Annotated in this window: 404 protein-coding genes, 3 tRNA genes, 6 pseudogenes and 2 riboswitches (1 of these 415 cut by a window edge); of the genes and pseudogenes, 186 read left to right on the top strand and 227 right to left on the bottom strand. The window is 61.2% G+C overall.

The features are described 5' to 3' along the window. Together HGP16_RS33760 and HGP16_RS11195 are read left to right on the top strand one after the other, a co-directional pair. Nucleotides 1-224: hypothetical protein (locus HGP16_RS33760; RefSeq protein WP_205927489.1), on the top strand; the 224-nt coding region annotated here is incomplete at its 5' end. Between the two features lie 362 nt (nt 225-586). Continuing rightward, complete coding sequence (locus tag HGP16_RS11195) at nt 587-2,527, top strand: M23 family metallopeptidase (RefSeq protein WP_168840061.1); 1,941 nt, start codon at nt 587-589, stop codon at nt 2,525-2,527. 93 nt (nt 2,528-2,620) lie between these two features. On the opposite strand, the gene clpB is transcribed toward HGP16_RS11195, so the two are convergent. The 7 genes from clpB to HGP16_RS11160 form a co-directional block, all read right to left on the bottom strand. Next, nucleotides 2,621-5,221 (bottom strand): ATP-dependent chaperone ClpB, encoded by a 2,601-nt coding sequence (gene clpB, locus HGP16_RS11190; RefSeq protein ID WP_168840060.1) that lies wholly within the window; start codon nt 5,219-5,221, stop codon nt 2,621-2,623. 310 nt (nt 5,222-5,531) lie between these two features. Then, nucleotides 5,532-6,227: a DUF4167 domain-containing protein gene (locus HGP16_RS11185; RefSeq protein WP_168840059.1), complete on the bottom strand. Its 696-nt coding sequence runs from the start codon at nt 6,225-6,227 to the stop codon at nt 5,532-5,534. A gap of 348 nt (nt 6,228-6,575) precedes the next feature. Next, complete coding sequence (gene prmC, locus HGP16_RS11180) at nt 6,576-7,451, bottom strand: peptide chain release factor N(5)-glutamine methyltransferase (RefSeq protein WP_168840058.1); 876 nt, start codon at nt 7,449-7,451, stop codon at nt 6,576-6,578. Continuing rightward, nucleotides 7,448-8,527 carry a peptide chain release factor 1 gene (prfA, locus tag HGP16_RS11175; protein ID WP_168840057.1) on the bottom strand — a complete coding sequence of 360 codons (1,080 nt, stop codon included), beginning with the start codon at nt 8,525-8,527 and terminating at the stop codon, nt 7,448-7,450. Before prfA ends, prmC begins: the two co-directional genes overlap by 4 nt. Nucleotides 8,528-8,617: 90 nt before the next feature. Then, nucleotides 8,618-10,885: a phosphoenolpyruvate--protein phosphotransferase gene (ptsP, locus tag HGP16_RS11170; protein ID WP_168840056.1), complete on the bottom strand. Its 2,268-nt coding sequence runs from the start codon at nt 10,883-10,885 to the stop codon at nt 8,618-8,620. Between the two features lie 100 nt (nt 10,886-10,985). Further along, a complete protein-coding gene (locus HGP16_RS11165) occupies nt 10,986-12,260 on the bottom strand; it encodes an aspartate kinase (RefSeq protein WP_168840055.1) in 1,275 nt (424 codons plus the stop codon). A 171-nt stretch (nt 12,261-12,431) separates the two neighbouring features. Next, a complete protein-coding gene (locus HGP16_RS11160) occupies nt 12,432-13,058 on the bottom strand; it encodes a hypothetical protein (RefSeq protein WP_168840054.1) in 627 nt (208 codons plus the stop codon). A gap of 261 nt (nt 13,059-13,319) precedes the next feature. Between HGP16_RS11160 and ubiG the strand changes: the two genes are divergently transcribed. After that, nucleotides 13,320-14,072, top strand: coding sequence for a bifunctional 2-polyprenyl-6-hydroxyphenol methylase/3-demethylubiquinol 3-O-methyltransferase UbiG (ubiG, locus tag HGP16_RS11155; RefSeq protein WP_168840053.1), 753 nt, complete (start codon nt 13,320-13,322; stop codon nt 14,070-14,072). 21 nt (nt 14,073-14,093) lie between these two features. Here ubiG and HGP16_RS11150 read toward each other — a convergent pair whose 3' ends face one another. From HGP16_RS11150 to HGP16_RS11130, 5 genes and pseudogenes are all read right to left on the bottom strand, one after another. After that, nucleotides 14,094-14,681 (bottom strand): DUF3291 domain-containing protein, encoded by a 588-nt coding sequence (locus HGP16_RS11150; protein ID WP_168840052.1) that lies wholly within the window; start codon nt 14,679-14,681, stop codon nt 14,094-14,096. After that, complete coding sequence (locus HGP16_RS11145) at nt 14,681-15,109, bottom strand: DUF1178 family protein (RefSeq protein WP_168840051.1); 429 nt, start codon at nt 15,107-15,109, stop codon at nt 14,681-14,683. Before HGP16_RS11145 ends, HGP16_RS11150 begins: the two co-directional genes overlap by 1 nt. Continuing rightward, nucleotides 15,106-15,963, bottom strand: a complete 858-nt coding sequence (locus HGP16_RS11140; RefSeq protein WP_168840050.1) for a carbon-nitrogen hydrolase family protein — start codon at nt 15,961-15,963, stop codon at nt 15,106-15,108. Before HGP16_RS11140 ends, HGP16_RS11145 begins: the two co-directional genes overlap by 4 nt. Before the next feature lie 24 nt (nt 15,964-15,987). Then, a complete protein-coding gene (gene grxC, locus HGP16_RS11135) occupies nt 15,988-16,245 on the bottom strand; it encodes a glutaredoxin 3 (protein WP_168840049.1) in 258 nt (85 codons plus the stop codon). 30 nt (nt 16,246-16,275) lie between these two features. Continuing rightward, nucleotides 16,276-17,052 (bottom strand): annotated as a pseudogene (locus HGP16_RS11130) (ComF family protein). Between the two features lie 199 nt (nt 17,053-17,251). On the opposite strand from HGP16_RS11130, the gene HGP16_RS11125 reads away from it, so the two are divergent. Beyond that, nucleotides 17,252-18,136, top strand: a complete 885-nt coding sequence (locus tag HGP16_RS11125) for a methyltransferase domain-containing protein (RefSeq protein ID WP_168840048.1) — start codon at nt 17,252-17,254, stop codon at nt 18,134-18,136. Nucleotides 18,137-18,184: 48 nt separating this feature from the next. Here the strand turns inward: HGP16_RS11125 and HGP16_RS11120 are convergent, their stop codons facing one another. The 6 genes from HGP16_RS11120 to HGP16_RS11095 all read right to left on the bottom strand — a co-directional run bounded on the left by HGP16_RS11120 (nt 18,185) and on the right by HGP16_RS11095 (nt 22,868). After that, complete coding sequence (locus tag HGP16_RS11120) at nt 18,185-18,367, bottom strand: Flp family type IVb pilin (RefSeq protein WP_168840047.1); 183 nt, start codon at nt 18,365-18,367, stop codon at nt 18,185-18,187. Nucleotides 18,368-18,545: 178 nt separating this feature from the next. Beyond that, nucleotides 18,546-18,863, bottom strand: a complete 318-nt coding sequence (locus HGP16_RS11115) for a hypothetical protein (RefSeq protein ID WP_168840046.1) — start codon at nt 18,861-18,863, stop codon at nt 18,546-18,548. Nucleotides 18,864-19,335: 472 nt separating this feature from the next. Beyond that, nucleotides 19,336-19,749, bottom strand: coding sequence for an 8-oxo-dGTP diphosphatase MutT (mutT, locus tag HGP16_RS11110; protein ID WP_168840045.1), 414 nt, complete (start codon nt 19,747-19,749; stop codon nt 19,336-19,338). Beyond that, complete coding sequence (locus tag HGP16_RS11105; RefSeq protein WP_168840044.1) at nt 19,746-20,555, bottom strand: N-acetyltransferase; 810 nt, start codon at nt 20,553-20,555, stop codon at nt 19,746-19,748. The genes mutT and HGP16_RS11105 overlap by 4 nt, the downstream gene beginning before the upstream one ends. Then, the gene (argJ, locus tag HGP16_RS11100) at nt 20,536-21,777 is read right to left on the bottom strand and encodes a bifunctional glutamate N-acetyltransferase/amino-acid acetyltransferase ArgJ (RefSeq protein ID WP_168840043.1); all 1,242 of its coding nucleotides are present in this window, start codon (nt 21,775-21,777) and stop codon (nt 20,536-20,538) included. Before argJ ends, HGP16_RS11105 begins: the two co-directional genes overlap by 20 nt. 167 nt (nt 21,778-21,944) lie before the next feature. Further along, nucleotides 21,945-22,868, bottom strand: a complete 924-nt coding sequence (locus HGP16_RS11095; RefSeq protein ID WP_168840042.1) for a peptidylprolyl isomerase — start codon at nt 22,866-22,868, stop codon at nt 21,945-21,947. A gap of 246 nt (nt 22,869-23,114) precedes the next feature. Between HGP16_RS11095 and secA the strand changes: the two genes are divergently transcribed. Then, nucleotides 23,115-25,835, top strand: a complete 2,721-nt coding sequence (gene secA / locus HGP16_RS11090; protein WP_168840041.1) for a preprotein translocase subunit SecA — start codon at nt 23,115-23,117, stop codon at nt 25,833-25,835. A gap of 130 nt (nt 25,836-25,965) precedes the next feature. On the opposite strand, the gene HGP16_RS11085 is transcribed toward secA, so the two are convergent. Then, the gene (locus HGP16_RS11085; protein WP_168840040.1) at nt 25,966-26,595 is read right to left on the bottom strand and encodes a glutathione S-transferase family protein; all 630 of its coding nucleotides are present in this window, start codon (nt 26,593-26,595) and stop codon (nt 25,966-25,968) included. 248 nt (nt 26,596-26,843) lie between these two features. Between HGP16_RS11085 and HGP16_RS11080 the strand changes: the two genes are divergently transcribed. Further along, entirely contained in the window at nt 26,844-28,259 is a 1,416-nt protein-coding gene (locus HGP16_RS11080; protein WP_168840039.1) for a polysaccharide biosynthesis C-terminal domain-containing protein, read from the top strand. A 2-nt stretch (nt 28,260-28,261) separates the two neighbouring features. Continuing rightward, nucleotides 28,262-29,533, top strand: coding sequence for a GNAT family N-acetyltransferase (locus HGP16_RS11075; protein WP_168840038.1), 1,272 nt, complete (start codon nt 28,262-28,264; stop codon nt 29,531-29,533). On the opposite strand, the gene HGP16_RS11070 is transcribed toward HGP16_RS11075, so the two are convergent. Continuing rightward, nucleotides 29,520-31,160, bottom strand: a complete 1,641-nt coding sequence (locus HGP16_RS11070; protein WP_168840037.1) for an AMP-binding protein — start codon at nt 31,158-31,160, stop codon at nt 29,520-29,522. The two genes, HGP16_RS11075 and HGP16_RS11070, sit on opposite strands and share 14 nt — an antisense overlap. A gap of 252 nt (nt 31,161-31,412) precedes the next feature. On the opposite strand from HGP16_RS11070, the gene HGP16_RS11065 reads away from it, so the two are divergent. Both HGP16_RS11065 and HGP16_RS11060 read left to right on the top strand, forming a co-directional pair. Next, the gene (locus HGP16_RS11065) at nt 31,413-32,393 is read left to right on the top strand and encodes an aldo/keto reductase (protein WP_168840036.1); all 981 of its coding nucleotides are present in this window, start codon (nt 31,413-31,415) and stop codon (nt 32,391-32,393) included. A gap of 338 nt (nt 32,394-32,731) precedes the next feature. Next, complete coding sequence (locus tag HGP16_RS11060; RefSeq protein ID WP_168840035.1) at nt 32,732-33,526, top strand: class I SAM-dependent methyltransferase; 795 nt, start codon at nt 32,732-32,734, stop codon at nt 33,524-33,526. A gap of 1 nt (nt 33,527) precedes the next feature. Here the strand turns inward: HGP16_RS11060 and HGP16_RS11055 are convergent, their stop codons facing one another. Further along, on the bottom strand, nt 33,528-34,115 hold the full coding sequence (locus HGP16_RS11055; protein WP_168840034.1) for a TetR/AcrR family transcriptional regulator: 588 nt from the start codon (nt 34,113-34,115) through the stop codon (nt 33,528-33,530). Between the two features lie 236 nt (nt 34,116-34,351). On the opposite strand from HGP16_RS11055, the gene HGP16_RS11050 reads away from it, so the two are divergent. From HGP16_RS11050 to HGP16_RS11030, 5 genes are all read left to right on the top strand, one after another. Continuing rightward, nucleotides 34,352-35,650: an MFS transporter gene (locus tag HGP16_RS11050; protein WP_168840033.1), complete on the top strand. Its 1,299-nt coding sequence runs from the start codon at nt 34,352-34,354 to the stop codon at nt 35,648-35,650. A 150-nt stretch (nt 35,651-35,800) separates the two neighbouring features. Next, nucleotides 35,801-35,885: transfer RNA gene (locus tag HGP16_RS11045), tRNA-Leu, on the top strand. 741 nt (nt 35,886-36,626) lie between these two features. Next, entirely contained in the window at nt 36,627-36,974 is a 348-nt protein-coding gene (locus tag HGP16_RS11040; RefSeq protein WP_246703310.1) for a hypothetical protein, read from the top strand. Nucleotides 36,975-37,129: 155 nt separating this feature from the next. Continuing rightward, nucleotides 37,130-37,723 (top strand): YqaA family protein, encoded by a 594-nt coding sequence (locus HGP16_RS11035; protein ID WP_168840032.1) that lies wholly within the window; start codon nt 37,130-37,132, stop codon nt 37,721-37,723. A gap of 18 nt (nt 37,724-37,741) precedes the next feature. Further along, on the top strand, nt 37,742-38,254 hold the full coding sequence (locus HGP16_RS11030; protein ID WP_168840031.1) for a disulfide bond formation protein B: 513 nt from the start codon (nt 37,742-37,744) through the stop codon (nt 38,252-38,254). Between the two features lie 64 nt (nt 38,255-38,318). Here the strand turns inward: HGP16_RS11030 and HGP16_RS11025 are convergent, their stop codons facing one another. Continuing rightward, entirely contained in the window at nt 38,319-38,876 is a 558-nt protein-coding gene (locus tag HGP16_RS11025; protein ID WP_168840030.1) for an HNH endonuclease, read from the bottom strand. A 110-nt stretch (nt 38,877-38,986) separates the two neighbouring features. Then, nucleotides 38,987-39,631 (bottom strand): DNA-3-methyladenine glycosylase family protein, encoded by a 645-nt coding sequence (locus HGP16_RS11020; RefSeq protein ID WP_168840029.1) that lies wholly within the window; start codon nt 39,629-39,631, stop codon nt 38,987-38,989. Nucleotides 39,632-39,674: 43 nt separating this feature from the next. On the opposite strand from HGP16_RS11020, the gene gluQRS reads away from it, so the two are divergent. Continuing rightward, nucleotides 39,675-40,556 (top strand): tRNA glutamyl-Q(34) synthetase GluQRS, encoded by an 882-nt coding sequence (gluQRS, locus tag HGP16_RS11015; protein ID WP_168840028.1) that lies wholly within the window; start codon nt 39,675-39,677, stop codon nt 40,554-40,556. Here gluQRS and HGP16_RS11010 read toward each other — a convergent pair. Then, complete coding sequence (locus HGP16_RS11010) at nt 40,521-41,495, bottom strand: YihY/virulence factor BrkB family protein (protein WP_168840027.1); 975 nt, start codon at nt 41,493-41,495, stop codon at nt 40,521-40,523. The genes gluQRS and HGP16_RS11010 overlap by 36 nt on opposite strands. A gap of 112 nt (nt 41,496-41,607) precedes the next feature. Here HGP16_RS11010 and HGP16_RS11005 point away from each other — a divergent pair, with 112 nt between their 5' ends. The 6 genes from HGP16_RS11005 to HGP16_RS10980 all read left to right on the top strand — a co-directional run bounded on the left by HGP16_RS11005 (nt 41,608) and on the right by HGP16_RS10980 (nt 46,286). Beyond that, the gene (locus tag HGP16_RS11005) at nt 41,608-42,441 is read left to right on the top strand and encodes an SDR family oxidoreductase (protein WP_168840026.1); all 834 of its coding nucleotides are present in this window, start codon (nt 41,608-41,610) and stop codon (nt 42,439-42,441) included. Between the two features lie 124 nt (nt 42,442-42,565). Continuing rightward, nucleotides 42,566-42,769, top strand: coding sequence for a twin transmembrane helix small protein (locus tag HGP16_RS11000; RefSeq protein ID WP_168840025.1), 204 nt, complete (start codon nt 42,566-42,568; stop codon nt 42,767-42,769). Nucleotides 42,770-42,782: 13 nt separating this feature from the next. Beyond that, nucleotides 42,783-43,361 carry a cob(I)yrinic acid a,c-diamide adenosyltransferase gene (locus HGP16_RS10995; protein ID WP_168840024.1) on the top strand — a complete coding sequence of 193 codons (579 nt, stop codon included), beginning with the start codon at nt 42,783-42,785 and terminating at the stop codon, nt 43,359-43,361. Nucleotides 43,362-43,555: 194 nt separating this feature from the next. Continuing rightward, nucleotides 43,556-44,305, top strand: coding sequence for an electron transfer flavoprotein subunit beta/FixA family protein (locus HGP16_RS10990; protein ID WP_168840023.1), 750 nt, complete (start codon nt 43,556-43,558; stop codon nt 44,303-44,305). 24 nt (nt 44,306-44,329) lie between these two features. After that, nucleotides 44,330-45,259 (top strand): electron transfer flavoprotein subunit alpha/FixB family protein, encoded by a 930-nt coding sequence (locus tag HGP16_RS10985; protein WP_168840022.1) that lies wholly within the window; start codon nt 44,330-44,332, stop codon nt 45,257-45,259. 148 nt (nt 45,260-45,407) lie between these two features. Beyond that, the gene (locus HGP16_RS10980) at nt 45,408-46,286 is read left to right on the top strand and encodes a 3-hydroxybutyryl-CoA dehydrogenase (RefSeq protein WP_168840021.1); all 879 of its coding nucleotides are present in this window, start codon (nt 45,408-45,410) and stop codon (nt 46,284-46,286) included. Nucleotides 46,287-46,506: 220 nt separating this feature from the next. Here the strand turns inward: HGP16_RS10980 and tlpA are convergent, their stop codons facing one another. Next, nucleotides 46,507-47,172: a thiol:disulfide interchange protein TlpA gene (tlpA, locus tag HGP16_RS10975; protein ID WP_168840020.1), complete on the bottom strand. Its 666-nt coding sequence runs from the start codon at nt 47,170-47,172 to the stop codon at nt 46,507-46,509. Between the two features lie 23 nt (nt 47,173-47,195). On the opposite strand from tlpA, the gene argH reads away from it, so the two are divergent. The 4 genes from argH to HGP16_RS10955 all read left to right on the top strand — a co-directional run bounded on the left by argH (nt 47,196) and on the right by HGP16_RS10955 (nt 53,440). Further along, entirely contained in the window at nt 47,196-48,596 is a 1,401-nt protein-coding gene (argH, locus tag HGP16_RS10970) for an argininosuccinate lyase (protein ID WP_168840019.1), read from the top strand. Between the two features lie 211 nt (nt 48,597-48,807). Next, on the top strand, nt 48,808-49,002 hold the full coding sequence (lptM, locus tag HGP16_RS10965) for an LPS translocon maturation chaperone LptM (protein ID WP_149635830.1): 195 nt from the start codon (nt 48,808-48,810) through the stop codon (nt 49,000-49,002). Nucleotides 49,003-49,015: 13 nt separating this feature from the next. Further along, the gene (lysA, locus tag HGP16_RS10960) at nt 49,016-50,287 is read left to right on the top strand and encodes a diaminopimelate decarboxylase (RefSeq protein ID WP_168840018.1); all 1,272 of its coding nucleotides are present in this window, start codon (nt 49,016-49,018) and stop codon (nt 50,285-50,287) included. A gap of 354 nt (nt 50,288-50,641) precedes the next feature. After that, complete coding sequence (locus HGP16_RS10955; protein WP_168840017.1) at nt 50,642-53,440, top strand: TIGR02302 family protein; 2,799 nt, start codon at nt 50,642-50,644, stop codon at nt 53,438-53,440. 73 nt (nt 53,441-53,513) lie between these two features. On the opposite strand, the gene HGP16_RS10950 is transcribed toward HGP16_RS10955, so the two are convergent. From HGP16_RS10950 to HGP16_RS10940, 3 genes are all read right to left on the bottom strand, one after another. Then, entirely contained in the window at nt 53,514-53,873 is a 360-nt protein-coding gene (locus tag HGP16_RS10950) for a response regulator (RefSeq protein ID WP_069612925.1), read from the bottom strand. A gap of 159 nt (nt 53,874-54,032) precedes the next feature. Continuing rightward, a complete protein-coding gene (hpt, locus tag HGP16_RS10945) occupies nt 54,033-54,581 on the bottom strand; it encodes a hypoxanthine phosphoribosyltransferase (protein ID WP_168840016.1) in 549 nt (182 codons plus the stop codon). Between the two features lie 85 nt (nt 54,582-54,666). Beyond that, entirely contained in the window at nt 54,667-55,332 is a 666-nt protein-coding gene (locus HGP16_RS10940; protein ID WP_168840015.1) for a hypothetical protein, read from the bottom strand. A gap of 210 nt (nt 55,333-55,542) precedes the next feature. Between HGP16_RS10940 and ftsE the strand changes: the two genes are divergently transcribed. The 4 genes from ftsE to HGP16_RS10920 all read left to right on the top strand — a co-directional run bounded on the left by ftsE (nt 55,543) and on the right by HGP16_RS10920 (nt 58,978). Beyond that, a complete protein-coding gene (gene ftsE, locus HGP16_RS10935) occupies nt 55,543-56,202 on the top strand; it encodes a cell division ATP-binding protein FtsE (protein WP_168840014.1) in 660 nt (219 codons plus the stop codon). A gap of 91 nt (nt 56,203-56,293) precedes the next feature. After that, nucleotides 56,294-57,241, top strand: coding sequence for a cell division protein FtsX (locus HGP16_RS10930; protein ID WP_168840088.1), 948 nt, complete (start codon nt 56,294-56,296; stop codon nt 57,239-57,241). 75 nt (nt 57,242-57,316) lie between these two features. Beyond that, complete coding sequence (locus tag HGP16_RS10925) at nt 57,317-58,033, top strand: YdcF family protein (protein WP_168840013.1); 717 nt, start codon at nt 57,317-57,319, stop codon at nt 58,031-58,033. 141 nt (nt 58,034-58,174) lie between these two features. Continuing rightward, the gene (locus tag HGP16_RS10920; protein ID WP_168840012.1) at nt 58,175-58,978 is read left to right on the top strand and encodes a 1-acyl-sn-glycerol-3-phosphate acyltransferase; all 804 of its coding nucleotides are present in this window, start codon (nt 58,175-58,177) and stop codon (nt 58,976-58,978) included. A 32-nt stretch (nt 58,979-59,010) separates the two neighbouring features. Here the strand turns inward: HGP16_RS10920 and HGP16_RS10915 are convergent, their stop codons facing one another. Continuing rightward, nucleotides 59,011-59,583 (bottom strand): gamma-glutamylcyclotransferase, encoded by a 573-nt coding sequence (locus tag HGP16_RS10915; protein ID WP_168840011.1) that lies wholly within the window; start codon nt 59,581-59,583, stop codon nt 59,011-59,013. An 11-nt stretch (nt 59,584-59,594) separates the two neighbouring features. Between HGP16_RS10915 and HGP16_RS10910 the strand changes: the two genes are divergently transcribed. Further along, nucleotides 59,595-60,608, top strand: coding sequence for a DUF2125 domain-containing protein (locus tag HGP16_RS10910; protein WP_168840010.1), 1,014 nt, complete (start codon nt 59,595-59,597; stop codon nt 60,606-60,608). A gap of 4 nt (nt 60,609-60,612) precedes the next feature. Here the strand turns inward: HGP16_RS10910 and HGP16_RS10905 are convergent, their stop codons facing one another. The 4 genes from HGP16_RS10905 to HGP16_RS10890 form a co-directional block, all read right to left on the bottom strand. Then, nucleotides 60,613-61,041, bottom strand: a complete 429-nt coding sequence (locus HGP16_RS10905; RefSeq protein ID WP_168840009.1) for a GNAT family N-acetyltransferase — start codon at nt 61,039-61,041, stop codon at nt 60,613-60,615. Between the two features lie 27 nt (nt 61,042-61,068). After that, nucleotides 61,069-61,998 carry a prephenate/arogenate dehydrogenase family protein gene (locus HGP16_RS10900; RefSeq protein ID WP_168840008.1) on the bottom strand — a complete coding sequence of 310 codons (930 nt, stop codon included), beginning with the start codon at nt 61,996-61,998 and terminating at the stop codon, nt 61,069-61,071. Next, entirely contained in the window at nt 61,995-63,104 is a 1,110-nt protein-coding gene (gene hisC / locus HGP16_RS10895; RefSeq protein ID WP_168840007.1) for a histidinol-phosphate transaminase, read from the bottom strand. Before hisC ends, HGP16_RS10900 begins: the two co-directional genes overlap by 4 nt. A 101-nt stretch (nt 63,105-63,205) precedes the next feature. Then, entirely contained in the window at nt 63,206-63,985 is a 780-nt protein-coding gene (locus HGP16_RS10890) for a class I SAM-dependent methyltransferase (protein WP_168840006.1), read from the bottom strand. A 53-nt stretch (nt 63,986-64,038) separates the two neighbouring features. Between HGP16_RS10890 and gloB the strand changes: the two genes are divergently transcribed. From gloB to HGP16_RS10870, 4 genes are all read left to right on the top strand, one after another. Continuing rightward, on the top strand, nt 64,039-64,809 hold the full coding sequence (gloB, locus tag HGP16_RS10885; protein ID WP_168840005.1) for a hydroxyacylglutathione hydrolase: 771 nt from the start codon (nt 64,039-64,041) through the stop codon (nt 64,807-64,809). Further along, on the top strand, nt 64,809-65,234 hold the full coding sequence (locus tag HGP16_RS10880) for a cupin domain-containing protein (protein ID WP_168840004.1): 426 nt from the start codon (nt 64,809-64,811) through the stop codon (nt 65,232-65,234). The genes gloB and HGP16_RS10880 overlap by 1 nt, the downstream gene beginning before the upstream one ends. A gap of 126 nt (nt 65,235-65,360) precedes the next feature. Continuing rightward, the gene (locus HGP16_RS10875) at nt 65,361-66,518 is read left to right on the top strand and encodes an esterase (protein ID WP_168840003.1); all 1,158 of its coding nucleotides are present in this window, start codon (nt 65,361-65,363) and stop codon (nt 66,516-66,518) included. Nucleotides 66,519-66,632: 114 nt separating this feature from the next. Next, entirely contained in the window at nt 66,633-67,070 is a 438-nt protein-coding gene (locus tag HGP16_RS10870; RefSeq protein WP_168840002.1) for a VOC family protein, read from the top strand. A 49-nt stretch (nt 67,071-67,119) separates the two neighbouring features. Here HGP16_RS10870 and HGP16_RS10865 read toward each other — a convergent pair whose 3' ends face one another. Both HGP16_RS10865 and HGP16_RS10860 read right to left on the bottom strand, forming a co-directional pair. Continuing rightward, entirely contained in the window at nt 67,120-68,019 is a 900-nt protein-coding gene (locus tag HGP16_RS10865) for a DMT family transporter (protein WP_168840001.1), read from the bottom strand. Nucleotides 68,020-68,160: 141 nt separating this feature from the next. Next, on the bottom strand, nt 68,161-68,937 hold the full coding sequence (locus tag HGP16_RS10860) for a DUF3108 domain-containing protein (protein ID WP_168840000.1): 777 nt from the start codon (nt 68,935-68,937) through the stop codon (nt 68,161-68,163). Nucleotides 68,938-69,174: 237 nt separating this feature from the next. On the opposite strand from HGP16_RS10860, the gene rpmB reads away from it, so the two are divergent. Beyond that, nucleotides 69,175-69,474 (top strand): 50S ribosomal protein L28, encoded by a 300-nt coding sequence (rpmB, locus tag HGP16_RS10855; RefSeq protein ID WP_004107717.1) that lies wholly within the window; start codon nt 69,175-69,177, stop codon nt 69,472-69,474. Between the two features lie 117 nt (nt 69,475-69,591). Beyond that, on the top strand, nt 69,592-70,227 hold the full coding sequence (locus HGP16_RS10850; protein ID WP_168839999.1) for a VUT family protein: 636 nt from the start codon (nt 69,592-69,594) through the stop codon (nt 70,225-70,227). A 42-nt stretch (nt 70,228-70,269) separates the two neighbouring features. Here the strand turns inward: HGP16_RS10850 and HGP16_RS10845 are convergent, their stop codons facing one another. From HGP16_RS10845 to HGP16_RS10830, 4 genes are all read right to left on the bottom strand, one after another. Beyond that, nucleotides 70,270-71,274, bottom strand: coding sequence for an esterase-like activity of phytase family protein (locus HGP16_RS10845; protein WP_312867309.1), 1,005 nt, complete (start codon nt 71,272-71,274; stop codon nt 70,270-70,272). 101 nt (nt 71,275-71,375) lie between these two features. Next, nucleotides 71,376-73,277, bottom strand: a complete 1,902-nt coding sequence (gene cobT / locus HGP16_RS10840) for a cobaltochelatase subunit CobT (RefSeq protein ID WP_168839997.1) — start codon at nt 73,275-73,277, stop codon at nt 71,376-71,378. Between the two features lie 119 nt (nt 73,278-73,396). After that, a complete protein-coding gene (cobS, locus tag HGP16_RS10835; RefSeq protein ID WP_168839996.1) occupies nt 73,397-74,386 on the bottom strand; it encodes a cobaltochelatase subunit CobS in 990 nt (329 codons plus the stop codon). Nucleotides 74,387-74,695: 309 nt separating this feature from the next. Then, the gene (locus HGP16_RS10830) at nt 74,696-75,316 is read right to left on the bottom strand and encodes a J domain-containing protein (protein WP_168839995.1); all 621 of its coding nucleotides are present in this window, start codon (nt 75,314-75,316) and stop codon (nt 74,696-74,698) included. 105 nt (nt 75,317-75,421) lie between these two features. Between HGP16_RS10830 and HGP16_RS10825 the strand changes: the two genes are divergently transcribed. Continuing rightward, a complete protein-coding gene (locus tag HGP16_RS10825; protein WP_168839994.1) occupies nt 75,422-75,709 on the top strand; it encodes a BolA family transcriptional regulator in 288 nt (95 codons plus the stop codon). A gap of 15 nt (nt 75,710-75,724) precedes the next feature. On the opposite strand, the gene HGP16_RS10820 is transcribed toward HGP16_RS10825, so the two are convergent. Genes HGP16_RS10820 through HGP16_RS10810 form a run of 3 tightly spaced genes read right to left on the bottom strand, consistent with a single transcriptional unit; the run spans nt 75,725 to nt 78,755 of the window. Next, entirely contained in the window at nt 75,725-77,035 is a 1,311-nt protein-coding gene (locus HGP16_RS10820) for an HlyC/CorC family transporter (protein WP_168839993.1), read from the bottom strand. After that, nucleotides 77,035-78,165, bottom strand: a complete 1,131-nt coding sequence (gene aroB / locus HGP16_RS10815) for a 3-dehydroquinate synthase (RefSeq protein WP_168839992.1) — start codon at nt 78,163-78,165, stop codon at nt 77,035-77,037. Before aroB ends, HGP16_RS10820 begins: the two co-directional genes overlap by 1 nt. Then, complete coding sequence (locus tag HGP16_RS10810; protein WP_168839991.1) at nt 78,162-78,755, bottom strand: shikimate kinase; 594 nt, start codon at nt 78,753-78,755, stop codon at nt 78,162-78,164. Before HGP16_RS10810 ends, aroB begins: the two co-directional genes overlap by 4 nt. Nucleotides 78,756-78,916: 161 nt before the next feature. Between HGP16_RS10810 and HGP16_RS10805 the strand changes: the two genes are divergently transcribed. The 5 genes from HGP16_RS10805 (at nt 78,917) to HGP16_RS10785 (ending at nt 82,838) form a co-directional block, all read left to right on the top strand. After that, on the top strand, nt 78,917-79,084 hold the full coding sequence (locus HGP16_RS10805) for a hypothetical protein (protein ID WP_162943920.1): 168 nt from the start codon (nt 78,917-78,919) through the stop codon (nt 79,082-79,084). Nucleotides 79,085-79,095: 11 nt separating this feature from the next. Further along, nucleotides 79,096-80,070 carry a site-specific tyrosine recombinase XerD gene (gene xerD, locus HGP16_RS10800; RefSeq protein ID WP_168839990.1) on the top strand — a complete coding sequence of 325 codons (975 nt, stop codon included), beginning with the start codon at nt 79,096-79,098 and terminating at the stop codon, nt 80,068-80,070. Between the two features lie 63 nt (nt 80,071-80,133). Beyond that, a complete protein-coding gene (locus HGP16_RS10795) occupies nt 80,134-81,087 on the top strand; it encodes an acetyl-CoA carboxylase carboxyltransferase subunit alpha (RefSeq protein WP_168839989.1) in 954 nt (317 codons plus the stop codon). A 229-nt stretch (nt 81,088-81,316) separates the two neighbouring features. Next, nucleotides 81,317-82,612, top strand: a complete 1,296-nt coding sequence (locus tag HGP16_RS10790; RefSeq protein WP_168839988.1) for a L,D-transpeptidase family protein — start codon at nt 81,317-81,319, stop codon at nt 82,610-82,612. Continuing rightward, nucleotides 82,605-82,838 (top strand): sulfurtransferase TusA family protein, encoded by a 234-nt coding sequence (locus HGP16_RS10785; protein ID WP_168839987.1) that lies wholly within the window; start codon nt 82,605-82,607, stop codon nt 82,836-82,838. Before HGP16_RS10790 ends, HGP16_RS10785 begins: the two co-directional genes overlap by 8 nt. A gap of 191 nt (nt 82,839-83,029) precedes the next feature. Here the strand turns inward: HGP16_RS10785 and HGP16_RS10780 are convergent, their stop codons facing one another. Further along, nucleotides 83,030-84,247 (bottom strand): GTP-binding protein, encoded by a 1,218-nt coding sequence (locus HGP16_RS10780; RefSeq protein WP_168839986.1) that lies wholly within the window; start codon nt 84,245-84,247, stop codon nt 83,030-83,032. A 15-nt stretch (nt 84,248-84,262) separates the two neighbouring features. Continuing rightward, entirely contained in the window at nt 84,263-85,429 is a 1,167-nt protein-coding gene (locus HGP16_RS10775; protein ID WP_168839985.1) for a D-alanyl-D-alanine carboxypeptidase family protein, read from the bottom strand. Nucleotides 85,430-85,622: 193 nt separating this feature from the next. On the opposite strand from HGP16_RS10775, the gene HGP16_RS10770 reads away from it, so the two are divergent. The 3 genes from HGP16_RS10770 (at nt 85,623) to HGP16_RS10760 (ending at nt 87,608) form a co-directional block, all read left to right on the top strand. Beyond that, nucleotides 85,623-86,783, top strand: coding sequence for a M20 aminoacylase family protein (locus tag HGP16_RS10770; protein ID WP_168839984.1), 1,161 nt, complete (start codon nt 85,623-85,625; stop codon nt 86,781-86,783). A gap of 120 nt (nt 86,784-86,903) precedes the next feature. Further along, nucleotides 86,904-86,980 (top strand) — tRNA-Arg (locus HGP16_RS10765). A gap of 34 nt (nt 86,981-87,014) precedes the next feature. Next, the gene (locus HGP16_RS10760) at nt 87,015-87,608 is read left to right on the top strand and encodes a GNAT family N-acetyltransferase (protein WP_246703311.1); all 594 of its coding nucleotides are present in this window, start codon (nt 87,015-87,017) and stop codon (nt 87,606-87,608) included. Between the two features lie 243 nt (nt 87,609-87,851). Here HGP16_RS10760 and HGP16_RS10755 read toward each other — a convergent pair whose 3' ends face one another. Continuing rightward, nucleotides 87,852-88,118, bottom strand: coding sequence for a BON domain-containing protein (locus HGP16_RS10755; protein WP_168839983.1), 267 nt, complete (start codon nt 88,116-88,118; stop codon nt 87,852-87,854). A 199-nt stretch (nt 88,119-88,317) separates the two neighbouring features. Between HGP16_RS10755 and dxr the strand changes: the two genes are divergently transcribed. Continuing rightward, nucleotides 88,318-89,511, top strand: a complete 1,194-nt coding sequence (gene dxr, locus HGP16_RS10750) for a 1-deoxy-D-xylulose-5-phosphate reductoisomerase (RefSeq protein WP_168839982.1) — start codon at nt 88,318-88,320, stop codon at nt 89,509-89,511. 120 nt (nt 89,512-89,631) lie between these two features. Beyond that, complete coding sequence (locus tag HGP16_RS10745) at nt 89,632-90,261, top strand: LysE family translocator (RefSeq protein WP_168839981.1); 630 nt, start codon at nt 89,632-89,634, stop codon at nt 90,259-90,261. An 81-nt stretch (nt 90,262-90,342) separates the two neighbouring features. Here HGP16_RS10745 and hemA read toward each other — a convergent pair whose 3' ends face one another. The 4 genes from hemA to HGP16_RS10725 all read right to left on the bottom strand — a co-directional run bounded on the left by hemA (nt 90,343) and on the right by HGP16_RS10725 (nt 95,507). After that, a complete protein-coding gene (hemA, locus tag HGP16_RS10740; RefSeq protein ID WP_168840086.1) occupies nt 90,343-91,554 on the bottom strand; it encodes a 5-aminolevulinate synthase in 1,212 nt (403 codons plus the stop codon). Nucleotides 91,555-91,773: 219 nt separating this feature from the next. After that, nucleotides 91,774-92,568: a xanthine dehydrogenase family protein subunit M gene (locus tag HGP16_RS10735; protein ID WP_168839980.1), complete on the bottom strand. Its 795-nt coding sequence runs from the start codon at nt 92,566-92,568 to the stop codon at nt 91,774-91,776. 20 nt (nt 92,569-92,588) lie between these two features. Next, entirely contained in the window at nt 92,589-94,934 is a 2,346-nt protein-coding gene (locus HGP16_RS10730; RefSeq protein ID WP_168839979.1) for a xanthine dehydrogenase family protein molybdopterin-binding subunit, read from the bottom strand. 84 nt (nt 94,935-95,018) lie between these two features. Beyond that, complete coding sequence (locus HGP16_RS10725; protein WP_149635869.1) at nt 95,019-95,507, bottom strand: (2Fe-2S)-binding protein; 489 nt, start codon at nt 95,505-95,507, stop codon at nt 95,019-95,021. 296 nt (nt 95,508-95,803) lie between these two features. On the opposite strand from HGP16_RS10725, the gene HGP16_RS10720 reads away from it, so the two are divergent. The 3 genes from HGP16_RS10720 to HGP16_RS10710 all read left to right on the top strand — a co-directional run bounded on the left by HGP16_RS10720 (nt 95,804) and on the right by HGP16_RS10710 (nt 102,576). After that, entirely contained in the window at nt 95,804-96,079 is a 276-nt protein-coding gene (locus tag HGP16_RS10720) for a YMGG-like glycine zipper-containing protein (RefSeq protein ID WP_168839978.1), read from the top strand. Between the two features lie 318 nt (nt 96,080-96,397). Continuing rightward, nucleotides 96,398-98,323: an autotransporter assembly complex family protein gene (locus tag HGP16_RS10715; RefSeq protein WP_168839977.1), complete on the top strand. Its 1,926-nt coding sequence runs from the start codon at nt 96,398-96,400 to the stop codon at nt 98,321-98,323. A gap of 65 nt (nt 98,324-98,388) precedes the next feature. After that, on the top strand, nt 98,389-102,576 hold the full coding sequence (locus HGP16_RS10710) for a translocation/assembly module TamB domain-containing protein (protein ID WP_168839976.1): 4,188 nt from the start codon (nt 98,389-98,391) through the stop codon (nt 102,574-102,576). Nucleotides 102,577-102,747: 171 nt separating this feature from the next. On the opposite strand, the pseudogene HGP16_RS10705 reads toward HGP16_RS10710, so the two are convergent. Further along, nucleotides 102,748-102,973 (bottom strand): annotated as a pseudogene (locus HGP16_RS10705) (Lrp/AsnC family transcriptional regulator). Between the two features lie 236 nt (nt 102,974-103,209). Here HGP16_RS10705 and rocF point away from each other — a divergent pair. Continuing rightward, on the top strand, nt 103,210-104,145 hold the full coding sequence (gene rocF / locus HGP16_RS10700) for an arginase (RefSeq protein ID WP_168839975.1): 936 nt from the start codon (nt 103,210-103,212) through the stop codon (nt 104,143-104,145). A 328-nt stretch (nt 104,146-104,473) separates the two neighbouring features. Beyond that, on the top strand, nt 104,474-104,950 hold the full coding sequence (locus tag HGP16_RS10695) for a chemotaxis protein CheW (protein ID WP_168839974.1): 477 nt from the start codon (nt 104,474-104,476) through the stop codon (nt 104,948-104,950). A 219-nt stretch (nt 104,951-105,169) separates the two neighbouring features. Here HGP16_RS10695 and HGP16_RS10690 read toward each other — a convergent pair whose 3' ends face one another. The 9 genes from HGP16_RS10690 to HGP16_RS10650 all read right to left on the bottom strand — a co-directional run bounded on the left by HGP16_RS10690 (nt 105,170) and on the right by HGP16_RS10650 (nt 115,465). After that, nucleotides 105,170-106,831: an OFA family MFS transporter gene (locus HGP16_RS10690; protein WP_168839973.1), complete on the bottom strand. Its 1,662-nt coding sequence runs from the start codon at nt 106,829-106,831 to the stop codon at nt 105,170-105,172. A gap of 105 nt (nt 106,832-106,936) precedes the next feature. Further along, complete coding sequence (locus tag HGP16_RS10685) at nt 106,937-107,203, bottom strand: formate dehydrogenase subunit delta (RefSeq protein WP_168839972.1); 267 nt, start codon at nt 107,201-107,203, stop codon at nt 106,937-106,939. Further along, nucleotides 107,193-108,020, bottom strand: a complete 828-nt coding sequence (gene fdhD, locus HGP16_RS10680) for a formate dehydrogenase accessory sulfurtransferase FdhD (protein WP_168839971.1) — start codon at nt 108,018-108,020, stop codon at nt 107,193-107,195. Before fdhD ends, HGP16_RS10685 begins: the two co-directional genes overlap by 11 nt. Before the next feature lie 187 nt (nt 108,021-108,207). Then, on the bottom strand, nt 108,208-111,087 hold the full coding sequence (fdhF, locus tag HGP16_RS10675; protein WP_168839970.1) for a formate dehydrogenase subunit alpha: 2,880 nt from the start codon (nt 111,085-111,087) through the stop codon (nt 108,208-108,210). 5 nt (nt 111,088-111,092) lie between these two features. Further along, entirely contained in the window at nt 111,093-112,649 is a 1,557-nt protein-coding gene (locus tag HGP16_RS10670) for an NADH-quinone oxidoreductase subunit NuoF (RefSeq protein WP_168839969.1), read from the bottom strand. Then, nucleotides 112,646-113,125, bottom strand: a complete 480-nt coding sequence (locus HGP16_RS10665; protein WP_168839968.1) for a formate dehydrogenase subunit gamma — start codon at nt 113,123-113,125, stop codon at nt 112,646-112,648. Before HGP16_RS10665 ends, HGP16_RS10670 begins: the two co-directional genes overlap by 4 nt. Nucleotides 113,126-113,285: 160 nt before the next feature. After that, nucleotides 113,286-114,182, bottom strand: a complete 897-nt coding sequence (locus tag HGP16_RS10660) for a LysR family transcriptional regulator (protein WP_168839967.1) — start codon at nt 114,180-114,182, stop codon at nt 113,286-113,288. A 70-nt stretch (nt 114,183-114,252) separates the two neighbouring features. After that, complete coding sequence (locus HGP16_RS10655) at nt 114,253-114,591, bottom strand: helix-turn-helix transcriptional regulator (RefSeq protein WP_168839966.1); 339 nt, start codon at nt 114,589-114,591, stop codon at nt 114,253-114,255. A 103-nt stretch (nt 114,592-114,694) separates the two neighbouring features. Then, the gene (locus tag HGP16_RS10650) at nt 114,695-115,465 is read right to left on the bottom strand and encodes an SDR family NAD(P)-dependent oxidoreductase (RefSeq protein WP_168839965.1); all 771 of its coding nucleotides are present in this window, start codon (nt 115,463-115,465) and stop codon (nt 114,695-114,697) included. A 99-nt stretch (nt 115,466-115,564) separates the two neighbouring features. Between HGP16_RS10650 and HGP16_RS10645 the strand changes: the two genes are divergently transcribed. Further along, nucleotides 115,565-116,338: a DeoR/GlpR family DNA-binding transcription regulator gene (locus tag HGP16_RS10645; RefSeq protein ID WP_168839964.1), complete on the top strand. Its 774-nt coding sequence runs from the start codon at nt 115,565-115,567 to the stop codon at nt 116,336-116,338. Between the two features lie 114 nt (nt 116,339-116,452). Beyond that, the gene (glpD, locus tag HGP16_RS10640) at nt 116,453-117,964 is read left to right on the top strand and encodes a glycerol-3-phosphate dehydrogenase (RefSeq protein ID WP_168839963.1); all 1,512 of its coding nucleotides are present in this window, start codon (nt 116,453-116,455) and stop codon (nt 117,962-117,964) included. Nucleotides 117,965-117,978: 14 nt separating this feature from the next. On the opposite strand, the gene soxR is transcribed toward glpD, so the two are convergent. Continuing rightward, a complete protein-coding gene (gene soxR / locus HGP16_RS10635) occupies nt 117,979-118,443 on the bottom strand; it encodes a redox-sensitive transcriptional activator SoxR (RefSeq protein WP_168839962.1) in 465 nt (154 codons plus the stop codon). A gap of 74 nt (nt 118,444-118,517) precedes the next feature. Here soxR and HGP16_RS10630 point away from each other — a divergent pair, with 74 nt between their 5' ends. Together HGP16_RS10630 and HGP16_RS10625 are read left to right on the top strand one after the other, a co-directional pair. Further along, a complete protein-coding gene (locus HGP16_RS10630) occupies nt 118,518-119,093 on the top strand; it encodes an NADPH-dependent FMN reductase (RefSeq protein ID WP_168839961.1) in 576 nt (191 codons plus the stop codon). 170 nt (nt 119,094-119,263) lie between these two features. Then, nucleotides 119,264-120,475, top strand: a complete 1,212-nt coding sequence (locus HGP16_RS10625; RefSeq protein WP_168839960.1) for an acyltransferase — start codon at nt 119,264-119,266, stop codon at nt 120,473-120,475. A gap of 148 nt (nt 120,476-120,623) precedes the next feature. On the opposite strand, the gene HGP16_RS10620 is transcribed toward HGP16_RS10625, so the two are convergent. The 3 genes from HGP16_RS10620 to HGP16_RS10610 all read right to left on the bottom strand — a co-directional run bounded on the left by HGP16_RS10620 (nt 120,624) and on the right by HGP16_RS10610 (nt 124,463). After that, nucleotides 120,624-121,745: a mandelate racemase/muconate lactonizing enzyme family protein gene (locus tag HGP16_RS10620; RefSeq protein WP_168839959.1), complete on the bottom strand. Its 1,122-nt coding sequence runs from the start codon at nt 121,743-121,745 to the stop codon at nt 120,624-120,626. Between the two features lie 71 nt (nt 121,746-121,816). Continuing rightward, entirely contained in the window at nt 121,817-123,316 is a 1,500-nt protein-coding gene (locus HGP16_RS10615) for an aldehyde dehydrogenase family protein (protein WP_168839958.1), read from the bottom strand. A gap of 1 nt (nt 123,317) precedes the next feature. Continuing rightward, the gene (locus HGP16_RS10610) at nt 123,318-124,463 is read right to left on the bottom strand and encodes an iron-containing alcohol dehydrogenase (RefSeq protein ID WP_168839957.1); all 1,146 of its coding nucleotides are present in this window, start codon (nt 124,461-124,463) and stop codon (nt 123,318-123,320) included. Nucleotides 124,464-124,580: 117 nt separating this feature from the next. Between HGP16_RS10610 and HGP16_RS10605 the strand changes: the two genes are divergently transcribed. Further along, entirely contained in the window at nt 124,581-125,486 is a 906-nt protein-coding gene (locus HGP16_RS10605) for a LysR substrate-binding domain-containing protein (RefSeq protein ID WP_168839956.1), read from the top strand. A gap of 305 nt (nt 125,487-125,791) precedes the next feature. Here HGP16_RS10605 and HGP16_RS10600 read toward each other — a convergent pair whose 3' ends face one another. From HGP16_RS10600 to HGP16_RS10550, 11 genes are all read right to left on the bottom strand, one after another. Next, complete coding sequence (locus HGP16_RS10600) at nt 125,792-126,199, bottom strand: F0F1 ATP synthase subunit epsilon (RefSeq protein WP_075853699.1); 408 nt, start codon at nt 126,197-126,199, stop codon at nt 125,792-125,794. A gap of 77 nt (nt 126,200-126,276) precedes the next feature. Continuing rightward, complete coding sequence (gene atpD / locus HGP16_RS10595; protein WP_168839955.1) at nt 126,277-127,707, bottom strand: F0F1 ATP synthase subunit beta; 1,431 nt, start codon at nt 127,705-127,707, stop codon at nt 126,277-126,279. A gap of 23 nt (nt 127,708-127,730) precedes the next feature. After that, nucleotides 127,731-128,615, bottom strand: coding sequence for a F0F1 ATP synthase subunit gamma (locus tag HGP16_RS10590; RefSeq protein ID WP_015341388.1), 885 nt, complete (start codon nt 128,613-128,615; stop codon nt 127,731-127,733). A gap of 28 nt (nt 128,616-128,643) precedes the next feature. After that, the gene (atpA, locus tag HGP16_RS10585) at nt 128,644-130,173 is read right to left on the bottom strand and encodes a F0F1 ATP synthase subunit alpha (protein ID WP_168839954.1); all 1,530 of its coding nucleotides are present in this window, start codon (nt 130,171-130,173) and stop codon (nt 128,644-128,646) included. Further along, the gene (locus HGP16_RS10580; protein WP_168839953.1) at nt 130,173-130,739 is read right to left on the bottom strand and encodes a F0F1 ATP synthase subunit delta; all 567 of its coding nucleotides are present in this window, start codon (nt 130,737-130,739) and stop codon (nt 130,173-130,175) included. Before HGP16_RS10580 ends, atpA begins: the two co-directional genes overlap by 1 nt. 261 nt (nt 130,740-131,000) lie before the next feature. Beyond that, nucleotides 131,001-131,384, bottom strand: a complete 384-nt coding sequence (locus HGP16_RS10575; protein ID WP_168839952.1) for a DUF4345 domain-containing protein — start codon at nt 131,382-131,384, stop codon at nt 131,001-131,003. Between the two features lie 109 nt (nt 131,385-131,493). Continuing rightward, nucleotides 131,494-133,725, bottom strand: a complete 2,232-nt coding sequence (locus HGP16_RS10570; protein ID WP_168839951.1) for a primosomal protein N' — start codon at nt 133,723-133,725, stop codon at nt 131,494-131,496. 255 nt (nt 133,726-133,980) lie between these two features. Further along, entirely contained in the window at nt 133,981-134,484 is a 504-nt protein-coding gene (locus HGP16_RS10565; RefSeq protein ID WP_168839950.1) for an SRPBCC family protein, read from the bottom strand. Beyond that, complete coding sequence (locus HGP16_RS10560; RefSeq protein WP_168839949.1) at nt 134,477-134,824, bottom strand: ArsR/SmtB family transcription factor; 348 nt, start codon at nt 134,822-134,824, stop codon at nt 134,477-134,479. The genes HGP16_RS10565 and HGP16_RS10560 overlap by 8 nt, the downstream gene beginning before the upstream one ends. 189 nt (nt 134,825-135,013) lie before the next feature. Continuing rightward, nucleotides 135,014-135,436 carry an NAD(+)--rifampin ADP-ribosyltransferase gene (gene arr / locus HGP16_RS10555; protein WP_168839948.1) on the bottom strand — a complete coding sequence of 141 codons (423 nt, stop codon included), beginning with the start codon at nt 135,434-135,436 and terminating at the stop codon, nt 135,014-135,016. Between the two features lie 132 nt (nt 135,437-135,568). Next, nucleotides 135,569-136,474 (bottom strand): LysR family transcriptional regulator, encoded by a 906-nt coding sequence (locus tag HGP16_RS10550; RefSeq protein WP_168839947.1) that lies wholly within the window; start codon nt 136,472-136,474, stop codon nt 135,569-135,571. Nucleotides 136,475-136,591: 117 nt separating this feature from the next. On the opposite strand from HGP16_RS10550, the gene HGP16_RS10545 reads away from it, so the two are divergent. The 3 genes and pseudogenes from HGP16_RS10545 to HGP16_RS10535 form a co-directional block, all read left to right on the top strand. Continuing rightward, nucleotides 136,592-137,014 carry a DoxX family protein gene (locus HGP16_RS10545; RefSeq protein ID WP_168839946.1) on the top strand — a complete coding sequence of 141 codons (423 nt, stop codon included), beginning with the start codon at nt 136,592-136,594 and terminating at the stop codon, nt 137,012-137,014. 45 nt (nt 137,015-137,059) lie between these two features. Continuing rightward, on the top strand, nt 137,060-137,932 hold the full coding sequence (locus HGP16_RS10540; RefSeq protein ID WP_168839945.1) for an NmrA family NAD(P)-binding protein: 873 nt from the start codon (nt 137,060-137,062) through the stop codon (nt 137,930-137,932). Nucleotides 137,933-138,307: 375 nt separating this feature from the next. Further along, a pseudogene (locus HGP16_RS10535) lies at nt 138,308-138,478 on the top strand (glutathione S-transferase N-terminal domain-containing protein); the annotation flags it as partial. Between the two features lie 70 nt (nt 138,479-138,548). On the opposite strand, the gene HGP16_RS10530 reads toward HGP16_RS10535, so the two are convergent. Then, nucleotides 138,549-139,328 carry an alpha/beta fold hydrolase gene (locus HGP16_RS10530; protein WP_168839944.1) on the bottom strand — a complete coding sequence of 260 codons (780 nt, stop codon included), beginning with the start codon at nt 139,326-139,328 and terminating at the stop codon, nt 138,549-138,551. Nucleotides 139,329-139,389: 61 nt separating this feature from the next. Next, the gene (locus HGP16_RS10525; protein ID WP_168839943.1) at nt 139,390-140,157 is read right to left on the bottom strand and encodes an SDR family NAD(P)-dependent oxidoreductase; all 768 of its coding nucleotides are present in this window, start codon (nt 140,155-140,157) and stop codon (nt 139,390-139,392) included. 133 nt (nt 140,158-140,290) lie between these two features. Here HGP16_RS10525 and HGP16_RS10520 point away from each other — a divergent pair, with 133 nt between their 5' ends. After that, nucleotides 140,291-141,181, top strand: coding sequence for an AraC family transcriptional regulator (locus HGP16_RS10520; RefSeq protein ID WP_168839942.1), 891 nt, complete (start codon nt 140,291-140,293; stop codon nt 141,179-141,181). A gap of 202 nt (nt 141,182-141,383) precedes the next feature. Here the strand turns inward: HGP16_RS10520 and HGP16_RS10515 are convergent, their stop codons facing one another. Together HGP16_RS10515 and HGP16_RS10510 are read right to left on the bottom strand one after the other, a co-directional pair. Further along, a complete protein-coding gene (locus HGP16_RS10515; RefSeq protein WP_168839941.1) occupies nt 141,384-142,520 on the bottom strand; it encodes an AAA family ATPase in 1,137 nt (378 codons plus the stop codon). A gap of 25 nt (nt 142,521-142,545) precedes the next feature. Further along, complete coding sequence (locus HGP16_RS10510; protein WP_168839940.1) at nt 142,546-143,490, bottom strand: GNAT family N-acetyltransferase; 945 nt, start codon at nt 143,488-143,490, stop codon at nt 142,546-142,548. Nucleotides 143,491-143,734: 244 nt separating this feature from the next. Between HGP16_RS10510 and HGP16_RS10505 the strand changes: the two genes are divergently transcribed. Both HGP16_RS10505 and HGP16_RS10500 read left to right on the top strand, forming a co-directional pair. Next, a complete protein-coding gene (locus HGP16_RS10505; protein ID WP_168840085.1) occupies nt 143,735-144,670 on the top strand; it encodes a tyrosine recombinase XerC in 936 nt (311 codons plus the stop codon). Between the two features lie 130 nt (nt 144,671-144,800). Continuing rightward, nucleotides 144,801-145,892 (top strand): TraB/GumN family protein, encoded by a 1,092-nt coding sequence (locus HGP16_RS10500; RefSeq protein WP_168839939.1) that lies wholly within the window; start codon nt 144,801-144,803, stop codon nt 145,890-145,892. Here HGP16_RS10500 and HGP16_RS10495 read toward each other — a convergent pair. From HGP16_RS10495 to sdhC, 19 genes are all read right to left on the bottom strand, one after another. Next, nucleotides 145,870-146,382, bottom strand: coding sequence for a DUF2867 domain-containing protein (locus HGP16_RS10495; protein WP_168839938.1), 513 nt, complete (start codon nt 146,380-146,382; stop codon nt 145,870-145,872). The genes HGP16_RS10500 and HGP16_RS10495 overlap by 23 nt on opposite strands. A gap of 315 nt (nt 146,383-146,697) precedes the next feature. Further along, the gene (locus HGP16_RS10490) at nt 146,698-149,559 is read right to left on the bottom strand and encodes a pitrilysin family protein (protein WP_205927487.1); all 2,862 of its coding nucleotides are present in this window, start codon (nt 149,557-149,559) and stop codon (nt 146,698-146,700) included. Between the two features lie 112 nt (nt 149,560-149,671). Then, on the bottom strand, nt 149,672-151,078 hold the full coding sequence (lpdA, locus tag HGP16_RS10485; protein WP_168839937.1) for a dihydrolipoyl dehydrogenase: 1,407 nt from the start codon (nt 151,076-151,078) through the stop codon (nt 149,672-149,674). A 28-nt stretch (nt 151,079-151,106) separates the two neighbouring features. Next, the gene (locus tag HGP16_RS10480) at nt 151,107-151,745 is read right to left on the bottom strand and encodes a LysE family translocator (RefSeq protein WP_168839936.1); all 639 of its coding nucleotides are present in this window, start codon (nt 151,743-151,745) and stop codon (nt 151,107-151,109) included. Between the two features lie 18 nt (nt 151,746-151,763). Then, entirely contained in the window at nt 151,764-152,519 is a 756-nt protein-coding gene (locus tag HGP16_RS10475; RefSeq protein ID WP_168839935.1) for an SDR family oxidoreductase, read from the bottom strand. Next, complete coding sequence (locus tag HGP16_RS10470; RefSeq protein ID WP_168840083.1) at nt 152,516-153,019, bottom strand: hypothetical protein; 504 nt, start codon at nt 153,017-153,019, stop codon at nt 152,516-152,518. Before HGP16_RS10470 ends, HGP16_RS10475 begins: the two co-directional genes overlap by 4 nt. 20 nt (nt 153,020-153,039) lie before the next feature. Beyond that, on the bottom strand, nt 153,040-153,789 hold the full coding sequence (locus HGP16_RS10465) for a DUF4241 domain-containing protein (protein WP_168839934.1): 750 nt from the start codon (nt 153,787-153,789) through the stop codon (nt 153,040-153,042). A 15-nt stretch (nt 153,790-153,804) separates the two neighbouring features. Beyond that, nucleotides 153,805-155,001: a 2-oxoglutarate dehydrogenase complex dihydrolipoyllysine-residue succinyltransferase gene (odhB, locus tag HGP16_RS10460; protein ID WP_168839933.1), complete on the bottom strand. Its 1,197-nt coding sequence runs from the start codon at nt 154,999-155,001 to the stop codon at nt 153,805-153,807. A 245-nt stretch (nt 155,002-155,246) separates the two neighbouring features. Then, nucleotides 155,247-158,231, bottom strand: coding sequence for a 2-oxoglutarate dehydrogenase E1 component (locus HGP16_RS10455; protein WP_168839932.1), 2,985 nt, complete (start codon nt 158,229-158,231; stop codon nt 155,247-155,249). A gap of 174 nt (nt 158,232-158,405) precedes the next feature. Next, nucleotides 158,406-159,308, bottom strand: a complete 903-nt coding sequence (gene sucD, locus HGP16_RS10450; RefSeq protein WP_120665619.1) for a succinate--CoA ligase subunit alpha — start codon at nt 159,306-159,308, stop codon at nt 158,406-158,408. Between the two features lie 12 nt (nt 159,309-159,320). Further along, nucleotides 159,321-159,812: a DUF1579 family protein gene (locus HGP16_RS10445; RefSeq protein WP_168839931.1), complete on the bottom strand. Its 492-nt coding sequence runs from the start codon at nt 159,810-159,812 to the stop codon at nt 159,321-159,323. Between the two features lie 5 nt (nt 159,813-159,817). Continuing rightward, nucleotides 159,818-161,011 (bottom strand): ADP-forming succinate--CoA ligase subunit beta, encoded by a 1,194-nt coding sequence (gene sucC, locus HGP16_RS10440; RefSeq protein WP_168839930.1) that lies wholly within the window; start codon nt 161,009-161,011, stop codon nt 159,818-159,820. A 27-nt stretch (nt 161,012-161,038) separates the two neighbouring features. Further along, the gene (mdh, locus tag HGP16_RS10435; RefSeq protein WP_168839929.1) at nt 161,039-162,001 is read right to left on the bottom strand and encodes a malate dehydrogenase; all 963 of its coding nucleotides are present in this window, start codon (nt 161,999-162,001) and stop codon (nt 161,039-161,041) included. Between the two features lie 180 nt (nt 162,002-162,181). After that, nucleotides 162,182-163,345: a cell division protein ZapE gene (gene zapE, locus HGP16_RS10430; RefSeq protein ID WP_168839928.1), complete on the bottom strand. Its 1,164-nt coding sequence runs from the start codon at nt 163,343-163,345 to the stop codon at nt 162,182-162,184. A 60-nt stretch (nt 163,346-163,405) separates the two neighbouring features. Further along, complete coding sequence (locus HGP16_RS10425; protein ID WP_168840082.1) at nt 163,406-163,930, bottom strand: protease inhibitor Inh/omp19 family protein; 525 nt, start codon at nt 163,928-163,930, stop codon at nt 163,406-163,408. Between the two features lie 324 nt (nt 163,931-164,254). Next, on the bottom strand, nt 164,255-165,034 hold the full coding sequence (locus HGP16_RS10420; protein WP_075853671.1) for a succinate dehydrogenase iron-sulfur subunit: 780 nt from the start codon (nt 165,032-165,034) through the stop codon (nt 164,255-164,257). 17 nt (nt 165,035-165,051) lie between these two features. Then, a complete protein-coding gene (gene sdhA, locus HGP16_RS10415) occupies nt 165,052-166,908 on the bottom strand; it encodes a succinate dehydrogenase flavoprotein subunit (protein WP_168839927.1) in 1,857 nt (618 codons plus the stop codon). Between the two features lie 7 nt (nt 166,909-166,915). Then, complete coding sequence (sdhD, locus tag HGP16_RS10410; protein WP_168839926.1) at nt 166,916-167,296, bottom strand: succinate dehydrogenase, hydrophobic membrane anchor protein; 381 nt, start codon at nt 167,294-167,296, stop codon at nt 166,916-166,918. Nucleotides 167,297-167,361: 65 nt separating this feature from the next. Beyond that, nucleotides 167,362-167,760 (bottom strand): succinate dehydrogenase, cytochrome b556 subunit, encoded by a 399-nt coding sequence (gene sdhC / locus HGP16_RS10405; protein ID WP_168839925.1) that lies wholly within the window; start codon nt 167,758-167,760, stop codon nt 167,362-167,364. Nucleotides 167,761-168,062: 302 nt separating this feature from the next. Here sdhC and HGP16_RS10400 point away from each other — a divergent pair, with 302 nt between their 5' ends. Beyond that, nucleotides 168,063-168,464, top strand: a complete 402-nt coding sequence (locus HGP16_RS10400; protein ID WP_168839924.1) for a hypothetical protein — start codon at nt 168,063-168,065, stop codon at nt 168,462-168,464. 6 nt (nt 168,465-168,470) lie between these two features. On the opposite strand, the gene HGP16_RS10395 is transcribed toward HGP16_RS10400, so the two are convergent. The 7 genes from HGP16_RS10395 to tsaD form a co-directional block, all read right to left on the bottom strand. Continuing rightward, a complete protein-coding gene (locus HGP16_RS10395) occupies nt 168,471-169,121 on the bottom strand; it encodes a class I SAM-dependent methyltransferase (protein ID WP_168839923.1) in 651 nt (216 codons plus the stop codon). A gap of 18 nt (nt 169,122-169,139) precedes the next feature. Next, on the bottom strand, nt 169,140-169,571 hold the full coding sequence (locus HGP16_RS10390; protein ID WP_168839922.1) for an EVE domain-containing protein: 432 nt from the start codon (nt 169,569-169,571) through the stop codon (nt 169,140-169,142). Nucleotides 169,572-169,574: 3 nt separating this feature from the next. Then, a complete protein-coding gene (locus tag HGP16_RS10385; protein WP_168839921.1) occupies nt 169,575-169,868 on the bottom strand; it encodes a YciI-like protein in 294 nt (97 codons plus the stop codon). Nucleotides 169,869-169,934: 66 nt separating this feature from the next. After that, nucleotides 169,935-170,369: a PIN domain-containing protein gene (locus HGP16_RS10380; protein WP_168839920.1), complete on the bottom strand. Its 435-nt coding sequence runs from the start codon at nt 170,367-170,369 to the stop codon at nt 169,935-169,937. Next, nucleotides 170,366-170,665, bottom strand: a complete 300-nt coding sequence (locus tag HGP16_RS10375) for a hypothetical protein (protein ID WP_168840081.1) — start codon at nt 170,663-170,665, stop codon at nt 170,366-170,368. The genes HGP16_RS10380 and HGP16_RS10375 overlap by 4 nt, the downstream gene beginning before the upstream one ends. Before the next feature lie 52 nt (nt 170,666-170,717). After that, complete coding sequence (locus tag HGP16_RS10370) at nt 170,718-171,707, bottom strand: NAD(P)H-dependent glycerol-3-phosphate dehydrogenase (RefSeq protein ID WP_168839919.1); 990 nt, start codon at nt 171,705-171,707, stop codon at nt 170,718-170,720. Continuing rightward, complete coding sequence (gene tsaD, locus HGP16_RS10365; RefSeq protein ID WP_168839918.1) at nt 171,704-172,801, bottom strand: tRNA (adenosine(37)-N6)-threonylcarbamoyltransferase complex transferase subunit TsaD; 1,098 nt, start codon at nt 172,799-172,801, stop codon at nt 171,704-171,706. The genes HGP16_RS10370 and tsaD overlap by 4 nt, the downstream gene beginning before the upstream one ends. 84 nt (nt 172,802-172,885) lie before the next feature. On the opposite strand from tsaD, the gene hemC reads away from it, so the two are divergent. From hemC to HGP16_RS10335, 6 genes are all read left to right on the top strand, one after another. Beyond that, entirely contained in the window at nt 172,886-173,815 is a 930-nt protein-coding gene (gene hemC / locus HGP16_RS10360) for a hydroxymethylbilane synthase (protein ID WP_168839917.1), read from the top strand. A 6-nt stretch (nt 173,816-173,821) separates the two neighbouring features. After that, nucleotides 173,822-174,550, top strand: a complete 729-nt coding sequence (locus HGP16_RS10355) for a uroporphyrinogen-III synthase (protein WP_168839916.1) — start codon at nt 173,822-173,824, stop codon at nt 174,548-174,550. Nucleotides 174,551-174,630: 80 nt separating this feature from the next. After that, nucleotides 174,631-175,911 (top strand): COG4223 family protein, encoded by a 1,281-nt coding sequence (locus HGP16_RS10350; protein WP_168839915.1) that lies wholly within the window; start codon nt 174,631-174,633, stop codon nt 175,909-175,911. 15 nt (nt 175,912-175,926) lie between these two features. Next, on the top strand, nt 175,927-177,534 hold the full coding sequence (locus HGP16_RS10345; protein WP_168839914.1) for a heme biosynthesis protein HemY: 1,608 nt from the start codon (nt 175,927-175,929) through the stop codon (nt 177,532-177,534). Nucleotides 177,535-177,646: 112 nt separating this feature from the next. Further along, nucleotides 177,647-178,132, top strand: a complete 486-nt coding sequence (locus HGP16_RS10340; protein WP_168839913.1) for a TerB family tellurite resistance protein — start codon at nt 177,647-177,649, stop codon at nt 178,130-178,132. Further along, nucleotides 178,125-178,850, top strand: coding sequence for a glutamine amidotransferase (locus tag HGP16_RS10335; RefSeq protein WP_409526829.1), 726 nt, complete (start codon nt 178,125-178,127; stop codon nt 178,848-178,850). The genes HGP16_RS10340 and HGP16_RS10335 overlap by 8 nt, the downstream gene beginning before the upstream one ends. Before the next feature lie 48 nt (nt 178,851-178,898). Here the strand turns inward: HGP16_RS10335 and HGP16_RS10330 are convergent. Together HGP16_RS10330 and HGP16_RS10325 are read right to left on the bottom strand one after the other, a co-directional pair. Next, nucleotides 178,899-179,435 (bottom strand): annotated as a pseudogene (locus HGP16_RS10330) (poly-gamma-glutamate hydrolase family protein); the annotation flags it as partial. Between the two features lie 8 nt (nt 179,436-179,443). Continuing rightward, nucleotides 179,444-180,700 carry an MFS transporter gene (locus tag HGP16_RS10325; RefSeq protein ID WP_168840080.1) on the bottom strand — a complete coding sequence of 419 codons (1,257 nt, stop codon included), beginning with the start codon at nt 180,698-180,700 and terminating at the stop codon, nt 179,444-179,446. A 144-nt stretch (nt 180,701-180,844) separates the two neighbouring features. Between HGP16_RS10325 and HGP16_RS10320 the strand changes: the two genes are divergently transcribed. Further along, nucleotides 180,845-181,138 (top strand): YggT family protein, encoded by a 294-nt coding sequence (locus HGP16_RS10320; RefSeq protein ID WP_149635930.1) that lies wholly within the window; start codon nt 180,845-180,847, stop codon nt 181,136-181,138. Continuing rightward, nucleotides 181,135-181,452, top strand: coding sequence for a DUF167 domain-containing protein (locus HGP16_RS10315; RefSeq protein WP_168839911.1), 318 nt, complete (start codon nt 181,135-181,137; stop codon nt 181,450-181,452). The genes HGP16_RS10320 and HGP16_RS10315 overlap by 4 nt, the downstream gene beginning before the upstream one ends. Here HGP16_RS10315 and ppa read toward each other — a convergent pair whose 3' ends face one another. From ppa to HGP16_RS10295, 4 genes are all read right to left on the bottom strand, one after another. Beyond that, the gene (gene ppa, locus HGP16_RS10310; protein ID WP_149635932.1) at nt 181,453-181,989 is read right to left on the bottom strand and encodes an inorganic diphosphatase; all 537 of its coding nucleotides are present in this window, start codon (nt 181,987-181,989) and stop codon (nt 181,453-181,455) included. 159 nt (nt 181,990-182,148) lie between these two features. Further along, nucleotides 182,149-182,655, bottom strand: a complete 507-nt coding sequence (locus HGP16_RS10305; RefSeq protein WP_168839910.1) for a GNAT family N-acetyltransferase — start codon at nt 182,653-182,655, stop codon at nt 182,149-182,151. Nucleotides 182,656-182,861: 206 nt separating this feature from the next. Continuing rightward, the gene (typA, locus tag HGP16_RS10300; protein ID WP_168839909.1) at nt 182,862-184,688 is read right to left on the bottom strand and encodes a translational GTPase TypA; all 1,827 of its coding nucleotides are present in this window, start codon (nt 184,686-184,688) and stop codon (nt 182,862-182,864) included. Nucleotides 184,689-184,924: 236 nt separating this feature from the next. Further along, complete coding sequence (locus HGP16_RS10295) at nt 184,925-185,608, bottom strand: glutathione S-transferase family protein (protein ID WP_168839908.1); 684 nt, start codon at nt 185,606-185,608, stop codon at nt 184,925-184,927. 91 nt (nt 185,609-185,699) lie between these two features. Here HGP16_RS10295 and HGP16_RS10290 point away from each other — a divergent pair, with 91 nt between their 5' ends. Beyond that, the gene (locus tag HGP16_RS10290) at nt 185,700-186,164 is read left to right on the top strand and encodes a MarR family winged helix-turn-helix transcriptional regulator (RefSeq protein WP_168840079.1); all 465 of its coding nucleotides are present in this window, start codon (nt 185,700-185,702) and stop codon (nt 186,162-186,164) included. A 99-nt stretch (nt 186,165-186,263) separates the two neighbouring features. Here the strand turns inward: HGP16_RS10290 and HGP16_RS10285 are convergent, their stop codons facing one another. Both HGP16_RS10285 and HGP16_RS10280 read right to left on the bottom strand, forming a co-directional pair. After that, the gene (locus HGP16_RS10285; RefSeq protein WP_168839907.1) at nt 186,264-188,327 is read right to left on the bottom strand and encodes a M3 family metallopeptidase; all 2,064 of its coding nucleotides are present in this window, start codon (nt 188,325-188,327) and stop codon (nt 186,264-186,266) included. Nucleotides 188,328-188,425: 98 nt separating this feature from the next. After that, nucleotides 188,426-189,067, bottom strand: a complete 642-nt coding sequence (locus HGP16_RS10280) for a LysE family translocator (RefSeq protein ID WP_168839906.1) — start codon at nt 189,065-189,067, stop codon at nt 188,426-188,428. A 161-nt stretch (nt 189,068-189,228) separates the two neighbouring features. On the opposite strand from HGP16_RS10280, the gene HGP16_RS10275 reads away from it, so the two are divergent. Beyond that, nucleotides 189,229-189,711, top strand: a complete 483-nt coding sequence (locus HGP16_RS10275; protein WP_168839905.1) for a MarR family winged helix-turn-helix transcriptional regulator — start codon at nt 189,229-189,231, stop codon at nt 189,709-189,711. Nucleotides 189,712-189,788: 77 nt separating this feature from the next. On the opposite strand, the gene HGP16_RS10270 is transcribed toward HGP16_RS10275, so the two are convergent. From HGP16_RS10270 to HGP16_RS10260, 3 genes are all read right to left on the bottom strand, one after another. Continuing rightward, nucleotides 189,789-191,012 carry an argininosuccinate synthase gene (locus HGP16_RS10270; RefSeq protein ID WP_168839904.1) on the bottom strand — a complete coding sequence of 408 codons (1,224 nt, stop codon included), beginning with the start codon at nt 191,010-191,012 and terminating at the stop codon, nt 189,789-189,791. 120 nt (nt 191,013-191,132) lie between these two features. Continuing rightward, on the bottom strand, nt 191,133-191,375 hold the full coding sequence (locus HGP16_RS34670) for a type II toxin-antitoxin system RelE/ParE family toxin (RefSeq protein WP_168840078.1): 243 nt from the start codon (nt 191,373-191,375) through the stop codon (nt 191,133-191,135). Between the two features lie 49 nt (nt 191,376-191,424). Next, nucleotides 191,425-191,667 carry a type II toxin-antitoxin system ParD family antitoxin gene (locus HGP16_RS10260; RefSeq protein WP_168839903.1) on the bottom strand — a complete coding sequence of 81 codons (243 nt, stop codon included), beginning with the start codon at nt 191,665-191,667 and terminating at the stop codon, nt 191,425-191,427. Between the two features lie 85 nt (nt 191,668-191,752). Here HGP16_RS10260 and HGP16_RS10255 point away from each other — a divergent pair, with 85 nt between their 5' ends. Together HGP16_RS10255 and HGP16_RS10250 are read left to right on the top strand one after the other, a co-directional pair. Beyond that, on the top strand, nt 191,753-192,607 hold the full coding sequence (locus HGP16_RS10255) for an SDR family NAD(P)-dependent oxidoreductase (protein WP_168839902.1): 855 nt from the start codon (nt 191,753-191,755) through the stop codon (nt 192,605-192,607). A 68-nt stretch (nt 192,608-192,675) separates the two neighbouring features. Beyond that, nucleotides 192,676-193,317, top strand: coding sequence for a LysE family translocator (locus HGP16_RS10250; protein ID WP_168839901.1), 642 nt, complete (start codon nt 192,676-192,678; stop codon nt 193,315-193,317). On the opposite strand, the gene HGP16_RS10245 is transcribed toward HGP16_RS10250, so the two are convergent. From HGP16_RS10245 to HGP16_RS10225, 5 genes are all read right to left on the bottom strand, one after another. Further along, the gene (locus HGP16_RS10245) at nt 193,301-193,729 is read right to left on the bottom strand and encodes a hypothetical protein (protein ID WP_168839900.1); all 429 of its coding nucleotides are present in this window, start codon (nt 193,727-193,729) and stop codon (nt 193,301-193,303) included. The genes HGP16_RS10250 and HGP16_RS10245 overlap by 17 nt on opposite strands. Before the next feature lie 5 nt (nt 193,730-193,734). Next, nucleotides 193,735-194,970, bottom strand: coding sequence for a 23S rRNA (adenine(2503)-C(2))-methyltransferase RlmN (rlmN, locus tag HGP16_RS10240; protein WP_168839899.1), 1,236 nt, complete (start codon nt 194,968-194,970; stop codon nt 193,735-193,737). Between the two features lie 287 nt (nt 194,971-195,257). Continuing rightward, on the bottom strand, nt 195,258-195,821 hold the full coding sequence (locus HGP16_RS10235; RefSeq protein ID WP_168839898.1) for an invasion associated locus B family protein: 564 nt from the start codon (nt 195,819-195,821) through the stop codon (nt 195,258-195,260). Nucleotides 195,822-196,153: 332 nt separating this feature from the next. Then, on the bottom strand, nt 196,154-196,543 hold the full coding sequence (locus HGP16_RS10230; RefSeq protein WP_168839897.1) for a YkvA family protein: 390 nt from the start codon (nt 196,541-196,543) through the stop codon (nt 196,154-196,156). A 66-nt stretch (nt 196,544-196,609) separates the two neighbouring features. Then, complete coding sequence (locus HGP16_RS10225; RefSeq protein ID WP_168839896.1) at nt 196,610-196,915, bottom strand: 4a-hydroxytetrahydrobiopterin dehydratase; 306 nt, start codon at nt 196,913-196,915, stop codon at nt 196,610-196,612. A gap of 32 nt (nt 196,916-196,947) precedes the next feature. Here HGP16_RS10225 and HGP16_RS10220 point away from each other — a divergent pair, with 32 nt between their 5' ends. Next, on the top strand, nt 196,948-197,430 hold the full coding sequence (locus HGP16_RS10220) for a low molecular weight protein-tyrosine-phosphatase (RefSeq protein WP_168839895.1): 483 nt from the start codon (nt 196,948-196,950) through the stop codon (nt 197,428-197,430). On the opposite strand, the gene thpR is transcribed toward HGP16_RS10220, so the two are convergent. Together thpR and HGP16_RS10210 are read right to left on the bottom strand one after the other, a co-directional pair. Further along, nucleotides 197,361-197,957: an RNA 2',3'-cyclic phosphodiesterase gene (gene thpR, locus HGP16_RS10215; RefSeq protein ID WP_168839894.1), complete on the bottom strand. Its 597-nt coding sequence runs from the start codon at nt 197,955-197,957 to the stop codon at nt 197,361-197,363. The genes HGP16_RS10220 and thpR overlap by 70 nt on opposite strands. Nucleotides 197,958-198,025: 68 nt before the next feature. Then, nucleotides 198,026-198,676, bottom strand: coding sequence for an arylesterase (locus HGP16_RS10210; protein WP_168839893.1), 651 nt, complete (start codon nt 198,674-198,676; stop codon nt 198,026-198,028). Between the two features lie 81 nt (nt 198,677-198,757). Here HGP16_RS10210 and HGP16_RS10205 point away from each other — a divergent pair, with 81 nt between their 5' ends. The 4 genes from HGP16_RS10205 to HGP16_RS10190 all read left to right on the top strand — a co-directional run bounded on the left by HGP16_RS10205 (nt 198,758) and on the right by HGP16_RS10190 (nt 203,727). Beyond that, a complete protein-coding gene (locus HGP16_RS10205) occupies nt 198,758-199,468 on the top strand; it encodes an ABC transporter ATP-binding protein (RefSeq protein WP_168839892.1) in 711 nt (236 codons plus the stop codon). After that, the gene (locus HGP16_RS10200; RefSeq protein WP_168839891.1) at nt 199,465-202,011 is read left to right on the top strand and encodes an ABC transporter permease; all 2,547 of its coding nucleotides are present in this window, start codon (nt 199,465-199,467) and stop codon (nt 202,009-202,011) included. Before HGP16_RS10205 ends, HGP16_RS10200 begins: the two co-directional genes overlap by 4 nt. 195 nt (nt 202,012-202,206) lie before the next feature. Next, nucleotides 202,207-202,947 carry a Bax inhibitor-1/YccA family protein gene (locus HGP16_RS10195; RefSeq protein ID WP_149635953.1) on the top strand — a complete coding sequence of 247 codons (741 nt, stop codon included), beginning with the start codon at nt 202,207-202,209 and terminating at the stop codon, nt 202,945-202,947. Between the two features lie 222 nt (nt 202,948-203,169). After that, nucleotides 203,170-203,727, top strand: coding sequence for a GNAT family N-acetyltransferase (locus tag HGP16_RS10190; RefSeq protein ID WP_168839890.1), 558 nt, complete (start codon nt 203,170-203,172; stop codon nt 203,725-203,727). Between the two features lie 69 nt (nt 203,728-203,796). Here the strand turns inward: HGP16_RS10190 and HGP16_RS10185 are convergent, their stop codons facing one another. The 3 genes from HGP16_RS10185 to acnA all read right to left on the bottom strand — a co-directional run bounded on the left by HGP16_RS10185 (nt 203,797) and on the right by acnA (nt 208,252). Next, nucleotides 203,797-204,198 carry a DUF2794 domain-containing protein gene (locus HGP16_RS10185; RefSeq protein ID WP_168839889.1) on the bottom strand — a complete coding sequence of 134 codons (402 nt, stop codon included), beginning with the start codon at nt 204,196-204,198 and terminating at the stop codon, nt 203,797-203,799. A 340-nt stretch (nt 204,199-204,538) separates the two neighbouring features. Further along, nucleotides 204,539-205,282, bottom strand: coding sequence for a DUF1223 domain-containing protein (locus tag HGP16_RS10180; RefSeq protein WP_168839888.1), 744 nt, complete (start codon nt 205,280-205,282; stop codon nt 204,539-204,541). 279 nt (nt 205,283-205,561) lie between these two features. Continuing rightward, nucleotides 205,562-208,252, bottom strand: coding sequence for an aconitate hydratase AcnA (gene acnA, locus HGP16_RS10175; protein WP_168839887.1), 2,691 nt, complete (start codon nt 208,250-208,252; stop codon nt 205,562-205,564). Between the two features lie 263 nt (nt 208,253-208,515). Here acnA and ccmA point away from each other — a divergent pair, with 263 nt between their 5' ends. The 5 genes from ccmA to HGP16_RS10150 all read left to right on the top strand — a co-directional run bounded on the left by ccmA (nt 208,516) and on the right by HGP16_RS10150 (nt 211,905). Continuing rightward, complete coding sequence (ccmA, locus tag HGP16_RS10170; RefSeq protein WP_168839886.1) at nt 208,516-209,163, top strand: heme ABC exporter ATP-binding protein CcmA; 648 nt, start codon at nt 208,516-208,518, stop codon at nt 209,161-209,163. 346 nt (nt 209,164-209,509) lie between these two features. Then, nucleotides 209,510-210,169 (top strand): heme exporter protein CcmB, encoded by a 660-nt coding sequence (ccmB, locus tag HGP16_RS10165; RefSeq protein ID WP_168839885.1) that lies wholly within the window; start codon nt 209,510-209,512, stop codon nt 210,167-210,169. 191 nt (nt 210,170-210,360) lie between these two features. Then, the gene (locus tag HGP16_RS10160; protein ID WP_168839884.1) at nt 210,361-211,122 is read left to right on the top strand and encodes a heme ABC transporter permease; all 762 of its coding nucleotides are present in this window, start codon (nt 210,361-210,363) and stop codon (nt 211,120-211,122) included. Nucleotide 211,123: 1 nt separating this feature from the next. Then, nucleotides 211,124-211,297: a heme exporter protein CcmD gene (ccmD, locus tag HGP16_RS10155; RefSeq protein ID WP_168839883.1), complete on the top strand. Its 174-nt coding sequence runs from the start codon at nt 211,124-211,126 to the stop codon at nt 211,295-211,297. Continuing rightward, a complete protein-coding gene (locus HGP16_RS10150) occupies nt 211,294-211,905 on the top strand; it encodes a DsbE family thiol:disulfide interchange protein (protein ID WP_168839882.1) in 612 nt (203 codons plus the stop codon). Before ccmD ends, HGP16_RS10150 begins: the two co-directional genes overlap by 4 nt. 267 nt (nt 211,906-212,172) lie before the next feature. On the opposite strand, the gene HGP16_RS10145 is transcribed toward HGP16_RS10150, so the two are convergent. Genes HGP16_RS10145 through dapF form a run of 5 tightly spaced genes read right to left on the bottom strand, consistent with a single transcriptional unit; the run spans nt 212,173 to nt 217,206 of the window. Then, nucleotides 212,173-212,763 carry a DUF2585 domain-containing protein gene (locus HGP16_RS10145; protein WP_168839881.1) on the bottom strand — a complete coding sequence of 197 codons (591 nt, stop codon included), beginning with the start codon at nt 212,761-212,763 and terminating at the stop codon, nt 212,173-212,175. Beyond that, complete coding sequence (locus HGP16_RS10140) at nt 212,760-213,491, bottom strand: septation protein A (RefSeq protein WP_168839880.1); 732 nt, start codon at nt 213,489-213,491, stop codon at nt 212,760-212,762. The genes HGP16_RS10145 and HGP16_RS10140 overlap by 4 nt, the downstream gene beginning before the upstream one ends. Further along, nucleotides 213,488-215,011 (bottom strand): signal recognition particle-docking protein FtsY, encoded by a 1,524-nt coding sequence (gene ftsY, locus HGP16_RS10135; protein WP_168839879.1) that lies wholly within the window; start codon nt 215,009-215,011, stop codon nt 213,488-213,490. The genes HGP16_RS10140 and ftsY overlap by 4 nt, the downstream gene beginning before the upstream one ends. An 18-nt stretch (nt 215,012-215,029) precedes the next feature. Further along, complete coding sequence (gene mtaB, locus HGP16_RS10130) at nt 215,030-216,304, bottom strand: tRNA (N(6)-L-threonylcarbamoyladenosine(37)-C(2))-methylthiotransferase MtaB (protein ID WP_168839878.1); 1,275 nt, start codon at nt 216,302-216,304, stop codon at nt 215,030-215,032. Then, nucleotides 216,301-217,206, bottom strand: coding sequence for a diaminopimelate epimerase (gene dapF, locus HGP16_RS10125; RefSeq protein WP_168839877.1), 906 nt, complete (start codon nt 217,204-217,206; stop codon nt 216,301-216,303). Before dapF ends, mtaB begins: the two co-directional genes overlap by 4 nt. Nucleotides 217,207-217,580: 374 nt before the next feature. Between dapF and HGP16_RS10120 the strand changes: the two genes are divergently transcribed. Next, entirely contained in the window at nt 217,581-218,024 is a 444-nt protein-coding gene (locus HGP16_RS10120) for an SRPBCC family protein (RefSeq protein ID WP_168839876.1), read from the top strand. A 74-nt stretch (nt 218,025-218,098) separates the two neighbouring features. Here the strand turns inward: HGP16_RS10120 and HGP16_RS10115 are convergent, their stop codons facing one another. Continuing rightward, entirely contained in the window at nt 218,099-219,112 is a 1,014-nt protein-coding gene (locus HGP16_RS10115) for an MBL fold metallo-hydrolase (protein ID WP_168839875.1), read from the bottom strand. Beyond that, the gene (locus HGP16_RS10110; protein ID WP_168839874.1) at nt 219,109-220,098 is read right to left on the bottom strand and encodes a hypothetical protein; all 990 of its coding nucleotides are present in this window, start codon (nt 220,096-220,098) and stop codon (nt 219,109-219,111) included. Before HGP16_RS10110 ends, HGP16_RS10115 begins: the two co-directional genes overlap by 4 nt. A 375-nt stretch (nt 220,099-220,473) precedes the next feature. On the opposite strand from HGP16_RS10110, the gene ffh reads away from it, so the two are divergent. The 11 genes from ffh (at nt 220,474) to leuC (ending at nt 229,385) form a co-directional block, all read left to right on the top strand. Continuing rightward, nucleotides 220,474-222,042, top strand: coding sequence for a signal recognition particle protein (gene ffh / locus HGP16_RS10105; protein WP_168839873.1), 1,569 nt, complete (start codon nt 220,474-220,476; stop codon nt 222,040-222,042). A gap of 18 nt (nt 222,043-222,060) precedes the next feature. Continuing rightward, complete coding sequence (locus HGP16_RS10100; RefSeq protein ID WP_168839872.1) at nt 222,061-222,363, top strand: chorismate mutase; 303 nt, start codon at nt 222,061-222,063, stop codon at nt 222,361-222,363. A gap of 126 nt (nt 222,364-222,489) precedes the next feature. Further along, nucleotides 222,490-222,852, top strand: coding sequence for a 30S ribosomal protein S16 (rpsP, locus tag HGP16_RS10095; protein ID WP_092717295.1), 363 nt, complete (start codon nt 222,490-222,492; stop codon nt 222,850-222,852). Nucleotides 222,853-223,050: 198 nt separating this feature from the next. Continuing rightward, the gene (gene rimM, locus HGP16_RS10090; protein ID WP_168839871.1) at nt 223,051-223,623 is read left to right on the top strand and encodes a ribosome maturation factor RimM; all 573 of its coding nucleotides are present in this window, start codon (nt 223,051-223,053) and stop codon (nt 223,621-223,623) included. Between the two features lie 24 nt (nt 223,624-223,647). Further along, entirely contained in the window at nt 223,648-224,355 is a 708-nt protein-coding gene (trmD, locus tag HGP16_RS10085) for a tRNA (guanosine(37)-N1)-methyltransferase TrmD (protein WP_168839870.1), read from the top strand. Between the two features lie 163 nt (nt 224,356-224,518). Beyond that, nucleotides 224,519-224,938, top strand: coding sequence for a DUF1801 domain-containing protein (locus HGP16_RS10080; RefSeq protein WP_168839869.1), 420 nt, complete (start codon nt 224,519-224,521; stop codon nt 224,936-224,938). A 278-nt stretch (nt 224,939-225,216) separates the two neighbouring features. Next, nucleotides 225,217-225,759, top strand: coding sequence for a 50S ribosomal protein L19 (gene rplS / locus HGP16_RS10075; protein WP_168839868.1), 543 nt, complete (start codon nt 225,217-225,219; stop codon nt 225,757-225,759). A 233-nt stretch (nt 225,760-225,992) separates the two neighbouring features. Beyond that, entirely contained in the window at nt 225,993-226,790 is a 798-nt protein-coding gene (locus tag HGP16_RS10070) for a basic amino acid ABC transporter substrate-binding protein (protein WP_168839867.1), read from the top strand. Nucleotides 226,791-226,824: 34 nt separating this feature from the next. Further along, nucleotides 226,825-227,703 (top strand): amino acid ABC transporter permease, encoded by an 879-nt coding sequence (locus HGP16_RS10065; protein WP_168839866.1) that lies wholly within the window; start codon nt 226,825-226,827, stop codon nt 227,701-227,703. Between the two features lie 68 nt (nt 227,704-227,771). Then, nucleotides 227,772-227,906, top strand: a complete 135-nt coding sequence (locus tag HGP16_RS34395; protein ID WP_281408222.1) for a hypothetical protein — start codon at nt 227,772-227,774, stop codon at nt 227,904-227,906. A gap of 69 nt (nt 227,907-227,975) precedes the next feature. Next, on the top strand, nt 227,976-229,385 hold the full coding sequence (gene leuC / locus HGP16_RS10060; RefSeq protein ID WP_168839865.1) for a 3-isopropylmalate dehydratase large subunit: 1,410 nt from the start codon (nt 227,976-227,978) through the stop codon (nt 229,383-229,385). Between the two features lie 73 nt (nt 229,386-229,458). Here the strand turns inward: leuC and HGP16_RS10055 are convergent, their stop codons facing one another. Next, complete coding sequence (locus HGP16_RS10055; RefSeq protein ID WP_168839864.1) at nt 229,459-230,361, bottom strand: EamA family transporter; 903 nt, start codon at nt 230,359-230,361, stop codon at nt 229,459-229,461. An 83-nt stretch (nt 230,362-230,444) separates the two neighbouring features. Here HGP16_RS10055 and HGP16_RS10050 point away from each other — a divergent pair, with 83 nt between their 5' ends. Next, nucleotides 230,445-230,936: a MarR family winged helix-turn-helix transcriptional regulator gene (locus HGP16_RS10050; protein WP_168839863.1), complete on the top strand. Its 492-nt coding sequence runs from the start codon at nt 230,445-230,447 to the stop codon at nt 230,934-230,936. Here the strand turns inward: HGP16_RS10050 and HGP16_RS10045 are convergent. Then, nucleotides 230,910-231,836, bottom strand: a complete 927-nt coding sequence (locus tag HGP16_RS10045; RefSeq protein ID WP_168839862.1) for a LysR family transcriptional regulator — start codon at nt 231,834-231,836, stop codon at nt 230,910-230,912. The two genes, HGP16_RS10050 and HGP16_RS10045, sit on opposite strands and share 27 nt — an antisense overlap. A 137-nt stretch (nt 231,837-231,973) precedes the next feature. On the opposite strand from HGP16_RS10045, the gene HGP16_RS10040 reads away from it, so the two are divergent. After that, nucleotides 231,974-233,434 (top strand): MFS transporter, encoded by a 1,461-nt coding sequence (locus tag HGP16_RS10040; RefSeq protein WP_168839861.1) that lies wholly within the window; start codon nt 231,974-231,976, stop codon nt 233,432-233,434. Nucleotides 233,435-233,634: 200 nt separating this feature from the next. On the opposite strand, the gene HGP16_RS10035 is transcribed toward HGP16_RS10040, so the two are convergent. Next, nucleotides 233,635-234,345 (bottom strand): glutathione S-transferase family protein, encoded by a 711-nt coding sequence (locus tag HGP16_RS10035; protein WP_168839860.1) that lies wholly within the window; start codon nt 234,343-234,345, stop codon nt 233,635-233,637. A 114-nt stretch (nt 234,346-234,459) separates the two neighbouring features. Here HGP16_RS10035 and HGP16_RS10030 point away from each other — a divergent pair, with 114 nt between their 5' ends. Continuing rightward, nucleotides 234,460-235,383 (top strand): LysR substrate-binding domain-containing protein, encoded by a 924-nt coding sequence (locus tag HGP16_RS10030; RefSeq protein ID WP_168839859.1) that lies wholly within the window; start codon nt 234,460-234,462, stop codon nt 235,381-235,383. Between the two features lie 78 nt (nt 235,384-235,461). Here HGP16_RS10030 and HGP16_RS10025 read toward each other — a convergent pair whose 3' ends face one another. Further along, nucleotides 235,462-236,292, bottom strand: a complete 831-nt coding sequence (locus HGP16_RS10025) for an aldo/keto reductase (RefSeq protein ID WP_168839858.1) — start codon at nt 236,290-236,292, stop codon at nt 235,462-235,464. Nucleotides 236,293-236,435: 143 nt separating this feature from the next. Continuing rightward, nucleotides 236,436-236,984 (bottom strand): L,D-transpeptidase, encoded by a 549-nt coding sequence (locus HGP16_RS10020; protein ID WP_168839857.1) that lies wholly within the window; start codon nt 236,982-236,984, stop codon nt 236,436-236,438. Nucleotides 236,985-237,132: 148 nt separating this feature from the next. On the opposite strand from HGP16_RS10020, the gene HGP16_RS10015 reads away from it, so the two are divergent. Both HGP16_RS10015 and HGP16_RS10010 read left to right on the top strand, forming a co-directional pair. After that, entirely contained in the window at nt 237,133-237,816 is a 684-nt protein-coding gene (locus HGP16_RS10015; RefSeq protein WP_092717256.1) for a response regulator transcription factor, read from the top strand. A gap of 9 nt (nt 237,817-237,825) precedes the next feature. Beyond that, nucleotides 237,826-238,281, top strand: coding sequence for a cyclic nucleotide-binding domain-containing protein (locus tag HGP16_RS10010; RefSeq protein ID WP_168839856.1), 456 nt, complete (start codon nt 237,826-237,828; stop codon nt 238,279-238,281). Between the two features lie 116 nt (nt 238,282-238,397). Here the strand turns inward: HGP16_RS10010 and HGP16_RS10005 are convergent, their stop codons facing one another. From HGP16_RS10005 to tesB, 6 genes are all read right to left on the bottom strand, one after another. Next, nucleotides 238,398-239,201, bottom strand: coding sequence for an exodeoxyribonuclease III (locus tag HGP16_RS10005; RefSeq protein WP_168839855.1), 804 nt, complete (start codon nt 239,199-239,201; stop codon nt 238,398-238,400). Nucleotides 239,202-239,397: 196 nt separating this feature from the next. Further along, entirely contained in the window at nt 239,398-240,060 is a 663-nt protein-coding gene (locus HGP16_RS10000) for an outer-membrane lipoprotein carrier protein LolA (protein WP_168839854.1), read from the bottom strand. Nucleotides 240,061-240,197: 137 nt separating this feature from the next. After that, on the bottom strand, nt 240,198-242,870 hold the full coding sequence (locus HGP16_RS09995; RefSeq protein WP_168839853.1) for a DNA translocase FtsK: 2,673 nt from the start codon (nt 242,868-242,870) through the stop codon (nt 240,198-240,200). Between the two features lie 274 nt (nt 242,871-243,144). Then, a complete protein-coding gene (locus HGP16_RS09990) occupies nt 243,145-244,512 on the bottom strand; it encodes an ammonium transporter (protein WP_168839852.1) in 1,368 nt (455 codons plus the stop codon). Between the two features lie 27 nt (nt 244,513-244,539). Beyond that, complete coding sequence (locus HGP16_RS09985) at nt 244,540-244,890, bottom strand: P-II family nitrogen regulator (protein WP_034509110.1); 351 nt, start codon at nt 244,888-244,890, stop codon at nt 244,540-244,542. A gap of 214 nt (nt 244,891-245,104) precedes the next feature. After that, nucleotides 245,105-245,989, bottom strand: coding sequence for an acyl-CoA thioesterase II (gene tesB / locus HGP16_RS09980; protein ID WP_168839851.1), 885 nt, complete (start codon nt 245,987-245,989; stop codon nt 245,105-245,107). Nucleotides 245,990-246,069: 80 nt separating this feature from the next. On the opposite strand from tesB, the pseudogene HGP16_RS09975 reads away from it, so the two are divergent. The 3 genes and pseudogenes from HGP16_RS09975 to HGP16_RS34390 form a co-directional block, all read left to right on the top strand. After that, a pseudogene (locus tag HGP16_RS09975) lies at nt 246,070-247,287 on the top strand (ubiquinone biosynthesis hydroxylase); the annotation flags it as partial. Between the two features lie 74 nt (nt 247,288-247,361). Continuing rightward, the gene (locus tag HGP16_RS09970; RefSeq protein WP_246703314.1) at nt 247,362-247,760 is read left to right on the top strand and encodes a hypothetical protein; all 399 of its coding nucleotides are present in this window, start codon (nt 247,362-247,364) and stop codon (nt 247,758-247,760) included. Further along, nucleotides 247,757-247,882 (top strand): hypothetical protein, encoded by a 126-nt coding sequence (locus tag HGP16_RS34390; RefSeq protein WP_281408215.1) that lies wholly within the window; start codon nt 247,757-247,759, stop codon nt 247,880-247,882. Before HGP16_RS09970 ends, HGP16_RS34390 begins: the two co-directional genes overlap by 4 nt. Nucleotides 247,883-247,926: 44 nt before the next feature. Here HGP16_RS34390 and HGP16_RS09965 read toward each other — a convergent pair whose 3' ends face one another. The 4 genes from HGP16_RS09965 to HGP16_RS09950 form a co-directional block, all read right to left on the bottom strand. Continuing rightward, nucleotides 247,927-248,115 carry a Trm112 family protein gene (locus tag HGP16_RS09965; RefSeq protein WP_069614795.1) on the bottom strand — a complete coding sequence of 63 codons (189 nt, stop codon included), beginning with the start codon at nt 248,113-248,115 and terminating at the stop codon, nt 247,927-247,929. 10 nt (nt 248,116-248,125) lie between these two features. Further along, a complete protein-coding gene (locus HGP16_RS09960; RefSeq protein WP_168839849.1) occupies nt 248,126-248,785 on the bottom strand; it encodes an LON peptidase substrate-binding domain-containing protein in 660 nt (219 codons plus the stop codon). A 237-nt stretch (nt 248,786-249,022) separates the two neighbouring features. Continuing rightward, nucleotides 249,023-249,997 (bottom strand): thioredoxin, encoded by a 975-nt coding sequence (gene trxA, locus HGP16_RS09955; RefSeq protein ID WP_168839848.1) that lies wholly within the window; start codon nt 249,995-249,997, stop codon nt 249,023-249,025. A 159-nt stretch (nt 249,998-250,156) separates the two neighbouring features. Continuing rightward, complete coding sequence (locus HGP16_RS09950; RefSeq protein ID WP_168839847.1) at nt 250,157-250,666, bottom strand: prolyl-tRNA synthetase associated domain-containing protein; 510 nt, start codon at nt 250,664-250,666, stop codon at nt 250,157-250,159. 244 nt (nt 250,667-250,910) lie between these two features. Here HGP16_RS09950 and HGP16_RS09945 point away from each other — a divergent pair. Both HGP16_RS09945 and HGP16_RS09940 read left to right on the top strand, forming a co-directional pair. Then, nucleotides 250,911-250,985, top strand: a tRNA-Gly gene (locus HGP16_RS09945). 199 nt (nt 250,986-251,184) lie between these two features. Beyond that, nucleotides 251,185-251,826: a DUF1007 family protein gene (locus HGP16_RS09940; RefSeq protein WP_168839846.1), complete on the top strand. Its 642-nt coding sequence runs from the start codon at nt 251,185-251,187 to the stop codon at nt 251,824-251,826. A gap of 36 nt (nt 251,827-251,862) precedes the next feature. Here the strand turns inward: HGP16_RS09940 and HGP16_RS09935 are convergent, their stop codons facing one another. Next, entirely contained in the window at nt 251,863-252,606 is a 744-nt protein-coding gene (locus tag HGP16_RS09935; protein WP_168839845.1) for a phosphatase PAP2 family protein, read from the bottom strand. A gap of 410 nt (nt 252,607-253,016) precedes the next feature. Here HGP16_RS09935 and HGP16_RS09930 point away from each other — a divergent pair, with 410 nt between their 5' ends. Next, the gene (locus tag HGP16_RS09930; protein ID WP_246703315.1) at nt 253,017-253,814 is read left to right on the top strand and encodes a MipA/OmpV family protein; all 798 of its coding nucleotides are present in this window, start codon (nt 253,017-253,019) and stop codon (nt 253,812-253,814) included. Here the strand turns inward: HGP16_RS09930 and HGP16_RS09925 are convergent. The 12 genes from HGP16_RS09925 to HGP16_RS09870 form a co-directional block, all read right to left on the bottom strand. Further along, the gene (locus HGP16_RS09925; RefSeq protein ID WP_168839843.1) at nt 253,755-255,089 is read right to left on the bottom strand and encodes an SAM-dependent methyltransferase; all 1,335 of its coding nucleotides are present in this window, start codon (nt 255,087-255,089) and stop codon (nt 253,755-253,757) included. The two genes, HGP16_RS09930 and HGP16_RS09925, sit on opposite strands and share 60 nt — an antisense overlap. Continuing rightward, on the bottom strand, nt 255,089-255,514 hold the full coding sequence (locus HGP16_RS09920) for an EamA family transporter (protein ID WP_205926411.1): 426 nt from the start codon (nt 255,512-255,514) through the stop codon (nt 255,089-255,091). Before HGP16_RS09920 ends, HGP16_RS09925 begins: the two co-directional genes overlap by 1 nt. Then, nucleotides 255,514-256,662 (bottom strand): GNAT family N-acetyltransferase, encoded by a 1,149-nt coding sequence (locus HGP16_RS09915; protein WP_168839841.1) that lies wholly within the window; start codon nt 256,660-256,662, stop codon nt 255,514-255,516. Before HGP16_RS09915 ends, HGP16_RS09920 begins: the two co-directional genes overlap by 1 nt. Beyond that, entirely contained in the window at nt 256,643-257,455 is an 813-nt protein-coding gene (locus tag HGP16_RS09910) for an alpha/beta hydrolase (RefSeq protein ID WP_168839840.1), read from the bottom strand. Before HGP16_RS09910 ends, HGP16_RS09915 begins: the two co-directional genes overlap by 20 nt. Beyond that, a complete protein-coding gene (locus HGP16_RS09905; protein WP_168839839.1) occupies nt 257,445-258,317 on the bottom strand; it encodes a fatty acid desaturase family protein in 873 nt (290 codons plus the stop codon). Before HGP16_RS09905 ends, HGP16_RS09910 begins: the two co-directional genes overlap by 11 nt. Then, on the bottom strand, nt 258,314-258,667 hold the full coding sequence (locus HGP16_RS09900) for an EamA family transporter (protein ID WP_168839838.1): 354 nt from the start codon (nt 258,665-258,667) through the stop codon (nt 258,314-258,316). Before HGP16_RS09900 ends, HGP16_RS09905 begins: the two co-directional genes overlap by 4 nt. Further along, nucleotides 258,664-259,617, bottom strand: a complete 954-nt coding sequence (locus HGP16_RS09895) for an arginase family protein (protein WP_168839837.1) — start codon at nt 259,615-259,617, stop codon at nt 258,664-258,666. Before HGP16_RS09895 ends, HGP16_RS09900 begins: the two co-directional genes overlap by 4 nt. Before the next feature lie 4 nt (nt 259,618-259,621). Next, entirely contained in the window at nt 259,622-261,040 is a 1,419-nt protein-coding gene (locus HGP16_RS09890; RefSeq protein ID WP_168839836.1) for an aspartate aminotransferase family protein, read from the bottom strand. A 20-nt stretch (nt 261,041-261,060) separates the two neighbouring features. Then, nucleotides 261,061-261,744 carry an MtnX-like HAD-IB family phosphatase gene (locus HGP16_RS09885; protein ID WP_168839835.1) on the bottom strand — a complete coding sequence of 228 codons (684 nt, stop codon included), beginning with the start codon at nt 261,742-261,744 and terminating at the stop codon, nt 261,061-261,063. Nucleotides 261,745-261,847: 103 nt separating this feature from the next. Next, nucleotides 261,848-263,224, bottom strand: a complete 1,377-nt coding sequence (locus HGP16_RS09880; protein WP_168839834.1) for a sensor histidine kinase — start codon at nt 263,222-263,224, stop codon at nt 261,848-261,850. Beyond that, entirely contained in the window at nt 263,221-263,877 is a 657-nt protein-coding gene (locus tag HGP16_RS09875; RefSeq protein WP_168839833.1) for a response regulator transcription factor, read from the bottom strand. Before HGP16_RS09875 ends, HGP16_RS09880 begins: the two co-directional genes overlap by 4 nt. Nucleotides 263,878-264,049: 172 nt before the next feature. Continuing rightward, the gene (locus HGP16_RS09870; RefSeq protein WP_168839832.1) at nt 264,050-264,907 is read right to left on the bottom strand and encodes a LysR substrate-binding domain-containing protein; all 858 of its coding nucleotides are present in this window, start codon (nt 264,905-264,907) and stop codon (nt 264,050-264,052) included. Between the two features lie 106 nt (nt 264,908-265,013). On the opposite strand from HGP16_RS09870, the gene HGP16_RS09865 reads away from it, so the two are divergent. Next, the gene (locus HGP16_RS09865; RefSeq protein ID WP_168839831.1) at nt 265,014-265,442 is read left to right on the top strand and encodes a VOC family protein; all 429 of its coding nucleotides are present in this window, start codon (nt 265,014-265,016) and stop codon (nt 265,440-265,442) included. 77 nt (nt 265,443-265,519) lie between these two features. Here the strand turns inward: HGP16_RS09865 and HGP16_RS09860 are convergent, their stop codons facing one another. Continuing rightward, on the bottom strand, nt 265,520-266,980 hold the full coding sequence (locus HGP16_RS09860) for a PLP-dependent aminotransferase family protein (protein ID WP_246705505.1): 1,461 nt from the start codon (nt 266,978-266,980) through the stop codon (nt 265,520-265,522). Between the two features lie 109 nt (nt 266,981-267,089). Between HGP16_RS09860 and HGP16_RS09855 the strand changes: the two genes are divergently transcribed. The 4 genes from HGP16_RS09855 to HGP16_RS09840 all read left to right on the top strand — a co-directional run bounded on the left by HGP16_RS09855 (nt 267,090) and on the right by HGP16_RS09840 (nt 270,641). Next, a complete protein-coding gene (locus HGP16_RS09855) occupies nt 267,090-267,953 on the top strand; it encodes a DMT family transporter (protein WP_168839829.1) in 864 nt (287 codons plus the stop codon). A gap of 86 nt (nt 267,954-268,039) precedes the next feature. Continuing rightward, nucleotides 268,040-268,504 (top strand): DUF1348 family protein, encoded by a 465-nt coding sequence (locus HGP16_RS09850; protein ID WP_168839828.1) that lies wholly within the window; start codon nt 268,040-268,042, stop codon nt 268,502-268,504. A gap of 1 nt (nt 268,505) precedes the next feature. Further along, a complete protein-coding gene (locus HGP16_RS09845; protein WP_168839827.1) occupies nt 268,506-269,069 on the top strand; it encodes a TetR/AcrR family transcriptional regulator in 564 nt (187 codons plus the stop codon). A gap of 246 nt (nt 269,070-269,315) precedes the next feature. Then, nucleotides 269,316-270,641 (top strand): glucoamylase family protein, encoded by a 1,326-nt coding sequence (locus HGP16_RS09840; RefSeq protein ID WP_168839826.1) that lies wholly within the window; start codon nt 269,316-269,318, stop codon nt 270,639-270,641. Nucleotides 270,642-270,970: 329 nt separating this feature from the next. On the opposite strand, the gene HGP16_RS09835 is transcribed toward HGP16_RS09840, so the two are convergent. The 3 genes from HGP16_RS09835 to HGP16_RS09825 form a co-directional block, all read right to left on the bottom strand. Next, nucleotides 270,971-271,954, bottom strand: coding sequence for an Ldh family oxidoreductase (locus tag HGP16_RS09835; protein ID WP_168839825.1), 984 nt, complete (start codon nt 271,952-271,954; stop codon nt 270,971-270,973). Nucleotides 271,955-272,040: 86 nt separating this feature from the next. Beyond that, complete coding sequence (locus tag HGP16_RS09830) at nt 272,041-273,576, bottom strand: aldehyde dehydrogenase family protein (RefSeq protein WP_168839824.1); 1,536 nt, start codon at nt 273,574-273,576, stop codon at nt 272,041-272,043. A gap of 36 nt (nt 273,577-273,612) precedes the next feature. Beyond that, nucleotides 273,613-274,896, bottom strand: coding sequence for an NAD(P)/FAD-dependent oxidoreductase (locus tag HGP16_RS09825; protein ID WP_168839823.1), 1,284 nt, complete (start codon nt 274,894-274,896; stop codon nt 273,613-273,615). Between the two features lie 318 nt (nt 274,897-275,214). Between HGP16_RS09825 and HGP16_RS09820 the strand changes: the two genes are divergently transcribed. Both HGP16_RS09820 and HGP16_RS09815 read left to right on the top strand, forming a co-directional pair. Beyond that, nucleotides 275,215-275,451 carry an Lrp/AsnC ligand binding domain-containing protein gene (locus HGP16_RS09820; protein WP_069614817.1) on the top strand — a complete coding sequence of 79 codons (237 nt, stop codon included), beginning with the start codon at nt 275,215-275,217 and terminating at the stop codon, nt 275,449-275,451. 436 nt (nt 275,452-275,887) lie between these two features. Continuing rightward, nucleotides 275,888-277,090 carry a glycosyltransferase family 4 protein gene (locus HGP16_RS09815; RefSeq protein WP_168839822.1) on the top strand — a complete coding sequence of 401 codons (1,203 nt, stop codon included), beginning with the start codon at nt 275,888-275,890 and terminating at the stop codon, nt 277,088-277,090. Here HGP16_RS09815 and HGP16_RS09810 read toward each other — a convergent pair. Further along, nucleotides 277,057-277,911 (bottom strand): glycosyltransferase family 2 protein, encoded by an 855-nt coding sequence (locus tag HGP16_RS09810; RefSeq protein WP_168839821.1) that lies wholly within the window; start codon nt 277,909-277,911, stop codon nt 277,057-277,059. The genes HGP16_RS09815 and HGP16_RS09810 overlap by 34 nt on opposite strands. Nucleotides 277,912-278,097: 186 nt before the next feature. Here HGP16_RS09810 and HGP16_RS09805 point away from each other — a divergent pair, with 186 nt between their 5' ends. From HGP16_RS09805 to HGP16_RS09790, 4 genes are all read left to right on the top strand, one after another. Continuing rightward, on the top strand, nt 278,098-279,612 hold the full coding sequence (locus HGP16_RS09805; RefSeq protein ID WP_168839820.1) for a lipopolysaccharide biosynthesis protein: 1,515 nt from the start codon (nt 278,098-278,100) through the stop codon (nt 279,610-279,612). Between the two features lie 10 nt (nt 279,613-279,622). Further along, complete coding sequence (locus HGP16_RS09800) at nt 279,623-281,416, top strand: alpha/beta fold hydrolase (RefSeq protein ID WP_168839819.1); 1,794 nt, start codon at nt 279,623-279,625, stop codon at nt 281,414-281,416. Nucleotides 281,417-281,479: 63 nt separating this feature from the next. Then, nucleotides 281,480-282,148 (top strand): response regulator, encoded by a 669-nt coding sequence (locus HGP16_RS09795; protein WP_168839818.1) that lies wholly within the window; start codon nt 281,480-281,482, stop codon nt 282,146-282,148. Next, nucleotides 282,138-283,553: a sensor histidine kinase gene (locus HGP16_RS09790; RefSeq protein WP_168839817.1), complete on the top strand. Its 1,416-nt coding sequence runs from the start codon at nt 282,138-282,140 to the stop codon at nt 283,551-283,553. Before HGP16_RS09795 ends, HGP16_RS09790 begins: the two co-directional genes overlap by 11 nt. A gap of 136 nt (nt 283,554-283,689) precedes the next feature. Here HGP16_RS09790 and HGP16_RS09785 read toward each other — a convergent pair whose 3' ends face one another. The 4 genes from HGP16_RS09785 to HGP16_RS09770 form a co-directional block, all read right to left on the bottom strand. Continuing rightward, on the bottom strand, nt 283,690-284,571 hold the full coding sequence (locus HGP16_RS09785; RefSeq protein ID WP_168839816.1) for an ABC transporter permease: 882 nt from the start codon (nt 284,569-284,571) through the stop codon (nt 283,690-283,692). A gap of 13 nt (nt 284,572-284,584) precedes the next feature. Beyond that, complete coding sequence (locus HGP16_RS09780) at nt 284,585-285,403, bottom strand: ABC transporter ATP-binding protein (RefSeq protein WP_168839815.1); 819 nt, start codon at nt 285,401-285,403, stop codon at nt 284,585-284,587. A 109-nt stretch (nt 285,404-285,512) separates the two neighbouring features. Continuing rightward, on the bottom strand, nt 285,513-286,526 hold the full coding sequence (locus tag HGP16_RS09775; protein WP_149636032.1) for an ABC transporter substrate-binding protein: 1,014 nt from the start codon (nt 286,524-286,526) through the stop codon (nt 285,513-285,515). 250 nt (nt 286,527-286,776) lie between these two features. Continuing rightward, a complete protein-coding gene (locus HGP16_RS09770; RefSeq protein ID WP_168839814.1) occupies nt 286,777-287,790 on the bottom strand; it encodes an ABC transporter substrate-binding protein in 1,014 nt (337 codons plus the stop codon). Between the two features lie 253 nt (nt 287,791-288,043). Here HGP16_RS09770 and HGP16_RS09765 point away from each other — a divergent pair, with 253 nt between their 5' ends. From HGP16_RS09765 to HGP16_RS09755, 3 genes are all read left to right on the top strand, one after another. Then, nucleotides 288,044-288,352 (top strand): hypothetical protein, encoded by a 309-nt coding sequence (locus tag HGP16_RS09765; RefSeq protein WP_168839813.1) that lies wholly within the window; start codon nt 288,044-288,046, stop codon nt 288,350-288,352. Between the two features lie 207 nt (nt 288,353-288,559). After that, the gene (locus tag HGP16_RS09760) at nt 288,560-289,018 is read left to right on the top strand and encodes a helix-turn-helix domain-containing protein (RefSeq protein WP_168839812.1); all 459 of its coding nucleotides are present in this window, start codon (nt 288,560-288,562) and stop codon (nt 289,016-289,018) included. 350 nt (nt 289,019-289,368) lie between these two features. Next, nucleotides 289,369-289,608 (top strand): hypothetical protein, encoded by a 240-nt coding sequence (locus HGP16_RS09755; protein WP_168839811.1) that lies wholly within the window; start codon nt 289,369-289,371, stop codon nt 289,606-289,608. A 105-nt stretch (nt 289,609-289,713) separates the two neighbouring features. On the opposite strand, the gene HGP16_RS34385 is transcribed toward HGP16_RS09755, so the two are convergent. Continuing rightward, nucleotides 289,714-290,685: a TetR/AcrR family transcriptional regulator gene (locus HGP16_RS34385; protein WP_281408214.1), complete on the bottom strand. Its 972-nt coding sequence runs from the start codon at nt 290,683-290,685 to the stop codon at nt 289,714-289,716. Between HGP16_RS34385 and HGP16_RS09745 the strand changes: the two genes are divergently transcribed. Together HGP16_RS09745 and HGP16_RS09740 are read left to right on the top strand one after the other, a co-directional pair. Continuing rightward, nucleotides 290,599-291,795, top strand: a complete 1,197-nt coding sequence (locus HGP16_RS09745; protein WP_168839810.1) for an efflux RND transporter periplasmic adaptor subunit — start codon at nt 290,599-290,601, stop codon at nt 291,793-291,795. The genes HGP16_RS34385 and HGP16_RS09745 overlap by 87 nt on opposite strands. 9 nt (nt 291,796-291,804) lie before the next feature. Further along, the gene (locus HGP16_RS09740; protein ID WP_168839809.1) at nt 291,805-294,951 is read left to right on the top strand and encodes an efflux RND transporter permease subunit; all 3,147 of its coding nucleotides are present in this window, start codon (nt 291,805-291,807) and stop codon (nt 294,949-294,951) included. A gap of 241 nt (nt 294,952-295,192) precedes the next feature. On the opposite strand, the gene HGP16_RS09735 is transcribed toward HGP16_RS09740, so the two are convergent. The 4 genes from HGP16_RS09735 to HGP16_RS09720 all read right to left on the bottom strand — a co-directional run bounded on the left by HGP16_RS09735 (nt 295,193) and on the right by HGP16_RS09720 (nt 304,242). Beyond that, nucleotides 295,193-298,300, bottom strand: coding sequence for an efflux RND transporter permease subunit (locus HGP16_RS09735; RefSeq protein WP_168839808.1), 3,108 nt, complete (start codon nt 298,298-298,300; stop codon nt 295,193-295,195). Beyond that, on the bottom strand, nt 298,297-301,416 hold the full coding sequence (locus HGP16_RS09730; RefSeq protein ID WP_168839807.1) for an efflux RND transporter permease subunit: 3,120 nt from the start codon (nt 301,414-301,416) through the stop codon (nt 298,297-298,299). The genes HGP16_RS09735 and HGP16_RS09730 overlap by 4 nt, the downstream gene beginning before the upstream one ends. Next, a complete protein-coding gene (locus HGP16_RS09725) occupies nt 301,413-302,921 on the bottom strand; it encodes an efflux RND transporter periplasmic adaptor subunit (protein ID WP_168839806.1) in 1,509 nt (502 codons plus the stop codon). The genes HGP16_RS09730 and HGP16_RS09725 overlap by 4 nt, the downstream gene beginning before the upstream one ends. A 211-nt stretch (nt 302,922-303,132) precedes the next feature. Further along, nucleotides 303,133-304,242 carry an RHE_PE00001 family protein gene (locus HGP16_RS09720; protein ID WP_168839805.1) on the bottom strand — a complete coding sequence of 370 codons (1,110 nt, stop codon included), beginning with the start codon at nt 304,240-304,242 and terminating at the stop codon, nt 303,133-303,135. A gap of 173 nt (nt 304,243-304,415) precedes the next feature. Between HGP16_RS09720 and HGP16_RS09715 the strand changes: the two genes are divergently transcribed. After that, nucleotides 304,416-306,914, top strand: coding sequence for a heavy metal translocating P-type ATPase (locus tag HGP16_RS09715; protein WP_205927486.1), 2,499 nt, complete (start codon nt 304,416-304,418; stop codon nt 306,912-306,914). 11 nt (nt 306,915-306,925) lie between these two features. Further along, nucleotides 306,926-307,312: a Cu(I)-responsive transcriptional regulator gene (gene cueR, locus HGP16_RS09710; protein ID WP_168839804.1), complete on the top strand. Its 387-nt coding sequence runs from the start codon at nt 306,926-306,928 to the stop codon at nt 307,310-307,312. A 258-nt stretch (nt 307,313-307,570) separates the two neighbouring features. Here cueR and HGP16_RS09705 read toward each other — a convergent pair whose 3' ends face one another. Then, nucleotides 307,571-308,761, bottom strand: coding sequence for an acetyl-CoA C-acyltransferase (locus tag HGP16_RS09705; RefSeq protein WP_168839803.1), 1,191 nt, complete (start codon nt 308,759-308,761; stop codon nt 307,571-307,573). Between the two features lie 172 nt (nt 308,762-308,933). Between HGP16_RS09705 and HGP16_RS09700 the strand changes: the two genes are divergently transcribed. Both HGP16_RS09700 and HGP16_RS09695 read left to right on the top strand, forming a co-directional pair. Beyond that, the gene (locus HGP16_RS09700) at nt 308,934-309,161 is read left to right on the top strand and encodes a type II toxin-antitoxin system VapB family antitoxin (RefSeq protein ID WP_168839802.1); all 228 of its coding nucleotides are present in this window, start codon (nt 308,934-308,936) and stop codon (nt 309,159-309,161) included. Beyond that, nucleotides 309,161-309,556: a type II toxin-antitoxin system VapC family toxin gene (locus HGP16_RS09695; protein ID WP_168839801.1), complete on the top strand. Its 396-nt coding sequence runs from the start codon at nt 309,161-309,163 to the stop codon at nt 309,554-309,556. The genes HGP16_RS09700 and HGP16_RS09695 overlap by 1 nt, the downstream gene beginning before the upstream one ends. A gap of 123 nt (nt 309,557-309,679) precedes the next feature. Here the strand turns inward: HGP16_RS09695 and HGP16_RS09690 are convergent, their stop codons facing one another. The 3 genes from HGP16_RS09690 to HGP16_RS09680 form a co-directional block, all read right to left on the bottom strand. Next, the gene (locus HGP16_RS09690) at nt 309,680-309,985 is read right to left on the bottom strand and encodes a hypothetical protein (RefSeq protein WP_168839800.1); all 306 of its coding nucleotides are present in this window, start codon (nt 309,983-309,985) and stop codon (nt 309,680-309,682) included. A 103-nt stretch (nt 309,986-310,088) separates the two neighbouring features. Then, the gene (locus HGP16_RS09685) at nt 310,089-311,528 is read right to left on the bottom strand and encodes an MFS transporter (protein WP_168839799.1); all 1,440 of its coding nucleotides are present in this window, start codon (nt 311,526-311,528) and stop codon (nt 310,089-310,091) included. 204 nt (nt 311,529-311,732) lie between these two features. Next, entirely contained in the window at nt 311,733-312,395 is a 663-nt protein-coding gene (locus HGP16_RS09680; RefSeq protein ID WP_168839798.1) for a sulfite oxidase-like oxidoreductase, read from the bottom strand. A 138-nt stretch (nt 312,396-312,533) separates the two neighbouring features. Here HGP16_RS09680 and HGP16_RS09675 point away from each other — a divergent pair, with 138 nt between their 5' ends. After that, on the top strand, nt 312,534-313,088 hold the full coding sequence (locus HGP16_RS09675) for a hypothetical protein (protein ID WP_168839797.1): 555 nt from the start codon (nt 312,534-312,536) through the stop codon (nt 313,086-313,088). Nucleotides 313,089-313,258: 170 nt separating this feature from the next. Here HGP16_RS09675 and HGP16_RS09670 read toward each other — a convergent pair whose 3' ends face one another. Genes HGP16_RS09670 through hutI form a run of 4 tightly spaced genes read right to left on the bottom strand, consistent with a single transcriptional unit; the run spans nt 313,259 to nt 318,305 of the window. Continuing rightward, nucleotides 313,259-313,828: a HutD family protein gene (locus HGP16_RS09670; protein ID WP_168839796.1), complete on the bottom strand. Its 570-nt coding sequence runs from the start codon at nt 313,826-313,828 to the stop codon at nt 313,259-313,261. 1 nt (nt 313,829) lies between these two features. Continuing rightward, entirely contained in the window at nt 313,830-315,515 is a 1,686-nt protein-coding gene (gene hutU, locus HGP16_RS09665; protein ID WP_168839795.1) for a urocanate hydratase, read from the bottom strand. A gap of 1 nt (nt 315,516) precedes the next feature. Continuing rightward, nucleotides 315,517-317,052: a histidine ammonia-lyase gene (hutH, locus tag HGP16_RS09660; RefSeq protein WP_168839794.1), complete on the bottom strand. Its 1,536-nt coding sequence runs from the start codon at nt 317,050-317,052 to the stop codon at nt 315,517-315,519. Beyond that, on the bottom strand, nt 317,049-318,305 hold the full coding sequence (gene hutI, locus HGP16_RS09655) for an imidazolonepropionase (RefSeq protein WP_168839793.1): 1,257 nt from the start codon (nt 318,303-318,305) through the stop codon (nt 317,049-317,051). Before hutI ends, hutH begins: the two co-directional genes overlap by 4 nt. A gap of 101 nt (nt 318,306-318,406) precedes the next feature. Here hutI and HGP16_RS09650 point away from each other — a divergent pair, with 101 nt between their 5' ends. Together HGP16_RS09650 and hutC are read left to right on the top strand one after the other, a co-directional pair. Continuing rightward, a complete protein-coding gene (locus HGP16_RS09650) occupies nt 318,407-319,750 on the top strand; it encodes a formimidoylglutamate deiminase (RefSeq protein ID WP_168839792.1) in 1,344 nt (447 codons plus the stop codon). A gap of 79 nt (nt 319,751-319,829) precedes the next feature. Continuing rightward, complete coding sequence (gene hutC / locus HGP16_RS09645) at nt 319,830-320,549, top strand: histidine utilization repressor (protein WP_168840075.1); 720 nt, start codon at nt 319,830-319,832, stop codon at nt 320,547-320,549. Nucleotides 320,550-320,570: 21 nt separating this feature from the next. On the opposite strand, the gene HGP16_RS09640 is transcribed toward hutC, so the two are convergent. Continuing rightward, nucleotides 320,571-320,723, bottom strand: a complete 153-nt coding sequence (locus tag HGP16_RS09640; protein WP_168839791.1) for a hypothetical protein — start codon at nt 320,721-320,723, stop codon at nt 320,571-320,573. A gap of 323 nt (nt 320,724-321,046) precedes the next feature. On the opposite strand from HGP16_RS09640, the gene HGP16_RS09635 reads away from it, so the two are divergent. Then, nucleotides 321,047-321,661: a hypothetical protein gene (locus HGP16_RS09635; protein ID WP_168839790.1), complete on the top strand. Its 615-nt coding sequence runs from the start codon at nt 321,047-321,049 to the stop codon at nt 321,659-321,661. Between the two features lie 104 nt (nt 321,662-321,765). Here HGP16_RS09635 and HGP16_RS09630 read toward each other — a convergent pair whose 3' ends face one another. Continuing rightward, complete coding sequence (locus tag HGP16_RS09630) at nt 321,766-324,924, bottom strand: efflux RND transporter permease subunit (protein WP_168839789.1); 3,159 nt, start codon at nt 324,922-324,924, stop codon at nt 321,766-321,768. Next, a complete protein-coding gene (locus HGP16_RS09625) occupies nt 324,924-326,093 on the bottom strand; it encodes an efflux RND transporter periplasmic adaptor subunit (protein ID WP_168839788.1) in 1,170 nt (389 codons plus the stop codon). The genes HGP16_RS09630 and HGP16_RS09625 overlap by 1 nt, the downstream gene beginning before the upstream one ends. 201 nt (nt 326,094-326,294) lie before the next feature. Between HGP16_RS09625 and HGP16_RS09620 the strand changes: the two genes are divergently transcribed. Then, complete coding sequence (locus tag HGP16_RS09620; RefSeq protein WP_168839787.1) at nt 326,295-326,918, top strand: TetR family transcriptional regulator; 624 nt, start codon at nt 326,295-326,297, stop codon at nt 326,916-326,918. Here HGP16_RS09620 and HGP16_RS09615 read toward each other — a convergent pair. Then, a complete protein-coding gene (locus HGP16_RS09615) occupies nt 326,915-327,385 on the bottom strand; it encodes an Lrp/AsnC family transcriptional regulator (RefSeq protein WP_168839786.1) in 471 nt (156 codons plus the stop codon). The genes HGP16_RS09620 and HGP16_RS09615 overlap by 4 nt on opposite strands. A 150-nt stretch (nt 327,386-327,535) precedes the next feature. On the opposite strand from HGP16_RS09615, the gene HGP16_RS09610 reads away from it, so the two are divergent. The 5 genes from HGP16_RS09610 (at nt 327,536) to HGP16_RS09590 (ending at nt 333,333) form a co-directional block, all read left to right on the top strand. After that, nucleotides 327,536-328,285, top strand: coding sequence for a tryptophan 2,3-dioxygenase family protein (locus tag HGP16_RS09610; RefSeq protein WP_168839785.1), 750 nt, complete (start codon nt 327,536-327,538; stop codon nt 328,283-328,285). A gap of 417 nt (nt 328,286-328,702) precedes the next feature. Next, nucleotides 328,703-330,061 carry an Nramp family divalent metal transporter gene (locus HGP16_RS09605; protein WP_168839784.1) on the top strand — a complete coding sequence of 453 codons (1,359 nt, stop codon included), beginning with the start codon at nt 328,703-328,705 and terminating at the stop codon, nt 330,059-330,061. Nucleotides 330,062-330,193: 132 nt separating this feature from the next. Next, on the top strand, nt 330,194-332,035 hold the full coding sequence (locus HGP16_RS09600) for a M23 family metallopeptidase (RefSeq protein WP_168839783.1): 1,842 nt from the start codon (nt 330,194-330,196) through the stop codon (nt 332,033-332,035). A 25-nt stretch (nt 332,036-332,060) separates the two neighbouring features. Then, complete coding sequence (locus HGP16_RS09595; protein WP_312862869.1) at nt 332,061-332,840, top strand: TetR/AcrR family transcriptional regulator; 780 nt, start codon at nt 332,061-332,063, stop codon at nt 332,838-332,840. 115 nt (nt 332,841-332,955) lie between these two features. Next, nucleotides 332,956-333,333 (top strand): DUF427 domain-containing protein, encoded by a 378-nt coding sequence (locus HGP16_RS09590; RefSeq protein WP_168839782.1) that lies wholly within the window; start codon nt 332,956-332,958, stop codon nt 333,331-333,333. On the opposite strand, the gene HGP16_RS09585 is transcribed toward HGP16_RS09590, so the two are convergent. From HGP16_RS09585 to HGP16_RS09570, 4 genes are all read right to left on the bottom strand, one after another. Then, a complete protein-coding gene (locus HGP16_RS09585; protein ID WP_168839781.1) occupies nt 333,330-334,400 on the bottom strand; it encodes an ABC transporter ATP-binding protein in 1,071 nt (356 codons plus the stop codon). The genes HGP16_RS09590 and HGP16_RS09585 overlap by 4 nt on opposite strands. A 21-nt stretch (nt 334,401-334,421) precedes the next feature. Beyond that, on the bottom strand, nt 334,422-335,270 hold the full coding sequence (locus HGP16_RS09580) for a carbohydrate ABC transporter permease (RefSeq protein ID WP_168839780.1): 849 nt from the start codon (nt 335,268-335,270) through the stop codon (nt 334,422-334,424). Further along, the gene (locus tag HGP16_RS09575) at nt 335,263-336,201 is read right to left on the bottom strand and encodes a carbohydrate ABC transporter permease (RefSeq protein WP_168839779.1); all 939 of its coding nucleotides are present in this window, start codon (nt 336,199-336,201) and stop codon (nt 335,263-335,265) included. Before HGP16_RS09575 ends, HGP16_RS09580 begins: the two co-directional genes overlap by 8 nt. A gap of 72 nt (nt 336,202-336,273) precedes the next feature. Further along, on the bottom strand, nt 336,274-337,575 hold the full coding sequence (locus HGP16_RS09570; RefSeq protein ID WP_168839778.1) for an ABC transporter substrate-binding protein: 1,302 nt from the start codon (nt 337,573-337,575) through the stop codon (nt 336,274-336,276). Nucleotides 337,576-337,795: 220 nt separating this feature from the next. Between HGP16_RS09570 and HGP16_RS09565 the strand changes: the two genes are divergently transcribed. From HGP16_RS09565 to HGP16_RS09520, 10 genes are all read left to right on the top strand, one after another. Further along, nucleotides 337,796-338,998 carry an ROK family transcriptional regulator gene (locus HGP16_RS09565; protein ID WP_168839777.1) on the top strand — a complete coding sequence of 401 codons (1,203 nt, stop codon included), beginning with the start codon at nt 337,796-337,798 and terminating at the stop codon, nt 338,996-338,998. 102 nt (nt 338,999-339,100) lie between these two features. Then, nucleotides 339,101-340,201: a Gfo/Idh/MocA family protein gene (locus HGP16_RS09560; RefSeq protein WP_168839776.1), complete on the top strand. Its 1,101-nt coding sequence runs from the start codon at nt 339,101-339,103 to the stop codon at nt 340,199-340,201. 24 nt (nt 340,202-340,225) lie between these two features. Beyond that, on the top strand, nt 340,226-340,867 hold the full coding sequence (locus HGP16_RS09555; RefSeq protein ID WP_068389995.1) for a ThuA domain-containing protein: 642 nt from the start codon (nt 340,226-340,228) through the stop codon (nt 340,865-340,867). A 756-nt stretch (nt 340,868-341,623) separates the two neighbouring features. Then, complete coding sequence (locus HGP16_RS09550; RefSeq protein ID WP_168839775.1) at nt 341,624-342,706, top strand: ABC transporter ATP-binding protein; 1,083 nt, start codon at nt 341,624-341,626, stop codon at nt 342,704-342,706. Nucleotides 342,707-342,715: 9 nt separating this feature from the next. Continuing rightward, nucleotides 342,716-343,786 carry an ABC transporter ATP-binding protein gene (locus tag HGP16_RS09545; RefSeq protein WP_168839774.1) on the top strand — a complete coding sequence of 357 codons (1,071 nt, stop codon included), beginning with the start codon at nt 342,716-342,718 and terminating at the stop codon, nt 343,784-343,786. A 2-nt stretch (nt 343,787-343,788) separates the two neighbouring features. Beyond that, entirely contained in the window at nt 343,789-344,661 is an 873-nt protein-coding gene (locus HGP16_RS09540) for a carbohydrate ABC transporter permease (RefSeq protein ID WP_168839773.1), read from the top strand. A gap of 47 nt (nt 344,662-344,708) precedes the next feature. After that, entirely contained in the window at nt 344,709-345,581 is an 873-nt protein-coding gene (locus tag HGP16_RS09535; RefSeq protein ID WP_246703326.1) for a carbohydrate ABC transporter permease, read from the top strand. Between the two features lie 32 nt (nt 345,582-345,613). Further along, a complete protein-coding gene (locus tag HGP16_RS09530; protein WP_168840073.1) occupies nt 345,614-345,880 on the top strand; it encodes a DUF2160 domain-containing protein in 267 nt (88 codons plus the stop codon). Nucleotides 345,881-345,948: 68 nt separating this feature from the next. Beyond that, on the top strand, nt 345,949-347,679 hold the full coding sequence (locus HGP16_RS09525) for an ABC transporter substrate-binding protein (RefSeq protein WP_168839771.1): 1,731 nt from the start codon (nt 345,949-345,951) through the stop codon (nt 347,677-347,679). A gap of 212 nt (nt 347,680-347,891) precedes the next feature. Next, nucleotides 347,892-348,752 carry an HAD family acid phosphatase gene (locus HGP16_RS09520; protein WP_168839770.1) on the top strand — a complete coding sequence of 287 codons (861 nt, stop codon included), beginning with the start codon at nt 347,892-347,894 and terminating at the stop codon, nt 348,750-348,752. 244 nt (nt 348,753-348,996) lie between these two features. Here the strand turns inward: HGP16_RS09520 and HGP16_RS09515 are convergent, their stop codons facing one another. Further along, complete coding sequence (locus HGP16_RS09515; RefSeq protein WP_168839769.1) at nt 348,997-350,292, bottom strand: ABC transporter substrate-binding protein; 1,296 nt, start codon at nt 350,290-350,292, stop codon at nt 348,997-348,999. Between the two features lie 151 nt (nt 350,293-350,443). Here HGP16_RS09515 and HGP16_RS09510 point away from each other — a divergent pair, with 151 nt between their 5' ends. The 4 genes from HGP16_RS09510 (at nt 350,444) to HGP16_RS09495 (ending at nt 355,193) form a co-directional block, all read left to right on the top strand. Beyond that, the gene (locus tag HGP16_RS09510; protein WP_168839768.1) at nt 350,444-351,466 is read left to right on the top strand and encodes a LacI family DNA-binding transcriptional regulator; all 1,023 of its coding nucleotides are present in this window, start codon (nt 350,444-350,446) and stop codon (nt 351,464-351,466) included. Between the two features lie 42 nt (nt 351,467-351,508). Further along, nucleotides 351,509-353,365, top strand: a complete 1,857-nt coding sequence (locus HGP16_RS09505) for a DUF2264 domain-containing protein (RefSeq protein WP_168839767.1) — start codon at nt 351,509-351,511, stop codon at nt 353,363-353,365. Next, nucleotides 353,362-354,387: a hydroxyacid dehydrogenase gene (locus HGP16_RS09500; RefSeq protein WP_168839766.1), complete on the top strand. Its 1,026-nt coding sequence runs from the start codon at nt 353,362-353,364 to the stop codon at nt 354,385-354,387. The genes HGP16_RS09505 and HGP16_RS09500 overlap by 4 nt, the downstream gene beginning before the upstream one ends. Before the next feature lie 218 nt (nt 354,388-354,605). Next, nucleotides 354,606-355,193 (top strand): transglycosylase SLT domain-containing protein, encoded by a 588-nt coding sequence (locus tag HGP16_RS09495; protein WP_168839765.1) that lies wholly within the window; start codon nt 354,606-354,608, stop codon nt 355,191-355,193. Between the two features lie 31 nt (nt 355,194-355,224). Here the strand turns inward: HGP16_RS09495 and HGP16_RS09490 are convergent, their stop codons facing one another. The 4 genes from HGP16_RS09490 to HGP16_RS34380 form a co-directional block, all read right to left on the bottom strand. Next, nucleotides 355,225-356,490 carry a Gfo/Idh/MocA family protein gene (locus tag HGP16_RS09490; protein WP_168839764.1) on the bottom strand — a complete coding sequence of 422 codons (1,266 nt, stop codon included), beginning with the start codon at nt 356,488-356,490 and terminating at the stop codon, nt 355,225-355,227. 244 nt (nt 356,491-356,734) lie between these two features. Then, the gene (locus HGP16_RS09485) at nt 356,735-358,156 is read right to left on the bottom strand and encodes a mandelate racemase (RefSeq protein ID WP_168839763.1); all 1,422 of its coding nucleotides are present in this window, start codon (nt 358,154-358,156) and stop codon (nt 356,735-356,737) included. Between the two features lie 377 nt (nt 358,157-358,533). After that, nucleotides 358,534-359,229, bottom strand: a complete 696-nt coding sequence (locus HGP16_RS09480; RefSeq protein WP_168839762.1) for a TetR/AcrR family transcriptional regulator — start codon at nt 359,227-359,229, stop codon at nt 358,534-358,536. Beyond that, entirely contained in the window at nt 359,201-359,329 is a 129-nt protein-coding gene (locus HGP16_RS34380; RefSeq protein WP_281408213.1) for a hypothetical protein, read from the bottom strand. Before HGP16_RS34380 ends, HGP16_RS09480 begins: the two co-directional genes overlap by 29 nt. 81 nt (nt 359,330-359,410) lie before the next feature. Between HGP16_RS34380 and HGP16_RS09475 the strand changes: the two genes are divergently transcribed. The 6 genes from HGP16_RS09475 (at nt 359,411) to HGP16_RS09450 (ending at nt 365,845) form a co-directional block, all read left to right on the top strand. Next, nucleotides 359,411-360,694, top strand: coding sequence for an ABC transporter substrate-binding protein (locus HGP16_RS09475; RefSeq protein ID WP_168839761.1), 1,284 nt, complete (start codon nt 359,411-359,413; stop codon nt 360,692-360,694). A 61-nt stretch (nt 360,695-360,755) separates the two neighbouring features. Then, nucleotides 360,756-361,667 (top strand): carbohydrate ABC transporter permease, encoded by a 912-nt coding sequence (locus tag HGP16_RS09470; RefSeq protein WP_205927496.1) that lies wholly within the window; start codon nt 360,756-360,758, stop codon nt 361,665-361,667. 28 nt (nt 361,668-361,695) lie between these two features. Then, nucleotides 361,696-362,544: a carbohydrate ABC transporter permease gene (locus HGP16_RS09465; protein ID WP_246705509.1), complete on the top strand. Its 849-nt coding sequence runs from the start codon at nt 361,696-361,698 to the stop codon at nt 362,542-362,544. A gap of 73 nt (nt 362,545-362,617) precedes the next feature. Continuing rightward, nucleotides 362,618-363,643 carry a Gfo/Idh/MocA family protein gene (locus tag HGP16_RS09460; RefSeq protein ID WP_168839758.1) on the top strand — a complete coding sequence of 342 codons (1,026 nt, stop codon included), beginning with the start codon at nt 362,618-362,620 and terminating at the stop codon, nt 363,641-363,643. 7 nt (nt 363,644-363,650) lie between these two features. After that, on the top strand, nt 363,651-364,721 hold the full coding sequence (locus HGP16_RS09455) for a Gfo/Idh/MocA family protein (protein ID WP_168839757.1): 1,071 nt from the start codon (nt 363,651-363,653) through the stop codon (nt 364,719-364,721). Between the two features lie 44 nt (nt 364,722-364,765). Beyond that, nucleotides 364,766-365,845 (top strand): ABC transporter ATP-binding protein, encoded by a 1,080-nt coding sequence (locus HGP16_RS09450; RefSeq protein ID WP_168839756.1) that lies wholly within the window; start codon nt 364,766-364,768, stop codon nt 365,843-365,845. A 32-nt stretch (nt 365,846-365,877) separates the two neighbouring features. Here the strand turns inward: HGP16_RS09450 and HGP16_RS09445 are convergent, their stop codons facing one another. From HGP16_RS09445 to epmA, 7 genes are all read right to left on the bottom strand, one after another. Then, nucleotides 365,878-368,349: a glycoside hydrolase family 2 protein gene (locus HGP16_RS09445; protein ID WP_168839755.1), complete on the bottom strand. Its 2,472-nt coding sequence runs from the start codon at nt 368,347-368,349 to the stop codon at nt 365,878-365,880. A 76-nt stretch (nt 368,350-368,425) separates the two neighbouring features. Beyond that, nucleotides 368,426-369,385, bottom strand: a complete 960-nt coding sequence (locus tag HGP16_RS09440) for a DUF1839 family protein (protein WP_168840072.1) — start codon at nt 369,383-369,385, stop codon at nt 368,426-368,428. A gap of 8 nt (nt 369,386-369,393) precedes the next feature. Continuing rightward, nucleotides 369,394-370,302 (bottom strand): amino acid--[acyl-carrier-protein] ligase, encoded by a 909-nt coding sequence (locus tag HGP16_RS09435; RefSeq protein ID WP_168839754.1) that lies wholly within the window; start codon nt 370,300-370,302, stop codon nt 369,394-369,396. Nucleotides 370,303-370,307: 5 nt separating this feature from the next. Next, a complete protein-coding gene (locus tag HGP16_RS09430) occupies nt 370,308-371,501 on the bottom strand; it encodes an acyl-CoA dehydrogenase family protein (protein ID WP_168840071.1) in 1,194 nt (397 codons plus the stop codon). Then, nucleotides 371,501-371,752: an acyl carrier protein gene (locus tag HGP16_RS09425; RefSeq protein ID WP_112336202.1), complete on the bottom strand. Its 252-nt coding sequence runs from the start codon at nt 371,750-371,752 to the stop codon at nt 371,501-371,503. The genes HGP16_RS09430 and HGP16_RS09425 overlap by 1 nt, the downstream gene beginning before the upstream one ends. A 356-nt stretch (nt 371,753-372,108) precedes the next feature. Continuing rightward, the gene (locus HGP16_RS09420; RefSeq protein WP_168839753.1) at nt 372,109-373,161 is read right to left on the bottom strand and encodes a lysine-2,3-aminomutase-like protein; all 1,053 of its coding nucleotides are present in this window, start codon (nt 373,159-373,161) and stop codon (nt 372,109-372,111) included. Next, a complete protein-coding gene (gene epmA / locus HGP16_RS09415; protein ID WP_168839752.1) occupies nt 373,158-374,222 on the bottom strand; it encodes an EF-P lysine aminoacylase EpmA in 1,065 nt (354 codons plus the stop codon). The genes HGP16_RS09420 and epmA overlap by 4 nt, the downstream gene beginning before the upstream one ends. Before the next feature lie 151 nt (nt 374,223-374,373). Between epmA and efp the strand changes: the two genes are divergently transcribed. Continuing rightward, nucleotides 374,374-374,943, top strand: coding sequence for an elongation factor P (gene efp, locus HGP16_RS09410; RefSeq protein WP_168839751.1), 570 nt, complete (start codon nt 374,374-374,376; stop codon nt 374,941-374,943). A 107-nt stretch (nt 374,944-375,050) separates the two neighbouring features. Here efp and HGP16_RS09405 read toward each other — a convergent pair whose 3' ends face one another. Further along, nucleotides 375,051-376,901: an ABC transporter ATP-binding protein/permease gene (locus HGP16_RS09405; RefSeq protein ID WP_168839750.1), complete on the bottom strand. Its 1,851-nt coding sequence runs from the start codon at nt 376,899-376,901 to the stop codon at nt 375,051-375,053. Nucleotides 376,902-377,066: 165 nt separating this feature from the next. On the opposite strand from HGP16_RS09405, the gene HGP16_RS09400 reads away from it, so the two are divergent. From HGP16_RS09400 to HGP16_RS09355, 10 genes and pseudogenes are all read left to right on the top strand, one after another. Further along, nucleotides 377,067-377,909: a MoxR family ATPase gene (locus HGP16_RS09400; RefSeq protein ID WP_168839749.1), complete on the top strand. Its 843-nt coding sequence runs from the start codon at nt 377,067-377,069 to the stop codon at nt 377,907-377,909. 161 nt (nt 377,910-378,070) lie between these two features. Beyond that, a riboswitch (SAM riboswitch) is annotated at nt 378,071-378,148 on the top strand. Nucleotides 378,149-378,198: 50 nt separating this feature from the next. Beyond that, nucleotides 378,199-379,125, top strand: coding sequence for a homoserine O-succinyltransferase (gene metA, locus HGP16_RS09395; protein ID WP_168839748.1), 927 nt, complete (start codon nt 378,199-378,201; stop codon nt 379,123-379,125). 3 nt (nt 379,126-379,128) lie between these two features. Beyond that, the gene (locus HGP16_RS09390; protein WP_168839747.1) at nt 379,129-380,322 is read left to right on the top strand and encodes a VWA domain-containing protein; all 1,194 of its coding nucleotides are present in this window, start codon (nt 379,129-379,131) and stop codon (nt 380,320-380,322) included. Nucleotides 380,323-380,679: 357 nt separating this feature from the next. Beyond that, complete coding sequence (locus HGP16_RS09385; protein WP_168839746.1) at nt 380,680-381,705, top strand: aldose epimerase family protein; 1,026 nt, start codon at nt 380,680-380,682, stop codon at nt 381,703-381,705. 161 nt (nt 381,706-381,866) lie between these two features. Next, on the top strand, nt 381,867-382,730 hold the full coding sequence (locus tag HGP16_RS09380) for a tyrosine-type recombinase/integrase (RefSeq protein WP_168839745.1): 864 nt from the start codon (nt 381,867-381,869) through the stop codon (nt 382,728-382,730). A 4-nt stretch (nt 382,731-382,734) separates the two neighbouring features. Beyond that, nucleotides 382,735-383,921: pseudogene (locus tag HGP16_RS09375) on the top strand (IS91 family transposase). A 403-nt stretch (nt 383,922-384,324) separates the two neighbouring features. Continuing rightward, a complete protein-coding gene (locus tag HGP16_RS09370) occupies nt 384,325-385,098 on the top strand; it encodes a GntR family transcriptional regulator (RefSeq protein ID WP_168839744.1) in 774 nt (257 codons plus the stop codon). Continuing rightward, nucleotides 385,095-386,126 carry an SIS domain-containing protein gene (locus tag HGP16_RS09365; protein WP_168839743.1) on the top strand — a complete coding sequence of 344 codons (1,032 nt, stop codon included), beginning with the start codon at nt 385,095-385,097 and terminating at the stop codon, nt 386,124-386,126. The genes HGP16_RS09370 and HGP16_RS09365 overlap by 4 nt, the downstream gene beginning before the upstream one ends. Then, nucleotides 386,126-387,283: an N-acetylglucosamine-6-phosphate deacetylase gene (gene nagA, locus HGP16_RS09360; RefSeq protein ID WP_168839742.1), complete on the top strand. Its 1,158-nt coding sequence runs from the start codon at nt 386,126-386,128 to the stop codon at nt 387,281-387,283. The genes HGP16_RS09365 and nagA overlap by 1 nt, the downstream gene beginning before the upstream one ends. A 23-nt stretch (nt 387,284-387,306) precedes the next feature. Next, nucleotides 387,307-388,035, top strand: a complete 729-nt coding sequence (locus HGP16_RS09355; protein ID WP_168839741.1) for an SIS domain-containing protein — start codon at nt 387,307-387,309, stop codon at nt 388,033-388,035. Nucleotides 388,036-388,129: 94 nt separating this feature from the next. Here HGP16_RS09355 and HGP16_RS09350 read toward each other — a convergent pair whose 3' ends face one another. The 5 genes from HGP16_RS09350 to HGP16_RS09330 all read right to left on the bottom strand — a co-directional run bounded on the left by HGP16_RS09350 (nt 388,130) and on the right by HGP16_RS09330 (nt 395,885). Further along, on the bottom strand, nt 388,130-391,306 hold the full coding sequence (locus tag HGP16_RS09350) for an efflux RND transporter permease subunit (RefSeq protein WP_168839740.1): 3,177 nt from the start codon (nt 391,304-391,306) through the stop codon (nt 388,130-388,132). Further along, entirely contained in the window at nt 391,303-392,484 is a 1,182-nt protein-coding gene (locus HGP16_RS09345; RefSeq protein ID WP_168839739.1) for an efflux RND transporter periplasmic adaptor subunit, read from the bottom strand. The genes HGP16_RS09350 and HGP16_RS09345 overlap by 4 nt, the downstream gene beginning before the upstream one ends. Before the next feature lie 315 nt (nt 392,485-392,799). After that, nucleotides 392,800-394,629 (bottom strand): ABC-F family ATP-binding cassette domain-containing protein, encoded by a 1,830-nt coding sequence (locus tag HGP16_RS09340; protein WP_168839738.1) that lies wholly within the window; start codon nt 394,627-394,629, stop codon nt 392,800-392,802. Nucleotides 394,630-394,631: 2 nt separating this feature from the next. Beyond that, nucleotides 394,632-395,285 (bottom strand): thiamine diphosphokinase, encoded by a 654-nt coding sequence (locus tag HGP16_RS09335; RefSeq protein ID WP_168839737.1) that lies wholly within the window; start codon nt 395,283-395,285, stop codon nt 394,632-394,634. Nucleotides 395,286-395,357: 72 nt separating this feature from the next. Beyond that, nucleotides 395,358-395,885, bottom strand: coding sequence for a MarR family winged helix-turn-helix transcriptional regulator (locus HGP16_RS09330; RefSeq protein ID WP_168839736.1), 528 nt, complete (start codon nt 395,883-395,885; stop codon nt 395,358-395,360). A 167-nt stretch (nt 395,886-396,052) separates the two neighbouring features. Here HGP16_RS09330 and HGP16_RS09325 point away from each other — a divergent pair, with 167 nt between their 5' ends. From HGP16_RS09325 to HGP16_RS09305, 5 genes are all read left to right on the top strand, one after another. Beyond that, nucleotides 396,053-397,591: an MFS transporter gene (locus tag HGP16_RS09325; RefSeq protein ID WP_168839735.1), complete on the top strand. Its 1,539-nt coding sequence runs from the start codon at nt 396,053-396,055 to the stop codon at nt 397,589-397,591. A 70-nt stretch (nt 397,592-397,661) separates the two neighbouring features. Beyond that, nucleotides 397,662-397,779: riboswitch (TPP riboswitch) on the top strand. A 161-nt stretch (nt 397,780-397,940) separates the two neighbouring features. Beyond that, nucleotides 397,941-398,969, top strand: coding sequence for a thiamine ABC transporter substrate binding subunit (gene thiB / locus HGP16_RS09320; RefSeq protein WP_168839734.1), 1,029 nt, complete (start codon nt 397,941-397,943; stop codon nt 398,967-398,969). Nucleotides 398,970-398,979: 10 nt separating this feature from the next. Beyond that, nucleotides 398,980-400,617: a thiamine/thiamine pyrophosphate ABC transporter permease ThiP gene (gene thiP / locus HGP16_RS09315; protein WP_205926413.1), complete on the top strand. Its 1,638-nt coding sequence runs from the start codon at nt 398,980-398,982 to the stop codon at nt 400,615-400,617. Further along, nucleotides 400,610-401,338 carry an ATP-binding cassette domain-containing protein gene (locus tag HGP16_RS09310; protein WP_168839733.1) on the top strand — a complete coding sequence of 243 codons (729 nt, stop codon included), beginning with the start codon at nt 400,610-400,612 and terminating at the stop codon, nt 401,336-401,338. The genes thiP and HGP16_RS09310 overlap by 8 nt, the downstream gene beginning before the upstream one ends. Before the next feature lie 375 nt (nt 401,339-401,713). Then, entirely contained in the window at nt 401,714-403,141 is a 1,428-nt protein-coding gene (locus tag HGP16_RS09305) for a M48 family metalloprotease (RefSeq protein ID WP_168840069.1), read from the top strand. Nucleotides 403,142-403,180: 39 nt separating this feature from the next. Here the strand turns inward: HGP16_RS09305 and HGP16_RS09300 are convergent, their stop codons facing one another. From HGP16_RS09300 to HGP16_RS09280, 5 genes are all read right to left on the bottom strand, one after another. After that, the gene (locus HGP16_RS09300; RefSeq protein ID WP_168839732.1) at nt 403,181-404,044 is read right to left on the bottom strand and encodes an RNA polymerase factor sigma-32; all 864 of its coding nucleotides are present in this window, start codon (nt 404,042-404,044) and stop codon (nt 403,181-403,183) included. 411 nt (nt 404,045-404,455) lie between these two features. Then, nucleotides 404,456-405,028: a CarD family transcriptional regulator gene (locus tag HGP16_RS09295; protein WP_168839731.1), complete on the bottom strand. Its 573-nt coding sequence runs from the start codon at nt 405,026-405,028 to the stop codon at nt 404,456-404,458. 397 nt (nt 405,029-405,425) lie between these two features. Continuing rightward, entirely contained in the window at nt 405,426-405,764 is a 339-nt protein-coding gene (gene fdxA / locus HGP16_RS09290) for a ferredoxin FdxA (RefSeq protein ID WP_168839730.1), read from the bottom strand. Nucleotides 405,765-405,970: 206 nt separating this feature from the next. Then, nucleotides 405,971-406,375, bottom strand: a complete 405-nt coding sequence (locus HGP16_RS09285) for an RNA-binding S4 domain-containing protein (RefSeq protein WP_168839729.1) — start codon at nt 406,373-406,375, stop codon at nt 405,971-405,973. A gap of 3 nt (nt 406,376-406,378) precedes the next feature. Beyond that, nucleotides 406,379-409,504 carry a helicase-related protein gene (locus tag HGP16_RS09280; RefSeq protein WP_168839728.1) on the bottom strand — a complete coding sequence of 1,042 codons (3,126 nt, stop codon included), beginning with the start codon at nt 409,502-409,504 and terminating at the stop codon, nt 406,379-406,381. Between the two features lie 1,233 nt (nt 409,505-410,737). Between HGP16_RS09280 and HGP16_RS09275 the strand changes: the two genes are divergently transcribed. Together HGP16_RS09275 and HGP16_RS09270 are read left to right on the top strand one after the other, a co-directional pair. After that, entirely contained in the window at nt 410,738-410,893 is a 156-nt protein-coding gene (locus HGP16_RS09275; RefSeq protein ID WP_075853478.1) for a DUF3309 family protein, read from the top strand. A 46-nt stretch (nt 410,894-410,939) separates the two neighbouring features. Beyond that, nucleotides 410,940-411,194: a YMGG-like glycine zipper-containing protein gene (locus HGP16_RS09270; protein WP_112341591.1), complete on the top strand. Its 255-nt coding sequence runs from the start codon at nt 410,940-410,942 to the stop codon at nt 411,192-411,194. Nucleotides 411,195-411,670: 476 nt separating this feature from the next. Here the strand turns inward: HGP16_RS09270 and phbB are convergent, their stop codons facing one another. Further along, nucleotides 411,671-412,396 (bottom strand): acetoacetyl-CoA reductase, encoded by a 726-nt coding sequence (gene phbB, locus HGP16_RS09265; RefSeq protein WP_168839727.1) that lies wholly within the window; start codon nt 412,394-412,396, stop codon nt 411,671-411,673. Nucleotides 412,397-412,495: 99 nt separating this feature from the next. Further along, nucleotides 412,496-413,677 carry an acetyl-CoA C-acetyltransferase gene (locus HGP16_RS09260; RefSeq protein ID WP_168839726.1) on the bottom strand — a complete coding sequence of 394 codons (1,182 nt, stop codon included), beginning with the start codon at nt 413,675-413,677 and terminating at the stop codon, nt 412,496-412,498. A gap of 240 nt (nt 413,678-413,917) precedes the next feature. On the opposite strand from HGP16_RS09260, the gene phaR reads away from it, so the two are divergent. Continuing rightward, nucleotides 413,918-414,490: a polyhydroxyalkanoate synthesis repressor PhaR gene (phaR, locus tag HGP16_RS09255; RefSeq protein ID WP_168839725.1), complete on the top strand. Its 573-nt coding sequence runs from the start codon at nt 413,918-413,920 to the stop codon at nt 414,488-414,490. A 176-nt stretch (nt 414,491-414,666) separates the two neighbouring features. Here the strand turns inward: phaR and rpmF are convergent, their stop codons facing one another. From rpmF to mtgA, 3 genes are all read right to left on the bottom strand, one after another. Continuing rightward, the gene (gene rpmF / locus HGP16_RS09250) at nt 414,667-414,852 is read right to left on the bottom strand and encodes a 50S ribosomal protein L32 (protein WP_006724402.1); all 186 of its coding nucleotides are present in this window, start codon (nt 414,850-414,852) and stop codon (nt 414,667-414,669) included. Nucleotides 414,853-415,030: 178 nt separating this feature from the next. Continuing rightward, nucleotides 415,031-415,678 carry a glutathione S-transferase family protein gene (locus tag HGP16_RS09245; RefSeq protein WP_168839724.1) on the bottom strand — a complete coding sequence of 216 codons (648 nt, stop codon included), beginning with the start codon at nt 415,676-415,678 and terminating at the stop codon, nt 415,031-415,033. A gap of 154 nt (nt 415,679-415,832) precedes the next feature. Next, a complete protein-coding gene (gene mtgA / locus HGP16_RS09240) occupies nt 415,833-416,582 on the bottom strand; it encodes a monofunctional biosynthetic peptidoglycan transglycosylase (RefSeq protein WP_409526828.1) in 750 nt (249 codons plus the stop codon). A gap of 179 nt (nt 416,583-416,761) precedes the next feature. On the opposite strand from mtgA, the gene HGP16_RS09235 reads away from it, so the two are divergent. Further along, a complete protein-coding gene (locus HGP16_RS09235; protein ID WP_168839723.1) occupies nt 416,762-417,676 on the top strand; it encodes a polyprenyl synthetase family protein in 915 nt (304 codons plus the stop codon). A 276-nt stretch (nt 417,677-417,952) separates the two neighbouring features. Further along, nucleotides 417,953-418,594, top strand: coding sequence for a LysE family translocator (locus tag HGP16_RS09230; protein ID WP_168839722.1), 642 nt, complete (start codon nt 417,953-417,955; stop codon nt 418,592-418,594). Between the two features lie 50 nt (nt 418,595-418,644). Here the strand turns inward: HGP16_RS09230 and ispG are convergent, their stop codons facing one another. Both ispG and HGP16_RS09220 read right to left on the bottom strand, forming a co-directional pair. Beyond that, complete coding sequence (gene ispG, locus HGP16_RS09225) at nt 418,645-419,898, bottom strand: flavodoxin-dependent (E)-4-hydroxy-3-methylbut-2-enyl-diphosphate synthase (RefSeq protein ID WP_168839721.1); 1,254 nt, start codon at nt 419,896-419,898, stop codon at nt 418,645-418,647. A 127-nt stretch (nt 419,899-420,025) separates the two neighbouring features. After that, entirely contained in the window at nt 420,026-421,225 is a 1,200-nt protein-coding gene (locus HGP16_RS09220; protein ID WP_168839720.1) for an MFS transporter, read from the bottom strand. Nucleotides 421,226-421,480: 255 nt separating this feature from the next. Here HGP16_RS09220 and HGP16_RS09215 point away from each other — a divergent pair, with 255 nt between their 5' ends. Further along, entirely contained in the window at nt 421,481-422,353 is an 873-nt protein-coding gene (locus tag HGP16_RS09215) for a DMT family transporter (RefSeq protein WP_168839719.1), read from the top strand. Between the two features lie 81 nt (nt 422,354-422,434). Here the strand turns inward: HGP16_RS09215 and HGP16_RS09210 are convergent, their stop codons facing one another. Together HGP16_RS09210 and HGP16_RS09205 are read right to left on the bottom strand one after the other, a co-directional pair. After that, nucleotides 422,435-423,469 (bottom strand): acyltransferase, encoded by a 1,035-nt coding sequence (locus tag HGP16_RS09210; RefSeq protein WP_168839718.1) that lies wholly within the window; start codon nt 423,467-423,469, stop codon nt 422,435-422,437. Nucleotides 423,470-423,500: 31 nt separating this feature from the next. Further along, nucleotides 423,501-424,481 (bottom strand): SGNH/GDSL hydrolase family protein, encoded by a 981-nt coding sequence (locus HGP16_RS09205; RefSeq protein ID WP_168839717.1) that lies wholly within the window; start codon nt 424,479-424,481, stop codon nt 423,501-423,503. A gap of 513 nt (nt 424,482-424,994) precedes the next feature. Between HGP16_RS09205 and HGP16_RS09200 the strand changes: the two genes are divergently transcribed. The 4 genes from HGP16_RS09200 (at nt 424,995) to HGP16_RS09185 (ending at nt 428,800) form a co-directional block, all read left to right on the top strand. Next, the gene (locus HGP16_RS09200) at nt 424,995-425,768 is read left to right on the top strand and encodes an amino acid ABC transporter substrate-binding protein (protein ID WP_168839716.1); all 774 of its coding nucleotides are present in this window, start codon (nt 424,995-424,997) and stop codon (nt 425,766-425,768) included. 85 nt (nt 425,769-425,853) lie between these two features. After that, nucleotides 425,854-426,534, top strand: coding sequence for an amino acid ABC transporter permease (locus HGP16_RS09195; protein ID WP_168839715.1), 681 nt, complete (start codon nt 425,854-425,856; stop codon nt 426,532-426,534). Then, entirely contained in the window at nt 426,531-427,292 is a 762-nt protein-coding gene (locus HGP16_RS09190) for an amino acid ABC transporter ATP-binding protein (protein ID WP_168839714.1), read from the top strand. The genes HGP16_RS09195 and HGP16_RS09190 overlap by 4 nt, the downstream gene beginning before the upstream one ends. Before the next feature lie 254 nt (nt 427,293-427,546). Further along, on the top strand, nt 427,547-428,800 hold the full coding sequence (locus HGP16_RS09185; RefSeq protein ID WP_168839713.1) for an MFS transporter: 1,254 nt from the start codon (nt 427,547-427,549) through the stop codon (nt 428,798-428,800). Between the two features lie 203 nt (nt 428,801-429,003). Here HGP16_RS09185 and pyc read toward each other — a convergent pair whose 3' ends face one another. Then, nucleotides 429,004-432,465 carry a pyruvate carboxylase gene (gene pyc / locus HGP16_RS09180; RefSeq protein WP_168839712.1) on the bottom strand — a complete coding sequence of 1,154 codons (3,462 nt, stop codon included), beginning with the start codon at nt 432,463-432,465 and terminating at the stop codon, nt 429,004-429,006. A gap of 139 nt (nt 432,466-432,604) precedes the next feature. After that, nucleotides 432,605-433,345 carry a LuxR family transcriptional regulator gene (locus HGP16_RS09175; RefSeq protein WP_168839711.1) on the bottom strand — a complete coding sequence of 247 codons (741 nt, stop codon included), beginning with the start codon at nt 433,343-433,345 and terminating at the stop codon, nt 432,605-432,607. A 378-nt stretch (nt 433,346-433,723) separates the two neighbouring features. Between HGP16_RS09175 and HGP16_RS09170 the strand changes: the two genes are divergently transcribed. Further along, complete coding sequence (locus tag HGP16_RS09170; protein WP_168839710.1) at nt 433,724-435,493, top strand: glucan ABC transporter ATP-binding protein/ permease; 1,770 nt, start codon at nt 433,724-433,726, stop codon at nt 435,491-435,493. Nucleotides 435,494-436,001: 508 nt separating this feature from the next. Here the strand turns inward: HGP16_RS09170 and HGP16_RS09165 are convergent. From HGP16_RS09165 to HGP16_RS09155, 3 genes are all read right to left on the bottom strand, one after another. Continuing rightward, nucleotides 436,002-437,093 carry a porin gene (locus tag HGP16_RS09165; RefSeq protein ID WP_168839709.1) on the bottom strand — a complete coding sequence of 364 codons (1,092 nt, stop codon included), beginning with the start codon at nt 437,091-437,093 and terminating at the stop codon, nt 436,002-436,004. 341 nt (nt 437,094-437,434) lie between these two features. Further along, a complete protein-coding gene (locus tag HGP16_RS09160) occupies nt 437,435-438,541 on the bottom strand; it encodes an OpgC family protein (protein ID WP_409526827.1) in 1,107 nt (368 codons plus the stop codon). Between the two features lie 202 nt (nt 438,542-438,743). Then, on the bottom strand, nt 438,744-440,706 hold the 3' end of the coding sequence (locus HGP16_RS09155) for a GH36-type glycosyl hydrolase domain-containing protein (protein WP_168839707.1). 6,548 nt of this gene lie beyond the right edge of the window; only the last 1,963 of its 8,511 coding nucleotides appear in the window; the start codon falls outside the window, past its right edge — the gene reads right to left on this strand; the stop codon is at nt 438,744-438,746.

Below are 440,706 nucleotides of genomic sequence, written 5' to 3'. Positions count from 1 at the left end.
TTCCAAGGACCCAGATCGCTCCAGGTCCCGCAAGCTTCGCCGCCCACGTTTCTCTTTCTTCTCATCTTCAATTGTCAAATAACCGACCAGTCAAACCAGTCAAAAACCTTATTCCCGCAATCCCAGGTCAAAACCCAGAACCACCAATCAGCATCGCAGCCAATCAAGGAAACACTAGAGCGAAAGTCGTCGTCGCCAGCAGCGCCGCCGCCCTCGTTCAGTGATCGGGCTTATAGACCCTACCTCCGAACCAAGTCAACTATCGATTTTGAAAAAAATCAAAAAACAAATAACCGATTGATTCTTATGAGAGATTTATGAACATCCCTGTGGGCGCCGTGATTGCGCTGCAAAACGCCCGCAGATATCCCCACGGAAGCGCAAGGTCCGGTGCCGAAATCACGAAACAGGCTATGAACCGGCAGCTTTGCGCATCGGACCGGGCCGGCGCCCCTGGTATTTTATAGGGAAACAGGGTCCCGAGCGCTGCGAAAAACGGCCGCTCGATTTGACACTCCTGTCATAAATATGCACATCTTCGCCCCCAAGCCTGCGGCTCGCATAAAGGAAGCGGATCTCGATTGGCATGATGACGGACAAGATGATGCTCCGATCGCTCGGTAACGAGCCGCCAATCCTGGCCGATGGCAGGCGGGCGCCGGACCGGCGCGAAGTCTCGCTGCGATGGCTTTCCGGCACCTTCCTGACGGGCCTCACCTCAAGCATCCTGATGGGCGTCGCGCTGTTTGCCGCACTTGACGGCCGTCAGCAGCTGGCCATTCCGGCGGAAGCCTATGCGACAACGGACAGCCACGACGCTTCCGACGATCAGGTCATCCGCGGCGCCCGCCTGATTTCCACCGCGATCGCCTCGAAGCCGTCCGACCGCAACATTCTCGAAGTATCGACGGTCGTGCGCGACGGCGACAAGGAGGTAGTGCGTCGCCAACCCTTCGCCCATGTGAAGATCGCGCTCGCCACCAACCGCATCGCCAGCGAAAACTACCCGCCCTTCGATCCGCTGGCGATCTTTGCCGCCGATGAGAACATACCGCCGCCGGCCAACAAGACCGGCGCCATCTACGGATCGGACGTGGAATCCGAGGTCAGCCTGAAGACGGTGCCCTTTCCCGCCAAGGATATTCCCTTCCAGCTCGCCGGTTCCATGTCGCTTGAAGAGGTGGAGGAGAATGTCCGCTCCAACGGCTCGGTTCTGGCCGATGGCAATACCCAGCTTTCAGCACTCTATTATGTCGACCCTCGCCGTTTCGCCAATGACGATTCCGATGTCGATCTGACGGCGGGTCTTGCCGCGCGCATCGTCGAGGAAAACATGTCCGTCTCGGCGCCGGAAGCGGTCACCGCGCAGACGGAAGAATTCGCCGACGATATCATACCGGTTCGCGAAAATATGCCGATCGCCACGGCGCTGACCAATGCCGGCTACCTCAAGGCCGACGCGGACGACATCACGGCAAAGATCCAGCCGCTCTTCGGCTCGGCCAATGTTTCCACGGGCGACGTATTGCGCATCGGCATCCTTCAGAAGGGTGAGCAGGCCAAGATCATCCGCGCCAGCCTCTATCGCGGCACGAAACATCTTCTCACCATCGCCCAGAACGATCGTGGCGAATTCGTCGCCGGCAGCGCGCCGCCGATGCTGGATGCCATCGCCACCGCTTTCGACAATGATGCGCCCACGCTCACAGCCGGACGCGATCTGCCGAGCGTCTACGACGGCATCTATCGCGCGGCCCTCTCCTACGGCATGACCAAGGAGATGGTGGCGCAGGTCGTCAAGCTGCTTGCCAGCAATGTCGATTTCCAGGCACAGCTGAAGCCGACGGATTCCCTGGAAGCCTTCTTCTCGGTCACCGACGACAAGGGGCAGGCGACGGCCGATTCCGAGCTGCTCTATGTCAATGCCAAGTTCGGCGATACGGTCACGCGCTTCTATCGCTTCGAGGATCCGGCCGATCATTCGATCGACTATTTCGACGAAAACGGCAAGAGCATCCGGCAATTCCTGCTGCGCAACCCCGTTCCGACAGGTGTCTTCAAATCAGGCTTCGGCATGCGCCGCCACCCGATCCTCGGCTTCGCGCGCATGCATACCGGTGTCGATTGGGCCGCACCCCGCGGCACGCCGATCATCGCGGCCGGCAACGGCGTCGTCGAAAAGGCGAGCTGGGATTCCAGCGGCTTCGGCAATCAGACCCTTATTCGCCATGCGAATGGCTACGTCTCCTCCTACAATCACCAGAGCGCCATCGCCAAGGGTATCGTGCCGGGCGCGAAAGTGGTGCAGGGCCAGGTGATCGGCTTTATCGGCTCGACGGGTCTCGCGACCGGGCCTCACCTCCACTACGAGCTGATCGTCAACGGCACGAAGGTCGATCCGCTGCGCATTCGCCTGCCCGGCGGCAAGTCGCTGGAAGGCGATGCGCTCGCCAAATTCCAGGAAGAACGCAAGCGCATCGATACGCTGCTCAGCGACGACAAGTCGAAGCAGATCGCCAGCAAGTAACCGAGCGGCTACCCTCTCCCATTTGCGGTTGGGGCCGATAGCAAAATGGCGGCCCGAAGACCGCCATCTGCATTTTTCTTCAACCAGTGCCGCTTAAGCCGCTTCATTCACGGCCTGGCGCGGACGGAATAACAGCCGGTCCGAACCGCTGGTGACCTTGACGAGCGAACCATCCGGAATCTGACCGGACAAGATCTGTTCGGCGAGCGGATCCTGAACATATTTCTGGATCACCCGCTTCAGCGGCCTTGCGCCATAGACCGGATCGTAACCCTTGTTGGCAAGCCAGTGACGGGCGTCGTCGTCGAGCTCGAGGGTGATCTTGCGCTCCGACAATAGCTTCAACAGCCGCTCCAGCTGGATATCGACGATGGCACCCATCTCATCGCGCTTGAGGCGATGGAACAGGATGATCTCGTCGATACGGTTCAGGAATTCGGGCCGGAAATGCGACCGGACCACATCCATCACCTGTTCGCGCACCAGATCGCTGTCATCGCCTTCTTTCAACTGGGTCAGATATTCGGCACCCAGATTGGAAGTCATGATGATCATCGTGTTGCGGAAGTCGACCGTGCGGCCCTGCCCGTCCGTCAAGCGTCCATCATCCAGAACCTGGAGCAGGATGTTGAAGACATCGGGATGCGCCTTCTCGATCTCGTCGAACAGCACGACCTGATAGGGCCGCCGGCGGACGGCTTCGGTGAGCGCCCCACCTTCCTCGTAACCGACATAGCCGGGAGGAGCGCCGATCAGCCGGGCAACGGAGTGCTTCTCCATGTATTCCGACATATCCATGCGCACCATCGCCGTCTCGTCATCGAAAAGGAAGCGGGCGAGCGCCTTGGTGAGTTCGGTCTTGCCGACGCCGGTCGGGCCGAGGAAGATGAACGAGCCGATCGGGCGGTTCGGATCCTGCAAGCCGGCACGCGAACGGCGAACGGCGCGCGACACTGCCTGAACGGCATCGCCCTGTCCGACGACCCACTTGGCAAGTTCGTCTTCCATCCGAAGCAGCTTGTCCCGTTCGCCTTCGAGCATCTTGTCCACGGGAATCCCGGTCCAACGGGAGACGATATGGGCGATATTGTCGGCGGTGACGACTTCCTGCACCATGGAATCGCGACCGCCATCCTGCTCCTCGGCAGCCTGGAGATCCTTCTCCAGGTTCGGGATCACGCCATAGGCAAGCTCGCCGGCGCGCTGGAATTCACCCTTGCGCTGGGCGATCGCCAGTTCGTTACGGGCTTCGTCGAGCTTTTTCTTCAGATCGGCGGCAAGACCGAGCTTCTGCTTTTCGGCCTGCCACCGCGCGGTCAGCGCATCGGCTTCCTCTTCCAGAGAAGCAAGATCCGTTTCCAGCCGTTTCAGCCGGTCAGCCGAGGCCTGGTCGGTCTCCTTCTTCAACGCTTCGCGTTCGATCTTCAGCTGGATGATGCGGCGATCAAGCTCGTCGAGCTCTTCCGGCTTGGAATCCACCTGCATGCGCAGACGCGCCGCAGCCTCGTCCATCAGGTCGATGGCCTTGTCGGGCAGGAAGCGGTCGGTGATGTAGCGGTTCGACAAGGTCGCGGCGGCCACCAGGGCGGCATCGGCGATGCGGACCTTGTGATGCTGCTCGTATTTTTCCTTCAAGCCGCGCAGGATCGAGATCGTGTCCTCGACCGTCGGCTCTTCGACCATGACGGGCTGGAAGCGGCGGGCAAGAGCCGGATCCTTCTCGACGTGCTTGCGATATTCATCGAGCGTGGTCGCACCGACGCAATGCAGCTCGCCGCGCGCAAGCGCCGGCTTCAAGAGGTTGGACGCATCCATGGCACCATCGGCCTTGCCGGCACCGACCAGCGTGTGCATTTCGTCGATGAACAGGATGATCTCGCCGTTTTCCGACTGCACTTCGTTGAGCACGGCCTTCAGCCGCTCTTCGAACTCGCCGCGAAACTTCGCGCCTGCAATCAGCGCGCCCATGTCGAGCGCCATCAGCTTCTTGTCCTTCAGCGATTCCGGCACGTCGCCATTGACGATGCGCAGCGCCAGGCCTTCGACGATGGCCGTCTTGCCGACGCCGGGCTCGCCGATGAGCACGGGATTGTTTTTGGTGCGGCGGGACAGGACCTGGATCGTGCGGCGGATTTCGTCGTCGCGGCCGATCACCGGATCGAGCTTGCCTTCGCGCGCCTCGGAGGTGAGGTCACGGGCATATTTCTTCAAGGAATCGAAGCCTTGCTCCGCATTAGCGGAGTCGGCGGTGCGGCCCTTGCGGATATCGTTGATGACCTGATTGAGCGCGACAGGCGTGATGCCAGCCTTCTTCAAGCTTTCCGACGTCGAGGCCGTCGGCTCGATCGCCAGGGCCTGCAGCAGACGCTCGACGGTAACGAAACTGTCGCCGGCCTTCTTCGCGGCTTCCTCGGCGGCTGCAAAGACCTTGGCGAGCGGCTGCGAGAGATAGATCTGGCCATCGCCGCCGGAAACCTTCGGCAGCTTGGCAAGAACCGCATCATTGGCAAGGCGCGCGGCCTTGGCGTCGCCGCCGGCGCGCTCGATCAACGAGGCAGCCATGCCCTGATCGTCGTCCAGAAGCACCTTCAACACATGTTCGGGAGCAAACTGCTGGTTACCCTGCGCAAGCGCATAGGTCTGGGCGGATTGCAGGAAACCACGCACCCGCTCGGAGTATTTTTCAATATTCATATGAGACCTCCATGAATCGCTCTGCCCTGACCGGCGCAGACCGATGATTGAGATTGAGCCCCCTTAAGAGGCGGGCCCCGCCTTTCCGCCATTGAGATTTGCGGCAAGGCAACTGAGGAGAATATGGGAGGATATTTGAAGAGTTTAAAGGGTCGCGGAATGGAAAAACCGCCCGGAGTTGTTCCATACGCTTCTGCAATTGAAGAAGCGCCGATCGCCCCCGAAAGAGAGCTCTCCGCCCGTACAAAAGGAAATGGCGGCTTCCGCCGCCATTCCCGCTTCATTCATCTAGTTCGCTCCAGGGAGCGACTTATTCCGAGGTAGCATCCGCCATAGCCGGAGCTTCGCCCGACCCGGCTTCACCCTGGTCATCGCCCTCGGCTGCAGCACCGCGGCGCGGCTGGCGGCGCGGACGATTGCCGCCCGTACTGCGGCGGCGCGGCTGGCGCTCGGTGGCGGCCACCGCCGGAGTTTCCTCCTCGATCGCCACTTCGGCCGGGATGCCTTCGATTACCGGCTGCGGACCAGTGCCGTTGATGGCTTCCGGCTCGGGAGCCGGAGCTGCGGCAGCCGGAGCAGCCTGGTGCTGACGAGCCGGAGGCGGCGCCATCTGCGGCTGGTCATCGATCTCGTTTGCATCGATATCATCGATGTCACGGTCGGCTGCATCGCGGTCATTGTAATTGTGCTGATCGTCGCGCTGATAGCGCTCCTGCATCTGCGCCTGGGCGCTGGCAATGATCCGATTGTAGTGTTCGGCATGCTGCAGGTAGTTTTCAGCCATAACGCGGTCGCCGGAGCTCTGGGCATCGCGAGCCAAGGCCGAGTATTTCTCGGCGATATGCTGTGCGGTTCCGCGGATCTTCACATCGGGACCGGAGCTGTCGTAAGTTCTGGTCAGCGGGTTCGAGCCCTTGCGGTTGAAATTGTTGTTGTTATTTCCGCCGCCACCGTTGTTGTTGTTACCACGCCCCCGACCGCGCTTGTTCTGCTGTCCTGGCCTCATAGATCCTTCACCTGAATTCTCTTCGTTGGGATAAAATCATACACGACACCTGCCGCCGCGGTTCGGACATTCCCGAACCAGGGCCTGCGTGCCGCAAGCAAACTGCGCTTTAGCGCCGGTCTGCCGCTCGACTACGTCAGATTAAACTGATCACGCATTGGGTTATCTTCAACCTTTGACACTCTTACCAAAGAGCGGATCCCCGAGGCTGTCCAAGATAAGCGAATCGTCTCGCTTATTCCCAGCCGCCCAACGCGTGAGCGCAACCTATATTGCTTCCTCAGGAAATCCAAGCTTTTTCTTTGCGATAGCAATAGCGGTTCCACAAATCCGCTGCAAAACGTTGCGTTAATGTTGAAATTCAAACACAAGAACCCGGTCGTTCTGGCCGTAGTCACGAGCCGCTTCGACAAGGGAAAATCCTGCTCCTTCAAAAATTGAAGTCACCGTTTCACGCTGATCGTAACCGATCTCTACCCCAATCATGCCATCCGGGAGTAGAAACCGCGCCGCATCCTTTGCGATCGCCCTATATGCATCCAGCCCATCAAGGCCCCCGTCAAGGGCCGCAGGAGGATCGAAATCCTTTACTTCTGGAGCGAGAGTGGAAATGACACTGGACGCAATATAGGGCGGATTTGAGACAATCACGTGAAAACATTCGTGGATGGCGTCAAACCAGCTTCCATGCACGGTTTCAAACCGCGCCGCCAGGCCATTCTGCTCAGCGTTCCCGCGAGCGGTTTCCAGCGCCTCGCTGGAAATATCGGAACCAACACCCGTCGCTTTGGGGCATTCGTGAAGCAGAGCCAGACAGATGGCTCCCGTCCCCGTTCCGATATCCAATATATGGACATTGCCGACCTTGAATTCAAGACGCCGCACATATGGCAGCATCGTATCGACGAGAATTTCGGTATCGGGCCGCGGTTCGAGCGTTGCCGCCGAGAGCCGCAGGGAGAGGCCATAGAATTCCCGTTCCCCAAGAATTCGATGGACCGGCTCGTGGTTGAGCCGGCGGGCAATCGCCGCCCGCACCGCCGCCGCATCCTTCGCAGGTATGGCCTCGGAGCCGCGCGTCACCAGTTCAGTGGCGGCAAGATGAAGAAGGCCGCCGACAAGGATGCGCGCTTCCGTGGCGGGATCATCGAGATCGGCCTCCGCAAAGCGGGCACGCACCTCCTGCAGGAGTCCGGAAACGGTCGGCCCCTGCCCGCTGCTCATGCCTGTTCACCGAGCTGGGCGAGCTGGCTCGCCTGGTAGTCCGCCAGCAGCGCGTCGACCACCTCGTCGATCTCGCCGACCATCATCCGGTCGAGCTTGTAGAGCGTCAGGTTGATGCGATGATCGGTGACGCGTCCCTGCGGGAAATTGTAGGTGCGGATGCGTTCGGATCGGTCGCCGGAACCGACCTGGCTCTTGCGGTCGGCGGAACGCTCGCTGTCGGCGCGCTGGCGCTCCATGTCGAACAGGCGCGACCGCAGCACCTGCATCGCCTTGGCGCGGTTCTGGTGCTGCGACTTTTCCGAGCTCGTGACGACGATGCCCGAGGGAAGATGTGTGATGCGCACGGCCGAGTCGGTCGTATTGACGTGCTGCCCGCCGGCGCCCGACGAGCGCATGGTGTCGATACGGATATCCTCGGGCCGGATTTCGATATCGACTTCCTCGGCTTCCGGCAGCACGGCGACGGTCGCCGCCGAGGTATGAATGCGGCCGCTGGCTTCTGTTTCCGGCACGCGCTGGACGCGATGGACGCCGGATTCGAACTTTAGCCGCGAGAACACACCCTTGCCGCTGATCGTGGCGATGATTTCCTTGTAGCCGCCTGCTTCGCCATCGCTCGAGGAAAGAATTTCCACCTTCCAGCCATTGGTAGCAGCAAAGCGCTCATACATACGGAAGAGATCGCCGGCGAAAAGAGCTGCTTCTGAGCCGCCGGTACCGGCGCGGATTTCCAGAATGGCGCTCTTCTCGTCGGCGGCATCCTTCGGCAACAGCAGAACCTGGATTTCCTTCTCCAGCGCCTCGATCCGCTCCTTGACCTCGGGCAGCTCCGTTTCGGCAAGGTCGCGCATCTCGCGATCGACTGATTTGTCGGAGAGCATGGCCTCGAGATCGGCAACCTCGGCGATAGCGCGCTCATAATCGCGGGTCTTTGTGACGACCGGCTGCAGTTCGGAATATTCGGAAGCAAGCTTCACATAGACATCCGCGGCCGGGCCGGCGGACATGCGCGCCTCGATCTCACCGAAACGGCGTTCCAATTCGCGCATTTTTTCAACGGGGAGCTTCGCCACCCTCTACTCCAATTCTTCTTATTATCTCTGCTTTGATGTGGTGTGCATGATCCTGCCTGGAAACCGCTTCGTGTCTTTCAGGATCACGCGCTAAAGCGGAATATTGTGGCTCTCGGCGAAGCGCGCAAGGATATCCCGCATGGAACTTGTCGGCTGCCTGTCATCGAGCGCGGTCTCCATGACATCAGACAAAGCCTTGAGGTCGAGCCCAAGCAGCATCGCCTTGACCGGGCCGATCGAGGCAGGCGACATCGAAACCGAGCGGAGGCCGAGGCCGAGCAGGGCCATCGCCGAAATCGTCTTGCCGGCCAACTCGCCGCACAGCGTCACAGGCGTCTTGTTGCGCTCACCGGCGCGCACGATATCGCGCAGGATACGCAGGAACGGCCGCTCGAGCGGGTCGAAGCGGTCCGACACGCGCGCATTGCCGCGATCCACGGCCATCGCGAACTGGAACAGATCGTTGGAGCCGATCGAGACGAAATCGACTTCCGCCATCAGCTCATCCAACTGCCACAGCAGCGCCGGCACTTCCAGCATGGCGCCGAACTGCAGCTTGCGCGGCAGGCTGTGGCCGAAGCGCGAGAGGTGCTGCACTTCCTTCTGCAGGAGCTCGCGCACCGCCCTGATCTCGGAGACTTCCGTGACCATAGGCACCATCATCTTCAGCTCGTTGTCGGCCGCGGCCTTCAGCATGGCTCTGAGCTGCGTGCGCAGCAGGCCGGGGCGGTCGAGCGAGAGACGGATGGCGCGCCAGCCGAGCGCCGGGTTTTCCTCCTCATGCGCCCGGAAATAGGGAACGACCTTGTCGCCGCCGATATCAAGCGTCCGGAACGTCACGACGTGACCGCCCGCCTGCTTCATCACATTGCGATAGAAGGCTTCCTGCTCCTCCGCTTTCGGCATGGTCGAGGCGATCATGAACTGCAGCTCGGTGCGGAACAGGCCGATGCCCTCGGCGCCGGATTCGGCAAGCTGCGGCAGATCGACCAGCAGGCCGGCATTCATCAGCAGCGAAATGCGCTGCCCGTCCTTGGTGACCGGCTCGACGGAACGCAGGGCACGGAACTGCTCCTGCCGGCGGGCACGGAACCGCACCTTCTCTTCATAGGAACGCTGATGATCCGCCATCGGACGCAGATGGACATGACCGCCATCGCCATCGATGATGACCGGATCGCCGTTTTCCGCCAGCGCGACGACACCGGCCGCCTGCCCGACGACAGGAATGCCCATGGCGCGCGCGACGATGACGACATGGCTCGTCACCGCGCCCTCTTCCAGCACCAGGCCGCGAATGTTGGCGCGGGGATAATCGAGCAGTTCCGCCGCACCCATGGCGCGCGCGAAAATGATCGCGTCGTTTGGAAAGCCCTCGGCACTGGTACGGCCCGAATGGCCGATGAGCTGCCGGAGCAACCGGTTCGCCAGATCCTCGAAATCGTGCATGCGCTCGCGAAGATAGGGATCGGTCAGGCGCATCATGCGCGCCTTCGTATCGCTCTGCACCTTTTCGACCGCGGCTTCGGCGGTCAGGCCGTTGCGGACGGCTTCCTCGAGTTTGCGCACCCAGCCCTGGTCGTGTGCGAACATGCGGTAGGTTTCAAGCACCTCGCGATGCTCGCCCTCCATCGAGACGTCGCGGCGCGACAGCATGTCGTCGATCGAGATGCGCAGCGAGCCGAGCGCTTCGGCCAGGCGGCCGATTTCCTTGTCAGCATCGTCGTTCAGCAGGTTGGTGACGACGATACGCGGCTCGTGCAGGACGACATAGCCGAGGCCGATGCCTTCATTGTAGCTGTCGCCGTCGATAGTGACCGAACGCGTAAGATCGAGTTCAAGGCCGGGCTTGGTGATCTTCTTCAGCTCGCCGGTCGCGATCATCTCGGCCAGCACCATGGCCGTCGTTTCGAGCGCCTCCAGCTCTTCCTCACGATAGGTGCGGCTCGCCTTGTTCTGAACGACAAGAACGCCGAGCGATCGCCCGGTGCGCAGGATCGGCACGCCGAGGAAGGAGTGGTAGATCTCTTCGCCGGTTTCCGGCAGGTAGCGGTAGGCCGGATGCGATTGCGCGTCCGAAAGGTTCAGCGGCTGGGCGGAGGCGGCAATCGTACCGACAAGGCCCTGCCCCATCTTCAGTTGTGAAAGGTGGACGGCCTCTTTGTTCAGACCCTCGGTGGCATAGAGCTCGAGCACGCCATCCGCGCGCAGCACATAGACCGAGCAGACCTCGGCGACCATGTTGCTGGCAATCTGGCTGACGATCCGGTCAAGGCGCTCCTGCGGCTCCAGCGGCTCCGCCATCAACTCGCGTAGCCGCTTGAGCAGAACGCGTGGACCGCCGGAAAGGTCTCTCATTGCGCCACTAGCTCCCGAATCAAGATGTCATGCCTGTGTTGCCCACATCAGGGCCGGCCGAAACTCGCCTCCGTCACGGTCCGTTGTCAGCAATCCTGAATCAACTCTTATCCAGACCGTAGCAGGAATGCAAAGTCCTGACTGCGAGTTCTGCGTAAGGACCATCAATCAGGATGGAAATCTTGATTTCTGACGTCGTAATGGCCTTGATGTTGATACCTTTTTCGGCAAGTGCCCGGAAAGCGGTCGCGGCAACGCCAGCATGCGAGCGCATGCCGATGCCGATGACCGATACCTTGACCAGACCTGATTCGCTCTGGACGACGTCGTAGCCGATCTTTTCCTTGTTTTCGCCAAGGACGCGAAGCGCCTTGTCGACATCGCCGGAGGGGACGGTGAAGGTCATGTCGGTCTTGGAGCCGTCCTCGGAAATATTCTGGACGATCATGTCGACATTGATGTGGTTTTCGGCCAGCGGCCCGAAGATCGCGGCGGAAACGCCCGGCCGGTCGGCAAGACGGCGCAGCGAGATCTGAGCCTCATCCTTGGCATAGGCAATGCCGGTGACTACTTCCTGTTCCACGATTTCATCCTCGTCACAAATCAGCGTTCCGGGCGGGTTGAGCAGATCGCCCATGCCCGGAGCATCGGGATCCTCGAAAGAAGAGCGCACGAAGGTGCGGACCTTAAAGACCATGGCCAGTTCGACCGAGCGCACCTGCAGCACCTTGGCGCCGAGAGAGGCCATTTCGAGCATTTCCTCGAAGGCGATCTTCTTCAGGCGGCGGGCCTTCGGCTCGATACGCGGATCGGTCGTATAAACGCCGTCGACGTCGGTATAGATGTCGCAGCGGTCGGCCTTGACCGCAGCGGCGATCGCCACCGCCGACGTATCGGAACCACCGCGACCGAGCGTCGACAGGCGGTTGTCCGGGCCAAGACCCTGGAAGCCGGCAACGACAGCCACCTGGCCTTCCCCCATGCGGCGGATCATCTCACCGCCGTCGATTTCGAGAATGCGGGCCGCACCGTGGGCATTGTCGGTGCGGATCGGTATCTGCCAGCCCTGCCAGGAGCGGGCGTTGATGCCCATGGCCTGCAGCGCAATCGCCAAAAGGCCCGATGTCACCTGCTCGCCAGACGCCACGATCGCATCATATTCGCGCGCATCGTAGATGGAATGATCGGCGCCGGCGACCTTCGGCATGTTCTGGACCCAGCCGACCAGCTCGTTGGTCTTGCCGGACATGGCGGAAACGACGACAGCCACCTCATGGCCGGCATCGACCTCGCGTTTCACATGGCGCGCGACGTTCTTGATACGGTCCAGATCCGCGACGGAGGTTCCGCCGAATTTCATCACGATGCGTGCCATGTGCCTCTACCAGTACCCTGCGCCGGGCGGCCGAATGCGAGGAGCCCGACATGCAAAATCGCCCCTCCGGTTCGGTAGCCGGAAAAGCGTGATCTCAATGGGGCCGTCTCTTAGCGAGTTTGTCGGGCGCGTGCAATAGCGTGGCGCACCCGGCGCGACAAAAACTATACTTTAATAATCAACTTTTAAAGTCGACCAGAGCTTGTCGAGAATTCCACCTTCCTTGTCGATATTATCCTTGTTGAGGAAGGTGGCGACGAGTATGCCGCCTTCCGGCCGGCCCGTCGCGACGATCTCATATTCCATGACATCGTCATCCGTGATGGTTTCTGCCTTCACGCCCTTCAGCACGCTACCGTTCGGGAGCGTGCGTTGCGTGCCCTGCTTGCTTATCTTTGCGCCGCCGTTGAGGCTCTCCTGCACCATCTGCTGCAGCACGACATCGGTATTGCCCGACGGATCGAGGCCTTTGTACAGCTGCACGATGATGCCGGTGCCGATCGGCGTCATCAGCGCATATTGCTGCACGCCATCGCCGAGATCCGTCTTTGCTACGGTGAGCTTGCCATCGTGATCGAAGGAGAACTTGCCGCCCGTGAACGTCACCGTATCGCTGCGCTGCAGCTCCACCGGGACCTTGCGGCCATCCTTCATGGTGACTTCGAACGTATCACCGGGATTGATGCCCACCACGACACCATCGATCGTCAGGCGAAACCCCTTGCTGTCCCCGGCATTTGCGTGGCCGACAGCAAGGCAACCCATGGCGATAGCCGTCGCGAGACGGAATGGTCTCATGAGGAACTCCTCTATAAGCCAGTCGATCGGAATCGATCCCAGTTCTGAAAGTCCATTTCACAGCCCGGCGATTGATCGGCCATAAGATACCTCCATGTCAACCTCGGGACCGCAATTCGCTGCCGCCGATCGACACACCCCACAGGCGATCGACGGCCGCAGCCCTTGACATCGCGCATCGATCGTCCGACTTCACACGGGGAAATATTGTTGCTTGCGTTCGCCCGGAACATGGGCACGGCGCAGATCACGGAGTGAACCATGAGCGAAACGGCAAAGAGCACGATCGACCAGAGCGAAGTGGACCGTTTCTCCGCCATGGCGGCCGAGTGGTGGAGCCCCACCGGCAAGTTCAAGCCATTGCACAAGTTCAATCCGGTGCGCCTGGCCTACATTCGCGATCGCGCCTGCGAGAGTTTCGGCCGGGATCCGAAGAGCAGCCGGCCGCTGGAAGGTTTGCGCGTTCTCGACATCGGCTGCGGCGGCGGCCTGCTGTCCGAACCCATGGCGCGCATGGGTGCCGCGGTCATCGGCGCCGACCCCTCGGAAAAGAACATCGGCATTGCCTCGACGCATGCAAAAGCCTCGGGCGTTCCGGTCGATTATCGCGCCGTCACCGCCGAGCAGCTGGCCGAGGCCGGCGAGACCTTCGATATCGTGCTCAACATGGAAGTGGTCGAGCATGTCGCAGACGTCGAATTCTTCCTGTCGACCTGCGCGAAAATGGTCCGCCCCGGCGGCCTGATGTTCGTGGCGACCATCAACCGCACCATGAAGGCGGCTGCCCTTGCCATTTTCGCGGCGGAAAACCTGCTGCGCTGGCTGCCGCGCGGCACCCATCAATATGAGAAGCTTGTGCGTCCGGAAGAAATCGAAAAGCCGCTGGTCGCCGATGGATTGGAAATCATCGCCCGCACCGGCGTCTTCTATTCGCCGCTGCAGGACCGTTGGAACCTCTCGAAGGATATGGACGTCAACTACATGCTGCTGGCAAAGCGGGCGAACTTGCGCTGATCGCCGGCCGGCGAACCGGCTTCAAACCTTCAATGTCATGACATGCGTCAGCAGCTCGCTTTGCGTGGCGGCGTTGAGCGCAACGATGTCCTTGACGCAAAGACGGTTGATTTCACCAGGCTGACCATCGGCTCCATAGGGCTGCTTGAATGAGAAAGCCGCTGGACTCGCCCCATGATCGTGAAGATATTCCAGCCGCTCGACGCCGTCTTTCCACTCCGGAACAACCCCGGCATCCACCCACCAAAGAACAAGCGGCGGCCAGCTCTGCCTGACATTCCAATGCCGCGCGTGCTTCAAGGCGTCGGCATGCACGCCGCTGTAGGTAAATGCCATCAGCGACTCGATATCGGCCCAGAGCGATAGCGATGAGGGCGCCGTGGTAAAACCGCTGCCTTCGATGAAACGCGGAAAGGCCTGCTCGCCCCAGCAGGACGGGTCTTGTTCACCAGGATAGCCGGACCGGCCGATGAAGCCGCTCGCGCGGGTGGCGGCCTCGAAATTTGCCGCTTCACGCAGGCGAAATCCTTCGACGGCAGGGCTTTCATAGGCCGAGACATGCAGTCCGAAATTATACATGGCAAGATGTTTGTCGCCGGCCGCCGGCATCAATTGACGTCGTCGGGCAGTACGGGGATGGCGGCGATCTCGATGCCTTCCTCGACAAGAGCCTGCGCCTCGTCCGGCGTCGCCTTGCCGATGATCCCGCGCGCATCCGCCTCGCCATAGTGAATCTTGCGGGCTTCTTCCGGGAATTTTGTGCCGACGTCCTCGGCATTCGCCTTGATGGCGTCGACCGCTTCCTTCAGCTTGACCATCGCCTGCTTGCGGGCAGCATCCATGGCAAGCGTCTGCATCTCGTCTTTCTTGCGCGCCGTCGAAACCGAAGGCGCCATCAAAAGCTTGGAGATCGCAGCCGAATTGCAGACAGGACAGGTGAGGAACCCGCTTGCGAGCTGACGCTCGAAATCGGCACTTTCGGAAAACCAGCCCTCGAACTCGTGGGCTTTATCACAGCTGAGCGAATAACGGATCAAGCAGCGACGCCTCCAGCCGCCGGCGTCGCGATCTTCTCCAACGAAAATTCGCGCGCATTCTTCAGGTTCGGTATCTTGTCGCGGGCCGATTTCACCGCACTGACATCGATCTCGGCGATGACGACGGCCTCGCCGGTACCGCCGGCAGACGCCAGCACCTTGCCCCAGGGATCGATGATCATCGAATGGCCAAAGGTTTCCCGGCCGTCCTCATGCTTGCCGGCCTGGGCGGCGGCAATGACGAACATGCCGTTTTCGATAGCGCGGGCGCGCAGCAGGATTTCCCAATGCGCCTTGCCCGTCTGCCTGGTGAAGGCGGCAGGCACTGTCATCACCTCGGCGCCGGCAACGGCCTGGGCGCGGAAGAGCTGCGGAAAGCGCACGTCGTAGCAGATGGAAAAGCCGAGCTCGGCGAAGGGCAGCGATGCGATGCGCGCTTCCGATCCGGGACGGTAGACGGCACTTTCGCGCCAGCTCTCGCCATTGTCCAGATCGACATCGAACATGTGGATCTTGTCGTAACGGTTGATGAGCTTGCCGTCGGGACCGAAGAGGAAGCCGCGATTGGCGATCTTGTCGTCATCGAGCGCAATCGCCGTGGAGCCGATATGCAGGTGGATGCCAAGCTCCTTCGCCAGCTCGGACGCCGTCTTGACGATGATATCGTTCGGCTCGTCGCGCAGCACGGCTCGCATGGCCGGCCGATCCTTCTGCACCGCGCCGGTCATCTCCGGCGTCTGCACGTAGATCGCGCCCTGCGAGGCGGCTTCACGCACGAGACGCGCCATGTCGGCCGCGTTCTTCACCGGATCGACGCCGGAACACATCTGAATGGCAGCGGCCTTGAAGCTCATCGTTTTCTCCCTCGTCGGAACAGGTCAGGCAGCCAGCATCGGGTCGAGCTTGCCGGCTTGGTCAAGCGCGTGAATATCATCGCAGCCGCCGACATGCTCGCCATTGATGAAGATCTGCGGGAAGGTCGATCGGCCGTTTGCCTTGCCGATCATCTCCTGCCGCATCTCGGGCGAATAGGTGGCGTTGTGCTCGACATAGTCGACGCCCTTGGATTCGAGCAGCGATTTCGCACGGGCGCAATAGCCGCAAAACTCACGCGTATAAATAACGACGGATGCCATGATCCACTCCGGAAAAGCTTAGCTTGACTGTCATATAAGATGGCCGACGACCCTTGCAAAGGTCAAAACCGTGACATCGGCCGCGCCTGCTTTCTTCAGGGCGCGCGTCGCCGCCGCCACCGTCGCGCCGGTGGTGTAGACGTCGTCGACGAGAACGATGCGCCGCCCGAATATATCGGCGGCCCGGTGCTCGGACACGGCGAAAGCGCCACGCACATTGTCCTGCCGTGCCTTGGCCCCGAGGCCGACCTGCTGGCTCGTGCGCTTGACGCGCAGAAGTGTCGTGGCGAGCAGCGGCTTGCCCGAAAGGCGGGCAATGTGACGGGCGAGTTCGGCGGCCTAGTTATACTTGCGGGCAAACAGCCGCGCCCGGTGCAGCGGCACTGGAATGATCGCATCGCAGGCGGCAACCGATCCGTCGCTGGCGCGCAGCATCCAGCTCGCCATCAACGGCGCCAGATCGGTGCGATCGCGATATTTCAAACTGAGAATGAGATCGCGCACGATGCCGTCATGGACGGCGGCGGACCGCAGGCGATCGAAGACGGGCGGATCGGCAATCGCCTCGGCGCTGAGAATGCCGGCACCGAGATCATGGGAAAACGGGCTGCCCAGAACCTCGCAATAAGGGCGCTCGATGAAGCGAATATCCGACCAGCATGCCGGGCAGAGGCCTCGATGCGCCCCGACCGAGACGCCACAGCCCGGACAGGCAGGCGGATAGACGAGATCGGCGAGTGCCACCCAGGGCTTTTTCAGCCCGGCACCCAGCATAGAAAAGGTGATTTCGCGTCCCATCATCCCCATATGATCGAGACTAGCAATTCCAGGAAAAGTGTATAGCGGTTTTCTATCCGGAATTGCTTGAGCGCAAAGGACTGGAGAATAGTTCAGCGATTCCGTGAAGCGTCGAACTCGTCTCTAGCTTTTTCCCGCGGGCTTTGCGAAGGGAAACCGCGCGTGCCCGCCACGCCCTACCGAATTGATGATATTGCAGGAAACCGCCATGGAAATCGTGTTCGACCAATCGCTGCTTTCGGCCCGCAAACGCCGGGCGCTGAGACAAGGCGACCCGAAAGCGGCCTTCCTGCTTGATATCGCCGCCGGCGAACTGGCGGAGCGGCTTGGTGTCACGGAGCGCCATTTCGACGAGGCGGTCGAGCTGCACGGTGCGACCGGCATTGCCGCGCGCCTGGCTCTGGCGACCGGCAAGATCGGACATCTGAAAAGGATCGAAAACGAGGTGGGCTTTGCCGCCCCCGGCGAGACCCTTGTCGAAGCACCGCTGGAAGAACCGGCGCTAGAGGCGGAATCGGTCAATCTCGTGCTTTCGCCGCTCAGCCTGCACGTCACCAACGACACGCCCGGCGTCTTCATCCAGATACGCCGGGCTCTCAAGGCCGACGGCCTTTTCCTGGCGGCGATCCCCGGTTCCGGCACTCTGCAGGAACTGCGCGACGTGCTGCTCGCCACCGAGATCGAGCTTACGGGCGGCGCGAGCCCGCGCGTCATTCCCTTTGCCGATGTCCGCGATGTCGGCGGTCTCTTGCAGCGTGCCGGCTTTACCCTGCCCGTCATCGATGCCGAGACCTATACGGTGCGCTACGACAACCTGTTTGCCCTGATGCGCGACCTGCGGGCCATGGGCATGACCAATCCGCTTGTCGATCGCAGCCGCAAGCCGCTGACGCGCGCCTTCTTCCTGCGCGCGGCCGAACTTTATGCCGAACGCTATTCTGATCCGGACGGCCGGATCAGGGCGACATTCTCGATCATCTATGTCTCAGGCTGGACGCCGCACGAAAGCCAGCAGAAGCCGCTGCGGCCGGGTTCCGCCAAGGCGCGCTTGGCGGATGCGCTCAAGGTCGAAGAGCACAAGCTGAAGCAATAGCCAACGGGCCAAGGCTGCCCTGGTCGCAAATCAATGTCGCAAACCGACTCAGTTTTGTGAGGCGATCGAATTCTGCAACGTATTGGAGAGCGTGTTGAACACGCCCGAGAGGCTGCCGCCGAACGCACCGACGCCGCTGATGATCGCCGCCGACATCAGTGCGGCAATCAGACCGTATTCGATGACCGTCGCACCGGTCTTGTCGTTGAAAATACGCCGTACGGAACGCATAAGCTCGGGACTCCCAGCATTGGACAATAGATGAATCCGATGCTCGTCATGGCATCCGGCAGGCTATGCTCATGCTCTATAGCATTTCCGCTTTTCTTCGATGCGCGAAAACGCTCTATCTTTTGTGTCCTTACGCATTCCGGACGGAAAACCGCTGCGCACTTTTCCTGGAAATGCTCTACTGGCAGCCGCCGTCGGCGCCATAACCCTGGACGATGCAGACCGAACCCGGCTCCTGCTGCAGAACGCTGCGACGGATCGTATAACGCTTGCCGTTTTCTGTCTGCGGGATCGAACCCGTGGTAACATTGTCAATATCCGGCGCGCTTGCAAGCACGCGTGACTTCGATTTGTCGGAGAGCATCGGCGTAAGGATGAGCGAAAGCGCAACCGCCGCCGTTCCGAACAGCAGAGCGATATTCAACGCGCCCGTCTTGCGCGACGTGGAATAGGACTGCTCTTTTTCCTGAACAGCTTTCCAGAAATCGTCGTCCATTATGTCAAGCCTTCTTTAACGCACCCAACAACCGCTTGATTGAGAGAATTCAATGCCAGAAGGTCATAAACGATCCCTTAATATCCACATGCAAATTAAAGAGACGTAAAATTCCGGGACAGTGCCTGATTCGGCCTAGAAGGCTGATATTGCATGGCTAATTTTCGTTAACCATATTTGCGATGCGCCGTCCTCTGACGCGTCGAAGGGCTTCGGAAACAGTTAAAAAATCCTTTTCTCCGGCTGCGTCATCGAAAACCGCGCCCGGAACACAGCCCCAAGTAAAGACAGCCGGATTTACAATTATAAATTGCATCCACAATAGACACAGATCAGCGTGACCGGATGGGAGAGCGTCAGAGGCGAACAGCCTCGATGAACTCACCAAGTCGAACTTTCGATTCAAGCATATCTGAGACCGGCGGAGCTCCCTCAAAGAGCGGAACTGTTCCCAACCGGAATTGCCAAAACCCTAAAGCAGGTCCTGCAGGAAGGGGATCAGGGGCTCATCGGCCGGCGGCATCGGGTAATCGCGCAGGGCCATCGGCCGCACCCATTTGATCGCCTGCCCTTCCCGGCCATGCGGGATACCCTCGTAACGCCGGCAAATATAAAGCGGCATTAGCAGATGGAAGGTTTCATAAGTATGGCTGGCGAAGGTCAGCGGCGCGAGGCAGGCGATTTTCGTCTGGATGCCGAGCTCTTCCTCAAGCTCACGCACCAGCGTCTCCTCCGGCGTTTCACCGGCCTCGACCTTACCGCCGGGAAATTCCCAGAGACCGGCGAGCGATTTGCCTTCGGGACGTTGCGCCAGCAGAATGCGGCCATCGGTATCGATGAGCGCACAAGCGGCAACGAGAACGATCTTGCGGCCTGCTTCGCTCATGCGTCCACCGGCGGCTGCCAATAGTAATAACGATAGGCCTCGCGGAAGCCGAAACGGGCATAGAGCGTCAAGGCCGGCGCGTTGTCGGCGCTGACCTGGAGCCAGGCAGTCTTGGCGCTGCGCATCCGCGCCCAACGCAATGCAGACGTCAGGATCTCGGCTCCCAGCCCCTTGCGCCGGTGCTGTGGCGCGACGGCAACCGACATGATGCCGGCAAGGTCATTGTCCTGCACGCAGAGCGTTGTCGCCACCGGCCCGGCATCGTCATTCTCGATGACGAAAAGACCGGAGGGCGGCTTGATGCTGCTCACCACCTCCGCCAGCGCGGGCTTCAGGGCAGGATCAGCCCCATCAACCAGCAGGCTGGCATCGACATAGCGGCCGACATCGTGGCTCGGCAGATGATCGAGCATGTCAGGCAGTTCGAGATCGACGAGATCGGCGATCATCACGATCGTCTCGTCGAACCGTGTCCAACCGCGCTTACGCAGGAGATCGATGAGCTGTGGCGAGGCAAGCGGCGTTTCGCGCACAACCATCGGCCGGCCATAGGCCTCGAACTTGCGCTGCGCCTTCGCCAGGCGGATCTCGAGATCGCGGTGATCGGAGGGATCGAGCGGCACGACCGAATTCAACCGCTTCGACGGATGACCCGCCGTCAGCCGGACCTGCCAGCTGCCGTCATACTGCACCGACGACGCAGGCCAGGCCCGGAAGCCGACGGCTTCGAGCCTGCGCACCAAAGGCAGCTTGTTTATCGTGGACTGCGCATGCATCAGCGAAATATCAGCTCCGGTAGTCGCCATTGATGGCAACATATTCCTTCGTCAGGTCACAGGTCCAGACCGTTGCGCGACCATTGCCGAGACCGAGATCGACCTTCACGGGAATATCCTGCTGCTTCATGACGTTCGAGGCGGCTTCCTCGGAATAGGAAGCATCACGCTCGCCGTTGACGGCGACGCGGACATCGCCGAACCAGATAGCAAGCTTGTCGCGATCCGCCATTTCGCCGGCCTTGCCGACGGCCATGACGACACGGCCCCAATTGGCGTCCTCGCCCGCCGCCGCGGTCTTGACCAGTGGCGAGTTGGCGATCGAAAGCGCGATGCGCTTGGCGGCAGCGTCATTTTCAGCGCCGGTCACGGTGATTTCGAGCATCTTGGTTGCGCCTTCGCCGTCGCGAACGACCTGAATGGCGAGATCCTTGAGCAGCTCGTTGAGTGCCGCGCGGAAAGCGGAAAGCTTGGGATCGTCGGCGCGATCGATATGCGGCTGCCCGTCAGCCGCGGCGGCACCCGTCGCAAACAGCATCAGCGTGTCCGAGGTCGAGGTGTCGCTATCAACGGTCATGGAATTGAAGCTCGGGCCGACACCGTCGGAAAGCAGCGTCTGCAGCGCGGCGGAGGAAATGTCGGCGTCGGTGGCGACGAAGGACAGCATGGTCGCCATGTCGGGCGCAATCATGCCGGCACCCTTGGCGATGCCGTTGATGGTAACCTTGACGCCACCGATCTCCGCGGTACGGGTCGCGACCTTCGGATAGGTATCCGTGGTCATGATCGCCTTGGCGGCTTCGAACCAGAAATCGCTGACGGCATCCTTCGCCATCGTGTCGAGCACGCCGGCGAACTTGGTGGCGTCAAGCGGTTCGCCGATGACGCCGGTGGAGGCAAGATAGACTTCGTTTTCACCGCAGCCGACAGCCGCGGCTGCGGACTTGGCGGTCAGCTCCGTCGCCTGACGGCCCTTCAGGCCGGTGAAGGCATTGGCATTGCCGGAATTGACGACGACGGCGCGGGCGCTGCCATGCGCGAGGTTCTGACGGCAGAAATCGACCGGAGCCGATGGGCACTTCGAACGGGTGAAGACACCGGCGACGGCCGCCGGCTTGTCGAAGACCATCAGCAGGACGTCAGTCCGGTTCTTGTACTTGATACCGGCGGACGCCGTGGTCATGCGCACGCCGCGAAGGGCCGGCATGGCGGTGAAGGCTTTGGGAGCGAGCGGAGAGACGGAACCGGACATGAGAGCCACCTGAACGAGCATGATGCCGAAAAGTGTAGGCGGTTTTCGGATGCTCTGCTTCTTCGATTCTGGAGCGGATTCAGATTTTAGGTCGATACGACCTAGAATCATCCGGCTCCACTGAAAGGCCCGGAAAATCCGGGCCCTGATTGTTTGACTGCTGCGACTTACTGCTGCGGCTGGGCGTCGGGCGCTGCCGCACCATCGGCAGGAGCGACGGCGTCATCGGCCGGTGCTGCGTCCTGCTGCTTCTGTGCATCGTCATAGGCCTTGCTGAGCGCCGGATCGTTGATGACGACCTTGGTGTCCGTCTTGGCCTTGTTCAGAAGTTCAAGATACTTGTCGCGCATGACCAGCTGACGAACCTGGTCCTTGACCTGGTCGAACGGCGGAGGAGGAGCATTGCGCTTGTCTTCGACCTTGATGACGTGCCAGCCGAAATCGGACTTGACCGGCGTCTTCGTGTAGGTGCCGACCGGGAGGGCGAAAGCCGCCTCCTCGAATTCCTTGACCATGCGGCCATGGCCGAAATAGCCGAGATCGCCGCCGTCGGCCTTGTTCGGGTCGGTCGACTTTTCCTTGGCAAGCGCGGCGAAATCCTTGCCGGCGTCGAGTTCCTTGATGATTGCCTTGGCCTCGTCCTCGGTCTTTACGAGGATATGGCGGGCATGAACTTCTTCCTGCTTCGGCAGGGCTGCGACTTCCTTGTCGTAGCGGGCCTTGACTTCGTCATCGGTGATCTTGTCGGCGACATGGGCCTTGAAGAAGGCATTGTGCAGCTCGCGGTCGCGCAGATAGGCCATGTGGGCCTGGAAGTCCGGCGTCTGATCGAGCTTTTCGGCAGCGGCCTGCTGCGACAGCAGCTTCACGTCGATCGAAGCCGAGAGCGCGGCGACCTTCTTCTGGTCGTCCGGAAGCTGGCCGAGCTGCGGATCGAGGTTGGCGATCGCCAGATTGAGTTCGGACTGATGGATCTCGACATCGCCGACCTTGGCAACAACGGGGTCCTTGGCGTCAGCAGCGAAGGCCGGAGCCTGGAAGGTAACGATTGTTGCGAAAGCAACCGCAGCAAGCTTGTTATACTTCAACATAAAATAACCCTTCGGTGATCTCGACCGGCTCGACAGATGTGGATCCGGCGTGAAAAAGCCTTCAGCAGGAGAATGTGGCCTTTCTGTATCGGCCAAATCCCGTTGACATCAATCGACCCCCCTCTTATCTGTCACGCAACCTCGCGTCCAGAACAGTTTCCGGCCGTTTTGTGCTATACTCCCGTTTTTTTCGGGATTGGAGAAAGCAGGAAACGGCGGGATGAAATTTCAGAAAGGACCAGTCACATGGTCAGCCTAGGTGGAATTGCCCGCAAGTTGTTCGGCTCGTCCAACGACCGCAGGGTCAAATCGTTCCAGCCGCAAGTAGCCGCAATCAATGAGCTCGAGCAACAGATGCGCGCGCTGTCCGATGAAGCTCTGGCCGCCAAGACGGTTGAGTTCCGCCAGCAGCTCGCAGACGGCAAGAAGCTCGACGATCTTCTTGTGCCCGCCTTCGCCGTTGCCCGCGAAGCGTCGCGCCGCGTTCTCGGCATGCGACCTTTTGACGTGCAGCTGGTCGGCGGCATGATCCTTCATTCCAACGCCATCGCCGAAATGAAGACCGGTGAAGGCAAAACCCTCGTCGCGACATTGCCGGTCTATCTGAACGCGCTGGCTGGCAAGGGCGTGCACGTCGTCACGGTCAACGACTATCTGGCGCAGCGCGACAGCGGCACCATGGGTCGTCTCTACAGCTTCCTCGGCCTGACCACGGGTGTCATCATCCACGGCCTGTCGGACGAAGAGCGCCATAATGCCTATGCCTGCGACATCACCTACGCCACCAACAACGAGCTCGGCTTCGACTATCTGCGCGACAATATGAAGTATGAACGCGCCCAGATGGTGCAGCGCGGCCATAGCTTCGCGATCGTCGACGAAGTGGACTCGATCCTCGTCGACGAAGCGCGCACGCCGCTGATCATTTCAGGCCCGCTCGACGACCGCTCCGATCTTTACATAACGATCGACGCCTTCATCCCGCGCCTTTCGAAGGACGATTACGAGATCGATGAAAAGCAGCGCTCGGCCAACTTCTCCGAAGAGGGCACCGAGAAGCTGGAAAACATGCTGCGCGAAGCCGGCCTGTTGAAGGGCGAATCGCTCTACGACATCGAAAACGTCGCGATCGTCCACCACATCAACAACGCGCTCAAGGCGCACAAGCTGTTCCAGCGCGACAAGGACTATATCGTCCGCAACGGCGAAGTCGTCATCATCGACGAATTCACCGGCCGCATGATGCCGGGCCGCCGCTATTCCGACGGCCAGCATCAGGCCCTGGAAGCCAAGGAACACGTACAGATCCAGCCGGAAAACCAGACCCTGGCGCAGATTACCTTCCAGAACTATTTCCGCATGTACGATAAGCTTGCCGGCATGACCGGTACGGCGGCGACGGAAGCGGAAGAATTCGGAAACATCTACGGCCTCGACGTGATCGAAGTGCCGACCAACCTGCCGATTCAGCGTATCGACGAGGACGATGAGGTCTATCGTACGCATGAAGAGAAATACAAGGCAATCATCGCTGAGATTCTCGAGGCTCATAAGCGCGACCAGCCGGTGCTGGTCGGCACGACCTCCATCGAGAAATCGGAACTCCTTGCCGATCTCATGCGCAAGCAGGGCTTCAACAACTTCCAGGTTCTGAACGCCCGCTACCATGAGCAGGAAGCCTATATCGTCGCGCAGGCCGGCGTTCCCGGCGCGGTGACGATCGCCACGAATATGGCCGGCCGCGGCACCGACATTCAGCTTGGCGGCAACCTCGAAATGCGGGTGGAGCGCGACCTGCACGAAATGGAACACGGCCCGGAGCGCGACGCCGCCATTGCCCGCATCGCCGAGGAGATCAAGGAACTGAAGCAGCGATCCATCGCTGCCGGCGGTCTCTACGTCATTGCATCCGAGCGCCATGAAAGCCGCCGTATCGACAATCAGCTTCGCGGCCGTTCCGGCCGTCAGGGCGACCCCGGCCGCTCGAAATTCTACCTGTCGCTTCAGGACGATCTGATGCGCATCTTCGGCTCCGACCGCATGGACGGCATGCTGCAGAAACTGGGTCTCAAGGAAGGCGAAGCTATCGTCCATCCCTGGATCAACAAGGCAGTGGAACGGGCGCAGAAGAAGGTCGAAGCCCGCAACTTCGACATCCGTAAGAACGTTCTGAAATATGACGACGTGCTGAATGATCAGCGCAAGGTGATCTTTGACCAGCGCGTCGAGCTGATGGAATCAAACGACCTCTCCGAATTCGTCGGCGATATGCGCCATGACGTCATCGAGGACCTCGTTTCAAGACATATCCCCGAGCGCGCCTACGCGGAACGGTGGGATGCCGACGGCCTGAAGACGGCTGTCGCCAACTTCTTCGACCTCGACATGCCGATCCATGACTGGGTCAAGGAAGAGGGCATTGCCGAAGACGATATCCGCGCCCGCCTGACGGAAGCGGTCGAAAAGGCCGCGGCCGAAAAAGCCGAGCGCTTCGGCCCCGAAATCACGACCTATGTCGAGCGCTCCATCGTACTGCAGACGCTGGACAATCTCTGGCGCGAGCACATCGTCAATCTCGACCACCTGCGTTCGGTCATCGGTTTCCGCGGCTACGCCCAGCGCGATCCGCTGCAGGAATACAAGGCCGAGGCTTTCGAGCTGTTCCAGGCACTGTTGAACAATCTGCGCCAAGCCGTGACAGCCCAGCTCTCTCGCGTCGAACTCGTGCAGCAGCCGGCCGAGCTGGAAACGCCGCCGATGCAGGCCCGTCATATCGACGCGACGACCGGCGAGGACGAATTCTCGCCGTTCGCTCTCGCAAGCGAAAGCTCCGTAGCGCCGGAAAATCGCGATCCGCGCAATCCGGCGACCTGGGGCCGCGTCGGCCGCAACGAGGCATGCCCCTGCGGCTCCGGCAAGAAGTACAAGCACTGCCACGGCGCCTTCGAAAGCAGCGAAGTAGTCTGAACCTCATCGGCTGACAACAACGACAAAATGCCGCCCGTTTGGCGGCATTTTTGTTTTGCAACGATCACGGATCGCGCGCCAAGCCGATGGGCGACCTGACGACTGGAAGCGGCGAGGCAGGCCATCGTGCTCAGATGGCGGAATGCGGATCTTCATCGTAGAGATGGATCGGATAACCGGGGCCGATCACATCAAGTACCCGATCGAGCCAAGCGGTGAACGCGGGATAATCGGCAAGATCGAAGCCACAATCCGCGGCCCGATGGGCATAGGCATAGACCGCTATATCCGCGATCGAAAACTCCTCGCCGGTGAGAAATGGCGTGGTCTTCAGTCCGCGCTCCAGCGCCGCAAGCGCACGAAGGCTGCCGGCGCGTTTGGCTTCCGCCATGACGGCATTGAGCTCGAGCCGCCCCGTCAAGGTCCAGAAGCGCAGCGTGCCGATGACCGGCTCGACGTGATATTGCTCGAAGAACAGCCACTGCATGACCTTGGCGCGCTGATAGCGGTCCGCCGGAAGAAATCGCGTGCCTTCGGCGACATAGGTGAGGATCGCGTTCGATTCCGCGATCGTGCGCCCATCCTCCAGTTCGAGAACGGGAATGCCGCCTGCGGGATTGAGAGCGAGAAAGGCATTCGTACGCCCCTCGCCTTCGAAAATCGACACCAGTCGGGTCTGGTACGGGATATCAAGCAGCCCGAACAGTACCCTGGCCTTCCAGCCATTCTGCGACGGCAGATAATCGTAGAGCGTGAGCATGGGATCCTCCATTGGCACGCGATCGATTCTACATGTCGCCCGAATGTCCGCCACCCGTTTCCCGCAGCGGGAGTGCGGTATCACGACCATGAGGCCTGCCGCACCCCAAGGTTGCCTCGAATTCCCTGAGCGGACAATTCTTCGCAGCCTACGGATGATTTTTGCATGCCGAAAGAACCGTTTCTTAATCCTCCTCTGCCAAGACTGCCGCGAGGTTGGGATCATACTTAAAGTATTGCGTATCGATCATGGCGGTCTTTCAAACAGCGGAGAGAATGTTGCCGTCCGCATTGCGGACCGCGCTATCGCCGTATCTGCGCAAACTCGCTGCTCTGTTTGCCGGTCAGGACGAAAAGGCCGTTTCTCAGCGCATGGCGCTGATCGCCTTCACGATCCGCATCGCGGGTGCCGCCCTCGCCTTCCTGTCGCAGATCATCCTTGCCCGCCTGATGGGCCGGTTTGAATACGGCGTCTTCGTCTTCGTCTGGGTGCTGATGATCCTTTTCGGCAATCTTGCCTGTCTCGGCTTCCCCACCGCCATCATCCGCTTCCTGCCGCAGTACGATGCCGGCGGCAACCACGATGCCGTTCGCGGCCTGAACACCGCGGCGCGCCTGTTCGTGGTCGCCGTCTCGGGCACGCTGGCGCTGATCGGCGCATTGCTGATCTATGCCTTCCGCGGCATGATCGAACATTATTACGTCCTGCCGATCTTCCTCGGGCTCATCGCCGTGCCGATGATCGCGCTGGGCGATGTTCTCGACGGGACGGCGCGTGCCAAGCACTGGCCGATCATGGCTCTGAGCCCGACCTTCCTGATCCGTCCGACGCTGATATTGCTTTTCATGGTCGGCGCCGTCCTTGCCGGAGCGCCGCGCGATGCGGTCACGGCCATGACGGCAGCCCTGGCCGGCGCCTTTACCAGCGTCCTGCTGCAATATCTGGTCGTGACCCTCCGTCTGCGCCGCCATTATCCCGGCGGGCCGAAAGCCATGGAATTCAACGCGTGGTTCGCCGTCGCCTTTCCGATCTTTCTTGTCGAAGGCGTAGGTTACCTCCTCACCAATTCCGACGTCGTGGTGGTCGGGATCTTCCTCGATCCGGATCAGGTCGCCGTCTATTTTGCCGCCGCCAAAACCATGGCGCTGGTTCACTTCGTCTATTTCGCCGTCAAGGCCGCGATCGGCCCGCGCTTTGCCGCCATCCTGGCGGAAGGTGACCGAAGCAAGCTTGCCGCCTTCGCCGCCGATGCAACGCGTTGGACCTTCTTTCCCGCGCTTGCCGTCGGTCTTGTGGTCCTGGCCGCGGGCCAATTCCTGCTGTCACTCTTCGGCGCCGCCTTCACCGACGGTCAGATCGTCATGGCGATCCTGCTTGCCGGCATCCTCGCGAGGGCATTGGTCGGTCCAGCCGAAGTGCTCCTGACCATGGCGGACAAGCAGATGCTCTGCGTCTACCTCTACGCAGCCGCGCTCGTTGCCAATATCGGCCTGAACGTCATTCTCATCCCGCATCTCGGCATCGAAGGGGCAGCCATTGCCGGCACCGCGGCCATGGCGATCGAGGCCCTGCTTCTGCACATCGCGGTCCGCCACGCGCTCGGCATCACCCTGTTCGCCCTTATCCGGCGCCCCGCAACGCCACCGGCAACGAGGGCTCTCTGATCATGGCACGTCCTCCCTATACCCAAAGCACCGACAGCCAAGTGAATGCCCTGACGCACACGCTCGCGGCACTGCACTTCGAAACGCCGAAGGCGGAAGCCCGGGTCGAGATCGGTCGCGCCGGCCGCGAACTCTGCCTCTACCCCGGCAAGCTCGGCTATGAGCTGCAGGACGAGCTGGACTTCCTGTCCAACCGCGCCATGGAGCCGAACATCTTCTTTTCCGGCCGCTTCCTGGCACCCGCCATGCCGCGGCTGGAGGACCGGCAGGTGCGCCTGGCGCTGATGCGCGACAACAGCAGCACGCGCAGCCGCATCCGCCTGCTGATGCCTTTTACCGTGGACAAGCCGGGCTTTGCGATCGGCCCCTCCATCATCCGCGTCTGGTCGAATTCCTTCGGCCCGCTCGGCACGCCGCTGCTCGATGCCGAGGATGCCGGCGAGACGCTCGATAATCTTTTCGAAGCGTTCTCTCGGCAGGAACTGCGTCTGCCGACGACGCTCGTGCTGCCGGATGTGCGCCTGAACGGCCGCTTGGTTCAGATGGCGAAAGTCATCGCTATCGGCCGCAACCTGCCGATAGCGGTTGCCAATCCTTTCCAGCGCCCAATGCTTGAGAGCAACGACGATGCGCTCGCCTATCTCAAGCGGACGATCTCCAACGCGCATTTGCGCGAAATGCGCCGGCAATGGCGGCTATTGGAAAATCAGGGCGAGGTCAGCTACAACGTCGCGCGCCAGCCGGCAGACGTGCACGTGCGCATGGAAGAATTCCTGGCGATCGAAGCGAGCGGCTGGAAGGGCAAGAAGCGGTCGGCTCTCGTCACCGATCGCCATCATGCCGCCTTCGCCCGCGAAGCGATCTCCAATCTCGCAGCCATCGACGCGGTGCGCATCCACACCATCGACCTCGACGGCAAGGCCATCGCCTCGATGATCGTGCTGATGATGGGTGGCGAAGCCTACACGTGGAAAACCGCCTATGACGAGGCCTATGCCCGCTTTTCGCCGGGCAAGCTGCTGATGGGCGAACTGACGGAATGGCATCTCGACGACGCCAACGTCGTGCGCTCCGATTCCTGCGCCGTGTCAGACCATCCGGTCATGAGCCGCTTCTGGCACGAGCGCGAAGACATGGGCACGCTGATCGTCGGCCTGACGCCGAATGGCGACCGCGATGTCCGCCAGGTGACCGCGCAACTGCATATGTACCGCAGCACCCGCAACATGGCGAAGCTGCTGCGCGAAAAGATCCTGTCGCTTACGAAGCGCTAACTTCAGCCATCGCCCGATCGCGCAGCAGGCGGCGGATCACCTTGCCTGACGTCGTCAGTGGCAGCGCATCGACGAATTCGATCTCGCGCGGATATTCATGCATGGAAAGCCGGGTCTTCACCCATTCGCGGATTTCAGCCGCCAATGCTTCGCTCGGCTCGCGGCCGGGCACAAGAACGACGTAGGCCTTGACGATTTCCGTCCTGACCGCATCCGGCTTTCCCACCGCCGCGGCAAGCTGCACGGCCGGATGGCCGCCGAGGCAGTCCTCGATCTCGCTCGGGCCGATACGATAACCCGACGAGGTGATGACGTCATCGTCGCGCCCGACGAAGGAAATATAGCCATCCGCATCCCGCCGGCCGATATCGCCGGTCAGCAGCCAGTCATTGGCGAATTTCGCCTCCGTCGCCTTGTCGTTCTGCCAGTAGCCGAGAAACATCACCGGATCGGGCCGCCTGATCGCGATCTGCCCGCTCTCCCCGACCGGAACTTCGATGCCGTCGGCATCGACGATCGCGACACGATGGCCGGGCACGGGCTTGCCGGTCGCTCCGGCCTGGCTGACACCGAAGGCCTCGCTAGAAGAGAGCACGAAATTGCACTCCGTCTGGCCGAAGAATTCATTGACGCTGACACCAAGCGCGGAGCGCGCCCATTCGAAGGTTTCGCGGCCGAGCGCCTCGCCCGCCGAGCCGATGGTGCGCAGCTTGAGATCATACCGCGCCCGCGGATTTTCGACGGCTTTCAAAAGCCGCAGCGCCGTCGGCGGAATGAAGGCATTGCGCACATCCATTTCGGCCATGATGCGGAAGGCCATGTGCGGATCGAACTTCTGCGCCGGCGAGGAAACGACGGGAACGCCGAGCATCAGGCTCGGCAGCAACGCATTCAGAAGGCCGCCGGCCCAAGCCCAGTCCGATGGTGTCCACAGCCGATCACCGGCTTTTGGAAAGCCCTCATGGGCGAACTGCATGCCTGGGATATGCCCCGGCAACACGCGGTGGCCATGCAACGCACCCTTGGGCGGCCCGGTCGTGCCCGAGGTGAAGATCATCAAGGCCGGATCATCCGGGCCGGTTCCCGCCACCTCGAACAAAGGCGGATGCGCCGCGACCACTTCGGCAAAGCCGGCAACGCCCTCCTCGGCGCCGTCGATACTGATCACTTGCGCGAGTTCGGGCAGCCGGTCCCTGATCGGACGCAGCCGCTCGAGGCCGAACCGGTTGGTCACGATTGCCGATGCACCCGACGCCTTCAGCCGGTATTCCAGCGCCTCGGCACCGAACAGCAAAGCCAGCGGCAGGGCGATCGCACCTATCTTGTAGATTGCCACATGCGCCACGACCGTCTCGAAGCTCTGCGGCAACAGCAGCGCCACCCGATCTCCCCGCTGCACGCCAAGCGCGGCAAGCGCATTGGCGAAGGAGGCGGACCGATCGCGCAACTCACCATAGGTCATGGAAAAGTGATTGCCGTCAGGATTGAAATGCTGGAGGCAGACCCGATCGGGCTCGCGCTCGGCCAATGCATCGCAAACAGCATGTCCTATGTTGAATTTCGCCGGAATCTCCCAACGAAAGTCACAATAGAGGGCATCATAAGTATCACGCGGGGGCAATTTCATGCAGAATTCCAAAAATGGTGCGGTGCAGCTAACACCTGTCGCCCGCAGGGTTCAAGGAAACATTTGAGATTGCCGTCTTCCCTGCCAAACGATTTGCCTTATTTATTGAAGAATACTTCGAAGCTCTTCACGAACTGACCCACCGATCGGCGGCAACCTGGCCGCCGGATTAATTTGGTGACGCACGCTTTCCGCCGCCCACGGGGCGGCGGGCCTTTTTGCGCCGGATAATCGAATGGACGGAGAATATCGATGGAATACGTAAAGCTTGGCAGGACTGGTCTGGAGGTTTCACGCATCTGCCTGGGTTGCATGACCTATGGCGATCCCAACAAGGGTACGCATGCCTGGTCGTTGAAGGAGGAGGATAGTCGCCCGCTGCTGCGCCAGGCGATCGAGGCCGGCGTCAACTTCCTCGATACGGCCAATACCTATTCCAACGGCTCCTCGGAGGAGATCGTCGGCCGCGCCATCAAGGATTTCTCTCATCGAGAGGACATCGTGCTCGCCACCAAGGTCTTCAACCGCATGCGCCCCGGCCCGAATGGCGCCGGCCTGTCGCGGAAGGCGATCTTCGACGAGATCGACAACAGCCTGCGTCGCCTCGGCACCGATTATGTGGATCTCTACCAGATCCATCGCTGGGACTATACGACGCCGATCGAGGAGACGCTGGAGGCGCTGCATGATGTCGTCAAAGCCGGCAAGGCCCGCTACATCGGCGCCTCCTCCATGTATGCCTGGCAATTCGCCAAGGCGATCTACACGTCCCGCCTCAACGGCTGGACCGAGTTCGTCAGCATGCAGGACCATCTGAACCTGCTCTACCGCGAGGAGGAGCGCGAGATGCTGCCCTTCTGCGAAGACCAGAAGATCGCCGTCATCCCGTGGAGCCCGCTCGCCCGCGGCCGCCTGACCCGCGATTGGGATGAAGCGACGGCCCGCACGCAATCCGACGAATTCGGCAAGACGCTCTACACGCAGGCGCTCGAAGCCGACCGCAAGATCGTCGACGCCGTCGGCACTGTCGCCAAGGCACGCGGCATCCCGCGCGCGCAGGTGGCGACCGCCTGGATCCTACAAAAGAGCGCCGTCACCGCGCCGATCGTCGGCGCCTCCAAGCCCGGCCACATCACCGATGCCGTCGCGGCCCTGGAGGTCAAATTGACGCCGGAGGAAATCGAGGCGCTGGAGAGCCCCTACGTCCCGCACGGGGTTGCCGGGTTCAAGTGATCGAGGATTCGGGACTGGTCAGACGAGGCCAATGATGCCCCACGTGGCTGCCTGGCCCCTCACCCCAACCCTCTCCCCGCATATGCGGGGCGAGGGGTTCGACAGTGCCGCAAGCTCCTTCTCCCCTCGGGAAGGTGGCCCGCCCTTCGACAAACTCAGGGGATCGAATGAGGGGGCTTACAAATTTGAATGTGGGGATTTTCGTGCTCTTGAGCCCCCCTCATCCGCCTGTCGGCACCTTCTCCCCGAGGGGAGAAGGGGTTCGTGGCGAAGTTCACGAACCCGTCACAGTTGAGGCTTAACAGGTCGTGGTTCCTTACCCCCGAGGATAGCAATCCATGATCACAGTTCCCTTCGAAGCGCGGCGCTTTCAATCGACCGCGGCTTATTACCTGCGTTATCGCATCCCCTATCCGGACAGGCTGATTGAACGCGTTGCCGAGCGCAGCGGCCTGGAGCCCGGCGATCATGTGCTGGATCTCGGCTGCGGCCCCGGCCAGCTCGGCATCGCGTTTGCGCGGCTGCAGGGCGCGGCCGTCACCGCCATGGATCCGGAGCCGGAAATGCTCGTCGAAGTCGAGGCCGGCGCGAGGAAGGCCGGCGTCGATGTTGCCATCCGTCAGGGCTCCTCCTATGATCTCGGCGACGACATCGGTAAGCTGCACCTCTGCATCATGGGCCGCTCCTTCCACTGGATGGACAGGCGCGCAACCCTCGAAGCGCTCGATAAGCTGATCGAGCCCGGCGGCGCCGTCGTCCTCTTCCACGATAAAGGCATCTCGGCGGAACCGAATTGGCGCGGGATCCTTGAGCCGTTGATGGAAACCTATTCGCCCGAGCGCAGCGCTGAGCGGCAGATACGCAGGGGCAAGGAATGGGCGCCGCATGAAGCCATGCTGCTCGCCTCCCCCTTCCGCAATCTCGAACGCATCGGCATCGTCTCGGAATATACGAGGGATATCGAAGAGATCGTCGGCCGCATCTTCTCGATGTCGTCGAGCTCGCCACAGGCGCTCGGCGATAAGGCAGCCGATTTCGAAGCGGCCCTGCGCGCGGAACTGCTTGCGGTTGCGCCTGACGGCAAGTTCAAGGAAATCGTCGAGGCGAACGGTCTGCTTGCCTTCCGGGACTAGATCAACTTTTTTCGCCACCCGGCAGCGGCGTCAGCTCCTGCCGGGTCGCCGACAGGAATTCCTGCGACAGTTCGGAATTGTCCATCGCCCGCGCCAGGATGACGGCGCCGACCATGGCCGAGAGGCTGGCAAAAGCCCTACGGCGGCGATCCTCCGGCGTTTCGCCGGGAACGATCTCTTCCAGCACCTCGACCAGCCCCATCAGCCCTCCGGTGAAGGTGGACTGCATCTTAGGGCCATGGCGGCTGACCTCCTGCGTCAGCGCGGCGAAGACGCAGCCGGTCGCGTGCCCGACCACGTTGCGATGCGAGAGATAATGGGCAAGCAGGGCCTCCAGCGGCTGGTCGGGCGAACTTGCCGCCACTTGCTTCCAGCGTTCCAGCGAGCGCGCCACCAGCGCCTTGCTCGCCTCGCAGGCGAGCTCGTCCTTTGAATCGAAATGACCGTAGAAACCGCCATGGGTGAGCCCGGCCGCCTTCATGATCTCGGCGACGCCGATGCCGTCGAAACCCTTCTCGCGAAAGAGCTCGCCCGCCACGGCAAGGATCTTCTCGCGATTCTCGGCGAATTTCTCCCGGCTCACTCTCATCAAAAAACTCCATCAGAGCATCAATAAATCTGCATTGACAATTTATATGATGACCATCATCAATACGCAACAAATATGATAGAAATCATGTAAATGCCTTTACACAAACGTTCAAGCCAAGAGAGCGGCATGGCGCTAGAAGCGGATACGGTACCCCTGGCCGTCCGCGATCGAGCGTTTTCTCAAGCTCTCCCGATCCCGACGCCAAGACACGCAACCCTATTGGAACGCCCCTCATGGTCTCAACTGCCCTTGCTTCGACGCTCGCCCGGCGCAACATCCATTACGGATGGGTCGTCGTCGGCGCCACCTTCCTCACCATGCTGGTCACGGCTGGCGCCATGGGCGCGCCCGGCGTGCTCATCAAGCCGCTGGAGGACGAGTTCGGCTGGAGCACCTCGTCCATCTCTTCGGCGCTTGCCGTCCGCCTGCTGTTGTTCGGCCTCATGGGTCCCTTTGCCGCCGCCTTCATGAACCATTTCGGCGTGCGCAAGGTCATCGTCTTCGCGCTGGCGACCATTACCGTCGGCTTCATCGGCTCGCTGTTCATGACCGAGGTCTGGCAGCTGCTCTTGTGCTGGGGCGTCATCATCGGCTTCGGCACCGGTCTCACAGCCATGGTGCTCGCCGCAACCGTTTCGACGCGCTGGTTCACCAAGCATCGCGGCCTCGTCATCGGCATGCTGTCCGCCAGCTCGGCGACGGGACAGCTCGTCTTCCTGCCGCTGATGGCGGAACTGACGACGCGCTATGGCTGGCGCACCACGGTGCTCTTCGTCTGCGGCATGATCGTCGTCGCCGCCCTCATCGTGCTGCTCCTGATGCGCGACCGCCCCTCGGACGTCAACCTGCCGCTGGTCGGCGAAATCCACATCACGCCGCCGCCGCCGGCCACCAGGAACCTGAAGGCCGCGCTCGCCTCGCCCCTGTCGATTCTGCGCGAGGTATCCACGACCTCGACCTTCTGGATCCTGTTTGCCACCTTCTTCATCTGCGGCCTGTCGACCAACGGCCTGATCCAGACCCATTTCGTCACCCTCTGCGGCGATTTCGGCATCGTGCCGGTAGCGGCCGCCAGCGTGCTCGCCGTCATGGGCATCTTCGATTTCTTCGGCACGATCGGCTCCGGCTGGCTCTCCGACCGTTTCGACAATCGCTGGCTGCTCTTCTGGTATTACGGCCTGCGCGGCCTGTCGCTGGTCTACCTGCCCTTCAGCAACTTCACCTTCTACGGCCTGTCGATCTTCGCCGTCTTCTATGGCCTCGACTGGATCGCCACCGTGCCGCCGACCGTCAAGATCGCCGCCGACCGCTTCGGCCGCGAAAAGGCCGGCCTCGTCTTCGGATGGGTGTTCGCCGGCCATCAGCTCGGTGCGGCGACCGCCGCTTATGGCGCCGGCCTCACCCGCACGGAGCTCAACACCTACCTGCCCGCCTTCTTCGTCGCCGGCGCCTTCTGCCTGCTCGCCGCGATCCTGGCGATCACGCTGCAAAAGTCCGGCTCCGCCACCAAAGGCCCGGCGATGGCTCACTAAAGCCAGCCCGAAAAGAGCAAAAAACCCATGGCGTCCACCGACGCCATGGGCCAAACCGCAACCCTGCGGAAACACTCGCAATATCTGCCGCCCCCGGCTTGCGCGCCCCGCCGGTCACATGCTAGACAGCCGCCTCGTCAGTACCCCGTTGCCCCATTGGCGGAATTGGTAGACGCGCTCGACTCAAAATCGAGTTTCGAAAGAAGTGCTGGTTCGACTCCGGCATGGGGCACCATCAGACAGGCAAATTACTGTCTTTTTTGCAATATTAGCTCCATATAAGTTTAAGGACCCATCTTTGTTTTCGATGGCGGCCGATTTTTACCAATCTTTTAAGCAAATGCGTCGCGCTCTTATGCCTACGCACCCTAGATTGCGTTATTCGAAGTCCATGCCGAGCCACCCTTTGTACTCATCGAAAGTGAGCGGCTCATAGGCTGGCATAAAGCCGTGCGGACGCAAAAAAGCTCTTTCCCTTCACCCTGTGATGAAGGCAAATTCGGTTTGAAATGCTGCTCGAAGACGTCGTTGTAGATGATCGCACGTAGACTGGCATCCTTCCGGAACCGCCGGTTTCTAAACCAGTCCCGCACGCCGCTATAACCAGTCTGGGCGCTCGGCAGAATCATAATGAATTTGGGGCAAGATAGACAAACAATACGAAATTACATCACATTAAAAGCTCTAAACTCCAAACACTCAGCAATTGCTATAGGCGCTTGCGTTGCAAGAAAAACGCTCTCTCAGCAATTTTCAGCGCCGATGCGCAAGTGCCAAAATGTTGGTTGACTTAAGACGCACCACAATCAACTCTACCGCGAGAGAGTTTGAGGGTCATTAACATGTTTAAAATTGTTGCCGCGGTAGGCCTCTGCCTGCTCGCTGCGGGCTGCGCACGTTCCAGTGCGATGCGAGTTTCGCAAAACAAGGAATCATAAGCACGAGCGCCGCGCCGGTTTGCGGAGATGAGGGCGCAATGAAGGTCGCCGAAAAACAAGCGGCGATCGAAACAATCAAGGCAGGCTATGATCGCTATATAATAGTCGGTCAGCAGGGGCAGGACACGACACATCTGGTTCAGATGCCGGGATCTTACTCCACGACCGGCACTGCGACTTTCTCAGGCAACACCGGTTTTTACCAAGCCAACACCGTCTATCAGCCTGGACCTATGTTCGTCGCTGGCCGTCATAATCAGAAGCTGTCGGTATATATGTTTAAGAACGGTGAGCCTGGGGGTCAAAATGCGCTTTCTGCGAAAGAAACACTTGGAACTAAATGGGCTGACATCGTTAGAGACGGCGTGATGACCTGTACCAGCTAGAGCCTTGGCACCTGATCAGCGGGCGAAGTCCCAGCTTCGAAAGCCCTACACCATCACGAAAAATTTTGCCTTTCCGCCACTTCCGTCACTCCCCGACCATTTACAGCCATAATCCTGCCCCCTAAAGGTTTGCAACGCAGCAAAAAGGGGCCTTCATGCTTCGTAGACTTTACGACTGGACCATGTCGCTTGCCGGCCGCAAATCGGCGGAAATCTGGTTGGCCGTTATCGCCTTCGTCGAGAGCTCCATCTTTCTGGTTCCGGCGGACGTGCTTTTCCTGCCGATGTCGCTTGCCAAGCCCGAGCGCGCCTGGCGCTATGCGCTGACGGCAACGGTTGCCTCTGTGCTTGGCGGCATCGCCGGCTGGATGCTCGGCTATTACGCCTTCGAGACCCTCGCCAAGCCGATCCTCGAATTCTACGGCAAGCTCGACGCCTTCAACCAGATGAGCGCCGGCATCACCTATGAATGGGTGCTCCTGCTGCTGGTCACGTCGGGCCTGGCGCATCTGCCGCCGATCAAGGTGGTGACGATCCTCTCCGGCGTCGCCCATATCGATCTCGGCCTGTTCATCGTCTCGGCCATCGTCGCGCGCGGCGCGCGCTTCTTCTTCCTGGCCTTCCTGCTGCGCCGCTATGGCGAATCCATCCGTCATTTCATCGAGAAGCGCCTCGGCCAGATCACCATGATCGCAGCCGCCATTCTCATCGCCCTCTATGGCATCTTCCATTTTGCCCTGGCGAGCTGACCAAGGAGCCCTCAACGCATGTCCATGACTTCGCCTTCCCCCCGCGCCGGCCTCGGCTATGGCCTATTGCTGACGATCGGCATGATCGTCGTCATCGGCTCGGCGCTCGGCTCCCAATATATCGGCGGCTATATCCCCTGCGCGCTCTGCCTGGAGCAGCGCCAGCCCTATTATTACGGCATCCCGGTTGCCATTATCGCCGTCTTGACGGCGGTCGCCGGCCTGCCCTCCTGGATCACGCGCGGGCTGCTGATCATCGCCGGCCTGATGATGGTGGTCGGCGGCGGTATCGGCGTCTATCACGCCGGCGTCGAATGGCACTTCTGGGAAGGCCCGACCACCTGCTCCACCTCGGCTGCCAGCGTCACGCAGAATGCTGGCGACCTGCTCGGCCAGCTGAACACCATCAAGGGCCCATCCTGCACGGAAGCGGCACTGCGCGTCCTCGGCCTGTCGATGGCCGGCTGGAACGTGATCGCCAGCGTGATCCTGGCGGCAATTGCTTTTGTGGGTGCCAAGAAGGCGGGTTGATTGAACTGAGGCCCGTCAGGCTAGCGAGCGGCAAAGCGAAGCTCGCTCGACTAGAAACACAATCTTACGGCTGCAGTTCCGAATCCCAGTAGAGATAGTCGAGCCAGCTGTCGTGCAGGTAGTTCGGCGGGAACAGCCGGCCGTTGTTGTGCAGGTCCTGCACGGTCGGCTGATAGGGCTTCTGCGCCGGGAACATGGCGGCCTGCTTCGGCAGCTTGCTGCCCTTGCGCAGGTTGCACGGCGAGCAGGCGGCCACCACGTTTTCCCAGGTCGTCTCGCCGCCATGGGCGCGCGGGATGACGTGGTCGAAGGTCAGGTCGTCATGGGAGCCGCAATACTGGCATTCGAACCGGTCTCGCAGGAAGACGTTGAAGCGGGTGAAGGCGGGATTGCGGGACGGCTGCACATAGGTCTTCAGGCATACGACACTCGGCAGCCGCATCGAGAAGCTCGGTGACGACACGCACTGATCATACTCAGCGATGATGTTCACACGGTCAAGGAAAACCGCCTTGATCGCGTCCTGCCAGGACCAGAGCGACAAGGGATAGTAACTCAGCGGTCTGTAGTCGGCGTTCAGCACGAGCGCCGGCAAGGACTGCGGGGAAACTGCAATCGTCAAGGAACCCTCCTGATCGATTCGGCATCTGCACCTGTATATTAGGCCGGTTGTTACAGGATTGTGAAGTCCAATAAATTCAGTGCAAAGAGGCGAATTCGGGAGATGGCCGATTAAACTATAGGCAGCGCATCCCGCCGCGTTTTCACGGCATAATACGCCCAGAAAAGCCGGGCCGCGACTGAGCGCCAGGGCGCCCAAACCGCCGCTTCCCGGGCAACGGCCTTGGCCAAGGGCCTGACTTCATGGCCGAAAGCCATGCCGACGGCCGCCTGCAGCGCCACGTCGCCGGCCGGAAACACATCTGCGTGACCGCCGCAGAACATCAGGTAAACTTCAGCCGTCCAGGGGCCGATTCCCTTGATCGAAGTCAGCTCGGACAACGCCATTTCAGGTGATTCGGCACTGAGCGCATGCAGATCGAGGCTGCCGCCGGCAACGGCCTCAGCCACGCGCGCCAGCGTCTCGTGCTTGATTCGCGACAGACCGAAGCTTCGCCATGTCTCCGGCTCCAGGCCGGCATAGCCCTTAGCGGTCACCTGCCCCATCCCGGCGATCATCTTCCCCCAGATCGCATCGGCGCTGGCGCGCGAGACGACCTGTGAAACGATGATATGGGCAAGCCCCTCGAAGCCCGGCTCGCGCAGCCGCAAGGGCAAGGTGCCGGCCTCTGCGGCAACGGGCCGCAGGCGCGGATCGTGCTCCAATAGCGCAGCCAGCCCCCGTTCGATGTCGCGCTCGTTGCGAATGATCTGCATGGCGTCTCGTAGTCCCCGGTTCAAATTCGTGGCAGAAGAAAGCATGATCGAGATTCCCCGTCAAAAGCCAAGATTCCGTTTCGCCCCGAGCCCCAACGGCCCCCTGCATCTCGGCCATGCGCTGTCGGCCATTCTCAATCACGACATGGCGGCGGAAGCCGGCGGCGATTTCCTGCTGCGCATCGAAGACATAGATCAGACCCGCTGCACACCCGATTTCGAAGCCGCCATTTATGCTGATCTTTCCTGGCTCGGCCTGCGCTGGCAGGAGCCCGTGCGCCGGCAGTCCGAACATTTTCCTGCCTATCAGGAGGCCTTGCAGACGCTTATCGAGCGCGGCCTCGTCTATCCCGCCTTCCTGACGCGCGGCGAGGTCAAGGCCCGGGTCGCCGCCTTCGAAACAGAGGGCAGTTCCCGGCCGCGTGATCCGGACGGCACGCCGCTCTATCCGCCCGACGATCGCGAGCGCGGCGATACCGAGCGGCAGCGCCTGCTGGCATCGGGCAGGAAGCACGCCTGGCGTCTCGACATGGAAAAGGCGCTGGCCGCAGCGGGCGGACCGCTTCACTGGCAGGAAAGCGGTGACGGTGAGACAGGCACCATTCCGGCCGACCCCGCCGTCTGGGGCGATGTCGTGCTGTCGCGCTCCGATGCGCCCTCGAGCTACCATCTTTCCGTTGTCGTCGACGACGCCGTGCAGGGCATCACCCATGTCGTGCGCGGGCTCGATCTCTTCCACGCCACCTCGATCCATCGCCTGCTGCAGAGACTGCTTGCCTTGCCGGAACCGCTCTATCACCATCACCGTCTCCTTCTCGGCAACGATGGCAAAAAGCTTTCCAAGAGCATGGGCGATACCGGCATTGCCGAATGGCGCCAGCGGGGTCTCTCACCGGTGGAGCTTCGCCGCCGCATCGGCCGCTGATTTGGCTCCTGGTTCGGCCTTTGGTTCGGCCCCTGATTCGGAACGTATCTTTTCCGACGGCAGCTCGACGGCAGCGCGGCTCGCCACCTTGCCGAACAGCAGCCGCCGCACGCGGAACTTCATCAGCGCCGCATTGATCTCCGCCCCCATGATGAAGATCACCGCCAGCATGTAGAGGAAGATCAGCACGATCATCACCGAGGCCAGACCGGCATAGGTGGCGGTGTAATTGGCGAAGGTCGAGAGATAATAGGCAAAAAGCAACGCGCCGATCGACCAGAAGACCAAGGTCAGCAGCACGCCGGGAATGACGTCGAAGATCCGCCTGTGGCCGGCCGCCAGCCAAAGATGCAGGATCATCAGGCCGGCGAGCAGCAGGAAGATCGTCCCGTAGATCCGCCAGCTGAAGACGATCTCGAGAATATCGGCGAGCCGCGGCAGCCATTGCCGGGTGTAATTCAGCGCCAGCGGCACGGCGACGAGCAGGATGCTGAGGATCGCGAAGATCAATACCGCTATCAGCACATAGCCGAGACTGGCGAGGCGATTGAAATACCAGGGCCGGGTTTCGAGGACGCGATAGGCGCGGTTAAGGGATATGCGCAGCGCCTCGACACCGTTCGAGGCGAAATAGGCGGCGGCAAGCACGGAGATCGTCAAAAGGCCGCCGCGCGGAATGGTCAGCACCTGCACCACTTGATCGGCGAGCGGCTTGGCGATCGCCTCCGGCCAGGTGTCGAAGATCAGATGCACCGCAGTCGACGAAAACTGGCTGGCGCCTAGAAAGCTTGCCAGCGCCGTGCCGAAGATCAGGAAAGGAAAAACCGCCAGCAGCGTTGAAAGCGCCACATGGCTTGCCATGGCAAACCCGTCATCCTCGACGAAATGGAACACTGCGTCGTAGATCACCTTGTAAATCGTGCGCAGGGCTGTCGGCATTCCATCTCCGCTTGACGTCGGCATTTCACCCGACCGACACCGCCGGTTGTCGATTGTATCGGGTCCCTGAATATGGGAAACGAGTTCCGGTTTGTACAGGAATCATCTTTCCATGGCGGAACAACGCATCATCCTGCTGACTGGTTGCTCCTCCGGGATCGGCGCGCATTGCGCCCGGGCGTTACGCGATGATGGATGGCGCGTTTTCGCGACCGTGCGCAACGAAGCCGATCTCGCGCCGCTTGCAGCCGACGGCATCGAAGCACTTCTTCTCGATTATAGCAGCCCCGAGACGATTTCCGCTGCGGTTGTGACGGTTAGGGAGCGCACGGGCGACCGCATCGATGCTCTTTTCAACAATGGTGCCTATGGACAGCCGGGCGCCGTCGAGGACCTCACGACCGATGTGCTGCGCGAACAGTTCGAGACGAATTTCTTCGGCTGGCATGAACTGACACGCCAAATCCTGCCGCTGATGCGCAGCCAAGGCCATGGCCGCATCGTCAATTGCTCGTCCATCCTCGGGCTGGTCCCCTATCGCTTCCGCGGCGCCTACACAGCCTCGAAATTCGCGCTCGAAGGGCTGACGATCACGCTCAGGATGGAACTGCAGGGCAGCGGCATCCATGTGAGCCTCATCGAGCCAGGCCCGATCGCGACGCGCTTCACCGCCAATGCGCTCGCCAAGATCCGCGAACATATCGACCTTGAGGGGTCCGCCCATGCGGTGGAATACCGCAGGCAACTCAGGCGGCTGGACGGCTCTGGCCCGATCAACAAGCATAAATTGGGCCCCGAAGCGGTCTATGATGTGCTAAAATTGGCTTTGAATGTGAGGGATCCGCGCCCACATTATCTGGTAACGACGCCCGCCAAGCAGGGCGTCCTCTTGAAAAGGCTATTGCCGGCTAACCTTTTCTATCGTCTGATGCGCCGGCTGGACTAGAGCAATCCCAGGAAAAGTGCGCAGCAGTTTTCCATTCGGGAATTGCGTTGGGAATCGATGAGACTGAGAGGCTCAGAGATTCCCGGAAAGTCTGAACCGCTCTGAAGACAAGGATGGAGGAGCCATGTCGACCGTTACCTATATCGCCGCCATCATTGTCATGGGGCTTGTCGCGATCGTTCTCGTTCGCGGCCTGTGGAACATGATGAAAGGCGACAATCCGAACCTTTCGAACCGGCTGATGCAATTGCGTGTTCTGCTGCAGGCAGTCGCGGTCATTCTGATCATGCTGACCCTCTGGCTGACCGGCGGCGGCCGCCCGGCCTGACGACAGGAACACGATGGTCAAGCTCAACAAGATCTACACCAAGACCGGCGATGACGGCACCACGGGCCTCGTCGCCGGCCCGAGGCGGCTGAAGCACGACCTGCGCGTCGAAAGCTACGGCACCGTCGACGAAACCAATTCCGCCATCGGCGTCGCCCGGCTGCATACTATTGAGCTGCCCGATCTCGACGCCATGCTGATGCGCATCCAGAATGATCTCTTCGATCTCGGCGCCGATCTTTCCACGCCTGAAACCGACGAACCGCCCGCCTATGAGCCCCTGCGCATTATCGACCATCAGGTCGAACGCCTCGAGCGCGATATCGACCTGCTCAATGCCGATCTCGAGCCGTTGAGATCCTTCGTTCTGCCGGCCGGCAGCCCCACCTCCGCCCATCTGCACCTCGCCCGCACGATTGCCAGGCGTGCCGAGCGCCTCATGGTGGCGCTGTCGCGTGAGCAAGGCGAACGCGTCAGCCCGACGGCGCTGAAATATGTCAATCGCCTTTCCGACTTTCTCTTCGTCGCCGCGCGGCATGCCAATGATCGCGGCCGCGCCGATGTGCTCTGGGTTCCCGGCAAGAACCGATAGCGGCGCCAACCAATCACCGGAGGTCCATATTGACGTTGACGTAAACGTTATTTATGCCTCTAAAGCAATTCGTCGCTCGGCGGCCCGGAAGCGTTGTAATTGGGGGAAAAACGCGTATCCATGTCGCCATTCGACAAATGGAATGGCGCTGAACAGCGCATGTTCTCGGGCGGTCATGTTGAAGGAAGGATTCCATGAAGATTCTCGTTCCCGTTAAGCGGGTCGTTGACTACAACGTCAAGATTCGCGTGAAGCCGGATGGTTCCGGCGTTGAGCTATCGAACGTGAAGATGTCGATGAACCCGTTCGACGAGATCTCGGTCGAAGAGGCGCTACGGCTGAAGGAAGCCGGCAAGGCCGAGGAAGTCGTGGTCGTATCGATCGGACCTGCCAAGGCCGAGGAGACGCTGCGCACCGCGCTTGCCATGGGCGCGGATCGCGCCATCCTGGTCGAGACAGACGATCAAGTCGAGCCGCTGGCGGTGGCGAAGATCCTGAAGGGTGTCGCGGAAGCCGAACAGCCGGGCCTGATCATCGTCGGCAAGCAGGCGATCGATGACGATTCGAACCAGACCGGCCAGATGCTGGCGGCCTTGCTCGGCACGGCCCAGGCAACCTTTGCCTCGAAGATCGAGATGAGCGACGGCAAGGCACAGGTCACCCGCGAAGTCGATGGCGGCCTGCAGACGATCGAGGTCAAGCTCCCGGCTGTGGTTACCACCGACCTGCGCTTGAACGAGCCGCGCTATGCCTCACTGCCGAACATCATGAAGGCCAAGAAGAAGCCGCTCGACAAGAAGAGCCCGGCCGATTTCGGCGTGTCGACCGAGCCGCGGCTGAAGGTCCTGAAGACCGAAGAGCCTGGCGGCCGCAAGGCGGGCGTCAAGGTCAAGTCGGTTGCCGAGCTGATCGAAAAGCTGAAAACCGAAGCCGGCGTGCTCTGAGGATAGGAAAGGGAGAACTTCATCATGGCCATTCTTCTTCTGGCTGATCACGACAATGCCCACCTCTCCGACCAGACCGCCAAGGCGCTGACGGCTGCCACCAAGATTGGCGGCGACGTCCATGTGCTCGTCGCGGGTACGGGTGCAAAAGCTGCCGCTGAGCAGGCTGCCAAGCTTGCCGGCGTCTCCAAGGTGCTGGTGGCCGAGGACGCAAGCCTTGCCAACAATCTCGCCGAACCGCTTTCGGCGCTGATCGTATCGCTGGCCGGTTCTTACGACACCATCATCGGTGCCGCCACTTCTGTCGGCAAGAACGTGCTGCCGCGCGTTGCAGCCCTGCTCGATGTCGCCCAGGTCTCTGAGATCATCGAAGTCGTCTCGGCCGACACCTTCAAGCGGCCGATCTATGCCGGCAATGCCATCCAGACGGTGCAATCGACCGATGCGAAGAAGGTGATCACCGTGCGCACGGCCTCGTTCGCTTCCGCCTCCGAAGGCGGTTCGGCTGCGATAGAGACGGTCTCGGCTGCCGCCGATCCGGCGCTGTCCTCCTTCGTCGGTGATGCGCTGTCTTCTTCGGATCGTCCGGAGCTGACCTCTGCCAAGATCATCATCTCCGGTGGCCGTGCACTCGGCTCGGCGGAGAAGTTCAAGGAAGTGATCCTTCCCGTCGCCGACAAGCTCGGTGCCGCCGTCGGCGCATCGCGTGCCGCCGTCGATGCCGGCTATGCGCCGAACGACTGGCAAGTGGGGCAGACCGGCAAGGTGGTGGCGCCGCAGCTCTATATCGCCTGCGGCATTTCAGGCGCCATCCAGCATCTGGCCGGCATGAAGGACAGTAAGGTCATCGTCGCGATCAATAAGGACGAGGAAGCCCCGATCTTCCAGATCGCAGATTACGGCCTCGTCGCTGACCTCTTCGAAGCGCTGCCGGAACTCGAAAAGGCGCTGTGATCGCGCCGATTGATTTTCTCGCAGTTGCGAGAGACTGGAAAATCGTCTCTTATAGGTCTATCAATCTTTGCCGGGCTAGAAATCGCCCGGCAAATTTGTGGTTAAGAGCATAGCGCACCGCCAAGAGCGCGCCGCCGGGGAGTTGGCAATGAGTTCGCTGAAGACGATCGGTATTATCGGCGCGGGCCAGATGGGCTGCGGCATCGCCCATGTATCCGCCATGGCCGGCTACAAGGTCCATATCTACGATTTGGCGCAGGATCGCATCGAAAGCGGGCTTGCCACCATCAACGGCAACCTCGCGCGCCAGGTCTCCTCCGGCAAGACGACCGACGAGGAACGCAAGGCAGCTCTTGCGCGCATCACTGGCTCTTCCGATCTGAACGATCTTGCTCAGGTCGATCTCGCCATCGAAGCCGCCACGGAAGACGAAAGCGTCAAGCGCAAGATCTATGCGCAGGTGTGTCCCGTCCTGAAGCCGGAGGCGCTGCTGGCCACCAACACGTCGTCGCTGTCGATCACCCGCCTCGCTTCCGCCACCGACCGTCCCGAACGCTTCATGGGCATTCACTTCATGAACCCGGTTCCGGTGATGAAGCTGGTGGAGCTGGTGCGCGGCATCGCCACCGACGAATCGACCTTCTCCACCGCCAAGGATTACGTCACCTCGCTGGAAAAGACGATCACCGTCGCCGAGGACTTCCCCGCCTTCATCGTCAACCGCATCCTGCTGCCGATGATCAACGAGGCGATTTACACGCTCTATGAAGGCGTGGGCACCGTCGATGCCATCGACACCGCCATGCGGCTCGGCGCCAACCATCCGATGGGACCGCTGCAGCTTGCCGATTTCATCGGCCTCGATACCTGCCTGTCAATCATGCAGGTGCTGCATGACGGGCTCGCCGATTCCAAGTATCGTCCCTGCCCGCTCTTGGTAAAATACGTCGAAGCCGGCTGGCTCGGCCGCAAATCCGGTCGCGGCTTCTACGATTATCGCGGCGAAGTGCCGGTCCCGACCCGGTAAGCCTCTCGGCAGCCTCGGGGCCGACCCTCCTGGCTCGAGGCTCCGGCCTTCGGGCTCCGCGCCTCACCATGGGGCGGAACGAAATTGCCCGGCGACCACTGAACAGATGTGGCGAAAATGGCGGAAGTTGCAGCGAACGCAATAGATTAGTCCTCACCCTGAGGTGGGTGCGCAAGCGACCCTCGAAGGGCGAGGGCGGGTGATAGAACACCCAAACCACTCAAATCCCGGCAGCCGCCTTCACCAGCTTCTTCGCATCATCACTATCCCAGGCGGCCGGCCCGTTCATGGCTGACAGCAGGCAGCCCTTGTCGTCGATCAGAAGCGTCACCGGCAGGCCGAAGGCGAGACCCTGCTTCTTCAGTACATTGAACACGCCCATGGTGTTGTCCCGGTAGTAGCCGAGCTTGTCGATGGCATATTCGGCGCGGAAAGCCTTCGTTTTTTCCTCGTCGCCCGTGTCGATGTTGATGGCAACCACCTCGAACTTGTCGTTGCCGACGCTCTTTTCGAGCGCGTTCAGCGCCGGCATTTCCTCTCGGCACGGGACGCACCACGTTGCCCAGACGTTCAGCAGCACCGTCTTGCCCGAGAAATTGCCGATCGACAGCGGCTGGCCCTCGGCGCCCTTGAAGGAGACATCCTTCAGCGAGATCGGCGCCGGCGGCACGCTCATGGCGGCGACCTGGCCCTTGGTGAAGGGTGTCAATGCTGCAGCGCGATCCCTTGCCGACCCGCATTGATCGGCCGAGGCCGTTTCACCAACGCCATTGCCATACCCCGCCTCCTTCACGTATACCGCTGCCGCGCCGGCAATAACCCCAGCGACGGCGGCGAGCAGAACGAGTTTCATGGACGGCAGACCGAACGGCTTCTTTGCTGTCATTACATTCTCCAGGTGGGCATCTCATGACTGACGGCACGGACACCAAATCCTCCAACCAGATGTGGGGCGGGCGTTTCGCTTCCGGCCCCGCGGCGATCATGGAGGAGATAAATGCCTCGATCGATTTCGACAAGAAGCTGTTTGCACAGGATATCCGCGGCTCAATCGCGCATGCCGGCATGCTCGCCCATCAAGGCATCATTTCAGCCGAGGATAAAGACAAGATCGTTCACGGCCTGAACACGATCCTGTCAGAGATCGAGAGCGGCAATTTCGAGTTCTCCCGCCGCCTCGAAGACATCCACATGAACGTCGAGGCGCGGCTTGCGACCCTGATCGGCCCGGCTGCCGGACGTCTTCATACGGCCCGCTCGCGCAACGACCAGGTCGCGCTCGATTTTCGCCTCTGGGTCAAGGAAGAGCTGCAGAAATGCGAGCAGGCGCTGACCGAGCTGATCTCTGCCTTCCTCGACCGGGCCGAGGAACATGCCGACAGCGTCATGCCCGGCTTCACGCATCTGCAGACGGCGCAGCCCGTCACCTTCGGCCACCATTGCATGGCCTATGTCGAGATGTTCGGCCGCGACCGCTCGCGCGTGCGCCATGCCATCGAGCACATGGACGAATCGCCGATCGGCGCCGCAGCCCTTGCCGGCACCGGCTTCCCGATCGACCGCCACATGACGGCCAAGGCGCTCGGCTTCCGCGAGCCGACGCGCAATTCGATCGACACCGTCTCCGACCGCGATTTCGCCCTTGAATTCCTGTCGATCGCCGCCATCGCCGGCATGCATCTGTCGCGGCTGGCCGAAGAGATCGTCATCTGGTCGACGCCGCAATTCGGCTTCGTGCGCCTGTCCGACGCCTTCTCCACCGGCTCCTCCATCATGCCGCAGAAGAAGAACCCGGATGCGGCCGAGCTCGTTCGCGCCAAGACCGGCCGCATCAACGGCTCGCTGGTGGCGCTGCTGACGATCATGAAGGGCCTGCCGCTCGCCTATTCCAAGGACATGCAGGAAGACAAGGAACAGGTGTTCGACGCCGCCGAAAGCCTGGAACTGGCGATTGCCGCCATGACCGGCATGATGCGCGATATGACGATCAACACCGCCCGCATGAAGGCCGCCGCCGGCTCCGGTTATTCCACCGCCACCGACCTTGCCGACTGGCTGGTGCGCGAGGCGGGCCTGCCGTTCCGCGACGCCCATCACGTGACGGGACGCGCCGTGGCGCTTGCCGAAAGCAAATCATGCGAGCTGGCGGAATTGTCGCTGCAGGATCTGCAGGCGATTCACCCTGATATCACCGACAAGATCTTCGATGTTCTGACGGTCGAAGCCTCCGTTGCCAGTCGCAAGAGCTTCGGCGGCACGGCACCTTCGGAGGTGCGCAAGCAGATCGCCTTCTGGCGCGCCCGCAACTGAAAAGACTGACGAAAACGGGACTTACACAATCGGGGTGCACAAGCGCAGGAAACTTCGCTAAGAAGAGTGACTTTCGCGCTTGAGCCGGATGATTTTCGGTCGTTTCGACCGAAAATCATCCGGCTTTAAAACCAAAGAAATAGAGCATGATGTTGTCCGAAAACCGCTCACACTTTTCGGCATCATGCGCTAGTCGCCCAAGAGGATTTCGATGCAGATCAACATGCCGCACATCATCCGCCTGACCGTCGTGCTTTCGGTCGTCGGCCTTGCCGTCGTCGGATGTGGCCGCAAAGGCCCTCTCGATCCTCCGAGTGCTCATGCGACCAAAGGCGGTGACGTCTCCAAGCCGACAAAGGAGCCAGGCGCCGAAGACAAGAAGTTCCTCCTCGATCCGCTTCTCTGATTAGGCAGCGACCGTGAACCATTTTCAGTATCGCGACGGCATCCTCTACGCCGAGGATGTTCCGGTTCCCGAGATCGCCAAGGCGGTCGGCACGCCCTTCTACGTCTATTCGACGGCCACCCTGGAGCGCCATTATCGCGTCTTCGCGGAAGCCTTCGGCGATGTCGATGCCATGGTGTGCTATGCCGTGAAGGCCAATTCCAACCAGGCGGTGCTGAAGACGCTCGGCCGGCTGGGCGCCGGCGTCGACGTCGTCTCCGTCGGCGAGCTGCGCCGCGCGCTCGCCGCGGGAATTCCGGCAAGCCGCATCATGTTCTCCGGCGTCGGCAAGACGGCGCAGGAAATGGACGTCGCGCTCGAAGCCGGCATCTACTGCTTCAACGTCGAATCCGAGCCGGAACTGGAAGTGCTGAACCAGCGCGCCGTCCGCACTGGCAAGGTGGCGCCCGTTTCCTTCCGCATCAATCCGGATGTCGATGCCCGCACGCATGCGAAGATTTCGACCGGCAAGAAGGAAAACAAGTTCGGCATTTCCTGGGAGCGCGCCCGCACTGTCTATGACCGCGCCGCCAGCCTGCCTGGTATCAATGCTACCGGCATCGACATGCATATCGGCAGCCAGATCACCGAGCTGCAGCCCTTCGACGACGCCTTCAAGCTGCTGCGCGATCTCGTGGAAACGTTGCGCGGCGACGGCCACGCCATTCACCATGTCGATATCGGCGGCGGCCTCGGCATTCCCTACCGCGACGACAACAATCCTCCGCCCCTGCCCGATGCCTATGCCCAGATCGTCAAGAACCAGCTGCGCGGCCTCAACTGCAGGATCGTCACCGAACCCGGTCGCCTGATCGTCGGCAATGCCGGCATACTGGTGACGGAAGTCATCTACGTGAAGGATGGCGGCAGCAAGAGCTTCGTCATTGTCGACGGCGCGATGAACGACCTGATCCGCCCGACGCTCTACGAGGCCTATCACGAGATCCGGCCGGTTGCGATCGCCGCCGCCGATACCGCGCGCATCAAGGCCGATGTCGTCGGCCCGGTCTGCGAAACGGGCGATTATCTGGCGCTCGACCGCGACATGGCGCAGCCCAAGCCCGGCGATCTCCTCGCCATCGGTTCCGCCGGCGCCTACGGCGCCGTGCAGGCCGGCACCTACAACAGCCGGCTTCTGGTTCCGGAAGTGCTGGTCAAGGGCAATGAATTCCATGTCGTCCGCCCGCGTGGAACCTATGAGGAGCTGATCGGCCTGGATTCGATCCCCGCTTGGCTCGAGGGATAATCGGTTTCGATTCATGAATTTCGGGCAGGATAACCCAAATATCCGTCCTGCCCGATCGATCACGTTTCAGCGAAGTTCGATGAAAAAACAGCCTTTCGAGCCCATTGCCCTCGTCTTCGCCACAAAGAATGTTATCTTTGATTGATTGGCGTCTGCCGGGCGCCGCGCGGGCGTGTGGGACGCCACGCCATCGCCAAAGGGCTACTAGAGCCGGATGATTTTAGGTCTGTTGGACCCAAAATCTGAATCTGCTCTAGGATCAAAGAAGTAGAGCATGATGTCGCCCGAAAACCGATCACACTTTTCGGCATCATGCTCTAGCCATCAACGTCAGATCGGGAGAAGACCGGACCGATGACCAGTCCCAGCAACCCTAAGAAGGGCGCTTTCGCCACCCGCCCGGCGCTGGCGCGCATGGTCGCGGTCAAGCGTCTCTTTGCTCGGATCGTGCTGGTTTCGGAGCAACTGCTGCCGCGGCTCCTGCTGCCGGCATCCACTCTTGCCCTGTTCCTGTCCGCCGCCTGGTTCGGCATTTTCCGCATTGCGCCGGATATTCTCCGCTTCCTGATGCTTGCCGTCTTTGCCGTCGGCTTCGCCGTATCTCTTTATCCGCTGAGGCGCCTGCGCTGGCCGAATACCACCGAAGCCGACCGCCTGCTGGAAGAACGCAACGGCCTCGCCCACCAGCCCGTCACGGTGCAGGAGGATGAGCCGGCGCTCGACACCCCCTTTGCGCGTGCGCTCTGGCGCGAGCACCAGACCCGCATGGCGGAACGCATCGCCGCATTGGATGCCGGTCTGCCCCGGCCGGATATCGCCCGTTACGACCGCTTTGCATTGCGCGCCATCCCGGCATTGCTGCTGGTGACGGCCTTCAGCTTTTCCATGTCCAACAGCGGCGGCTCGCTGGGCGACGCCTTCACGGCGTCTCCTTCCACATCGAGCAATCCGGATGTTCGCGTCGATGCCTGGGTTACCCCGCCCTATTATACGGGCGAAGCGCCTGTTTATCTGACCGGCAATGTCGCCAATACCGGCAATAGCTTGAACGTGCCGCAATTTTCCGAGCTCACGGTGCGTGTGACGGGCGCGTCGGCGGATGAAAAGGTGCTGTTCCGGTCAGCCGGCAGCGACAAGGGCGCCGAAATTCCCGAACAGTCCGCCGATGCCGACAAGCAAGGCCCGGCGGGTGCCAAACTGCCAGCAATCCCAGCGGCGCAACCGGCAGCCAGCGGCAATACCAATACGCCCGCCGCGGCCAATACCCCCACTGCGGATGGAATGATTGCCCGCACCCATGTCCTCAAGCTTGAAAAAGACGGCGAGCTGACGGTTAACGGCAAGTCCTGGTCGTTCAACGTCGTGGTCGACAAGCCACCGGAAATCACGTTCGACGGCATCCCGCACGCAACGGCCAACGGCGCATTGGAGCTCGGCTTCAGGGTCAAGGACGACTACGGCGTCGAGGAAGCCCACGCGGAGATCGTGCCGGTCGAATCCGATCCCGCGGCAACTCCACTTTACGGCCCGCCGGAATACAAGCTGGAGCTTCCGCGTCGCGACCGCCGCAACGGCAAGGCTCTGGCAAGCCATGATCTGACGCAGGATCCGCTCGCCGGCAAGCGCGTCCGCATCACTTTGGTTGCCAAGGACGGTGGGGGCCAGACCGGCCGCAGCCCACCCTACGAGATGGTGCTGCCGTCACGCAATTTCAGCCAGCCGCTTGCCGCGGCCGTGGCGGAAGAGCGCCAGGTCTTCGCGCTCGATACCCGCAAGATGCCGGAGGCGATCGAGCTCAACAAATCGCTGACTATCCGGCCTGAAGAAGCGATTCCCGATCTCGGCAATTATCTTGCGATCAAATCCGCTTTGACGCGCATGAAGCTCGCAAGCGGCGAAGCGTCCTTGAAGGATACGGCCGACTATCTCTGGCAGATCGCGCTCGGCATGGAGGACGCGCAGCTGACCGATGCGGAGAAGGCCCTGCGCGACGCCCAGCAGAAGCTTTCCGATGCCCTGCAGCGCAATGCCTCCGACGCAGAGATCAAGAAGCTGACCGACGAGCTTCGCAAGGCGATGGACGCCTATATGAAGGAGCTTGCCGAGCGCATGCGCAACATGCCGGCGCAGCCCAACCAACGCTCCGCCAATATCCTGCGCCAGCAGGACCTGCAGCGGATGATGGATCAGATCGAGAATCTGGCCCGCTCCGGCAATCGCCAGGCCGCGCAGCAGATGCTCTCGGAGCTGCAGCAGCTGATGAACAGCCTCCAGGCCGGACGGCCGCAGCGCGGGCAACAGCAACAGCAAGGCGAAGCCAACGACAAGATGCGCGAGCAGATGGACAAGCTCGGCCGCATCATGCGCGACCAGCAGAAGCTGATGGATCAGACCTTCAAGTTCGATCAGGCCATGCGCGACCGCATGCAACGCGGCGATCCCAACGAGGATGGCGACGGCTTCATGGACCAGCCGCTGCCCGGCCTCAACGATCGGATGCGCCCGGATATGGGTCAGCGCAACCAGGACCAGCAGGATCAGCAGCAAGGCCAGAATCAGCAGGGCCAAAATCAGCAAGGCCAAAATCAGCAAGGTCAGAAGGGCAACGACCCAACCGAAGGCATGACGGCCGATCAGCTGCGCGACGCGTTGAAAGAACTGCGCAAGCAGCAGGACGATCTCGGCAAGCAGCTCGGCGAGCTGCAGAAAGACCTGGGCTCGCTGGGCATGAAGCCGAACCAGAATTACGGCAAGGCGCAGCAGGAGATGAAGGGCGCGTCAGGCCGGCTTTCTGAAGGCAATGGCGAAGGCGCCGTGCAGGGCCAGGGGCGCGCGCTCGACGCCTTGCGCAAGGGCACGCGCGAGATGATGAACCAGCTGATGGCGCAGATGCAGCAACAGGGGCAAGGCCAGGGTCAAGGGCAGATGCCCGGACAAATGGGCCAGGGCAATCAGAATGGCCGCGATCCGCTTGGCAGATCGCGCGATACCGGCGGCTTCATGGATAGCGCAAATGAAAACATGGTGCCGAAGATCATCGATGCCCAGCGCGCCCGCGAAATTCTCGATGCCATTCGCGAGCGGCTGAGCAACAATCCGTCCTTGAGCGAAGAGCGGCGCTATCTGGAGCGGCTGCTGAACCTCGGGCAGTAGGGCCATTTCGGGTCCATCCGCAATGGCCAGGAGAAAGTCAGCACAAACCCTTTGCGCTGGCCAGCGGTGATCTTCAGGCAGCCAGTGCGCGCGCAACCGCCTTACGAATATCCGGCAACGCAAAGGGCTTGGCGACCACGTCGACGATCTTTTCCATGAGGTCGTCGGCACGCTCGCGCTGCTCGGCATAGCCGGTCATCAGCAGGATCTTCATGCCCGGGCAGGTCGAATGCGCCTGATGCGCAAGCTCGATGCCGTCCATCACGGGCATGCGGATATCCGACAGCAGGAGGTCATAGCCGCCCTGCTTCAGTTTCTCCAAACCTTCCGCGCCGTCAGCCGCCTCCTCGGTCTCGTGACCGTCCAAGCGCAACGCGCGGGCGACGAAGGTGCGAAGCGAGTCTTCGTCTTCCGTGATCAGAATTTTTGCCATGGTCCGTGCTCCTGGTCCGTCATGTTCCGCGACCGAAATCACCAGAATTCCGTTTGCGATAGGTAAACGACGGATAGGCGATCGGGCTCCGTGGTTAATGAGTCGTCATCGCCGGAGCAGAATGGGACAGGCGGACGCGCCGCCTGCATTAACTTGGAATCAGGCCTCGGCGTCGCCTGTGACGACGCCCACAAAGGGCAGTTCGCGAAAAGCGTAGGCGACATCCATGCCGTAGCCGACGACGAAATAATCGGGGCATTCGAAGCCGACATAATCGGCTTCCAGCTCTTCCTGCCGCTTGACGGTCTTGTCGAGCAAGACCGCCAGAGTGACGTTGCGGGCACCGCGCTCGTAGAGCAGCTCCTTGGCAAAACGCAGCGTACGGCCCGATTCCAGAATATCGTCGATCAGCAGGACGTCGCGGTCCTTAACATCGCTGTCGATATCCTTGACGATGCGCACACCTTGGGAAACCGTGCCGGCGCCGTAGCTCGAAAGGGTGATGAATTCCACTTCCGGTGCCAGTCCCGTGTCGTGCAGTGCGCGCAGCAGGTCCGCCGCGAAGATGAACGAACCTTTGAGGATGGCGATAACGAGGAGATCTTTCGTCGGCCCGCTGGCAATTTCCTTCGCCATGGCATGATTGCGCTCGGCAATCTGCTCAGCAGTGAAAAGCGGCTCGATATTCTTCCCGCGTACGACAGGCATTGCTTGGCATGCTCCATGGCTGCGCGGCCCTCGGCCGCCGATCAAGCCTTAGCCCGTAGCACAATCAGCAGGCCCGACACACCCCCTAAGGCATGAAGGAAAGCCGAACATCCGGCGTTTTTCCACCGGGATGCTGCAATCGCGTCGAAAATCCGTGGCTTTCATGCGGTCCGAGACGATCGATCGGCGTATCCACGACGATGCTCCTGACCAGCTGATCGCCGGCGAAAAGATCGGCACGCACCTGCGGTACCGAAAGCGTGGCGCCGCTGGCATTTTCGATGATGCCGTTCAATTTCAGCACCTGCAGCCCGTTCTCGTCACGCGGCGTCAATGTCACATGCGAGAATTGAAGCGGTTCGGCCACTCCCTCGGCGGCCGCACCGGACAGACCCGAAAAACCGCCTGAAAGGCCGAAGATCAATATGGCGAGAGAGACGATGAGCGCCATGAAACTGCGACGCGACGCTTGCTGCAGGACCTCTTCCGCGCCACGCAGGACGGATAGGATGCGCGAGAGAGCATTCTTGCGGGTCGCTGGCTGTGGCCGCGTTTGCGAACGGCCGCCATAGCGCATGTTGACGCCCGATGCGGCTTTCCCGCGCGCGCCGGAGACGGTCACGAATTCGGCATCGACGATATCGGGCTTCGGCATGAAGCGATGCGCCTGGCCGGATCCCGATCCGCGTTCGGGCGGAATGAGGTCATAAACCATCCCCGCCTGCTGTTGACGGTAGCGAAAAGCGCCCATGATGACCTCCCTTTGCGGTGATCCACATGGTTTCGACGCCCATTACCAATCTGGGCATTGAAACGAATCCGGCCCAGTCGTAAATTTTAATGGTTAATGCTTCGCAAAGATCGCCATGAATAGGGCGCCTTTCCAGAAAAGTTTACCGGCTGTTAACGCCGTTGGTTAACAAGTCGCCTGATTGAACCCTGCGGAAGACTGGACTGCCCGTTGATTCACTTTGAGAACGTCGGTTTGCGCTACGGCATGGGTCCGGAAATCCTCCGCGACCTGAGCTTCGACATACCGAAGAAATCGTTCCAGTTCCTGACCGGCCCCTCCGGCGCCGGCAAGACGACCCTGCTGCGGCTGCTCTTCATGTCGCTGCAGCCGACGCGTGGCCTGATCCGCATGTTCGACCGGGAGATTTCCTCGATCCCGCGCAGTGAATTGCCGCTGCTGCGCCGTCGTGTCGGTATCGTCTTTCAGGATTTCCGGCTGCTGGAACATCTCACAACCTATGAAAACGTCGCCCTGCCCCTGCGCGTGCGCGGCAAGGATGAAAGCTCCTATCGCACCGACGTATTGGAACTGCTGAAATGGGTCGGCTTGGGCGAGCGCATCAATGTGCTGCCGCCGGTTCTGTCGGGCGGTGAGAAACAGCGCGCAGCGATCGCGCGCGCCCTCATCGACCGCCCGGAAATCCTGCTCGCCGACGAACCCACGGGCAATGTCGACCCGCCGATGGCGCGCCGCCTGCTCAACCTGTTTCTGGAGCTTAACCGCCTCGGCACCGCCGTCGTCATTGCCACGCACGATCTCGCCCTGATGGATCAGATCGAGGCCAGGCGCATGATCCTATCGGGGGGGCATCTCGATATCTATGACTGAGCCCGCTCCCCGTAGAAAAGCGCAAGGCACCAGCGCTCCGCAGACGCGGCAAGCGCCCGGCACACCGCCTGTGGAACGCAAGCGTCCGGAGATGCGCGTGCGCCCGACCGGACCGATCGTGCCGTCCTCCAATATTCAGGGCAACGCGCTGATCGTTGTCATCGCCATTATGGCCTTTCTTGCCTGCCTGACGCTCGGCGCCGTCAGCATGGTGCGCTCGACGGCGGCAAGCTGGGAGAGCCAGATTTCCCGCGAGATCACCATCCAGATCAAGCCGGACGACAATCTCGACATGGAAAAGACGCTAGCAAACGCCCGCGATATCGCGCTGAGCTTCGTCGGCACGAAGTCTGGCCAGATCGTCGACGAGGCGGCAACGGCGCGCCTACTCGAGCCGTGGCTCGGCGCCGGTCTCGATATCAAGGAACTGCCCGTTCCACGCCTCGTCATCATCACCATCGACGAGACGCATCCTCCTGATTTCGAGGCGATGCGCAGCCTGCTCAAGGCACAGATCCCGCAGGCGACTCTGGATGACCATCGCACCTGGGTCGACCGGCTGGTGTCCATGGCGCATACGACCGTCCTCATCGGCACTGGCGTTCTGCTGCTGGTCTTCACCGCCATGGTGCTGACGGTGGTCTTCGCCACGCGCGGCGCGCTGTCAGGCAATCGCCACATCGTCGAAGTGCTGCATTTCGTCGGCGCCGAAAGCACCTTCGTCGCCAACGAATTCCAGAAGCATTTCCTGAAGATCAGCCTGAAAGGGTCTGCGGCCGGCAGCGCGCTCGCCGCCCTGTTCTTTGCCACCGCCGGCCTCCTGCAGAGCCATACCATAGCCACGCCGCAGACCGATCAGGCGACCGCGCTTTTCGGGACGTTCTCCGTCGGTGCGCTTGGCTACATCGGCATTCTCGCCACCATGATCATCATCGCATTGCTGACGACGCTGACCGCACGTTTCACCGTCATGCGCACGATCTACGAAATCGATTTGATCCGTTCCGACCCCGGAAGGACGGATAGTGTCCAGAATTGACGCTTTGGCGGTGTTTTTTTACCATTCGCCAGCCCGTTCCTTGCCGCAATTGGCGTATAGTACCGAATCATGAGCATGGATCTGACGACTCGCAAGACCGTGAGTTCGCAGCCGTTGCAGGAGCAATCCCGCAGCGGTAGGCCTGTGCGACGCAGCTTGGTTCGCCGTCTCCTACGCTGGGGCGGCTTTGCTTTCATTTTCCTCGTCGCCATCGTTTTCGGCGGGTTCCTGCATTTCGCCGATTCGATCACCACCCTGAGGCCGCCGCCGGATCCGAAGGCCGATGCCATCGTCGTGCTGACCGGCGGCTATCAACGGATCGATCAGGCCGTGGAATTGCTGCGCACCGGCGCGGGCAACCGGCTGCTGATATCGGGCGCGCATCCGACCACGACGCCGTCGCAGATCCGCAAGCTGACGCAAAGCTCCGTCAACCTGTTCAACTGCTGCGTCGATATCGGCTATGATGCCCTCGATACCATCGGCAATGCGCGCGAAGCGGCAAAATGGATTCATGCCAGGGGTTATAAAAGCGTTCTTGTGGTGACGAACAACTACCACATGCCGCGCAGCCTCGCGGAGCTGAAATATGTCGATCCGTCGACCGATTTCATCGCCTATCCGGTGGTCAACTCCGATCTCAAGACCAAGAACTGGTTCACGGATCCGAATGCGCTGCGCACGATGATCGCCGAATATGCCAAGGTGCTGCTCGCCGGAGCCCGCAACATCACGGGCCTCGGACGCCCGGTCGGCTTGCGGTCACGCCAACCGCTCGATGACGACGACTAAGGTCTGGATCAGTCAGACCCGCCTGAAAGATCGCAACACGCTTTAAGGCGCGAAACTAAGCACCGACTTTTTATTGACGCCGTAATCGTGTAGGCAGACCTTCGAATGCCGGTGCCAAGCCGGTGCGCTGGGAAAGCCTCGATGATTATCTTGCGTTCGGTCCTGTTCAATACCGTCTTCTATGCCAATCTGATCATTCGCATGATCGTGCTGACGCCGTTCTATTTCCTGATGCCGCGCAAGGCGGCCTACGCAATTCCCAAGGCATGGGCGCAATCGAGCACATGGCTGATGGAAAAGATCGTCGGCACCACCTTCGAGATCGAGGGCCTGGAGAACATTCCGAAGGGCAGCTATATCTTTGCGCCCAAGCACCAGTCCTTCTGGGATACCTTTGCGCTGCTGCCCTATCTCGACGATCCGGTCTATATCCTGAAGCGCGAGCTGATGTGGATTCCGCTCTTCGGCTGGTATGCGAAGAAGCAGCGCATGATCCCGGTGGATCGCAGCGCGCGCGGCAAGGTGATGTTCGACGTCTTGAAGCGCACCCGTGAAGAGCTCGCCACCGGCCGCCAGCTCATCATCTATCCCGAGGGAACCCGCCGGGCGCCGGGCGCCGAGCCCGTCTACAAATACGGCATCGCCCGCATGTATCGCGACCTTGGAATACCCGTCGTCGCCGTTGCCATGCATCCCGGCCTGTTCTGGCCGCGCCGGACCTTCCGCAAATATCCGGGCCACTTCAAGGTGCGCATCCTGCCGCCGATCGAGCCCGGATTGGATCCGGATGCCTTTTTCGCGCGTTTGATGGAAGAAACTGAAAAGGCGAGCGACGAACTGCTGGTCGAAACGATCGCCGAAAACCCGCATCTCCCCATTCCGCCAACCGCGGCCCAGCGCCTGGCGGAACTCGGCAAGGCAAAGCAGGTGACCGCAGCGGTTTGAGCTACCGCGATGGCTCGCGAGGGAAGACATGGCTAGGAAGCTTTTCGCATCCGCTCCACTTCCGCAACGACATGTTCAAGCCAGTGATCGCGGATGCCCATGTCGCGCAGATGCGTCAGCGTATTGAAGACATAGGCATCGTTCGGCCCGGAGCGCCCGCTGGCGGCTTCCACCACATGGGCCGCCTCGACCGCATCCAATGCGCCGGCATATTGCCTGTGCGCGCGGTCGACGACATAGGTGACGGCGATGACGCGCCGTCCGTCGGCGAGCCGGATCGGCAGCGTCTTTTCGAGATAGACGTTGGTGACGAGTTCGCGCTCGCGCAGATAGGCCAGCACCTCGTCCCAATCAGAGGTCGGGACACGGAAGGCCATGCCGCGGCAGGAACCGCCGCGATCGAGGCCGAGGACCAGGCCGGGGCTCGCCTCTGTGCCGCGATGGACCCAGGAACGGACGCAGAGCGAGCGACGATAACCGAAAATAAGGGCCTCGGCCCGCGCGTCATAACCAAAGCCCGGATTCCACATGAGGGATCCGTAGCCAAACACCCAAAATTCGTCCATATCCAACGCCAAATCACTGTGAAGCTTCAGTCCAACCATTGGAGAACAACATGGCAGCGTCAAGCCAGAGCGTAACGACCGGTCGAGGCAAGCGTCTGTGGCTTATCCTGCTGGGGCTGGTGGTGGTGCTGGCCGGCCTCTACACCGGCGGCTGGTACTATGCGACCGGTTTCGTCAGGGCCAATGTCCTGAAGGCGCTCGGCCAACAGAACAGCGCCGGCGTTGCCGGCAAATGCGAAAACATGGCCTTCAACGGCTTCCCCTTCTCCATCGGTCTGACCTGCGACACGGTGACGGTCGACAATCAGACGCGGGGCGTTTCGGCCAATTTCCATGCGCTCAGCGCATCGGGACCGGTCTTCCAGCCCAACCATGTCAGCTGGAGCCTGAAATCTCCCGCCGAATTGCGCACGACCGCCGGCCTGACCGTTTCGGCGGAATGGACCGACCTGCAATCGAACCTCGTCGCCAAAGGCCGCGGCGTCGGGCAAACCCAGACCGTCATCGAAGGGTTGAAGGCCGGTATCGTCTCCTCCTTCACCGGGCAGAGCGTGAATGTCACCGCCGCCCATACCGAGATGCATGCCAGCCAGAACGGCGGCGATCTGGATTTCGCCATCGGCGTCGAAAACGCCAATGCCGTCATCAAGGACTTTCCGCAGACCCTGCCGACCGCATCGACGAGCGCCAACGTGACGCTATCAGGTAAGGCCGGCCTGCTCGACGGCAGCGACCGGGAGGGGCTTCGCGGCACTGCGGGCGTGCTGCATCAGGCGGTCATCGATATTGGCGACGGCCGCATCATGACGCTTTCAGGCCCCTTCAATTTCGACGACGAAGGCTTCCTGTCCGGCCAGTTCAAGCTGGAGATCAATCAGATCGGCCCGTGGGGCGATAGCCTGACCGCGGCGCTCCCCGCTGCCAAGAACATCATCAAGACGGCGACGAAGATGCTGAAGGCGCTTGCCAACGGTGCCGACAAGGTCTCCGTTGATCTCACCGCCGATCGCGGCCGCCTCTCGCTCAGCGGCTTCATTCCGCTCGGCAAGATTCCGCCGATCTGAGGCGCTATCCCTTACCTGCGCCGGAGATATCCTTCACAAAGAATATCTCCGGGCTCGGCTGGACGATGCGAAGGTCGATGCTGCCCACTGCCTTGAAGCCGTTGCGGCGATGCCACGCCTGCGGTTCAGCTTCCGCCCATTCGCTTGAGGTCATCAAATGCTGGGCGCCCTCTTCGATCATGGCGCTTTCCCAGGCATGGAACAGAGCCGTTCCAACGCCCTCGCGTCGGTATGACGGCAGCACGCGGATCATATCCATATAGGGTATCTTGCCCCAGAAACGGCTGAAGCGCAGGAAGCCGACAAGCTCGCCATTCTGCACGGCGACAAAATATTCGCCAAACTCAATGCAACGCTTGATCCAAGCCTCGCTCGCGTCATCATGCTCAAAGAGCCAGGGCAAATCTTCGGAGCGCCCGCGTCTGACGATCATGAACGCCCCTCCCTTGCGTCTGGATGCCTATTCCTTCGCATCCAGCGCATGACGGCCGAAATCCGGCACGTCGACATCCTGGCCGGCTTCGACGATCGAACGGCGAATGGCGCGCGTACGGGTGAAAAGTTCGAAGATCTTGTCGCCGTCCCCCCACCGGATGGCGCGCTGCAGCGATGCCAGATCCTCCGAGAAGCGCGACAGCATTTCCAGGATGGCATCACGATTGTGCAGGCAGACGTCGCGCCACATGGTCGGATCGGACGCGGCAAGGCGCGTGAAGTCGCGAAAGCCGGAAGCCGAATATTTGATGACTTCCGATTCGGTCACCGTCTCCAGATCGTCGGCGGTTCCGACGATGTTGTAGGCAATCAGATGCGGCAGGTGCGAGACGATCGCCAGCACCTTGTCATGATGCTCCGGATCCATCTCGTCGACGCGTGAGCCCAGCGTTTCCCAAAAGGTGCGAAGTGTCCTGATCGCGGCTTCGTCAGTACCGGGAACCGGCGTGAAGATGCACCAGCGTCCCTTGAACAGCCCCGGGAAACCCGCATCCGGCCCGGATTTCTCCGTACCTGCCAACGGATGGCCCGGAATGAAATGCACGTTGGAGGGCATATGCGGCTGCATCTGCGCGATGACCGAAGCCTTGGTCGAGCCGACATCGGTGACGATGGCGCCCGGCTTCAGATGCGCAGCGATTTCCTTGGCAACGCTCTCCGAGGCTCCGACAGGCACGGAGACGATGACGAGATCCGCCTTCTTGGCCGCCTCGGCCGAGGACGGCGTATAGCGATCACCAAGCTTCAGTTCCTGGGCGCGCTTCAGTGTCTCGGCGCTGCGCGTTGAAATCACCACTTCCTTGGCAAGGCCCAGCCGCTTGATGTCATAGGCGATGGAAGAACCGATCAGGCCGATGCCGATCAGCGCGATGCGGTCGAACTGGATCGTGCTCATACCTTGCGTCCCATAAATTCGGTCAGAGTATCGATAACGCCGAGATTGGCCTCTTCGGTACCGATGCTCATGCGCAGAGAATTCGGAAAGCCATAGGCGCGCACGGCCCGGACGATGTAACCGCGGCTCGTGAGGAAATCATCGGCCTCCACAGCGCGCTTGCCGTCGCTGTCGGGGAAATGGATCAGAACGAAATTCGCAACCGACGGAGTCACCTTGAGGCCGAGGGCCTCGAGTGCCGCCGTCATCTTTTCGAGCCACAGCGTGTTATGCGCGACGGCCTTCTCGGTGAAAGCCTGGTCACGGATGGCGGCCGCACCCGCGGCGATGGCGGCGGCACTGATGTTGAACGGCATGCGCACCCGGTTGAGAGCATCCACGATATCGACAGGCCCGTACATCCAGCCGATACGAAGCGCGGCCAGGCCATAGATCTTCGAGAAGGTACGGGTCATGACGACATTCTGGTTGGCCGAAACGAGCTCGAGACCCGCCTCATAGTCGTTGCGGCGGACATATTCGGCATAGGCGGCGTCGAGCACGAGGATGACATGCTTCGGCAGGCTCGCCTGCAGGCGGCGGATCTCGCTGACAGGGACGTAGGTGCCGGTCGGGTTGCCCGGATTGGCGACGAAGACCATCTTGGTCTTCTGCGTGACGGCCGCAAGGATAGCGTCGACATCGACGGTGCAATCCTTCTCCTTGACCGTCACCGGCGTCGCGCCGGCGGCCATGATCTGGATCTTGTAGACCAGGAAACCGTGCTCTGTGATAACGCCTTCATCGCCTGCCCCGAGATAGGTGTGGCAGAGCAGGCTGAGCAATTCGTCGGAGCCGTTGCCGCAGAGAATATTGGCCACATTCAGCCCGTGGACGTCGGCGATCGCCTGGCGCAGCTCCTTGGCCTGCCCGTCGGGATAGCGCTCCAGATGCCCGGCAGCACCGCGGAAGGCTTCGATGGCCTTCGGGCTGGCGCCAAGCGGCGTCTCGTTGGAGGAGAGCTTGAACACGCGCGCAACGCCCGGCGCATGCTCCTTGCCCGGCACATAGGCAGCGATATCGAGAGTGCCGGGACGCGGGACGGGCTTGCTCATTTCCATGCTCATGGGATCGACCTTGGGAAAGACCGGAAAATTCCGGTTTATGACACCCCGTCGCATTAATGCGGATTGACAAATTTGTCGAGTGTGACGCTACGGCGAAAGCGTCACGGACCGTCGCGCGTCGTCGGTATGCCGCGTGGCGCAAGCACCGGCACGAAGACACGGCGCGAAGCGCGAACGGCAACCGGCAGTCCCTGATAGAGTCGCTTCTGCGCCTCGACGATGATGACGCCGGAGAAAGCGGGCCAAAGGGCACGGCCGACCCGCTCGAAAGCGCGGCGCAACCGCAGCACCGCGCGAAGCTTGGAGGGCGGGAAGAACAGCGCCTCGGCCGTCGCACCCGGTGTGAAATTGGTTTCGCGCAGCAGCGACGTGAGCTGGCCGCGCGAATAGGGCCGGCCGGAGCCGAACGGCGTGTGCTCCATTCGTGCCCAGACGCCACGGCGGTTCGGCACGGCAATCACAAGCCGCCCGCCCGGCGCCAGTACCCGCCAAAGCTCCTTCAAGGTTTCGCGCGGGCTTTCGGCGAATTCCAGCGAATGCACCATCAATACGCGGTCGATCGAACTATCGGGCAATGGAAGTTCTTCGTCGAAGATCAGCGCCGTCGATGATGCCGATCCCATCGGCCAGTTCACCGCGCCCTGCCCCGCCGGCATGAAGGCAAAGGTGCGCTCGGTATCGGCGCGGAAACGATCGAGGTAGGGGACGGCATAGCCGAGACCGACAAGCCGTTCCTCCGGCATACGCGACCAGATGGAGGAAAGCGCCATGGCAATCGACTGCTCCGCCAAGCGACCGAGCTCGGAATGATAAAACTGGCGGAGATCAACGATATCGGTATGCATCGAAACAAATGTTATCAGCCGAACGTTGGACTTCAAGGCCGATCGGCTTACATTCTTTACTAACGGAAAAGACGAGGACGATTTTGATCATGAAACCATTGGAATTAGAGATATTTATCTGCCGTTCCGACAATTACGGTGTCTTGGTCCACGATCCCGAAACCGGATTGACGGCATCGATCGACGCTCCGGAGGCGAATGCGATCCTGAAGGCGGCCGAGCGGCGCGGCTGGACGATCAGCCATATTCTGACGACCCATCATCACACCGATCACGTCGAGGGCAATCTGGCGCTGAAGGAGCAGTTCGGCTGCGAGATCATCGGTCCGATCAACGAGGCCGTCGCCATTCCCGGCCTCGATCGCGCCGTCGCCGACGGCGATACGTTCGAGTTCGCCGGCCACACGGTCAATGTCATCGAAACCCCCGGCCACACCGCCGGCCATGTCTGCTATCACTTTGCCGACGACAAGCTGCTCTTTGCCGCCGACACGCTGTTTGCGCTGGGTTGCGGCCGCCTGTTCGAACGGCCGGCAATGGATATGTGGGCCTCCCTGCAGAAGCTTGCGGTTCTGCCGGACGAAACAGCCGTCTATTTCGGCCATGAATATACGCTCTCCAATGCCCGCTTCGCGCTGACCATCGACCCCACCAACGAGCGGCTGAAGAGACGTGTAACCGATATCGAGGCGTTGAGGGCGGAAGGCAAGTTCACCATTCCGACGACGCTGGCATTGGAGAAGGAAACGAACCCGTTCCTGCGTGCCGCCGATCCCGCGATCCGCCGCCACCTTTTGATGGAAAGCCGCAGCAACGACGAGGTCTTTGCCGAAATCCGCAAGCGCAAGGACAATTTCTGATGCAGGCAAAAGAGATCATCGAAACGCTTTCCATGCAGCGGCATCCGGAAGGCGGCTGGTACGTGCAGACTTTTCGCGACGAGAACGGCGGCGCGCGCGGCCACTCCACCGCGATCTACTATCTGCTTGAGGCCGGCGAACGCTCGCATTGGCATCGGGTGCATGATGCGGCCGAGGTCTGGCACTACTATGCCGGCGCACCGCTCGCCCTGCATCGCTCGGCCGACGGCAAGACCAGCGAAAGGCTCCTTCTCGGCATCGACCTGGCAAAGGGCGAGCGCCCGCAGGCGATCATTCCGGCCAACTGGTGGCAATCGGCCGAAAGCCTCGGGCAATTCACGCTTGTCGGCTGCACGGTCGCACCCGGCTTCGAATTTTCAAGTTTCGAGATGGCCCCTCCCGACTGGAAACCCGCCTCGAGTTGAACCTCCTTTACGTTTCATTGACATCACGCGGGAGACGGCGCGGAGCGGCAGCCTTGAAAAAGCGTCGCGCTGTGTCAGCTTTACACCGGGAGAGAGAATATTGATTCAACTGGAGGAGGTTTTTTCGTGCGTTTATTGTTTCCTTTGCTCGTCGCGGCAGGCTGCATCATGAGCGTCCCCGCCCTTGCCCTCGATGCGCCGGCTTCGCCGCCGGCCGGCCAGCCCCTGAAAAACTTCGTGACCTCGGTCGAAAAGGACGGCTCGATCACCTTCCGCCTTTATGCACCCTCCGCAAAGGCCGTCTCCGTCGTCCTCGGCTCACATGATCCGATTGCCATGCAACGCGGCGACGATGGTACTTTTAGCGTTAAGTCCGAGGTGCTGAAGCCCGATCTCTATGAGTATTATTTCAACGTCGACGGTTTCCGCAGCATCGATACCGGCACCAATGCGCCGAAGCCGCAGCGGCAGGTCAATACCAGCCTGATCCTGGTGCCCGGCAGCATTCTCGATATCCGCAAAGTGCCGCATGGCGACCTGCGGCTGGTGACCCTGCATTCCAAGGCGCTGGATTCGGAACGGCAGATGTATGTCTACACGCCGCCCGGCTATACCGATTCCTCCAAGCCGCTGCCCGTGCTCTACCTCTATCACGGCTTCGGCGATACGGTAGGTTCCTGGGTTCTTCAGGGCCGCGCACCGCAGATCCTCGACAATCTGCTTGCCGAGAAGAAGATCGAGCCGATGATCGTCGTCATCCCCGATACGGAAACCGACGTGTCGAATGCAATCGCCGAGAACTTCCCCGCCGCCGATCGCCGCGCGAATTTCTATCCGGCGAATGCCGAGGCGGCCGACCGCGAACTGACCGAAGACCTCATTCCGTACATGAAAAAGCATTACCGGGTGCGGAACGACACCGAAGGCCGGGCCGTTGCCGGCCTGTCACAGGGCGGATATCAGGCTCTCGTATCAGGCCTTTCTCATCTTGACACCTTCGGCTGGGTCGCGACCTTCAGCGGCGTCAGCACGACCACCGTTCCGAACAAGGCGGTCGATGCGGTGCTGAACGAGCCGGAGAAGATCAACAAGGCCTTGCACAACTTCACCGTAACGGTCGGCAGCAAGGACCAGGTGGTCGGCAAGGATGTCGCCGGCCTCAAGGCGACGCTCGAAGAGAAGAAGATCAAGCACGAGTATCACGAATATCCAGACCTCCAGCACGAAATGGATGTCTGGCGGCCCTCGCTCGTGGCCTTTCTGGAAAAGGTCTTCAGGAAATAACCTCCAGATTTGAGCGGTTCAGCGATTCCGTGAAAAGCTGAACCGCTCTAAATCGCAACCAGCGAATCTGAACGATCGCGACACGCCTTAGACACCACCTCGGGGATTGGAAACATGGCACTCAAGCGGATGGACAACGTCGGAATCGTCGTCGAAGACCTCGAAGGGACGATCGATTTCTTTCGCGAACTTGGCCTCGAGCTCGAAGGGCGGGCCACGATCGAAGGAGAATGGGCCGGGCGTATCACTGGACTGGGCGATCAGCGTGTCGAGATTGCCATGATGCGCACGCCGGACGGCCACGGCCGGCTCGAGCTCTCCCGCTTCCTCACGCCGCCTGTCGTCGCCGATCACCGCAATGCCCCGGTCAACGCTCTGGGCTATCTCCGCGTCATGTTCGCGGTTGACGACGTTGACGAAACGCTTGAAAGGCTCCGCACGCGTGGCGCGCAGCTCGTGGGCGAAGTGGTCCAATATAAAGATGCATATCGGCTCTGCTACATCCGCGGGCCTGAAGGGCTTCTCATCGGACTCGCCCAAGAACTCGGCTGAGCGCGATACGACGAGAACGCGGAAGGAACCGGCAGCGATTGCGACGGAGCTATTCTGCCGCTTCCGCCTGCGCGCCTTCAGCACGATCTTGGCGCAGGATCATACGATGCGCGGCCAGCACGGCACCGCCGGTCACGAGCAGGCAGGCAAGCGCAATGCCCCAACTCGGTTCTGCAAAGCCGAAAAGCGTCAGGATCAACGTCGACAGCAACGGTGCGGCATAACTCGCCGCGCCAAGGATCTGGATATCGCCGTTCTTGATGCCGTAGTCCCAGGCATAGAAGGCCGCGCCGACGGGAAAGAGGCCCAATCCGAGGATCGCAATCCACTGCGCCGAGCTCTCCGGCCAGATGGTCTCCTCCAGGCCAAGGTGGCAGAAAAGGGAAAGAATCGCCGTCACCAAGCAGAATAGAGTAACGACGTCGGTGGAAACGGCTTCGAAGCGGCGCGTGATCAGCGAATAGCCGGACCAGGTGAAGGCACAGAGCAAAGCCGCGCCATAGCCGACCGCGTAGGCGCCTTCGAAACGAAAACCGTTGCGGCCGACGATCAGAACCGTACCCGCCAGCCCCATCAGCGCACCGACCATATGATACCAGCGAAGCCGCTCGCTGGGCAGCAGCGCCGAGCCGACAACGATCAGCAGCGGCCAAAGGTAGGCAATCAGTCCCGCCTCCACCGCCGGCGCATGGCGCAATGCCGTGAAATAGAGGAAATGATAGCCGAACAGGCCGGCAATGCCTGTGATCCAGACCTTAGCAGGCTGGCGCAGAAGCTGCAGGCGTTCCGGCTTCAGCAAGAGCACGACGATGCCGGGGATGCTGCCGATGGCAAAGCAGATGGCGAGCAGCTGAAAGGGCTGCATCTTGCCCGAAGCCACCGTCAAAAGTGCCAGAAACGACCACATCACGATGGCCGAGAAGCCCGTCAATGTCGCACGAAATTTCATCGCTGCCCCCAGCTCATCGTCGCGGACGTCCCCAATCCGCCAAAGCAATTCTAGGAAAAACGTTCGGCGGTTTTCCGTCCGGAATTGCGTAGAAATTAGTAGCTAGACCGACCAGACGCTTCCGTAAAGCGTTTGGTCGTCCTAGCTGCCGTATTTTACGGCTGTAATCGTCACCGTTCCGTATTGTGTGGGTATGCGGACATAGACCGGAGCGTAGACATTCATGGTATCGGCCTTGGCAAACCAGATCTCCATATCGTCGCTCTTGGCGAGATAGAGGTAGTCCTTGCGTGTGCTCTTGTAGCCGCCCTTCGGCGTGAAGCGCACGCCGCAGACAACCGTCTTGCCCTTGAAGCCCTCCGTCGAGAAGGGATGAGATCCTTTCGGCGACAGCTTCAGATCCATCCGCATCTCGCCGTCGAAGACGGCCAGCGTCTGATTGCATAGGTTGAGGCTGGGCGTGATCGGAAAGATCATGCCTGAAATCGGATCGAGCACGGATTTCAAGTCGCCTTCCGTGATGGGAACCCAGGTGTCCGGCCGTTTCGGTTCGGGCGTGATCGTGTTCGACATCACGTTGCCGCCGGCATAGGCGACATCGTAGGTGCGCTCCCTCTTCCCGCTCTTGTAGAAGAGCGTGTAGTGCGTTGCCTGCAACTTCGTATCGTTGACGACGCCGGTCACATCCGTCCTGGCATCGATGGAGGTGACAAGATCGGCAAGGCCCGCGGAGGTGATATCGCCGCGGATGGTGAACTGCTTGCCGGTGACTTCCGTTTTGAAATCCGCCCTGGCGATCGGCAGGCCGGCCAAAGAAACGCGATAGCGCGTTTCATGCCGCAGCACGTCGGCCGATGCCATCGACGGCATCGACGCAACGATCGCTGAAATGAGAAGCCACTTCCGAATTTGAACCATGATCAAGGCCTTCAACGAGGATCAGGCAAGTTATATAGTTGCTTTGCTCGCCTGCTGCGAGCGCCAGACAACAGCAGCTTTTTGACGGAATTGCGGGAAAAGACAAGGTTTGGCTTGACGCGGCCGGCCTGTCTGACTATAGAACCGCAACTTTCCAATTATGGCCTGTTGGATTGCGCGCGGGGCTTTGCCCGGGATGTCTATCCGATGGCCGAGAAAAACAAAAGTAGGTGTACCATGTCCCGCATGTGCGAATTGACCGGCAAGGCCGTCCTCGTGGGCAACAATGTCAGCCACGCCAACAACAAGACCAAGCGTCGGTTCCTGCCGAACCTCTGCCAGGTCACGCTGATCTCCGACGTTCTCGGCCAGCGCTACCGCCTGCGCGTTTCCGCTGCAGCGCTCCGCTCGGTCGAGCATCGCGGTGGTCTGGACGCTTTCCTTATCAAGGCAAGCGAAAACGAACTCAGCATGCGCGCTCGCCTGCTGCGTCGCCAGATCGTCAAGAAGTCCGCTGAAGCTGCAGTCGCTGCCTAAGCAGCACGAGCACTTCACGATTTCATACCGGTTAAGAGGCTTGAACGGATCATCTCCGGACAAGCCTTTTTCCATGTCCGGTTTCTTTCAACTGGTGGCATCTCCCAGGATAAAAAAATGCTGACGGCACGCTATACCATTATCTACGTTCTGCTGATGACGCTGGTCGTCGTCGCCTCCAACATCCTTGTGCAGTATCCGCTGCAGGCCACATTCGCCGGCATCAATCTCGCGGACATCCTCACCTGGGGTGCCTTCACCTATCCGGTCGCCTTCCTCATCACCGATCTGACCAACCGCCAGTTCGGCCCGAAGGCCGCGCGGAAGGTGGTGCTTGCCGGCTTCGTCGTTGGTGTCGCCCTGTCGTTCTATACCGCGCAGCCGCGCATCGCGATCGCTTCCGGTTCGGCCTATCTCGCCGGCCAGCTGCTCGATATCTCGGTCTTCAACCGCCTTCGCCGCTTGGCCTGGTGGCGCGCGCCGCTGTTCGGCTCGCTCATCGGCTCACTGCTCGATACGCTGATCTTCTTCTCCTTCGCCTTCGCGCCCTTCTTCGTTTTCTTCGGACCGAACGATCCCTTCGCGATCGAATGGGCTCCGGTCCTCGGCGCATTTTCCTCGTCGGCGCCGCGCTGGATCTCCTGGGCCATCGGCGATTTCTCGGTCAAGACCACGGTCGGCCTCGTCATGCTGCTGCCCTACGGCGCGCTGATGAATGTGCTGAAGCCGATGTCGCAGGCGCCCACCGCCTGACAGCGATGATTCGAAGCGTGCCGCATCGGCGCGCGACATGCTTCAGTTCTGGCTGAGAAGGTTTTCGTCGTGCAGGCGAAATTCCAGCATCAGGCTGCGCTGCAGGATCGAATGATTATCATCCGAAACCAGGATCAGGTGGAGGGAACCGTCGGCGGCACGGAAGACGTCTATGCCCTCCATATTGTCGATCTGATCTCTGGTCCCGGCCTCGAAGATCACCTTGCCGTCCACGACGGCACCCGGCTTGATATCCGCACCCGCAATGCGGCGGATGCGCACGCCAAGGCCGTGTATCAGCCCGAAGCGCCGCTCCAGCAGCAATAGATCGCCGTCGGGCAAAAAGACACCGTCGCTGACGCCGAAGCCGCCATAATGCCGAACGGTAAAGCGGCCCTGGAGCGGCCCATCCAGAACGGCGGCCAGTATATTGCCCTGATCGTCCAGACTGTCTTCGGCGACGATGACGGCACCACCCGCAAGCGGGCTTGACCGTGGCGCGATCATCAGCGCCTCGAGGCTGCGATTGGCGCGCAGCCGCCGCCTTGGAATAAGGATGGGAATGGTGCCGTCCGGCGGGGAAGTCTCGAAACCGGGATCGGGATAGGTATCGACGCGATGATACTGTTCGTAGCTGACGAGGACATGATCGCCGCGCAACGCCAATCCTTCGGCATCCATCTCGCCCTTACCGGCATCGGTGCCGCCGTCGCGGTCCATGATCGGCGAGATCCGCGCATCGCTGATACCCTTCAACCGGCCCGCCTCGTCACGCTCGATGGCGCCGGTGAGCCAGTGGCCGGTATCGAGCACCGAGACGAAATGCCGTTGGTCGGCGCGAAAGCGAATGGCCGAGATGGCGCCGAGAAGCGAATTGTCCGAGCTGAGCTCAAGGCCGCCGAGAAACTCCAGAGCGCCGAAGCGCAATTGATCGGAGCCGGACCTGAAAGTGGAAATTGCCCTTGCCTGAATGGCAGCAGGGCCAGCCTCGTCGGGATCATTTGCGGAACCGCAGCCTGCAAGCAGGCCGGCAAGCACGGCTATCACGCACGCGCATCTTCCAGCAGCCGGCCAGCTCCAGGAACCGGCGGCACCGGTTGGAAAGGACACCGGCCTCAAGGCCGATGCCACCGGACGCCGCAGCGGGCTCAGCTGGCGCGGCGCATGCGCGAGCGCGGCATGCTCGTCTGATCTTCGAACAGCGAGGCAAGCTGCTCCGTCATCGCTCCAGCCAACTCGTCGGCATCGACGATGGTGACGGCGCGACGATAGTAGCGTGTCACATCGTGGCCGATGCCGATCGCCAGCAATTCCACGGGCGAACGCGTCTCGATCTGATCGATCACGGCGCGCAGATGCCGCTCCAGATAGTTGCCCGGATTGACCGACAGCGTGGAGTCATCGACCGGAGCACCGTCCGAGATCATCATCAGGATACGGCGCTGCTCGCGGCGTCCAAGCAGGCGGTTATGCGCCCAGATCAGCGCCTCGCCATCGATATTCTCCTTGAGCAAGCCTTCGCGCATCATCAGCCCGAGATTGCTGCGTGCCCGTCTATAAGGCTCGTCCGCGGACTTATAGATGATGTGGCGCAGGTCGTTCAGCCGGCCCGGCGTCTGCGGCTTGCCGCCGGCAAGCCACTTCTCGCGCGCCTGTCCGCCCTTCCAGGCCTTGGTGGTGAAGCCGAGGATCTCGACCTTGACGCCGCAGCGCTCCAGCGTGCGTGCCAGAATGTCGGCGCAGGAGGCGGCAACCGTGATCGGACGGCCGCGCATCGAGCCGGAATTGTCGATCAGCAGGGTCACGACCGTATCGCGGAACTGCGTATCGCGTTCCATCTTGAAGGACAGCGCCTGCGTCGGGTCTATGATCAGGCGCGGCAGGCGTGCCGGATCGAGATAGCCCTCCTCCAGATCAAAGTCCCAGGAGCGATTCTGCTGCGCCATCAGGCGACGCTGCAAGCGGTTGGCCAGCCGTCCCACAGCACCCTGCAGATGCGCGAGCTGCTTGTCGAGGAAAGCGCGCAGGCGCTCGAGCTCGGCCACGTCGCACAGCTCCTGTGCCGTCGTGGTTTCGTCGAACTCTTCCGTATAGACGTGATAATCGACCTTCTCGTTGAAGTCGGCGAAGGGCGTATTCGGACGGCGGGTCTCACCCGGCGTTTCCGAATCTTCCTCGCCTTCCTCGCTCATATCGTCGTCGGAAATCTCGCCGCCGTCCTCGGTCGCGCCGTCGTCCATCTGCTCGTCGGAGGCTTCGCTGTCCTCCGCCGGCGCGGCGTCGGCACCTTCGTCTTCCTTGACGTCGTCGTTATCCTGGTCCTCGCCGTTCGGCTTGTCCTCTTCGCTCTGCTGGTCGTCGCTATCGGGCTCCGATTGCTCGTCGCCATATTCCTCGGCCATCTCCATGGCCGTCAGCATGTTGCGCACGATGCGGGCGAAACTCTGCTGATCGTTGATGGACGAGAGTAGGCTATCGAGATCGCCGCCGGTCTTTTCTTCGATGAAGGGACGCCAGAGATCGAGCACCTTGCCGGCGCTTTCCGGTGGTTTCTGGCCGGTCAGCTTCTCGCGCACGATCATCGCCATGGCTTCGCCGACCGGCGCATCCTCGCGCCGTTCGATGCCGGAGAAATTCGCCTTGGCGTATTTCTCCGTATTCATCGAATTGATGTTGGCGGCAACGCCGCTCATGCGCAGCGAGCCGATCGATTCGACGCGCGCCTGCTCGACAGCATCGAAGATGCTGCGGGCGTCGGCACCTTGTGGCGCCATGACGGCATGGACGCGGGCATCGTGGCAGGCGAGCCGCAAAGCCATCGAATCGCCGAGGCCCCGCGTCACCGCAAGCTCATGCGCTGTCGGCCGTTTCGAAAGCTCCGGCAAGCGGATGCGCTCGCCCGTCATGCCCGGGCGTTCATTGGCAAAGGCCACCTCGACCTCGGCATCGCCGGCGATCGAGCGGACGCAGCCGGTGATCGCCCGGCGCAACGGCTCCATGTCCACCGGGGCACCCGGCTTCGCTTTGGAATTATCTCCGCGACCTGACATGATGTATCGGCTTTTCCCTAAAGCAATTCCAGGAAAAATGCATAACAGTTTTCTATCCGGAATTGCGTCAAAACAAAAAGATAGAACGTTTTCGCGATTCGAAGAAAAGCGGAAATGTTCTAGGCTTCGAGCACGATGTTGGCCGCACTTTCCTTCAGCTCGACACCGAAGGCCCGCTGATAGTGCTCGGCGACCAGCGGCCGCTCCAGCTCGTCGCACTTGTTGAGGAAGGTGACGCGGAAGGCAAAGGCGACATCGCCGAAGATCTCCGCATTCTCAGCCCAGGTGATGACGGTACGCGGGCTCATGACGGTCGACAGGTCGCCGTTCATGAAGGCCGCGCGCGTCAGGTCGGCGACGCGCACCATTTTGGAGACGGTATCGCGGCCCTTGTCGGTGCGGAAGGACTTCACCTTCGCCAGCACGATATCGACTTCGTTGTTATGCGGCAGATAGTTCAGCGTCGTCACGATCGACCAGCGGTCCATCTGTGCCTGGTTGATCTGCTGCGTGCCGTGATAGAGGCCGGTCGTGTCGCCGAGGCCGATGGTGTTGGCGGTCGCAAACAGGCGGAACGCCGGATGAGGACGGATGACGCGGCTCTGGTCGAGGAGCGTCAGGCGGCCCGAGGATTCCAGGACGCGCTGGATGACGAACATCACGTCCGGACGGCCGGCATCATATTCGTCGAAGACGAGCGCGACATTGTGCTGATAGGCCCAGGGCAGGATGCCGTCCTTGAATTCGGTAACCTGCAGGCCGTCCTTGACGACGATCGCATCCTTGCCGACGAGATCGATACGGCTGACATGGCTGTCGAGGTTGATACGCACGCAAGGCCAGTTGAGGCGCGCGGCGACCTGCTCGATATGCGAGGACTTGCCGGTGCCGTGATAGCCTGAGATCATCACGCGGCGGTTATGAGCGAAGCCCGCGAGAATGGCGAGCGTGGTCTCGCGGTCGAAGAGGTAGTCCGTATCCAGGTCGGGCACGTAGGCGCCGCCCTTGCTGTAGGCCGGGACGCGGATGTCGGAATCAATGCCGAAAACCTCACGGACCGAAACGGTGGTGTCGGGGATCTCGGAAATATCAAGGTCAATCTTGCTCATCATGTCTCCAGGGCGGGTGGCTCTCACCCAGCCATATCAATCTCAGCCGTTTTGTCCGAAACGCCGCAGCTTTGTTGCCCGCATCCGTTCGGTCGGAACAGCGGCGATACTTCTCCGGGACTAAAGCAAAATCTCGGCGCGATGAAATGATCGCTTGCGAGCATCCTTGAACAGAGTCCCGGACAAGAAACGCCGCGTCCGGAAAGTTGACCGAGGTGCAGCCAGCCAAATGCGCACCCTGCCGCGGTTGCCTGCGGCTTCAGCCGATTTGGACCATACCTGATTGAAGGCGGAGAGCAAGGACAGGAATTAACAAAAACCGTTCTGCTTCAATAATTGATAGGCCTGAATGACCGCGCGAAAGCGCTCTTCGGAACCGCGATCACCGCCATTGGCATCGGGGTGGTGCATTTTCACCAATTCCTTGTAGCGGCGCTTGATCTCCGGCGCCGTGGCGGTGGCGCCAAGCCCCATCGTATCGAACGCCTTCGCCTCCAGCGTTTTCAGCTTGCGCTGCTGTGGGAAGCGCGGGCCGGTGCCGCGGCCATCATTGTCCTTGACGAACCCAAAGGGATCGCGAACCCGTGTATAGGCGCCGGAGCGGATTTCCGACTGCAAGGGACTGTTCTTCGCCGCCTTGTTGACGCCGACGGTCCAGGTCGGACGATGGCCGGTGATGGCTTCCTTCTGGTAGCGCGCAATCTCCCCGTCCGAGAGGCCGGAGAAATAATTGTAGCCCTTGTTGTATTCCTTGACGTGCTCGAAGCAGAACAAAAAGAACTGCCCTTCCGCATTGCGCCCGACCGGGGCGCGATGCGTGCCGTGCTTGTCGCAGCCGTCCCACTGGCATGTCGGCGGGCCTTGCTCAGGCTCCTGCGCGCGCTTGCGGCGGGTGCGGATGCGATCGAAATATTTTGAATCAAGTCTCATGGCGCCCTAATTATGGGGCCTCGGTTACCCCACAACAAGAATTGACAAACAGGAATGTTATAGGCTTTGTGGGGGCTTTTTCGCGAGCGAGGTCGAGGCGGGAATATGGAAACGACACTGCAATCCCGCATTGAGCGGAAGCTCAGCGACGCTTTCGCGCCCGAGCGCCTCGCCGTCATCAATGAAAGCCACCTGCATGCCGGCCATCAGCCCGACATGACGGGAACCGGCGAGACGCATATAAGAATTCGCATCGTTTCCGCCAAGTTCGCCGGCATGCCGCGCCTTGCCCGCCACAGAGCGATCAACGAATTGCTGAAGCCGGAACTGGATGCCGGCCTGCACGCATTGGCCGTGGAGCCGGCCGCACCCGGCGAAGCGGTGCGCTGGTAGCCTCAGAAGGTCGCTTCAGTTCGGCTTCACCTCTTCCGCCTCGGCGGGGCGGATGCGCAGCTTGGTGATGCGGTTCTTTTCACGCTTCATGACGATGAAGCGCTTGCCGTAGAAGGTGAAGGCCTGACGCTCTTCCGGGATGGTCATCGATTCGTGGATGACGAGGCCGGCGATCGTCGTCGCCTCCTCGTCAGGCAAATGCCAGTCGAGCGCCCGATTGAGATCGCGAATCGGCACGACGCCGTCGACGACGATCGAGCCGTCGGCCTCCTGACGGACGCCCTGGATGTCAAGGTCGTGCTCATCGGCGATATCGCCGACGATCTCCTCCAGAATGTCTTCCAGGGTGACGATGCCCTGCACCTCGCCATACTCGTCGACGACGACGGCGAAATGCTGCTTGCGGCGCAAAAAGGCATTGAGCTGATCTTCGAGATTGGTGCTGTCGGGCACGAACCAGGGCTTCTGCGCGATCTTGACGATGTCGAGATTCTCCGGCTCGACATTTCGTTCCGCCAGCGCCCGCAGCAGATCCTTGGCATGCACGACGCCGATGATGTTGTCGATCGTGCCGCGCCAGAGCGGCATGCGCGTATAGGGACTGTCGAGAATGGCGCGCACCACCACCTCGGGCGGATCATCGGCATTGATGGCGCGCATCGCCGTACGGTGCACCATGATATCGGACAGCTCCAGCTCGCCGAGATCGAGCACGCCGCCCAGACGGTCGCGGTCGGCCTTGACCACCGACCCCTCTCGATGCAGCAGGTCCACGGCGCCGCGCAGCTCCTCATGCGCCGACAGCATCGACACTTCCTTGGAAAGGTTGATGCCGAAAATGCCGAGAATCCAGCGGACGATGGCATTGACGAAGCTCGATACCGGACCGACGACAGCGACAAACAGCCGCACCGGCGCAGCCACATTGAGCGCAAAGCGATCCGGCGTCGAAATCGCCCAGCTTTTCGGCAGCACTTCGGCGAAGATGACGAGGATCACAGTCATCGCGGCCGTCGCCAGCGCTACGCCGGAATTGCCGAACAGGCCGAGGAACACGCTGGTCGCCAATGACGACGACAGGATGTTCGCGAGATTGTTGCCGATCAGCAAGGTGCCGATCAGGCGGTCACGGCGCTCGATGAGGCGGCGCACGATGCCGGCGCGCTCGTCGCCATTGGCCTCCAATGTGTGGATTCGACTCCTGGAGACCGCAGTCAGTGCCGTTTCCGAACCGGAAAAGAATGCCGACAGCAGCACGAGCACGACGATCGAGGCGATCTCGGGCCAATATTCGAACAATGCAGCCAGCGTGCCTTCGACCGTCATCAGGGATGTTTTTCCTTCAGGAAGCTCAAGACCTCCGAGAACGGCACATCGTCCGCAACGAAGGCCTGGCCGATGCCGTGGGTGAGGATGAAGGTAAGCTTGCCGCTCTTGACCTTCTTGTCCTGCGCGATCGCATCCATCAGCGTCTCAGTCGGCGGCAGTTCGCCGGGGATATCACCCATCCGGGTCGGCAGGCCGACGGCCTTCAGATGCGCCTCGACGCGCTTTGCGTCATCGGGACTTGCCAGATTGAGGCGCGCGGAAAACTCATGCGCCAGCACCATGCCGATCGCGACGCCTTCGCCATGCACCAGCCGGCGGCTGTCGTAGGCGGTGGCCGCTTCGAGCGCGTGTCCGAAGGTGTGGCCGAGATTGAGCAGGGCGCGAGGCCCATTTTCGCGCTCGTCGGCGACCACGACATCGGATTTCGCCTGGCAGCTCGCGGCAATCGCTTCGATGCGGGCGGCACCGCCGGCAAAGACTTGCCTCCAGTTAGCCTCGAGCCAGGCGAAGAAATCCGGCTTGTCGATCAGGCCGTATTTGGCGACCTCGGCGTAACCGGCGCGGAACTCGCGCTCACTCAGCGTATTCAGCACATCGGTATCGGCAAGCACGAGATCCGGCTGATGGAAGACGCCGACAAGATTCTTGCCATGATGGGTGTTGAGGCCGGTCTTGCCGCCGACCGACGAATCCACCTGCGACAGCAGCGATGTCGGAATCTGGACAAACCGAACGCCGCGGCGCACGATGCCGGCGGCAAAGCCGGCGAGATCGCCGATGACGCCGCCGCCGAGCGCGATCACCGCATCGTTGCGCTCCACGCGCGCGGTCAGCACCGCGTCGCAAACGGTCATGAGATGCTCGAAGCTCTTGGTCTTTTCGCCGGCCGGCAAGACGAGACTGGAGGCCTGGATGCCCGCGGCCTCGAGGCTGGCGATCAACGCATCGAGGTAATGGGGCGCGACGTTTTCATCCGTGATCACGGCGGCCTTGCGGCCTTTGAGCCGCGTGGCGATCTCATGCCCCGCACGGCCGATCAGGCCGGGACCGATCAGGATGTCATAGGCGCGCTCGCCGAGAGGCACGCGCACGAGACGCTCTGCGGAAGCCGCTGTGATCGCATTCATGGCATTTTGCTTTCTGCTGTCTTTCCCTCGGCAATGGCGGCAAGGACCTCCTTGACCATGATTTCCTTGCTCACATCGCGGGACAGAACCGTGAGATCGGCTTCCGCATAGATCGGGTAGCGCGCATTCATCAGGTTCTCGAGGGTCTGTTTCGGATTCTCGGTCTTGAGCAACGGCCGTGTGTCGCGCTTGTTGACGCGGTCCCATAATACGTCGAGATCGGCCTTCAGCCAGACGGAAAGGCTGCCGCGCTTGATATGCAGGCGCGTGCTCTCATTGATGAAGGCGCCGCCACCCGTCGAAACGACACGCGGTCCGCCCTTGAGGAGCCGCTTGATGACGCGCGTTTCCAGCGCTCGGAACTCCAGCTCGCCATAGGCGGCAAACAGTTCGGTGATCGTCATGCGCGAGACGCGCTCGATCTCGACATCGGTATCGACGAAGGGGATGCCGAGCTGCTGCGCCAAAAGCCTGCCGACCGAGGACTTGCCCGCACCCATCAATCCCACGAGGACAAGATTACGCTGACCCAGCGCTGCGCGCGCCCTGTCTTTGAGGCTTTCGGCAAGGGTCAGGACTTGTTCACTCATCGGCCCATTCACAATTTCTTTGGAAACGGTATCGTCAAATGCGCCGGTAGCGTCAAGACGCCGCTATCGTAAACATGTCTGCAATATCCTTCAGCTAACGCTTGGCGGACATAATTATTGCTCATCGCCGGGCCAATGAAGGCGAGAAGGAGAGTTTTCGAATGCCAACCCTGTTTCGCTTCCTTGTCATCTGCGCGGTCATCGCCGGATCGATATATGGAGCGATGTGGGCACTCGTGCTCTTTGTCGATCCGCAGCCGCGCGATGTGACGATCCGCATTCCGCCGGAGCGCCTCAACCCGCCGACGACGGGCTCGCTGAAGCCATGAGTGCACCGGCCATGAACTCAAAAACCGGCGCGCGCGATCTGGGGCGGGTGCACTTGGAAGCCTTCCTGGAGATGATGAGCGCCGAGCGCGGCGCGGCGCTCAACACGCTGCAGTCCTATCAGCGCGACCTTGACGATCTCCATTCCTTTCTGTCCGGGCGGGGTGTCCGCCTGACGGAAGCCGGCGCCGATGATCTCGGTGCCTATCTTTCCAGCCTGTCGAGCCAGGGCTTCAAACCCTCGTCCCAGGCGCGCCGCCTCTCCGCCATGCGGCAGTTCTATAAGTTCCTTTATGCCGAAGGACTGCGCACGGACGACCCGACGGGAATTCTCGATGCGCCCAAGAAAGGCCGCGCCCTTCCGAAGACCATGGGCGTCGACGAGGTGACACGGCTTCTGACCCAGGCCGAGCAGGAAGCAGCCGTCGAAGGACCAGACCGGCTACTGCGCCTGCGCATGCTGGTACTTCTGGAAATGCTCTACGCGACCGGGATGCGCGTCAGTGAGCTCGTCTCTCTGCCGGCAAAGGTGCTGGATCAGGAGGGGCGCTTCCTGATGATCCGCGGCAAGGGAAACAAGGAACGGCTGGTGCCGCTGTCGCAATCCGCCATTTCGGCCTTGAAGACCTATGGACGGCTGCAGGCGGAGATTGCGGCAAATGCCAAGCAGCCCGCGCCGGAGAGCCCTTGGCTCTTTCCAGCGGCCTCCCGACAAGGCTATCTGCCGCGCCAGGTTTTCGCGCGCGATCTCAAGGATCTTGCCATTCGGGCAGGCCTGACACCCTCGATGATTTCGCCGCATGTGATGCGCCATGCCTTCGCGAGCCATCTTCTGGCCAATGGCGCGGACCTGCGCGTGGTGCAGGAACTTCTCGGCCACTCGGATATTTCAACCACGCAAATCTACACACATGTGCTGGAAGAACGTCTTCATCAGCTTGTGCAAACGCATCACCCCCTTGCCAAACAGGCAAAAAAACAGGATTAGGACCGGCATACAGGCTAAAGCCGCCGTCTCTCGTCACGGGCAAAAGGATCGGAAACGCACCTCATGCACAATTATCTGGACTTCGAAAAACCCATCTCGGATCTCGAAGGCAAGATTCACGAGCTCAAGAAACTGGCGAGCGAAGACGAAAGCATCGACACATCGGACGAAGTCGGGCGGCTTGAAATCCGTGTCCGCGAGGCAATGGCCGATATCTATTCCAAGCTCAATGCCTGGCAGAAGACGCAGGTCGCCCGCCATCCGCAGCGCCCGCATTTCGTCGATTACGCCAGCACCCTCTTCACGGAATTCACGCCGCTGGCCGGCGACCGCAAATTCTCCGAGGATGCCGCCATTCAGGCCGGCTTCGCCCGCTTCCGCGGACAGCCGGTTGCCCTTATCGGCCAGGAAAAAGGCAACGACACCAAGAGCCGCCTGAAGCACAATTTCGGCAGCGCCCGGCCGGAAGGCTATCGCAAGGCGATCCGCGTCCTGGAAATGGCCGACCGCTTCCAGCTTCCGGTCATCACGCTCGTCGATACGGCCGGCGCCTATCCCGGCGTCGGTGCGGAAGAGCGCGGCCAGGCAGAGGCGATCGCACGCTCCACCGAGATGTGTCTCGGCGTGAAAGTGCCGATCGTCTCCATCGTCATCGGCGAAGGCGGTTCCGGCGGCGCGATCGCGATTGCCGTCGGCAACCGCGTCTACATGCTCGAACATTCGATCTACAGCGTGATTTCGCCCGAAGGCGCGGCATCGATCCTGTGGCGCGATTCAACGCGCGCAAAGGAAGCCGCGACCAACATGAAGATCACGGCCGAAGACCTGAAGGGCCTCGGCATCGTCGACGGCATCATCCCCGAGCCGCTCGGTGGCGCACACCGCGATCCCACTACGGTGATAGCCTCGGCCGGCGATACGATTGCGAACGCGCTCGGCGAGCTTTCCAGCCGTTCGGGCGAACAGCTGCGCAACGACCGGCGCCAGAAATTCCTTTCCATGGGCCGCAATCTCTAACCGTTTTCGGAAAAAGTGATCGCTAAAAACGCGAATGAGGCCAAACCTTGGCCACATTTCCGTTATCGAAGCTGTTATGGCAAAGAAAAGCTTGCCGACGCGCTGCGGGCAGGTCATAGGCTGGTAAGGAATTTTCAAGTATAAGCCGTCTATGATTCCGTTTCATGCTTCGAGGGGAGTGGCGAAACAGATCAAGCTGCCGCTCTTCGCATTTATGGGCTAAGTCAGAATGCGCATCCGTCACCTTGCCTATGTATCCCTGATGGCGCTGGCGCTCGCCGGCTGCAACGACGCGCTGGACACGGCGTCGGTCGACCTTTCCACGGTGAAGAACAAGGTCGAACAGCCGCTGCCCAGCCATATCCTTGCGGACATGGCGAAAAAGAACATGGACCGCAACTCGCCGATCATGATCCGCATCTTCAAGGAAGAGGGTGCGATGGAGATCCTGAAGGCGAACCAGAACAATCGCTTCGAAGTCATCGCGGATTACAAGATCTGCGCCTGGTCCGGGCGGCTGGGTCCGAAGGTGAAGGAAGGCGACCGGCAGGCGCCGGAAGGCTTCTACATGCTGACGCCGGCCAACCTGAACCCGAATTCGAAATACTACCTCGCCATCAACACCGGTTTCCCGAACCGCTACGACGCCGCCAATGGCCGTACCGGCGCCAATCTGATGATCCATGGCGCCTGCTCTTCGTCCGGCTGCTATTCGATGACCGACCAGCAGGTGCTGGAAATCTACGCCTTCGCGCGCGACGCCTTCAAGGGCGGCCAGAAGGCAATCCAGCTCGAAGCCTTCCCTTTCCGCATGACGGCGGAGAACATGTGGAAGCATCGTCTGAGCCCCAATATCGACTTCTGGAAGATGCTGAAGGTCGGCTACGACAATTTCGAAGTCACCAAGCGGCCGCCTGAGGTCGAGGTCTGCGAGAAGAAATACGTCTTCAATCAGCAGGCCAGCGAACCGTTCAATGCCGGTGGCAAATGCCCGGTCATGACCACGCCGCCAGCCCTGCAGGTGGCGCTTGCGGCCTACGACAAGCAATACAAGGCCGATTATGCCGTCGCCACGAAGAAGTATGACGGCATGGCCTGGTACGATCCGACCGAAGCCGAGCGCAAGGCCGTCGTCGCCAAGCAGCGCAAGGGTCACGATCTTGCTTATGCGCCGACTGGCACCGCGCTTGCCGCCGGCAAGATGATGAAGGTTGCCGATCTCGAATCGATGGCATCCAACCAATCGGCACAGCAGATCGCGCGCGGCGGCACGGTGGCGAGCCCGACGGCCAATCCGTCGACTGCAAGCATCCGCGTGGCGACAGCAGCTCCCGAGACGGCCGCGCAGCAGCCCAGCGGCCCCATGGTAGCAGCCAATGTTCCGGCTAATGTACCGATTCCGATGGCGAACCCGATGAACCCGGCCGTCAATCCGCTCGCCTATGCGCCGCCTCCGCCCGTCGAGACCGCGCAGACCGAGGCCAAGAAGCCGCCTTTCTGGAAGTTCTGGGCCAAGAGTGAATAGCTCGGATAACGGGATCTATGATCTGCGCGGGCTGAAATGCCCCTACCCGGCGATCAAGACGGAAAAGCGCCTGCGCGGCATGGAAAGCGGCGCGACGTTGACCGTCGAGACGACCGACCCGCTTGCCGCCATCGATATCCCGCATCTCTGCAATGAGAAAGGCCACACGCTCCTCACGAGCGAGAAGACGGAAAGCGGCCATCGCTTCGTGATCCGGAGAGGCTGACGGTCGGGCCATCCTCGTGGTTCGAGGGTCGCTTCGCTCCCGCCTCACCATGAGGATGGAGCGAATTCGCCCGATGCAATCGTCAGGAACTGGTGGCGATGTACAGAGATCTTTCTCTGAAGCGGGCCGTAAAAGTGGACGGCTAACTTATAGCTCCTCCCTTTCTCCCCAGCGGGAAGAAGGTAGAAACCTTAGAACCGCATCCCCGGCACCGCGAGCGGATTGTCCTGTAGCGCCGCCCTGTCCGGCGTATCGACGCGCGGCTTGCTAAGGAAGGCATCGAACAGGCCCTTCACGAAATCCTCCGGCAAGTCCTTGGTGATGATCACCATGCGCGTGCGCCGGTCTTCGGGATCGGGCCAGGCCGGCAGTCGCACCGGCGGATGGAAGATGTTCTGCACGCCATGCAGTACGACGGGACGCTCCGGCCGGTCCGACACGGCAACGATCGCCTTCATGCGCAGCAGCTTTTCGCCATGCGCCGAACGAAGGAGATCGATGAACATCTCGAGTGCCGTCGGATCGATCGGCTGCGTCTCGACGATCGAGAACGACCGGATAGACCCGTCATGACGGGTGACGTCATGGGCGTGCTGATGCCGGTGGCCATGGTGATGCCCATGATGGTGATGGTGGTGTCCATGATCGCCATGACGGTGGTCATGATCATGGTCATAATGATCATGGTCATAATGATCGTGGTCATCATGGTGATGATGATCGTCGTCCGCCTCTAGCTCGTCCCGCAGCCAGCGGCCGACATCGGCGATCTTCGAAGCCGGATCGTAAAGGCCGTTGACGAGAATGGCGGCGCGCCCTGCCTCGTCGCTATCGGCATTCAGGATCTGCGCCCGGGGATTGAGCGCCCTCAGCCGGCTCTCCAGCTGGCCTTCGGGCACCGCGCCGGCAATTCCGGTCTTGGAAACGATCAGACGGTCTGCAACCGCTACCTGTTTGCGCGCTTCTTCATGATTGTCGAGCGTCTGCAGGCCGTTGACCGCGTCGACGACGGTGATGACGCCATCCAGGTCGAAATTGGTGGCGATGATCGGATTGCCCACGATCGACTGCATGACGGGAGCCGGATCGGCAAGACCGGTCGTTTCGATGACGACGCGCTTCAGCGGCCGGATGCGGCCGGTCTGCATGGCGTCCATCAGGTTCGCCAGCGTATCCACCAGTTCACCGCGCACCGTGCAGCACAGGCAGCCATCGGAAAGTTCGATGATGGAATCGCCGGAGCTTTCCACCAGCAGATGATCGATGCCGACATCGCCGAACTCGTTGATGATGACGGCGGCATCACGCATGGCCTCGTCCTTGAGGATGCGGTTGAGCAGGGTCGATTTACCCGCTCCGAGAAAGCCGGTCAGGATGGCAACCGGTACTCTTTGCTGCGAAACGCTCATGGGGGATATCCGATATCAGAAAGTGGGACGCGGCATCGGGATCGGCACACCGGACGCACCGCCGGAAATGGCGATTTTATTGTCCCTGGTCGCCTTGTCGCCTCTGGCCGTCACATCGTCCTTGTCGCCCTTGGCGGCCGTCGCGACATCCTGGCCGCCGATCAGGCCGGCATAGACGAAATTCGGCTCGTGATCCATTTCATGGATATAGGGCGACTGCACCTTGGTGCGGCCGAACGGATCGCGGGTCTCGCTGCGCGCCTGTGCGCCCTTGGTGCTGCAGATGTCGGCGGTGACATCGGCGACCTCCTCCGCGAGCGGCGCGTCGGGTCTGAGCGTCGCCAGCGTGTCGCGGGTAGACAGCTGGTTCTGGAAACCTTTTTCCAGGAAATTGGCGGAATCGTCGGCGCGCGCCGCCAGGCTGTCGGTTCCAAGAACGACCGAGATCAGCGTGCGGCCGTTGCGGGTGGCCGATGCGATCTGGTTGAAGCCGGCGGCGCAGATGAAGCCTGTCTTCATGCCGTCGGCGCCTTCAAAGCGGCCGATGAGCATATTGATGTTCGGCACCTGCTTGACGCCGTTGGTGAAGCCCTCCAGCGAGAAATAGCCGGCATATTGCGGAAACTCGCGGCGCAGCGCGACGCTTAAGATGGCGAGATCGCGCGCCGTCGTATATTGCCCCTTGCCGGGAAGGCCGTTCGGATTGATGAAATGCGAGTCGCGCATGCCGAGGCGGGCGGCTTCTGCATTCATCCGCGCCACGAAGCCCTGCTGCGAGCCGCCGACGGTCTCGGCGACCGCCATGGCGAGATCGTTGGCTGATTTGACCAGCATCATCTTCATGGCATTGTCGAGCGTCATCTTCTGGCCCGGCTTGAAATACATCTTCGCCGGCGGCTGTGCCGCTGCAAGCTTCGACATGACGACCGGCGTATCGAGCCTGACCTGACCGGATTGGATGGCCCGGAAGGTCACATAGGTCGTCATCAGCTTGGTGAGCGAAGCGGGATACCAGCGGCGAAACGCCTCCTGCTGGTCGAGAACGCGTCCGGTGCCGACATCGACGAGAATATGCGGATTGGCTGCGGCCGTCTGCGCGGTCGACAGGAAAAGCATGGATGCTGCTGCGGCCATTGGAGCGAGCCGCAGGGCGGCATACAAACGATTCTGCTTCGTCGGCACGATCTATCCTTCAGAAGTCCGGAATTTTCTCGAAAGCTTCGTCTATTTAACCTATATGGCTAGGAGAAGGCAAAGGCGATTGACGACTTTATTTCCCGTCAGCACATCGCAAAGGCCCCGATGCGCGGGCCAAAGCCGTGCGACGGATCCGTGAGTTGAACCAGAATCGATATTGAGCAGCAGGAAAATCAGCATGCCGATCTTGAACAGGGCCGCAGAACTCCAGGGCGAAGTGACCGAGTGGCGCCGCCATATCCATGCACATCCGGAACTCCTCTATGCCGTTGAGAACACGGCCGCCTTCGTGGCCGAGAAACTGCGCTCCTTCGGCGTCGACGAGGTGGTGACCGGCATTGGCCGCACCGGCGTCGTCGGCCTGATCCGCGGCAAGGGCGCAGGGCGCACTGTCGGCCTGCGCGCCGATATGGACGCCCTGCCGCTGACCGAGATCACCGGCAAGCCCTATGCTTCCGAAACGCCCGGCAAGATGCATGCCTGCGGCCATGACGGCCACACGGCCATGCTGCTGGGTGCTGCGAAATACCTCGCCGAGAACCGGAATTTCAACGGCAATGTCGCCGTCATCTTCCAGCCGGCAGAAGAAGGCGGCGCCGGCGGCGACGCCATGGTCAAGGACGGCATGATGGAGCGCTTCGAAATCGCCGAAGTCTATGGCATGCACAATATGCCCGGCCTGCCCGTTGGCCATTTCGCCATCCGCAAGGGCGCGATCATGGCGGCGACCGATGAATTCACCGTCTCGATCAAGGGTGTCGGCGGCCATGCCGCCATGCCGCACAAGACGATCGACCCGATCGCCATCGGCGCGCAGATCGTTTCCAATTTGCAGCTCATCGCCTCGCGCAGCGCCGATCCGCTGAAATCGGTCGTCGTCTCCGTCACCAAGTTCAATGCCGGCAATGCGCATAACGTCATCCCGAACGATGCGAGCCTTGACGGCACGGTGCGCACGCTCGATCCAGAGATGCGCGACCTGGCCGAACAGCGCTTCAAGCAGATCGTGACGGGCATTGCCGCCACCCACGGCGCCGAAGCCGAGATCGAGTTCCATCGCAACTATCCGGTCACCTTCAACCACGCCGACGAGACCGATCATGCGATTGCCATCGCCGAGGAAATCGCCGGCGCGGGCAATGTGATCCCGGATATCGATCCGATGATGGGCGGAGAGGATTTCTCCTACATGCTGCTCGCCCGCCCCGGCGCCTTCATCTTCGTCGGCAACGGCGACAGCGCCGGCCTGCACAACCCGGCCTACGACTTCAACGATGAAGCCATCGCCCACGGCATTTCCTATTGGGTGCGCCTCGCCGAACAGCGCCTCAGCGCCTGAGACGCCGCCACCATTTTCCGTGCGCCTCACCCGGGCGCACGGCCCCGCAAAAGCGAATTGTCCCTGGGACGTAAAAGGGCTTGGCTTCGGGCCTTTGCTTTTGTATGGATCATGCCGAGTGGTCTCGTAGCTCAGCAGGATAGAGCACCAGATTCCTAATCTGGGGGTCACGCGTTCGAATCGCGTCGAGATCACCATTTTCCATCCTCACTGATGACCGCGTGATCGAGATTGGAAGAACATCAGACTTCAACGCGTGCAGACGATCTAACCCTTGTTGAGCCAAGTCTGCTCAATCTACAGGGTTTTGAACAAGCGCTCATGCGCGGTTGGTCGCCAGATCCCCGGCGCCAGCATGACAAGTCGTTTATCGAGACTGAACTGACAGCACTCAGGAAAGACAGATCGGCTTTCCTCGCCCGTACTAGATCGAATGAAATCGTTGCCACAGCGGTATCGAATCGGGAACCTCAGTGCCTTATCGCCCGCCCATTCTGGATCTGGGATGGGGGCTTTTGTGGCTACATTACATTGCGCTATTTGGCCGGAACGACCCAACTGCCCCTACATGTCCCAGGTCATGTGGGCTATTCAGTCGTCCCTTGGAAACAAGGTCGAGGGTACGCAACGCAAGCGCTGCGGCTTCTATTGCCGGTTGCAAAGGCGGTTGGCTTTACCAATATCAGCATCGTCTGCAACGAAGATAACCTCGCCTCGAAGCGCGTTATCGAGAAAGCGGGAGGCGTGCTTGACCGGACAAGCATCCATGCGTCGGATTCTCCAACCGTATCGAAACTATTTTTCGATCTGCCGACCTACTTATAATTGAACGGGTCCGGATGGTTCCCGAAGCTGCCGGTCAGCGCCGTATAGAAGATAGTCCTGCCATCGATCGATTCGCTGGCGGGACGATGTTCAGCCAGGTCAGCCTTTCCGCTGTGGTCTCAGCCCCTCATCCGACCCTTCGGACCACCTTCTCCCTAAGGGGAGAAGGAGCTGCGCTGATATGCGATCGCTTTGCCGTGAGGCCATCGGGCGCGGGATGAACGAAAGCTGAAAACCCGCAGATCACCCCACCGCGATCCTGTTCCTGACCAGCCGGACGCCGGGAATGGATTCCGCGACCGCCGTTGCGCGCCGCACCTCCTGCTGTGTTGCGACCGAGCCGTCCAGGCGGATTTCCTGCCCCGCCGCGGTCACCGTGACATCGGAAGCATCGATTCCGCCGGCAACGGCGAGCGCATTGGCAACCGTGGATTCCAGGGCCGAGCGCCTGGCTTGTTCGTTTTCCAAATAGAGCTCCATGCCATGAAACGTTGCTGCCTTGAAAACCATTCGTCACTCTCCGCATTCGAGTGGTCGGAAAACGCAGCACTTTGCAATTGGTTCAACGGAACCTGAAAAAATATTACTAAATCGGTGATTTCGCCTTTTGCGTGCACCAACAGCAGAACCGTTGCATCGCTGCAGACTTGCCGCTCCAGGCAATCCCCTGTAGAGCCTTGGGGGAACAGCAGCAAATGCGGATACCTGAATGAACACCGGCAGCAAGACGCGTCGCCGCCTGACGATATTGGGTTCGACCGGCTCCATCGGCCAGAATACGCTTGACGTCATTGCCCAGCTGGGCGGGCGCGACGCCTTCGACATCGCCGCCATTACCGGGCATGACAATATCGGCCTATTGGCCGAGCAGGCCAAGGCCTGCGGCGCCGCTTTCGCGGTGACCGCCAATGAAGAGCGTTATCAGGATCTGAAGGATGCCCTGGCCGGATCGGGCATCGCCGTCGGCGCGGGCAGGAGTGCCCTGATGGAAGCCGCCTCCATGCCTTCGGATTGGGTGATGGCGGCGATCGTCGGCACGGCCGGCCTTGCCCCGACGCTGGCGGCCGCGCGGCGCGGCGCTGATATCGCGCTCGCCAACAAGGAATGCCTCGTCTCCGCCGGCGACCTTTTCGTGCGCGCCGTAACCGAAGGCGGCGGCCGGCTGATCCCGGTCGACAGCGAGCACAGCGCCATTTTCCAGGCGCTGGAAGAAGACCAGCAGCATGCGGTGGAGCGCATCATCATCACCGCGTCCGGCGGCCCCTTCCGCACCTGGACGCGCGAGCAGATGGCCAATGTCACGCCGGCGATCGCCCGCGCCCATCCCAATTGGTCGATGGGCTTCAAGATCTCCATCGGCAGCGCCTCGATGTTCAACAAGGCGCTTGAGATGATCGAGGCCAAGCACTTGTTCAACGTGCGCCCCGATCAGATCGAGGTCGTGGTCCATCCGCAATCCGTCATTCACTCGATGGTCGGCTATACGGACGGGTCGGTGCTGGCGCAGCTCGGCTGTCCCGATATGCGGACCGCCATCGGTTACGCGCTGACTTACCCCGCCCGCACCAAGCTCAGCGTCGAGCGGCTGGATTTCGCCAAGCTCGCGCGGCTGGATTTCGAGGCGCCGGACGAGGTTCGCTTCCCGGCATTGCGCCTTGCCCGCACGGCGCTGGAGCGCGGCGGCCTGCAGGGTGCGATCATGAATGCGGCCGAAGAGATCGCCTTCCACGCCTTCGTGGATGGCCGCATCGGCTTCCTGGAAATGGCCGATATCGCCGAAGCCGTCATGGACGAGATGATCGCGACCGGCAGCGCCGAAACCATGGATGCCGTCTTTGCGGCCGACGCCGAGGCGCGCAGCCGCGCAGCCGTGCTCGTCGCCCAGCGGGAAAAGGCTGCGTAAGTAAACTCCTACGATAAATCGAAGCTTTCCGCATTCGCTACGCAACTGCATATCCGGCGGTTGCCATTCCCGACAATGATGCTAGAGAGAAATTCCGGCTTCACTTTCAAGGGAATCACGATGCCGGACTTCTCCACGATCATTCTGTTCGCCGCCGCCGCGCTGGTGCTCACCGCTACGCCCGGTCCCGACATGCTTCTCATTGCCTCACGCAGTGTCAGCCAGGGCCGCACCGCCGGCTTGCTCACCTATGCCGGCATTGCGCTCGGCACCTATTGCCACGCCATGGCAGCAGCCCTCGGACTGTCACGACTCTTCCTCACCGTGCCTGTCGCTTATGAGACCGTGCGTTGGGCAGGCTGCGCCTATCTGCTCTATCTGGCCGTCAAGACGCTCCGCTCACAGGGTTCTGCGTTCACACCGTCAGCCGGACTCAAGCGTCTTTCGGGTAAGCGCATCTTCGTCGAGGGCCTGGCGACCAATATTCTTAATCCGAAGATGGCACTGTTCGTGCTTGCGCTCTTCCCGCAATTCGTCGATCCCAACGGCTCGATGATCCTGCAGATGGCACTGCTCGCCACCATTCTCAACGGAATCGGCTTTCTCGTGAACGGCTCCGTCATCCTTCTCGGCAGCCATATCCGCGGCCGGCTTTCGGCGATCAGGCACTTTCCGAAGCTGCCGCAATATCTGCTGGCGACGGTATTTGCCGGCCTCGCCTGCCGCCTGGCTTTGGGAAGCCGCGGCTAACGCCCGCACAAATAATCATTGCGGAAAACGGCATCACACCGATATTCCGCAATGAAGCACATTTCAGGCCGAAGCCGTCTTTTACGCGACGGCCCTTGCCAGCGCACAGCGCGACCACAGCGCATGCAGCGCACCGACCAGCTGCTCGATATCGCCATCCGAATGCAGTGGCGTCGGCGTGATGCGCAGGCGCTCGGTCTTCTTCGGCACGGTGGGATAGTTGATCGGCTGGACATAGACGCCGGCGTCGAGCAGCAGATCCGAAATCCACTTGCACTTGGCAGCATCGCCGACCATGACCGGCACGACATGGCTCGGGTTCGGCATATGCGGAATACCGGCCGCATCGAGCTGGGCACGCAGCTTGCGCACGCGATCCTGATGGCGCATGCGTTCGAACTGGCTGACCTTCAGATGCTGGATAGAAGCGACAGCGCCCGCGGCCAGAGCCGGGGGCAGCGAGGTGGTGAAGATGAAGCCTGACGCAAACGACCGGATGAAATCACAGAGCGCGGTCGAAGCGGCGATATAGCCGCCCATGACGCCGAAGGCCTTGCCGAGCGTGCCTTCGATGACGGTCAGACGATCCATCAATCCTTCGCGCTCGGCAATGCCGCCGCCGCGCGGGCCGTACATGCCGACGGCATGCACTTCGTCGAGATAGGTCATCGCGCCATACTTGTCCGCGAGATCACAGATCTCCTTGATGGGGGCGATGTCACCATCCATGGAATAGACGGATTCAAACGCGATCAGCTTCGGCGCCTTGGGATCGGCCGCCTTCAGCTTGGCTTCAAGATCGTGCAGGTCGTTATGCTTCCAGATGACCTTGTCGCACTTCGCATAGCGAATGCCTTCGATCATCGATGCATGGTTGAGCGCATCCGAGAAGATGATGAGGCCGGGGATGCGCGCGCCGAGCGTGCCGAGCGTCGCCCAGTTGGAGATATAGCCCGACGTGAAGATCAGCGCCGATTCCTTACCATGCAGATCGGCGAGTTCCTGTTCGAGCAGGACGTGATAGTGGTTGGTGCCAGAAATATTCCGGGTGCCTCCCGCACCCGCGCCACAGTGATCGATGGCCTCTTTCATCGCCTCGATCACTTTCGGATGCTGGCCCATGCCGAGATAGTCGTTGGAGCACCAGACAGTCACTTCCTGAGGGCCATTGGCCGTATGCCGGATTGCGCGCGGGAAATTGCCGCGGCGGCGTTCCAGATCTGCGAAGATCCGGTAGCGGCCTTCCTTGTGAAGACCTTCCAGCTCGCCCTTAAAAAATGCTTCGAAATCCATCATCTGCTCCAGTACCGTGCGACCGTTTTCGAGAATGCCGGTTCGCACGTCAACCCCTCCGCATTGCTTTCGCGCCCGCTGCGGCAAATGGCCCTTAATTTTGAACAATTCCAGACAAGAATAGCCAATCACATCAATTTGACAATCGAAACCATGCTGGAAACACTCTCTCTGGAGCGGAGGGTAAACTCCGCCGCTCCGGGCTCGTTCATGGTGAATCTAGGCGGCAGCCACGGCGCGCTTGGCCATGACCTTAACCAGGTTGGCGCGATATTCCGCCGTTGCATGCAGGTCGGAAAGCAACGATGACGGATCGATCGTCAGCCCCGCAACCGCTTCCGGCAGCCAATTCGCCGCAAGCGCCTGCTCCATATCACCCTGGCGGAAGACGCCGTCCGCACCGGCACCGGTGACGGCGACGCGCACGCCGCCTGCCCCCTTGGCGACGAAGACGCCCGTCATCGCATAGCGCGAGGCCGGATTGGGGAACTTGGCATAACCTGCCCTTTCCGGCGCGTCGAAAGCGATCGACGTGATCAGCTCGGCACCTTCCAGCGCTGTCTCGAACAGGCCCTGGAAGAAGTCGTCGGCCGCGATCTGGCGCCGATCGGTGACGATGGTGGCATTCAGCGCCAGTATCGCCGAGGGATAATCCGCCGCCGGGTCGTTATTGGCGACGGACCCGCCGATCGTACCCATGTGCCGGACATGCGGATCGCCGATCATGCCGGCAAGCTCGCAGAGCGCCGGACAGACCGCGCGGATCGCCGCCGAGGAGGCAACCTCCGCATGGGTGGTCGCCGCCCCGATCGTGACCCTGCGGCCATCGACGCGAATCCCCTTGATGGAGGGGATATGCCTGAGATCGACGAGATCGCTCGGCGATGCCAGGCGCTGTTTCATGGTGGCGATCAGCGTCATGCCGCCGGAGACGTATTTACCCTCGTCCGCGTTCGACAGCAGCTTGACGGCTTCGTCGACCGAAGAGGCACGATGGTAATTCGTTGCATACATTGTCCTATCCTCCTCTCGTCTCAGGCCGTGGCCCGCGCCGCTTCCCACACCTTGAGCGGGGTGGCCGGCATGGTCAGCGTATTATTGCCGATCGCATCGGTGATGGCGTTCATCAGTGCCGGCGGCGAGCCGATGGCGCCCGCCTCGCCGCATCCCTTCACACCCAGCGGATTGTTCGGGCAAGGCGTGTTCTGGTGCGAAAGCTGGAACGATGGCAGATCGTCGGCGCGCGGCATGGTGTAATCCATGAAGCTCGCCGTCAGCAGCTGGCCGCTCTCGTCATAATACACGCCCTCCAGCAGCGCCTGGCCGATCCCTTGCGCGATGCCGCCATGCACCTGCCCCTCGACGATCATCGGGTTGATGATGTTGCCGAAGTCGTCGGCGGCGACGAACTGCACGATCTCAGTCTTACCCGTTTCCGGATCAACCTCGACCTCGCAGATGTAGCAGCCGGCCGGGAAGGTGAAGTTCGCCGGATCGTAGAAGGCGGTTTCCTTCAGGCCCGGCTCCATGCCGGCGGGCAGATTGTGCGCGGTGTAGGATGCCAGCGCCACCTGGAACCAGGGCAGCGATTTGTCGGTGCCCGCCACCTTCACTTCACCGTTCTCGATGACGATATCGCTTTCGTCGGCCTCCATCAGGTGCGCGGCGATCTTCTTCGCCTTCGCCTCCACCTTGTCGAGCGCCTTGACCACGGCGGACATGCCGACGGCGCCCGAGCGGGAGCCATAGGTGCCCATGCCCATCTGCACCTTGTCGGTATCGCCATGGACGATGGAAACGCTGTCGATCGGCACCCCGAGCCGGTCGGCGACGAGCTGCGCGAAGGTGGTCTCATGTCCCTGCCCGTGGCTGTGCGAGCCCGTGAGCACTTCGATGGTCCCGACTGCGTTCACCCGCACCTCGGCGGATTCCCACAGGCCGACGCCGGCGCCGAGCGCGCCGACGGCCTGCGACGGTGCAAGACCGCAAGCCTCGATATAGCAGCTCATGCCGATGCCGCGCTTCATGCCGCGGGCAGCCGCCTCCGCCTTACGCGAAGGAAAACCAGCCCAATCCGCCTGCTGCATGGCGGCATTGAGCGAGGCTTCGTAATCGCCCGCGTCGTAATTCATGATGACAGGCGTCTGGTGGGGGAAGGTGCGGACAAAATTGATCCGCCGCAATTCCGCCGGCGAGACGCCGAGTTCGCGTGCTGCCGTCTCGACGGTACGCTCCAGAAGATAGGTCGCCTCCGGACGCCCCGCCCCGCGATAGGCATCGACCGGCACGGTGTTGGTATAGACCGTGCGGACGTTGGCGTGGATCGCCGGGATCGCATACTGGCCCGACAGCAGCGTCGCATAAAGGTAAGTCGGTACGCACGAGGAAAACAGCGACATATAGGCGCCGAGATTGGCGATCGTGTCGACCTTCAGCGCCGTGATGCGGTTCTCCGCATCGAAGGCCATCTTGACCTTGGAAACGTGGTCACGGCCATGCGCATCCGTCAGGAAGGCTTCGGTGCGGTCAGCCGTCCACTTGACCGGCACGCCGGTTTTCTTCGATGCCCAAAGACAGACGATTTCTTCCGGGTAGATGTAGATTTTCGAGCCGAAGCCGCCGCCGACATCAGGCGCGATGACACGCAGCTTGTTTTCCGGGGCGACATTGTAGAAGGCGCTCATGACCAGCCGCGCCACATGCGGGTTCTGGCTCGTCGTATAGCAGGTATAGTGATCTTCGGCGGCATCATAGATGCCGAGCGTGGCGCGCGGCTCCATGGCATTCGGCGAAAGCCGGTTGTTATGGAGCTCGATCTCGGTGACATGCGCGGCTTCGGCGATCGCCTTGTCGGTTGCGGCCGCATCGCCGAGCTCCCAGTCGAAAATCTGATTGTCGGGTGCTTCGGGATGGATCTGCGGCGCGCCCGCTTTCAATGCATCCACCGCCTCGACGACGGCAGGCAGCTCTTCATAGTCGACCTCTACGGCTTCCGCCGCATCGCGGGCTTCGCCGAGACTGTCGGCGACGACGATGGCGACGGCATCGCCGACATAGCGGACAGTATCGACCGCCAGAGGCCGCCAGGCGCCCATCTTCATCGGGGATCCGTCCTTTGAATGGATCATCCAGCCGCAGATCAGGTTGCCGATGCCATCATCAAGCAATTGCTTGCCGTCGAGCACGCCGATGACGCCCGGCATGGAAAGTGCCGCCGACGCATCGATACTTGTGATCTTTGCATGCGCATGCGGGCTGCGGACGAAATAGGCATATTTCATGCCCGGCGTCACCATGTCGTCGGTGTAGCGCCCCTTGCCCGTCAGAAATCGCTTATCTTCCTTGCGCGCAACACGCGCACCAATGCCTTCCACGCCCATCACATCCTCCCATCGGGGTTGCGGGCCTGGCACCACGCCAAGACGACGATCATTGGCGTCTCGCCAGACAGTCTCGGTGAAACTCTATTCAGCCGCCTGTTTGGCGGCATTCATCTCGGCATTGGCTGAAAGCACCGCCTTGACGATGTTGTGATAGCCGGTGCACCGACAGATATTGCCTTCGAGCTCGCTGCGAACAATCTTTTCGTCCAGCTTGCCGCCATGACGGTTGATCATGTCGACCGATGCCATCACCATGCCCGGCGTGCAGAAGCCGCATTGCAGGCCGTGATGCTCCTTGAAGGCGGCCTGGACCGGATGCAGCTCGCCATTGGCGGCCAGACCCTCGATGGTAGTGATCTTGGAGCCGGAAGCCTGAACGGCCAGGATCGAACAGCTCTTCACCGACTTACCATCCATGTGGATGACACAGGCACCGCACTGGCTGGTATCGCAGCCGACATGGGTTCCGGTCAGGCCGAGTTTTTCCCTAATGAAATGGACAAGCAGCGTGCGATCCTCGCACTCGCCGCTGACCGAACGGCCGTTCACCGTCAAAGTCACCTTTGCCATATTTTCCTCCTCGCCTCTCCTCCAGAGGCAAGGAGCATCATTTGACTTTTTTTGCAGTCCAATCAACCTCTACTTTAGAACGGTCGCGGATTTTCTGCTTCGCGCCCGTCGTTTTACTCTCCGAATGCGAAGCTGCCTTTGTTCGGCAACAAAAAAACTATTGCCAGCCAATGGACAATCATATTTTGCACGATATTTTTCATCATTGCAGGACTGAAAGACAGCCCATCGTGGTGGAGCTGAAGAATGGGACGACGTTGGCCGGGGTTCGGCTTAACTAACGTTGGAGAGAGTAAATGAAAAAAGTTCTTATGCTCGCATTGGTCGGCTTGTCTATCGCAAGCTGCACGCCGACTGAACAGGGCGCAGGCATCGGTGCAGCATCCGGCGCCATTATCGGCGGCGCAGTCACCGGCAACGTCCGCGGCGCCGCGGTCGGCGCAGCCATCGGCGGCGTTTCCGGCGCCGTCATCGGCAGCGTCCGGGAGCAGCCCGGCCAGTGCTACTACCGCGACCGCTACGGTCGTCGCTACATCGACGATTGCCCACGCGGCGGCTACGGCGGCTACTGATCGATCCAAGCACGAAGCTTTCGAAAGTCCCGGACGCAAGTCCGGGACTTTTTGATTCCGGCCGATAAATGGCTGTGGCGCCGGCACCAAACGCGCCTGCCGCATGGCCTGGACAACCCGTGGACGCTGTTTTTCAGGTTGCTCGAATATGTCGGAACTGTGCCGAAAACGTCAGCATTTCAGCCATTAAGGGGCATTTTTCCACGTTTTTGACTCCAAAAAGGTACACCTGAACGACTTTTGCCTCTATGGTGGCCGCGCGTTAACTCCCGGGAAACGTCAAACTGAGTAAGTTCTCATGTAACCGTAAAGCGGCGTATGCATAAAAGAACTGAACCGAGAAAGAGTATTGCGTATCGGCGGGCAGGAACCGTGGCAGCGGTTGCGGCAGTGCTTGCGCTCGGTCCGATGTATGCCGGAAACGCCTTTGCGTTTAAACTCTTCGGGATAAAGCTCTGGGGCGAGGATGAAACGGCGGACCAGGTTTCCGATCCCGTTCGCTACACGGTCGATTTCAAGGCCGACAATCTCGACAAGGATCTGAAGGAATCGTTGAACGACAGCTCGATGCTGATTGCCGACGAGAAAAAGCCCGTATCCGGCGATCTCGGCGTTGTCGTCAAGGCGCGCGACGATCGTGACAGGCTGATTGCTAGCCTCTATGAAAAGGCGCGCTACGGCGGCGTGGTCACCATTACCATCAATGGCACCCCGCTCGACGCATTGCCGCCGACGCCGACCTTCAGCCGCGCCAAGCCAGTTGCCGTCACTATCAGCGTTGATCCCGGTCCTGTCTTCAAACTCGGCAGAATCAACCTCCAGGGCGACGCCGCCAGGCTGGACCCGGCGAATTATGGGCTCGTGCGTGGCGGCGATGCCGGTTCCCTGACGATCCTGAAGGCCGGCGACAAGATGGTCGCCGATTTCAAGAACGAGGGACATCCGCTTGCCAGGCTCGACAAGCGCGATGTCATCGCCGACCATGCGAGCGACACGGTCGACGTCTCGCTGAAAGTCGAAAGCGGCCCCATCGCTCCCTTCGGCAATGTCGGTGTCACCGGCCAGAAATCGGTCGATCCGGATTTCATCAAGCGCTATGCCCGCATTAATGAAGGCAAGCCTTACTCTCCCGACGAATTGAAGAAAGCATCGGACCGCTTGAGAAAACTCGGCGTCTTTTCCAGCGTCACCATCCGCGAGGCCGACAAGCTGGCGCCTGATGGCAGCATCCCGACGACCATTGAAGTCTCGGAAGGCAAGCAGCGCTTCTTCGGCGTCGGCGCGCAATATTCCACCATCGACGGCTTCGGCCTGCAGGGCTATTGGGGACACCGTAATCTGACCGGCCGCGCGGATTCGCTGCGCATCGAGGGCTCCATCTCCCGCATCGGCGAGACGACCGATGTCGGCCAGTTCGATTACACGGCCGGCATCACCTATGTCAGGCCCGCGACCTTCTATCCTTCGGCAACCTTCACGGCCGGCCTCAAGATGCAGAGCCTGCATCCGGACGCCTACGACGCCAATACCGCGACGGCAAGCAGCAGCCTTGCTTACGAAATCAACGATCAGGATACCGTCTCCGCTGGCGGCGAGATATCCTATGAACAGGATACCACCGACGCCTTCGGCAAGCACAACTATCTGACGGTCGCGATCCCGCTCGAATATGTCAGAGACACGCGCGACAACAAGCTGGACCCGACCGAGGGCTACCGCGCTTCGATCGGCGCCAAGCCGAGCTATGAGGCGATGGGCGGCACGATCTTCAGCTCGCTCGAGGGCTCGATCACCGGCTACAAGGGCATCGGCGCCAACAATAACGTCGTCTTTGCCGGCAAGCTTGCCGCCGGCTCGCTGCTGGGCGCAAACAATATCGAGGATATTCCAGCCACCCGGCGCTTCTATGCCGGCGGCGGCGGCTCGGTGCGTGGCTACGGCTATCAGGAGATCTCGCCCTACAATTCCAACGGCGACGAAACCGGCGGACGCTCCTATGTGACCGCCTCTTTCGAAGCCCGCGTGAAGATCACCGATACGATCGGCATCGTCCCCTTCGTCGATATGGGTAGCGTTACCGACACCACCTTCCCGGACTTGTCCGATCTGCGCATTGGCGCAGGCGTCGGCCTGCGCTACGCTACGCCCTTCGGTCCGATCAGGCTCGATGTCGCCGTTCCATTGAAGAAATATGACGACGGCACATCTTATGGCATCTATGCCGGCATTGGTCAGGCCTTCTGACAAGCCGTATAGTTGTCGCAGGCGTTTCAGCACACGGTTAGAAAATTGGGGTTACTGTCGCTTTCATGAGCATATTGATTCGAATCCTCGGGAGATTGGTGCGCTGGATCGCCTATGCGGTCGTGGCAATCCTTTTGCTCGTGATCGCGGCTATGCTCGTCGTCGGCCTTGTCCCCTCCGCAACCACCTATGCCGTCGACCAGGTGGCGAAGATCGCCTCGACGCCGGATCGCACCATCGCCATCGCCGCGCCCTCCGGCCTGCTGAACGGCAATCTGAGGGTCGGTTCGATCATCGTATCCGACACCAAAGGCCCCTACGCCAAGGTGCAGAACCTTGCCATCGACTGGTCTCCGCTATCTTTGCTGACCGGCACCTTCCATGCCGATCGCATCGCAGCCGATATCGTCGATTTTGAACGGCTGCCGATTTCGACGGCCGCGCCCACGCCGGAAACGCAGGCGACGCAGGGCAGTGGCGGTTTTTCACTACCCATCGCTATCGATATCGGCACCATCGCCCTGCCCGATCTTCGCATTGGACAGGCGGTCGCCGGACAGGATTTTATTCTGGCCGCCGACGGCAGCGTCAAGGCAAACAGCAGCAGCATGGGTCTCATGCTGAATGCCAGCCGCCACGATGTGCCCGATGCCAAGCTTTCCGCCGATATCGCCTTCGCGCCGGCCGAAAACCAGCTGAAGCTGAAGACGCAGATTTCCGAGCCGCGCGACGGAATGTTGGCTGGCCTGCTGCATCTGCCGGGCGGCCCGGCGATCAACATTGATCTTTCCGGCGACGGTCCTCTCTCCAATTGGGCCGGGAAGCTGCAGGCAGCGCTCGACGGCAAGCCGACGGTCGCCATCAGCGGCCATCACAGCCTCTCGGCCGACGGCCTGCACCACATCGACGTCAAGGGCGGTGGCGACGTCGACTCGCTGCTCCCACCGACCATGCGGCCGCTCTTTGCCGGCCAGACGACTATCGATGTCTCCGCAACCTTCGACGGCAAGGGCAAGATCGACATCCAGACCGGCAATCTTGCCACCGGCAGTGCGGTGCTTGCCGCATCCGGCACGCTGGATCCCAACGGCAACAACAGCCTCAATGCCAATCTGCTCGGCACCTCCGGCCCCGTCGACTTCCGCTGGCCGATGGAGGACGGCGAGGTCCGGGCCCTGATTTCCCGCGTCGATATCGCGCTGACGGGCGCTGCCCAATTGGTGAAGATCGATGCGAAAGCCGCACTCGACAGCGCCAGCACGCCGCAGGGGCAAATCGGGCAAATCAATCTGAGCGCCAGAAGCGACGCCTTCAATCTGGCCGCCATGTCCGGCCCATTGCAGCTCCGCTTGGTCGTCGGCCAGACGGCCTTTCTCAATGCCGATCTCAATCGTCTGATCCGGGCGCCGATCGCGCTGACCGCGCCCTTGCAGCTCTCGCCCGACACGATCGGCTTCAACAATACGACGCTGGAAAGCGCCAGCATCGGCGGCACGGTCAACGGCAAATATACGCTGTCTTCGAAGGCGCTGACGGGCAATTTCAAGCTTTTCGCTTTGCCTGGCGTGCTGCCGGACGGCGTCTCGGACAAGTTCGAAGGCACGCTTTCTCTGGAAGGGCAGGTCGCCGGCACGGTGCCGACCAAGATGTCGCTCTCCAACCTTGCGGTGAAATCCAGCGTCGCCGAGATCACCGGAAATGTCGCGCTCAACGACCAGTCGCTAACCTCCGATCTATCGGGCAAGCTACTCGACCTTTCCAAGCTGATACCAAACGCCGAAGGACAGGCCGATATCGGCCTCAAGGCCAAGGGACCGCTGACCGCGCTCGGCATCGACGCGACCGCCAAGGCCGTCAACGTCAAGCTGGCGGGACGGCTGCTGGATACGCTCGACATCGGCGTAACGGGAACCGCGGATCCAAAGGCCCCGCAGGCGAAAGTGCAAGCGAGCGGAGCGATTGACGGCAAGCCGATCCGTATCACCGCCGACGCCGTTTCAAAGGATGGCCGCACCAGCATCCCGTCCCTATCGGCCGAGATCGGCACGAACAAGCTGCAAGGCAAGCTGGACCTGTCGCCGAGCTTCGAACCGTCAGGCGCGTTGACATTCGATCTGCCGGATCTGAGCCTCCTTGCGGCCCTCGCCGGGCAGAAGGCCGAGGGCGACCTCAAGGGCTCGCTCGATATCGCCAGCGCCAATGGCAAGACCAGCCTGAAGGTCAATGCCAGTGGCAATGGTATCCGCCGAGACGATCTCGTCATCGGCACGCCGGCCGTCGCGCTCACCGTCGACGACCTCAAGGCCTTCTCCGCCAATGGCAGCATCCGTGCGGATACCATCGCCTCCGGCGCCAACCGCATCACCGGTCTCGGCCTGACCTTCACCCAGCAGGGCAGCCGCACAGACTTCGATCTGAAGTCCACATATGACAACGCGCCGCTAACGACGCGTGGCGGCGTCGAGACATCGGGTGGCCAGACAACGGTGAGCATCGACGCATTTGCGGGTGCTCCGCGGACGATACCGGTCAAGCTGGCATCGCCGACCAAGATCGTCATCAAGGATGGGACAGCGTCGCTGAATGGCCTGACCCTTCAGACGGGCGGCGGCTCGGTGACCGTCGATGGCACCGCCGGTCAGACATTGAACATCAATGCCAAGATCGCCAACCTGCCGGCAAGCCTCGCCAATGTCTTTGCGCCGACGCTCGCGGCCGAAGGCGTCATTTCCGGCACGGTAACGGTCACCGGCAAGGCAACCGCGCCCACCGTCGTGTTCCAGACAAACTGGTCGGGCGCGGCGACGAGCCAGACGAAATCCGCCGGTCTTGCCGCGCTCGGCATCAAGGCGGACGGCAAATTCGCCGACAATGTCGTGACTATCAACACCAACCTGACCGGCCAGAGCGGCCTTGTGCTTAACGGCGGCGGCACTGTCGCCGTCGCCGGCAACAAAGGCATGGCGCTGAAGTTTTCCGGCAATGTGCCTTTCGATGCCCTTGCCCGCCAGCTCGCCGCCCAAGGCCTGGTCATGACAGGTATGGCGAAGATCGACATGCAGATCGGCGGCACGACGGCGGCACCTGCCGTTACCGGCACGATTGCCACCGACGGCGCCAAGCTGGTCGACGTCCGCCGGAACCTGACCCTCAGCGGGCTCACCGTCACCGTGACCCTCGATGGCAAGCAGGCCGTCATTTCGCGGCTCGCCGGCAACCTGACGAGCGGCGGCAGCATTTCGGGCAGCGGCACGGTCGGCATTGCCCCGAATAGCGGCTTCCCGGCCGATATCCAGATGAAGTTCAACAACGCGACCTATGTCGACGGTACGCTGGTGGCCGCGACCATCAACGGCACTCTCGGCGTCAAGGGGCCGCTGATGACCGCGCCGATGCTGACGGGCAATCTCAGGATCAACAAGGCGTCGATCACGGTGCCGGAGAAGCTGCCTGCGTCGCTTTCCGAGATCAACATCAAGCACAAGAATGCCCCCGCTGCGGTCAACGCCCAGTTCAAGGATCAGAAGCCAGAGGGACCGCGCAGCAAATCGACCACCCTCGGCATTGATCTGCAACTCGACGCACCCTCGCAGATCTTCGTGCGCGGCCGCGGCATCGACGCCGAACTCGGCGGCAGCATCACGGTGCGCGGCACGGCAGCGGAACCTGTCGTATCCGGCGGCTTCACCATGCGGCGCGGACGCCTTACCATCCTCAGCCGCCGGCTGGATTTCACGGATTCGAGCAAGATCACCTTCGGCGGTGACCTGACCCCCGCACTTAATATGGAGGCGACATCGACGGTGAGCTCAACCACCATCACCGTCGATGTTACCGGTCTCGCCACCGATCCCCAGATCGGCTTTTCCTCCTCGCCGGCACTGCCGCAGGATGAAGTACTGGCGCAGTTGATCTTCGGCCAGTCCATGTCGAAACTATCGGCCATGCAGATCGCCCAGCTCGCCGATGCCGCAAGCCAGCTCGCCGGCGGACGCTCCACATCGTTGTTCGAGGGGTTGCGCAGCCATCTCGGCGTGGACGATCTGGATATTTCGACCGATGCAAACGGCCAGGCACAGGTCGGCGCCGGCAAGTATATCAACAAGCGCACCTATATCGAGCTGCAGCAGGGCGCCTCCAACAACACCAAAGCCATCATCAATTTCAATGTCGGACGCGGTGTGAAGCTGCGCGGCGCGGCGGGATCCGACGGCGCCGGAGAAGCCGGCGTCGTCTACGAGCATGAGTATTGAGGGATACCCCCTCGCCCCAACGGGGAGAGGGTGGCGCGATAGCGCCGGGTGAGGGGGCGTTACCGGGAGATTGCCGTTCGCTTGCCGCTCAAGTCGCTCACCGCTTCGCTTTCAGCCCCTCATCCGTCCCTATCGGGCCATCTTCTCCCCAAGGGGAGAAGGTAAGTTGCTTTAGAACACCATCTTGCTGGTCTTCAGCAGGATATTGGATTCGGTCGTATTGATGCCGTTGATCAGCCTGATCCGGCGCAGCGTCTCGTGGTGCCGTTTTCCACCAATCGCTCGATGCGAGCGGCGACAGTGGCGCGCGATGCGCCGGTCGCTGCCGCCAGCGAGGAACCGGAGATGCGTGCGTTGCTGCGAAGCGCACTCAAAGGTCACGGTCGAGGTCATCCATATGGTTTGTCATTTTGGTCAATCGAACTGATCAATCTGTCGAAAGCTAATCGATTTTCGACAATTTTCCATCTTTTTGCTGTCATGCAGACCATCGATAATGCGCCTCGACATCATCCGGGGCGGTTCGGCTCTTCACGGACTGCTCGAACCGCGCTACCTCGTTGTTTTCACGCAATTCCGGGGAACGCCGCTGCGCATTTTCCGGGAATTGCTTTAACCCTCGGAGCAATGCCGATGAATACGCAATCCACTCCCGTTACCCTGATCGGCGTTCCCCTGGAAGAAGGCTCCGGCCGCCGCGGCGCCGGCATGGGCCCGACCGCGCTCCGCATCGCCGGCATCGAAACCACGCTGATCGAGCTTGGCCATCGCGTCACCGACAGCGGCGACCTGCGTCCCGTTCCGGCAGCGGACCTTCCGGAGCATCCACAGGCCCACAATCTGAAGATTGTCGGCGCTTTCACGCGCGCACTCGAGGCTAGGGTATACGATGTCGCCTCCTCCGGCGGCTTTCCCCTGATCCTTGGCGGCGATCATAGCCTGTCCATGGGCAGCGTCTCCGGCATGGCGCGCTACGCGGCAGAGGTCGGCCGGCCGCTTTTCGTGCTTTGGCTGGACGCGCATTCCGATTTCAATTCGCCGACCACTTCGCCCTCAGGCAATATTCACGGCATGCCCGTCGCCTACTATTGCGGTGAGGCCGAGATCGACGGTGTTCTGCCGGCCGGACGGCCGCTGGTCGACCCGACGAAGGTCTTCCAGGTGGGCATCCGCTCCGTCGATCCGCGCGAGCGCGAGGAGATCCGCGAGCATGGCGTCAACGTCTTCGATATGCGTTCGCTCGACGAACAGGGCGTAGCAGCCATCATGCGCAGGGTGCTCGATACCGTAAGCGCCGCAAACGGCCTGCTGCATGTGAGCTTCGATGTCGATTTCCTCGATCCGGATATCGCGCCGGGCGTGGGCACGACGGTGCCGGGCGGCGCCACCTATCGCGAGGCGCATTTGATCATGGAGATGCTCTCCGACAGCAACCTCGTCTCGTCGCTCGATCTCGTCGAGCTCAACCCCTTCCTCGACGATCGCGGCAAGAGCGCCCGCGTGCTGGTGGAGATGGCGGCAAGCCTCTTCGGCCGTCGCATCTTCGATCGTCCGACACGGGCTGCCTGAGGAGACTACCCAGCGGCAGGGAACCGAATGGCGCGTTGCCGGGAGGCCTGCCATTCCTACCGTGGGGCCATCCTCGTCCTTCGACAGGCTCAGGATGAGGATGGAGCGAGCAGCATCTTTGCTTTGACTTGCGGTTCCTTGGCAGTGAAGCGAAAAGATCAGCCCTCACGGTGAGGTGGCGCGCAAGCGCCCTCGAACCGCGAGGGCGGGTAGCCGGAAACCGTCCAGTCGAAACCGCTTGTATAGATTTAGGTTTGAGCAATGTTCTTGCTCTATCGTGCCATGAACACGCCGCATTTGGCGTCACGCTTCAATGGGAAGAACGTTCATGGCCACGATCAATTCCACCAGCTTCAGCGGCGAGACTCTGGAGATCATTGCCTTCCGGCTGCATGAGCAGGAATTCTGCGTCAAGACCACTACTATCCGCGAAATCCGCGGCTGGGCGCCGTCGACGCCGATTCCGCATGCGCCGGCCGATGTCATCGGCGTCATGAACCTGCGCGGCTCGGTCATCCCGATCATCGACCTCGCCTACAAGCTCGGCATGCAGAGCACGGTTGCCAACGAGCGCAGCGCCATCGTCGTCGCCGAAGTGCACAACATGGTCATCGGCATGCTGGTCGACCGCGTTTCCGACATCCTGACGATCGCCTCCAGCCAGGTTCAGCCGGTTCCGGAAGTCACGGCCTCGTTCGATCGCGTCTATTGCGAAGGTATCATCGCAACAGAGAACGGAATGATCTGCTTCCTGAACCTCGCCAAGATGTTCAAGGAAAGCGAAACGGACGAACTCGCCGCATAACTTCGCGCCGCATAGTTTCGCGGAAGAGTCTTTTTTGAGAACCGCCACCTTCCGGTGGCGGCTTTTTGTCTCGCAATTCGGCTTCGTCGTTTTTCAGAATGATTGCTTAGGGCGTGATGCCGAAAAGTGTAGGCGGTTTTCGGACGACATCACGCTCTACTTCTTTGATTCTAGAGCGGATTCAGATTTTAGGTCGAACAGACCTAATATCATCCGGCTCTAGCCGAACAGTGCGTAGGTGCTCCTGATCGTCACCCATACGCCCCAGAGCAGCGGAATGCCGACGATCGCCCAGGCGATCAGCGCCTTGCCGTCGAAGCCGCCCGTGCCGATGCCAAAGGAGCCGGTGGGGCCGGCGTTGGCGGCAGCCGTCTTTGCCTGCAGCGCGGCGACCTCCTCGTCCGACATGAACCATTTGGCCGAAAGCGGCTTGACCAGCAGATTGGCAATCAGCCCCAGCGCCAGCATGCCGGCAAGGATATACATGGTGAAGGTGTAGAGCTGTGCGCCTTCCACGCCCGCTGCCTTCTGTGCCTCGCGGATGTAGTTGACCACGACAGGCCCGATGATGCCGGCCGTCGCCCAGGCCGTCAGCAGCCGGCCATGGATTGCGCCCACGAACTGCGTGCCGAAAATATCGGCGAGATAGGCGGGAACCGTGGCAAAGCCGCCGCCATACATCGACAGGATGATGCAGAGCGCGCCCACGAACAGAACCTTGCTGTGAATGCCGGCCGCCCAGGGAGCCAGGACATAGAGCGCGATACCGATGACGAAGAAGCAATAATAGGTATTCTTGCGGCCGATTTTGTCGGATAGCGATGCCCAGAAGAAGCGGCCACCGATATTGAAGAGCGACAGCAGACCGGCAAAGCCGGCGGCGATGGCAGCGACGGTGGCGATCTGATCCTTGCTGAGATCGGCGAATTTCACATCCGGTAGGCCGATCAGGGCTCCGCCGAAGATCTCCTGCAGCATGGGCGAGGCCATGCCGATGACGCCGATACCGGCCGAAACGTTAAGGCACAGCACCGCCCAGATGAGCCAGAACTGCTTGGTTTTGTGGGCGTGGCGAAGATGCACATGCTTCGTCGTGATCATCGAGCTCTTGGCGGCGGGTGTCATCCAACCTTCCGGACGCCAGCCGGCTGGCGGCAGGCGATAGCCGAAAGCGCCGCCCATCATGAACACGAAGTAGATCGCCGCCATGACGATGAAGGTCTGCCAGACGCCGGCCGAACCATCGGTGCGGAAGTGGTTCATCAGCAGGCTCGCGAGCGGCGCACCGATCATCGCACCGCCGCCGAAGCCCATGATCGCCATGCCGGTCGCCATGCCGCGCCGATCGGGAAACCATTTGATCAGCGTCGAAACGGGCGAGATGTAGCCTAGGCCGAGCCCGATGCCGCCGATGACACCGGCGCCGATCCACATCAGCCACAGCTGGTGGAAGATGACGCCGATTGCCGCGATCACGATACCGCCGCACCAGCAGCAGGCGGCAACCACGCCGGCCTTGCGCGGCCCGGCCCGTTCCAGCCAGCCGCCCCAGATGGCGGCGGAGGAACCAAGCAGCACGAAGAACAGCGTATAGATCCAGCCGAGATCGCTTACGCGCCAGTCGCAGCTTGTCGTGAACAGAGCAGTCAGGAGATTAAGGCTGGCACATTCCGCGGGAGCCGGCGTCGGTGTGCCGATCGCCTTGGAGAGCGGCAGCCAGAAAACGCTGAAGCCATAGGCCATGCCGATGCAGAGATGGATAGCCAACGCGGCCGGCGGCACGAGCCATCGGTTGAAGCCCGGCTTGGCGATGATGCGCTCGCGGTCGAGCAGACCCGCCGCTACCGTTCCTTCAGAAATATTCGTATCAGCAGCCGTCATGAACAACTCCTCCTTGCTTCAAAGACAGCACCTCTTCCCTCAACAGGAATCGCATTCGAAGATGGAGCCTCCGCTCTCCATCCTAATGCGCTATCAATGCTAGTATTAAGCCGACTTAACTTCCTCGGCTGGCGCGGGCCTGTGGATCAGCGAGGCCGCCTCCAGGACCAAAGGGCTCAGCCCGCTGTCTCCGTGATCGATGATCGCGAAAAGCTGGCGGCGCATGCGCGGCTCCCAGAATTTGTTGATATGGGTGGCAACCCCCTGCACCGCTTCGTTTGCCGGCTGGGTCTTGAAAAAGGTGGCGATCTGGTTCGCCATATAGATGAGCTTGGTTTCGGTCTTGCCGTGCGGCGTGTCGTCAGGCGACATCGGCGATGCTCCCCGTAATAATGCGATGCGGATGGGTGAAAATCTCGAAATCGTCGCCGCGCACCAGCGCCACCAGCGTCATGCCGGCTTCGTCGGCCGTGCGGATGGCAAGCGCCGTCGGCGCGGAGATGGCAACCAGTACGGAACTGCCCAGGATCGCCGCCTTCTGTACCATCTCGACGGACAGCCGGCTCGTCACGGCCACGACACCCTCGGCACCCCTTCGGCCGGAGCGAATAACCGCGCCGCAGAGCTTGTCCAGCGCATTATGGCGTCCGACATCCTCGCGCACGGCAAGCAACCCTTCCGAGGGAACATAGAAACCCGCGCCGTGCACGGCATGAGTGTCGCGATGCAGTGGCTGAGCGTCGTTGAGCAGCGCGACCGCGCGAACGACATCCTTCTGCGTCAGCTTCAAAGCGACCTTCGAAACGTCGGGCACCTTGCGCACGGCCTGCTCGATCGATTCGATGCCGCAGAGGCCACAGCCGACGGGGCCTGCCATATGGCGGCGACGCAGCCGCAAGGCGTCCGCAGCATCGTCGACGAGAGTGATCTGCACGTCGATCCCCTGCTCGTCCTCGATCGGATCAACGGTCGCGATCTGAGCGATATCGGTAATAATGCCCTCGGTCAGGCTGAACCCGACGGCGAAGTCCTCGATATCGGCAGGCGTTCCCATCATGACCGCATGCGAGGTACCGCCATAGGAAAAGGCGATCGGCACTTCCTCGGGGACGATGCGCGTGCCCGAACGTACCATGCCGTTGCGGCGGGCAGTTTCGGGGACGGTGGTGATGGGTTTGAAGGAGATCATTATATGGTCTCCCCTTCTCCCCATCGGGGAGAAGGTGGCGCGAAGCGTCGGATGAGGGGGGCGAGGGGCGAAAGCTCCGAGCGTCCTGAGCGCGAACGAAGGACTATTCTTCCCGCGTGGAAAGACCCCCTCATCCGCCCTGCGGGCACCTTCTCCCCGAGGGGAGAAGGAGAAAGCACGCTCCGGCTCACTCCGCAGCCTCCATCTTCCCGACGATACGGCGCGACTGCCGGGCCTGTTCGTCATACTCGACCTGCCACTGAGACGGACCGTTCGACGGCGAGACCTGCACGGCCGTCACCTTGTATTCCGGGCAATTCGTCGCCCAGTCGGAATAGTCCGTGGTGATGACGTTAGCCTGCGTGTCCGGATGATGGAAGGTGGTGTAGACGACACCGGGAGCAACGCGGTCGGTGATCAATGCCCGAAGCGTCGTATCGCCGGAGCGGCTGCTGAGCCGGATCCAGTCGCCCTCGCGGATGCCACGCTGCTCTGCGTCGTGCGGATGGATTTCCAGCCGATCCTCGGCATGCCAGACGACATTCTCCGTTCGCCGGGTCTGCGCTCCGACATTGTACTGGCTGAGGATACGCCCCGTGGTCAGCAGCAGCGGGAAGCGCGGGCCGGTGCGTTCGTCGGTCGCGACATATTCCGTGCGGATGAACTTGCCCTTGCCGCGCACGAAGCCGTCGACATGCATGATCGGCGAACCGAGTGGCGTCTTCTCGTTGCAGGGCCACTGCACCGAGCCCATCTTCTCCAGATAGTCATAGGAAACCAGGGCGAAGCTCGGCGTCGTCGCGGCAATCTCGTCCATAATCTCGGATGGATGCGTGTAGTTCCAGTCAAGGCCCATGGCCTGCGCCATCTTCTGCGTCACTTCCCAGTCGGCATAGCCATTGCGCGGGCTCATGACCTTGCGCACGCGGTTGATGCGGCGCTCGGCATTGGTGAAGGTGCCGTCCTTTTCGAGGAAGGTCGAGCCGGGCAGGAAGACATGCGCGTAGTTGGCCGTTTCGTTCAGGAAGAGATCGTGGACGACGACACATTCCATCGCGGCAAGGCCGGCGGCGACATGCTTGGTATCCGGGTCGGATTGGAGAATATCCTCGCCCTGGATGTAGAGACCTTTGAAGGTGCCGTCGACGGCGGCGTCGAGCATGTTGGGGATGCGCAGACCTGGCTCTTTGTCGAGCTTCACGCCCCAGAGCTTTTCGAAGATATCGCGGGTGGCATCATCAGCGACATGGCGATAGCCCGGCAGCTCGTGTGGGAACGAGCCCATGTCGCAAGAGCCCTGCACATTGTTCTGTCCACGCAGCGGGTTCACGCCGACGCCCGGACGGCCGATATTGCCTGTCGCCATGGCAAGATTGGCGATCGCCATGACCGTGGTCGAGCCCTGGCTGTGCTCGGTCACGCCGAGACCGTAATAGATCGCGCCATTGCCGCCCTTGGCATAGAGGCGGGCCGCACCGCGCACGAGATCGGCGGGAACGCCGGTGTATTTTTCCGTTTCCTCGGGGCTGTGCTGCGGCTCGGCGACGAAGGCTGCCCAATCCTCGAATTCGGACCAATCGCAGCGTTCGCGAATGAACTTCTCGTCGAACAGGCCTTCAGTGACGATCACATGTGCCAGCGCCGTCAGTATGGCGACGTTTGTGCCCGGCTTCAGCGGCAGATGGTAGCTCGCCTCGACATGCGGCGTGCGCACCAGATCGATGCGGCGCGGATCGATGACGATCAGCTTGGCACCCTGGCGCAGCCGCTTCTTCAGCCGTGAAGCGAAGACCGGATGGCCGTCCGTCGGGTTGGCGCCGATGACGATAACGACATCGGTATGCTCGACGCTATCGAAATTCTGCGTGCCAGCCGAGGTGCCGAAGGCCTGGCCGAGACCATAGCCGGTCGGCGAATGGCAAACACGGGCGCAGGTATCGACATTGTTGTTGCCGAAGCCGGCGCGCACCAGCTTTTGCACCAGGAAGGTCTCTTCATTGGTGCAGCGCGACGAGGTGATGCCGCCGATGGAATCACGGCCATATTGATATTGCAGCCGCTTGAACTCGGTGGCGATATGGGCAAAGGCCTCATCCCAGGTCACTTCGCGCCAGGGGTCGGTCACCTTCTCGCGGACCATCGGGTTGAGGATGCGGTCCTTGTGGGTCGAATAGCCATAGGCGAAGCGGCCCTTGACGCAGGAGTGGCCGCGATTGGCCTGGCCGTCCTTCCAGGGCACCATGCGCACCAACTCTTCGCCGCGCATCTCTGCCTTGAAGGAGCAGCCGACACCGCAATAGGCGCAGGTGGTGACGACGGAGTGCTCCGGCTGGCCGATCGAGATCACCGACTTTTCGGTCAGCGTCGCGGTCGGGCAAGCCTGCACGCAGGCGCCGCAGGAAACGCACTCGCTATCGATGAAATTCTCGTGCATGCCGGGCGAGACGCGCGAGCCGAAGCCCCGGCCCTCGATCGTCAGCGCGAACGTGCCCTGCACTTCCTCGCAGGCGCGCACGCAGCGGGAGCAGACGATGCACTTCGAAGGATCATAGGTGAAATAAGGATTGGACTCGTCTTTCGGCGCCCATTTCAGATTGATGTCGCCGCTGTTGCGCGCCTTGACGTGGTTGTCGCCCTCGTAGCCGTAGCGCACGTCGCGCAGGCCGACGGCGCCGGCCATGTCCTGCAACTCGCAATCGCCATTGGCGGCGCAGGTCAGACAGTCGAGCGGATGGTCGGAGATATAGAGCTCCATCACGCCACGGCGGATGTCCTTCAGCCGGCCGGTCTGCGTGTGGACGACGATGCCGGAAGCAACGGGCGTCGTGCACGAGGCCGGCGTGCCGTTGCGGCCTTCGATCTCGACGAGACAGAGGCGGCACGAGCCGAAGGCATCGACCATGTCGGTGGCGCAGAGCTTGGGCACCTGAATGCCTGCTTCCATCGAGGCGCGCATGATCGACGTGCCCTCGGGGACGCTGATCTGGCGCCCGTCAATGGTCAGCGTCACCATGGTTTCGGACTGGGAGGCCGGCGTGCCGTAGTCGATTTCTGGAACGAGGGACATGGATCTTACTCCGCCGCTTCAATCAAGGGAGCCGGAGAAAAGTCCTCCGGGAAATGGGTCATCGCGCTCATCACGGGATAGGGCGTGAAGCCGCCGAGCGCGCAGAGCGAGCCGAACTTCATCGTGTTGCAGAGATCGGCAAGCAGCACCCTGTTCTTCTCGGGCTCGATCCCTTGCGCGATCTTGTCGGCCGTCTCGACGCCACGCGTCGAGCCGATGCGGCAGGGCGTGCACTTGCCGCAGCTTTCGACCGCGCAGAATTCCATGGCAAAACGCGCCTGCTTCAGCATGTCGGCGGCATCGTCGAAGATAACAATGCCGGCATGACCGATGAGACCGTCCTTGGCCGCGAAGGATTCATAGTCGAACGGCGTGTCGAACAGGGCGCGCGGGAAATAGGCGCCGAGGGGACCGCCGACCTGCACGGCCTTGACCGGACGTCCGGTCGCCGTACCGCCGCCGATCCGGTCGACGATATCGCCGAGCGAAAGACCGAAGGCCGTCTCATAGAGACCACCATATTTGACATTGCCGGCAATCTGCAGCGGGATCGTGCCGCGCGAACGGCCCATGCCGAAATCGCGGTAGAAAGCCGCGCCCTTGTCCATGATGATAGGGACGGAGGCGAGCGAAATCACGTTGTTGATGACGGTGGGACAGTTGAACAGGCCCTTATGCGCCGGCAGCGGCGGCTTGGCGCGCACGATGCCGCGCTTGCCTTCAAGGCTGTTCAGCAGCGCCGTCTCTTCGCCACACACATAGGCGCCGGCGCCGGTGCGGATTTCCATGTCGAAAGCCTTGCCGGATCCGAGCACCGAAGCGCCGAGAATGCCGGCGTTGCGCGCGATGTCGACCGCTTCGGTCATCGCGGCGATCGCATGCGGATATTCCGAGCGCGTATAGACGAAGCCCTTGGTCGCGCCGGTCGCAAGGCTTGCGATCGCCATACCCTCGATCAGCACGAAGGGATCGCCTTCCATGATCATCCGGTCGGCGAATGTACCGCTATCGCCCTCGTCGGCATTGCAGACGATATATTTGCGGTCGCCCGGCGCGTCGAGCACCGTCTTCCACTTGATGCCAGTGGGGAAGCCTGCACCGCCACGGCCGCGCAGGCCGGAATCGGTGACTTCCTTGACGATATCGCCTGATACCATGCCGATGGCGCGGCGCAGCCCATTCAGGCCGCCATGAGCCTCATAATCCTCGAGCGAAAGCGGATCGGTGACGCCGCAGCGGGCAAAGGTCAGGCGGGTCTGTTCCTTGAGGAATGGGAGGCTTTCGACCTCCCCAAGACAGAGCGGATGCTCGCCGCCTTCGGCAAGCCCGGCGTCGAACAGTGCCGATACGTCCTTGGCCTTCACCGGCCCGTAACCGATGCGCTTGCCGTCGATCTCGACTTCGACCAGAGGCTCGAGCCAGAACATGCCGCGCGAGCCGTTGCGCACGATGCGCGCATCCAAGCCGCGTTTGGCAATTTCCTGCGCGACCGATTTCGCAACCTTCTCCGCGCCAAGCGAAAGGGCGGCTGCATCGCGGGGGATGTAAATAGTCAGGGTCATTGGCGCGCCTCCTTCACGAGGTCGTCGGCGCTTTCGTCGTCAAGCCGGCCATGTAGCTCACCATCGAGCATCGCCGCCGGCGCGCAGGCACAGAGCCCAAGACAGTAGACGGGTTCCAGCGTGACGCTGCCATCGAGTGTCGTTTGATGGAAATCGATGCCCAACAGCCGCTTGATGCGCTCTGCCAATGCATCGCCGCCCATCGACTGACAGGCTTCGGCGCGACAGAGCTTCAGGACGTGGCGGCCGGCGGGATGATCGCGATAGTCATGATAGAAGGTCATGACGCCATGCACTTCGGCGCGCGAGAGGTTCAACGCCTTGGCGATCAGCGGCAGCGCATCCTGCGGCACATAGCCGAATTCCTCTTGAATCCCGTGCAGGATCGGCAAAAGCGGCCCCTCCATCGATTTCATGCTGTCGATGATGGTGCCGGCCCGGGTTGCGATATCGCCCGCGGCCTGATTCAAATTCATTAGCAGCCTCCCGCGCATAGCTCCGAAAATCGAAGGCGAATCTTCGGAAAAGGCTTATGCGGCATCTCCTCCTGGCGTGCGATCAACACGCCACAACGATAAGCTCGCAGGGAGACGGCAAAGGATCAATAAGGCAGTCCCGTCGTTCGATAGGAATCTTCTATCGATTCTTATTCTCTTCCGCGAGCAATCTCGCCTCGTGCAACAAGGCGGAGACGAGCGGCGTAAAGGGTTCGCGGTGTGTAGCGACCAGGCCGACAAGATGCTCGGCGTCAGGTTCCGTGATCGGAATCTTGTGAATATCGGCCGGAAAACCGAAGGAATCGGCAATATTCTTTGGCATGATGCTCGCCCAACGCCCGGTCTGAACATGGGAAAACAGCACGATCATCGAATTGGATTCCAGCGTCGGCCTCGCCGTTGCGCCCGCTTCGGCAAGGTGCCGATTGATAATGCGGCGATTCTGCATATCGGCGGTCAATAGACAAAGCCGAAGATTGCCGACTTCCTTCCAGGTGACGGTCTTGCGCTCGGAAAACGGACTGCCCGCCGCCGTGATTAGGTGATAGCGCTCGGCATAGAGCGGCACGCTGGTGACACGGCCGAGCGGCTCGTTTTCCAGGTAGGTGATGCCGGCATCGATTTCGAGATTTTCGAGCAGGCTCAGAACCTGCAGCGAATTGCGCGATAAAATGGAGAAGGTGACGTCCGGATGCCTCTCCTGGAAGGGCGTGGTGATTTTCTGCACCATCGCAAGAGCTGTCGGAATGGCGGCCATGCGGATGTGACCGGCAAGACCCTTGCGTGCCGCTCGCATTTCCTCGCGCATGGTGCGGCTGTCGCCGACGATGCGGCGCGCCCATTCCAAGACGCGCTGCCCCTCGGGCGTCAGTCCCTGGAAACGGGAGCCGCGGCTGACGAGCATCACGCCCAGCTGGTCTTCCAGCTGCCTGATCGCGGCCGACAATGTCGGCTGCGTCACGCCGCATTCCTCGGCCGCGCGGCCGAAATGCTTCTGATTCGCCAGCGCGATGAAGAATTCCAGCTTGTCGATCATCCCGCTCTCCCGAAGCGAAAGAGTTAGACCGGCAGCCAGGCGAACGCAACACGCAAGATCGCGTCAAACCTCAACGTTCGCCTTGACAGAATGCCTGCTGCAGCGAATCGACCACGTCACAGATTTCCGAACGGGCAACGGCATAGTGAATGAGGCGCCCTTCGCGGCGCGTGTCGACGAGCTTGTCCAGTCGAAGGCGCGCCAGATGCTGCGAAACGACGGCCTGTGGCAGATCGAGAAGAGCCTCGAGTTCCATCACCGTCTTCTCCCGCTTGGCGAGCGTGAAGAGGATCGCCAGACGGGTTTCATGGGAAAGTGCTTTCAGCAGGGCGCTCGCCTTTCGAGCCCTGTCGGTCATCTCCTCGACATCATGCTCTGCGGCACCGCCTTGCGGTGGAGACGATAACATATCACAGCCTCTAGCGAGAATTCACACAGAGCTATGCTTATAATATTATCAAACCAAAAGCTGATTCAAAAAAGACCTGGAAAACCAAAAAAGGTCCGTTTTATCAGCAGATAAGCTGGCCGCCATTGATCTCGACCACCTGCCCCGTGATGTAGCCGGACAGCGTTGGCGCCGCGAGAAAGAGATAGGCGGGTGCGCAATCTTCCGGCGTGCCCAGGCGCTGAAGCGGGATCGACTTGCGCGTTTGCTCCAGCTTCTCCCTGGACGAATAACGCTCGTGAAAATCCGTCGATATCGTGCCGGGCGAGACGCAATTCACCCGAATGCCGTCTGGTGCCAGTTCACGCGCCAGCGCCTTCGAATAGGTCGAGACGAAGGCTTTGGAGGCGGAATAGATGGCGGAGCCGGGACTGCCGCCGGTGAGCGCGGAAATCGAAACCGTGTTGACGATCGCGGCCTGCCCGGCAGCTCGCAGCAGTGGCAGCAATCCCCGCGTTATCTCCATGACGGACGTCTGGTTGAGATGAACGATCCCTTCATACTGCTCGTCCGTCAATTCGCCGGCTGGAAAGCGCCCGACCATGGTGCCTGCATTGTTGATCAGCACGTCGATGCGGTCGAAACGCTCGCCGCCGGCGCTCACAAAATCCCGCGTGCCGTGGCGGGCAGCGAAATCGCAGGCAATGAGAAAGGCGCGGCGGTCTGCTTCCGCTTCCATCAGGAAATCCGGCAATTCGCGATCGGCATCACGGCCGATATGGACAAGCACGCGCGCGCCGCAATCGAGAAACTGCCTCGCGACTTCCAGCCCGATACCGCGGCCGGCGCCGGTGACGACGACGTTGCGATTTTCGAATAGCTTCGGATGAAACACGATAACCTCCTAAACCGCACTCAATTCGCGCGCCGGTAATTGCGGAATTTTCACTTTATCATATGATGACGAAAAAACGAAAGAAAGGGAGCGAAAACCATGTTCCTATCCGGACGTCAGACCGAAATCCTCGAGATCGCCAAGGCGGAAGGCCGCGTGCAGGTGGAGGAGCTGGCGTCGCGCTTTTCGGTCACGCCGCAAACCATCCGCAAGGATCTCAATGATCTCTGCGATGGCCGCGTGCTGTCGCGCGTGCATGGCGGCGCGATCTTTCCCGGCGGAACCGAGAACGTGAAATACGAGGCGCGCCGCTCGATCGCCGCGCCCGAAAAGCAGGCGATCGGCCGCGCCGCCGCCAGCATGATCCCCAACAACAGCTCACTTTTCATCAATATCGGCACGACGACGGAAGCGGTCGGCGAAGCCTTGCTCGGCCATCACGAATTGATGGTCATCACCAATAACATCAATGTTGCCAACAAGTTGCGAATTTTCCCCTCCATCGAGGTCGTCATTGCCGGCGGCGTCGTGCGCGGCTCGGATGGCGGCATCGTCGGCGAAGCCGCCGTCGATTTCATCAAGCAATTCAAGGTCGACTACGCGGTCATCGGCGCGTCCGCGATCGATGCCGATGGCGCGCTTCTCGATTTCGATTTTCGCGAAGTGAAAGTGGCGCAGGCCATTATTGCCAATGCCCGGCACGTCATTCTCGTCGCCGACAGCACCAAGTTCGAACGAACCGCCCCGGTTCGCATTGGCCATCTGTCGCAAGTCCACACCTTCGTCACCGACGAATGCAGCATTGAATCCGTGCGATCCATCGCCGCGGAACATGACGTGCGGCTCGTGGAGGCCACCCGCAGACCGGCCTGAGTGGCTCGCTTTCTGTCAAGAAACGTTCGTTTGACATTCGTATCTGTTTCGCTTTAGATGGATTAGTTTCGATTTTCCATCTTCACGGGATGGCTGACCTTTGCGGAGGGGCGGGTGAGCGAACAGGTCTACGATATTTTCGTTATCGGCGGCGGCATCAACGGCTGCGGGATTGCCCGTGACGCCGTGGGACGCGGCTACAAGGTCGCGCTCGCCGAGATGAACGACTTTGCCTCCGGCACGTCTTCCGGTGCCACCAAGCTCATCCATGGCGGCCTGCGCTATCTCGAACACTACGAATTCCGCCTCGTGCGCGAATCGCTGATGGAACGCGAGGTGCTCTGGGCGATGGCGCCGCACATCATCTGGCCGATGCGTTTCGTCCTGCCCTATCATAAGGGCGGCATCCGGCCGGCCTGGCTCATCCGGCTCGGCCTTTTCCTCTACGATCATCTCGGCGGCCGAAAACTGCTGCCGCCGACGGCGACGCTGGACATGAAGAAGGATCCCGCCGGCAAGCCGCTGAAGGCGCTCTTCACTAAGGCTTTCGAATATTCCGACGGCTGGGTCGACGATGCCCGCATGGTGGTATTGAACGCCCGCGATGCAGCCGACCGTGGCGCCACGATCATGCCGCGAACGAAGGTGATTTCCGCCCGCCGCGACGGCAGCGTCTGGGCGATCGAAACGGAAGATACGATCCGCGGTCAGAAGCGCCGGTTTCGCGCGCGCATGCTGATCAACGCCGCCGGCCCCTGGGTTGATCATGTCTTGTCCGATGCCTTCGGCAAGAACCAGGTACACAATGTCCGTCTCGTTCAAGGCAGCCACATCATCGTTCGCAAGAAGTTCGACGATCCCCGCGCCTATTTCTTCCAGAACCCGGACAATCGCATCATCTTCGCCATTCCCTACGAGCAGGATTTCACCCTGATCGGCACTACGGATCGCGACTACAAGGACGATCCGAAGGATGTGAAGATCACAGAGGAGGAAACCGCCTATCTGTGCAACGCCGCCAGCGAATACTTCAAGGAGCCGGTTCGACCCGAGGATATCATCTGGACCTATTCGGCCGTGCGTCCGCTCTACGACGACGGCGCGTCCAAGGCGCAGGAGGCGACACGCGACTACGTACTGAAGGTCGAGGGCGAAGAAGGCCAGGCACCACTGCTCAATGTCTTCGGCGGCAAGCTCACCACCTATCGCCGCCTGAGCGAGCATGCGCTGGAAAAGATCGGCGAGGCCATCGGGCTGAAGGGCACGCCGTGGACGGCCAAGAGCTCGCTGCCGGGCGGCAACTTTCCGGCTCGCGGTTATGATGCCGAAGTCTCGAAGCTGAAGTCGCGTTACCCCTTCCTTGCCGACCAGCACGCTCGCCGCCTCGTCCGCCGCTATGGAACGCGGGCCGCGATGATCCTTGGCGACGCAAAGACGATTGCCGATCTCGGCCGCTGCTTCGGAAGCGATCTCTATGAAGCGGAAGTTCGGTATCTGATGGAACAGGAATGGGCCTACAGCGCCGCCGACATCCTCTGGCGCCGTTCCAAGAAGGGCCTTTACCTCTCGAAGGAAGAGGCCGCGGCGCTTGACACGCACATGGCCGAAAGCCGCGTCCACGCCTGAGCGTTCAATTCACTTCACTCTCCGGGATCGAGCAGTCGCGGTCCCGCCCCCTCCTCGGAAAGCGTGTCCCAGGGATTGCGCAAGGGACAGCTGTCGAGTGACAGGCAGCCGCAGCCGATGCAGCTGTCCAGCTGGTCGCGAAGCCCCTGCAGGCGTTTGATGCGAGCGTCGAGATCATTCTTCCACAATTCCGAGAGCGCCTTCCAGTCGGCCGCCGTTGGCGTGCGTCCCTGCGGCAGGGCTTCCAGCGCCGTCTGAACCTCGGCAAGCGGAATACCGACCCTTTGCGCCACCTTGATGATGGCGACCCGGCGCAGGACCTCGCGCGGATAGCGCCGCTGGTTGCCGCGGCTGCGATGGCTCTCGATCAGCCCTTTCGCCTCGTAGAAATGCAGCGCGGAGACCGCCACTCCGCTGCGCGCCGCCACCTCGCCGACCGTCAGCTGCTTGGAAAATTGACCTGGCTCGATTTTTCCCATTTAACGCTATTGACCTCAACTTTAGTTGAGGTTTTATAACCCGAGCTCCAAACCGCGTAAAGCAGGAGCAAGACATGACAGAAAGAACCCGGCTGGCGATCATTTACGGCAGCACCCGCCCGGGCCGCTTGTGTGACCGGGTGGTCAACTGGATCGCTCGGGAATTGGCGCATTATCCCCTTATCGACATCGACCTGATCGATCCTCTCGAATTCGACCTTCCCTTCCAGCACGATCGCGAGCATCCCGGCGTCGCTGCGCTCTCGGCGCGGCTTTCGGAGGCGGATGCCTTCATCATCGTCACGCCCGAATACAATCACAGCTTCACGGCATCGCTGAAATTCCTGCTCGATCTCGTCTATGACCCCTGGCATGGCAAGCCCGTCGCTTTCGTTTCCTATGGCGGCATTTCCGGCGGCCTGCGCGCCGTCGAGCAGTTGCGGCTCGTCTTTGCCGAGCTGCATGCCGTCACCGTGCGCGATACGGTCAGCTTCGCCAATCCTTGGGGCAGGTTTGCCGAGGATGGCACGCTGGAAAATCCGCTGGACGCCCGGAAATCGCTGGTGCTCCTGATTGCGCGGCTGAACTGGTGGAGCAACGCCTTGAAACCGGCGCGCGCCATGCGTCCCTATCGCTCCGTCGCCGCCTGATCCTCCGCTCAACATCCGAATCCGGTCTCTCGTTTCTGGCAGGTACGGGAGATCGGTTCGACGCCCGGACCTTACACCATGGGTTCGGGCGTCGTGCTTTCGAGGATCCGCCTTGCCGAAACCGCCGCGATGACCTACCCAATGGAGAGGGAGTTTCGGCGGATACGGGAATGGAGAACGGAAGACGTCTGGGAGGAGCGGATTTCATGCGCGCCGTCGCATGTCTGATGGTGCTTGTTCATCATCTCGTACTCCGCATGAATTTCTACAAAATCCCGCCGAGCCTGGACCTGACCTTCATATTGGCGCGCTTCGGCAATCACGGCGTCTCGATCTTCTTCGTTCTCAGCGGCTTTCTACTTGCGCGACCCTTCTGGCTGGCGCTGGATAGCGGCCAGCCCTTACCGTCTTTGAAGATCTACGCCATGCGTCGCGCCGCGCGCATCCTGCCGGGCTTCTGGTTTGCCCTGACGGTCGGGTTCGTGATCAGTTTCACGGTCTACGGTTTTCCGCTCGATGGCGAGCTGATCGGCCGCTACATCGCCGGCTTCTTTCTGATGAGCCAATGGCACTGGCGCACCTTTTTTCCGGTGCAGGGGGACGGGCCTTTATGGTCGATCCCCTTCGAAACGACCTGCTATGTTCTCTTGCCGATCGGCTTCCTGTTGCTGTTCCGTGCGAAGCCGAGGTCACGCTCCCCGCTCGTCGGCCGCCTGCTCTGGATTGGTATCATCGCGGTCTCGCTGGTCGGGCACTGGCTCGTCGCCACCTATCTGCCCACGGACAGCGTTGGGCGGGGATGGCAATATGGCTTCCAGGGTGGCGCCAAGGAATGGATGCCGCGCTTCAACCCGATCGGCTTCTTTGCGATATTCGCGATCGGCGCACTGGCCGCCGCAATCCAGACCATCATCCCGACGCGCCGCTCGGCAGTCTACGATATCATCGGAGCGCTGGCGATCGTCATGGGCGCATGGCAATTGCCGCAGTCGATCGGCGGCGCGGGAGAAGGCTATGCCTGGCTTGGCATTCCCTATCAATTCCCGCTGCTTCCCCTGGCGGCCGCCATCGCGCTTTGCGCGCTCCCGCAATCGCGGATACTGGCAAAGCTGCTCGACAACGGCCTTACCCGCTATGTCGCCACCGTCTCCTTCGGCGTCTATATCTGGCAGGATATCGTGCTGACCTTGATGCCGCAGCTCTTTCCCTCATCCTTCGGCGCAGGCTCGGACAACGTTCTCGGTGGCTGGATAATTTCAAGCCTGATCGCAACCGCTATCATCTTCGCCATCGGCACGCTGAGCTATGTCTTGCTCGAACGCCCCGTTATCCAGTGGGCGCGCTCCCGGGAGAACATGGCGGCCCGGCCTGTCACCGCTTGATAGAGGGCCATGCATGCGAGGCACGTCGGCGCCGCAAGTTCCTTCTCCCCTCGGGGAGAAGGGAATGCGCGGTGCCCACGCACCTCACATGCCATGGCCCTGCTGCCCAATGGCGCAAGCAGGCACGGTTTAGACTCTGAAGGCACCTTTAAATACGCGTCGCCTTCAGGCGCTCCTCATCGAGAACAATCCCGAGCCCCGGCGCAACGCCGAGATCGAGCCAGCCGGCATCGTGCTTGAGCGGCGATACCATCGGATAGTCGCGACGGGCCTCGCTCCATTCCGGATTGTCATAGGGGTATTCGAGCCAGGCGGCGTCGCCGACGCCGGCGGTCAGATGCGCATTGGCCAGCACGCCGATGCCGTTCGTCCAGGAATGCGGCGTGAACTGCACGCCTGCCTCGCGTGCCTGATAGGCGAGCCGCCGGCAGCCGGTGATGCCACCGACCAGCGCGACATCAGGCTGAATGACATCGAAGGCGCGCTCTTCGATGATATCGCGGAACTCGTAGAGCTCGCGCGTCATCTCGCCGCCGACGATGCGCAACGAGGTTGCCTGCTTCAATTCCTTCATGCCCTTGCGGTCCGAGCGGTGAAGCGGCTCTTCCATCCAGTAGACGCCGAGCCGCTCCAGCTCCCTGGCGACGGTAAGCGCATCCTTGAAGGTCCAGGGCAAGGTCGTATCCCAGGGCATGCGCCAACCCTGATTGCAGTCGACCATCAGCTCCAGCCGATCGCCGACGCGGGCGCGGATCGCTTCCAGCGCCTTGACATCCTCGCGCCAGCCGCCGCGGCCGCCTGAAGACGAGGAGAAGCGCACCTTCATGGCCGGGAAGCCTTCATCGATATAGCGCTCGGCCTGATCGGCCATAGCAGAAGGCTCGCGCAGCACGCCGGAGGAGGCATAGAGTCGCACACGGCTGGCACGACCGCCGAGCATCCGCCACACCGGCTCGCCGGTGATCTTGCCGGAGAGGTCCCACAGCGCCAGGTCCATCGGCCAGCAGCGGCCGTAATGGAAGTTGATGTGCGACAGGACTTCGTAGTGACGTTCGACGTGCCGCGGATCCTGCCCGATGAACAGATCCTCATGCCCCTCGAAACCCTTCATCAGGTCGCCCGAGCCGATGCCTTCGCGGCCCTCATCGTCCCGGACACGAACGATGGTCGCATCGAAATGCCGGCGCGGACGGCCATCCCAACTCGCCTTGAACGCCGGATCGAGCGGCAGGCGGTGATGGGTGATCTCTATGGAAACGATCTTGCTCATGGTAACTCCCCTCTTCCCCAGCATGATCCCGAAGGCAACCACGTTGTTTCGGGATCACGCCGATTTCAAACTCAACCGAACTGCTGCCAGATCGTCTTGTAATCGCAGTACTTATCGATCGCATGCACGGAGCGGTCACGGCCGAAGCCGGATTGCTTGAAGCCGCCGAACGGCGTGGCGAAGTTCGACATGTCATAGGTGTTGATCCACACCGTACCCGCATGGATCTCTTCCGAAAAGCGGTGCGCGCGATCCATATCCTTGGTGAAGACCGCGCCGGCAAGCCCATAGATCGTATCGTTGGCAATCTTGAGTGCATCCTCCTCCGTATCGAAGGGAATGGCTGCCAGCACAGGGCCGAAGATTTCCTGCCGCGCCAAGCTCATATCGTTGGTCATGTCGACGAAGACGCCCGGCGACACATAGTAGCCGCCGGTTTCGCTCAAGACACGCTCGGCACCGAAGGCGCGACGCGCACCCTCCTTCTCGCCCGCCGCGATCATCGCCAGAACCTTGTTCATATGCTCTTCCTCGATCAGCGCGCCGATCTGCGCTGCAGGGTCGAGCGGATGCTTGAGCGCGATATCCGAGCGGGTGACCGCCTCGATCTTCTCGATCAGCGTCTCCTGCACCGACCGCTGCACGATCAGGCGCGTCGAGGCATGACAGGTCTCGCCGGAATTGTAGAAGCAGCCCCAGGCAGCCGCGACGGCGGCAGCATCGAGATCGGCATCTTCGAACACGACCAGTGGCGACTTGCCGCCAAGCTCCAGCGCCACGCGCTTGACGTTCGATTGCGCCGCATAACCCATGATCAGCTTGCCGACATCGGTCGAGCCGGTAAAGGCGATCATGTCGACATCCATGTGCAGCGCCAGCGGCTTGCCGGTCTCTTCGCCATAGCCAGTGACGACGTTGAAGACGCCGGCAGGCAGGCCGGCTTCGATGGCGAGCTCGGCAAGGCGGATCGCTGAAAGCGAGGACTGTTCGGCCGGCTTCAATACGACGGAATTGCCGGCCGCTATCGCCGGCCCGAGCTTCCAGGCATCGATGATCATCGGATAGTTCCAGGGCGTGATCGCCCCGATGACGCCGATCGGTACCTTGCGCACCAGTGCCCGCGCATTCGGACCGGTCGGCGCAATCTCGTCGTACATCTTGTCGATCATTTCGCCGTAAAACTGGATACCGTCGGCGCAGAGGCGCACGTCCACCGTCAACGACGCCATGACCGGCTTGCCCACATCGATCGTCTCGAGCATGGCCAGCTCATCGCCATGGGCGCGAATGAGATCGGCCCATTTCAGCATGATCTTCTTCTTTTCCAGCGGCTCCTTCTTGCGCCAGACACCGCTTTCGAAGGCAGCGCGGGCGGAGGCGACGGCAGCATCGACATCCGCGGCATTGCCGCGCGCGAGCTCAGCACCGGGCTTGCCGTCCATCGGCCGGAAGCGGGTGAAGGTCTCGCCCGATACTGCGGCACGATGAGCACCATCGATGAAGTGACGCCCTTCAGGCTTGAGGCCGGAGAGAACGCGTTCCCAATAGTCGCGCGTATAGTTCTTGGTCATTTCAGATTCCTTTCGGCAGCGCCATGACGGCTGCGGCGAAGCGGTCGATATCGGCATCCGTCGCGTCGCGGATCGTCGAGCGCCGCATGGGCTGGTTTTCGGTGGCACGCATTTCGCGGGCGAGATCGGCTTCGTCGAACGGCTTGAAGGCCGCAGGCAGCGAGCGGACGATGCCGCAGCGGTCCATCCAGTCGGAGACGAAAGCAGGCAGTTCAGTGGCACCCTCGACACCGCAAGCCTTGGCCGCGGCATTGAGATCGGCCGTATCCGCTTCGACCAGCCACGGAAGCGTCGCTTCGAAGCCGAGCGCCGTCGCAAGACCATGATGCACCGGCGCAAGGCCGGCCAATGCATGACTGACATTGTGTGCGATCGCCGTGCCGCAATTGTCGATGGCGATGCCGCCGAAGCAGGAGCCAAGCAGCACGTCGCCGCGAGCGGCCATGTCGTCAGGGTGCTTGACGGCCGTCTCCAGCGCACCCGTCAGCAGCCGCAGCGCCTGATGAGCGTAGAATTGCGCGCCGCGATGCGTGTTGCGGTTCGTTGCCGCCTCGAAGGCGTGGATAAAGGCATCGAGGCCGCACCATGCCGTCAGGCTGGCGGGCAAGGTCTTCGTCAAGGCCGGATCGAGAATGACGAGGTCTGCCTTCGTCTCCGGTCCCCAGATCCAGAGCTTCTTGCCCTCGGGCCCAGCAAAGATATTCGTCGCCGATGTCTCCGACCCCGTACCGGCCGTGGTCGGGATCATGATCTTCTTCAGCGGATTCTTCGGCAGCGGGTTGGCTGCCAGCGCATAATGCATCGGGGCCTCGCCGGAGGCGATGCAGCAGGCGACGATCTTGCCGATGTCGAGCGCCGAGCCGCCACCGATGCCGATCACCATATCCGCCCCCTGCCCCGCCTCGATCGCCGCCTGCAAATGCGCAAGCTTCGGCTCGCCGGCAAAGTCGGAAAAGACCTGCGTCTTCACGCATGCTTCGGCAAGCTTGGCGCTGAGCTTGGCCGCAAGGCCCGACTGCGCCAGAAAGGCATCGATCACAAGCAAAACCGTGCCGACGCCATCGAAGGATTTGACCGCGGCGGGAAGGCCGGAGAGCGCGCCCTCGCCGAAACGAATGTCTGGAATGGCGGAAATGGAAAAGGACACGCAAGAACCCCTTGGAAAAGCGGCCGAAAATGATGCCACAATCCTGCATCACAATTTCAAATCTTCAAATCCGGGCAATTATCGGGAATATTGATGATCTGAAGTCATGGAGCGCCGATGCTAGAGAAAATACCGCTGGAGGCCTTCCGCGTGTTCGATGCGGCCGCGCGCGCGATGAACTTTTCCCGCGCCGGCCGCGAGCTGAACATCACCCAGGCCGCCGTCAGCCGCCGCATCAAGGGGCTCGAGGATCACCTCGGCGCGACGCTCTTTACCCGGCGCGGCCGGAACCTGGCGCTGACGCCGGATGGCGAACGGCTGTTCCAGCGCGTACGCGCCACGCTGGAATATCTCGAGGAAAGCCTGGAGCCTTTTCGTGCGGGCACGGGCGAAATCATCTCGATTGCGGCAAGCGGCTCGATCTCGCATCTCTGGCTCGGGCAGCGACTGAGGGATTTCGGCAAGGAGAGCCCGGGCATCTCCGTGCGCCTGCTGACGACGGACGTGCATTCCGAGCTCGCCTCGGAGAACAACGACCTCATCATCATCTATTCCACGGGCGAACATCCGCGCTGGAGCCTGACGCCGCTGATGAAGGAAGTGCTGGTGCCGATCGCATCGCCGGATTACCTCGCGATCCGCGGCCTCGACCCTCAGGCATTGACGGCGGTCGACATCGCCGGGCTCGATCTCATCGATTACGAACGCGCCAATGCCCACTGGATCAGCTTCCGCCAATGGTTCGGCCGGATCGGCGACCCGTTGAAGGGGAAGCTGCCGAGACCGCGCCTGTCATTCTCGACTTACATCATGGCGGTGGAGGCGGCGCTCAGGGGCGAAGGTATCGCGCTCGGCAGCCTCGGCCTCATCGAGGAGTATCTGCAGTCCGGTGCGCTGATCACCGTCGGTAACGACCGAGTGGAGAGCGGCTTCGGATACTATCTCGGCGCCCCTCGCTTCCGCTCGCTTTCTCCCGAAGCGGCGCAGCTGCACCGGTTTTTGCTACAAGGACAGCAGATTTGATGCAACCTGGGAGGGATCGCCTCACCGACTCCGCTTTGAGAAGTCGGGGTTGCGGTCGCTCACCACCCGCCCTCGTGGTTCGAGGCTGCAGCCCCCTTCGACAAGCTCAGGGTGCTTTCGCGCCTCACCATGGGGATTGATCTTGCGTGCCTCGCCACAAGGCCTGCTCCACCTCATGGGGAGATGTAACACCGTTAAGCGGAGCGAAAACGGTGATGCCTCGAAAGGCGAGGATGACCCGGGCCTTCCAACAAAAAAGCGGCCCATGGGACCGCTTTCATCTCATTCACCGTAGCCGGATCGCATCAATCCTGCGGGATCGAGCCGCGCAGATGCGAGAGTTCCATGATGAAGTGCTCCAGGCGCGACTTGTGCTCGTGATGCTCGGCATCTTCGAGTTCGGCCTTGGCGGCATTGATGCGGCGGTCCAGCTCGTCACGGCTCATGTCTTCGACCGGAACGGCGGATTCCGCGAGCAGCGTGCAGCCGGTCGGCAGGATATCGGCGAAGCCGCCAAATACGACGTAGTCCTGCTTCTTGCCGGAAGCCGAATGCACCTTGACGACGCCCGGCTTGATCGTGGTCATCGTCGGCGCATGATGAGCCATGACGGTCATCTCGCCTTCGCTCGCGGGGATGACGACATCGATGACCTGTTCCGACAGCAGCAGGCGCTCCGGAGAAACCAGTTCGAAATTGAAATTGTCAGCCATGGCCCGTCACTTCTCGATTGTCTTATTCGCAAGGCAAGGGCGCGCGGGCAATGCCGCGCGCCGATGGATTGGCCTTATCAGGCAGCCAGCTTCTTGGCCTTTTCGATCGCTTCGTCGATCGAGCCGACCATGTAGAAGGCAGCTTCCGGCAGATGGTCGTATTCGCCGTTGACGAGGCCCTTGAAGCCCTTGATCGTGTCTTCGAGTGCAACGAGCTTGCCCGGCGAGCCGGTGAAGACTTCAGCGACGAAGAACGGCTGCGACAGGAAGCGCTCGATCTTGCGGGCGCGGGCGACAGCCAGCTTGTCGTCTTCGGAGAGTTCGTCCATGCCCAGGATGGCGATGATGTCCTGCAGGGCCTTGTAGCGCTGCAGCGTCGACTGAACCTTACGGGCAATTTCGTAGTGCTCTTCGCCGACGACCAACGGGTCGAGCATACGCGAGGTGGAGTCGAGCGGGTCGACGGCCGGGTAGATACCCTTTTCAGCGATCGAGCGCGACAGAACCGTCGTTGCGTCCAGGTGGGCGAACGAGGTCGCCGGTGCCGGGTCGGTCAAGTCGTCGGCCGGAACGTAAATGGCCTGAACCGAGGTGATCGAGCCCGTCGTCGTCGTGGTGATGCGTTCCTGCATCTGCCCCATGTCGGTGGCGAGCGTCGGCTGATAACCCACGGCCGAAGGAATACGGCCGAGCAGAGCCGACACTTCCGAACCTGCCTGGGTGAAGCGGAAGATGTTGTCGACGAAGAACAGAACGTCCTGACCTTCATCGCGGAAGTTTTCAGCAACCGTCAGACCGGTCAGAGCCACGCGAGCGCGGGCGCCCGGCGGTTCGTTCATCTGGCCGTAGACGAGCGCGGCCTTGGAACCTTCGCCGCCGCCATGCTTGTTGACGCCCGATTCGATCATTTCGTGGTAGAGGTCGTTGCCTTCGCGGGTACGTTCGCCCACGCCTGCGAAGACCGAGTAACCACCGTGCGCCTTGGCGACGTTGTTGATCAGTTCCATGATGAGAACGGTCTTGCCGACGCCGGCGCCGCCGAACAGGCCGATCTTGCCGCCCTTTGCGTAAGGAGCAAGGAGGTCGACGACCTTAATGCCGGTGACGAGAATCTGCGCGTCCGTGGACTGCTCGACGTAGGACGGAGCATCCTGGTGGATGGCGCGCTTCTTGGAGGTGTTTAGCGGACCCGCTTCGTCGACCGGCTCGCCGATGACGTTCATGATACGGCCGAGCGTCTCATGTCCAACCGGAACCGAGATCGGAGCGCCGGTGTCGGAAACAGGCTGGCCGCGAACCAGACCTTCAGTCGAGTCCATGGCGATCGTGCGGACCGAGTTTTCGCCGAGGTGCTGCGCGACTTCCAGAACAAGGCGATTGCCGTTGTTGCTGGTTTCGAGAGCGTTCAGGATCTTCGGCAGATCGCCGTCGAAAGAAACGTCCACGACGGCGCCGATAACCTGCGTAACCTTACCGAGAGAACCTGCGGGGGTAGCTGCGTCAGCCATATTCTTACCCTCTTTTCCTAACTTCAGAGCGCTTCCGCGCCCGAAATGATTTCAATCAATTCCTTGGTGATCTGTGCCTGGCGCTGACGGTTGTAGTTCAGCGTCAGCTTGTTGATCATCTCACCAGCGTTGCGCGTCGCATTGTCCATCGCGCTCATCTTGGCGCCCATCTCGCCGGCGACGTTTTCGAGCAACGCGCGGAAGATCTGGACGGAGATGTTGCGCGGGATCAGGTCCGCGAGGATCGAAGCCGCATCCGGCTCGTATTCGTAGACGGCGCCCTTGTGGGCTGCATCTTCTTCGACGACGGCCGGAGCCGAAGCCGGGATCAGCTGCTGTGCCGTCGGGATCTGGCTGATCACCGACTTGAATTCGGAATAGAACAGCGTGCAGACATCGAATTCGCCGGCTTCGAACATCTCGATGATGCGCTTGCCGATGGCGTCGGCATTGTCGAAGCCGATGCGCTTGACGTCGCGCAGTTCCTTGCGCTCGACGATCAGCGATGCGTATTCGCGGCGAAGCACGTCATAGCCCTTCTTGCCGACGGTGAAGATCTTCACCGTCTTGCCTTCGGCCAGCAGCTTGCGGGCATGGTCGCGGGCAAAACGCGAGATCTGCGAATTGAAGCCGCCGCAAAGTCCGCGCTCGGCCGTGCAGACGACAAGCAGATGCACATCGCTCTTGCCGGTTCCGGTCATCAAGAGCGGCGCACCGTCAGCATCGCTGACGGCAGCCGAGATGTTGGCCAGAACAGCGGCCATGCGCTGCGAATAAGGCCGGGCGGCCTCGGCCGCCTCCTGCGCACGCCGAAGCTTCGCCGCGGCGACCATTTTCATCGCCTTGGTGATCTTCTGCGTCGCCTTGACGGAGGCGATCCGGTTTTTCAGATCCTTGAGTGAAGGCATCCTTGGTCCGTCCTAGAGCTTGGCCCGATTACGCGAAAGACTTGGCGAAGCTGTCGAGAGCAGCGGTGAGCTTGCCCTTCGTCGCGTCGCTGATGGCCTTTTCGGTGCGGATGGTGTCGAGGATTTCCTTGCCTTCCGAGCGGAGGTACGACAGGAAGCCGTGCTCGAACTTGCCGACCTGCGGAACGGCGATCTTGTCGAGGTAGCCGTTGACGCCGGCGAAGATCACCGCGACCTGCTCTTCCGTCTTCAGCGGCGAGAACTGCGGCTGCTTCAGGAGCTCGGTCAGGCGGGCACCGCGGTTCAGCAGGCGCTGCGTTGCCGCATCGAGGTCGGAACCGAACTGGGCGAAGGCAGCCATTTCGCGATACTGGGCGAGTTCGCCCTTGATCGAGCCTGCAACCTGCTTCATCGCCTTGATCTGAGCGGACGAGCCGACGCGCGAAACCGACAGACCGACGTTAACGGCCGGACGGATACCCTGATAGAACAGGTCGGTTTCGAGGAAGATCTGGCCGTCGGTGATCGAGATCACGTTGGTCGGAATGAAGGCCGAAACGTCGTTACCCTGCGTTTCGATGACCGGGAGAGCGGTGAGCGAACCAGCGCCCTTCTCGTCGTTCATCTTGGCAGCGCGCTCGAGGAGGCGCGAGTGCAGGTAGAAAACGTCGCCCGGATAGGCTTCGCGGCCCGGCGGGCGGCGCAGCAGCAGCGACATCTGGCGGTAGGAAACAGCCTGCTTGGACAGGTCGTCGTAACCGATCAGAGCATGCATACCGTTGTCGCGGAAGTATTCGCCCATGGCGCAACCGGCGAACGGAGCCAGGAACTGCATCGGAGCCGGATCGGAAGCGGTCGCGGCAACGATGATCGAGTACTTCAGCGCGCCGCGCTCTTCGAGCACCTTGACGAACTGAGCGACGGTGGAGCGCTTCTGGCCGACGGCGACGTAGACGCAGTACAGCTTTTCGCTGTCCGGGCCGGCATCGTGGATGGCCTTCTGGTTCAGGATCGTGTCGAGAATGATGGCGGTCTTGCCGGTCTGGCGGTCGCCGATGACGAGCTCGCGCTGGCCGCGGCCAACCGGGATCAGAGCGTCGATGGCCTTGAGGCCGGTCGACATCGGCTCATGAACCGACTTGCGCGGAATAATGCCCGGAGCCTTGACGTCGACGCGCGAACGGCGCGTCGCGTTGATCGGGCCCTTGCCGTCGATTGGGTTGCCGAGCGCGTCGACAACGCGGCCGAGAAGTTCCGGACCGACCGGAACGTCAACGATCGCGCCGGTGCGCTTGACGGTGTCGCCTTCCTTGATGTCGCGGTCGGAGCCGAAGATAACCACGCCGACATTGTCGGCTTCAAGGTTCAGCGCCATGCCGCGGATACCGCCGGGGAATTCGACCATTTCGCCGGCCTGAACATTGTCCAGACCGTAGACGCGGGCGATACCGTCACCGACGGAGAGAACCTGGCCGACTTCGGAGACTTCAGCTTCCTTGCCGAAGTTTTTGATCTGATCTTTCAGAATTGCGGAAATTTCCGCTGCGCGGATATCCATCAGCCGACCTCTTTCAATGCAAGCTTAAGGGTGGAGAGTTTGGTGCGAAGGGACGTATCGATCTGACGCGAACCGACCTTGACGATCAGGCCGCCGAGGATCGACGGATCGACGGTGACGGCAATCGCCACGTCCTTGCCGGTGACGCCCTTCAGCGCCGCCTTCAATTCATCTTCCTGCGCCGGAGTGAGCGCATGGGCCGAGGTTACCTCGGCGGAAATCTCGCCGCGATGCTGAGCGGCGATGATGCGGAAAGCCTTGATCATGCCCGGCAGCGCAAAAAGGCGCCGGTTGCTGGCCACAAGCTTCAGAAAATTGGTGACGTAGGCACCGAAACCAGCCTTCGTTGCCAGCGCCTGGATCGCGCCGACTTGATCTTCAGCCGAAAAAACCGGGCTGAGGACGAAACGCTTCAGATCGTCGCTTTCGTCGAGCATGGCTTGGAACCGATCGAGATCGGCGGTCACTGCCGGCACTGCACCCTCTTCAAGGGCCAATTCGAACAGCGACGAGGCATATCGTTCTGCAACGCCAGAAACATGCTGGGATGTGTCTGCCACGGGCACAAAATTCCCTGATTTCAACCCAAGAACTCGACTTCCGGATGACGGAAGCCATATGTCCTTGAATTCGTTTTGATTTCCCCCAGAAATCAGCAGGAGCGCACTCCCACCGCATCCGAAATTCGGGGTTCGTCTAACATAGGATATTGAGACTCGCAACACGCGTAATCGACGAATGCGCCATTCGGGCGAATTTATGATGCCAAAACTCGAAAAGCATGGGGATAGCGCCGGCGGAGAAGCCGCGCCGGAGCTGTTTTCGGCTCAAATATAGCCTAGCCCGTAGAGAAAAGGTAGCGCCGCCAATGCAGCCTGCGCAACCAGAAGGAGAAGACTCAAAAATATGCTGCCACGATCTGACATCAGCGACAGGATGCGACCGAACGCCGCGACGCCGAAGGAAGCGCCGAGCGCGAGATAGATCATCGGCTGCGCCAACAGGATCGCCACCAGCCCGAAGCCGACCATGAAGCCGCCAGCGGAACGAGCCTCGGCATAGGCTTCGGAGCACCCTTCCTTCACCTGCAGCTTGAGGAAGCGGTAGGTATAGCCCGGCGCGAACATCAGGAAGAGACCGATGAGCGCGGTGACGGCAGCCGAACAGTAAGCAAGCCGCTCGCCGAATTCGGTCGGAAAATAAAGCTCCATCGGTCGCCCCCAAATCAGCCGCGCGCAAACCATGTAAGTGAGACGGCCGAACTTATGGCATGATCCGGGTTGCAAGGGGAAGGCGCAGTCTAGATATCTGCAGCGTCAATCACAGAAAGCTTTGCGGATCGATGTCGAGCTGCACCTGCACGGACCCACGCTCCTTCGGCGACTGCGCCAGCAAGGCTCGGAGGAAACCCTGCATGTCGGAATTGCGCCGGCCGTGCACGAGCAGGCGGAAGCGGTGGCGGCCGCGTACGAGCGCGATCGGCGCTTCGGCCGGGCCGAGCACCGAAATGCCCGTCACCTGCGGCGCCGCATTGCGCATGCCGCGGGCGTGGGTTTCGGCATCCTGCCTCGTGTCGGCCGAGACGATGATCGAGGCGAGCCTGCCAAAGGGCGGCAATATGGCCCTTTCCCGCTCGGAAATCTCACGCTCGTAAAAAGCGCCGGCATCGCCAGATACGATCGCCTGCATGACAGGATGCTGCGGCTGGTAGGTCTGCAGCAGACCGTGGCTCTTGAGACCGGTTCGCCCGGCGCGTCCCGTCACCTGCGACAGGAGCTGGAACGTGCGCTCGGCGGCGCGCGGATCGCCGTTCGCCAGGCCGAGGTCGGCATCGACGATACCGACCAGCGTCATCAGCGGAAAATTGTGCCCCTTGGCGACGAGCTGCGTGCCGATGACGATGTCAGCCTCGCCCTTGGCGATCGCATCGAGCTCTAATCTTAGCCGCTTGACGCCGCCCATGATGTCGGAGGAGAGCACGATCGTCCGCGCCTCGGGAAAATGCCGCTCCACTTCTTCCGCGATGCGCTCGACGCCTGGCCCGCAGGCAACGAGATGATCGAGCGTGCCGCATTCGGGGCAGGCCTCCGGCGTGCGCTCGGCATAGCCGCATTGATGGCACTGGATCTGGCCGCGGAAGCGATGCTCGACCAGCCAGCTCGAACATTGCGGGCACTGGAACCGATGGCCGCAGACCCGGCAGAGCGTCAGCGGCGCGTAACCGCGTCTGTTGAGGAACATGAGCGCCTGCTCGCCCTTGGCGACCGTCTTGCCGATCGCCCGGATCATGACCGGCGAAAGAAAGCCGCCGCGCTCCGGCGCATGCCGGCGCATATCGATCAGATGCAAATCGGGAAGTGCCGCATCGCCAAAGCGGGTCGGCAGGTGGATTGTCGTGTAGCGGCCGCTCTGGCCGTTGACCTGGCTTTCGACTGAAGGCGTCGCCGAAACCAGCACCACGGGAAAGTCGCCGATGCGGCCGCGCACCACGGCCATGTCGCGCGCATTATAAAAGACGCGGTCCTCCTGCTTGTAGGCAGGGTCATGCTCTTCGTCGACGATGATGAGCCCGAGATCCTCGAAAGGCAGGAACAGCGCCGAACGAGCGCCGGCCACGACCCTGACCTCGCCGGTCACGGCCTGACGCCAGACTTTTTCGCGCATGCGCGGCGCGAGATCGGAATGCCATTCGGCCGGCTTGGCGCCGAAGCGATCCTGGAAGCGTTCGAGAAAGCTTGCCGTCAGCGCGATTTCCGGCAGCAGGATCAGCACCTGCTTGCCGTGCCTCAGCGTTTCGGCGATGGCCTCGAAATAGACCTCCGTCTTCCCGGAGCCGGTAACGCCATCGATCAGGGAAACCGCGAATTCGCCCTTGCCCACATCAGCCAGGATCTCTTCGGCCGCTTGCCTCTGTGGCCCTTCGAGCCGCGACGCGGTGAATTCAGGATCGGGCTTGGCGACGACGGGCGGCGGTGGCAGGAAGATGGTTTCGAAAATGCCCTGCGAGATCAGCCCGTCGATAACGCTGGTGGAAACACCCGCCGCATGCGCAAGCCCGGTACGCGTCCAGGAAAGCCCGTCGGCGGCAATCTCCATCACCTTGGCGCGGGCCGGCGTCATCCGTTCCGGCTGGCCGCCGACGAAGCGCAAGCCCTCGATCATCGGTTCGGGATCGAAGGCGGCAGGCGCTCGCAAGGCCATGCGTGCCACCAGCCCCGGCGGCGACAGCGTGTAAGAGGCAACCCAATCGATGAAGTCACGCATCTGCTTGCCGAGCGGCGGGCAATCGAACACATGGCTGATCGGCCGAAGTTTCTTCGGGTCGACGCCGCCGTCGTCTTCGCCATCCCAGACGACGCCGATGACCTGACGCGGCCCCAGCGGCACCTGGACAACGGAGCCCGGCTCCACCGCCATGCCCTCGGGCACGGCATAGGAATAGGCCCTCGGCGCCGGCATCGGCACGAGAACGGGAACCGTGCGGCTCATCACAGGCTTTGCGGGCGCCGCCTCGAAAAGCGCACCGAACAGATCGGAAGAATCTTTGCTCATTGCGCCAGACCATGCCCCGGACGAGCGCAAAAGAAAACCCGGCAGCTACTCAAGAGCACGCGCAAAATGCGAACGGTCCGCAGCCTCGGTGAATGTCTGGCCCTGTGCGGCAATGCCGCCAATGACCACAATCGAGCCGAAGCTGCCGTTTGGCGATCGTGATGCGAGTCACTTCTTCGCGCCCTCGCTCCGGCCGGAAGGGTTGGGTCATTCCCCAGCAGCAGACGTTCCCTCGAGTCGACTTTCCCGACCGCGCTACTCGCCTGTGATGGAAAGCATTTCGTCGAGCTGCTCCAATTGCTCCGGCAATGCGGCCGCCGATCCCTGTAGCGCTTCGTCAAGCGCCTCCTTGGACGGATAGACTTCGTGGAAATTCAGCAGTGTCCTCCCGCCTTGGTCCTCGAAGGTCACGGTCGTGATCGCACCCTCTTCGCCCTCGTCGTTGGTCCAGACGATGCGCTCGTTCGGCACCACCTCGAGATACTTGCCATAGAAGGCCATGGTGTCCGAACCGCCGACGCCGAATTCCAGACGATATTTGCCACCGGTACGGACGTCCATATCGCACGATACGAGCGAAACGCCGGATACCGATTTTGGCACCCACCAGCGCTGGAACAACTCAGGTTGGCTCCACGCCCTGTAAACCGTGCTGGGCGGCGCATCGAATATCCGCGTTACGACGAGTTCGCGATCCCCTCTGCGCTCGACTGACGTGCGGTTCTGCGGACCAGATGCACCGTTAACTTGCTCAGTCATCGCTTCCCTCTTGTTGCATTTCGCTGATGATTTCATCCAAAGCTTCGAAGCGAGCCTCGAAGAGCTTGCGATGCGCCTCGATCCACTCGGCCTCTGCCTTGAGGCCGCGTTCCCCAAGCTTGCAGGTTCTCACCCGTCCGACCTTCTGCGTGACGACGAGCCCCGCCCGCTCGAGAACCTGGACGTGCTTCTTCATGCCGGTCAGCGTCATCTGGAACTTATCCGCGAGACTGGTGATCGACGCATCCCCTCGCCCAAGCTGATCGATGATCCCGCGACGGGTCGCATCAGACAGCGCCGTAAACGAGAGATCGAGGGGAGGAGTTAAATACTGAACCATATAGTTCAGTATTTAACCTGCTTGCGCAGAAAGCGCAAGCGCTCCGAGCGTCCCACGCCGTAGACCGGTCATCCGAGGTCATGCACTGCGGCGCCGGCAGCAGAAAATCGTCTGCTGCGGGTCAAAAGCGGACCGTCTCCTTTTAGCGATTCGATCGTGTAATGGGCACACGATCCGTGTCGCCTCGCATCAGTTGATGATTTCGCCTCGTTCGTCTGAGCGCAGTGCGGTCAGTCGTTCTCTCCATACCTGTAGTGCTTCAGGCGTCAATCTGGTCCAATGCGTGAGTTCGCCGATGACCTTGAGCGGTGCGCTGCTGCGATACGACCGAGTGGGGTTGCCGGGAAATTTCTTGTCGGTCACGTTCGGGTCGTTCTCGAATGTCCCGGTCGGCTCTACGACATAAACACGCGGGACTGCGCCGCCTCCGATGAGTTCGGCCGCGATTTCAGCGGCAAGCCCGGCACCGTCCACAATGGCAGTGAAATAGATATGGTTCATCACCACTTCAGGACGATAGTTCGACCGATATCCTGCGGTGAGGAAGTCACCCACGCGCAAATCCGCGATTGTGCCATGAAAGAAGGGGCCTTTATCCGGCGCTTCGGTCATCGTGATCGTCCTCATCTTGTGAGTCTGATGGGGTCGCAAAGCGACGTGGGAGGATTCCGCTCTTCCCGTTTCTGCTTCGCGCCCGCATCCTCGCCGCTCTCGGGCAAAGTGTACCGTCCCGAAAGCGGGCATCTATTCCAGATACGGCGTCAGCACATCTTCGATCCATTTCATGAATGCGCGGACCCGGCGCGACAGATTGCTCCTATGTGCCACGACGAGGGACACCGGAATCGCCCGGCGACGAAAATCGGGAATGATCTCCACAAGCGCTCCACTCTCGAAATATTGCCCGATCCCCAAGAGTGGTGCCTGAATCAGGCCAAGGCCGGCGAGGGCAGCGGCGTCGTAAGTCTGCGCGCTGTTGACGTGTAGCGCACCAGGTAACTGAAGCGTCGCGTAGCCGTCACCGTCCGGATATTCCCATCCATGGGGTCTTGCGCCCAGCATCGTCGAAAAATGAATTGTCCGATGTTCCTGACGCTGGAGATCTTCCAGCGATCGAGGGACGCCATAGCGCGCCAGATAGGCGGGACTGGCAGCGTTGACCATGCGCAACAGGCCCAATGGGCGAGCAATCAGCGTCTCGTCTCCTATGGGTCCAAGCCGCAATACGCAGTCGAACCCCTCTTGAACCAGATCGACTTGCCGATCCGTACTCGACACCTCCAGCTCCAACTCGGGGTGAGCCGCCATGAAATCCGGCAAGGCCGGCACGATCGTTGTGCGCGCCACCTCGGTCGGAAGATCGACCCGTAAACGCCCGCGAAGTGCCACGCGATCGCCTGCGAACATCGAGTGCAGGTCATCGACTTCAGCAAGCAGATCGCGGGCACGGGCATGAAATGCGCGTCCGTCCTCCGTCAACTGCACGCTGCGCGTCGTCCGGTGCAGGAGCCTGACACCGACATCTTCTTCCAGCCTGCGGACCGCCGTTGAGGCCCTTCCCTTTTGGATGCCCAGGCTATCGGCCGCGCGGGTGAAGCTTCCCATTTCCGCGACCGTTATGAATATGAGGATTGGTTCGAGATTCTGCATTTTCGTGTCTCGGTATTGTTGACCACATAGAGAACAGTACGTTCCTTTTTGTGCTGTTTATCATGCTCCAGAGACACAGTAGCTTCAAAATTGAATAACGCCATCGGAGAACGACACATGTCCGAAACGATGAAACAGCATCAGGTGCCTGAAACCATGACCTTGCATCGCGCCCAGTGGGCGGGCCGGATCATGAGCGCGTTTGTCGTGATCGCTCTGGTGGCCGACGGCACTATTCAACTTTTCATGCCGGGACAGATCGCGAGCATGTTGCAGGAAACCGGGTTCGCGATGGACCTGACCCGTATCGTGGGTCCGATCATCCTCGCCTGCGCCACCCTTTACGCCATTCCGGCCACCGCCGTCCTCGGCGCGATCCTGGTGACAGGCTTTTTGGGAGGCGCGATCAGCGCCCATGTCCGCATCGGTGAATTAGGGTCGCCGCCGGAAATCATTTCGCTGCTTCTGGGCGCGATTACTTGGGGCGGCCTCTATCTGCGTGACGCCCGAATCCGGGCCATTCTGCCGCTCATCCATTGAATCAACCGGGGCAGTACTCTGTCCCTCAACATCAGGAGAAAACGCATGTTTTTAGTAATGGGAATCACGGGAAACGTGGGCGGCGCGACGGCAAAGCATTTGCTGGCGCAAGGCAAGAAGGTGCGCGCGCTGGTCCGCGACCGCGAGAAGGCGGTTAACTGGGCGAACCAGGGCGTGGAACTGGCCGACGGCGATTGGAATGATTCGGCAGCCATCGAGCGAGCGCTCAAAGGCGTCGAAGGTGCGTTCGTCATGTTGCCCCCGGTCTGGGCGCCGTCGCCCTATTACGAAGAAGCAAAGGGCGTGATTGCAAATTATGTCGAGGCGCTCACCAAGGAAGCGCCGCCGCGAGTGGTTGCGCTTTCGTCGATGGGCGCGAACAGAACCAGCGGGCACGGGGTGATCACGGCCTTGTCGCTTCTGGAGCAAGGTTTACGCGACCTGATTTCGCCAATCGCATTTGTGCGCGCAGGCGGATTCTTCGAAAATTTTCTTTTCGGCTTGCAGGTCGCGCAGGGCGGAACGCTACCGGTCTTCTACAATCCGACAAACCGGAAATCGACCATGGTCGCGACGAGTGACATCGGCGCCGAGGTTGCAACCCTTTTGACCGGGCCAGCATGGTCAGGGCAGCGCATCGTCGAGATTGGTTCGATGGTCACGGCGGATGAAGTCGCGGAACAATTGGGCGAAGTCCTAAATCTCGACGTGAAAGCCTTTGCAATCCCGCGTGCAGGATGGGCGGAAGCGTTAGAGCAATTCGGCATCCCGAAGGGCCACAGCGGACCTGCCGAAGAAATGTACGAGGCCGTGAATGCGGGATGGATGGACCTCGGCGTCGGGGGTACGGAGCACGTAGCGGGTAAGACGTCCGCACGCGATGTATTCGCGGCGGCACAGGACGCCGCCAAGGCGTAAGTCCGGCACGGATCAGGTATGACGGAGGCTACCCACTTCTGCGTCGGACGCGCTGCGGGAAGCACTCGACAGTTCAAGTCAACATGAGGCGCGTCTACTCCCGCCCAATCTTCACAATCTCCGAATGGCGGACTTTTCGGCTTAGGGAAAGTCCGCTATCCGCGTCTTGTCATTTCATAGCAGCCAGTCTGCTCACGGCCCCAGAGCGGCCGTTCATTTGATTTGACGCGAAGGTCCTCCATTGGCCGGGGCCGGACATCCACCGTTCGGTGTTTCTCAACAATTTTCCACTGCGATGTCGGATCGCCATACGCTCGTGCGTCTTAGAGACATTGGCGGACAGACGTCGGTTCCTCAGCGAGGAGGAAACGGGCCATGATCACGGTTTACGGCGAAGGAAGGGGATTTCGGGTCGTCTGGCTTCTGGAGGAAATGGGCCTTCTGTACCGACTGAGGCCCGTAGACCTGATAGCCGGAGTTGCCGATGACGCGGAATTCCTGGCGATCAATCCAGCCGGATTCATTCCGGCACTTCGGGACGGCGATCTCCCCGTTGGCCTTGCCGGCAGCGATCAGGCTCGGAATATCGGCTCTCGCGGCGTCAGGGGATCCAATGTCATGATTGCCCGGCAGCTTCCAGAATGAGTTTGGTGATCTCATCCGGATGTGAAATGAGCGACAGATGGCTGGATTTGAGTTCGATGGCTTTAGCGCCCATGCGTCTGGCCATGAAACGCTGCAGGTCTGGATTTATCGTCTCATCTTGCGTCGAAACAGCGTAGTAGCTTGGCTTCGAGCGCCAAGCAGCGTTTGAGGTTTTGCCGGTGAGCAACGCCTTTTGGAATGGTTGTTGAACGGCATAGAGAACCCTGGCCCTGGCTTCGGGAAGGTCGCCCCCGAAATCGCGCAGGAACGCTTCTTCCGTCAGCCGTCCTTCGTCGCCGTCGAAGACAATGCCCGCGGTTGCGGGTGGTGTCGGGTAGGTTTTTGCCAAAGCTGCATAGTCCTCACCTGCATCCGGTGCTCGGGCAGCGACATAAACTAATGAAGAGACGTTCGGGTGTATGCCTGCCTCGGTGAGGATCATCCCCGAAAAGGAATGGCCGACAAAGACAGTCGGACCGTCCTGCCGGTCGAGGACGCGCCCGGCGGCGGCCACGGCATCGGGCAGCGTGGTGAGCGGATTCTGGACCGCCGTGCAGTTTAGGCCCTTCGCCTGCAGCCGGGCGATAACCTCGGTCCAGCATGATCCGTCGGCGAAAAGTCCATGCACGAGAACGACATTGCGCGCCTTTGGAGGCGTGTGTGTGGCGGCCAGGCCGGCACGTGTCGCAACAAATGACGTGGCAGCACCGACGAGCAAAGTTTTAGAAAATGTGCGTCTGTTCATCATCATGATCGAATCTCCTTCGTTTGCGAAGCGGTAGGATTATTTGAACGCGGTCCGGAGCGGCATCTCAGATTGACATTCCGCCAGAGACCTCGATGCGTTGGGCATTGACCCAGCGATTGTCCTCGGAGAGCAGCGAGGCAATCATCGGACCGATATCGTCGGGCAGGCCGGCACGGCCCAGCGCCGTCATTTCGGCGACACGCTGGTTCAGATCCGGATTGTCGCGCACCATACCGCCGCTAAAGTCGGTCTGGATGGCGCCGGGCGCGACGACATTGACGGCGATGCGACGCGGTCCCAGCTCCTTTGCCATGTACTGGGTCAGCACCTCGACCGCTCCCTTCATCGCACCGTAAGGAGCGCTGCCAGGAACGATGATGCGAGTCAGGCCGCTCGACAGGTTGACGATCCGGCCGCCGTCATTGATCAGCGGCAAAAGCTTCTGCGTCAGGAAGAAAACGCCCTTGAAGTGCACATTGTAAAGCATGTCCAGTTCATCTTCCGTCGTCGCCTCGATGCTGTTGTGGTGCGAGGTTCCGGCATTGTTGACGAGGTAGTCGAAGCGCTCGGCGCCCAAATCGGCAAGCGCCTGCTTTACGGCGTCGACGAAAGGGCCGAAACCGTGAGCGTCGCCGGTGTCGAGCCTGAGGGCAATGGCTTTAGCGCCAGCTTCAGCAACCAGGGCCACGACCTTTTCGGCTTCCGCCCTGCTGGAATTGTAGGTGAGGATCGAGTCGACACCGCGTCTGGCGAGGTTGAGCACGGTGTTGCGGCCCAGCCCGCGGCTGCCGCCGGTGACGATTGCGATTTTGCGTTCGGAATTCTGTGTCATTGCCGTTCTCCGTTGGTTGATGACGGTGAACATAAGAGGGCGACGCACGGGCGAACATGCCGGAACCGGCTTCTTTCTTGCCTGATCCTGCCTCCGGCGTTAACGTCGAATTCCAGATTTGCGGGGAATCCGATTGAGCACCCTTTCGATGTTGCATGATGCCGTTGTCGCCGCGTTTGCGGCTCATGGAAACGGCAGCCCCTATTTCACCGCGATCGACGGACTGGCCTTGCTCCGATCCTTCTCCGAGCGGCATCCGAACCACCTGATCCACCGGCCGGCGCTGTGCATCGTGGTGCAGGGCGCGAAATGGACGACGTTCGGCGAACGGAGGCTCCATTATCGCACCAGCCAGGCCATGGTCGTCAGCGTCGAGATGCCGGGTGCAAGCCAGGTGGTACACGGCGCGCCGGATGCGCCCTATCTCAGCGCCGTCATCGAACTCGATCAGGCAATCCTACGCGAAGTCTATGAAAGCATGGAGGCGCCGCCCACTCCGGCCTCCGACGAGCATGCCGCCGCCTTCGTTATGGAGCTCAACGAGGCAATCCTCGGCTGCGCGGCGCGCGCCGTCAGCCTGCTTGGCGAGCCGCAGGCAATCCCGCTGCTCTATCCCGGCGTCAAGCGCGAACTATGCTATCGCCTGCTGGCCGGGCCACATGGCGCTGTCTTCGCCCGCATGGTCGTCGGTGCGGAGCGAAACCGGCGTCTGGTCGAAGCGATCCACGCATTGCGGGGCAATTTCGACAAGCAGGTGCGCGTCGATGATCTTGCCGCGCTCGCCGGCCTGAGCCCGACAGCCTTCCATCGTCAGTTCAAGGCAATGACCGCGATGACACCGGTGCAGTTTCAAAAGCAGATTCGCCTGATGGAGGCGCGCCGGCTGATGCTGTCACGCGAAATGTCGGCGGAAACGGTCGCCTTTGAGGTGGGCTATGCCAGCCCCTCACAGTTCAGCCGGGAATATGCTCGGCTGTTCGGGGCTCCGCCACGCCGAGACATCGGAAAGCTTCTGTCGGCCTGACTGTTTGAGCGCGCACGCTGAAACTGTGGCTGAGAAATTTTTGCGTCGTTCGAACGCCGATGGTCCGGCCGAATATATGCCCTCGAAAGCACTGTGGGTCTCGCCCGGCTACGCCGCCATATGGGGTTTTGCCTAGTCGCCAATAATGCCGCGTGCATCAGCATCTTTGCATAGGCTGGAAGGCGGCGAAGTCAGATCGTCCCTATTCATCGTCATCGTCGACCTCGCCGGTCAGCCGCATGCCGTCGATCCAGGTGGAGCCGTCTTCGCGGATCACCCGGCGCGGCTTGGCGCCGCAACGCTCGCGCACGGCCTGCGCCAGAACCTCGGAATGGGTGACGATCCAGATCTGGCTCGTCTTCGCCGCTTGCGCGATCATGTCGGCAAGCGGCGGCAGCATATCCGGATGCAGGCTCGCCTCCGGCTCGTTGAGCGCGATCAGCGGCGGCAGCCGGTAGGACATCAAGGCCGCGGCAAGGCCAAGGAAACGGATCTGGCCATCGGAGAGCTCACGCGGCTGAAAGACGCGGTTGGGAAATTCCGGCAGCATCAAGCCGAAATCCGCCGTCTCCTGCGGCTCCGGCACGACGAGCCTCGCCCCGCCGAGGGCAGCGGCAAGAACCCGATCCAATTCGACGGTATCCTCTCGCGTATGCACGAGCGTCGCGAAAACAGCAGCTATATTGGCGCCGTCCTCATCCAGCATCGGCGCCGTCACGGCAAGGCAAGGCGCGCGGAGCGGCGAGCCGCGATCGGTGCGGAAACCGTGAAAGAAGCGCCAAGCATCGACTGCGCGCCGAAAGGTGCCGACCTCCGGAAAATAGCCGGCATCCCCCAGCAGCGCGATTGCCGTTTCGGAGGTCAGGGCCTGCTCGGGATGGGCTTGCATGCGCCCGGTCTCGCCGCGCACCGAAATGCCGGGACCGTCGCGTTTCATCATCATCACCGGCCGCCGCCCGGTCTCTACCGAAAGTTCCTCGGCCTTGATTTGCGGCTCCAGCGGAAAGCCTGCGGAGGCAGAAGGCGGCCGCATGCCGGCTTCGATCCAGTAACGGAAGGTCGCCGCCCTCTCCATATCGAGCAGCTCGACATCGAAGCGGATGCGGGGAGATTCATGCGAACGCCGTTTGCCCGACCACATGGCCGAGAACATGCCGCCCTCGCTGGAGATTTCATGCGCCAGCCTTCCGCGAACCGCCGCCTGCACGAGCTGCAGCGAACGATAGAGGTTGGACTTGCCCACACCGTTCTCGCCGATGAACAGATTGACATCGGAGAGATCCATGCGGATCGAGCGCAGGGAGCGATAATTCCGGGCAAACATGGAGCGTAGCTGCATGCCTGGGGTTTAGCCGATTCCCCTGTCAAAGAGAATGCGAAACCAGGGGCTCATCCTGCTCGAAGGGAACGAGCGGCGAGAAGGTCGCATTGCCGTCGGCCGCAAGGTCGACGACCGTATGCTTCTCCAGCGCCTTCGTCACCTCGTTGACATCGCCATCCAGATGTTCGACCGGGATAAGATTGCCGACGAGGAAATCGAAGCGGTCGCCGCGCTTGTTGAGCAGCTCGTGGAAAACGGTCATATCACGCAGCTCGGTCGACCATTTGGCGAACCAGTAGAACAGGCCGGAATTGCGCGCCGTCAGGTGAACCGGCAGGATCGGCAGATTGTATTTGCGCGCGAGACCCACGGCCGACGTCTTCCACGGGCGCTCGTTCAGCGTGCCGTTCGCCCAATAAGCGATGCGGCCGGATGGGAAGAGCACGGTCACCTTGCCCTCCGCCACGGCGCGGTTGGTGAGCTGCAGCGTCTCGCGCGTCTTCGGCTTGCTCTTATATTCATCGCGCCACTCCACCGGGATGATCATCTCGGCAAAGCGCGGATTGACGCGCACCGCATCCCTATTGGCAAAGATCATCATATCGGGCCGGCGCGATTTCAGAAGATCGAAGACGGCGACGCCGTCGGCAATGCCTGTCGGATGGTTGCTGACGAGGATGAAGCCGCCGGAGGCGGGTATGCGATCGGCATGGGTGACACCGATATCGAGCCTCAGCAAATCGCTCATATATTCGAAGCACTGGAAGCCGGAAAGCTTGGCGACATCATCGGCGAATTCGATCGCCTTGTTATAGCGCAGCAGCGTGTAGAGAAAGGGGCGCATGAGCGGCCAGAGCGGATTGCGGACGATCTTCTGGCCGCGCTCGGCGATCAAGGTATCGACAATATGTCCCGGCTGTCCCTGGGACACCAAAGCGATCGCCTCTGCAAGCTGTCCCAGTGCAGTTATCGACCCGCGACGTGCCATGAAGTGTCCTGAATGGTTGGGATATTTTCTATCGCAATCGAATATGATCGAAGCATGACAAGCGCCTCGCATATGGCCGCTGAACCGTCGGAAGCCTGGGGAGCGGACCTATACGCCGTTTTTTGAAGTGCCGCTGCTCCCGCAACACATGGAGATGCAAGCCGAGCAACAGGAAAGTTAGTGATTCCATAACCTTCCTTCATTCAAAGTGGCAGAAGGAATCCGAATTTCAAGGGGTTTTCCACTGAACGAATTGTTGATCATCGCCGACTCAGGGTTGATGGCGGAGCGCAGCCGCTGGCTCGACGCGCTCGGCCGGGAACGGCGGCTGGCCGCCCACACATTGAATGCCTATGAGCGCGATACGCGGCAATTCCTGACTTTCCTCACCGGCCATCTTGGCGGTCCTGCGACGATCGCCGATATCCATGCGCTGCGTCCCGCCGACTTCCGCGCCTTCCTCGCCGCGCGCCGAAAGGATGGTGCCGGCGCGCGCTCGCTTGGGCGCAATCTTGCCGGCCTTCGTTCGCTGCTGCGCTATCTCGAAAAAAAGGGTTTGGTGAACGCGGCAGGTGCTGCCGCGGTGCGCTCGCCGAAACAGCCGAAATCGCTTCCCAAGCCGCTTTCCGACAAGCAGGCGATCACCGTCGTCAGCGACGAAGCGCAACTGCACGAGGAACCATGGATCGCGGCACGCGACGCGGCCGTTCTGACACTGCTCTATGGCTGCGGCCTGCGCATTTCCGAAGCACTGGATCTGAAGCCGCAGGACTTTCCGAAAGGCGCGACGTCACTGCGCATTACCGGCAAGGGCAACAAGACCAGGCTGGTGCCGCTGCTGTCGATTGTCGTTGAAGCGGTCGACCACTATCGGGCGATTTGCCCTTACCATCTCGATGCGGACGGACCGCTCTTTCGTGGCGCGCGCGGCGGCAAGCTGCAGCCGGGCATCATCCAGCACGGCATGCAGAAGCTGCGCAGCGCCTTCGGCCTGCCGGATACGGCCACGCCCCATGCGCTTCGCCATTCCTTCGCCACCCATCTGCTCGCCGGTGGCGGCGACCTGCGCACTATCCAGGAACTGCTCGGCCATGCCAGCCTTTCGACGACTCAGGTCTATACCGGCGTCGATTCCTCACGCCTGCTCGAGGTCTATGACCGCGCCCATCCGCGCGCATAAGGAAAGATTAACCCCTTGCGTTAAGGGAATATCCGCCTCGAACGGGTAGAGCAGAAGCATCTATCGGCATGTCTCCTGAAAGCCATTTTTGCGCATCAGGATTCGCGCCCTCTGCGAACGGAAGATTTTGATGATTTCTGCCCTCGGATCCAAGACGATGCGGTCGATGAAGCAGGTGCCCGGCGATATCCTGCTCTGGCTTGCCACGGCCTTTCCGCTGATGCTCGCCATCCTGCTGATCGCGACAATGCTGACGCTGCAGCCGGCGCATGCCGACGAGACGGCATCCGACAGTTGCGGCGGCAAGGATCTCATGACCGAACTTCAAAAGACCGATCCGGCCAAATATGCCTCCATCATCGCCGCCGGCGACAAGGTGGAAAACGGCAAGGGCATTTTCTGGAAGCTCGAGAAGCCCGGCCTGAAGCCATCATGGCTTCTTGGCACCATGCATGTCTCCGATTCGCGCGTGCTGACCATGCCGAAGGGCGCCGCCGACGCCGCTGCCGGAGCCGATACGATCATCGTCGAATCCGACGAGATTCTGGATGACAAGAAGGCGGCCCTTGCCCTTTTTTCCAATCCTTCCCTGACGATGCTCACCGATGGATCGACCATCAGCGAGCATCTGTCGCCTGAAGACAATACCCGGCTGGAAGCCGGTCTGAAGGAGCGCGGCTTGACGCTCGCTGCCGTCTCGCGCATGCAGCCCTGGCTGATATCAAGCTCTTTCGAAATGACCGGCTGCGAGGTTCGCCGCAAGGCGGCCGGCGCAAAGTTTCTCGATCAGAAGCTGGCAGGCGATGCCGCCGCCAAGGGCAAGAAGGTCGTCGGCCTTGAGACGCTCGCCGAACAGGCCAAGGCCATGAGCGATCTGCCGATCGCGCTGCACCTGAAATCGCTGATGCAGACACTCGAACTCGGCAACAAGATCAACGACGTCAACGAGACCATGACCGGCCTCTATCTCGCCGGCGATATCGGCGCGATGATCCCGATGCTGAAGGTGATCGAGCCGGACCAGAAGATCACGGACGACGACACCGCCGCTTTCGAACAGCGCATCATCCTCGATCGCAACAAGGTCATGGCCGAACGCGCCACGCCGGTTCTCGACAAGGGCAATGCCTTCATGGCCGTCGGCGCCCTGCACCTCGTCGGCGACCAGGGCCTTGTGACGCTGCTGCGCAAGCAGGGCTTTACGGTAACGGCCGCGGACTGACCGCTCGCATCCGCTTGCTCAAATTGGAAAGCGTCGTCGCGACGATCAACCGATGGAATGGCGTGATGATTGCGAGATAGATCCGGCCAAGCAATATTTTCCGCCTAACGAGCGTCGTGGCATCGACCAGTCGACGCCCCTGATCGTCGTTCCGCACGTCGATGACGACCCGAAAATCGAGATGCCGATCATCGAACCCGAGCACAACCTGATGGTCGGACTTGCTGACGACGGGAAAGAAGCCGATTTTTTCCAGCTCGTCCGCCCGAAGGTCGCTGCTGGATCTCAACCCAAACAAGCCTGTTACCGCATCGCGCACTCGTATCAGCAGCCGTACCCAAAACGGAAAGCGGCCGAGCATCGTTCGGGCGGCGGCAATGGCCGTCAGATCCGAGTTCGGGATATTCAGTTCGTAGCAGTCAGCCCAATCGGCATCCGGCAACGCCGGATGCGGCATAAGGGGCTTCACCATCAAAGGCCTTGCAGACATGGTTTCTCCGCCTTTATTCGACGTCTGCAGGCTACCACACATTGCGATGCTACCCGATCGACAAACGTCGGCTGCGGCAATTTAGCCGATGGGTGGCTGTTTCGCACAATTCCAGGAAAAGTGCGCAGCGGTTTTCCGTCCGGAATTGCGAGATAACAAAGAGATAAAGCGGTGCAGGAATGCAGTGATAAGCTGAACCGCTTTAGAGCCGGATGATTTTAGGTCTGTTCGATCTAAAATCTGAATCCGCTCTAGAATCAAAGAAGTAGAGCGTGATGTCGTCCGAAAACCCCTCACACTTTTCGGCATCACGCTCTAACGCACCGCCGATCCGCCGGCCGGCAATATCTTCATCCGCCAGGAGGTTCCCGGCTTCATATATGTCGTCGCGATGGCGCGGACATCCTGTGCGGTTACGGCCTGATAGCCGCTGATGCCGCTGCGAATCCGTTCGAGGCGGCGCGGGTCCGTCTGGGCGTTCTGGAGGCTTTGAAGCCAATAGCTGTTGGCCTGTTGCGAACGCTTGACCTCTTCGATGATCGGAGCCTTCGCGCGCGTCAGCTCATCCGGCGACACATCTCCACTGCGCAGATCGCCGGTGATCTTGTCGACCAGATCGAAGAAGTGATCCAGCTTGGCCGGCGTCGTCTCGACATAGGCATAGGCAAAGCCGTAGCCTGGGATCGATCTCGACAGATCGACTTCGCTCTGGGGGCTGTAGGTTGCTCCCTCGGCGAGGCGGAACTGGTCGATCAGGCGGTTCTGCAGGATCGCGCCGGTCACATTGGCGGCGGCGGCTCTCGGCAAATCGGAGAGAAAATCGCCGATCGGCATGGCGACGGCCGCGCCGGCATTGTCGCTTCGCCCGTCATGAAGCCGGACGACCGGCTCGGGGGTCGGTGCGGGGAAATGCGCAGCGGCGTTGTCGACCTGACCCTGCGCGTCGCTGCGCGGCGGCAGTGCGCCGAAGGTCTCGGCCGTCATGCGGATGGCATCATCGACCTCGACGTCGCCAGCGATGATGACCTCGATCCGCCCCCTGGAAAGGAGCGGCTGCAGAAGCGTCTCGAAATCCTCCGGCCTGGCGTCGAGCAGTTGCGACCGGTTCGGGAATACCCAGCGCGGATCGCCGGAGTGCAGGAGACCGGGCAGATCGCGACCGACCACGCTGCCGGGCGTCGCCTGAAGCTGGGCAAGACTGTTCAGATAGGCCTGCTGCACCCGTTTGAAGACGTCCGGACGGTAGGCCTGATCCGAGGCATAGGCTGTCAGAAGCTGCAATTGTGCCGCCAGATCCCGCGGCCGCGTGGCGCCCTCGAATTTGAAGGCGGCATCCTGAATGGAAAAGTCATTGCCGACGACCTTTTCAGCAAAAGCCTTCTGTATGTCGTCATAGCTGATGGCCTTCAGACCGGACATCGGCAGCGCCGGTGCCGCCCAGATCGGCAGCGAACGGTCCTGCGGCAGATCCAGGCGGCCATGGCCGATATTGGCCCGCACCAGCACTTCGTCGAGGCGATACTTGGTCGGCTTCACGGTCAGGCGAACGCCATTGGCAAAGCGAACCATGGTAATGCCGAGATCGTCGACCGACCGCCGTTCGACAATGGTCCCCGCCTGCCCGAAACTGGTGTAGGGCCACGCGACCGCGGTCGCTTTCACCGGCGCGGTGACCGCAACGGCACGTGACTCGGCATAGGCCCTCTTGACGGCCGCATTGCCGCCCTCGGGCATTTGCGGGATTTGCAGCACGAGCTGCGGGCCGTTGCCGGCGAAAACGCGCTGAAGAGTTTGATCGACTTCGTCCGCGCTCAGCCCCTTCATCGCGGCATCGAACAGCGAAAGATCGTCGGCAGGTGACGTGAAAACCAAATTCTCTCCGACACTCCAGGCAAGCGATCCGGCGATAACCGGGCTGGTGCGCGTTGCCGCTCCGCCCGCAGCCGCCTGCAGGGTGGAACGATATTCGGCGATTTCACGGTCGATCTCGCTTTGATCGACGCCGAACTGCGCGACGCGGCGCTGCTCTTGGTCGATGGCGGCAAGCGCGGCCTGCCACGTGGCCGAATCGCTATCGGCGGCAACGACCGCGACGCGGGCCGACTTGAACAGGTCCTGCGCGCCGGCCCGCGCATTGACGAAGGGCGGATTGGGTTGCTGTGCCAGAACGGATAGGCGCCGGTTGAGAACGGCAAGACCGATATCCTCGATCAGCTGCGTGCGACGCTTGGCGAACATATCAGGCGAAGCATCATAGGGGCGCGTCCAGGCGAGCTGAACGCGGGTAGCACCGCCAGGCACGACGACCGTACCGACGCGTTCTCCATGCTTTTCCAGCGTGCCGAGGTCCGGATCGACCGGCGCAGCGCTGGCGACGGCCCAATCGCCGAAACGGGTCCGGATATCGGCTTCGAGCGCGGCGGCATCGATATCGCCGACCACGATCAGAGTGGCGCGATCCGGGCGATAATAGCTGCGGTAGAAGTCCCGTACGAGATCGACCGGGGCGTTGCCGATAATATCGGTCTTGCCGATCGGCGAACGCTGCGGCACGAGCTGGCCGGGCAGAAGCTGGCTGAGGAAACCGGCCCCGCCACGATATTGCGGCGTGTCGCGCAGCTTCTCTTCCGAAAGGATGACGCCGCGCTCGCGGTCGAAAGCCCCGGCATCAAGCTTCAGCTCGCTCGCCGTCTCACGCATCAGCATCAGTCCGGTCGAAACCGTGTCGGGATTGGCTTCCGGCAGATCGAGCGCATAAACGGTTTCGCCATAGCTGGTGGAGGCATTGGTATCCGCGCCGAAGGCGAGGCCGAGGCGCTGAAGGGTACGCACCATCTCGCCTTCCGGCACATGGGTCGACCCCTTGAAGGCCATATGCTCGAGGAAATGCGCCAGGCCCCGCTGGTCGTCACGCTCCTGCAGCGAGCCGGCGCCGATGCGGAAGCGGATCGCCACCTGACCGGCCGGCGTCGCATTGTGCATGACGGCAAAGCGCATGCCGTTCGGCAGCGTGCCGAAGCGGATCCCCTGCTCCGCGGGCAGATCGCTTGCCGCCTGCGGCCAGCCCGCGGCCGGCACTTCGGCATAGGCAGGCACCGCAACGGCAGCGAGGAATGCGAGCGCCGTCGCAACGAAAAGTTTCAGAGGCAGATGAGCGGATGGGATTTGACGTGACATGCTTGCTTTGTTGGTGAGAACGATTGGATGATGCGATGCACGGGAGCCCGTACATCGCATCATCAGGCAAGCATTGCAATCCCGGCGTCCGTCTCGCCGGGACCGTCCGATCTCACATGTGGATCGGCTTGAAGAAGGTCGCGAGCGCGGCTTCCTTCACGGCTTCCGACATTGTGGGATGCGCGTGGCAGGTACGGCCGAGATCTTCCGACGAACCGCCGAATTCCATCAGCACGGCAATCTCGTGGATCATTTCGCCGGCGCCGAAGCCGACGATATGGCCGCCGAGAACGCGATCCGTTTCCTTGTCGGCCAGGATCTTGACGAAACCGTCCGTCGCCAGCATGGCGCGGGCGCGGCCGTTGGCGGAGAACGGGAACTTGCCGACCTTGTAGGCGATGCCCGCAGCCTTCAGCTCTTCCTCGGTCTTGCCGACGGAGGCGACTTCCGGCTGCGTGTAGACGACGCTCGGAATGACGTCGTAGTTCACATGACCGGCCTGGCCGGCGAGGATTTCGGCGAGCGCCACACCCTCGTCTTCCGCCTTGTGCGCCAGCATCGGACCCTTCACGACGTCGCCGATGGCATAGATGCCGGCGACATTGGTCTTGAAGTGGCCGTCGATCTCGACGCGGCCTCTGGCGTCGAGCGCAACGCCGGCTTCTTCGAGGCCAAGGCCTGCCGTGTAGGGCTTGCGGCCGGTGGCGACGAGAACGACATCGGCATCGAGCACGACCTTGTCGCCGCCCTTGACCGGCTCGAAGATGACCTTCGCGCCATTACCTGTTTTTTCGACGCCGACGACCTTGGCGCCGAGATGGAATTCGATGTCCTGCTTGGCGAGCATGCGCTGAAACTGCTTGGAGACTTCGCCGTCCATGCCGCCGAGGATGGTGTCGAGATATTCGACGACGGTGACCTTGGCGCCGAGGCGCGACCAGACCGAGCCGAGCTCGAGGCCGATGACACCGCCGCCGACGACGATCATCTTGCCCGGCACCTTGTCGAGCGCGATGCCGCCGGTCGACGAGATGATGATCTTCTCGTCGATTTCGAGGGACACGCCCGGAATGCCGGCAACGTCGGAGCCGGTGGCGATGACGATGTTCTTGCCTTCGATCTCGGTCACCTTGCCGTCGTCGCCCGTGACGGCAACCTTGCCGGCGGAGACGATCTTGCCCGTGCCCTGGAAGGCATCAATCTTGTTCTTCTTGAAGAGGAACGCGACGCCGTCGACATTCGACTTCACGGTCGCATCCTTGTGCGCCAGCATCTTTTCAAGATTGAGCTTCGGCGCGGCAACTTCGACGCCGAGCGCATCCATGCCATGGCCGGCATGATGGAACACTTCGGAAGCGTGCAGCAGCGCCTTGGACGGGATACAGCCGACATTGAGGCAGGTGCCGCCATAGGTCGCCCGCTTTTCGACGACCGCGACCTTCAGGCCGAGCTGCGCTGCCTTGACTGCGCAGACATAGCCGCCGGGGCCGGTTCCGATAATGATCACATCGTAGGACATGTCTTAATTTCCTTGTTTTCTATCTCTGTTAGTCGGCCGCCCGCGCCAAGGCGAGGCGGATGCCGAAGCCGACGAGCGCCGCTCCGGTGATGCGGTTGAACCATTTGCCCGACGCGATGAAGCGATCGCGGACCGGCTTGACGGTGAAGAAGGTGGAAACACCGGCAAACCAGGCGACGAGCGCTACCGCCATGCCGATGCCATAGCTGAACTGGATGAGCGCCGGTGTGTCGTGATGGACGAGCGTCGAAAACAGCGACAGGAAGAACAGCACCGGCTTCGGGTTCAGCGCATTGGTGATGAACCCGGTCGCGAGGCAACGCCAGACGGAAACCGGCTTGCGGTCTTCCTCGGTAATCTCGACATTCTTCACCTGGAAACCCGCCTGACGGAAAGACTTGATGCCGAGATAGACGAGATAGAGGACGCCGGCCCATTTGATCAGGCTGAACAGAACAAGCGATTGCGACACGATCAGGCCGAGGCCGAGAATGGTGTAACTGATGTGGAAGAGCAGTGAGAAGCCCATGCCGAGCCCCGTCATCATGGCGGCGCGGCGGCCATGCACGATGCTTTGGCGCAGAATGACGGCGAAGTCGGCGCCCGGCACGACGATGAAGATCGAAAACACCGCCATCAGGCCAAGGAATTCGAGAATATACTGCATCTTATCGACCCTTTCCGATCAGCGGCCGCCACTCACGTCGAGCACGGCACCCGTTATATAGGATGCGTGCGGGCTCAGGAGATAGAGAATGGCGTCGGCGACCTCGTCGGCCGTTCCAGCGCGTTTCATCGGCAATTGCGGCGCGATATCGCGCGCCCGATCCGGCAGGCCGGCGGCCGCATGGATATCCGTATCGATGATGCCGGGCCGTACGGCATTGACGCGGATGCCTTCCGCCGCCACTTCGCGCGCAAGCCCCACAGTGAACGTATCGATCGCTCCCTTGGAGGCCGCATAATCGACATATTGTCCGCCGCCGCCAAGCGTTGCCGCCATGGAGGAGACATTGACGATCACCCCGCCCTTGCCGCCATGCCGGGTCGACATGCGGCGCACGGCTTCCGCCGCCGCGAGCATCGAGCCGGTGATGTTGATGCGGAACATGCGGTCGAGCCGCTCCGGCGTCATCTCGTCCAGGCGCTGGATGGCATCGACAATGCCGGCATTGTTGACGAGCCCGTCGACGCGGCCGAAATGCGCGTCGACCTTGGCGAAGATGGCTTTGATATCCTCGGGCTTGCCGACATCGCCGGCGATCGCGATCGCCTCGCCGCCGGCGTCAACGATCGTCCCCACCACAGCCTCGGCCGCATCCTTGTTGGACGCATAATTGACCGCTACGGCCCAGCCATGCTGGGCGGCGGCCAGGCAGACCGCAGCACCGATGCCGCGGCTGCCGCCGGTCACGAGAAGAACGGGTGCACTCTCGGTCATTGATAGCATCCTTTCAGGCTGAGGACGTCCCAGGGTGCGACGGTCGCTTTCCCTTTGCCCCACAGCGACGATTTCTGGATCGAGGGACCAAGCGCCGGCAGGAATAGCCGGTCCGCCGCACTCTCGCCTTCCGCCGGCAATGCGCGGATATGGCCCTTCAGATCGGAGGCGTAGACCATACCCTGCCAGACGGTGCAGGCCCTGAGATCCGCTCCGGTGACGTCGCCCTCGGGGCATTCGAACATGATCCAGCCGTCGGCGCGCAGCTGGTCGTCACTGCGCATGACGACGCCCTCCGCGACGATAGCGGTATTGCGCACGGCAAGCTTGAACCTGTTGCTGACAGCTGATTCCGACCCCATCGGCTCGAACCGCAACTCGTAAGCATTGTCCATATCGACATAGACGGCCTTTTCCTGCACGCATTCTTCCGCATGGGCAGCGGCGGCGGCAGCCGCGCAGGCCAGCGTTACCAGCGGCATCGAAGCCAGTTGTGCCATCATGTTTCGAGCCGGCATGGTCATTCCCCTCCCGGCTCATGCCGACCATCGGCATTCTCGGTCACGCCGAAATCGGTGAAGAGCACGAGCGCCCGCCCGCCGGCATCGAGCCCCCAGAAGACCGGATAAAAGCCGTCGCCCCAGCCGCTCCAGAAGATGGCGACATTGCCGCGCTTGCCCGATATCGGCCGATGCATGACGTAGTTGTCGCTGTTGGCGCTCAGCTCCGGCGCCAGAACGTCGTCATAGTAATTGATGTCGGACGACGCCTTCTCCATCTGGACCTGCTTTTCGCGCTCCTGGATCAGCGCATAGGTATCGGCATCCATGTAGCAGCCGAGACCGACATCGACCGGATAGCCGAAGAATTCGTCGTCCTTCAGCGAATTGATATCCTGGCCGGGGATCACGGCCAGTTCCCATCGCACCGGCTTGCCGTCGGCAAAGCGCATACTGGCTGCGGCGATGCGGCCGAAGGCTTGATAAAGCGTGACAGGATAATCGCCGGGGGGAACCGTCCGGACAAGCGCTGGGCGATCAGGCCCGACAAGCGGATCGCTGGCAACGATGCGGCCGGAGGTCAATTCCACCTTGCCGATACGCAGGACGTTGATCGAACGGGCGGCAAGATCGGCGTCGCCGAGCGACGCCAGATCGAGATTGCTGCTGAGCTTGGAAATGTCGAGCTCGATCGCCGCGGCGGACGATGGCACCCATGCGGAAACGGCGCACATCAATCCGCGCAGCGTCCGCATGGGCCATGTCGACATGATCCAACGCTCCCCTTAGAGATCGAGAACGAGACGTTCCGGATCTTCCAGGCTTTCCTTGACGCGCACGAGGAAGGTAACCGCTTCCTTGCCGTCCACCATACGGTGGTCGTAGGAGAGCGCCAGATACATCATCGGGCGGATGACGACCTGACCGCCGATGGCGACTGGACGCTCTTGGATCTTGTGCATGCCGAGAATGCCGGACTGCGGCGCATTCAGGATCGGCGAAGACATCAGCGAACCGTAAACGCCACCATTGGTGATGGTGAACGTGCCGCCCTGCATGTCGGCCATCGACAGTGTGCCGTCACGAGCAGCCTTCGCCAGACGGCCAAGCTCCTTCTCGACTTCGGCGATCGACATCTGGTCGGCATCGCGGATAACCGGAACGACGAGGCCCTTGTCGGTGCCGACGGCCATGCCGATGTGGCAGTAGTTCTTGTAGATGATGTCGGTGCCATCGATCTCGGCGTTGACAGCCGGCAATTCCTTCAGCGCGTGGGTGACGGCCTTGGTGAAGAAGCCCATGAAACCGAGCTTCACACCATGCTTCTTCTCGAAGATGTCCTTGTACTTGTTGCGCAGGTCCATGACCGCCTTCATGTCCACCTCGTTGTAGGTGGTGAGCATGGCGGCAGTGTTCTGCGCATCCTTGAGGCGGCGAGCAATCGTCTGGCGCAGGCGCGTCATCTTCACGCGCTCTTCGCGGCTGACATCTTCGACTGCGGTCGGCGCGCGGGCGGCAACGGGTGCGGCCGGTGCGGCGGCGGGCGCCGAAGCAGCCTTGGCGACAGCGGCGATGGCATCGCCTTTCAGGACCTGGCCGCGCTTGCCGCTGCCTTCGACCTGATCGGCGGAGAGATTGTTTTCGGCAAGCAGCTTGGCCGCGGCCGGTGCCGGCGGCATGGAAGAAGCCGGAGCAGCCGGAGCCGCGGGTGCGGCAGCCTGTGCCGGAGCGGCGGCAACGCCGTTGCCGGCGGAGATCTGGCCGAGCAGTGCGCCGAGGCCCACGGTCTCGCCGGCCTGCGCGACGATTTCGGACAAGGTGCCAGCCGAGGGAGCCGGAACTTCGATCGTCACCTTGTCGGTTTCAAGTTCGAGAAGCGGCTCATCAGCCTTAATGGCATCGCCGACCTTCTTGAACCAGGTACCGACGGTCGCTTCGCTGACGGATTCGCCGAGGGTAGGAACGCGGATTTCAGTGGCCATTGTTCAAATCCTGATTTTCGTCATTATGAGTTAGATGGAATTCCGGCGACAGAAGGCCGGGGGACGGGTGATACGCCGCGGCCCAAGCGCCCGGACAACGACAGCGGTCGACCGGGCTTTTGCTTGATCGTGGCGATAGGCGGCATGTTGCTGCATGGCGGCCATCTTCTCCCCCGTCGCATCATGCGGAAGGCTGGGGCGCGACGGCGCGATTTTCAAACGAAAACGCGTCATCGCGCAACCCCTCAACCGCCGAGCGCGTCCTCGAGGAACGCCGCAAGCTGCGACAGATGCTTGGACATCAGGCCCGTCGCCGGAGAGGCGGCGGCCGGACGGCCGGTGTAGCGAACGCGCTGGTACTTGGCATCGATATGGGCAAGCACCCATTCCAGATACGGATCGATGAAGGACCATGCGCCCATGTTCTTCGGCTCTTCCTGGCACCAGACCATTTCCGCGTTGCGGAAGCGGCTAAGCTCGTTGATGAGCGCCTTGGCCGGGAACGGATAGAGCTGTTCGATGCGCAGCAGGTAGATATCGTCGATGCCGCGCTTCTCGCGCTCTTCCAGGAGATCGTAGTAGACCTTGCCCGAGCAGATGACGACGCGACGGATCTTGTTGTCCTTCTGCAGCTTAATCGGGCCATCCTTGATCACTTCCGCATCGTCCCACAGCAGGCGGTGGAAGGAGCTTTCGCCCGCCATCTCCGCAAGCGTCGACACGGCGCGCTTGTGGCGCAGCAGCGACTTCGGCGTCATCAGGATCAGCGGCTTGCGGAAGTCGCGCTTCAACTGACGCCGCAGGATGTGGAAGTAGTTCGCCGGCGTCGTGACGTTGGCGACCTGCATGTTGTCCTCGGCGCAGAGCTGCAGAAAGCGTTCCAGGCGGGCGGAAGAGTGTTCCGGACCCTGGCCTTCATAGCCATGCGGCAACAGGCAGACGAGGCCGGACATGCGCAGCCACTTGCGTTCGCCCGACGAGACGAACTGGTCGAAAATGACCTGCGCGCCGTTGGCGAAGTCGCCGAACTGGGCTTCCCAGAGCGTCAGCGCGTTCGGACGGGCGAGCGAATAACCATATTCGAAACCGAGAACCGCTTCTTCCGAAAGCATCGAGTTGATGACTTCGTAGCGGGCCTGGGTCGGCGAGAGGTTTGCGAGCGGAATGTAACGCTCTTCGGTTTCCTGATCGTAGAGGACCGAATGACGCTGCGAGAAGGTGCCGCGTTCGCAATCCTGGCCGGACAGGCGGATCTTGTGGCCTTCGACGACGAGCGAACCGAAGGCCAGGGCTTCCGCCATCGCCCAGTCGATGCCTTCGCCCGTCTGCACCATGTTGGCGCGGTTTTCCATGAAGCGCTGGATGGTGCGGTGTGCGTGGAAGCCGGCGGGGATTTCCGACAGCTTGCGGCCGATTTCCTTCAACGACTTCATCGGCACGGCGGTCTTGCCGCGGCGCTGTTCGTCGGCATTGTCTGCCGCATGCAGGCCGGACCACTCGCCATCCAGCCAGTCGGCCTTGTTCGGCTTGTAGGACTGGCCGGCCTCGAACTCCTGCTCGAGATGGGCGCGCCAATCGGCCTTCATCTTCTCGACTTCGCCTTCGGTCAGCACGCCTTCGTTGACGAGCCGCTGCGAATAGAGCTGCAGCACCGTCTTGTGGGCGCGGATGACCTTGTACATGTTCGGCTGCGTGAAGGACGGCTCGTCGCCTTCATTGTGGCCGTAACGGCGGTAGCAGAACAGATCGACCACAACGGGCTTGTGGAACTTCATGCGGAATTCGGTCGCGATCTTCGCGGCATAGACGACCGCTTCCGGATCATCGCCGTTGACGTGGAAGATCGGCGCTTCGATCATCTTGGCGACGTCGGACGGATAGGGCGACGAGCGCGAGAAGGCCGGATTGGTGGTGAAGCCGATCTGGTTGTTGATGATGACGTGCATCGTGCCGGCAACGCGATGGCCGCGCAGACCGGAGAGGCCGAGAATTTCGGCAACCACACCCTGGCCGGCGAAAGCCGCGTCACCATGAATCAAGAGCGGCACGACCTTGGCGCGTTCGGAGAGCGGGATGATATCGCCATCCCAATGGGTGGCGCCCATGTCCTGTTTGGCGCGGGCCTTGCCCATGACGACCGGATTGACGATTTCCAGATGCGAGGGGTTTGCCGTCAGCGAGACGTGTACCTTGGAACCATCGAAATCGCGGTCCGAGGACGCGCCGAGATGGTATTTCACGTCGCCCGAACCTTCGACTTCGTCGGGCGCATAGGAGCCGCCCTTGAACTCATGGAAGATGGCGCGATGTGGCTTGCCCATGACCTGGGAAAGCACGTTCAGACGGCCGCGATGGGCCATGCCGAAGACGGCTTCCTTCAGGCCGAGCTGGCTGCCGCTTTTAAGGATCTGCTCAAGCGCCGGGATCAGCGATTCGCCGCCGTCGAGGCCGAAGCGCTTGGTCCCCTTGAACTTGACGTCGAGAAACTGCTCGTAGCCTTCGGCTTCGATGACCTTCTGCAGAATGGCCTTCTTGCGCTCGGGATTGAAAGCGATGCCCTTGTCCGGCCCTTCGATACGCTCCTGAATCCAGGCCTTTTCCTCCGGATTGGAGATATGCATGAATTCGACGCCGAGGGTCGAGCAGTAGGTGCGCTCGAGGATCTCGATCATCTCGCGAATGGTCGCGAATTCTAGGCCGAGCACGTTGTCGATGAAGATCTTCCGGTCGAGGTCCGCATCGGTGAAGCCATAGGCTTCCGGCGACAGCTCCTTGTAGTCTTCAACAGCAGCGGCGATGCCGAGCGGGTCGAGCTTGGCGTGCAGGTGGCCGCGCATGCGATAGGCGCGGATCATCATGATGGCGCGGACGGAATCGCGCGTCGCCTGCAGGACGTCGGTCGCGCCCACCGGCGCGCCGGCGGCTTCGGCCTTCGCCTTCAGCTTGGTCTCGATGACCTTTTCGACAACGCCCCAGTCGCCGTCGAGCGCCGACACGAGATCGCCCTTTGCCGGAATCGGCCAGTTCTTGCGCTGCCAGGAGGCGCCCTTGGCTGCCCTCTTCACATCGTCGGGGCTATCCTCGAGCGCCTTGAAGAAAGACCGCCATTCGTCGGAAACCGATGAAGGATCGTCCTCATAGCGCGCGTAGAGCTGCTCGATATAGGCAGCGTTGGCGCCATCCAGGAACGAGGTGATCTGAAACTGCTCGTTGGCTTCTTGCCTTGCCATGGTGAATCTGCGGGCGCTCTCGCCCGTCTCCCAACTTGTTTACATTGCCGGTTTTCGGGTCCCCGGCGACCGTATTTCGTTCGCGGCCGCCAAGGCCGCAGGTATGCACTTGCGGATTTCGAAACCGGACGGGACAAGGCGGCTGCCGCCCGTCCGGGCTTGCTATAGGTAGGCTCAGCCCTTGAGGACTTCCACCAGGGTCTTGCCGAGACGCGCTGGCGATGGCGACACGCGGATGCCTGCCGCTTCCATCGCTGCAATCTTGTCTTCCGCGCCGCCCTTGCCGCCCGAAATCACGGCGCCTGCATGGCCCATGGTGCGGCCGGGAGGTGCCGTGCGGCCGGCGATAAAGCCGACCATCGGCTTCTTGCGGCCCTTCTTGGCTTCGTCCTTGAGGAACTGCGCGGCTTCTTCTTCAGCAGAACCGCCGATTTCGCCGATCATGATGATCGACTTGGTTTCGTCGTCCGCGAGGAACATTTCCAGGATGTCGATGAACTCGGTGCCCTTGACCGGGTCGCCACCGATGCCGACGGCCGTCGTCTGGCCGAGGCCTTCGTTGGTGGTCTGGAACACGGCCTCATAGGTCAGCGTGCCGGAGCGCGAGAGAACGCCGACAGAACCCTTCTTGAAGATGGAGCCCGGCATGATGCCGATCTTGCATTCGTTCGGGGTCAGAACGCCCGGGCAGTTCGGCCCGATCAGACGCGACTTCGACTTCAGGAGGCGATCCTTGACCTTCACCATGTCGGCGACCGGAATGCCTTCCGTGATGCAGACGATCAGCGGGATCTCAGCTTCGATCGCTTCGAGGATCGCGGCCGCGGCACCCGCCGGCGGCACGTAGATGACCGAAGCGTTGGCGCCGGTTGCGTCCTTGCCTTCGGCGACCGACTTGAAGATCGGCAGCTTTTCGCCGTCCTTGCCGGTCCAGGTTTCACCGCCCTTGGAGGGGTGGATACCGCCGACCATCTTCGTGCCGTGATAGGCAAGCGCCTGTTCAGTGTGGAAGGTACCGGTCTTGCCGGTCAGGCCCTGAACCAGAACCTTGGTGTCTTTGTTGATGAGAATAGACATGCGAGGCCTTTGTTACGAGAGGTTGGAAGACGCGGAGGCAACGCGACGATAGACACCGCTGACGACCTCCTGCCATGTATCGCTGCCGGCGGGCGAGAACGTGACGCCCATGCGGTAGCAGTCTTCATTTTCGAACTGGAAGAGAATGCGTTGTTGACCACGCGGCGAGACGTTGGTCAGGACAAGCTTGTCGTCGATCCATTCGTCGGAGGCCGGCGCGGTGGGCGCAAAGCCCACCGTATCGAACTGATAGAGCTTGTAGGCCTGATCCGCAGCGTCGAAGCCGAGAATGTTCCGGGCTTCGAACGACGTGCTGCCGTCCCGCATCTGCACATAGCGCTGTTCGACGAAAAATCCGCCAAACAGACGCTCTGCCGTGAGCTGCGCGGTTGCCGTTCCTTCCTTCGTCCAGGCCGAAGCCGCGACATGCTCTTCCCCCTCCCAGGCGCCGGCAAAGGCACCGAGGCGAAGATGAGCAGCCGTTGGAGCGAAGGAAGCAGCCATCCCGATCAGCCCTTGACTGCCTTCACGATCTTCTGGGCGGCATCGTCCAGGTCATCTGCGGAGATGACGTTGAGACCGGATTCGTTGATGATCTTCTTGCCGAGCTCGACATTGGTGCCTTCGAGGCGAACGACGAGCGGAACCTTCAGACCGACTTCCTTGACGGCTGCGAGCACGCCTTCGGCAATGACGTCGCACTTCATGATGCCGCCGAAGATGTTGACCAGAATGCCCTGGACAGCCGGATCGGCCGTGATGATCTTGAAGGCGGCCGTGACCTTTTCCTTGGTGGCGCCACCGCCGACATCGAGGAAGTTCGCCGGCTCGGCGCCGTAGAGCTTGATGATGTCCATGGTTGCCATGGCGAGACCGGCGCCGTTGACCATGCAGCCGATGTTGCCGTCGAGGGCGACATAGGCGAGGTCGTGTTCGTGCGCCTGGATTTCCTTCTCGTCTTCTTCCGACGTGTCGCGCAGCGCGCGGACGTCTTCATGACGGAAGAGAGCATTGCCGTCGAAGGAAACCTTGGCGTCGAGAACGCGCAGGCGGCCGTTGGTCATGACGATCAGCGGGTTGACTTCGAGGAGCGCCATGTCCTTCTCGACAAAGGCCTTGTAGAGGATCGGGAAGAGCTTGGCAGCGTCTTCGCGGGCAGCCCCTTCGAGCTTCAGCGCGTCGGAAAGTGCAGCCGTGTTGGCGGCGGTGACGCCCGTCGACGGATCGATGGCGACGGTGATGATCTTTTCCGGCGTGTCGTGCGCGACGGTCTCGATGTCCATGCCGCCTTCGGTCGAAACGACGAAGGCGACCTGACCGACGGAGCGGTCGACCAGGATCGAGAGGTAGAGTTCACGGTCGATGTCGGCGCCGTCTTCGATGTAGAGGCGGTTGACCTGCTTGCCGGCCGGGCCGGTCTGCTTGGTTACCAGCGTGTGGCCGAGCATTTCCTTGGCGTTGGCGACGACGTCGTCAACGGACTTGGCGAGACGAACGCCGCCCTTGGCGTCCGGGCCGAGTTCCTTGAACTTGCCCTTGCCGCGGCCGCCAGCATGGATCTGGCTCTTGACGACGTAGAGCGGGCCGGGAAGCTGCTTGGCAGCGGCGGCGGCTTCGTCGGCGGAGAAGATGGCAACGCCGTCCGCAACGGGTGCGCCATAGGTCTTCAGCAGAGCCTTGGCCTGGTATTCATGAATGTTCATGGGTTTATCCCTGTTATAACGCGGAAATTACTTCAGCGACGGCGCGATGGTGATGCAGGCTTCGCAGAGGCCGGCAACAGCGGCAACCGACTTGTCGAAGGCTTCCTTTTCGGCCCTGTTCAGGTCGATCTCGATGACGCGCTCGATGCCGCCGGCACCGATGACGGTGGGAACGCCGACATACATGTCCTTGACGCCATACTGGCCGTCGAGGTGAGCGGCGCAAGGCAGAACGCGCTTCTTGTCCTTGAGGTAGGATTCGGCCATGGCGATGGCGGAAGCGGCCGGAGCGTAATAGGCCGAGCCGGTCTTGAGCAGACCGACGATCTCGGCGCCGCCGTCACGGGTGCGCTGGATGATTTCCTCGAGGCGCTCGGCGGTGAGCCAGCCCATGGTGACGAGGTCGGTCAGCGGGATGCCGGCAACCGTGGAGTAACGGGCGAGCGGCACCATCGAGTCGCCGTGGCCGCCGAGAACGAAAGCGGTGACGTCTTCGACCGAGACGTTGAATTCCTTGGCGAGGAACAGGCGGAAGCGCGAGCTATCGAGCACGCCGGCCATGCCGACGACCTTGTTGGCCGGCAGGCCGGAAAACTTCTGCAGCGCCCAGACCATGGCGTCGAGCGGGTTGGTGATGCAGATCACGAAAGCATTCGGGGCATACTTCTTGATGCCGGCGCCGACCTGTTCCATGACCTTGAGGTTGATGCCGAGAAGATCGTCGCGGCTCATGCCCGGCTTGCGGGCAACGCCGGCGGTGACGATGCAGACGTCGGCGCCTTCGATCGCGGAATAGTCGCTGGCGCCCGTGAGGTTGGCGTCGAAGCCTTCGACCGGCGAAGACTGGGCGATGTCGAGACCCTTGCCCTGAGGGATGCCGTCCGCGATGTCGAACAGGACGATGTCGCCCAGTTCCTTCAGGCCGGCGAGATGCGCCAGCGTGCCACCAATCATGCCAGAACCAATAAGTGCGATCTTGTTGCGCGCCATTTCGGTGTATCCTTTGCGATCAAAATCCGTGGCGGGACACCGTGAAAGGCATCCACAATAGCCGTCAATCGCATAGACCCAAAGGTCGAAATTGGCAATTGATTATTTTGCGATCAGCAATTTCAATCGGTTAGATCGAAAATTTCTTACGTAAACGTTAGAAATTCTGTCACCGAATTGTTACTCGGCGGCACGCCTGGCCGGAGTCTGCGCCAGATATTCCGCACTGCGCATCTCGAAAAGCCGCGACGCCGTGCGGTCGAATTCGAAGCCTTCCGTCCCTCGCCGCTCCTCCAGAAGATCCTCCGGCATGGCAGCGGCGGACACATAAAGACGGATGTTGTGATCGTAGAGCGTGTCGATGAGGATGATGAATCGCTTGGTCTGGTTGCGCTTGTCCGGCCCGAGCCTCGGTACGCGATCGAGGAAGATCGTATCGAAACGTTCGGCGATGGCGAGGAAATCGGCAGGCCCGAGCGGCGCGTCGCAGAGATCGGCGAAGGAAAAGCGCGCCATGCGCTCGACCGCCAGCGGCACGTGAATGGATCGTCCCTTCATCGGGATTTCCATCGGCAGCGCCTTGCGCCCGTGCAATGCCTGCATCCAGGAGGCGTCCATCGCCATCTCGGCACGCTGGTCGAGCGGGGTGAGATAGACGGGCTGGCTGTTCAGCTTTTCCATGCGATAATCGGTCGGCGAATCCAGCGTCACCACGCCGACATGCTTCTTCAACAGGTCGATGAACGGCAAGAACAGGCCGCGGTTGAGCCCGTCACGATAGAGATTGTCCGGCTCGACATTCGATGTGGCGATCAGCACGCAGCCGAGCGAGAACAGCTCGGAAAACAGCCGCGACAGGATCATCGCATCGGCAATGTCGGTCACGGTGAATTCGTCGAAACAAAGCAGCTCGGCTTCGGCATAGAGATCGGCGGCAACAGGCGGTATGGGATCGGTCTGCTTCGTCTCGCCGTTCTTGAATTTCAGCCGCTGCGCCGCGATGCGATTGTGTACATCGGCCATGAACTCAAAAAAGTGGGCTCGGCGCTTCTTCTGGCAGGGCGCCATGGCGAAGAACATGTCCATCAACATGGTCTTGCCGCGTCCGACGCTGCCGTGAATATAGAGACCCCTGATCGTCTTGGCGGATTTTTTGCGCGCGGCAAACATCCAGCCAAGCGCGCTGGATTTGGCGGCAGGCCGCTTCCGCTTGAGATCGGCAAGCACGCGGTCCAGCATTTTCGCCACATCCAACTGCGCCGAATCCACCTGGAGGGATCCGGACGCCGTCAGCGCCTTTAGCTGTTCGCAGACGCTGAGCGAGTAATCTGGCATGGGCTGCATGGGGAAATATCCACCTGTGCAAAGGGGCGCATCCAAAGGATGCCACCCCTTCAAATAAGCTTATCGGCTGAGGCTGAGCGGCTGGCCGGAGGCGGTCGAGCCGTCAAAACGCGAATCGGCGGTCTTGTAGACCGTACCGATCGTCGAGCCGTCACGATTTTTCAGGAGAACCTGCTTGCCCGAGACTTCCCAAGATCCCATCGCGGTCAATTCGCCCGCGCAACCGCGTGTACCGCCGCGCGAGCCGCTGCCGAGGTTCGTCAGCGTCAGGAACATGTCGCAGTTCGATCCGCCATTGCTGACCTTCCAACTGCCGACCATCGCTTCTTTCGTGACATCCATGGCGGAGGCCGCCATTGCCTGCTGTTGCTGCGCATTGGCCGCATTCGGCGCGCTCGCTGGCGCAGCCGGGAATTGCGAGCCGTTGCCGGCGCCTGCGGGCGGAAGCTGGCTGGATTGTACGGAAGGAACAGGCTGGGCCTGCAGTGGCGGGGCAGAATAACTGTCATTGTTGTATGCCGTGCGCTGGCAACCGGCAAGCGACAGGCCAATCGCCGCAGCCGTCACTGCATATCTAAACCGCATCATCACACTCCTAGTTGATAGTCCACCGCTGACATCTGCGAAGTCATGTTTAATGATGTCCGAATTATCGTATTTCACTTTGGTTAATCAAGTCGATACCGCTACAAATTGCCGTGGGCGATAGCTGGACAAGAATTGGGTGGTTTCAAGGCTATTCCGCCAGCCTCGCCCAAAATGGATGCAAGTGGCGAATTTCGCCATCTTAACCGATCCCATCCGAGACATATGATATCTGGTCTCGCCTGGAGAGCCACTCGGGCGCTTCGGCAAATCTGCCGAAGCATTTTCTCCTCGTTCGCGGTCAAATGACCGGAAACGGCGGGCTTAAACCCGCCGCTCGACCATCATCTTCTTGATTTCGGCGATTGCCTTGGCCGGGTTCAGACCCTTCGGGCAGGTCTGGGCGCAGTTCATGATCGTGTGGCAACGATAGAGGCGGAAGGGATCCTCGAGATTGTCGAGACGCTCGCCCTTGGCCTCGTCTCTGGAGTCGATCAGCCAGCGATAGGCCTGCAGCAGGACGGCGGGACCGAGATAGCGGTCGCCATTCCACCAATAGCTCGGACAGGAGGTCGAGCAGCAGGCGCAGAGAATGCATTCATAGAGACCGTCGAGCTTCAGGCGATCCTCATGGCTCTGCTTCCATTCCTTGGCCGGCGGCGGCGACACCGTCTTCAGCCACGGCTCGATCGAGCGGTGCTGGGCGTAGAAGTTCGTCAGATCCGGCACGAGGTCCTTGACGACGGGCATATGCGGCAGCGGATAGATTTTCACCGTGCCCTTGATCTCGTCGAGACCCTTGGTGCAGGCGAGCGTGTTGGTGCCGTCGATGTTCATGGCGCAAGAGCCGCAAATGCCTTCGCGACAGGAGCGGCGCAACGTCAGCGTCGGATCGATCTTGTTCTTGATGTAGAGCAGGCCGTCGAGCACCATCGGGCCGCAATCGTCGACATCGATATAGTAGGTATCGATGCTCGGGTTCTGGCCGTCATCCGGGCTCCAGCGATAGACGCGGAATTCGCGCGTGTTCTTGGCGCCGACCGGCTTCGGCCAGACCTTGCCTTCGCGCATCTGAGAGTTCTTGGGCAGAGCGAGTTCAACCATGGTCAGTTCCTCTCAGATCAGTACACGCGTGCCTTCGGCTCGATCTTGTGCGGATCGATACCTTCGGCGATCAGGTCGGTGTGAACGGGACGATAGTCGAGCTTCACGTCACCCGCATCGTTGACCCAGGCAAGCGTGTGCTTGCGCCAGTTATCGTCGTCGCGGCCGGCGAACTTACCCTCGGTATAATCCTCGCGGGCATGCGAGCCGCGGCTTTCCTTGCGGGCCTCGGCGCCGTAGATCGTCGTGATGGCGTTGGCCATCAGATTGTGCAGTTCCAGCGTTTCGACGAGGTCGGAATTCCAGATCAGCGAGCGGTCGGTGACCTTGATGTCGGCCATTTCCTTCCAGATCTCCGAAAGGCGGCGGCAGCCGGATTCCAACGATTCCTGGGTGCGGAACACGGCGGCGTCTTCCTGCATGGCGCGCTGCATCTTCTCGCGCAGCGCTGCCGTCGGCGTCGAGCCGCTGGCGTGACGCAGGCGATCGAAGCGTTCCATGATCTTGTCGCAGGCGGCGACATTGACCGGCGGAACCGGTCCGACGCGGTCGATGACCTGGCCGGCGCGGATGGCGGCGGCGCGGCCGAAGACCACAAGGTCGATCAGTGAGTTCGAGCCGAGGCGGTTGGCGCCATGCACCGACGCGCAGCCTGCTTCGCCGACGGCCATCAGGCCCGGCAGCACGCGCTCGGGACTGTTGCTGTCGGCGTTGAGCACCTCGCCCCAGTAGTTGGTGGGAATGCCGCCCATATTGTAATGAACCGTCGGCAGAACCGGGATCGGATCGCGGGTCACGTCGACGCCGGCGAAGATGCGGGCGCTCTCGGAAATACCGGGAAGGCGCTCGTGCAGCACCGCCGGATCGAGATGGTCGAGATGCAGGAAAATATGGTCCTTGTTCTTGCCGACGCCGCGGCCTTCGCGGATTTCCAGCGTCATGCAGCGCGAAACGACGTCGCGCGAGGCAAGGTCCTTCGCCGAAGGAGCATAACGCTCCATGAAGCGCTCGCCCTCGGAATTGACGAGATAGCCGCCTTCGCCGCGCGCGCCTTCGGTGATCAGGCAGCCCGAACCGTAGATGCCGGTCGGATGGAACTGAACGAATTCCATGTCCTGCAGCGGCAGGCCGGCGCGGGCAACCATGCCGCCGCCGTCGCCGGTGCAGGTATGGGCCGAGGTCGCCGAGAAATAGGCGCGGCCATAGCCGCCGGTCGCCAGCACCACCATCTTGGCGGCAAAGCGATGGATCGTGCCGTCGTCAAGGCACCAAGCAACGACGCCGGTGCAGCGGCTGCCGTCATCGGACATGATGAGATCGAGTGCGAAATACTCGATGAAGAATTCGGCATTGTTGCGCAGCGACTGGCCGTAAAGCGTGTGCAGAATGGCGTGGCCGGTACGGTCTGCGGCCGCGCAGGTGCGCTGCACCGGCGGCCCGTCGCCGAAATTCTGCATATGGCCGCCGAATGGCCGCTGATAGATCTTGCCCTCTTCGTTGCGCGAGAAGGGCACGCCGTAATGCTCGAGCTCGTAGACGGCCTTCGGCGCTTCCATGACCATGTACTGCATGGCATCGACGTCGCCGAGCCAGTCGGAGCCCTTGACGGTGTCGTAGAGGTGCCACTGCCAGCTGTCCGGCGTCATGTTCTGCAGCGAGGCGGCAATGCCGCCCTGGGCCGCGACGGTGTGCGAACGGGTGGGGAAGACCTTCGTGATGCAGGCGGTGCGGAAGCCCTGCTCGGCCATGCCGAGCGTGGCGCGCAGGCCGGCGCCGCCGGCGCCGACGACGATCACGTCATAGGAGTGATCGATATACTTATAGGCTTTCCCGTTCTGAGCGGGCCCATTCTGAGCAGAAGAGTTCGGTGCCATGATACAATTATCCTACGAACGCGATCTTCAGAATGGCGAAAAGACAGAGCCCCGCCACCACGATCGCGAAGAACGTGTTGAGCATGAGAAGGACGATCTTGCCGAATTCGCCGTGGACATAGTCCTCGATGATGACCTGCATGCCGAGCTTCATGTGAATGACGCCGGAAATCACCATTAGACCGAAAATGACGGCAACGATCGGGTTGGAGATCGCGTGCACGACTTCTGCGTAAGGCGCGCCGGCATAGATCATCAGGAAGATGACGAAGAAGAGAAACAGGGGAACGTTGGCAACGGCGGTCAGGCGCTGGCGCCAGAAATGATCGGTGCCTTCCTTGGCGGAACCGAGACCGCGGACTTTGCCCAGAGGAGTGCGCATATCCATGAGAAATATCCTTTAAAGCATGATCCCGAAAGGCATCCGAGCGCTTCCGGGAACGATCATGCCAATCAACCCAGCCGGATGACGGTGCCGACGATCCAGACCAGCGCGGTCAGACAGATCGAGGCGACGAGCGTGGCCTTGGCCATCCTGGTCGAGACGGCGGGATCGAAACCATGCCCGAGGTCCCAGACGAAATGGCGCAGACCGCCGATCATATGGTGCAGCAGCGCCCAGGTGTAGCCGAGCAGGATGATGCGGCCGATGATCGTGCCCATGATCCAGTTGACCAGCTCGAAATAGCCCTGGCCGGTCGCGGCGGCGATCAGCCACCAGGCGACCAGCAGCGTGCCGAAGTAGAGCGCGCCGCCGGTGATGCGGTGGACGATCGACATGACCATGGTGGGAATGGGTTTGTAGATTTGCAGATGCGGCGACAAGGGCCGGTTTTGTGTGACGTTCGCCATCAGAACCTCGCGGCGTTACGATACGCTTAGAACCCGGATCTCCGGGGCAACGCGCGCACAGGGACATGCAGTGTGCGTTGCATCATTGCGACCATTAATCACCCGGACGCCTATCGACAAGCACAATTGATGTCTGCTTTGAATTTAATCGATTCGGATGCCTCTGCACTTTAGCGAGCATGCAGAGACGAGCCTCCCATTCCGCGCCGTTTACCATTTCGGCAACCCAGACGTGGACTTGGCTGCGGTCTTGGGGCAATCTGCCGTTAAGATTTCATTAACCGACCGAAGCGGGGCGAATCATGAAGCCGCATCTTTTCAAGGCAGCAGCGCTCGTTTTGGCGGCAGCAGCAGCTCTTCCCTTCGCGCCGGCATCGGCGGGCGACTATCGCCACTGGCATCACCACGATCGCTCCGGCATCGTGCGCCTGCACCAGATTTCGACGCCGCAGCGTGCCATGCAGCAGCAACCGGACAGAATCATTTTCATGGAACGACATGAGGCGGCAAGCGCCGGCACCTATGCCGGCACGGCGGATGTCTACCAGGCCAATGGCGGAACCTATGTGTTGGGCTATGGCGGCTACAATCCCTACGCACATCCCGCCACGACACAGCTGAGGCCGAAGGCGAAAGTCATCGATGTCCGCTATGCCGGCAATCCCTGCTCATATGAAGCGGGCGTCTGCGTTATCAGGCACTAACGGTCTTTAACCGGCAAGAAATCGCCAGACGGTCGTCTTCTTGACCTCGCTATCCTCCAGCGCCCGCGTCACCGGCACTTGATAGGTTGCCTGCGCCTCCAGATGGTCCTTGGGAAGATAGGCCCTGCCGGGATCGCCGACCAGAACCAGCCTCCCCTCACCGGCCAGTCCACGCAGCCAGGGAACGACGCCCGCGGCAAAATCGCGATCATAGAAGACATCGCCGGCAAGGATGACGTCCGCATCCACGGTGCGGCCGATGATGTCATCGCCATTGAAATCCAGAGCGACGCCATTTTCAACGGCATTGAGCCGGATCGCCGTTCCCGCCCAGGGATCGATATCGACGGCAAGCACCTGGCTTGCGCCCGCGCTCTTGGCCGCAATGGCGACAAGCCCCGAGCCGCTGGCAAAATCGAGCACGGTCTTGCCGGCAACGGTCTCCGGATGATCGAGAATGTAGCGCGCCAGACCCTGGCCGCCTGCCCAGGCAAAGGCCCAGAAGGGCGGCGGCAGGCCGATCTCCTCCAGCTCCTCTTCCGTCTTCAACCATAGCTCATGCGCCTCGCTCGCAAGATGCAGCCGGATTTCCGGCACATGCGGCGGCGCCATCAGGCTGGTATTGGCGCGGATGAAGCTTTCCGGATCGGTTTTCAATGAGCCCTACCCACCGAATCAGACCGGCGGATTGTCCAGACCGCCCATGCGGCAGACTTCGAGCCATTCCTCATCCGTCACCGGCTGCACCGAGAGCCGCATGGAGGTGACGAGCGCCATCTGCGAAAGCTTCGGATTGGCCTTGATGTCCTTGAGGGTCACCGGATTCGGCATGTCACGGACGGCGCGGATGTCGACGCATTCCCAGCGCGGATCGTCCTTGGCGGTCGAATCGGGATGCGCCAGCGCGCAGACCTCGACGATGCCGACGACCTCGAGCCCGTCATTGGAATGGTAGAAGAAGCCCTTGTCGCCGATCTGCATGGCCCGCATGTTGTTGCGGGCGAGATAGTTGCGCACGCCGGTCCACTCGGTGCCTTTTGCCGCCGCTTCCTTCTGCTGCTGCCAGGACCAGGAGGACGGCTCGGATTTATAAAGCCAGTGCGCCATATCTCATGCCTCCGGATTGTTGAAGACCCAGTTGAACGGCTTGATTTCGACGCTCTCGAACAGGCCGGCCTTCGTATAGGGATCGGCATCGGCAATCACCTTCGCCGCCTCGACGCTCTCGGCATTGACGACCACGAGGCTGCCGTTCGGCTTGCCTTCGGCGTCCAGGAAAGGACCCGCCATCTTCAGCGTCCCTTCGGCATTGAGCTTGTTCAGATGCTCCAGATGCGCCGGGCGCGTCTCCATGCGCACATTCAGATGACCGGGCTTGTCCTTGCAGACAAAGGCAAACAGCATGTTTTCATTCTCCTAAGAAAATCGAAATCTATGGATGGCGATGGATAAAGCCTTACTGGCGGCAGGTCATCTTGTTTCTGCGCGAAGGGGATTGATGATATCCAGACCCCAAAAGTCTTTTTCGTTGTCCGTGGCCAAAACACAATCATTCACGACCGCTATAGAGGCGATAATCATATCAAAGGCGTTTCTTGGGCGCCCAATCGACCGCCCTTCGGCCATGAGTTGTGCCCAGACCAATCCAGCGCGCTCGTCAAAAGGAAGGATTCGGCCGGCAAATACTACCTGCGGCCCTGCAGGGCTTGAAAACCATGCTTCCAGCAAACTGCGCCTGCGACCCATCGGCATGATCAAAATACCGCGTCGAATCTCGGCCACCACGAGAGATGGAACAAATAAATCATCATCCGCTTGCTCCGCATACCATGCCAGAAGCGCCCGCGAAGGCTCCGGCTTGATCGCATTGCTAACAATGTTGGTATCCAGCAAGTAGCGAGTCACAAATCGATCTCACGCGGCTCGGTCCGCAGCCGTTCGAGATCCAGTTCAGCATCTTCGAGAGGAAAACTTCTAAGCGCAGCAATGACACCGCCCTTTTTTGAAGGCTCTTTCGAGATCGTCTTAGTAACGACATCACGAATGCGGGCCGCTTCGGCACCATCCTCTGCCAAATGCCGTGCCAGCGATCGAAGGAGCGCCTTATCCTCATCAAGCCCCAACACCTCGAATCGCGCCAGACCGCGCTCGCCGAGGCGGGAACGATAGTTCTGGATTGCGCGTTTTTGCGAGCTGGTCATCATGGCCTCCTATATATCCAGTAATATATCCAGAGCACCGTTGATATTCAAGTTATTCCGTGGTGATCGGCCGCGTCATTAATTGCCCGATGGCTGTGGCTATGTCGAGCTTGCCGTCGATGATGGCGGATACCGCGTCGGTAATCGGCATGTCGATGCCGACTTCGTGGGCGAGCCGTGCGGCGATGGAAGCCGCATAGGCGCCTTCGACCAGCGCGCCGTGCGTCGGATCGGCAGCCTTGCCTTCACCGAGCGCGATGCCGAATCGCAGGTTGCGGGATTGATGGCTGGTGGCTGTCAGCACGAGATCCCCGAGGCCTGAAAGGCCGCGCACGGTTTCAGCCTTGCCGCCCTTGGCCGCGACGAAGCGCGACATCTCGGCAAGGCCGCGGCTGATCAGCGCCGCCCGCGCGGAATCGCCGATGCCCCGGCCCTCGACGATGCCGCAGGCGATGGCGAGAACATTCTTCAAGGCACCGCCGAGCTGCACGCCAATGCGGTCATTCGATGCATAGAGACGAAAAGTCGGGCCGGAAATCGCCTGCGCAAGCCTTTCGGCAACGGCGATGTCGGCAGCGGCAATCGCCATGGCTGTCGGCAGCCCCCTGGCGATATCGGCGGCAAAGCCGGGCCCGGAGAGAACGGCGATGGCATGCTGCGATAATTCCCGCTCCAGCATGTCGGTCAGCAGATCGCCGGAAACCTTGTCGATACCCTTGGCACAGGTGACGACGACGGCATCCTTGGCAAGATACGGGCCATAATGGCGGGCGGCGTCGGCCTGCGCCTGCGAGGGCATGGCGAAAAGGACGATGCCGGCATTGGAAACGGCATCCGCCTCGGCCGAAAACTGCAACGAATCCGGCAGCTCGATCCCGGGCAGCACGGCATCATGCATGCGATCGGCGGCGAGATCCGCCATCAAACCGGCTTTCCGCCCGACGAGGGTGACCTCGCTGCGGCCGGTCAATGCGATGACGGCTGCGAGCGCCGTGCCGAAAGCGCCGGCGCCGATGACTGCGATCCGCTCATTGCCGCTCATGCCTTCGCTCCTCGTTTGCCGTGTCCGAGCAGAGTTTCCGCCTTCTGATCCAGCGGCCAGCGCGAACGTGGCTGCACGTCGAGATCGTCAGGGGCCGCACCCGTCGCCATGCGCTCCAGGCCTGCCCAGGCGATCATGACCGCATTGTCCGTACACAATCTCAATGGCGGCGCGATGAAGCGGAAGCCGTTGGCATCGCAAAGCTCCTGCAGCGTGCGGCGCAGCTCGAGATTGGCGGCGACGCCGCCCGCCACGACAAGCGACGGCTTTTCCTCGGTCTTCGGGAATTCCGTCTTGAAGCGCTGCAGGCCACGGCCGATCCGGTCCTTCAAGGTGCGCGAGATCGCCTTCTGGAAGGAGGCACAGATATCGGCGATATCCTGCTCCGTGACCGGCGCGATCGCCGTTGCCGCCTGTCGCACGGCCGTCTTCAGACCGGAAAAGGAAAAATCGAGGCGCGCTTCGCCGACCAGCGGTCGCGGGAGATCGAAGCGATCCGGATTGCCGTTTTTCGCGGCTGCCTCCACGGCCGGGCCACCGGGATAGGGTAATCCCAACAGCTTGGCCGTCTTGTCGAAGGCTTCGCCGAGAGCATCGTCGATGGTCGTGCCCCAGCGCTCGTATTTGCCGACACCGCGCACCAGGATCAACTGCGTATGGCCGCCGGAAACGAGGAGCATGAGATAGGGAAAAGCGAGCCCGTCGGTCAGCCGCGCCGTCAGGGCATGGCCTTCCAGATGGTTGATGGCGTATAATGGCTTGCCGGTGGCGCGCGAGATCGCCTTGCCAGTCATCAATCCGACGAGCAGGCCGCCGATAAGGCCCGGGCCGGACGTGGCGGCAATGGCATCGACGTCTGAGAGCGACACATTGGCGCGTTTCAATGCCTCGTCGATCAGCGTATCGAGCGCCTCGACATGCGCCCGCGCGGCAATTTCCGGCACGACGCCGCCATAGGCGCTATGCTCGTCCAACTGGCTGAGGACGACATCGGAACAGACCGTTGGCGTGCCGTCATCCCGGCGCTCGACAATGGCCGCGGCGGTTTCGTCGCAGCTTGTTTCGATGCCGAGAATACGAAGAACGGATGCCATTGAGATTGTTCGTTGCCTATAGGTCGATTGCGGTAAAGCGGAAATATGGTTACGGGAACTGTCGGTAACAACGGATCAAAGCGGATGCAAACAAAACCTTTCCGGATCGGCACGCGCGGCAGCCCGCTGGCGCTTGCCCAGGCGCGAGAAGCACGCGACCGCTTGATGGCGGCCCATGGCCTTCCGGAGGAGATGTTCGAAATCGTCGTGCTCACCACCAAGGGCGACCGCATCACCGACCGCTCGCTGGCGGCAATCGGGGGCAAGGGCCTGTTCACGGAAGAGCTGGAAGAGAAGCTGACCTCGGGCGAGCTCGATTTCGCCGTGCATTCGGCCAAGGACATGGCGACGAAGCTGCCGCAAGGCTTGGCGCTCAATGCCTACCTGCCGCGCGAGGACATTCGCGATTCCGTCATCGGCCGCACCGCGCCGAGATTGATCGAGCTGCCGCATGGCGCAACCGTCGGCTCGGCATCGCTGCGCCGTCAGGCGCTGATCCGACGCCTGCGGCCGGATATCAACGTCATTACCTTTCGCGGCTCGGTGCAGACGCGCCTGCGCAAATTGGAAGAGGGACAGGCCGACGCGACCTTGCTGGCGCTCGCCGGCCTGAAGCGGCTCGGCATGGTCGAGGTCATCACCGATATTCTCGACCCCGATGAATTTCCGCCCGCGCCCGCGCAAGGCGCGATTGCCATCGAGAGCCGGATCGACGATATCAGGATGAACGACCTGCTCGCCGCCGTCAATGACGGGCCGACCTTCGACGCCGTATCCTGCGAACGCGCCTTCCTGGCCGCGCTTGACGGTTCCTGCCGCACACCGATAGCCGGCTACGCAATTTGCGAAGGCGATCATCTGCGTTTCTTCGGCATGATCCTCACCCCGGATGGCAAGCAGGTGCACACGACCACCATCGAAGGTCACCGCCGCGATGCCGAGGCGCTCGGCGTCAACGCCGGCCAGGCGATCCGCGCCGAGGCCGGCAGCACCTTCTTCGAAGACTGGACCTGACGAAAGATGCGCGTCGTCGTCACCCGCCCCCGGCATTCGGGTGAACGCACTGTGCGGCGACTGACGCAGATGGGGCACGAAGCCTTCCTGCTGCCGCTCGCGGAGCCTGTTCACCATACAGAAGAAGCGGGGCGCGCGCTCCTGAGCACGCAGGGCGCCATCGCCGTCACCAGCGCCGAAGCAATCCGGGCGCTTGCACCACTAGGCCCCGATCTGGCGCCGCATCTCAGTCGCTCCCTCTTTGCTGTGGGAAAGGCGACCGCCAACGAGGCGGCTGATCTCGGCTTCAGCAATATCGCCATGTCCGAAGGTGGCGGTGCCGAGCTTGCCGACTTGATATCGGGCCATCCGGACAGCCTTGGCGGGGTCCCCCTCCTCTACCTGGCCGGCTCCCCTCGTGCGCCCGGTTTCGAAGCCGGATTGACGGAGTTGCGCCTGCCGTTCTTCACCGTGGAATGCTATCGGATGCGAGACATCGCTCCCGATAGTGCCGTTCTTCGCCGACTTTTTACAGACGCCCGCGCCGATGCCGTTCTGCTTTACTCCCATCAAACGGCGCAGCGCTTTTTCGACCTGCCCTTCATCTGGGGAAATTCCGAAGCCTTTGCCGAGACCCGATTCCTCTGCCTGAGCGAGGCCATCGCCGAGGCTATTCCGGCGCGGACACATTTTCGGGCCGATATCGCCGACACGCCGAATGAAGACCGACTTCTGGCGCTTCTGGCCCATGAGTAACGCCGCAATTTTGATCTAAGGCCTTTCCATAATCGTCTTGTCTGTCTAACTTCGTTGCAGCGCATGATAAAGAGGACCTCATGGTATCGCGAAAACCGCCTAACCATTCGAAGCCCAACGACGAACCGGTCACTATCGATCTGGAAGCCGAAAAAACAGCGCAGGACGCAGCTCCCGAAGACGTGACGGAGAGCAGCCACGATGAAATCGGCACCTCCTCCGCCAATGAAGTGGAAATGCCGCTCGAAACGGACAAGGAGCCGCTGCGCGAGGAACTTCAGGAGCCGGCCGCAGCTCCTGCGCCCGAAGAGCCTCAAGCGACGATGGCACGACAGGAAAATCCTGCGTCTTCCGATGCCGAACGCTCACCCCACCTCGAACGCCCGCAGTCTCGCGAAGGCTCGACCTCGGGCCTCATCGCAGCCGGCATCGTCGGCGGCTTAATTGCCCTCATCGGCGCCGGCGCATTGCAATATGCCGGCCTCCTACCCGGCGGCCGCGCCGCCAAGGAGAGTTCCGCTGATATGGTCGCATTGAATGCGGAGATCGACGGCCTCAAGCAGAGCATCGCCAATCTCGCGGCCGCGCCGGCGGCCAAGCCTGACGAGACCCTTGCAGCCCGCGTCGCGGCGCTTGAGACGAGTGCCGCCAATGGCACCTCGACGGCGGGATCGGGCGAAGCCGCGGGCACGGCATCCAATCAGAAGATCGCCTCGCTGACTGGTGAAGTCGAGCAACTGAAGGCGGATCTCAGCAAGGCAACCCAGAGCCAGGCCACCTCCGATGCGGAGGTCAGCAAGCGCCTCGACGACGCTGAAAAGAAGCTGAGCGGACCGAGCCAGGAAAGCGCCGTTGCCCGCGCCATCGCCGCGGCTGCCTTGAAGGCGGCGATCGATCGCGGCGGCCCCTTCCAGCCCGAGCTCGACACCTTCGCCAACGTCGCGCCGGATGATCCGGCCGTCGCCGATCTCAAGAACTTCGCCCAGACCGGAGTTCCCTCCCGCGCCGACCTGATCCGTCAGGTTTCCGATGTCGCAACCGCAATCGTTGCGACGACGCAGACCGACGATCCGAACCAAAGCTGGAGCAGCCGCCTAATGTCGGGCGCCAAATCGCTGGTCCAGGTTCGCCCAGTCGGCAATGTCCCCGGCGACGGCATCGATGCCATCGCCGCCCGCTTCGAGGACAAGGTTCGGAACGGTGATCTGCCTGGCGCAGTCACCGAGTGGAACAGCTTGCCCGATGCGGCAAAATCGGCTTCCGCCGCCTTCAAGCAATCGCTGGAGGCCCGCATCCGCGTCGAGGATCTGGTGAGCGACGCCTTGTCAAAGGCGATCGCCAATACCGGGAAACAGAACTAAGGACGGAGCGCAGCAATGATCAGACTGCTTATCTTCGCCATTCTCGTCCTGGCTCTCGGCTATGGTTTTTCCTGGCTGGCGGATCGTCCCGGCGATCTGTCATTGGTTTGGGGAGGCCAGCTTTACCAGACCAAGCTGATCGTCGCCGCCGCGATCCTCATCGCGCTTGTCTCGGCCGTGATGATCCTCTGGTGGTTCGTGCGGCTGATCTGGACTTCGCCGCACTCCGTCACCCGCTATTTCCGCGCCCGCAAGCGCGATCGCGGCTATCAGGCGCTTTCGACAGGCCTGATCGCCGCCGGCGCCGGCAATTCGCTGCTCGCCCGCAAGATGGCGGCCCGTACCCGCGGCCTCATTCGCGCCGATCAGGAACCGCTCATCAATCTGCTTGAAGCGCAGGCAGCATTGATCGAAGGCAAGCATGACGAGGCCCGGCAGAAATTCGAGCTGATGGCCAATGACCCCGAAACGCGCGAACTCGGGCTGCGCGGCCTCTATCTCGAAGCCAAGCGCCTCGGCGCGCATGAAGCGGCGCGGCAATATGCCGAAAAGGCGGCCGATCAGGCCCCCTACCTGCCCTGGGCGGCGCAGGCCACACTGGAATATCGCAGCCAGGCCGGCCGATGGGACGATGCCATCAAGCTGCTGGACCAGCAGAAGGCTGCCCATGTCGTCGACAAGACCACGGCCAACCGTCAACGCGCCGTGCTGCTGACGGCTCGCGCCGACGACAGGCTGGAGAGCGATCCGGCCGGCGCGCGCGACGATGCGCTGGCGGCACTCAAGCTCGTGGACGATTTCGTGCCCGCGGCGCTGATCGCCGCCAAGGCGCTCTTCCGCGAGGACAAGGTGCGCAAGGCCTCCTCCACCCTCGAGCAGGTCTGGAAGGCACATCCGCATCCCGAAATCGGCAGAGCCTATGTACGAGCCCGCAGCGGCGATTCCGTCACCGACCGCCTGAAGCGCGCCGAACGGCTGGAAGCCATCCGCCCGAACAATGTCGAAGCGCTGCTGCTGACCGCGAAGGCGGCGATGGATGCCCGCGATTTCGGCAAGGCCCGCGCCAAGGCGGAAGCAGCCGCGCGGATCGATGCGCGCGAAGGCGCCTTCCTGCTTCTGGCCGATATTGAAGAAGCCGAAACCGGCGATCAGGGCCGCGTCCGGCATTGGATGGCGCAGGCATTGCGCGCACCGCGCGATCCGGCCTGGGTTGCCGATGGTTTCGTCTCGGAAAAATGGCTGCCGCTGTCGCCGGTCACAGGTCGTCTCGACGCCTTCGAATGGAAAGCGCCCTTTGGCCAGATCGAGGGGCCGGTGGAAGAGGGTTCGACTGTTTCGGTGGATGCGGCGCTGAAGTCGCTCCCACCGGTACGCGAGGCTGCTTCCGCAACCTCGGCGGAAAAGCCAAGTTCACCGAAAGTTGCATCGCCGGCGCGCGATACATATGTCATGGAATTGGAGCCCGCCGTGGCGAAGCCCGCGCCGGGCGCACCCGGAGCAGCGCCGCAACCGGCGCAGCAGGATGCGGAACCGCGGCCTTTCTTCGGCGGTGCGCCGGACGATCCGGGCGTCAAGGATCGCAAACTTGAACCGGAACCCAAGACACGGCTCAAGTTGTTTTAGAGCAATTCCAGCAAAGTGCGCAGCGGTTCTGCGTCTGGAATTGCGTGAGGACAAAACGATGGAGCATGGTGACCCAAGCACCTTGCTCGCCCTGCTTTGAGAATGGAAACGGATGTTTGAACGCTTTCAGGAATTTCTTCATAACCTGACCCAGGACCACCCCAGATCCGGCTTTGCTCCCGATGACCCGCGCGTTGCGGTCGCGGCGCTCTGCATCCAGGTCATGGAGGCGGACGGCAAGATCGAGAACAGCGAGAAGAAAAGGCTGCGCAAGCTCCTGAAAGACCAATATGGTCTCGATGGCCGCCAGCTCGACGCGCTGATCGCCGCCGGCAAGGAAGCCGAAAGCGAGGCCGTCGATTATTATCGCTTCACCTCGGATCTGAAGCGTCATCTCGACGGCACCCAGCGGTTGGAATTGCTCGGCATACTCTGGGATATCGTCTATGCCGATGGCGAGCGCAGCGAGATGGAAGACCACGCCATCTGGCGCATCGCCGACCTCATGGGCATTTCCGACCGCGAGCGCATCATGAAGCGCCAGGAAGCAGCCGCACGCGCACCCGGTTCCAGGGTAGAGACAGGCAATGATGATTGAAGCGTCGAGGAGCGCCGGCCGGCCGATATTGATCGTTCTGCATCAGGAGCGCTCCAGCCCCGGCCGCGTCGGCCAGATGCTGCTGGAGAAAGGCTACGATCTCGATATCCGCCACCCGGTCCTCGGCGATCTGCTGCCTTCCACGCTTGAGGCGCATGCCGGCGCAGTCGTCTTCGGCGGCCCGATGAGCGCCAACGACCCGGACGAGTTCATCAGGGCCGAGACCGATTGGCTGAAGGTTCCCCTCAAGGAAAACCGCCCCTATCTCGGCATCTGCCTTGGAGCACAGCTGCTCGCCCGCCATCTCGGCGCCAAGGTCAAGGCCCGCGACGACGGCAAGACCGAGATCGGCTGGTATGCTCTGCAGCCGACGGAAAAGGGCCGGCTACTGATGCGCTGGCCGCAGATGGTCTATCATTTTCATCGCGAAGGCTTCGAGCTGCCGCATGGCGCCGACCTGCTGGCGACGGCCGAGACCTATCCCAACCAGGCCTATCGTTACGGTGCCAATGCCTGGGGCCTGCAATTCCATGCCGAACTCACCCGCGCCATGATGCAGCGCTGGGTCGTGCATGGCGAACATCGCTTCTGCATGCCGAACGCCCAGCATGGCCGCGAGCATCTGGAAGGCCGCATGATCTTCGACGCCGCGCTCAAGGCCTGGCTGTCGGAATTCCTCGATCTCGTCTTCGAGGGCAAGCAGGCGATGGCGGCCTAAAGATCCTCGCCTGACGAAAGCGCACCGCCTCAGCTTTTCCGCATCCGCCATGAGAGCATCCCTCACGCCTCTCGGGATCTCGATCTGCACGCCGGCACGCCGCTTGCCGCGATTGCAGATATTGCCGGCGGACGTTCCGGCGAGCGCCTCCCCTTTCGCTCTTGCGACCGCAGCAAAACCATTCCGGCATAATGCCTCCGCAATCCGATTACGCAACAAGAGCTCGAGGCCACCGACCCAGCTCGTCTCCGGATCGTCGCGATCCGCCCGGCCATGGATGGCGACGACGACCGATGACTTGGTCAAAAGGCTGCCGGCCGCTGGCTCGTCGAAGTTGTCGGAGGTGATATGCAGCTCGTGATGGAGCCTCGCCGGATCAAGTCCCTCGAAGCAATAAAGGGAAAGGCTCGCGCCCGCGATCGCAAGAGCGATCTGCGACGTGGCGGGCTCTATGAAGCCGGCATGCGGAGCGATGATAGCGACATTTGACGATCGATCCTCGATGCGGATGCTATAGTCGACGCCTTCGGTCTCATGCCCGCAAAGCGCCGAAAACGAACCATACCGATCCGGCTGCCTTGTCATAGCGCTCCTCAAACCGGCTGCGGCTCGCCCTCGCGGTCGGGCGCGTTAAGACTATCGATCTGGCGAAGCTGCGGGAAACCCGTGGCCCAGAGCACGGCAACCGCGAGCGTGCCGATACCGCCGATGACGACGGCGGGGATCGCGCCGAAATAATGCGCCATGGTGCCGGCGCGGAATTCGCCGAGTTCGTTCGACGCGCCCACGAAGACCATGTTGACGGCATTGACGCGGCCGCGAACGTGATCGGGCGTCCAGAGCGTAATCAGCGTTTCGCGCACATAGACGGAGATCAGGTCGGTTGCGCCCATGACGGCAAGCGCCGTTATCGAGAGCCATGGTGTGTGCGAGATGCCGAAGATCAGCGTGCCCACACCAAACATGGCGACGCCGGCGAACATATAGAGGCCGGCGCGATGCCGGATGGGATAGGTCGCCAGAAACAGGCCCATGGCGATCGCGCCGAAGCTCGGCGCCGCGCGCAGGAGACCGAGTCCCCAGGGTCCAAGCGTCAGGATATCACGCGCGTAGACCGGCATCAGCGCCACAGCACCGCCGAGCAGCACGGCAAAGAGATCGAGCGAGACCGCGCCAAGCACCACTTTTTCCGACCAGATGAAGCGGAAGCCGGCAAGGATCTCGTTCATACTTTTCGACTGATGCGCCGCACGCTGCTGCGGTTTCGGGATGAGATAGGTCAGTATCGAGCCGGCGGCCAGGAAAACGACGGCGACGGTATAGGACGCGCCGGCACTGACGCCATAGAGCAGGCCGCCCGCGACGGGTCCGAGAATGGCGGCCGCATCCCAGGACATCGAATTCCACGTCACCGCATTCGACAGATCCTGCGGCGGAATGAGATTGGGAGCGAGCGACTGCATTGCCGGCGTCATGAAGGCACGTTCGACGCCGAAGACGGCGAGGATCATGAAGACGAACAGGGGTGCAAAGGTGCCTGTGACGGTCAGGAAGAGCAGCGCCGCGGTGCAGAGCATACCGACGAAGATGCAGATCGCGGCAACCCTTCGCCTGTTGTAGCGATCGGCCACCGTGCCGGTGACAAGGATCAAGAGCAAGGAGGGCAAGAACTGCACGAGGCCGATCAGGCCGAGATAAACGGGATTGCCGGTGCGGTCGTACATCTGCCAGCCGACCGATACACTGACGATCTGGGTGGCGAAGGCCGTCAGAAACCGCGCGAAGAAGAAGTAGGTATAGGCGACGTGCCTGAAGGCGGCAAACCGGTCTCCGCTGGCGGCAAATGACATGGAACGAGACTTTCCGACGCGAAGGCCGGCGTAAACGCCGTCGCCAGCCTTTTTAAACATGATTCAACATGCTTCGGAGCATGGGACTTGCCCGTTTAGTCGCCAATGTCTACATGTCTGTCAACCGCGAATTTGGAGACGGATATGCTCGCCTTATTTCAAACCATTGATCTGGCTTTGAATCTTTACACCTGGATATTGATCGCCAGCGCCATTTTTTCTTGGCTCCATGCATTCAACGTCATCAACTCGAGCAATCAGTTCGTCAATTCCGTCGGCAACTTCCTCTATGCTGTCACCGAGCCGGCCCTGCGCCCGATCCGCCGCATCCTGCCGGATCTCGGCGGCATCGACATCTCGCCGGTCATCCTGCTGCTGATCATCTTCTTCATCCGCTCGCTGATGTGGAATTCGATCGTCCCCTTGTTCCTGAGGTGAACAAACCCTGGCAGGCTTTCCCGGATCATCTCCGGCTTTCCGTGCGGCTTACGCCCAATGGCGGGCGTGACGCGATCGATGGACTGGAAACCGGCAGCGACGGCGATTGCTATTTGAAGGCGCGCGTCTCGGTCGCGCCGGAAAAGGGCAAGGCCAACAAGGCACTGATCGTGCTGCTTGCCAAAAGCCTCGGCATCCCCAAATCTTCACTCGCCTTGGTCGGTGGCGACACAGCGCGCAAAAAAATCCTCCGGATCGAGGGCGAACCGGAGGATCTGATAGGAAGGCTTTGCGCCGTAACCGAAGGCCGCTGATCAGGCCTTGGTGTTCTTGGCGCGTTCGATCGCTTCGAGAATGAGCTCGCCGGCTTCCTTCGAGCCCTTCCAGCCGAAGATCTTGACCCACTTGCCGGGCTCGAGATCCTTGTAGTGCTCGAAGAAATGCTCGATCTGCTTCACCGTGATCTCGGGCAGGTCGGTATATTCCTTGACCTTGTCATAGCGCATCGTCAGCTTCGGCGAGGGAACGGCGATGATCTTCTCGTCCTTGCCGGAATTGTCCTCCATCATCAGCACGCCGATCGGGCGGACATTGATGACGCAGCCCGGCACCAGCGGACGGGTGTTTGCGATCAGAACGTCGATCGGATCGCCGTCGTCGGAGAGCGTGTGCGGAACGAAGCCGTAATTGCCCGGATAGGTCATCGGCGTATAGAGGAAACGGTCGACGACCAGCGTGCCGGCCTCCTTGTCCATTTCGTACTTGATCGGATGACCGCCGACCGGCACTTCAACGATGACGTTGATGTCTTCGGGCGGGTTCTTGCCAATGGAAATCGCGTCGATACGCATACTTGTCCCCTAGATAAGGATGGTTGCCGCCAGCCAAATAATAGGATTCATCCCGCAACGCAACAACGCATCGGGAAAGAGGCGGATTTGCTGCATAATTTAAAGCGCCATAGCGACCTTTTGCGCGTCATATATGGCGCGCGGCGCTGTAGGTGCCGCTCAAGGCCAGACGAAACCGATCTTTCTCAGCTGCCTGTGATCGAAGGTTTCGATGCCTTCGCAGAAATCCGCGCCGCCCTGCCCACGATAGAAGCGGTAGGCATTGTCATTTTCCTCGAGGCACCAGACGACCAGCCCCTTGCAGCCGAGCGACTTCAGCAGCCGCCGTGCTTCGCCGAAAAGCATGCGCCCCAGGCCCAGCCCCTGATATTGCGGGCGCAGGTAGAGTTCGTAGATTTCGCCTTCCTGCGGCAGCGCACGAGCCCGGTTGAGGCCGAGCGTGGCATAGCCCGCGATCTCGCCGGCGACGTCCAGAACCAAGAGCGTTGCCGGACCGCTGGTCGCCTTGCGCCACCAGTTTTCGCCGCGACGCTCGATCATCTGGCCGAGGGCGCGATGCGGAATGATGCCGGCATAGGTGTACTGCCACGACTGGCGGTGCACCTCCGAAATGGCCCGGGCATCATGGGGTTCTGCCCGCCGAACATCAATCGACAACGTCTTCATAACGTCTACTCTGGTCTTACCAATGCGAATTAACCATCCTCATTCATAAAGATGGCGAACTTGCCCACAGGCTTTATCCGTGGATCATTAACGAAAATTAACGACTTTTTAACCTTTAGGACAAGGGCTCAAAAATCGAACACGCAAAATAAAACCCCGGCATGATGGCCGGGGTCTGATGATTCGAAGCAGTGCAGGCCTTGCCGTTAGGCAGTACGCGCCTTTTCGAAGCGCTTACGCTCGTTCGGGTCGAGATACATCTTGCGCAGGCGGATCGACTTCGGCGTGACTTCCATCAGCTCGTCGTCCTGGATCCAGGAAAGCGCGCGGTCGAGCGTCATGCGGATCGGCGGCGTCAGCTTCACAGCTTCATCCTTGCCGGCGGCGCGGATGTTGGTCAGCTGCTTACCCTTGAGCACGTTGACTTCGAGGTCGTTGTCGCGGGAATGAATGCCGATGATCATGCCGGCATAGACTTTCTCACCCGGTTCGATGATCATCGGACCGCGGTCTTCCAGGTTGAACATCGCGTAGGCGACGGCTTCGCCGGAAGCGTTGGAGAGCAGGACGCCGTTGGTGCGGCCGCCGATCGCGCCCTTATAGGGCTGATAGTCGTGGAACAGACGGTTCATGATGGCGGTGCCGCGCGTATCAGTCAGCAGTTCCGACTGATAGCCGATGAGACCGCGCGTCGGCGCAAAGAATTTCAGGCGCAGGCGATTGCCGCCGGACGGACGAAGCTCGACCATTTCGGCCTTGCGCTCGGACATCTTCTGCACGACGACACCGGAATGCTCTTCGTCGACGTCGATGACGACTTCTTCGATCGGCTCCAACATCTGGCCGGTGGCTTCGTCCTTGTGCATGACGACGCGCGGACGCGACACGGCAAGCTCGAAGCCCTCGCGGCGCATGGTTTCGATCAGAACGGCGAGCTGCAATTCGCCGCGGCCGGAAACGTAGAACGAATCCTTGCCTTCGGCTTCTTCGATCTTCAGCGCGACGTTGCCTTCGGCCTCCTTGAACAGGCGGTCGCGAATGACGCGCGAGGTAACCTTGTCGCCTTCGGTGCCAGCCAGCGGGCTGTCGTTAACGATAAAGGACATGGTGACGGTCGGCGGATCGATCGGCTGGGCATGCAGCGCCTCGGTAACGGATGGATCGCAGAATGTGTCGGCAACCGTACCCTTGGACAGGCCGGCGATAGCGACGATATCGCCTGCATGGGCTTCCTCGATCGGCGTGCGCTCGATGCCGCGGAAGGCGAGGATCTTGGAAATACGGCCGGTTTCGATCGGCTTGCCATCCTGGCCTAGAACCTTGACGGCCTGGTTCGGCTTGATCGAGCCGGAATGAATGCGGCCAGTGATGAGGCGGCCGAGGAAGGGATTGGATTCAAGAAGCGTGCCGATCATGCGGAACGCACCGTCTTCTTCGCCGACACTCGGCTCCGGCACATGCTTCAGCACGAGATCGAGAAGCGGGCCAAGGCCCTCTTCAACAGGGCCTTCCGGTGAATAGTTCATCCAGCCGGCGCGGCCCGAGCCGTAAAGGATCGGGAAATCGAGCTGCTCGTCGGTAGCGTCGAGCGCTGCGAATAGATCGAAGACTTCGTTGATGACTTCTTCGTGGCGAGCGTCCGGACGGTCGATCTTGTTGATCGCGACGATCGGGCGAAGGCCGACCTTCAGCGCCTTGCCGACGACGAACTTGGTCTGCGGCATCGGGCCTTCCGAGGAATCGACCAGCACGATCGCGCCATCCACCATCGAAAGGATACGCTCGACTTCGCCGCCGAAGTCGGCGTGGCCGGGCGTATCGACGATGTTGATGCGCGTGCCCTTCCAGACGACCGAAGTCGCCTTGGCGAGAATGGTAATGCCACGCTCTTTTTCCAGATCGTTCGAATCCATCATGCGCTCAACGGTGCGCTGGTTCTCGCGGAAGGAGCCGGACTGCTTCAGAAGCTCGTCGACGAGGGTGGTTTTCCCATGGTCAACGTGCGCGATGATCGCGATGTTGCGAAGTGCCATATGTCTTAATCTCTGAGGCTGGGGCGCAGTGTCTAGGAAACACGCCAATTGCATTTGGCGCGCTCATAGCCTTTTTTTCGCGATTGCGAAAGGGGGGAGGCAAGAAAGGGGCTGAAAGCTTGCCCTCACGCCCCCGAACACACCAATCTCGTGCTGGCCGACAGCAAAGCCTCCGCGCCGCCATGCAGGCAATATAAGCTGCATGCAGCGCCTCGACCGGGATTTTTGTGCCCTCGTCACGCAGCCCGCTTCAGCAGCCATGCATCATGATTCACCAGGAAAGCCTTGAGGCGATCGGAGTAGTCCTGCGTCACCGCATCTCGCACGCTTTGCCGCAAAGCCAATTCCCCGCGCCATGCCATGGCACGCGGCAACGCATCGAATATTCCCGTCGGTGTGATGGTGTCGAACACTTCGAAATAACGAAAGACGGGTGCGAAGACCGCATCAACCAGGCTGAACGCCTTACCGGCGAAAAACGGCCCGTCGTTCAGCTCGCCTTCGACACGATTGAACTTCTCGATGAGCGCCTTGCGCTTGACCTCATAGGTCTCCTCGTCCTTCGCAGTCTCGAACCCCCACAAGTCCGAAAGGATCGAGGAGCCAAACTCGATCCAGCCGCGATGGCGGGCACGTGCAAGCGGATCGGCCGGGTGGAGCCGAGCGCCAGACTGTGTTTCCTCGAGATATTCGCAGATCACCGCGCTTTCGAACAATACCGTTTCTGACCCGTCGCCCTGCCGCACGATCAGGAGGGGCACCTTACCGAGCGGAGAAATGGCAAGAAACCAGCCGGGCTTTGCCGACAGATCGACATAGCGAATCTCAAATGGCACGGCCTTTTCAGCAAGTGTGATGGCCGCCCGCTGAACGTAGGGGCAGAGGTAGTGGCTGACGAGAATCAGCTTTCCATCGGACATGGTCAAATCTCCAGAGGCTTCGTTTCAGGTAGATGTAATTGCATCTATATCTGGCCTTGCCACGGTCGTCAATATAGATGTAATTGCATCCATGTCCGATTGTTCAGAAGCCTCCCCAGCAAAGCCCTCCCCTGCCATCACGCGAGCATGGGTGCATCTCATGCGTGCTCAGCAAATCACTCTCGCGGCAATCGAGCAGGACTTGAAGGCAGCCGACATGCCGCCGCTTGGCTGGTATGACGTGCTGCTGGAGCTGTCGCGGACCACGGACGGCAGATTGCGGCCCTATGAGATCGAGGAGCGTACGCTGCTCGCCCAGCATAATCTCTCCCGTCTTCTCGACCGGATGGAAAAGGCTGGTTTTGTTCGCCGTGAAGTATTTTCCGAGGACGGACGAGGTCGCTGGGTGGTTATCACCGAGGCGGGAAGTGCGATGCGGAACCGCCTATGGACCGTCTATGCCTCGGCGCTCCAACGCCACCTGGGCGATAAGCTGGACGACGCCCAAGCCGATCAGCTGGCCGAGCTGTTAGCCGTGCTTTTGCGCAAATCCTGATTTGCAAGGCAAAACCGATCCGAACCAAACACGGTCGCAAAGTCGATCGCGAAAGTTGACCTTCCACGACGGACCTTGCAACACGCCCAAGGTGGGGAATCAGGCCGCCAGCCCCTTCTTCCTCAGCATCGCATCCGGGCTCGGCAGCTTGCCGCGGAAGGCCTTGTAGGCATCTTCCGGATCGATCGAACCGCCGACGGAATAGATATTGGACTTGAGCTTCCCGGCCATGTCGGAATTGAAGGCGTCGCCGGTTTCCTCGAAGGCGGCGAAGGCGTCGGCGTCGAGCACTTCCGACCACATGTAGGAATAGTAGCCCGCCGAATAGCCGTCGCCGGAAAACACATGCTGGAAGTGCGGCGTCGCGTGGCGCATGACGATCGATTTCGGCATGCCGATCTCGGCAAGCACCTCCCCCTGCATCGCCATTGGGTCGTCGACAACACCTCGAGTGTGGAATGCCATGTCGACTAGGGCCGAGGAGGTGAATTCGACCGTATTGAACCCGGCATTGAAGGTGCGGGCGGCCAGTACCTTGTCGAGCAGCGCCTGCGGGATCGGCTCGCCGGTCTCGTAGTGGACGGCATATTCCTTGAGGATGGCGGGCACGGTCAACCAGTGCTCGTAGAGCTGCGACGGCAACTCTACGAAATCGCGCGAAACGCCGGTGCCCGAAACAGAGGGATAGGTGACATTGGAAAGCATTCCGTGCAGCGCATGGCCGAACTCGTGGAACAGCGTGCGCGCGTCGTCAAGCGACAGCAGCGCCGGCTTGCCCTTCGCCGGCTTGGCGAAGTTGCAGACATTGTAGATGATCGGCAGCTCGCCGATTTCGCCGCTCTTCAGCGGCAGCTTGTGCTGCGACTGAAACGAACTCATCCATGCGCCGGAGCGCTTGGAGCTGCGCGCGAAATAGTCGCCGAGAAACAGGGCGACGAGCTTGTCGGAGCGGTCGCGGATCTCGAAGACACGGACATCGGGATGATAGGCGGGAACGCCCTTCTGCTCGACGGCCCGAATGCCGAAAAGGCGGCCGGCGACATCGAAGCAGGCGGCGATGATCTTTTCCAGCTGCAGATAGGGCTTCAGCTCTGTTTCGGAGAAATCGAACTTCCGCGTGCGGATCTTCTCGGCATAATGCCGCCAATCCCAGGGCATGACCTCATGATTGCGGCCTTCCTCCGCGATCAAGCCGGCAATATCCTTTTCTTCTTCCGCAGCGCGTGCGGCCGCTTTCGCCCATACGGTCATCAGCAGATCGTTCACGGCCGTCGGCGTCTTCGCCATGGTGTTGTCGAGCTTCAGTTCCGCGAAGTTGGCGTAGCCGAGCAGCTTCGCCTTCTCTGCCCGAAGCGCCAGCGTTTCACGAACGATCTTGCGGTTGTCCGTCTTGCCGCCATTAGCGCCGCGAGCGATCCAGGCGTTGAAGGCCTGCTCGCGCAAATCGCGTCGTTCGGACGAGGTGAGGAACGGCTCGATGATCGAGCGTGACAAGGTGACCGCATATTTGCCCTCTTCGCCGCGTTCGCGCGCCGCCGCCGCCATCGCATCGCGCAAATAGTCCGGAAGACCCGCAAGATCGGCCTCCTCCGACAGAAGCAGTGCCCAATCCTTTTCATCCGCCAGCACATTCTGGCCGAATTGTGCGCCGAGGCCCGCGAGCGTCTCGTTGATGACAGACAGGCGCTCCTGCTCTGCCTTCGGCAGCTTGGCGCCCGACTTGACGAAGCCCTTCCAATGCCGCTCCAGCACGCGGGTTTCTTCAAGCGTCAGCCCGAGAGCCTCGCGCCCCTCCCAAAGAGCATCAAGGCGGGCAAAGAGCGCCGCATTCGTGCCGATCTTCGAATAATGCCGGGCCATCTTCGGCGCGATCTCGCGCTCCAGCGCCTGGATCGTCTCGTTCGTATGGGCGCCGGCCTTGTTCCAGAAAAGCGCCGAGATACGCGACAGCTCGTCGCCGGCGATTTCCAGCGCCGTCACCGTATTGGCGAAAGTCACCGCCTCGCTGTTGCCGGCGATCGCGTCGATCTCCGCTTCATGCGAAGCAAGTGCCGCGTCGAAGGCAGCGGCAAAATCCGTATCCTTTACTGCGTCGAAACGCGGCAGCCCCTGATGTCCGGTCCATTCGGTGAGCGCAGGATTGACGGCGGTAAGGGAAGACATGCAAGGCATCCTTTCGACAGCATCTGATCGAAGCACGATATAAGGCTACTCCCGCCGAATTGGTATGGCGCGGAGCTGAACAAATTGAATGAGGGCGATCAGGCCTTGCGCCAGCCAAGCAGGCCGGGCGTGGCGTGCCAAAGCGCCTGGGCCGCGAAGCCCATGAAGAGCACGCCCGAGCATCGCACGATCAACCGCTCATGCGCGCGATAGAAGCGCCGGACGGCGCTGGCGCCGATAATGCTGATCAGGATGAGATCGGCAGTGATGAAACCGGCAAGGGAAACGGCGAGCAGCAGCGGCAGCGCGCTGAAGGTCAGCGCGCCGGCGGAGCCTGCGACAAGTGCCGTGAAGGTCGCCAGGGCCACGGGATATCCCTTGGGATTGGTGACGCCGAAAATCAGGCCACGGCGGAAGGGCCGCTCGACATTGACGAGCGATTTGCCTTCGCCCTTCGGCTTGGCGGTCACCGCGCTCCAGCCGATCCAGGCAAGATAGAAGCCACACAGCAATCCCAGCATATCGAAGACGAAGGTGCCGATGGTCTTTGCGCCGACAATGGCGACCAATGCAAGCGTGGACCAGACGAGATCGCCGAGCAGATGGCCGCTGACGAAGAATGCGCCCGCCTTGCGCCCCTGCCCTGCGCCGATACCGAGCAGCGCCAGAAATGCAGGGCCGGGAATGAGGACATAGAAAAGCGCGGCCAGAAAGGCACCGACAACAAGCGATTGTGTCATGATGGGTGTTCCCGCTGTTAATCGCGCGAGAGTAGCAATCTGCGGAACCCGGTCAAGCAGCAGCGCGTTTTCTGGCAGAAGAAGTCGTTGTGTTCATGGGATGAAGTCAATAAGAACGTAGTGGGGCCTAAAAATTAAAGAGCGTAGGTAGGGAAGCGCTTATGAACAGCAGGATTAATACGGATTCGCTCGCCTTTCTTGTGAGCGATTGCGCCCGACTGATCAGGACGGCCTTTGAGCGACGCATTCTTGTCGCCGGGCTTGGACTGACGGCGGGCGAAGCACGGACGCTGATGCAGGTCGCCGCCATCAATGGCAGTCGCCAGCTCGACATCGCCTCCCGGATGGGGCTGGAGCCGATGACGGTCAGCGCCTTTCTGGACAAGCTGCAGGCGCGCGGCTTGATCGAACGCCAGCCAGACCCACTCGATCGCCGCGCCAAGCGGATCGTGCTTTCGGAATCGGCCGACGCCAAGCTGAAGCAGATCGACAGAGAAGTCTGCGAAGTCGAACGCAGTGCGACGCAAGGCTTCGACAAAGACCTTCAACTTCAGTTGCATGACACGCTCTGTACCTTCCGCAGCAATCTGCAGAAGGCCGAAGCGCCGGCTGAAATCGAACGCGAATTACGGCCGGTCGATTAACTCCGGGCGCCGCTTTCCATATAAGAAAGCCCGCCTCCGGCGACCGGAAGCGGGCTCTTCAGCATGCAAGGTATCGATTATTTCGATAGATTGCGCTTGGCGAGCGTGCGCAGGCGCAGCGCATTCAGCTTGATGAAGCCGGCCGCGTCCTTCTGGTCGTAGGCACCCTGGTCGTCCTCGAAGGTGACGAGCTTGTCGGAGTAAAGTGACTTCGGGCTCTCGCGGCCGATGGTCATGACATTGCCCTTGTAGAGCTTCAGCGTCACCTCGCCTTCGACATGCTCCTGGCTCTTGTCGATGAGCGCCTGCAGCATTTCGCGCTCCGGCGAGAACCAGAAACCGTAATAGATCAGCTCGGCATAGCGCGGCATCAGCTCGTCCTTGAGGTGCGCGGCACCGCGGTCGAGCGTGATGGATTCGATGGCGCGATGAGCCGCAAGCAGGATCGTGCCGCCGGGCGTTTCGTAGACGCCGCGCGACTTCATGCCGACGAAGCGGTTTTCGACGAGGTCGAGGCGGCCGATGCCGTTGTCGCGGCCGTACTCGTTCAGCTTCGCGAGCAGCGTTGCCGGGCTCAGGCGCTGGCCGTTGATCGAAACGGCATCACCCTTTTCGAAGCCGATCTTGATGATCGTCGCCTTGTCGGGAGCGGCTTCCGGCGAAATCGTGCGCATATGCACATATTCGGGCGCTTCCTGCGACGGATCTTCCAGAACTTTGCCTTCGGAAGAAGAGTGCAGCAGGTTGGCATCGACGGAGAAAGGCGCTTCGCCCTTCTTGTCCTTGGCAACCGGGATCTGATGCTTTTCGGCGAATTCGAGCAGATCGGTCCGGCTCTTGAACGACCAGTCGCGCCAGGGTGCAATGATCTTGATATCCGGGTTCAGCGCATAGGCCGACAGTTCGAAACGAACCTGGTCGTTGCCCTTGCCGGTCGCGCCGTGCGCGATGGCATCGGCGCCGGTCTTCTTGGCGATCTCGATCAGATGCTTGGAGATCAGCGGACGGGCAATCGACGTGCCGAGGAGATAAACGCCTTCATAGACGGCGTTGGCGCGGAACATCGGAAAGACGAAATCGCGCACGAATTCCTCGCGCACGTCCTCGATATAGATTTCCTTGATGCCAAGCAGCTCGGCCTTCTTGCGCGCCGGCTCAAGCTCTTCGCCCTGGCCGAGATCGGCGGTGAAGGTCACGACTTCCGCACCCAGCTCCGTCTGCAGCCACTTCAGGATAATCGAGGTGTCGAGACCGCCTGAATAGGCGAGAACGACTTTCTTCACGTCTTTATGTGATGCCATGATGAGTTCCGTTTCGAGGCGGGCCAAAGGAAAGGCCCGCAAACCTGTATCGCGGAACTTTTAGCGAGATTATCGTGAGGCGCAAGGGGAAGTGCGAGTGGGATGTTTCGCGGGGCAGCGTCAGAGATGAGCCCCGATATTCATCCGCCGATACAGGATGCGGATGATTGTGACGACACGCTCATCGTCTCTGTAGACGATGAAATGCGATCCGCAAGTCGAGACGAGATGTTCGGACTTGAGGCCTTCGATGGCGCGGCCGCGTTTTATTCCGCTTGCCAGTGCGGGGAAACATTCAACCATTTCGTTGTAATAGGCATCGGCCTGATGAAGGGGCCATCTCTCTTGTGTGTAGCGCCAAATCGCCTCAAGATCCTACCGCGCTTTCGGCAGAATTTTATATGCGCGACTTTCAGCGGGCATATTTCCGATGCATCTCCTTGAGAAATTCGGCACCGTCGAAGTCCTGCGGCTCGCCGGACTCTTCACCTTCTTTTATCGCGTCGGCAATGGCCTCCAACTCTGCCTGATGGCGCAGAAGTTTGAGCGCGGCGGCGATGACTTCGCTTGGAGACCCATATTGGCCATGGCTGATCTGCTGGCCGATGAACACATCCATTTGCTCGTCGATCTCTACGGATACATGTTTTGTCACGGGCGCGACCTCCGACCGTTTGACTTGGTTGCCGAAACTACCATATTCGGCGGCGACCGAACAATGCCTGAGGAGGGCGCCGCTCGTGACCGATATTCAAGACATTTTCAAGAAATCCAATGTTGCCGTCATCACCGGAGGCGCTTCCGGCATCGGCTTCGCCGCCGCGAAATATTTCGCTTCGCTCGGCATGAGTGTCGTCATCGCCGATCTCGGCGGCGACCGGTTGGCGGAAGCCAGCGCCGAACTCAAGACGATCACGGGCGAAGAGCACGTTATGGCCATCGAGACCGATGTCGCCAGCAAGGATTCGTTGGAAGCGCTGGAGCGTGCCGTCCTGCAGCGTTTCGGCCGGGTGCATGTGCTGATGAACAATGCCGGCATCGGACCGGAAACCTCGATCTTCAGCGCGCAAGCCGGTTGGGACGCCATCCTCGGCGTCAATCTGCTTGGCGTCGTCAACGGCACGCGCGTCTTCGGACCCGGCATGCTGGCGCATGGCGAACCGGGTGTCATCATCAACACCGGCTCCAAGCAGGGCATCACCACGCCTCCAGGCAATCCCGCCTACAATGTCTCGAAGGCCGGCGTGAAGGTCTTCACCGAAGCGCTGCAGCACGAACTGCGCAATACCGAAGGCGCGAAGATATCGGCCCATCTTCTCATCCCTGGCTTCGTCTTCACCGGGCTTACCAAAGGTGAGCGCAGGGAAAAGCCCGCCGGCGCCTGGACGCCGGAGCAGACGGTCGAGTTCATGGTGGAAAGCCTGACGCGCGGCGATTTCTATATTCTCTGCCCCGACAACGATGTCGCCCGCCCGACGGATGAGCGCCGCATGCTCTGGGCAGCCGGCGATATCGTCGAGAACCGCCCACCGCTGTCGCGCTGGCACCCAGACTATGCCGATCAATTCAAGGCCTTCCTCGAAAAGAAGGATTGATTTGCAATCCCCCGAAAGCCGGATAAGAAAACGCTAAGCACCATAATCCGGCTTTCGGAGCGACTATCATGGATTTCATACCAAGCCTGCCGACCCTCCTCGCCTTTGCGGCAGCGAGCCTGTTGCTGGCCATGACGCCCGGCCCCGACATGACGTTGTCGATCAGCCGCGCGCTCGCACAGGGCAAGAAGCCGGCGCTCTTCGTCGTGCTTGGCACCAGCCTCGGCGTCATCGTCCACACCTGCCTGGTGGCCTTCGGCATTTCGGCGCTGATAACGGCCTCTCCGCTTGCCTTCACCATGCTCAAGACCGGGGGCGCTGCCTATCTGCTGTGGCTGGCGATCCAGGCGATCCGCTTCGGCTCCAGCCTGTCGGTCAAAAAGGTCGATGCTATCAGGGGCACGCCGCTTGCCAATATTTCAACCGGCTTCTGGGTCAATCTGCTGAACCCGAAGGTCATCATCTTCTTCATGACCTTCCTGCCGCAGTTCGTCACGGCAGGCGATCCGGCCGTCACGCACAAGCTGCTCTTCCTCGGCTTCTTCTTCATCGTCATCGGCATGCCGGTGAACATGCTCGTCGTTCTTGCTGCCGACGGCCTGTCGTCATGGCTGCAGAGGAACCGCGGCGTGATGCGCGGCCTCGACTACACCTTTGCCGGCGTCTTTTCGATTTTCGCGATGAAGATCTTCTTCACTCAGGCTCGTTGAGCATCGGACAGCGACCCGCAAACCGGCCGGCAATCCACCAATAGACGGTGGCGCTGGCTGTGCCCAGGAAGGCGAAGCAGACCGCAATGGTGATCAGATTGAGGGTCTGCGGCCTTTCCACGCCGCCGGAAATCAGGATGGAAGCCACGGAAGACAGAATGGCCCCGTAGATCGCATAGCCGTACCAGCGGCGAACCCGCCGCCACTCGAGAATGGGGATGACGACCAGGGACGGCAGGATGCTGACGATCATGGCGACCTTCGTCAGCCCGACGGTGAGAACGAAAAGCTCGGGCGCCGCGGTCTCCGGCACTGTCCATGCGGCGGCGCAGGCCAGCACGAAGCCCATCAGAACGCAAGCGGCGAGATAGCCCCATAAGAGCCGTATCGGCTTGCGCAGTCCGAGAAGCATCGATCTCAATCCTCGCCGTGGTTGGCGATCATCATTGCTTCGAAAGCCAATCGCTCCGTCTTGCGCATGCGCTCCGACTCCGACTTCAGCTGACCGCAGGCGGCGAGAATGTCGCGCCCGCGCGGCGTGCGGATCGGCGAGGCATAGCCGGCCGAATTGATGAAATCGGCGAACTTCTCGATCTGCTCCCAGTCGGAACACTGGTAGTTCGTGCCGGGCCAGGGATTGAACGGGATCAAATTGATCTTGGCGGGAATGCCCTTCAGGAGCTGGATCAGGCCTTTCGCGTCTTCCAGACTGTCGTTGACGCCCTTCAGCATCACATATTCGAAGGTGATGCGCCGGGCGTTCGACAGGCCGGGATAGGCACGGCAGGCGTCCATCAATTCCTTCAACGGATACTTCTTGTTGATCGGCACGAGCATGTCGCGCAGATCGTCGCGCACCGCATGCAGCGAGATTGCCAGCATGACGCCGATCTCGTCACCGGTGCGATAGATTTCCGGAACGACACCCGAGGTCGAAAGCGTAATGCGCCGCTTGGAAAGAGAAAGGCCGTCTCCGTCAGATGCAATCAGCAGCGCCGTCTTGACGCTGTCGAAATTATAGAGCGGCTCGCCCATGCCCATCATGACGATATTGCTGACCTTGCGTCCCTCAGCCGGCATGATCGTGCCTTGCGGTGCTTCACGATCCGGGAAATCGCCGAGCCGGTCGCGCGCCAGAAGCAGCTGCGACAGGATTTCCTCCGCCGTCAGGTTGCGCACCAAACGCTGCGTGCCGGTATGACAGAAGGAACAGGTGAGCGAACAGCCGACCTGGCTGGAAATGCAGAGGGTGCCGCGGCCTTCTTCGGGAATATAGACGGCCTCGATCTCGACAGGGCGGCCGGCGCCGCGCGGCGGAAAACGCAGCAGCCATTTGCGCGTGCCGTCATTGGAGACCTGTTCCTCGACGATCTCGGGGCGCGCGATGGTGAAATGCGTCTTCAGCATTTCGCGCATGTCCTTCGAGACATTCGCCATGGCATCGAAATCGGAGACGCCGCGCACGTAGATCCAGTTCCAGAGCTGGCTGACGCGCATCTTGATCTGCTTGTCGGCGACACCCTTTTCCTTGAGGGCGGCGCCCATTTCTTCGCGCGTCAGGCCGATCAGCGACGGCTTCGGCGAAAGCTCCACAGGCTGCGACATGGGCATCGGCTTAAGCCTGGAGGGGGTTATGACATCGGTGGCGGACATGGGATCGTTCCAACGGTTCACATCGGCGATGCCGCAAAAGCTGGCGATAGCTGCGGATGCGGGCAAGGCACGAAAATCTGAAGATTCATGCGGTGGCGGGACAAGCTGTCTGCCGGACACCTGCTGTTGGCGCGGCCTTTAGCATTAATTTCCGCTCGCGTCATCCCTTTCCCTAAAAAGCGAAAGTCTGGCCGCTAAAAGCAAAAGGCCGGTCGAATTGACCGGCCTTGTTACTACGGTCGCGGCATTAGCGCGATCACGTTTCCGTGATCCCTCGGCCTTCGATCTTACTTGCAGTTTTCGACCTGCTTGAGCGCAGCGCTGACGCCCTTCAGTGAATAGGTGTAGGAGGTCGCCGTGCCCTTCTTCGAGGTCGCCGAGACCTTCAGCGAATGGCCTGATTTCAGTGCGGCAACCAGGGCCGGCTCCTGCGCGGCGTTTTCGACCCAGGCGGCCTTGTCCTTGGTGAACATCACGAAGGTCTTGTTGTCGATGACGACGTCGACCTTGGAATTCTCCTTGAGCGGATAACCCATCATCGCCTGCGGCTCATAGGAAATATTCTGGCCCGGGCGTTGCGACACAATGAAGAAATTGTCGCCATGGTCGATGCCCGACGTCGGCGCCTTCGCTGTCGGCACGGAGAGAACGTAGCAGACCTTGCCGCCGGCCGACTGGTAGGAATAAGCGCCCCAGGCGTCGAACTGCTGGATGCGCGTGGGAGCTGCCGGCGCTGCGGCTGTCGCTGCCGGTGGCTGCTGCGTCTGCTTCTGCTTCTTGGTCTGCGCGGACGCGATGCCGGTTCCGGCCAGAACGAGCGAGAGGGCGATTGCGAAGCTTTTTACAAACATGGTTTCCTGCCGATTTCTTGCGATCCAGAGCGCATGGCGATTCGATTGAGGCACGCCTGTGCTCGTGAGCTGCCTTATTTTGACTTTATTCAGGTTACCAAACCGTCAACGGAGCGCTGCCGCCACCGGCTCCGTGCCATTTCAATCCAGTTATCGCGCAAAGCTTGAAACGCATCAGAAGGAATTGGAAAACCCGGATGGTGAAGTACCACCCTGCAGGTTCGATTTAAGACAGAAAGATTCGGGCAAGAATTTGACCTCGCTAAAATCAGGCAGGTCTCATAAATCTCTGGAAACCCGAGAGGATTCAGATCGGGGCCTCAAAACGAGCATCAGGCCGTCTCGGCGGCCTCAGGCTCGTTCTCCAGCGCGCGGTCGGCGGCATCGTAATGTTCCTGGCGGATATGGCCCCTGATCATGCTAAAAGCGAGCGTCAGCACCGCGACATCGTCGGAAAAGCCGATGACGGCAAAGAAATCGGGGATAATGTCGACCGGCATGACGAAATAGCCGAGTGCCGCCAGCAGGATGCCGCGAACTCGCGTCGGCGTCTGCGGGTCGAACGCACAATAGAAGGCGGCCACGACGTCGCGGGAAAAGGGAATATGGCGAGCCGCCTTCCGCAAGGTCGGCCAGAATTTGCCGCGCACCGATTTTTCCTGCTCTTTTTGGGTCTCTTCGTCACCAGGCATCAGGATTTCCCCATACTTGATGTCATCCATTCCATTCACCTCTAGCGATGCCCGTCGCCCGGGCCGGGTAAACATATGGTGATCGCTTGCCGCGATTCAATCGAGACGGCGCGCGGCCGCCTTCTCCATCGCCTTTGCCAGTTTGACGTCATGGTCGGTCAGGCCGCCGACGTCATGCGTCGTCAGCTTCACCTCGACCCGGGAATAGACGTTGAACCATTCCGGGTGATGGTTGAATTTTTCCGCGGCAAGCGCAGCTTCGGTCATGAAGCCAAAGGCCTCGACGAAATTGCGGAATTTGAAGGTCTTCGAAATCGAAAGACCGTCGTCCGCAAGCGCCCAGCCGCTAAGCTCCGCAAGATTTTCATCGATTGCGGCACGATCCAGCTTTTCGTATTTCATGGCAATTACTCCTCTAGCGGTGAAACGATACCATGGATCGTCATAGGATTCTTTTCGTCTGCGCCGGCAATATCTGCCGGTCGCCCTTCGCCGAAGGCATATTCAGACACCTGGCGGGCGAGATCGGTCGCTCGGACGAATTCGACATCGATTCGGCCGGCACCGGCAGCTGGCATCAGGGCGAGCGTCCGGATCGGCGTTCGATTGCCGTCGCGGCCGGTCACGGAATCGATATTTCAGGCCAGCACGCCCGGCGTATCGAACCGGCCGATTTCGGCAGGTTCGATCTTATCCTGGCAATGGATCAAGACAATTTGAAGAACTTGCGCAAGTCGGCACCCGCCGATGCGCTCGGCAAACTGCACCTTTTCAATACCCTCGCGCTCGGCGTCAACAAGGACATTCCCGATCCCTATTACGGCGACCGCGAGGATTTCGAGACGGTTTACACCATGCTCTTGGCCGGCTGCGGCGCATTGTTGCCCAAGGTCGGGAACGTGCTGCGCGGCTCGTGAAGCGGGAATATCTCTTCGGTGAGATAGGGACCGCCGCCAACCGATTCGCGCGAGGACAGAAGCACGAAACGGCCCACGGTGAATGGCGCGGTGTAGAAGTTGCCACGACCGGAGAGATAGTGCACGACATCATCGACCCGAGAGGACTTCAGCCTCGCGAGCGTCACATGCGGCGTAAACTTGCGCGGATCGGGCTGCAGACCGATGCGCTGGCAGATGCGCTCGATCTCGCCTTGCAGCGCGTGCATGTCCGGCGTCTGCGACACGCCGGCCCATACCGAGTGCGGCTTCTTGGAGCCGAAGGAACCGATGCCCTCCAGCCGAAGCTGGAATTCAGGTCGGTCTATCCGGTCCAGGCGGTCGACGATCTCATCGGCCGTGCGGCCATCGACATCGCCGATGAACCGCAAAGTGATGTGATAATTTTCGACGTCGATCCACCTGGCTCCCGGGAGACCACCGCGCAACAATGACAGGCTCATGGCCGCATTGCGCGGAATTTCGAGGGCGGTAAAAAGTCTCGGCATGACGAGCACTCCCCGAATCTCTTGCAGGTACAACTAGGGAATCACGCATTTGCAGTCGGTGCAAGCACCTATTTCGCACCTGCGTCAATCGTCCCTACAAAACTGATAACAGCCGGCAACATATGTTGGACCATCACATCCACACCCTTGGGGTTCGGATGCATGCCATCGGCGAGCTGCAGATCCGCATGCGCGGCGACGCCGTCGAGGAAGAACGGATAGAGCGCAAGCTGGTATTTGTCGGCAAGACGCTTGTAGATCGGATTGAATTTGTCGGCGTAGTCAGGCCCCATGTTCGGCGGAGCCAGCATGCCGACGAGAAAGATCGGGATCTTTCTGCCCTTCAGCCGCTCGATCATCGTCTCGAGGTTCTTTTCCGTCTGCTCTGGCGGAATGCCGCGCAACGCGTCGTTGGCGCCGAGCTCAAGGATGACGCCATCCGTGCCATCAGGCACCGACCAGTCGATGCGCGAGAGCCCGCCCGAGGTCGTATCGCCGGAGACGCCGGCATCGGCGACGGCCAGATCCAGTCCCTTGGCCTTCAGCGCGGCCTCCAGCTTGGCGGGAAAACCATCGCCGGGCGGAAGCTGGTAACCCGCCATCAGGCTGTCGCCGAAGCCGACCAGCTGGATCGTCCGCGCTTCCGCAGCACCTGCCGCGCCAAACAAAAGACCGAAAGTGATGACAGCGAAGTGAAACGCAGCAACTTTAAAACCCATGATCCAATTCCTAAATTCGCTGCTTGGGCCAGTCGTGCCCGCCATTATCTCTGATGTTCTCCGATATATAGGGCGTTCGCATTGGCAAAAACCATCATCGAGCTGAAGAAGGCGGATTTGACGCTCGGCACTGCCGCCGCCTCGGTCCATGTGCTGAAGGGCATCGACCTGACCATTATGGAAGGTGAGGCCGTCGGCATCGTCGGCCCATCCGGCTCCGGCAAGTCGACCCTGCTGATGGTGCTGGCCGGTCTCGAAAAGCTCGACAGCGGCGAACTCCTGATCCGCGACACGCCCCTGCACAGCCTGAGCGAGGACCGCATCGCGGATTTCCGCGGCCGCAATATCGGTATCGTGTTCCAGTCCTTCCATCTCATCGCCAACATGACGGCGATGGAAAACGTCGCCGTGCCCCTGGAGCTTGCCAATGTCCGCGATGCCTTCGACATCGCCCGGCGGGAGCTGGAAGCGGTGGGGCTGGGCGAACGGCTCAGTCACTATCCCGGCCAGCTTTCCGGCGGCGAGCAGCAGCGCGTCGCCATCGCCCGCGCGCTGGCACCCTCGCCCGCCGTCCTGATTGCCGACGAACCGACAGGCAATCTCGACACCGATACCGGACGGCAGATCGCCGACCTGCTCTTCGCCCAGCAGGCCGAGCGCGGCACGACCATGCTGCTCGTCACCCACGATCCGGCGCTTGCCGCCCGCTGCTCGCGCCAGATCCGCGTTCGCTCCGGCGAAATCGAGAACGACAGCACGCGCACGCGCACCAGCCAGGCAGCGATTGCATGAGCACGGCGGGACTGCGCCTGCCGCTCGCCTTCCGCCTTGCCCTGCGCGAATTGCGCGGCGGCCTCGGCGGCTTCTACATCTTCCTGGCCTGCATCGCGCTCGGCACCGGCGCAATTGCCGCCGTCAATTCCGTTTCCCGCTCGATCACCGACGCCATCGCGACCCAGGGCCAATCACTGCTGGCCGGCGATGCTCGTTTTGAGCTGCGCAATCGCGAGGCAACGTCGGAGGAATTCGCCTACCTCCAAAGCCTGGGGAAAGTTTCCCGCTCCACCGGACTGCGCTCCATGGCGCGCCTGCCCGACGGCTCCGATCAGGCGCTGGTCGAGGTCAAGGCCGTCGATGATGCCTATCCGCTCTACGGAACCTTCGAGGCCGAGCCGGACCAGCCACTGTCGACCCTGCTGGCGGCCAAGGATGGCACCTATGGCGCCGTGGTCGCCCCGCTTCTGCTCGAACGCCTGAACCTCAAGATCGGCGACGATCTGTTGCTGGGCAATACCAAGCTGCGCATATCAGGTACTGTCGAGAGCGAGCCGGATGCCGTCTCCGAAGGATTCGGCTTTGCGCCGCGCCTGGTGACGAGCCGCGATGCCCTGATTGCCTCTGGTCTGATTACGACAGGCAGCCTCGTCGAACAGGCATACCGGATCCGCATGGACCATCCCGCAGCCGGCATCCGCAATATCGGCGACCGCGCCAATGCCACCTTCCCGCAGGCAGGCTGGTCGATCCGCAGCAGCGATCGCGCCGCTCCCCAGCTCGCCGACAATGTCACGCGTTTCTCGCAATTCCTGACGCTCGTCGGCCTGGCTGCTCTCATCGTCGGCGGCGTCGGCGTCGCCAATGCCGTGCGGGCCTTTCTCGATTCGAAGCGCACGACCATCGCCACCTTCAAATGTCTGGGCGCGCCGGCCTTCGTCGTGGTGCTGATCTATCTCATTCAGATTGCCGTCATTGCGCTCGCCGGCATCGCGGTCGGCCTCGTTCTCGGCGCCATTGCGCCCATGATCGCATCGCAATTCATAGCCGAATTCCTGCCGATTTCCACCGCACCGAGGCTTTATCCCGGCGCGCTGACGCTCGCCGCCGTCTTCGGCCTGCTGACGACGCTTGCCTTCGCCATTCCCCCGCTCGGCCACGCCCGCGAAGTGCCGGCGACGGCGCTTTTCCGCGAACAGGGCTTCGAAGCGCGCCGCCTGCCCGGTTGGCCCTATCTGCTGGCCGCCGGCGTGCTGATGGCGGCACTTGCGGCGCTTGCGATCGTCACCGCCTATGATCGCTTCATCGCGGTCGTGTTCGTGGTCTCGATCGCCGGGGCTTTCGTCGTGCTGCGCGCCGTTGCCGCCGCTCTCTCCTGGCTTGCCCGCCGCAGCCCGCGCGTACGCTCTCCCGCTTTGCGCCTGGCAATCGGCAATATCCACCGACCGGGCGCTCTCACCTCGTCCGTCGTGCTGTCGCTCGGCCTCGGCCTGGCGCTGCTTGTGACGCTGACCCTAATCGACGGTAATATGCGCCGCGAATTGACCGGTCGTATGAGCGAGCAGGCGCCGAACTTCTTCTTCGTCGATATTCAGGGGCCGGAGCTGGAAGGTTTCCGCAAGATCGTGCTCGCCGAGGATCCGAAGGGCAAGCTCGTCGAGGCGCCGATGCTGCGCGGCCGCATCGTCGCCTTCAACGGCGAAGATGTCACAAAAATGAAGGTGCCGGCCGCCGGGCAATGGGTGCTGCGCGGCGATCGTGGCATCACCTATGCCGAAACCGTGCCGGAAAACGCCTCGATTACGGAAGGCAAATGGTGGGACAAGGATTATGGCGGCGAGCCGCTGGTCTCCTTTTCCGACGAGGAGGGCAAGGCGCTGGGCCTGAAGCTCGGCGACAAGGTCACCGTCAACGTGCTTGGCCGTAACATCACTGCCAAGATCGCCAGCTTCCGCAAGGTGCAATGGCAATCGCTGTCGATCAATTTCGTGATGATCTTCTCGCCCAATACCTTCAAGGGCGCCCCGCATGCCTGGCTGGCAACGCTGACCGACACTTCGGCCACCTCCGCTCAGGAAGCCACGATCCTCCGGAAGGTCACCAATGCCTATCCGACCATAACAAGCGTCCGCGTCAAGGATGCACTGGATGTCGTCAACACGCTGGTGGGACAGCTCGCCGCCGCTATCCGCTCCGCCGCCTCGGTCGCGCTCATCGCATCCGTGCTGGTATTGGCGGGTGCGCTAGCGGCCGGCAACCGCGCTCGCACGCATGACGCTGTCATCCTCAAGACACTCGGCGCGACGCGTGCCACGCTCATTCGCGCCTTCAGCTACGAATATCTGATCCTCGGCGCGGCAACCGCCATCTTCGCGCTGATCGCGGGTGCGGCATCGGCCTGGTATATCGTCAGCCGCATCATGCGCCTGCCGTCTGCCTTCCTGCCCGACGTCGCCTTCTCAACGCTGATCATCGCCCTGGTGCTGACGGTCGGCATCGGCCTGATCGGTACCTGGCGGATTCTCGGCCAGAAGGCGGCACCCGTTCTGCGCGAACTCTGATTCGCCGCGGAGATCAACCGGAAGCCGGCAAAACGGCTCGATATTACACCGATTTAACATGCGCCGGATCGCTTGACCCTTGTGTATGAGGCTCGAAAGCCTCATATTCTGTGCAGGCATGCTGGAGCTCCGCAGCGGCGCCTGGGCTTGAAAGACCCGACACCGTACTCACATCGGAGCTTGAAAGAGGAAAACATGGCTGACTTCCGCAATTACCAAAACCGGGCGCAGAGCGGCGCGCAATCCGGTGCGATGATAGACGAGGGCCTTCGAGCTTACATGCTCAAGGTCTATAACCTGATGGCGCTGGGTCTGGCGATCACGGGTGTTGCCGCCTATCTCTCCTTCTCGCTCGCCTTTGCAAACGGACAGATCACGGCCTTCGGTCAGGCGATCTATCTCAGCCCGCTGAAGTGGGTTGTCATCCTCGCTCCGCTGGCAATGGTCTTCTTCCTGAGCTTCAGGATCAACCGCATGAGCGTGGCTGCCGCGACGACGACCTTCTGGGTCTATGCCGCGCTGGTGGGCCTGTCGCTGTCGTCGATCTTCATCATCTATACCGGCCAGAGCGTCGTGCAGACCTTCTTCGTGACCGCCGCGTCCTTCGGCGCGCTGTCGCTGTTCGGCTATACGACGAAGCGTGATCTGTCCGCGATGGGCTCGTTCCTGATGATGGGTCTCTTCGGCCTGATCATCGCGACGCTCGTGAACATCTTCCTGGCTTCGTCCGCCCTGCAGTTCGCAATCTCCGTGATCGGCGTGCTGATCTTCGCGGGTCTGACCGCCTACGATACGCAGCGGATCAAGGAAATGTATTACACCGCCGACGATGCCACCGTGGCCGGCCGCAAGGCCATCATGGGCGCCCTGTCGCTCTACCTGGACTTCATCAACCTGTTCATGTTCCTGCTGCAGTTTATGGGCAACCGCCGTTAATCGCGCAGCATGAATGAGCAACGGAAAGGCGGCTTCGGCCGCCTTTTTCATTTGCCTGGCGACAAGCCCTGCGATTTGATAGCGGACAATCACAGCTGAACGCTTCCGCTTTTCTTCGAATCGCGGAAATGCTCCAGCCTTTTGTTTCTACGTAATTCCGGACGGAAAACTGCCATGCAGTTTTCCTGGAATTGCTTTAGCAGATCAGGCAACAAGAAGCAGATGTCCATCAGCCTCCGCAGCGCGACCACAGACGACCTATCCCACATCACGGCAATCTATCGCGACTCCGTCCTCAACGGCACGGCAAGCTATGAGATCACGCCGCCGAGCCAGGATGAGATGGCGGCGCGTTTTCAGGCGATCCAGGAAAAGGCCTATCCCTATATCGTCGCCGAAGATGAGGCCGGAACCTTCCTCGGCTATGCCTATGCCTCATCGTTCCGCACACGGCCGGCCTATCGCTGGATGGTGGAGGATTCGATCTATCTGGCGCCCGAGGCCCGCGGGCGCGGCGTCGGCAGGCTGTTGCTCGATGCGCTCGTCGAACGCTGCGTGACGCTCGGCTTCCGCCAGATGATCGCCGTCATCGGCGGCGCCCATCCCGCCTCCGTCGCCGTGCATCGCGCCGCGGGCTTCACTGAAGTCGGCCTGTTGAAAGGCACCGGCTACAAGCATGGCCGATGGCTGGACACCATGCTGATGCAGAAGGCGTTGGGCGAAGGAGATGGCACCGATCCGGATCCTTCGGTCTATCCGGGGACGTTGTTTGGGGAGTAGCATCGGTTTCAGATATGCCGCAGCTCTGATACGGCACCTATCCGCCAACATAGAGCCGATGAAGAGAAACTACTTATCCACCAGCTTCAGCTGCTTGTCGAACACCTTCAGAACCTGCTGCACGTCATGGCCGCGCTTCAGGATCATGCCGTTGATGTTGACGACCGAAAAAGCGCCCTGCTTGGCCGCCAGCTTTGGATTCTTTTCGATGCGGAAGAGCGGCATCTCGCCGGAGCGCTTGAAGACGGAAAAAACCGCCTTCTCCTTCAAATGGTCGATGGCATAGTCGCGCCACTCACCCTCGCCGACCATGCGGCCATAGATCCATAAAATCGCATCCAGCTCCCGGCGATGGAAGGTCACCGGTAGCGGATCCTTGCTTTGTTTGTATTCCCTGAGATCGACGACGACGGAGGAATTAGTATCGGCGGAACGGTGTTCGCCGTGTCGCAAATCCGGCTGATCAGTCATCAATCCCCCAGGGGCTATCTCATGACAGGAGAATGACAGTTTGCCTCAGCCGCACCAAATTGCAAGACGGCAGAGGGCTCACAATTTTTTTACGCCGCCCGAAAGCATCTCGGCGGCGCCGCATTTCAGACAAAACGACGCCCAATTTACAGGAAGTATAGACGCCGTTTGGCGCCGCCGCGTCAAACGGCCCGGCCGGGGCGCATCGATTAAACCCCAGCCCCGAATGCGTCCTCGCCGGGCACCTCGCCTTTTTGGCGCCAGCCAAAATAGCGAGCCTTTTCGGTGCCAGCCGAAATAGGGTATCTTTTCCGCACAAGTCGAAATACAGAAATGCCGCTCAGCCGTCGGAGCCGATCGTGAGGACCGTTGCTCCGATGATGGCAGCTGGATCGCCCGAAGGCGTCGACGATTGCAGAAGAACAGCAAGACCTCTGCGGCCGGCCTTGTCGAGCACGGAGGAGGGCAGCGCCAGGCTCATGGCCTTGCCATCCCACATGCCCACGGTCTCGACATCCGAGACCGCATGCATATAGGCGATCTGCTGGCCGGTGTTTTCACCGCCTTTCGGCGCCACCATCTGCTCCTTGTCGAAATAGACGACGACCACATTGGCCCTGCCCTCGCCGGCGCCGATCTTGATCTCAAGCTCGTCGCCCTTGGTAACGGCATTGACCGGAACTATCAGCCCCTCGCCGTGGCTCTGGAAGTCATTGAGCTTGACATTGATGGCGTCGAGATCGGCGCCGTTCATATGGGCCCTGCCATTGACGATCGCCTGCGGCGTATAGACCCCGCTGCGCCCCATCGTGCGGGCATAAGCATATTGGCGCGCCGTGTTGTCCTTGGACGCCATGGTGTCGTTCCAGCCGAGATAGTTCCAATAGTCGACATGATAGGCGAGCGCGACGACATCACCCTGGCGGATCAGCTTGCGGAACGCCGCGTCCGCGGGGGGACAAGAGGCACAGCCCTGCGAGGTGAAGAGCTCGACGACGCCCTTGATCTTCGACGCCTCCTGCGCATGCAGCGAACTTGCCAGCGCGATGCCTGCCAGAAGTGGAACCGAAAATCGAAGGCGCATTTCCCTTTTACCTCTTTCGTAAAATTTCGGCGCCGCCCACGAATGCGGACGCCCAAACCATTCACGCTCCTCGGGACCACTCAGCCCACATCAAGCTCGAAAAATCTGAAACAAGAGATAATGGTTTAGCGCGATGACGCAAAGTCACGATGGGGTGAGGCTGACGCCCGGCAAAGGCTCGCCGTACACATCACCGTGAAAAACAAGACGCCGCCGGAAGAGTTTTCCGGCGGCGTCCAGGAATTGCGTGAAAACTACGAGATGGAGCGAAGACGCCGATCAGGCGGCGAGATCGCGCAGAACGGTCTGCAGGATGCCGCCATTGTTGACGTAGACAACCTCATCCAGCGTATCGATACGGCAGATGATCGGAACGTCCTTTACCGTGCCGTCGCCATAGGTGATCTTGGCGATCTTGCGCTCACGCGGCTTGATGTGTTCCAGGCCCTCGATCGTGACGAGTTCGTCACCCTTCAGCTCGAGGCTGGCCCAGGTGGTGCCGTCCTCGAAGACGAAAGGGATGACGCCCATGCCAACCAGGTTCGAGCGATGGATACGCTCGAAGGACTGGGCGATCACGGCGCGCACACCGAGCAGGTTGGTGCCCTTGGCAGCCCAGTCGCGCGACGAGCCGTTGCCGTATTCGACGCCGGCGAAGATGACGAGCGGAACGCCCTCCGCCTTGTACTGCATGGCCGCATCGTAGATCGAGGTCTCTTCCTTGGACGGATAGTGGATGGTGTAGCCACCTTCCTTGCCGTTCGGGCCGAGCATGTGGTTGCGGATGCGGATGTTGGCGAAGGTGCCGCGCATCATGACTTCATGGTTGCCGCGGCGCGTGCCGTACTGGTTGAAGTCGGCAACACCGACGCCATGACCGATGAGGTAGGAGCCGGCCGGCGAGGCAGCCTTGATCGAACCGGCCGGGGAAATGTGGTCGGTGGTGATCTTGTCGCCGAAGAGGCCGAGAACGCGGGCACCCTTGATGTCGGAGATGCCGGCGCCGGTCTTGCCCATGCCGACGAAGTAAGGCGGGTTCTGGACGTACGTCGAGTTGTCGTCCCAGGCGTAGGTCTGGCCCGGAGGAACCTGCACGGCCTGCCAGTTGGCATCGCCCTTGAAGACGTCCGCATATTTGCTCTCGTAGAGCTCGCGGGTGACGTATTTCAGGATGAATTCCTGGACTTCCTGCGAGGTCGGCCAGATGTCCTTCAGGTAGACAGGCTTGCCGTTCTGGTCTTCGCCGATCGGCTCCTTCGTCAAGTCGAGCTGCACCGAACCGGCGAGCGCATAGGCGACGACGAGCGGCGGTGACGCCAGGTAGTTCGCCTGGACGTCAGGCGAAATGCGGCCTTCGAAGTTACGGTTACCGGAGAGAACGCCCGATACGATCAGGCCCTTGTCGTTGATCGTCTTCGAGATCGGCGCCGGCAGCGGGCCGGAATTGCCGATGCAGGTGGTGCAGCCGAAGCCGACCAGGTTGAAGCCAAGCTTGTCGAGATCGGCCTGGAGGCCGGACTTGGCAAGATATTCGCCAACGACCTGAGATCCCGGTGCGAGCGAGGTCTTGACCCACGGCTTGGTCTTCAGACCCTTGGCAACCGCGTTGCGGGCGAGAAGGCCGGCTGCGATCAGCACCGACGGGTTGGAGGTATTGGTGCAGGAGGTGATGGCGGCGATCGCGACGTCACCATGACCGATATCGAAATCCGTCCCTTCGACCGCATAGCGGTTGGAGAGCTGGCCGGGCTTCTTGTATTCGGTGTCCAGCGAGGTCGCGAAGCCGGAAGCGATGTTTTCCAGCGCGATACGGCCTTCCGGACGCTTCGGGCCGGCCATCGACGGCACGACGTCATTGAGGTCGAGTTCCAGCCTGTCGGTGAAGACGAGGTCGGAACCGTCATTGTCGCGCCACATCCCTTGAGCCTTCGAGTAGGCTTCGACGAGAGCGATACGGTCCTTAGCGCGGCCGGACATGTTGAGGTAGTTCAGCGTTTCCTTATCGACCGGGAAGAAGCCGCAGGTCGCACCATATTCCGGACCCATGTTGCCGATGGTGGCGCGGTCGGCGAGCGGCATGTTGTCGAGGCCGGGGCCGAAGAATTCGACGAACTTGGAAACGACGCCCTTCTTGCGCAGCATCTGCACGACGGTCAGCACGAGGTCGGTCGCGGTGACGCCTTCCTTGAGCTTGCCGGTGAGCTTGAAGCCGATGACCTCAGGCAGCAGCATGGAGACCGGCTGGCCGAGCATGGCGGCTTCGGCTTCGATACCCCCGACACCCCAGCCGAGAACGCCGAGGCCGTTGATCATGGTCGTGTGCGAATCGGTGCCGACGCAGGTGTCCGGATAAGCGATCGTTTCGCCGTCCTCTTCCTTCGTCCAGACGGTCTGGCCGAGATATTCGAGGTTGACCTGATGACAGATGCCGGTGCCGGGGGGAACAACGCGGAAGTTTTTGAAGGCCTGCTGGCCCCACTTCAGGAAGCGGTAGCGCTCGCCGTTGCGCTCATATTCCAGCTCGACGTTGCGGGCAAAGGCCTGCGGCGTGCCGAATTCGTCGACGATGACGGAGTGGTCGATGACGAGATCGACGGGAACGAGCGGATTGATCTTTTCCGGATCGCCGCCGAGCGACACCATCGCGTCGCGCATGGCGGCAAGGTCGACAACGGCCGGAACGCCGGTGAAGTCCTGCATCAGCACGCGCGCCGGGCGATAGGCGATTTCGTTCTCGACGGTGCCCTTGTTGGTCAGCCATTCGGCGACGGCAAGGATATGGTCCTTGGTGACCGACTGCCCGTCTTCAAAACGCAGCAGGTTTTCCAGAAGCACCTTCATCGAGTAAGGCAGCTTGGAAACACCGGGCAGACCATTGGCTTCAGCCTTGGGCAGGCTGAAATAGACATAGTCTTTCCCGCCCACGGTCAGCGTGGAACGACAATTGAAACTGTCAAGAGATTTAGACACGAGATACCCCGTTTCTGATAGCCAACACAGTCGTGCGAACGCCTATGCACTTTATGCACATCAGGATGCGGGTGCGGCCATTTCCGCTGTCCGCACGTAAGGCAGAAAACCTTATGTTCGGCGCAAGGATGAAATTCACGCCGACCGCTGGCGTGGTTGCAGGTCTTATAGATAATTTCGTAAAGACTTGCCAGAGTGGCAAAGCGCAAATTTGGACAATTTTTTGCGCATTGCGGCAACGATAACGGGGAAAGCCTGAGCGAATGCATCTATGCGCTGAAAATCTGGCGGCAAGGCGTGGCGAAGATCTGATTTTCTCGAATGTTTCCTTTGACTTGACCGATGGCGACGCTCTGATTCTGACCGGGCGTAACGGCTCCGGAAAGTCGACGCTTTTGCGTGTCGTGGCCGGCCTTCTCAGGCAGGAAAAGGGCAGTGTCAAATTCACCGGAAAAGATGGCGAATCGGGCCGGCTAGCAGGCGAAGCCAGCCACTATCTCGGTCACCGCAACGCGATGAAATCCGAGCTGACCGTAGCCGAAAACCTGATCTTCTGGAAAACTTTCCTCGGCGACATGGCGGGCGGCTTCGGCCTGAATGTCGATGAAGCGACCGATGCTGTCGGGCTCGCCGGCATCCCCCATCTGCCCTTCGGCTACCTCTCCGCCGGCCAGCAGCGCCGAATCGCCTTCGCAAAACTTTTGGTCGCCCACCGCCCCATCTGGATCCTCGACGAGCCGACAGCAGCGCTCGACAGCTCGGCCGATCAGCTGTTTGCGGAGCTGATCACCGCCCATCAGAAGAATGGCGGCATCGTTCTTGCGGCTACGCATCAGCCACTAGGGTTGGAGAACGCGCGGGAGATGCGGATGACGGGGTTTGCCGGGGTGAGTGAGGGGGTGTGGGAATGAGTTCGATGATGCTGAGTTTGCCGAACCTTCGCTACCCCCCTCTGTCCCTTTGGGACATCTCCCCCACAAGGGGGGAGATCGTTTGGAGTTTGCCGCACCAGCTTACAAAGTCGATGAGCTTTGTCTCCGCAGATTCGATCTTGGATCGGGGCTTGCGCGCGCCACAAGTTACCAATCTCCCCCCTTGTGGGGGAGATGTCCCGACAGGGACAGAAGGGGGTGAGGAGCGGAGCGACAATCATCTGAAGCATAAGCGAAGTATCGGTTCTTTCTTGAGTAAACGCCCCTTCATCCGGCTCTTCGGGCCACCTTCTCCCCAAGGGGAGAAGGAGATTGGTGCCTCGTCATGACCGCCCTCTTTCTCCGCGACCTCAGACTTTCGGTGCGCGCCGGTGGCGGAGCGTTGATCGGCATCCTCTTCTTCCTCACCGTCGTCGCCGTCATTCCCTTCGGCGTCGGTCCGGACCTCAAGCTTCTCTCGCGCATCGGCCCGGCCATCGTCTGGATCGGCGCCCTGCTCGCGAGCCTCCTCGGCCTCGACCGCCTGTTCCAGGCCGAGCGTGACGACGGTTCGCTCGATCTGCTCGTCATGCAGGAAACGCCGCTGGTGCTGACGGTTTTCATCAAATGCACGGCGCATTGGATGGCGACTGGCCTGCCGCTCGTTATCGCCTCGCCGCTGCTCGGTCTCTTTATGAATATGAACGAGACGGCGATCGGCGCGACGGCCCTGACCCTGCTTGTCGGCTCGCCGGCGATCACCTTCATCGGCGCGGTGGGTGCCGCCGTCGCCGTGGCGCTGCCGCGCGGCGGGCTGCTGGTATCGATCTTAGTGCTGCCGCTCACCATTCCCGTGCTGATCTTCGGCGTCAGCGCCACCTATGCTGCAGTCGAGGGACCGCAACCCTTCCTGCCGCCCTTCCTGATCCTGATCGCGCTCACCTTGTTCTTCGCCGTCATCGGTCCGGCCGCCGCCGCCCTTGCTTTGCGGAACACGACTGATTGATCGCTGGAGCCGGATGATTTAGGTCGAATCGACCTAAAATCTGAATCCGCCCTAAAATCAAAGAAGTAGAGCGTGATGTCGTCCGAAATTCCCTGACACTTTTCGGCATCACGCTCTGGGAGATACTGTTTCGTCGATCTGAGACGATGCGGTCGATTGCCGGAAAAGCCATATCGGGTTAAACAAATCGCATGAGCGATATCAGCCCTGCGATCAGCCGATTTTCCGACCTCGCCAACCCCACGCGGTTTCTGGCCTTTTCGGCGCGCCTCATTCCCTGGCTGGCGCTGATTTCGGCCGCACTTTTCGCGATCGGCCTCTATCTGTCCTTCTCGACCGAAGGCGATTACCAGCAGGGCGATACCGTCCGCATCATGTATATTCACGTTCCGGCCGCCTGGCTCTCGATGATGTGCTACACGATCATGAGCGTGTCGGCGATCGGCACGCTCGTCTGGCGCCATCCGCTAGCCGATGTCGCCGGCAAGACGGCCGCTCCGCTCGGCGCCGCCTTCACCCTGATCGCGCTCGTCACCGGCTCGCTCTGGGGCAAGCCGATGTGGGGCACCTATTGGGTCTGGGACGCGCGCCTGACCTCCGTCTTCATCCTGTTCCTGATGTATCTCGGCCTGATCGCGCTGAACCGGGCGATGGACGATCCGCCCAAGGCGGCCCGCGTCGCCTCGATCCTGACGCTGGTCGGCTTCATCAACATTCCGATCATTAAGTTTTCGGTCGACTGGTGGAACACGCTGCATCAGTCGGAAAGCATCATGCGCATGGATGGCCCGGCCATCGACGCGGAATTCCTCTGGCCGCTGTTCATCATGGCGCTGGCCTTCACGCTGCTGTTCCTCACGCTGCACCTGATGGCAATCCGTAACGAGATCTGGCGCCGCCGCGTCGCCGCGCAACGCCGCATCGCCGCGCGTATGGCAAGCCGGGAGGAATAGCATGACGCATCCCTTCTACGTCTACGGCTCTTACGGTTTTGCCGCCGTCATGATCCTCGCCATCATTGCCTGGACATGGATCGACGGACGCCTGCGCCGTCGCGAACTGGCAGCATTGGAAGCCTCCGGCATCCGCCGCCGCTCACAGCGCCCGCCCGAAGGCGGTGCGAAATGACGGCCGATGCCGACAACAAGGATAGAGCGAAGTCGAGCGGCACCGCGCGCTATCTGCTGGCGCTCATCCCGCTCATCGTCTTTGCCTGCATCGCCTTTGCCGTCGGCAAGGTCATGTATGACCAGGAAGTGCACGGCACTGATATCTCAGCCATTCCCTCGGCCCTGATCGGCACCAAGGCGCCGAAGCTCGCACTGCCGCCGCTCGAAGGTTCCAACCTTCAGGCGCTGACCGATGACGCCATCAAGGGCAAGCTGACGCTCGTCAATGTTTTCGCCTCATGGTGCATCCCCTGCCGCGACGAGCATCCGGTGCTGAAGGAACTTGCCAAGAGCGGTCAGCTCAACATCGTGGCCATCAACTACAAGGACACGAGCGAGAACGCCCTGCGCTTCCTCGGCGAACTCGGCAATCCCTATAATGCGATCGGCATAGACCCGAACGGCTCGGCCGCCATCGACTGGGGCGTTTACGGCATTCCGGAATCCTATCTCGTCTCGCCCGACGGCACGATCCTCTACAAGCAGGTAGGCCCCTTCACGCCCACCAGCCTGAAAGAGGGGCTTTATCCGGCGATTGGGAAAGCGCTGAGCAAGCCGGCGTCGTAGATCCCTTCTCCCCTTGGGGAGAAGGTGACTGTAGGCACCCGCCCTCGTGGTTCGAGGCTCCAGCCTGCAGGCCTCCACACCTCACCATGATGGCTGATCTCCCTTGCGTTACCTAAAGATCACCCAGCTCATCAAGGCGGCTGAGCTGCCGACCAATCCCCGCGAAAGCCACTCCGCCTCATGGTGAGGTGCCGCATCGCCGAGCGTCAGCGTAGGCAATGCGGCCTCGAACCACGAGGTGGCCACAAGGTCAGCTTCAAAGCTCTCTTAAATCCCACCCTGCCAGGTCTTGATCGCCTCGACCGGCCAGACCAGCATCAGCACGTTGAGCGTAAGATTGTCACGGATCAGGTAGCCGGTGAGCAGCTCGAAGAAGATGGCGATGGCGACCGTTAACAGCACTGGCGCGCGCCAGGCAAACAGGAAGCCGACCACCATGAACACCGCATCCATCGACGAGTTGAGGATGCTGTCGCCGACGTAATCGAGCGAGATCGTTGCAGCGCGGTAGCGATTGATGATGATCGGCGAGTTTTCCAGCAGTTCCCAACCGGATTCGATCAGCATGGCAACGAAGAGCCGCATCGACAGTGGCTTGCCGCGCATGATCAGATGCGTGAGCCCGAAAAAGAGGAAGCCGTGGATGATATGCGACGGCGTATACCAGTCGGCGATATGCTGCGAGTTGCCGCTGGATTTCACGACCGGCTCGAAAAGCTTCACATAGCCGCAGGTGCAGATCGGCACGCGGCCCATCATATATTCCGCCACGATCTGCACGAGTAGGACGACGGCACAGGCGATGAACCAGAAACTTTGCTGCCGATAGCGGCTTTGGGCGTCGACGGCTTCGCTCATTTCCCGCCTTCCGCCGGCGGCTCGACCGTGTGTTTCATGATCAGCGGCATCTGCGACAGGGTAAAAAGGATGGTGATCGGCATCGTTCCCCAGACCTTGAAGTTGACCCAGAGATTGTCCGCGGCCTTGGTGTCGGGGAGATAAAGCCAGTTCGAGCCGCGCCAGACGACTTCGTTGAGTACGGCCAGAACGAAGAAAAAGATGCCCCAGCGCAGCGTCAGCTTGCGCCAGCCTTCGGCATCCAGCTGGAAGGCGGCATTGAAGACGTAGCCGAGCAGCGACTTGCCGAAAGCAAGACCGCCGAGCAGCGCGACGCCGAACAGCGCATTGACGATGGTCGGCTTCATCTTGATGAAGGTTTCGTTCTGAAGGTAGATACCGAGCGCACCGAAGATCAGCACCACGATGCCGGAGACGAAGGGCATCAGCGGCAGATGGCCGAGCATGACCTTCGAGACGACGAGCGAGATCACAGTTGCCGCCATGAACAGGCCGGTGGCGACGAAGAGAGGACCGCCGAGAGCTGCCAGCTGCGGGAAATGCTGCGCCAGCCAGTCGCCGCGCAGATTGCCGAAGAAGAACACCAGCAAGGGTCCGAGTTCCAGCACCAGCTTCAGCATCGGATGATGCTTGTCGGCGGCACTCGGGGTGAGATCGCTGTCGCTGGTCGTCATTGCGGCACTTTCCCTGTCATCCAACTTGTCATCGAATTCGTTCTTGTCGTTCATTGGCTGTTTGCAGCCCCCGTACCGGCGATGGCATGTGCAAAATCCTCGGCCTCGAACGGCTCGAGATCATCTACACCCTCGCCGACGCCAATGAAATAGACCGGCAGCTTATGCTTGGCCGAGATGGCGACGAGAATGCCGCCGCGCGCCGTGCCGTCGAGCTTGGTCATGATCAGCCCGTTGACGCCGGCAACATTGCGGAAGATTTCCACCTGATTCAGCGCGTTCTGGCCCGTGGTCGCGTCAAGCGTCTGCAGCACGGTATGCGGTGCATCCGGGTCGAGCTTGCCGAGCACGCGCACGATCTTCTCAAGCTCGGCCATAAGCTCCGCCTTGTTCTGCAGGCGGCCGGCGGTATCGATGATCAAGACGTCGCTCTTGTTGGCCTTGGCCTGCTGGAAGGCATCGAAAGCGAGGCCGGCGGCATCGGCGCCGAGTTTCGTGCCTATGAATTCCGACTTGGTACGATCGGCCCAAATCTTCAGCTGCTCGATGGCGGCGGCGCGGAAGGTATCGCCGGCGGCAACCATGACCTTCAGCCCGGCGCCGGACAGCTTCGCCGCAAGCTTGCCGATCGTCGTCGTCTTGCCGGTGCCGTTGACGCCGACCACGAGAATGACGTGCGGCTTGTGGCTGAGATCGAGCTGCAGGGGCTTGGCGACCGGCGTCAACACCTTGGCGATCTCCTGCGCCATGATGCGCGTGACGTCTTCGCCGGTAACATCCTTACCGTAGCGTTCGGAGGCGAGCGTATCGGTGACGCGCATCGCCGTCTCGACGCCGAGATCGGCCTGAATGAGCAGATCCTCCAGATCCTGCAGCGTCTGATCGTCGAGCTTGCGCTTGGTGAAGAGTGCCGTGATCTGGCCGGTCAGCTGCGACGAAGTGCGCGCGAGCCCGGCGCGCAGACGCTGGAACCAGGAAAGCTTCTGCTTCGGGGCTTCGGGGACGAGTGCCGGCGCAGAGACGGCGGTGGAGAAGCCCTTGGGGAGGTTGGGGGCTGCAGCTTGGATATCGGTGGTTTCAGAGGAGGGTTCGGAGTCTTTCGACGAAGGTTCCGAGCTTGCCGAGGCTTCGTCACCTCCCTCTGTCCTGTCGGACATCTCCCCCACGCGGGGGGAGATCGATTCAGACGAGGTTTCCTCCGACACTACATCGGCTTCAGTATCAGTCGATTGCTCCGCCTCGATTGCCTGAGCTTCCTCAGACTGCTCTCGCGGCTCAGGCTCAGGTTCTCGAGAAACTGCTTCCTCTGCAGACTCTTCAGCAATTTGCCCTTGCTCAGCCAGCGCCGCATCCTCCAGCCGATCTCCCCCCTCGTGGGGGAGATCGGCCGGAGGGACAGAGGGGGGTGGCACGGGCTCGGCAGGCTCAGTAGCCGGCGAAACATCTACAGTAAGCGACGCCTCCTGCTCGACAACAGGCACCTCAACCCTAGCCAAATCCTCTACAGGCGCCTGCTCCTCGGCCGGCTTTTCGCGGCCGAAGGTGAAGACTTTTTTGATGAAACCGAGCGCCATGAAGTATCCGTTGAAGCATTAGGCCGCGTCGGCGGCCAGAAGTTGCATGTCGAGGTGCTTGCCATTGTGGCCGGTGATTGCGACCTGCACAAGGTCGCGCGGGCGAAGGCCGGGGGCGGCGACAAAAGTGAAGTTTTCGGTATGCGCCAGCCCGTTATTCTCCACAAGCAGCCATTGCCGTGTTCCAACCATGCCGTTGAGATGGGTCTGGTGCAATCTTTGCCCGGCCTCGCGCAGGCCGGCGGCGCGTTCCTTGACTAGGCTGCGGTCGAGCTGCGGCATGCGGGCAGCGGGCGTGCCGGGGCGCGCGCTATAAGGGAAGACGTGCAGATGCGCGATGCCGGCTTCCTGTGCCAGGCCAACGGCATTTGCAAACATTTCTTCTGTCTCTGTGGGAAAGCCGGCGATCATATCGGCGCCGAAGCTCGTCTCGGGGCGCAGCCGTCGCACATCCTCGATGAAACGGATGGCATCGGCGCGCGAGTGCCGCCGCTTCATCCGCTTGAGGATCATGTCGTCGCCATGCTGCAGCGAGAGATGCAGATGCGGCATGAAACGCGGCTCGTCGGCGATCAGGTCCATCAGATGCTGGTCGGCCTCGATGCTATCGATCGAGGAAAGCCGCAGCCTGCGGATCTCCGGAATCTGCTTCAGCAGCGTCTTGGCAAGCAGGCCGAGCGTCGGCGTTCCCGGCAGGTCGGCGCCGTAGCTCGTGGCATCGACGCCGGTCAGCACGATCTCGCAATAGCCGCTCTCGACCAGATTGCGCGCCTGTTCGACGACGGCACCCATCGGCACCGAGCGCGAATTGCCGCGGCCATAGGGAATGATACAGAAGGTGCAGCGATGGTCACAGCCGTTCTGCACCTGGATGAAAGCGCGAACATGACCATCGATATGGCGGATCATCTGCGGCGCGGTCGCCCTCACACTCATGATGTCGTTGACCCGCAGCTTCTCTTCCGCCGAAACGCCAAAATCCGGCAGCGCGCGATAGGAGGCGCTTTTCAGCTTTTCCTCGTTGCCGAGCACGGCATCCACTTCGGCCATTTCGGCAAAGGTCTGCTTCTCCGTCTGCGCGGCACAGCCTGTCACGATGATGCGGGCATGCGGATTGTCGCGGCGCGCGCGGCGGATCGCCTGCCGCGCCTGGCGCACGGCCTCGCCCGTCACGGCGCAGGTATTGACCAGGATGGCGTTGTTGAGTCCGGCTTTCTCTGCCTCGGCCCTCATCACTTCGGATTCATAGGTATTGAGACGACAGCCGAAGGTAATGACCTCGACCCCGCTCACCGCGCCTGAGCTCCCTGCTCCTGGTCGCGCGAGAAGCTGCCCGTGACCGGATCGACCGTGCCGGACCATTCCCATTCGGCGGGCCCGGTCATGACGACATGGTCGTTGCTCTCAAGCCATTCGATGGTGAGCTTGCCTGGAGCAGGCGCCGAGGCGACCTCGATCGTTACCTTGCGGCCGGTGCGGCCGGTGCGCGCGGCGCTGACGGCAGCGGCACAGGCGGCCGAACCGCAGGCAAGCGTCAAGCCGGCACCGCGTTCCCAGGTGCGGGTACGCAGCGACGACGGCGAAAGCAGCTGCGCCAACGTGATATTGGCGCGTTCGGGAAACATCGGATGGTTTTCAAGCAGCGGACCGAACCGATCGAGATCGAAGGACATCGGGTCCTTGTCGACCCAGAAGATCGCATGCGGATTGCCCATCGACATCACAGAGGGCGAATGCAGGACCGGATTGTCGATCGGCCCGATCTGCAGCTCGATACGGCTGGTGTCGGCAAATTCCTCGGCAAGCGGAATCTTGTCCGAGGCAAAGACGGGTGTACCCATATCGACTGAGATCGTGCCGTCCTCATGCTCCCTGGCATTCAGAATGCCGGCAACGGTCTGGAAGGTGAAGGCCTTCTTGCCGGTTTCGGCAGCCAGCGCCTGCACGACGCAGCGCGTGCCGTTGCCGCAGGCCTGCGCCTTCGTGCCGTCGCAGTTCAGGATATCGATCCAGGCATCAGTGCCCTCAACCTTCGGATCGTGGATTGCCATGATCTGGTCGAATTGGGTGGCTGGATCGGCATTGAGCGCAATCGCCGCCGCCGCCGTCACCACGTCCCTGCGGCCGCGCATGTCGACGACCAGGATCTTGTTTCCAAGCCCGTTCATCCTCGCGAATTCGACCGTATTGCTCATGATGCTATGTCCGTCAGTGTTTTCGAGCTGTATATGGCGGAATTGCGGGGGAATTACCAGTGGGACGTGAAGGACGGCACCTTTCACGATTGGCCGGAGCCATCCGGGCCGCCGCAATCCTTCGACAGGCTCAGGATAAGGACGGAGTGAGTTGCGAGCCAGGTGAGGGAGGTAGCCTTCATGGTGAGGAGACCCACAGGGCCGTCTCGAACCGCAAGGCGGGTGGCCCGTCTTTCAGTTGAATCTCTCGATATAATCTTATCGAAAAGCCTTGACGCAATCTATTCTGAGAAAAAATCATTCCCGATGTCGGATCACGGAAATCTTGCACGTCCTAGGCTCGTCCACTCCGTCAAACCATAAGGATTATCACCATGCCGAATACCATACGCCTGCACCGCGTCCTGGCCACCAGCCCGGAGAAGGTCTATCGCGCATTCATCGAGGCGGACGCGCTCGCTAAGTGGCTGCCGCCGAACGGTTTTGCCTGCACCGTGCATCATTTGGAGCCGAGCGTCGGCGGCACGTTCAGAATGTCGTTCCGCAACTTCACGACGGGCGGAAGCCATGCCTTCGGCGGTGAATTTCGCGAGCTCGTTCCCGGCGAGCTGGTACGTTACACCGACAAGTTCGACGATCCCAACCTGCCGGGCGAAATGGAAGTGACCGTGACGTTGAAGAAGGTCCTCGTCGGAACCGAGGTCAACATCACCCAGGCCGGCGTGCCCGATGTCATTCCGCCGGAAGCCTGCTATCTCGGCTGGCAGGAATCACTGCGCAATCTAGCAAAGCTCGTCGAGCCTGAAATCAACCAGTAAGGCACGGCAACCCGCGAAACGGACAGCTCCTTCTCCTCGTGGGGAGAAGGAACCTTCGGCCCAGACGCCAACGCTTAGACCTCGGGCACGTCAAAGACTTCGCCTGCCCTCAGCGGCCGAAACCGATCCGGGTCCACGCCTTCGGCCTTCAACGTTACATCCAGCGCCTGAACGGGCGAATCGATGCCCTCGTCCGTCAGCTGGAACGTCGCGAAGTGATGACCGGCGGCGTAGGCAGCGTTGCAAAGTTTCATGCCCTTCACGGCTTCTTCCGGATTCTGATGCTGGCCCTTCATGAACCAGCGCGGTTCATAGGCGCCGAAGGGCAGGATCGCGAGGCGGAAGCCGCCATGCTTGCGGGCGGCCGCCTCGTAATTGATGCCATCGTGAAAGCCGGTATCGCCGACATGATAGATCTTGCCCGCTGGCGTGGTGAGCACGAATGCAGCCCAGAGCGCCATGCGCCGGTCGCCCATGCCACGCGCCGACCAGTGATGACACGGCTCGACATCGATTGTTACTGCTTTGACGGCGACGCGATCGCCCCAATCGACCACAGTGATGTCGGCGTCTGGAACAGCACGGCGAATGATCGTATCGTTGCCGAGCGGCGTCACGATGTCAGGCCGGTGCGCCTGCTGCAGGCGCGCAAGAGTGACGAGATCGAGGTGGTCATAGTGATTATGCGTCACCAGCACGAGGTCGATATGCGGCAGGTCCTCGAACCGAATGCCGGGCGGCACCACGCGCTTCGGCCCGACGAACCGGAAAGGGCTGACCCGCTCCGACCAGACCGGATCCGTCAGGATGTTCAGCCCGGCAATCTGCACCAGCATCGATGCATGCCCGACCATGGTCACCCGCATTTGGTCGCCAAACACATGCCGGTCGGGCTTGGCTGGAGGAAAGGTGCTGATGACGGGATTGGGCCAGCGCACCCGGCCGCCGCCGAACTGCCAGCGCAAAAGATCGAACGCACCGCCCGGTTCGACGCCACCAGGATTGAAGAAGCGCGCGCCGTCGAAATGATCGGAAACCGGCCCCTGATAATAGGGGTTCTTCCTGGCTGAGCCGGATGAGCTCGTCATGGCTTATCCGCCCCCTGCGCGCTTGTCGCCTCGCCGGCCGGCAAGCCGATCCTGGCGAGCCACTCCTCGGCCTCACGCGCCGTCAGCGTCTCCTCGAGCACGACGTTCGCCGGCATGGCGAAAAGCTGCGGCGTGAAAAAGCTCGTATCCCACAGCGCAGCACCTTCGGCGGCACGCGAAAGCAGGATGACCTGCCGGCCATCGATGCGGGCAATCGTCTCGACGGAGGCCTCGCCGGAAATCTCCACAAGGCCCGTCTCATCCGGGCGTACCGTCTCGTAGCGCCACCAGGGCTCGTCATTGCCCTCTTCGGCCACGGTCACGCAGCGCGCCATGTCGATGATGAACCTGTTGGGCGCGCGGCCGCCGGCGAGCCGCTGGCCGAATGCCGCCTGGATGAGCGTGAACAAATGAAAGCAATTGACGATATTGTCGTAGCGCAGACGAAAGCCCTGACGGCTCGGCAGATGCAGCACGAGCAAGGCGTCGCTTCGGCTTAGAAGCATGTGACGAACCCAGGCCGCGCCCGGCGTATAATCCTGCAGCTCGGCAAGCTGCGCCATCAGCGCTTCGTTGCCGGCGGCGAGCTTGCGTTCCCGCGGCATGGCGGCAAGATGCGATACCGCCGATTGGCCGAGCAGCTGGAAGGCATCGAGCAGCTGCCTTTGCCGCGGGCTCAGCTCCTTGCGGCCGGCAAAGCCGCGATGGATCTGCGGCAGCCAGGCCATGTAGAGTTCCCACACGGCGGCGCCGCTGCGCTCCACCGCCCCACCTTTTTCGACGATGGTGCCGAGCATATTGGCGAGGATCGCGGCACCCGGCGGCGGCAGACGGCTGAGCTCACGCGCCGCCCGCGCCATGATCTTCGGCTGCGCAATGGCGCTCGCATAGAAGGCCTGCGCCGCCGCATTGAATTGCGCGTCGACACGACCGCCGGCGTAAGCACGGCAGGCGGCGAGAAGATCGGTCAGGGCTGCATCATTCATTCGAAACTGTCTCGGGGAATCGCTTGATGGTGGGGATCGATACAACAATTGGAATAGGATGGTACGGTCAAAACGACATTGATACAGCGATGTCATCGGCGCATTTCAGGCATTTCGACCGCCTTGGGTTGACTTTGGCGGCCTTTTCCTGTTTATCGCCCGCAATCTGCGACGAGCACAAGCCTCCGAGCCACCGACCGGGACCCATAAAGGTATAAAGAGATCCCGGAGGTCAACACCCGACAGCGCGACGCGCCCTCGGGTGCTTTTTGGCTTTGCGTCTTGTTTTCGTCATGGAAAAGCACGACGTTTTCGGGCGAGGAACCGCGCAGTTGCGCCAAGTCCAAATCCCGAGCGATCGATAAGGAAGAATTGATGTTTGAAAACCTCCAGGACCGTCTTGGTTCCATTCTGAATGGACTGACTGGCCGCGGCGCGCTTTCGGAAGCTGATGTTTCCGCAGCACTTCGCGAGGTTCGCCGCGCGCTTTTGGAAGCCGACGTGGCGCTGGATGTGGTTCGCTCCTTTACCGATCGCGTTCGCGAAAAGGCCGTCGGCGCCGAAATCCTGAAGTCGATCAAGCCGGGGCAGATGGTCGTCAAGATCGTCCATGACGAGCTGATCGAGATGCTCGGCGGCGAAGGCGTCGGCATCGATCTCAACGCGCCGGCCCCGGTCGTCGTCATGATGGTGGGTCTGCAGGGCTCCGGTAAGACGACGACCACGGCGAAGATCGCCAGCCGCATGACGAGCCGCGACCGCAGGAAGGTCCTGATGGCCTCGCTCGATACGCGCCGTCCTGCCGCACAGGAGCAGTTGCGCCAGCTTGGCGTGCAGACGGGCGTCGATACGCTGCCTGTCATCGCCGGCCAGTCGCCGACCGATATCGCCGCGCGCGCCGTGCAGGCCGCCAAGCTCGGCGGCCATGACATCGTCATCCTCGACACCGCCGGCCGTACGCATATCGACGAGCCGCTCATGGTCGAGATGGCGGATATCAAGAAGAAGTCCAATCCGCACGAAATCCTGCTGGTCGCCGATAGCTTGACCGGTCAGGACGCCGTTAACCTTGCCCGCAATTTCGATGAGCGCGTCGGGATCACCGGCCTCGTGCTGACCCGCATGGACGGCGACGGCCGCGGCGGTGCCGCCCTTTCGATGCGCGCCGTGACCGGCAAGCCGATCAAGCTGATCGGTGTCGGCGAAAAGATGGGCGAACTGGAGGAATTCCATCCTCGCCGCATCGCCGACCGCATTCTTGGCATGGGCGACATCGTTTCGCTGGTCGAGAAGGCTGCCGAGAACATCGATGCCGAGAAGGCAGCCGCGATGGCCGCCAAGATGGCCAAGGGCAAGTTCGACCTGAACGACCTTGCCGACCAGCTCGGCCAGATGCAGAAGATGGGCGGGATGGGTGGCATCATGGGTATGATGCCCGGCATGTCCGGCATGAAGGACAAGATGGCAGCCGCCGGCCTCGACGACCGCCTGTTCAAGCGCCAGATCGCCATCATCTCCTCGATGACCAAGGCCGAGCGCGCCAATCCCGACCTGCTGAAGCATTCCCGCAAAAAGCGCATCGCCGCCGGCTCCGGCACCGACGCCTCCGACATCAACAAGCTTCTGAAGATGCACCGCCAGATGGCGGACATGATGAAGATGATGGGCGGCAAGGGCAAAGGCGGCATGATGAAGCAACTGATGGGCGGCCTTGCCGGCAAGATGGGCCTCGGCGGCGGCATGGGCGGCATGCCCGACCTGTCGAACATGGACCCCAAGCAGCTCGAAGCCCTGCAGAAGCAGGCCGAAGCCGCCGGCCTCGGCCGTCCGGGCGGCCTGCCGGGCCTCGGTAGCGGCGGTGGATTGCCAGGTCTGAGCGGCGCCAAGCTACCGGGCCTCGGCGGTGGTTTCCCGGTGCTTCCCGGTTTGCCGAAGAAGAAATGAGAAGGATCGTTGACCCCCATGATTGATCCAGACGTCAAGGCCCAACTGGGCAACTACCGCCAGTCGATCGACAATATCGATGCCGCACTGGTGCACATGCTGGCCGAACGCTTCCGCTGCACCAAAGAGGTCGGCGTGCTGAAGGCCAAGTACGACTTGCCGCCGGCCGACCCGACGCGCGAAGAATTTCAGATCGAACGCCTGCGCCGCCTGGCAAAGGACGCCAATCTGGACCCGGATTTCGCCGAGAAGTTCCTGAACTTCGTCATCAAGGAAGTCATCCGGCATCATGAACAGATCGCTGCCGATTTCAAAGGGTAACCCCTGGCTGCATGATCCCGAAAGACGCAGGGCGTTTTCGACAGGGATCACGTAGCAAGAGAAAAGCAGCGCGACGTAACCATACCGCACAACGAAGCGGTCAATAAAAGCCTAAGGAGAATTAACATGGCACTGAAAATTCGTCTCGCCCGCGGTGGCTCCAAGAAGCGTCCGTATTACCACGTTGTCGTTGCCGACGCTCGCTCGCCGCGCGACGGCCGCTTCCTTGAGACCCTCGGCTCCTGGAACCCGATGCTCGCCAAGGACGATGCCAAGCGCGTTGAACTCAAGGCCGAGCGCATCAAGCATTGGCTCGATCACGGCGCGCAGCCGACCGACCGCGTTCTGCGCTTCCTCGCCGAAGCTGGCATCGCAACGCGCGACGCCAAGAACAACCCGGAAAAGGCAAAGCCGGGCAAGCGTGCTCAGGAGCGCGCCGCCGAAAAGGCACAGAAGGCTGCTGACGCCGCCGCCGCTGCTTCTGAATAATCAGTCCTTGTGACTGTCGAAAGCGGGCGGCATGGTGACATGCCGCCCGTTTTTTGTTTCCCATCGGCAGATGTTCAGCCTATGAGAGAACGCAACTACAGCGCCGCGCAAAGGTCGCTGCAGCACTTTAGATCACTGCATAATTCCTTAAATCGATTCCGGAATTATGCAGTGATCCCGGCAATCGGCGAAGAGACCATGACGAAACTGCAAAACCCGGTATTGATGGCGACGATCGGCGCGGCACAGGGCCTGAGAGGCGAAGTGCGCGCCCGCACCTATACGTCGGACCCGACCGCGCTCGGTGACTATGGCCACCTGCACAGCAAGGACGGCCGCAGCTTCGAAGTGCTTGAGATTCGCGAAGCCAAAAACGTCGTGGTGGTGCGCTTCCGCGGCATCAACGACCGTAGTGCCGCCGAGGCGCTGAACGGCCTGGAACTCTACATCGAGCGCGACAACCTGCCTGATGATGAACTCGACGACGACGAATTCTTCTACGCCGATCTCGAAGGGCTCGAAGCCGTCGACGACGAGGGAATCGGCTACGGCACCGTCACCGGCGTCTATGATTTCGGCGCCGGCGACCTCCTCGAACTCAAGGGTCCGGGCAAGCGTCCCGTGCTGATCCCCTTTTCCGAAGCCGCCGTGCTCGAAATCGATCTCGAGGGCGGCAAGCTCCTGATCGATCCGCTCGCCGCCGGCCTGATCGACAGCCCCGACGATCTCATCGGCAAGCCGGAAAAGCCGCAGGACAAGACAAAGAAGTAATCCTCATTGGGAAGTGACCGCGCCATGAGTTTCCGGGCGACCATCCTGACGCTTTATCCCGAGATGTTTCCCGGTCATCTCGGCACGTCGCTCGCCGGCAAGGCGATGGAACGCGGGCAATGGTCGCTGGACACCATGCAGATCCGCGATTTCGCCACCGACCGGCACCGCACCGTCGACGACACGCCGGCCGGCGGCGGCGCCGGCATGGTGCTGAAGCCGGATGTGCTTGCCCGCGCCATCGACCATGCCAGCGAAAACGATCACCGCCCGCGACTATTGATGAGCCCGCGCGGCAAGCCGCTGACGCAGAAGCGCGTGCGCGAGCTGGCACGCGGCGACGGCGTCATCATCGTTTGCGGCCGCTTCGAAGGCGTCGACCAGCGTGTCATCGACGGCCGCGACCTCGAGGAAGTCTCGATCGGCGACTATATCCTTTCGGGCGGCGAACCGGCCGCACTGATCCTGCTCGACGCCATCATCCGCATCCTACCTGGCGTCATGGGCAACGACCTCTCCGGCCTGCATGAAAGCTTCGAGGGCGGTCTGCTGGAGCATCCGCACTACACACGCCCGCAGATCTGGGAAGGCAATGAGATCCCCGCCGTGCTCACCTCGGGCAATCACGCGGCCATCGCCAAATGGCAGAGGGAGAAGGCCGAAGAGCTGACGCGGGAGCGCAGGCCGGATCTGCTGGAGAAGCCGTCGGGGAAACAGACCGGCTCCCGATGAAGGCTCTCGCATCGCTGTCAACCGGGCAGGCATAGCCGCTGAAATCGGCCGTCTGGCCCAGCGATGGCGGCCGGATGCAAGACCGGATTCCACGTCATGGCGCTAAATGCAATCTAGCGATAAAAGGGCTGGGGTCGGTACCAAAGGGCAGGAGGTCACATCAATGGCGAAAGACAACGCAACGGAAGCCGAACAGGCAGGCTCCGCTTCTCAACTGATCAGCAACAAGATCCGGGAACTGGGCGACTGGCGCGGCAAGACCTTGAGCAAAGTCCGCGCCCTCATCAAAGAGGCGGAACCCGATGTGATCGAGGAGCTGAAATGGCGCGGGGTGCCGGTATGGTCGCATGAGGGCATCATCTGCACCGGCGAGACCTATAAGAGCGCCGTGAAGCTGACCTTCGCGAAAGGCGCCTCGCTGGAGGATCCCTCCCGCCTCTTCAACTCCAGCCTCGAAGGCAACACGAGACGCGCCATCGATATCCACGAGAACGAGGATATCGACGAAGAAGCGCTGAAGGCGCTCATTCGCGCCGCGGCCGCCCTGAACGCATCGACGCGGAAAAAACCGAAGAAGACCTGAGCGGTATCCAGGCAATGGGATGTATGATAAATTGCCGTTCTAAGCCGCTTGCACGGCAATAAAGCCCACTTAATTCGGCTGCAAGGGGTGACAAAGGCGTGACAATAGGGTATGTGCGCGCCCGGCATGGGAAATTTCCCATCAACCACCAAAGAAAAGCAGACGTATCCGCCCCTGCCGTAACAGGCATATATCCGAGGCGAGACCTTGAAGGTCCGACCAGGGATAAAGATCGTTCAGGGCGCTCTGGCTGTTGAAGCAACAACGAGGTTGATACTATGAACATCATTCAACAGTTGGAAGCCGAACAGGCTGCCAAGATCGAAGCCAAGCGCACGCTCCCCGACTTTTCCGCTGGCGACACCCTTCGCGTCAACGTGAAGGTCACGGAAGGCAACCGTACCCGCGTTCAGGCCTATGAAGGCGTTTGCATCGCTCGCTCCGGCGGCGGCCTGCAGGAAAACTTCACGGTTCGCAAGATCTCCTACGGCGAAGGCGTCGAGCGCGTATTCCCGGTTTACTCGCCGATGATCGAAAGCGTCGAAGTCGTTCGCCGCGGTAAGGTCCGTCGCGCCAAGCTCTACTACCTGCGCGACCTGCGCGGCAAGGCTGCCCGTATCGTCGAAAACACCGGCACCCGCGCCCGCAAGCTCAACGATGCCGAGCGTCAGGCGCTCGCCGAAGAGAAGGCACGCATCGAAGCCGAGAAGGTTGCAGCCGCTCAGGCGCTCGCAGCCGAAAAGGCAGCAGCAGAAGCCGCCGAAGCAAAGGCCGCTGCAGAAGCTGCTGCAGCCGCAGCAGCCGAGCCGGCAGCAGAATAAGTTTCGATCCCCACGGATCGCGACAATTAAAGGCGGCCTTCGGGTCGCCTTTTTTGATGCCCGGCTTCACACTGCCGGAAACAAATTTTCTCCTCCAGCTATCCGCTTGGAGTTGCTTTCCCATTTTTATGATCGCAGCCATGGCAACGGCCTTGCCATGGGCTTTCCAAGTATGACAGTTTTCCGCCACGCTAGCGCGGATTCAAATATGTAGAGCATTCGGGGAGATTTTCATGGCATTCCGTCGTTCGTTCCTTCTGGGCCTCAGCGCCCTCGTGCTTGCACCCTTCGCTTCCTTCGCCGCCGACCTGCCTGATCTCAAAGGCAAGACTGTCATCGTCGTGACCGAGAATGCCTATCCGCCACTGCAGTTCATCGATCCAAAGACGAACAAGGCGATCGGCTGGGAATATGACGCGATGAACGAGATCGCCAAGCGTCTGAACTTCAAGGTCGAGTACCAGAACACCAGCTGGGATGCGATGATTCAGGCTGTCTCCGAAGGCCAATACAACATCGGCATGACCGGCATCACCATCAAGGACGACCGCAAGCAGAAGGTCGATTTCTCCGACCCCTACATGCGCTCCGAACAGTTCATGCTGGTGCGCGGCGACGAGAAGCGCTTCACCGATGCCAAGAGCTTCGCCGCCTTCAAGGACGGATTGATCGGCGCGCAGCCGGGCACAACGCCCTTCTATACCGCCGTCTATTCAGTCCTCGACGGCAACGAGCAGAACCCACGCATCAAGACCTTCGAAACTTTCGGCGCCACCGTACAGGCGCTGAAGACCGGAGATGTCGACATGGTGCTGACGGACGGCACGGCCGGCAAGGGCTATGTCGATGCTTCGAATGGCGGCCTGAAGCTCGTCGGCGGCCCGCTCGGCTCCGAGGATTTCGGCTTCATCTTCCAGAAAGGCTCCGATCTCGTCACCCCGATCAATGCCGCCATCGCCAGCCTCAAGGCGGACGGCACGCTCGATGCGCTGAACAAGAAATGGTTCCTCGACTACAAGATGGGCCAATGAGCTCCGCAGATCGATATCCTGGAAGCCCGCTCTGATGGCACCAACGGCTGGCCCAGGCGGGCATCGCGGCCAGGATGACTTTCCCTGGTGGTTGGTCGCCCTTGCCATACTCGGCGTCGTCGCCTCCGTCGCAATCGCGGCAAACGGCCTTTACGCCCAGATCTTCTCTCTTCTGCTCAATGGCATCGGCGTCACGATCTTCGTGACGCTGGTGGCCTTTACGCTCGCCATGCTGCTTGGCCTCGGGCTTGCGCTGCTTGGCCTGTCGGACTTTCTCATGTTGCGGCAGGTCGCGCGCTTCCATATCGAGATCGTGCGCGGTATCCCGATACTGGTGCTGCTCGCCTACATCGCCTTCGTCGGCACGCCAGCCTTCGTGGCCTGCTACAACGTCGTCATCTCTCCGTTGGTTTCCGCCGGCTGGGCAAATGCGCTTGTCACCCGCGATGTACCCTTCGTCTGGCGCACGATCATCGCGCTGACGATCGCCTATTCGTCCTTCATCGCCGAGATCTTCCGCGCCGGCATCCAGGCGGTCGACCAGGGCCAGATCGAGGCGGCAAAGGCGCTCGGCCTCACCCGCTTCCAGCGCTTCCGGCTCGTCGTCTTCCCGCAGGCGATCCGGGTCATCCTGCCGCCGCTGTCAAACGATTTCATCGCCATGGTGAAGGACAGCTCGCTGGTCTCCGTGCTCGGGGTTGCCGATATCAGCCAGCTCGCCAAGCTCTATTATTCCGCCAATTTCCGCTACTTCGAAACGCTGTCGATCCTTGCCTTCATCTATCTGCTGCTGACGATCGGCCTGTCGCTGTTGCTGCGGCAGCTGGAAGCCTGGATGCGCCGGCGATCGGGCGCCGACCGGTCGGCCTTCCCTCGCCTCGGCGCCGGCCAGCCGCCCGACGTGCAGGTGTAGCGGCTGCGGCCGAACGTCGGCCCCAACACGCCCTATCGTCACCATTGCCGAGACTTCGGAAAATTGATATGAGCATCGCCATGAATAAGATCATGAGCAAAGACGGACGATACGTCACGGCTTTCGTGCTGCAGGACCACAAGCGCCTGCCGGCACGTTTCTTTGCGATGATTTCGGGCGCGCTCAACAGCCGACTTCGCTGATCACACCCGAGGCCGGCGGTCCTGATCCGCCAATCCCCATTTTCGCAATGCCAATATGGATCTATAGCCATGAGCGCTCCACGCACACTGTACGACAAAATCTGGGATGACCACCTGGTCGACGCCCAGGATGACGGCACCTGTCTTCTCTATATCGACCGTCACCTCGTTCACGAGGTGACATCGCCGCAGGCCTTCGAAGGCTTGCGCATGACCGGCCGCAAGGTTCATGCCCCGCAGAAGACGCTGGCTGTCGTCGACCACAACGTGCCCACCTCGCCGGATCGCCATCTCGGCATCAAGAACGAGGAAAGCCGCATCCAGGTCGAGCAGCTCGCCAAGAATGCCGCCGAATTCGGCGTCGAATATTACTCCGAAAACGACAAGCGTCAGGGCATCGTCCACATCATCGGCCCCGAGCAGGGCTTCACCCTGCCCGGCATGACCATCGTCTGCGGCGACAGCCATACCTCGACGCACGGCGCCTTCGGCTCGCTGGCCCATGGTATCGGCACCTCCGAGGTCGAGCATGTGCTCGCCACGCAGACGCTGATTCAGAAGAAGGCGAAGAACATGCTGGTGCAGGTCGACGGCCAGTTGCCACCGGGCGTCACCGCCAAGGACATCATCCTTGCCATCATCGGCGAGATCGGCACCGCCGGCGGTACCGGCTATGTCATCGAATATGCCGGCGAAGCCATTCGCTCGCTGTCGATGGAAGGCCGCATGACCATCTGCAACATGTCGATCGAAGGCGGCGCCCGCGCCGGCCTGATCGCTCCGGATGAGACCACCTTCGAATACATCAAGGGCAAGCCGCGCGCGCCGAAGGGCGAAGCGCTGGAACAGGCGATCGCTTACTGGAAGACGCTGCAGTCCGACGAAGGCGCGCATTACGACCGCATCGTCAAGCTCGATGCCGCAAGCCTGCCGCCGATCGTCTCCTGGGGCTCCTCGCCGGAAGACGTCGTCTCCATCCAGGGCATCGTTCCGAACCCGGATGAAATCCAGGACGAGACCAAGCGTGCCTCCAAGTGGCGCGCGCTCGACTATATGGGCCTGAAGCCCGGCACGCCGATGACCGAGATCAACGTCGATCGCGTCTTTATCGGCTCCTGCACCAACGGCCGCATCGAAGACCTGCGCGCCGTCGCCAAGGTCGTCGAAGGCAAGACCGTCGCTTCAACCGTCGACGCCATGATCGTTCCGGGCTCCGGCCTCGTGAAGGAACAGGCGGAAGCCGAAGGCCTCGACAAGATCTTCAAGGCTGCCGGCTTCGATTGGCGCGAGCCTGGCTGTTCGATGTGCCTCGCCATGAACGACGACCGCCTGAAGCCCGGCGAACGCTGCGCTTCGACCTCGAACCGCAACTTCGAAGGCCGCCAGGGCTTCAAGGGCCGCACCCATCTGGTCTCGCCCGCCATGGCCGCAGCCGCCGCAATCACCGGTCACTTCGTCGATATCCGCGAGTGGAACTGATCCGTTCGAATACATGAATGACAAAGGGCGGCTCGATGGCCGCCCTTTTTGTTTGTGGACGTACTCGCTCATCCTATCGCTTCGATAGGACGGGCTGGCTCCCGGTCTGTGCCGAACTTCCCACCTGCGGAACCTGCTGCGCCCGCTGGCTGAGCCAGACGCTGCCGATGACGACGATGATGCCGAACATCTGCATCGGGCTCAGCTGCTGGCCGAGCACCGCCCAACCCAGGATCACGGCAGTCGTCGGGCTGAGGAAGCCGAGCGGTGAGACCACCGAGGGCTCAAGCCGCGACAGGCCCCGGAACCAGAGAATGTAAGTCAGCGCCGCGCCGATCAGCCCGAGATAGATGAAGCCAAGAAGATTTGCGCCGGTCAGATGCGGCAGCGGCGGCTCGAGCAGCAGCGCGAACGGCAGCAACAGCATGCCGCCCGCCGTCAGCTGCCATGCCGTAAAGGTCAGCGGCGAAACATCCGGCCGCCAGCGGCGGCTGAGCACGGTCCCGGCCGCCATGGAGAAGGCGCCGGCGATACCGGCGGCGATGCCGATCGGATCGAGCGTCGCCTTTGGCGTCAGGATCAGCAGGGCGACGCCGCCGATACCCGTAACGGCGGCGACAATGGAAAGACTGCGGATCGGCGAACCCAGCAGCAATCGCGCCAGCACGATGACGATCAGCGGCTGAACGGCGCCGACAGTCGCCGCCACGCCACCCGGCAGCCGGTAGGCGGAAATGAACAGCAGCCACCAGAAGACGGAGAAATTCAGCGCGCCGAGGACCAGCGACTTCAGCCACCAGACGCCGTGCGGCAGCCGCCGCACGATGGCAAGCAGCAGCAGCCCGGCAGGCAGGGCGCGCAGCATGGCGACCGTAAGAGGGTAGCCGGCCGGCAATAACTGCGTCGTCACCAGATAGGTGCTGCCCCAGATCGCCGGCGCGATGGCGGTCAGCAACAGGTCGAAATTGCGATTCATGGTCTTGATTCCGAAATTTATCTTGACCTCAAGATAATCCGAAATGCCTTGACGTCAAGATAAATTCATGGCGAGGTCTCGCCATGGATCGCATCGACAAAATTCTCGCCCAATGGCGCCGCGAACGGCCGGAACTCGACACAACGGCCATGGGCCTCTTCGGGCGCATGCGTAATCTCACGCTTCATCTATCCCGCGAGATGGACAAGACCTTCGCCCGCTTCGACCTGAATTCGGCGAACTTCGATATGCTGGCAACGCTGCGCCGCTCGGGCGAGCCCTATTCTCTCTCCCCTAGCGACCTGATGGAGACGATGATGGTGACATCGGGCACGATGACCAATCGCATCGACCAGCTGGAAAAAGCCGGCCTCGTCGCCCGCAGCCAGAACCCGAATGACGGTCGCAGCTTCCTGATATCCCTGACGCCGAAGGGCTTCGAGCTGATCGATGCAGCGGTAACGGCGCATGTGGAAACGCAGACGCGGCTGGTTTCGACCCTCTCGGACAAGGAGCGAACGGCGCTTGACGGCCTGCTGCGCAACTACTTAGCCGACTTCGAGCCCCATTCCTGAGCTTGCGCGCCGCTCGGCGCAGACATCGCGGATAGAGCCGCGCAGCCAGCGATGCGCCGGATCCGCATCCAGCCGGGGATGCCAGAGCAGCGAAATCGTCACATCCGACGCCGGCACTGGCAGCGCGAAACTATGCATGCCGACGCGCAAATTGCCCGTATACCGCTCCGGCACGCTGACGATCAGATCGGAAGCGCGCGCCAAGGCCAGCGCCGCCGAAAAGCTGCCGACGATCGTCGCGATCTGCCGCTCCAGTCCCAGCGCGTCGAGCGCCTCGTCGATCTGGCCCTTCTGCAATCCGCGCCGAGAGACGAGGATATGCCGGCCGGCGGCATAACGCTCCGGCGTCATCAACCCTTCGCTCAACGGGTGCCCGCTTCGCACCACTCCGATGAAGCGATCATGGAACAGCGCCTGCGTCCGCAGCTCCGGCCCGGTATCGTCGCCCACCACGCCGGTCTCGAGATCGATCGTGCCGTCCCGCAGCGGCGTGCTGTCCTTGTCCAGTTTCTGCGTGAAATTGAGCCGCACGCCGGGTGCCTGCTCGGCGATGCGGGCGATCAGCGCAGGCCCGAAATTCTCCACGAAACCCTCGCGGGTACGGATGGTGAAGGTCCGGGCGAGCTGTTTCAAACTCAAGGTCTCCGCCGGGCGCAAGGCCGCTTCCACCTCCTGCACGAGCCGGCCGACGCTTTCGCGCAACTCCAGCGCCCGCGGCGTCGGCACAAGCCCGCGCCCGGCCCTGACCAGTAGCGGATCTCCCGTCGTCTCGCGCAGGCGGGCGAGCTGCCGGCTCATCGCGGATGGGCTCAGCCGCAGTCGCCGGGCGGCGCGCGCAACGCTGCCTTCGGCAAGCAGGACATTCAGGGTGACGAGCAGATTGAGATCGGGCGTGGACATGGCGTGACCATAGCACGGCTTTTCCAATATATGGCGGCAAACGCACGAATGAAGTGCAAACGATGCGCCTTCCGCCACATCAGCAGCAAAGCTACCTTCTGCCGAGACCTTTTAAGATATCGCCAGAAACGGAGTTCATGTTGAAACCGATCATTGAAAAGCCGGACGGGACCGGATCCGAACCCATCAAAGCCACTGCCTCGGTTCGCTGGGCGCTCGCCAGCCTCTCGCTCTCCATGCTGATGCCATCGCTCGATACCAGCATCGCCAATGTCGGCCTGCCGACGCTCGCCGAGACATTCGGCGCCTCCTTCCAGCAGGTGCAGTGGGTCGTGCTCGCCTATCTGCTCGCCATCACCACGCTGATCGTCAGCGTCGGGCGGCTCGGCGACATTTTCGGCCGACGGCGCCTGCTGCTGATCGGCATAAGCCTCTTTACGCTCGCCTCGTTCTTCTGCGGCACAGCCCCAACGCTTTCGCTCCTGCTCATCGCCAGAGGCCTGCAGGGCCTCGGCGCCGCCATGATGATGGCGCTGACGGTGGCGATGGTCGGAGAGACCGTGCCGAAGGAAAGGACGGGCAGCGCCATGGGCCTGCTCGGCACCATGTCCGCGATCGGCACCACGCTCGGCCCGTCGCTCGGCGGCGTCCTGATTGCGAGCTTCGGCTGGGAAAGCATCTTCCTGGTCAACGTGCCGCTCGGAATTGCGAACGTCCTGCTCGCCGCCCGTTTCCTGCCGGCGGACCGTCCGCGCGGGAAAGCTGCCCAGGGACGCCCCGATGCGATCGGCACCTTGCTGCTGGCCCTGACGCTGGCCGCCTATGCCCTCGCCATGACCACGGGATACGGCCGCTTCGGCGCGCTGAATTTCGGCCTGTTGCTGGCCGCCGCCTTCGGTATCGCCCTCTTCGTCTTCACCGAGGCGAAGGTGAAGTCGCCGCTGCTGCGCCTCTCCATGTTCCGCGAAACCTCGCTGAGCGCGGGCCTTGCCATGAGCACCCTCGTTTCCACCGTCATCATGACGACACTCGTGGTTGGCCCCTTTTATCTCTCCCGTGCCCTCGGGTTCGATGCTCTCCATGTCGGCGCCATCATGTCGGCTGGCCCATTGGTCTCCGCGCTGACAGGCGTGCCAGCCGGCGGCATCGTCGACTGCTTCGGCGCCCATCGCATGACCGTGACAGGTCTTGTCGGTATGATTATCGGCCTGTCCCTGGTAGCTGCGCTGCAAGGCAGATTTGGTGCTGCCGGCTATATCGGTCCGCTCGTTATCGTCACCGCGAACTACGCGCTCTTTCAAGCGTCCAACAACACCACAATCATGAAGGACATCAGCCCCGATCAACGCGGCGTGATTTCCGGCATGCTGAGCCTGTCGCGAAATCTCGGACTCATCACCGGCGCCTCCGTCATGGGTGCGATCTTCACATTCGCCTCTGGAACTGCCGACATCAAGGCGGCACATCCGGAGGCGGTGGCGGCGGGGATGCAGATAACCTTCATCGCCGCCGCTCTGCTGATCGCCGTGACGCTTGGCGTCGCGCTGACAAGCCTTGCCTTTGCCCGGCGCGCCAATCTCCTTAAAGACATGCCATGAGAGAATGGGCAGTTGGACGGCGAGAGCAGCCTCGCCGTCCCGCTTAAGCTTAGGCCCGACTATCGATCGACGGCGTCAGGGAGCGTGCGACAGCCCGCCAAGACGACTGAGCCCGGCGGGCTGGAATGAACGCCCTCCTCCAACCCGGATCGACAAGCGGAAAAAAAGCCTGCAGTATCGACTTCAGGCTTTCAGAAAGCTCAAGCGTTCGGCCGGACGCGCTTCAGCGCGTCGTCGACGCTGATGCCGCCGAGATAACCGCCGGCCGAGGTCGCCGGCTTTCCGTCCTCGATGGCATGGGCGAATTTCACGGCCGAATCATCCTCCAGCTGCCGGTATAGCCGGGCGATATTGGGATAATCGACGCGATCCACTACGTCGTGGTAGTCGACCCAGCGGGCAATACCGACGAAATAAGCGTCAGCCAGCGACTTGCGATCCCCCAGCAGCCATTGCCTGTCACCGAGCATCCGGTCGAGATCCGCATGAGCCTTGCGCACCTTGAAGCCTCCATATTCGCGCAATGCCGTCTTTGCCGCTTCGTCTCCGCCATGCTCATACACATACCAAAGCGGAGCAAACGAGCTGAAGAAGCTGGTGTTGAGATAGGCAAGCATCCGGTTGAGCCGGTCGAACTCCTCGGTTCCCTGCGCAAAAGCCAAACCCGTATCGATGCCGCCTGCCCCTAAATGGTTGAGGATCGCCATGCTTTCCGTCAGCACTGCGCCGCTGCTGGTGATCAACGCAGGCGTCTCGCCAACGGAATTGATGAAGCGATAGCCGCCGCTCATGAAGTCCTCTTTGACCATCTCGACGCGTGATAGCTTGTAGGGCTTTTTCAGCCATTCGAGTGCGACGATCGATCCGAAGGAGCATCCCGAGGGGACACCGTAAAACAGTACCGGTTCCATATTTTTCTCCTGATGTAACGAGGCACAACCTCGATGCCAGCAATATGGATTTGTGGACTTTGATCGAGTAGACCGTTAATTTTGAACCAAAAGTCTCATTACATGGACATTGCGATGTCGCTTAACCTCAATGATCTGCAGATCTTCGTCCAAGCCGTCGATAATGGTGGTTTCGCCGCGACGGCACGGCGGCTGGGCATGCCGAAATCGACGATCAGCAAGCGCATCGCCGCGCTGGAAGCCGATCTCGACACGCGCCTGCTGCATCGCACCTCGCGCAGCTTCATGCTGACCGATCCGGGGCGGGCCTTTTATGAGCACGCGACGGCCGCGCTGGTCGAAGCTGAGGCGGCTGAAAGCGCAGTGCGGCAACGTCATGCGGAGCCGAGCGGCATCGTTCGCATCACCGCCTCCGTACCTGCCGCGCAATTCGTCCTCTCCGATCACCTTCCGTCGCTCGCCGCTGCCTATCCCAAGCTGACATTGCAGCTTCATGCCACCGACCGATTCGTGGACTTGGTCCAGGAAGGCTTCGATATCGCCGTGCGCAGTCACTTCTCGCCCCTGCCGGATTCCGAACTGCTTCAAAGACAGGTTTCGATCGACGACGTGATTCTGGTGGCCGCCCCTGCCTATCGTGAAAGGCATGGATCACCGGCCGATCCGCAGGCACTGCAGGATCATGACGGCCTGCTCGTTTCGCAGACGGCGAAGACCTGGCAGCTTCAGCACCCGGAACGTGGTTCACTCGCCGTTTCACCCCGCCGCCGCTTCGTCGCCGACGAGACGCTTGTCCTGCTCCGGGCCGCGATCTCCGGCCTTGGCATCGCCTGCTTGCCGGGAGCGAGCTGCAAGGCGGCAATCGAAGCCGGACAGATCGTTCGGGTTCTGCCAGGCTGGACAGCAGGCAGCGTCACCACCACGATCCTGACCACCCACCGCCGCGGCCAGCTACCGGGTGTGCGTGCCGTCGTCGAGTTTCTCGCAAGAGGTTTGCAGGCTAACCGCAACGACAGAGATGGCCCTGGTAGAGCGTGATACCGAAAAGACAAAAGCCCGATGCTGCGCACCGGGCTTTCTTTTGAAATCGCGGATTATCTGAGTCTGAGCCCGATATCAGAAGCTTGCGGTCATCGGGTCCGGGCCGATGCGTCCGCCGGCCGAATCGAGCTTGGCGATCTCAGCCAGATCGTCGCTGTCGAGCTTGAAATCGAAAACCCTAAGGTTTTCCTCGATACGGCTCGGCGTCACCGATTTCGGGATGACGATCAGGCCGTTATCGATATGCCAGCGGATGATGACCTGTGCCGGCGTGCGGCCGTGCTTGGCGGCGACCTTGCCGATGACGGCATTGGTGAGGAGCTTGCCCTGCCCGAGCGGGCTCCAGGATTCCGTCTTGATCCCCAGCTTGTCATGCACTTCGCGAAGCGCCTTCTGCTGGAAGGTCGGATGCAGCTCGATCTGGTTGAGAACGGGCGTCACGCCGGTTTCGCCGATGATGCGGTCCAGATGCTCCTTGGCGAAGTTGGAAACGCCGATCGAATGGGCGCGGCCTTCTTCCTTGAGGCGGACGAAGGCCTTCCAGGTGTCGAGGTAGCGGTTGCGATGCGGCGACGGCCAGTGGATGAGGTAAAGATCGACATAGTCAGTGCCGAGACGCTTCAGGCTTTCGTCGAAGGCCTTCAGCGTCGAGTCGAAGCCCTGCGCCTCGTTCCAGAGCTTGGTGGTGAGATAAATGTCCTTGCGGGCGACGCCGGACTGGCGCATGCCCTCGCCGACACCGTCCTCATTGGCATAAATGGCTGCGGTATCGACATGGCGGTAGCCGGCTTTCAAAGCCGTGCTGACGGCCATCGGCGCGACGTTTTCCGGCGTCTGCCAGACGCCGAGGCCGACCTGCGGAATGGAATTGCCGTCATTGAAAGTGATTGTTGGTTGCGTGGTCACGATAAGTCTCCAAAGGATGAAAAGCGGGCGGAGTGAAGGCGTAATTTAAATTCGGAAAGGAAGGATCCGGGCCAAGCCCCGCGCGGGCGGCCGGTAAAACCCATATAGTGGAGGATGCTGGCATTTTAACCCCCGGCAACCGCTCAGACAACCCGGATAGTCGTTCCCTTGTGCAGCAGGGGGAGGATACGCCGCATATCGCGAAAGCTGATCGCGACGCATCCCGCCGTCGGCTCGTAGCCCGGCCTGATCAGATGGAAGAAGATCGCCGAACCGCGATGACGCCGACGCGAACGCACGTTCCAATCCATCACCAGGCAGACATCGTAGAGACTGTCCTCCCGCCGCATTTCCTCATGGCTCGGCTTGAACGGAGCCTTCACCAGCCTGTTGTAGTTGGCATTGTCGGGCTGGTCGCACCAGAGCATGTCCTTGCGGATGCGCTGCATCGGCAGGGAGGTCCGCAGGGAGCGGACTTGATCGCCCCGCGTGAAGCCGTAAAGCAGCTTCATGTCAGCAATCGGCGTCGCGCCGTCCCCTTCCCGCTTCAAGATGCTGCGCCCCGATCTGCCGATTGCCGCCGGCATGATGAGTGGCCCCACCTGCACCAGCGCCCGCGTTTTCTTACCCGGCGCAGGGCGCACGACGATGGTGGAAGCGGTCCGCCTCGCCGCCGCCCTTGTCTTTTGCATTTTTCTCACATGTTTTTGCTTTGCGTGTGATTTCATTTGAAATCATAGCAGTTTCAGCCAAACGACCAAGCCTGGGCTGCGGCGCGACTTGCTAAAAATGCAATTTGGCGTAGGACTTAGGTGGGATTAGAACGAGGACCCGAACGGCATGACCGCACGCACCATTCTCCTGGTGGATGATGACAACGACCTTCGCGAGATGCTGGTCGAGCAATTGTCGCTTTACGAGGAATTCAACGTCCTGCAGGAAGCGACCGCCGGGAAAGGCGTGCAGACCGCGCGCACCGTGCCTGTCGATCTCCTCATCATGGATGTCGGGCTGCCCGATATGGACGGCCGCGAAGCCGTGAAGCTGCTGCGCAAGAACGGCTTCAAGGCGCCGATCATCATGCTGACGGGCCATGACACCGATTCCGACACTATCCTCGGCCTCGAAGCCGGCGCAAACGACTATGTGACGAAGCCCTTCCGCTTCGCCGTGCTGTTGGCGCGCATCCGCGCGCAGCTGCGCCAGCACGAGCAAAGCGAGGACGCGACGTTTACCGTCGGCCGCTATCTCTTCAAGCCGAGCCAGAAGCTGCTGACCACGGAAGACGGACAGAAGATCCGCCTGACGGAGAAGGAAGCGGCCATCATCCGCTATCTCTATCGCGCCGACCAGAAGGTCGTGACCCGCGATATCCTTCTCGAAGAAGTCTGGGGCTATAATTCCGGCGTGACCACCCATACGCTCGAAACCCACGTTTACCGTCTCCGCCAGAAAATCGAGCGCGACCCTTCCAATGCCGAGATCCTGGTGACGGAAAACGGCGGCTACAAGATCATTCCGTAGGCCGCACATATGGCACTGAACGACGATATCCGACTGCTATCGCAACTGCCGCTGTTTCACGGCATGGGCGATGAGCCGCTGCGGCTGATCGCCTTCGGTGCCGATCGCCGCCATGTGAACGAAGGCCAGACGCTGTTCAGGGAAAAATCCCCCGCCGAATGCGCCTATGTCGTAACACGCGGCAGTTTTGAGCTGAGCACCATCGATGCGGGCGGGCAGAAGCAGGTCGAAGCCGTCGTCCAGGCCGGCACAATGCTTTCGGAACTCGCGCTGGTGACACTGGTGGAGCGGAAATATACGGCTGTTGCCGCCGAGGATTCCGACGTGATCCGCATCACGCGCGCCCTCTTCCACCGGTTGATCGAGGAATACCCCGATGCCGGCCTGCTGATCCAGAATCGCATTCGCGAAAACTTTGCAGCACTTGCCCGGCAAGCGGCCGCATTGCTCGGCCGCTTCTCCTAGAGCAATTTCAGGAAAAGTGCATAGCGGTTTCCCGTCCGGAATTGCGAGGAAACAAAAGGCTAAAGCGTTTTCGCGATTCGAAGAAAAGCGGAAACATCTAGCCCGCGCCCAATCCCCTAGAGATTGAAATGCGCCGTGACAGGCACATGGTCGGACGGACGATCCCAGCCGCGCGCCGCCTTCAGGATCTCGATCCGCTGCAGATGCGGACCGAGATCGGAGGATGACCAGATATGGTCGAGGCGGCGGCCACGGTCGGCGGCCTCCCAATCCTTGGCGCGATAGCTCCACCACGTATAGAGCTTTTCGTTTTCCGGCACGTGCTGCCGCATCAGGTCGAGCCAGGCGCCGCGCTTCATCACCTCGATCAGCCCGTCGGTCTCGACCGGCGTATGGCTGACGATCTTCAATAGCTGCTTGTGCGACCAGACGTCATGCTCCAGCGGCGCGATATTGAGATCGCCGACGAGGATCGCGGAGGTGTTCTGCTCGGCATTGGCATGCAGCCGCTTCATTTCCTCGATGAAATCGAGCTTGTGGCCGAACTTCGGATTGATGGCCCGATCCGGTTCGTCGCCGCCAGCCGGAACATAGAAATTATGCAGGCGGACGCGCCGGCCGCCGCGCTCGAAGATCGCCGAAATATGTCTGCTATCGCCGACATTGCAATAATCCTGCCGGTGATCCTCGCTCAGCGGGATGCGCGATGCGATCGCAACGCCATGGTAGCCCTTCTGGCCGTGAACGATAATGTGTTCGTAGCCGAGGGCGCGGAGGGGAGCATAGGGAAAAAGCTCGTTCGGAACCTTGGTTTCCTGCAGGCAGAGGATGTCGGGCCGGGCTTGCAAGACGAACTGCTCGACGATGGGCATGCGCAGCCGCACCGAGTTGATGTTCCAGGTCGCAATCGATAAACCCATGCCCAAAGCCTTTCCCCAAGAACAATTCCAGGAAAAGTGCGCAGCGGTTTTCCGTCCGGAATTGCGTCAAAACAGACAGCTGGAGCGGTTCGGCGATTCCGCGAAACGCCCCAGTCAGGCTAAGGCTTTAGACCGGCTGCAACGGAAAGGAAAGCACCATTCGGCACTTACCCGCGGCAGAATGTAGAGAGGGCGATCAGCGGGTATAATCGATGCGGAAAACGCTGTCGTCGAAAGCGACATTGGTCTTCACGTTGTTGATGATCACATCGGTCGTCTTGCCCTGCGGATCGATCACGGTCCATTGGCGCAAGTCGTAGGACTTCGAATCGAAGATCATCGTGATGGTGGAATCGCCGAAGACGGTGCGGTTGCCGAGCGTGATCTTGGTGAGATCCGGCTTCGAATCGACATCGCGGACCATGTCGGCGGAAAGATCGATCTTGTTGGCAAGCAGCAGGCTCAGAGGCGTCTTCGACAGCTGATACATGTTTCTCGTCTGCGTCTGGTCGTTGATGACCTGCACGTTGTTGCCGTCACAGATAACGCGCATGCGGGACGGCGGATCGTAGTTGAAGCGCATCTTGCCCGGCCGCTGGATGAAGAATGTGCCGCTCATCTGATCGCCGCGCGGACCGATCTGCAGAAAGCCGCCCTTCATCGATTTGATGGACGAGAAATGATCGGCAATGGCCTGGGCGATACCGGGATTGAGGGTGGCTGCAGCCGCCTCGGCCTGGGCCTGGGCAAGGGCCGAAACCGGTAGAGCGCCTGCCGCGCCGACCGCGACCACGGCGCCGAGGAAATGCCGGCGGGTCAGGGAAAATCGGCTGGACGGCTGCGCATCGAACTTTGTCATCGAATTCTCCTTCATGCTGTGTCCATGGCGCGCAAAATCGGCGTCTTCATGGCGCAACGGCCCATGTTCGGTTGTGGGCCGCGATCAAATTTCCCTGAGCATAGCCGGGACATGCGACGCGAAAAGGACCTGTGGCCTCAGCGATCCAGAATATCGGCCTTGGTGGGAACGAGAATCTCGCGCTTGCCGGCATGATTGGCCGGACCGATCACACCTTCCTCCTCCATGCGCTCGATCAGCGAAGCGGCGCGGTTGTAGCCGATGCCGAGACGGCGCTGGATGTAGGAGGTCGAGGCCTTGCCGTCGTTAAGAACGATCGCGACCGCCTGATCGTAAGGGTCTTCCGAATCAGCGAGATTCGCGGTGCCTGCCGGACCATGGCCGTCATCGTCTTCATCGTCATCGGCGGTGATGGCATCGAGATATTGCGGCGCGCCCTGCGTCTTCAGATAGGCGACGATATCTTCCACCTCTCCATCGGCGACGAAGGGGCCGTGGACGCGCTGGATGCGGCCACCGCCGGCCATGTAGAGCATGTCGCCCATGCCGAGCAGCTGTTCCGCGCCCTGCTCACCGAGGATGGTGCGGCTGTCGATCTTCGACGTCACCTGGAAGGAAATGCGGGTCGGGAAGTTCGCCTTGATCGTGCCGGTGATGACATCGACCGACGGACGCTGCGTTGCCATGATAACATGGATGCCGGCAGCACGCGCCATCTGCGCCAGGCGCTGCACCGCGCCTTCGATATCCTTGCCGGCGACCATCATCAGGTCGGCCATTTCATCGATGATGACGACGATATAGGGCATCGGCTTCAGGTCGAATTCTTCCGTCTCGTAGATCGCCTCGCCGGTCTGGCGGTCGAAGCCGGTCTGCACCGTGCGGCTGATCGCCTCGCCCTTGGCAACGGCCTGCTCGACGCGGGAATTGAAGCCGTCGATGTTGCGCACACCGATCTTCGACATCTTCTTGTAGCGCTCTTCCATCTCGCGGACGGTCCATTTGAGCGCGACGACGGCCTTCTTCGGATCGGTGACGACGGGCGACAAGAGGTGCGGAATGCCGTCATAGACGGAGAGTTCCAGCATCTTCGGGTCGATCATGATCAGGCGGCACTGTTCAGGCGTCATGCGGTAGAGCAGCGACAGGATCATGGTGTTGATGGCAACGGATTTGCCCGAGCCGGTGGTGCCGGCGACAAGCAGATGCGGCATCTTGGCAAGATCGGCGATGACGGGCTCGCCGCCGATCGTCTTGCCGAGCGCCATGGCCAGCTTGGCCTTCGAGCTTTCAAAATCGCGGCTGGCGATGAGCTCCCGCAGATAGACCGTTTCGCGCGTCGAGTTCGGCAGCTCGATGCCGATTGCATTGCGGCCGGGAACGACGGCGACGCGGGCGGCGATCGCGCTCATCGAGCGGGCGATATCGTCGGCAAGGCCGATGACGCGCGAGGACTTGATGCCGGGCGCCGGCTCCAGCTCGTAAAGCGTGACGACCGGGCCGGGACGGACATGGATGATCTCGCCCTTGACGCCGAAATCCTCCAGCACACCTTCGAGCATGCGGGCATTCTGCTCCAGCGCATCGGCCGAAAGCGTCGCATCGCGGGCGACGGCCTTCGGTTCGGCCAGCAGGTGGACGGCCGGAAGTTGGAAGCCATAGGGACGGATGAAGGAGGTCTGTGCCTCGCGCTCGGCCCGCGCGCCGGGCTTCGGCCGCGGCGCGGTCGGAGTGACGCGATGACCGGCGGCAGCTTCCCTCGGTGAGGTCGCAGTCAACGGCCAGTCATCATCCTCGTCGTCGGGCAAGATGCCGGCCGGACGCGGCGGATCACGATCATAGATCGAATCCTCGTCTTCATCCTCGTCATCGCCGAGGCTGATCGACGGCGCGGAAACCACGCGGCGTGCCGCCGGACCATCCATGGACGGCTCGAGACGATCGCCGCGAGCAACCGGCGCCTTGGCGCGCACAGGCTCGTTCAACGTCCCGAATTCGTCGTCGTTGAAATCATAGGGCGCATCGAAGGCGTGGTCGCGGCGCTTGCGCGGACCCATGCCGAACAGGCGGCGAAGGCGGGCCTGGGTATTGTACCAGGCATGCATGACGGCACCGAAGGCCAGGAAATTGCTGAGGAAGCCGCCGCGATCGTCGTCCTCGTCTTCATCGCCCACCCGGCGGGCGCGGCTGCGCGTTTCCTCGTAATCCTCCTCGCCCTCTTCATCCTCGACCAGGCTTTCGCCGATCACGCCGGAGGCGAAGAGCATAAGCCAGAGGGCCGGAACGGCGAGAAGCGAGCCGATGATCGTGGCCACGACGCCGCTCGGATAGGTACCGATGAACAAGGCGGGAAAACGCAGGAGAAGATCGCCGACCACACCGCCGATGCCGTTCGGGATCGGCCAGGTCGGCGGAGCCGGAAAGCAGGCGATCGAGCCGGCCGCGACGATGCAGCCGCCGAACCAGGCGCCGAGCCGCGACGGCACGCGGTGAAGCTTGCGATTGGAAATCAGCGCGAAGGCCCAGGCAACGGTCGGCAGCAGCGCCAGCACCGAGGCAAGGCCGAGCGACTGCATCATGATGTCGGCAAAGGCAGCACCAGGAAAACCGAGAAGATTGGTCGGCGCATTGGCCGTTGCGTAGGAATAGCTGGGATCCATGACGTTCCAGGTCGCCAGCGCCGCCACGGCGAGCGCCGATAGGAACAGCAATGCGAAGCCCGCCAGGCCCTTGACCTGACGCCAAACCACACTCGATAGCGATAAACGGTCAGGCCGACCGCTCAACGCCGCCGAATTGCTTCTGCCCATGATATCCAGCCCCGTTCCTTGTCGATAGCGCAAGCGAATCGGTCTAATGCCCACTCGCCGGCAGGTTAGAGCTACCTAATCAGAGGAGGGTTAATGGCATGTTAACCATGCGCTCCAGCTCGATATATCGCCGATTTTTTACCGCCCGCTGAGCTCTACAAACAAAAAAGGCCCGAACCGGGGTTCGGGCCAAAAGCGGCCTATTTGCAATGAAACAGGTCGCGACGGGACGTTTAGCGATGCCGGAGCCTTGCCCCGGCATCGCAAGCTCCGATCAGGAATTGTGGTAGGCGGCTTCGCCGTGCGAGGCGAGATCGAGACCCTCGCGCTCGGCTTCCGGAGCGACACGCAGGCCGATGATGACGTCGACGACCTTATAGAGGATTGCGGAGCCGATGCCGCACCACAGGATGGTGGTGACGACGGCGGTCAGCTGGACCATGACCTGGCTGCTCATGGTGACACCTTCGGCATAGCCGACACCGCCGAGCGAGGCGCTGGCGAAGATGCCGGTTGCGATGGCGCCGAAGATGCCGCCGATGCAGTGTACGCCGAAGACATCAGCCGTATCGTCGTAGCCGAACTTGTTCTTCACGACCGAGACGAAGAAGTAGCACAGCGGCGAAACGATGAGGCCCATGACGATCGCACCCATCGGGCCGGCGATGCCGGCGGCAGGCGTGATGGCGACGAGGCCGGCAACCATGCCCGAAGCGCCGCCGAGCATGGAGGCCTTGCCGCGGGTGAAGGTTTCAACCAGCGACCAGGAAATGATGGCGGCGGCTGTTGCGATGAAGGTGTTGACGGTCGCGAGCATCGCGCCGCCTGACGCTTCGAGGTTCGAGCCGGCGTTGAAGCCGAACCAGCCGACCCAGAGCATGGATGCGCCGACCATGGTCAGCGTCATGGAGTGCGGAGCCATCATGTCCTTGCCGAAGCCGACGCGCTTGCCCACGAGAATGGCGCCGACGATGCCTGCAATACCGGCATTGATGTGAACGACGGTGCCGCCTGCGAAGTCGAGAGCGCCCATCTTGAAGAGCATGCCGTTGGAATCCCAGACCATGTGAGCGATCGGGAAGTAGACGAAGGTCGCCCACAGCGCGCAGAAGAGCACGGCCGCGCCAAACTTGATGCGCTCGGCAAAGGCGCCGATGATCAGGGCCGGCGTGATGGCGGCAAAGGTCATCTGGAACAGCATGAAGATGAATTCAGGGATGACGACGCCCTTGGAGAAGGTCGCAGCCGTCGTCGAGGTCGAAACGCCCGACAGGAACATCTTGGCCGTGCCGCCCCAATAGGGGCTGGTGCCGCCGCCGAAGGCGAAGGAGTAGCCGTAGAGAACCCAAATGATCATCACGACGGCGCCGATCATCGTGCATTGCATGAGGACCGAGAGCATGTTCTTCGCACGGACGAGACCGCCGTAGAACAGCGCAAGACCCGGCACGAGCATGAAGAGCACGAGAATGGTGGAGATGAACATGAAGGCGGTGTCGCCCTTATCGGGAACCGGAGTGGCAGCAGTCGCAGCGGCTGCGGCCGGAGCGGCCTCCTGCGCGAAGGCGATCGCCGGCGCAAGCAGCGCCGCAGAAAGCGCGCCCACCCGTGCGAAGGTGGAGGAAAGCTTAGAAAATGACATGCAAATAACTCCCTGATCGGCCGTGTCTTACAGCGCTTCTGAATCGGTTTCGCCCGTACGGATGCGCACGGCATGGTCAATGGAATAGACAAAGATCTTGCCGTCGCCGATCTGGCCTGTCTTGGCGGCCGACGCGATGGCCTCGACGGCCTTGTCGACGATTTCGGATGCGACTGCGACCTCGATCTTCAGCTTCGGCAGGAAGCTGACGGCATATTCGGTGCCGCGATAGATCTCGGTATGCCCCTTCTGGCGCCCGTAGCCCTTCACTTCGGTCACAGTCAGGCCCTGGATGCCGACAGCCGTGAGGGCCTCACGGACCTCATCGAGCTTGAACGGCTTGATAATGGCCATCACAATTTTCATCTGGTTTCCCATCCTTTGTTTACCCTCGGCACGGAGCCGACTCTCCTTGCCGCCGACGAGTGTTTCTGCAGCGACTGGGCATACACATTCAAAGGACGTGCCAGATTCGTGACACATTTATAACCTGTTGAAATATAATGGATTTATTACACAAAGCCAATAAAGCGGCAATTTGCGCGACGTCAATCGCACAAATAAGGTGCAAATTTATAAATTTGCCTTTTATTTAATCATTTGCCTTTTTACGAATCAGGCCTTCCTGCGCCACCGACGCAATCAGGACACCGGAGCGCGTAAACAGGCTGCCGCGGGTAAATCCGCGCGCGCCGGAAGCGCTGGGGCTTTCCTGGCTATACAGCAGCCAGTCGTCGAGCTTGAACGGGCGATGAAACCACATGGCATGGTCGAGGCTCGCCACCTGGATGCTTGGATCGAGAACCGATGTGCCATGCGCATTGAGGGCAACGTCGAGCAGCGTCATGTCGGAGAGATAGGCAAGCACGGCATTCTGGTTGAGCCGGTCGTCCGGCACCGGCCCGGTCGGGCGGATCCAGATATTCTGCCACTGGCTTGGCTGCGAGCGGGAGAAATAGCTCTCGATCGAAACGGGCCTGATTTCGATCGCCCGCTTGCGCTCCCAGTAACGGCGCACGTTCTCGGGCGCGTGGGCGAGATAACGCTGCTTCACCTGCTCCTCGTCCATCAGTTCCTCCGGCATCGGCACATCAGGCATGTCGCCCTGGTGATCGAAACCGGGCTCGTCGAGCTGGAAGGAAGCCGTCAGCGCAAAGATCGCCTCGCCGTGCTGGATTGCGAGGACGCGCCGCGTATTGAAGCTGGAACCGTCGCGCAGGCGGTCGACCTGATAGAGGATTGGAACCGAAGGGTCGCCCGGCAGCATGAAATAGGCATGCAGCGAATGCGCGAAGCGATCGCCATCCACGGTTCTCTGCGCCGCCATCAGCGCCTGGCCGATGACCTGCCCGCCGAAGACGCGCTGCCAGCCAACCTGCGGACTATTGCCGCGAAACAGGTTCATCTCGATCGTTTCCAGATCGAGCGTCGCAAGCACGGTTTCCATCGGGGTGGGCTTCTCGCTCTCTCGCGACATTTTGCTTGAACTCCAATGGTAGGAACCACGAATAGGATGTTCTATATAGAGCAGGAAGTGACAGTAAGACACGGGGAAGCGTCATGTTGGACATGCTGGTAGTGGGTGGCGGATATGTGGGTCTTGCCGCGGCGGTCGCAGTCAAGCAGGCAGCCCCCCACCTCGACGTGATGATCGTGGAGGCGGCGCCCGAAACCGCCTGGAAGAAGGACATGCGGGCATCGGCGGTCATTGCGGCCGCCTCGAAGATGCTGGCTGTTCTCGGCGTCTGGGACGAGATCGCGCCGGAGGCCGAACCGATCACCCGCATGATCGTCACCGATTCGCGCACCGGCGATCCCGTACGCCCGGTCTTCCTCACCTTCGACGGCGAAGTGGCCGAAGGTGAGCCCTTCGCCCATATGGTGCCGAATCTGACCATGGTCGGGGCGCTCCGCGGCGCCTGCGAGCGTCTCGGCATCCCGATCCAGCATGGCCTCAGCGCCACCGGATTCGTCACCGACGACGCCAAGACCACCCTCACCCTATCCGATGGCAGCACGCTGGAAACGCGGCTCCTGGTCGCCTGCGACGGCGTGCGTTCCAAGCTGCGCGACATGGCGGGCATCAAGACCGTCAACTGGGAATACGGCCAGTCTGGCATCGTCGTCACCGTCGAGCATGAGCGGCCGCACGGTGGCTGTGCCGAGGAGCATTTCCTGCCCTCCGGCCCTTTCGCCATCCTGCCGCTGAAGAACAACCGCTCCTCGCTGGTCTGGACGGAGCGCACGCCGGACGCCGAACGGCTGATCGCCTCCGACGACCTCCTTTTCGAGGAGGAACTGGAACGCCGCTTCGGCCATAAGCTCGGCGCGCTGCGCACGGTCGGCGAGCGCCGCGCCTTCCCGCTCGGCCTGACGCTTGCCCGCGCCTTCGTCGCGCCGCGCTTTGCGCTGGCGGGCGACGCCGCCCACGGCATCCACCCGATCTCCGGCCAGGGCCTCAATCTCGGCTTCAAGGATGTGGCGGCGCTTGCCGAAACCATCGTCGAGGCCGATCGCCTCGGCCTCGATATCGGCTCGATCAATATCCTCGAGCGCTACCAGACCTGGCGCCGCTTCGACACCTTCCGCATGGGGGTGACGACCGACGTGCTGAACCGGCTGTTCTCCAACGATAACACGCCCCTGCGCATCGCCCGCGACTTCGGGCTCGGGATCGTCGACCGCCTGCCGAACCTCAAATCCTTCTTCATCGGCCAGGCAGCCGGGACCACTGCCAAGGATAATCCGCGACTGCTTGCGGGCGAGGCGATTTGAGGGGCGAGGACCGAAATCGACTGATTCGCTAGGCACGTATTTCAGCGGTCCACTGCGATCATGGCCGTTGCAAGATGGCAGCGAATGCCCTGACGGTCATCATTCTGTTTGAGGCCGCGGGTCTCGATCACGCCAATGCGCTGACAGCCGCGGCCTTCATCGGGATTGCACAATGGGCGGGGCGGATGGCCGATTTCCTCGGCGGCCGGCGCTGGTCAGGCTTCGTCACCGGCCTTGCCGCCGCGGCCCTTTTTCCGCTGAGCTTCATCGTTCTTCTGCTGACCGGCAGCTTCGGCGGCGCCATGCTTTTCGCTATGCTCTCCGGCATTGCTAGCGGCATCACCGCCGTCACCCGCGCCACGCTGCCGCTGCAGATTTTCCCTGCCGGCGCCTATGCTCGCGCATCGGCGCAGCTGGCCGTCCCCTCAACCTCTCCTTTGCCGTCGCACCGCCTGTATTCAGCGCCATCATGACGTCTGCCGGTCCCGGTGCCGCCCTATGGCTGGCCTTTGCGATCTCGATCTTCGCCTTCTGCGCGCTTCTCGGCCTCTTGCTGCGACAACGCCGCATGCATCGCGACAAAACTGATCTCTGAGAAAATGGGTAACCTCTGCTTCGAATTCCAAAAGAAAACCAGCCTCAATCCTCGATGCGGCGCGCTTCTGAAATCAGCATGATCGGAATGCCATCGCGGATCGGATAGGCGAGCCGCCCCTTTTCCGAGATCAGCTCGTTCTTTTCCCGGTCATAGCTCAGCCGCCCCTTGGTGAGCGGGCAGACGAGCAGATCGAGCAGTTTCGGATCCACCTTGCTGACCGTGACATCCATCGCCAGGCTCCTATTGCATCACGGAATCGGTGTCGCCGGCGCCGGCCAGCACGATCTTGACGATGGCGATGAAGGTTTCGGCGCGGGTCTTCAGGTCCGGCGCCTCCAGTAGAGCCTGCTTTTCCGCCGGATCGAAGGGCGCCATGATCGACAGCGAATTGACCAGCATCATATTGTCGGCCCGTTCGACGCTTTCCCAATCCGCCTCGAGCTTGTTGGCTTCTAGATAGGCCCGGAAAGCCGAAAGCAGCGCCGTGCGATCCACCGTATCCTCCTCGTGATGGGATTTGAGGTCGGAGATGAAGGGCGTGATGCGGAATGTGCGATAGGGCTGGTGTCCGGTGATTTCATCCATCAGGCGGAAGCGGCATATGCCGGTCAGCGCGGCGATATAGCGTCCGTCGCCGGTTTCAGCGATGGACGTGATGCGCCCGAGACAACCGACATGCGAGAGATTGGAGGACTCGGCCGGTTCGGAAAGAGCGGGCTGAACCATGCCGATCAGCCTGTTGCCGGCGATGGCGGCATCGAACATGGCGAGATAGCGCGGCTCGAAGATATTGAGCGGGAGTTGCGCGCCGGGCAGCAGCAGCGCACCGGACAGGGGAAAAACAACCACCGATTCCGGCAGATCGCTCGGCTTCAGATATCTGGCATTACCGACTTGCATCTCTTCCATCCCGCTAGATCACTGCGCTGCCCGCCGCAGTGGGCCGCACAGGAACGACACACTCGCGGTCGCGCCTATCCCGCGCCGCGTCAGCTGACAATGTGGGCTCATCTGCCGAAAACACAAGAGCATTCTAGCCGCGCCGCGACCGATGACGCCTCCGGGTTGCTTTCGTCTAACAAGCGATCGCGCGAAAGGTTTCGCGCGATCGTCATGGTCATCCGCAAAATAGGCCTATCAGGAAAAAAGGATCGAAGACAGCTTGCGGCGAGCCGCGATCGTGGCCGGATCCTTCGGACCCCAAACCTCGAAGAATTCCAGGAGCTGGCGCCGCGCGCCGTCATCGTCGAAGCCTCGGTCCCTCCGCATGATCGTCAGAAGGTGCTCTGCCGCCTCTTCGTGCTTGCCTTCGACATTGCGGATCTTGGCGAGCTTGACGCGCTGCTCGTGATTGTCGGGATTGGCGGCCAGTTCCTGCTCGATCGCGACGGGATCGCCGAGCTTGCGGGCCTCGTCGATCTGGTCGAGCTTTTTGACCACGGCCTGGATGCCGGCATCGTTGGCGAGCGTCTCCGGCAGATCGGCAAGCGCCTCGCGGGCGCGCTGGTTCTGGCCGGCGGCGATCATGCATTCCGCCATGCCGGCAAGCGCCTTGGCATTTTCGGGGTCGGCCTGCAGCACCGCGCCGAAGAGTTCGGCAGCGCCATTGACGTCGCCGGCGGCGAGCAGGCCGCTTGCCTCTTCGAGAACAGCGGCAATCTCCGCCGCCTGATCGTCGGCACCGCCGGCGGGACCGCCGAGACGATCGATGAACTGGCGGACCTGGCTTTCGGGAACCGCACCCATGAAGCCGTCGGCCGGACGGCCGTCGACGAAGGCGATAACAGCCGGGATCGACTGGATGCCGAGCTGGCCGGCGATCGACGGATGGTCATCGATGTTCATCTTGACCAGCTTGACGCGGCCCTGGGCTTCGGTGACGACCTTTTCGAGAACTGGCGTCAGCTGCTTGCATGGACCGCACCAGGGCGCCCAGAAATCGACGAGCACCGGCTGCTTGCGCGACTCTTCGATGACGTCCTTGGCGAAGGTCGCCGTCGTGGTATCCTTGATCGGCGCAGCGCCGCCTGCGGCGGGCGTGGCGCCGTAGGATGCCGTGGCCGACATCTGTCCGCCGAAGGAAGCGTTATAGGGGTTGTTCGGACCGCTCATGAGTGTCTCCCGCCTGCCGGCATCCTTGATCTTATGAATGGCATGCTTCCCAAACGGTCCCGCAAGGTCCGCCCGGCAGCACGCCCGATGGAATGGTCAAGACGATCGGACAATCCGAGGAGAAGCCGCCCGCCATGATCTTAGCGCTAAAATCGTACGTTAGTTCGTCACTTTCAAGACTAGCGGCGCATGACCCGTCGCCTCCATGAAGCGAAGCAGATCGGCGCTGGCAATCGACGTCGTCGCATCGTTCGACAGGGGATGGCAATTGACGATGTCATGCGCCATCAGATCGGCATCGAGGACGAAGGTCACGTTGCTCGCCGTATCGTTGATCGCGCCGAAGGCCGTCACAGAACCAGGGATGACGCCGAGATATTCCATCAGCTTTTCCGGCTTGCCGAAGGATACCTTGCTCGCCGCGCCGATCAGCGTATGCACGGTCTTCAGATCGACACTGGCGTTTTCCTCGACGGTCAACAGGAAGAAATTGTCCTTCTTGTCCTTCACGAACAGGTTCTTCGTATGGCCGCCGGGGATCTCGTCACGCAGCGACACCGATTCGGCGACGGTGAAGACGGGAGCGTGGTCCTTGGTCGTATGGGCAATGCCGAGTCCATCCAGGAATCGGAGAAGATCGTCGCGGGTTTTCGGGCTGGTCTCGGTCATGACGTCTCGCAATCAAAAATGGTTCGCCCCTGATACGTCGCCCACAATTTCATTGCAATCTTCCAGACGACAAAGCCCGGCGTTTCCGGGCTTTCAGGCAATCGCGGCAAGGGCATCGGAATTTTTCTTCGCGAACTCGTCATTTCCCTGTTGCATTTGAAAAACGGTTAGGCCATATAGCGCCCGTCGCCGCAAGACGACGCCCAGCGGTCCAACACACTACCCCGGATCGCGACGGGAATGAGCGGGTGTAGCTCAGGGGTAGAGCACAACCTTGCCAAGGTTGGGGTCGAGGGTTCGAATCCCTTCGCCCGCTCCAGTTTTCCAAAACGCCGTATTTGAAAAGAAGAGGCCACAGCCCAGGCTAAAGGCTGCCTGTTCCGAAAAGACAGGTTTCGATATTCCTGTTTCCTTCCCGAATCCATGCCTTGCCCAACGCGCGCCGGGGTCTCAAATCAGTCTCATTTGGCGTTCAGGTCTGAGCATCAAATGGGCTGATGGAGCGTGGTATTGCGCGCATGAAAACAAAGATTTCCCTGCTGATTGCGATGCTGTCGCTTCTGCCGGCGCCTGTGCTTGCCCATCCGCATATTTTCATCGACGCCAAATTCGAGGTCATCGCCGCGCCTGACGGCTCGCTCAGCGAATTGCGCAACGTCTGGAACTTCGACGAGGTATTCTCCTCCTCCGTGCTTATGGATTACGACAAGGGCGGCAACCAGACGCTCACCGCAAGCGAACTCAAGGCCGTGGGCAAGACGGTCAGGGATTCGCTGGCGCAATACGGTTACTATACAAACGTCACCAGCAACGGCAAAGCCGTGCCGATGGCCAAGCCGGACGTGGTTGAGGCCGACTACAAGAATGGTTCGCTGATCCTCACCTTTTCGCTGAAGCCGCAGCAGAAGACCTTCCTCAAGGGGACGACGATCTTCGGAATCTACGACAAGACGCTTTACACAGCGGTCGATTTCGCCACCGACAACGATATGACCATGTCGGGACCGGCCCTCGGCCGCTGCAAGCGCAAGGTGATCAGGCCCAATCCCAAGGAAGTCATGGCGGAGAACCAGGCCGCTCTCACCAGCATGTTCTTCAGCGATCCGAAGGGCACGGACTATTCGCTGCTCGTGGCGACGCGGCTGGAAGTCGACTGCTGATCCCGCGTTACGGCGCGCCGGAAGCGCCGCCTTCCCTCATTCCGGCGGCGGCGCATCGCTTCGCGTGCCCTCACCGTTTCGTGAGGGCGATATGGAGCGGCGGGCGATGATCCAGCAGCCGAGCGCCCAGGTAGCGCCGGCGCACCAGCCGCCGAGAACATCGGTCGGATAATGCACGCCGAGATAGACCCGGCTCGCGCCGATCATCAATGTCAGCAGGATGCCGGCCGCGACGGTGAAGGTGCGCGTCGACCGATTGGTGCGCGTGCTTGAGATCAAGGCGGCAAGGGTCAGATAGGTCACCGCCGACACCATCGCATGGCCGCTTGGAAAGCTCAGGTCGTGAACCTCGACCAGATGCGGCACGATATCGGGCCGAGACCGCGCGACATCGATCTTCAAGGCCCTGCTCAGCGCCCATCCGCCCAGCACCGAAGCGAGGATGAAGATGGCAATCGCCCGCTGGCGGTCCAGCAGCAGATAGATCGTCACCAAAACCGTCATCAGCGCCAGCACGGTCGTACCACCGAGGCTGGTAATGTCCCTGACGGCATGGGTGAGCCATCCCGGCCCGATCGGCACGGAAAGGTTGCCGGGCTGGCGAAGCGCCAGCAGTATCGCCTCGTCGAACCCCCTCGTGCTTCCTTCGAGAACCTCGTCCGTCAGATAGATGAACAGAAGAATTCCGCCCGAAAGAGCAGCGAACATTAAGAGCAGAAAAGGCTCGTAGCGGTTCAGCCACCCAGGTATGCCCGACGTGTCAAATGGCCGATTCTTCATGCGCTGAAACCTGCCTGTCGTGCTTTCACATCGCCTCTTTCACGGGTCAAAGTCCAAAATGGGACAAAGCCTATCTAGGAATAAAATTTGTCGCTTCCAAGCTTGGTGAAAACGAACGTCGGGCGTTGGCGCGGCAAGCGCTTCAGGTTCATGAAATGTTTTTCATCTATCCCAGCACGTATTTCTCGCTCACGTGGCAGCGGGCCGAAGGAGCGCAGCACCCACGCCTGCACAAGCGGTGCAAAAACCCTCGGGCCGCAAGCTGAGCGTAATATTTGCTCGTTAATTTTCTGCTGTTTTCGGAAGCTTGAGCTGTGTTAGTAGTGCGTGAGGGCGATCAGAGATCAGGTGTGGTCAGAGTGTTAAGTGTTGGGACATCTTTCTCCGCTCGCTTGTCGATGCTGGCCGGAATGGGGCTGCTGGCCGCGTCCGTAGCCGCGGCATTTCCTGCATCGTCCAAGGCGGAAGACGCCGCGAAATCCTCATCCGATACATGGGTCGTCACCCTTGGGGCGACGGTGGAATACGGTCCCAATTATGAGGGATCGAAGCGCTATTCCTTCAGTGCCCTGCCGTCCTTCGATTTCCACCGCCTCGGGGAAGCCCAGGAATACAGCGCCCCGGATGATAATTTCGACTATCAGCTCTTCGATCTCGGCGGCCTCGAAATCGGTCCCGTGGTGGGCCTGCGCGATGACCGCTTCGACCTCAACGACCTGCACCTGCAGAGCCAGCGAAAAGTGCGTTGGAATTTCGATGCCGGCGGCTTCGCCCAATATTGGCTGATGGAAAACAAGCTGCGGTTTCGCACGGAACTGCGCCAGTCGCTTTGGGGCGGAGATGGCCTGGTCGGCGATTTCGCACTCGACTGGTTTCAGCCGGTCGGCGACAAATGGCTCCTGTCGGCCGGACCTCGGCTGTCGATGGCAAACGACGTCTATATGCACGCCAACTTTGGTATCTCGCCGAGCGAGGCTGCGAGACATGGCCATGTCAACGCCTTCAACGCTGGGGCCGGCGTGAAATCCGTCGGCTTCACGGTGGCGGCGACCTACACCATCTCGCCCGAATGGAACGTGCAGGTCTATGAGAAGTATAATCGCCTGGTCGGCGACGCAGCCGATAGTCCGATCACCTCGCGGTTCGGCTCACCCAATCAGAACATCATCGGCTTTACGCTGAACCGAAGCTTCAACGTCAACTTCTGAGGCGCCGCGCGCTTCATTCTCGGCTATGTAGTTGCGCGTCAGCGGAATGATGTTGTTTCGCTTGGTCATCTGGATCTGGAAGACGACGAGATCCTCATAGCGGAAGGCGGCTTCCGCCGTCGAAAGATAATATTCCCACATTCGGCAGAAGCGCTCGTCATAGAGCTTGGCGGCATCGTCCCAGCGCGCCATGAAGCGCTCCCGCCAGTTCTCCAGCGTTATTGCGTAATGCAGCCTGAGCACTTCGACATCGGTGATGGCAAGCCCCGCCGCCTCGATCTCGGGCACGATTTCGGAAAGTGCCGGAATATAACCGCCGGGGAAGATATATTTGTCGAGCCACGGTGTCGTGAAGCCGGGCGTCGCCGAACAGCCGATGGTATGCAGCACCATGATGCCGTCATCCTCGAGCAATTCAGCGCATTTGCGGAAGAAGGTGCGATAGGATGCCAGCCCGACATGCTCGAACATGCCGACGGAGACGATCCTGTCGAAAAGTCCGGTGAGGCTGCGATAGTCCCTCAGCGCGAACTGAACCTCTGCCGGCGTTCCCCCGATCTTGCCGGCCAGGCGCTTCGAAGCATAGTCGTGCTGTTCCTCGGAGAGGGTGACGCCAAGCACGTAACCGCCCGGCGCGTGCTCGGCCATATGCAGCGCTAGGCCACCCCAGCCGCAGCCGATGTCGAGGATGCTGTTGTTCGGCTCGATCAGGAGCTTGGCGGCGAGATGGCGTTTCTTGGCAATCTGCGCGTCATCGAGCGATTGGCCGGCATGTTCGAAATAGGCGCAGGAATATTGCCGGTCCGGATCGAGGAAGAGTTCATAGAGCCGCCCGTCGAGATCGTAGTGATGGGCGACATTGGCCTTGGAACGTCCCGGCAGATTGCGGTGGCGGAAAATCCGCAGCTTCGTTCGGGCATGATCGATGAGGCGGGCGATCAGCGGGTGGCTGCTGTTCTGTGCCTCGCGCAGCATCATCGCCACGAAATCGTAGAGCGTGCCCCGCTCGACGATGAAGCGCTCATCCATATAGAGTTCACCAAGCCGCATATCGGCATCGATGAGCAACGCCCATTGCGCGCGGTCATCGGCAAAGCGGACGTGGACCGGCTCGCCGGTGCCATCACCGAATGTCAGCACCCGGCCGCTCGCCGTCGTCACGGTCAGAGCGCCCCGCGTGACGATCGAAGACAGTGCGCGCTTCACGCACCAGTCCACCAGGCCGGAGAAAACAGCATTGCCCCTGGGGCGATTTTCAGCGTGAGAATTGGACATTATCGATCCTTACCGGCACCGCTGTGCAGGCCACCCTGTTTGGCCTGCCAGTCGTCTTGCTCCTCCGGCGCCGCATCGGCGCCTGCAATCAGCCAGACCCCCAGGAGGATCAAGCCGCTGCCGATCACCTGCAGGGCGACGATCCGCTCGCCGAAAACGAACCAGCCCGTCGCGATGATCAGCACGTAGCTGACGCCGGAAAGCGGAAAGGCGCGGCTGAGGTCGAGCTCCGCAAGCACGTTCATCCAGATGAAGAAACAGGCGATCTCGACGGCGATGGCTGCCAGAATCCAGTAGGACGAGAGCGCCTGCCAGAGCCAGCCATCAATGCTGCCGTCGGCCAGTTGCTCCGCCCCATGCTTGATGAAGAATTGAAAGAGGGTGTTCAGCACCGGCACCACAAGCCAGGAAAAGCGCATCGGCATCACGCGTCCGCCTCGTCTGTCGAGAACATCGGCGACACCAGCCGCAGCAATCCCTGGAGGAAGGGATTGCGATGGCGGAAATACATCGCATTGGCGGTCAGCTTGCTGCCGAGACGCACCTTGTTCTCATAATAGGCTTGACCACTCTGGTAACGGCTCAAGCCATTGTCTAGGCAATAGCGCAGATTGGTGAACCAGCTCAGGAAATAGAGATTGTAGGGCCGGCCCTTCTCTCCATCCATGCAGAAGAACTTGTCGATCGCCGCGCGCTTATCGTGGACGATGAGATTGGCGGCCAACAGTCTGTCTTCGACGAAATAGAAGGCGCAGAACGAGCGGCCGCCCATGCCGCTGAGAATACCCTGGAAATAGTCCGGCGTCAGTTCTTCGAACTGCCATTCGCTGCGATTGCGCGTGTCGTGATAAAGCGCCATGACCTCTGGCAGGAACTCGCCGAAATCGGTGCGGATCTCCACCCTCACCTGTTCGAAGGACTTCATCTTGCGGCGCATGTCCTTGCGGGTGCCGGAGGAAAGCCTGGCGAGATATTCGTCGATCGTCTTGAAATCGATGTCGAGCCAGGCCGTCGGAAGGCCGCTGATCGACGCATAGCCACGGGCGGCAAACAGCGCCCCGAATTCGGCAGATACCGGTTCGGGAATGTCCTTGAGACCGATCAGCCCGCAATGCTCCGTTGCGGCGACCTGCTCGAAAAAGGACAGCATCTCCGCCAGCAAAGCACCACGGCGCTCGCCTTCGACATCGGGATGGAAGCCGATCGCTCCCGTCTCCGTGCAGGGCGATCCGAGGCAGGCAAGGCGCAGCTTCAGGAACTTCGGAAAATAGCGCTGGACCTTGCGCACGGATCTCCGCAGAAATCCCTCCTCCAGCGTCGTATCGAGCGCATAGAGGCAGAGAAAAGCCGGCATGGCGGCGCTGACCCGCCCATCTTCGACGATGGTGATATAGCGCCATTCAAAGCCTTCGAGGCCGGCCTCTTCGATGGCGAGCAGGCAATCATAATCCTCGACCTGGCCCTGGAAGCAGGCATTCCATGTATCGCGGCCGATGGCGCGGATGCTGACATGAACCTCGGCCACCGGCTTGCCGACCAGCTGCGGCATCACTTTAAGCAGCGGCTGCGACATGGCGCGCCTCAAAGAAATCTGCCGTGAAATCGGCGACCTGGCGATGCTGACGGTCGACATGGATCATGTGATAGCTGTCCGTGATCCACTTCAGTTCGTGCGGAGCGCCGATATGCTCGGAAATGTAACGGGCATGTTTCGGACTGGCGAGATCGTCCTCCTCCGCATGGAGGATCAGCGTCGGCGTCTGCATTTTCGGCAGCATGCCGCGAAGGGTGTGGCCCAGCCGATGCATCTCGACCAGACCCTTGCCGGGGAATTTTTCCAGAATGCCCTCGCCCGCCATACCCTCGACAAGCCGGCGCATCCGCTCGTCCTTGATCCCCAGCGACGTCGTCTCGCTGAAGCTCAGACGGTCGAGGAAGGGAATGCGCGACAGCCATCCGATCTGCGATGCCAGCAGCGGATAGTAGAAGGGAACATCCCAGCCGTCATAGCTGAAGCAAGGAGAATAGATCGCCACGGCGTTGATCGCCCTCTTCTGCTCGGCAGCCAGCATCGCCAGCTTGCCGCCGACGCAGATGCCGGCCGCAAAGACTTCCTGCGTTCTCGATGCCAGCAGCGCCGACGCCTCGACGACCGAACCGAGCCAATCCTCCCAGCGTGTCCCGCGCAACGTCTTCGCATCGACACCATGACCGGCCAGCAGCGGCGCATAGATGCTGTAGCCCCTGCGGTTGAGGTGGCGGGCAACCAGCTTCATTTCGGCGGGCGCCCCTGTCAGGCCATGGATCAGAAGAACGCCTTTGCCGTTTGAGCCCTCCATGAAGAAGCTCAATTCGTCATGCTTCATGAGTGAGCTCCGACTGCCGGTTTTCCTTGGCCATGAAGCCAAGCGCATGGCAGGTGCTGATCACATGCGTACCGTTCTTCTCCTGCTCGTCCTTGATCTGTTCGTGCAGCGCCTGCAGCTTCGTCCAGTGCGTGCGCGGCCGGTAATGATGTTCGGCATGATAGCCGTTGCCGAACCAGAGCCAGTTGTAGAAGGACTTGTGGCTGGAAACGCCCCAGGCGATCGGCTCGTCGGGATCGCCGTTCAGATGCTCGTAATACCCGTTCAGCGACGATAGGCAGTTGCCGATATAATAGAACGGCACGAAGAACAGCACCGCCTTCCAGTCGTAAAGCAGCGCGAGCGCCGCAAGACCGAGGAAGAAGTAGAGTTCGAACCGCCCCCAGGCCGCATCGAACGGACGATTGCGGGCAATCGCCTTGTGAATATCGCCCAGGCTGTCGCGGAAGAAGCTCAGGAACGTGTAGGACCAGACGTTTTCGGGTTGACCATCACGTCCGTGGCGATAGATCGACAGCAGATCGATGGTATCGCCTTTTTCATCCGGCCGGTCGCTGTTGCCCGAATGATGGCGCATATGCACCCAATGATAATAGGTCTGCGAGAAGCCGATCGCGACCGACTCCAGCAGGCTGAATGCATAGTTCATCCAGCGCGGCTTGAAGTAGGGCGTATGGATGAAATTGTGCGATATGCTGTTGATGTTCCAGGAGATCGAAACGGCATAAAGGCAGCCGAGAACGGCCGAGAGCCAAAGCGGCCGGCTTTCGAAGCCGACGATCAGATAGACGTCGAAGGCGAGATGAGCGACGGCCGCCAGAACTGGCGCGAGATCCCATCGGGTGTGCGCAAAGATTTTCATAATCCTGTAACTCCCACACAAGCCACGCCGGCGGTCACGAGAAACACGCCGGTCGCATGGCGCAGGTTGATGTTTTCCTTGAAGATGACGGCGCCGGCGAGCACGATGACGACATAGCTCAGCGCCATCAGCGGGAAGGCGATGGTCAGGGGGACGCGCTCCAGAACGGCCGTCCACGCGAAAAGCTCCACAGCCCAGAACAGAATGCCGAGCCAGGTGATCGGCTTGGCCAGCGTCGAAAGCAGAGCGCCCTCGCTGGCCGATTGCTTGAAGCAGACCTCGCGGGCGGTCTCCGCGAGTACGCAGAACAGGATGAGCCCAAGCATGGGAAGTGTCAGGCTGCCGGTCATTCCATATACTCCGCCAGAACTTCCAGCAGCGCGTGATTGGCGGCGCTGTTGATGTTCCTCGTCGTTTCCGCGGCCTGACGCATGCGCGGCTGATCGATGAAGATCTCCGCGCGCTTCATGAACTGGGTCCGCAGGCTGCCAGCATAGCTCGGGGTCGAATAATCCCCGATGACATCGGCGCCGATGATACGGTAGCGGCTGCCGATTTCGCTGAGCAGAGCCAGCAGATAGGGCAGCCGCATGCGGCCCTGATCCCAATTGGTCACGGCATCGTCGGCCGCCAGCACATCCTTGTCGATGGTGACATAGACGGCCTCGGTGCGAATGCGGCTGAGCATGCGGTCGATGAAATTTTCCTCGCCGATCTCGGCGATCGATTTCCAGTGCAGCGCGCCCTTTTCCTGCTGATAGCTGGCGCCGTTGCCGTAATCAGCCAGCACGCGGCTCGGCGGATGTTCGTAAGGGTAGAGTTCCAGCTTGCCTTCACCGAGCCAGCGCAGGTTCGCTCCCTTGCGCTCCGGGCTGCGAAGATCGCTGCTGCAGACCCCGATCGTGATGACCTTCTGGATATTGCGATTGGCAAGCGCCCTGTTGACCCAGGAGCCGCAATGCATGCCGCCGTCGAATTTCACCCAATCCGGATGATTGTCGAAATGGATCAGCGTCGCCGGACCGGGCTGCCGTTCCAGCGCGCTTTCAAGCAGCAGTGCCGTGATGTGATGGAAATCGCCGGAGCCCATGAAGCACAGCTGCGGGGCCTTGCCCATCGCCGGCCCATTCCTGACGATCTCCCGGCTGAGGTTATCAAGGGCGCTCTGCTTGCCCCATAGCCGGACCAGCTGCCCGGCATCCTTGCCGAAATACTGATGCGCGCCCGCAAATTTGCAGGCACGCACGAAGTCTGGCTGCAACTCCAATGCATCGTCGAGATGGAGAAGCAGGAGCTGCACGGTCTTATCTCCGGGCAGCGCGCGTCAGGAGCTGGTCGAGCAGGGCAAGCGCCAGATCGATCTCCTCGCGGGTGATGAGCAGGTTGGGCGCAAAGGTGATGACGTTCTTGTGATAGCCGCCGACGTCGAGCACGAGACCGTAGGTCTTGGAGCCGACCTGCATGTCGCCCTTCATGCCTTCGTCGCACATCCAGTCCATCGTCGCCTTGTCGGGCGTATAGCTGTCGTCCTTGCAGATCTCCATGCGCAGCGCCAGGCCGAGACCGTCGACTTCGCCGACGATGGCATGGCGCTTCTGCAGCTGCTTCAGTCCGTCGAGGAAATGCGCGCCCTTCTCCATGATCGCAGCACCGAAATCCTGCTCTTCCAGCATCTTCATCGCTTCGAGCGCGACGGCAGTCCCCATTGGGTTGCTGGCGAAGGTCGAATGCGTGGAGCCGGGCGGGAAAATCTCCGGATTGATCATCTCTTCGCGGGCCCAGACGCCGGAAAGCGGATTGAGGCCGTTGGTGATCGCCTTGCCGAAGATCAGCGCATCGGGCGAAACGCCGAAATGCTCGATCGACCAGAGCTTGCCGGTACGGTAGACGCCCATCTGGATTTCATCGACGATGAGCAGGATGCCGTGATCATCAAGCACCTTCTTCAGCTCGACGAAGAAGTTCATCGGCGGGATGACGTAGCCGCCGGTACCCTGGATCGGCTCGATGTAGAAGGCGGCATATTCGGACTTGCCGGCCTTCGGATCCCAGACGCCGTTATATTCGCTCTCGAACAGGCGGGCGAACTTCTGGACGCAATAGTGCCCGTATTCTTCCTTCGACATGCCCTTCGGGCCGCGGAAGTAATAGGGAAACTCGACGAACTGCGCCCGGTCGCCGAAATGGCCGTAGCGGCGGCGATAGCGATAGCTCGACGTGATCGCGGAAGCGCCGAGCGTACGGCCGTGGTAGCCGCCTTCGAAGGCGAACATCAGGCTCTTGCCGCCGGTGTAATTGCGCACGAGCTTCAGCGAATCCTCGACCGCCTGCGAGCCGCCGACGTTGAAGTGGACGCGGCCCTTGTGGCCGAACTTGCGCTCGGCGTCCTGGGCGATCATCGCGGCAAGCTCCACCTTTTCACGATGCAGATACTGCGAGGCGACCTGCGGGAGACGGTCGAGCTGGCGATGCGCGGCCTCGTTCAGGCGCTCGTTGCGATAGCCGAAATTGACGGCGGAGTACCACATCTGAAGATCGAGGAATGGCGTGCCGGTCCGATCGTAGACGTAGGAACCTTCGCATTCCTCGAAGAACTTGGGCTTGTCCGTGTAGTGAACCGTGTCGCCGTGGGAGCAATAGGCTTCCTCGAGGGCGCGCAATTCTTCTTCCGAGCGGACGGACTCGGTCTCGCCGGTGAAGGCTTCGGCTACATTCGTTTTCATTCAATGCCTCTCGGTCTGTTTCACGCCGTCTTGAACTGCGGCAGTGCACGGGAGCGTCGCTCGACGCTCGGGAGAACGGCTTCCATCTTCGGAAGCAGGTCGGAAAAATCGTCGAAACCGACATAGGGAATGCCGTTTTCCTCACAGTAATCGACAAGCTTGGCCTTGGCGAAAACGAGGTCGACCTTGTCGGAAACGCAGAAGTCGCTGCGCCCGTCGCCGATATAGACCTGCAGGTCGTTGCTATCGACAACGCGGCATTTGCAGACGCCGGCACCGGACACGCAGCCGGTTGCCGTAAATGGCGGAAACAGCGAATAGGACTCGCGGCCCTGAGAGACGCTGCAGGTGAGCACATTGGCGACGATAGGCAGGCCGTCTATGCCATGACGCGCCAGAATGCGGCGGATGAAGTAATCGACGCCATCGCTGACGATGGTGACAGGCAGGTCGCTGCGGCGGCAAAAGGACAGGAAGCCTTCGAAACCCGGATCGATCGACAGCGTGTCGAGAAACCGGTCGAGTTCGGGTCTGGCGGCTTCAATGAGAGCGATCTGCCGACGCATGCATTCGCCGGAGCCGATCAGCCCCTGCTTCCACAGCCGTTCTATGTCTTCCCATTCGGAACCGGCGAAACGGGACAACACCATATCCGTCGCGTCTTCGATGGATATGGTTCCATCAAAATCGCAAAACACCCGCATGAACTACCCTTTCGCCTTATCCCAAGTTGCGTCTAACAACCTCAGATGAGCCGTGCATGAGGGGAAAATGATGCGAAAATGAAAAACGGGGTTGTGTTGGTTTTTAGCTCAATGGCAATCTTAGATCGACCTGAAGGCCATTGCCCCAACGCGGCGTGGAAAGCTCCACCGCGGCCGCGAGGCGATCGGCCGTATCCGCGACGATGGCAAGGCCGAGGCCCGCCCCTTCGGTATGAAGGGTGTTGAGGCGATAGAAGCGCTGGAAAACAGCCTCCCTCTCATGCGGCGGAATGCCGGGTCCGCTGTCGCTGATCGAGATGCGGCCGAAGCTCTCCTCCGATGAAATCGAAACTCTGATCTCGCCGCCGACGGGCGTGTATTTGATGGCATTATCAAGCAGATTCGTCACCATCATGCGCATCAGCGATTCATCGGTCCTGACCTGGATCTTTTCGTCCCCTTCCAGCACCACGTCGAGCTCGCGATCTGTGATAATGTTGCCGAATTCGGCGATCAGCGACGCGACCCAATGGTAAAGCGTCACGGACGTCAGATTGAGAGGGTGATGGCTGACCCTGGCAAGCCGCAGCAACTGTTCGATCAGGTGAATGGCGCGGTTGTTGCTGGCGACGAGATCGGAAATGATCGCTTGCCGCTCATGGTCGCTGTCGCTGTTTTCGAGCATGCGCAGCAGAAGCTTCACGCTTGCCTGGGGCGTACGCAATTGATGCGCGGCAAGATCGGAGAAGCGGCGCTCCAGCGTCAGAGACTGACCGAGCTTTTCCAATAGCTGGTTGATCGACCGGCCGAGCGGCAGGAGATCGCGTGGCAGCGCGTCCACCGGAATGGCCGAGAGATCGTCCGGCGATCGCGTGCGAATCTGCCGCACCAGCCCATGGATCGTGCGCAGGCCGCTGTTGATGCCGAGCCAGATGAGAAAGGCGATGACGGGCACCAGCATCAGCAGCGGAAAGAAGAGATTAAGGAGTATGTTGGAGACGAGCGTTTCGCGAAGCGCGATCTTCTCGCCAAGCTCGATCACGATGGTGGTGTTCGGGATCGGCAGCGAATAGACGCGCCACTCGTCCCCGCCATAGGTCAGGGTCGTGAAGCCCACCTTCTGCTGCGGGACGTCGGACAGGAAGGCCGTGCTGCTGTAGAAACGGATATTACCGTCGACCCAGGCCCGAAACATGTGGGCATCGGCATAATCGTCGGCATCCTCGTTGAAGGCCAGCTGGTTGTCCATGTTGAAATCGATGTCGTCGATCTGCTTGGCCGTACGGTCCGGCGTCTTTTCCAGAGGGTGTCGCAGCAGGCTCCAGATCACGTTCGCATCGTCGATCAACTGGGCGTCGTAGATATTGTTGATCTCCCGCGTCGCGCTGTTGAAGGCGAAGGCGGCGATGACGACGATCGTCACCACGACAACAGGCGCGATGCGCAGAAAAAGCTTGCGGGTAAGCGTGGAATTGTTCATCGCTCGATCATGTAGCCGACGCCGCGGATCGACTTGATGAAATCGGTGCCGAGCTTCTTGCGCAGATTGTAGATCGTCACTTCGATCGTGTTGCTCTCGACGGTGTTTTCGGCGTCATAGAGCGCATATTCGATATCGTTCTTCGTCACGTAGCGGCCGCTGCGCTCCATCAGAAGCTTCAGCAGATGGAATTCCTTGGCCGTCGTGTGCACCTGGGCACTGCCCTTGCGGGCGACCATGGCCGATGGATCGACCTCGACATCGCCGCAGCGGATGACGCTTTCGGTCCGTCCGTCGCGGCGGCGGATGAGCGCGCGCAGGCGCGCCAGCAGCTCATCCAGATCGAAGGGCTTCACGAGGTAATCGTCGGCGCCCTCGTCGAGGCCCTCGACCTTCTGGCGCACGGAATCCATCGCCGTCAGCAGCAGCACGGGCACGGAATTCCCCCGCTGACGGATGCGCCGCAACACTTCCATGCCGCTCAGCTGTGGCAGATTGATATCGAGGACGATCGCCGCGAAATGCGAATTCTCCGCCGCCTCCAGGCCGGATTCGCCGTCGCGCATCCAGTCGACGCCATAGGCGTGCTTTTCCAAGGCCTTCTTGAGCGATGATCCGAGGATATTGTCATCTTCAACAAGCAGAACCCGCACGACCAACCTCACTTAACCGAATTTCATAGCCGATGTGAGCCGCAATTGAAGCGGCCATGTGGCAAAGCTATGACGGATCATTTCCACCTGGCAAGAGCCGCGGGAAAAGCCCGCCGGCCCGTCGGATATCGCACTGCCAAGCCGGAAGGGCGAAACCGCCTGGCCGGCAACGTCAAGGCTGCGCATCGATCAGGCATTCGGCGAGGTGCATTTTGGCTGGATTTCGATCGGGCGACTGCAATATGCCGATCTCGCGATAGAAGGTTTCCCCGGCGAGCGACACCATGCGCACCGGCGTGGCGGAAGGCGGGCTGCCATCGACGATCGGCAGGAGCGCCACCCCAAGCCCGCATGCGACCAGAGCCGATATCCCGGCGATGTCGTCGATCTCGATCGCCTCGTTGGGATCGATCGAATGTGCCCGCAGAAACCGGTCAACCTGCCGCCCTCCAAAGGAGCCGCGGTCATAACGGATGAAGGATTGCTCTTTCAACAATGTCCGCCAATCGTCGCCCTCCAGCCATTCGGGAACCGCCAGTCCATAGGGCTCGCGCAGCAGCGGCTGCCATTCGAGGTTCTTCGGCAAACCAAAAGGAGGCTCGATAAGGACCGCCAGATCGAGCTCGCCCGCATCGATCAAATCGAGCAAGTGAAGGGAAACGCCGGGAACGATACGAACGCGGGTGTTCGGAAACCGCTGCCGAAACGGCACGAGCGCACGCGCAAGGATCGCCGACTGAACCGAGGCGATGGCGCCAATATGCAGCTGGCCGCCGGATGCGTCATCGGCGGGATCAGCGAGATGGTCGAACATCGCGATAATGGTCTTGGCGCGTTCGAGCGTTCTCAGGCCGGCGGCGTTTAACATCGCGGAACGGCCTGTCCGCTCGAACAGCGTCATGCCGAGCCTTTCTTCGAGCCGTTTCATCTGGCCGCTGACCGCTGCCTGGGTGAGTCCGATCCGCTCTCCCGCGGCGGCAAATGTCCCAAAGCGAGCGACCGCAACCAGGGTTTTAAGTTCCGGAATCATGATTCATAATTTTTCCTATGCTTCAGCCTCACGATATACAGTTTTTCATAGGAAAAAATGTACCTTATTCATGACTGCATCGAGTTCGCACTTCAGGGAGACGATCATGAGCGCAGCACCCCTTCACCCGTTTCATCTTGCATTCCCCGTCAACGATCTTGCCGCGGCCCGAACCTTCTACGGCGGCCTTCTTGGCTGCCCCGAGGGCCGGAGCTCGCCCGACTGGATCGATTTCAACTTCTATGGCCATCAGATCGTTGCCCATCTGGCGCCGAGCGAAACCGGGGAAGTGGCCGCAAATGCCGTCGATGGCCATGGTGTCCCCGTCCGCCATTTCGGCGTGGTTCTATCGATGGAGGAATGGGAAGCAGCGGCCGAGAAGCTGACGAAGGCCAACATCGATTTCGTCATCAAGCCCTATATCCGCTTCCGCGGCGAGCCCGGAGAACAGGCGACCATGTTCTTCAAGGATCCCAGCGGCAATGCCATCGAGATGAAGGCCTTTGCCGACATCAACAGCCTGTTTGCAAAATAGCGCCGAGCGCTGAGGATAGGAGCATCATCCGGCGACGATAAGCGGCCGCCGACAGGGCGCGATGCTCATATCCTCCATTAATTGCCTAAACCGCGGTCGAAACTGATGGCGTCGGCTGCCTGATCACGCATCCTCAACTTGCCTATGGCCGCCTCCAGCACGGCAAAGATGCGTGCATCCGTCGATTGGGCGACATTGAAGCGCATGAAGCGACCCGCTGTGTCGGAAACGCTGAAGGCATTGCCGGGCGCGAGAATGATACCTTCGGCAAGGCAGGCGCGGGCGACATCGGCCGCATCCAGCCCCTCCGGTAATCGGCACCAGAGAAACATGCCCGCCTGGGGCTTGAGCCAGGGAACGATGCCAATGGCCTCAAGACGGGCTGCCACCTCGGCCATGGTCTTTGCAAGCCGGACACGCAGCGCTTCGACATGCTTGCGATAGCTGCCGTCCTTCAATGCGAGGTAAACGAGCTCCGCCGACATTTGCCCGCAGCTGAAACTGCTTGCGACCTTGAGATCGACGAGACCGTCGATCCAGTCCGGCTTGGTGGCGATAAAGCCGCAGCGCACGGAGGCCGAGAGCGTCTTCGAAAAACTGCCGATATGGATCACCCGGTCGAGCCCGTCATAGGCTGCGAGACGCGGCACCGGCACAGTCTCGAAATCGGCGAAGATATCGTCCTCGATGATGATCAGCCCGAAAGCATCCGCCAGCTTCAATAGCCGATGCGCTGTCACCGGCGAAAGCGCGGCACCGGTCGGGTTATGAATAGCCGAATTGGTGATGTAGAGCCGAGGCTTATGTCGTTCGAGGGCCTGACCGAACAGCTCGATATCCGGCCCCGTGGGCGTGAAGGGCACGGAGACGACATTGGCGCGATGAGCCCGCAGCAGCGCATGGAAATTGAAATAGCAGGGGTCGTCCACCAGCACGGTATCGCCGCGTTCAAGCAGAAAGCGGCAGAGGAGGTCGATCGCCTGCGTACCGGACTCCGTCAACATGATCTGGTCCGGAGGCGCATTGATGCCATGCTCGCCGAGACGCCTGGCAAGAAGCTGCCGCAGCGGCGGCAGGCCGAGCGGCGTCCCGTAATTGGCGAGCACGCCGATATCGCTCCGCGCCAATGTCCGCATCGCGCGGCGCAGGGCCGCCTGCGGCAGCCAGGACGGCGGAAGCCAGCCGCAGCCTGGCTTCAAAGCATCATCACCGACCTCCAGCGATTGCCGCGAGATCCATAGCGGATCGACATTGCGATCCGACGTTGCTCCGGTTTCGGTGAGCGACAACGGCGGCAACTGCCCGCAGACATAAAAGCCGGATCCCGGGCGCGAACGGATCGTGCCCTCGGCGGCAAGCCGCTCATAGGCCTCGACCACGGTGGAAACCGAGACCTGCATCGTCTTGGCGAAGCTGCGCACCGAAGGAAGCCGCGCACCCGGCGCCAGGCTGCGACTGGCAATGCGGTCGGAAATCGCCGCCATCACCCCTTCGATCCGCGTACTCCCGCCAATGCCGGCCGTCGAGAGATCGCTCATCCGTACTGCACCTTCAACCATAACAGTTTGCGCAAATTGTACTGTACCGTATCTGGCTTGACCAGACAAATGCACCGATATCTGCGAGCATCAAGAAGGAGCATGCACGATGGATAAAACGACGACGGGATGGATCTACGGTTTGACCGGAGTAGTGATTTTCAGCGGCTCCCTGCCGGCGACGCGGGTGGCCGTCATGGATTTCGATCCGCTGTTCCTGACCGTCGCGCGCGCCGTGATCGCCGGTCTGCTGGGTCTCTGCCTTCTGCTTGCCTTTCGCGAGAAGCGCCCGGCCCGCGGCGACATCACCGCGCTCGCCATCGTCGCGCTTGGCTGCGTGGTCGGCTTTCCGCTGCTGACGGCGCTGGCGCTCAAGCACGTCACCTCTGCCCATTCGATCGTCTTCATCGGCCTGCTGCCGCTGGCAACGGCCATCTTCGGCGTGCTGCGCGGCGGCGAGCGGCCACGGCCGGCCTTCTGGATATTCTCCGCCCTCGGCAGCGCGCTCGTCAGTGGCTATGCCTTGGCACAGGGCGTATCGGCCTCGCCGGTCGGCGATCTCCTGATGCTTGCAGCCGTTCTCGTCTGCGGCCTCGGCTATGCCGAAGGCGCGGTGCTCTCGCGCCGGCTCGGCGGCTGGCAGGTCATCTGCTGGGCACTGGTCCTGTCCCTGCCAGTCACGGTCGCGCTCTGCGTCATGACCATGCCGCACAGTATTGACGGCATCGGCCGCCCGGCCTGGCTCGGCCTCACCTATGTCTCGCTCTTCAGCATGCTGATCGGCTTCGTCTTCTGGTATCGCGGCCTGGCGCAGGGCGGCATCGCAGCCGTCGGCCAGCTGCAATTCCTGCAGCCCTTCTTCGGCTTCGCGCTTGCGGCAGCACTGCTCAAGGAAAGCGTCAGCTGGTCGATGCTCGCCGTCACGATCGCTGTCGTCGGCTGCGTCGCCGGCGCCAGGAAATTCGCGCACTGAGCCATCGAGCCGAGCAAGGGCCTTGCCGCTTGACCTCCTAAACTGATCGGTCTATTAAAAACCCATCGGTTTAGAAGGAGTTTATCATGCCGACCCCTCTCGTCCCACCTTTCACCCGCGAAACCGCCATCGCCAAGGTCCGCTTGGCCGAGGACGGCTGGAACAGCCGCGATCCGGAGCGTGTTTCCAAGGTCTACACGGAAGACAGCCAATGGCGGAACCGCGCCGAATTCCCGCGCGGCCGCAAGGAGATCGTCGAATTCCTGACGCGCAAATGGGCAAGGGAACTGGACTATCGGCTGATCAAGGAATTCTGGGCCTTCGACGGCAATCGCATTGCGGTGCGCTTTGCCTATGAATGGCACGACGACAGTGGCCACTGGTTCCGCTCCTACGGCAACGAGAACTGGGAGTTCGATGCCGACGGCCTGATGCAGCGCCGTTTCGCCTCCATCAACGACATGCCGATCAGGCAAGAGGACCGGAAATTCCATTGGCCGCTCGGCCGCCGGCCCGACGATCATCCAGGCCTCTCCGAACTCGGCCTTTGAGATGGTGCGCACCGTCTTCGAAAAGCCCGACGCCATAGCCCTTGTCGCCGAGGTCTTCCGCGAACTCGGCTACGAGGGTGCGTCGATGAGCAAGATCACCGCACGCACGAAACTGTCCAAGGGCAGCCTCTATCACTTCTTTCCTGGCGGCAAGGAGCAGATGGCGGCCGAGATCATGGCCCATATCGACGCCTGGTTCGTGACGGAAATGTTCGAGCCGCTCGAGGGGGAGAAACCGCGCGCGGCAATCGCCCGCATGTGGGAGACGACGGATAGCTATTTCCGCTCCGGCCGCCGCGTCTGCCTGATCGGCGCCTTCGCGCTGGATGAAACGCGCGATCGCTTCTCCGCCGCCATCCGCGGCTATTTCCATCGCTGGATCGAGGCGCTCGCTGGCGCTTTGCTCAAGGCGGGGCTGTCGGGCACGAAGGCAAGAGCGCTTGCGGAAGAAGCCGTCATCGGCATTCAGGGCGCATTGACGCTTGCCAGGGCACTTGGCGATGAGACGATTTTCGGCAGATCCCTTGCGCGGTTGAAGCAAAGGCTTGAAACTGCGCTCGATTAGCCTATTTGGCCGGTGCGAATCACTGGCAGTCGCTCGACAGTCCGGACGGATGATGCGCTCGCTCCGACGACGGAAAGCCGCCGAAACCGGTATTTCTGGTGGCGGGAATGGGCACGCAGGCATGATAATGCCCTGATCTTAAACAATCCTCCATAAATGCACGGCATTGTTAACCATGTTTGATTTGCAACTATCCAGGCTCCTGTGCTCAGCAGGGAACGGGAGCGCCGAGGAGACGGATAGAAGATGCTGCAACAGGTACACGACATCGACGACGCGCTGATCGATCAACTGCAACGGTCGGCGTTCGAGTATTTCATGCTTTACACCAATCCGGAAAACGGACTGGTGGCGGACACGTCCATCAAGACGAGCCATTGCAGCATTGCCGCGGTCGGCTTTGCGCTGTCGAGCTACCCGGTCGCCGTCGAGCGTGGATGGATCAGCCGCGCCGATGCCGCCAAACGAGTGCTAGCCGCACTCGATTTCTTCGCCGACAGCCAGCAGGGCGACGAGCGCGGCGCTACCGGCCATCGCGGCTTCTACTACCATTTTCTTTATATGGCGACCGGCAAGCGCGCCTGGAACAGCGAGCTTTCGACCATCGATACCGGCCTGTTGTTGCTCGGTGTCCTGACGGCTGCCGCCTATTTCAATGGCGCCAGCCAGGCCGAGCGCGATATCCGCAAGCAGGCAAAATTCCTTTACGAACGGTGCGACTGGCATTGGGCCTTGAACAAGGGCCAAACCATGAGCATGGGCTGGAAGCCGGCGAGCGGCTTCCTGCGCTGGCGCTATCAGGGCTATGACGAGGCGATCTTCCTCTATGTGCTGGCGCTCGCCTCGCCCACGCACGCGGTCCCGTCCTCGAGCTACGAGGCCTTCGCCTCGACCTATACCTGGATGATGTTCAAGGACACGCCCTTTCTCTATGCGGGGCCGTTGTTCATCCACCTTTTCTCGCATGCCTGGATCGATTTCCGCGGCATCCGCGACAAGCATGTGACCGATAAGGACACCGACTACTTCCGCAACACGCAGACCGCAATTGCCGTGCAGCGCGACTACACGGAACGCAATCCCGGCCATTTCACCGGCTATACGAAGGATATCTGGGGTCTTTCCGCCTGTGATGGCCCGAACCCCACAGGCACCAAACATAGCCTTCGCTATGCCCCGAAGGTCTTCGGCTATGCAGCCCGCGGCGCTCCGCTCGGCCCCGATGACGGCACCATCGCCCCCTGGGGACCACTGTCTTGCCTGGCTTTCGACCGCCAGGCCGCGCTCGACGGCACGAGGGCGCTGCTGTCAACCTATCCCAACCTGCTGCTCGACGGCCGTTTCCCCGGCGGCTTCAATCCGAGCATCAAGGGATCCGGTCCGGAAGGCTGGGTGGACGACCGCTCGGTCGCCATCGATCAGGGGCTACTGGTCATGATGATCGAAAACGCCCGCACGGGCATGATCTGGGACCTCATGCGTCGATCTCCGATTCTCCGCAACGGCCTGGAACGCGCCGGCTTCACCGGCGGCTGGCTGGACGAGAAAAAGACAACGCCGGCCATCGCCTGATTTCATATCGTGAGTGACCGTCAGGCGTCACCGTCAACGTAGCGACTGCCTGCCTTGCCCCTCACCCTAGCCCTCTCCCCGCAAGCGGGGCGAGGGGACGACCGAGCGGACCAACTGGCCTCTCACCCCCACAGCGTCTTGTTTTGCACGATCATTCCCCGTCTCTGCTTGCGGGACAAAGGAATAATCAAGCCGAGCAACTATCCTGGATTTTCTACGGCAATGCATTGCTCTGCACCCCCTCTACCCGCTTGCGGGGAGAGGGCTGGGGTGAGGAGCCGTGCACAAGGACGCAGCGAAAACACACTCCCCCGACAATCTTCAGCACCTCAAAGCTTCTCTATCGCCGCAATCACTTCATTCTCGACGGAGATGCCCTCCGTTAGGCGCCGTGCACTCTGGCCACGCCGGCCCGGCAGACGGACATTGGGATCGCGGGTGATTTCCCCGGCCAGCAAAGCCAGCCGCTGCGCCGTATCCGTCGCACTGGTCGCGGCGGGATTGATGGCGATAATCGTGTGACCGAGCGCCGGCGGAGCGCCTTTATCATCGAAGAGCGAAGAGGATTCGAAGGCGTAGTTGGCGCCGGTCAGACCCGCCGCCAGTATTTCGACCATGAGGGCGAGCGCCGCGCCTTTCGAATCGCCGGCCGGGATCATCGTGCCGGCGAGGGCCTCTTCGGCATTGGTGGTTGGCTTTCCCTCGCGGTCGAAAGCCCAGTCGGCGGGTATCAAGGCGCCCTGCTGCCGCGCGGCCATCACCTTGCCGCGCGCCACTTTCGAAAGCGCCAGATCGATCACGATCGGCTCGTCATCCGGAAGCGGCGCGGCAAAGGCGATTGGATTGGTGCCGAAGATCGGCGTCTTGCCGCCCCAGGGCGCCATCGCCGCCGGCGCATTGGCGACCATCAGTGCCACCAGTCCCTGATCGGCGAAACGTTCCACGGTCAGGCCCATGACACCGGCATGATGCGAGCGGCTGATGGCAACAAGCGCAATTCCCTGCTCGCGGGCGACACCCGGAATCTCGGCAACAGCAAGGTCGAGGGCGGGATAGGCATAACCATTGCCGGCATCGATGCGCAGCACGGCCGGAAAAGGCCGGCTCATCCGCGGCGTGGCGAAACCGTCGGTCTTGCCGGCCTTGGCCTGTCCGGCGTATGCGGGCACGCGGCGCAGACCGTGGCCGCTTTGCCCGGCAGCCTCCGCCGCGACAAGCGCCACCGCGACCGAGCGGGCATTCTCAGCGCTCACCTTGCTTCGCCGCAACGCCTCCACGACCAGCGTTTCGGCTTCGGCGAGCGACAGGTGCATGAGGCGGAACCTTGAAACATACGTAGAGGATAAAGGCTTTCTACGCCTTCATCCCTCCCATCGCAATGCAGCAAGGCTCTGGTGTTTTACGCCACGTCGAACTTGACACCCTGGGCCAATGGCAGCGTGCGTCCGTAGTTGATCGTGTTGGTCGCCCGACGCATATAGGCCTTCCAGGCATCGGAACCGGATTCGCGGCCGCCGCCCGTTTCCTTCTCGCCACCGAAAGCGCCGCCGATCTCGGCGCCGGAGGGACCGAGATTGACGTTGGCAATGCCGCAATCCGAACCGCGCGCGGAGACGAACGTCTCGGCTTCCCGCATGTCGTTGGTGAAGATCGAGGACGACAGGCCCTGCGGCACGGCATTATGCAGCGCAAGCGCCCTGTCGAAATCGCTGTACTTCATGACATAGAGGATCGGCGCAAAGGTTTCCTGCTCGACCGGACCGGTCTGCGCGGGCATTTCGACGAGCGCCGGGCGAACGTAAAAAGCGTCGGCGGAGCCGTTTTCGACTCGCTCGCCACCGGTGATCGTGCCGCCGGCCGACTTCGCCGCGGCAAGCGCTGCCTGCATGCGCTCGAAAGCCTGCCGGTCGATCAGCGGCCCGACAAGGGTTCCCGCCTCAAGCGGATTGCCGATCGTCACAGAACCATAGGCATTCTGCAGACGGGGAACGAGCTGGTCGTAGACGCTGTCGTGAACGAAGAGACGGCGCAGCGTCGTGCAGCGCTGGCCGGCCGTGCCCATCGCGGAAAAGGCGACTCCGCGCAAGGTGAGGTCGAGATCGGCCGTCGGGCAGACGATCGCCGCATTGTTGCCGCCGAGCTCGAGGATGGCACGGGCGAAACGACCAGCGAGGCGCGGACCGACGGCGCGGCCCATGGCCGTCGAGCCGGTCGCCGAGACCAGCGGCACCTGTGGATGATCGACCAGCAACTCGCCGAGATCGCGGCCGCCGATCAACAGCGTCGAGAGATTGGCCGGTGCTTCGCCACCCTCGGCGACATAGCGCTTCAGCGCCTTTTCGAACAGAGCCTGTACGGCGAGCGCCGTCAGCGGCGTCTTTTCCGACGGCTTCCAGATGGTGGAATTGCCGCAGACGATGGCGAGCGCCGCATTCCACGACCACACGGCAACGGGGAAATTGAAGGCCGAAATGATGCCGATCGCCCCCAGCGGGTGCCAGCTTTCCATCATTCGATGTTCGGAGCGCTCGGTGGCGATGGTCAGGCCGTAAAGCTGGCGGGAAAGGCCGACTGCGAAATCGCAGATATCGATCATCTCCTGCACTTCGCCGAGACCTTCGGACGTAATCTTGCCCACTTCAATGGACACGAGGCGGCCAAGGCCGGCCTTGCCGGCGCGCAGCTCCTCGCCGAGCAGGCGGATCAATTCGCCGCGCTTCGGCGCCGGCACGCTGCGCCATGCGAGAAACGCCTCGTGCGCCGCCGCGATCGCCCCCTTCGCCTCTTCGGCCGAATGCTCCTTCAGCCGCCCGATTTCGGCGCCTGTCACCGGGGAGGTGACCACGAGCGTTCCGCCGGTATAGCGATCGGCCGATACGCCAAGCTCCGTCAGTATTGCCTTGGTTTCGGCAGCAAGATCTGATGTCGCGGTCATCCTGTTTCCTCTTCCCGTAATGCTGGTTCGATGTTTTCAGACTCTAGCGCCAACGAAATGCGCGGCCTGGGCGCCGGCCTCGTACCACATTTCCTTCGCTGCCCTGAAACTCGGCTCGACGATGTCGGTCACCGGCAGCGGCAGGTCGGCCTCGGAAATCTGCCCCAAGATATGGCCGGCAAGCACCTTACCGAACACGGTGCCCGGCGCGATGCCACGACCATTATAGCCCGAGAAGCCGACGACGTTCTGCTCGAGCTTGTGGAAGCGCGGCAGCGCATTGTCTGTCATGCCGATCTTGCCATACCATTCGCATTCGAACGGAATATCGCCAAGCTGTGGAAAAAGCTTCCTGATCGACCGCCGCGCCCAGTTTTTGTGAATGGCAAGACCAGTGTTGCGCAACGCACCGACACTGCCGAAGACGAGCCGGCCAGCCTGATCCATGCGGAAGGACGAGAGCACCTCCTTGGTGTCCCAAGCGCCCTCGCGCCCGGGCAGCACGGAATTCTTGAGGTTGTCGCCGAGCGGGATGGTGGCAAAATTGAAATAGGGCAGATGCACCTGTTCGTTTCGCACCGCCTCCCAAGGACCTGTACTATAGGCATCGGTCGCAACGACGATCCAGTCGGCGCTGACCTTGCCGCCATCGGTCGTAACAACCCATTTCGCACCGTTTCTTTCCGTCGACGTCACGCGGCTGCCGGTATGAACGACAACGCCGACTTTCACCACGGCATGGGCAAGTCCGCGCGCATAGGCAAGCGGCTGCAGCGTGCCGGCGCGCATGTCGAGCAGCGCGCCGGCATAAGCCGAGCTGCCGACCCTGCGTTCCGTCTCCCGCGCGTCGAGCACCGTGACCGGCGCGCCGCGCTTGCTCCATTGCCGGGCGCGCTCCTCGATTTCCTTCAGCCCCTCGGGGCCAACGGCGCAATGCAGCGTGCCGTTGCGCTCGAGTTCGCAGGCAATGCCATGCTTTTCGATCAACTCCATGACCAGCTTCGGTCCATTGCCGAGCAGTTCGAGAAGCCGCTCGCCATGGACGGCACCGAGTTCGCCCGGCAGATCGTCCGGCATCACCCACATGCCGGCATTGATCAGGCCGACATTGCGTCCCGCGCCGCCAAAGCCGATTTCATTGGCTTCGAGCAGCACGACACTGGTGCCGGCCTCGGCCAGATGCAGCGCCGTCGAAAGACCGGTATAGCCGCCGCCGACCACCACGACATCGGCTGATGCCGCGCCGGAAAGCGGCTTCGTTGCCGGCGGCGGGGGAGCGGTCTTTTCCCAAAGACCATGGGAGCGCGGGTCATTCAGCATGAAATCGGTCCAATCGACAGAGATAATCGTGCCAATCTAGCGCTATGCTCTAAATTGCGGAAGCGGCAAGAACGACATCCGGTGGACAGAGCATGATGCCGAAAAGTGTGATCGGTTTTCGGACGACATCATGCTCCACTTCTTTGGTTCCAGAGCGGATTCAGATTCTAGGTCGAACAGACCTAAAATCATCCGCTCTGGAGAAAAACTTGCATGGCGACGGCGCTTTCGACCATTATAGAGGAAACGCCGGTCGCCATCGTGGCCGCAGACAAAGTACGCCGCCATCGCGGCCGCGGATAAAAGCAGGACACTCTCATGAAGCCCATTTTCGTTCAGCTCCAATGCGCCCCCGGCAAGACCTACGAGGTCGCCGACGCCATCTACCAGACGGAGCTGGTTTCGGAGCTGTATTCCACCAGCGGCGACTACGACCTGCTGATGAAGGTCTACATCGCCGAAGAGCAGGATATCGGCAAGTTCATCAACGACCACATCGCCAACATCCCCGGCATCATCCGCTCGCTGACGACGCTGACCTTCCGCGCGTTTTAAGATATCCGGATCTCGGGTCGATACATCATCGCTAAGGCCAAGTTCCTGGGATTGCCCCTCACCCCAACCCTCTCCCCGTTTTTGACGGGGAGAGGGAGTCTATTGAGTCTTGTGAGCGGGACAAAAAGCGCGCAACAAACACCGGACCAGTCCCCTCTCCCCGCAATGCGGGGAGAGGGTTGGGGTGAGGGGCCAGGCACGAGAGTGACGGCCGGACAAAACCGCCCGGCGTCAACCACACTCCCCTGACAAGCTCATACCTCCCTCGCAAATCGCTCCGACATTAACCCTTTTGTCCGAAACATAACGCTCGCCGACCCGCGATTAAGCCCTTTTTAACCGCCCCGATGATCTGCTTTGCCAACTGATCAACGGGAGGCGCGCTGTAGCGCCTGATTGCCGACGCGTGGTGCGGCATAGGGTCGAGGGTGGATCGATGACATCGGCGGTTGCGGATATTCAGGCAAACAAGCAGGCCGGGCCGCTGATCGTACATGTCGTGCGCCAGTTCCTGCCGAACAAGGGCGGCCTGGAAGACGTTGTTGCCAATCTCTGCCGTCAACTGGTCTCTCGCGGCTATCGCGTGCGCGTCGTCACCTGCAACAGCCTGTTTTCCGATCCTGGCCGAAAACTCGCGGAACACGAAACCATCGACGGCATCGAGATCGTGCGCATTCCCTGGTCCGGCTCCAGCCGCTACCCGCTGGCTCCAAAAGTCTTCCGCCATTTGGCCGATGCCGATCTCGTTCATGTCCACGCGGTCGATTTCTTCTTCGACGCGCTGGCCTGGGGCAAGCTGATGCATGGGCGCCCCATGGTCGCCACCACGCATGGCGGCTTCTTCCACACGCAGAAATATGCCGCCATCAAGAAGGTCTGGTTCAATACGGCAACGCGGCTTTCGGCGCTTGGCTATGCTTCTCTCATCTGCTGCAGCCAGTCCGATGCGCGGCTCTTCTCCCAGATCGCCGACAGCCGCGTGCGCCTGATCGAGAACGGCGCCGACGTCAGCAAGTTTTCCAATTGCGCAGCGCTGGAAGCCCGCCGCCGCGTCGTCACCATCGGCCGCTTCTCAGTCAACAAGCGGCTCGACCACCTGCTCGATGCCATGAAGGTGCTGGCCGCCCGCGATACTGAATGGCATCTCGATATCATCGGCGCCGAGTCGGATCTCGATCGCGCGACGTTGGAAAAGGAAATCGCCGCGCGCGGCCTGGAACACAATGTCGCGCTGCATGTCTCGATCGACGACGGCTCGATCCGCAATATCATCGCCCGCGCCTCGCTCTTCGCGTCGGCCTCCGAATATGAAGGCTTTGGCCTGGTGGCGATCGAAGCCATGAGCGCTGGCCTGCTGCCGGTGCTGAATGCCAACGAAGCCTATAAGGCGATGGCAGAAACCCATCCGGCTCTCATGCTCTCGGATTTTTCCGATCCGGAAGCAGCCGCCGATACCCTGACCGCAGCGTTCAAACGCCTAGAGGCCGACGACCTGACCTTGCGGGAGGAGCTGCTGCGCGATGCCCGTGCTTACGCGTGGGACGAAGTCGCCCAGCGTTACATGGAGGTCTATGCGGAGACCCTGACCCCGAAAGGCAAATCGCCTCAGTTCCTGCGCCAGCGCGGCCAGGTGGCATAACCTTCCAGAATGCCCATGAGCCAGGCCCGCTTGTAGCGAGCTGCATCGCGGTTGAAGCGCGCCAGCGCCGCCAGCCAGCCGGCGACCGGCCGCAGCAAACGATAACAGACATAATACAAGGGAAAGGCCTGCTTGCGCATCAGCGCGCCGAAACCGCGCCCGTATTTGCGTGCACGCTCCACCTGCCGTGGGCCATATTCGCTGGTGACCTGATCGTGATGGACGATGAGCTCGGGAAAAAACATCGCTTGTCTGCCGGCGGCAAGGGCGCGCAGCAGAAAATCCGCCTCCTCGCCGCTCTGGAACGGTGATCCTGAGCCGACGCCGAGATCCTCGTCAAAACCGCCGATATCGGCCAGTGCGGCCCGGCGCACGAAGATGCCGTTGGAATTGCCGCATTTCAGATAATTCCAGCGCGTCAGCGCAAGCCGCCTTTCGCCGGTCGGGCTGACCGAGGCCAGGCCTTCGGCATCGAGCGTGCGCCCCGTGACGATCGCCAGCTCAGGATGGGCTGAAAACAGCGCCTCGGCAGTCGCAAGCGTCTCGGCCTCGTACCAGCAATCGTCATCGGGAAAGCAGACATAGTCGCCCCCGGCAACCGCCATGCCGTTGTTGCGTGCCCGCGAAAGCCCTTTTGGCGAACGGATATGACGGATGGCGAAGTGAGGCGAAAAACGGTCGATGAGTTCGCATAGCCGGTCATCCGCATTTTGGTCGACGACAACGGCCTCGAAATCCCGGTGACGCTGTTCGACGAGCGACCGGAACAAACGCTCGAGCTGATCAAAGCGATCGACCGTACAGACGATCAGGCTGAACAATGAAACCCTCCGGACAAGCCCCAGACGACCAACATCCGAAGGAATGAATATTAGCCGAAGTAAAAAATGAACTTATGGCAGCATTAAACTCTAAATATTAAGGCATATGAAATAGAGCTGACGGTATCCCACGAAGAGCCGGATATGTGCGGTAAATTCCGGCAATTTGAGGAGCGGTCTACCTTCATGACCAAGGGCATAATGGCGAATTCGGTGTTGAACGCGGCGGCGGGATTGACCCTGCTCGCGACCGGTTTTGCCTGTTCGATCATTGCTGCCCGCCTGCTCGGACCCGAGGCCAACGGCATCATCGCCTTCTCGCTCTGGCTGACGACGACGGGCGCGCTCATCGCCGAGCTCGGCGCCGGCGTCACGCTGCTGCGCATCCTGCCGCAATTGAAAGGCAACGGCTATTCGGCCGAAGAACGACTTGGCTTTGCCGCCTATCTCCTGCAGCCGACGATCCTCGCAACAGTGATCCTGCTTGCCGGCTATGCCGCCTATTATTGGGATGCGGAGCGTTTGCATTGGGCGGGCGACGCGTCTGAAGTCATTGCCATAACTGGCGTATTCTTCGTACTTCAGTCTCTCGGCGCCTACAGCAAGAACTATCTGATCGGCGAGCAGCAAGTCGGCGCCTTCCTGCGCATCACCGTGGCAAGTTCGGTGCTGCAGCTCGCGACCGTGCTCGCAGGCGCCATTTTCTTCGGCGTCAGCGGCGCGCTTGCCGGCTTTGCAATCGGCCAACTGCCGATGTTCATCGCAACCCTCAGGATCGCGATCGCGCGTAAAAACAGCTGCGGCGTCGGCCTTTCCGCCCTCATCAGCTCATCGCTCGTTCTCTCGATCGAGCTCATCAACAGCTCGATCTTCCTCAATCGCATCGAGCTCCTGTTCCTGCAGCGTTACTGGGGTATCGAAGCGGTCGGCTTTTACGCCGTCGGCCTGTCGCTCGCCAATCTGGCGCTGCAGTTGCCCGTACAATTGAGCGGCAGCCTGCTTCCCTATTATTCCGAACAGATGCATGCGCGCGCATCCGACAAGCTGCCCGTCGAAGTCTTTGCCGGCGTGGCGCGCAGCATAGCCTATATCACGCTGCCGATGAGCTTCGGCCTTGCGGCGATCGCGCCCGAGCTTGTCGTGACGATTTTCGGCCAGCCCTTCGCCCCGAGCGGCGGCATGGTGGCGCTGCTGTCCCTGACCGCGGCGCCCTACGTCTTCATGCAGATCTGCACGCAATATCTCTATTCGCTCGATCGCGCGCGCGAGCGTACCGTCATCGGTGTCATCGCCAGCTTTATCATGGTTGTCGGCTGCCTGGTCGCAGTACCCCTTTACGGAGGTGAAGGTGCTGCACTGGTGCGTTTCCTGGCTTTTACGGCCATGTGCCTTCTGATGGTCCGCCGCATGGAATTCGAGGGCTCGACGCGGGGCATGCTCATCAACCTTGCAAAAGTTACGGTTGCCGCCATTCTCTGCGCGATTACAGCCTATGGTTTCGTTCAGGCATTGAACGGCGTCGCCGGCCTCGTAAGCGCCATCATTGCCGGCGCCCTGGCCTACGGCGTCGCGCTCAGACTGCTGAAAGCCGTTCCAGCCGAGGATATCGAGGTGTTGCAGAAGATCGCGGCGCGGCTGCCCGCACGTATCAATCCGATTGCCACTCAGGCTCTGGCTCTACTGGCGCCACGCCGAATGTGAGGAGACTATCATGGCTGGTTGGGGAGCCGCCGAAGAAGAACGGAACGAAGGCAAACAGATAAGATCGGCGGCGATGCCGGTAACCTTCGCCGGCACGGTCGGCCTGTTTACATCGGCTGAGGTATCCTCGCGCAATATTGCGGTGCTGTTTCTCAGCCCGTGGGGTTTCGAGGAAATGTGCGTCCGCAAGTTCTGGCGGATCTTGGCTGAGGATCTTGCCGATATCGGCATACCAAGCCTCCGTTTCGACTATGCCGGCACCGGCGATGCGCTTGATATCGCGGACGAAGGCGATGGCCTGACACCATGGCAGGAGACCGCATTTGCCGCCGCTGCCGAGCTCAAGAGGCTTTCCGGCTGCGAGCGCCTGATCCTCGTCAGCCAGGGTCTCGGCGGCACGATCGCTGCCACGCTCGCCGAACGGCTGCCCGACATCGACGGCATCGCCTTTCTTGCGCCCGTCATCTCCGGCCGGGCCTACCTGCGCGAACTGACCGTCTGGTCGAAGATGATCGATGAAAGCATGGGGCTGCCCGAGGCGCAGCGCCAGACGGAAGGCGTCACCGTCGCCAGCCTGCGCATGCCGGATCGCGCCGCCGATGCGGTCAAGAAGCTGAACCTGATGACGCGCGACCGGCTCGGCGCTGCGAACTGCCTTGTGCTGACGCGGCCCGGCCGCCCGGGAGATGCGGACTTCGCGCGTCATCTCGAAACGCTCGTCCCGCATGTCGAGCAGTCCGCCTATGACGGCTATGACGATCTTGTATCGAACCCCACCATCGCCGTCATGCCAGCCGCAGCCGGCCGAAAAATCGTCGCCTGGGTGCAGTCAATCGCCATCCAGCCCGGCACGGTAGCATCAGCGGGGCTTACCCCGCCTGTTGCGGAACCCCTCTCCGGCGACGGCTTTAGCGAGTTGCCGCTGCGGTTTGGCGCTGGAAACCGCTTGTTCGGCGTTCTCTGTGAACCCGAGGGTGCCCGCACCGGGGCAACCGCGCTGCTGCTGACAACAGCCTATGACAGACATGCCGGCTGGGGCCGGATGTCGGTCACCATGGCGCGTGCGCTCGCTCGCGACGGCATCGCATCGCTGCGTTTCGATACGGCCAACGTCGGTGACAGCCCACCGCTTTCCGGCGCTCCCGAGCAGGTGCTCTATTCTCGCGAACAGCACCGGGATGTCGAAGAGGCGCTGGACCTTCTGGAGCAGCGAAATCTACTGCCGGCCTATGCCGTGGGACGTTGCAGCGGCGGCTACCTCGCATTCCAGGTGGCCGTGCGCGATGCGCGGTGCCGGGGCCTGATCACCGTCAACCCCTACAGCTTCCATTGGGATGAGAGCCGATCGGTCGATGAGTCACTGCGCTTTGCGCCCCGATCGCTGGAAACCTATGGCCGAAAGCTCCTGCAGATGGAGACGCTGAAGCGGCTCCTCGACGGCCAGATCGACGCGAAAAGCGCCGTCCTCAACATGGCGACGGGCATCGGCCGGCGCATGGTGCGCGCGAGCCGCCAGCTGCTCGGCGCCCTTCCCTTGTTCGCCGCCGCGCAAGGACCTGTGCTCGGCGGTTTCCGCGCACTCGCCAAGCGCGGCGTCGACATGTCGCTGATTTACAGCGCCCATGATATCGGCCTCGATCATCTGCATGATCAGTTCGGCGAGAACGGCGCCGGCTTGAAATACTTCCCGGACATACGCCTGATCATCATTCCCGAGGCGGACCACAACCTGACTCCCCCCTATGCCCGCAAGGTCTATCTGAGAGAGGTCAGGGAGATGGGTCTGAGGCTCGCCAATCGATGACGCCCTGACTGGAAAGCTGCCGGAAATGTTCGCCCTGTCCGATACTTGCTGTATAGTCGCTTCATGAGGCTCCTGATCGTCGAAGACAACCGCGAACTGGCGTCCTGGCTCGGCAAGGCGCTGCGTCAGGCGCAATATGCCGTCGACATCGCCTATGACGGCGAGGACGCCGAACATATGCTGAAGGTTGCGGGCTACGCCGTCGTCATTTTGGATCTGTCACTGCCGAAGATGGATGGCTTGACGCTGCTGAAACATCTGCGCCAGGGCGGCAACAAGGTGCCTGTCATCATTTTGACGGCCAATGCCAGCCTCGACGGACGGGTTGCCGGGCTCGACAGCGGCGCTGACGACTATCTCGCCAAACCCTTCGAGATTGCCGAACTCGAGGCGCGTATCCGCGCCGCCGTGCGCCGCGGCCATGACCGTGCCGCCCCCGAGATCGCAGTCGGCGACCTGCTGTTCGACGGCGGAACGCGGCAGTTCTATCTGGCCGGAGAATCCCTGGCGCTGACGCCCCGCGAACACGCCGTGCTCGAACATCTCATCATGAAGGCGGGTACGACCGTCACCAAGACGACGCTGTCGGAAAGCGTCTTCGGCTTCGACGATCTCGCCGATACCAGTGCCATCGAAATCTATGTGCATCGCGTGCGCAAGAAACTCGAAGGCAGCACGGTACAGATCGCCACGCTGCGCGGCCTGGGCTATCTCCTTCGCCATGCGCAGTGATGAAGCCTCCCCGTCCGAAGGGGTGTTGGGTCGCGTCGCCGGCGCGCTGACGACCAGCCTTCGGGCGCAATTGTTCGCCTGGGTGGTGCTGACGCTGATCGGCGCGATCTGCATCAATCTTTATCTCAGCTTTCGCTCGGCCGATGCGACGGCCAATCTCGTCACCGATCGCACGCTGCTCGCCTCCGCCCGCGTGATCGCGGAGGCCGTGCATGTCGACGCCAGCGGCACGGTTCAGATCGACATTCCGCCGGCCGCCCTGGAAATGTTCGATACCGGCTATGGCGACCGCGTCTTCTACCAGGTCGTGACCGCATGGGGAAATCTCGTCGCCGGCTTCCCCGATCTGCCGCGGCCGAAGCGGGATCTGATCGGAGAAGACAGGACCTTCCGGACCGACGGCGTCCGCGTGCTCATGCTGAGCCATCCGGTGGTCGGCCTCGATCAGGACAGCACGATCTCGGTAACCGTCGCCGTCACGCACAACAGCCAATACGCCATGCGCCGCAGGCTTTGGCTCTCGGACTTCACCAAGCAGCTCGCCCTTGTCCTCCTTGCCGGCGTGGTGACCATCATCGGCCTGCAGCGTGGCCTCGCCCCTGTGCTGAGGCTGCGCGATGCCGTGCGCGAGCGCGGCCGACAGCGCCTGGATCCGCTGGATCCCCACATGGTGCAGAACGAGCTTAGGCCACTCGTCCATGCGCTGAACGATCACATGGAGCGCGTGCAGAACCAGATGGCGGCGCAACGACGCTTCGTCTCGAATGCCGCCCATCAGTTGCGCACGCCGCTTGCACTGATTTCGACACAGGCGAGCGTGGCCGCACGCGAAGCCGACAACGGCAAGCGCGACGAGGCGCTGACCGCATTGCGCTCGAGCACGCGGCAGGTGACGCGTCTTGCGAGCCAGCTCCTGACGCTTTCGCGCGCCGAGCCCGGCAGCCGCCGGCCACGAAGCGATACGATCGATCTGGCGGAAACCGCCCGGCGGGTCCTGGAAACGCTCGCCGAGGAAGCCTTGCGCCGCAATATCGACCTTGGGCTGGAAGCGGACGAAACGCCGGTGCATGTCGAAGGCGACGGCACCATGCTGCGCGAGATGCTGGTCAATCTCGTCGACAATGCTCTGCGCTACACGCAGGCGGGCGGCCGAGTGACGGTCGGCGTCGGCCGGGACGACGATACGGCCCTTTTATGGGTCGAAGACAACGGCCCGGGCATTCCCGAAGCGGAACGCGCCCAGGTCTTCGAACGCTTCTATCGTGTCATGGGGACAGAGTCGGAGGGCAGCGGCCTGGGGCTCGCCATCGTCCGCGAAGTCGTCGACGGCGCCGGCGGCTCGGTCACGCTGGGCGAGGCGGCGGGCGGCGGACTGCTGGTCAGCGTGCGGCTGCCGGCTGTTTGAAGATGGAGAGTGCAGTTGTTGCGAGATAGTCCCCTCTCTCCGCGTGCGGGGAGTGGGGACTTCCTGCATCCGTAAAACAAAAGGGCCGGGCAAAATGCCCGGCCCCTGGCCTTGGGAGGTACCAGAAAACCAACGCTTAATGCGTATCGAGGCTCTGCTGCGGGCGCCAGCGGGTGATGCGGTTCTCTATGAGCGTCATCACGTATTCGGCGCCGAGCGTCACCAGCATCACCAGGATGATCGCGGCATAGAGGCCGGCTGCGTCATAGGTGCCCTTGGCGATCGAGATCAGGTAGCCGATACCAGCCAGCGATCCGACGAATTCGCCGACGATGGCGCCGATGATGGCGAAGGAGAAGGAGATGTGCAGGCTTGCAAAAATCCAGCTCATCGCCGACGGCAGGATGACGTTCCGGGTCACCTTCCAATTGGAAGCGCCGAGAATACGGGCATTGGCGATCATGTTCCGGTCGGCTTCGCGAACGCCCTGGAAGGCATTGGCGAACACGACGAAGAACACCATGATGAAGGCGAGCGCGACCTTGGAGGCGAGGCCGAGACCCATGATCATTACGAAGATCGGCGCGAGAACGACGCGCGGGATCGAGTTGATCGCCTTGATGTAGATCGACAGGATATCGGAGGCGAGCTTGTTGCGGCCGAGGGCGACGCCGACAAGAACGCCGGTCACCGAGCCGATGACGAAGCCGATCAGCGCTTCTTCCATGGTGACGCCGAGATGATACCAGAGCGAGCCGCTCTCGGTGCCCTCGGTGATCCAGTCCCACAGGCGCAGCGCAATGCCGTAGGGGCTCGAATAAAAGAACGGATCGATCCAGTGCAGGTCGGAGGCGAGCTGCCAGAGGCCGAGAATGGCAAGGAGAATGCCGATCTGCCAGGCCACGACGACGTACTTGCGGCGGGTAAGCGCCTTCAGCGCTGCGGCTTCGATTTCCGCGTCCGAGGTGCCGGCACGGAAAATCGGGGCATTGCCTGCTTCGAGAGCTGTGTTTGCCATGATCAATCCTCCCTTATGCCGCTTCCGCGGCACGGCGATAGCTGGTTTCGACCTCTTCGCGCAGGTCGTCCCAGATCGTCTTGCAATAATCGATGAAATTCTGCTCGTAACGGATTTCCGAGACGACGCGCGGGCGCGGCAGGTCGATGGTATAGACCGATTTCACCGTGGCCGGGCCGGCGGTGAGAACATAGACCTTGTCGGCAAGGGCGACGGCTTCTTCGAGATCGTGCGTCACGAAGACGACGGACGCCTGGCGTTCAGCCCAGAGCTTCAGCAGCTCTTCATGCATGACCGTGCGGGTCTGCACGTCGAGGGCCGAGAACGGTTCGTCCATCAAGAGGATTTCCGGCTCGTTGATGAAGGTTTGCGCCAGCGAGACGCGCTTGCGCATGCCACCCGAGAGCTGATGCGGATAGTGATGCAGGAACTTCGAAAGGCCGACGCGGGCAAGCCAGTCCTTGGCGATCTTTTCAGCCTCGGCGTTCGACTTGCCGCGGAACAGCGGGCCGGACATGACGTTTTCGATGACATTCTTCCAGGGGAAGAGCGCATCCGTCTGGAAGACGAAGCCGACGCGCGGGTCGATGCCGTTGACCGGGCCGCCCATCAGACGGACTTCGCCGGCGCTGGGCTTGGCAAGGCCGGTGACCAGGTTGAGCGTCGTCGATTTGCCGCAGCCCGTCGGTCCGACAACGGCGACGAATTCGCCGCGCTCGACGGTCATGTTGAAATCGCGCAGTGCGGTCAGCGATTTGCCTGTCGGCGATACGAAACGGCGGCTGACATTGATGAGCTCGATCGCCGGAGTGCGGCGTTCATCCTGTTGCATGGTGCTGATCCTGACGCGTGCCTTCAGGGCGTGCACGCAAAGCCCAGTGAACTGCAAAGTCTCTTGAACTGCCGCTTCCGGAACCGGCCGGAAGCGGCGTTATGACTGCTTACTTGACGTTCTTGACGAACTCCGTCGTGTAGGTCTTCGACAGGTCGATGGTCTTGCCCTTGACGTTCTTAGAGAACTGCGAGAGCACGGCGAGAACGGTCTTCGGGCCATCTTCCGGCATCACGCCGTCGGCCGTGAACATTTCCTTGCCCGCGTCGAGAGCCTTGATGTAGCCGTCCTTGTCGCCGACGTAGAAGTCCTTCGGCATCTTGTCGGCGATCTCGGCGCCGGAATGGGTGTTGATGAAGCGCAGCGTCTTGACGAAGGCGTTTGCAAGCTTCTGCACTTCTTCCTTATGGGCGTCGACCCATGCGGCATCCATGTAGAGCGAAGCGGCCGGATAGGTGCCGCCGAGCGCTTCCTCTGTGCCCTTCAGCGTGCGCAGATCGACAAGGATCTTGGCTTCGCCCGTCTTCAGCAGGCGCGAGATCGTCGGTTCGGTGGTCATGCCCACCTGGATAGCGTCCTGCTGCATGGCGGCGATGAAGGTCTGGCCGGCGCCGACCGGAACCGGCGTGACGTCGGCAGGCGAGAGCCCAGCCTTCGATGCCATGTAGAGCGTCAGGAAGTTGGTGGAGGAACCGAGGCCGGTGACGCCGGCACGCTTGCCCTTGAGATCGGCGAAGGACTTGATATCAGGATACTTGGCCGAGACCAGCTCGACTTCGCCGGGCGCCTGGCTGAACTGCACGACCGACTTAATGAACTTGCCCTTGGCCTGCAGGTCGACGCAGTGATCGTAGAAGCCGACGACGCCCTGAACGGCGCCTGCCAGCAGCTGGTTTTCGGCGTCGACACCGGCGGATTCGTTGAGAAGCTCGACGTCGAGGCCTTCGTCCTTGAAGTATCCGAGGGATTCGGCGAGCTTGGCCGGCAGATAGATCTGCTTTTCGTAGCCGCCCACCATGATGGAAATCTTGTCAGCGGCATTGGCTGCCGTGGCTGCAAGCGAAGCAGCGGTCATGACGAGGGAAAGGGCTACGGTATGAAAAAACGCGCGCGATGGACGCATTAATGTCTCCTCCTGTTTTATTTCTTGCGCCACATGACGCTTTAGAAAGGCGCTTCCTCCACGAAGCTCAGCAAATCTAGCGTGGGCAACCTTTCAGCCAGCTTTCAGTGCGCGATTTCCGTAAGGCGACATTGCAATTTTATTTTATCGGTGCCGGCAGCACCAATATGGCCGCCGGCACTTCTCTTCTACTTCGGGATCGGAAGTGAAACCCGAAGTGCCCGGTCAATGCCGGGAACGATACTGCACGCTATTTGGCGTTCTTCACGAACTCAGTCGTATAGGTCTTCGACAGGTCGATCGACTTGCCCTGGACGTTCTTGGAAAACTCGGAGAGAACGGCGAGAACGGTTTTCGGGCCATCTTCCGGCATAACACCGTCAGGCGTGAACATGGCCTTGCCGTTTTCGAGCGCCTTCACATAGCCTTCCTTGTCGCCGACATAGAAATCTTTCGGCATCTTGTCGGCGATCTCGGCGGCCGAATGGGTGTTGATGAAATGCAGCGTCTTGACGAAGGCGTTCGCGAGCTTCTGGACCTCCTCCTTGTGGGCATCGACCCAGTCGGCACTCATATAAAGCGACGCGGCCGGATAAGTGCCACCAAGGACGGCCTTCGTGCCCGCCATCGTGCGCATGTCAATGAGAACGTTGGCTTCGCCCGTCTTCACCATTCGCGAGATTGTCGGCTCCGTCGTCATGCCGGCCTGGATGGCGTCCTGCTGCATGGCGGCGATGAAGGTCTGGCCGGCGCCGACAGGAACGGACGTGAATTCCCCGAGCTTCAGGCCGCTCTTGACGGCCAGATACTGCGTCAGGAAATTGGTCGAGGAACCGAGGCCGGTGACGCCGAGGTTCTTGCCCTTGAAATCAGCCGGGGATTTGATTTCCGGGTGCTTGGAGGACACCAGCTCGACCTCGCCCGGCGCCTGGCTGAATTGCACGACGGATTCGACGAACTTGCCTTTGCCCTGCAGGTCGATGCAGTGATCGTAAAAGCCGACGACGCCCTGAACGGCGCCGGCGAGCATTTCGTTCTCCGCATCGACCCCCGCAGGCTCGTTGAGAAGTTCGACGTTGAGACCCTCGTCCTTGAAATACCCGAGCCCTTCCGCAAGCTTGGCCGGCAGGTAGATTTGCTTTTCGTAACCGCCCACCATGATCGATATCTTGCCTGCTGCTTGTGCGGCCGTTGCCGCAAACGCGGCTGCAGCCATCGCAAGGGACAAGGCCGTCGAATATCTTAGAATGCTCGATGCACGCATGAAGTCCTCCTCTCCATTATGTATCGCGCCGATTGATGACAGCACGGCACGCGCTTCCTCTTGAAGCGGGAAAGACATGCACATCCAACCTTTCATTGAGCTGAAAGCAGCTTCCTTCCCGGTCCACAAATCGCAAGGAGGAGCATTTGCGGATGGGAAGCCGGATCATCCTACAACGAGAAGCGTCGCCGCATCTTGGCATTTCCCGTAGCGCCACTATTTTGGATTGAGCGCTGTCACCGGGGGACCATCCATGAGGATCATTGCCACAGCCTTAGTTCTGGCGACCATCTCGATGGCCGGACCCGCTTCGGCCATCTCGCGCTACGAATCGTCGAGCAAAACTTGCACGTCCGTGCAGCAGCTGATCGCCGGCGAGCGCGCCGCAATATTTCGCTATCCTTCGCGAGGCGGACGTATCGTGCTGTATGACCGATATGTCGCCGATGACGGCCAATGTGGTTTGGGCGATTATGCAGCGCGCGCCTACATTCCCGCGAAAGACAATCCGCTTTGCCCGGTCCGCAACTGCAAATCGTCTTCCGTTTTCAATCCGCATTAACACGTTGATCTGCATTGACGCGCATCGGTTTTTTCTGTGGTCATGTAACAGTGGGATTACAATATATTACAGAAAATGACTCTTGGTTGAATTCTACTCATATTTAACGCACATTTTGCGGGCAGATAGAGCTCGCGAACTTGACTCCCGAGTCTCGGGAGCGGGGCCATGTCCGCCAGGTCCCCTATTTGATAAGGAGATTGCGCAGTGAGTGCAAAAGTACCTAACCCGATCGATGCCTATGTTGGCTCTCGTGTGCGCACGCGCCGACTTATGCTCGGCATGAGTCAGGAGCGACTCGCTGAGCAGATTGGCGTCACCTTTCAACAGGTACAGAAATACGAAAAAGGCACCAATCGCATCGGTGCCAGCCGGCTGCAGGCGATAGCTGGCGTGCTGGCTGTGCCGGTCGCCTTCTTCTTCCAGCAGGACAATACGCAGCCGCTGAACACGGACGGCCTCGGCGCATTCAACGGCCTCGAGGATCTATCGGATTTCCTGACCTCGAAAGAGGGCCTGAATCTCAACAAGGCGTTCATGAAGATCAACGATCCCGGCGTTCGCCAGTCCGTGCTGACGTTGGTGAAGTCGCTCGCGAATGCGTCCGATTCCCTGCCGGACCATGTACCGCAGACAACGAACGTGTCGGCAAGCCTTCGCAACTGACCTGTAGCCTCCCGGAAATCGGGCTGACGGCATAGTGCTGGCGCTAGCCCGAAACATGCCGCAAGGCCCGACATCCTCACCCGATAATGCCGAACCGACCTGTGGACGGCAGCATGGGCCGAGGTCGGGCCGGGCATCCAGCGCGGGGATATTGCTTGCCCACCCTTTCACCGATCGCATTTCAAGCCGTTTCGCGTCCTGAAGTTGCAAAGGCAAGATTCTGCCGCAGTCAAGCCTCGTGTCACGCTGCATGTCACGCGCCAAGCTGTAAAACATCCGTTACGGTTTGCTCATGTTCCTGAGCCAGACACGATTCGTCTGCCGGGAACGGGGGCAATAGAGGGCATGAAATGACAGCGGCACTTCCGATCGGAGCAACACACCAGGATCCAGATTCGCTCAAGGAACTGGCGTCAATCGCTCGGCTCATTACCTATGCGCGGCAGAGCGCCAAGAACCTGAATGCGGAATTCCCGGTCTGGTGTCTGGATCTGGCGCTTGGGGCCGTGCTGCAGGAAATGTATGCAAATGGCCTGCGGAATCTCTTTTTCGACGAGGGTACGGAAGTAGCAAACGTGGTGGCACACTGAGCTAATCGATTCCGGCTTCTGTCGGGATCCCGAACGATGCCGATATGGTTCGACGGACCATATCGGCATTGTCGTTTTGCGCAGGAAGGTGGCCGGACAAGCAGGCTAACGAGCATCCTTGCGCGGCTGCACGCCCGCGACAAAAATCGAGATGCATTGGCGCAGATGGCGCAGCCGTGTTTCACGGTCCGGCCAGTCGCTCGGACGACCCGGTTTGGAAATCATGGCACCGAAGATCACGGTCATCAGCATGCGCGCCCCGCTAGCAACATCGGCAATCTCGATCAGGCCACGTCTTTGCTGCTGGCTTAGCCAGTCGGCAAGCATCTGTTGCGATTGCTTTGCGCCATAGGTGTGCATCAATGTTGCCACCTCCGGAAATTGCTGCGATTCGCTGATCGAGAGATGGATAAAAGCCTCGCGTTCGCGCTCCTGGGCTTCATCCATATTGATCATGAAGATCTGCTCAAGCGCCTCGGCAAGGGGTAGATTCTCGTCAGGATCGCGCGGGAGGGCCAGCATGGACGAGCGATGCTCAGCAATGATCGCCGTGAACAAATCAGCCTTGCTCGGAAACAACTTGTAGAGGGTCTGCTTTGAAATCCGGCATCGGGCGGCAACGAGATCCATCGTCGTACCGCCGTAGCCAAGTTCATAGAAAGTGGTGCGTGCCACACTGACGATCTCCGCGCGGCGCGCGGCGTCATTCGCGGTTTTGGGGCGTCCTCGCGGCCGTCGCTTGGCGGCCTGATCAGCCCTGCCTGCTCGTTCTTTTGTCAGCACTTCCGTCTTGACCCCAACAGCCGAATGCGATTGACATTTGAAGCAGTATAAATATTTTCTGTACGACTTGGTACTGTAAATAAGGCAACAGGAAATAGCAACGTGCGAAAGCTCGCCATCCCCACTTCTGCGCCCACATATACGATAGTATCCAACCGCTTTTCGGCCGGCCGCGCGTCGATAACCGTCGCGGGGATTGCACTCGCGATGTTGCTGGCCGGCTGCAACCAGCAGAATACCGCCCAGAACAATGCGCCGGCCGTCAAGACGGAAGTCAGCGCGATGTCGCTGCATCCGCAATCCGTCGCGATCACCGCGGAACTGCCGGGCCGCACCAGCGCCTATCTCGTTGCTGAAGTGCGGCCGCAGGTCGGCGGCATTATTCGCAGCCGCAATTTCAAGGAAGGCAGCGAGGTCAAAGCGGGCGATGTGCTCTATGAAATCGATCCTGCCTCCTATCAGGCATCCTATGACAGCGCCACCGCAGCCCTGCAGAAGGCGGAAGGGGCCGTTCCGAGCGCACAGTCGAAAGTAGATCGCTATAAGAGCCTGACGGCGCAGGATGCGGTCAGCAAGCAAAATCTGGATGACGCACTTTCCACTTTGGCTCAGGCGACCGCCGACGTGGCGTCCGCAAAAGCGGCCCTTGAAACAGCGCGCATCAATCTCGACTATACCAAGATGCGCGCGCCGATCGGCGGCCGCGTCGACGCTTCGGCGGTTACCGTCGGCGCCCTCGTCACCGCCGAACAAACGACAGCACTGACCACCATTCGTCAGCTCGATCCGATCAATGTCGACGTCACGCAGTCGAGCACCAACCTGCTCGAATTCCGTCGTGCCGTTGCCGACGGTCGGCTGAAGACCAGCGGCGACAATGTCTCCGTGCATCTGACGCTCGAAGACGGCAGCCAGTACAAGGAAACCGGCAAGCTGGAATTTGCGGAATCCTCCGTCGCTGAAACCGTCGGCACCATCACGGTGCGCGCCGTCTTCCCCAATTCCGATCGTGTTCTGTTGCCCGGCATGTATGTGCGTGCAACTATTCAGGAAGGCATTGCCGAAAACAGCTTCCTGGTGCCACAGCGCGCCGTGACGCGCAACACGAAGGGCGAACCGATCGCCATGTTCGTGACCACCGACGGCAAGGTGCAGCAGCGGGTGCTGAAAGTTCAGCGCAGCATCGGCAACAGCTGGCTCATCGCCGAAGGCGTCAAGGATGGTGATCGCGTCATCGTCGAAGGCATCCAGCGCGTCCGCGACGGGCAGGAAGTCACTGTTTCTCCGGTGACGATCGACGATGCCACCGGCGAGGTGAAGCAGGCTGCCGCCGACGGCAAGTCTACGGAGCAAGCCGAATTGGAAAAGACAGATACCAAAGCCGCCTCCGGCGCTCAGAAGTGAGGTGGTTTAATGTCTCGTTTCTTCATTGACCGGCCGATCTTTGCCTGGGTTATCGCCATCGTCATCATGCTGGCGGGTGCGCTTTCGATCCTCACGCTGTCGATCTCGCAATATCCGCAGATCGCACCGACCACGGTCAGCATCTCGGCCAGCTATTCCGGTGCAGATGCCGCAACCGTCGAAAACTCGGTGACCAAGGTCATCGAACAGGGCATGACGGGTATCGACAACCTCGATTACATGACGTCGACCTCGACCTCCACGGGCCAGGCCTCGATCTCGCTGACCTTCAACAACAAGGCGGATTCCGACGTCGCGCAGATGCAGGTGCAGAACAAGCTGCAGCTCGTCACCGCGCAATTGCCGACAACAGTCCAGACCAGCGGTATCGTCGTTTCCAAGTCGACGTCGAACTTCCTGATGGTCGTCGGCTTCGTATCGACGGATGGCAAACTCAACTCGAACGACCTTGCCGACTATGTTTCGAGCACGCTCAACGATACGCTGAAGCGTATCGAAGGCGTCGGCAATACGCAGATCTTCGGTTCCGGCTATGCCATGCGCATCTGGGTGGATCCGGACAAACTCGCCAAGTACCAGCTGATGGTGAGCGATGTCACGACCGCGATCCAGGCACAGAATTCGCAGGTTTCCGCCGGTCAGCTCGGCGCTCTGCCCCAGCGCAAGGGTCAGCAGCTCAACGCGACGGTGACGGCCAAAAGCCGCCTGCAGACACCTGAGCAATTCGAAAACATCATCCTGAAGAGCCAGTCCAATGGCTCGCTGGTACGGCTCAACGATGTCGCCACCGTCGAGCTCGGGGCAGAAAGCTACACGACGTCGAGCACTTACAACGGTCATCCTTCGGCCGGTCTTGCCGTCATGCTCGCCTCGGGCGCCAATGCCATCAACACGGCGGAAGCGGTGCGGACCACCATCAACAATCTGAGCCAGACCCTGCCACCGAATGTCGAGGTGGTCTATCCCTACGACACGACGCCGTTCGTGAAGCTGTCGATCGAGGACGTGGTCAAGACGCTGTTCGAAGCCATCGTGCTCGTCTTCATCGTCATGTTCGTCTTCCTGCAGAACATCCGCGCCACGCTGATCCCGACGCTCGCCGTCCCCGTCGTCCTGCTTGGCACTTTCGGCGTGCTCTCCCTGTTCGGCTATTCGATCAATACGCTCACCATGTTCGGCATGGTGCTCGCCATCGGCCTTTTGGTCGACGATGCCATCGTCGTCGTCGAAAACGTCGAGCGCGTGATGGAGGAAGAGGGATTGTCGCCGCGCGAGGCGACGATCAAGTCGATGCAGGAAATCACCGGCGCGCTGATCGGCATCGCGACGGTCCTGTCGGCCGTGTTCATTCCGATGGCCTTCTTCTCCGGTTCGGTCGGCGTCATCTATCGCCAGTTCTCTGTGACGATCGTCTCGGCGATGGTCCTCTCGGTCATCGTTGCCTTGATCCTGACGCCGGCTCTTTGCGCGACCATTCTGAAAAACCCCGAACACGGATCGAAGGAAAAGGGTGTTTTCGGCTGGTTCAACCGCAACTTCGAACGGGCGACGCATCGCTATCAGCGCAGCGTCCACGGCATGATACGTCTCACCATGGTTTTCCTGCTGGTGTTCGTCCTGATCGGCGTCGGTGTCGGCTATCTCTTCAACCGCCTGCCGAGTTCCTTCCTGCCGGAAGAGGACCAGGGTATCCTGTTGACCGCGATCCAGCTCCCTCCGGGTGCGACGGACTCCCGTACCTGGACCGTGCTCAACCGGGTGAAGGACTACTATCTCAACAACGAGAAGGATTATGTGGAAGGCGCGTTCGCGGTTGCCGGTTTCGGCTTCAGCGGTCAGGGCCAGAATGTCGGTATCGTCTTCGTCAGGCTGAAGGACTTCGACCAGCGCAAGACGCCGCAATCGAAAGCGCAGGCAATTGCCGGTCGCGCCATGGGTGCCTTCTCGAAGATCAAGGACGGCAGCGTCTTCGCGCTGGCGCCTCCGGCGATCCCCGGCTTCGGCAGTTCGAGCGGCTTTGACTTCTTCATCAAGGATATCAACGGCGCCGGCCATGCCGCATTGATCCAGGCCCGCAACCAACTGCTTGGCGCCGCGGCAAAGAACCCGAAGCTGTTCGGCACCCGTCCGAACGGCCAGGAAGACACGCCGCAATATTCCTTGAACATCGACCAAGAAAAAGCGAGTGCATTGAATATCGCCCTTTCCGACATCGACACGACCTTGTCGACGGCCTGGGGCGGCACATACGTTAACGACTTCATCGATCGCGGTCGCGTGAAGAAGGTTTACGTGCAGGCGGACAAGAATTTCCGCATGCAGCCGGAGGATTTCGGCCGCTGGTACGTGCGCAACTCCGGTGGCGACATGGTGCCGTTCTCGGCCTTCTCGAACGGCGAATGGAACTACGGTTCGCCGCGCCTCGAACGCTATAACGGCTCGTCCGCCGTCGAAATCCAGGGTTCGGCCGCGCCGGGCGTCTCCTCGGGCGATGCCATGAACGAGATCGACAAGATCATGGCGGGCCTACCGCCGGGCTTCAGCCACGAATGGACCAGCCTGTCCGCTCAGGAAAAACTGTCAGGCAACCAGGCAAGCCAGCTCTATGCCATCTCCATCCTGGTCGTCTTCCTGGCGCTTGCTGCCCTCTACGAGAGCTGGTCGATCCCGCTTGCCGTCATGCTGTCGGTGCCGATCGGCATCTTCGGCGCTTTGCTGGCCGCAACCCTGTTCGGCCAGTCGAACGATGTCTACTTCAAGGTCGGTCTGCTGACGACCATCGGACTGGCCGCCAAGAACGCCATCCTGATCGTCGAATTCGCCATCGAGCAGCAAAATCAGGGCAAGAACCTGATCGACGCGACATTGGTGGCATCCCGCCAGCGCCTGCGACCGATCCTGATGACCTCGCTCGCCTTCATCCTCGGCGTCATGCCGCTGGCGATCGCCAACGGTGCCGGCTCAGGCAGCCAGAACTCGATCGGCATCGGCGTGATGGGCGGCATGATCTCTGCAACGGTGCTCGGCATCTTCTTCATCCCGCTGCTCTTCGTCTCGGTGCGCCGCATCTTCAAGGGGAAGGTCGTATCGACAGCATCGGACACTCCAGCGACGGATGCCGGGCCTACGCACTGACGAACGATCCATCCACTCTCGATTGAATCAAAGGGCTGCCGTGATAACGCGGGAGCCCTTTAGCTTTATAAGTTCCTCTCCGCGCTAGCGGCATGGCAATCGCATTGGAGGCACATCGGGGCCGCACATTCCTTCTTCCCTCGGGGAGAAGGTGGCCCACCCTTCGACAAACTCAGGGGGCGGATCAGGGGGCTGACGGTTTGAAGATCGCGATCTGCGATCCGTGAAACAGAGTTTCTCGTCAGCTCGACGAAGCTGGAACTGGCGCCGCGGTCTGCGCCTTCGGCGACCATCTTGCATGCAGCTTGGCAAGCATCAGGTAGATGATCGGCGTGGTATAGAGCGTCAGCACCTGCGACACGACAAGGCCGCCGACGATGGTGATGCCGAGGGGGCGGCGCAGCTCCGAGCCCGGGCCGGTGGCGATGATCAGCGGGATGGCGCCCATCAGCGCCGCCAGCGTCGTCATCAGGATCGGCCGAAAACGCTTGAGGCATGCCTGATAGATGGCCTCCTCCGAAGACAGGCCGAGTGTCCGCTCGCCATGCAGGGCGAAGTCCACCATCATGATGCCGTTCTTCTTGACGATGCCGATCAACAGGATGATGCCGATGAAGGCGATAAGCGTCAGCTCCGTGCCGCTGATGGCGAGCGCCAGCAGCGCGCCGAGACCGGCTGATGGTAACGTTGAAATGATCGTCAGCGGGTGTGCGAGGCTTTCATAGAGAATGCCGAGAACGATATAGACCGTCAGCAGCGCCGCGAGCAGCAGCAATGGCTGACCGCCGGACGATTGAGTGACGCTCGCCGCATCGCCGGCGAAATCCGCATGCAGCGTGTCGGGCAGATGCATGTCCAGAACCGCTTTCTGGATGGCATCGTTCGCCACCTGCAACGGCGTATTGAGCGCCAGATTGTAGGAGATGGTCACGGACGGATACTGACCCTGATGATTGACCACCAGCGGCGCAAGCGTTCGATCGATCGACGCGACGGCGCTCAGCGGCACCTGCGTGCCACCGGAGGCCGGCACATAGAGCTTGGAAATATCATGGGGGTCGAGCGCATAGTTCGGATCCGCCTCCAGCACGACGCGATACTGGTTTCGCTGCGTATAGATCGTCGAGATCTGCCGCTGCGCGAAGGCGTTGTTCAGGGCGGCATCGATGGACTGGATGTTGACGCCAAGCTGCGAGGCTATGCTGCGGTCGATATTGACGGTCGCCTGCAAGCCGTTGGGCTGCCTGTCAGTCGCGACATCGGTGAGCTCGTGAAGGGCCTGTAGGCGCTGCATCACCTTGGGCGCCCATTCGACCAGCTCATCATAATTCGCGCCCCAGACCGTGAACTGGTACTGCGATTGCGACTGGCGCGCACCGGCGCGGATATCACCGGGCGAAAACAGGAAGGTGCTGAGGCCCGGGACGGCCGTCAGCTGCTTGCGGAGGCGGTCTATGACTTCGGCCGTCGGCGCACGCTCAGACTCCGGTTTCAGCGAGATAAAGAGCTGCCCGCGATTGACGGAGCTGGAGAAGCCTCCACCACCGACGGAGGAGCCGAGACCGGAAACCGCCGGATCCTTCGCGGCAATATCGGCCGCCTGCTGCTGCAGCTTCACCATGGCCGGATAGGAGATGTCGGTCGCCGCCTGCGTGCCGCCCTGGATGAAGCCGGTATCGTCCTGCGGAAGGAAGCCCTTCGGCACCTTGACGTAGAGATAGCCCGACATGACCACGCAGGCGACGATGACAAGCACCGAAAGCACCCGATGGTGCAGCACCGCTTTCAGCGTGCGGCCGTAAAATCCGATAATCGCGCCCAACGTGCCCTCGACGAAGCGGCCGAATGGACCAGGCTTCGCGTCGATATCATGCGAACGCAGGCGATGGCCGCAGATCATCGGCGTCAGCGTCAGCGACACCAGCGTCGAAACGACGATGGTAAAGCCGAGCGTCAGCGAGAAGGTCTGGAAGAAGCGACCGACGATACCACCCATGAAGAACAGGGGTATGAAGGCGGCAAGCAGCGACAGGCTGATCGAGATGACCGTGAAGCCGATCTGTTTCGCGCCTTCGAGCGCCGCCCGCATTGGCTTCATGCCGGTTTCCAGATTGGCATAGATATTCTCGATCATGACAATGGCGTCATCGACGACGAAGCCGACGGAGACGGCAAGCGCCATGAGGGAGAGATTGTCGATCGACAGCCCGAAGAGCCACATCGCCGCAAAGGTTCCGGCAAGCGAGAGCGGCACGGTGACGCCGGCGGCAAAGGTCGGCGTCGCGCGTCGCAGGAAGATAAATACCACGGCCATGACCAGGCAGATGGTGGCGAGCAGTGTCCATTGCATGTCGTTGACGCTGGCGTGAATCGTCGTAGTGCGGTCGGAAAGGATTGATATTTTCACCCCGGCAGGGATCAGCCGCTGCAGCTCGGGGATCAGCTGCTTGACGCCGTCGACGGTGGCGATGACGTTCGCATCCGCCTGCTTGGTGATGTTGAGCAGCACGGCCGGCTTGCCATCATACCAGGCATCGGAGCGGCTGTTGCGCACGCCCGGCTCGACGGTGGCGATATCGGAAAGGCGAACGGCCGTCCCGTCGCCGCTTTGCACGATGATCCGTCCATAGGCTTCCGGCGTACGAAGCTGGCTGTTTACCGCAACGGAGAAAGCGCCGCTGGCGCCATCGATCGAGCCGAAGGGACCGAGCACATTGGCGTTGACGATCGCCGTGCGCACGGCATCGAGCGACAGGCCCATTGCGGCGAGCCTGTCAGGATCCAGGCGAACACGTATCGCCGGCTGATCGGCACCGCTCACCGTTACGCCGCCGACGCCATCCACCTGGGAGATGCGCTGCAACACCACCGTGTCGGCGGCATCATAGATGGCACTTGCAGGGACATTGTCGGACGTCAGCGCCAGGATGATGACGGGCGCCGCGGCCGGATTGATCTTGCGGAAAGACGGCAAGGTCGGCAGATCGCCCGGCAGGTCGGTCGCCGCCGCGTTCAGTGCCGCTTGCACGTCCTGGGCGGCGCCATCGACGCTGCGCGAGAGGTCGAATTGCGCGATGATGGTGCTGGATCCGAGCGAGCTGACGGAGGTCAGTTGCGTGATGCCGGCAATCGTGCCGAGATGACGTTCGAGAGGGGCGGCAACGCTTGCCGCCATGCTGGCGGGATCGGCGCCGGGACGGCTGGCGGAGACGACGATCGTCGGCAGGTCCACGGTCGGCAGGCTTGCGACCGGCAGGAAGCGATAGGCGACGATGCCGAGGATCATCAGCCCGATCGCCAGAAGCGTCGTCCCGACCGGGCGTTTGACGAACGGCTCGGAGATGTTCATGTCTCGCCACCCGCCATTTCGTCCATCTCGGGACTTGGCGTTCCACTGGTACGGCCGACGACGCGGGCACGCAGCCGTTCGAAAGCCAGGTAGATCACCGGCGTCGTATAGAGCGTCAGAAGCTGCGAAAGCACGAGGCCGCCGATAATGGTGATCCCAAGCGGAATGCGCAGCTCGGCGCCCGTGCCCTGCGCCAGTGCCAGCGGCAAGGCGCCGAAGAGCGCCGCCAGCGTCGTCATCATGATCGGCCGGAAACGCAGGATCGAGGCCTTAAGGATCGCCTCGCGCGGTTCGAAACCTTCCTTGCGCTCCGCCTCCAGCGCGAAGTCGATCATCATGATCGCATTCTTCTTCACGATGCCCATCAAGAGCACGATGCCGATCAGGGCGATGATCGACAGATCCTGCCCGAACAGCATCAGCGCCAGTAGTGCGCCGACACCGGCGGAAGGCAGCGTCGAAAGGATCGTCACCGGATGAACGGCGCTCTCGTAGAGCAGGCCGAGCACGATGTAGATCGTCACGACCGCCGCCAGGATCAGCCAGGGCTCGCCCGCAAGCGACGAGGCAAATTCCTCGGCATCGCCGGAATATTTGCGCTGGATGGTGTCAGGCATGCCGATGTCCAGCTCCGCCGCCTTGATTTCGGCCACGGCGTCGCTGAGCGACGCGCCCTTGGCGAGATCGAAGCTGAGCGTCACGGCCGGAAACTGCTCGTCATGGCTGATGACCAGCGGCGCGGTCGTGAAGCTCGCCGAGGTGAAGGCGTTGAGCGGTACCTGCGTGTCGCTGGCGCCGGCGACATAGAGCTTGTCGAGCGATTTCGGATCGGATTGATATTCCGGTGCAGCCTCCAGGATGACGCGATATTGGTTGGCCTGGCCATAGATCGTCGCGATCTGGCGCTGACCGAAGGCATCGTTCAGCGTATCGCCGACGGCCTGCATCGATACGCCGAGCCGCGAGGCGGTCTCGCGGTCGACATCGACGAAGATGCGGCCGCCGCCCATTTCGACTTCGGAGGCGACATCGATGAGCTTCGGGCTCCGTTGCAGACGCTGCGCCAGCTTTGCCGACCACTCGACCACGGTCGCCGTATCCGTCGCCGTCAAGGTGTACTGATAGGGCGCGCGGCTTGCCCGGGTGCTGATCGAGATGTCGCGCACGCTCTGGAAGGTGACGTGGATGCCTGGCATGCCGGCGACCTCGTCGCGCAAGCGGTCGATGATCTGATCTGCGGAAGCGTCACGCCGGTTTCTCGGCTTCAGTACGAGGCTGAGATTGCCCGTGTTCAGCGTCAGATTGCTGGCGCTGGTGCCGATGACGGAGACGACGCCACTGACATCCGGGTCCTTGCGCAGCCGGTCGGCGACATTGGCCTGTATCTGCTTCATCGTCTCGAAGGACGTCGTCGGCTCGGCCTCGATGACGGCGGTGATCAGCCCTGTATCCTGAGCCGGCAGGAAGCCCTTGGGGATGACGACATAGAGCGCGATCGTCGCGGCCAGCGTCACGACCGTGATCATGAGCATCAGCGCGCTGCGATCCACCGCCCAGACAAGGCTGCGCCGATAGCCCTCGATCAGCCATTCCGTGAAACGATCGGCACCGGCCAGGAAACCGCCTTGTCGTTCCCTAGGCTTGCGCAGGATACGCGCGCACATCATCGGCGTCAGCGTCAACGAAACCACTGCCGACACGACGACGGCAATGGTGAGCGTCAGCGCGAATTCGCGGAACATGCGCCCAACGATCCCGGTCATGAATAGCAGCGGAATGAATACAGCAACCAGCGAGACGGTGAGCGAAATAATGGTGAAGCCGATCTCGCCGGCGCCCTTCAGCGCCGCCTGCATCGGGTTCTCGCCTTCTTCGATATGGCGGGCGATGTTCTCGATCATCACGATGGCGTCGTCGACGACGAAGCCGGTGCCGATGGTCAGCGCCATCAGCGAGAGATTGTCGAGGCTGAAGCCGGCGAACCACATGACGCCGAAGGTCGCAATCAGCGACAGCGGCAGCGCCACACCGGCAATGAAGGTCGCCGTCATCGTTCGCAGGAACAGCAGAACCACAAGGATGACGAGACCGATACTGATGACCAGCGTCCATTGCACATCATGGATCGAAGCCCGGATGGTCTCGGTGCGGTCATTGACGATATCAAGCGAAATACCGGCCGGCATCGCCTGCTTCAGCTTCGGAAGCTGCTTCAGCACGTTCTCGACCGTCTGGATGACGTTGGCGCCCGGCTGGCGCATGATGTCAAGAATGACGGCCGGTTGCCCCTGATACCAGGCGCCGACGCGGTTGTTTTCCAAGCCCTCGACGACGGTTGCCACATCCTTCAACTGCACCGGCGCACTGTTGCGATAGGCGACGATGACGGACTTATAGACGTTCGGATCGACGATCTGGTCGTTGGCGGCAAGCGTGAAGCTCTGTTGCGTGCCGTCGAGCGCCCCCTTGGCGCCGGCGACGCTCGCATTCGTGATCGCCGAGCGTATGTCTTCCAGCGCAAGACCATAGGAGGCGAGACGCGGCAGGTCTACCTGGATGCGGATGGCGGGCTTGACCCCGCCCTGGATATTGACGTCGCCGACTCCGGAAACTTCACTGAGGCGCTGGGCCATCATCGTATCGGCGAAATCGCTGAGCTCGCGGATCGAATAGCTGTTGGAGCGCAGGGCGAGCGTCACGATCGGCGTATCGGCCGGGTTCACCTTCGAATAGGTCGGCGGATATGGAAGCGTGCGTGGCAGGGTCGAGCCGGCGGCATTGATCGCCGCCTGCACGTCTTGCGCGGCGCCATCGATATCGCGGCCGAGATCGAACTGCAGCGTGATCTGGCTGATGCCGAAGGCGCTCGATGAGGTCATGGAGGCGAGCGACGGGATCTGGCCGAGCGGCCGTTCCAGAGGCGCGGTCACCAGGGCGGCCATCGTATCGGGATCGGCTCCCGGAAGCTGCGTCGTCACCTGGATCGTCGGAAAATCCACCTGCGGCAGCGGCGCGACCGGCAGGAAGAGAAAACCGAGAATGCCGCCCAAGAGAACCGCCACCCCGAGAAGCGAGGTGGCGATGGGCCGGCCGATAAAGAGCGACGAAACGTTCATTGTTGCTGTGTCGGCGCGGCGGACGAATTATTGGATGCCGAGCCGCCGCTCGTATCCGCACCCTGCTCGGTGCCGGCGGCAGGCTGGCCATCTTGACCGCGATGGCCGCTATGACCACCGGCACCGCCCTGACCATCTTGGCCGCCTTGATCACCTTGGCCGTTGTGCCGGCGGTGCGGCCGCTCGCCGCCATTGGCATTGTCCTGGCCCTTCTGCGGGTCGTTCTCCGCAACCGGCTGTCCTTGATCCTTCGATGCGGGCGCGCTTGGCGCCACCTGATCCGGGTTGGCCGAAATCTGCACTTTCGACCCATCCTGTAGCCGCGCGAAGCCCGTGGTCACCACCTTGTCACCCGGGGATACGCCATCGGCAATGACGGCCAGCGTGTCGTCCTGCTGACGCACCTTCACCGACTTCATGGCCACGGTCTGACCCTGACTGACGATGTAGACGAACGTGCCGTTCGGCCCGCGCTGCACCGCCCCGCTCGGAATGACGGTGACGCCCTTCAGCGTCTCCACCAGCAGGCGGGCATTGATGAAGGCTCCCGGCCAAAGTGCCAGCTTCTCGTTCGGAAAATTCGCCTTCAGCTTGACCGTACCGGTGGTCGGATCGACCTGATTGTCGACCACCGCCAGCGTGCCGTTGTCGACCACCGTCTGGCCATCGCTTCCCATGGCCTGGACGGCGAGCGTTCCGGCCGAACTTGCTGTATTGATGCGGGCAAGCTGCTGCTGCGGAATGGAAAACAGCACGGAGATCGGCCTGATCTGCGATAGCGTCACGATGCCTGTCGCATCCGACGAGCTGACGAGGTTGCCGATATCGACGTTGCGGATACCGGTGCGCCCGTCGATGGGCGCCTTGATGGTCGTATAGTCGAGCGTTGCCTGCGCGCTTTCGATGGCAGCCACATCGACCTGGATCTGCGCGGTATACTGCGCCACCAGCGAGATCTGGGTGTCGACCTGCTGCTGCGTGCCCGAAGCGCTTTTCACCATGAGCTGAAAGCGGGCAAGGTCACGTTGAGCGCCGGCAAGCAGGGCTTCGTCCTGCGCCTTCTTGGCAACCGCCTGATCACGCTGTGCCTTGTAGACGCCATCATCGATGCGGGCGATGACATCGCCCTTCTTTATATCCTGGCCTTCCACGAAGTCGATTTCGACGATCTTGCCGCTGACCTGCGCCCGCACGGTGACGGTGTTCAGGGCCTTTACCGAACCCACGCCATCGATATAGACGGGCACATCGGCGGCCTTGGCATCGGCGACCAGCACCGGAACGGGGCCGCTGAACTCCGAAAGGCTACGCCGTCCTCCGCCACCGCCTTGACCTCGTCCGCCGCCCCGGCGCTCGCCTTGCGCCTGCTCGGCAGGTGCTGCGGCATTCTGATAGCCGAGCAGCTTCTCCGCCGGCCCAAGCCAGCGATCACGGGTCGCATAGGCGACGTATCCAACCGCGCCGATGACCGCCAACCACACTGCGACCCGAAACGTCCGAGCCATCAACATACCTTCCTTCAAAGCCTTCGGTGATCTGCGATCCCGATATCGATGGCGCGACTCTAGCTTGCATCGTGCCGCTTAGGAATTTGGTATGGCCATTAAATTTTGTCCATTTTAGCGCGACTTAGCGTAACAAACTGTTACATTGGACAAAAACCAGGGTTGTAGTGGCAAAGATGAGATATGTACGCGTGCTGCCCGGCGGAACGGGTCAAAGCACGCCCCAGCCGCGGTAACGCCCGCGACCCGTCATCTCGCGCAGGCCGAGTTCGGCTACCAGATTGAGTGCCCCTCTCGAGGTAACGCCGACATGCCGTGCGATCATCTTCGCTGAAACGATCGGCCTCGACAGCACGATATCGATGACCTCGGGCAGGCTGCTGTTCGACCGCCGGTCCTTGAGCCTCAACTGCATTTGGAGCTTGGCGAGCGACAGGCGATCGAGCTCCTTCAGGCCTGAATCGGCCGAAAGCGCCATCGCCTCCAGGAACGCCGTCAGGCGCGTGATGCGGTCCGACGCGCGCCGCCGGTCATGCCGGACCGCTTTCAGGCCGACATTCAGGCAGAAGAGATGCGAGGTGATCTTGCCGCGGCTGCGCAGATAGGCACTCACCAGCAAGCCGCCGAGCCAGTGCTGCCGCCGCAGCGGTTCGATCCGCTCCCAGGCATCGAAAAGCACGGCGGCGCCGAGAACCGGCGGCAGCTGATCCGCATCGCGAATAGTGGCGCGCCACCGTTCCAGGCGCTCGTCCTCATCCCAATCCTCGTCGCGAACGAGCGCAAGCGGATCATGGACATCGACCGTCGCTTGACGGGCTTCCGGGACACCGCCATTCAGGACCTTGTCGGATCGGGCGAGGATGGCGTCGATCTCAGCGAAATCGACGCCAAAATCGTCTTCCTCATCCTCCTGCACCGCGGGCTCCAATGTTTCAGCGGGTGTCGGACGTAGTACAATCGCGTCTTCCGCCTCCCCCACATCACCACGCAGGACCGCAAGGCCCATCGCCTCCAGCCCCCAGGAAGGATCGGCGGTCCAAAGACGGCGCCGCGTCCGTAGCACGGCATGAGCGATGGTCAACTCGTGGGTCGGCGTGCGCGTATCCATGCGCGCATCATGCAATACGAGATCCTCGATATGTACCAGTTCGCCGCTGACCCAAAGCGCGCCCGCGGCATCGAAGAAATGCCCGCGCTCGCGAAAACCATCTGCCACGCCATGCCGCAGAACACGCTCGTCGAGACGCGCCAGCATGTCCTCCGCCTTGATGATGGCGGGCAGAAGCGTCGGTATCGGGAGTGTGGTCAAATCATATCGCATTGGAATCGCTTCATTGAATCGGCCTTACGGAACTTATCACCGCCCAGTGCGATGCGATAGGAAAGGAACCCTGTGAACTGTGGACGACAATCATTATTTTTCATCTTGACCTTCCAGTAACAGGAAGGTTCATAAACCTATCCAACGCCCTATCCCGGGCAATGGAGTTTGATATGGCATTGCATGACAAAAATGATCACAGCCATCACGGTCACGATCATCATCACGATCACTCGCAAGAGGCGGTGACGCCCGATCCCGTTTGCGGCATGACGGTTGATCCGAACGCTGGCAAACCGTCGCTGGACTATCAGGGCCGTACCTTCCATTTTTGCTGCAATGGCTGCCGCACGAAGTTCGAAGCCTCGCCGGAAAGCTATCTCACCGCCACGGACCCGACCTGCGGCATGACGGTGGATCGAGCCACCGCGCGCCATTTCCTGAAGCACGAGGGCGAGAAATTCTATTTCTGCTCGGCCGGCTGCAAGGCGAAGTTCGAAGCGGAGCCGTCGGCCTATCTCGACGGCAACAAGCCCACGCCGAAGCCAGTGCCGAAGGGCACGCTCTACACCTGCCCGATGCACCCGGAGGTCGTCAGCGATCATCCAGGCGATTGCCCGAAATGCGGCATGGCGCTGGAGCCCATGGGCGTGCCCGCCGCCGATGAAGGCCCGAACCCGGAATTAGTCGATTTCACGCGCCGGCTCTGGATCAGCGCCGCGCTGTCGCTGCCGCTGCTTGTCATCAGCATGGGGCCGATGCTCGGCCTGCCCTTCCGCGACTGGATCGGCGAACCGATCGCCACATGGATCGAACTCGTGCTCGCGACCCCGGTCGTGCTTTGGGCCGCCCTGCCCTTCTTCCGCCGTGCCTGGAATTCGCTCGTCAATCGCAGCCCGAATATGTGGACGCTGATCGGCCTCGGCGTCGGTACCGCCTATATCTACAGCATCGTCGCCACGCTGGCGCCCGGCCTCTTTCCCATGAGCTTCCGTGGGCATGGCGAGAGCGTGCCCGTCTATTTCGAAGCGGCTTCCGTCATCGTCGCGCTGGTCTTCGTTGGCCAGGTGCTTGAATTGAAGGCGCGCGAACGCACCGGCTCGGCCATCCGCGCGCTTCTCGATCTTGCGCCGAAAACGGCGCGGCGCCTCGGCGCCGACGGCAGCGAGACCGATGTACCCGTCGATGAAATCCAGGCCGGCGATCGGCTGCGCGTCCGCCCCGGCGAGCGCGTTCCGGTGGACGGTTCCGTTGTCGAAGGGCAATCCACCATCGATGAATCGATGATCACAGGCGAGCCCCTGCCGGTCGAAAAGACCAATGGCGACGCCTTGACCGGCGGCACGATCAACAGGAACGGCACGCTCATCATGCAGGCCGAAAAAGTCGGCGCCGACACGACGCTGTCGCGCATCGTCGAGCTCGTTGCCAAGGCACAGCGCTCGCGCGCGCCGATCCAGACGATGGTCGATGGCGTCTCCGCCGTCTTCGTGCCCGCCGTCGTCGCGGCCGCCATCATCGCCTTTGCCGTTTGGGCCTTTGTCGGGCCGGAGCCGCGCCTTGCGCATGCGCTGCTGGCCGCCGTCGCCGTGCTGATCATCGCCTGCCCCTGCGCGCTCGGCCTGGCAACGCCCATGTCCATCATGATCGCCACGGGCCGCGGCGCGCAGGAAGGCGTGCTGGTGCGCGACGCAGAAGCATTGGAACGCTTCGCGAAGGTCGACACGCTGATCGTCGACAAAACAGGCACGCTGACCGAGGGCAAGCCAAACCTCACCGACATCGTCACCGTAACGGGCGCCGATGAGGCACGCCTGCTCTCGCTCGCCGCCAGCCTGGAGCGCGGCTCCGAACACCCTCTCGCCGAAGCGATCGTTGCCGGCGCCGAGGAGCGCGGCGCGCAGTTCGTCGAGATCTCCGGCTTCTCGGCGGTAACAGGCAAGGGCGTCGAAGGCCGCAGCGGTGATGCCGCGATCGCACTCGGCAATGCCGCGATGATGGCCGATCTTGGCGTCGCGACCGACGCCTTGAAGGCGGAGACCGAGCGCCTGCGCGGCGAAGGCAAGACCGTCATGTTCGTCGCCGTCGACAGGAAGCTCGCCGGCCTCGTCGCCGTTGCGGACAGGATCAAGCCGACGACGGCCGCCGCCATTAAGGCGCTGCACGGGAGTGGCCTGAAGATCGTCATGGCGACCGGCGACAATGGCAAGACCGCCGCCGCCGTCGCCGGAAAGCTCGGCATCGACGAGGTGCGCGCCGACATGCTGCCCGAAGGCAAGAAGGCGCTAATCGACGAACTGCGCGCCAAGGGCCGCGTCGTCGCCATGGCCGGCGACGGCGTCAACGATGCACCGGCACTCGCATCAGCCGATGTCGGCATTGCCATGGGCACGGGCGCCGATGTCGCCATGGAGAGCGCCGGCATTACGCTGGTCAAGGGCGATCTCAACGGCATCGTGCGGGCACGCCACCTGTCGGAAGCAACCATCCGCAACATCAAACAGAACCTCGCCTTCGCCTTCGGCTACAATGCCCTCGGCGTACCGCTGGCGGCCGGCGTCCTCTATCCGGTCTTCGGCCTGCTGTTGTCACCGATGATCGCGGCGGCGGCCATGAGCCTGTCCTCGGTCTCGGTCATCGGCAACGCCCTCCGGCTGCGGCTGGCAAAATAGGGAGAACAGAGATGAATATCGGCGAAGCATCGGGCCGTTCCGGCCTGCCGGCCAAGACGATCCGCTACTACGAGGATATCGGCCTGATCCGCCCGGACCGCAGCGACAACGGCTACCGCGATTACGGCGCCGACGACGTGCACAAGCTGCGCTTCCTGCACCGCTCGCGCAGCCTCGGCTTCTCGGTGGAGGAGTGCCGGCAGTTGCTGGCACTCTACGAGGACAAGAGCCGCGCCAGCGCCGACGTCAAGGACATCGCCGCCACGAAACTCACGGAGATCGACCGCAAGATCCGCGAATTGACGGAACTGCGCCGCACGCTGGAGCATCTCGTCCACGCCTGCCACGGCAACGAGCGGCCGGACTGCCCGATTTTGGAGGAGTTGTCGGAGGGGTGAGGACGCTGCCTCGGTAGGTCGGGCGAATGCCTTGATGCCGGAACGATGTGCCTGACCCCTCACCCCAGCCCTCTCCCCGTAAGCGGGGTGAGGAAGCTCAAAGTGCCCCTGCACGGCCCTCGAGTAAAATGAAGAGGCTGGTTGTTTTGCGCGGTTGTCCCTTCTCCCCGCATAAGCGGGAAGAAGGCCAGGATGAGGGGCCATGCCCACAACCACGGCATCAACAGGCCCGCCTGACCAGCCCTTATATCGCTCCAGTTACCCTACCCGTTCCACAGCAATCGCCGTCGCCTCGCCGCCGCCGATGCAAAGTGCTGCAACACCGCGCTTCGCGCCCCGGCGCTCTAGGGCATGCAGCAAGGTGACGATCAACCGTGCCCCGGTGGCGCCGATCGGATGGCCAAGCGCGCAGGCGCCGCCATTGACGTTGAGCCGATCGCGCGCAATGCCGAGTTCCTTCGCGGCCGCCATGGCGACGACGGCGAAGGCCTCGTTGATCTCGAAGAGATCGACATCGCCGATCTTCCAGCCGGTCTTGTCGAGCACCTTGCGGATCGCCGGGATCGGCGCGGTGGTGTACCACGCCGGCTCCTGGGAGTGCGTGGCATGCGCCTTGATCTCAGCGAGAATGGGCAATCCCTCGCGCTCGGCCACCGAGCGGCGCGTCAGGATCAGGGCCGCGGCACCATCGGCATTGGCCGAGGCGCTGGCAGCCGTGATCGTTCCGTCCTTGCGGAAGGCGGGCTTGAGCGTCGGGATCTTTTCCGGCGAAACCTTCTGCGGATGCTCGTCCTTGGAGACCGTGACCGCGCCGCCCTTGGCCATCACCGAAACCGGGGTGATCTCAGCCTCGAAAGCGCCGGTCTCAAGAGCGTTCCGCGCGCGCAATAGGGTCTCCACTGCATAGGCATCCTGATCGTCGCGGCTGAATTGATAGGCCTCGACCGCCATCTCACCGAAATCGCCCATCGAGCGACCCTTCTCATAAGCATCCTCGAGCCCATCAAGCATCATATGGTCGAAGATGCGGTCATGACCCATGCGATAGCCGCCGCGCGCCTTGGCAAGCAGGTAAGGCGCATTCGACATGGATTCCATGCCACCGGCAACCGCGATGGAGGCCGAACCGGCGAGAAGCAAGTCATGCGCCAGCATGGTCGCCTTCATGCCCGAACCGCAGACCTTGTTGATCGTCGTGGCGCCGACGGCATCCGGCAGACCAGCCCCGCGGGCAGCCTGCCGCGCCGGCGCCTGCCCCTGCCCCGCGGGCAGGACGCAGCCGAACAGAACCTCATCCACCTTCTCTGCCGAAAGACCGGCACGCTCAAGCGCGGCGCGGATGACATTCGCGCCAAGCTCCGATGCCTGCAATGACGAGAGCTCTCCCTGGAAACGGCCAAGCGGCGTGCGCGTGGCGGAAACGATAACGACGGGATCGATAGTGGGCATGACATCTCCTCGCGGTCAGCAAACAGTATCTTCAGCTGTCATTGCTAGCACGTTAGATGATGTTCGTCATCTAAATATCGCGCGCGCGGGGAACACAAAACTGCCAGCGAATGCAATTGCCATCACGATAGATGCGTCCTAAGGATATCCAAAACACCAAGAGGGATATTCCATGCCGCTTTATATCAAGGACGACGCCATCGATCGATTGGCACGGCGCTATCAGGCGCTGACTAGGGCCTCCACCAAAACCGAAGCCGTCCGTCTCGCCTTGCAAAAAGCACTTGATGAGGAGCTGACGAAACCAGCCCTGGCCGACGTCGCCGTCGCCTTCTGCCGCAATCTCAAGCAGAAAGCTACCGACAAGGGCGCAAGCGCCGGCACGGCGGGAGAGGCTTGATGTTTATCGATGCTTCGGTGCTGTCGGCAATGATGACCGACGAGGAGGAGGCGCGTGGCTTCGCCATCCGCATGCAGCCGTCAACGGCACGAATGACCTCGCCGCTTGTAGCGGCAAACGCCGCAATCCAGATTTCAGACATCTTGGAATTATCGCCGACCGAGGCCGGCGACGCCGTCCGCACGTTTCTGCAGCTCATGAACATTCAGCTGCTTGCCGTACCGCCCCGCGCCGCCGCCTTAGCTACCGAAGCCTACGAGCGCTATGGCCAAGGCGGCCATCCGGCGCGCCTAAGCCTTGACGATTGCGTGACCTATGCCTGCGCTCGCTATTATCGCCAGCCGCTATTGTCGAAAAGCGACCGGTTCAAGCAGACGGATATCGAGCTGGCCTGAGCATGTCGCGTAAAAGTGTGCAGCGGTTTGCGACAACGACATGCACGAGATCAAAGACCTAAAGCGCGGCAGCGAATCTGAAAGATCGCGACGCGCTTTAGGTCGGCTTTAGCCATCAAGCCGTTACGGGCAAAGCGAAGCGGAGCCCGCACTATACGTGCTCGAACGAGCGCCCACGGAATTGGGGGCAGCGGCGCATTGCAGGCGGGAAATGGAGTCGCCGGCGCGGATCGGGCCGGTCACCGACGGGTCAGTGTTGATGGTGCCATCCGGGAGGATTGCGTCCTTGGAATGATCGACGCTGCCAACATCGGCCTGGAACGCCTCGACATTGACGCGCTTGGGATGATGCTTGTGAGCCTGCTCCGCCATGGCGGCGCTGGACATGCCGACGACGAGAGCGGAGATGGCGAGGGTTCTGAGCAGCATAAGACTGCCTCCTATGGGAGTTGAAGCAACATTCATATGGGAAGGACGAGCCATTTTTACAGCGGCTAGCGTCTCGATATCGTTAAGAATTTGAAGGTTTTGATCAGGTCTTCACTTTATGGCGGGACACCTCTGCGCCGGCATCGTGCGGCAGGCTGACAAAACGCAACGCGGAGATGGCACCGATAAGCCCAACGACGAGGAAAGCCCAGCGAAAATCGACAAGCGAGAGCGTTTCCCCACCATGAATGGTGCGCGAGAGATTGAGAACGGCAGCGGCAACGGCAACGCCGAGCAGCAGCGAAACCTGCTGCAGCATGCTCGACAATGTCGAGGCGGAACTGCGCTGTGCGGCATGGATGTCGGCAAACCCCAGCGTATTCAGCGCCGTGAAGTTCATCGACCGCGAAAGACCGGCGATGAATAGCAGGCAATATATCAGGAGGTCCGGCGTTGCCGGGGACAGGAACGCGCATCCGCCGATGGCGGCCGACGAGATCAGGCCATTGATGACGAGCACGTTGCGGAAGCCGAAGACCTTCAGCATCTGCGTCGTGATCGCCTTCATGCCGAGATTGCCGGCGAAATAAAACAGCAGATAGGTGCCGGCGTCGATCGCCGTGCGGCCGAAACCGACCTGGAAGAGCAACGGGATCAGGAAGGGAGTGGCGTTGATCGCGACCCGGCTCGCAGTGCCTGCCGAAAGCGTCGACATCGCGAAGGTCTGTACCTTGAAGGCGGAGAGATCGAGCAAGGGCGCATCGACCCTCATGAAGTGCCGGGTGGCAATGACGGAGAAAACCACGCCGGCAGTAATAAGTGCAATGCTGGGCGCCAGCCCCGTTGTCCCCTGGACGACGAATTCCAGACCGGCGAGCAGGAAGGTCAACCCAGCCGCCGATTGCAGGAAACCGATGAAATCGAGCCGCACGACCTTTTCCTCCCGCTGATCCGGCACGAAGCGCAGAACGAGCCCGAGGCCGATAATGCCGATCGGGATATTGATCAGGAAGTTCCAGTGCCAGCTGAGATAGGTGGTGATGAAGCTGCCGAGCACCGGACCGATGACGGGCGCCGTCAGCGCCGGCCAGGTGATCATCGACATGGCATGCACCAGATCGGACTTGCGTGCGTTTTTCAGCACGATGATGCGTCCGACGGGCGTCATCAGCGCGCTACCGACGCCCTGAACAGCACGGGCAATGATGAACTCGGTCAAGTTGCCCGAGAGACCGCAAAACAGCGATGCCACGGTGAAGATGGTAATCGACGCCAGGAACACCCGCCGCGCGCCGTAGCGATCGCCCATCCAGCCGGCCAGCGGCACGAAGGCCGCCATGGTCAGCAGATAGACCGTGATGCCGATGCTCATCGACACCGGCTCGACGCCGAATGTCCTGGCCATCTGCGGCAGCGACGTGGTGACGATGGTGCCGTCCAGGATCTGCATGAAGAAAGAGACGGCGACGACCAGGGCGATGATGCGGGACTGCCGGCCGAAGCTTGCTTCGGAAGGCTGATCTGTGGTCCGGGCAACGGTCATGACATGAAATTTCAGAGAATGGCGTTCAAGGAAACCGAGCGCGCCCGGCAACAATCATACGATCATTGAATACGCCTATGATGCCGGCTTGCAAAGCCGTAAACCTACGCCGGCCCCATCAAAAATTGGCACGGTGACATAAGAAATCGCGATCTCCCCCGGATTGCTTTGGCGGCATCCTACGCCCGCAACGACCTGTCGGCGTCAATCGTCCGAGTAGCGCTGTTCTCGCCAGGGATCGCCGTACATATGATAGCCGTTCTTCTCCCAGAAGCCGGCTCTGTCGGCGCCGATGAGCTCGATGCGGTTCAGCCACTTGGCACTCTTCCAGAAATAAAGATGCGGCACGACGAGACGCATAGGCCCGCCATGCTCGCCCGACAGCGGCTGGCCTTCCCAGGCAGTGGCGAGGATCGCGTCTTCGGCCGCGAAATCCGCAAGCGGCAGGTTGGTGGTATAGCCGTCATAGCTCGTCAGCAGCACATGATGCGCCTCGGCCATCGGCATGGCGAGATCAAGGAGATCGCGCGTCGAAACCCCTTCCCAGCGATTGTCGTAGCGCGACCAGGTCGTGACACAATGAATATCGCTGACGCGGGTGCCTCGCTCGATCGCCTGGAAAGCGGCCCAATCGAGGCTGAGCCGCGTTTCTACGAAGCCAATCACATCGAGCCGCCAGCTCGACAGGGACACCTGCGGCTGCACGCCGAGATCGAGCACCGGCCAGTTCTTGACGAGATGCTGCCCCGGCGGCAGCCGCTCGGTCTCGGACCGGCTAATGCGCCCCGTCAAAAACTTGCCCTCCGCCGCCCAGCGGCGCTTGGAGGTGGTGAGCTTGCTATCGGCGGGGATCTGGTCGTCGCTCATACAGGTATCCTCTCTGCTGCGCAGAAATAGGATAGTCGAGTCGGGTGAGTGTCAAGCCAGAGATACGCTGATCAATCGGCTGATGGCATCTTGCCAAACACAATGCTATGGCTCGGCAAATCACGATGAGGGGCAAGCTTGAATACCGATATCACATCCATTCGCGAAATCAGGTACTCCAGATCCAGCTTCAAAATCATACTGGTAACCTATTGCTTCCTTGCCGCAGGGCTTGCGGCCATGTTGACAATGGAAGGCCCAGCACGCGTCCTGGCGATGATCCTGTTGCCGATGCTGATTTTCTTCATCGCCTTTGCCGTATACGAGTATTTTCGCCGCGACTTTGTAACTCCAGTGATAACGATAGGCCCCCAAGGCATTCAGGACATCCGGATTGCCGTCGGTTTCATTCCTTGGGAACACATGGATGGTGTGATCTTCGCTACCATGGATCCAAGAACGGCGAAGGCCGCTACCATATTCGTCAATATGGAAAGCAAGAGCAGCCTGAGCGAAGGCCTAGTCGCAAAGATTTGGAAGCGATCAAAGCGCCCGCGGCCAGTTTTGATCAGGCGCGGCCAGTTCGATACTCAGTTCAGGGAAATAGCTGCTGCCATCGATCTCTACTATCGCGCATACAAGACAAGGGCTGGGAATACCGAAAACGGCTCCCCACAACGCATGCCCGCGTAAATTGCCACGATCTCGATCGGAAAAATCGAGTCGATCGCTTCGGCAGGCTGTCTTTGCCTAGAGCGTGATGCCGAAAAGTGCAGGCGGTTTTCCGACGACATCACGCTCTACTTCTTTGATTCTAGAGCGGATTCAGATTTTAGGTCGACTCGACCTAAAGTCATCCGGCTCTAGCGTCGACCATTGGGATGAATATCAATCTGAAACAGCTCGGCTTTTCCGGAAACGGCTATGTCAGTCCAGACCGCTTCCAGAAGCAGGCAATCGCCTGCCGAAAGCGAAAGCCTGGCAGTTTTGGCGTGGCCGCGATGACAAAGGATAAGGCTCACACCACCACGAGGCGCAAGCTGGACTGTCCCATCGACCGAAACGCGCCGTACCGAATGCGTGAAGCTTCCACGCCGCGTCATCACGTTGAGATCGGTGATCGTACCGTCGATCAAAGTCGCTGATGTCGGCGCATCGGCGGCAAAGGGTAGCGGCTCGCTCGCCTGCGTCAGGCGTTCGGGCGCGCGCCCCTCGATGAAGAGGGTCATGCCCTCGCCATCGAGAATGGATAGCGTACGATCGATGCCCGGAAAGACCGAGAAGGGTCCGTCCGTGGCAACGGTCGCCATGCTGACGCGCCAGTCGAAGTCGGCAAGCCCCACGCCGTCGGGCGAAACGGCGATTTCCACCGTCTCCCCGCCGCCGTTTTTCCAGGGCATGCGCTTGTGATCACTGGCGCGCAGCAGCTTCATCTCAGTTCCCCAGGATGGCCGGCAAGCGCAAGCCCTGCTTCTTGGCCCAATCGAGGGCGATATCATAGCCGGCATCGGCGTGGCGCATGACGCCGGTTGCCGGGTCGTTCCAGAGAACGCGCTCCAGGCGTCGTGCCGCATCATCCGTGCCGTCGGCGCAGATGACCATGCCGGAGTGTTGGGAAAAGCCCATGCCGACGCCGCCACCGTGGTGCAGCGATACCCAGGTGGCACCCGATGCGGTGTTGAGCAGCGCGTTGAGCAGCGGCCAGTCGGAAACGGCATCAGAGCCGTCCTTCATGGCTTCCGTCTCGCGGTTGGGCGACGCGACCGAGCCGGAGTCGAGATGGTCGCGGCCGATGACGACAGGCGCCTTCAGCTCGCCATTCCTGACCATTTCGTTGAAGGCCAGGCCGAGGCGGTGGCGATCACCGAGACCGACCCAGCAAATGCGGGCCGGCAGGCCCTGGAAGGCGATGCGCTCGCGCGCCATGTCCAGCCAGTTGTGCAGATGGGTGTTGCCGGGAGTGAGTTCCTTCACCTTGGCGTCGGTCTTGTAGATATCTTCCGCATCGCCAGAAAGTGCGGCCCAGCGGAAAGGACCGATGCCGCGGCAAAACAGCGGGCGGATGTAGGCGGGTACGAAGCCGGGGAAGGCGAAGGCATTTTCAAAACCTTCATCCTTGGCGACCTGGCGGATGTTGTTGCCGTAGTCAAGCGTCGGTACGCCGGCATCCCAGAAGGCGACCATGGCTTCCACATGCACCTTCATCGAGGCGCGAGCAGCAGCTTCAACGGCCTTCGGGTCGCTCTCGCGCTTTGCCTTGGCTTCTTCCACGGTCCAGCCGAGCGGCAGATAGCCATTCAGCGGATCATGCGCCGAGGTCTGGTCGGTGACGATATCGGGGCGCGGGCCACCGGCCTTCATGCGCTTGACCAGTTCCGGGAAGATCTCGGCGGCATTGCCGAGCAGGCCGACGGACTTGACTTCGCCAGCCTTCGTCCACTTGTCGATCATGGCAAGCGCTTCATCGAGCGTCTTGGCCTTCTCGTCGACATAGCGGGTGCGCAGGCGGAAATCGATGCGGGTCTCGTCGCTCTCAACAGCGAGGCAGCAGGCGCCGGCCATGACGGCCGCCAGCGGCTGTGCGCCACCCATGCCGCCGAGGCCGCCAGTCAGGATCCACTTGCCCTTGAGGTTGCCGTTATAATGCTGGCGACCAGCTTCGACGAAGGTTTCGTAGGTACCCTGCACAATGCCCTGGGTGCCGATGTAGATCCACGAGCCGGCCGTCATCTGGCCGTACATGGCAAGGCCCTTCTTATCCAGCTCGTTGAAATGATCCCAGGTCGCCCAGTGCGGTACGAGGTTGGAATTGGCGATCAGCACGCGCGGCGCATCCTTATGGGTGCGGAACACGGCGACGGGCTTGCCGGACTGTACCAGCAGCGTCTCGTCTTCGTTGAGTGTCTTCAGCGTCGCGGCGATACGGTCGAAATCGTCCCAGGTGCGGGCGGCGCGGCCGATGCCGCCATAGACGACCAGCTCGTTCGGGTTCTCCGCAACGTCCGGATCGAGGTTGTTCATCAGCATGCGCAGCGGCGCTTCGGTCAACCAGCTCTTGGCGTTGAGCTCTGGACCACGAGGAGCGCGGATTTCGCGGATATTATGGCGTGGGTTGGTCATGTCACATCTCCAGGGAGGGCAGGATGTCGGTTGAAATCGAGGCATTGAGTGCGCCGGAGGCAATGAGGTCTGCGGCGGCTTTCAGGTCGTTTGCCATGTAGCGGTCCTCTTCCAGCGAAGAGACGGCGGCGCGGATCGAAGCAATGGCCAGGGTCAGTTCCGGGCTGGTCGTCAGCGGTGCGCGCAGCTCGACGCCCTGCGCGGCGGTCAGCGCCTCGATGCCGATAATGCCGAAGAGGTTTTCAGTCATTTGAAGCAGGCGACGTGCACCGTGGCAGGCCATGGACACATGGTCTTCCTGGTTGGCGGAGGTCGGCGTCGAGTCGACCGAAGCCGGGTGCGACATCTGCTTGTTTTCGGACATCAGGGCCGCCGAGGTCACTTCGGCAATCATCAGGCCGGAGTTCAGGCCCGGCTTCTTAGCGAGGAAGGCGGGGAGGCCATAGCTCAGCGCCGGATCGACCAGCAGTGCGATACGACGCTGTGCGATCGCGCCGATTTCGCAGACGGCGATGGCGATCTGGTCGGCGGCGAAAGCGACGGGCTCGGCATGGAAGTTGCCGCCGGAAACGACGGAATTGTCCGAAAGCACGAGCGGATTGTCGGTGACGGCATTGGCTTCGATTTCGAGGGTGCGGCCGACGGAACGCAGAAGGTCGAGGCAAGCGCCATCCACCTGCGGCTGGCAGCGAATGCAATAGGGATCCTGCACGCGCTCGTCGCCTTCTATATGGCTCTGGCGAATCACGGAGCCGGCGAGCAGGCCGCGAAGGGCGGCGGCAGTATCGATCTGGCCCTTGTGGCCACGCAATGTATGAATGTCGGGATGGAACGGCGCCGAGGAGCCCATGGCCGCATCCGTCGACATGGCGCCGGTGATGAGGGCGGACTGGGCGGCGCGATGGGCGCGGAAGAGACCGGCAAGCGCAAGGCCGGTCGACACCTGCGTACCGTTGATCAGCGCAAGCCCTTCCTTGGCGGCAAGCACGACCGGCGTCAGGCCGGCCTTTTCGAGCGCTGCCGCGCCGGAGAGCTGCTCTCCGGCGTAGAAGGCCTCGCCATGGCCCATCATCACGGCGGTCATATGGGCGAGCGGCGCGAGATCGCCCGATGCGCCGACGGAGCCCTTTTCGGGGATGACGGGCACGACGCCCTTTTCGAGCATGCCTTCGATCAGCCGCACCAGCTCCAGCCGCACGCCGGACGCACCCCGACCGAGCGAAACGAGCTTCAGCGACATGATCAAACGAACGACATTCTCAGGCAGCGGCTGGCCGACACCGCAGCAATGCGAGAGGATGAGATTGCGCTGAAGCGTGGCGACATCGGCGCTGTCGATCTTGATCGACGCCAGTTTGCCGAAGCCGGTATTGATCCCATAGACCGGCGCGTTACCAGCCGCGATTTCAGCAATGCGGGCTGCGGCCTTAGCGATACCAGCGTCGAAAGAAGCGTCAAGTTTAGCCGGCTCACCAGTCCAATAGATTGTCGCCAGTTGCTGCAGCGTCACGGAGCCGGGATGGAGAACGATAGTCATCGGTTGAACCTTTTTCCCTTGAAGACATGAGCATGAAGGGGATTGAAGCCGATGCGGTAGACGAGCTCCGCAATGCTTTCGACATCCCAGATGGCGAAATCAGCCGACTTGCCGGCTACGAGCGTGCCTGTCTCGGCGAGCTGCCCAAGTGCACGCGCGCCTTCACGCGTTGCGCCGGCAATGCATTCTTCCACGGTCAGACCAAAGAGCGTCGCGGCCATGTTCATGGTCAGAAGCATCGAGGTCAGCGGCGACGTGCCGGGATTGCAGTCCGTCGCGATCGCGATCGGCACGCCGGCATCGCGCAACGCCTGGACCGGCGGCTTCTGTTTTTCATGGATAGCGTAGAAGGCACCGGGAAGAAGCACGGCAACCGTGCCGGAAGCAGCCATTGCCTTGACGCCATCCTCGTCGAGATACTCGACGTGATCGGCCGATAGCGCGCCATAGGAGGCAGCAAGCTTGGCGCCGCCGAGATTGGAGAGCTGCTCGGCGTGCAGTTTCATGGGGATGCCGAGGGACTTGGCGAGATCGAAGACGCGGGCGATCTCCGCCGTCGAAAAGGCAATGCCCTCACAGAAGCCGTCGACGGCATCGACGAGCCCTTCAGCATGGGCTTGGCTGAGACCGGGCAGCACGACATCAGTAATATAGTCGCCGTTGCGGCCCTTGTAGTCGCCCGGCGTGGCGTGCGCGCCGAGATAGGAGGTGATGACGCGAACCGGGCGAGCTTCGCCGAGCTTGCGCGCGGCGCGCAGCATTTTCAGTTCGGATTCGATGCTGAGACCATAACCCGACTTCACTTCGATGGTCGTCACACCTTCCGAAAGCAGTGTATCGAGACGCGGCAGCGCAACGGCGACGAGTTCGTCCAAAGAGAGCGCGCGGGTCGCATTGACAGAGGAGACGATGCCACCGCCGGCACGGGCGATTTCTTCATAAGTGGCACCCTCCAGCCGCATTTCGAATTCGCGGGCACGATTGCCGCCATAGACGATATGCGTATGGCAGTCGACGAGCCCCGGCGTCACCCAGCGTCCCTCGAGATCGATCGTTTCGGCACCGGAGGTATCGGGCAGGTCGGCTTCATGGCCGGCGAAGACGATACGGCCGTCCTTGGTCACGATCGCACCCGTCTCGATCGTGCCCAGCCGGACCTCGCCCTCTTTCAAGGTTGCGAGGCGGGCATTGCGCCACACGCAGCTTACCGCGCCGCTTTCCCTGCCGTCTTCGGAAAAATTGTTCCCACCCATCAGCTTTACGCCTTTCCTCGCTGGCTCATAATGTATATACATAATCGAAAGGCTGACAAGAGGGATTTTGGACTCCGTGTCCGAAAGGAAAGAGTGAGACCATGACGATACTTCATGCACGCACGGCTTTGCTTGGCGACGGATGGCACGAGAATGTGCGATTGACCCTCGAGGGCGGCCGGATCGCCGAGATCGCAACCGACGTCGCACCCGCAAGCGGCGACAATAGACAAGATATTCTCGTCCCCGCCATGCCGAACCTGCACAGTCACGCCTTCCAGCGCGCCATGGCCGGCCTTGCCGAAGTCCGCGGCCCGGCCAACGACAGCTTCTGGAGCTGGCGCACCGTCATGTACAAATTCGCCCTGTCGATGACCCCCGATCATGTCGAGGCTGTCGCCGCGCAGCTTTATATGGAGATGCTGGAAGCTGGTTTCTCTCGCGTCGGCGAATTCCACTATCTGCACCATGACAAGGACGGCAGCCATTATGCCAATATCGCCGAACTGGCGGAACGCATCGGCGCCGCCAGCGCCGAAACCGGCATTGCGCTGACGCTGCTGCCCGTCTTCTACGCTCACTCCGGCTTCGGTGGTGCCGCTCCTATCGACGGCCAACGCCGCTTCATCAATTCGATCGAAAGCTTCGAAGCGCTGATGGCCGGCTGCCGTACGGTCACCAGCCGCTTGCCCGGCGCAGAGCTCGGCATTGCGCCGCACAGCCTGCGTGCAGTCACGCCGGAAGAGCTCGCAAAGCTCGTGCCGATCGCCGGCGACGGGCCGATCCATATCCATGTCGCCGAGCAGGTGAAGGAAGTGGAAGACTGCATCGCCTGGTCGGGTGCCCGCCCGGTGCAATGGCTGCTCGATAACGCGCCGATGAATGAGCGCTGGTGCCTGATCCACGCCACGCACATGACCGAGGACGAAACCCGGCGCATGGCCAGAAGTGGCGCGATTGCCGGCCTCTGCCCGATCACTGAAGCCAATCTCGGCGACGGCGTCTTCGCGGCACCTCTCTTCCTGGAAGAAGGCGGCCGCTATGGCGTCGGCTCGGATTCCAACATCCTGATTTCGGTGCCGGAAGAGTTGCGGCAGCTCGAATATTCGCAGCGCCTGGCGCTGCGCGCCCGCAACGTCATCGCAACGACCGGCGGCTCCACCGCCCGCATGCTGTTCGACGGCGCATTGGCTGGTGGCGGCGCGGCTCTGAAAGCGCCAACGGGCCTTGCCGTCGGCAATCATGCCGACATCGTTTCGCTCGATGCGAGTGCGGCACCCTATCTCTCCGGCGACCGCATTCTCGATCACTGGACATTTGCCGGCGGCGTCAAGGTCGATGGAGTCTGGGCGCTAGGTCGCAAGCATGTCGAAGGCGGTCGTCATATCAAGCGCGAGGCAATCTCGGCGCAATTCCGCAAGACGATGGCTGAACTCATTGCGTAAATACCGCTTTTCCTCCCATTGATTGCCCCCTAAATAACTTGCGGGAAATTCCATGTCTTTCACGGAACAGATGGGCGGTATGACCACGAGCAAAGATGCGACCCTGCATCAGCGCATCCTCACCGATATCGAGGGCCAGATCGTCTCCGGCGCCTGGCCGCCGGGACATCGCATTCCATTCGAACTGGAATTGGCGGATCAATATGATTGCTCGCGCATGACGGTGAACAAGGTGCTGACCCAGCTTGCGCGCGCCGGCTTGATCGAGCGGCGCAAGCGTTCGGGCAGTTTCGTCACGCATCCGCAGGCCCAATCCGCCGTGCTTGAGATCCACGACATCGAATCCGAGGTCCTGTCGCTCGGCCTGCCCTATTCGCATCGGCTGATAAAGCTAGCGGAGCGGCGCGGACGGCCTGAAGACGCGCATCGGCTGCAATTCGTCGGCTCAGTCTCCGTGGTGGAGATCACCTGCATCCATTACGCCGGCCCACGCCCCTTCTGCCTGGAAGATCGCGTTATCAATCTCGATGCTGTGCCGGATGCGACGAAGGCGGATTTCCAGACCCTGCCCCCCGGTCCCTGGCTGTTGAACCAGGTGCCGTGGAGCACCGCCGAACACCAGATCCGCGCCATATCGGTCGAGGGCGACGCTGCCGCAAACCTTGACGTTCAGAAAGGCACGGCCTGTCTCGTGGTCGAACGACGCACCTGGAGCGCGGCCGGCCCGATCACCCATGTCCGCCTCACCTATCCCGGTGACCGTCACAGCCTGGTCGCTCGGTTTACGCCGGCAAGCTGACCCTTTTTCCCGGCATTGCCCTTAAGGGCGCGGCGGGGATTCCGTCGGCGGCGGAATGAGGCTTTCGGATTGACGGACGGGCTGGGCGGGATCGACCAGCAGGATGCTGAGCGCAATCAGAACCAGTGCCAGAATCAGGAGGATTCCGATCAAAAGTGGACGAATCGCGGTCATTTCGTTCTCCAATCTCCCCAGCCCAGCGCAAAAGCGCGATAGGGAATTCGAGATAACCAGCGCAGTCTAACGGTAAATGTTAAGCAATGCTTGATGTTCCGGGAAATATCCGGCCTTTTCCAAGAATTTCTGGCCGCGCCGGAGGACATGACCATCTCACGCTTGTTTGAGTGGCGAGTGATGAAAGCGGCGCCTAGCATCGTGATGCAGATGGCGCAATCTCATTGCGCAGCCTGCTGCCGATCAATTTCAACCCTCCATAGTCTCCATACCAAAGACGACCGATAGATCGCTCGGCCGGTATATCAAGGGAGTTAATACCCATGCATCGCAAACGTCTGATCACGGCTGCGCTGACGCTTTCCGTCGCCATGCTTGCCGCGCTGCAAAGTGCCAATGCCGCCGAGCGCGTGAAAGTGCGCGGCACCGTGGAAAGCCTCGATGGCGACACTCTCAAGGTGAGGTCTCGAGATGGTAGCGACGTGACGGTCGCGCTGAAATCCGGTGGCAACGTCGGCGGCGTCGTCCAGGCGGCCGTCGGCGACATCAAGCCCGGCGATTTCGTCGGCATCGCCTCGCAGCCGACCGACAGCGGCATCAACGGCGCCATAGAAGTGGTTATCTTCCCGGCCTCGATGAAGGGAACCGGCGAAGGCGACCGCCCCTGGGATTCGGCGCCGAACGGCTCGATGACCAATGCCACGGTCGCCAATGCCGTGACCTCCGTCGACGGTCCGACATTGACGCTCACCTACAAGGGCGGCGAACGCAAGATCAACATTCCCAAGGGCACGCCCGTCGTGACGCTGACATCGGCGACGAAAGCCGATCTGAAGCTCGGCGCCGGCGTCTTCATAACAGGCGAACGCAACGCCGATTCCACAGTCTCTGCCGACCGCATCGCCGTCGGCCTCAACGGCACCGTGCCGCCGATGTGATGGCCGCAGGGTCATTGGCTGACTTTATCACTTAACGAAAACAGGCGGACCGCAATGCTGCGATCCGCCTGTTTTCTTGATACGTGGCGAATGGTCGGGAAACCCTATTCTGCCGCCTGCGCATGCGGGCGATGATCGATCGCATCATCCTCGTCATCTTCCACCGGCTTCGGCTGCTTCCAGGCGATCAGGCGATAAAACATCGGAATGAAGAAGGTGGCGATGAAGGTCGCCGCCAGCATGCCGCCGATGACGCCGGTGCCGATCGCATGGCGGCTGGCCGAGCCGGCGCCGGTGCTGATCGCCAGTGGCACGACACCGAGGATGAAGGCGAGCGAGGTCATGACGATCGGGCGGAAGCGCAGCCGCGCCGCCTCGAGCGCCGCCTCGGCCGCACTCATGCCGTCCTTGCGCTTCAGCACGGCGAACTCGACGATCAGGATGGCGTTCTTTGCCGCCAGGCCGATCAGCGTCACCATACCGATCTGGAAATAGACGTCGTTGGTGAGCCCGCGCAGATAGGTGGCAAGCAATGCACCGAACAGCGCAAACGGGATCGCGGTGATGACGGCAAGTGGCAGGCTCCACTTTTCATACTGCGCGGCGAGGATCAGGAACACCATGATGATGCCGAAGATCATCGCCTGCGTGCCGGCGCCGCTGGTTTCCAGCTCCTGGTAGGCGGAGCCAGTCCAGGCGATCTGGAAGCCCTCCGGCAAGGTCTCGGCCGCCACCTGCTGCATGGCCTTGATCGCATCGCCTGACGTATAGCCGGGCGCCGGGTTGCCGGTGACCTTGGCGGCGTTGAAGGCGTTATAGCGTTCGAGCTGATCGGGACCGATGGTGCGCGTCACCTTGATGAGCGTATCGAGCGGAATCATCTTACCGCTGTCCGAGCGCACGAAGACCTGGCGCAGATCGTCAGGCGATTCGCGGAACGGCGCTTCCGACTGCAGGTTGACCTGATAGTTACGGCCGTAGAGCGTGAAGTCGTTGACGTAGAGGCTGCCGAAGGTCGCTTGCATGGCATCGAAGACCGAGTTGATCGGCACGCCGAGCGCCTTGGCCTTCTCGCGGTCGAGATCGGCGCGGAACTGCGGCACGTTGGTGTCGAGCGTGGTGCGCACACCCGCAAGCTCCGGCCGCTTGGAAGCGGCCGCCACAAGCTTCTGCGCCTGTTCGGAAAGCCCTGCGACGCCCTTGCCGCTGCGATCCTGCACATAGACTTCGAAACCGCCCGTTGTCGACAGACCCTGGATCGGCGGCGGGTTAAAGGCAAGCACCATGGCATCCTTGATGCCCATATTGGCGCCGATCATCGGGCCTGCGAGATTGCGGGCGTCGAGCTCGGGCGTCTTGCGCTCGCTCCAGTCCTTCAGCGTCACGAAGGCGACGCCGGCGCTGCTCTTCAGGCCCCCCGACAGCAGGTCGAAGCCAGAGACCGCAAAGACGTTCTCGACGCCGGGCAGCTTCTCGGTGTTGACGAGCGCCTCATCCATGACGGCCTGCGTGCGCGTCAGCGAAGCGGCCGGCGGCAGGATGGCGATCTGGAACAGCGAGCCCTGGTCCTCGTCCGGCACCAGCGATCCCGGCAGCGTATAGAAGAGATAGCCGGTCACGCCGAGCAGGCCGGCAACCAGCACGCAGCCGACGATGACGCGCTTCAGGAAGAAAGCGACGCCTGCGGCATACCCCTCCGTCAGCCGCTCGAAGGCGCGGTTGAAGATGCGGAACGGCAAGGCTGGCTCATGATGGCCGGGCTTCAGGATCAGCGCGCAGAGCGCCGGTGTCAGCGTCAGCGCCACGATGCCGGACAGAATGACCGAGATCGCGATGGTGACGGCGAACTGCTTGTACATCTGGCCCGCCAGCCCGCCCATGAAGGAGACCGGGATGAAGACGGCGCAAAGCACCAGCACGATGGCGATGACCGGACCAGTCACTTCGCCCATCGCCTTGATGGCCGCCTTTCTTGGCGACAGTTTCTCGGTCGACATCAGGCGCTCGACGTTTTCAAGCACCACGATGGCGTCGTCGACGACGATACCGATCGCGAGCACCAGCCCGAACAGCGTCAGCAGGTTGATCGAGAAGCCGAGTATATACATTCCGGCAAAGGTGCCGATGATCGAGATCGGCACGGCGATGACGGGGATCAGCGTCGCCCGCCAGTTCTGCAGGAAGACGAAGACGACGATGATGACGAGCAGGATAGCTTCGATGAAGGTCTTGACCACTTCCTCGATCGATACCTGGATGAACTTCGTCGTGTCATAGGGGATCTGGTAGGCGACACCCTGCGGGAAGGACTTCTGCAGCTCGTCGAGGCGCGACTTCAGCGCAGCCATCGTATTCAAGGCATTGGCGCCCGGCTGCAGATAGACGGCGATCGGGATCGCCGGCGTGCCGTTCAGGCTGCTCTGCACCGAATAGCTCTTGGTGCCGAGCTCGATGCGCGCCACGTCCTTCAGCCGGAGCGTCGCGGCGTTGGCGGTCGAACGCAGGATGATTTCGCCGAAGGCATCGACATCGGGCAGGCGCCCTTGTGTCGTCACCGTATAGGTAAAGGCCTGCGGATTGTTGCTGGGCTGATCACCAAAACGGCCGGCGGCGAACTGCGAATTCTGCTCCTGAATGGCGGTCGCGACATCGCTTGGCGTCAGATTGTATTGCGCCAGCTTGTCCGGCCGCAGCCAGATGCGCATCGAATAGTCAACATCGCCGAGCAGGTTGACGTCGCCGATGCCGGGAATGCGCTTAAGGTCGTCGATGACGTTGAGCAGGGCGTAATTGCCGACATAGGCGCGGTCATAGCGGCTGTCGGTCGAATACATCGCCACGAAGCCGAGGATCGAGGTCGAACGCTTGGTGACGACGACGCCGAGGCGCGTCACGTCCTGCGGCAGGGTCGAAACCGCCCGCTGCACGCGGTTGTTGACGTTGATCGCCGCCTGGTCAGGATCCGTGCCGAGCGCGAAGGTCACCGTGATCTGCATCGCGCCGCTGTTGGAGTTCGTCGACTGCATGTAGAGCATGTTTTCGACGCCGTTGATCTGCTGCTCGAGCGGAGCGGCAACGGTCTGCGCCACGGTCTCGGCGCTGGCGCCCGGATAGGTCGCGGTGACCACGACCTGCGGCGGCGTCAGTTCCGGATATTGTGCGATCGGCAGGATGCGCAGGCAGACGGCGCCTGCGAGCAGAATGACGATCGAGATCACCGCCGCGAAAACGGGGCGGTCGATGAAGAATCTGTTGCCCAACATCAGTTCTGCGCCACCTTCTTCGCGTCCTTAGGCGTTGCATCCGCCGTCGCCTGCACCGGGGCGCCGGGGCGCACCTTGATGATGCCTTCGGTGATCAGTCTGTCGCCGGCCTTGAGACCGGACAGCACCAGCCAGCTGCTGCCGATCTTCTGGCCGAGCGTCACCGGATTGACGTGCGCCTTGCCTTCCTGATCGATCGTATAGACGAACTGTCCCTGCGGGCTCTGCATCAGCGCCACTTCGGGGATCGTGATGGCGTTATCGAGCGAAACGCCCGTCACCTTCGCACGCACGAACTGGCCCGGCAGCAGCCGGCGGTCGGGATTGTCGACCACGGCGCGGGCCTGCAGCGTGCCGGTCGACACGTCGATCGTGGAGGAGGTGAAGTCGACGACGCCGTCATGATCATAGGACGTGCCGTCGCCGAAAGAGATCTTGACGCCGAGATTGGGCGCCTCGCCCTTGGCCTTTTTCATGTCGATCAATCGGCGCACTTCTGCCGCCTCGGAATCCGAGAACGAGAAATTGACGTAGACCGGATCGAGCTGCGTGATGCTGGTGAGCAGGCCGGTATCGCCCGTCGTGCCGATCAGGCTTCCCTCGGACACCTGCTCGAGGCTGGTGATGCCGCCGACCGGTGCGGTGACCTTGGTATAGTCGAGATTGAGCTGCGCCGTCTGGACCTGCGCCTGCGCGGCGGCAACGGCCGCCTCCGCCAGCTGCCGCGTGGAAATCGCGTCGTCGCGCGCCTTCTGCGTGACCGCGTTCTGCTCGAACAGCGTGACGTTGCGCTTTTCCTCGCGCTGCCCTTGCGCCAACTGAGCCTGGCTTTGCTGCAATTGTGCCTGAGCCTGGGCCAGCGCTGCCTGGTAGGTCGCCGGATCGATCAGGAAGAGCACATCGCCCGCCTTGACCTCGGCGCCCTCAATAAAGTTCCTTTTCAACAGGATACCGCCGACACGTGCCCGCACATCGACTTGCCTAAAGGCGGAGATGCGCGCAGCATATTCGTAGGTCAGCGATACGGTCTGCGGCTTGACGTCAATGGCTGTCACCTGCGGCGGCGGCATCTGTGCGGCCTGTTGCGCGAGGGAGGGGAATGCGCTGAAGATAAGCAGTCCGGCGACAACGAGGCTGCTGCGCAGGAGGAGGGAACGATGCGTCGTCATGGGAAAATCACCGCGAGATTCAACATTTTTTATTGCGCCGCAATATACAAACATACATGAATGATTGTAAACATCAAATCGACGTGACTTTCGTGCCGAATATCGCGAACCGCATGCAGGTTTCAGATATTACCGCATGAAATCAGATATATAGCGCGCGGCGAAATACCCCTTTTCGCCCGCGGAAGTTCGAGGAGGCGCATGCGCAGAACCAAGGAAGATGCGGCCAGGACCCGCGAGGAAGTCCTCGCCGCCGCCGCCGAGATTTTCTACGAAAACGGCGTCAGCGGCTCGAGCCTCGAAAAGATCGCCCAGCGCGCAGGCGTAACGCGCGGTGCGATCTACTGGCATTTCAAGGACAAGGCCGAGGTCCTGACGGCACTGCATAGGGAGATCCGCCTGCCGCAGGAGACGATCGTCGATTATGCGATTGCTCATGGCCATGACGATCCCCTCGGCCTGATCGAGAACGCCACAATCGAAGTCCTGCAGATTCTGGTGAATGATGAGCATCAGCAGCGCGTCTTCGCCATCATGATCCTCGGCTGCGAGTTTACGGAACACCTGTCCGACGCGGCCCAGCGGATCGTCACGGCCAATGCCGAAATGTTCGGCAAGTTGCAGAAACTGATCGAGATGGCGGATGAACGGAGCCGGCTTGCGCCGCTATGGACCGCCGATGCCGCCGCCCGGGCCATCCAGTGCTCGATGAATGGCCTTCTTGCCGAATGGCTTCGCTCGGGGAAATCCTTCCCGCTGGTCGACGTGGGCGAGCGGCTAGTCCGCAGCCTGATCCACTCCATGCGCGGTGAAACCTCTAATTAGGCGCCTGCGTGCCGCGTGGCCTCGGCCAGAGAAATGTCCGACTTGATTTCCCGCGTCGACATCGAGGTCACCGTATGCCTGACGCCGGGCAGCCTGTTCAGCTCCTGCCGCAACAGCCGATCGAGGGCAGCCATGTCTGTGGCCAGGATATGAAGGAGATAATCCGCCTCCCCCGTCGTCGCATGGCAGCGCCAGATCAGTGGATGTCGGCGGACGGCGGCTTCGAAAACATCGAAGCGCTCGACATCGATCGAAACCTGCACGAAAGCCTCCAGGCCGAAGCCGAGACGGGCGGGGTCGAGAAGCGCCCTGTACCCCCTGATCACGCCAGCCTCCTCCAGCGCCTTCACCCGTTTCCAGCAAGGCGTCTTGCTGAGACCGGCGAGATCGGCAAGCGCCGCGAACGAAATGCGGGCATCGGCCTCGAGGGCGGCGATGATCTTGTGATCCAAAGCGTCTAAATCCATCGTTCTCTCCGTCGCGTAAAAACTTGTCGATCGTACTCTATTTCCGCGATTTTGGATGACAAATAGGAACAATGTTCAAGCCGAAATTTCGTATCCTGCAGGAAGAGCAAACATGCTTGGCGGTCGAGGGCCGGAACAAAGGGAACGAGGATGCAGAAGAAAGACTATTACGCGCGCATCGAAGCGCCCGAAATGCGCGACTATGGCGTTTACCTGCAATGCGACAAGCTGCTCGCCTGCCAGAAGCCGCTCGGCGGCATGGTCAACGGCGACGAACTGCAGTTCCAGATCGTGCATCAGGTGGAAGAGCTCTGGATGAAGCTCATGGCCTACACGCTGGTCGACGTCATCGCCTTCATGGAGGAGCGCAACACGCATCGCGTCGTCACGCTGATGGGCCGCGTGCACCGGATCATGCGCATGATGACGGCGCAGCTCGACCTTCTGGAAACCATGTCGCCGAAGGAATATCAGCAAATCCGTCTGCAGCTCGGCAATGGCAGCGGACAGGAATCGCCGGGATTCAAATTCCTGCTGCGCATGCCGCCCGATCTCTGGCACGCCTTCAAGGCGAACTATCTCGACGCCGCCGGCCTGACGGTCGCGGACATCTATGATGGGAAATACGATCATGGCGACAGCTACGTGGTCGCCGAGGCGCTGGTGGAATATGACGAGCTGTTCCAGAAATTCCGCGCCAACCATATCTACCTGATCCAGCGCTCCATCGGCCTCGGCTCGAAATCGCTGAAAGGCCGCCCGGTCGACCTTTTGCAGGCCGGCACGCGCCATCGCTTCTTTCCGGATCTCTGGGACATCCGCGCCGAAATGACCGATCGCTGGGGCAGCGAATACGGTGTCGTCCGCGATTCCATTTCCAACCACGACGCCGCCGAATAGGCGCTGAATGGAAACTGCCTTCCGCTGCCGCCGATTTCAAGCGGAAGGCCTTCGATGACTGGTAGACCCAGGTTCCTCGGATAGCCCCATGGTCACTATCCGCTCGGCAAACGCTGCCGAGAATGTTGCGATCCCGATCCCTTGCAAGCATTCGGCCCGCAATCGGTTGATGCGCGGGGCGACCGGGGCACCGTCTTCCCCGTCGTAACGGTCAAGCCGGACGGACTCCTTTCCCCATCGAGCAAATCACCCGGTTGCCTCCGACACTGGCCCCGACGCCCTGCCACAAGGGCCAGGAAATTGGCATTTTGGTCCTATGAAATGTAAAAACCATGAAATATAGCCTATTGCATAAATTTGTTACCTGGCATATTTAATTAGTAACTTCAAAATCCGATCCTCCCCCCGGAGCCCCGCATGACGCAATTTCAGGAAGCCGCCACGCAGGAACGCACATGGAAGTTCGCGAGCCGTGACGAGGACGACCGCCCGAGCCTTCCGGAAGTCAATTCGACTGTTAAGGTTCCTGATGCCGGCAGCTGGATCCGGCGCCTGATCGCCTTCCTCGGCCCAGGCTATATGATCTCCGTCGGGTACATGGACCCCGGCAACTGGGCGACGGATCTCACCGGCGGGGCGCAGTTCGGCTATACGCTGCTTGCCGTCATCATGCTGTCGAACCTGATGGCGATCCTGCTGCAGGCACTGTCGGCCAGGCTCGGCATCGCCACCGGCCGCGACCTCGCCCAGGCCTGTCGCGATCACTATCCGCGACCCGTCAACCTGGCGCTCTGGTTCGCCTGCGAACTCGCCATCATCGCTTGCGACCTTGCGGAAGTCATCGGCACGGCAATCGCGCTGCAGCTGCTTTTCGGAATTCCGCTGATCGGCGGCGCGCTGATCACCGCGCTTGACGCCTTCCTGCTGCTCCTCCTGATGAACAAGGGCTTCCGCTACCTCGAAGCCTTCGTCATCGCGTTGCTGATCGTCATTGCCACCTGTTTTGCCGTCCAGATTGCCGCCGCCGCCCCGCCGGTTGCAGCGATCCTCGACGGCTTCATCCCCTCGCCCGAAATCGTCACCAATCACCAAATGCTCTATATTGCCATGGGCATCATCGGCGCGACGGTCATGCCGCATAACCTCTACCTGCACTCCTCGATCGTGCAGACGCGGGCATACAAGCGCACGGAAGAAGGACGCCGCGACGCCATCAAATGGGCAACCGTCGACAGCACCGTCGCACTGATGCTGGCGCTGTTCGTCAATGCCGCCATCCTGATCGTTGCAGCAGCCGCCTTCCACACCACCGGCCACTCCGATGTCGCCGAGATCGGTCAGGCATATGAGCTCCTGTCGCCACTGCTCGGCCTCGGCATCGCATCGACGCTGTTTGCGGTGGCGCTGCTGGCCTCCGGCCTCAACTCGACCGTCACGGCGACGCTTGCCGGCCAGATCGTCATGGAAGGCTTTCTCCGGCTGCGAATTCCGCACTGGGCAAGACGGCTTTTGACGCGCGGCCTCGCAATTATTCCGGTTGTGTTCGTAACCGCCATCTATGGTGAAAAGGGCACCGCGAATCTCCTCGTGCTGAGCCAGGTTGTCCTGTCCATGCAGCTGCCTTTCGCGGTCATCCCGCTGGTCCAGTTCGTCACGAACCGTGAGAAAATGGGCAGTTTCACCGTATCCAGAAACATTGCCGTCCTTTCCTGGGCGGTCGCGGCAATCATCCTGCTGCTGAACTTCAAGCTGCTCTACGACACCATCTTCGGTTGACGAATCATTTTGAACGCGCGAATCTGGATCTGTGGATGATCACGACAATTAACGGACTCGTAATATTTGCCTAGATTTCGCCACGATTTGCCCTAGTTTGGGCCCACCGCAGTCTGCAGGGTTCCTCACTTCATGGCCGAAAGTCCATTGCGCGTTCAATTTCCTGCAGAGGCTGCCATCCAGGCGCGGCCGCATCATGATTTTCACATTCCATTTCTGCCGCGCTCCGCCCATCTGCGCCATCTGATCGCCATCGGCCTGGCGGGCACCGCATCCTTTGGGCTGCTTGCCACCGTGCTCTATCCGCTGCTGGCGCGTCATACGATCGAACAAGCCGTGCCCATGCGCACGGCGGAGCTCGCCCATCCCCAGCCTGCAATGCCCAAGGGCAGCCGGTTGGCGGCAAAACAGCGTTTCGACGGCGCTCGCTTCGCTCAGGTTGCGGAAAAGCTCTCCAGCGGCGAAACCCGCATCTTCACCTACCATCGCACCACGCTCGTCTTCAAATCCGACGAGTCCGAAAGTGCGCGCAACGGTGCCGAAGCCATCAATGTCGCCTATGGCGGCGAGCGTGCCGACAATGAGATGTTCTCGCCACCGTCGCTTTCGGATATCCGCGACGGCATCTACCCGCAAACGACGCATTACGACACCGTGCGCCGCTCGCGCTTCCCCGTTCGCGGCGTCCCGCTGAACGTCAGCGTATCGAAGGCGACGACCGGCGAGCAGGGCCGTGAATTCCACCGACTGGTCTCCATGCCGAAGGACAAGCAGGATCTGCAGGACATCCTGGCTTCCGCGGGCCTCGGCAGCGACGCCGGCGACGAGCTGCAGCGCGCCCTGGAGACCGATACGGTTTCGCCCGGCGACAGCCTGGAACTGCTGCTCGAGAAGACGGGTCCGCACGCACGCCCGAAACTGATCATGGCCCGCCTCAGCGGCGACAAAACGCCGGAGCGGGTCGTTGCCCGCGACGATGCCAACGGCTTCGTGCCGATGGCCAACGACAGCCTGTTTTCGACCCTCTATAGCGAAAGTCAGGCCGAGGCGCCGTCCTCTTCGGAAGTAGCGGCGGTCGATCTCAGGAACGTCGACGGCAATGACGAGGCTGCGGTCAGCGCCAAGCTGGAGAGATCCGGCCTGAGCAAGGAATATGCCTTGCAGCTCATCAAGCTCGCCAAGACCAAAGGCGTTTCGCTGACGAGCATCGAGGACGCTCCCGACAGCGTCGACCTCCTCTTCCGAAAGTCGGATGACGGCCGCAACGAGCTTATGTTCATCGAATTCCATGCCGATGGCGACACGCATCGCTTCTATCTGCATAGGGACGGAGGCGACGGTTCCTCGGAATTCTACGATGAAAGCGGTCACTCGGTCGCTAAGTCACTCGTACACCGCCCCGTGCCGAACGGCACGCTCGGCGATGGTTTTGCCTGGCGCATCCATCCCATTCTCGGCGTGAAGAAATTCCACAACGGCGTCGATTTCCGCGCGCCGATGGGTAGCCCCATTCAGGCGGCCGGCGACGGCATCGTCGAGAAGATTTCCTGGGAAACCGGCTACGGCAAATATGTCCGCATCCGTCATGACGGCGGCTATGAAACCACCTATGCCCATATCTCCGCAACGCCGCAGTCTTTACGCGTCGGCCAGCGCGTCACGCAGGGGCAAGTCATCGCCTATGTCGGGTCGACCGGCTACTCCACCGGCCCGCATCTCTATTATGAACTGCGCGTCAACGGCCGCTATGAAAACCCGCTGACGGCGCAATTGCCGGCCGGCACGAATCTCACCGGCAAGTCGCTCGACAGCCTGCGCTCGCAGGTCAGCCACGTCGAAAACATCATGAGCTATCTCGATGTTCCGCCGGCCCGCGACAATCCGCCCGAACCCTTTTCCAGCTTCGATCAGGGGCCGAATTTGGGCGCGAGCCTCGGACCCAGTTTCGGGCCGAACCATTTCGGCACGCCGTAACCGTAAACCAGCCAGAAGCCGGTCTATGCGCCGCCATTTCGCGCTCCGCGCGGGTGGCAATGGCGCGTCGGTGCCGAATGCGATAACAATCCTCCGATACATCGCCATAGAGACGGTATCGCCGCGTGCCTATGACAGGCATGCCGAAATCGTCCACAAGACAATCTGTAAGGAGCAGACATTGGCGCGCAAGCCGTTGCCGGAACCGAAGGATCGCTTGCCAAGCGAAAGCAGGCGTCTGCGCGCCGATGCGCAACGCAACCGCGACATGCTGATCGAAGTCGCGGCGCATGCCTTCGCGAGCCACGGCACCGCCGCCTCGCTGGAGGATATAGCACGACAGGCGAATGTCGGGATCGGAACGCTCTATCGCCATTTCCCCAGCCGCGAGCATCTCGTGGAGGTGGTCTATCGTCACGAAGTCGAGGCGCTATGCGCGGCGGCCGAGACGCTCTCCGGCGAACTTGCCCCCGATCAGGCCCTGGAGGAATGGATGCATCGCTTCGTCGGATATCTTGCCACCAAGCGTGGCATGGCCGATAGCCTGCGCATTCTTGTCAACAGCAACTCCAAGCTCTTCGCCGACAGCTACGGCAAGGTGCCCGTCGCACTTGCCGGCCTGATCGAAAGAGCGGTCGCCGCCGGTTCGATCCGCGCCGATGTCGACAGCACGGACGTGCTGCATGCCCTGACGGGGGCCTATTCCATGCCCAATTCGCCGGAATGGCACGATCGCGCCCGGCGTCTCGTGCGCCTGTTGATGGATGGATTGCGCTGGGGTGCGCCGAAATTGCCGACGCCATAGGGCCTGATAATCGGCGGGATGCTTCCTATATGTTTTTTTGAACGCGAATCGTCAGGCGCGTCTACCGCCGTCGTAGCCTTGTGCCTGGCCATTATCAAAGCTGCGGAGAGCAAAAATGTCCGAAAAGCTGGTCAAAATCCCCGGTCCAGATCACCCCATCACGATCGAAGAGAAGTATGCCCATGTCACCGTCTCCGTCGCCGGCAAGATGATTGCCGACACGCATGAGGCGCTGTCGCTCAAGGAGGCATCCTATCCGGCCGTCCTCTACATTCCCCGTAGCGATGTCGACATGTCCTTGCTGCAAAGGACCAGCCACAAGACCTACTGCCCCTACAAGGGCGAATGCTCGTATTACAGCATCCCGGCCGGCGGCGAGCGTTCGGTGAACGCGATCTGGACCTATGAAAATCCCTATGCGTCCGTCAGCCGGATCAAGGACCACATGGCCTTCTATCCGGATCGCGTCGATTCGATCGATATCATCACCTAAAGAGCAAGGCCGCTCGACGCGTCGAAGACATAGACCTGCTCCGGGCTCACCGAGACATTCAGCGGCTGCCCGTAGCGCACCGGCGCCTCGCCATCGACCACGGCCGTCACCTGCTCGCCCGCGAGGTCGAAGAGCACATGCATCTGCGCGCCCGTCGGCTCGACCAGCAAAGTCTGGCCGGTGAGCGGCGAGCCGTTGCTGGCAAGGCTCAGATGCTCCGGCCTGAGGCCGATCTTCACGCTCTGGCCCGCCTTCACCTTGCGTTCTCCGGCAATGCGCACCGGCGTACTGTCCTTCAGCCGCACGGCAGGGGAGCCCTCGATACCTTCGACCACGCCGTCGAGGAAATTCATGGCCGGCGAGCCGATGAAGCCGGCGACGAAGAGATTGGCCGGTTTGCGGTAAAGTTCGATCGGCGTGCCCTGCTGCTCGATCCGGCCCTGGTTCAGCACGACGATGCGGTCTGCCAGCGTCATCGCCTCGATCTGGTCATGGGTGACGTAGATCGAGGTGGTCTGCACCTTCTGATGCAGCGCCTTGATTTCCGAGCGCATCTGTACACGCAGTTTCGCATCGAGGTTGGAGAGCGGCTCGTCGAACAGGAAGACGGCGGGATTGCGCACGATGGCGCGGCCCATGGCGACACGCTGGCGCTGGCCGCCGGAAAGCTGCGCCGGCTTGCGGTCGAGCAGCTTGGTGAGATCGAGCATGCGCGCAGCTTCGTTGACCCGCTGCTCGATGACCGGCTTGGTCTCGCCCGAGAGCTTCAGGTTGAAGCCCATATTCTCGGCGACCGTCATATGCGGATAAAGTGCGTAGGACTGGAAGACCATGGCGATGTTGCGCTCGCGCGGCGTCATGGCGTTAACCACCTGCCCGCCGATCGACACGTCGCCATCGGTGATTTCCTCAAGCCCGGCGATCATCCGCAGCAGGGTGGACTTGCCACAGCCGGAGGGACCGACGAGCGCGATGAACTCGCCGTCCTCGATCGCCAGTGAGATATCGTGGATGACGGTCAGCGCCCCATAGGCCTTGTGGATGTTGTGCAGTTCGACGGATGCCATTTGTTTGTGCTCCAATAAGGCTCAGGATTTCACCGCGCCGGCGGTGAGGCCGGCAATGATGTGCTTCTGCGCCAGGAAGAAGACGATGACGGTGGGCAGGATGGTCAGCGTGATGAAGGCGAGCACCAGCTCCCATTCCGTGCCGAATTCGCCGCTATAGACCATCATGCCGAGCGGCCAGGGATAGATCGAGTCCGAGTTCAGCATGATCAGCGGCAGGATGTAGCTGTTCCAGCTGCCGACGAAGGAAATGATGCTGACGGTCGCGATGATCGGCCGCGAGAGCGGCAATGAAATATGCCAGAAGAAACGGATATAGCCGCAACCATCGACAAAGGCCGCCTGGAACAATTCTTCCGGAAGGTTTCGAAAATAGTTCCGGAAGAGAAGGATGCTCATGCCGAGACCGAAAGCCACCTGCGGCAGCACTACGCCCCAATAGGTGTTGAGCAGGCCGAGATCGCGGATGCGGATGAAGAGCGGCAGGATGGCGGTGGCGGCCGGGAACATCAGGCCGATGAGGAAATAGTTCAAGAGGAAGTTCGAGCCGAAGAATTTTACATGCGCGAAGGCGAAGGCGGCCATGGCCGAGACCGACAGCGTCAGGAACACGGTGAGAACGGCGATGATCAGGGAATTCATCATCTGCCGCCAATAGCGGTCACCGAACAGGATGCCGGTATAATTCTCGAAATGCCACTCGACCGGCAGGCCGAACGGATTGGTGCGGAGATCGCCGAGCGTCTTGAAGCCGCCGAGCGCAGTCGTCAGCAGCGGGATCAGCACGATGGCGGCAATGAGGGTCAGCGACACATAAAGATAGATCTTCGTGCCGGTGGTCAGTCGAACGGATGAAGCGATATCAGTCATTGCGCATAAATATCCGTTTGTAGCCGAAGGCGAGGGTGACGCAGATCACGAACAGCACGACGCCGACGGCGCTGCCGAGGCCGACCTGCATGCGCGTAACGCCGAAATTGTAGAGGAAGGTCACCATCGTCTGCGTCGAGTTGAACGGGCCGCCGCCGGTGAGCGGCATGATCATGTCGAAAAGCTGCAGCGATCCCACGACTGCGAAGAAGACGGAAAGACGCAGCGTCGAGCCGAGCAGCGGCAGCGTCACGTAACGGAACTTCTGCCAGCCGGTCGCGCCGTCGATCTCGGCCGCCTCCAGCACGCTCTTGTCCAGCGACTGCATGCCGGCGATGAACAGCATCATATGGAAGCCGAAATATTTCCACACGATCACGCCGAGCACGGCATACATCGCCAGGTCCTTGTCGGCGAGTACATAGGGCGTCGGCGTGCCGAGGAATTGCGCGATCGCGGCAAACAGGCCGTAATCGCCGTCATAGACGAAGCGCCAGATCAGGCCGGCGGCCACTTCGGCCAGCACGTAAGGCAAGAAGAAGATCAGCCGGAAGAGCACGACGCCGCGAATGCGGTGCGCCAGCATCGTCGCGAGCCAGATGGCAAGCGGCACCTGGATGGCGATCGAAATCAGGATGATGAGCGCATTGTTCTTCAGCGACGTCAGGAAGGCGCCGTTCTTGAAGAGCACCTGGAAATTGCGCAAGCCCACGAACTCCGTCGGCGGGCCGTAGCCGTTCCAGCGATAAAGGCTGTACCAGGCCGCCTCCCCCATCGGCAGGATGACGAAGATGGTAAAGAGCAGCAGCGCCGGCGGCAGGAACAGCAGGATGACGGGCAGGCGGCCGCGCGCGGCCGGCGATTTTCGTTTTGCAGCCGGCCTCGCTCTTGCGACGGAAGGCATGGCGGTCGTGGCGCTGACATCGGTCATGGGCGGTCTCGACAGTTACAATTCAAGGAAAAACCGGCGCCGGCACAAGGGAGCGGCCGGCGCCGGATGCCGCTAGAGCTGGTCCTGTTCGAAGGCGTCCTGGACCTGCTGCGCGCCATCCTTCGGCGAAATCTGGCCGGAGACGATGCCGACGGCCACATCGTTGACGACGCGGCCGACCGAGGGGCCGAGATCCTGGTCGAAGAAATTCTGGTGCCAGGTCGAATGCGCCAGCTGGTCGGCAGCTTCGTGCATCAGCGGACCCTTGACGCCATCTTCGGCGCCGACGGCGACCGGGATGATCATGCCGGCCTGCGCCATGGTGCGCTCGTTTTCGGCATTGGTCAGATAGGCAAGGAAATCCAGCGCCTCGGGCGGGGCCTTCTTGGTGACGGCCCAGCCGTTCAGGCCACCGAGCGTATCGGTCGGAAGGCCAGCGCCGCCGGTCACGGCCGGGAAGGCGAAGCGGCCGATATTGTCATTCGTCAGACCCTTGCCGTCGCCGGAATTGGTGCGCTGGTTGGCAACCGTATTTTCGAAGCCGAGGATCATCGCGGCCTTGCCGTCGCCGAAGACGCCGAGCGCCTGCGGCCAGGTGGTGCCGAGATAGCCGGGCTGGAAGGGTTCGAGCTTGCCAAGCTCGGCAAGCTGTTCGCCGGCCTTGATGATGGCCGGGTCGTTGAAACCGTTGCCCTTGCCGTTCTTGGCGTCGCTGAAGACCTGCTGACCGCCGTCGCGCATCACCAGATAGCTCCAGTAGAAATGGATCGGCCATTTCTCGCCGCCACCGCCCGCGATCGGCGCGATGCCGGCAGCCTTGATCTTCTTGACGGCGGCCAGATAATCGTCCCAGCTCTTGATGGCATTGGCGTCGACGCCGGCCTTGGCGAACAGCGCCTTGTTATAGAAGAAGGAAACCGTGCCGAGCTTGTAGGGTACAGCGCTGATCTTGTTGTCGAAGGTCAGGCCCTTGACGGCCGCCTGATTGTAGCTCTTCAGCCAGGCGCCATCCTTGGCGTTCATCGCCGCGGTCAGATCCAGCAGCGTGCCGGTCTGCTGCTGCTGCTTCAAGACGCCTCCACCCCAGCTGAAGAAGAAATCGGGCGCGTCCTTCGATTGCAAGAGCGTCGGCAGCTTCGCCTTGAAGGCCTCGTTGGCCAGAAACTGCATCTCGATCTTCGTGCCGGGATGCTTGGCCTCATACTGATCCGCGATCTTGCGCCAGACGGCGACATAGTTCGGATCGGTTTCCAGATGCAGCCATTTGACGACGGTGTCGGCGGCAGCGCCCGTCGCGCCGGCCAGGATCGCCAAGCCGGTCGTGGCGGCGACAGCTGCGATGCGAAGGGCCTTGGCCCCACGTAGATGGATCATGATTTTCTCCTCCCAAGGGAACCAAGAGCCTCAATATTTTTTCCCTTATGCGGAATAATTCAACGGAGCTTTGCTGAAATGTCAACCACCATCGCTAAATTTTCGGCATATTGCTGGCAAAATGGCTTGACATTGGGCGATGACCATAGGTTATTTAATTCGCATTCCGTCAAAAATACCAGGCCGCAGCCGAGCGGGTCCGTCATTCGGCGCCATTCTCATGAAAACAGCAGATCCCGAGCTTATGCGGGCGATAAACCGCTTCAACGTGCTGGATACGATCCGGCGGGCGGGCTCGATCGCACGTATCGAAATCAGCGACCGCACGCAGCTTTCGACCACCACCGTGTCGGCGATCACAGCCTCATTGCTGGATGACGGCTTGATCCTAGCGCGGACGGAGGGCGACCTGCGCGAGGCGGCCACTCGAGGCCGGCCGCGCGTCATGCTGGAGCTCAATCCGGATGCCGCCCGCGTCGTCGGCGCTAAAATCGCCGCCAACCGCATGGTTTTCGTCGTGACGGACTTTCGCGGCGAGGTTCTTTCCACGCTGACGCTGGCGCTACGCGTCGACCGACAGCCGATCGGTGTCATTGCCGATCTGATCGAGGATGGCGTGCGCCGCTGCGTTGTCGACGCCAATCTGGCTTTGGACGAGATCGATTCCGTCTGCCTCGGCCTGCCCGGCGTCATCGAACATCGCACCGGCCATGTGCGCACCAGCCCGATCTTTCGCGAAACCGGCGTCGATTTCGCCAAGGAAATGTCCGAGCGGTTGGGCGTGATCACCATCGTCGAAAGCGACGCGCATGCGATCACGCTCGCCCATCACTGGTTCGGCAAGGCGAGAGACCTGGACGACATGGTGCTGGTGTCGCTGGAACAGACGCTGGGGCTCGGCGTGCTGCATGGCGGCCAGCTCTTTCGTGGCGCCGGCGGCCTCAGCCACAATCTCGGCGATCTCGTGCTCGGCATGGGTCCGCAAGGCATCATCCGCCTGGCAAGCCTTGCCGGCGAAAGCGCCATTCTCGGCGATCAGCCAAGCGGCCGTTTTGCCGAAGCCATCCGTCTCGGTCGGGGCATGGCGCATGCCAAGACGCTGATAGACGCCGAAGACATCTCGCTTATCAATGCGGCAATCCGCGCCGGCGAAGCCTGCGGCATGGCGCTTGCCAATATCGTCACGCTGTTTGCCCCACCGCGCGTCATTCTTGTGGGATCGAGCCTGGCGCTCGGCCAGCCCTTCCTCGACAGCCTGCGGGAGGCCTATTCGCTGGCCATTCCGCCATCGATCAAAGGGGTAACCGAACTCGTTTTCGACCAGTCCACCGACGAGACCTGGGCACAGGGCGCCGCGGTCGTCGCGCTGCGCGAACTCTACGAATCGCCCTGGGGGACGACGGGACCGGCACCGGCCCTCTGATCCCTGGAATTGCGTCGAAACAACAGGATAGAGCGGCTCAGCGATTCCGTGAAACGCTGAGCCGCTCCAGGACAGCAAAGACAATTCATCTGGAGGAAATCTATGAACAAGGTCGGCATCGGCATTATCGGCTGCGGAAACATTTCCGGCGCCTATCTCACCGCCATGAAATCCTTTCCCGTTCTCGACATCAAAGGCGTGGCCGATCTCAATCGCGAGCTCGCCGAGGCGAAGGCTGCCGAATTCGGCCTGAAGGCCGTGGATATCGCAACCCTGCTTGCTGATCCCTCGGTCGAGATCATCGTCAACCTGACCATTCCCAAAGCGCATGTTGCCGTCGGCCTGCAGGCGCTGGACGCCGGCAAGCACACCTATTCGGAAAAGCCGCTCGGCATCAATTTTGCCGAAGGCAAGAAACTCGCGGATGCCGCGGCGGCCAAGGGCCTGCGCATCGGCGCGGCCCCCGACACCTTCCTTGGCGGCGGCCATCAGACGGCGCGCGCCATCATCGACGAGGGCGCGATCGGCATCCCGGTCGGCGGCACCGCCACCTTCATGTGCCCCGGCCACGAGCGCTGGCATCCGAATCCGGCTTTCTATTATGAAGTCGGCGGCGGCCCGATGCTCGACATGGGTCCCTATTACATCACCGACCTCGTTAACCTGCTCGGTCCCGTCTCCCAGGTCGCCGGCTTTGCCGTCACGCCGCGCAAGGAGCGCATCATCACCAGCGAGCCGCGCAACGGCGAGCACGTTCCGGTGCACGTGCCGACGCATGTTGCCGGCGTCATGGCCTTTGCCAATGGCGCTGTCGTCCAGATCGGCATGAGCTTCGATGTCGCCGGCCACAAGCATGTGCCGCTCGAAGTCTATGGCACGGAAGGCACGCTGATCGTGCCTGATCCGAACCATTTCGGTGGCGCTGTCGAATATCTGAAAAAGGGCGGCCAGTTCGAGGGGCGCGAGGTCACCGCCCCCTATGCCGACGGCAACTACCGCTCGCTCGGCGTCGCCGATCTGGCGCACGCCATCCGCTCCAACCGGCCCCACCGCGCCGATGGCAGCCTAGCGCTGCATGTGCTCGAGGTCATGGAAGCCTTCCAGACGGCCTCCGACACCGGCCGCACGGTCACGATTACTACCAAAACCGAACGTCCGGCCCCTCTGTCCGAATCCCTGGTGGACGGAAAAATCGGCCGCTAATCGAAAGAGTTCAGGAGATACATCATGCGTGAAGCACTTATTGTCTGGGGCGGCTGGAGCGGCCACGAACCGCAGGAATGCGCCCATATCATCCGCGACATGCTGGAAGAGGACGGCTTCAAGGTCTACCTCGAAAACAGCACCGAAGCCTTCGCCGACCCCTCGATCCACGATCTCAGCCTGATCGTGCCGATCGTCACCATGTCGAAGATCGAGAAGGAAGAGGTGAAGAACCTTGCCGATGCGATCGAAAGCGGCGTCGGCATCGCCGGCTATCATGGCGGCGCTGGCGACTCGTTCCGCGAAAGCGTCGAGTATCAGTTCATCATCGGCGGCCAGTGGGTCGCCCATCCCGGCAACATCATCGACTATACGGTCAACATCACGCGACCGGACGATCCGATCATGGAGGGGATCACCGATTTCCCCTATACGTCGGAACAATATTACATGCATGTCGATCCGTCGAACGAGGTGCTGGCGACCACGACCTTTACCGGTGATCACGCCTACTGGATCGACGGCGTCGTCATGCCGGTCGCCTGGAAGCGCAAATACGGCAAGGGCCGCGTCTTCTATTCCTCGCTCGGCCACCAGGCCAAGGAATTCGACGTGCCGCAGATGAAAACCATCTTCCGCCGCGGCGCCAATTGGGCGGCGCGCTGAGCGCTGCCCCTTTCGAAAAAAACCGCTCCTCATATCATTTGAGGGGCGGCTGATTATCGGGCTCGGCCGCCGCCGCAACCTCATTGCTTCGAGCAAATCGCAGCCGGAGCAGGCCGGACGGGCCGCCGCTGGAATCTCCCGCGAAAACGCGGTGCAGCCTTCACTCTTTCGGCCGTTTGCCAGCCCATTCCCAGACATTCCAAATTTTCGTCCCATAGTCGGCGGCAAACCCGATGCCGGATCGCACGCGCCGCCGACGCCAAGGAGCGGCCGCGGGCCTCAAGAGACGCGGAGCGCGAGATCGCGCCGGGAGGCCTGTTGGGTTTCATTTCCAATGCCGATCAATCGGTTACCGGTTTTGTTATTTATCCCTGAAATAGGCCTCCAGCCAGATTCATGAAGCGAAACTGAAACGCGACCAGTTTTCGTTTGACATTCCTTTATCTTCATTTATCGTCATTCTTGTTTCGGTTTTCGCGTGAGGGATGCAAATCGAAACAAGGGGAGGAATAATTGTCCGAAAATCAGATCAACACGGAAAACGGCATGGTTTGCGGCATAGGCCGCACCGCCACTGACGTCGCGCGACGCAATTCTTGCCGACGCGATGTTTCCGCGGGCAAATCGGCACAATCCACCTCCCGACAACCATAATCTCAGCAACAGACACCGCCCGGCGACGGCATTTCCGGACGGATCAGTCTCTTCGCGATCCTCGCGGCAGCATCGATATGCGACGCATGGAAGGAATTTATCGTGCTTGAACTTAGAGGCGTATCGAAGTCGGTCGGCGGCGAGACGCATATCGCAGAAACGAACCTGACGCTGCAGCGTGGCACGCTGAATGTGCTGCTGGGACCGACGCTTTCGGGCAAGACGTCACTGATGCGGCTGATGGCCGGGCTCGACAAGCCAACCGCGGGAACCATTCATGTCGACGGCACCGACGTCACCGGCCAGCCGGTGCAGCGCCGCAACGTCGCGATGGTCTACCAGCAATTCATCAATTATCCCGCGATGACCGTCTACGACAATATCGCCTCGCCGATGCGGCTGGGCGGCAAAAGCGCCGCGACCATCGACAAGGAGGTCAAAAAGGCAGCCGACCTTCTGCGCCTTGGCCCCTTCCTCGACCGCCTCCCGTTGAGCCTTTCCGGCGGCCAGCAGCAGCGCACGGCACTCGCGCGCGCCATCGTGAAGAATGCGGGGCTGGTGCTGCTCGACGAGCCGCTTGCCAATCTCGACTACAAGCTGCGCGAGGAGCTGCGCGCCGAATTGCCGAAAATCTTCGCCGAATCCGGCGCGATCTTCGTCTACGCCACGACGGAACCGTCCGAGGCCCTGCTCCTCGGCGGCAATACCGCAACCTTGGCGGAAGGCCGCATCACCCAGTTCGGACCGACGATCGAGGTCTTCCGCAACCCGAAGGACCTGATCACAGCCACCACTTTCGCCGATCCGCCGCTGAACACAATTACGCTCGACAAGCGCGGCGGCGAATTCGTGCTCGATGGCAATATCCGCCTGCCCGTGCCGAAGGATCTCCAAAGTCAGCCGGATGCCCGCTACACGATCGCCTTCCAGCCGCATCATCTGGCGCTTGCGCCGCAGACGCCGGAAGCTGTCGCCGCGTCGGCAACAGTGAGCGTCTCCGAGATCACCGGTTCGGAAAGCTTCATCCATATCGACGTTTCCGGCCGGCGCTGGGTGATGCTGACCCAGGGCGTGCAGGATATCGATGTCGACGATGCGATCGATGTCTATATCGATCCGCGCCATATCATGGTCTTCGACACCGAAGGCGCCGCCGTCACTCCCACCCTGCAACAAGCCGCCTGAGGAGAGACAATGGCCCGCATCGATCTTGACCACATCAGGCACGCTTACAACGACCATCCGAAATCCGACGCCGACTATGCGCTGAAGGAAGTCAACCATAGTTGGGAAGACGGCAGCGCCTATGCGCTGCTCGGTCCCTCGGGCTGCGGCAAGACCACCCTGTTGAACATCGTGTCCGGTCTGGTGCAAGCCTCCGAGGGACGCATCCTCTTCGACGGCAAGGACGTGACCCGGCTGTCGACCCAGGAGCGTAACATCGCGCAGGTCTTCCAGTTCCCCGTCGTCTACGACACGATGACCGTCTACGACAATCTCGCCTTCCCGCTGCGCAACCGGCATGTTCCGGAAGCCGAGGTCAAGCGCAAGGTCGATGAGATCATCGAGATGATCGGCCTTTCCGACAGTGCCCATCGCAAGGCGCGCGGGCTCACCGCCGATGCCAAGCAGAAGATCTCGCTCGGCCGCGGCCTCGTGCGCTCCGATGTCAACGCCATCCTGTTCGACGAGCCGCTGACCGTCATCGATCCGCATATGAAATGGGTGCTGCGCTCGCAGCTGAAGCAGCTGCACCGCCGCTTCGGCTTCACCATGGTCTATGTGACCCACGACCAGACGGAGGCGCTGACCTTCGCCGACAAGGTGGTGGTCATGTACAATGGCGAAGTGGTGCAGATCGGCACGCCGAACGACCTGTTTGAGCGCCCGCGCCATACCTTCGTCGGCTATTTCATCGGCTCGCCCGGCATGAACGTCATGCCCGTCGAAATCGAAGGCAGCAGCGCGCGCATCGGCAGCCGCACGATCGCGTTGCCCGGCGCGCCGCTGGAAAAGCGCACCGGCCGCTCCGAACTCGGCATCCGCCCCGAATTTGTCCGCATCGGCCGCGAGGGCATGCCCGCGACAGTGACCAAGGTCGAAGATCTCGGCCGCCGCAAGGTGGTCCGCGCCAAGCTGGACGGCCAGGATATCGTCGCCGTCATCGGCGAGGACCAGACGGTGCCGGCCGAGCCGCACATCGCTTTCGACCCGGCCGGCATCAATATCTACGCCGACTCCTGGCGCATCGAGATGGGAGCCTGACGATGGAGAAGACCTGGAACAACAAAGCCTGGTTCATGCTCATTCCGGTTCTGCTGCTGGTCGGCTTTTCCGCCGTCATTCCGCTGATGACGGTGGTGAACTACTCGGTGCAGGACACGTTCGGCAACAACGTCTTCTTCTGGGCGGGCACGCAGTGGTTCGAAGAGATCCTCCATTCCGGCCGCTTCTGGGATTCGATGATCCGCAACCTGATCTTCTCCTTCGTCATCCTGGCGATCGAAGTGCCGCTCGGCATCTTCATCGCCCTCAACATGCCGAAGAAGGGCATCGGCGTTCCCGTCTGCCTCGTGCTGATGGCCTTGCCGCTGCTGATCCCGTGGAACGTCGTCGGCACGATCTGGCAGGTCTTCGGGCGCAGCGACATCGGTTTGATGGGCTATGTCCTCGTCAATCTCGGCATCGACTATAATTACGTCTCCGATCCCGCCGACGCCTGGGCGACGATCATCATCATGGACGTCTGGCATTGGACGAGCCTTGTCGTACTGCTCTGCTATGCCGGCCTCGCCTCCATCCCCGACGCCTTCTACCAGGCCGCCAAGATCGACGGCGCCTCGCGCTGGTCCGTCTTCCGCTACATTCAGCTGCCGAAGATGAACCGCGTCCTGCTGATCGCCGTGCTGCTGCGCTTCATGGATAGCTTCATGATCTATACCGAACCCTTCGTCGTGACCGGCGGCGGCCCCGGCAATTCGACGACCTTCCTGTCGATCGATCTCGTGAAGGTGGCGCTCGGCCAGTTCGACCTCGGCCCGGCGGCAGCCATGTCGCTGATCTACTTCCTGATCGTGCTCCTGCTGTCCTGGGTCTTCTACACCGTCATGACCAATTACGATGCGGGAGAACGCCGATGAGCGGCAAATCCTTCTCCACCACGGCCGATGACGCCGCGATGCACAAGATGGCAGCGTCGGATGCCGCCGCAAATGTCGTTGCCGCGGCGGGCGCGCAGGTCAGCCGCCGCCAGGGCGAAAAAGGGCGCTGGTCCTGGCTGGTGCCGGCAATCTACATCGTCTTCCTGCTGCTACCGATCTACTGGCTCGTCAATATGAGCTTCAAGACGAATGAGGAGATCATCGGCGGGTTGACGCTCTATCCGCATGAGCCGACGCTGCGCAACTACGCGATCATCTTCACCGATCCGTCCTGGTACAAGGGCTACATCAACTCGATTACCTATGTCGTCATGAACATGGTGATCTCGGTTGCGTGCGCTCTTCCGGCGGCCTACGCCTTCTCGCGCTACCGCTTCCTCGGCGACAAGCATGTCTTCTTCTGGCTGCTGACGAACCGCATGGCGCCACCGGCGGTCTTCGCCCTGCCGTTCTTCCAGCTCTATTCGGCCTTCGGCCTGATCGACACCCATATCGCCGTAGCGCTGGCGCATTGCCTGTTCAACGTGCCGCTGGCGGTCTGGATCCTCGAAGGCTTCATGTCCGGCGTGCCGAAGGAGATCGACGAGACGGCCTATATCGACGGCTATTCGTTCCCGCGCTTCTTCATCAAGATCTTCATTCCGCTGATCGCAAGCGGCATCGGCGTCGCCGCCTTCTTCTGCTTCATGTTCTCCTGGGTGGAGCTGCTGATCGCCCGCACCTTGACGACGACCGACGCCAAGCCGATCGCCGCCATCATGACGCGCACGGTCTCGGCTGCCGGCATGGACTGGGGCCTGCTTGCCGCCGCCGGCGTGCTGACGCTGATCCCAGGCGCGCTCGTGATCTATTTCGTCCGCAACTACATCGCCAAGGGCTTCGCGCTCGGCCGCGTCTGAAGGAAACCGCTGTGAATACTGACTTTTCCTGGATGGCCTGGACACTGCCGACGGCGCTCTTTTTCGCGACGATCCTGCTGCTTTTGATCGGCATGGCGGTCTGGGAATATTTTTCGCCCGGCGGCAATCCGCGCCTCGGCATCCTGCGCTTCGAAACAACGCGCGGCGACCGGCTGTTCATCTCGCTGCTCGGCGCCGCCTTCATCCATCTCGCTTGGCTGGGCCTGGGAGGCCCCAGCCTGTGGTGGGCTCTTGCTCTCTCCGTGGTCTACGCCGCCGGCGTTTTCCGTCTGGTCTGAAGCAACCGATACGGCGGCCGGCAATCCGGCCGTTCCGAAATGCACTCGCAACCTGTAGGGAGGAATATATGCGAAGACATCTCTTGACGACGACGGCTGTCGCCCTGCTGGCCTTGGCCGGCACGGCCAACGCCGGCATGAACGAGGCCAAGACATTCCTGGACAAGGAGATCGGTGACCTTTCGACGCTCTCGCGCGCCGACCAGGAAAAGGAAATGCAATGGTTCGTCGATGCGGCCAAGCCTTTCCAGGGCATGGAAATCAAGGTCGTTTCGGAAACGCTGACGACCCACCAGTATGAATCGCAGGTTCTCGCGCCGGCCTTCACCGCCATCACCGGCATCAAGGTCACCCACGACGTCATCCAGGAAGGCGACGTCGTCGAGAAGATCCAGACGCAGATGCAGACCGGTCAGAACCTCTATGACGGCTGGGTCAACGATTCCGACCTGATCGGTACGCATTGGCGCTACAAGCAGGTGCGCAACCTGACGGATTGGATGGCTGGCGAGGGCAAGGACGTCACCAATCCCAATCTCGATGTCGCCGATTTCATCGGCACCAGCTTCACCACCGCTCCCGACAAGAAGCTCTATCAGCTCCCGGACCAGCAGTTCGCCAACCTCTACTGGTTCCGCTACGACTGGTTCAACGACCCGAAGAACAAGGCGGACTTCAAGGCGAAATACGGCTACGAACTCGGCGTGCCGGTCAACTGGTCGGCCTATGAGGATATCGCGCAATTCTTCACCGGCCGCGATGTCGACGGCAAGAAGGTCTTCGGCCATATGGACTATGGCAAGAAGGACCCGTCGCTCGGCTGGCGCTTCACCGACGCCTGGCTTTCCATGGCCGGCAACGGCGACAAGGGCCTGCCGAACGGTCTGCCGGTCGACGAATGGGGCATCAAGGTCGATGCCAATTCGCGTCCTGTCGGCTCCTGCGTCGCACGTGGCGGCGATACCAACGGACCGGCCGCCGTCTATTCGATCCAGAAGTATCTCGACTGGCTGAAGGCTTACGCTCCGGCGGAAGCACAGGGCATGACCTTCTCGGAATCCGGTCCGGTTCCGTCGCAGGGCAATATCGCCCAGCAGATCTTCTGGTACACGGCCTTCACTGCCGACATGGTCAAGCCCGGCCTGCCGGTCATGAACGCCGATGGCACGCCGAAATGGCGCATGGCGCCGTCTCCGCATGGCGTCTACTGGAAGGACGGCATGAAGCTCGGCTATCAGGACGTCGGTTCCTGGACGCTGATGAAGTCGACCCCGGTCGACCGCGCCAAGGCCGCGTGGCTCTATGCGCAGTTCGTGACGTCGAAGACGGTGGATGTGAAGAAGAGCCATGTCGGCCTCACCTTCATCCGCGAATCCACCATCCGCGACAAGAGCTTCACCAAGCGCGCGCCTGAACTCGGCGGCCTGATCGAGTTCTATCGCTCGCCGGCCCGCGTGCAGTGGTCGCCGACCGGCACCAACGTTCCTGACTATCCGAAGCTGGCTCAGCTCTGGTGGCAGGCGATCGGCGATGCCGCATCGGGCGCCAAGGACGCCCAGGGCGCCATGGATGCACTCTGCGCCGACCAGGAAAAGGTAATGCAGCGCATCGAACGCGCGGGCGTTCAGGGCGATATCGGCCCGAAGCTCGCCGAAGAGCACGATCTTGCCTACTGGAACGCCGATGCCGTCAAGAACGGTCATCTCGCTCCGCAGCTGAAGATCGCCAACGAGAAGGAAAAACCGGTCACCGTCAACTACGACGAGCTGGTCAAGAGCTGGGCCGACGCGGCGAAATAAACCAGGCTCATCGACGCTATACGAATGCCGGGGCTCGAAGGAGCTCCGGCATTTTTCGTCAGAATCAAGACTCCGCAAAAATAAAGCCGCGATGATTGTCACAGCCTTGACACATTTCCCGCGAGCGCGAACTATCCTTATCCGGGTCACAACACCTGCGTACGTCAGAACTCATTGATATACTTCGTGGATTTCTGGATAAGGAGAGCAACGTGAGAAACGGATTTTTTGGGCGCCGAACGCTCGTCACCGCCATTGGCCTTGTCGCCGCCCTGCCGGCCCTGGGCGCCGATCTGCCGGCACCGTCGCCCGACGACAATCTCAATGCGGTTCTCTGGGACCAAACCTCGGTCGAGGCGCAGGCCAACGCGCTCGGCGCCTATACGCTCGGTCGCATCAGGCTCGACGAAGCATTGGCCGACAAGAGCTGGACCGCCGCACCCGTGGAGCAGACGGGCAGTTTCCAGGACTTCCCGCCAGCCATCATCCTCGATGTCGATGACACCATCCTCAACACCTCGCCCTACCAGGCGCGTAATATTACGGCGGGCACCAGCTTCACGCCGCAGAGCTGGACGCAATACGTCAATGCCCAACAGGACAAGCCGATCGCCGGTGCGGTAGAATTTACCCAATATGCGGCTTCGAAAGGCGTGAAGGTCTTCTACGTCACCAATCGCACCGCCGATGAGGAAGGCCCGACCGTCGAGGAAATGAAGCGCTTCGGCTTTCCGATGGGCGACAATGTCGACACCTTCCTGAGCGCCAAGGAACAGCCGGATTGGGGCTCCGCCAAGGGCACGCGCCGCGCCTTCATCGCCAAGAACTATCGCGTTCTCCTGATGTTTGGCGATAATTTCGGCGACTTCACCGACGACTACAAGGGCACCGTCGAGGAGCGCCAGAAGGTCTTCGAAGCCAACGCCGCCCATTTCGGCCACGACTGGATCGCCATCGCCAACCCGACCTATGGCTCATTCGAGAGCGCACCATACAAGGGCGATTACAAGCTTCCGCCGGAAGAACAGCGCAAGATGAAGCAGGATGCTTTGACGCCTTGGGATGGGAAGTGACTCTCTTCGACAAAAGACTGTCAGGCGAATTCGCGCTTATGGCAATTCTTTGCCTCGCCCCTCACCCCGCAGAGCGGGGGAGGGAGCTCTGCAATGCCAAACGCTGCTACTCGACGAGGCCAATTATCTTGCGCAGTCATCCCTCGCCCCGCTTGGCGGGGAGAGGGCTAGGGTGAGGAGCCAGGCACAGGAGTTGCCGCAAAGCCGAGCTCACTTGGTCTTCACCCATATAGCCAACTATCAATCAACTCTTCCGCTTCAGCTTCGTCGCACCCTCTTCCACGAGCCGCTTCGCCGCTTCGGCGACCGTGATCTTGCCGAAGGCGAGCTGGTCGGCGACGGGGCGGGCGACGTTCTGATCGAATTCTCCGGAGCCGAGCGGCGCCGGCACGGGATAGGTACCGACCTGATCCTTCAGCAGCTCGATATAGTGCACCGTCTGCTGCTCCACCGGATTGAGCGTGGGCAGGAGGGCGGCGCGCACGGTAGGCGACATCGGCACACCACGTTCCACACCGAGGATCTTGCCGGCATCGATGTCGTTGACGAAGAAATTGATGAATTTCGCCGCCGCTTCGCCGTTCTTGCTGGTGGCGCCGACACTCCAGATCAGCGCCGGACGATAGTAATGACCGGAGGGACCGTCCTTCTTCTCGCGCGGCAGCATGGTGACGGCAAGCTTGCTCTTGACCACGAGCTGGTAGCCGACGAGCTGGTTGGAATAGGCCATGCCGATGGCCGATTTGCCAAGCGCCAGGCAGTTGCTCTCGATGACGTTCTGGTCGAGCGTCTGCACATCGGCTGAGACCGTGCCGCCGCGTTTGCGCAGGTCTTCCCAGTAGCTATACCATTCCTTGGCATCGTCGACGCCGAAGCCGAGCCCACCCTCCTCCGTAAAGAGGCTCTTGCCGCGCTGGCGCAGCCAGACGTCGAGCACATAATTGTAGCGTGCGCCATAAGGACCACCCCAATAGCCGCGCTTGCCGGCGGCCTTGGTCATTTCCACCGCGAGATCGGCATATTCGGCCCATGTCGTGGTCGGACCGGGCGGCGTCAAGCCGGTCTTCTTGAACATGTCCTCGTCATAGAACATCGCAAAGGAGTTAAGCCCGAGGCCAACGCCATAGAGCTTGTTGTCGACCGTGGTCAGCTTCAGCACGTCCTTGCCGAAACTGTCGATATTCAGCGTCGAGGGCACGAACTGGTCGAGCGGCATGCAGGCGCCGCGTTTGGAATAATCCGAGATCGTGCTCGGTTCGAGCTGGAAAACGTCCGCGATATTCTGGCTCGCCATTCCCGTCGCGAGCTTGGCCCAGTAGCCGTCGCCGCTGATGCTCTCGCCGACGATGGAAATATCCGGGTTCTTGCCGTGGAACAGCTCGGCGACGGCGACCGTGCGCTTGCCACGATCGGGCGAGCCCCACCACATTGCCCTGAGCTGCGTCTCATCGGCAAACGCCGGCATCGCTCCTCCGCCGAAGGCAAGCCCGGCCGCGGCCCCAGTGGCCCCGATCATGAATGAACGGCGATTCATGCGCATGAGATTCCTCCTTCTCTTGCGTTGCCATCCGCGGCGATCTCCCCGACGCTTTTCGCGGATGAAGTGGGTCGAAGATATGCAACTTCATTGCACTGCGCAATAAAAAATCTTTCTATTGCAAATTTGCATAATTTTGCATAGCGTTTGCACCATGAACGATATTCGCTCCAAACGCATCCGGCAGGCTGATATTGCCACAGCCGCCGGCGTCTCCGTTTCGACGGTGTCGCGGGTTCTCACCAACGAGCCCGGCATCAGCGAGACGATCCGTCAGCATATCTTCAAGGTCGCGAGCGATCTCGGCTATCCGCTGAAAACGGCGACCGAGACGATCTCAGGTGGACTGGCGCTGATTGCAAGCGACAGCGTCACCGGAGGCTTGAGCGTTTTCTATGAAGGCATTCTGGAAGGCCTGCGCGCAGGCGCCGCCGAGCGCGGCATGCGCTTCGACATCCGTCTCATCCGCGAGGCAAGGACCGAGCCGGAGCTGGTAAAGGAATATCTGCAGGCCGCCGGCGCCGAAGGCCTCTTTCTCGTCGGCATCGACCCTTCGGAAGAGCTATGCCGCTGGCTTGAGGCAAGCGGCACGCCAACGGTGCTCGTCAACGGCACCGACCCGAAGCTGCGCTTCGACGGCGTTTCGCCCGCGAATTTCTTCGGCGCCTACAACGCAACCCGGCGCCTGCTCGATGCCGGCCACCGCCGCATTCTGCATCTGACCGGCTCGCATCGCCAGACGATCCGCGAACGCATCCGCGGCTTCGAGGCGGCGATCGCTTCAGTGGAGGGTGCTGACGGCCGCATCGTGCCGATGAACTTTCGCGGCAGCTCCAGCCAGGAAGCCCACGACACCACGACTGCGATCCTAGCCGAGAAAGGCGGCTATACCGCCGCCTTCTGCATGAACGATTTCATTGCCGTCGGCGTGCTCGACGCCGTGACCGAAGCTGGCCTGCGCGTACCGGAAGATTTCGCCATCGTTGGCTTCGACGACCTTCCCTGCGCCCTGATGACCAATCCCCGGCTGGCAACCATGCGCGTCGACCGCGCAGCGCTCGGCCGGGAAGCCATCGGCCTGATGATCGCGCGCTTCCGCGACCGCGATGCGCCGGCACGCCAGATTTGCCACGGCGTTCCGCCGGTCGTTGGGGGCACGCTGCCACCCGAAACCTAAAGTCCAATCCCGCCGCGGAAAACGATCGAGAAAGCCGAACCGATGATCTATGACCCCGCCAGCACCAATCCGCTCGCCGGCAACCCGCTGAAGACCCCTCCGGACATGCGTCGGGCGCTGACTGACCTGTTCGATCCGCTGCTGCCCTATTTTTCGCAAGGCAATGCCCGCGTCCGCATCGATGCCGCCGGCGCGCATTTCGATCGCGCCGCCGCCGATCTCGAAGGTTTCGCCCGTCCGCTCTGGGGCGTCGCGCCGCTCGGCGCCGGCGGCGGCGACTTCCGCCATTGGGACCGCTACGCCGAAGGCCTCGCAAACGGCGTCGATCCGAAACATCCGGAATATTGGGGCACGGTCAACGGCCGCGATCAGCGCATGGTCGAGCTTGCAGCCCTCGGCTTCGCGCTTGCCCTCGTGCCTGAAAAGATCTGGGAGCCGCTCGATCAACGCGCGCGCGACAATCTGATCGCCTATCTCAAGCATGCTCGCACCTTCGACTATGCCGATAACAACTGGAAGTTCTTCCGCATCTTCGTGGATATCGCGCTCGACCGGCTCGGCGCCTCCTTCGACCGCAGCCTGACGGAAAACTACCTGAACGAACTCGACGGCTTCTACATCGCCGATGGCTGGTATCGCGACGGCAATATCAGGCGCATCGATCACTACATTCCCTTCGCCATGCATTTTTACGGGCTGATCTATTCTAAGCTCGTCAATGACGACCGCGCCAAGCGTTATCGTGAACGTGCAATCCTCTTCGCCAGGGATTTCCGCCATTGGTTCGCACCCGATGGCGCCACCATCCCTTTCGGCCGCAGCCTGACCTATCGCTTCGCCTGTGCCGGCTTCTGGTCGGCGCTCGCCTTTGCCGATGTCGAGGCGCTGCCATGGGGCGAGATCAAGGGCCTGTGCCTGCGGCACCTGCGCTGGTGGGCCGACAAGCCGATCGCCCATCGCGACGGCACCCTGCCGATCGGCTTTGCCTATCCCAACCTGCTGATGTCGGAAAACTATAATTCCGCTGGCTCGCCCTACTGGGCTTTCAAGGCCTTCCTGCCACTGGCTCTGCCTGAGACTCATCCGTTCTGGGCCGCTGAAGAAAAGCCGCCGGAAAATGAGCCGGCTATCATCCCACAGAAGCATCCCGGCATGGTGCTGATGCGCAGCAAGGCGGATGTCATCGCGCTTTCGTCCGGCCAGGAAAACCAGCAGATGCGCTTCGGCGCGGAGAAATATTCGAAATTCGCCTATTCCGCCCGCTATGGCTTCAGCGTCGAAAGTGACGAGCGCATCTTTGCCGGCGGCGCCTTCGACAGCATGCTTGCCTTCAGCGACGACGGCCTGCACTACCGCGTGCGCGAAACCAATGAAGAGGCAAAGCTTGCCGGCGATACGCTTTATGCCAAATGGTCGCCCATGCCCGACGTGACCGTGGAAACATGGCTCGTCCCGGCCTCGCCCTGGCATATCCGCCTGCACAAGATCACCACGCCGCGGCCGTTGCAGACAGCCGAAGGCGGCTTTGCTATCGCCAGACGTGATTTCGAGGCCGATACACTCTCTTCCGAAACCGGGGCCGCCTACGCCATCGGCGAAGCGGATTTCAGCGGTATTCTCGATCTCGGTTCGACGATCGAGCGTCAGGGCGTCGCGCAGAAAGCACCGCCGAACACCAATCTCATCGTCTCGAAGACCTTGGTGCCGCAGCTGCGGGGCGCGATCCCGACCGGCGAGACCACTCTCGTCTCGGCCGTACTTGCGGAGAAGGATCCAGCTGCCGTCGATCACGCCTGGACGAAGCCGCCTGCGCGGCCCGATATCGACGCCTTGCGCACCCTCGTGAAAGACAAGGGCATCACGGTGAGCGCCATCGAGGCGCCGGGTCGCCTGCCATGACGCAATCTCTCTCCGGCCGTCCGGCCGTCGCCTTTGCCATGCAGCCATCGCGCACGCAGCATGTCCTGCCGGAGGCGCTCATTCAGCGTCTCGCTACCATCGGACGCGTGCTCGATGCAGCGCCGATGCAGCGCTTCGACGACGAGCGCGCGACAAAGCTGCTTGCGGAAACCGAAATCCTGATCACCGGCTGGGGCTCTCCGACGATCGACACCGCCGCGCTTGCCCAGGCGCCGCATCTGAAGCTGGTCGTTCACGCAGCCGGCACAGTGAAAGGACTGCTCGGAGACGGCCTATTCGATCGCGGTATCCTGGTCAGCCATGCCGCCCAAGCCAATGCCCTGCCGGTCGCCGAATTCACTCTCGCCGCCATCATCTTCGCCGGCAAGAAGGTCTTTCGGTTTCGCGATCTCTATGTCGCCGATCGCAACCGCAAGCGGACGCAGCCGATCCAGGCCGAAGCGATCGGCAATTACGGCCGCACAATCGGGATCATCGGCGCCTCGCGGATTGGCCGGCGCGTGATCGAGCTGCTCTCGCCCTTCGACTACCGGATTTTGCTTTACGACCCCATGGTCAGCGACGCCGAGGCGGCCGGGTTGGGCGTGGAGAAAACCGAACTGGGAGCCCTGATGGCATCAGCCGACATCGTTTCGCTGCATGCGCCCTCGCTGCCGGCGACGCGGCACATGATCGATGCCCAACGCCTTGCACTGATGAAAGACGGAGCAACCTTCATCAATACCGCGCGTGGCGCGCTTGTCGACGAAGCCGCCCTGATCGCCGCGTTGAAGACCGGCCGCATCGATGCGATCATCGACGTCACCGATCCGGAAATTCCGGAGGCTACCTCGGCCTTCTACGACCTGCCGAACGTCTTTCTGACGCCGCATATCGCCGGCGCTGTCGGGCTGGAACGGACCCGCCTCGGCGAGATGGCGATCGACGAGGCCGCCCGCTTCATCGATGGCAGGCCGCTGCTCTATGAAATCCGCCGCGAGGACATGGCGCTGATGGCATGACGCGACGCAGCAAATCCATGAAAACACCCTGAAATCGCCCCATTTCGGCACAGGCGAACAACCCGTTTTTAATCATTCCGCGCTAGCAATCTCTATGCGCATGACCGCAAAACGTTCGGCTTCGAATTTTTTGCAAAGGATCATGCGCCAACAAAGTTGTTGCTGTGTCCTTTGCGCGCCCGGAAGACGCGCGGCGCAGCAATGAAGAGGTTCTAGTAATGCGTACCCGCGTCCTTTCCATTCTGGCCGTGATGCTGCTCGGCGTGCTGGCAGGCTGCGCAACGGCGCCGTCGCGCACCCGCAACATCTGCGCGATCTTCGACAAGCGCGACGGCTGGTTCAACAATTGGCAGCGGGCGGCGCAACGCACCGAGCGCAAATACGGCGTGCCGGTGCCGATCTTGATGGCGACGATCTACACCGAATCCGGCTTCCGGCCGCGCGCCCGCCCGCCAAGGCGCTATCTGCTCGGCTTCATTCCCTGGAAACGTCCGACGACGGCCTATGGCTACTCACAGGCCCTCGACGGCACATGGGATAAGTACAAGCGCGAGACCGGCAACTGGACGGCAAGCCGCACCAACTTCTCCGACGCCGTCGATTTCGTCGGCTGGTATCACTACCAGACCCACCTGCAGACCGGCATTGCCCTGAACGATTCCTACGATCTCTATCTCGCCTATTATTCAGGCGCCAAGGGCTATCTGCAGGGATCATGGCGCGGCAATGGCACGGCTCTGGCCGGTGCCAAGCGCTTCAACGGCATGACGAGGATCTACGCACAGCAGCTTCCGAGCTGCAGCTGATTTCGACGCTGAAAAGCATAAAACTGCGGCCTTAGGGCCGCGGCTCCAGCAAGTTCAAACCGCCATCCTCGCCCCATATATCGGCAATCGACACCTGCTGGCCGGTGCGGCTGCTCTGCAGCGCCGCGATACCGCACAGGACCGACATCGCCCCCGCGCGCGAGCCGGCGCGCTGCTTCAGCTCGTCGTTCGGGCCGGAACGCAAGATCATGTTGCGCAGCCGGTCGTCGCCGCCATAGTGCCCGCCGGATGAATGCGGCACCCATATGCGCTCGACATCACCGAAATTCTTCATCACGACGATCTCGTCGGCGGGGGGCGTCGTCCAATCCTGCTTCTCGTATTGCCGCAGCTCGATGCGGCCCTTGTGGCCGTTGAAGGCAATGTGATGGCCTTCGATCGGCATATAGGTATTAAGGGAATAGGAGACGTTGACGCCGCTGCGATAGCGGATCGAAGCGACCATCGTATCAGGAATGTCGATATCCTCGCGGAACACGCAGGCATCGCGGACATAGCCGTCCACGGTGGAAGGCTCCTCGTAAAGACTTTCGAGCAACGGCGTTGCGCTGATGTCAAGATAATAGTTGCACTCCTGCTTGTAGCGACAGGCGCGACAGCGCTCGCCGCGGAACGGGCCTTTGCGGCCGTAATGCTTGAGATCGGCAAAGGCTGCCACGGTTTCCGGATCGGAATCCAGATACCAGTTCAGAAGGTCGAAATGGTGTGTCGCCTTATGGACGAAGAGACTGCCGGAATTTTCGACGAAGGCATGCCAGCGGCGGAAGTAATCGGCGCCATGGCTGGTATCGAGATACCAATGGAAATCGACCGACGTAACCTCGCCGATCACGCCGGAATTGATCAGCTCCTTGATCTTCGCAGCCGTCGGCGCGAAACGATAGTTGAAGGAAACATCCAGCCGTTTGCCGGTGCGCGCCTCGGCATTGAGAATGCGCTTGATCTTGTCGACGGTCGTCGTCATCGGCTTCTCGCTGATGACATTGGCGCCGGCCTCCATCGCCTTGACGATCAGCTCGTCATGGGTGGAATCGCGGGTGCAGACGATGACGAGATCCGGCTTCTCGACGCGCAACAGCTCATCGAAGTCAGTATACACCGGCACCGATGCGCCGATATACTCCAACGCCCGCTTCGCACGCATGGCATTGAGATCGCACACTGCGACGAGTTCCACCTCATTGCTCCAGCGCTCGACCAAATCCTTGCCCCACATGGTCGCGCCACGATTGCCCGTGCCGACCAGAACGTAACGTTTCTTCGATGACGATTGCATGTCTCTTCCTCCGGAGTCTGCAAATGATGATGCAAGGCCTCAGCGACCTGAATTTATCTCGGTGGTATGCCCCTCACCCCAACCCTCTCCCCGCTCGCGGGGAGAGGGGCTTTTCCACTAAACCCGTGACGCGATCCAAGCGGCAAATTCAAATGTCTTACTCCGTCGTTCCCTCTCCACGCGCGCGCGCGAGGGCTAGAGTGAGGGGCCAAGCTCGCCAGGACGTCAAAATCAAAACTCAATCCTAAGCCGGCGACCTCTCCATCGCCGTCCAGTCCGGCGTGACTGACGAACCGAAACCGACCGCGCTGATAACGGAACCGATGGCGAGTTGTCCCGCCTCGATCCGCAGCCGCGTGCGGCCATTGCTGACGCGGTAGAGATCGGAATGCGCGTCAGCGAAAACCGCCTGCTCCGCCTCCGGCGCGCCGGCCATGCCGTCGACATAGTGATGGCCGTTGCGCTCGATATGCGTCATGCCGATCAGCGAAGCGAGCGCCAGGTCCTGCTGCACGGCAAGCCCCCCTTGAGTCGTCAGATCCTCCGCCGACATAAAATAGGGAATGCGGTCCTCGGCGCTCCACTTGGCGACGCGGGCACGGTTCAATAGCGAGCGATAGAACCCCTTGCAGGATTTCGAGGAGATGCCGGTATAGCCGAGCTCCCTGGCCGTGACGAAAGCATTGATATCCGCATCGGATTCGTCGATCTCCACCGGCTTGAAGGCAGCAAGGGCTTTGACCGGCTTCTCGAAGGCATGGGCACGGGCGATCGGTTGCTCGACAAACAGGATCGAGGCTGCAAACCGCGCCAGCCTGGGCTCATCCTTCACGCGGGCGAGCAGATCGGCGACGGCCTCGGCTGAAGAAAATTGCTCGTTGCCGTCGAGCGTCACCGAATAGCTGGGCACCTTGGCGTCGATGACGGCAGCAACGCGGCAGAGACGATCGATATCGGCCTCCGGTGCGCCGGAAACCTTGACCTTGAAGAAGGTGAGGCCATAGGCGTCGATCGCCTCCTCGAAACTCTCCGGCAGGCCATCGTTCAGGCGCTCGCTTGCCGGAATATCTCCGGGCACGATGGCATCGACCAGGCCGACCGTATGGCGGGCGGCAAGGCGTGTGGCAGGTTCCAAAGTTGATAGGAAGCCCGGGAGATCGAAGCCGGATAGATCGCGTACTGTCGATGCATCGATGCCGGGACGGTTCGCCTTGATCGCCTGCGAAACCGTCAACCCTTCCAACCGGCAGAGAGCATCGAGAACAGCCCGGTTGGCAAGCGCCAGGCCGAAGGAGGCGACGAGCCCGTTCAGCTTTTCCGCCGCGGCCCGGGCATGGTGCGATGCCTCGACGGCCGCGTGCAGCCCGAAAGCCGTTGCCGAGCCGGCACTCCTCAGCGCATCGAGCGCCAGAGCCAGCGAACGGCGCAGCTGGTTTTCATTGTCGGCATTGGAAAGCTCGGGCGATTTGTCGAACCATTTCGGCACCATCAGCTCGGCCGCCATCCCCTCAGCCGAATGCCCCAGCGCATCCTCGATGCGCACGCGCAGGAAAATCTGCCGCGCCTCCCGCAAGGTCGCCGCCCCGAAACGGAATGGAAGCCGCAACTTCACCGGGCGCTCGAATGCCTCAGCCTCGACAAGCCTGATTTTCAATGGATCGGTCATGATGTTAGGCGGCTCCTGTGATTGTCAGGCAAGTCGATTTGCATAGGGATCAATGTGCATGGCCCATCAGCCCTCTCCCCGCCCTGAGCTTGTCGAAGGGGCGGAGAGAGGGCCGGGGTGAGGACTATTTAGTTCACTGCAGAAGCAGTTGTACCGTCAGCCAGTTGCATCGCCTTGTGGCAGGCGATGAGTCGTGTCGATACGACAGGCTTCATGATTATCCTCCGTGCCCGACTCCCTCCAGAATCAGGAAAAGCAAATGCTTGCTCTCTCAAGCAATGTAACCATATGGTTACAAGATCGCGCGTTACCTCCGGCCTTGTCAATCATCTTTTGAAAATTTCTCGAAAGCGCCGAAGCCTCTGTTTCTGGGCACCTTACGCCCGGATCGAAGCGAGCGTGACCGCAACGATGTGTTCGCCCCAGGCATTGAGCGCATCCTGGCTTGTCAGCTTGCGCGCAAAAATCGTCGACAGCGTGTGCCGGTTCGACAAATAGAAGAAACCGAGCGCGGCGATCGTCAGATAGACGGATACTGGATCGATCGCTGGCCGAAAGATGCCGTCCGCCTCGCCTCGGCGTAACACGTCCGAGAGTTCGTCAATAAGATGCGAATGCATGGCCGAGACCTTCTCGGACCGTTGCAGGTAATGGGCGTGATGCAGATTTTCGGTAGCAAGCAGGCTGAGAAACTCGGGATGCGCGAGGAAATGCCGCCAGGTGAACAAGGCGAGTTCCCGCATTCCCTCCTCCGGATGGCGACGCGCGAGGTCGAGCTGCTTCTCGGCATTGCGGATCGTCGCATAGGTCGCTTCCAGCACGGCGAGATAGAGCCCCTCCTTATCGCCGAAATAATGATAGAGCATCCGCTTGTTGGTCTGCGCCCGCGCGGCGATCGCATCCACCCGGGCACCGCCGAAGCCATGCGCGGCAAATTCTTCCGTCGCCGCTTCCAGGATCGAAGCATGGGTGCGTTGCGGGTTGCGCGATACCTTCTCCGGCCGTGTCTTTACGGTCTTGTCGGCGTCGGCTTGTGCTGTATTTTCAGTCTGTTGCCTCGCCCTGGCCGCCATGGACGATCTCCTTCACGATCGGGGTTGCAACGATGGATGCCACCAGCGCGCCTGAGCCCCGTTTTTGATTGTAACGCGATTGGCGCTTGACAGCGGTCACGTTTCTATCCAACTTGTAACCAAATAGTTATATCATGCAAAGCAGTTCGTAAATCATCGGTTCACTGGGGAGGAGACCAGGATGAGTTTGACGATCGACCGCCGCCAATTGCTTGCGGGCATGGCAGCCACACTCGCTTTCAGCAGTATCGGGCTTTCACGCGCCAATGCGGCAACCGCGATGCGCCTTCTTTGGTGGGGATCGAAGGAGCGGAGCGACCGTACGTTTGCAGCCGTAAAGGCCTATCAGGCGAAGAACCCGGATATCACCATCGCCGGCGAATCCTTCGGCTGGGACAGCTACTGGACGCGCCTCGCCACGCAGACCGGCGGCGGCAATGCTCCCGACCTCATCCAGATGGATTATCGCTATATCTTCGAATATGCCCGCCGCGGCGCGCTGCTCGATATGACGCCCTATCTCGGCAAGAGCCTGGCGATCGAGGACTTCGGTACCGCCAACATCGATTCCGGCAAGGTCGACAACAAGATCTACGGCGTCAGCCTCGGCGTGAATTCCTCGATGGTCGTCGTCAATACGGCCGCCTGGAATGAGGCCGGCGTCGAGCCACCGCAGGATGGCATGAACTGGGAACAGCTCGGCGATGCCTGCGCCAAGGTGACGGCCGCCAAGAAGCGGCGCGGCTTCTACGGCACGGCGGATGCGAGCGGCGGCGAGCCGGCCTTCGAATGCTGGCTGCGCCAGCGCGGCAAGGCGCTTTACACGGCCGACGGCAAGCTGGCCTTCGAGGCCAAGGATGCGGCCGAATGGTTCGATTTCTGGGGCCATATGCGCAAGATCGGCGCCTGCGTGCCGGCCGACGTCCAGGCGCTGGATCAGCAGACCCTCGAAACCGACATGCTCGTGACCAAGAAGGCGGCCGTCAGCTACGCTCATTCCAACCAGTTCGTCGCCATTCAGGGCCTCGTCAAGGAAAAGATCGATCTGGTCTCCTATCCGGTCGACGCCGGCGGTAAACCCGGCCAGTACCTGAAACCCTCGATGCTGATGTCGGTTTCGGCAACATCCGCAAACAAGGACGCCGCCGTCGCCTTCGTCAATTACCTGGTCGAGGATCCGGAAGGCGCAAAGACGCTCGGCGTCGAGCGCGGCGTTCCCGCCTCACCGAAGATCCGCGATCTCCTGACGCCTGCTCTGGATGAGACAAGCAAGAAGGTGGTCGATTATATCGGCCGGCTGACGCCGCGTGTCGGAGCACTGCCGCCGTCTCCGCCGAATGGCGCCGGCGAGAACGCATTTCTGCTGAAAAAGATCGCCGAGGAAGCGGCATTCGGCAAAACCAGCACACAGGACGCTGGCGCGAAATTCACCGAACAGGCAGCAGCAAACATTACGCGAGGCTGATACCGTGGGTACAAACAGCAAGAGCGTTGCCGGCGGCTTGGCCGTCGGCGCGCGCGCGCCGTTGCGCGTGGAAACCGCCTATAAGGCGCCGAGCGCGTTTTCGCGCAACGCACCCGGCTATCTCTTCCTTCTGCCGTGGTTCATCGGCTTCTTCGGACTGACCCTCGGACCGGCGATCGCCTCGCTCTATTTGTCCTTTACCGACTATAATCTGCTCCAGGCGCCGAACATGGTTGGACTGGACAACTACATGCGGATCGCCACGGCGGACGACAAATTCCTGTCGTCGATGAAGGTGACGTTGTTTTACGTCGTCTGCTCCGTGCCGCTGAAGCTTGCCTTCGCGCTCTCGGTGGCGCTGCTGCTCAACCGCGGCATCCGGGGACTTCCGGTCTACCGGGCCATCTTCTACCTGCCGTCGCTACTCGGCTCCAGCGTTGCGATCGCAGTGCTGTGGCGGCAGATCTTCGATGCCGACGGCATCGTCAACACCCTGCTCTGGTACGCTTTCGGCATCAACGGGCCGAGCTGGATATCCAATCCGGACTATTCGCTCTATACGCTTGTCATTCTCGCCATCTGGCAGTTCGGCTCGCCGATGATCATCTTCCTGGCCGGCCTCAGGCAGATACCGACCGATCTCTACGAGGCCGCCAGTCTCGACGGCGCCTCTAAGGCGCGGATCTTCTTCAAGATCACCCTTCCGCTTCTGACGCCTGTGATTTTCTTCAACGCCGTGGTCCAGACGATCGACGCCTTCAAGGCCTTCACGCCGGCCTATGTGATTTCGTCAGGCACCGGCGGACCGATCGATTCGACGCTGTTCTACACGCTCTATCTCTACCAGGAAGCCTTCGGCTATTTCCGCATGGGCTATGCCTCGGCACTGGCCTGGGTTCTGGTTGTTATCATCGCGATCTTCACCGCCTTCTCCTTCCTCTCCGCTCGTTATTGGGTCCACTACGATGACTGACGCGAAGCTCACCCATTTTGCCGAGGATATGAAGCCGCCGCGCGAGCGCCCGTGGTTCCTCTCCGTCCTCATCCACATCGCCCTCGTCGCCGCATCGATCGTGATGCTCTATCCACTGCTTTGGATGCTCTCCGGCTCGATCAAGGACCAAAACGAGATCTTCGGCACGGCATCGCTGATCCCGTCGCATTTCGATTTCAGTTCCTATGCCCGCGGCTGGTTCGGCGGCCAGGTGACCTTCGGCAAATTCGTCTGGAATTCGGTCGTCATCGCCATGCTCTCGGTCATCGGCAACGTGATTTCCTGCTCGCTGGCGGCCTATGCCTTCGCGCGGCTGAATTTCTGGGGCAAGAATTTCTGGTTCGCCCTCATGCTGGGTACGCTGATGCTGCCCTATCACGTCACGCTGATCCCGCAATATATCCTCTTCCTGAAGCTCGGCTGGGTGAAGACGATGCTGCCGCTCGTCGTGCCGAAATTTCTCGCGGTCGACGCCTTCTTCATCTTCCTGATGGTGCAGTTCTTCCGCGGCATTCCGCGCGAGCTGGACGAGGCTGCGATGATGGACGGCTGCAGCGCGTGGCGCATCTATTGGCGCATCATGCTGCCACTGTCGCTTCCCGTTCTGGCAACAGCCGCCATCTTCTCCTTCATCTGGACATGGGACGATTTCTTCGGGCCGCTGATCTACCTTTCGGACATCAACACATACACGGTGCAGCTCGGCTTGCGCTCCTTCGTGGATTCCACGGGAAGTTCCGACTGGAGCAGCCTGTTTGCCATGTCGAGCCTGTCGCTGATCCCGGTCTTCCTGATCTTCCTCTTCTTCCAGAGACTGCTGATCGACGGCATCGCAACCGCCGGCCTCAAACGCTGACTAAGAACCAACAGTCCCGAATACCCAAGATTTGGGGCTGTGAACCAACAAACCTATTGAAAGGAAATGTCGCATGAGCGCGCTGCGTTTTGCCGCCATCGGCCTCAATCACGATCACATCTACGGCCAGGTCAACGTCATGCTGCGGGCCGGCGCCGAACTCGTCGCCTTCCATGCGGTGGAAGACGATCTCGCCGCCGCTTTCGCCGGGCGCTTTCCGCAGGCCAAACGCGTCACCGACAGAAGAGAAATCCTGGAGGACAGCTCCATCGCGCTGATCGTCAGCGCCGCAATCTCCAGCGAGCGGGCCGGCCTTGCCATCGAGGCCATGCGCCACGGCAAGGACGTGATGCTCGACAAGCCCGGCATGGTGACGCTGGATCAGCTTGCGGAAGTCAAAAAGGTGCAGGCCGAGACCAAGCGCATCGTCTCCATCCTCTATTCCGAGCATTTCGAGACGGCATCGACGGTCAAGGCCGGCGAACTCGTCAAGGCCGGCGCCATCGGCAAGGTCATTCACACGACGGGCCTCGGCCCGCACCGTCTGCGCAAGCCGACCCGGCCGGACTGGTTCTTCGACCGCAAGCGCTATGGCGGCATCATCACCGACATCGCCTCGCACCAATGCGAGCAGTTCCTATTCTTCGCAGATTCCCTTGAAGCCGAAGTGCTGTCTGCGACGGTGTCCAACCGCGCCAATCCCGAAACGCCCGGCCTGCAGGATTATGGCGATTTTCATCTGCGCACGCCTGACGTGACAGGCTATGTCCGCGTCGATTGGTTCACGCCGGACGGGCTTTCCACCTGGGGCGACGGCCGCCTTTTCATTGTCGGCACCGAGGGCACGATCGAGCTGCGCAAATATATCGACGTCGCTGGCCGCCCTGGCACCGATCACCTCTTCCTCACCGATCGCAAGGGCATGCAGCATATCGACTGCACCGGCTTCGACCTGCCCTACGGCCGCCAGCTTGCCGCCGACATAAGAGACCGCACCGAAACGGCCATGGGTCAGGAACATTGCTTTAAGGCCATGGAGCTCGCGCTGAAGGCGCAGGCGCTCGCCGAGGCAACATCGCTCAACAGCATTCAAAGGTAATTGCGATATGTCCGACATCAAGAAAGTCGCGATCATCGGCCTCGGCATCGGCCGATCCCACATCGTCGAAGGCTATCTGCCGCATTCAGACCGTTTCGAGGTCGCCGTTCTCTGCGATCTCAATGAGGAGCGCCTGAACGCCGTCGGTGACGAATTCGGCATCCGCAGGCGCCTCAAGGATTTCTCCGAAGTCCTGAACATGCCCGATATCGACATTATCGACATCTGCACGCCGCCCGGCTCGCATTTCCAGCTGATCATGCAGGCGCTTGCCGCCGGCAAACATGTGGTCTGCGAAAAACCGCTCGTCGGTTCGCTCGCCGATGTCGACGCCGTCATCGCGGCCGAGAAGACAGCCAAAGGCCGGCTGATGCCGATCTTCCAGTATCGCTATGGCGACGGCATCCAGAAGGCCAAGCGCATCATCGCTTCAGGCATTGCCGGCAAGCCCTATGTCGCGACCTCCGAGACCCATTGGGTTCGCGGCGCCGATTATTATGCGGTTCCCTGGCGCGGCAAATGGGATACCGAACTCGGCGGCGTGCTGATGACGCACTCCATCCATCTGCATGACATGTTGACCTACCTGATGGGGCCGATCGCGGGCCTTTTCGGCCGCGTTGCGACAAGGGTCAACGATATCGAGGTGGAGGACTGCGCCAGCGCCAGCCTACTGATGGAAAACGGCGCGCTTGCCACCATCAGCGCCACGCTCGGCTCACAGGAGCAGATCAGCCGCTTGCGCCTCGCCTTCGAAAACGTCCTGATCGAAAGCAACCACGAGCCCTACAGCCCCGGCCAGGACCCTTGGAAGATCGTCCCCGCCAATGACGAGATCGGCGCGAAGATCGATGCGCTGCTCGCCGATTGGTCGGCGATTCCGAATCGTTTCAATACGCAGATGAAGCTGTTCCACGAAGCACTGGTATCGGGCGGACCGCTGCCGGTGACGACGGCCGATGCCCGCCAGGCGCTGGAACTGGTCACCGCATTCTACGAATCGTCGGAAACCCGCGCCGAAGTCCGCTTTCCCGTCGGGCCGGAAGCCAAGAAATACAAGAGCTGGAGGCCGTCATGAACGTTGCCCCGCGAGCCATCAGGACCAATAAGGAGGAAGCACCCATGGCGACAAGCGTATCGCTGCAGAAAGTCATCAAACGCTATGGCGAGCTTCAGGTGGTTCACGGGATCGATCTGGAAATCGAACCGGGGGAATTCACCGTCTTCGTCGGCCCCTCCGGCTGCGGCAAGTCCACGCTCTTGCGCATGATCGCCGGGCTGGAGCCGATTTCCGGCGGCGGGCTCTATCTCGATGGCAGTCGCATGAACGATGTCCCCGCCTCAAAGCGCGGCATCGCCATGGTCTTCCAGTCCTATGCGCTCTACCCGCATATGACCGTCTACAAGAATCTTGCTTTCGGCCTCGAAACCGCCGGCATGAAGAAGCAGGAGATCCATCCGCGCGTCGAAAAAGCGGCGGAGGTCCTGCAGATCACCCAGCTTCTCCAACGCAAGCCGAAGCAGCTTTCCGGCGGCCAGCGCCAGCGTGTCGCGATTGGCCGCGCCATCGTGCGCGAGCCCAACATCTTCCTCTTCGACGAGCCGCTTTCGAACCTCGACGCCGAGCTGCGCGTGCAGATGCGCGTCGAGATCGCCCGCCTGCACCAGCGGCTCGGCAACACCATGATCTACGTCACCCACGATCAGACCGAAGCCATGACCATGGCCGACAAGATTGTGGTTCTCAACGGCGGCAAGATCGAGCAGGTCGGCGCACCGCTTGAGCTCTACAACAAGCCGACGAACAAGTTCGTCGCCGGCTTCATCGGCTCGCCGAAAATGAACTTCCTCGATGCGAAGGTCGTCGCCTCCGATGATGGGTCCGCCGTCATCGATCTCGCCGGCCAGACGGTGCGCCTGCCGCGCCGGCTGGGCAGCCTCCAGCCCGGACAGCCCGTGACCCTCGGCGCACGCCCGGAACATCTGAACGTTGGCGATCGCGGCCTGGCGCTCGGCGATGCCCGCGTCGATCTCGTCGAGCATTTGGGCGGCCAGACGATCCTCTACGTCACGCTGCACGGCGGTCAGGCGCTGACGGTCGCGCTGGAGGACCAGCAGGCCATCCGCGCCGGAGAAGCGGTCAGCATCCATATCGATCCCGAGCGCTGCCACCTGTTTGGCCCGGATGGCGTGACTTTGTAGTTGGAGCTAGAGCGGGACCTATCTCGCCCCAATCAAACCTCGACGATCCGCCGGCTGCCGATGGTGCGGATCTGGCCCATCGGAATGGCATCGGCCGGAATACCGTCCCGCCGATCCAGCCGAATGCGCCGGCTGCTGCCCGGTGCAAGATGGAACCAGTCATCCTCCGCCCGATAGGCCTCCAGATCGATCTGCACCGATTGCGCCAGCCTATCGGTGCTGAGATCGAGGAACCAGTCCTCGCCCTCCTGCACCGCCGACGCCGTGATCTCGGCATCGTGAAACGCCCTGGCTCGTCCCAGCGGAAAGTAAAAGGCCTGAGCGATCACCATGCCGGTCGCTGATGTCGTCAGCCGCGCCACCGTAACATCATGCGACGGCGGGCCGAAGCGGAAGGCATAGGTCGTGTCGAAGAAGGCGCCGAAAAGATCAGTGCAGGCTATCTTTTGCTTGCCGCGGGCTTCGACGACCAGATCGCGGCCACCGCCGACGACGATCTGACGGCCGTCGCGCAGGCAGGAGACCTCGACCGTCAGCTCAAGCACCGCATCGCTTTCGTTGATGATATGCACGTCGAGACCGTTCGTGCCCTCGTCCACGAGCAGCACCTGCACCGGCCGGAAGGCACGGCGCAGCGCATACCAGACCGGCTTCGGCTCCCCGGTCGAGTCGATCACGCCCCAGCCGGCGCCGGGAAGCAGGTCCTGCAGCGTCCAGACGAGCGCCCCGTTGCAGCCGGAACCGTGGCGGCGCCACTCGGCATAGGTCTCCTCGGCCACTTCGCCGGTCACAGCGCGGGAGAGGTTAAGATAGAGATCGGGATCTTCCCGCCGCAGCCGATTGGGCTCGAAACCATAAAACTCGTGAAGATAATGGTCGCGCATATCCTCGAAATCCCAGGAAGCGCCGCGATCGCGCGGCACGCGTTCCTTCCATAGCGGGCTATGGACCGCAGGAACAGGCAGATGCCGGCCGAGCGTGCGCGGCTGCGGCACATGCGCGAAAGCGAGACTCTCGGCGGCAAAGCGGACATCGGCGCGGCGCGCATCGGCAAGCGGCCGCATATAGGCGCCGACGCCGTAATAATGCGTGACACCGGCATTCGGCGAAAACGGCATAGGGCCGCCGGAGGGTGAATTGACGATATAAGGCACATCCGGCCGGAGCGATTGCACCAGTGGAGGAATGATCTCCTCGACAACAGGACTTTTCCAGAACTGTTCGGGCAGGCCCATCATCGCCGCCTGCTGGTGGATCTCGCTGCCGCCGCAAAGGACAGCCAGCGAAGGCGACAGGCGGGTACGGTTCAGAAGCTGCGAAACCTCGACCTCGACATGGGTATTGAAGGCCTTGTCGTTCTTCGGATAGTCGAAATTGGCAAACATGAAATCCTGCCAGACGAGCAGGCCGAGTTCGTCGCAGAGGCGGAAGAAGTCCGGCGTCTCATAGGCCATGGTGCCGCCGATGCGGATCATGTTCATGCCGGCCTCGGCCGCCAGCCGTAGCCAGCTCAGGTAATCGTCGCGGCCGCCCGGCAGGCGCACGATGTCAGCCGTGGTCCAGACTGCGCCACGGCAGAAAATCCGCTCGCCATTGACAATCAGTGCAAAATCCTGCCCGTCGGTCCCGCGATCGACCGACAGCCGGCGAAAACCAGTCTGCCCAAGCGCGTGCTCGACCCCATCGATGACGAGCGTGACATCATGGAGATGCGGCACACCATGCGTATGCGGCCACCAGGGCGCCACATCGGGAATTTTCAGGATTGCGGTATAGCGGCCGGCACCATCGTTCTCGAACGCCTGCTCCGTCTCGCCGTATCGCAGCGCCAGCTCTTCGACATCGCCCTCGATCGCAACCGAGGCATAGAGTCGGCCCTCGCCATTTTCGAGCAGGTCCGGCCGCAGGGAAAGATCACGAACAACAGGCGCGCTCGGCCGCAGCAGTGAAATCGGCCGCCAGGGGCCGACGGCCTGAACCTCGGGGCACCAGCCGGGCATATGGCCGAGCAGCGTCGTGCGCACCATCCGCAGGCCCTGCGGCGTAATCATCTGCGGTCGCCAGCGGGCGCGCGGCCCTGGCTCGGAAAGCTTCGGCTCCAGCGCGCGGAAGCAAAGCGCCAGCTCGTCGCCGCCAAGCAGGGTGACGTCGACGTCATGCGCTTCGAACATGCTTTCGGAGACAAGGATTTTCTGGCCGTTGAGAAAAACTTCACAAAGCGTCGCAAGTCCCTCCAGCCGCAAAACCGCCTCTCCCGCCCCCGCATCCACCAAACGGCAGATGTACCAGGCATCGCGGTCCTGAAGAAGCTGCGGCTTCGTCCGGTCGAAACGCCCGGCCTTTTCCAAGGCCTCCGCCACCGTGCCCGGCACGGGCGCCGGGATGAAGCCAGACGTCAGCGGCACATCGGAGGGCGCAATGCAGGTGCCTGCATCCGTGAACACCAGATTCCAACCCTCGCTCAGCCGCATTCCACCGCCGAGATCCGCCAAGCGCCCGCCCATGACATTTTCGGAGGATTTCCCCCGCCCCAATATGTTCAGAAATAACCCAGCCGTATCGCGATCGAACGGAAGCCGGTCAAAGCTTCCGTTCGAGCTCGCTCATCATGGAATCCCACGCATCTGCAGCCGGATCAAGCGCTGTCCGCAACGGCTCGAATTTCTTGCGCGTGACGGCGCGGGCGAGTTGGAACTGCACCGACTTCGCCGTCTCGGAAATTTTCCGCGCTTCTCCGGCCGCATCGGACAAGTCGGCTGTCAGCCAGTCGAAATGACTGCCGGCTAGCTCGAAATTGGCGCCGAGCTGACGCAACGTGTTGAAAGCGTATTTATGGAAGAAACCGAAAGGCCGTTCGGCGATCGCTTCCACCTGCGCGGGGAAGACTTCGGCAAAGACGCGGATCGGATTGGCGCGTGGCCGGCGGCGGAAATGGAAGGACAGAAGCTGCCGCGCCGTCTGACGGATTGCGGCTTCGCCCGGTGACTTCTCCGGGAATTTCGCAAATTCCGTGTAGGGCAGGAAGGGCAGGTCCTCATCTGTCAAATGCAGCTGGAAGAGCCCATCGAAATCCTCGGCCGACAGTTGGAAGAACCCGCCATTGTGGAAGTAATCGACTGTGCGGCCTTCCATGTCGAGCCGGTTGATCGCCACCGTCGTCTTGCCGTGTTCGCGACGATAGCCGACGCCCTGCGTATCGGGCATGAAGAAGGAGTCCATCTCCACTAGGCAGAGCCGGCCGCGGCCGATCTGCTCGGCGATATGGTTCTGCACCTTGTCGTAGATTGCAAGCTCGGTGCAGCGCACACCATAGAGCGCTTCCAGATCTTCGAGCGGCACCTTGAAGAAGGTGAACTGGTCGCCTTCGAAATCCTGTGTCACCGTGAAGCCGAGCATGGCTTCCGGTGGCAGCTTCAGGCTCGAGAGCACCTCGATCCAGAGATCGATATAGCAGTTGGTTTCGGGCCACATGCGCTCACTGTCGTGCAGCGCATGTGGCTTGTAGGCGGCGGGATCCAGTCCTTGAAACACGGCAGCCATGGAAGCGATCAGCCCCACAGCGCCTTGCGCACGCTCTCGGGCCATTCCATAGCGTCGAGACCGTGGGTGTGGAACAGCGCCAGCGCGATACGCTCCAGGCCGAAGCCGACGCAGGCCGTGTGCACGACGCTGCCGTTGGCAAAGTTCAGGCCCCACTTCGTACCGAAGGCATCCTGATGGTAGTTGAAGCTCATGCAGGCGGTCGGCTTGGCGGCAGACGTGATCGGGATCAGCAGCTCGAACTTCAGGTTCTGGTCGCGCTGGTTATTGGCGAGCATCTTGCCGGCGCGGCCGAAGAACGGGTCGTTGGCGACGTCTATGGTCACGTCGAGGCCGACGGCCTTCATCATCCCGATACCGCGATCCATCCAGCTCTGGCGGAAATCCGTCACATGCTTTTCGCTGCCCATGCAGACATATTCGCGCATGCGGAAGAGCTGCTGGCGGGCCGGATCCTTCGAAGGCTCGTGGCGGAAGCAGTAGGATTGCAGGTCGAAGAGCGCGCCGGTGTCAGGCAATGCGCCGCGCTTGGCGACCGTCGGATAAAGCGGATAGCAGGCTGCTGGCGTCAGCACGATATCGGTCGCCTGCTGGTCCTTGGTCCAGTCGTCGCCGACTTCCATGCACTTCAGCAGACTCATATGATCAAGCTCGCTGCCGCAGAAGCTGTGCACCGTGCCGGCGAGCTGCGGAAAGCTCTTCATGTAACCGCTCGTTTCGAAGAAGGCGCGGTTCATGCCGGGCGGAAAGCGGATGGCCTCGGCGCCATCGGCGCCGCCGAACATGTCGATCAGGCGCTCGAAAGCGGCAATGACGTCTTCGAACTGGCCGCTGCGGCCATAGAGGCCGTCAACGCCAGTGTCGATCAGAAGACCGGATTCGAAAAGGCGGTCGAGAAACGAGGTCTGCATATCCATGACGATTACCCCAACAGGCTGGTATCTTGTTTGTGGACGAGCAGCATGGTCGACGTATTGCCGAGGATGCGGTCGTTCGAGATCATCAATTGAGCTGAGTGTGCGTCGCGCAGGTGGCGGCCGAGGCTATAGGGCGTACCGTTCTTGTAGCCCATGATGCCGCAGATCAGCATCGCGTGGTTGATGATCGGCAGGATCATCTCCGATGAGGCGATCTTGACGTTGTTCATCGCCACCGCAAAACCCATCGACGACAGGCGGTCCGCATCGAGCTTCGCCTCTTCATAGGCTTTCAGCCCGGCAACCACATTGGACTTCACCATCTGCAGCATGCTGGAGGCTTCGGCTAGGCGCAGCGCGCCGGGCGGCGGCGCACCGGGAGACTTGCGGGCCGCGGCACGCACGAAGGCCTGTGCGCGGGAAACCGCATCGGCGGCAATGCCGTACCAGACACCGCTCCAGAGGAGATGAGAGCTTGCCAGCATCGATTGCGCGGCGATCTCGGCAAACGGCTTCGGCAGGATCTGCCTGGCCGGAGCCTCGCCCTTGAACAGGAAGCCGTCGGAGCAGGTGCCGCGCATGCCGAGCGTGTTCCACTCGACCGTGCGCTTTATGTCGTATTGATCCCTAAGGAAACAGGTCAGTACCTGATCGGAGGACGCCGCCTCGGCATGGCTGCGCGAGGTGATCAGAATGGCGTCGGCATGGGCGCCGTAGGAAATGACGGTCGCATCCTTTTCGAGGTAGCAGGTATCGCCTTCGACCTTGATGGCGCAGATACTGTTGCGCAGGTTGCCGCCGATCCCGCCTTCGGTCGTCGCCGAAGCCAGCAGCAGCTGCTCCTTGGCGATGCGGCGCATGAAGTCGCGGTGCCAGTCACTATCGGCGCCATGCTCGACCAGGCTCGAAAGCTTGATCTGATGCATGGCGAAGACCATGGCGCTGGCGGCGCAGGCCTGACCGAGGATCGAGCACAGCTCGGCAATCTCGGTGATCGACGCGCTCTCGCCACCGAGATCGGCGGGGATCTGTATGGAGAGCAGCTTCTCGGCGCGCATCGCGTCGACGGCTTCGTGTGGGAACCGGCCCTCGGTATCGACGGCATCGGCATGTCGGCTGGCGATTACAGCGACGCGGGCGGCGCGCGCCGCCGCCCCCTCGCCGGTCCCAACCTCAAGCAGAGCGACCGCCGCACTCATCATGCGACCTTTCTGCTGTCCAGGATCATGCCGACGGTTCTTTCGATTGCGGCGATACTGGCGAAGGACTTGCGGTTCAGCAGGTTATCGGGAAATTCGATGTCGAAGGCTTCCTCGATGCCAAGCATCAGCTGCACGGAAGCGAAAGAGGACAATCCCGCAGCATAAAGATCGGCATCGTCTTCGATCTGGTCGACAGCAACGGGAAGCGTACCGAACTTGGCCAGCAAATCGCGAATCGTCTTATTCATAGTCTAGTCCCTTCTGGCAATGGAAAGCACGACCGAAGTCACGCCGTCTTATCGTTCGCCAGGAAGTAACAGGTAAAATAGAACATTCCGCTAAGCGACGTGGTAAATACAACCAACTTATACTTTGTGGAAAATTGCTATATACAACACTTGTCTGATTGAAATTTACCATGCGTAAGCCATCTAACTCACGGCCTGCGCATAAATATCAATAATAACTAATATTGTGGAACGGCGATTTTGGGAACGTTGAAATGCACAAGAAGGTTAACGTGCCAAAATTCGCCGCCACGTTTTATTCAAAAAACCTCATAACAATCATAGCGTCAGTGAAAATATAGGCCGGACAGAGGTCTCTAGGCTTCCGGCGGATAGATATGCTCGCCGCCGCGGTAGTCCGAAATCGAATAATAGCCTTCCCCCAGCGCGCGAACCGAACTCCCGCCGATATCCGCCTTGCCGTAACCACCGGGAATATCGAGAATATAGGTCGGTTGGCAAAGGCCGGAAATACGGCCGCGCAGTGCCGCGACAATCGCCTGTCCCTCGGCGATCGTCATGCGGAAATGGCTGGTGCCGGGGGCAAGGTCGGGATGGTGCAGGTAATAGGGCTTCACCCGCGTCTCGACGAAAGCCTTCATCAGCGCCGCCAGCACATCCGGATCGTCATTGACGCCCTTCAGCAAAACCGACTGGCTGACGAGTACGATCCCGGCATCGACCAGCCGGGCACAGGCCGCGCGCGCCTCGTCCGTCATCTCACGCGGATGATTGGCATGCAGCGCCACGTAGAGGGTCTTGCCGCTCGCCTTCAGAGCCGCGATCAGCGCCGCATCGATCCTCGAGGGATCGACGACCGGAATGCGGGTGTGAAAGCGGACGATCTTCACATGATCGATATCGGCAAGCTGCCTGAGAATCTCGTCCAGCCGCCGCGGCGAAAGCACCAGCGGATCGCCGCCCGTCAGGATGACCTCCCAGACCTCCTTATGGTCGCGGATATAGGCGAAGGCACCGTCAAGCGCGTCGCCATCCAGCGTCCCGAGCCCCTGCGGCCCGACCATTTCGCGCCGAAAGCAGAAGCGGCAATAGACCGGGCAGACATGCACGGCTTTCAGCAGCACACGGTCCGGATAGCGATGCACGATTCCTTCGGCCGGGCTATGCGCGTGATCGCCGATCGGATCGGCGCGCTCTTCGGGCGTGACGACCAACTCGGCCATGTCGGGAACGAACTGCCGGGCGATGGGATCGACGGGATCAGCGGGGTCGATCAAGCGCGTAACGGTCGGCGTCAAGGCGACGGCATAACGCTCTGCCACCGCTTCGAGCGCGATCGCCTGATCGGCATCGATCAGCCCGGCACGCTCAAGCTCGCCGATGTTCCGGATCGGACGTATCGCATTCATGCGTCATACTCCGCGACCGGCGCCCACAGCACCTGCTCGATCCGCGAGGCGCCGGTCGCCAGCATCACAAGCCGGTCGAAGCCGAGCGCAATGCCGCTTGCCTCCGGCATGACGGCAAGCGCCTGCAGAAAATCCTCGTCCAGCGGATAGGTCTCGCCATAGACGCGTTGCTTTTCCGCCATCTCGATCTCGAACCGGCGTCGCTGCTCCTTGGCATTTGTGAGCTCGCCGAAAGCATTGGCAAGCTCGACGCCACAGGCATAGAGCTCGAAACGCTCCGCAACGCGGTGGTCCCTGGCCGAAGGCCGGGCAAGGGCTGCCTCGGAAACGGGATATTCATCGAGGATCGTGACGCGGCCGAAGCCAAGATTAGGTTCGATCTTCTCGACCAGTACCCGGCTGAAGAGATCCTGCCACAGATCGTCGCCGGCAACGCGAATGCCGGCCCGGCGCATATCCTCCGCCAGGCGCTCGCGATCCGTCGATCCGTCGAGGCCGATGGAGGCAAAAAGATCGATACCGGCATAGCGCTCGAAGGCGGCGGCGACGCTGATGCGCTCGGGCGCAAGAAACGGATCCGTCTCGGCACCGCGATAGCTTAGCTTCTTCGCCCCGACCGTCTCGGCCGCAAGTCTCAGCAGCGCTGCGCAATCGGCCATTAGGATCTCGTAGCTTTCGCCTGCCCGGTACCATTCGAGCATGGTGAATTCCGGATGGTGCAGCGGTCCGCGTTCGCGATTGCGGTAGACATGGGCGAAGCAGGCGATGCGCTCTTCGCCGGCCACCAAGAGTTTCTTGCAGGCGAATTCCGGCGAGGTGTGCAGATAAAGACGCGATGCCCTGCCGTCGGTCGTCACCACCTCGGTCTCGAAGGCATGCAGATGCGCCTCATTGCCGGGCGATACCTGCAGCGTCGCCGTATCCACCTCGATGAAGTCGTTGCGCGCAAAGAAAGTCCGCAGCGCCGCTTGAATGGCATTGCGGCCGATGAGGAACGGCCGCCGATCCGCATGGACATTGCGGGTCCACCAGGGGGACGCTTTGCTCGACTTCGGCTTCATTCCTAGCTTTCTTCAGGACACCAGCCGCCTTAGGGGTGGCAATTTCCATTAATTTAGGGTAGTTGCGCCCCCAAGCAAACAATTGCTGCGTCTCGGAGAGCATTTCGACAGTCCCTCTACGACGCAAAACGCAGCGTTACAAGGAAGTCTTATGGTCAAGGTCATCGCCTCTTCCGTCCGCAAGGGCAACGTTCTCGACGTCGACGGCAAGCTCTATGTCGTTCTTACCGCCGCGAACTTTCATCCGGGCAAGGGTACGCCGGTTACGCAGGTCGACATGCGCCGCATCGTCGACGGCGTGAAGGTCTCCGAGCGCTGGCGCACCACCGAGCAGGTCGAGCGCGCTTTCGTCGAGGACGTGAACTTCCAGTACCTCTATGAGGACGGCGAAGGCTTCCACTTCATGAACCCGTCCAACTACGACCAGGTGGTCGTCGACGTCGAAACCATGGGCGACCAGAAGGCCTATCTGCAGGAAGGCATGACCTGCGTGCTGTCGATCCACGAAGGTATTCCGCTGGCGCTCGAACTGCCGCGCCACGTCACGCTCGAGATCACCGAGACCGAGCCGGTCGTCAAGGGCCAGACGGCATCGTCCTCCTACAAGCCCGCCATGCTGTCGAACGGCGTACGCACCATGGTGCCGCCGCACATCAACGCCGGCACCCGCGTCGTCATCGCTACGGAAGACAATTCCTACGTCGAGCGCGCCAAGGACTGAGCATCGGATTCTTTCCGCATTGAAAAACGCCTCGTCTCCATGACGGGGCGTTTTGCATTTCGAGCGAATGGACTCAAATCAAGCTCGTCAAGGCACGCGAGATGGCGTCATGGCGCATTGGCCTTTTTCTGATTCTTCTGTACCGCGCTGACGGTTTCCGGCGGCGTATCAATCTCGATACTATGCTCATGCGGAGCCAAATTCTGCAAATGCAGGAGGCGCGGCGACATGGCCTGCATGAAGGCCTCGGAGCGGCCGATATAGATCAGGGTCGCATCGGGTAATTCGGCCAGCAAGGCACAGGCCTTGGCCTGAACTTCGGCCTCCAGCCCTTCCAGGGCATCGTCCATGATGACCCATTTCGGCTTTGCCAGCAGCAGATGCGCAAAACCGATGGCTTTTTGCTCTTCGGTATCCAGCAATCGATCCCAGCGGGCTTGCGTGTCGAGGCGACTCTTGAGGCGACCGAGCCCCACCGTGTCCATGACGGCATTGACGGCGGCATCGTCATAAGCGTCGCGATCCTCGGGGAAGCAGATCGCCTCTCTCAACGTGCCGCTCGGAACGTAGGGCGTATGCGGCATGAACAGCATATCGTCCATCGGCGGCAAGCTCACCGTGCCGGAGCCGCTGTACCACTGATGCGCCAGCACCTCGAACAGCAGCCTGCGGTTCACGCCGTGATCGCCGTTGATCATAACATGCTCGCCGGCATGAATGGTGACGGTGCCCTCGGCAACCGAGAAACCGTTCTCCGTGGCCTCGTCATTGGTTTTGGTGGAAACTTCCAGATCGGTCCATACCATCGTGCCCGGCGCCGCCTTGTCGAAGACGAGCGTATGCGGCATCGGCGTCTTATCGTCCATTTCCGTTAGTGCCTTGCGGAAATCGGTGACGCGCATCAGCGTGGCGCGCCATTCGGCGATCGGGCCGAAATTGGCGACATACCAGCGCAATGCCGAATTGACCTGATTGAAGGCGCCGACGGCCACCATGAGCTGACCGAAGGTTAGACCGCCGGAAAAATAGGCGGGTGCGGCAACGAGGATCGGAATGATCAGCACCAGCCAGCCATAACCTGCCGAGACCCAGGTCAGGTTTGTATTGGCGATGGCAAGCTGGCGGATGACGCCAAGGACCGCGGAGATATCGAGATTGATCCGCCGCCGCTCGTTCTCTTCGCCACCAGCAATGGTGATCGCCGCCATATGCTCGTTGGCATGCATGAGCGCGAAGCGCAGCTCGGCTTCCTTCGAATAGCGGTCCGCATTCAATCGCACCAGCCGGCGGCCGACGAACTGGCTGAGGAACGAGGCCGAGCCAGCATAAAGGATCGCCGCCCAGACCATGTAGCCGGGAATCGCAAAGCTCGCGCCGTTGACCTTGAATACCATGCCGCTGGACAGTTCCCAGAGCACGCCGATGAAGCTCAGAAGCAGGATCGTCGCCTGCACCAGGCCGATGGCAAGCCCCGTCGTGCTTTCGGCGAGATTGCGGGCATCTTCATGCAGGCGCTGATCGGGATTGACGCCGATCAGCCCTGAGGAGGCGAGCCGAAGCGCGCGCTTGGCCTGTAGCCACTGATTGACCAGATCCCGCGCCAGACCCTCGCGCATGTAGAGCGCGGTCATCTGGTTGAGCCAGGCCTGGACGACATTGAGGAACAGAAGCGAGCCGGCGATGATACCGAAGACGCCGAGCTGATGGAAGAAGGCGGCGATATCGCGCCTTGCCAGCGAATCGTAAAAGGGCGCATTCCAGCTGTTGAGCAGCACCTGAACATAGGCCGTGACCAGGATGATCATGAAGAGCGCGACGGTAAGCGAAATGATCTTGATGCGGACGGGCGAATTCCAGAAAGCGGAAAACATCATCCTCAGTCGAAAGAAGATGCTCAAATCGTATCCGACCTGTTCGTTCCCTTGGATATTCGGCTTGGCTTGCGTTTCAACTGCCATCAGCACTTCCCTGCGACGCACATCCCGTCAGTTAACCATGACCCGCCCCCATGTCCATCCTTGCAATAGATCAGTGCGATCACGTTCGTATATACACGGTTTCGCGCCTTGAACCGAATTAGGTCAGCAATTAGCTTGCCTTTGAAAAATTGAGAAAGCCTTCCGATGCAATTTCAGGGAACCGCGGACTACATCGCCGACAAGGACCTGATGGTCGCCGTCAATGCCGCCATCCGGCTTGAACGCCCTCTCCTCGTAAAGGGCGAACCGGGAACGGGCAAGACCGAGCTCGCCCGTCAGGTGGCCGCGGCCCTGGGGCTCGATCTCATCGAGTGGAACGTCAAATCGACGACGAAAGCCCAGCAGGGCCTCTACGAATATGATGCCGTTTCACGCCTGCGCGATAGCCAGCTCGGTGACATCAGAGTTCACGATATCAGCAACTATATCCGCCGGGGCAAGCTCTGGCAGGCCTTCACCTCGCAGCAAAAATGCGTGCTGCTGATCGACGAGATCGACAAGGCCGATATCGAGTTCCCGAACGACCTGCTGCAGGAACTCGACCGCATGGAGTTCCATGTCTACGAGACGAACGAGACCATCCGGGCCGCTGTCCGCCCGATCGTCATCATCACCTCGAACAACGAGAAGGAACTGCCGGACGCCTTCCTGCGCCGCTGCTTCTTCCACTATATCCGTTTTCCCGACATGGAGACGCTGACCCGCATCGTCGAGGTGCATTACCCCGGCATCAAGCAGGCGCTCGTCCGCGCGGCGCTGACACAATTCTTCGATATCCGCGACGTGCCGGGCCTGAAGAAGAAGCCATCCACCTCCGAAGCCCTCGATTGGATCCGCCTGCTCGTTGCCGATGATGTCGATCCGGCCACCCTGCGTGTCGATGCGATAAGCGTACTGCCGAAGCTGCATGGGGCGTTGCTGAAGAACGAGCAGGATGTGCACCTCTTCGAACGGTTGGCCTTCATGGCGCGAGGGCAGCAGAAATAATGACCCTCGCCGTGCTTTCCGCCCAAAAAATTGCGGAAACCTTCTCCAACAGACAACGGGGTCTATCAGCCGCCCTCGTGCTTCGAGGCTCCGGAGTTCAGGCCTACGCGTGTCTGGGTTTGGAGTTGCCCCATTGACCCGCAGAGACAGCAGGTTTATGCATTTCTCCTTGTGGTGATTTGGCCGGCCGGCTTGCAGCCACGTTAAATAAGTCGCTAAAGGGCCGCGTGCGGACCGGTAGCGATTCATGATCGCGGCCGGTTTTTTTGTATTTGGTCGAGTGAAAACAATGCCCATCAAGATTCCCGATACGCTGCCCGCCTTTGAAACCCTCCAGAACGAGGGCGTGCGGGTGATGACCGAAACGGTGGCGTTCCGTCAGGATATCCGCCCCCTTCAGATCGGGCTTCTCAACCTCATGCCGAACAAGATCAAGACCGAGGTCCAGATGGCGCGCCTGGTCGGCGCATCGCCGCTGCAGGTGGAGTTTTCGCTGGTGCGCATCGGCGCGCATAAGGCCAAGAACACCTCCGAAGAGCATCTCCTCGCCTTCTATGAGACTTGGGAAGAGGTGAAGCACCGCAAGTTCGACGGCTTCATCATAACAGGCGCGCCGATCGAGCTGCTCGAATACGAAGATGTCACCTACTGGGAGGAGATGCAGCAGATCTTCGACTGGACGGCCACCAACGTCCATTCGACGCTGAATGTCTGCTGGGGCGCGATGGCGGCCGTCTACCACTTCCATAAGGTGCCGAAATACACGCTGACGGAGAAGGCGTTCGGCGTCTATCGCCACCAGAACCTGAAGCCCTCTTCGGTCTACCTCAATGGCTTTTCCGACGATTTCGCCATTCCAGTCTCGCGCTGGACTGAGGTGAAGCGCGCCGACATCGAAAAAGTGCCGGGGCTGCAGATCCTGATGGATTCGAGCGAGATGGGCGTCTGCCTCGTGCACGAACAGGCCTGCAACCGGCTCTACATGTTCAATCACGTGGAGTACGATTCCACCTCGCTGGCGGACGAGTATTTCCGCGATGTGAATGCCGGCGTGCCGATCAAGATGCCGCACAATTACTTCCCGCATAACGATCCGGAGATTGCCCCGCAGAACCGGTGGCGAAGCCACGCGCATTTGTTCTTCGGCAACTGGATCAACGAGATCTACCAGACAACGCCCTATGATCTGGAGGAGATCGGCCAGGAAAGGACCTGAGGCTTGTTCATTCCCTTCTTCCTGAAACTGAAGGAAGCGAAGGTTCCGGTAACGCTCCGGGAGTTCCTATCGCTGCTCGAGGGGATGGAAGAAGGGATTGCCGATTATGACGTCGAGGCCTTCTACTATCTCGCCCGCGCGGCGCTGATCAAGGACGAGCGCTTCATTGATCGCTTCGACCAGATCTTCGCCGATTATTTCCGCGGAGTCGAAGCTATCGGCGGCAATGCCGATGGAGAAGCGGTGGAGCCGACCGCCATTCCCGACGAATGGCTGCGCAAGCTCGCCGAGCGGCATCTGACCGAAGAAGAGCGAAAGCAGATCGAGGCGCTCGGCGGCTTCGACAAGCTGATGGAGACACTGCGTGAGCGGCTCGCCGAACAGAAGGGCCGGCATCAGGGCGGCTCGAAATGGATCGGCACGGCCGGAACCTCGCCCTTCGGCGCTTATGGCTATAACCCGGAAGGCGTGCGCATCGGCCAGGAAACTTCGCGCCATCGCCGTGCGGTCAAGGTCTGGGATCGGCGCGACTTCAAGAATCTCGACGACCGCGTCGAGCTCGGCACCCGCAACATCAAGGTGGCGTTGAAGCGCCTGCGCCGCTGGGTGCGCGAAGGGGCAGCCGAAGAGCTTGACCTATCCGGCACTATCCGCGCCACCGCCGAACATGGCTATCTCGACGTCCAGACGCGGCCGGAACGCCGCAACGCCGTCAAACTTCTCATGTTCTTCGATGTCGGCGGCTCGATGGACGACCATGTCCGCATCGTGGAGGAACTCTTCTCTGCCGCCCGCGCGGAGTTCCGCCACATGGAATATTTCTACTTCCACAACTGCCTTTACGAGGGCGTTTGGAAGGACAATCGCCGGCGGCGGGTCGATATCACGCCAACGACGGACCTGATCCGCACCTTCGGCCCCGATTACCGCGTCGTCTTCGTCGGCGACGCCTCCATGAGCCCCTACGAGATCACTCAGGCCGGCGGCTCGGTGGAGCATTGGAACAAGGAGGCGGGCGAGACCTGGCTCGGCCGCGTGACCGGCCATTTCCGCAAATGCATCTGGATCAACCCCGTGCCGGAAAACTATTGGGGCTATACGACCTCCATCTCCATCATCCGCCGCCTGATGACCGACCGCATGTATCCGCTGACGCTCGGCGGGCTGGAAAAGGCGACAATGGAATTGTCGCGCTAAGCCCTAGCTGTCTGCACCCTTAGCCCCTCACCCCAACCCTCTTCTCACTGGCAGCAGGCAGTCCCATATGAGGCACGTCGGCGCCGTATGTTCCTTCTCCTCTCGGGGAGAAGGAATGCGCGCCAACGACCTCATTTCACATGCGGTTACCCCGCCCCTATAAGGAAGGCCGTCAGCGAAACTGGCCGCTCTGTCATAGGCATTGCACACTTCCGGCGCAGCGTAGCGCTCGAAAGCCAGACCGAGCCTTGATCCCCTTCCGCCCGCCCCTAAATTTCGCCATCGAACCGGTTGCGGAACGGCGCGATTGGGGGCAGGGTCTGGCCTCGCATTTCGATAGGGAGTGGATGAGCTGATATGACGGAAAGCAATTTGCAGCGGGAACATTTTGGGACGACGGCCGATGGGGATACCGTCTATCGCGTCAAGATCGTTGGCGGCGGCCTGACGGCACATATCATGTCCTGGGGGGCGGTCATCCAGGATCTGCGCCTCGACGGCCATGAGTCTTCGCTCCTGCTCGGTTTCGACGATTTTGCCGATTATCCCGCCCATTCCTCCTATTTCGGCGCCACGCCCGGACGCTGCGCCAACCGCATCGGAGCCGGCCGCTTCACGCTGGACGGCAAACAATACCAGCTCGAGCTCAATGAAAAGGGCGTCAACCACCTGCACGGCGGCAAAGACAATATCGCCAAGCGCAATTGGACCATCGTCGAGCACGACACCGACCGCGTCGTCCTGAAGATCGTCGATCCAGACGGGCGCGCCGGCTATCCCGGCAATTGCACCATCCACGCGACCTATCGGGTGCATGGCAATGGTGAACTCTCGGTGACCTACGAATCGACCACCGACCGGCCGACGCTCGCCAATGTCTGTCAGCATGCCTATTTCAACCTCGACGGCCGTGACGATGCGCTCGGCCATGACATCATGATCGCCGCCGATCACTACACGCCAACCGACGACAAGCAGATTCCGACAGGCGAAATCCGCTCCGTCGAAGGCACGGTCTTCGATTTCCGCGAGATGGCGCCGATGAGGCGCTTCGAGGGAAGCGAGCAGGCGCTCTACGATCACAATTTCTGCCTGTCGAGCGAACGCACCGCCAAACGCTCCGTCGTGCTTGCCCGCAGCGTCAATTCCGGCGTCTCGCTCGAGGTGCGCACCACCGAGCCCGGCGTGCAGTTCTATGCCGGCTTTAAGCTCGACGTACCGGTTCCCGGCCATGACGGCCGCAAGATCGGCCCATTCGCCGGCTTCTGCCTGGAAACGCAGGTCTGGCCCGATGCCATCAACCACGAAGGCTTCCCCAATGCCGTGCTCCGCCCAGGCGAGGTATTGCGGCAGGAAACGGATTATATCTTCACCAAGAACTGAGCAGGACATGCTCTGCTCAGTTGAAAATCGGCCGGGCGTCCAAAGCGCCCGGCCGATTGAACTAAGCCGCTAATCGCGGCGATTTGAGGCGGGCTTTGACGAGAGCCCCCTGACTGAGAGGATGGTTGTGTTGCAACCCACCCTTCAGACAGGAGGCCCCGATGGCTGAGATAAGCCCTCTTCGTCGCCGGATGATCGAGGACATGACGGTCCGCAATCTTTCCCCGGCAACCCAACGATCCTACATCAACGCTGTACGGAAGTTCAGCCGCTATTTCGACCGGTCGCCTGATCGGCTCGACCTTGACGATATTCGTAGCTTCCAGGTTTACCTCGTCTCAACCGGGATATCCTGGGCATCGTTGAACCAGATTGTATGCGCTCTTCGGTTTTTCTATGGGATCACTCTGGGTCAGGATGATATCCCCGAGCGGATCCCGTACGCGCGCGCGCCGCGGAAGCTTCCGGTTATTTTGTCGGCGGACGAGGTGGTGCAATTTCTTGAGGCCGTCTCCAGTCTGAAGGCGCGCGTGGCGCTGACCACGGCTTATGCCGCTGGCCTGAGGGTCGGTGAGGTCTGCGGACTGAAGGTCGAGGATATCGATAGCTCCCGCATGGTGATGCATGTTCGCCATGGTAAAGGCGCCAAAGCCCGATACGTTATGCTGTCAACCGAACTGCTCGGCATCCTGCGCAGCTATTGGCGTCTGTCGCGTCCCACGGGGTTCCTTTTTCCAGGGCGTGATGCTGACAAGCCGATCGAACCGACCGTGTTAAATGCCGCCTGTCGGTCGGCAGTTGCCGCGACAGGCCTTTCAAAGCGCGTTACCGTCCATACGTTGCGGCATTCCTTTGCCACTCACCTGCTGGAGAATGGCACCGATATCCGCATCATCCAGGTCCTGCTCGGCCATGCCCATCTGTCGAGCACGGCACACTATACGCAGGTTTCCACCGACACGATCCGGTCGACCGCCAGCCCGCTCGATCGGCTACGGCTGGAGGTGACGCCGCCGGAATCGTAATCGGTTGCGCCCTACCTTCGAAGTCGCCGACATCTTTCGGCGACATGGGGGCCCCTACAGGCGAGAGAGCGCCGGTCATCTTGGCCGCGGCGAACGACGCGTCATGGGCGCGATAGAAGCCTGCCGGACGTCCCGGCTCGGGGGACACGTCGATGCCTGCGATGGGTGCGGCAGCACCCGCATCTCCTATAACTCCTGTCGTAATCGCCACTGCCCGAAGTGTCAGGGGGCTGCTCGCAAGGAGTGGGTCGATGCACGCATCGCCGATCTCTTACCGGTCCCATACTTCCATGTGGTCTTCACCCTGCCTCCGGCCATCGCCGAGATCGCCTTCCACAACAAGGCGGTCGTCTATGCATTGCTGATGCGGATCTCGTCCGAGACGCTGCAGACCATCGCCGCCAATCTCAAATGGCTGGGCGCCGAGATCGGCATCACCGCCGTGCTTCACACTTGGGGTCAGGCGATGACCCATCATCCCCATGTCCATTGCGTCGTGCCGGGCGGCGGTCTCTCGCCGGACAGGTCAAGGTGGGTTGCATCCCGGCCGGCCTTCTTTCTGCCCGTGCGCGTGCTGTCGCGCCTGTTTCGGCGGCTCTTTCTGACTGCTCTTGCTGAAGCCTTCGCTCACGGTGAACTCCGCTTCTCCAACGACCTCAGCCATCTCAACGACGACGATGCGTTCACTCGCCTTCTCGCGCGTGCTCGCAGCGTCGAATGGGTCGTCTATTCGAAGCCACCATTCGGGGGGCCGGACCAGGTGCTCGCCTATCTCGGCCGCTACACCCATCGTGTCGCCATCGCCAATGCCGCATCGTCGATGCCGATGACGACCATGTTGCCTTCCGATGGAAGGATTACCGTGGCAATGGTCGCGACCGTGAGAAGATCATGCGTCTTCATCCCCACGAATTTATCCGGCGCTTTCTCCTTCATGTCCTTCCTGACGGCTTCCACCGCATGCGCCACTTCGGCTTTCTCGCCAATAGCCATCGACGGGATCGTCTCGGTCTCTGCAGATGCCTCCTCGGCCAGCCATCACCAACAGGCGGGCAACCGCATCCCGCCAAATCACAGCACGGGCAGTCCTACGAATGCCCCTATTGCCGGCGTCCCATGCGTAGGACAGGCGTCACCCTAGCGCCTGTTGCACCACCGCGACCATCATCCTTCCGGTGCGATACATCATGATGCCCGACAATCAGCCTCTCAGAATATTCCCAGTCGTTCAGCGCGTCTTCGGCGAGCAATATCGCTCGACCGCAGCAAGCTCAAAAGGCTGCGGATCCCTTCCAATATCGCAGCGAAGTCCGCAAAGTCCTCGGCAAACCGCACCGGAAAGCATCATTCCCGGCTCAGTGCCGCCCGCAAAGCAGTCGGGACGAGATACGGCGTCCTTCATCTCCGGCAGGTTGGCTCTCAATTCCCCATAGCAGGTCAAACAACCCGCGTCTTAGTTCAATCCGGCTTACATGAGGTCGCCCGAAGTCGCCGCACCGCCTGATGCGTCCTCAAATAACCCTCCAGATTCTTTTTTGCGCTGCGACCAGATTCACCTTGTGAATTGGTTCTAAATAGGTTCTAAATATACACCATGGATAGAACCAGTTTGATCGCCGAATTGAACAATCGCGGCCTCAGCAACGGAACCGGCAGCGGGCCGCTTTATAAGCGCCTGGCGCAGGCGCTGACCGGTCTCATCCAAGAAGGGCTGCTGAAACCAGGCACGGCGCTGCCGGGAGAGCGCGATCTTGCTGGTGCCCTGCAGATCGGCCGCGTCACGGTGCGAACAGCCTATCGCGACCTGCTCACCTCGGGCGTCATCGAATCGCGCCATGGCAGCGGCACCTTCGTTTCGCAGCATGTCGAGCGTATCGAGCAGCCGCTCTGGCGCCTCTCCTCCTTTTCGGCCGACATGCGCTCGCGTGGTCGCGAGCCGGCGGCGCGCATCCTCCAGCGCACGGTCAGCGCGCCGGCTCCGGAAGAATCCTTCCTGCTCGGCCTCGGCCTCGACGAGCCCGTGCTGCGGCTCGACCGACTGCGGCTGGCCGACGGCCAGCCGCTTGCCATCGAGCGCGCCGTCGTGCCCATCAAATTCCTTGGCGAGGAAGCCATATCCGAAGGATCGCTCTATGATGCGCTGTCCGCCAGGGGCTTCAGGCCCGTGCGCGCCCAGCAAAGGCTGACCGCCGTGACGCTCGACCCCACCTCCGCATCGATCCTGACCGTCAAGGCCGGGGCGCCCGCGCTGCTGATCGAACGCGTCTCGCGCCTCGCGGACCAGCGCGTCGTTGAATACACACGTTCGCACTATCGCGGCGATGCCTATGATTTTGTTGCTGAATTGAGAATTGGAGATGACCAATGAGCGAGACCCAATCCCTGATGTTGACGGAAGCCGGACAATCGCCGGAGGTTGTCGCAACCCTGCTTGAGAAGGAAAAGCCCGCCTTTGCCGAGATCGCGAAGCTCTTCGCCTCCGGACCCCCCTCGCTGATCACGACCGCGGCGCGCGGCTCTTCCGACCATGCCGCGACCTTCTTCAAATACCTCTTCGAAATTTCCTGCGGCATTCCGGTCGCCTCCGTCGGCCCGTCGATCGCCTCGGTCTATGGTGCACCGCTTCACCTGAAGGGAGGCGTCCACTTCACGGTATCCCAGTCCGGCGGCAGCCCGGATATCATCGCGCTGCAGGCCGCGGCCAAGAAGGGCGGCGCAACCACGATCGCCGTCGTCAACGTCACCGACAGCCCGCTCGCCAAGGAAGCCGACATCGTGGTCGGCCTCAACGCCGGACCGGAAAAGAGCGTTGCGGCGACGAAATCCTTCATCGCCTCCGTTGCCGCGCTCGCGGGCGTCACCGCAACGATTTCGCAGGACAAGACGCTGTCTGCTGGCCTCGCGAAGCTGCCGGAAGCCCTTGCGGCGACATCAGGCATCGACGGCAAAGCCGCCGAGGACGTGCTTTTCAATGCCTCCTCGCTCTATACCGGCGGGCGCGGTCCTGCCTTCGCCATTGCGCTGGAGGCAGCGTTGAAGGCCAAGGAAACCGCCGGCCTGCATGCGGAGGCCTTCTCGCTGGCCGAACTCATGCATGGCCCGATGCGCCTCGTGCAGCCGGGCTTCCCGATCGTCGCCTTCTCGCCCGACGATGCCGCCTTTGCCAACAATGCGCAGGCGCTGGAGCGCTTGCAGAAGCTCGGCGCAACCGCCGTCTCCTTCTCGACCGCGCCGCTCGCCGGCATCAACCTGCGCATGCCGAGCACCGGCAACGGCCTGCTCGATCCGCTGGTGTCGCTGCTGTGCTATTATCGTCTCATCGAGTCGGTCACGCGGCGGAAGGGCTTCGACCCTGACAAGCCGGCTAATCTTCTCAAGGTAACGGAGACCATGTGATGGACTACAAGGTCTTTACCGGCGCCCGCATCTTCGATGGCGACCGCTTTCATGAAGACAGTGCGCTTGTCATCGGCAATGGCCGCATCCATGCCATCACCGGTGTCAACGATGTGCCCGATAATGCCGCAATGATCCAGCTGAAGGGCGGCGTTCTCTCTCCGGGCTTCATCGATGCGCAGGTGAACGGCGGCGGCGGCCGCATGCTGAACGACGCGCCATCGCCCGAATCCATGTATATGATTGCCGCGGGACATCGCCCCTACGGCACGACATCGCTGCTGCCGACCCTCATCACCGATGTGGCAGCCGCGACCACGGCGGCGATCGAAGCGGCCGTTGAAGCCGTGAAGGCCAATCGCGGCGTCGCCGGCCTGCATCTCGAAGGTCCGCATCTGGCGCCGGCCCGCAAGGGCGCGCATCTCGCCGAGCTGATGCGTCCGGTCGAAGACAGCGATGTCCGAACTTTCATCCGTGCCCGCGAGGCGATCGGTACGCTGCTGGTCACGATCGCGGCCGAGCAGGTGACGGAGCGGCAGGTGCAGGCGCTCAGCGAAGGTGGTGTCATCGTCAGTATCGGCCACAGCGATTGCACGGCGGAGGCGGCCAATGCGCGTTTCGATGCCGGTGCGCGCGGCGTCACCCACCTTTTCAATGCCATGAGCCAAATGGGTCATCGTGCCCCGGGCCTCGTCGGCGCGGCGATCGATCATTCCGCCCCCTGGTGCGGCATCATCGCCGATGGCCATCACGTCGAGCCGATCGCGCTTAGAGTCGCGCTGCGCGCCAAGCGCGGCGAAGGCCGGCTGTTCTTCGTCACCGACGCCATGTCGCTCGTCGGCACCGACCTTCCGGGCTTCACGCTGAACGGCCGCACGGTCTATCGCACCAAGGGCGGCTATTGCTCCAAGCTGACGCTCGACGACGGCACGCTTGCCGGCTCCGATGTGGATATGGCGTCCACGATCCGCTATGGCGTCAACATCCTCGAGCTGCCGCTGGCCGAAGCCCTGCGCATGGCGACCTCCTATCCCGCCCGCTTCCTGCGGCTTGCCGATCGCGGCCACCTGACACCAGGAGCCCGGGCCGACCTCGTTCACATCAACGACGGCATCGAAGTCACGGAAACCTGGATCTCCGGTCAGCCTTCGGCCTGACACAGCATACAAGGACGTTCGGCATGAGCGCAGTCACGGACAATTATTTCTCCGCCCTTATCGGACGGCTGCAAACCCTGCGCGAGGTGCTTGCCGAACCCATGTCCAGGGCTTCCGCCGCCATTTGCGCGGCCGCACGCGCTGATCGCCGCGTCTATGTCTTTGGCACCGGCCATTCGCACATGCTAGCGGAAGAGGTGCATTATCGCGCCGGGGGACTTGCCTTCACCATTCCCGTGCTTGTGGGATCCGCCATGCTGCACGAAGGCGCCGTCATCAGCTCTGTCTATGAGCGCACCGAAGGCCTCATCCGCCCGATCTTCGAGCGTTACGGCATGCAGCCGGGCGATGTGCTGATCATCGCATCCAACTCCGGCGTCAACGCGGCACCGCTCGAGGCGGCGGATTATGGCCGCGAAATCGGCGCGACGGTGATCGCCATCACCTCGCTTGCCTACTCGGCGGCCATCGCCAACGGGCGCAGGAAACTTGCCGATATCGCCGACATCGTGCTGGACAACGGCCTGCCGCCGGGCGACGCGATGATCGACCTGCCAGGCACCGGCCTGAAGGTCGGACCGGCATCGACGGCCGTCGGCGCCAGCGTGCTGAACGCCATCTTCGCCGATGTCGCCGCCGAACTCTGCAAGGATGGCGATCCGCCGGTCTACCTCAGCGCCAACATGCCGGGCGCCAAGGAGACCAATCAGCGGCTGGTCAAGAAATACCGGCCGCGCAATCCACATCTCTGAAGTAATGAGCGTCTTTTCGCGTTTAGCTGCGTAGAAGCGGAAACATGGATCGACCGAGCGTTTCACGGGAAACGCGCGGTCGCTCTACTGAGCATTATTGCGCCGCGGCGTCGGTAGCCGAGGACTCCTGCGCAGCCTCCTCCTGCTTGCGCCGCCGGCGCAGGACGACGTAGAAGACCGGCGTCAGAAAAAGGCCGAACAGCGTCACGCCGAGCATGCCGGAAAAGACGGCCGTACCGAGCGACTGGCGCATTTCCGCGCCCGGGCCGGTAGCGATCATCAGCGGCACGACACCGAAGATGAAGGCGAAGGCCGTCATCAGGATCGGACGCAGACGCAGATGGCTGGCCTCGATCGCCGCCTCTACCGCGCTTTTTCCCTCGAGCTGCGCCTGCCGGGCAAACTCGACGATCAAAATCGCGTTCTTGGCCGCAAGACCGATCAGCACGATGAGCCCGATCTGTGTCAGGATGTTGTTGTCCATCCCTCGAAGATACACGCCGATCAGCGCCGCCAGAACCGCCAGCGGCACGATGAGGATGATCGCGAGCGGGAGGATCCAGCTTTCATACTGCGCCGACAGCGCCAGGAACACGAAGATGACGGATAGGGCGAAGATATAGATCGCCGTATTGCCGGTATGCTTCTCCTGATAGGCGAGTTCCGTCCATTCGAAAGTCGTGCCCGAAGGTAAGAGGTTCTTCGCCAGCCCCTCCATGATGTCGAGGGCCGAGCCGGTGGAAACCCCCGGCCCCGGATTGCCCTGCAGGGGGACCGAGACATACATGTTATAGCGCTGCACGAGCGTCGGCCCGGTCGTATCTCGGATATCGACCAGCGTGCCGAGCGGCACCAGAGCCCCGGTCGCCGAACGCACCTTCAGCGCCAGAATGTCCTCGCGATCCATGCGATATTGCTGATCGGCCTGCGCCCGCACTTGGTAGACGCGGCCGAAGGCGTTGAAGTCGTTGACGTAAGACGTGCCGAGATTGATCGACAGGGTCTCGAAGATATTTGGGATCGGCACATTGAGCGCACGTGCCTTGTCGCGGTCGATCGCCAGGAAATATTGCGGGCTGTTGGCGGAAAACGTCGTGAAGACGCCGCTGACGCCCTTGTTCTGCGCGGCAGCACCCATCATCTGGTAGGCGAGCGGCAGGATGCGGCGCATATCCGGATTTTCTCGGTCCATGATCTGCATCTTGAAGCCGCCGGAATTGCCGACGCCGCGGATCGACGGTGGCGAAATGGCGATGATGAAGGCCTCCTGGATGCCCTGGAGGCTGCCGAAGAGCTGACCGATGATCTTGGTGGCCGAGTCCCCGGTTTTCAACCGCTCCTCGAACGGCTTGAACGGCGTGAAAATCACGCCCGAATTCGAAGCATTGGTGAAGGTCGCGCCATTGAAACCGGCAAAGGCGACGGCATTGGCAATACCTGGCGTCTTGTTAATGATATCGGTCGCCTTCTGGATGACGGCATTGGTGCGCGCGAGCGAGGCCCCGTCAGGCAATTGGACGACGACGATCGCGTAGCCCTGGTCCATTGTGGGAACGAAGCCCTGCGGCACGATCCGGCCCATGTACCATGTGCCGGCGAGCAGCCCGGCAAAAACGAGAAGCGCGCAGGCAAGCGCCGCCCACGTCGTCACCAGATGGCGGACGATCCAGGAATAGCCTCCGCTCATCCGCTCGAAACCCCGGTTGAATCCATCACCCAAACCACGGCCGAATCGCGCGAAGATATTGTTGGATTTCTCGTGACTGTGCGGGCGCAGCACGATCGCGGCGATCGCCGGCGAGAGCGTCAGCGAGTTCAGGCAGGAGATCGCCGTCGCGACCGAAATCGTCACCGCGAACTGCCGGTAGAATTGCCCGGAGATACCGGGAATGAAGGCGGTCGGCACGAAGACGGCGATGAGCACCAGCGAAATTGCCAGAACGGCGGTGCCCACCTCGTTCATCGTCACATGTGACGCCTCCTTCGGCGTCATGCCGAGCGAGAGGTTGCGCTCGACATTCTCGACCACCACGATCGCATCGTCGACGACGATGCCGATCGCGAGCACCAGGCCGAACAGCGTCAGCATGTTCAGCGAAAAGCCGAAGGCAAGCAGGAAAGCGAAGGTGCCGATCAGCGACACGGGGATGGCGACGATCGGGATGATCGCCGTCCGCCACGATTGCAGAAAGACCAGCACGACGATGGCAACGAGAATCGCCGCCTCGAAGATGGTCTTGTAGACCTCGTGGATCGACTCGGCGATGAATTCCGTGGGGTTATAGATGATGCGATATTCGAGCCCCTGCGGGAAATCCTGAGCCAGGCTCTCCATCGTTTTCTGGATATCGGCAGCGGCGGCGAGCGCGTTGGTGCCGGGCCGGGCGAACACGCCGAGCGCGACCGCCGGGCTGCCGTTCAGATAGCTATTGGTGACATAGTCCTGCGCGCCGAGCTCGATACGCGCGACATCCTGCAGCTGCACGAGGCGGCCATTGCCCGTCGCCTTCACGATGACGTAGCGGAATTGCCGCGCATCGGAGAAGCGCCCTTGCGTCGTCACCGTATATTGGAAGGCATTGGTGCCCGAAACCGGCGGCCCACCGATCGCACCGCCCGAGACCTGCACGTTCTGGTCCCGAAGCGCCTGCACGATATCGCCTGCGGTCATGCCGTAGGCGGCAAGCTTTTCCGGATCGAGCCAGATGCGCAGCGAATATTGCCGCTCACCGAACAGCTGCACATCGCCGACCCCGTCCAGTCGGACGAGAATGTCGCGGATGCGCGTGCGTGCGTAGTTGGAAATATAGAGCTGGTCGTAACGGTTGTTCGGCGACAGGAGATGCACGACCATCATCAGGTCCGGCGAACTCTTGACCGTGGTGATGCCGATGCGGCGGACATCGTCGGGCAGACGCGGCTCGGCAATGGCGACGCGGTTCTGCACCAGCACCTGCGCCTTGTCGAGATCGGTGCCGAGCTTGAACGTAATCGTCAGCGACATCGAGCCATCGGCACTGGAATAGGAGGACATATAAAGCATGTCCTCCACGCCGTTGATTTCCTGCTCGATCGGAGTCGCCACCGTATCGGCAATGGTCTGCGCATCGGCGCCGGGATAGGAGGTGCGAATTACGATTGTGGGAGGCGCAACCTCGGGATATTGCGCCACCGGCAGCTGGAAATAGGCGATGCCGCCGACGATCAACAGCACGATGGATAGAACCGATGCGAAAATCGGTCGATCGACGAAGAAATGGGAAAACCTCATTGGTTCGTCCCCTGTACATCGGCCTGGGCCGGCGGCTCGTCATTCGTCGCCTGCTGCGGCAGTTCGATCAGCTGCGGCGTCACCTTGGCGCCCGGCCGGATGCGCATCAGCCCGTTGACGACGATCGTTTCGTCACCGGTCATGCCGTCACGGATGACGCGATAGCCATAGAGCTTCGGCCCGAGGCGCACCGGCTTCGGCGTGATATTGCCGGCGGTATCGGCGACATAGACGACGCGCTGGTTCTGGTCCGAGCCGATAGCTTCGTCTGGCACCAGGATCGCCTTATAACTGTTCGAGCCTCGCACCTGAACGCGTCCGAACAGGCCGGGCTGCAGGGTGAGATCGGGATTCGGGAAGCGGGCGCGGACGCGGATCGTGCCCGTCTCGTTGTCGACGCGGTTTTCGGCGAAGTCGAGCTTGCCCTTGAATGGCTTCTGCCGCTGATCGGCAATCGTCACGGTCACGTCGAGCCCGCCGCCGCCCTGCTGCAAGGCGCTGCCGTTCTTGCGGGCCTCATCGGCATAGGAAAGCAGCCGGCGCTCATCGACGTCGAAGTAGAAATCGATGGGATCGAGCGAGACGATGGTGGTCAGCACGGTCTGATCGGCCTGCACGAGGTTGCCGACCGAAATCAGCCGACGGTCAATCCGACCGCTGAGCGGCGCAGTGATCTTGGTGAAATCCATGTCGAGATTAGCGCGATCGACGGCTGCCTGCGCACCACGCACATTCGCCTGCGCGGAAAGGAGGTCGCGACGGCGGTCATCCAGGGTCGAGGCCGACTGGCTGCCCGTCGTCGACAGGGATTCCGTCCGCTTGAATTGTGCATCGGCTAGCGTCAGCGACGATTTCGCCACCTCGAGCGAGGCCGTCGATTCGTTCAGCGTTGTGATGAACGGCCGTTGGTCGATGACGAAAAGCAGGTCACCCTGCTTGACCATGGCGCCATCCTTGAAATGCACCTCCTGCAGATAGCCACCCACCCGCGAGCGCACGGAAACTTCATCGACCGCCTGGAAGCGCCCGATGAACTCATCGCTGTCGACAACATCGCGAACGATGGGTTTGGCGACCGTCACCGGCGGGGCCGGCGGCGCACCCTGCGCCAGCGCCTGGGCGCCTGAGAAAACGGCAAGAACACAGCTGAACAAAACGGCACGCGGCAGCATCGGCATGAAGCCCCCCTCGAAAAACCGCATACGGCAAGAGGCGCCGTCATCACGGTAAGCGCTCACGAAATTTGTCTGCAACTTTCCGCGAAGGACCTGCCGCCAGCAGGCGCATTCCAATCAGGTCTCTTCGGACTTCCCCAACATGCGCCTCGGGCCGCTGCGGCCCGAGCATTATCCAGCCCTCGGGGCCGGCATCACGCGTTAATGTATAAACGGTTTATCGAATTGGACAACAGGGAATGACGCGGACGCGACCAAACGCAACCGTTTGTTTTCATTATATGGAAGGACGCTTATAAGATGCGTCGGCCGAGGCGATCAGCCCTCCAGTTCCTCGCGCAGCATTTCGAGTTCGAACCACTCTTCCTCCATGCTGACAAGGCTTTCCCGCAGCTTTTCCATCTCCGCCGCGAGGCGATTGAAGGTTGCAGGATCCTTGGAAAAAAGGTTCGGATCGGCCATTTTCTGCTCACGGGCGGCAATCTCGGCTTCCGCCTTGGCCATCTCCTTCGGCAGGTTTTCCAGCGCAAATTTCTGCTTGTAGGACAGCTTGCCCTTGCCCTTCGAGCCCTCGCCGCCCGACGATGAAGCTTCGGCCGCCTTCGGCTTTTCGGCCCCCTTTTCCGCTCGCCTGCGTTCCTCGATCGCGCCCTTGCGCTGAGCGAGCATGTCGGAATAGCCGCCGGCATATTCGATCCAGCGTCCATCAGGCTCTTCCGGGTTGGCGGGCGCGATCGTCGAGGTCACGGTGCGATCGAGGAAATCGCGGTCATGGCTGACGAGGATGACGGTACCGGAAAAACCGGAAACGATTTCCTGCAGCAGATCGAGCGTCTCGATGTCGAGGTCGTTGGTGGGTTCGTCGAGGATCAGGAGATTGGTCGGCCGCGATAGGATGCGCGCCAGCATCAGCCGGGCCCGTTCGCCGCCGGAGAGATTCCTGATCGGTGTGCGCGCCTGCTCCGGCTGGAACAGGAATTCCTTCATGTAGCCGGTCACATGCCGCTGCTCACCATTGACAAGCAGGTTCTCGCCGCGACCGTCGGTCAGATAGTTGGCGAGCGTATCTTCCGGATTAAGCTCCTCGCGCTTCTGATCGAGTGTCGCGATTTCCAGATTGGTGCCGAGCTTCACCGTGCCGCTATCCGGCTCGAGCTGACCCGTCAGCATCTTCAGAAGTGTCGTCTTGCCGGCGCCGTTCGGGCCGACGAGACCGATGCAATCGCCGCGATGCACGCGGATCGAAAACGGCGCGACGATAGCCCTGTCACCATAGGTCTTGGTGATCTTGTCCGCCTCGATCACCAGCTTGCCGCTCTCCAGCGCATCAGACGCGGCGGCCTGCACGGTGCCCAGAGCGCCTTTATGGCCGCGATAGCGGGAACGCATGTCGTGCAGCTCGCCAAGACGACGCATGTTGCGCTTGCGCCGCGCCGTCACGCCGTAGCGCAGCCAGTGCTCCTCGCGCTCGATCTGCTTGCCGAGCTTGTGCTGCTCCAGCTCCTCGGCCTCGAGCACCTGATCGCGCCAGGCTTCGAAATGGGCAAATCCCCTGTCCAGACGGCGTGAGGTGCCGCGATCGAGCCAAACGGTCGCGGTCGAAACCTTTTCGAGGAAACGGCGGTCGTGCGAGATCAGCACGAGCGCGCTGCGGCTCTTCTGTAACTCGCCTTCCAGCCATTCGATGGTCGGCAGGTCCAGGTGGTTCGTCGGCTCGTCGAGCAGCAGAATATCCGGTTCCGGCGCCAGAACGCGCGCAAGAGCCGCGCGGCGGGCCTCGCCGCCCGAGAGATTGTTCGGGTCCTCCTCGCCGGTCAGGCCGAGATGCGAGAGGAGATAGGTGACGCGATAGGGGTCATCGCCAGGTCCGAGGCCGGCCTCGGCATAGGCGGCAACCGTCTTGTAACCGACGAAATCCGGAGCCTGTTCGAGATAGCGCACGGTCGAAGACGGATGGCGGAACACTTCGCCCGACTGCGCCTCGACAAGGCCGGCCGCGATCTTCAAAAGCGTCGACTTGCCCGAACCGTTGCGGCCGACAAGGCAGATCTTGTCGCCTGACTCCACCTGCAGCGCGGCACCAGCAAGCAATGGCGCGCCGCCAAAGCTCAAAAAGATGTCGTCGAGTTTCAGAATGGGAGGGGCCAAAGTCAGACTCCACTGAGATCATAGGGGCGGGCAAGAACGATCGCCCTGCCGCTGCCGAGCAAAAAGCGCACGTCGCCTTCCGCCACGTTGGAAATGGTGCGCGATACGCCGAAGGGCAAATGGAAATCACGCAAGGGATAGCGGGCATTGCCGATGAAAAGGCCCGTCAGGTCGCTAAAACCGAGGACTGAGAACAGCGAGCCGGCCGGGAGCGCCAGCGTGAGGCCGCCTGGCGGCAGCGGCACCGCCTCCTCGTCACCCGATGTCAGCAGGACATCGAAGCCTTTCTCGGCCAAGCGGATACCATAGAGCAGGTGCTGGATGGCATGATCGGAGCGTTCACCGCCCATGGCGCCCGCGAGAATCAGCCTCGTGGCACCGCGATCGATCGCTTCTGAGACGGCAATCTCGCCGTCGGTCGCCGCCTTTGCCGCTGGATAAGGCTGCTTGGGCACATTGGGAAACGCAGCTTGCAAATCGGCCGGCGTGGAATCGAAATCGCCAACCCACAGCTCAGGCTGCACCTGGAGCGCGACCGCATGGCGCATGCCGCCATCAGCTGCGATGAAACGGCTGCCGGAAATGGCGGCGCGCAACCGCTCCGTCAGGCGAAGCTCGCCGCCGAGCAGGATGGTGAAGGTGGTGGACTGGCTCATGAGGCATGCCCATAGCGCAAACTCATATCCCTAGGGAAGAGCGCCATGGGTAAGAACGGCAGCAACGACGGTTCAGTCGTCCGTTTCCTTGAGGCGCGCCTGGAAAACCTGCTCGTAACCACTGACGTAGCGATCGAACAGCAGCGAGAAACTCTCGATCTCCTCCGGCGTCCAGTCGGCGAAGATGCTGCCGATGACCGAATATTTCTGTGCCTGGATCTCCGACAGCAGTCTTTGCCCGAGCGCGGTCAATATCACGACAATGCGCCGCGCATCCGCCTGCGATGCCTTGCGTCGCAACACGCCGCGCGTCACCATGTCGGCAACGATGCGGCTCGCCCGCGAGGGATCGATGCGCAGCATCTCGGCGATCGTGCCGACGGTGACTTCGCCCGTCGCCTCCGCCCGCCGCACGACATCGAGCACGTCGAGATGCGAAAGCTCGAGCCCCGGCGCAACACTCTGGATGGCAAGCCTGCCGATCATGCGGCGTCCCGTCAGGAGACGCATGCGCGTCATGGCATGGCCGATGCGCAGGAGATTCTCGTCATCGGTCAGGGCCTGGGCTTCAACTTCACGTGTATTCGTCGCAGATGTCATCTTTCCACCATACCAGAGGCGGAAAAGAAATAAAACATGCAAACAGCATTCACCTGTCGTTGACATTTATATGCTAATGGCACATATGTATCAAGTATGAAAACCGGGGCGTCCCGCGCATTCGATCGACCGCGCAGCGTTTCGGGCAAGCTCGGATTTTTTACCCCATGGACATGCAGACAACGTTCGCGCCGCTCGTGGCGGATCATAAACGGCGGCTTATACTCTTCCTGTTTCTGATGACTGCCATGTTCATGGCCACGCTCGACAACCAGATCGTCTCGACGGCGCTTCCGACGATCGTCGGCGAGTTCGGGCATCTGGAACGCTTCGGCTGGATCGGATCGGCCTATCTTCTCTCGCTCTCCGCCGTCATGCCCGTTTACGGCAAGCTCGGTGATCTCTTCGGCCGCAAATATGTGATGATGATGGCGATCGCGATCTTCACGATCGGCTCCGCCGTCTGCGGCCTTGCCGTTTCGATGAATACGCTGATTGCCGCCCGCGTCCTTCAGGGGCTGGGAGGCGGCGGCATCCTCGTGTCGATCTTCGCCGTCAATGCCGACCTGTTCGAGCCGCGGGAACGCGCCCGCTATCAGAGCTATTCGAGCCTCGTGCTGATGGCCTCCGGCGCCATCGGCCCCGTTCTCGGCGGCACGATGAGCGACCTCTTCGGCTGGCGCTCCATCTTTCTCGTCAACGTGCCGATCGGCTTTGTCGTGCTGGCGGGTCTCGCCACCATGCTCCCCTATCGCAAGCCGGCCCGCCGCCCGAAGATCGATTATGCCGGCGCAATCGTTCTTGCGCTGACGACGACGAGCATCGTGCTTGCCGCCGACGGCACCGAACTCTTCGGATCACTGCTGTCGCCACAGTGCCTCGGCATCATCGCCTTCGGCATGATCTGCGCCATCGCCTGGGTCTTCATCGAGCGCCGCGCTCCTGAGCCGATCGTGCCGATGACGCTGTTCCGCAATCCGACATTCGGCCTCCTGCTGATCATTTCGATCACCAGCGGCGCCGTTGCCATCGGGATGGTCAATTATTTCGCGCTCTTCCTGCAGACGACGACAGGCCTTTCGCCCTCGATGGCCGGCCTGCTGTTCATTCTCCTGACTGGCGGTATCGTCTGCGGCTCGCTATCGGCCGGCAGGCTGATCGCGGCCAGAGGCCGCTACAAGCCCTTTGCCATCGCAAGTGCTGCCTGCAGCGCCATCGCATTTGGCTCGTTCGCCTTCCTGCCTGCCGGCACGCCCATCGTCTTCATTGGCGGCCTGATGCTGCTGCACGGCATCGGCATCGGTCTTGCGCAGCAGGTGCCCGTCATCGGCGTGCAGAACGCAGCCGCTGCCCGTGACGTCGGCGCTGCAACCGGCGCCGTCACGCTCTCGCGCATGGGCGGCGCCTCGATCGCCATTTCCATCTACGGCGCCATCATCGCCGCCAAGCTCGGCAATGTCGGCATCTCCATCGCGGGCGTATCCGACATCGAGCAGCTGACGCCGAAAATGATGGCCGCATTGCCCGAGGCGACCCGCGAGGCCGTCGCCACCGCCTATGCAAGCGCCTTCAGCCCGCTGTTCTTGACGGCTGCCGGCATCTGCCTCATCGGCCTTCTGACCTCACTGTCGTTGAGAAACGTGCAGCTTCCGGGCGCCGTGAAGAAAATCGAAAGCCCGACGGCGGCCGCTCACGCGGCCGAGTAAGATCGCCCGCCTGCAATCGACAAGGGAATCATTTTCCTTGTCATCCCTTCGTCGCAAGGCTAAATCTGCCGACGCTCTAACGGGGTGCCTTATGTCCTTCCGGACATCCGGCTGAGAGGCTTTTACCGGGCCAACCCGCGGAACCTGATCCGGCTAACACCGGCGGAGGGATTAGACGCGTGACGAAATCATGGCGCCCTTTCCCCTTCAAGACGAAACCTAAAGCATGATGCCGAAAAGTGTAAACGGCTTTCGGGCAACATCATGCTCTAATTATTTGATTTTAGAGCGGATTCAGATTTTAGGTCCATAGACCTAAAATCATCCGGCTCCAGGAGGAGGCGCTGTCATGCAACACCGTTCGCTATTGTCATTCTTCACCGGCCTGGCCCTTGCCGCCGGAACAAGCTTTTTCGCCGCACAGCCTGCTGCAGCGGCCGACAAAGCTCTGACCATCTACACCTATGAGAGCTTCACCGCCGATTGGGGGCCGGGCGCCAAGGTCAAGGCCGCCTTCGAAAAGACCTGCGGCTGCACGGTCAACTATGTTAGCGTCACAGATGGCGTCGCGCTTCTGTCGCGCCTGAAGCTGGAAGGCGCGGGCACCAAGGCCGATGTCGTTCTCGGCCTCGACACCAATCTCGTCGACGAAGCCAAGGACACCGGCCTTTTCGATGCAAGCGGCGTTGACACTTCCGCGCTTAAGGTCCCCGGCGATTTCAAGGATGACGTCTTCGTGCCCTACGACTACGGCCATTTCGCCGTGATCTACGACAGCCAGACGGTCAAGAATCCCCCGAAGAGCATGAAGGATCTCGTCGAGGGCGATCCCGCGCAGAAGATCGTTATCGAAGACCCGCGCACCTCGACGCCGGGCCTCGGGCTTCTGCTCTGGGTGAAGTCGATCTATGGCGACAAGGCGGCCGATGCCTGGACGAAGCTCAAGGGCCGCATCCTGACGGTCACCCCCGGCTGGTCGGAAGCCTATGACCTCTTCACCAAGGGCGAGGCACCGCTGGTGCTCTCCTATACGACGTCACCGGCCTATCACATGATCGAGGACAAGACCGATCGTTATCAGGCGGCCGCCTTCTCGGAAGGACACTATATCCAGATCGAGGTCGCCGGCCTCATCAAATCCTCGCCGAACAAGGACCTTGCCCGCGACTTCCTGAAGTTCATGATCTCCCCCAGCTTCCAGGACATCATCCCGACAAGCAACTGGATGATGCCGGTCTCGGCCACCTCCGAGCCGCTGCCGGATGCCTTCAGCAAACTCGTCGTGCCGTCGAAGACCTTCCTGATGAGCCCGTCCGACGTCGACAAGAACCGCAAGGCCTGGATCGACGAATGGCTGGCCGCCACCAGCGGCAATTGACGCGCTGATCATGCTCGCGGCACCCGAACGAAGACGCGCCATTTCCGGCGGGGCGCTTAGCCTCGCCGGCATCGTGCTCTTCGTCGGGGTCGCCGTTTTTGCCCTCTTGGCCGCCAGCATCGAGTCCGGCGGCGACACCACGCTGACCGATCCCTATCTGCTGCGCGTCCTGCGCTTCACGCTGCTGCAGGCGGTGCTCTCGACGCTTCTCTCCGTGGTGCTCGCCCTACCGGTCGCCCGGGCGTTGGCGCGCCAGCCGCATTTTCCCGGCCGGTTGTGGCTGCTCCGGCTGATGGCGGTTCCGATGGGATTGCCGGTGCTGATTGGCGCGCTCGGCCTGCTCGGCATCTGGGGCCGGCAAGGGCTCATCAATCAGGCGCTTACTACGCTTGGCCTATCGCAACCCGTCAGCATCTATGGTCTCGCCGGCATCCTGCTGGCCCATGTCTTCTTCAACATGCCGCTCGCCTGCCGGCTGATGCTGGCCGGGCTGGAGCGCGTACCGGCGGAATACTGGCTTGTCGCCGGCGGGCTCGGCATGCGGCCCGCCTCGGTCTTTCGCTTCATCGAATGGCCTGTCCTGCGCGGCCTCATCCCCGGCATTGCCGGCCTGATCTTCATGCTCTGCGCCACCAGCTTCACGCTCGTCCTGATTCTCGGCGGCGGACCGGCCGCGACGACGCTGGAAGTGGCGATCTATCAGGCGCTGCGCTTCGATTTCGACCCCGGCCGCGCCGTAATGCTGTCGCTGCTTCAGATCGCCGTCACTCTCCTCGTCCTTAGCGCCATGACGCTGTTTCGCGCGCCAGACGATCACGGGCTGACCAGCGGCCGCGCGCTCCACCGCATCGATGGGCAAAGGACAGCCGCACGGTGGACCGACGCCGGCGTGCTGTCGGCCGCCACGCTCTTTCTCGGTCTGCCGCTCGCTTCCGTCGTCGTGACCGGCTTTGAGGCGAATCTTCTGAAACTCGCCGGCCAGCCGATCTTTTTGCAAGCGGCCGTCACGAGCCTGGCAATCGCGCTCTCCGCCGGCCTTCTGGCGGTCTTGTTATCCTTTGCCATCATCCGCGCCCGATCGGCGATATCGGTCGATCGCCGCAAGACCGTCAGCCTGCGCGGCCTGGCGCTCGCCTTGAGTGCAAGCTCGTCCCTTATTCTGCTGATCCCGCCGATCGTGCTGGCAACGGGCTGGTTTCTGGCGCTGAGACCATTGGGTGATCCCAGCCGCTTTGCCGCCATCCTCATCGTTGTTATCAATGCGCTGATGGCGTTGCCCTTCGTCATCCGCGTCATCGAACCGGCCTATGCAGTCCATCGCCGCCGCACCGAACGGCTGGCCGCAAGCCTCGGCCTTTACGGCATCGCCCGTCTTCGCCTGATCGATTGGCCGGGTCTGCGCAAGCCGCTCTTCACCGCGCTCTCCTTCGCCATGGCGTTGTCGCTCGGCGACCTCGGCGCGGTGGCGCTCTTCGGCTCGGACAGCCTGATGACCCTGCCATGGCTGGTCTACAGCAAGCTCGGCAGCTACCGCACGAACGACGCCGATGGGTATGCCTTGATCCTCGGCCTGGTCTGTCTTCTTCTGACCATCGCCGGCACGGCGGGCCAAGGCGCGCGCGATTCCGAAAGCAAGAGAAATGACTGACGGCAACGACATGAAGCAACAAGGTATCGCCATGGCCGGAGTCGAGCTGCGCCTCGGCACGCATGACTTTCGCTTTGACTGCGCATTGCCGCAGGGCAGGATCGTCGCCATTGCCGGACCGTCGGGGTCTGGCAAGTCGACCTTTCTCAATTTGTTGGCCGGCTTCGAACAGCCCGATCGCGGCCGCGTGCTGCTGGCGGGGCAGGATGTGACCGGCCTCCACCCTGCGGAACGGCCCGTGTCGCTGGTCTTCCAGGACAACAACCTCTTTGCCCATCTCGATCTCTTCACCAATGTCGGTCTCGGCATCAGCCCATCATTGAAGCTTTCTGCACAGGACCGGCAAAGGGTCTCGGAGGCCTTGGCGCGCGTCGGACTGCCCGGCTTCGAGAAGCGCAGGCCGGGAACGCTCTCCGGCGGCGAACGGCAGCGCGCCGCTTTCGCAAGGGCGCTCGTGCGCGACAAGCCGATCCTGCTGCTGGACGAACCTTTCGCCGCCCTCGATCCCGGCCTGCGCTCCGGCATGGTCGAACTTTTGAAAACCCTGCATCGCGAGAGCGGCAATACGGTGCTGATCGTCTCGCACGACCCGGCCGAGGTGCGGCGTCTTGCCGACCATGCCGTGTTTATCGATGGCGGCACGATCAGGCTTGCCGCCCCCATAAAGACCTTCCTCGAGACAGGCGACATTCCGGCACTGACCACATTTCTGCAGCATTGATTGCGCTGCAGCATCTTGTTGCCCGCTCTGCCTTAATTTCGTCGTGCGAAGCGGCTGAAAGTCCTGGGAAATGCTTGCTAAAATACAACGCTGCCACATTTAAACGGAGTCTCGCTATGCAACCGGTGCCAAAATCGGCTACAGCAAGGGCTGGAGACCGTCCGGGCAGACGCGGATCGAAGGGGATGCAGGCAACCTCTATCGGCGCGCGACGATGATCAGCCCGGTAACGATCAACCGGATTTGGCGCCGAGCCGGCATGGCAGCGAAATGAGTGGGACACTGGTACTGAAGCAGAGCGAATTAGCAGCACGTAGGATCAGCGTGACCGTCGCAGCCCGTTTGCGCCGCCTAGCCCCGCTCCTTGTCGCTGCCATGGTGCTGGACAGCTGCCAGACGGTGATGGATCAATCCTATCAGCCAAGCGTCTCGCCCTCCGCTAATCCGCAGATCGTCTCCGAGGTGCAGAAAAACGACCCGCGCGCGCAGATGGGCGCACGCGAGCATCCGCGCATCCTCGCAAGCTATGGCGGCGAATACAAGGATGCCAAAACTGAGCGCCTCGTTGCCCGCATCGCCGGCGCCCTGACCAGCGTGTCGGAAAATCCGCAGCAGTCCTACCGCATCACTATCCTCAATTCGCCCTCGATCAACGCCTTCGCGCTTCCGGGCGGCTACCTCTACGTGACGCGCGGCCTTCTGGCGCTTGCCAATGATGCTTCCGAAGTCGCTGCCGTGCTGTCGCACGAAATGGCGCACGTGACAGCCAATCACGGCATCGAGCGGCAGAAGCGCGAGGAAGCCGAAGTCATCGCCAGCCGCGTTGTTTCGGAGGTTTTGTCGAGCGATCTGGCCGGCAAGCAGGCGCTCGCGCGCGGCAAGCTGCGTCTCGCCGCCTTCTCGCGCCAGCAGGAACTCCAGGCCGACGAGATCGGCATCCGCACGCTCGGCCAGGCCGGCTACGATCCGTATGCCGCCGCCCGCTTCCTCAACGCCATGGAAGACTACAGCCGCTTCATGTCGGCCAATTCCGATGCCGACCAGAGTCTGGACTTCCTTTCGAGCCACCCGAGCACGCCGCAGCGCATCGATCTTGCCAAGGCGCATGCCCGCGAATTCGGCGAGGAAGGCAAAGTCGGCGACATCGGCCGCGATTATTACCTGAACGGCATCGATGGCCTGCTCTATGGCGACAGCCCCGAGGAAGGCTATGTCCGCGGCCAGACCTTCCTGCATGGCGGCCTCGGCATCCGCTTCGACGTGCCGCCCGATTTTCGCATCGACAACAAGGTCGAGGCCGTGATGGCAACCGGCCCAGGCGATATCGCCATCCGTTTCGACGGTGTGGCCGACAGCCAGAACCAGAACCTGACGAACTATATTTCCAGCGGCTGGGTGACGGGCCTCGATCCCTCCTCAATCCAGTCGATCACCGTCAACGGCATGCCGGCCGCCACCGCGCGCGCTTCCGCCGATCGCTGGGATTTCGATGTCACCGTCATCCGCGACCGCACGCAGATCTTCCGCTTCCTGACGGCCGTGCCGAAGGGGAATATCGCCCAGCTCAACCAGACGGCGGACGTGCTGCGGTCGAGTTTCCGGCATATGACGCCGGAAGAGGCGGCATCGCTGAAGCCGCTCAGGGTCCGCGTCGTCACCGTCAAGCCCGGCGACACGATCACGACGCTTGCCGCCCGCATGATGGGCACCGACCGCAAGCTCGATTTGTTCAAACTGATGAATGCCCTACCGACCGGGGCAACGATTGCACCGGGCGACAAGGTCAAGATTATCTCGGAATAGTAAGCGTTCTATCTTCTCCCGGACGGGAGAAGATCCGTCTTAGGCGTAGCTCGCCATGCGGGGATCCGCATCCACCAGCGCGTTGCGGAGCTTGTCCATTGCACGGCTTTCGATCTGACGCACGCGCTCCTTGGAGATTCCAAGATCGGCGCCGAGTTCCTCGAGCGTCGCTCCATCTTCGACGAGGCGTCGTGCCTGGATGATCTTCATCTCGCGTTCGTTGAGATGCTTCAGCGCCGAGGCAAGCCAGATGCGACGGCGCTCGCCATCGATCATGTCGGATACCTGCTCGTCCGGAAGCGGCTCGTCGCTGATGAGAAAATCGATACGCTCGGCGCTTTCGGAATCGCTCGATATCGACGGCGCCTGCAGGGACGTATCGTTGCTGGAAAGGCGCGCATCCATGGTCTGCACGTCGGAAAGGCTGACGCCAAGCGCAACCGCGATTTCCTCGTGGATAGATTGGACGGTAACGCTCGAATTGCTGCGAGCGAGCTTGGCGCGCAGGCGGCGAAGATTGAAGAATAGTGCCTTCTGCGCTGAACTCGTGCCACCACGCACGATGGACCAATTGCGCAAAATATAGTCCTGGATCGAAGCGCGGATCCACCAGCTTGCATAAGTCGAGAAGCGAACTTCCCGTTCCGGTTCGAAGCGGGCAGCTGCCTCAAGGAGGCCGACATAGCCTTCCTGTACGAGATCGCTCATCGGTAGTCCGAAATTGCGAAACTTGCCCGCCATGGAAATGACGAGGCGCATATGCGCGGTTGCTATCTGGTTGCGGGCGCCGCGATCATCGTGATCCTTCCAGCGTATGGCAAGATTATGCTCTTCGTCGCGATCGAGATAGGGAGCAGCCATCGCGACTTTGATCATACGTCGATCTGCAGACATGTTCGTCATACGCATCTCCTAAGGTTCGGCCTCAAATCGTCTCTAATGCCGCGGTCGACGAAAAGGGCAGCAAGTATCGTTTCCGAACATCACTGCTCGGATGGAAATCAATGAATGAAATTCAAATTGGAAACCGATATCCGGTTCGCCGGATAATCGATGACTAGTCTTGTTCGATCTCAGCGAATGGATCTGGCGATTGAAGCATGTTCAGATCGCCGGGGGGCTTCGGATGAAAACGCATAGGCCGGTCCTCGTGAATGTCCATAAATACGGCCTGCTTGGAAACCCCTCCCCACAGGAGAGCACCCACACCGACCGCTAACACGAGGCTTAAACGCGGCAGAAGCAAAAAGGTTCCAAAGAAAAAACCCGGCACGAAGGCCGGGTTTTTTGAAGCTAGAATTGGCGCACTTAGCCTTATGCGGCTTCGTCCTGGGAATCGTCGTCGTCGACGACCTTGCCGCGCTTGGGACCCTTGTTGAGATTGACCTCGACAAGGCGAACGGCTTCGGTTTCCGACATCTTGTTGACGGCTGCAATTTCGCGCGCCATGCGATCGAGCGCAGCTTCATAGAGCTGGCGTTCGGAATAGGACTGCTCCGGCTGGTTCTCGGCGCGATAAAGATCGCGAACCACCTCAGCGATGGAAAGCAGATCGCCGGAATTGATCTTGGCATCATATTCCTGGGCGCGACGCGACCACATGGTGCGCTTCACGCGGGCTTTGCCCTGCACGACCTTCAGCGCCCGCTCAACGAAATCCGTCTCGGAAAGCTTGCGCATGCCGATGCTCATGGCCTTGGCCACCGGTACCTTCAGGCGCATCTTGTCTTTCTCGAAGTCGATTACGAACAGCTCGAGCTTCATGCCTGCGACTTCTTGTTCTTCGATGGCAGTGATCGTGCCGACACCGTGGGCCGGATAAACGATCGCTTCACCAGTCTTGAAGCCATGGCGTGCTGCTGAAGGTTTTTTCTGCTGGGTCGTCATTCTTTTCAAAAACTCCCTGTTATGCGCCCGGTTGGGCCGGGTGCCGGGTCAGTCAGGCCCGGATGAGACGGACGAACCGTCGGGTCACTTCATCCTGGTCCAGCCAGACTTATGCAAACAGAAACCCACCCATCGCGATCTAGGACCCGACAACACAAATCGTTGATATGTCAAGGAAACCGCGTACGGATTGGTGATTTGCTTTCGTGATGGTTTTGGGCATGCGTAATGCCGCTGTGGATCAGTGTGAGGAACCTATCACAAAAATCTGAGGAAATCAATAATTTGCTGCGTGCGCGCCAAAAACGCCACGTTGACCGCCATGCGACCCAACGGCAATGATTCGCTTTCTGCGATATCGACTACACCTTTATCGACGGCCTGTCACGGCCCTCGATCAGTCGCCGCTTCCGGGGTTCGTCGAGAAATACTTCTCGAACTTTCCTTCCTCGCCGTCCATCTCCTTGGCTTCCGGCAGCGGGTCGCGCTTGACCGTGATGTTCGGCCAGATGGCGGCATATTCCGTGTTGATCTTCAGCCACTTGTCGAGGCCCGGCTCCGTATCGGGCTTGATTGCCTCGGCGGGACATTCCGGTTCGCAGACGCCGCAATCGATGCATTCGTCGGGATGGATGACGAGAAAATTCTCGCCTTCGTAGAAGCAGTCAACAGGGCAGACTTCCACGCAATCAGTATATTTGCAGCGGACGCAATTATCGGTCACGACATATGTCATGAAGCACTCCAGGAATGTCTTTAGCCTTCGCGGATGCGCAACCTGGAACGTCGCGCCGTCCCGCGGAGCCGAACGGACAAACGCATGCGCCACACGCAAACGCGCCGCCCGGCTGGTTACCGGCAGGTTGATGGTGAGGTATCGACTTTATCGGCCAATTTCAAGGACAAACAATCTTGAAAGCGGCCCGACACAGGCAGAGTTTTCTAATCGTCGTCCGAGATCAGGCGATCGATTGCACGGCGATCGCGCTTGGTGGGCCTTCCGCTCCCCGGCGCGCGCAGCGCCTGCTCGAACGGGGTGAGGCGTTTTGTCTCATCCGGCGGCGGCGTCAGATCCTCATAGAGCAGCTTGGCTTCCTCGAAAGGTCCCCTGCGCTCGCCGGGCGAACGCACGACGAGGACGATATCCCGGCGCTCCAGCGAGAGCTCGATACGGTCGCCGGCCTTGACGCCGAAACTCGGCTGGGCGATCCGCTCGCCATTCACCCGCACGCTACCCTTCTGAACGTAAAGCTGCGCCAGCGAGCGGGATTTCACCATGCGGGCAAAGAACAGCCATTTGTCGATGCGCTGGCGCGAACCGGAAAATGGCTGTTTCTCGTCCGTCATGGGCTATTTCTTCATCTGCTCCTTGAGGGCAGCGAGCTTGGCGAAAGGAGAATCCGGATCGATCGGCTTTTCCTTGCGCGGCGGCTTGGCTTCGAAGCGCAACGGCTGCGACGCGCCGCGATTGTTGCGATCGTTCCGGTCGTTGCGTTCGCCACGCTCCTGACGATCGCCGCGGTTGCCCTGATGCTGGGGACGGCCGCCCTCGCGGTTGCCGCGCGGTGCCTTGTCGCCGCCGCGATTGTCACGGCCATCGCGACGGTCGCGTCCCTCGCGGTTGCCTTCGCCGGCGCTTGCCTGCTGCTCGCCACCACCACGGCGATTGCCTTGCTGTCCGCGACCCTCGCCCTGCTGGCCGCGACGGTCACCATGACCACGGCCACTCTGGCGCTGCTGATTGTCGCTGCGGCCACCCAGGCGCCAGAGCAGAACCGGCTTCGGCTCCGCGGGCTCGGCGGCAGCTTGCGCAACGGCATCGGTTTCCGCAGCCACCGGGGCGGCCTCAGCCGGCGCATCGACCGGAGCAGCTGGTTCCTGGGAAACGGTCTCTGCTTCCTTAGCCGGCTCTTCAGCTGCGGCATCGGCGTCGTCGTGATCGGCCTTCTCGGCAATGGTCTCCGCAGCCGGTGCCGCGGCGCTCGCCGTTGTATCCTGCTGAGCGAGGAACGCGGTTGCTTCCTCCGCCTTCACGGAATCGGCGCGATAACCGAGACCCTTGAGGATTTCCTCCATGTCCTCGAGCGTTGCGCCGAGGATGGAGAGCATGGCGGTCGTCGTGGTGAAGCGGCGGCCGTCATAAGCGCCTTCCGGGCGCGAAGCCTGGCCGGGCTTCCACTGCAAGAGCGGGCGGATGAGATCCGCCAGGCGCTCGAGAATGTCGATGCGGACCGCGCGCTTGCCGAGAAAGCGGAAACCCGCAAGCTTGTAGAACATGCGCTCATAGCCCGGATCGGTGACGACCGAGGTGCGGCCGGCAGCAAGAACCGGGATCAAATCACCGTAGCCCGGCTTGTCCAGGCCATCGTTCTTCAAGGCCCATAGCAACGTGATGAGCTCGGCCGGAGCCGGCTTCAGCAATGCGGGCACGAAAATATGATAGGCGCCGAAGCGAACGCCGTAGCGGCGCATGGAGGCGCGCGCATCCTGATCGAGCGACTTCACCTCTTCGGTGACGTCGCGTCGGAACAGAACGCCGAGATTCTCCACCAGCTGGAAAGCCAGCCCCTTGGCGAGGCCCTGCAGATCCTCGGCGCGCTGGAGATCGTCGAGCGGCTTCAGGATCGTGCTGATATGATGGTTCACGAAGCGCTCGATGCGCGACGCGACATGATCGCGCGCATTGCCCGTCAGCTGCTCGTCGGCGAGCAGGATGACGCGCGGACGCATGACATGATCGCTCCCCGACAGACGCGCCACGGGATCGCCGAGCCAGCGCACGAGGCCATCGGCGCTGATCGCAAGATCGCTGTTGCCAGCCGCATGCATACGCGCGGCGCGCGCCTCGAATTCCAGCGACAGCGCCTTCTGGGAGGCTGTCTGGACGGCCTTGGCATCCGGCCCCTCGGTTCCCGCAACAGGCGTGAACCGGAATCCGGTCAACTGTCCCACATGATGCCCTTCGACGAAGACATCCCCATTCACACTGATTTCAGCTTCCAGCATCGCATTCTCTCTCAGGCGCTTCATGAGCACAGATGTCCTGCGATCAACAAAGCGTTTCGTCAACCTCTCATGTAACGCGTCGGACAATCGATCTTCGATTTCCCGCGTCTTTTCTTGCCAGTGTGTCGGATCGGCAAGCCAGTCGGGCCGGTTCGACACATAGGTCCAAGTCCTTATCTGCGCGATTCGCGCCGAAAGCGTGTCGATCTCGCCGTCCGTCCGATCGGCGCGATGCACCTGCTCGGCAAGGAAGTCCTCTTTCACCGTGCCATAGCGCACCAGGTCGGAAAAGAGGGTGGCAATGAGATCGGCGTGCTGGGCGGGCGTAATGCGCCGATAGTCGGGAAGCGCGCAGGCCTCCCATAATTTCTCAACCCGAGCCGGGTTGCTGGCAAGATCGACTATCTCCAGATCGCGTGACAAATATTCCAACGCCTGCTGGTCTACCGCAGGCAGCGCCCGCGTCAACCCCTGCACGCGAGGCGCGCCTTCCAAACTGGCGCGCAGCGCCGCGATCGAGGAAAAATCCAAGGCCTTGCTGCGCCACTGCAGCACCTTGACCATGTCGAATTCGTGTCCCTCGATCCGGCGCACCAGCTCGTCGTCGAAAGGATCGACCTGTCCGGTCACCCCGAAGGTGCCGTCCTTCAGATGACGGCCGGCACGGCCGGCGACCTGGCCGAGCTCGGCGGGGTTGAGGTTGCGGAATTGATAGCCGTCGAACTTGCGGTCCTGGGCAAAGGCGACATGATCGACATCAAGATTGAGGCCCATGCCGATTGCATCGGTCGCGACCAGATATTCGACATCGCCGGCCTGGTAGAGCGCCACCTGCGCATTGCGGGTCCGCGGGCTCAAGGCGCCGAGAACAACGGCGGCGCCGCCACGCTGGCGGCGGATGAGCTCCGCGATCGCGTAAACCTCGTCGGCGGAAAAAGCCACGATCGCCGTGCGTTGCGGCAAGCGCGTGATCTTCTTCTGGCCGGCATAGAAAAGATGCGACAGCCGCGGCCGCTCCAGGACGGTGATCCCGGGTAGAAGCTGTTCGAGGATGGGCCGCATCGTGCCGGCACCCAATAGCAGCGTCTCGTCGCGGCCACGCAGGTGCAGGATGCGGTCGGTGAAGATATGGCCGCGCTCGAGATCGCCGGCAAGCTGAACCTCGTCGATGGCAACGAAGGAGGCACGCGTCTCGCGCGGCATGGCTTCGACGGTGCAGACCGAAAAGCGGGCGTTGGGCGGCGATATTTTTTCCTCGCCCGTGACAAGCGCGACATGCTGGGCGCCGACCTTTTCGACGACACGCGTATAGACCTCGCGCGCCAGCAGCCGCAGCGGCAGGCCGATCACGCCGCTGCCGTGCGCCACCATGCGTTCGATGGCATAATGGGTCTTGCCGGTATTGGTCGGTCCGAGCACCGCGGTCACGCCGCGTCCGCTCAGGATCATGGGCTGCAAAGTCTGTGTCATTGGTCCGTGCGTGGGCGAGAAACCACCGTCTTTCGATCAGCAAGTTCCCCAAGGAGGAAACGAAGAGATGACGACCATATGCGACAAAGGCAAGGCCTGAATAAAAAAACAGCCGTGGCAACAATCGATTTCACTATCGGCAGCCTCAACCAGAAGTTACATGCGTCCTGCATCTCATGCGAGTCCTGACGATTCCGGAACAGCTTGAGAACGAATCGGAGACGAATCGCTGACTCACCACCGTTCTTTTTTTGTTCACTACAACATATGGATTTCAACGAAAAGATTCACACCAAATGCTGAATCTCGCTTCTACGCCTTTTCCACGAGAAAAGGAGTCAAGTGTTGAATCTGAAGTCGGCGAAAATCGGCGCTTTTCATGGTTAATTATCTGTAAATTATGTAATTTTTCGGAATGGCGTTATTTGCGTTAAGATTCGGGTCAAAGCCGGAACGAATCGGCGACGAATCGCTATTCCAGCTCAATTCTGTCTTTGTTCCATACAATATCTAGCGTTTCCTCGACCAAAACACACAGGACTCTGCATGGTTGAGCCCGCAAGTCCGGCCGAATCAGGAATTGTGATCAATCTTTCAATGGGCGCAGATATAATGAGCTTCCAAATACACGCATAAGCTGTTCTCATCGTTATATCGATCGAGGCCGGAGCGAATCGGATTTCACGGCTACATAGTTGTATTTCGCCAGGACAGCATCGGAACATGGAAAGCGGCACGGACCCAGAACGTTGTTCGCGGCCCATTCCGCGCGAGCCGATCAAAGCATGAAGGCCATTCTGCGCACACCCGCCTACCACCGGATTTCGCTCGGCCCGCACGTCGGCACCCTACAGGAAGACCTTAACGTTAACCAAAGTCCAAACGCAGAACGAATCGCCGACGAATCACGGACACGTTTCCTTTCTCGTTTCGTTCACCGCAACATATTGTATTTTAATCATATTTTAACCATAAGAATGGATCGCGACCCTCTCTCCGCCCCCCGCATCGCGCAGTCGCGTTAACGTTTGGCCGATCGCGGCGCCGCCGGGATCCGAGCATTTTTATTTCTTAGCCGGAACAATTTTCGGCGATGCAAGTTTCTATCTGCAGAATTGAGGAACTCCGCGCATTTACTAGGGAACCGATTTGAGCTGGAGTCGCTGAAGCATGGTGCCGGATTGAACGACATTGCCGGTGCTATTCAAGCGATGGACATGGAGGAGACATATCATGCTTGGTACGGTATTGCTTGTCATACTGATTCTGCTGCTGATCGGCGCGCTGCCCAGCTGGGGTTACAGCCGGGCATGGGGGTACGGCCCATCAGGCGGTCTCGGGCTTGTTCTCGTCATTGTTCTCATTTTGCTATTGATGGGGCGGATTTGATCCGCGGGTCAATGTTCAAACGTCACAACACCAGGGAGCTAACACCATGAAGAAGATCATCGTCGCGATCGCCCTTGTCGGCGCTTTGGCGTCATGCACGGCAACGGAAAAAGGGACTGCCATCGGTGCTGGCACCGGCGCCCTGATCGGCGGCGTGGCCACCCATAGCTGGGGTGGCGCGGCAGTCGGCGCCGTCGCCGGCGGCGTCGTCGGCAATCTTATCGGACGCTCCCATGAGCGCCGTGGCTATTGCATCTATCGCGACCGGTATGGCCATCGCTACGAGGCCCGTTGCCGCTAAGGCTTGACCCGTTCGTGACCGACCGCACCGCGGCCGGTCACGAACATCGGGCCATTGGAGGCTCTGAAAGCCGGAGTTTCTGAAAGAATCCTCCTCCCGCGCGTTTGGTTGCGGGAAGGAAGCAGTGTTTTGAGAAAGGAACGGCACCATGGCCGCAATCATCGCAAGCATTGCAGCACTCGCGCTTATCGGCACCACTTTTTACGCGCTTGGAAGCGCGGCAAGAGCGCGAGACAAGGAGAAAAAGCGGCTAGCATTGGAAGCCGTCATCCTGGAATTCAAGCCTCGGCAGCGACAGCAGGCAAACTCAGGCCGAGGATGATGCCGGGCCGGCACTTCCGTCTATCCGGCAATCCTGCCCATGATGCGAACGGCCAAGAGCGGAGCAGCTCTTTACGGAAGTTCCGAACCGCTCTCTCCCATTGTTTCTACGCAATTTCCGACGGAAGACTGCCGCGCACCTTCCTGGAACTGCTTTAGACGAAGAACTGGCCGCCGTTGGCTGTTATCGTCGATCCCGTGATGAAACCGGCGTCGTCACTGGCAAGAAAGACGGCTATGCGGGCGATTTCCTCGGGCTCGCCCAGGCGTCCCACCGGGATCTGCGGGATGATACGCTCGGTCAGCACCTTTTCCGGCACCGCCAGCACCATTTCCGTGCCGATATAACCGGGGCAAATGGCATTGACGGTGATGTTCTTGGCGGCCCCCTCTTGGGCAAGCGCCTTGGTGAAGCCGAGATCGCCGGCCTTGGCGGCGGAGTAGTTCGCCTGCCCCATCTGCCCCTTCTGACCATTGATCGATGAGATGTTGATCACGCGGCCGAAGCTGCGATCGCGCATGCCCTGCCAGACATGATGGGTCATGTTGAACAGGCCGCTGAGGTTCGTATTGATGACCTCGTGCCATTGCTGCGGCGTCATCTTGTGGAACATGGCGTCACGGGTAATGCCGGCATTGTTGACCAGGACCTCGACATGTCCGAGATCATGCTCGACCTTGGCGATGCCCTTGCCGCAGGCTTCGTAATCGGTGACATCCCATTTATGGACGGCGATGCCGGTCACATCGTGGAACGCCCGGGCTTTCTCGTCGTTGCCGGCATAGGTTGCCGCCACCTTGTAACCCGCATTATGCAGCGCCATCGAAATGGCCGCTCCGATGCCGCGTGTGCCCCCGGTTACCAATGCCACTCTGCTCATGTGCCACTCCCCTTTGTTGCTGCGGAGACGAGACGCCCGAAGGCCGGGTCGCCGGCTCCGCTTTCACCACTTCTTCTGGAAAACTCCTTTCAAGACGCCTTAAAGCGCCTCGAAGCACATGGCGACGCCCATGCCCCCGCCGATGCACAGCGTGGCGAGCCCCTTGCGGGCGCCGCGGCGCTTCATTTCGAACAGCAGCGTATTGAGAACGCGGGCTCCGGAGGCGCCGATGGGATGGCCGATGGCGATCGCACCGCCGTTGACGTTGACGATCGACGTATCCCAGCCGAGATCCTTATTGACGGCGCAAGCCTGGGCGGCGAACGCCTCGTTGGCTTCGACGAGATCGAGGTCTGCGACGGACCAGCCCGCCTTTTCCAGCGCCTTGCGCGAGGCCGGGATCGGCCCGGTGCCCATGATCTGCGGATCGACGCCGGCGGTTGCCCAGGACACGATGCGCGCAAGCGGTTGAATGCCGCGGCGCGAGGCTTCCGTCTCGGTCATCAGCACGGCGGCAGCGGCGCCGTCATTGAGGCCGGAAGCGTTGCCGGCAGTGACCGTGCCTTCCTTGTCGAAGGCCGGGCGCAGCTTCGCCATGCCGTCCATCGACGCGCCATGGCGGATATATTCGTCGGCATCGACCGTGACGTTGCCCTTGCGCGCCTGGATGGTGAAAGGGATGATCTCGTCGGTGAACCGGCCGGCCTTCTGCGCGGCTTCCGCCTTGTTCTGGGAGGAAACGGCAAACTGATCCTGTTCCTCGCGCGAAAGCTGCCACTGCCGCGCGATGTTTTCAGCCGTAATGCCCATGTGATAGCCGTAAAAAGCATCCGTCAGGCCATCCTTGATCATGGTGTCGATCATCTTCATGTCGCCCATCTTGGTGCCGGAGCGAAGGTTTGCCGCATGCGGCGCCATCGACATGGATTCCTGGCCGCCGGCGACGATGATCTTCGCGTCGCCGGTGGCGATCTGCTGCAGGCCGAGCGCGACGGCGCGCAGGCCGGAGCCGCAAAGCTGGTTGACGCCCCAGGCGGTCGCTTCCTGCGGGATGCCGGCCTTCATCGCGGCCTGGCGGGCCGGGTTCTGTCCTTCGCCGGCCTGAAGCACCTGACCGAGGATCACTTCGTCGACTTCCTTGGCATCGACGCCGGCGCGCTCCAGCGCGCCCTTGATCGCGGCCGCGCCGAGCTCATGAGCCGGAACGGTCGCGAACGCGCCGTTGAACGAGCCGACCGCGGTGCGGGCCGCGCTGGCGACAACGATGGATGAACTGCTCATGGAAGCCTCCTCAGGAAATGAACGTGTATATGAGGCGAAACTGTCAAAGCTTTGCGCTGGAGTCAAATTGCAAGAATTTCCCGCGTACAGATTTCATGAAGCCGTCGTTGCCCGCTGGAAATCCAACCAAGGATTGGGCTTGCCGCATCGCACAAAGCGATTGTCACCAAGCTTCTTTTGCGTCTACACTCAGCAGTGGAGGAGTATTCCATACAATCAGACGGGGCCAGGAGACTGATAATGGCAAAGACTGAGGGCCAGATCGTAATCAAGAAATATGCGAATCGCCGCCTATACAATACCGGTACCAGCACCTACGTGACGCTGGACGACCTGGCGGAGATGGTGAAGAAAGGCGAGGAATTCACTGTCCAGGATGCCAAGAGCGGTGAAGACATTACGCATTCGGTCCTGACGCAAATTATTTTCGAGCAGGAATCAAAGACCGGCAACACGCTGCTGCCGATTTCCTTCCTCCGGCAGCTTATCGGCTATTACGGCGACCAGATGCAGATGGTTGTCCCAAGCTTCCTTGAGCATTCGATGCGCTCCTTCACGGAGCAGCAAACGCAGATGCGCGAGCAGATCAATCGCGCCTTTGGCGAAACACCGCTCGGCAAGAATCTTCAGCTGCCCATACAGATGGTCGAGGAGCAGGTCCGCCGCAACACCGAAATGTTCCAGCAGGCCATGCAGATGTTCTCGCCATTCATGAAGCCGCCGGCCAAGGAGAGCCGCAAGGCCGAAGCCAAGGATATCGACGAGCTGAAGGAACAACTCCGCGCCATGCAGAGCAAGCTGGATAGCCTGTGAAATAAGGCAATGCGCCTATGAACGCTCGGAGAGGGTTCACTCCCTCTGTTCCGAAAGGGACAGAGGGCATCAGAGCTTCGGCGCACAAACAGGCACCTTTTCATCCACCCCGATCACAACGAAAAAAGGCCTGCAAAACGCCAGCCTTTAATTCATGCCACCAAGGCAGCGCTTGATTATGCGCTTTCCTTGGGCGTCAGAACCTGGCGACCGCGATACATGCCGGTCTTCAGGTCGATGTGATGCGGGCGACGCAGTTCGCCGGAGTTCTTGTCTTCGACGTAGGTCGAAGCCTTCAGGGCGTCAGCAGAGCGGCGCATACCGCGCTTGGACGGGCTCGTTTTTCTCTTCGGTACAGCCATTCTCGTTACTCCATGTACGGACGAAACATATCCGCGGCCAGCAAGGCGGCCGAAACAGACATGCATCAATTTCGGAAATTGGGCCGGCTTATACATGGCTTACCGGGCTTTGACCAGTCCCTAGTAGCATTTTTTCCCGGCGCGCTTGATTCGGACATATCGACGCCGAATTAGGCGGTCAGGCCTCGTCCTCCGGCACCGTCCACGTTTCCTTCAGCGCCGCTTCCTCCCATTTCTTCCAGGCAGGCAGGGCTTTCATGACGGCCATATAGTCCTTCGTATCGGTAGAGACGGCAATATCATACCGCTCCAGGCGACTGACGACCGGAGCGAACATGGCATCGGCTCCGGAGAATGCCCCGAACAGGAAGGGACCGCCGGAGCGGGAACGCGCCTCACGCCAGATGGCCTCGATGCGCACTACATCCTCCATCACTCCCTCCGGCAGGTTGAGGCGACTCACGGGGCGACGCATGTGCATCGGGCAGGCATTGCGCAAGGCGCTGAAGCCAGAAAGCATCTCCATGCTATAGGATCGCGCCAGCGCGCGGGCCTGCCGATCCCTGGGCAGAAGACCGGCATCGGGAAAAAGTTCGGCCGCATACTCGATGATGGCGAGCGACTCCCAGACCTTGAAGCCGTCATGCACCAGCATCGGCACCTTGCCCGTCGGCGAAACCTCGCGAATATTTGGATTGCCCGCCGGAAAATCGAAGGGGATAAGCACCTCCTCGAACGCTATGCCGCAGCCTTCGAGCGCGATCCATGGCCGAAACGACCAGGAGGAATAGTTCTTGTTGCCGATATAGAGTGTCAGCTTGCTCACGATCTTGTTCCCTTTTGGCGTCGGAACTCGAAGGTCAGGAGTTCCTCGAAATGGTTCTTGTCCTCGAACGCGCGGAAGGCCGGCGTCACCCGCCCATACGTCATGGCCGAGAATGCCAGACGATGGTCAACCAATCGAACGACAAGTGTTGATCTCAATCATAAAGGCATTTGATGTATGCGTCGGCATTCCTCGCGCGGCGCTGGATCAGCGAGGCGAGCTGGCCGAGCCCGCGCCCCGGCTTGCCCGCCACCCGATCGATCGGATTGGGAAGCGAGACGGCGAGAAGTGCTGCCTGGCGTGCCGTGAGCTTGGAGGGCGGCACCTTGAAATGGTAGCGCGCCGCGGCCTCGATACCGTAGATGCCCGGCCCCCATTCGGCGACGTTCAGATAGATCTCCATCATTCGGCGCTTCGACCATACGGCGGAAGCGGAGACCGCAAGCGGCAATTCCAACGTCTTGCGCACGAAGGAGCGGCTGTTCCAGAGAAACAGGTTCTTCACTGTCTGCATCGGGATCGTACTGCCGCCGCGCGTGGACTTGCCGCGCAGCGTCTCCTGGACCAGCATCCGCATCTCGCTCCAATCGACGCCGCCGTGGTAACAGAATTGTCCGTCCTCGGAGACCAGGACGGATTTCACCAGCACCGGCGCGATTTTATCCAGCGGCACCCAGCGACGGTCGTATCCCTGAAGGGTGACGGCATCCCCAATCATCAGGGTGGAAACAGGGTGGATGAACGGCAGCACATAGACGACGATGAAGAAGTACGGCAGCAGCAAAAGGCCGATCAGGACGAGAATGATGCGCTGCCAAAGCGGACGGTCTCTGAAGCGCGCCAACAGGGAGGAGCGTTGCGGCACCTCGGCTTCCTCCCCCTCATTGTCCGTCGATATGTCCAAATGTCTGACGTCCACAGCCGCTCCATCCCGGTATACCCCTTAATGTATCCGGGAAACGCTTTGATGCTGCATTCGTCATACCGTCTACACAAAGCGATGACCAGAGTGCGGCGCAATTCCCCATCCGGCTGTTGACAATTCCCGTTGCCAGCAACCGCCTCTCATGCCAAACAGCGGCCATGGACAGCACCGAAACCCCATTCGAACAGCGCCTCCGGCACAATGCCGGCAAGGTCGAAGCCATGCTGAACCGGCTTCTCGGCGATGCCGGCCTCGACGACGAGATCGTCCGCCCTGCCCGGCTTCTGAATGCGATGCGTCACGGCGTCCTGAACGGCGGCAAGCGGCTGCGGCCCTTCCTCGTCATGGAAACCTCGGCGCTTCTCGGCGGCAATGCCGAGGCCGCTCTAAGGGTCGGCGCCGCGCTCGAATGCGTGCACTGCTATTCCCTCGTCCATGACGATCTGCCCGCCATGGACGACGACGACCTGCGCCGCGGCCAGCCGACGGTGCACATCGCCTTCGATTACGCAACGGCGATCCTGGCGGGCGACAGCCTGCTGACCTATGCCTTCGACATCATCGCGGCGCCTGAAACGGAGCTGCCTGCGGACAGGAAAATGACGCTCGTGCTGGCGCTGTCACGCGCCGCCGGCATCGGCGGCATGGCCGGTGGGCAGGCGCTCGATCTCGCCGCGGAGAAGGAGGCGCCGGATGAAAGTGGCATCACCACGCTGCAGGCGATGAAGACGGGCGCGCTGATCCGCTTTGCCTGCGAGGCCGGCGCCATCATCTCGGGCGCCCCAGCCGAAGACCGCAAGCGCCTTCGCACGTTCGGCGAAAAGATCGGCCTTGCCTTCCAGCTTGCCGACGATCTTCTCGACCTGACAGCCGACGCCGCCACCATGGGCAAGGCAACCGGCAAGGATGCCGCCCGCGGCAAGGGAACGCTCGTGGGCCTGCGCGGTCAGGAATGGGCCGAGGCGACGCTCGCAAGGCTGGTAATGGAAGCAGCCGAGCTGCTGTCCGGCTATGGCGACAACGCAAATATCCTGACAGAAACCGCGGGCTTCGTCGCAAACCGCAAGAGCTGAGGTTTGCCCATCAGGTACGGTACTGGCTGATGGCGGGCGGCTATCTTTCGCTAGGCATCGGCTCCTGGGCGCGGAAACCTGTCGAACCAGGATAGCGACACGTGCCTGCCAGCCATTCAGCTCGGGCCATCCATTCAGCTCGGGAATGTCACCATCACAAGAATCCATGGCGTTGCCGGGTGATTTCCGCTGCATTCTATGACACATTCCCGTGCCGTTTCGGCCTGTAGACGTGGAATTCTTCGCGCCGGGCCGACGACCCCAGGAATAGTCTCCATGCGCGAAATGCTTGCCTATCTGCCGCACATCCTGCCGGCCTATATCGCTTACATCGTTGCCGTCATCAGTCCCGGTCCCGCCATCATGGCCATTATCGGCACGTCAATGACCCATGGCCGCAAGGCCGGCATGACCCTGGCGCTCGGCATTTTCGGGGGATCGCTGACTTGGGCGACGGCTGCCGCGGCGGGCCTTGCCACGCTGCTGCAGACCTATGCGTTGGCGCTGGAGGTTCTGAAGATCTTCGGCGGCCTCTATCTGCTTTATCTCGCCTACAAGGCGTTTCGCGCCGTTCGTGCCAGCGGCGAGCTGCCGACCGCTGCCGAGGGGCCGAAAACACCCGGCTTCAAATCGCTGATCCTGCGCGGCTACGGCATCCACGTCACCAATCCGAAGGCCATCTTCGCCTGGCTCGCCATCATCGCGCTCGGCATGCCGCAGGGCGCGCCGGGCTCGGTCGCGATGCTGATCATCGCCGTCTGCGGCGTGACCGGTTTCGTGGTGTTCATGGGCTATGCGATCCTGTTTTCGACGCCGCACGCGCTGAAAATCTATCGCAATGCGCGGCGCTGGATCGAGGGCGCCATGGCCGGCTTCTATTGCTTCGCCGGCATCAAGCTACTGACGAGCAATATATAATCCGAGCCTAGAGCTGTTCAGTTTTCACGGAATCTCTGAACTGCGGCGGATCACTCCGCCGCGACATTCTTCTGGCCGAACCGCTTCTCGATATAATCGGTCACCAGCGCCTCGAAATCGGAGGCGATGTTCGGGCCACGCAGCGTCATGGCCTTCTGGCCGTCGATGAAGACCGGGGCGGCCGGCGTTTCGCCCGTACCGGGCAGCGAAATGCCGATATCGGCATGCTTGCTTTCGCCGGGGCCGTTGACGATGCAGCCCATCACGGCGACGTTGAGCGCTTCCACGCCCGGATATTTCTCGCGCCAGACCGGCATGTTCTTGCGGATGTCGTTCTGGATGTTCTGCGCCAGTTCCTGGAAGACGGTCGATGTCGTGCGGCCGCAGCCGGGACAAGCCGCGACGACGGGGATGAACTGGCGGAAGCCCATAACCTGCAGCAGTTCCTGCGCCACCTGCACTTCGCGGGTGCGGTCGCCATTCGGCTCCGGCGTCAGGGACACGCGGATCGTGTCGCCGATGCCGTGCTGCAGCACATATCCCATGGCGGCCGACGAGGCGACGATGCCCTTGGAGCCCATGCCGGCCTCGGTGAGCCCCAAATGCAGCGCATGGTCGGAACGCTCCGACAGCATGGAATAGACGGCGATCAGGTCCTGCACCTGGCTGACCTTGGCCGAGAGGATGATACGGTTGCGCGGCAGGCCGATTTCCTCGGCAAGATCGGCCGAGATCAGCGCCGACTGCACGATGGTCTCGCGCGTCACCTGCCGGGCCGACAGCGGCGAGCCTTCGGCGGCGTTCTTGTCCATCAGCGCGGTCAGCAAATCCTGATCGAGCGAGCCCCAATTGACGCCGATGCGCACCGGCTTGTCGTAGCGGATCGCCATCTCGATGATTTCGGCGAACTGCTTGTCCTTCTTGTCCTTGAAGCCGACATTGCCCGGATTGATGCGATATTTCGCCAGCGCCTCGGCGCAGGCTGGGTGGTCGGCGAGCAGCTTGTGGCCGATATAATGAAAGTCGCCGATCAGCGGCACGTCCATGCCGAGACGCAGCAGCCGCTCGCGGATCTTCGGCACGGCGGCGGCGCTTTCATCGCGATCGACGGTGATGCGCACGAGTTCCGAGCCGGCTTTGAAAAGGGCGGCGACCTGCGCCACGGTCGAATCGATATCGGCCGTGTCGGTATTGGTCATGGACTGCACGACGACGGGAGCACCGCCGCCGACGATCACGCCGCCGACATCGACGGCAACGGAGGAACGGCGCGGTTTCGGATCGAAATCGGTGGCGGACGACATGGAAAGCTCTCGCAGGCCTCGAAAATGGGTGCCTTTCAGGTGGATCACGAAACGGTCGTTGTCAACCGCCGCGGCAATCTCTTTTGATCGGACGGGACCCACCCGTTAGCGAGCAAAAGCGACGAAATTAATGCTCGCTCTCGCCGATGCCGTCGGCGTAGCGTGCGAGAGACGAGAACGCCAACACGACGAGCAGCAGCACCGGCAGCGCCATCAGGACCGGCGAGAAGCCGACATGCTCGGCGGCAAAGCCAATGGCCGAAGGTGCGACCAGCATGCCGGAATAGCCGAGCGTGGTCACGACCGAAATGCCGATGCCGGGCTGCAGCCCCGGAATGTTGCCGGCGGCGGAAAAGGCGATCGGCACCATGTTGGAGATGCCGATGCCGCAGAGCGCAAAGCCGAGGATGGCAATTTCAGCATTTGGCGCCAGCGCCGCCGTCAGCATGCCGATAATGGCAAAGACCGTGCAGACGCGCAGCGTGCGTACCGCCCCCAGCCAGTCGCGGACGAAATCGCCGGCAAAGCGCATAGTCGCCATGGTGGCCGAGAAGGCAGCGAAGCCGAAGCCGGAAAGCGCCACCGACGCTCCCTTTTCCTGGCCGAGATAAAGTGCGCTCCAATCGAGCACAGCGCCTTCCGGCACCATGCAGAACAGCGCGACGATGCCGAGCAGCCAGGGCAGCGGGATCATCGGCAGCTTTGCCTTCGGCTTGGTCTCGTCGGGATGCGGCTGATCGCCGAAAACCATCGGCCAGGCAACAACCAGAAAAAGAACAGCTAGAACCGTCGAGGCCTCGGCGTGGCCGAGAACGCCCAGGCGCGAGATCAGCAGACCGCCGATCGCCGATCCTAACAGGCCACCCAGGCTCCAGAAGGCATGGCAGGAGGACATGATCGCCCGGCGCATGGATTTTTCCACCGACACGGCATTGGCGTTCATCGCCACGTCCATGGCGCCGATGAAGCCACCGAAGAGGAAGAGCGAGATCGCCGCGGTCCAGACATTCGGCGCCAGCGTAAGCGCCAGGATCATCGGCAGCAGCAGCACCGCAAACGCGCGCATGACGACGCGCGAGCCGCGCTCGGCGATCTGCGCACCGGCAAGCGGCATCATGACGAGCGAGCCGACGCCGAAGACGAGGATCATCAGGCCGAGCTCGAATTTCGTCAGTTGCAGCCGCTCGGCGAATTCGGGAATTTTCGGCGCCCAGCAGCCGACCATGAAGCCGTTCAGCAGGAACATCAACGACACGGCCGCGCGCGGTTTTGTGAAGAATCCGCTCCTTTTCGCCTCAAGACCCTCCAATCGCGTCATATCGTCCATGAAAATTCCTCCCAATCGGTGTCGCAGTCTATTTAAATCGATTGAAATCTCAACGACCGAAAACAGCCGGAACGGTCACATTTCGTCTCCGTCTGTTAAAGCGGAGGCAAAGACGTCACAACCCCGAATAAATAATTCGTGACCATACGTCCCTGGCGAAAAGCCCTATTGACGACGAAAAAACAGGCTCCTATCGCTTGAGGCCTGAAAGATTCTTCAGCCGGCCCAAGTCGGGTCATCCTCTGGTGCATCCCCGTGAAAAACTCCATCAGCTATGGCATCCTGCTTACGGTGTTTGCCTACATGCTGTTCACCGCCCACGATTCGGCGGTGAAGCTGCTCGTCGCTTCCATCCCCGTCTGGCAGGTCCTGTTCATCCGAAGCTGCACCATCCTTGCCGGCTGCTTCGTCTTCGAAGGCCCCTCGCTCATCCACAAGGTGGCGCGCTCGCCGATCATCAAGCCGATGATCGTGCGCAGTATCATCATCCTGATCGCCTGGATTTCCTATTATTCGGCGGCGTCCTATCTGCAGCTCGCCGAGGTGACGACGCTCTACTACGCCGCACCGATCGTCGGCACTATCCTGGCGACCATCGTGCTGCGCGAAAAGGTCACCGTCGCCCGCTGGATGGCGGTCGGCGTCGGCTTCTGCGGCGTCGTGATCGCTTCCAATCCGGTGGGTCTGTCGATCTCCTGGCCGGTTTACCTGGCGCTGCAGGCCGCCGTCCTCTGGGCAAGCGGCATGGTGCTTTTGCGCAAGACAGCGCTGCACGAGAAGAGCCATATCCAGATGGCGGTCTCCAACCTCATGTTCATCATCCTGACCGCCGGCATGGCGATCGCCCATTGGCACACGCCGACGCCGTTCCAGATCGTCCTGCTTGCGCTCACCGGCATCATCGCCGGCGCCGGCCAGCTCGCTCTCTTCGAAGGCATGCGCCAGGCGCCCGTCTCGGTGCTGGCGCCGTTCGAATACACCTCGCTCGTCTGGGCTTTCCTGCTCGGCTATCTGATCTGGGGCGACATCCCCGGCCCCAACACCTTCATCGGCGCTATTTTGATCCTGAGCGCTGGGTTCATTATTATCATCAGCGAGCGGATGAAGCGGCGCGCGGCTGCGGCTTGAGGCGGATCAATGCGTTTCCTGCAGGTACAAGCCAAGCTTGCCCGGCAAGCAATGCTTCCAACCCACACCGAGGCGTTGAATTCACTCCACCACAACGACAGCCTGTTCGATGGGTTTCGGCTGCCGCATCAGAAGAGCCTGCATCGGCCGCTCGAAGAACTTGAGAAGCAGCACCGAAATCCCGATCGTGCAAAGCGTGACCAGCGCCAATATTCCCGTCACAAAGGGTAGCGAGAGGTGCTTGCCCAGCAGTTTGATCGGAAGCTGCAGCGTGTAGGGATGGATGAGGTAAAGCGAGTAGGATGCGTCCCCCAAGAGAATCAGAATAGCCCACGCTTTCCCGTACGGTATCCGCATGAGCAGGAAGCCCGAGACGAGCAGAACCGCAAGCAGGCTTGAGGCGAAAAGACTGGGGCCGGCGAATGTCACAATGAAGAAATGAGCCCCGCAGGCCAGAAGAATGAGCAGAGCGGCGGCGATATTCGATCCGTTCCTGAAGGCACTGTATGCCGAATATGCTTTATGAAGCATCATGCCGAGCACGAATTCGATCAATATCGGATTTGTATAGAACCGCCATTCGACGGATCCCTCCGGCCAAATCTCATGCAGCCCGATCAGGAAGAGGACGGCCGCGGAAGCGAACCAGGTTGCCCTGGCGCCAAAGATCAGACAGGCGCCATAGATTATGTAGAAAAACACCTCGTAACAAAGCGTCCAGCCCAGGAAAAGGATCGGCTGCATGGCGCCGCCGCTTTTCTGATAGGGGACGAAAAGAAGAGATTTGACGATCGTCTCCAAGGTCACGATCGTCGAATTGAGCAGGCTGGGTTTCACAAGCGCTATCAAGACGACCACGAATGTCAGCAGCCAGTAGAGCGGAACGATTCTGGCAATCCGCTTGCGTGCAAAATAGACAAGCCCACGCGCCGGATCGGACGAGTAGCTGATGATGAAGCCGCTGAGAACGAAGAAAACGTCGACGCCGGCCGCGCCCATGAAGAAATAATTGCGATCGAGATGGTATTCGATCGCAAGGCCGCTTCCGAAATGGAAGAGAAGGACAGAAAAAGCGGCCACGAACCGGAGGAACTGGAGAGAATCCAATTGTTTCAAGTTTGACCGTCGAATGGAAGGCATCTGCTCGTTAGTCATGAAGGCCCCAATCCGCTCTGATAGCTTGTTCCAACAAGGTTGCCATTGCCGCATTGGTGCTGCGGCTTGGATGCCAATCGCATCCGAAATCCTTCGGTTTGACGCGTAAATTCAGATATCGCAGGCGAGTTTCGCCTTTCGCGGCGCTCGTCTGGACGGCGGCCTCGATTGCTTTCTCGGCCACATCGAAGTCCTTTTGGGACATCATCGGACCGAGCGCGGCGTACAGATACGCCTTTGGAAACTGATATCTGAGCCTGAAGACGAGCTTGACGTATTCGTCGACGAAATCGCTGGGATTCCTATTGTCCGAAAAGTCGTTCGTCCCGAGATTGACAACCACTGCGGAAACGCGCTCGTCAGGAAGAGCCGGCGTTCCCTTTCTCAACGGCGTCACGCTGTCGATGACATCAAGCATGGTTTTCGCGTTCTTGCCGGCACGCGAAAGGCCGATTCCCGAAACAGCGAGCGTCGTAAGCTCCATCCCGAGGCTACGCGCCGCAACCGCGGCATATGTCAGGTATTGATTTTCCGTTCCGGGGCTGAATTTGCATCCGGGGCCGACACCCTCGAGGCCATAGCCTGCGGTAATGGAGTCTCCGATTGCCACCAGCTTTGCGGCCGGTGCTTCCGCGGGAAGGAACGACCCATCGGTTTCGGCGGAAACGAATATGGTATCGCCGATCCATCCCTCGGTGCGACGCGTCACGCGAACCTCATGGGCGCCTTGCGGCAAAACGTCGGCAAGCTGGTATCGGTGCTGTCCCGCTTGCAGATCAAGGCGCTGGGGAACGCCGTCCAGTTCGACCTCAAGGCTATTCTTCCCGGTATCAACGAGGGTAACCGAGAGCGAGGTGCCTTCGAACCGCAGTGCAAAACCACTGCCGGGCCAGCCGAAAGCCGCATCGCTGGCAGCAACGCGGCCGATCCATTTCGATGGCCGCTCGATCGTTTCCGCCGCGAAGCTCGGCATGAACGTACACAAACCCAGGAAAAGAGACGCAACCGCAACATCAAACCTCATGACCGGCCAAGACCGGCGGCGCGCAATGATGGGCAATTCATCACCTCTTCGGGCTGCGTCAGATCAATTTCTGCACTATAAATTTTCTAGTAGAATCGCAGTTTGATCGCCGCCCTATGTCTCCCGGCAAACCGCCAGGACACAGGATGGCACGCACGCCCTGCGCGAACGCTGCCGCACCAACCAACAATCATATGCTGCACTGGGGCAACATTGAGAGAAATGGAGCAACATTGGGACAAATAGGGCAGGATTGTGAATTGTCACTATGCCGCACTGCACCATCGATCAGCAATTTTTGGTGGTGACGGAGGTAGTGGCTCCCTTGGCGGCCCGATCGCAATTCCTTGAGAAAAATATTCGCAATTGCCCGATTCTTTTGCAGTTTTCTACGCTTCCGCGCTGCAATTTTTCTGCGATGTATGCAACATTGAATGAACGCTCCAGAAACGGAAGAAAACGATGAACTGGTTGAAGACTGTTGCCGCCGCCGCCCTCGTGCAGGCGGCATTCCTGCTCCCCGCCCATGCAGGCGAAAACCTCAAGGCGATCCAAGCGGCCGGCGTATTCAAGGTCGGCACGGAAGGCACCTATGCGCCCTTCACCTTTCATGACGAAAGCGGCAAGCTGACCGGCTTCGACGTCGAGATCGCCGAAGCGATCGCCGGAAAGCTCGGCGTCAAGGCGCAGTTCCTGGAAGGCAAGTGGGACGGCCTAATCGCCGGCCTCGACGCCAACCGCTACGACGCCGTCATCAACGAAGTCGGCGTCACCGAAGCCCGCAAGAAGAAGTATGACTTCTCCGAACCCTATATTGCCTCCAAGGCCGTGCTGATCGTCAAAGACAGCAACACCGACATCAAGGATTTCGCCGATCTCAAGGGCAAGAAATCCGCACAGTCGCTGACCAGCAACTTCGGCAAGATCGCCACGGAGGCCGGTGCGGAGCTCGTCGGCACCGACGGCTTCGACCAGTCGATCCAGCTCGTGCTGACCGGCCGCGCCGACGCCACGATCAACGATAGCCTCTCTTTCCTCGACTTCAAGAAGCACAAGGCCGACGCGCCAGTGAAGATCGTCGCCCAGCAGGCCAATGCCGATTTCTCCGCCGTCATCGTCCGCAAGGGTGAGCCGGAACTGGTGGCCGCCATCAACAAGGCGCTGGCCGATATCAAGGCCGACGGCACTTATGACAAGATCTCGCAGAAATACTTCGGACAGGACGTTTCGAAGTAAGAAGGCATAGGCAGCGACATAAAACTGTGAAAAAGATGCGTCCGGGGTCACCTCCGGACGCATTCTCTTATCGAAAGGCTTCTTCGTGGAGCATTGGCTGCAACTGATGTGGGAGTCATTGGGCACGCTGCTTTGGGCAGGGCTCGTCTTCACCATCCCGCTCACCTTAATTACCTTCGTCCTCGGTCTGTTGCTTGGCCTGCTTACCGCCGTCACGCGCCTGTTCGGCCCACCGCCGCTGGTAGCCGTTGCGCGCTTCTATGTCTGGGTGATCCGCGGCACGCCGCTTCTGGTGCAGCTCTTCGTCATCTTCTACGGCCTGCCGAGCCTCGGCATCCTGCTCGATGCCTTTCCGGCCGCCGTGATCGGCTTTACGCTGAGCGTCGGCGCCTATACGTCCGAAATCATCCGCGCCGTCATCTCCTCCGTGCCGAAGGGCCAATGGGAGGCCGCCTATTCGATCGGCATGAACTGGCGCCAGGCCATGAGCCGCACCATCCTGCCGCAAGCGGCCCGCGTGGCCGTGCCGCCGCTCTCCAATACCTTCATCTCGCTCGTCAAGGACACCTCGCTTGCCGCTGCGATTACCGTGCCGGAGCTGTTTCAGGCCGCGCAGCGCATCGTGGCGACGACCTACGAGCCTCTGATCCTTTATGTCGAGGCTGCCCTTATTTATTTGGTCATGAGCTCCTTCCTGTCGGTGCTGCAGGGCTCGCTAGAGCGCCGTTTCGCCCGCTATGGCGGCACGCTGGAGGCCCGGGCATGATCGAGCTGTCCCACATCGAAAAGCGCTTCGGCGACAATGTCATCCTCAAGGACATCAGCCTGATGATCCCGGAAGGAACAGTGACCGCCCTCGTCGGCCCTTCCGGCGGCGGCAAGAGCACGCTGCTGCGCTGCATCAACCTGCTGGAAATCCCGACCGCCGGAACGATCCGCATCGGCGGGGAATCCACCTCCTTTACGCCCGGCAAGCGCGCTGTATGGCAGGATATCCAGAAGATCCGCCGCCAGACCGGCATGGTCTTCCAGAATTTCCAGCTCTTCCCGCATCGCACCGCCATCGAGAACGTCATGGAAGGCCTGACAACCGTGCTGCGCTGGCCACAAGACAAGGCGCGCGCCCGCGCCGTCGAGCTGCTGACCAAGGTCGGCATGGCGCACAAGATGGATGCCTGGCCCTCGACGCTCTCCGGCGGCCAGCAGCAGCGCGTCGCTATTGCCCGGGCACTTGCCCCCTCGCCGCGCGTGCTGCTCTGCGACGAGCCGACCTCGGCGCTCGATCCGGAACTGGCGGCCGAAGTGGTCGATGTGCTGGGCAAGCTCGCCAATGAAGGTACGACCATGGTCATGGCGACTCACGACCTGCGCCTCGCCTCGAAGATCGCCAACAACGTGGTGTTCCTCGAAGCAGGCGACATCGTCGAAACCGGCTCCTCACGCAGCATCTTCGCCAATCCCTCGCAGGAGCGGACCAAGCAGTTCATCTCGACGCTGAACTCAGGGCTCAGCTACGATATTTGAGGTGACCGCAAGCAACCGTTTCGCGGACAGGCCATGCATTGACGATGCAGGGCTTTGCGAATAGCTTTAGCGCCATGAACACGGCACTCGTTCTCGTAGTGGTAGGAAGGCGCATGGGCAGGATGGTGTAACCATCCGGCGAAAGCATCCATGCGCGGTAAGCAGGCTCCTGACGGGGCCTTTTTTTATTGCCTGAAACAAGGGCGCCGCCTCGTCAGATCTCCCTCGATTCCCCCACTACGACGGACAAGGCCATGACGCGCACCGAAAGCCGCATCGAAGGTTCAGCCACGCAGGCAATCGAAAACACAGCCATCGGGAAAACAGCCGCGCCGCCGCGGCTGACGACCCTCATCCTGCTTTCGGCCCTTGCCGTGCTGCCTGTTAATATGATCCTGCCGTCGCTGCCGAAGATATCAGCGACATACCACGCCGATTTCGCCCTCGTGAACCTTTCGGTCGCCGGCTTTTCCATTGTCACCGCCTGCCTTGAGGCGATCGGCGGCGCGATATCGGACCGGTTCGGCCGCCGGCCCGTCGTCCTGACGGCGCTCGCGATCTTCATCATCGCCTCGATCGGCTGCGTTCTCGCCTCCGATATCGGCACATTTCTCGTCTTTCGCTCGATGCAGGCATGCATCGGCCCGTGTTACTCCGTCGCGCTCGTCATCATCAAGGAAACATCAAACGAGCGCGAATCCGCCAGCAAATTCGGCTATCTCGCCATGGGATGGGCGTTGGCACCCATGGTCGGGCCGCTGTTCGGCGGGTCGCTGGACGAGTTTTTCGGCTGGCGCGCCAGCTTCGTCGTCCTTGCGATCCTCGGCATCGCCGCCTTCCTCCTGTCCCTGCGCGAATTAAAGGGATCGAGAGCCCCCTTACCGGGGACGCGAAGGAACTACCTTGCCTCCTATGGGCTGCTTTTGTCTTCGGCGCGATTCTGGGCCTATACCCTCTGCATGGCCTGCTCGATGGGCGTGCTCTATATCTTCCTCGGGGGAGCGCCACTCACGATGGGCGATGTGCTCGGGTCGAGCGCCTGGCTCGGCTTCTATATGGGACTGGTTCCCGCCGGCTTCATCCTCGGTAGCTATCTGGCCGGCCGTTACGCCGCAAGAATCCCGCTCGGCACGATCCTTGTCATCGCGCGGCTTCTGACCTGCATCGGCCTGTCGACCGGCCTCGCCCTGTCGCTTTCGGGATTGACGCAGGTACTGGCACTCTTCGGCCCCTGCATCTTCATCGGCATCGGCAATGGCCTCACCATGCCGGCCGCCAATAGCGGCGCCATGTCGGTCCGTGCGGACATGGTCGGGACGGCTGCGGGGCTGGCGGCTGCCATGCGGATCGCAGGCGGCGCGCTCATCGGCTCTATCGGCGGGCTGTTCCTCGCGCGATCGGCTGATATTCATACTCTCTTCGCGATGATGCTGATATCCGCACTGCTCGCGCTGCTGTCGGCACTTTGGGCCGCCTTGGTGGAGCGGCATGCCCATAAGCCGCGATAAAAGGCATTTCTACCGCAAAGCCGGCTGCAACAGTCAGGCCTTGCGGTAGAGAATTGTCTGCGTTCAGTTAGAGCAGTTTAGCTTTTCGCGGAATCGCAGAACCGCCCTCACTTCTTGTTTTCTCGCAATTCCGGACGGAAAACCGCTCAGCACTTTTCCTGGAATTGCTCTAGCGGCCAGGTTCGAAAACCGTCCCTTGCCGATCACGCACCATAGACGACGAGCAGATCCTTGGCGTCGATCTGGTCGCCGGCGCGCACCAACACCTCGGAAATCGTACCATCCTTCTCGGCGTGCAGCGCCGTCTCCATCTTCATCGCCTCGATGGAAACAAGCACGTCGCCGGCCTTGATCGCCTGGCCGGGCGAGACGAAGACCGTGGAGATGACGCCCGGCATCGGCGCGCCGACATGGGCGGCATTGCCAGTTTCGACCTTACGGCGGATAGCGCTGCCGGAAGCACCATGGGCGCGATCCGGCACCTTGATGCGGCGCGGCTGGCCATTGAGCTCGAAAAAGACTGTCACCATGCCCTTCTCGTCGGTCGCCGTCATCGCTTGGTTGACGATGACGAGCGTCTTGCCCTTCTCGATTTCGGCGAACAGCTCGTCGCCTTCCTTCAGGCCGTAGAAATAGGCCGGCGTCGGCAGCACCGAGACTGGGCCGTAAGTGTCGGCCGCCTGCGCATAATCGGTGAAGACCTTCGGATACATTAGGTACGAGGCAAATTCGAAATCATCGACCTTGCGTTCCAGCTTGGTTTCGATCGCCTTGCGCTCGGCGCCGAGATCGGCTTCGGCCAGCAGCGAGCCGGGGCGGACGACATAGGGCTTGTCGCCCTTCAGCGCCTTCTTCTGCAGGGCTTTAGGCCATCCGGACGGCGGCTGGCCGAGATCGCCCTTCAGCATGGAAACGACCGAATCCGGGAAGGCGATATCCTTGGCCGGGTTCTCGACATCGGCAACCGTCAGGTCTTGGGACACCATCATCAACGCCATGTCGCCGACGACCTTGGAAGACGGCGTCACCTTGACGATATCGCCGAACATCTGGTTGGCGTCGGCATAGGCCTGGGCCACCTGGTGCCAGCGGGTCTCGAGGCCAAGCGAACGGGCCTGTTCCTTGAGGTTGGTGAACTGGCCGCCCGGCATTTCATGCAGGTAGACCTCCGAGGCGGGTCCCTTGAGATCGCTTTCGAAGGCGGCGTACTGATGGCGCACCGCTTCCCAGTAGAAGGAGATGCGGCGGATCCATTCGGGATCGAGGCCCGGATCGCGCTCGGACCCTTTGAGGGCTTCGACGATCGAGCCGAGGCAGGGCTGCGAGGTGTTGCCCGACAGCGCATCCATCGCCGCGTCAACCGCATCGACGCCGGCGTCGACCGCGGCGAGCACGGTTGCGGCGGCAATGCCCGACGTATCATGCGTGTGGAAGTGGATCGGCAGCCCGGTCGCCTCGCGCAACGCCTTGAACAGCACCTTCGCCGCGGCCGGCTTCAGGAGGCCCGCCATATCCTTCAGCGCGATGATGTGGGCACCGGCCTTTTCCAGCTCGACGGCGAGATCCGTGTAATATTTCAGGTCGTATTTCGGACGGGCGGAATTGAGGATGTCGCCCGTGTAGCAGATCGCCGCCTCGCAGAGCTTGTTCTCCTCGGCAACGGCATCCATCGACACGCGCATGTTCTCGACCCAGTTCAGGCAGTCGAAGACGCGGAAGAGATCGATGCCACCCTTGGCCGCCTGGCGGACGAAGTACTTTACGACATTGTCGGGATAGTTGGTGTAGCCGACGCCGTTGGCGCCGCGCAGCAGCATCTGCAGGAGCAGGTTCGGCGCGGCCTCGCGGATCAGCGACAGACGTTCCCACGGGTCTTCCGTCAGAAAGCGCATGGAAACGTCGAAGGTGGCGCCGCCCCAGCATTCCAGCGACAGCAGCTGCGGCAAGGCGCGTGCATAGGTGCCGGCGACGCTGGCGATATCATAGGTTCGCATGCGGGTCGCGAGCAGCGATTGATGTCCGTCGCGCATCGTCGTGTCGGTCATCAGCACGCGCTGTTCGCCGCGCATCCATTCGGCGAATTTCTGCGGACCGAGCTTGTCGAGCAGCTGCTTGGTGCCGTCGGGCACCTTGCCATCGATATAGGGCAGCACCGGCTCTGCCGCCTTCGGCGACGGTGACGGACGGCCGCGCGTTTCGGGATGGCCGTTGACGGTGACGTCGGCGAGATAGGTCAACAGCTTGGTGGCGCGATCCTGGCGCTTGACCTGCTGGAACAGCTCCGGCGTCGTATCGATGAAGCGCGTCGTATAGCTGTTGTCGCGGAATTTCGGATGCGTGATGATCGCTTCGAGGAAGGTGAGGTTCGTCGCCACGCCACGAATGCGGAATTCGCGCAGAGCGCGGTCCATGCGGGCGATCGCCTCCTGCGGGTTCGGCGCCCAGGCGGTTACCTTCACCAGCAGCGGATCGTAATAGCGGGTGATGATCGCGCCGGTGTAGGAGGTGCCGCCGTCGAGACGGATACCGAAGCCGGAAGCGGAGCGATAGGCGGTGATGCGGCCGTAATCCGGGATGAAATTGTGCTCCGGATCCTCGGTCGTCACGCGGCACTGCAGCGCATGGCCGTTGAGGCGGATATCCGCCTGCTTCGGAACGCCCGATTCTGCCGTCCCGATGGCGAAGCCGTCGAGAATGTGGATCTGCGCCTTGACGATATCGATGCCGGTGACGACTTCGGTCACCGTATGCTCGACCTGGATGCGCGGATTGACTTCGATGAAGTAGAATTTGCCGGTATCGGCATCCATCAGATATTCGACGGTGCCGGCGCCGACATAATTCGTCGCCTCGGCGATCTTCAGCGAATAGGCGGCCAGCTCCTGGCGCTGCGCATCGCTGAGATAGGGCGCCGGCGCGCGCTCGACGACCTTCTGGTTACGGCGCTGAACCGAACAGTCGCGCTCGAACAGGTGCACGACGTTGCCATGTGTGTCGCCAAGGATTTGGCTTTCGACATGGCGGGCGCGCTCGACCAGCTTTTCGAGATAGACCTCGTCCTTGCCGAAGGCGGCCTTCGCCTCGCGCTTGGCTTCCGTCACTTCCTTGGCGAGATCGGCCTTGGAGCGGATGACGCGCATGCCGCGGCCGCCGCCGCCCCAGGAGGCCTTGAGCATGACCGGATAGCCGATCTCCTCAGCCATCTTGGCAACTTCGGCCATATCCTCCGGCAGCGGCTCGGTTGCCGGCACGACGGGCACGCCGACCGAGATCGCCAGATTGCGCGCCGCAACCTTGTTGCCGAGCTGACGCATCGTATCGGCCCTTGGGCCGATGAAGATGATGCCGGCGGCATCGCAGGCATCGACGAATTCCGGGCTTTCCGACAGCAGGCCGTAGCCGGGGTGGATGGCATCGGCGCCGGAAAGCCTGGCGACACGGATGATCTCGTCGATCGACAGATAGCTCTCGATCGGCCCGAGATCGCGGGCAAGGTGCGGACCGCGGCCGACCTGATAACTCTCATCCGCCTTGAAGCGATGCAGCGCGAGTTTGTCTTCCTCGGCCCAGATGGCCACCGTTTTTATGCCAAGCTCGTTAGCGGCGCGGAATACGCGGATGGCGATTTCGGAACGGTTGGCGACCAGGATCTTGGAAATGGGCAATGCGCTCTCCTCACGGCATCGAAAACGGGCAATGCTGCACCCGCGAAGAAAATTCTTAACTTCTTGTCACGGGAAGTTCAATTTCTCCTGCGACATCCGACAGCAAAATAGTTGCCATTACGGAACAAAATAGTTGCCATTACGGAATAAGTCCGGTTCTGAAAGCGATGGCAACGATATGCTGCCTGTTTTTGGCATTCAGCTTGTCCTGAATACTGTTCATGTACCAGTCGACGGTGTGGTTGGAGATCGCCAGCAGCCGGCTGATCTCGATCGACGTCATGCCGTCGGCCAGGTGGTTCAGCACCTCCATTTCGCGCTTGGTCAGCTTCCGCTCGGTCCTTCCCAGGTCCTCCAGGGATTGCGCTCCGCCGTTCAGCTCCAGAAGCCGCCAGAAGGCCTTTTTGGCGACTGCATCGAATAGAGAAAGTTCCGTCGGAGAAAGATCGATCGCATCGCCACCGATCGTCATGCATCCAAGCAAGCCGCTTCGCCCATGAATCGGGAAAACATACCCGTCGACAAGCCCGTGGGCGCGGGCGTCCGCCATCATCTGCTCCATCCGCCGCCTCAGCGAATCCACCTTCAGGGCAATGACGGCGTCGCGCCAGCGGAAAGGACGCTGCGCCCGGCCAAGATAGCGCGCGACCGGATCGACGAGCATGTACCGCTTGCGAACATAGATAAGCGGCCACCGATCGGGCCAGCGGCCCGCGAGCATGAAGTTCGCGACATCGACATTCGGCCGCGTCTGTTTCAGCAGCCCGTAGAATTCAAACTTGTAGGAACGGAGCACGCGCTCGAGCTCGGTCACGACGTCGTTTGCAAGCTTGCACTCTTCGATGACCACAAGCAATTGTAACAGCGAATGGATATTCACATCTACCCCTTGGCTTTTGCAGCCTGACTTACCGGCGGACGGGGGCATTACGACCATGCCCGTCTGGCCCCACGGCGCGCTCAATCGCCGGCAACATACTCATGCCAGCGCAAAATTGAACGCCCTTAGCGATTTTTTTACCGTTCAACCCTGACTGGCGATCTGTGCGCTGCTTGGGATACGCGATGTTGTCGCGTCCAAGTCTCCTTAAATTGTCATATTTCTGCGGCGACCGATAGCGTCATCATAATGCCATCGCGCGCATTGCGCGAAAAATTCCCTGAAAAAACAGCTGCAGATTCCGTTAATCGCCGGTTCAGGTAGCGATCTGTAGTGTCGCAGCATTCCTAGTTTTGCTTGTGCAAGAGGGTGCCAGACGTGTCGCTGTTCAAAGTCTATGCAAGAGCCCTGAAGTATCTTGGCGCGTATCGATATCGCGTCTGGATGGTCGTGATCGCAAACATCGCATTGGCGATGACAACGATCTATGAGCCGGTTCTATTCGGCCGCATCTTCGACGCCATTGCCAAGAAAGAGGCAGTGACGCCGACCATGATGCTGTGGGCCGGTTTTGCCGTGTTCAGTGCCGTGGCCTTCATCGTCGTGTCCCGCGAGGCGGATCGTCTCGCGCATGGCCGCCGCGCATCTTTGCTGACCGAGGCATTCGGCCGCATCATCTCCATGCCGCTTTCCTGGCATAGCCAGCGCGGTACGGCGAGCGCGCTGAACACACTGCTTCGCGCCTGCGAAGCGCTGTTCGGCCTATGGCTGGAATTCATGCGCAATCACCTGACGACAGCCGTTGCACTCGTCGTCATGATCCCGACCGCCATGGCTATGGACCTGCGTCTCTCGGCCGTGCTGATCCTGCTCGGCGTCTTCTACTGGACCATCGGCCGCCTGGTGATGAACCGCACGAAGGATGGCCAGACCTCGGTCGAAAGCCATTACAATACCGTCTTCTCGCATGTCAGCGACTCGATCAGCAACGTTTCGGTGCTGCATAGCTACAATCGCATCGAAGCAGAGACCAAGGCGCTGAAGTCGTTCACCGAGCGGCTGCTGGCCGCGCAGTATCCGGTTCTCGACTGGTGGGCCCTTGCCGGTGCCCTGAACCGCACGGCGTCGACCGTCGCGATGATGGCGATCCTGATGATCGGCACCGTCCTCGTCCAGGGTGGCAGCCTGAGCCTAGGTGCGCTGATCACCTTCATCGCATTTGCGAACGTGCTGATCGGCCGCCTTGAGCAGCTGCGCAACTTCGCCAACCAGATTTTCGAGGCTCGCGCCAAGCTCGAAGACTTCTATACACTGGAAGATTCGGTCCGCGAACGCGAAGAGCCGGCTGGTCTGGCGGAGATCAAGGACGTGAAGGGCGAAGTGGAATTCCGCAACGTTTCCTTCGGCTTTGCCAGCACCTCGCAGGGTCTGCACGACATCTCCTTCAGGGTGAAGGCTGGCCAGACCGTTGCTATCGTCGGCCCGACCGGCGCCGGTAAGACGACGCTCGTCAATCTGCTGCAGCGCGTCTTTGACCCGCAGTCCGGTCAGATCCTCGTCGACGGCAACGACATCACCAAGGTGACGCGCCGCTCGCTGCGCCGCTACATCGCCACCGTCTTCCAGGATGCTGGCCTGCTGAATCGTTCGATCAGCGACAACATCCGCCTCGGCCGTGAAGGCGCGACGGAGGAAGAAATGATCCGCGCTGCTCAGGCCGCCGCCGCCAACGACTTCATCGAAACTCGTGAAAGCGGCTACGAGACACGTGTCGGCGAGCGTGGCAACAAGCTTTCCGGTGGCGAACGCCAGCGTATCGCGATCGCTCGCGCCATTCTGAAGGACGCTCCGATCCTCGTGCTCGACGAGGCGACAAGCGCACTCGACGTGGAAACCGAGAACAGGGTCAAGGCGGCAATCGACAACCTGCGCCAGAACCGCACGACCTTCATCATCGCCCACCGCCTGTCGACGGTGCGCGAGGCCGATATCGTGCTCTTCCTCGATAATGGCCGCGTCATCGAGAACGGCAGCTTCACCGAGCTCAGCCAGAGCAATGGCCGCTTCGCCGCCCTGCTGCGTGCCAGCGGCATCCTTACGGACGAGGAAGTCCGCAAGGCACACACGACGGAAACCGAAGCCGCCTGATCTTCGCAAGGGGCCCAAGATCGAAGCCGGGAGAGCACCGCTCTCCCGGCTTTTTCGTGCAAACATAAAAGACTCCCTTTCGCCAGAACGATAGGGCACTCTCATATGAAATGAGGTTGCTGCCGCGTCCACCTTCTCCCCTCGGGGAGAAGGTGCCGACAGGCGGATGAGGGGGTGCTGCCAAGAGCACGAAAATCCCCGCATTCAAATCGGTCAACCTCCTCATCCGCCTCCCTGAGCTTGTGAAGGGCGGGCCGCCTTCGTTCCGAGGAGAGAAGGAACTTGTGGCGCATACGTGCCTCAAATGCGATTGCTCTGCCGCTTGCGGGGAGAGAGCTGAGTGAGGGACCATGCTCGCAAGAAGCCTGAGCATCGAGGTCCTTTCCTCGATCGGCTAACCAAAAACAAGAAAGGCCCGGCGGGAAAACCGGGCCTTTCCGTTTTCTGATCGGAGGTCAATTGGCTGGGGCGCACCAGGAGTTAAGATCGGCGCCCAACCGGTATCAGATCAGAACTTGCGCTCGAAGCGGAGTACGCCGGCCCACTGATCGCGGTCGGCAGCATCCCAGTTCGTGTAGGAAACTTCCGGCTCGACCAGCAGATCCTTGACCGGGCGCCAGGCAACGTTGGCGGTGGCGGCAAAGATCTCCGAGTCGGTGTAGGCGACCTGAGCATTGGCCTGCAGCTTCGGGTTCAGCTGGTAGCTGGCGCCCGTCCAGAAGGCCCAGTCGCCCCAGCCGCAATCTGCGCCGTTGGTCGGGCAGGCGGAACGGTTGCTGTTCAAGTAGGAACCTGCATACTTGTTCAGCTTGTCGCCGTCCGTGTTGTACCCGCCCATCAGGAAGGCCTTGAAGTCACCGAAATCGGCGTCGATACGAGCTTTGATTGCGCCTTCCTCGACGACGCTGTCATAGCCGCCGATCACGCGAAGGGTCCATGCACCCGTCTTATAGCCGGCGCCGAGAACGACGTCCGGAGCATAATGGTTGCCCTTGCCGGTCTGCCATGCGCCGCCATAGGACGACGTATCGCTGGAAGAGTTGGAATCCTCGAGCGAGATGACTGCCGTGAAGCCGTTGCCGGCATCATACTTGTAGGTGAGCTGGTTAAGTTCCTTCGGGCCGTCATAGATGACGTCGTCGTTGATGACGTTGCCGGCGTAACCCATGTAGTAGTTGTACTGCGAATCGGCCTTACCGACCAGGAAGCCGCCGAGGCTGATATTGGCCCAGAGCAGCTTTGTGCTGGTCGCATTGCCGTCATTCCAGTCCCAACGGACGACCGTGTTGGTCTTCAGCGGGCCATATTCGGTGTCGGTCGCGGTGTCGACGCTCAGTTCCGCACGGGTGTGCCAGAGCGTGCCGTTCTTGCTGTTCGGGTTATAGGCATCATACCATTCGCCCTCGGTGCGGACGCGGCCGCCGACCTTCAGGCAGGTTTCGGTGCCCGGAATGAAAAAGTAGCCGGGGCCGTAAGCATCGCAGATGCGAACGTACTGGAGCGGTTCCGGCTCGGCAGCCACGATGGCGTCAGCCGCCTGTGCTCCCGATGCAGCTGCCAGAGCGGCGGCCGAACCGAGAAGAAGACTTCTGATATTCATAGATTACTCCAATTCAGTATCGATTGGACATGAGCCATCGCGCCGAGAATTCGACGTCCCTACCCATTCCCGATTTTGACAATCCCCACGAAGGCGCGGCGATCCCCTTGGACAATGCCGGCAACGCGATGGCGGCGCTCCCCGAGCGTCGTCACATCGACCATATAACAATTAGATTTTGCACAACAAGATTTTGGGCACTCGAAATTCTGTTGCGACGCAGCGCAATCATGCCGCGTTGCAGAAAAATCACGTCACACTTCCTTCGCGAAAGTGTCACAAAAAGAAATATTGAAGAAAATCATGGGATTGAGCCGCGCATCGACGCGCAGCTCAGGAAGTCAGCGACGCTTCGCGATATGTGCGGGCATCGTGATCGCCCTTACGGCGGGCACTTTCGCCGCACTGGCGCCGGCAAGTTGCAGCCGCTTGTGTTCCAGATGATAGGCGTAGAGGAACTGCGCGGCGATGCCGATGACGACATAGATCGCGCCGACGGTCGGGCTCTTGTTCGTCACATATAGGATCACCTGACCAGTCATGGCGAGGATCGTGCCCGCCACGAAGATGCTGAGCGAATGCCGGCCAAGGATCGTCAGCGGATGATTCGCGGAGCGGCGCAGCAGCTGTGAGATGGAGGGTATGCTGACGATCAGATAGGCGAGCGCCAGCACGTGCAGCAGGCGCGGCAGTGACAGGAACGTCTTGTCGAAGCCGGTGATGACGGTAGGCAGGCCAAGCGTGGCTAGATAATCGCCGAGGATCCAGAGCTTGTCGGTCACCCAGATGAAGGAAAGGAGCACATAGGCGGACGCAAGCGCGATCAGCACTGGATGGACGGGGACGCGCCCGCCGCGCTTGACATGCATGGTGGCCATGAAACCGATGACGAACAGGAGCTGCCAGGACAACGGATTGAGGAACCAGAAGCCATCGAGCAGCGTCGTATGCGGCGCGATATAGTAGATGCCCGACACCAGCCAGACGCCGACAGAAATCAACAGCAGGAGCAGCGGGTTTTTCGCCTCCAGCAGCATGATCAGCGGCAACATCAGAAACAGGGCGCCATACATCGGCAGGATATTGTTGTAGCCGATCTGGTGTCCGAGCGTCAGCAGCGCAGGAATGCCGCGCGCCGGATCCATCAGCAACGCCAGGATGTTCACTTCGCAGAGCAGACCCTTCTGGTGAAAAATCCATGCCCCCGAGATGAACAGTACCAGTGTCACGAAGGTCGTGATCATATGCGCGGTATAAAGCGTGAATGCCCGCTTGATCGCCTTCCACGCCATTTTCAAGCGATTGCCGGGTGAAAACTTCGTTCCATAGGCTAGACCAACCGAGATGCCGGAGATCAGCACGAAAGCTTCCGCCCCGTCGGAAAAGCCGAAATTCTTTGAGGTCAAATCCTCGAAAAACTGCCCTGGCACATGGTTGATGAAAATCATGATCAGAGCCAAGGCTCTGAGAACATCCAGTCGGGTATCCCTCTGAGAGACCGGCTTGGGCAGGCTTATATGTTGCACCGCCGCTGAGCCGATATTCGCCCTTGAATTCATAAAACTCTCCTGTTCCGACAATCAAATGCAATCGGGGCCAAAGAGTTCCCCCTTTGGCCCCGATCGTCGAAGCGAAACAGTGCAGGAGCCGCTACTGTCCGATCGGATGACCCTCTTCGGGATGGGCGATCGCCCTGTCATTGATGGTGACCGAGTATCCGGCCGCATCGGGCGCTTTTGAGACGGAAATGCGGTAATTTCCGCCCGGCAACTCGAGATCCGCCGTAAAGCCGTCCCAGTTCGAAGGCAGCGCCGGCTTGACGAAAAGTCGGCCGTTTTTCACGCGGATACCGAGAATACCTTCGACAGCGACACGATACAGCCAGCCGGCGGACCCTGTGTACCAGGTCCAGCCGCCACGGCCGGTCAATTGTCCTTCACCGTAAATATCAGCCGCGACCACATAGGGCTCTACACGATAGGTATCGGCCTGATCACGATCGCGTGCATGGTTGACGGGGTTCAGCATGTCGAAGCAATGCCAGGCATCGTCGCCGCGGTTCATCTCCGCCAGCGCCATGACGACCCAGGTCGCGGCATGGGTATACTGGCCGCCATTCTCGCGCACGCCAGGCGGATAGGACTTGATGTAGCCCGGGTCTCGCGCCGACTTGGCAAAGGGCGGCGTGAACAGCCGGATAATGCGGTTTTCGTCGTCCACCAGCTTGTCGAGAACGGCGTTCATCGCCTTCTCGCCGCGCGCCTTGTCGCCTTCGCCGGAGAGAATGTTCCACGACTGCGCAATCGAATCGATCTGGCACTCGAAATTCTCGCTGGAGCCGAGCGGGCTGCCGTCGTCGAAATAGCCGCGGCGGTAATGGCCGCCGTCCCAACCGGCCGCTTCCAGCGCCTTGCGCAGTTCCGGCAGGTGATCGGACCAGCGCTTGGCGCGCTCCTTGTCGCCGCGTGCTTCGGCGTAGGGCAGGAAGGCGGTGAGCATGCCGGCCAGGAACCAGCCGAGCCAGACGCTTTCGCCGCGGCCCTGGATGCCGACGCGGTTCATGCCGTCGTTCCAGTCACCGCCAAGGATCAGCGGCAGGCCGTTGCCGCCCTTGCGCTTGATCGCGAGATCGAGAGCGAGAGCCGCATGTTCGTAGACACTGACTTTGTCCTGCGACACGGTGGGTTGATAGAAGACGTCATGCGTGCCGGGCATCAGCGCCGCACCTTCGACGAAGGCAAGCTCCTCGTCGAGGATCGACTTGTCGCCCGTCACGGTGCAGTACTGGTCGATCGCATAAGCCAGCCAGACGACGTCGTCCGAGATATGGGTGCGCACGCCGGCGCCGCTGCCGGGCAGCCACCAATGCTGCACGTCACCCTCGCGGAACTGACGCTGCGCCGCATTGAGGATCTGGTTGCGGGCGAGTTCCGGCTTGTGCACCAGGAATGCCAGCGTATCCTGCAGCTGGTCGCGGAAGCCGAAGGCACCCGACGACTGGTAGAAGGCGGTACGCGACATGATGCGGCAGCCGAGGCTCTGATAGGGCAGCCAGGCGTTGATCATGTTGTTCATCGCCTTGTCCGGCGTCGAGATCTTCACATGGCCGGTGAAGCCGTCCCAGAACGCGCGGCCTGCAGAAAGCACGGTCTCGAAATCGGCCTTGCGGATTTCCGAAACCAGCGCGCGGGCCTCCTCGACGGTGGCCGTGTCGCCCATGTAGAAGCAGATTTCCTTCTGCTCGCCGGCCGCGATCGTCACGTCGAAAGCCAGAGCACCGCAGGGATCGCCGTCGAGATCGGTCGAGTTCGAGAGCGCAGCGACGGTAACGACGGCTTCCGGCATCTGGATCGTGCCATGGCGGCCGATGAACTCGCGGCGGCTTGCCGAGAAGCTCGAATGCGCCTCGCTCGCCGCCATGAAGGCGGTCCGCTTGAAATAATCGATGCTGTAGGGATTGTTGGCAAACAGCGCACCCGTCTCCTCATCCAGCGTCGACAGGATGAAGGGCCTGGTCTTGTTCTGATTGGTGCCGAGCACCCATTCCGCATAATTGTAGATCCGCAACCGCCGGCTGCCGGCACCGTTGTTGCTGAGCCGCAGGCGGAAGAGC

The organism is Rhizobium sp. P40RR-XXII (assembly GCF_012641405.1).
Lineage (GTDB): Bacteria > Pseudomonadota > Alphaproteobacteria > Rhizobiales > Rhizobiaceae > Rhizobium.
This window is presented reverse-complemented; position numbering and strand designations above follow the sequence as displayed.

Coding starts and splice junctions, on each gene's coding strand:
- HGP16_RS10070 (WP_168839867.1), top strand. CDS start 225,993: ATGGCATTCCGTCGTTCGTTCCTTCTGGGCCTCAGCGCCCTCGTGCTT.
- hutU (WP_168839795.1), bottom strand. CDS start 315,515: ATGACCAACCCACGCCATAATATCCGCGAAATCCGCGCTCCTCGTGGT.
- HGP16_RS09345 (WP_168839739.1), bottom strand. CDS start 392,484: ATGCCGATGCTGCCGCGTGCCGTTTTGTTCAGCTGTGTTCTTGCCGTT.
- HGP16_RS09405 (WP_168839750.1), bottom strand. CDS start 376,901: ATGGCAGTTGAAACGCAAGCCAAGCCGAATATCCAAGGGAACGAACAG.
- HGP16_RS09430 (WP_168840071.1), bottom strand. CDS start 371,501: ATGAGTGCGGCGGTCGCTCTGCTTGAGGTTGGGACCGGCGAGGGGGCG.
- HGP16_RS09970 (WP_246703314.1), top strand. CDS start 247,362: ATGGCAGCGAATGCCCTGACGGTCATCATTCTGTTTGAGGCCGCGGGT.
- dxr (WP_168839982.1), top strand. CDS start 88,318: ATGAACACCGGCAGCAAGACGCGTCGCCGCCTGACGATATTGGGTTCG.
- trxA (WP_168839848.1), bottom strand. CDS start 249,997: ATGAGCGGTCCGAACAACCCCTATAACGCTTCCTTCGGCGGACAGATG.
- HGP16_RS09735 (WP_168839808.1), bottom strand. CDS start 298,300: ATGAACATCTCCGAGCCGTTCGTCAAACGCCCGGTCGGGACGACGCTT.
- HGP16_RS09700 (WP_168839802.1), top strand. CDS start 308,934: ATGCCGCTTTATATCAAGGACGACGCCATCGATCGATTGGCACGGCGC.
- HGP16_RS11165 (WP_168840055.1), bottom strand. CDS start 12,260: ATGGCACGCATCGTGATGAAATTCGGCGGAACCTCCGTCGCGGATCTG.
- rpsP (WP_092717295.1), top strand. CDS start 222,490: ATGGCACTGAAAATTCGTCTCGCCCGCGGTGGCTCCAAGAAGCGTCCG.
- argH (WP_168840019.1), top strand. CDS start 47,196: ATGACTGACGGCACGGACACCAAATCCTCCAACCAGATGTGGGGCGGG.
- HGP16_RS10805 (WP_162943920.1), top strand. CDS start 78,917: ATGCCAACCCTGTTTCGCTTCCTTGTCATCTGCGCGGTCATCGCCGGA.
- fdhD (WP_168839971.1), bottom strand. CDS start 108,020: ATGATCTCCTTCAAACCCATCACCACCGTCCCCGAAACTGCCCGCCGC.
- HGP16_RS10120 (WP_168839876.1), top strand. CDS start 217,581: ATGCCGAATACCATACGCCTGCACCGCGTCCTGGCCACCAGCCCGGAG.
- HGP16_RS09325 (WP_168839735.1), top strand. CDS start 396,053: ATGGACATGCAGACAACGTTCGCGCCGCTCGTGGCGGATCATAAACGG.
- HGP16_RS09805 (WP_168839820.1), top strand. CDS start 278,098: ATGACCAAGGGCATAATGGCGAATTCGGTGTTGAACGCGGCGGCGGGA.
- HGP16_RS09555 (WP_068389995.1), top strand. CDS start 340,226: ATGCGTGAAGCACTTATTGTCTGGGGCGGCTGGAGCGGCCACGAACCG.
- HGP16_RS09725 (WP_168839806.1), bottom strand. CDS start 302,921: ATGGCTCGGACGTTTCGGGTCGCAGTGTGGTTGGCGGTCATCGGCGCG.
- HGP16_RS10790 (WP_168839988.1), top strand. CDS start 81,317: ATGCGCATCCGTCACCTTGCCTATGTATCCCTGATGGCGCTGGCGCTC.
- HGP16_RS09485 (WP_168839763.1), bottom strand. CDS start 358,156: ATGACCGATCCATTGAAAATCAGGCTTGTCGAGGCTGAGGCATTCGAG.
- HGP16_RS09625 (WP_168839788.1), bottom strand. CDS start 326,093: ATGACGACGCATCGTTCCCTCCTCCTGCGCAGCAGCCTCGTTGTCGCC.
- HGP16_RS09670 (WP_168839796.1), bottom strand. CDS start 313,828: ATGAAGCTGCTGCGCGCCAGTGATCACAAGCGCATGCCCTGGAAAAAC.
- HGP16_RS10545 (WP_168839946.1), top strand. CDS start 136,592: ATGTCCGAAACGATGAAACAGCATCAGGTGCCTGAAACCATGACCTTG.
- ppa (WP_149635932.1), bottom strand. CDS start 181,989: ATGCGTATCGACGCGATTTCCATTGGCAAGAACCCGCCCGAAGACATC.
- HGP16_RS09525 (WP_168839771.1), top strand. CDS start 345,949: ATGCGAAGACATCTCTTGACGACGACGGCTGTCGCCCTGCTGGCCTTG.
- rpmB (WP_004107717.1), top strand. CDS start 69,175: ATGTCCCGCATGTGCGAATTGACCGGCAAGGCCGTCCTCGTGGGCAAC.
- HGP16_RS11140 (WP_168840050.1), bottom strand. CDS start 15,963: ATGAGCTTCAAGGCCGCTGCCATTCAGATGTGTTCCGGCGTCGATCCG.
- HGP16_RS10225 (WP_168839896.1), bottom strand. CDS start 196,915: ATGAAATACGAAAAGCTGGATCGTGCCGCAATCGATGAAAATCTTGCG.
- HGP16_RS09795 (WP_168839818.1), top strand. CDS start 281,480: ATGAGGCTCCTGATCGTCGAAGACAACCGCGAACTGGCGTCCTGGCTC.
- epmA (WP_168839752.1), bottom strand. CDS start 374,222: ATGAAGCCGAAGTCGAGCAAAGCGTCCCCCTGGTGGACCCGCAATGTC.
- HGP16_RS09905 (WP_168839839.1), bottom strand. CDS start 258,317: ATGAAAATCTTTGCGCACACCCGATGGGATCTCGCGCCAGTTCTGGCG.
- HGP16_RS09765 (WP_168839813.1), top strand. CDS start 288,044: ATGAGGATCATTGCCACAGCCTTAGTTCTGGCGACCATCTCGATGGCC.
- HGP16_RS11030 (WP_168840031.1), top strand. CDS start 37,742: ATGTCCATGACTTCGCCTTCCCCCCGCGCCGGCCTCGGCTATGGCCTA.
- HGP16_RS09505 (WP_168839767.1), top strand. CDS start 351,509: ATGATCTATGACCCCGCCAGCACCAATCCGCTCGCCGGCAACCCGCTG.
- HGP16_RS10915 (WP_168840011.1), bottom strand. CDS start 59,583: ATGGTTGGACTGAAGCTTCACAGTGATTTGGCGTTGGATATGGACGAA.
- HGP16_RS09780 (WP_168839815.1), bottom strand. CDS start 285,403: ATGCAACAGGATGAACGCCGCACTCCGGCGATCGAGCTCATCAATGTC.
- HGP16_RS10275 (WP_168839905.1), top strand. CDS start 189,229: ATGAACAGCAGGATTAATACGGATTCGCTCGCCTTTCTTGTGAGCGAT.
- HGP16_RS10660 (WP_168839967.1), bottom strand. CDS start 114,182: ATGATCGACAAGCTGGAATTCTTCATCGCGCTGGCGAATCAGAAGCAT.
- HGP16_RS10000 (WP_168839854.1), bottom strand. CDS start 240,060: ATGACAAAGTTCGATGCGCAGCCGTCCAGCCGATTTTCCCTGACCCGC.
- HGP16_RS10830 (WP_168839995.1), bottom strand. CDS start 75,316: ATGAGACTTGATTCAAAATATTTCGATCGCATCCGCACCCGCCGCAAG.
- hpt (WP_168840016.1), bottom strand. CDS start 54,581: ATGCCTGTCGTACGCGGGAAGAATATCGAGCCGCTTTTCACTGCTGAG.
- HGP16_RS34395 (WP_281408222.1), top strand. CDS start 227,772: ATGAGCATCGCCATGAATAAGATCATGAGCAAAGACGGACGATACGTC.
- lptM (WP_149635830.1), top strand. CDS start 48,808: ATGCAGATCAACATGCCGCACATCATCCGCCTGACCGTCGTGCTTTCG.
- HGP16_RS11080 (WP_168840039.1), top strand. CDS start 26,844: ATGGCGGTCTTTCAAACAGCGGAGAGAATGTTGCCGTCCGCATTGCGG.
- HGP16_RS10985 (WP_168840022.1), top strand. CDS start 44,330: ATGGCCATTCTTCTTCTGGCTGATCACGACAATGCCCACCTCTCCGAC.
- HGP16_RS10195 (WP_149635953.1), top strand. CDS start 202,207: ATGGCTGACTTCCGCAATTACCAAAACCGGGCGCAGAGCGGCGCGCAA.
- ispG (WP_168839721.1), bottom strand. CDS start 419,898: ATGTCGTCCGCCACCGATTTCGATCCGAAACCGCGCCGTTCCTCCGTT.
- HGP16_RS10780 (WP_168839986.1), bottom strand. CDS start 84,247: ATGAGCGTTTCGCAGCAAAGAGTACCGGTTGCCATCCTGACCGGCTTT.
- HGP16_RS11085 (WP_168840040.1), bottom strand. CDS start 26,595: ATGCTCACGCTCTACGATTATCTGCCGTCGCAGAATGGCTGGAAGGCC.
- HGP16_RS09330 (WP_168839736.1), bottom strand. CDS start 395,885: ATGACATCTGCGACGAATACACGTGAAGTTGAAGCCCAGGCCCTGACC.
- HGP16_RS09870 (WP_168839832.1), bottom strand. CDS start 264,907: ATGATTCCGGAACTTAAAACCCTGGTTGCGGTCGCTCGCTTTGGGACA.
- HGP16_RS10115 (WP_168839875.1), bottom strand. CDS start 219,112: ATGACGAGCTCATCCGGCTCAGCCAGGAAGAACCCCTATTATCAGGGG.
- nagA (WP_168839742.1), top strand. CDS start 386,126: ATGGACTACAAGGTCTTTACCGGCGCCCGCATCTTCGATGGCGACCGC.
- rpmF (WP_006724402.1), bottom strand. CDS start 414,852: ATGGCTGTACCGAAGAGAAAAACGAGCCCGTCCAAGCGCGGTATGCGC.
- HGP16_RS09545 (WP_168839774.1), top strand. CDS start 342,716: ATGGCCCGCATCGATCTTGACCACATCAGGCACGCTTACAACGACCAT.
- gluQRS (WP_168840028.1), top strand. CDS start 39,675: ATGATCGAGATTCCCCGTCAAAAGCCAAGATTCCGTTTCGCCCCGAGC.
- HGP16_RS09925 (WP_168839843.1), bottom strand. CDS start 255,089: ATGTCCAATTCTCACGCTGAAAATCGCCCCAGGGGCAATGCTGTTTTC.
- ubiG (WP_168840053.1), top strand. CDS start 13,320: ATGAGCGAAACGGCAAAGAGCACGATCGACCAGAGCGAAGTGGACCGT.
- HGP16_RS09475 (WP_168839761.1), top strand. CDS start 359,411: ATGAGTTTGACGATCGACCGCCGCCAATTGCTTGCGGGCATGGCAGCC.
- HGP16_RS09640 (WP_168839791.1), bottom strand. CDS start 320,723: ATGACCGCGATTCGTCCACTTTTGATCGGAATCCTCCTGATTCTGGCA.
- HGP16_RS09910 (WP_168839840.1), bottom strand. CDS start 257,455: ATGAAGCATGACGAATTGAGCTTCTTCATGGAGGGCTCAAACGGCAAA.
- HGP16_RS09370 (WP_168839744.1), top strand. CDS start 384,325: ATGGATAGAACCAGTTTGATCGCCGAATTGAACAATCGCGGCCTCAGC.
- HGP16_RS09835 (WP_168839825.1), bottom strand. CDS start 271,954: ATGCACCTGTCGCTCGCCGAAGCCGAAACGCTGGTCGTGGAGGCGTTG.
- HGP16_RS09355 (WP_168839741.1), top strand. CDS start 387,307: ATGAGCGCAGTCACGGACAATTATTTCTCCGCCCTTATCGGACGGCTG.
- mutT (WP_168840045.1), bottom strand. CDS start 19,749: ATGAGCGAAGCAGGCCGCAAGATCGTTCTCGTTGCCGCTTGTGCGCTC.
- tesB (WP_168839851.1), bottom strand. CDS start 245,989: ATGTCGCGAGAGAGCGAGAAGCCCACCCCGATGGAAACCGTGCTTGCG.
- HGP16_RS09565 (WP_168839777.1), top strand. CDS start 337,796: ATGAAAACAGCAGATCCCGAGCTTATGCGGGCGATAAACCGCTTCAAC.
- HGP16_RS09915 (WP_168839841.1), bottom strand. CDS start 256,662: ATGTCGCAGCCGCTGCTTAAAGTGATGCCGCAGCTGGTCGGCAAGCCG.
- fdxA (WP_168839730.1), bottom strand. CDS start 405,764: ATGACATATGTCGTGACCGATAATTGCGTCCGCTGCAAATATACTGAT.
- HGP16_RS09380 (WP_168839745.1), top strand. CDS start 381,867: ATGGCTGAGATAAGCCCTCTTCGTCGCCGGATGATCGAGGACATGACG.
- HGP16_RS10100 (WP_168839872.1), top strand. CDS start 222,061: ATGATTGATCCAGACGTCAAGGCCCAACTGGGCAACTACCGCCAGTCG.
- HGP16_RS09880 (WP_168839834.1), bottom strand. CDS start 263,224: ATGAACAATTCCACGCTTACCCGCAAGCTTTTTCTGCGCATCGCGCCT.
- HGP16_RS10210 (WP_168839893.1), bottom strand. CDS start 198,676: ATGGGTTTTAAAGTTGCTGCGTTTCACTTCGCTGTCATCACTTTCGGT.
- HGP16_RS10590 (WP_015341388.1), bottom strand. CDS start 128,615: ATGCCTTCACTCAAGGATCTGAAAAACCGGATCGCCTCCGTCAAGGCG.
- HGP16_RS09620 (WP_168839787.1), top strand. CDS start 326,295: ATGCGCAGAACCAAGGAAGATGCGGCCAGGACCCGCGAGGAAGTCCTC.
- HGP16_RS10865 (WP_168840001.1), bottom strand. CDS start 68,019: ATGAAATTTCGTGCGACATTGACGGGCTTCTCGGCCATCGTGATGTGG.
- HGP16_RS10220 (WP_168839895.1), top strand. CDS start 196,948: ATGGATCGTCATAGGATTCTTTTCGTCTGCGCCGGCAATATCTGCCGG.
- arr (WP_168839948.1), bottom strand. CDS start 135,436: ATGACCGAAGCGCCGGATAAAGGCCCCTTCTTTCATGGCACAATCGCG.
- hutI (WP_168839793.1), bottom strand. CDS start 318,305: ATGGGTGGGAACAATTTTTCCGAAGACGGCAGGGAAAGCGGCGCGGTA.
- hemC (WP_168839917.1), top strand. CDS start 172,886: ATGCAAACAAAACCTTTCCGGATCGGCACGCGCGGCAGCCCGCTGGCG.
- HGP16_RS09495 (WP_168839765.1), top strand. CDS start 354,606: ATGCGTACCCGCGTCCTTTCCATTCTGGCCGTGATGCTGCTCGGCGTG.
- HGP16_RS10770 (WP_168839984.1), top strand. CDS start 85,623: ATGCCGATCTTGAACAGGGCCGCAGAACTCCAGGGCGAAGTGACCGAG.
- HGP16_RS10820 (WP_168839993.1), bottom strand. CDS start 77,035: ATGACGGTCGAAGGCACGCTGGCTGCATTGTTCGAATATTGGCCCGAG.
- HGP16_RS10645 (WP_168839964.1), top strand. CDS start 115,565: ATGTTCCTATCCGGACGTCAGACCGAAATCCTCGAGATCGCCAAGGCG.
- HGP16_RS10250 (WP_168839901.1), top strand. CDS start 192,676: ATGGATTTCATACCAAGCCTGCCGACCCTCCTCGCCTTTGCGGCAGCG.
- HGP16_RS11070 (WP_168840037.1), bottom strand. CDS start 31,160: ATGAAATTGCCCCCGCGTGATACTTATGATGCCCTCTATTGTGACTTT.
- HGP16_RS09730 (WP_168839807.1), bottom strand. CDS start 301,416: ATGAACGTTTCGTCGCTCTTTATCGGCCGGCCCATCGCCACCTCGCTT.
- HGP16_RS10080 (WP_168839869.1), top strand. CDS start 224,519: ATGGCGAAAGACAACGCAACGGAAGCCGAACAGGCAGGCTCCGCTTCT.
- HGP16_RS10340 (WP_168839913.1), top strand. CDS start 177,647: ATGTTTGAACGCTTTCAGGAATTTCTTCATAACCTGACCCAGGACCAC.
- HGP16_RS10620 (WP_168839959.1), bottom strand. CDS start 121,745: ATGAGCAAGATCGTTTCCATAGAGATCACCCATCACCGCCTGCCGCTC.
- HGP16_RS10055 (WP_168839864.1), bottom strand. CDS start 230,361: ATGAATCGCAATTTCGACCTGTTGCTGACCGCCATCGCGCCGGCGATC.
- HGP16_RS09460 (WP_168839758.1), top strand. CDS start 362,618: ATGAGCGCGCTGCGTTTTGCCGCCATCGGCCTCAATCACGATCACATC.
- HGP16_RS10245 (WP_168839900.1), bottom strand. CDS start 193,729: ATGCTTCTCGGACTGCGCAAGCCGATACGGCTCTTATGGGGCTATCTC.
- HGP16_RS09890 (WP_168839836.1), bottom strand. CDS start 261,040: ATGAAAACGAATGTAGCCGAAGCCTTCACCGGCGAGACCGAGTCCGTC.
- HGP16_RS09165 (WP_168839709.1), bottom strand. CDS start 437,093: ATGAATATCAGAAGTCTTCTTCTCGGTTCGGCCGCCGCTCTGGCAGCT.
- HGP16_RS09385 (WP_168839746.1), top strand. CDS start 380,680: ATGACGGAAAGCAATTTGCAGCGGGAACATTTTGGGACGACGGCCGAT.
- HGP16_RS10510 (WP_168839940.1), bottom strand. CDS start 143,490: ATGGCACGTCGCGGGTCGATAACTGCACTGGGACAGCTTGCAGAGGCG.
- HGP16_RS10270 (WP_168839904.1), bottom strand. CDS start 191,012: ATGGCATCACATAAAGACGTGAAGAAAGTCGTTCTCGCCTATTCAGGC.
- ffh (WP_168839873.1), top strand. CDS start 220,474: ATGTTTGAAAACCTCCAGGACCGTCTTGGTTCCATTCTGAATGGACTG.
- HGP16_RS10200 (WP_168839891.1), top strand. CDS start 199,465: ATGAGCACGGCGGGACTGCGCCTGCCGCTCGCCTTCCGCCTTGCCCTG.
- HGP16_RS09295 (WP_168839731.1), bottom strand. CDS start 405,028: ATGACGACCCAGCAGAAAAAACCTTCAGCAGCACGCCATGGCTTCAAG.
- HGP16_RS09440 (WP_168840072.1), bottom strand. CDS start 369,385: ATGGCTGCCGTGTTTCAAGGACTGGATCCCGCCGCCTACAAGCCACAT.
- HGP16_RS10110 (WP_168839874.1), bottom strand. CDS start 220,098: ATGAATGATGCAGCCCTGACCGATCTTCTCGCCGCCTGCCGTGCTTAC.
- HGP16_RS10040 (WP_168839861.1), top strand. CDS start 231,974: ATGTTGAAACCGATCATTGAAAAGCCGGACGGGACCGGATCCGAACCC.
- HGP16_RS11160 (WP_168840054.1), bottom strand. CDS start 13,058: ATGAGACCATTCCGTCTCGCGACGGCTATCGCCATGGGTTGCCTTGCT.
- HGP16_RS10710 (WP_168839976.1), top strand. CDS start 98,389: ATGAGCATATTGATTCGAATCCTCGGGAGATTGGTGCGCTGGATCGCC.
- HGP16_RS10920 (WP_168840012.1), top strand. CDS start 58,175: ATGATTATCTTGCGTTCGGTCCTGTTCAATACCGTCTTCTATGCCAAT.
- ccmD (WP_168839883.1), top strand. CDS start 211,124: ATGACGCATCCCTTCTACGTCTACGGCTCTTACGGTTTTGCCGCCGTC.
- HGP16_RS10385 (WP_168839921.1), bottom strand. CDS start 169,868: ATGCTGTTTGCCTTTGTCTGCAAGGACAAGCCCGGTCATCTGAATGTG.
- HGP16_RS09600 (WP_168839783.1), top strand. CDS start 330,194: ATGGCCGAAAGTCCATTGCGCGTTCAATTTCCTGCAGAGGCTGCCATC.
- rplS (WP_168839868.1), top strand. CDS start 225,217: ATGAACATCATTCAACAGTTGGAAGCCGAACAGGCTGCCAAGATCGAA.
- sdhD (WP_168839926.1), bottom strand. CDS start 167,296: ATGGATATGCGCACTCCTCTGGGCAAAGTCCGCGGTCTCGGTTCCGCC.
- HGP16_RS10925 (WP_168840013.1), top strand. CDS start 57,317: ATGGATCTGACGACTCGCAAGACCGTGAGTTCGCAGCCGTTGCAGGAG.
- HGP16_RS10955 (WP_168840017.1), top strand. CDS start 50,642: ATGACCAGTCCCAGCAACCCTAAGAAGGGCGCTTTCGCCACCCGCCCG.
- hisC (WP_168840007.1), bottom strand. CDS start 63,104: ATGAGCATGGAAATGAGCAAGCCCGTCCCGCGTCCCGGCACTCTCGAT.
- HGP16_RS09310 (WP_168839733.1), top strand. CDS start 400,610: ATGACTGACGGCAACGACATGAAGCAACAAGGTATCGCCATGGCCGGA.
- ftsY (WP_168839879.1), bottom strand. CDS start 215,011: ATGGCGCTCGGTTTCATCAAAAAAGTCTTCACCTTCGGCCGCGAAAAG.
- cobT (WP_168839997.1), bottom strand. CDS start 73,277: ATGTCAGGTCGCGGAGATAATTCCAAAGCGAAGCCGGGTGCCCCGGTG.
- HGP16_RS09235 (WP_168839723.1), top strand. CDS start 416,762: ATGGACAGCACCGAAACCCCATTCGAACAGCGCCTCCGGCACAATGCC.
- cueR (WP_168839804.1), top strand. CDS start 306,926: ATGAATATCGGCGAAGCATCGGGCCGTTCCGGCCTGCCGGCCAAGACG.
- HGP16_RS11105 (WP_168840044.1), bottom strand. CDS start 20,555: ATGGCGACTACCGGAGCTGATATTTCGCTGATGCATGCGCAGTCCACG.
- HGP16_RS10995 (WP_168840024.1), top strand. CDS start 42,783: ATGGTCAAGCTCAACAAGATCTACACCAAGACCGGCGATGACGGCACC.
- HGP16_RS09960 (WP_168839849.1), bottom strand. CDS start 248,785: ATGCAAGTCGGTAATGCCAGATATCTGAAGCCGAGCGATCTGCCGGAA.
- HGP16_RS10810 (WP_168839991.1), bottom strand. CDS start 78,755: ATGAGTGAACAAGTCCTGACCCTTGCCGAAAGCCTCAAAGACAGGGCG.
- HGP16_RS09745 (WP_168839810.1), top strand. CDS start 290,599: ATGTTGCTGGCCGGCTGCAACCAGCAGAATACCGCCCAGAACAATGCG.
- prmC (WP_168840058.1), bottom strand. CDS start 7,451: ATGAGCAGCGGGCAGGGGCCGACCGTTTCCGGACTCCTGCAGGAGGTG.
- HGP16_RS09275 (WP_075853478.1), top strand. CDS start 410,738: ATGCTTGGTACGGTATTGCTTGTCATACTGATTCTGCTGCTGATCGGC.
- HGP16_RS10870 (WP_168840002.1), top strand. CDS start 66,633: ATGGCACTCAAGCGGATGGACAACGTCGGAATCGTCGTCGAAGACCTC.
- HGP16_RS10730 (WP_168839979.1), bottom strand. CDS start 94,934: ATGGGCGTGGAAGGCATTGGTGCGCGTGTTGCGCGCAAGGAAGATAAG.
- HGP16_RS09260 (WP_168839726.1), bottom strand. CDS start 413,677: ATGAGCAGTTCATCCATCGTTGTCGCCAGCGCGGCCCGCACCGCGGTC.
- HGP16_RS09560 (WP_168839776.1), top strand. CDS start 339,101: ATGAACAAGGTCGGCATCGGCATTATCGGCTGCGGAAACATTTCCGGC.
- HGP16_RS10375 (WP_168840081.1), bottom strand. CDS start 170,665: ATGACCAGCTCGCAAAAACGCGCAATCCAGAACTATCGTTCCCGCCTC.
- HGP16_RS09840 (WP_168839826.1), top strand. CDS start 269,316: ATGCTGCAACAGGTACACGACATCGACGACGCGCTGATCGATCAACTG.
- HGP16_RS10030 (WP_168839859.1), top strand. CDS start 234,460: ATGTCGCTTAACCTCAATGATCTGCAGATCTTCGTCCAAGCCGTCGAT.
- HGP16_RS09230 (WP_168839722.1), top strand. CDS start 417,953: ATGCGCGAAATGCTTGCCTATCTGCCGCACATCCTGCCGGCCTATATC.
- HGP16_RS10850 (WP_168839999.1), top strand. CDS start 69,592: ATGCTGACGGCACGCTATACCATTATCTACGTTCTGCTGATGACGCTG.
- HGP16_RS09785 (WP_168839816.1), bottom strand. CDS start 284,571: ATGGCAAACACAGCTCTCGAAGCAGGCAATGCCCCGATTTTCCGTGCC.
- HGP16_RS09680 (WP_168839798.1), bottom strand. CDS start 312,395: ATGAGCGACGACCAGATCCCCGCCGATAGCAAGCTCACCACCTCCAAG.
- HGP16_RS11075 (WP_168840038.1), top strand. CDS start 28,262: ATGGCACGTCCTCCCTATACCCAAAGCACCGACAGCCAAGTGAATGCC.
- mdh (WP_168839929.1), bottom strand. CDS start 162,001: ATGGCGCGCAACAAGATCGCACTTATTGGTTCTGGCATGATTGGTGGC.
- HGP16_RS10285 (WP_168839907.1), bottom strand. CDS start 188,327: ATGTCTTCCCTTACCGCCGTCAATCCTGCGCTCACCGAATGGACCGGA.
- HGP16_RS09930 (WP_246703315.1), top strand. CDS start 253,017: ATGGGGCTGCTGGCCGCGTCCGTAGCCGCGGCATTTCCTGCATCGTCC.
- HGP16_RS11040 (WP_246703310.1), top strand. CDS start 36,627: ATGAAGGTCGCCGAAAAACAAGCGGCGATCGAAACAATCAAGGCAGGC.
- HGP16_RS09900 (WP_168839838.1), bottom strand. CDS start 258,667: ATGACCGGCAGCCTGACACTTCCCATGCTTGGGCTCATCCTGTTCTGC.
- HGP16_RS09500 (WP_168839766.1), top strand. CDS start 353,362: ATGACGCAATCTCTCTCCGGCCGTCCGGCCGTCGCCTTTGCCATGCAG.
- HGP16_RS10930 (WP_168840088.1), top strand. CDS start 56,294: ATGCGCGTGCGCCCGACCGGACCGATCGTGCCGTCCTCCAATATTCAG.
- HGP16_RS10655 (WP_168839966.1), bottom strand. CDS start 114,591: ATGTTATCGTCTCCACCGCAAGGCGGTGCCGCAGAGCATGATGTCGAG.
- clpB (WP_168840060.1), bottom strand. CDS start 5,221: ATGAATATTGAAAAATACTCCGAGCGGGTGCGTGGTTTCCTGCAATCC.
- HGP16_RS09160 (WP_409526827.1), bottom strand. CDS start 438,541: ATGATTTTCATCAACCATGTGCCAGGGCAGTTTTTCGAGGATTTGACC.
- fdhF (WP_168839970.1), bottom strand. CDS start 111,087: ATGTCCCTCGTTCCAGAAATCGACTACGGCACGCCGGCCTCCCAGTCC.
- HGP16_RS10685 (WP_168839972.1), bottom strand. CDS start 107,203: ATGTCGCCTGACGACACGCCGCACGGCAAGACCGAAACCAAGCTCATC.
- HGP16_RS09335 (WP_168839737.1), bottom strand. CDS start 395,285: ATGAGCCAGTCCACCACCTTCACCATCCTGCTCGGCGGCGAGCTTCGC.
- HGP16_RS10550 (WP_168839947.1), bottom strand. CDS start 136,474: ATGCAGAATCTCGAACCAATCCTCATATTCATAACGGTCGCGGAAATG.
- HGP16_RS11050 (WP_168840033.1), top strand. CDS start 34,352: ATGGTCTCAACTGCCCTTGCTTCGACGCTCGCCCGGCGCAACATCCAT.
- HGP16_RS09635 (WP_168839790.1), top strand. CDS start 321,047: ATGCATCGCAAACGTCTGATCACGGCTGCGCTGACGCTTTCCGTCGCC.
- HGP16_RS10690 (WP_168839973.1), bottom strand. CDS start 106,831: ATGACGGCTGCTGATACGAATATTTCTGAAGGAACGGTAGCGGCGGGT.
- atpA (WP_168839954.1), bottom strand. CDS start 130,173: ATGGATATCCGCGCAGCGGAAATTTCCGCAATTCTGAAAGATCAGATC.
- HGP16_RS10695 (WP_168839974.1), top strand. CDS start 104,474: ATGGCCACGATCAATTCCACCAGCTTCAGCGGCGAGACTCTGGAGATC.
- HGP16_RS10010 (WP_168839856.1), top strand. CDS start 237,826: ATGGCACTGAACGACGATATCCGACTGCTATCGCAACTGCCGCTGTTT.
- HGP16_RS09985 (WP_034509110.1), bottom strand. CDS start 244,890: ATGGGAAACCAGATGAAAATTGTGATGGCCATTATCAAGCCGTTCAAG.
- HGP16_RS09995 (WP_168839853.1), bottom strand. CDS start 242,870: ATGGGCAGAAGCAATTCGGCGGCGTTGAGCGGTCGGCCTGACCGTTTA.
- HGP16_RS09445 (WP_168839755.1), bottom strand. CDS start 368,349: ATGGGCGGGCGCTTGGCGGATCTCGGCGGTGGAATGCGGCTGAGCGAG.
- xerD (WP_168839990.1), top strand. CDS start 79,096: ATGAACTCAAAAACCGGCGCGCGCGATCTGGGGCGGGTGCACTTGGAA.
- HGP16_RS09830 (WP_168839824.1), bottom strand. CDS start 273,576: ATGACCGCGACATCAGATCTTGCTGCCGAAACCAAGGCAATACTGACG.
- HGP16_RS09490 (WP_168839764.1), bottom strand. CDS start 356,490: ATGCAATCGTCATCGAAGAAACGTTACGTTCTGGTCGGCACGGGCAAT.
- HGP16_RS11000 (WP_168840025.1), top strand. CDS start 42,566: ATGTCGACCGTTACCTATATCGCCGCCATCATTGTCATGGGGCTTGTC.
- HGP16_RS10290 (WP_168840079.1), top strand. CDS start 185,700: ATGTCCGATTGTTCAGAAGCCTCCCCAGCAAAGCCCTCCCCTGCCATC.
- HGP16_RS10350 (WP_168839915.1), top strand. CDS start 174,631: ATGGTATCGCGAAAACCGCCTAACCATTCGAAGCCCAACGACGAACCG.
- HGP16_RS10615 (WP_168839958.1), bottom strand. CDS start 123,316: ATGACCAAGAACTATACGCGCGACTATTGGGAACGCGTTCTCTCCGGC.
- HGP16_RS09575 (WP_168839779.1), bottom strand. CDS start 336,201: ATGACCGATGTCAGCGCCACGACCGCCATGCCTTCCGTCGCAAGAGCG.
- HGP16_RS11005 (WP_168840026.1), top strand. CDS start 41,608: ATGGCGGAACAACGCATCATCCTGCTGACTGGTTGCTCCTCCGGGATC.
- HGP16_RS10575 (WP_168839952.1), bottom strand. CDS start 131,384: ATGGAGCTTTATTTTCCGACCGAATTCGGCGAGCGGCTTGCTTACTGT.
- HGP16_RS09510 (WP_168839768.1), top strand. CDS start 350,444: ATGAACGATATTCGCTCCAAACGCATCCGGCAGGCTGATATTGCCACA.
- HGP16_RS10600 (WP_075853699.1), bottom strand. CDS start 126,199: ATGGCTGACAATTTCAATTTCGAACTGGTTTCTCCGGAGCGCCTGCTG.
- HGP16_RS10525 (WP_168839943.1), bottom strand. CDS start 140,157: ATGACACAGAATTCCGAACGCAAAATCGCAATCGTCACCGGCGGCAGC.
- HGP16_RS09280 (WP_168839728.1), bottom strand. CDS start 409,504: ATGACACAGACTTTGCAGCCCATGATCCTGAGCGGACGCGGCGTGACC.
- HGP16_RS09820 (WP_069614817.1), top strand. CDS start 275,215: ATGAAGCCCATTTTCGTTCAGCTCCAATGCGCCCCCGGCAAGACCTAC.
- HGP16_RS09590 (WP_168839782.1), top strand. CDS start 332,956: ATGTCCGAAAAGCTGGTCAAAATCCCCGGTCCAGATCACCCCATCACG.
- HGP16_RS10880 (WP_168840004.1), top strand. CDS start 64,809: ATGCAGGCAAAAGAGATCATCGAAACGCTTTCCATGCAGCGGCATCCG.
- HGP16_RS11115 (WP_168840046.1), bottom strand. CDS start 18,863: ATGGACGACGATTTCTGGAAAGCTGTTCAGGAAAAAGAGCAGTCCTAT.
- HGP16_RS11010 (WP_168840027.1), bottom strand. CDS start 41,495: ATGCCGACAGCCCTGCGCACGATTTACAAGGTGATCTACGACGCAGTG.
- HGP16_RS10190 (WP_168839890.1), top strand. CDS start 203,170: ATGTCCATCAGCCTCCGCAGCGCGACCACAGACGACCTATCCCACATC.
- HGP16_RS10150 (WP_168839882.1), top strand. CDS start 211,294: ATGACGGCCGATGCCGACAACAAGGATAGAGCGAAGTCGAGCGGCACC.
- HGP16_RS09450 (WP_168839756.1), top strand. CDS start 364,766: ATGGCGACAAGCGTATCGCTGCAGAAAGTCATCAAACGCTATGGCGAG.
- HGP16_RS09535 (WP_246703326.1), top strand. CDS start 344,709: ATGGCAGCGTCGGATGCCGCCGCAAATGTCGTTGCCGCGGCGGGCGCG.
- HGP16_RS34385 (WP_281408214.1), bottom strand. CDS start 290,685: ATGCAGCGACATCGCGCTGACTTCCGTCTTGACGGCCGGCGCATTGTT.
- HGP16_RS10530 (WP_168839944.1), bottom strand. CDS start 139,328: ATGATGATGAACAGACGCACATTTTCTAAAACTTTGCTCGTCGGTGCT.
- HGP16_RS10720 (WP_168839978.1), top strand. CDS start 95,804: ATGAAAAAAGTTCTTATGCTCGCATTGGTCGGCTTGTCTATCGCAAGC.
- HGP16_RS11120 (WP_168840047.1), bottom strand. CDS start 18,367: ATGCGTTCCGTACGGCGTATTTTCAACGACAAGACCGGTGCGACGGTC.
- HGP16_RS09270 (WP_112341591.1), top strand. CDS start 410,940: ATGAAGAAGATCATCGTCGCGATCGCCCTTGTCGGCGCTTTGGCGTCA.
- thiP (WP_205926413.1), top strand. CDS start 398,980: ATGCTCGCGGCACCCGAACGAAGACGCGCCATTTCCGGCGGGGCGCTT.
- HGP16_RS09200 (WP_168839716.1), top strand. CDS start 424,995: ATGAACTGGTTGAAGACTGTTGCCGCCGCCGCCCTCGTGCAGGCGGCA.
- HGP16_RS09300 (WP_168839732.1), bottom strand. CDS start 404,044: ATGACGAACATGTCTGCAGATCGACGTATGATCAAAGTCGCGATGGCT.
- HGP16_RS10565 (WP_168839950.1), bottom strand. CDS start 134,484: ATGACTGAGCAAGTTAACGGTGCATCTGGTCCGCAGAACCGCACGTCA.
- HGP16_RS09845 (WP_168839827.1), top strand. CDS start 268,506: ATGGTGCGCACCGTCTTCGAAAAGCCCGACGCCATAGCCCTTGTCGCC.
- HGP16_RS10605 (WP_168839956.1), top strand. CDS start 124,581: ATGCTAGAGAAAATACCGCTGGAGGCCTTCCGCGTGTTCGATGCGGCC.
- HGP16_RS09815 (WP_168839822.1), top strand. CDS start 275,888: ATGACATCGGCGGTTGCGGATATTCAGGCAAACAAGCAGGCCGGGCCG.
- thpR (WP_168839894.1), bottom strand. CDS start 197,957: ATGCCGAGACTTTTTACCGCCCTCGAAATTCCGCGCAATGCGGCCATG.
- HGP16_RS09800 (WP_168839819.1), top strand. CDS start 279,623: ATGGCTGGTTGGGGAGCCGCCGAAGAAGAACGGAACGAAGGCAAACAG.
- HGP16_RS09865 (WP_168839831.1), top strand. CDS start 265,014: ATGAGCGCAGCACCCCTTCACCCGTTTCATCTTGCATTCCCCGTCAAC.
- HGP16_RS09515 (WP_168839769.1), bottom strand. CDS start 350,292: ATGCGCATGAATCGCCGTTCATTCATGATCGGGGCCACTGGGGCCGCG.
- HGP16_RS09205 (WP_168839717.1), bottom strand. CDS start 424,481: ATGCCGAGCTTCGCGGCGGAAACGATCGAGCGGCCATCGAAATGGATC.
- HGP16_RS10735 (WP_168839980.1), bottom strand. CDS start 92,568: ATGTATGCAACGAATTACCATCGTGCCTCTTCGGTCGACGAAGCCGTC.
- HGP16_RS09580 (WP_168839780.1), bottom strand. CDS start 335,270: ATGACTGATATCGCTTCATCCGTTCGACTGACCACCGGCACGAAGATC.
- HGP16_RS09965 (WP_069614795.1), bottom strand. CDS start 248,115: ATGGATGTCACGGTCAGCAAGGTGGATCCGAAACTGCTCGATCTGCTC.
- HGP16_RS10045 (WP_168839862.1), bottom strand. CDS start 231,836: ATGTCCACGCCCGATCTCAATCTGCTCGTCACCCTGAATGTCCTGCTT.
- HGP16_RS10295 (WP_168839908.1), bottom strand. CDS start 185,608: ATGTCCGATGGAAAGCTGATTCTCGTCAGCCACTACCTCTGCCCCTAC.
- HGP16_RS10035 (WP_168839860.1), bottom strand. CDS start 234,345: ATGGAACCGGTACTGTTTTACGGTGTCCCCTCGGGATGCTCCTTCGGA.
- HGP16_RS09755 (WP_168839811.1), top strand. CDS start 289,369: ATGACAGCGGCACTTCCGATCGGAGCAACACACCAGGATCCAGATTCG.
- HGP16_RS10140 (WP_168839880.1), bottom strand. CDS start 213,491: ATGAACGACAAGAACGAATTCGATGACAAGTTGGATGACAGGGAAAGT.
- HGP16_RS09790 (WP_168839817.1), top strand. CDS start 282,138: ATGCGCAGTGATGAAGCCTCCCCGTCCGAAGGGGTGTTGGGTCGCGTC.
- HGP16_RS09935 (WP_168839845.1), bottom strand. CDS start 252,606: ATGAAGAATCGGCCATTTGACACGTCGGGCATACCTGGGTGGCTGAAC.
- ccmA (WP_168839886.1), top strand. CDS start 208,516: ATGCATCTATGCGCTGAAAATCTGGCGGCAAGGCGTGGCGAAGATCTG.
- HGP16_RS10280 (WP_168839906.1), bottom strand. CDS start 189,067: ATGACACAATCGCTTGTTGTCGGTGCCTTTCTGGCCGCGCTTTTCTAT.
- secA (WP_168840041.1), top strand. CDS start 23,115: ATGGTCAGCCTAGGTGGAATTGCCCGCAAGTTGTTCGGCTCGTCCAAC.
- leuC (WP_168839865.1), top strand. CDS start 227,976: ATGAGCGCTCCACGCACACTGTACGACAAAATCTGGGATGACCACCTG.
- phbB (WP_168839727.1), bottom strand. CDS start 412,396: ATGAGCAGAGTGGCATTGGTAACCGGGGGCACACGCGGCATCGGAGCG.
- HGP16_RS10470 (WP_168840083.1), bottom strand. CDS start 153,019: ATGGCACAACTGGCTTCGATGCCGCTGGTAACGCTGGCCTGCGCGGCT.
- HGP16_RS10235 (WP_168839898.1), bottom strand. CDS start 195,821: ATGTTTGTAAAAAGCTTCGCAATCGCCCTCTCGCTCGTTCTGGCCGGA.
- HGP16_RS10370 (WP_168839919.1), bottom strand. CDS start 171,707: ATGAGCGGCAATGAGCGGATCGCAGTCATCGGCGCCGGCGCTTTCGGC.
- HGP16_RS10905 (WP_168840009.1), bottom strand. CDS start 61,041: ATGATCGTCAGACGCGGGCGCTCCGAAGATTTGCCCTGGCTCTTTGAG.
- HGP16_RS09850 (WP_168839828.1), top strand. CDS start 268,040: ATGCCGACCCCTCTCGTCCCACCTTTCACCCGCGAAACCGCCATCGCC.
- HGP16_RS10665 (WP_168839968.1), bottom strand. CDS start 113,125: ATGAATTTGAATCAGGCCGCGGGCGATATCGCAACCCGGGCCGGCACC.
- HGP16_RS10500 (WP_168839939.1), top strand. CDS start 144,801: ATGATTTCTGCCCTCGGATCCAAGACGATGCGGTCGATGAAGCAGGTG.
- HGP16_RS10570 (WP_168839951.1), bottom strand. CDS start 133,725: ATGAGCAAAGATTCTTCCGATCTGTTCGGTGCGCTTTTCGAGGCGGCG.
- HGP16_RS09630 (WP_168839789.1), bottom strand. CDS start 324,924: ATGTTGGGCAACAGATTCTTCATCGACCGCCCCGTTTTCGCGGCGGTG.
- soxR (WP_168839962.1), bottom strand. CDS start 118,443: ATGGGAAAAATCGAGCCAGGTCAATTTTCCAAGCAGCTGACGGTCGGC.
- HGP16_RS09220 (WP_168839720.1), bottom strand. CDS start 421,225: ATGGACGATATGACGCGATTGGAGGGTCTTGAGGCGAAAAGGAGCGGA.
- typA (WP_168839909.1), bottom strand. CDS start 184,688: ATGGCACTTCGCAACATCGCGATCATCGCGCACGTTGACCATGGGAAA.
- sdhA (WP_168839927.1), bottom strand. CDS start 166,908: ATGGCACCGAACTCTTCTGCTCAGAATGGGCCCGCTCAGAACGGGAAA.
- HGP16_RS10335 (WP_409526829.1), top strand. CDS start 178,125: ATGATTGAAGCGTCGAGGAGCGCCGGCCGGCCGATATTGATCGTTCTG.
- thiB (WP_168839734.1), top strand. CDS start 397,941: ATGCAACACCGTTCGCTATTGTCATTCTTCACCGGCCTGGCCCTTGCC.
- odhB (WP_168839933.1), bottom strand. CDS start 155,001: ATGGCCACTGAAATCCGCGTTCCTACCCTCGGCGAATCCGTCAGCGAA.
- HGP16_RS11150 (WP_168840052.1), bottom strand. CDS start 14,681: ATGCCGGCGGCCGGCGACAAACATCTTGCCATGTATAATTTCGGACTG.
- HGP16_RS10950 (WP_069612925.1), bottom strand. CDS start 53,873: ATGGCAAAAATTCTGATCACGGAAGACGAAGACTCGCTTCGCACCTTC.
- dapF (WP_168839877.1), bottom strand. CDS start 217,206: ATGAGCAATACGGTCGAATTCGCGAGGATGAACGGGCTTGGAAACAAG.
- HGP16_RS10630 (WP_168839961.1), top strand. CDS start 118,518: ATGACAGAAAGAACCCGGCTGGCGATCATTTACGGCAGCACCCGCCCG.
- HGP16_RS09365 (WP_168839743.1), top strand. CDS start 385,095: ATGAGCGAGACCCAATCCCTGATGTTGACGGAAGCCGGACAATCGCCG.
- HGP16_RS09860 (WP_246705505.1), bottom strand. CDS start 266,980: ATGAGCGATCTCTCGACGGCCGGCATTGGCGGGAGTACGCGGATCGAA.
- efp (WP_168839751.1), top strand. CDS start 374,374: ATGGTCAAGGTCATCGCCTCTTCCGTCCGCAAGGGCAACGTTCTCGAC.
- HGP16_RS09530 (WP_168840073.1), top strand. CDS start 345,614: ATGGCCTGGACACTGCCGACGGCGCTCTTTTTCGCGACGATCCTGCTG.
- atpD (WP_168839955.1), bottom strand. CDS start 127,707: ATGGCTGACGCAGCTACCCCCGCAGGTTCTCTCGGTAAGGTTACGCAG.
- cobS (WP_168839996.1), bottom strand. CDS start 74,386: ATGAGCAAGATTGACCTTGATATTTCCGAGATCCCCGACACCACCGTT.
- sucD (WP_120665619.1), bottom strand. CDS start 159,308: ATGTCTATTCTCATCAACAAAGACACCAAGGTTCTGGTTCAGGGCCTG.
- HGP16_RS09190 (WP_168839714.1), top strand. CDS start 426,531: ATGATCGAGCTGTCCCACATCGAAAAGCGCTTCGGCGACAATGTCATC.
- HGP16_RS09420 (WP_168839753.1), bottom strand. CDS start 373,161: ATGAATGCGATACGTCCGATCCGGAACATCGGCGAGCTTGAGCGTGCC.
- HGP16_RS09705 (WP_168839803.1), bottom strand. CDS start 308,761: ATGCCCACTATCGATCCCGTCGTTATCGTTTCCGCCACGCGCACGCCG.
- HGP16_RS09615 (WP_168839786.1), bottom strand. CDS start 327,385: ATGGATTTAGACGCTTTGGATCACAAGATCATCGCCGCCCTCGAGGCC.
- HGP16_RS09940 (WP_168839846.1), top strand. CDS start 251,185: ATGAAAACAAAGATTTCCCTGCTGATTGCGATGCTGTCGCTTCTGCCG.
- HGP16_RS09920 (WP_205926411.1), bottom strand. CDS start 255,514: ATGCCGATGCGCTTTTCCTGGCTTGTGGTGCCGGTGCTGAACACCCTC.
- HGP16_RS10860 (WP_168840000.1), bottom strand. CDS start 68,937: ATGGTTCAAATTCGGAAGTGGCTTCTCATTTCAGCGATCGTTGCGTCG.
- HGP16_RS09990 (WP_168839852.1), bottom strand. CDS start 244,512: ATGTCATTTTCTAAGCTTTCCTCCACCTTCGCACGGGTGGGCGCGCTT.
- HGP16_RS11195 (WP_168840061.1), top strand. CDS start 587: ATGATGACGGACAAGATGATGCTCCGATCGCTCGGTAACGAGCCGCCA.
- ptsP (WP_168840056.1), bottom strand. CDS start 10,885: ATGAGAGACCTTTCCGGCGGTCCACGCGTTCTGCTCAAGCGGCTACGC.
- HGP16_RS09950 (WP_168839847.1), bottom strand. CDS start 250,666: ATGACCGAGACCAGCCCGAAAACCCGCGACGATCTTCTCCGATTCCTG.
- hutH (WP_168839794.1), bottom strand. CDS start 317,052: ATGACTATCGTTCTCCATCCCGGCTCCGTGACGCTGCAGCAACTGGCG.
- HGP16_RS10180 (WP_168839888.1), bottom strand. CDS start 205,282: ATGCGCCTTCGATTTTCGGTTCCACTTCTGGCAGGCATCGCGCTGGCA.
- HGP16_RS09595 (WP_312862869.1), top strand. CDS start 332,061: ATGCGCCGCCATTTCGCGCTCCGCGCGGGTGGCAATGGCGCGTCGGTG.
- HGP16_RS10305 (WP_168839910.1), bottom strand. CDS start 182,655: ATGAAGACGTTGTCGATTGATGTTCGGCGGGCAGAACCCCATGATGCC.
- HGP16_RS10475 (WP_168839935.1), bottom strand. CDS start 152,519: ATGACCGAGAGTGCACCCGTTCTTCTCGTGACCGGCGGCAGCCGCGGC.
- HGP16_RS10145 (WP_168839881.1), bottom strand. CDS start 212,763: ATGAGCGAAGCCGTCGACGCCCAAAGCCGCTATCGGCAGCAAAGTTTC.
- HGP16_RS11185 (WP_168840059.1), bottom strand. CDS start 6,227: ATGAGGCCAGGACAGCAGAACAAGCGCGGTCGGGGGCGTGGTAACAAC.
- lpdA (WP_168839937.1), bottom strand. CDS start 151,078: ATGTCCTACGATGTGATCATTATCGGAACCGGCCCCGGCGGCTATGTC.
- argJ (WP_168840043.1), bottom strand. CDS start 21,777: ATGTCCGGTTCCGTCTCTCCGCTCGCTCCCAAAGCCTTCACCGCCATG.
- HGP16_RS10490 (WP_205927487.1), bottom strand. CDS start 149,559: ATGTCACGTCAAATCCCATCCGCTCATCTGCCTCTGAAACTTTTCGTT.
- trmD (WP_168839870.1), top strand. CDS start 223,648: ATGAGTTTCCGGGCGACCATCCTGACGCTTTATCCCGAGATGTTTCCC.
- HGP16_RS10005 (WP_168839855.1), bottom strand. CDS start 239,201: ATGGGTTTATCGATTGCGACCTGGAACATCAACTCGGTGCGGCTGCGC.
- HGP16_RS11060 (WP_168840035.1), top strand. CDS start 32,732: ATGATCACAGTTCCCTTCGAAGCGCGGCGCTTTCAATCGACCGCGGCT.
- HGP16_RS10355 (WP_168839916.1), top strand. CDS start 173,822: ATGCGCGTCGTCGTCACCCGCCCCCGGCATTCGGGTGAACGCACTGTG.
- HGP16_RS09455 (WP_168839757.1), top strand. CDS start 363,651: ATGTCCGACATCAAGAAAGTCGCGATCATCGGCCTCGGCATCGGCCGA.
- HGP16_RS10400 (WP_168839924.1), top strand. CDS start 168,063: ATGAAGCCGCATCTTTTCAAGGCAGCAGCGCTCGTTTTGGCGGCAGCA.
- HGP16_RS09435 (WP_168839754.1), bottom strand. CDS start 370,302: ATGGATATGCAGACCTCGTTTCTCGACCGCCTTTTCGAATCCGGTCTT.
- HGP16_RS11065 (WP_168840036.1), top strand. CDS start 31,413: ATGGAATACGTAAAGCTTGGCAGGACTGGTCTGGAGGTTTCACGCATC.
- HGP16_RS10900 (WP_168840008.1), bottom strand. CDS start 61,998: ATGAGCACGATCCAGTTCGACCGCATCGCGCTGATCGGCATCGGCCTG.
- HGP16_RS10495 (WP_168839938.1), bottom strand. CDS start 146,382: ATGTCTGCAAGGCCTTTGATGGTGAAGCCCCTTATGCCGCATCCGGCG.
- HGP16_RS09305 (WP_168840069.1), top strand. CDS start 401,714: ATGGTGCTGGACAGCTGCCAGACGGTGATGGATCAATCCTATCAGCCA.
- HGP16_RS10940 (WP_168840015.1), bottom strand. CDS start 55,332: ATGGGCGCTTTTCGCTACCGTCAACAGCAGGCGGGGATGGTTTATGAC.
- metA (WP_168839748.1), top strand. CDS start 378,199: ATGCCCATCAAGATTCCCGATACGCTGCCCGCCTTTGAAACCCTCCAG.
- HGP16_RS09350 (WP_168839740.1), bottom strand. CDS start 391,306: ATGAGGTTTTCCCATTTCTTCGTCGATCGACCGATTTTCGCATCGGTT.
- HGP16_RS09775 (WP_149636032.1), bottom strand. CDS start 286,526: ATGCGTCCATCGCGCGCGTTTTTTCATACCGTAGCCCTTTCCCTCGTC.
- HGP16_RS09185 (WP_168839713.1), top strand. CDS start 427,547: ATGACGCGCACCGAAAGCCGCATCGAAGGTTCAGCCACGCAGGCAATC.
- HGP16_RS09650 (WP_168839792.1), top strand. CDS start 318,407: ATGACGATACTTCATGCACGCACGGCTTTGCTTGGCGACGGATGGCAC.
- sdhC (WP_168839925.1), bottom strand. CDS start 167,760: ATGGCGAACGTCACACAAAACCGGCCCTTGTCGCCGCATCTGCAAATC.
- HGP16_RS10020 (WP_168839857.1), bottom strand. CDS start 236,984: ATGCAAAAGACAAGGGCGGCGGCGAGGCGGACCGCTTCCACCATCGTC.
- HGP16_RS10425 (WP_168840082.1), bottom strand. CDS start 163,930: ATGCGGTTTAGATATGCAGTGACGGCTGCGGCGATTGGCCTGTCGCTT.
- rlmN (WP_168839899.1), bottom strand. CDS start 194,970: ATGTCCGCCACCGATGTCATAACCCCCTCCAGGCTTAAGCCGATGCCC.
- HGP16_RS09400 (WP_168839749.1), top strand. CDS start 377,067: ATGCAATTTCAGGGAACCGCGGACTACATCGCCGACAAGGACCTGATG.
- HGP16_RS10725 (WP_149635869.1), bottom strand. CDS start 95,507: ATGGCAAAGGTGACTTTGACGGTGAACGGCCGTTCGGTCAGCGGCGAG.
- HGP16_RS09855 (WP_168839829.1), top strand. CDS start 267,090: ATGGATAAAACGACGACGGGATGGATCTACGGTTTGACCGGAGTAGTG.
- HGP16_RS10540 (WP_168839945.1), top strand. CDS start 137,060: ATGTTTTTAGTAATGGGAATCACGGGAAACGTGGGCGGCGCGACGGCA.
- HGP16_RS09685 (WP_168839799.1), bottom strand. CDS start 311,528: ATGACCGTTGCCCGGACCACAGATCAGCCTTCCGAAGCAAGCTTCGGC.
- HGP16_RS10715 (WP_168839977.1), top strand. CDS start 96,398: ATGCATAAAAGAACTGAACCGAGAAAGAGTATTGCGTATCGGCGGGCA.
- HGP16_RS09585 (WP_168839781.1), bottom strand. CDS start 334,400: ATGGCATCCGTCGAACTGCACAACATCCACAAGGCCTATGGGGCGCTG.
- HGP16_RS11125 (WP_168840048.1), top strand. CDS start 17,252: ATGGAAATCGTGTTCGACCAATCGCTGCTTTCGGCCCGCAAACGCCGG.
- HGP16_RS10480 (WP_168839936.1), bottom strand. CDS start 151,745: ATGCAGTATATTCTCGAATTCCTTGGCCTGATGGCGGTGTTTTCGATC.
- HGP16_RS09770 (WP_168839814.1), bottom strand. CDS start 287,790: ATGCGTGCATCGAGCATTCTAAGATATTCGACGGCCTTGTCCCTTGCG.
- tsaD (WP_168839918.1), bottom strand. CDS start 172,801: ATGGCATCCGTTCTTCGTATTCTCGGCATCGAAACAAGCTGCGACGAA.
- phaR (WP_168839725.1), top strand. CDS start 413,918: ATGGCAAAGACTGAGGGCCAGATCGTAATCAAGAAATATGCGAATCGC.
- HGP16_RS09695 (WP_168839801.1), top strand. CDS start 309,161: ATGTTTATCGATGCTTCGGTGCTGTCGGCAATGATGACCGACGAGGAG.
- HGP16_RS10455 (WP_168839932.1), bottom strand. CDS start 158,231: ATGGCAAGGCAAGAAGCCAACGAGCAGTTTCAGATCACCTCGTTCCTG.
- rocF (WP_168839975.1), top strand. CDS start 103,210: ATGAATACGCAATCCACTCCCGTTACCCTGATCGGCGTTCCCCTGGAA.
- HGP16_RS09720 (WP_168839805.1), bottom strand. CDS start 304,242: ATGCGATATGATTTGACCACACTCCCGATACCGACGCTTCTGCCCGCC.
- HGP16_RS11020 (WP_168840029.1), bottom strand. CDS start 39,631: ATGCAGATCATTCGCAACGAGCGCGACATCGAACGGGGGCTGGCTGCG.
- HGP16_RS09540 (WP_168839773.1), top strand. CDS start 343,789: ATGGAGAAGACCTGGAACAACAAAGCCTGGTTCATGCTCATTCCGGTT.
- HGP16_RS10910 (WP_168840010.1), top strand. CDS start 59,595: ATGGCAGCGTCAAGCCAGAGCGTAACGACCGGTCGAGGCAAGCGTCTG.
- HGP16_RS10160 (WP_168839884.1), top strand. CDS start 210,361: ATGAGCGATATCAGCCCTGCGATCAGCCGATTTTCCGACCTCGCCAAC.
- HGP16_RS10065 (WP_168839866.1), top strand. CDS start 226,825: ATGGCACCAACGGCTGGCCCAGGCGGGCATCGCGGCCAGGATGACTTT.
- ccmB (WP_168839885.1), top strand. CDS start 209,510: ATGACCGCCCTCTTTCTCCGCGACCTCAGACTTTCGGTGCGCGCCGGT.
- rimM (WP_168839871.1), top strand. CDS start 223,051: ATGACGAAACTGCAAAACCCGGTATTGATGGCGACGATCGGCGCGGCA.
- HGP16_RS09570 (WP_168839778.1), bottom strand. CDS start 337,575: ATGATCCATCTACGTGGGGCCAAGGCCCTTCGCATCGCAGCTGTCGCC.
- HGP16_RS10515 (WP_168839941.1), bottom strand. CDS start 142,520: ATGCAGCTACGCTCCATGTTTGCCCGGAATTATCGCTCCCTGCGCTCG.
- hutC (WP_168840075.1), top strand. CDS start 319,830: ATGACCACGAGCAAAGATGCGACCCTGCATCAGCGCATCCTCACCGAT.
- HGP16_RS09465 (WP_246705509.1), top strand. CDS start 361,696: ATGAAGCCGCCGCGCGAGCGCCCGTGGTTCCTCTCCGTCCTCATCCAC.
- HGP16_RS10755 (WP_168839983.1), bottom strand. CDS start 88,118: ATGGTTTTCAAGGCAGCAACGTTTCATGGCATGGAGCTCTATTTGGAA.
- HGP16_RS10990 (WP_168840023.1), top strand. CDS start 43,556: ATGAAGATTCTCGTTCCCGTTAAGCGGGTCGTTGACTACAACGTCAAG.
- aroB (WP_168839992.1), bottom strand. CDS start 78,165: ATGAATGCGATCACAGCGGCTTCCGCAGAGCGTCTCGTGCGCGTGCCT.
- sucC (WP_168839930.1), bottom strand. CDS start 161,011: ATGAACATTCATGAATACCAGGCCAAGGCTCTGCTGAAGACCTATGGC.
- HGP16_RS10560 (WP_168839949.1), bottom strand. CDS start 134,824: ATGGTTCAGTATTTAACTCCTCCCCTCGATCTCTCGTTTACGGCGCTG.
- HGP16_RS10465 (WP_168839934.1), bottom strand. CDS start 153,789: ATGTCGACATGGCCCATGCGGACGCTGCGCGGATTGATGTGCGCCGTT.
- zapE (WP_168839928.1), bottom strand. CDS start 163,345: ATGCAGCCCATGCCAGATTACTCGCTCAGCGTCTGCGAACAGCTAAAG.
- HGP16_RS10980 (WP_168840021.1), top strand. CDS start 45,408: ATGAGTTCGCTGAAGACGATCGGTATTATCGGCGCGGGCCAGATGGGC.
- hemA (WP_168840086.1), bottom strand. CDS start 91,554: ATGGATTTCGAAGCATTTTTTAAGGGCGAGCTGGAAGGTCTTCACAAG.
- HGP16_RS10050 (WP_168839863.1), top strand. CDS start 230,445: ATGGATCGCATCGACAAAATTCTCGCCCAATGGCGCCGCGAACGGCCG.
- HGP16_RS10825 (WP_168839994.1), top strand. CDS start 75,422: ATGGAAACGACACTGCAATCCCGCATTGAGCGGAAGCTCAGCGACGCT.
- HGP16_RS10745 (WP_168839981.1), top strand. CDS start 89,632: ATGCCGGACTTCTCCACGATCATTCTGTTCGCCGCCGCCGCGCTGGTG.
- HGP16_RS09740 (WP_168839809.1), top strand. CDS start 291,805: ATGTCTCGTTTCTTCATTGACCGGCCGATCTTTGCCTGGGTTATCGCC.
- tlpA (WP_168840020.1), bottom strand. CDS start 47,172: ATGACAGCAAAGAAGCCGTTCGGTCTGCCGTCCATGAAACTCGTTCTG.
- gloB (WP_168840005.1), top strand. CDS start 64,039: ATGAAACCATTGGAATTAGAGATATTTATCTGCCGTTCCGACAATTAC.
- HGP16_RS09715 (WP_205927486.1), top strand. CDS start 304,416: ATGGCATTGCATGACAAAAATGATCACAGCCATCACGGTCACGATCAT.
- HGP16_RS09885 (WP_168839835.1), bottom strand. CDS start 261,744: ATGCGGGTGTTTTGCGATTTTGATGGAACCATATCCATCGAAGACGCG.
- HGP16_RS11055 (WP_168840034.1), bottom strand. CDS start 34,115: ATGAGAGTGAGCCGGGAGAAATTCGCCGAGAATCGCGAGAAGATCCTT.
- HGP16_RS09605 (WP_168839784.1), top strand. CDS start 328,703: ATGACGCAATTTCAGGAAGCCGCCACGCAGGAACGCACATGGAAGTTC.
- HGP16_RS10015 (WP_092717256.1), top strand. CDS start 237,133: ATGACCGCACGCACCATTCTCCTGGTGGATGATGACAACGACCTTCGC.
- HGP16_RS11095 (WP_168840042.1), bottom strand. CDS start 22,868: ATGTTGAAGTATAACAAGCTTGCTGCGGTTGCTTTCGCAACAATCGTT.
- HGP16_RS10795 (WP_168839989.1), top strand. CDS start 80,134: ATGCACAATTATCTGGACTTCGAAAAACCCATCTCGGATCTCGAAGGC.
- HGP16_RS34390 (WP_281408215.1), top strand. CDS start 247,757: ATGACGTCTGCCGGTCCCGGTGCCGCCCTATGGCTGGCCTTTGCGATC.
- HGP16_RS10670 (WP_168839969.1), bottom strand. CDS start 112,649: ATGACCCTGACTATTTACATCCCCCGCGATGCAGCCGCCCTTTCGCTT.
- HGP16_RS09285 (WP_168839729.1), bottom strand. CDS start 406,375: ATGACGGACGAGAAACAGCCATTTTCCGGTTCGCGCCAGCGCATCGAC.
- grxC (WP_168840049.1), bottom strand. CDS start 16,245: ATGGCATCCGTCGTTATTTATACGCGTGAGTTTTGCGGCTATTGCGCC.
- HGP16_RS09480 (WP_168839762.1), bottom strand. CDS start 359,229: ATGGCGGCCAGGGCGAGGCAACAGACTGAAAATACAGCACAAGCCGAC.
- HGP16_RS10185 (WP_168839889.1), bottom strand. CDS start 204,198: ATGACTGATCAGCCGGATTTGCGACACGGCGAACACCGTTCCGCCGAT.
- HGP16_RS09825 (WP_168839823.1), bottom strand. CDS start 274,896: ATGCTGAATGACCCGCGCTCCCATGGTCTTTGGGAAAAGACCGCTCCC.
- HGP16_RS09425 (WP_112336202.1), bottom strand. CDS start 371,752: ATGAATAAGACGATTCGCGATTTGCTGGCCAAGTTCGGTACGCTTCCC.
- HGP16_RS10390 (WP_168839922.1), bottom strand. CDS start 169,571: ATGGCGCACTGGCTTTATAAATCCGAGCCGTCCTCCTGGTCCTGGCAG.
- HGP16_RS10345 (WP_168839914.1), top strand. CDS start 175,927: ATGATCAGACTGCTTATCTTCGCCATTCTCGTCCTGGCTCTCGGCTAT.
- HGP16_RS10445 (WP_168839931.1), bottom strand. CDS start 159,812: ATGGCTGCTTCCTTCGCTCCAACGGCTGCTCATCTTCGCCTCGGTGCC.
- HGP16_RS10625 (WP_168839960.1), top strand. CDS start 119,264: ATGGAGAACGGAAGACGTCTGGGAGGAGCGGATTTCATGCGCGCCGTC.
- HGP16_RS10420 (WP_075853671.1), bottom strand. CDS start 165,034: ATGGTTGAACTCGCTCTGCCCAAGAACTCTCAGATGCGCGAAGGCAAG.
- HGP16_RS11035 (WP_168840032.1), top strand. CDS start 37,130: ATGCTTCGTAGACTTTACGACTGGACCATGTCGCTTGCCGGCCGCAAA.
- HGP16_RS10325 (WP_168840080.1), bottom strand. CDS start 180,700: ATGTCATTTGCCGCCAGCGGAGACCGGTTTGCCGCCTTCAGGCACGTC.
- HGP16_RS09610 (WP_168839785.1), top strand. CDS start 327,536: ATGCAGAAGAAAGACTATTACGCGCGCATCGAAGCGCCCGAAATGCGC.
- HGP16_RS10230 (WP_168839897.1), bottom strand. CDS start 196,543: ATGGATGACATCAAGTATGGGGAAATCCTGATGCCTGGTGACGAAGAG.
- HGP16_RS09690 (WP_168839800.1), bottom strand. CDS start 309,985: ATGCTGCTCAGAACCCTCGCCATCTCCGCTCTCGTCGTCGGCATGTCC.
- HGP16_RS10320 (WP_149635930.1), top strand. CDS start 180,845: ATGCTCGCCTTATTTCAAACCATTGATCTGGCTTTGAATCTTTACACC.